Source organism: Streptococcus sp. HN38 (assembly GCF_028335765.1).
In the GTDB taxonomy this organism is placed as follows: Bacteria; Bacillota; Bacilli; order Lactobacillales; family Streptococcaceae; genus Streptococcus; species Streptococcus suis_P.
The window spans coordinates 748,029-1,209,401 of sequence record NZ_CP116604.1 but is presented as its reverse complement, the minus strand read 5'-3'; the positions used below and the strand labels follow the sequence as shown (position 1 = coordinate 1,209,401).

Sequence of the window (461,373 nt, the reverse complement as noted above, 5' to 3'; positions counted from 1 at the left end):
TTGACGAAGACGGTAACCCAATTGCACCGCAAGAAGAGGGTACAACACCTAACAAGTCAATCCCAGGATACGAGTTCACAGGTAAGACTGTAACAGATCCAGACGGTAACACAACACACATCTACCGTAAGGTAACTAAAGTTGTAACAAACCACGTTGACGAAGACGGTAACCCAATTGCACCGCAAGAAGAGGGTACAACACCGAACAAGTCAATCCCAGGATACGAGTTTACAGGTAAGACTGTAACAGATCCAGACGGTAACACAACACACATCTACCGTAAGGTAAGCAAACCTGTTGCACCAAAACCACAGGCTCCTGTAGCTCCAACAACTGCTAAAGCTGGTGCGGCTCAATTGCCAAACACTGGTGAAGCTTCATCATCAGCAACAGTACTTGGTGCAGGTATGCTTATTGCAGCTCTTGCTCTTGCAGGTAAACGTCGTCGCAACGAAGACTAATTAAATTATTTTTCCTAATTCCTATTCAGGTAAAATAAAAAAAGGAAAGGTTCGCCTTTCCTTTTTTTGTATACGCATTTTTGATATACTAGACATAGTAAGTTCAATGAAAGTATGAGAATTTGATATGAAATTAGTCTACACAGATATACGAAATCCTCTGACGCAGTATTTAACGGATATTGCTGCAGAATTTGCTAAGGAAGGTAAGCGAGTTTTTTATATTGCTCCTAATTCTTTGTCCTTTGAGATGGAACGCAAGGTCTTGGAATATCTACCTGAACAGGCAACTTTTGATATTATCGTGACCCGTTTTGGGCAATTGGCCCGCTATTTGATGATTGATAGGAAAGAAGCAGGTCAACCGCTGGATGATGTTGGTCTGGCCATGATTTTCTTTCGTGTTCTATCGCAATTTGAAGATGGCGACTTGAAAGTCTATGGTCGTTTGCAGACAGATTTTGGTTTCATTAACCAGCTAGTTGCTTTATACAAAGAATTGCAACGGGCAAATATGTCTATTTTGGACTTGGAAGCTATGGAGTCACCAGATAAGCAAGCTGATTTGGTAAAGATTTTTCTGGCTGTCACAGACATTTTGTCCAAAGAAGGTTTTGAGCATCAGTCTAAGTTGGCACAGCTGACTGGCCTGGTAGAAACTGGTCAGTTGGATGAGCAGTTGAAGAACATTGTGCTGGTGGTAGACGGATTTTCACGTTTTTCGGCAGAAGAAGAAGCTTTAGTAAGTGCTTTAAATGAACGAGTGTCGGAAATCCTGATTGGTGTATATGCCAGCAAGAAAGCTGTGCAAGCGACCTATGCGGAAGGCAACGTCTATCAAGCCAACGTTGACTTTTTACGTCAGTTATCAGCGCAGTTCCAGACTAAGGCTACTTATATTGGTCAAGAGCCAGTCTTGGACAGTATTGGTAAATTTTCAAAGAATATGGAAGCCTATTATGACTACAGTGGGACCATGCTTGACTTGACTCCAGAAGACCAAGAAAAAATCCAACTCTGGGAAGTTGTTAACCAAAAAGAAGAAGTGGAGCAAGTTGCGACTGCAATTCGTCAGCATGTGCATCAAGGGGCTCGCTATAAAGACATCTTGTTGCTCTTGGGTGATGTGGATAGCTACAAGTTGCAGATTGGCAAGATTTTTGACAAGTATGATATTCCTTACTATTTCGGCAAGGCAGAGGAGATGAGTCATCATCCTCTGGTCCATTTTGTGGAGTCCTTGGAACGTTTGCGCCGCTATCGTTTCCGAGCGGAAGACCTGTTCAATCTCCTCAAATCTGGTTTGTACGCCAGCATTTCCCAAAAGGAGCTGGACCTATTTGAGTCTTACATCCTCTTTGCGGATATGAAGGGGCAGGCTGCTTTTTCGAGGGCTTTTTCGGTCAATGGCAGAGCAGACTATGATGCTGAAGTCATCAAGGAGAAAAGGCTTGTCTATGATTTGGCTGTCTTGGAACCTCTACGTGCTAAGATTATGGAACCTTTGAATCAGCTGTTTAAGACTGGACCACAATCTGGAACTGCCTTGCTTGAGAAATTTATGGCATTTTTGGAGGCAATTGATCTTCCTAAAAATATGGAAAAAATGTCTCGAAATTTGAGTGAAGTAGAGCAAGAAAAAGAAGAGCAGGTCTGGAAAAGTTTTACCCATCTTCTTGAGAATTTTCATCAGATTTTCGGAAAAGAAAAATTGAAAATGGATGATTTTCTGGCTATTTTACAGGCTGGTATGCAAGCCAGCCACTATCGTACCGTTCCTGCAACGGTTGATGTGGTCAATGTCAAATCCTATGATTTGATCGAGCCGCACACTGCAAAGTATGTTTATGCTATCGGAATGGGCCAGTCCAATTTTCCAAAAGTTGCTAAGAATATCAGTCTATTGACGGAAGAAGAGATGGAAAAAGTCAATCTTGTTTCGGCTAGTTCCTCACGTTTTGATTTGGTCAGCCGAGAGAATATCAAGAAGAACCATGCTGCTATGATGTCTCTGCTTAATGCTGCGACGGAACAGTTAGTTATTTCCACGCCTCAGATTTATAACGAAGGTGAAGATAGTCTCTCACCTTATATCAAGATTCTCCAAAAAATGGGGCTGAAATCCGAAGAACGTGGACGGATTAAAACACTTAGTCCGCAAGACATCGGTCACTACAAGAGTCTCTTATCCCGTTTGATTGAGTCAGAAAGACCATCAATTGATCATGAAGAATGGGAAGGTCAGACGGCCTTCTGGACAGTCTTGGTTCGCCATTTGAAGAAGAAATTGGAGTCGCAAGGCATTGAAATTCCGACCATTACTGGCGAAATTACTTCTAAACAGCTTTCAGATGAAACCTTGGCTGCTTTATATCCAGAGGATAAGCCGCTCAATCTTTCTGCATCCAGCTTGACCAATTTCTACAACAACCAATATCTTTACTTCGTCCGTAATGTTCTTCGCTTGCGGGAACAGGAATCCATCCATCCGACTGCCTTTCAGCATGGTTTGTTCTTGCATCGGATTTTTGAACGAGTGGTCATGGACCAATCTGAGCTAGATTTTGATCAAAAAGTGGACAAGGCCATCCTGCGTACACGTGACGAGGCAGAATTTGCTATGTTTTATAACCAGGATGCGGATGCTCGTTATACGGAGGAGGTGCTGGATAAGATTGCTCGCTCCAGTGCAACCATTTTGCGGGATAATGATTTGGTGGAAATTGATGGTCAGGAAAAGAGTTTCCGTCAGGATAAGGCGCTGGTTTTTGACCTTCAAAATGGTAAGAGTGTGCATGTAAATGGTACCATTGACCGCTTGGATACCTTACAAATCAATCAGGCTGTCGGTGTTGTGGATTACAAGTCCAGTGACCAATCTTTTTCAGTTGGGGATTTTTACAATGGTCTAAAACCTCAGTTGGTGACCTACTTGGCAGCCTTACAAGAGCTGGATGAAACCAAGGATAAACCTGTTTTTGGAGCTATGTATTTGCATTTGCAGGATCCGATTATCAAATTAAAAGACACGAAGAATTTAGAACAGCTAGAAGGAGCTGCCAATACTAGCTTGGTTTACAAGGGGCTTTTCTTGAAGGAGGAAAGTCTGGGGCTCAATCATTTTTATCAGACTCGTAACCAACTCTATACGGAAGATGAGTTTGCGGTGTTATTGAACCACAACCAAGAACTCTACAAACAAGCTGCCATGGACATTCTGGCTGGTCGCTTTGCTATTAACCCTTATACAAAAGATGGGCGTTCGGTGGCAGGTGAGCAGCTGAAGGCAATCACTGGTTTTGAGGCGGATCGGCACATGGGCATGGCGCGGCGGTTGGTAAAAGCGGCCAAGCGTCAAGATTGGATGGAACGAATGAAAGGAGGTCAGGACTAATGGCTTTTGAACAATTTTTAAGCGCGGAAGAAATCAAGGCTGTGCAGCTGGCGGAAGCCAATTCTGATAAGCAACAAAAACGCACACCTGAGCAGATTGAAGCTATCTACACGCACGGTCAGAATGTTCTGATCTCTGCATCGGCTGGGTCAGGCAAGACCTTTGTTATGGTTCAACGGATTTTGGATAAGTTGAAGCGTGGTGTGGGAATCGACCAGCTCTTTATCTCGACCTTTACAGTCAAGGCGGCTGGTGAGTTGAAGGAGCGGATTGAGAAAAATCTCAATGAAACCATTGCGGAGACGACGGATATGGAATTGCGCCGGCATTTGTCGGCCCAGTTGGCGGATTTGACTAAGGCAGATATTGGGACCATGGACTCCTTTACGCAGAAATTGGTAACGACTTACGGTTATAGCCTTGGTATTTCTCCGCAGTTTCGGATTTTACAGGATGAGACTGAAAAAGCGAGTCTGAAAAAAGAGGTTTTTGACCAGCTCTTTGCAGATTATCTTGAAGAGGATGAAAATGGTGCATTCCGCAAACTGGTTCGCAATTTTTCGGGCAACCGCAAGGATAATAGTGGTTTCCGTCAGGTTGTTTATCAGGTGCATGATTTTAGTCAATCGACGAGCAGTCCAACTAAATGGCTGAAAGAGCAGGCTGTTCAAGCTGATTTGTACAGTCAGGAGCATATAGAGCAGATCTTAGAGCAAGGCTTTAAGGAAAAAGTGTTAGACAAGCTCTATCAAGCTGCAGATTTCTTCCGCTACCATGTGGAATGGGGCAGAAATGACTTTGGATCTGCCAAGTATTTTGCAAATGTGGAAGAAGTCTTGGATTTGCTGACAGGTTTAGATAGTCTGGACCAGAAGGACTTGATGGAGCGGGTTGAAAGAATCCTTCTCATCAATGATCAGTCCAGAGGCAAGGGTCTGACCAATGCCAATCGACCAAAAGATGAGCATTTGATAGCCTTTAAAGAAGAATACAATGCTGGCAAGAGCCAGATCATCTCAGGACTACGAGATTTGGGTCAGGAAGTTTATGAATTGACCCTGCTGAAAGACTATCAGATTCAAGCTTTGCCACTGCTTGTATTATTACGTGCTTTTGTCCTAGACTTTTCACAGGCTTATCTGGATGTCAAAATCAAAGAAGCAGCCTTTGAATTTGGCGATATTGGGCATTTCGCTATTCGTATTTTAGAAGAAAATGTGGACATTCGCCAGCTTTTCCAAGAAAAATACCACGAAGTCATGGTGGACGAGTACCAGGATAACAACCATAGCCAAGAGCGAATGCTAGACCTGCTGTCTAACGGTCACAACCGCTTTATGGTGGGCGACATTAAGCAGTCCATCTATCGATTCCGTCAGGCGGATCCGATGATTTTCCAAGAGAAATTTGAACTGTATCAGGCAAATCCTCAGGCTGGGAAATTGATTTTGCTTAAGGAAAATTTCCGTAGTCAGATTGAGGTCTTGGAGGCAACAAATGCTATTTTCACACGCCTGATGGACCGTCAAGTAGGGGAAATCAAGTATGACGAAACCCACAGTCTAGTAGCTGGTAGTCCTGGTCAAAAAATTGCCCAGCCCAAGCATGAGATGGAATACTTCATTTACGATCAGCAGGATAGCGCAAACTCTTCAATGGATGCTGAGGAGGAAACACCTCTGACTGCTGGTGAAATTGAGGTCGTTGCAAAAGAGATTATTCGTCTTCACAATGAAGAAGGAGCAGACTTCAAAGACATCACTCTCTTAGTGCAAAAACGGACGCACAATGACCTCATTATGTCCATTTTTGAAAAACATGGGATTCCAATTGTGGCAGATGGCGGAGCAGCCTCCTATCTGCAATCTTTAGAAGTCATGATTATGCTGGATACCTTGCGGGTTATCAATAATCCACTCAATGACTATGCCTTGGTTGCCCTGCTTAAATCACCTATGTTCCGATTCGATGAAGATGAACTGACACGGATTTCCTTGCAGGCTGGGACAGGTTTCTTTTACCAGAAAATGGAAATAGCCCAGCAAACAAATGGGCAACATCCTGAACTCATGTCAGGAGAGTTGAAGAAGAAAATCAAGGATTTCTTGTCTATTTTGGAAAACTGGCGTGCTTTTGCCAAACTGCATTCTATTTATGACCTGATTTGGAAGATTTTCAATGAAAAATTCTACTATGACTATGTCGGTGCTCTTCCAAATGGCAGCAAGCGTCAGGCCAATCTATATGCACTAGGTCTGCGTGCCAACCAGTTTGAAAAAACAGGCTACAAGGGCTTGTCTCGCTTCATCGCCATGATTGACCGTGCCTTAGCAAATGACAAGGACTTGGCAGATGTACAAGAGTTTCTACCGCAAAATGCTGTACAGCTGATGACCATTCATAAGTCAAAAGGTTTGGAGTTTAAATATGTCTTCCTCATGAACATCGATAAGCGATTCAACTTGGAAGACCATTACCAGTCAGTCATTATCAGCCGAAAAAATGGTCTAGGTATCCAATATTTAGCGGATATGAAAGATAAGGTAAATAGCCCATTGCCTCAGGTGCGAGTCTTAATGAACACCCTTCCTTATCAAAATAATCTCCAAGAGCTAAAAATTGCTAATCTCTCAGAACAAATGCGGTTGCTTTATGTTGCACTAACGCGTGCCGAGAAGAAGCTGTATCTGGTTGGAAAGGGCAATGCTGACAAGTTAGCTGAAAAATACGATGGCAAAAAGGAAAATGGCGTACTTGCCCAATCAACTCGTGAAAGTATGGCAACCTTCCAAGACTGGATTCTAGCCATTGATGAGGCTTTTTCAGGAGAAGACTTGCGCTTCAAGAAAGTCTTTGTAACGGACGAGGATTTGACAGAGGAGAAGATCGGTAAACTGAAATTGAAGAGTAAGCTAGAAGATACCAGCCTTAAAGATATTCGTCAATCAGAAGACATCGCCCAGGCCTTGGACCAGCTGTCTTCTGTTCAAGAGTTGAACGAACGCTATAAGGCTGCCATTGAATTGCCAAGTTTACGGACTCCAAGTCAAATCAAGAAACTCTATGAGCCTATTTTGGAACAAGAAGGCATGGAAGTTATGGAAAAATACCAGCCCAAACGGACCTTCAACTTGCCAGATTTCTCCAAGAAACCAAAATTCACTGGAGCCCAAGTTGGTTCAGCAGTCCATGAACTCATGCAACGCTTGGATCTGTCTTGGTTGGTGACAGAAGATACGGTAAGTGAAGCCCTAGAAGCTGTTCATGCTGAGCAAGCGGTTAAAGACAAAATCAATGTTCAAATGATTTTGGATTTCTTTGATACAGACTTAGGAAGAGAAATTCTAGCCAATACGGACAAACTCCACCGAGAAGCTCCATTTGCAAGTTTGCAGACAGATTCTTTGTCACAGGAACAATTTGTCCTTCGTGGGATTATTGATGGCTACTTACTATATGATGATCATATTGTCCTCTTTGATTACAAGACAGACAAATATGACCAACCAAGCCAACTCAGCCAACGTTACCAAGCTCAAATGCAACTCTACGCAGAGGCATTGAAAAAAGCCTACAAGATAAATCGTGTAGACTGCCATTTGATTTTGCTTGGTGGGGAAAGAATTGAAGTGGTTGAAGTCAAAATATAGTCATTTAGTTTTTCTTTTATTACTTCGACGCAAGAGGAAACTCCATTTCCTTATTTCCAACTTCAAACATTCCGCTGGATTGTTTGAACTCGCTTTGCCGTACTTTGCAGGGGTGGCTTGCTCCGCAAGTGCTATCTCCAACCTTGCATAGTCATTCGACTGTACAAGCTGTCTGCAGCTATTGAGGCGAACTTTGTTCGCTATATCTCCAACCTCCAAAGGTTCCCCGAACCTTTGGAGCGAGTACTAAAGGTAATCTAAAAGACTATAAATTAAAAGCGAGTGATTTAAACTCGCTTTTTCTGTTTGGTTAGGTTGAGTCCAAATGGGACAAGGTTTTCTTCCTTTTTCAAAATTCGCTGGATATTTTCCTTGTGGCGGATAATGACAAATAGGCCCAAAAAGACGATGATGATGGTAAAGAGCCAGTCGTAGCTTGGCAGGATGATTCCTATTGCTGGAAATAGCAGAGCTCCTAAGATGGCTAAGGCTGCTGCTAAGACGCTAGAGAAGGAAACCATGGACGTCAAGTAGAGTGAACTGGCAAAGATTAGAACGAGATAGAGGCAGAAAGCAGGTGCGACACCCAACAACATACCAGCAGATGTTGCAACAGCCTTACCGCCTTTGAATTGGGCAAAGATAGGGAAAGTGTGCCCCAGTACAGCCATTAACCCAAATACAATCGGAGAAATTCCTTGGGCATGAAAGATCAGCGGAAGCAAGGCTGCCAACGTTCCTTTGAGAAAATCAATTACAAATACAATCGTACCAGCCTTTGGCCCCAGTATGCGAAAGGTATTAGTTGTTCCAGTATTTCCTGAACCATGCTCACGAATGTTGATATTGAAAAAAGTTTGACCTATCCAAAGTCCTGACGGGATAGATCCCAATAAATATGCAATAAATAGTAAAATAAGATTGACTAACATGTTTTCATTATAGCATATTTTCATCTAATTTAGTCCAAAATCATATTTTGTAAGCTGTCTCAGCCGATAGGTAACAGAAATATTTTGCAAAAATGCTAAAAAACTTGTAATATAGAAAGGATGATAAGTATGGAGGTCAATTTTGGCTAAGAAAGAGATTGATATAAATAATTACAATGATGATGCCATTCAGGTATTGGAAGGCCTAGATGCTGTTCGTAAACGCCCTGGTATGTACATCGGCTCTACAGACGGAAATGGCTTGCACCATATGGTCTGGGAGATTGTCGATAATGCTGTTGATGAAGCCTTGTCTGGTTTCGGTGACCGAATTGATGTGACCATTAACAAGGACGGTAGTCTGTCTGTTTCCGACCGTGGACGCGGGATGCCTGTCGGCATGCACGCAACAGGCAAGCCAACCGTTGAAGTTATCTTCACCGTTCTCCACGCAGGTGGTAAGTTCGGTCAAGGTGGCTACAAGACTTCAGGTGGTCTCCACGGGGTTGGTTCTTCGGTGGTCAATGCCCTGTCCAGCTGGTTGGAAGTTGAGATTACCCGTGACGGAGCTGTTTATAAGCAACGATTTGAGCAGGGCGGAAAGCCAGTCACGACCCTAGAAAAGATTGGTACCGCACCAAAATCAAAAACAGGTACAAAAGTCACCTTTATGCCTGATGATACCATCTTCTCAACGACTGATTTCAAGTTCAATACCATTGCCGAACGCCTGAAAGAATCAGCCTTCTTGCTCAAACAAGTCACCATGACCTTGACAGATGAGCGGACTAGTGAGCAGGAGGAGTATCACTATGAAAATGGCGTTCAGGACTTTGTATCCTACCTCAACGAAGACAAGGAAACTCTGACACCAGTCCTCTATTTTGAAGGAGAAGATGCAGGATTCCAAGTACAAGTTGCTATGCAGTACAACGACGGCTATTCAGACAACATCCTATCCTTTGTCAACAACGTTCGGACCAAGGACGGCGGTACCCACGAAACAGGTCTCAAACTAGCCATTACCAAGGCCATGAACGACTATGCCCGCAAGACCAACTTGCTCAAGGAAAAGGACAAGAACTTAGAAGGTTCTGACTACCGTGAAGGTTTGTCTGCGGTTCTCTCAATCCTTGTCCCAGAAGAGCATTTGCAGTTTGAAGGACAGACCAAGGACAAGCTGGGCAGCCCGCTTGCTCGTCCTGTGGTGGACGGCATTGTATCGGACAAATTAACCTTCTTCCTGTTGGAAAATGGGGAATTAGCTTCAAATCTAGTCCGCAAGGCCATTAAGGCCCGTGACGCCCGCGAGGCCGCCCGTAAGGCCCGTGACGAATCCCGAAATGGTAAGAAAAACAAGAAGGACAAGGGCCTTTTATCAGGAAAATTAACCCCAGCCCAGTCCAAAAATCCAGCCAAAAACGAACTCTATCTGGTCGAGGGAGATTCGGCCGGAGGCTCTGCCAAACAAGGCCGTGACCGCAAGTTCCAAGCCATTCTACCTTTGCGTGGTAAGGTTATCAATACCGCCAAGGCAAAAATGGCAGACATCCTCAAAAATGAAGAAATCAACACTATGATTTACACCATCGGTGCAGGTGTGGGGTCGGATTTCACTATCGAAGATGTCAACTATGACAAGATTATTATCATGACCGATGCGGATACGGACGGTGCCCACATTCAGACTCTCTTGCTGACCTTCTTTTATCGCTATATGCGACCGTTAGTAGAAGCAGGTCGGGTTTACATCGCCCTTCCGCCCCTCTACAAGATGTCAAAAGGTAAGGGCAAGACAGAAAAGATTGCTTATGCTTGGTCTGATGGGGAATTAGAAGATCTCCGCAAGGATTTTGGCAAGGGATTTATCCTCCAACGCTACAAGGGTCTTGGTGAGATGAATGCCGATCAGCTCTGGGAAACAACCATGAACCCTGAAACCCGTACTCTTATCCGTGTTACCATTGAAGACCTGGCGCGTGCTGAACGCCGTGTATCTGTCCTTATGGGCGACAAGGTCGAGCCACGCCGTAAGTGGATTGAAGACAATGTTAAGTTTACATTGGAGGAAGCGACAGCTTTTACCAAATAATCTCAGGGAAGTTGAGGTGCCATATGGTTTTAGAAAATAAATTGAGGATTGAAAATTCGGCTGAATTAGCCCGTCTTGAGGAACAAATCAGCAAGAAAAAAGCAGCTCAACTGTTCGAAACTGGTCAGTTATTCCAGATAGAAGTTGGGACTTTTGCAGGTTTGACACACATTCATCAGGCTTTATTTGAGGATATTTACGACTTTGCAGGGAAAATTCGTGATGTCAACATTGCCAAGGATAATTTTCAATTCGCTCCTCGTATTTTTTTGGAGCAGTCATTGGCCTATATTGACAAGCTACCTCATACAACCTTCGACGAGATTGTTGACAAGTATGCAGATATGAACATTGCACATCCATTCCGAGAAGGAAATGGACGCAGTATGCGTATCTGGTTGGATTGTATGCTCCGAGTTAGTCTAGGTAAGGTAGTTGATTGGAATAGCATTGATAAAGATGAGTATTTTAATGCCATGGTTAGAAGTCATGTATCAACAGGAGAGCTTAAATATCTGTTATTGCAAGCCTTAACGGAAGATCTTGGTCAGGCTACTTATTTCAAGGGTATTGACCATTCTTATTACTATGAAGGATACAATCTTTATCGCACTGCGGATTTGTAACTCTAGTACAGACAAACTATGTGAGGTGTTTTATGCCACTAAGAGTAAAATTAACTGACCGTTTTCAAAAACAGCTGACTGAATGGGCTCGAAAGCGCAAGCAATTTAAAAACAAACAAGAATTAGAAGAAAAGTTTGACCAGGCGCTTGAAACTTGGAAATCGTCCAAGACTAGAGAACGGGCAGAAGCCTTGTTGTCTGATCAAGGGAAATTGGAACATTTTCTACAAGATATCGAGAAGAAATTGGCGCGACTTCCATTTGGCGGGGACAAGTTTTCAGCCATTCCGGGGATGATTTCCATGGTTAGAAGCTATGTCAAGCGAGAATATACGACCTTACCAAAAGGAGCTATTTTAGCTACAATTGGTGCCTTAATCTACTTTTTCAGCCCACTAGATGCTCTGCCTGATTTCCTATTCGGACCAGGTTTGCTGGATGATGCCTTTGTCCTTAATGCCTGCCTCAAATTGGTTAAGTCTGATGTAGATGAGTATAGGATCTGGCAGGCAAGTCAGAGGAAGATGGAAGAGTAGCTCTGCTATTTTACATAAAAGAAAATAAAAGAAGAAAACTATGAGCAACATTCAAAATATGTCCCTTGAGGACATCATGGGAGAGCGTTTTGGTCGCTACTCCAAATACATTATTCAGGAGCGGGCCCTGCCGGACATTCGTGACGGTCTCAAGCCCGTGCAACGTCGGATTCTTTATTCTATGAATAAGGACGGAAACACCTTTGACAAGGGCTACCGTAAGTCCGCCAAGTCAGTCGGGAATATCATGGGGAATTTCCATCCGCACGGTGATTTCTCTATTTATGATGCCATGGTCCGCATGAGTCAGGACTGGAAGAACCGTGAGATTTTGGTGGAGATGCACGGAAACAACGGTTCCATGGACGGCGATCCGCCTGCGGCTATGCGTTACACCGAGGCTCGCCTATCGGAAATGGCTGGTTATCTGCTGGCCGACATCGAGAAAAAGACCGTGCCGTTCGCATGGAACTTTGACGATACGGAAAAAGAACCCACGGTGTTACCAGCTGCCTTCCCTAATCTCTTGGTCAATGGAGCGACAGGAATTTCAGCTGGGTACGCGACTGACATTCCGCCGCATAATCTGGCGGAGGTCATCGATGCCGTTGTTTACATGATTGATCATCCGACAGCTAAGTTAGAAAAGCTGATGGAGTTCTTGCCTGGACCAGACTTCCCAACAGGAGCCATTATCCAAGGGGCTGACGAAATCAAGAAAGCCTATGAAACTGGTAAAGGTCGTGTAGTAGTACGTAGCCGTTGTGAAATCGAGCAACTCAAGGCTGGCAAGAAACAGATTGTCATTACCGAGATTCCTTACGAGGTCAACAAGGCTGTTTTGGTCAAGAAGATTGATGATGTCCGTGTCAACAACAAGGTGCCTGGTATTGCTGAGGTGCGTGATGAGTCAGACCGTACAGGTCTGCGGATTGCCATTGAGCTGAAAAAAGACAGCGATGAGCAAACCATTCTCAACTACCTTTACAAATACACCGACCTGCAAATCAATTACAACTTCAACATGGTGGCCATTGACAATTTCACACCGCGTCAGGTTGGCTTGCAGAAGATTCTGTCCAGCTACATTGCCCACCGCCGTGAGATTATCATTGCCCGGTCAAAGTTTGACAAGGAAAAAGCAGAAAAACGCCTCCATATCGTAGAAGGTTTAATCCGTGTTATTTCTATTTTGGATGAAGTTATTGCCCTTATCCGTGCTTCTGAGAACAAGGCTGATGCCAAGGAAAACTTGAAAATCAGCTATGATTTCAGTGAGGAACAGGCTGAGGCTATCGTAACCTTGCAACTTTACCGCTTGACCAATACCGACATTGTGACCTTGGAGAATGAAGAAGCAGCCCTACGCGAGCAGATTCAGACCTTGGCAGCCATTATTGGCGATGAACGGACCATGTTCAATCTCATGAAGAAAGAACTGCGTGAGGTCAAGAAACAGTTTGGCAATCCTCGTTTGAGTGAATTGCAAGATCAGGCAGAAGCGATTGAGATTGACACCGCTAGCTTGATTGTCGAGGAAGAAACTTTTGTCAGCGTGACCAAGGCAGGTTACATCAAACGGACAAGTCCGCGTTCTTTCAATGCCTCAACGCTTGAAGAAATGGGCAAACGGGATGACGACCAGTTGATTTTCTTACAGAATGCCAAGACAACCCAGCACCTTTTGCTCTTTACCAATCTTGGAAATGTCATCTACCGACCTGTCCATGAGTTGACAGATATTCGTTGGAAGGATATTGGTGAACACCTGAGCCAGACCCTGATGAACTTTGATACCAATGAAGAGATTATCTTCGCTGAACTGGTTGAGAATTTTGATGAGGGAACTTATTTCGCGGTGACCAAATACGGTCAAATCAAGCGTGTGGAGCGGAAGGAGTTTACTCCTTGGCGGACTTACAAGTCCAAGTCAACCAAGTATGCCAAACTAAAAGATGCAGAGGATGTGGTCATTACCGTATCGCCTGTGGTATTGGATGACATCATGCTCATAACAGAAAAGGGCTACGCTCTGCGATTTAACATCGAAGAAGTGCCGATCATCGGTGCCAAGGCGGCCGGTGTCAAGGCGGTCAACCTCAAGGATGGGGATGTGGTGGCTGCGGCCTTTATCAGCAACACCAGCTCCGTCTATCTCCTAACCCAGCGTGGTAGCCTCAAGCGGATGGCGACGGAGGAAATCCCTGTGACCAGCCGTGCCAAGCGTGGTCTGCAGGTCCTTCGCGAACTCAAGGCTAAGCCTCACCGTGTCTTTGCGGCAGGTCCAGTCTTGACGGATCAGGGTGATTTTGACCTCTTTAGCACAGCAAATGAAGATGAAACGACTAGTCAAGTGCTGTATGTGCAGTCCAAAACAGGCAAACTCTATGAGGTTGATGTGACCCAGCTTAGCCTGTCTGAACGCACTAGCAACGGCAGCTTCATTTCGGATACCATTTCTGATGAGGAAGTGTTTAGGGCTTGGATTGATTAGGTGTTTAGTATGAAAAAGAAATTCCTTATTTTGTTCACTTTCTTTGTACTGCTAGTCCTTGCCATGAAGATTTTTCCTACCTTTGAGGACTGGCTTCACCAGCTGACTGGTTGGTACTAACGGATATAGAACGAACCCGCTCAGGCGGGTTTTTCTATTACATAAAACATTTGAGTATTTTCTGCAAAATGATATAATTTGAATATATCGTTGAATTATCATCGTTTGATTTATATAATTTTTAAAATTTTATAGAGGTGAGAATATGAAAAGATTTGTTCCGTTATTGATTTTGCTACTAGTCTGTCTTACAGCTTGTCAAACCAAAAAGGCAGATAATATAGATGATACAGCTGTTACTACTTCATATATTGATAACTCGGACGAACTATATGAAAAATGGCAGAAGAATTTCAGATATGCATTTGTGGCATCGGATACCTCCACTTTGATGACGGCGGGTTTTTCCTTAAGGGTTAATCAAGAGGTTGAACTATATCGTTCAGGCAGTGAATTGTTGGCTTGGAATCAAGGAAGAGCTGTGCGCGGAACCTTTAGGTTGAAATACTATGATAAAAAAGAAAGTGTTGAAACGTATTTGATTTTGGATGCGAAAACGGTTACAGATACGGAACCGGAGAGGATAAAAGTTTTACCAGACTTAATTGTGCAAATTGATGTTTCTGAAGCAGAATTGCAAAAAGCAGAGCCTAAGCGTGAAGGAGATGAGAAAGTTACTTTTTATGCCTATCAGACAAGCGACGGAATTTTTGTACTGACAAATGGTAAGACAGGTGAGGATTTGCAAGTTTTCATAGCCTCCAATGAGGTTGCACAAACATCAACTTCAGTTTTTCCAGAGACTGTGCTTGGGACGTGGTATGGATATGACTTATATAATAATATTGCAGTTTATAGTCGTACCTTTCATTCTTCAGGCTTAGTTGAGGAACAGTTGCCAAGCGGAAAACTTGAAGCTTCAACAGTAAGTGATTTGATAGAAGTGGGTGAAAACTTATATAGATATGAATTAAAATCACAAGATAGTAGCGGTGTTTTTCAGGGCAATATTGGCGGAGTCGGTATCAAGTATGAATACGGTGTCTATATAAATTCAGATGGAAGCTATATAGAGCCAGTATTATTTTCAACTGAAGAAGGAAAAGAATTTGACTACCCAAATGATATTGTTCCTTCAGAACAATCAATGCGTATGTACAGAGATTTGGAGACATTGCGACTCAAGGAGGGAGAACATCTTAAAACTGATGGTGATTTTCTGAATACCGATACTAAAAATTTAACGAGTGAAGAGGTAGAAGATTGGGTTTGGCGTAATTTTAGTATTGGCATGGGAACTCCTGATTATCACTTCTATACCGAACAAGGTTGGAATGTAAAGAGTTACAAAAATCAAGATGATGGTTTAGTTTATGCTGATATTATAGATGAAAAGGGGCAGATTGTATGGTCGTTTCGAGTTGATGAGGAAGGATATCTTCAGACAAATAAAGGATTCGGATCCGGAATGGATATAGATTGGACTACTGTTGCTAGAAGATTTACTGATAGTGGTAGATGAGGAGAATGAAAGGGTGGATTGGATTACTTGTTATATTCACAAAATTTTCTGAATTTTTAATTGAAAATCACTTTCAAAAGTAGTAAAATAGTAAAAAATACGTTTGGAGAAAACTTATGACAGTAAACATCGACTGGGAAAACCTTGGTTTTGCCTATATGAAACTACCTTACCGCTTCATCGCTCATTTCAAGAACGGCCAGTGGTCTGAGGGCCAGCTGACAGAAGATGCAGAACTTCACATTTCAGAAAGCTCACCAGCTCTCCACTACGGCCAGCAAGCCTTTGAAGGACTAAAAGCCTATCGTACTAAGAAGGGAAAGCTCCAACTCTTCCGTCCAGACCAGAACGCTGAGCGTCTGCAGCGAACAGCTGACCGCTTGCTCATGGAGCCTGTTCCGACGGAGCTATTCATCAAGGCCTGCAAAGAAGTGGTCAAAGCCAATGCAGACTACGTTCCTCCCTATGGAACTGGTGGTACCCTCTATCTTCGCCCACTCCTCATCGGTGTCGGCGACATCATCGGCGTCAAACCTGCGGAAGAGTACATTTTCACCGTTTTTGCCATGCCGGTTGGCAACTATTTCAAAGGCGGCCTGGCTCCGACCAACTTTCTCATCCAAGACAAGTACGACCGTGCAGCACCAAACGGTACAGGTGCAGCTAAGGTCGGCGGTAACTACGCGGCGTCGCTCTTACCGGGCCAATATGCCAAAAAGCAGGGCTTCTCAGATGTCATCTACCTGGACCCAGCTACCCACACCAAGATTGAAGAAGTAGGGTCTGCTAATTTCTTTGGTATCACAGCTGATAACGAGTTTGTCACACCGATTTCACCATCAATCTTGCCGTCTATTACCAAGTATTCTCTTTTGTACTTGGCAGAGCATCGTCTGGGTATGAAGGCTGTGGAGCGTGAAGTCCTTGTCGAAGAATTAGACCAGTTTGTCGAAGCTGGCGCCTGCGGAACCGCAGCAGTGATTTCGCCAATTGGTGGTGTCCAAATCGCAGACAAGCTCCATGTTTTCCATAGCGAAACAGAAGTAGGACCTGTCACTCGTAAATTGTATGAAGAATTAACAGGCATCCAGTTTGGTGACATTGAATCACCAGAAGGATGGATTGTTGAAGTGGAATAAAATAGAAGGCTTGCACTTGCAAGCTCTTCTATTTTTTTGTAGAATAGTAAGAGTGAGGTTTGAAAATGAGTAAAAAAGATAAAAAAATTGAAATTCAAATTGAAGATAGCAAAGTCTTGGTTAATAAGGAAGAGTTTGCTGGTTACCGCTTAGTAATTGGTAAAAAAGTTATCGGTGAAATTGCAGAATTGGCAGAAAATAATTTTGCTGTTGTAAAAAATGGCAATACAGAAAGCTTTTATAAAAAACTAGAAAAAGCAGTTGGAAATATCATAGAAAATTATAATTTAAGTCACTAAAAGGCTTGTAATAGTCACTATTTTATGTTAGAATAGTGACTGTTAGTGTATGGAAAGATAGCGAAGAGGCTAAACGCGGCGGACTGTAAATCCGCTCCTTCGGGTTCGGGGGTTCGAATCCCTCTCTTTCCATGTCTAAGATACTACGGCATCAAACGCACAGTAAAAATAGGAAGTTGACAGCAAATCCTGATTTGCTAGGCGACTTATCTTTTTTATACAGCGTTTAGCTCGAGCTCATTTCAGAATACTATCTTAGAAAATTTTTTTGGGGTATCGCCAAGCGGTAAGGCAAGGGACTTTGACTCCCTCATGCGTTGGTTCGAATCCAGCTACCCCAGTCAAGGTACTAGATAAATTCTAGTTCGTCAAAGATGTCTAATTGTTGTTGTCCTTGCGTGTGCCTTAAATAAAATATATTTTATGTTGGGTCGAAAGACCTGATTGTCGGAGGTTTTTTTATAATGAACGAATTTGAAGATTTGTTGAACAGTGTAAGCGAAGTTACACCTGGTGATGTGGTAACTGCAGAAGTTTTGACAGTTGATGCTGGTCAAGCAAACGTAGCTATCTCAGGTACTGGTGTTGAAGGCGTATTGACTCTTCGTGAGTTGACTAACGACCGTGATGCTGATATCAACGACCTTGTTAAAGTTGGTGAGACACTTGAATTGTTAGTACTTCGCCAAGTTGTTGGTAAAGATACAGACACTGTTACATATCTTGTATCTAAAAAACGTTTGGAAGCACGTAAAGCATGGGACAAACTTGTTGGTCGTGAAGAAGAAGTTGTTACTGTTAAAGTAACTCGTGCCGTTAAAGGTGGTCTTGCAGTTGAATTTGAAGGTCTTCGTGGATTTATCCCAGCTTCAATGATCGACAGCCGTTTCACTCGTAATACTGAGCGTTTCGTTGGTCAAGAATTTGATGCTAAAATCAAAGAAGTTGATCCTGCTGAGAACCGTTTCATCTTGTCACGTCGTGACGTTGTTGAAGCAGAATCTGCAGCTGCACGTGCTGAAGTATTTGGTAAATTGGCAGTTGGTGAAGTTGTAACTGGTAAAGTTGCACGTATCACAAGCTTCGGTGCTTTCATCGACCTTGGTGGTGTAGATGGTTTGGTACACTTGACTGAATTGTCACACGAGCGTAACGTATCTCCTAAATCAGCTGTAACAGTTGGTGAAGAAGTTGAAGTTAAAGTTCTTGCAATTGACGAAGTTGAAGGTCGCGTATCATTGTCATTGAAAGCTACACAGCCTGGTCCATGGGATGGCGTTGAGCAAAAATTGGCAGCTGGTGATGTAATCGAAGGTAAAGTAAAACGTTTGACTGACTTCGGTGCATTCGTTGAAGTATTGCCAGGTATCGATGGTTTGGTACACATTTCACAAATTTCACACAAACGTGTTGAGAATCCAAAAGATGCTTTGTCAGTAGGTCAAGAAGTTACTGTTAAAGTTCTTGAAGTGAACGCTGCTGATGAGCGTGTATCACTTTCTATTAAAGCTTTGGAAGAGCGTCCAGCAGCAGCTGAAGGCGAAGAAAAAGCTGAAAAACGTGCTCCACGTCCACGTCGTCAAAAACGTGAAGAAAAACGTGATTACGAATTGCCAGAAACACAATCTGGTTTCTCAATGGCTGACCTTTTCGGTGACATTGAATTGTAATTCATATAAAAACTTGCCTAGTGCAAGTTTTTACTTTCCACCCTTAGTGTAATGGATATCACGTAAGATTCCGGTTCTTGAGATGGGGGTTCGATTCCCTCAGGGTGGATTAGTTTTAAGCCTGAATCATCAGGCTTTTTATTTTACTTATTTCGGAGGTTGTGAGATGTTACATTTTGAAAATGACTATAACAAAGGTGCCCATCCAGTTCTGATCGAAGCCCTGGTTACTAGCAACCAAGAAGGTTTATCTGGCTATGGAACAGATCTCTATTCTCAGTCAGCTATTGAGAAAATTCGTCAGGCGATTGCTTGTCCTCAAGCTCAAATCACTTTTCTGGCTGGCGGTACTCAGACCAATCAGATTGCCATCAATTCCATGCTGGCTTCTTATGAGGGTGTGATTGCCGCAGATACAGGTCATATTTCTACACATGAGGCTGGTGCCATTGAATTTTCTGGTCACAAGGTTTTGACACTGCCGCATCATGAAGGGAAAATAACGGCAAGTGAGGTTGATAACTTCATCAAAGATTTCTATGCTGATGCTAACCATGCTCATATGGTTCATCCAGGAATGGTTTATATTTCCCACCCGACTGAATATGGTACGCTTTATAGCAAAACTGAGTTAGAAGACTTGTCCAAAGTTTGCCAGCAGCACAATATTCCGCTCTTTTTAGATGGTGCTCGCTTGGGCTATGGGCTTGCTGCACGCGATACTGATCTTGATTTGCAGACTATAGCAGAGCTGACAGATGTTTTCTACATTGGCGGGACAAAACTTGGTGCCTTGTTGGGAGAAGCCCTTGTATTTACAAAGAATAATCAGCCAAAGAATTTTGTATCTATTGTCAAACATCACGGTGCTCTGTTGGCTAAGGGGCGTTTGATTGGGGTCCAGTTTGATCGATTGTTCACTGGTGACTTATATATTGAATTAGGTCGTCATGCTATTGCAATGGCAGAGCAGCTTATAGAGATTTTGGAAGAAAAAGGATTTCAATTCTATCTCAAATCACCGACCAATCAGCAGTTTGTCATCGTCAAAAATGAAGAGTTGCCGAAATTGTCTGAATCAGGTATTGCTTACAGTTTCTGGGAAAAATATGACGATAGTCACAGTATCATCCGCTTTGCGACTAGCTGGTCAACTAGCCAAGAAGATATTGATGATTTAAGAAAAATACTTTAGAAAACTAAAATGAGGCAGGAACAAAAGTTGTATCTTGTCCAAAATTTGTCCAAAAAATTTTAGAATCCTTGTCTGTTTTCTCAAAGTCATTTTTTTCTGTTCTTGGAAAAGGTGAGTACAAGTCTTATCTTTATGTCCAATCAGTTTAGAGATGGTCATGATGTCAATTGCTTTTTGTTTTGGATAGCTGATATAGGTATGTCTGAGGCTATTTGGAGTTGCTAGTTGATTGTGGCTATCTTCCTAATACCCTTCTTACTTGTTATATCTGAGGCTCTGATGAACAGTCTTTTCCTTAGATTGCCCCCGTAGCCTGTATTGAGATATCTTGGGTATGCTTTCCAGACATTACAATCATTTGGAAGGAAATTTGATTTATCTTAAAACAATAGCACGAATTTGAAATTATTATAAACATAGTGAAGAAGGAAATGTCTATTCAGAGTTTTTGCGATACTTGGATAAGTGTGAAAGATTAAGGGGCGTGTGATGATTCTCATGATTTGTTAACGTGGAGCGATAAAAAAAGAGCCGTTTGGCTCTAGTCGAAAATGTAGTTGTAAAGTTGGACGACTTTTTGAAAAGTCCAAGTGTCTAGCTGGGTGATTTTACTGGCATTTCGTGCCCTGAAATCGAAGGTATAGAGCTGCATTGGATTGACAGCCCCATCTACCTTGTCAGAATGGATAGGGACAGATAAGCCACGGCTTTCCAAAGCTTTTGCACCGTGAGTGATGGGGCAGACAGCAACAAATCCTGTCATTTGGCTGTACTTTTGACTGGAAACGACAAGGGCTGGTCTGCGTTTCTGGATTTCTTTTCCTACTGATGGGTCAAAGTCAATCCAGATGATGTCTTGTTTTTGAGGTATATAATTATCCTTCATTGTCAAGTAATACCACGCCTTCAAAGTCGTTGTCCATGACGAACGGTTCCATGTCATCAAATGGATTTGGGATTTTAGGTGCAAGCACGATGACATCATCAATGCCCTTATAGACGATAAATTCTTTGCCTTCATCTACATTTAATTCTTTTGGGATGGTGATTGCAAGCGAGTTACCAACTTTACGCGTTTTAACAGTATTCATAATATATCCTCCTATTCGTATACACTGAGTATATACAAAATAAAGAGGGAAGTCAAATAGAAAGAGGTATAAAATGACTGAAAAACTAGGTAGCTACTAGTCGACGTTCCAGGGATGAGATATTTGGATGTCACAGATGATGACTGCCAGTTTTATGAGAGAATAAGACCGAACACAAGAAAGGCTTTAGCTTTGGTTAAGTAGAGTTGATTGGGGCACCCAAAGGGGGCTTTTTTTGAGAAAAATAGGAGGGAGTATGTATCAACTAAGAAAATTAAAGAAATGGTTTGTCAAGACTTTTATATGTGTTCGTGATTGATGGTTTAAAGATTTAGGACATTATAAAATTGATTTTTATTAGTAAAAAGTGTGATATGGTCACTAAGAGATTATAAATTTTAGAAAGGAGGGGCTATGAATAGGCGTATCAAGAAAGAATTACAAGAAAAACATATTAGAAAACTAAAATGAGGCTGGGACAAAAGTCCTGACCTCACTAGTTTCTTCTCAATAGTTAAACTTGACGCATTGGTTGAGTGGGACTAAAACGGTCTGGGAATAGCCCGTTTTAGACCTACTCTTTTTTCGTCTGTAAATAGTGATAGCGATAGACGGTATAGCGTTCAATAAGGCGGTAGCCTATTCCTCCTAAAATTGCTTTGATGATAAAGATAAGGTGTTTTGATAGGGGGGCCTGGACAGTCAATCCGAAAAGGATACCCAAGATAATCCAAGCAAGTACCGCCCACCATAACTCTTTGAATGGAGTGTATTGTCCATGTCTTTCTTTGACTTCATTCGATACTCTAACTGCACAGCTAGATAAGATAACTATGGGAAGAAGAGAATAGGTGTTAAACGGTTCTGGTAAAAATGATGCTAGCAGGAAGATTTCAATGAATGAAAATAACAATAACCAAACTAAAATAGGTATCCTGATAATAAAGTATTTCATACAGCACCTCCTAGATTTAGTATATCAAACCAAGAGCAGTTGTGCAATACTTATCTGGTTATTCTTGGGAGGAACTTGTGGATGCTTCAGTAGAGTTTTCAGTACTACTCGTCGTTTCTGTTGTACTCGTTTGGATTTCTTGACTAGATGAAGTTTCTGTGACGTCTGAAGAACCCTTGTTCTCTGTGGTAGAGCTACTGTATTTTCATTCGGAGATGTTATTTCAGTGATTGGGATTATCACACTTTTGTTTTCTCCTATTTGATTGATTGAAGATACTGTGGTCACTGAGCTGCTGGGATTAGTAGTGGTTGCATTAGATGTTATTGAAAAAGTATAGATTGTGATACAGGCAGTAACAATCCCTAAAATTGAGCCAATGAAGGTTAAAAATTTTTGTAGTTTTGTTAAGGCAGAACCATGTTCTTTTCTATTTGTTGATTTCATATGCTATCCTCCAAGTTCATCATAAAAAACCAATTTTAAAACTATCTTAAAGATTGGCGAAAGGCATGAAAACGTGATAAAATAGGACTATTGCAAACAAAGGAATGAAGAAATGATTTATTTTGACAACGCAGCGACCACCCAGGTCTATCCAGAAGTGTTGAAGACCTATACGGAAGTGGCGACAAAAATTTGGGGCAACCCTTCTAGTCTGCATAATCTTGGTAGCCAGGCGACACGGATTTTAGAGGCATCTCGCAAGCAAATAGGAGAGCTTCTCGGCAAGGACAGCAAGGAAATCTTTTTCACCTCAGGTGGTACAGAAGGTGATAACTGGGTCATCAAGGGCGTGGCTTTTGAAAAGGCACATCTTGGTAAGCATATTATCGTATCAGCTATTGAACACCCGGCTGTAAAAGAGTCTGCACTTTGGCTCAAAACGCAAGGTTTTGAGGTGGATTTGGCTCCGGTCAATGCCCAAGGTTTTGTGGATGTTTCAGCCTTAGAAAGCTTGATTCGTCCAGATACCACACTGGTTTCTATCATGGCTGTTAATAATGAAATTGGTGCTATTCAGCCCATTCAGGAAATCTCCCAGCTCTTAGCTGATAAACCGACCATCTCCTTCCATGTGGATGCGGTACAGGCAATCGGCAAGGTGCCAACGGAACGGTATCTAACAGACCGAGTTGATTTTGCTAGTTTTTCAGGTCACAAATTCCACTCTGTCAGAGGAGTAGGTTTCGTCTATGTCAAAGCTGGCAAGAAAATCGCTCCGCTATTGACAGGAGGAGGACAGGAAAGCGACAAACGCTCAACAACTGAAAATGTGGCTGGTATTGCAGCAACGGCTAAGGCGCTCCGCTTGACCTTGGACAAGGCGACAGACAGCCAGAAGCGACTTGTAGCCATGAAGCAGATTTTGGTGGATGAATTGGGCAAATACGACGATGTGACAGTTTTTTCTGGACTAGAGGACTTTGTGCCAAGCATTGTGACTTTTGGGATTAAAAATATCCGTGGTGAAGTCATCGTCCATGCCTTTGAAGACCACCAGATTTACATTTCGACAACCTCAGCCTGCTCGTCCAAGGCTGGAAAACCGGCTGGAACACTGATTGCTATGGGTGTTCCGCAGAAGTTGGCTCAAACTGCCGTCCGTATCAGCTTGGACGATGACAACGATATGGGGCAAATCGAACAATTCCTCACGATTTTCAAACAAATTTATCAAAACACACAGAAAGTAAGGTAGTATGAACTATTCAGAAATTATGATTCGCTATGGCGAATTGTCAACTAAAGGGAAAAACAAGATGCGGTTTGTCAACAAACTCCGCAATAATATCAAGCATGTCCTTTCTGTTTACCCAGAAGTGACCGTTTATTTTGACCGTGACCGTGGTCATGTCTATTTGAATGGGGCGGATTATCAGGAAGTTTCAGCTTCTTTGAAGAAGATTTTTGGGATCCAAAATTTTGCACCGTCTTATAAGATTGAAAAGTCAGTTCCAGCCTTGAAAGAAGCGGTTGCGGAGATTATGCAGTCCATTTACAAGGAAGGGATGACCTTCAAGATTGCAGCACGTCGTAGTGACCACAATTTTGAATTGGATAGTCGTGACCTTAACCAAGTCCTTGGAGATGCGGTTTTTACAGCTATTCCAAATGTACAGGTACAGATGAAGTCACCAGATATTACCTTGCGAGTGGAAATCCGTCCTGATGCTGCTTATATTTCTCATGAAGAAATCAAGGGGGCAGGCGGTCTGCCAGTTGGAACATCTGGAAAAGGAACGCTTATGTTATCAGGTGGTATTGATTCGCCTGTTGCGGGCTATTTAGCACTGAAACGTGGGGTTGAAATCGAAGCTCTGCATTTTGCAAGTCCTCCTTATACTAGCCCAGGTGCTCTAAAAAAAGCCCATGATTTGACCCGTAAATTGACAGCCTTTGGTGGTAATATCACCTTTATCGAAGTGCCGTTTACAGAAATTCAGGAAGAAATCAAGGAAAAAGCACCTGAAGCTTATTTGATGACCTTGACACGTCGCTTCATGATGCGAATTACAGACCGAGTACGGGAAGAGCGTGGTGCCATGGTTATTATCAATGGTGAAAGTCTAGGACAAGTGGCAAGTCAGACCTTGGAATCCATGCAGGCTATCAATGCGGTGACAAATACACCTGTTATCCGTCCAGTCGTTACCATGGACAAGTTGGAAATCATTGATATTGCTCAAGAAATTGATACCTTTGATATTTCCATTCAGCCATTTGAGGATTGCTGTACCATCTTTGCCCCTGACCGTCCAAAGACTAATCCTAAGATTAAAAATGTGGAGCAGTACGAAGCCCGCATGGATGTGGAAGGCTTGGTGGACCGAGCGGTGGCTGGGATTATCGTAACTGAAATCACACCGAAAGAAGAAGTGAAAGACGAAGTGGATAGTTTGATTGAAGACTTACTGTAGAATTCAATTGTTTTGACATACATTTAAATCCAGTTATTGCTGGATTTTTTAATTCGAATCGTTCGGAAAAATTGAATTTGTATGATATAATAAGACTTCAGAAAAAAACAAAGGAGTTTTTATGAAAAAAGGAGCCCTAACAGGATTACTTCTGTTCGGTATGTTTTTTGGTGCAGGAAACTTGATTTTCCCACCTGCACTTGGTGTGCTATCAGGTGAGAATTTCTGGCCTGCTATTTTAGGATTTGTCGTATCGGGTGTCGGTATTGCTGTCGTTGCTTTGATTGTCGGTGCCTTAAACCCAAAAGGTTATGTACATGAGATTTCTCGCAAGATTTCACCGACTTTTGCAACGATTTATCTTGTTGCCTTGTATTTGGCTATCGGTCCTTTCTTTGCTATTCCGCGTACAGCTACAACGTCCTTTGAAATTGGTATTGCGCCATTGTTGAGCGATGCGAATCTGGGTCTCTGGTTGTTTGGCTTTACAGCTCTTTACTTTGTGGCAGCTTATCTGATTGCCCTCAATCCATCTCAAATCTTAAACAGTATTGGTCGTATTTTGACACCAGTATTTGCCGTTCTGATTGTGATTCTGGTGGTGCTGGGTATCTTTAAGTATGGTTCGACTAGTCCACTACCAGCAGCAGAAGCCTATTCAGCTGGACAGGCATTTGGTACAGGATTTATTGAAGGATACAACACCCTTGATGCCCTTGCCTCAATCGCCTTTAGTGTTGTAGCGGTCAATACCTTAAAACAACTTGGTTTCTCCAGCAAGAAAGAATATGTATCTACCATTTGGTCAGTTGGTCTTGTTGTGGCCCTAGCTTTCTCAGCTCTATATGTCGGTTTGGCTTTCTTAGGAAATCATTTTCCTGTGCCTGCTGATGTTTTGGCTTCTGATACCAATAAGGGTGTTTATATTCTTTCGCAAGCAACACAGGCTATTTTTGGACCAGGTGCACAAATTTTCTTAGCTGCCATGGTTATCGTTACTTGCTTTACGACAACGGCTGGCTTGATTGTTTCTTCAGGTGAATTTTTTGCTGAGCGTTTTCCACGTTTTAGCTACAAAGTATATGCGACCGTCTTTACCTTGATTGGTTTTGGGATTGCCAATCTTGGTTTGAACAATATCATCACCTTCTCAGTTCCAGTTCTTTTGGTTCTCTATCCAATTACCATCTGTATTGTCTTGATTACCATTGTTAACAAATTTGTACCGCTTTCTACTTACGGTATGCAATTAACTGTGGGACTAGTGACAGCTTTGTCATTGGTAGAAGTGTTAGCAGGACAATTCAACTGGACTGCTGTTTCAAAAATCATCTCAGCTCTGCCATTGGCCGGACAATCATTAGCATGGTTATTACCAGCTCTTGTCGGAATCGTCCTCTCTCTGTTCTTACCAAACAAGCAGGAGAGCGAAGTTTTCGAAATGTAAGAAAAATGATACAAAACACTTGCATTTGCAGGTGTTTTTGTTATAATAGGAGTGTTGACTATGCACACATCCTGTGCAACCGCACGAATGCCGTTCTTTCGTTGAGAGTAGAGTAAGTGGTTCGTCCCACGGTACTAGGCGAGTCTTCACATCAAATTCGGGCAAGGCCCAAAAATCATAGGAGGTGCATAATGAGCACATACGCAATCATTAAAACTGGCGGCAAACAAGTTAAAGTTGAAGTCGGTCAAGCTATCTACGTTGAAAAATTGAACGTTGAAGCAGGTCAAGAAGTTACTTTCGAAGAAGTAGTTCTTGTTGGTGGTGAGAAAACTGTTGTGGGTACTCCACTCGTAGCAGGCGCTACTGTTGTTGGTACTGTTGAAAAACAAGGTAAACAGAAAAAAGTTGTTACCTTCAAGTACAAACCTAAAAAAGGTAGCCACCGCAAACAAGGTCACCGTCAACCTTACACAAAAGTTGTTATCAACGCTATCAACGCTTAATCGCGTAGCTTGAAGCAATCATTACAGAAATTCGGAGGAATAACATATGTTAAACTTGAATCTTGCTAACTTGCAATTTATGGCCCACAAAAAAGGTGGAGGTTCAACGTCAAACGGTCGTGACTCACAAGCGAAACGCCTTGGTGCGAAAGCTGCTGACGGCCAAACTGTATCAGGTGGTTCAATCCTTTACCGCCAACGTGGTACAAAAATCTACCCAGGAGCTAACGTAGGTCGTGGTGGAGATGACACTCTTTACGCTAAAGTAGAAGGCGTTGTACGCTTCGAACGTAAAGGTCGCGATAAGAAACAAGTATCTGTTTACCCAATCGCAAAATAAGTCTGAAAATGGCTTTACAATAGGCTTTCCGAGTTGTTTTCGGAGAGTCTTTTTTGTAATTTGATTTTGCTATTTTTAAAAGTGTACGATAGAAGTGATTCAAGACGGCAATATCTCCTCTATAGGATAAAAATATTTTGCTTTCTGCACTGTTGCACTGCCTATAAGTTCTACATTCAGTAGTAGATGAAATATTCAGAGGAAGTGGTACGGGTTCCAACTTAGTAAAATTAGTCATCGATGATTTGGCGAACAGAAATTCCAAAGCCTTTCAAATTGCAGTTGAAGAAGAGAAATTGGGAACCTGGAAGTTATATAAGAGAAGAATAGTCTATTTATGAAAACGCAAGAGTTCAGCAAATTCTTGCTTTTTTTGATATAATGGTAGAAGCAGTTTTAAGAGGTATCAGCTATGAATATTCAACAATTACGCTACGTTGTAGCCATTGCCAACAGTGGTACTTTTCGGGAAGCAGCAGAGAAAATGTACGTTTCCCAGCCTAGTTTGTCCATTTCCATTCGTGATTTGGAAAAAGAGTTAGGTTTTCAAATTTTTAGCCGAACTAGTTCAGGAACTTTTTTGACACAAAAAGGGATGGAATTCTATGAGAAAGCTCAGGCTTTAGTTAAGGGATTTGATCAGTTTGAGCATCTCTATTTGCAACCTGAGGAAGGTGAGAAGACTTTCTCAATTTCAAGTCAGCATTATGATTTTCTTCCCCCACTGATTACGGAGTTCTCGCGTAGCCACCCGCAGTACCCTCATTTTCGCATTTTTGAATCGACTACAGTACAGATTTTAGATGAGGTTGCTCAAGGTTATAGCGAGCTTGGTATTATTTATTTGAACGAGAGAAATACAAAAGGAATCATGCAGAAATTGGATAAACTTCACTTGCAAGCTGTAGATTTGTCTGCATTTCAGACTCATATCTACCTTCGTGAAGATCATCCTTTGACAAAGAAAGCTGAGATTGATCCGGCAGATTTGGTAGGTCTACCTACCGTACGGTTCACTCAAGAAAAAGAGGCTTATCTTTATTATTCCGAGAACTTGATTGATACGTCGGATTCCTCGGTTGTGTTTGATGTGACAGACCGTGCGACTTTGAATGGAATTTTGGAGCGTACGGATGCCTATGCAACTGGTTCGGGCTATCTTGATGACGAGAGTGTCAATGGCATTACCGTAATTCCTCTCAAAGGAAAGGTAGACAATCGCATGGTCTATGTCAAACGAGCTGATTCAGAATTAAGCCAATGTGCTTTAGATTTTATTGAAATGATGCATCAATATTTTGATGCGAAGAAAGGTTAGTATGAGAAAGTTTGGATTTCCAATTCTGGCAGTTGTTTTGATAGGTTTGGACCAGTTTGTAAAAGCTTGGACAGTTGCCAATATTGAATTAGATACGGTTGAGCCATTTCTTCCAGGATTTATGAGTTTGGCCTATTTGAGAAATTATGGAGCGGCTTGGTCTATCTTACAAAATCAGCAGTGGTTTTTCACGATTGTGACAATTGTAGCTGTGACTGGTTTGATTTGGTATTATGTGAAGCAAATCAAGGGCAACCTGTGGACCTTATTTAGTCTGGCTTTGATGATTGCTGGAGCCCTGGGGAATTTTATTGATCGTCTTAGATTGGGATATGTGGTGGACATGTTTCACTTGGATTTTATCAGTTTCCCAGTTTTTAATGTGGCGGATATGTGTCTGAATGTCGGTGTTGGAATTTTGTTTATTTGTATTATGAAAGAAGAGAGTAATGGAAGTAAGAGTTGAGATTGGTGGCATTCGTTTGGACAAGGCATTGTCGGATTTGACGGATTTGTCTCGTTCGGTTGCAAATGAGCAGATTAAGGCTGGTCAGGTTTTGGTTAATGGACAACCCAAAAAAGCCAAATACAGTGTGCAGGTTGGGGATGTTCTAACCTATCAAATTCCAGAAGTAGAAGAAATCGACTATGTTGCTGAGGATATTCCTTTAGAGATTGTCTTTCAGGACGAGGATGTTGCTGTTGTAAATAAACCTCAAGGGATGGTCGTTCATCCGTCGGCTGGTCACACGTCTGGAACGCTAGTCAATGCTCTCCTTTATCACGTAAAAGATTTGTCAGGCATCAATGGTGTCTTGCGACCAGGTATTGTCCATCGGATTGACAAGGATACATCTGGCTTGCTCATGATTGCTAAAAACGATGATGCCCATACAAAGCTTGCTGCTGAATTGAAAGATAAGAAATCCCTTCGTAAGTATTGGGCCATTGTACACGGCAATCTACCAAACGATCGCGGAGTAATCGAGGCGCCGATTGGTCGTTCTGAAAAAGACCGCAAGAAACAAGCGGTGACTGCCAAAGGGAAAGAAGCGGTGACACGTTTTCAGGTTTTGGAGCGTTTTGGTGACTACACTTTGGTGGAATTGACCTTGGAAACAGGACGAACTCACCAAATTCGTGTCCACATGGCTTATATTGGTCATCCGGTTGCGGGTGATGAAGCTTACGGCCCAAGGAAAACACTAAAAGGGCATGGGCAATTTCTTCATGCCAGAACGCTTGGATTTACCCATCCGAGAACTGGTGAGGTTGTTGAATTTACGGCAGAAGCGCCAGCTATTTTTCAGGAGGCACTTGAAAAACTGCGCAAGGCTGAATAATAGTATGAAAACCTTATCATCTTGCCCATTTTTTCAACAAATGCTATACTAGAACATGAAAAATGTTAAGGAGAGTAAGAATGGAAACTTTACCAAATTGTCCAAAATGTAATTCTGAATATGTCTATGAAGACGGTGCCCTCTTGGTTTGCCCTGAGTGTGCATACGAATGGAACCCAGCAGATGTAGCTGAGGAAGAAAGTGGACCTGTTGCAATTGATGCTAACGGTAATCGTTTGGCGGACGGCGATACTGTGACGCTTATCAAAGATTTGAAAGTGAAGGGTGCGCCTAAGGACCTTAAACAAGGTACACGTGTTAAAGGCATCCGTATCGTTGAAGGCGATCACAATATTGATTGTAAAATCGATGGTTTTGGTGCCATGAAGTTAAAATCTGAATTTGTTAAGAAAATCTAAGAGAGAGGACTGGTTAACCAGTCTTTTCCTGTTTTTGAAAGGATAGTATGAAGAATCAAAGTTTTTTTATTTTATAGCAGATGTTTACTGGCTGCTTTAGCGATTACGGGAACTGCTCTAGAAATCATTAAATACGGTATCGGCATGCTCATGTATTATACGGTACAATCTAATTTATTGGTATCTCTGTTTGCTGTCTATATGGTCTATGCCATGAGTAAAAGTGTGGATTTACAGACGTCACGTTTTCTTCGGATAAAGGCAGCGGTAACCATGTCTATCATGATTACTTGTGTAGTCTATCACTTTATGTTGGCGCCTTTGGCAGACGATTTCTGGCGACTTGAAAATCTACTCTGCCATTATATTGTTCCCTTATATTTTTTGTTAGATACCCTAATAGTAGATCGTCAGCAACAGTACAAGTGGTTTGACCCGATTTGGTGGACGCTTTTGCCTGTTCTTTACATGATTTTTGGTCTAGTGAATGGTCTTTTCATAAAAATTCCAATCCCAGATGCTAAGGACAGTCCTTTTGCTTATTTCTTTCTCAATGTCCCTAAGTATGGTTGGACCTATGTTTTGACTTATGCTGGAGTCATCTTTGTCGCCTATCTAGTCTGCGGTTTTCTATTGGCGGGACTAAAATCCATAAACCTTAAGACTTCATTGTCTTTTGGAAAAAATTCTCAGTAAAATCCGATAATTTCTATATTTTTTTAGAAAAAAATTGTCAAGGCTGAGATTTTATGCTATACTCTGCTTAATAAATCCTTTAAATCCTGTCCAGAGAGGCAGACAAGGAGTAGTGTGTTAAGCAGGTTAGTCGAATTACTAGCCTATATTTTCATAGTCTCCTTGTGTAAAGGGGACTTTTTTCTATATTTTTTGGAGGTCTTTATGAAGACAAAAGAAATCGTTGATGATATGACCATGAAACGGGCTATTACCCGTATCACTTATGAAATTATCGAGCGGAACAAAAATTTGGAAAATATTGTTCTTGCAGGTATTAAAACACGTGGTGTGTTCATTGCCAAGCGTATCCAAGAAAGACTCAAACAGCTGGAGGGTATTGATGTTCCACTGGGTGAATTGGATACCAAACCTTTCCGTGATGATGTAAAAGTCGAAGAAGATACGACAAGCATGACTGCTGATGTGAATGACCGTGATGTTATTTTGGTAGATGATGTGCTCTATACAGGACGAACTATTCGTGCTGCTATTGACAACATAGTGTCCTTGGGGCGACCTGCTCGCGTTAGTCTAGCTGTTTTAGTTGACCGTGGTCACAGAGAACTACCTATTCGAGCGGACTATGTTGGGAAGAACATTCCGACTAGTCGTTCGGAAGAAATCATCGTTCACATGGCTGAAATCGATGGTCAGGATTCTGTCCTTCTGGTTGAAGGTGCATAGTCGCTTCGTTTACAAATTCTCATTCTACATCTAGATCATAAAGGTAGGTATCATCATGACAATTACAAATGGTAAAGTTTCACTCAAACACTTGGTTACAATGGAGACCCTCTCAAATGAAGAAGTATTGGGACTCATTCAACGTGGTATTGCTTTTAAACGCGGTGAAAAGGTAGAGTTGGATCGGAAGTACTATGCTTCTAACCTTTTCTTTGAGGATTCAACTCGGACGCATAAGTCTTTTGAAATGGCAGAGCTTCGTTTGGATATGGGAATGATTGACTTTGATGCTCGTACCAGCTCAGTCAATAAGGGTGAAACCTTGTATGATACCATTTTGACCATGTCAGCACTTGGGGTAGACATCTGCGTGATTCGTCACTCGGAAGTGGATTATTACAAGCAATTGATTGATAGTCCTACCATTCAGACTTCAATTGTCAATGGTGGTGATGGTTCAGGTCAACACCCAAGCCAATCCCTACTTGATTTGATGACTATTTATGAAGAATTTGGAACTTTTGAAGGCTTGAAGATTGCCATTGCAGGTGATATTACACACTCACGGGTTGCTAAGTCCAATATGCAAATTTTGAAACGGCTGGGAGCTGAGATTTTCTTTGCTGGACCGGAGGAATGGTACGCAGAGGAATTTGATGTCTATGGTCAGCATGTGAATATTGATGATATTGTGGAAACGGTAGATGTACTGATGTTGCTCCGTGTGCAACACGAGCGTCATGATGGTGATGGTGGTTTTTCTAAAGAAACTTATAACAGTTTGCATGGTTTAACAGAGGAGCGCTACAAACGCTTGAAAGATAGTGCTATTGTCATGCATCCGGCTCCTGTTAACCGAGATGTTGAGATTGATGATCAATTGGTAGAGGCGCCAAAATCACGTATTGTCCGTCAAATGCAAAATGGTGTATTTGTCCGAATGGCGATTTTGGAAGCAATTGTCAATGGCAAGGCTTAAAAGTAAGCTGTTCAGGTACCTTAGAACTGAGCAGTTAGAAATTTGTTAGACTTATCTTATTTAATATCGCTCAGAGAGGCGACGAATAGAAAGGCAAGGAACAGGTCAATGGTTGCGAGCAACTCATTTCCCTACGCCTGCCTCTATGGAGGTCAGGCTATTCCTTGCACTAGCTCGAAAATGGATTATTATCGAATCCATTTTCTCACGTCGGTCAGAGTAAGTCGGACTACATGGAAGGCATGTGTCCTTCTACGCAAAGTCCTATTGGACCTTTGCTACCTCTGACACTAGCCGTAAGGTTTAACTAATATCGAGCTAAACCTTACGGCGTCGGACTTATCTTATTTAATGTCGCCCAGAGAGGCGACGAATAGAAAGGAGAAGGTACAGGTTCGAGTAAGATTTGATTTTTATATTCGAACACGCCCTAAGGACTGTGTGAAAAAGATAAATATCGACTTGACGCCGATAGCGTCGGCGCCGAATTTCCTATTTTCACTTTGTCCTTTTAACGGGCTTTGTATCATAGATTATGTCAAAAAGACGTTTAATTTTGGAAGATGGCACTATTTTTGAAGGTGAGGCCTTTGGTGCTGATATGGATGTGACTGGTGAGTTGGTTTTCTCGACTGGTATGACTGGTTATCAGGAATCAATCACAGACCAGTCCTATAATGGTCAGATTTTAACCTTTACCTATCCTTTGGTGGGGAATTATGGCATCAACCGTGATGATTATGAATCTATCAATCCGACCTGTAAGGGGGTTGTGGTTAGTGAATGGGCTCGTAGGGCAAGTAACTGGCGTAACCAGATGACCTTGGATGAATTTTTAAAGGCTAAGAAAATTCCAGCAATTTCAGGAATTGATACACGCGCCTTGACTAAAATTATTCGTCAGCACGGGACCATGAAGGCGACATTGGCAAATGTTGGTGATTCCGTTGAGCATTTGACGGATCAATTGAGAGCGACTGTTTTGCCTACCAACAACATCCAGCAAGTATCTACCAAAACCGCCTATCCTGCGCCTGGAATTGGACGTAGTGTTGTGCTGGTTGATTTTGGCTTGAAGCATTCTATTCTTCGTGAATTAGCCAAACGCGACTGCAATGTGACGGTTGTTCCTTATGATACGACAGCAGAAGAAATATTGGCTCTTAATCCAGACGGCGTCATGCTGTCAAACGGTCCTGGTAACCCAGATGATGTTCCTGAAGCCTTGGATATGATTCGTGGTATTCTTGGCAAGATTCCAATTTTTGGTATCTGTATGGGCCACCAACTCTTCGCCAAGGCTAATGGGGCTACAACTTACAAGATGAAATTTGGTCATCGTGGTTTCAATCATGCTGTTCGTGAAATTGCGACTGGTCGAGTGGATTTTACCAGTCAGAACCACGGTTATGCAGTGGCTCGTGAAGATTTACCTGAATGTTTAATGATAACTCATGAAGAAATCAATGACAAATCAGTAGAAGGGGTACGCCACAAGTACTATCCAGGTTTCTCTGTTCAATTCCACCCAGATGCTGCACCTGGTCCACATGATGCCAGCTATTTGTTTGACGAATTTATGGAATTGATGGATGGCTTCCAGGCAAGATAATAAATCTATTGTTTACAATTTAGAAAACACTTTATTGCCGAATGTCAGTTATTTAGTGTCGCTTAGAGAGGCGATAAATAGAAAAGCAAGGGACGGGTCAAAGGGTGCAAGCAACTCATTTCCCTACGCCTGGGAGTGGGAAAGAACTCGAAAAGTAAAAAAGAGTTCATCAACAAGTCTTTATTTTTAGTTGTTGAGCTGAAACAGTCTATTCCCAGACTGTTTCACTCCCACCCCCGCATAGTTCCAACTGTCTGGGAGACAGTTGGAAGTTGGGAATAGAGCGAACAAAGTTCGCATCAGTGAAGTTAAATTTGGAGTATAGAATACGAACTGCTGAGATTTGCTTTGCAAATCCTATCTCCAACCTTAAACAGTCCCCCGGACTATTTAAGCCAATCAACCACTGCGCTGAGATGTTGACACCTGCTCTTAGAAATGGTGATATACTTTAAGGCTATTCCTTGCACTAGCTCGAAAATGGATTAATGTCGAATCCATTTTCTCACGTCGGTCAGAGCAAGTCGGACTTCATGCTAAGGCATGTGTCCTTCTACGCAAAGTCCTATGGGGCCTTTGCTAACGCTGACACTAGCCGTAAGGTTTACCTAATATCGAGCTAAACCTTACTGCGTCGGACTATTATTTAATTCTATCCGGAGAGATAGAAAATAGAAAGGAGAAGATACAGGTTCGAGTTTCTTATTCGAACACGCCCTAAGGACTGTGCGAAAAAGATAAACGTCGTCTTGATGCTTGAAGCATCAGCGTCGCGTTTCCTATTTTCGCTTTGTCCTCTTAACGGGCTTTGTATCATACATTATGCCAAAACGTACGGATATTAAGAAAATTATGGTGATTGGTTCTGGTCCGATTATTATCGGTCAGGCTGCGGAGTTTGATTATGCTGGGACTCAGGCTTGTTTGGCTTTGAAGGAAGAAGGCTACAGTGTCGTCTTGGTCAATTCAAACCCTGCGACCATTATGACAGACAAGGAAATAGCAGATAAGGTTTATATTGAGCCAATCACGCTTGAATTTGTCACACGGATTTTACGGAAGGAGCGTCCAGATGCTCTCTTGCCAACCCTGGGTGGTCAGACTGGTCTCAACATGGCCATGGAATTGTCTAAGGCTGGTATTTTAGATGAACTTGGGGTTGAACTCTTAGGCACAAAACTATCTGCAATTGATCAAGCAGAAGACCGTGACCTCTTCAAACAACTCATGGAAGACCTTAATCAGCCTATTCCTGAGTCAACCATTGTGACGACAGTTGAAGAAGCCTTGGAATTTGCTGCTGAAATTGGCTATCCTGTCATTGTTCGCCCAGCCTTCACGTTGGGTGGTACTGGCGGTGGTATGTGTGCCAATGAAGAAGAACTGCGTGAAATTGCAGAAAATGGTCTGAAATTATCACCAGTGACCCAGTGTTTGATTGAGCGTTCAATTGCTGGATTCAAGGAAATTGAATACGAAGTGATGCGCGATGCGGCCGACAATGCCTTGGTCGTATGTAACATGGAAAACTTTGACCCTGTGGGAATTCATACAGGAGATTCTATCGTATTTGCCCCAACACAGACGCTTTCGGATATTGAAAACCAGATGCTACGCGATGCCAGTCTAAGTATTATCCGAGCCCTCAAAATTGAAGGTGGTTGTAATGTGCAGTTGGCGCTGGATCCACATAGTTTCAAATACTATGTCATTGAAGTAAACCCACGGGTTTCTCGTTCATCTGCCTTGGCATCAAAAGCAACGGGCTACCCTATCGCCAAATTAGCTGCGAAAATCGCAGTTGGCTTGACCTTGGATGAAATGGTGAACCCTGTTACTGGAACGACCTATGCCATGTTTGAGCCTGCACTTGACTACGTTGTGGCAAAAATTCCACGTTTCCCATTTGATAAGTTTGAAAAAGGGGAGCGCCGCCTTGGAACGCAAATGAAGGCAACTGGTGAGGTCATGGCTATTGGTCGCAATATCGAAGAAAGTTTGCTCAAGGCCTGTCGTTCTTTGGAAATCGGTGTCTACCACAATGAAATGCCTGAACTCAGCCAAGTAACAGATGACCAACTGGTTGAAAAGATTGTCAAGGCTCAAGATGACCGGCTCTTCTATCTTTCAGAAGCCCTTCGTCGTGGCTATACCATTGAAGAATTGGCTCAATTGACGAAAATTGATGTCTTCTTCCTTGACAAGCTGCTTCATATCTTAGAAATCGAGCAGGAATTGGCAACGAATTTTGATAATATTGATTTATTGAAAAAAGCCAAGAAATACGGTTTTGCAGACCGCAAGATTGCGGAACTCTGGGGACGGACAGAATCCTACATTCGTCAACTGCGGACAGAGTACAAAATTGTCCCTGTTTACAAGATGGTAGACACCTGTGCGGCTGAGTTCGAAAGTTCAACACCTTATTTCTATTCAACTTATGAGTGGGAAAATGAGTCAATTCGTTCAGAAAAAGAATCTGTTTTGGTGCTGGGTTCTGGTCCAATCCGTATCGGTCAGGGTGTGGAGTTTGACTATGCGACGGTGCATTCTGTTAAAGCAATTCAAGCGGCTGGCTACGAAGCCATCATTATGAACTCAAACCCTGAAACGGTCTCAACTGACTTTTCGGTTTCGGACAAGCTTTATTTTGAGCCGTTGACCTTGGAAGAGGTCTTGAATGTGATTGACCTTGAGAAACCAAAAGGGGTTATCGTTCAGTTCGGTGGCCAGACGGCTATCAATTTGGCAGAGCCATTGGCCAAAGCAGGTATTCCAATCTTGGGGACACAGGTGGCGGATTTGGATAGAGCTGAAGACAGGGATTTATTTGAAAAAGCCCTGAAAGACCTAGGGATTCCACAGCCACCAGGCCAAACCGCAACCAATGAAGAGGAAGCTCTTGAAGCGGCCCGCAAAATTGGTTTCCCGGTACTTGTTCGTCCCTCTTATGTCTTGGGCGGTCGTGCTATGGAGATTGTCGAAAATGAAGAGGACTTACGTTCTTATATGAGAACTGCGGTCAAGGCTTCGCCAGAGCACCCAGTTTTGGTGGATTCTTACATCGTCGGTCGTGAGTGTGAAGTGGATGCTATTTCAGATGGTAAGGATGTCTTGATTCCGGGTATTATGGAGCATATCGAGCGCGCTGGGGTTCACTCAGGGGACTCTATGGCCGTTTATCCGCCACAAACCTTGTCCAAAGAAGTGCAGGCGACCATTGCAGACTACACCAAACGCTTGGCAATTGGTCTCAACTGTATCGGTATGATGAATATCCAGTTTGTCATCAAGGATGAAACGGTCTATGTCATTGAGGTCAATCCTCGTGCTAGTCGTACGGTGCCATTCTTGTCCAAAGTCACAGACATTCCAATGGCTCAGGTTGCAACCAAATTGATTTTGGGACAAAGCCTTGCGGAACTTGGCTACCAAGACGGTCTTTATCCTGAGAGCAAGCAAGTTCACGTCAAGGCACCAGTCTTCTCGTTCACGAAACTAGCAAAAGTAGATAGTTTGCTGGGACCTGAAATGAAGTCAACTGGTGAAATCATGGGGTCGGACTTGACATTGGAGAAAGCACTTTATAAAGCTTTTGAGGCCAGCTACCAACACCTGTCTGAATTTGGTTATGTAGTCTTTACCATTGCGGATGAAGACAAGGAAGAAGCTCTTGGACTTGCCCAACGCTTCCATGAACTTGGTTATGGTCTGCTGGCTACGGCTGGCACAGCTGCCTATCTGGCTGATAAGGGACTATCCGTAACAACTGTTGGCAAATTGGGCGATGTAGCTTGTCAAGATATTCCAAGCCTTGTTCGAGCAGGTAAGGTCCAGGCTATTATCAATACGGTTGGTAAAAAACGGGTGGCCGATGGCGACGGTCAAGTCATTCGAAGCTCTGCTATTGAAGGAGGTATCCCACTCTTTACAGCTCTTGATACAGCAGAAGCCATGATTAAGGTGTTGGAAAGCCGTAGCTTTATGACACAGGCAATTTAATAGTATAAGCAAATTAGCAATATTGACGACTTCGCAAGAGGTCGTCTTTTTTGCTTCAAGTGAACTGTATCTCTATATTTTAAGTCGTTTGCTTATTAATATTAATTGATTTTATAGGAAATTGGAGTATAATGAAGGCAGAGAGGTGCAAGGATATGATTGATGAAGTTTCTAAAAAGAAATTAGCAAAGACATATAGAATATTCTGTCTATTATGTCTGATGTGGATTCCCTACTTTTGGTTCTTACATTATTGGATAACTCATGATTGGACGATCCCTCTCCAAGTATTTGCGATGTGTTTTATTGTAACAGCAGTTTTTCAACCTTTGTTCTGGTATATTATGCTAGGGATTTTTCTTTGGGTTTTTACTAATGTATTTTTTGATGAAATTAATGTTTTGAAAGGGAAAAAATCGCGGATAATCAAACGTTCCAAAGAAGTTCTTGTTCAGCAAGAGCCTCAGTCTCCAAAAAAATCAGAGAGTTCAATTCCTTTATTGTTATTTTACTGGACACTTTTTAAATAAAAGAGAGTGGTTAATGATTTCATTCTGAAATGCAGTATAATGAGAGTTGAGAGGTGAGAGACTATGAACCTAGAAAAGGAAAAAGCATATGAACGTAATGTTAAAATTTTCTTTGTTTTGTGCTTTCTTTGGATTCCATACATTGGTTTCTTTATTTATTGGATAATTGTAGATGTAGATTACAGCTTGCTTACTCAAATGATTTTAACAGCTCTTGTTCTTCCTGCGTTTTTTCAACCTTTTTTCTGGTATATGATGTTAGGGTGCATTCTTGCAAGTCTTACTTGGATGTACGCGGATAAGTTGAATGCAGCGGATGAGTGGGATGCATAGGTTAATCCAAGCCTTAGAAATGGTTCGATTTTGTCTCAGAGTTTTAGTTTATTCCGACACCTATTTCAGGTGTTTTTTTGCTCAAAACTTTGAAAGGAGAAGCTATGGCTACACCTTTAGTTACGGAGAAGTGTCTTTGTAATGTTTATCATTTCTTTCAGAACGGTATATTTTGCTATAATAGTTACTATGAAAGTAATCGTTACAACAAGTTTGGGTATGGATGAGCACTTGGTCCAAAAGGCAAAAAATCTGGCTGAAGAGTTGGGGATTGCCTACTGTGACCGACGGAAGCAAGCTGTGAAGGTCTTTCTAAAGCAAGCGGATGCAGTCTTGGTAGTCTACAAGAATCAATTGGTCATTGAACAAAAAGAAGGGCAAAAACTCTTTTTCCACCCCGATACCGCTATGTTACGGATCAAGTCTGGTCGGGATCCACTTTTGGAGTTAGTGGGGGAGGGCAGGAAAACAATTCTAGACTGCTCTATGGGCCTAGCTTCGGATAGTATTGTGCTGGCTAGTGCAGGTCATCAGGTGACAGCCTTGGAGAGTTCTCAGCTCATTCATTTTATCGTCAGTAAGGGCTTAAAAGAGTTTGATAGTGGGAAATCAGAGGTCAATCAAGCTATGCGATCTATCCAGACTATTTGGACAGATAGTTTGACATATTTGAAAGAACAGGCGGATCAATCTGTTGATGTTATTTACCTTGACCCCATGTTTTCGCAAGAGATTACGGAGTCTGACAATCTTGATGGGCTAAAACCCTTTGCTAATTTCACAGCCCTATCTGAAGAATTTTTGAGCGAATGCAAGCGCGTGGCCAGAAAGAAAATCATTATTAAGGCTCATTTTAGAGATAAAGTATTTGAAGAATTTGGCTTTATTCGCCATATCCGTCCCAATCAAAAATTTCACTATGGAGAAATCATTTTGGAGGAGTTAATATGAAAATCATAGTAACAGGTTTTGATCCATTTGGTGGCGAGGCTATCAATCCAGCCTTGGAAACCATTAAATCTCTGCCCAAGACCATTGCAGGTGCGGAGATGATTATTGTCGAAGTTCCGACGGTTTTTGACAAGGCAGCTCGTGTTTTGGAAGAAAAAATGGCAGAACATGAACCTGATGCAGTGCTCTGCATTGGTCAAGCAGGGGGACGGGCAGATCTGACACCTGAGCGAGTGGCCATTAACCAAGATGACGCTCGCATTCCAGACAATGAGGGCCAGCAACCCATTGACAGAACCATCCGTCCAGATGGGCCAGCAGCATATTTTTCAACCCTGCCTATAAAGGCCATGGTAGAAGCCATTCGTTCTGCGGGCATTCCAGCCTCTGTTTCCAATACTGCTGGCACCTTTGTCTGCAACCATCTCATGTATCAGGCGCTTTATCTGGCGGAGAAACAATTTCCAAAAACCAAGGCAGGTTTTCTCCACATACCTTATCTTCCAGAGCAGGTCGTGGACAAGCCTGGCCTGCCGTCCATGTCCCTCGAGACCATTGTCAAAGGGATTGAAGCCGCTATCTCAGCCCTTGTAGCCTATGCGGACAAGGAGGACATCAAGACTGTAGGAGGGGCGACGCATTGATGGATGGAAAATGGCAGAGCAGACAACGTGTTGAGCAGATGGAAAGCATATTTAATCGTCAACTCCAGCTCGCTTCAGAAATACGGGCTCTCCTTGAACAAGTTGAAACCAGCCAATCGGCTTATCTGGACTTGTTAGAGTATTATCAAAGCCCAACCTTCATAGAAGATATGGATTTTGCTGATAGAGGGAAATTTAAAAATCTTCCCTGCGGTGTCTTGAGTGAGGATGGCGTCTATAATCTGCTTGTAGATAGAAAAGAATTGGCGACTAAGCTAAGAGAATGTGCAGACCTACTGGATGTGTAAGAGTGGAGAAGAAATGACAAAGAGGATTGAAGAAGTCTTAGAATTATATCAGCAAGCTGTCTTGGATAAGGATGTGGACCTGATGTTGTCCCTGTATTGTGACGATGTCTTGATGTATGATGTTGCTGGGCAGTGGTCTTTGTCTGGTAAGAAGGACTTGACGGATATGGTGACGGCCTGGTTTCAAGAAATTGGACCAGATAGGGTAGAAGTGAGCTATTCAAACCTAGAAATTCAGTCTTCTAAGACCTGTGCTTTTGCATATTTTGATACGACTTTCTCATACGAGTTTTGAAGTTTCTAAAGCAGCACATTCTAGTCTTTCGGAGAATTATCATGCTATTCGAATTCCAGAAACTTATCCTTACAAATTATTTGTCAATGGACAGCCAAAAACATTATCTGATTTAAAGCGTGATAAAATAGGTCATCTAACTGCTGTTATAGATGGCAGAGAAGTACCTTTGCTTGACTATGGTATGGTAGAGTATCAGATGAATCGCTACCTAGGTAAGGATATTTATAATATTTACGGTAATCTATCATATACTGCATACGCATTTCTTACAACTCGTACTTCCCACCATGGATACTTTGAATTAACTGAAGCAGATAACGTAAGGGATGTTAGTGGTCAGTTAGTAACTGGATTCTTTCAAACACCTGAGTACCGTGATATGGCATCTGCCTATCATAAATCAAATTCAGGATACTTAAAAGTACAAGTGGGTGATCAAGAACTTTCTACGAATATTATTAACGGTCGATTGAATGGACTGAAAACTGCTAAACAACATTTTTATCTAGTATCAAATAGTGAATTTTCAATGGATCCACAAACTGGAAAACCAATGAAACAATTAAGGGAACTAACTGAAGATGAAGTTCATCAGTTGAAAGTAACTGAAACAAAAGTAAACTCAGAAATCGAATTTGACGTAAATGGTAAAACATATCAGACAACTGGACGATTAAATTTTTGGAAAAACTCGACTATTAATCCATTAAAAACACGACTTGCAGTTATGTCAATTGGTGATGGAAATAATATACATGGTTTTGATTTGTATGCCTCAAACAACAATTACATCGAAGTTGTAGAAAAGATAGCGGAAGAACCCTCAATTCCTGAGTCTATTTCTAAAATGATTGAATTTGTTACTGAGGACGGTGTAAAGGTAAGTGATGGGCCATCAATTACTGGTAACAAAGGAGAAGAGGTCACATTAGAGATTACCCCACCTGATGGATATACATTTGTTTCAATACCCCCTGAAAGGATTGTATTAGAGGACAGCAATCCAATTCAAATCATTATTAAAGAGAATTCAGGTCAGGAAACATTAGAAAGAGTAGAAGAGATAGATTACCGTGTTATTCGACAAGAAAATCCTGATATGTATATATTTTGACCAAAAGAGCAAAGATACATTTCAAGATAAATTGTTTAAGGTAGTGAAAGCGGAACGGAAATAGTGAAAACAGAAATTTTGTATATATCATTTAGGTTCCTTTTTATCCGTGCTGCATGTGGGAGAAAATAGGAAATTTGACAATAGAAAAAATGGCTTAAAAATGGTATAATGTTGTTGATTATTCAGAGATAAAAATTTGAATTAAGACGAAAGCAATGTAAAATTTAAGGAGGGCAATCATTTGAGATATATACTTTTATTGCGTGGGATAATTGTGGGTGGAAAGATTAAAATGAATATAAGCGAAAGGAGAAATTATGAATAAAATAATCCATTGCAAGGCACTCTTAAACTGTTCATCAGAAAGAGCATTTTGTTTATTCACTAAGAATGAAGAGATTATAACTTGGCTAACAGAAAAATCAGAAATAGAACCTTGGGTTGGTGGGAAATATGAACTTTTTTGGGATAAAAATGATAATGAAAATAATAGTACTTTAGGGTGCAAAGTAACAGCATTTGAATTGAATAAACTATTATGCTTCAATTGGAAAGGTCCGGTACAATATGCGGATGTAATGAATGTTGCAAAACCACTGACTCATGTATGTATTACATTCTTTGCAGAAAAAGAAAATAAGACGGAAATTCATTTGATTCATAGTGGTTGGGGAGAGGGAGAAAAATGGGAACAGGCACGTTTATGGTTTGAAAAGGTTTGGAAACAGTCATTTTTAAGACTGGAAAATTTGTTTTAATATAAGCGTATAAGCGCTTAGTCTAGGAAAGCGTCATACTAGTAAAGAGTGATACCATGTTCTCATCAATTTTTAGTTGAATTGAATTTTTTTAAATCCTGTCAAGTTTTTTTCTTGACACCCTGTCAAAGTGTGGTATAATAGAACATGTGCTAAATAGCTCTGCTATTTCACCGAATAAAAATACAAAGAAAAGAGAACATTTAAAAATGGCAGTAAAAATCCGTTTGACTCGTATGGGTTCTAAAAAGAAACCTTTCTACCGTATCAACGTTGCAGATTCACGTGCACCACGTGATGGTCGTTTCATCGAAACTGTTGGTACTTACAACCCACTTTTGGCTGAAAACTCAGTAACTCTTAAAGAAGAGCGTGTACTTGAGTGGTTGGCAAAAGGTGCACAACCATCTGATACAGTTCGTAGCCTTCTTTCAAATGCTGGCGTATTGAAGAAATTCCACGAGCAAAAATTCTCTAAATAAGAACAGTAAGCGAGAACACTTATGGACATGATTGAAAATCTCATTATTGCGATTGTGAAACCTTTGATTTCACAGCCTGATAGCTTGACAATTAAAATTGTTGATACACCTGAATTTTTAGAATATCATTTGGATTTGGATAAATCTGATATTGGACGTATCATTGGGAAAAAAGGACGCACAATTTCTGCAATCAGAACGATTGTCTACTCTGTTCCAACAAGTGATAAAAAAGTTCGTTTAGTGATCGACGAGAAAGAATAGAAAGTCACCATTTGGTGGCTTTTAACGTTGACAAAGGGGCCTAGCCCCTTTTTAACATATAGAAAGGAAGAAATGATGAATCTGATTTGGACCTATTTGAAAAAATACCCCAAGTGGATTGCTTTGGACTTGTTGGGGGCCTTCTTGTTTGTAGTGGTAAACTTGGGCTTGCCAACTTTTTTGGCTAGGATGATTGACCAAGGAATTACAAAGAACGACGTTAGTCAGCTCTATTTCTGGGCGGGGATGATGGGATTAATTGTCCTGCTCGGTATTGTTGGCCGAGTGACACTTGCCTATGCAGCTGGAAAGTTGACTACCAACATCGTCAAAGATATTCGAAATGATCTGTATGAGAAACTTCAGGACTATTCTCATCATGAATATGAGCAGATTGGTGTTTCTTCTCTAGTTGCTCGTATGACAAATGATGCTTTTGTTCTCATGCAATTCTCTGAAATGGTGTTGAAACTAGGTATTATTACACCCTTGATGATGATTGCTTCTGTCATCATGACCTTGGTAACCAGTCCGAGTCTGGCTTGGACAGTAGCAGTAGCCATGCCATTTTTGGTTTTCGTCATTTTTTATGTAGCTACTAAAACCCGTCCACTTTCTGAAAAGCAACAAAAACGTTTGGACACGATCAACCAATATGTTCGTGAAAATCTCATGGGCTTGCGAGTTATTCGTGCCTTTACGCGAGAAGATTTTCAAGAAGAGCGATTTGCAGAGGTCAATGAAGAATATACTGAAACATCCAAAAAACTCTTTAACCTGACTGCGTTGACAGAGCCACTATTTGTGCAGATTATTATTGCCATGATTGTGGCTATTGTCTGGTTTGCCCTGCCTCCTTTGAAAGATGGCAGTCTGCAGATTGGGGATTTGGTAGCCTTTATCGAATATAGTTTCCACGCACTTTTCTCATTCTTGCTCTTTGCTAACTTGTTTAACATGTATCCACGTATGTCGGTATCGAGCCAACGGATTCAGGAAGTCTTGGACATGCCTATCTCTATTTCTAAGAATGAAGACGGCATAACTGAAACAGATACTCGTGGTTATTTGGAATTTGAAAATGTAACTTTTGCCTATCCTGGTGAAACGGAATCGCCTGTTCTGCACAATATTTCCTTCAAAGCTAAGCCTGGTGAAACGATTGCCTTTATTGGTTCAACAGGTTCTGGTAAGTCTTCCTTGGTCAACTTGATTCCACGTTTCTATGATGTGACACTTGGTCGTATCTTGGTGGACGGTGTGGATGTCAGACGCTACAATCTAAAGGCACTCCGCAGCAAGATTGGCTTTATTCCGCAGAAAGCTCTGCTATTTACCGGAACTATCGCGGAAAACTTAAAGTACGGTAAGATGGATGCTAGTCTTGTAGAACTTCATGATGCGACGGATGTGGCTCAGGCTAAGGAGTTTATCGAGAGTAAGGAAGAAAAATTCGACACCCATCTAGCTGAGGGCGGAAGCAACCTATCAGGCGGGCAAAAGCAACGTTTGTCCATTGCACGTGCTATTGTCAAACAGCCGGATATTTATATTTTTGATGATTCTTTCTCAGCCTTGGATTATAAGACGGATGCAATTTTGCGGAGTCGTTTGAAGGAAGTGACGGAAAATGCGACGGTGCTGATTGTTGCCCAACGCGTCGGAACCATTATGGATGCTGACCAGATTATCGTGCTGAATGAAGGTGAAATCGTTGGCCGCGGCACTCATAATGAATTGATGGAAAGCAATGAGATTTATCGAGAAATCGCCAATTCTCAGCTTAATCGTCAATCGTTAACAGAAGAATAGGAGGAATTATGAAGAATAGATCAGTATTTACCCGTGTTTGGGACTATTTGCGTCGTTACAAATCTTCTGTATTTTTAGCCGTTTTTCTAAAGACCATTAGCGCAGTTATGAATGCCTTAGAACCCTTTGTACTGGGGCTTATCATTACAGAATTGACCAAGAATCTGTTGGATATTGCTAATGGAGTAGAAGGAGCGCAGATTAACTATTCCTACATTGCCATCATGCTTGCCGTCTATGCCCTTCGCGCCCTTCTATATGAAATCGGTGCCTACGGTTCTAACTATTTTATGACCAAGGCAGTGCAGGGAGCAACTAAGGAACTACGTCAGGACTTGAGCCACAAAATTAACAAGATTCCAGTATCTTATTTTGACAAGCACCAGTATGGTGATTTACTCGGACGTTTTACAAGCGATGTGGAGACTGTTTCAAACGCCCTGCAACAAAGTTTTCTCCAGCTAGTCAATGCCGTTCTGACCCTCTCTCTAGCCATTTTCATGTGTTTCTGGTTGGATGTATCCCTAGCACTTGTAGTCGTAACCTTGGTTCCAGTGACCTATTTTGGTTCCAAGTTTGTCATGGGCAAATCCCAGCCATATTTCAAGCAGCAGGCTGATGCCCTCGGTCGATTGAACGGCTTTGTCCAAGAAAATCTGACTGGTTTTAACGTTCTCAAACTCTACGGCCGTGAAGAAATTTCTACAGAAGAGTTTCGCCAGATAACTGCTGACTTGCAGGAAGTTGGTTTCAAGGCTAGTTTCATGTCTGGTTTGCTCATGCCTCTAGTTCACGGCTTCTCAAACATCGCCTACGTTGTCGTCGCCCTGCTATCTGGATTGAAAGTTCTTGCAGGTACATTGACGGTGGGTAATATGCAGGCCTTCGTCCAATACGTCTGGCAGATTTCTCAGCCAGTCCAAACCTTGACCCAATTGGCACCACAGTTGCAGTCTGCAAAATCCTCCCTTGAACGCATCTTTTCAGTCTTAGATGAACTTGACGAAGAAGACGCCAATGCGCTGGAGTTGACAGCTAGTTTGACCGGACAAGTCAGTTTTGAACAGGTCGAATTTGGCTATTCAGAAGACAAGCCGCTTATCCGAAACTTTACTCTTGATGTGAAGCCAGGTGAAATGGTGGCTATCGTTGGACCAACAGGGGCTGGTAAGACAACCCTCATCAACCTGCTCATGCGTTTCTATGATGTGACATCAGGTGCTATCAAGGTAGATGGTCAGGATATACGGAATATTTCTCGTCAATCCTACCGTAGTCAATTTGGTATGGTCTTGCAGGATGCTTGGCTCTACGAAGGGACCATCAAGGAAAACTTACGTTTTGGTCGTCTGGATGCGACAGATGAGGAAATTGTGGAAGCTGCCAAAGCAGCAAACGTCGATCATTTTATCCGTACTCTGCCTGGTGGCTACAATATGGAAATGAACCAGGAATCCAGTAATATTTCCCAAGGTCAGAAACAGCTTTTGACCATTGCGCGTGCCTTGTTGGCGGATCCTGCTATTCTGATTCTTGACGAAGCGACTTCTTCAGTTGATACCCGTTTGGAACTCTTGATTCAAAAGGCCATGAAACGGTTGATGAAAGGGCGGACAAGTTTCGTCATCGCTCACCGTCTATCAACTATTCAAGAAGCTGATAAGATTTTGGTCTTGAAAGATGGGCAGATTATCGAACAAGGTAACCATGAAAGTCTTTTGGCAGACAAAGGTTTCTATTATAATCTTTATCAAAGTCAGTTTAGTCAATCCAAATAAAACGAACTCCCTTGTCAGTGACAGGGAGTTTTCTCATATACATGTTTGTGAAAATTAATAGGAAATTTCGGATAATAGTCCCTCAGCGGTAGTGGTTGGGAGGATGCGGACACGATTGAGAGTTAGTAATCCGTCACTAGCAGAAGCCAAGCCGTTGTTAGTAGTCACACCAAGTTTGTAGCCAGCTTGTTCAGTTAAGGCTACTGTATCTGCTGAGTATCGTCCGCCAGGGTAGGCGATAGCGATGGTTTCCTGATTTAATTGGCTGTCAAGATAGGCTTTAGAGGAAGTAAGTTCATTTGTTTGATCCTCGATAGAACTATACTCTAAATCAGGGTGGTTGACGGTATGCCCTTGGAAGGAGAGCCCTGCGGTCTGCATTTCCTTGATTTGTTCAAGAGTAAGGTGCCCTGCTTGTCCATATTCAGTAAACCCTGTAATGACATTGTTGGTTGCCTTCATTTGATATTGCTTAAGCAATGGGTAGGCATAACTATAAAAATCCCAGAGGCTATCGTCAAAGGTTAGCCAGACAACCTTTTTGCCAGCAGGAAGGACATTTTCTGTCAATACCTTATAAGCCTCTTCAGGTGATAAAGTATAGTAACCTGCATCTTGCAATGCTTTTAGATGACTTTCGAAAGTCGTTGGATCTACGATAAGATTCGCATTAGCTTCTTCCTCAGGAGCCATTACGTGAATGGCATGATACATGAGGATTGGAAGTTTGATAGGTTCAGTTTGCTGTTCCCAAATGATTTCTGTTTGTACTTCACTACTTTCTGAAGTCATAACACTCGAACTGGTTGTTGTCTCTACCGTTGAAGCTTTGGAATCATTTTGCTGCTTAGATGGCTGTTTTAGAAAGATTAGAAAAATAGATAGTAGAGTCACTACTAATAATGCGATACCAAGTAGCAGTGGTACAAGTTGTTTCTTTTGTGTGCGGCTTCGACGAGCTCTTCTTGAATGTTTCATTATCTTATCTCCATAATCATATATTAAAACAATTATATCAAATTTTTTGCCAAATAGTCAGAATATTTGTTATAATGAGAGAAATACATTTTAAAGGAGAGCACATGGTAGTTAAGATAGGATTATTAGGATTTGGAACCGTTGCGAGTGGTGTGCCATTTTTATTAGAAGAAAACCAGGAAAAAATAGAGAAAGCCGCGCATGATAGTATTGAAGTTGCTAAGGTTTTGGTCAAGGATGAAGCAGAAAAAGACCGTCTCTTGGCTGCAGGCCACAATTACAATTTTGTGACAAATATTGATGAAATTTTGGCTGACGAAGATATCGCTATTGTAGTTGAGCTGATGGGACGTATTGAGCCAGCAAAAACATTTATCACTCGCGCCTTGGAAGCAGGTAAGCATATTGTAACAGCCAATAAGGATTTACTTGCTGTTCATGGTAGCGAATTGCGTGCCTTGGCTGAAGAGAAAGGTCTTGCGCTTTATTATGAAGCTGCAGTTGCAGGTGGTATTCCAATCTTGCGTACCTTGGTTAACTCATTGGCTGCTGACAAGGTGACTCGTATCCTCGGTGTATTGAATGGTACTTCAAACTTCATGTTGACTAAGATGGTTGATGAAGGCTGGACTTACGAAAAAGCTCTTCAAACAGCACAGGAACTTGGCTATGCAGAATCTGACCCAACAAATGACGTTGAGGGGATTGATGCGGCTTACAAGGCTGTCATCCTCAGTCAATTTGCTTTCGGGATGACAGTTGATTTTGAACACGTAGCACACAAGGGTATTTCAAATATCACGCCAGAAGATGTAGCAGTGGCACAAGAATTGGGCTATGTCATCAAACTTGTGGGTGATATTCAAGAAACTACCTCTGGTATTGCTGCCGAAGTATCTCCAACCTTCCTACCGAAAAATCATCCACTTGCGAGCGTGAATGGTGTGATGAATGCTGTATTTGTCGAATCTATCGGCATCGGCCAGTCTATGTACTATGGACCGGGTGCTGGGCAAAAACCGACTGCAACAAGTGTTATGGCTGACATTATTCGTATCGTTCGTCGCTTGAAAGACAATACTATCGGCAAAGCTTTTAACGAATATAGCCGCTCACTTCAATTGGCAGCCCCAAGCGATGTGAAGAGCGAATACTACTTCTCAATTGATGCGCCTGATAAGAATGGCAAAATGCTTCGTCTAGCAGAGATTTTTAATTCAGAAGAAATTTCCTTCAAACAAATTCTGCAACAAGCTGCGGATGGGGAAACAGCCCGCCTAGTGATTGTGACCCACGAAATGAGTAAGACTCAGTTGGAAAATGTAACAGCTAAATTGGCTCAAGAAACAGACTTTACAGTCTTGAATACCTTCAAGGTGTTGGGAGAATAAGACATGAAAATTATTATTCCAGCAACATCAGCCAATATTGGTCCTGGTTTTGACTCTGTTGGTGTTGCCCTTTCAAAATACTTGACCATTGAAGTTTTCGAACAAACAGAGGATTGGGTAATTGAACACAATCTTGAACATGTTCCTTCGGACAAAAACAATCTTTTGATTAAGACTGCACTAAAAGTGGCTAAAAACTTGCAACCGCATCGGATCAAGATGACCAGCGACATTCCATTGGCGCGTGGTTTGGGCTCATCTAGCTCTGTCATTGTAGCTGGTATTGAGTTGGCCAATCAGCTGGCAGGACTGAATATGACGGCAGAGGAAAAATTGCTCAAAGCAACTGAAATTGAAGGCCATCCTGACAATGTGGCGCCTGCGATTTATGGTAATCTAGTTATTGCCAGCTATGTCAATAAAAAGGTTCAGGCAGTGGTAACAGAGTTTCCTGAGGCAAGCTTTGTTGCCTTTATTCCGAACTACCCATTGCGTACCGTTGAAAGCCGAGGTGTGCTGCCTTCTCAAATGGGGTACAAGAAAGCAGTGGCTGCTAGCGCCATTTCCAATGTAGCTGTTGCCAGCTTGATGGCAGGTGATTTAGAAAAGGCTGGAAAAGCTATTCAGTCAGATATGTTCCATGAACCCTTCCGTCAACTATTGGTCAAAGAATTTTGTCCAATCAAGCAAACAGCACAAGAATTGGGAGCCTATGCAACCTATCTTTCAGGTGCTGGACCAACTGTTATGGTATTGGCTCCCAAAGATAGGGAGGACGCTATTGTTCTAGCATTAGAGGAACTAAATCTAGACGGAACTGTCCACCGCCTTCAAGTAGATACCAAAGGGATTGCTATTGCATAGATAGTGAGAATCTATCATTTGCAAAACTAAAAATGTTTATTTTATTGGAGTTCGCCGTCGCTACTATATGCGGTAGGAAGGGAACTCCTTTCTTTGTGCATTCCATTCTCCATTTCAAAATATTGGGGCAAATTAATTTGGCTTGTGAAAGTATTTTTGTTGAATTTTATTCGTTTTCTCCTGTAATTTTTGGTATAATAAATCCTGTATATCTTAAATTGAAATGAGAAGGTTATGAAAGATAAAATTAGGCTTGAATTAGAAGGCATCGATATTCGATTCGATGAGCCTTTAAAAGAATATACCTATACAAAAGTTGGAGGTGCTGTTGATTATCTAGCATTTCCACGTAATCGCTATGAAATTGTCCGTATTGTTGAATTTGCTAAACGTGAAAACATTCCTTGGCAGGTGCTTGGGAATTCTAGCAATATCATTGTACGTGACGGTGGCATTCGTGGTTTTGTGATTCGTATGGATAAGCTCAATTCTGTGACAGTTTCAGGTTATACTATTGAAGCAGAAGCAGGGGCTAACTTGATTGAAACGACAAAAGTTGCCCTCTTCCATTCCTTATCAGGTTTTGAATTTGCTTGCGGTATTCCTGGAAGTATTGGAGGTGCAGTTTATATGAACGCTGGTGCCTATGGTGGAGAGATAGCACATATTCTTGTTTCTGCTCAGATTTTGACTCCTGCAGGTTATGTAGAAACCCTTGATAATCGTGAGTTACGCTTCGGTTACCGCTCGTCAATTTTACAAGAAAATGGAGCAATTGTTCTCTCTGCTAAATTTGCCCTAAAACCTGGTAATCACCCAGTTATCCAAAATGAAATGGCTCGTTTAACCCATTTGCGTGAGTTGAAACAGCCTTTGGAATATCCATCATGTGGCTCAGTCTTTAAGCGTCCTCCTGGTCATTTTGCAGGTCAGTTGATCATGGAAGCTGGTTTGAAAGGCTACCGTATTGGTGGTGTTGAAGTATCTGAAAAACACGCAGGTTTTATGGTCAATGTTGAGAATGGTACAGCAAAAGATTATGAAAATCTGATTGCCCACGTTATCGAAGTTGTTGAAAAATCTTCAGGCATTACGCTGGAGAGAGAAGTGCGTATTATCGGCGACTCTGCTGATAAACTCTAGCCATTTGGCTCTGTTAAAAAGAAGGAATTTATGAGAATTGAAAAAGCCAATTATTGAATTTAAACACGTTTCAAAAGTTTTTGAAGACAGTGGAACAACTGTATTAAAGGATATTAGTTTTGAATTGGAAGAGGGTAAGTTTTATACTCTTCTAGGAGCTTCTGGTTCAGGTAAATCAACGATTTTGAATATTATTGCTGGTTTGTTGAATGCAAGTTCAGGTGATATTTATCTGGATGGTCAACGGATTAACGACGTTCCAACCAACAAGCGGGATGTCCATACAGTTTTCCAATCCTACGCCCTTTTCCCACATATGACTGTCTTTGAAAATGTGGCTTTTCCTCTTAAATTAAGAAAGGTTGATAAGGCTGAAATTGAACGCCGTGTGACAGAAGCCTTACAAATGGTCCGGCTCTCTGGTTATGAAAATCGTTCCATTCAGAAATTGTCTGGTGGTCAACGCCAGCGGGTTGCTATTGCACGTGCGATTATCAACCAGCCTCGCGTCGTCTTGCTAGATGAACCACTTTCTGCCCTGGACTTGAAACTAAGAACAGAAATGCAGTACGAACTGCGTGAATTGCAACAACGTCTAGGAATTACCTTCGTCTTCGTTACCCATGACCAAGAAGAAGCTCTGGCCATGAGTGACTGGATTTTTGTCATGAATGAAGGTGAAATTGTTCAGTCAGGAACGCCTGTAGATATTTATGATGAGCCAATCAACCATTTTGTTGCTACCTTTATTGGCGAGTCCAATATCCTGTCTGGTCGCATGATTAGAGACTATTTAGTTGAATTTAACGGCAAACGCTTCGAAGCTGTGGATGGTGGTATGCGTCCAAATGAAGACGTTCAAATCGTTATCCGTCCAGAAGACTTGCAGATTACACTTCCAGAAGAAGGTAAATTGCAGGTAAAAGTAGATACCCAGCTCTTCCGTGGGGTTCACTATGAAATCATTGCCTACGATGATTTGGGCAATGAATGGATGATTCACTCAACTCGTAAAGCTATTGTGGGAGAGGTCATCGGTCTAGACTTTGAGCCAGAAGATATTCATATCATGCGTCTTAATGAAACAGAGGAAGAATTCGATGCCCGTATCGAAGAATATGTGGAAGTGGAAGAAGTAGAAGATGGCTTGATTAACGCCATTGAGGAGGAACGCAATGAAGAAAACCTCTAGGCTTTTTGCAATTCCCTACGCCCTATGGGTCTTTCTCTTTGTACTAGCTCCAGTTGCCTTGATTATCTTCAAATCTTTCTTTGATATTCATGGCAATTTCACTTTGGCCAATTATCAGACCTATTTTAACTCGCCCAATATGACCTATCTGCGAATGAGTTTTAACTCCATTTTTTACGCAGGTATTATCACTCTGGTCACGCTTTTGGTTTCCTACCCAACAGCCTATTTCTTGACCAAACTCAAGCATAGACAGCTCTGGTTGATGCTTATTATCTTGCCAACCTGGGTCAATCTTTTGCTAAAAGCCTATGCCTTTATCGGTATTTTTGGGCAACACGGCTCTATCAACCAGTTCCTAGAATTTATTGGTCTAGGAGCTCAGCAAATTCTTTTCACAGATTTCTCCTTTATTGCTGTTGCAGCCTATATCGAGATTCCGTTTATGATCTTGCCGATCTTTAACGCCTTGGATGATTTGGATAAGAACCTAATCAATGCCAGTCGTGATTTGGGGGCAACTCCTTGGCAGACCTTCACAAAAGTTATTTTTCCTCTTTCTATGAATGGTGTCCGTTCTGGTGTACAGGCGGTTTTCATTCCAAGTCTGAGCCTCTTCATGTTGACCCGTTTGATTGGCGGTAACCGAGTGATCACGCTTGGTACAGCTATCGAACAACACTTTCTCACAACACAAAACTGGGGAATGGGCTCAACCATTGGTGTGGTCTTGATTTTGGCCATGCTCTTGATTATGTGGATGACGAAAGAGAGGAAGAAATAATGAAAAAATTTGCAAACATTTACTTAGCGGTTGCCTTCCTCCTTCTTTATTTGCCGATTTTCTATCTGATTTTCTACGCCTTTAATGAAGGTGGGGATATGAATGGATTTACAGGTTTTACCTTGGAGCATTTTTCATCTATGCTTGGCGATAGCCGACTCATGCTGATTCTGGCTCAAACCTTCTTGTTGGCCTTCTTGAGTTCTTTGATGGCGACCCTTATCGGAACTTTCGGTGCCATCTATATCTATCAGGCAAAACCTCGTTTTCAAAATGCGCTCTTGTCTGTCAATAATATCTTGATGGTCGCTCCAGACGTCATGATTGGGGCAAGTTTCCTAATTCTCTTTACCATGATTGGTTTCCAGCTAGGCTTTGTCTCAGTATTGCTCAGTCATATTGCCTTTTCTATTCCAATCGTAGTATTGATGGTTTTGCCACGCTTGAAAGAAATGAATGCCGATATGATTTCAGCAGCTTATGACTTGGGTGCAACTCAGCCACAAATGCTAAAAGAGATCATGTTGCCATACCTAACACCAGCCATCATTGCAGGCTACTTTATGGCCTTTACCTATTCCTTGGATGACTTTGCCGTGACATTCTTTGTTACGGGAAATGGTTACTCAAACCTATCTGTTGAGATTTATTCTCGGGCACGTCAAGGGATTTCTTTGGAAATCAATGCCTTGTCAACCCTTGTCTTCCTTTTCTCAATCTTATTGGTAGTGGGTTATTATTTCATCTCGCGTGAAAAGGAGGCCAACTAATGAAACGATTGTATTCATTTTTTGTAGGTATTGTAGCTATTATTCTTGTTTTATGGGGAATTAGTTATAAGTTAGAAGCTGATTCAACCCAAGGGACAACTGATAAACTTGTCATCTACAACTGGGGAGATTATATTGACCCAGAGTTATTGGAAGAATTTACTGCTGAAACAGGCATTCAGGTGGATTACCAGACCTTTGATTCCAACGAATCCATGTACACTAAAATCAAGCAGGGAGGAACTACCTATGACCTGGCCGTTCCTTCTGAGTATATGATTTCCAAAATGACGGAAGAAGATATGCTCGTGAAACTAGATAAATCAAAAATTGAAGGTTTAGAGAATATCGATCCACGATTTATGCGCTTGAGTTTTGATAAGAACAATGACTATTCTATTCCATATTTCTGGGGAACCTTGGGGATTGTTTACAATGAAACCATGGTAGAAAATCCTCCTCAAGAATGGGAAGATTTGTGGTCAGAAGAATACCGTGACAATATCATGTTAATCGACGGTGTTCGTGAGGTCATGGGCTTCGGTCTGCAATCTTTGGGTTACAGCTTAAACTCTAAAAATCCTGCAGAGATTGAAAAAGCAGCTGAACATCTTTATAATTTAACTCCAAATGTCAAAGCAATTGTTGCTGATGAGATAAAAGGTTATATGATACAAGATGCGGCAGCAATTGCTGTTTCGTTCTCAGGTGAGGCGAGTGAAATGTTAGATGGAAATGAAAATCTGCGCTATGTTGTACCATCAAAAGGTTCTAACCTTTGGTTCGATAACATGGTCATTCCAAAAACAGCAAAAAATATTGATGGAGCTTACGCCTTTATGAGTTTTATGCTTCGTCCTGAAAATGCGCTTCGCAATGCAGAATATGTTGGTTATTCAACACCAATTCCTGCAGCCAAGGCTATGCTGGATGAGGAGACTCAGAGCGATGAATCTTTCTATCCATCTGAAGAAACGATGAAGAAGATGGAAGTTTATGATAATCTTGGACCAGAGATACTTGGAATGTATAATGACCTCTATCTCCAATTCAAGATGTATCGGAAATAGTCTGATTGGACAGGTAGCAATATAAATAAAAGAATGGGAGTGAGGTTCTTTACTAAGTACTTATTGCTCCTATTTTTTGGTCATACATACTATAGAAAGGAAGGGAAATCCCAATGGAAAATCACCGGAAAGAAGTTAGTTTTATTTCTCAATCAATCCTCTACTCGGTTCTGCGTGGTAGTTTAGTTGGCATTGTCGCTGGTTTAGTGGTCGTTGCATTTCGCTTAGCCATTGAAAAAATATTTTCTGCCTTTACGCACCTCTATTCTCTGGCAACAGACAATGCAATCTATTTACTTCTTATTGGAGGGCTTTATCTGGTCATAGCTTTACTTGTTGGCAAGTTGATCAAAGACGAGCCAAATACAAAAGGTTCTGGTATACCACAGGTGGAGGCAGAACTAAAAGGAATTATGGATTTAAACTGGTGGTCAGTCCTTTGGAGAAAATTTATCGGCGGTGTTTTATCCATTGCATCTGGTCTAATGCTGGGGCGCGAAGGTCCCAGTATTCAATTAGGAGCTGTAACGGCTAAAGGTATATCAGTTCTTCTTAAATCCAGTGAAATGGAAAGAAGGAGTTTGATTGCTAGTGGCGCTGCGGCAGGTTTGGCAGCAGCTTTCAATGCACCAATAGCAGGACTTTTATTTGTTGTGGAGGAAGTCTATCATCAATTTTCACGTCTGGTATGGGTCTCAGCCCTGGCAGCCAGTATCACTGCGAACTTTATTTCCTTACATTTTTTTGGATTAATGCCTGTTTTGCATATGCCGAAGGACTTACAGTTACTATCTCTTGACCAATATTGGATCTATATCTTACTTGGAGTTTTCCTTGGACTTGCTGGATATGTGTATGAAGTTGTTATCCTCAATATACAAGGTTTCTATAACCTCCTCTCAAAAATCATTCCTCTCCCAGTTCCATACTACAGTGTATTTGCCTTTTTGTTTATTATACCGATTGGTTATTTTTTCCCTAATCTGTTGGGTGGCGGGCATCATTTGATTTTAGAGCTTCCATATTTGGAACAAGGACTACTGACATTGGCAATCTTGATTTTAATACGATTTGTATGGAGCATGATTTCCTATGGTTCTGGTCTACCAGGGGGCATCTTTTTGCCCATATTAACCTTAGGAAGTCTCCTTGGGCTTTTTGTCGCACGGTTCTTCCTTGATATTGGTTTCATCAGTCAGGAGCAGATGCTATTGTTTATTGTATTGGGAATGGCAGGCTTTTTCGCAGCGATTTCCAAAGCACCTCTAACTGCTATTATTTTAGTAACTGAAATGGTTGGAAGTTTGAACCAATTGATGGTCATCGGGTTGGTAGCTTTGAGTTCCTATGTGATGATGGATCTCTTAGGTGGCGCGCCAGTCTATGAAGCAATGCTGGAAAAAATTCTGCCAGAAGAAGTAGAACAGCAAGAACACATGACCTTAATAGAGGTTGTTGTCAACGAAACATTGGACAGAAGATTTGTTAGCGAGTTACGTTTGCCGGATTCATGCTTGATCACCAGTCAAATTCATCATGGTAAGTCAAGGATTGTGAAAGGAAATAGCCAACTTTCTATGGGTGATTCCTTGCTCGTTGCAGTTCCAATCTCTCAAATTCATACCGTTCGTAGGATATTTGAGGAAGATTAGCATTTTTTTAGATTGTCTTAACAAAGAGATGAGAAAAGTCCCAATATTATAATGTTTCTGTTGTCTGGTCAACTCTCTCAATTCAGGAATGATTTCATCGGGAACGAAACTCCGAGGAAGCAGACCAATCCGCATTCATTTTGGCAATCCAGTAAGCGTCTTTCTTGTCTGTAATGGCCTTCATGTGGGCTGGTTGAGCAAGTATTAGCTCGAAGTCATCACATAGAACATGCCAGACTGGTCGCCAATAGACACCTGTGCTTTCCATACCAACAGCTTCCACATGAAATTGACTGAGAAAATCGTGGTAAGTACGTAGACCTTTAGTCGTTGTATCAAATGTAGCTAAGTAACGCTTTGGACAAGTTGAGGGGAATACAAACGACAATATCGACTTGATCTACACATGATTACTATGACAATTCTTTCCTTCTTGTAAGTTAGAGAGCCTATCTACTGAATTTTATACTCTTTGAAAATCAAAATCAGACGTTGTTGACTTGATTTGATGAACTTCAGTTCTATCTGCATCTGCGTCGCCTAGTCTGTTTTTGATTTTCATTGAGTATTAGTCATATTCTTGAGTGTATATTGTGGTTCTTATCAGTAGGCTGGAGCAGTTTTGTCATCATAATTAACATCAATAATGCACCAACCGCAAGGCCCTCACTAGGTATATAATCTTAGTGAGGGCTTTATGCTCATTCTCATTATTCTGTGGGTAAGGATGGAGCTACCATGAATGTCTTGTTCACTCCCTTTTTATAATCATTTGAATTAACTTTGATACATCGTCACTTTCGGATTGCAGTACTCTAGTACTGCCTGCCCTCAGTTCCTTGTCTGAAAGCTAATTCATTTGACTATAGTGTGCATTATCTGTATCTATGGTTATAGATATTATTGACACCTAGTTATAGTTTGAATAAATAACTGAATTTTCAGAATATACTTGCAATGCTGATGGTTTTGTGTTTTAATTTATTTATTGGTTCTGCCAATAATGAAGGAGAAAAACTAGGAGGAAAAGTTATGAAAAAGAAAGAAACTTTCTCACTTCGGAAGTATAAAATTGGAACGGTGTCTGTTCTTTTGGGTGCAGTTTTTTTGTTTGCAGGTGCACCATCGGTAGCTGCAGAAGAATTGACAAGCCTAGTAGAGACTAAGGTGGAAACAACTGTTCCTGACGCAATCGTCAGCGAATCAACCTCAGAAAGTCCCGTTGTCGAGGAGTTAGTTGACAATTCTGTGGAGGCTACCCCAACTGATGTAACCACTACAGATACTGTAGAGGAAACACTTGGCTCAGAAGCTCTTGAAAACATCACAAATACGGAAGTAGAAGCGACTCAACCAGCTGTAGAAACTCCAGCTATTTCAGAGAAAAAAGTAGAAGAAGAGGAGAAGCTTTCCGTAGCAGATGAGACTACTGCTATTACTAATCAGGAAGAAGCGAAACCACAAAACATTGATAGTAATACAATCATTACAGTACCTAAAGTTTGGGATAGTGGTTACAAGGGCGAAGGAACAGTAGTTGCAATCATTGATTCCGGTCTTGACGTTGATCACGATGTATTGCATATTTCAGATCTCTCAACCGCAAAATATAAATCAGAAAAAGAGATAGAAGCAGCTAAAGAAGCAGCAGGAATTACCTACGGTGAATGGTTTAACGATAAGGTTGTATTTGGTTATAACTATGTTGATGTGAATACTGTCTTGAAAGAAGAAGACAAACGCTCGCACGGTATGCACGTAACGAGTATTGCCACAGGAAATCCGACACAACCAGTCGCTGGACAATTAATGTATGGTGTAGCTCCTGAAGCGCAAGTCATGTTTATGCGTGTATTCTCAGACCTCAAAGCTACAACAGGCGCAGCATTGTACGTAAAAGCGATTGAAGATGCTGTAAAATTAGGTGCAGATAGCATTAACCTCAGCCTGGGAGGAGCTAACGGCTCTGTTGTTAACATGAATGAAAATGTGACTGCAGCAATCGAGGCTGCTCGTCGTGCAGGGGTTTCTGTTGTTATTGCTGCTGGTAATGATGGAACATTTGGTTCAGGTCATTCTAATCCGTCAGCCGATTATCCAGATTATGGCTTGGTCGGTGCACCTTCAACAGCTCGCGATGCAATTTCTGTCGCTTCTTACAATAACACAACGGTTGGTAGTAAAGTAATCAATATCATTGGCTTAGAAAACAATGCTGACTTGAATTACGGTAAGAGTTCGTTTGATAATCCAGAGAAAAGTCCCGTACCATTTGAAATCGGGAAAGAATATGAATATGTCTATGCGGGAATCGGTCAAGCTTCGGATTTTGATGGTCTAGATTTGACTGGAAAACTTGCACTCATCAAACGTGGAACGATTACTTTCTCAGAAAAAATAGCCAATGCAACAGCTGCAGGTGCAGTAGGGGTTGTCATTTTCAATAGTCGTCCAGGTGAAGCTAATGTAAGCATGCAACTTGATGATACAGCTATTGCAATTCCATCTGTCTTCATTCCATTGGAATTTGGTGAAGCTTTGGTAGCTAACTCATATAAGATTGCGTTCAATAACGAAACAGATATTCGCCCTAACCCAGAAGCAGGTCTTCTTTCAGATTTTTCAAGTTGGGGTCTGTCGGCGGATGGCGAGCTAAAACCAGACTTAGCTGCTCCAGGTGGTGCTATTTATGCAGCCATCAATGATAATGACTATGCCAACATGCAGGGAACAAGTATGGCTTCACCACACGTGGCAGGAGCAGCCGTACTAGTAAAACAGTATTTACAGGCAACTTACCCTACTAAGTCCCCTCAAGAAATCGAAGCCTTAGTAAAACACTTGCTTATGTCTACTGCTAAAGCACATGTGAACAAAGAAACAACAGCCTACACTTCCCCTCGCCAACAAGGTGCAGGTATCATCGATACTGCGGCAGCTATTTCTACAGGTTTATATTTGACTGGCGAAGACGGTTATGGCAGCATTACCTTGGGAAATGTTGAGGATACATTCAGCTTTACGGTCACACTTCATAACATTACAAACGAAGATAAGACTTTAAACTACTCAACGCAATTAACAACGGATACTGTCCAAAATGGATTAATCACCTTGGCTCCGCGTCTATTAGCAGAGATTTCTGGCGGTAAGGTGACTGTGAAAGCCAATTCAAGTACAACTGTTACAATTAATGTCGATGCAGCAAGCTTTGCAGAAGAATTGACAGGTTTAATGAAAAATGGTTACTATCTTGAAGGTTTTGTTCGATTTACAGATGTAGTCGATGGCGGTGATATTGTCAGCATTCCATACGTTGGTTTCCGTGGGGAATTCCAAAATCTAGCCGTTCTAGAAGAGCCGATTTACAATCTTATTGCCGATGGTAAGGGGGGCTTCTACTTTGAACCTGTTACAGCACAACCAGATACTGTTGACATCAGCCATCACTACACAGGTCTTGTTACAGGAAGTACGGAGTTAATCTATTCTACAGACAAACGATCTGACTTTGCGATCAAGACACTTGGTACATTTAAAAATGAAGCAGGATACTTTGTTTTAGAGCTTGATGAGTCTGGTAAGCCTCATTTAGCTATCTCACCAAATGGAGATGACAACCAAGACTCGCTCGCTTTCAAAGGTGTCTTCTTGAGAAATTATACGGATTTAGTCGCAAGCGTCTATGCTGCAGATGATACTGAGCGAACAAATCCACTTTGGGAAAGTCAACCACAGTCAGGCAATAAGAACTTCTATAGTGGTGATCCTAAAAATCCAAAATCAAGCATTATTTACCCTACTGAATGGAATGGGACAGACAGCGAGGGAAATGCTTTAGCAGATGGTAAGTATCAATACGTTTTGACCTACTCATCTGAAGTTCCAGGTGCAGCAGTACAAACTATGATTTTCGATGTTATCATCGATAGAGAATCACCAGTTATCACCACAGCTACCTATGATGAAACAAACTTTACATTTAACCCTCGTCCAGCCATTGAAAAAGGAGAATCCGGTCTATATCGCGAGCAAGTATTCTACCTTGTAGCAGATGCAAGCGGTGTGACAACTATTCCTTCCTTATTAGAAAATGGTGATGTAACCGTTTCTGATAACAAGGTATTTGTGGCACAAAACGACGATGGCTCCTTTACATTGCCTCTTGACCTTGCAGATATTTCAAAATTCTACTACACAGTAGAGGATTATGCTGGTAACATCAGCTATGAAAAAGTAGAGAATCTGATCAGTATTGGCAATGAAAAAGGGTTGGTAACTGTCAATATTCTTGATAAAGATACAAATAGTCCTGCACCAATACTTTTCTCTTACTCAGTCACCGATGAAACAGGCAAGATTGTTGCAGAATTACCACGATATGCCGGCGATACTAGCGTTCTTAAGCTACCATTTGGTACTTACACCTTTGATTTATTCTTATATGATACAGAATGGTCAAGCCTAGCAGGTGAAACAAAAGCAGTCGTGACGATTTCGGAAGAAAATAGCACTGCCGAGGTGAATTTCTATGTGACTTTGAAAGATAAGGCCAACTTGCTGGTAGATATTGATGCATTACTACCTTCTGGTTCAACCATCCAACTGGTAACTACTGATGGCCAGACTATTCAGCTACCAAATGCTAAATATTCTAAGACCGATTATGGTAAATTTGTACCAGTTGGTACCTACACTATCCTTCCAACCCTCCCAGAAGGCTATGAATTTTTGGAAGAATTAGACGTAGCAGTACTTGCAAAACAGTCAAATGTTAAGAAATTAACCTTGATTAATAAAGTTGCTTTGAAAGAACTGATTGCTGAACTTGCGAGACTTGAAGAAACAGCGCGTTATTACAATGCTAGTCCAGAACTTCAAACTGCCTATGCTAAAGCATTAGAAGATGCCAATGCAGTATATGCCAACAAACACAATCAGGCACAAGTAGATTCAGCAGTTGCCAGTCTTGTGGCAGCGAGAGAGCAGCTAAACGGTCAGGCTACCGATACGGAAAAACTAATTGCTGAAGTATCAAACTACACACCGACTCAGGCAAACTTTATTTATTATAATGCTGAAAATACCAAACAAATTGCCTATGATACAGCTGTTCGTTCAGCACAACTTGTATTGAACCAAGAGAATGTAACACAGGCAGTTGTCAACCAAGCGTTGGCGGACTTGTTAGCAGCGAAAGCCGGCTTAGATGGTCAAAAGACTGATATTTCAGCCCTTCGTAGCGCAGTATCCGTTTCTTCCGTATTAAAAGCGACAGATGCTAAGTATCTCAATGCATCTGAAAACGTGAAACAAGCTTATGACCAGGCAGTTGAAGCAGCGAAAGCGATTCTAGCTGACGAATCTGCAAGCCAAGCAAGTGTCGATCAAGCTCTAGCCGTTCTGACAAGCGCTCAGGCAGAACTGGATGGTGTTGCTACTTCAACAAATGATGCCAAAGAGCCAGTAAATACTGCCACTGACAAAAAAGATGAAGGCACTGTAACGGCTCCACCTATAGACTCAGAAAAAGTTGATGTACAGGCACCTCCTGTAAAAGATACTGGGAATTCAGGATATGTACCGATAGGGCAGAAGCCAAACCCTCAACCAACTTTACCTCGTCCAGTCACTTTGCAAGCTAGTCTATCTAGCCCTAATCAAGAAAAACAGGTGACTCAACTACCAAATACTGGAGACAATGATACGAGATACTATCTTGTTCTTGGTGTCATTATTGGGCTAGGGACTCTGTTGGTAAGCAAACGACGTCATAAAGAAGAAGTCTAAGAAAATATAGTCATACTCTTCGAAAATCAAAATTATCCGTTGTCAACTTGCCTTGATGAGTGAAAAGCTCCAGTGGAGGTTTTCAGCCTGTTACCTTGAAATAAGATAGTAACAGAGTTCTATCTTCGGCTTCGTTTTCTAGGTAACTTTTGATTTGCATTGAGTAGCATTTTCTACCATTTGTCAGGCTTTAATCACGAGTTTGTTATATAAAAGACCGCTTAATCATTGATTAGGCGGTTGTTTGTGTTTGAAATTGAAGCATTGTCTTTTGGATGTTTCTTGAGACATCAGTTGGCTTTACAAGATAATAATCTTGAGCCAGTTGGTCAGCAATATAGGAGTGGAGGTAGGTTGCTACAAGGATTCTTTCATATAGTTGAACATGGGGAAATTGTACAGCGAATCCTGCAATCATACCTGCAAGAGTATCTCCCATACCTCCTGTTGCTTGGTAGGGACCACCAGCTCCTATTGGGGTGACTTGGTTTGGCTGGGTTTTTAGGATTTGAGTAGCGGAACTTTTAGCTACAAGGATTGTATTTTCTTGAAAAGATTGCAAGGCTTCAAGATTTCTTTGGTTTGTTTGGTCAGCAATTGGAATGGCTGATAACCGTTCCCATTCTTTCTGGTGGGGTGTCAGGATGACTTGTTTACACGGGAAGTTCTTTCTGTTTTGCTTTGCGACTAAGGTAAGGGCTGAGCCGTCAAGAACTAAAATCTGCTGGTCAGATAAATGTTCAAAAACAAAGTCCAATAACTGTTCAGCTCTGCTATTTTCCCCCAAACCTGGACCAATCAATACCAAGTCAGCATTTTCTAAGCTACTTATCAGCAAGGCTTGATCGTCAAATGAAAATGCCATGGCTTCAGGCAGATGACTATGTAAGGCTGGTATGTTATCTTTTTCAGTAGCAACAGTTACCAAGCCTGCTCCACTGTTGACGCTTGCTAGTGCGGCCATGATAATCGCTCCACCATAGGGATACAGTCCACCAATCAGCAAGACTCGACCATAGCTTCCCTTATGGCTGTTGCGTGGCCTTGCTTGAATGACCTTTCTACAGAGTTCTTGTAAGTCCATACATATTCCCCCTTTTCTTTTTATTATACCATGAGGAATGAGGTTTATGACAATCCAGATTTTAGATAAATCCAAGTTTTCATGCTATAATGAATTCATGGTATTATCAAAAAAACGTGCAAGAAAAGTTATTGAAGAAATCATCGCTCTATATCCTGATGCTAAGCCTAGCTTGGACTTTCGAAATCACTTTGAGTTGGTATGTGCAGTGCTCTTATCTGCTCAAACTACAGATGCTGCGGTGAATAAGGCAACACCTGGTTTGTTCGCAGCTTTCCCTACGCCCCAAGCCATGGCGGCAGCAGAAGTGAAGGATATTGAGCCTTATATTTCTCGTTTGGGTTTGTACCGAAACAAGGCAAAGTTTTTAAAAGACTGTGCCCAGCAGTTGATGGAACGGCATAATGGCATTGTTCCTCAAACTCGTGAGGAATTAGAAGCCTTGGCAGGAGTGGGAAGAAAAACGGCCAATGTTGTTTTAAGTGTCGGTTTCGGAATTCCCGCCTTCGCAGTTGATACCCACGTGGGACGGATTTGTAAACACCACGATATTGTCAAAAAATCGGCTACACCCCTGGAAACAGAAAAACGAGTCATGGAAGTCTTACCTCCTGAACTCTGGCTCCCTGCTCATCAAGCTATGATTTATTTTGGTCGTGAGGTTTGCCATCCTAAGAACCCTGAATGCGAAAAATTCCCACAATTATATGAATTTGATTAAAAAAGCGTTGGCTACAGTATGAACTGTAAGCAACGCTTTTTTTCTATCATCTAAATTGTTCAATTTCTTTTTTTGCAATCGAAAGATAGCCTGTTTCTTCCATCAATTCAAGCAGTTGGAGTCCTTTTTCGATTAGTTCGTCATTATCTGTGCAGATACCGTAGCGGACTTGGGCAAAAGCCAGTATATCATACCGTCTTTCTTCTTTTGATAAGCATAGAATTCTATCTAAGATAAGACGACAATCTTTCTTACGATTGTGATAAAGATAGAGGGTACTTAGATTTTCTAATATTGTCAGTTGTCTGGTTTTGGTGTTTACAAAATCCTTGTATTTATCAAGTGTTTTTAAGATACCTTCTGTGACTAGGTTTACCGAATCAATGGGGAAGAAGTAGAGAATGGTATTGAGCATGCGAATGTCGCTCCAGTACCAGTTGTCTCGCTTTTCCAGTTCCTTCCAGATTTTTTCAGTTAGTTTTTTGGTGCTTTCCTCAATATCCTCTATACCAGACTTTCTGACCTTGTACATGATTTCTGACAGTTCAGATAGATGTTGGATGGGTAAATCTTGGTGGGTCTTTAAGTAGTCTTGGCACTTTTTGAGTAATACCTTAAATCCCTCTGGATTGGTAGAATGGACTTGCCCAGCGAAGTCTGTAAAGATTTCCTGCCGTTTGCTGGGCTGGTGGTAGTTACAGATATAGTCAAATTCTGCAAAGTCCATGTCCAGCTGCTGGAGGAGAAAGTGCATGGTTTCGTAGCGAGGGGTAGATTGCCCTTTTTCAAAGCTGATTAGGGCTTGGCGACTGATGCCTTTGCCGACAACTTCTGTCTGTTTTATGCCCTTACTCTCACGAATCTGCTTATATACTTTGCCAATATCCCATCTCATGCGAGTTCCTCCCGAATAAGTGTAAAAAAACTTGACAGTTTTTCCAATTTTATAAATAGTAGTATATCATTGTTTTAAGAAAAAGGAAAGGAGAAAAGATATGGTTGATTTGGCTCAATTGATAGGTCTTTTTGATTATTTTCTGTGGAAAGTATTGCTTTAAGTGCAGGAAATGTTGACATTGTGATTAATGTGAATTGTTGAATGATAGTATATGCGTGCAAGTCAACTATACTATTTGCTTTTTGTGAAAGATAAATGCTGGAGGTATAAGTATGAAAAGATTATTAACATGTTTAGTAGCAACAAGTGTTGTAGCAACTGGTCTTTTAGTAGGTTCTAATTCAGTTGAAGCTGAAACTCGTCATCCCCACCCAACTTATACAGATACTTGGAATTTTGGGGTTACCAATGATGGTTGGGCTTACTCACATTATTATTTGGAAGCACCAGTTCGTTTGGGGAGCAGTGCGACAGTTACCGATTTCTGGGGTAATGTGAAATCATATAAGGCAGCCAATTATGGTTGGGCTATAGCAGGAGCCAAAAAGAATTGGGATTGGATTCAAGCAAAAGCTTACTATGGTTGGTATTGGTTCTAGAAATATGACTGAAGGGTGAGGAAGACATCTTTGCCCTTCCTTAGTATTGGAGGAATATATGAAGTGGAGAGCATCCCTTATAAGTGTGTTTATGGTGCTATTATCCGTTTTATCATTTGGAGCTGTGAAGGAATTTGGGAATGACATAAAGTATCCAGCACAGGCTGCATTTTCACTTATCAATAGTGGTGGGGCAGTGGATAAGACAGCAGTATTCTCAAGTATAGAATCTCTGGCTCAAGAATATGATATACAAGTTTATCGCCCATTTATTGATAAAAATGGTGAACAGGCTACTTTTGTCTTTCATCCAACCAAAAATGATGAGTCCTATGTCACCAATATAGATAGCTTGTTGAATAGCGATGTGAGTGGAATGTATTATACCAGCAAGTCTGTACCTGCTGCTTTTCGAGAACAACTTGAATCCTATGGGTTAATTGTTCAAGCTGCGGATATTAGTTGGTATATGATACCTGTCTATTTTTTATTTACTAATTTGCGTTCTTTGGCAGTATGGACCTTATTTTTTGTTTTTGCCTTGGGATTATTAGCAGTAAAATTAATGTACGCCAAGCAGGCTATGATTTACAGAAGTTTGGGGCAGTTCGGTGCTATTCAACAAAAACATATTTTACAAGATATTGGTAGTCTGCTGTTCAATTATATGATATTATTGCTCGGCTTTATCCTTTACCAAGGTACTTTTTCTAATGTATTCGTCAAAACCTACTTACTTTTAATGGGGGTTAATAGTCTTATTCTTTTGGGGATTACCTGTTTTGTAAATGGAATTTATGGCTTGAATATCCGATGGATTAAACCGATTTCAATCTTAAAAAATAAGCCAGCCACCCGATTTGTTCTTTGGGTATGGTTAGTAGGTATTTGCCTTTCGACAAGTATTTTTGGACTGACACTACATAAAAGTTTAGATATGATTGCTCGTTCCCACAGCCAGATAGAAGTATTGGATAAGTGGGAAGTTGCTAAAGGTTTCGCCACTATTACTTGGTTTAATAGTATGAGCGAAAACATGGATGCCAATCATCAGATTGATGGTCAGTTTATGAAAGAACAAACTGAAAAATACCGAATGTTTATACAATCCTTTGAGCAAGAGGATATGCTCTATTCAGCACCCTCTGCTTTTGGTGAGGCAACAAGTAGTCATCTTCCAGTGCCCCTACAAGAAGAATTAAATGCCAATGGTATCAAACCTCAACTTGCTAGTGCTATCCGATATGTTAATACTATTCAAAAAACAAAAACTAACCTATAATAGATTTATGAAACTTACTATCGAACAAACGAAAGAATTAAAAACTTATTTGAAAGATAAAACCTATTCTCCATTTCATAGACGACTTCAAGTTATCTTGTTCAGAGCAGAAGGTCTTAGCTATAAGGAAATCACTAACCTCATCGGCTATTCAAAGTATACAATCTGGTCCTTACAGCGCAAGTACGAACTTGAGGGGATTTCAGCTCTAGTAAGAGAAACGCGAGGTGGACGGAACCGTCAATATTTAACCCTTCAAGAAGAGGAAGCGTTTCTAAAAGAACAGTTAACAGCCTCACTAAATGGCGAATTTGTGACGATAAACTCTCTCTATGAAGCTTATCAGAAACGGGTTGGACACCCTACGACCAAGGAAGGATTCTATGCCATTCTTAAACGCCATGGTTGGCGCAAAGTGACGCCAAGACCAGAACACCCTAAAAAAGCAGACGCCGAAACGATTCTAGCGTCTAAAAATAAAATCTTCATTCACGAAAACAGGAAAGCGCTTCAAGAATAGTCGTCGCTATCATAAAGTCAGGCTAATGTATCAAGATGAGGCGGGTTTCGGTCGGATCAGTAAAATTGGGAAGGCCTGGGCACCAAAAGGGGTGAGACCGCATGTACATAGTCACTATATTCGTGAGTATCGCTATTGCTATGGTGCTGTTGATGCCCATACAGGAGAGTCCTTCTTCATTATCGCTGGGGGCTGTAATACAGATTGGATGAATGTTTTTCTCAAACAACTATCTGAAGCTTATCCTGACGATTATATTTTATTAGTGATGGACAATGCCGTTTGGCATAAATCAAGTACCTTAGAGAAACCACATAATATTGGTTTTGAGTTTATTCCTCCCTATACTCCTGAAATGAATCCAATTGAACAAGTTTGGGCTGAGATTCGAAAGAGAGGGTTTAAGAATAAAGCTTTTAAAACACTAGACGATGTGATAAACAAGCTTCAAGAAGTAATACGAGAGTTAGATTGGTCTATTTTAAAACCAATTGTTAGTAGACAATGGTTTAAAAACACTTGACTGGTTTGCTTTTGATTTTTGTTGAGTATAACAAAGGTTTTATCGAAAAGAATAAACAGCTGTACCCAACTAATCAGTATGGCAATCCGTCAACTGAAAGCGTAGGCATCATTTATATCCCAGAGAATCAATTAGAAAATACCGAGAATGTTCGTGCCATTGTTGCACATGAATGGTTTCAATACAGTAGTCTAAGTGCGTCGGATTTAACGGTACAACCAGTTCCTAGTCAACAAAAGACATTTTTATTTAACCACACGGGCGATGAACATGAGCTATTTACGACACAAGAAAAGACAGACGCTATTTTAGTAGCGTTAAATGTTGACTATTTTACCGAGGATGCTTTGGAAACAGCTTTTTTAAATATTGCGCATGTAGGAATCTTTAAACAATCCATTATTCAAGAAAAGATTACTAGCGCAGGGCTCACAAATTTTTCTAGTTTGACAAATGTTGCTGAGAAACTCCTTCTTGAACGCAATCGTCTGAATAGCCAACTAACAGGAAGTGTGATTGCCCTAACTATTCTATTTATCTGCCAACTGTTTATCATGTATGAATATGTAACTACTATTATGAAAAAATGTGCAAAAAAACTAGCTATCTACAGTTTATTGGGAAGTCAGAACTACCAAGTGATTTTGCGGAACTTACTCCCTATATTGGTAATAAATGGAATTTCTGCAGTAGTAGTTTGGCTTTTGACACTCCACCCATCTGTTGTTTTTTTAGTTTGGGGAATGTTTATGCTGGAGTTGCTAATTATGTCACTCCTATCTTATCATTTGGTGATGAAAAAACGAGTTCAGATAATAAAAGGAGATTTTGAAGCAGTATGATTGAAGTTAGAAATATTGAAAAAAGTTACGGTAAAAAGAAAATTTTTAGGGATGTGAACATTGATTTTCATACAAATACCTCATATGCAATTATTGGTCCGTCTGGGTCAGGGAAAAGTACCTTCTTAAATGCAGTAGCTCGATTGGAGAAACCAGATAAGGGAACCATCCGAATTGATGGGAAAGATATTTGGAAGATGAAAGAGCAGGACTATTTTAAAAACCATCTTGGCTATGTCTTTCAAAACTATGCCTTGATTGAGGAAGAAACGGTGTGGGACAACCTGAAAATGTTAGCCAAGAAAGAAGAGGTTGTTACAGCCTTACGACAGGTTGGTTTAGATGAATCCTATCTAAAGCATAAAATCTACGAACTTTCTGGAGGACAGGCCCAACGCGTATCCATCGCTAGACTACTGCTGAAAAAAGCGAGAGTAATATTAGCAGATGAACCAACAGGTGCTTTGGATAAGAAGACAGGAAACGAGATTATTCTGCTACTTTTAGGGTTGGTATCTCCTGAAACAGTCCTTATTGTTGCGACGCATGATGAAGAAGTTTGCAAACAAGTTGATACCGTCATTGACTTGTCAAATTTACTATAATGAAATAAAAGATCAAAGAAAATCTTCAGTTTTTGGAGATTTTTTTCGTTTTCTTGTCAGAAATGCCTAGCTAAATCAGAACGTTTTTTAAATTTTTCTAGAAAAATACTATCAAAACGAAACTATACGAATGTTCAGATAGATTCTATTTAAATATTTTCTATAAAAACGAATATTACATTGCAAATACTCTTTGATATTGACAAAACACAAACAATAAGATATAATCTTAGATGTCGGTTAAGGAAAAGCGAACAAAATATCGTTTCCTAATACAAAAATCATTAAAAAACGAACTGAGGAGAAAGCCATGTTTAATGAAACGCCTGTTTTTGACTACGAAGATATCCAGTTGATTCCTAATAAATGCATCATCAATAGCCGTTCGGAGGCAGATACATCTGTCACTCTTGGAAAATATAGCTTTAAATTACCAGTTGTTCCAGCTAATATGCAGACTATTATTGATGAAGATGTGGCAGAAATGCTTGCCAAAGAAGGGTATTTCTATATCATGCATCGTTTCGATGAAGCTGGTCGTATTCCATTTATCAAACGCATGCACGAGCAAGGTTTGATTGCCTCCATTTCGGTTGGTGTAAAAGACTATGAGTACGACTTTGTTTCTAGTTTAAAAGCTGACGCACCTGAGTTTATTACCATTGACATCGCACATGGGCATGCTGACAGTGTCATTAAGATGATCAAGCATATCAAGAAAGAATTGCCTGAGACTTTTGTTATTGCTGGAAATGTCGGCACGCCTGAAGCTGTTCGTGAATTGGAAAATGCTGGTGCAGATGCGACAAAAGTTGGTATTGGTCCTGGTAAGGTCTGCATCACCAAGGTCAAGACTGGTTTTGGTACTGGCGGTTGGCAGCTGGCTGCCCTTCGTTGGTGTGCAAAGGCTGCTCGTAAGCCAATTATTGCGGATGGCGGTATTCGCACCCACGGAGATATTGCCAAATCCATCCGCTTTGGTGCAAGTATGGTCATGATTGGCTCGCTCTTTGCCGGTCACATTGAAAGCCCAGGAAAGACCGTAGAAGTGGACGGCAAACAGTTTAAAGAATACTACGGTTCAGCATCTGAATACCAAAAAGGTGCCTATAAAAACGTAGAAGGTAAAAAAATTCTCCTGCCAGCCAAAGGCCACTTGAAAGATACGCTGGTTGAAATGGAGCAAGATTTGCAGTCATCTATTTCTTATGCAGGAGGACGTGACATTACCAGCTTGAAGCATGTGGACTATGTTATCGTGAAAAACTCTATCTGGAATGGTGACTCTATCTAGTCAAAGAGGACTTGCAATGCAGGTCCTTTTCTTGTTACAATATTTATATAAAATTGAAAGAGAATCAGTATGTACCAAACAAGAAATAACAAAGAGAAGCTCTGGCTCTTTATCAAAATATTTTTGCCCATTTTAATTTACCAATTTGCTAATTACTCGGCATCTTTTATCGATACCATGATGACTGGTCAGTATAGTACTATGGATTTGGCAGGTGTTTCCATGGCAACAAGTCTTTGGAATCCGCTTTTTTCATTTCTAACAGGGATTGTATCTGCATTGGTCCCAATCATCGCTCAATATTTAGGAAAAGGTGAAAGAGATAAGATTCGCCAGGAGTTTCATCAGTTTGTCTATCTAGCCATCGGATTAACCATTTTACTCTTATGTTCGGTCCTTTTTATTGCTATTCCAGCCCTTGAACGTTTTGAACTTGATGAATCTGTTTTTCAAGTTGGTCGGCAGTACCTCTATTTTATTTCCATTGGTATCCTGCCTCTCTTGCTCTTTAGTGTCTGTCGCTCTTTTTTCGACGCCCTCGGTTTGACTCAGCTATCCATGTACCTCATGTTGCTCCTTGTCCCATTTAACAGTCTATTTAACTATCTCTTGATTTATGGGAAAATGGGCCTCCCGGCCCTAGGCGGAGCTGGAGCTGGATTGGGTACTGCTTTAGCTTACTGGGCCGTGTTACTCGTAATTGTCCTTGTCATGTGCAAAAATAAGACTATTGCATCTTATCAGATTTGGCGGTGGAGTCCGATTGACCTTTCTTTATTGAAGGAAGGCTTGAAAATTGGTTTGCCGATTGGTTTGCAAGTCTTTGCAGAAGTAGCAATTTTTGCAGTAGTAGGGCTCTACATGGCAAAATTTTCAGCACAGATTATAGCAGCCCACCAGTCAGCTATGAACTTTGCGACATTATTATATGCCTTTCCTGCCTCAGTTTCTTCAGCCCTAGCTATTGTCATTGCTTATGAAGTAGGGGCTAAACGACCACAGGATGTGAAAGCCTACAGCCGTCTGGGACGCTTGGTTGCACTTGGTTTTGCAGGCCTAACACTCACTTTCCTTTATTTTTTCCGCTCCAAAGTTGCCTACCTTTATGGTAATGACGCAGAATTTATCCGTCTGACCTCGCATTTTCTAAGCTTTGCCCTCATGTTCCAATTGGCAGATGCCTTTACAGCACCTATTCAGGGGATTTTACGTGGTTACAAGGATACGACTGTTCCATTTATACTTGGTTTGGTTGCCTATTGGTCCATGACCTTCCCAGTCGCATTCTTGCTTGAAAGATTTTTCCAAATGGGTCCAGAAGCCTATTGGATCGGTCTTATTTCAGGGATTTTTGTCTGCGGGATTGCCCTAAGATTACGGTTGCAGAAAATTGCTAGCAGTCAATAGATTTCGATGTTTTTGCTTGACAGATTTTCTGAGCTTGATATAATTTACTAAAAAAGGGTGGGTTTTATTATGAAAAAGAAATGGTTGATTTTTGTTGTTTTATCTTGTATTTCCTTGTTGCTTGGGTATCAATTTTTGAAGAAAACTGAAATTCGTTTACCTCAAGCCGACCAGATTGTAATTAGTAATCAGGATGGTGGAGAGCTAAGAACTCTAAAAGGTAGTGAAATGAGCGATTTTTTGTCGGAGCTTTCCCAAATTCATCCCTATCTTTTCAAAGATGCTAGCACCAATGATCAGCCAGTCGGGGTAGAGGAATATTATCGACTAACCTTTCAACCCAATAACAAAATAGCCTATCTATATGAAAAGAATGGTAAGACCTATTTGGAATTTCCTTATGAGTTGACAGTTAGGACCAAAAAGTCCTTGTCTGAGTTAATAGATTAGAAGAAGTCGGAGGCATCCGGCTTTTTCTCTCTTGTGAAAATATCTTGCTCATGTTAAAATAAAAGGATAGAAAATCAAATGGAGAAATCATGAATTATTTTAACGTAGGAAAGATTGTTAACACGCAAGGCCTACAAGGGGAAATGCGTGTTTTGTCTGTGACCGATTTTGCAGAAGAACGTTTTAAAAAAGGGGCAAAGCTTGCACTTTTTGATGACAAGGATCAGTTTGTCATGGAAGTGGAAATTGCTAGTCACCGTAAGGCTAAGAACTTTGATATTATCAAGTTTAAGGGCATGTACCATATCAACGATATTGAAAAGTACAAGGGCTTTAGTTTGAAAATTGCCGAGGAAAACTTGACCGACCTTGAAGATGGTGAGTTTTATTACCATGAAATTATCGGCTTGGATGTCTATGAGAATGATATTCTGATCGGACAAATCAAGGAAATCTTACAGCCAGGTGCCAATGATGTCTGGGTGGTGAAACGAAAAGGTAAGAAAGACCTGCTCTTGCCATATATTCCACCTGTTGTCTTGAACATTGATATTCCAAATAACCGTGTCGATGTGGAATTGCTCGAGGGCCTAGACGATGAGAATTGATATTTTGACCCTCTTCCCTGAGATGTTTGCACCTCTAGAACACTCTATTGTGGGTAAGGCGCGTGACAAGGGTTTGCTAGAAATCAACTACCACAATTTCCGAGAGAATGCTGAAAAGGCTCGCCATGTGGACGATGAACCCTATGGTGGAGGACAAGGCATGTTGCTCCGTGCCCAGCCAATTTTTGATACCATGGATAGCATTGAACAAACCAAGCCACGTGTTATCCTATTGGATCCCGCTGGGCGTACTTTCAATCAGGCCTATGCCGAAGAATTGGCACAGGAAGAGCAGCTGATTTTCATCTGCGGTCACTATGAAGGATATGATGAGCGGATTAAGACCTTAGTAACAGATGAAATTTCTCTCGGAGATTATGTCCTGACAGGTGGAGAGTTGGCAGCTATGACCATGATTGATGCTACCGTTCGCCTGATTCCAGAGGTTATTGGCAAGGAAGTCAGTCATACGGATGATAGTTTTTCATCAGGGCTATTGGAATATCCTCAATACACCCGACCATACGAGTATCGTGGAATGGTAGTTCCAGATGTATTAATGAGCGGTCACCATGAAAATATTCGTAAATGGCGCTTGGAAGAGAGTCTACGCAAAACCTATCAACGTCGTCCAGACTTGTTGGAAAATTACAACTTTACAGCTGAAGAGTTAACTATTTTTGAAAAAATCAAAGCAGAAGACACAGTTGATTAGACTGTGTTTTTCTTGCTAGAAGGAGAAATGATGAAACGCAAGGTATTTGAACATTACCAACCTTATAAGTTAGGAAAAATTGCTAAATACGACTTGGGCAATAATGAAAATCGTATTATCGACTGGTCCTTTTTACCGCAAAAGACCTTAGAGAGCTTAGAAGTTGGTCAATTGAGCTTTTACGGTGACAATACTTACTCAGAGTTGATTGAGAAATATGCGGCCTATCTTGGAGTGAATCCCAAACAAGTAACAGTAGGTGTGGGCTCTGATCACCTTATTCACATGATTGTTTCCACCTTTATGGAAAAGGATGATACTTTTTTGACTGTCAATCCAGACTTCTTCATGTATGAAACCTATAATCACATGCATGGTAGCCGTTTTGAAGCCATTGACTTGGAAGCAAAAAACGATACACTCGTCCTGCCAGTAGAGAAATTGTTGGCGCGTGCGGAGGAGGTGAAGGCAAAGATAATCATGCTTTCCAATCCTAACAATCCTTCCTCAGTAGCTTATTCACTAGAAGATTTGGAGAAATTGGCTATTTCTTTTAAAGGGCTACTCGTTGTAGATGAGGCTTACATTGAATTTGCAAATGTCGAAAGCTTCATCAGTCGTCTGCCACAATTTGACAATGTTTTAGTTTTACGGACCTTATCAAAGGCTTTTGGACTTGCAGGTTTACGAGTTGGCTTTGCGGTAGGAAGCGAAGAGTTAATTTATGAATTGGACAAGGTCATTCCCCCGTTCAGCTTGTCAAACTTGACTGCAAAAATGGCAGCCGTTGCATTGAATTATACAGACAAAGTTTTAGAAACAGTGGGAGTAATTCAGAATTTGCGAGAAGAAATGATTTTATTCTTGCAAGGGTTAGATAACTGTCAAGTTCTTCCTAGTCAGGCTAGTTTTGTAACGTTTAAAGCACCGTGGGCAGAAGAATTTTATCAGCAAGCCTTGGTACAGGATTGGAATTTCAAATATTATCCAACAGGTAAATTAGAGGGGCGTATTCGCCTATCTATTGGTCGTCCAGAAGAAATGGATATGATGAAAAAAATGATTGAGAAACTAGTGGAAGCGTAGATTCTGCTAGTTTTTTTGTTTTTTTGAAAGAAAATGATAGAAAATGATTGACAATGACAGAAAATCGTGTATAATGATTTTTGTAAACGATTGCAGGAGGTGTTGGACATTCTCAAATCAGAACGCAAGCAAGTCATACTAGAACTCATTCAAGCACAACAATTTATCCGATTGGAAGAATTGGTTGACATTCTAGCAACATCTGAATCCACTGTTCGTAGGGATTTGGACGAGTTAGAAAATGAAGGGAAACTTCGAAGAGTGCACGGCGGTGCGGAAGCACCTGCTAATTTGCAACTGGAAGAATCCATTCTTGAAAAATCTGTCAAAAACGTTCAAGAAAAACGGATGATTGCTGAAAGAGCAGCACAGTTAATCATGGACGGCGATGTGATTTTTGTAGACGCAGGGACGACAACCGGTGTCTTGATTGACTATCTCCAACAGGATAATCTAACAGTCGTGACCAATTCCATTCACCATGCTGTCAAGTTGGTTGAACGCAAGATAAAGACCATTATTATAGGTGGTTATGTCAAGCAATCAACCGATGCTTCAGTAGGTGCTATGGCTTTGGAACAAATTCGACAGCTCAATTTTGATAAGGCATTTCTGGGGATGAATGGTATTGATAAAAACTATTTTACAACGCCAGATATTGAGGAAGCGACCTTGAAGCGAACGGTTTTGGAAAATGCCAAGAAGCCATTTGTTCTCGTAGATGCTTCAAAATTCGGTCAATTTTCATTTGTCAAGGTGGCAAATATTGAGCAAGCAACGTTGATTACTACCGCAAAGGATAGTAGTTTACTAAAAATACTAAAAGGAAAAACGAGGGTAATCGAAGTATGATTTATACAGTGACACTCAATCCTGCTATTGACTATATCATTCGACTGGACCATGTTGAAACAGGTAGCGTCAATCGGATGGAGAGTGATGATAAATATGCTGGTGGTAAAGGAATCAACGTGAGTCGTATTCTCAAACGTTTGGGCTATCAGAATACAGCGACCGGATTTCTTGGAGGATTTACAGGTCAGTTCATCAAGGATGGACTTGTAGCAGAAGAAATCGCTACAGATTTCGTTGCTGTTGACCAAGATACGCGTATCAACGTAAAAATTAAAGCAGACCAAGAAACTGAAATCAACGGACTTGGACCTGTAGTAACAGCCAGCCAGTTGGCAGAGCTGGAAATGATTTTAGCGGGGCTGACGCCACAAGATACGGTTGTCTTTGCTGGGTCTGCACCAGCCAGCCTTGGAAATGAAGTCTATAACAGATTGATCCCAGTGGCTAAAAAAGCAGGAGCCCAAGTGATCTGTGACTTTGAAGGTCAGACGCTTCTGGATTCACTTGCTCACCAACCACTTTTGGTCAAGCCGAACAATCATGAATTGGAAGCTATTTTCAATGTTGAATTGAAGGGAATAGCAGACATTGAAACCCACGCTAAGAAAATCTTAGACATGGGTGCTCAGAATGTGATCATTTCTATGGCAGGGGATGGAGCCTTGTTGGTCACTCCAACAGCCACCTACTTTGCCAAACCAATCAAGGGAACGGTGAAAAATTCTGTCGGTGCTGGAGATTCCATGGTAGCAGGTTTTACAGGCGAATACGTTCGCTCACAAGACCCAATCGAAGCTCTCAAGTGGGGAGTTGCTTGCGGTACGGCAACAGCCTTTTCAGATGATTTGGCAAGTATCGAATTTATTAAGGAAACTTATGAAAAAGTTGAGGTAGAAACACTATGAAAATTCAAGACGTTTTGAGAAAAGATGTCATGTTGCTTGATTTGCAAGCGACAAGCAAGGAAGCAGTTATCGATGAAATGATTGCTAGCTTGGTAGAAAAAGGATACGTAACAGATTTTGAAGTATTCAAAACAGGTATCATGAACCGTGAAGCACAAACGACTACAGGTCTTGGCGACGGAATTGCAATGCCACACGCTAAGAATGCAGCTGTCAAAGAAGCGACTGTTCTCTTTGCAAAATCAAACAAGGGTGTTGATTACGCAAGTCTTGACGGTCAACCAACTGACTTGTTCTTTATGATTGCCGCTCCAGAAGGTGCTAACGACACGCACTTGGCAGCCCTTGCTGAATTGTCTAAATACTTGATGAAGCCAGGTTTTGCAGATAGACTTCGTGCCGTAACGAACCCAGAAGAAGTCATTGCGGTCTTTGACACAGCTGAAGAAGCTGATAAGGCGGCTGAAGAAGTGGTTACAACTCCAAGCGGTGACCGTCCATTTATCGTTGCTGTTACAGCATGTACAACAGGTATTGCCCACACTTACATGGCGGAAGAAGCACTTAAGAAGCAGGCGGCTGAAATGGGTGTTGACATCAAGGTTGAAACAAACGGTGCTTCAGGTGTTGGAAATAAACTAACCGCTGAAGATATCGAGAATGCAGTAGGTGTTATCATCGCAGCAGATAAGGCTGTTGAAATGCCACGTTTCAATGGTAAACCATTGGTATCTCGTCCAGTTGCTGCTGGTATCAAACAGGCAGAAGAATTGATTAACATCATCTTGGACGGTAAAGCGTCAACTTATACAGCGACAGAAGGAACAGCTACTGTGGAATCTTCAGAAAAACTTAGCCTTGGTAAAGCATTCTATAAACACTTGATGAGTGGTGTTTCTCAAATGTTGCCATTCGTTATCGGTGGCGGTATCTTGATTGCCCTTGCCTTCTTAGTGGATAACTTTATTGGTGTGCCGAATGACAGCCTTAGTAACTTAGGATCTTATAATGAAATAGCTTCTATGTTCATGAAGGTTGGTCAGGCAGCCTTTGGCTTCATGCTGCCACTTCTTGCAGGGTATATTGCTTACTCTATCGCTGAAAAACCAGGTTTGGTTGCAGGTTTCGTAGCTGGTGCCATCGCCAACAGCGGTCTTGCATTTGGCAAAATCCCTTACGCAGCTGGTGGTGAAGAAACCCTTGCCCTTGCTGGTGTATCATCTGGTTTCTTGGGTGCCCTTGTTGGTGGTTTCCTTGCTGGTGGTGTAGTTCTTGTTCTTCGCAACGCTTTGCGCAACCTTCCAAAATCACTTCAAGGTTTGAACGCTATCTTGCTCTTGCCACTTTTAGGAACAGCAATCACTGGTTTCTTGATGTTCTTCGTTAACATCCCAATGGCAGCTATCAACACAGGTATGAACAACTTCCTTGCAGGTCTTGAGGGTAGCTCTGCTATTCTCCTCGGCCTTGTCCTCGGTGGTATGATGGCAGTTGATATGGGTGGCCCAGTCAACAAGGCAGCCTATGTCTTCGGTACAGGTACGCTTGCGGCGACTGTTGCAGATGGCGGTTCAGTTGCTATGGCAGCAGTTATGGCCGGTGGTATGGTTCCTCCGTTGGCAATCTTTGTAGCGACACTTTTGTTCAAAAACAAGTTCACGCAAGAAGAGCGTAACTCAGGTTTGACAAACATCGTTATGGGACTTTCATTCATTACTGAAGGTGCAATTCCATTCGGTGCTGCTGACCCAGCTCGTGCTATCCCAAGCTTTATCGCTGGTTCTGCTCTTGCAGGTGCTTTGGTAGGTTTGTCAGGTATTCAATTGATGGCTCCACACGGAGGTATCTTCGTTATTGCTTTGACTTCTAACCCACTTCTTTACCTTGCTTATGTAGCAATTGGTGCAGTAGTATCAGGTGTTCTTTACGGCGTACTTCGTAAAGCTAAATAAGATTGTAAACCTTGTCATTTGACGAGGTTTTTTCATCTGGAAAATGCTATAATTAGATCAAGATATAAATAATTATGTAAACAATACCAAATATAGTATATTGAGCCATATTTTGTTTGCTTTAAAACAGTATATTATTAGAAAAATATGCTATACTTTTAAGTAAGAAGAAACAAACGAAGGAGCTTCATATGTTTTGGAAGGAAAAGCAAAATAAGTTTTCTATTCGCAAATTTAATAGAGGCGTTGCATCAGTTATTATTGGTATGACTGCCGCCTTATTTTTTGTACCAAATTTGGCTATTAAAGCAGAATTGACAGCTCTTGCCCATACAAATGTAGCAAGAGAACAGATTTCCTATAAATATGTCCTTTATTCGGAACTGACATCAGATGAGAAGGCACGAATTCAAGCGACCATTCCAGCAAGGCAGGTTGGGGATACCCATACTTACTATATGGTCTATCGGCCAAAGACAAATTTGCCTCAAACAGGAGATATACCGACTTTTACAAGTAGTCTGGTTGGTTTAGGGCTATTGATTATCGGTCTATCTCTTACAAAAGATAGGAAAAAACGAATTGTTAGAAGTCTGATTATTTTAACTGCTACAGGTAGTCTTTCAGTGGCTGCAATTTCTACAGGTAGCCTCTCAGGTTTTGATAAACAATTTAGCCTTGCCATAGGTGAAGCTTTGCCACAAGCAGTGATTTCTATAGATCAACATGAATTTGTAGGTTATATTTTAGAAGGGCATGTTAATTCTGAAGCAATCACAGTTAGCGAAGCAATTATTGATGAGCAAGGGTCATCGAGCGAATTGATATTGCCAAATATATTGGTTGAGGGAATATCTAAGCATTCAGAAGCTCCCATTGTTGATGATATTATTCCTGAGGAACCAACAGCGCCTGTTGTCCCAAGTGAACCAATAACTGAACAACCAGAAGCCCCCGTTCCACCAGCTACAGAAGATGAAGTTCTACCTGAGGAACCAACAGCGCCTGTAGTCCCAAGTGCCCCAGTTACGGAAGAGCCAGAGGTTCCAGTCACTCCCGTTCCACCATCAACAGAAGATGAAGTTCAACCCGAGGAACCAACAGCGCCTGTAGTCCCAAGTGAACCAATAACTGAACAACCAGAAGCCCCCGTTCCACCAGCTACAGAAGATGAAGTTCTACCTGAGGAACCAACAGCGCCTGTAGTCCCAAGTGCCCCAGTAACGGAAGAGCCAGAGGTTCCAGTCACTCCCGTTCCGCCATCAACAGAGGGCGAAGTTCTACCTGAGGAACCAACAGTGCCTGTTGCCCCAAGTGAACCGGTTACTGAACAGCCAGAAGCCCCCGTTCCACCAGCTACAGAAGCCGAAGTTCTACCTGAGGAACCAACAGATCCTGTTGTTCCAAGTGCCCCAGTTACGGAAGAACCAGAAACTCCTGTCACTCCGGCACCACCATCAACAGAGGGCGAAGTTCTCCCCGAGGAACCAACAGATTCTGTTGTCCCAAGTGCCCCAGTTACAGAAGAGCCAGAAACTCCTGTCACTCCGGCGCCACCATCAACAGAGGGCGAAGTTCTCCCCGAGGAACCAACAGATCCTGTTGTCCCAAGTTCTCCAGCTACGGAAGAGCCAGAAACTCCCGTTCCACCATCAACAGAGGGCGAAGTTCTCCCCGAGGAACCAACAGCGCCAGTTGTCCCAATTTCTCCAGCTACGGAAGAGCCAGAAACTCCCGTTCCACCATCAACAGAAGATGAAGTTCTCCCCGAGGAACCAACAGCGCCAGTTGTCCCAAGTTCTCCAAGTGAACCAATAACGGAACAACCAGAAGAACCTATTAAAACCAAACCGGAGTTAGATTTATCAATTCTTAAAGAAAATGTAGATGATAAGAGTGTAGAACTAAGCTATACACTGACAGATAGTGATTCCACATTTGTCAAGGTTTTGGTATCTCTATACAAAGGGGATGAATTAGTCACAGAAAAAGAAATTCTAACAAAAGAAGAGCTATACAAGGTTCAATTTGCTAACCTACTACTGAACACTGAATATAAAGTTAAAACACGATTTGCCTATAATTTAGGTAGTGATGATGTGGAAGAAGAGCTCGGAACAGAAAAATTTGAACTAGAAAATAAATTACTGGAATTACGAGAATACAAGAGTATTGAGCTGTATCAAGTTGATGAATTTGGCGAGAAAACAAGGGTCACAGCCTTGACTAGCACTCCAATTTCTTCAGAAAACTACCTTGTTAAGATTTCTACTGTAAACAATAAAGAAATCTACCTCCCCGTCGATAACTTCGAGAATGATGTCAATGGCATTAAGGTGAGCATTATTCATCCAAAATTAGTAAAATTTAAAATGCAAGGGTAGAAAATATCTCCTTAAAAGACGTGGCTATTTCAAACGACCAAACGGAAGTAGCAGCTCTAGCTAAGAAATCAGACAAGTCTATCATCGATAAAGTTTCTGTTTCAGGGAATATTACTGCCAAACAAAATATTGCTGGTATTGTCTATAACGCCACAAATGGTACGACCATTAGTAATTCCATTGTTAATGTGAACCTAAGCAACACAGCAAGCCATGAAACCTACTATATGGGTGGTGTTACAGGAATACTAAATAGTTCAATCATTGACAAGGTAAGAGTTAATGTGGCAATCGATGCTAAGACAGCAAGTGGTCGCGGACAAAAAATTGGTGGTGTCACTGCGGAGATGGCTTTGTTCAGTCAGCAACCTATGATTACCAATGCCTATGTTACAGGAAATATCCAGGCTACAGCACCTGCTGATACTGGAGGTGTTATAGGTACAGCTAGGATGTCTGTCTTGAATAACATTGCAACAGGTGTATCTGTTACCAATGGGGGTATCATCGCTTCGGCACAAAATCTATATACTACATACGGGTCAATGCCAACTAATATTTATAGTGTTGAAGATCATGCAGCAGGGCAACCAAATCCAACAATTCAGCCTACAAGCCTTTCTCAAGAAACCGTGCTAGAGAAAATCAAGGCATGGGGAATTCCAACAACACCAACCACAACAGGACAGGAAAATAGCGACAGTCAGTCGAATTCAGTGCAGACCATTGATTATAACCAGGTTCAAAATGCTCGGGCTAAACGAAGAACTGCCTATGAAAACACGTCTAAGTTGTTGCCATTCTATGACCGGAATACTATTGTTAAATATGGTAACTTGATTGATGAAGCAAGTAATCTCTATAGCAAGCCTATCCAGTCAGTTCTGACCTTGAATGAGGATGGAGTAGCAACAAATATCTATGACCAACACGCTTCCTTGACCAAATTACTGATCCATTATGAAGATGGAACTTCAGAAGTTCTACCTTTGGTATTTAAGGGAGAGTACGGTAACACCAAGGTTGTTGAATACCGCTTAGGTGAACAACTCCTCTATACACCAGAACAATTACTATCTCTGGAAACCAGTCTCATCGATGAACTAGTGACAGCATTTTCTCAGGTTGATCTTTACAGCCAAGAGATGGCTGACATCTTACATATCCAAACTACAGACAAGAACGCCAAACTAAAAGACTTGTACTTAGATGAATCCTTTGCAGAAGTCAAAGACAAACTCGAATTCCATATCAAAGGTTTGCTGGCTAATAGACAGGTAGTTGATACCACAAGCAAGGCTGTCAGGGATGTCATTAAAAAAGAATTCTTGGCAGATAAAGAAAAAATTATGTTCGCCCTTGCCTACCTCAATAGGCTATATGGCATTAAATATGGAGATACCAATATCAAGAATATTGTGCTCCATCATGCGGATTTCTATAAGCGTCAATTAGATACTCTAGGCTGGTTGAAGTCATTTACAGATAAAATCACCAAGGATACAGATCAGTATTATGTTTCACAACAAGGCTACGAAGATATGTATTTTGACAGATTAACACTTGCCAATAATGCAGAAATTCATAAAGAACGTTTTGGGGCACTCTCTAGTCAACTTGGAACAGTTCGTGATTTCTTGGAATACAATATGAAATTGTTCTTGGGGGAAACCGATTCAAGGAAGTGGTTTAAAGAAGCGACCAATGCCTTTGTTTATGAAATTCCATCCAATGCAAACTCTAGCATTGACACCAGTCTATATAGTCATCTGGGACGTATTCCACGCTATGAAAAATACTACTTGCCATTGCTGAATATCAAGGAGAAGGATGATATTTTCGTAATGAGCTCAATGGCAACAGTAGCCTTTGGTGGTTATGGAAGATATGTGGATACGGCTTTGAAAAAGACCAATCCGGAACAATACTACCAAGAAGTTAAGACAGTACAGACAAGTCTGATACCGAAACACGGAAAACGATTAGGTGACTTTTTGGATATGTGGTATCAGATGGCAGATTCTAATCTGAGAGACAAGTTTATCCAACGCTCAACTGAAATTTGGGATGGTTACTGGATTAAGGATTCAAATGCATTTGAAGACCAAACTGATAAACGTCGTTGGGCAGATAAGTATGACCAGGAATACCGCTATGTTCAGGAGTTGGCAGGTGCCTTGAATGAATGGAATAGAAAATCGAATGATAGTGCCTTTTCAGACACAGTAACCTTTGTAAAATTCTCAAATCGGGACATGCTATCGGATTTAGGTGATTCGACCTTGAGCCATGAATTGGTCCATAACTATGATGAAACTATCATGTTGGATGGTTATAAGCGTCGTCCTGGTCAAGATGCAGAATCCTATGCTATGGGCTTGTTGCAGTCATCAGCTGGTGGAGGTATTTATTACTATGGATTTAATTTCATGAATGAACATAGTCCAAATACCCCACACAATGTTTCAAGTAGTCGCTTCAAAACAAAAGAGGATTTGCAAACCTATCTAAAAGGAATCTTTGATGTTACCTACCTCTTGGATGCGGTTGAAATCGAAGCGATTGCTGCTAAGGGGAAAGAGGCTTATCCTTACTTCTTTAACAAAATAGAGTTGGTCCCAGCCACTGAAGCACCTACCAATCAGTCCCTTATCTATCAGAACGCTCATGACCGTATTAGAAAATTAAGTGACGAGGAACTGGCTAACCTGAATATTGCGACTATCAATGATGCGATTGATCATGCCCTAGTTGCCAAAACATCACTGTTACCAGAGCAAGACTATCTACGTGAAAATTTGAAGAACTATTATTTCGTACCGCTTTATTATCCGATTTATGCAGGCTTGCAAAATAATAGTGGTACTGTCGGTGGTTTACAATTCCGTAAGACAGCCTTGGAACTTCTTGCTGCAAAAGGGTGGGAAGAAGGCTTTATTCCTTATGCAACAGACAAGCTAAAAGCGGAAGCAGAGGCGGCAGGTCGTCCATTATCCGATCAGTTTATTTTTGAAAAAATATTTGCTGATCAATATGCGGATTATACAAGCTTCAAAAAAGCTATGTACAAAGAGCGCCTAGATAAGAAAAATAGTATGAAGGCTATCAGTTTTATCTACAATGGTCAGACTGAAACAATAGATAATATTGAAACGCTGAGTAGGCTGATGGCGGAGGCAGTTGATAAAGATTATCAGGCCGCTAAGAATAAGCAAGCAGGATTTAATCGCCAAGGTTTGAAAGATGCTATTTTGAAAGCCTATGTCAAGCTAACAGATAGTTTCAGTTCCTCTATATTTGGAGAATGATGGAAGTCTGCTCTATATACAAAATGGGAAGAAATTGAAAGATAATATTTTCGGTTTCTTCCTTTTATTTTTTAAATCTTCAATACATTATGGTATAATATGCATAATATTGTTTATAGGAGAAGTTAGAAATGGAAATCATTCGCGATAAAGAATTTGTCAATCAGTATCATTTTGATGCCCGCAATCACGCGTGGGAAAAAGAGAACGGAATTCCGGAAACAAAATTGAAAGTTGACTTTCAATTGATTGAGCAAAATCGTGCGGAAAATCGGACATCCATGATTACCATTTTGCGCTTTATGATTGTACTAGAACATTTTGTGATTTCAGGTGCCATGAGTCAGGCCGTTCACTTACCAAATCGATTGGTAGAAGAGCCAACTGAATTTACTGATGAGGAAAAACGTGTTTTGGTAGAGCCTCTTTTGGACATTTTAAAACGAATGACATATGAGGTTACTGAAATTGCCTTTGATGCACCAGGAGTGAATTTGGAGTTTTAATATGAAATTAGCAGTTATAACTGACTCATCGGCTGTTTTGAACGTTCAAAGTATTGAGCGGGATGACCTGTTTGTCCTAAGCATTCCAGTCAGCATCGATGGGGAAAATTATATCGAAGGGCAAAATTTGACGGTTGAAGAGTTTTATCAAAAAATGGCTTCATCGAAAGAATTACCTAAAACAAGTCAACCGAGTTTGATGGAATTGGAAGAAATTCTTAGAGGCTTGAAAGATAAAGGCTATACACACGCACTTGGCTTATTCTTGTCATCAGGTATTTCAGGTTTTTATCAAAACATTCAATATTTGGCTGATGAATTTGAAGGATTAACCGTTGCCTTTACAGATACCAAAATCACATCGGCTCCTTTAGGCATGATGGTAGAAAATGTTCTCAAATGGGCTGACTCTGGACTTAGTTTTGAAGAAATTTTAGGTAAGCTGGACCAAGAAATTGGGAAGACAACAGCCTTCATCATGGTTGATGACCTCAATCATTTGGTAAAAGGTGGTCGCTTGTCCAATGGTGCAGCCTTGTTAGGCAATCTCTTGAGTATCAAGCCGATTCTATACTTTACAGATGAAGGTAAGATTGAAGTCTATGAAAAAGTTCGGACGGAGAAGAAAGCCATTAAGCGTTTAATCGAAATTCTCCAAGAACAAACAAAAGACGGCAACTACCAGATTGCTATCATCCATGCCAACGCGCCTGAAAAGGCTGAAAACTTTAAATTGCAGCTAGAAGAAGCAGGGGTAGGTAGCGATTTGCCAATCGTATCATTTGGCTCGGTCATTGGTACGCACTTGGGAGAAGGGGCAGTGGCCTTTGGTATTTCTCCCATTATTGAATAGGAGTTTGCATGACAATTAAGGTAATTATCGCAGGATTTAAAGGGAAAATGGGCTCAACAGCAGTTGAGATGGTCAAAGGCGACGCAGAACTTAGTCTGGCTGCCTTGGTGGACCCATTTGCGACAGAAACAGAAGTGGACGGTGTTCCTGTTTTCAAGACCAAAGAAGAAGTTGCCAGCCTAGAAGCTGATGTCTGGGTGGATTTTACAACGCCAAAATTTGCCTATGAAAATACCCGTTTTGCCTTGGAAAATGGTTTCGCACCTGTGGTTGGAACAACAGGCTTTACCCCTGAAGAAATCGAGGAATTGACAGCCTTGTCTGCTGAGAAAGGCTTGGGCGGCTTGATTGCTCCTAACTTTGCTATTGGCGCTATCTTGCTCATGCAATTTGCAGCACAGGCAGCCAAGTATTTCCCAAATCTTGAAATCATTGAATTACACCACGATAAGAAGAAGGATGCACCGAGCGGAACGGCTGTTAAGACAGCTGAACTCATTTCACAAGTCCGTCAGTCACAGACTCAAGGAGCAGCAGATGAAGAAGAACTGATTGCTGGCGCTCGCGGTGCAGAATTTGACGGCTTCCGTATCCACTCAGTACGCTTGCCAGGCCTTGTTGCCCATCAGGAAGTGATTTTTGGGGCACAAGGTGAAGGTTTGACTATCCGTCATGACTCTTACGATCGCATTTCCTTTATGGGCGGTGTCAATCTCGGCATTAAAGAGGTAGTCAAACGCTCACAACTCGTTTATGGTTTGGAACACTTATTATGAAATTAAACAATCTGCCTTCTGAGTTTCAGGAGGCTTTGCCGATTTTAGAGAAAATTAAAGCAGCTGGTTTCGAGGCTTATTTCGTTGGCGGTTCCGTTCGTGATGCCATTCTCGGTAGGCCTATTCATGATGTCGATATTGCGACATCTAGCTACCCTCAGGAAACGAAACAAATCTTTTCACGGACTATTGATGTCGGAATTGAACACGGTACGGTGCTAGTATTAGAGGGGAAAAAGGAGTATGAAATTACCACCTTTCGAACAGAGGAGGAGTATGTCGACTTCCGCAGACCGAGTCAGGTTTCTTTTGTGCGTTCCTTAGAAGAGGATCTCAAACGCCGCGACTTCACGGTCAATGCCTTTGCCCTTGATGAGGAGGCACAGATTGTCGACCTCTTTGATGGGATGACTGACTTAGAAAACCGCACCCTACGGGCTGTAGGCATCCCGACTGAGCGTTTCAACGAAGATGCCCTTCGTATCATGCGTGGATTTCGCTTTGCAGCAACCTTGGACTTTGAGATTGAGCCAACGACATTTACAGCTATGGTTGAAACCGCACCGCTCTTGGAAAAAATATCTGTAGAACGCAGTTTCATCGAGTTTGATAAACTCTTGATGGCGGATTTTTGGCGAAAAGGCTTGCGTGCTATGATTGATTCCAAGGCTTATGATTTCTTGCCTGATTTAGCTGGAAAAAGTGATGAATTAGAGACCATGCTAACAAGTCTGACAGAGGAATTTCGCTTTTCGACTTCTGAACAAGCTTGGGCCATGCTCTTTGTCTGCCTAGGTATTGATAACATCAAGTCCTTCCTGAAAAAATGGAAAACCAGCAATGATTTCCAACGCAGCGTGGTCAAGTTGGTAGAGATTTATCAGCTTCGCCAAGCAGGACCTGTTACCAAGCAAATCTGTTTCAAGTATGGCAAAGAATTCTTGTACTTGGTAGAGGAGCTCCGTCAGGCACAAGGTCTTGTTACAGATTTTGCAGCAATTGACAAGATTGACCAAGCCTTGACTATCCATGACAAGCATGAAATTGTTGTCAATGGAGGACATCTGATGAAGGCATTTGATCTCAAACCAGGTCCAGTATTAGGAGAACTACTCAAAGAGGTGGAATTCCAGATTGTGGAAGGACAGCTGGAAAACGAAGAGCAAGCGATTATGACATTTGTGAAAGGAATCTTAGAGAATGAGTGATTTTATCGTTGAACACCTGACTAAATCTGTCGGAGATAAAACGGTCTTTGCTGATCTGTCTTTCATCATCCATCAAGGCGACCGTATCGGGATTATTGGGGTCAATGGTACGGGCAAAACGACCTTGCTGGATGTCCTGTCAGGCCGTATCGGCTTCGACGGCGACGTATCTCCCTTCCATAGTAAGAATGCTTACAAGATTGCTTACTTGACCCAGGAGCCTGATTTTGATGAAAGTAAGACAGTTTTAGACACCGTTCTTTCATCTGACCTCCGTGAAACCCAGCTGATTCGTGAATACGAGCTGCTCTTATCTCATTACGATGAAGCCAGTCAAGCAAGACTGGAAAAGGTGATGGCTGAGATGGATTCTCTCAATGCTTGGGAGATTGAAAGTCAGGTCAAGACTGTCTTGTCGAAACTCGGTCTAACAGACCTCAACAAAACCGTTGCTGAGTTATCAGGTGGTCTACGTAGACGAGTGCAATTGGCCCAAGTCCTCCTTGGCAATGCTGACTTGCTTTTGCTGGATGAACCGACTAACCACCTGGACATTGATACCATTGAGTGGTTGACGACTTTCTTGAAAAATACCAAGAAATCCGTTCTCTTTATTACCCACGATCGCTATTTCTTGGACAATGTGGCGACACGGATCTTTGAATTGGACCGCGCTAGCTTGACAGAGTATCAGGGCAATTACCAGGATTATGTTCGCTTAAAGGCAGAGCAGGACGAGCGAGATGCCGCTCTTCGCCATAAGAAGGAACAACTCTACAAGCAGGAGTTGGCTTGGATGCGCAGACAACCTCAAGCTCGTGCAACCAAGCAACAGGCCCGTATCAATCGTTTCCATGACCTCAAAGGCGATTTAGCCAACAAGATAGACGATAGCGAGCTGGAAATCAATTTTGAAACCTCTCGTATCGGTAAAAAGGTCATTAATTTTGAAAATGTCAGCTTTTCCTATCCTGACAAGCCCATTTTAAAAGACTTTAACCTGCTCATTCAAAACAAGGACCGCATCGGTATTGTTGGTGATAATGGTAAAGGAAAATCTACCTTACTCAATCTAATCGCAGGTGTTTTGCAGGCAGACAGCGGTAAGGTAGATATTGGGGAAACCATCCGCATTGGTTATTTTTCTCAGACCATCAAGGGCTTGGACGAAAGCAAGCGGGTCATCAATTTCTTGCAGGAAGTGGCAGAAGAAGCTAAGACGACATCTGGTATGGTTTCTATCGCAGAACTCTTGGAGCAATTCCTCTTCCCACGTAATACCCATGGTACCCTAATTGAGAAATTGTCAGGTGGTGAGAAGAAGCGACTTTACTTGCTAAAGATCCTCTTGCAACGGCCTAATGTCCTCTTACTCGACGAACCGACCAACGACTTGGACATAGCGACTCTGACAGTCTTGGAACATTTCTTGCAGGGCTTTGCTGGTCCGGTCATTACTGTCAGTCACGACCGTTATTTCTTGGACAAGGTTGCGACCAAAATCCTCGCTTTCGAAGATAGCGGCATTCAGACCTTCTTTGGCAACTACACAGACTATCTGGATGAGAAGGCCTTTCTGGCTTCCAGCTCTGCCATTTCCTTGGAAAAACCAAAGGAGAAAACCGAGAAAATCAAAGAGAACAAGAAGCGGATGTCCTACTTTGAGAAGCAGGAATGGGCAACCATCGAAGAGGATATTGCTGGCTTGGAGGAGCGGATTGCGGCAATCGAGGCGGAAATGCTGACCTGTGGTAGTGATTTTACAAAATTGTCCGATTTGCAGAAGGAATTGGATGAGAAAAACGACCTGCTCTTGGAAAAATATGAGCGGTATGAGTATCTGAGCGAGTTGGAGGGCTAGATGAAAGTTCTTGTCATGTCTTATATGGTCATCTATCTTTTGGTGACCTTGGGAGCGGCTTTGTTTAGCTATCTAAAGACCAAAAAAATGAATACATTGCGCTTGATTTTAACTATCCTATCCATGATATTGCTGACAAGCACCTTGTATTTTTATAGTCAGTCTTATCACGACTTGCAGATGTTGGGCTTTGCTATGGGCTTTACCTTCATCTCCACTCTTTTTCTCTATAATGGAACAAAAGAAGGTAGTAATTTTACGACAGTTATGCTCTTTTCCATTGGAAGGTTTATCTTACATATTCAATTTTTAATTTTGCTCTATCTATTTCGTTAGGGCAAATTTTTTATCCGTTCAATTTTTTGAAAAGGCTTTACGCAAACCTTTGCATTATGTTATAATAAAGAAAATACATTTGAGGTGATGATTATGTCTAAAAAAATTATTGGTATTGACCTTGGGGGAACTTCTGTTAAATTGGCCATCTTGACTACTGAGGGAGAAATTCAAGAAAAATGGTCTATCAAGACAAATATATTAGACGATGGAAGTCATATTGTTCCTGATATTATTGACAGTATCAAGCAGCGATTTGAAACCCATGGTTTGACAAAAGATGACTTTTTGGGTGTTGGTATGGGGTCTCCTGGTGTCGTTGATAGCGAAGCTGGTACGGTTATCGGTGCCTATAACCTCAACTGGAAGACCTTGCAATTGGTTAAAGATCAGTTTGAATCTGCGCTTGGTTTACCATTCTTTATCGACAATGATGCAAACGTAGCGGCTCTCGGTGAGCAGTGGGTTGGTGCCGGAAACAACAATCCAAACGTTGTCTTTATGACGCTTGGTACAGGTGTCGGTGGCGGTGTCATCGCTGCTGGAAACTTGATTCGTGGGGTCAAAGGTGCTGGCGGCGAATTGGGCCATATCACAGTTGACTTTGATGAGCCATTTGCATGTACTTGTGGTAAGAAAGGTTGTCTAGAAACCGTTGCTTCAGCAACAGGTATTGTCAACCTCAGCCGTCGTTATGCGGACCAATACGCTGGCGATGCAAAACTGAAACAGATGATTGATGATGGGCAAGATGTAACGGCTAAAGATGTCTTTGATTTGGCAAAAGAAGGCGATGATTTAGCTTTGATTGTCTACCGTCATTTCTCAGAATACCTAGGTGTTGCTTGTGCAAACATTGCTGCAGTCCTCAATCCTGCCTACATCGTTCTTGGTGGCGGTGTATCAGCTGCAGGAGAGTTCTTATTGGATGGCGTTCGCAAGGTCTTTGCTGAAAATAGCTTCCCACAAATCAAGGAAAGTACACAAATTGTCTTGGCAACACGTGGTAATGATGCAGGTGTATTAGGTGCAGCATCACTTGTCTTGAAATAATAACTGAAGCAGGGGAAACTCTGCTTTTTTTCTAATCCGCCGTCACACTTTCTTTATATACATATATTGAAAGTTGGTTGATAAAAAGGTACAATAATAGTGAAAAGAGAAAGGAGTGTTGGTGTATGAAACAAGTAAGTATGCCTAAACTAATTGACTATCTAACTATAGTCGGGCTTTTGATTTTACTGTCTGCCTTTTTCCTTGATTACTGGATTCGTGACTGGTTTTTCCCGTCTAGCTGGGGAAACGTAGCAACCATGTTGATTCTCCCTCTACTGGGGGCTCTAATTCTTATACTGTCTATCTATTATAAAAAATTGTGGACTGGTTTGATTAGTATCTTCTTAATGATTTCATTTCCTCTGATATTCGGTATTGGCTACTTTATATTTGGCCCCTAGAAGGAGTGGTTATGAACCTGACTTTACTAAAAAGATTAAATCTAGTTTTGTATGGTATCGCATTTTTTCTCTTCGTCATGCTATTTTTGCCAATAGGGCAATGGTTTGATATTGTAAATGTGAATTTTAAACTAACATTTTTCATCATTCCCTTTTTCGGTCTAGCTAGCTTACCAACGGCTATTTACACTAAAAATGTTCGTCAGATATTGTTGAGTGTTCTCTTGGTTGCTTTGTATTTTATATTGTTCAGCCTAGTAACTGCCCTCGCTGGTTTGTTCCAGCTCAACCTCTACCCCTTGCTCTATAAATGACAACTCCAGTTCAAAACTGGAGTTTTTACGTAGAATTTGCTATACTAAAACCATGACAAAAGCAGATAGTATTTTTAAAGAAAACATTTGTAAGATTATGGAAGAGGGCGTTTTTTCAGAAAATGCTCGCCCACGGTACAAGGATGGAAATGTAGCTAATTCCAAGTACATTACAGGTGCCTTTGCGGAGTATGACTTGTCCAAGGGCCAGTTCCCTATTACTACATTAAGACCTATCCCAATCAAGTCAGCCATTAAAGAAATTCTCTGGATTTACCAAGATCAGACCAATGATTTGTCGGTTTTACAGGAAAAATACGGTGTCCAGTATTGGAATGATTGGGAAGTAGATGGAACTGGAACCATTGGCGAACGCTATGGGGCTATCGTGAAAAAACATGACATCATTTCCAAAATCCTCAAGCAATTGGAGGAAAATCCATGGAATCGCCGCAATGTGATTTCTTTGTGGGATTATGAAGCCTTTGACCAATCTGCAGGTCTCTTGCCATGTGCCTTTCAGACCATGTTTGACGTCCGCCGAGTGGATGGGGAGATGTATCTGGATGCAACCTTGACCCAGCGGTCAAATGATATGTTGGTAGCCCACCATATCAATGCTATGCAGTATGTAGCCCTTCAGATGATGATTGCTAAACATTTTGGCTGGAAGGTTGGGAAGTTTTTCTATTTCATCAACAATCTTCACATCTATGACAATCAGTTTGAACAAGCTGAAGAATTGCTTCGTCGTACACCATCTGAAGTCGAGCCTCGTTTGGTCTTGAACGTTCCAGACGGAACAAATTTTTTTGATATTAAAGCAGAAGATTTTGAGTTGGTGGATTACAATCCAGTTAAACCGCAACTTAAATTTGACTTGGCGATTTAACTGGATTAGCAGTGAAGAACTTCGTTCTTTTGCCTCGCTTCTTTATTTTTTATGCTTGGGCTGAAACAGTTCCTTGAACTAGCCACTCTTCTTTATCCATGATTAGAGCTAGTTAATAACAGTGAACTTCAAGTCAGTGTCACTAAAATTTTAGATCCAGTTTCAATATTATAAAAATTTGCACTAGACCTACTTGGTAAGTGCATTTTTCATGTTTTTTTGATAGAATGATAGGACGGAAAGTGAGAGAAAATGACAAAGAAAATTGTTGCAATTTGGGCTCAGGATGAAAATGGTTTGATTGGAAAGGGAGATAAACTACCTTGGTTTTTACCAGCTGATCTGGCTCATTTTAAGGAAACGACAAGTGGTCATGCCATGGTGATGGGACGTATAACCTTTGATGGCATTGGAAAACGTGCACTTCCAAATCGACATACCTTAGTATTGACCACCGATAAAAGCTATCAAGCGGAGAGTGACCGGGTCACAGTCCTACATGGTGTTGAAGAAGTTCTGGACTGGCACCACCAACAAGGAGGAACCTTGTTTGTCCTTGGTGGTGGACAAATTTTTACTGCCTTTGCACACTACATTGAAGAATTGATTGTAACAGATATTCAGGGGCAATTTGAAGGTGATAGTTTCTTCCCAGAAACTTTTCCAATGGAAAAATTCCAGCTACAAAGTGAACAGTTTCGTCCAAAAGATGAAGCCAACCCCGTTGATTTCATCATAAAAAACTATAAAAGAAGAGAGAAATAGGCATGGAGAGAGGTTTATTTGGTTTATTTACAGCACTTCTCTGTGGAATATGCGTTCTTTGTGCAATTCAAGCCTTTAAAAAGAAACGATTTGGTTTAGCGATATTATTTTTATTGAATGCTTTTACCAATTTAGTCAATAGTATCCATGCAGTTTATGGATTTTTGTTTAGATAAGTGATATGAAAGAGGAGATAGATGGCTGTTAAGCATAATCATGAATTGATTTATTGCTCATTTTGCGGAAAAAATCAAGAAGAAGTTAAAAAAATTATTGCAGGAAACAATGTCTTCATTTGTAATGAGTGTGTGGAGTTAGCTCAAGAAATTATTCGTGAAGAACTAGCAGAAGAAGTGTTGACAGAATTGGCTGACACACCTAAGCCACAGGAATTGCTCGATATTTTAAACAATTATGTTATTGGACAAGATCGTGCTAAACGTGCATTGGCTGTCGCTGTCTACAACCATTACAAACGTATTAATTTCCAAGATAGTCGCGATGAAAATGATGTTGATTTACAGAAATCAAACATTCTCATGATTGGTCCAACAGGTTCTGGTAAGACATTCTTGGCTCAAACCTTGGCTAAAAGTCTAAATGTTCCATTTGCTATTGCGGATGCGACCGCTCTTACTGAAGCTGGTTATGTTGGTGAAGATGTCGAAAACATCCTTCTCAAACTCTTGCAGGCGGCGGATTTTAACATCGATCGTGCTGAAAGAGGGATTATCTATGTGGATGAAATTGATAAGATTGCCAAAAAAGGTGAAAACGTGTCCATTACCCGAGATGTGTCGGGTGAAGGTGTCCAACAGGCTCTCTTGAAAATTATCGAGGGAACGGTTGCAAGTGTCCCTCCACAAGGCGGACGCAAACATCCAAACCAAGAGATGATTCATGTTGATACCAAAAATATCTTGTTCATTGTAGGTGGTGCCTTTGATGGTATTGAAGAAATCGTTAAACAACGTCTTGGTGAAAAAATCATCGGTTTCGGTCAAAACAATCGTGCCATTGATGAAAAAGAATCATACATGCAACATATCATTGCAGACGACATTCAAAAATTTGGTATTATTCCTGAGTTGATTGGTCGCTTGCCGGTATTTGCAGCCTTGGATCAATTAACAACCGAAGACTTGGTCCGTATTTTAACAGAGCCTAAGAATGCGTTGGTTAAACAATACCAGACCCTCTTGTCTTATGATGATGTAGAATTGGATTTTGACGAGGATGCCTTACTTGCCATTGCTGAAAAAGCAATCGAGCGAAAAACAGGTGCACGTGGTCTTCGTTCCATTATCGAAGAAACGATGTTGGATGTTATGTTTGAAGTTCCAAGTCAAGATGATGTCAAACGTGTTCGAGTGACAAAAGATGCAGTTGATGGTAAGGAAAAGCCTTTGCTTGAAACAGCTTAAAGAAGTACAAGGAGGGGTGTGAGCTATTAGCTTTCTCCCCTTATTTATGAAAGGTAAACAATGGAAATTAATACACATAATGCTGAAATTCTGCTAAGTGCAGTTTCAAAGGCCCAATATCCAGAAGATGATATTCCTGAGATCGCCTTGGCTGGTCGGTCAAACGTTGGAAAATCTTCCTTTATCAATACCCTTTTGGGTAGAAAAAATTTAGCTCGTACTTCAGGTAAACCTGGTAAGACCCAGCAGTTAAACTTTTACAATATTGATGACAAGATCCGTTTTGTCGATGTGCCCGGTTATGGCTATGCCAAGGTTTCCAAGGCTGAACGAGCAAAATGGGGCAAGATGATTGAGGAATATTTGACAAGTCGTGAAAATCTGCGCGTGGTTGTCAGTCTGGTGGATATGCGTCATGAACCATCAGCAGACGATGTTCAGATGTATGAGTTTTTAAAGTACTATGAAATCCCAGTCATCATCGTTGCTACCAAAGCTGATAAAATTCCTCGTGGCAAATGGAACAAGCATGAGTCCATTATCAAAAAGAAATTGGATTTTGATAAAAATGATCAATTCGTTATCTTTTCTTCTGAGACTCGTCACGGATACGATCAGGCATGGGATGCTATCTTAAGTAACATCTAATAAACAGTTCAGGAGAAAAATCATGGAACGTACTTTCTTCATCATCAAACCAGATGCTCTTAAGCGTGGACTTGCAGGACAAATTCTTTCACGTATCGAACGCAGGGGATTTCAAATCCAAGATTTAAAAATGGTTACAGCGACAGAAGAGCTAATCAGTCAACATTATGAACATTTGACAGATAAACCTTTCTTCCCGCAATTAGTACAATATATGACGAGCGGGCCGATGATAGCTGGCATTATAGAAGGGCCAGAAGTTATCAAATCTTGGCGAGATATGATGGGAGCTACCAATCCAGTAAATGCCCTACCTGGGACTATTCGTGGAGATTTTGCGACAGCGCCCGTTGAGGGAATTGTGGCAAATGTCGTTCATGGCTCAGATAGTGCAGAAGCAGCCGAACGAGAGATCGGTCTTTGGCTGGGAAAATAGCAGAGCAGACACCTAGTTTTCTAGGTGTTTTTCTTATGGAAAATTATCACTAAATCTGATATAATGAAGAGTAATACCCTTGTAGAGGAAGAAACATGAATTTAGAAGATTTGAAAAAACGACAGGAGAAAATTCGTAATTTCTCCATTATTGCCCACATCGACCATGGTAAATCAACCTTGGCTGACCGTATTCTTGAGAAGACAGAAACAGTTTCCAGCCGTGAAATGCAAGCCCAGTTGCTGGATAGTATGGACTTGGAACGCGAGCGTGGTATCACAATTAAACTCAACGCAATCGAACTCAACTATACAGCTAAAGATGGAGAGACATACATTTTCCACTTGATTGACACGCCTGGACACGTGGACTTTACCTATGAAGTATCGCGTTCCCTAGCTGCCTGTGAGGGCGCAATCTTAGTGGTGGATGCAGCCCAAGGGATTGAAGCTCAAACCTTGGCCAATGTTTATCTAGCCTTGGACAATGATTTGGAAATCTTGCCAATCATTAACAAGATTGACCTACCAGCAGCAGACCCTGAGCGTGTTCGTCAGGAAATCGAAGATGTGATTGGTTTGGATGCCTCAGAAGCAGTGCCAACATCAGCCAAGGCAGGTATTGGTATCGAGGAAATCTTGGAGCAGATTGTCGAGAAGGTTCCAGCACCGACTGGTGATGTCGAAGCTCCATTGCAAGCCTTGATTTTTGACTCGGTTTACGATCCGTATCGAGGCGTTATCCTGCAAGTTCGTATTGTCAACGGTGTGGTAAAACCTGGCGATACTATTCAGATGATGAGCAATGGCAAGACCTTTGATGTGACGGAAGTGGGTATCTTCACACCAAAAGCAATCGGTCGTGATTACTTGGCGACTGGTGATGTTGGTTACATTGCAGCCTCCATCAAGACAGTTGCCGACACCCGTGTCGGTGATACGGTGACCTTAGCTGAAAATCCTGCTAGTGAGCCACTAGCGGGCTACAAGCAGATGAACCCAATGGTCTTTGCGGGTATCTATCCAATCGATTCCAACAAGTACAATGACCTTCGGGAAGCCTTGGAAAAACTACAGCTAAACGATGCCAGCTTGCAGTTCGAACCTGAAACATCGCAGGCCCTCGGCTTTGGTTTCCGATGTGGATTCTTGGGGCTCTTGCACATGGATGTTATCCAAGAACGAATTGAGCGCGAGTTTAACATTGACCTGATCATGACAGCTCCGTCGGTGGTTTACCATGTCAATATGACGGACGGTGAAATGATTGATGTAGCCAACCCATCCGAATTCCCAGACCCAACCAAGATCGCCACTATCGAAGAGCCTTACGTTAAGGCACAAATCATGGTACCACAGGAATACGTCGGTGCGGTGATGGAGTTGGCTCAACGCAAACGTGGTGACTTTGTGACCATGGATTATATCGATGATAACCGTGTCAATGTTATCTACCAAATTCCACTTGCGGAGATTGTCTTTGATTTCTTTGATAAACTCAAGTCATCTACTCGTGGATATGCTAGCTTTGACTATGAAATTTCTGAGTACCGTTCATCCAAGTTGGTGAAAATGGACATTCTCCTCAATGGCGACAAGGTAGATGCTCTCAGCTTTATCGTCCACAAGGAATTTGCCTATGAACGTGGGAAAATTATCGTGGACAAACTCAAGAAAATCATTCCGCGTCAACAGTTTGAAGTACCAATCCAAGCAGCAATCGGTCAAAAAATCGTTGCCCGTAGTGACATCAAGGCTCTTCGGAAGAACGTTTTGGCCAAGTGTTATGGTGGTGATGTTTCTCGTAAACGCAAACTCTTGGAAAAACAAAAAGCTGGTAAGAAACGTATGAAAGCTATTGGATCTGTCGAAGTCCCTCAGGAAGCCTTCCTCAGCGTACTCAGCATGGATGAAGATGACAAGAAATAATCTTGATACAAAGAAACACTCCTGCACATTGGCGCAAGAGTGTTTTCTCTTATTTGCGTTTCATTTCGCCTTGTGGGTAGTAGGTCCCTTCAGGCATATCATTGATGAAGACATGAATGGCTTCTTTGGGCGCATTAGTATTACGAGATACAACTTCGGTAACTTCACGCGCAAGGGCAATTTTTTGTTCTTCTGTGCGTCCTTCAAACAAATCAATACGTACAAATGGCATACCTAACCTCCGAATAATTTTTGTATATTTTACCATAGTTTTTTACAATATCCAAGAACTTTTTCTAGAAATTATTGTAAGACTATTTTCTACATGTTATAATAATCACATAAAAATAGTTGAGGTCAGTGAATATGTTTAATAGATGGTCAACTCACTCAAATCATTTGGAATCTATTCCGAGAATTAAAAAAATTTTGAATCGCAAGACTGCAATTGCCATTGGAGGTTTAGGAATTACAACAGTTGTTGGCGGTCAGTTAATGACAGCTGAGTTACCTATGAAAAATCAGATTTATGATAAATCTATTGAGGTAGTCCTTAAACAGTTTGAGGAAGCTGGGTTTGAAAAAGTTAAAACCATTAAAATAAGCAATATTGAATATGGCGATAATATTGATGATACTTTTGTGAAGGTTGTATCTGTTGATGGGGAGGATTGGAAAGAAGGAAGAGTTTTAAAATCGACTCCCGTTACGATTACCTATCATGCTGCTACTGATGATGCAGTAGAATTAGCATTTTCTTCGAAGAAAATTTCGGAAATTGAGGCGAAATTGGATGATGCAGGATTTGAGAATGTGAGTAAGAGTCCAATACTTTTAGTAGAGAAAGGCAATATTGATAAAAAAGACACAGTAGATAAGATTGAGATCGGTTCTTCGACCTACACAAGTGGATACTTTTACTCTAAAAAACTTCCAATTACAATTACTTATTTTGATGTCAGTCCAGATAATATTGAATTTCCAACAACTCTTGATATAACTGGAAATAGGAAGGATTTGGAAAAACAACTAACCACTGCAGGTTTTTCAAATGTAAAATGGACTGCAGTAGCTGATAAGGAAAAAACTAAGCATGAGAAAATAAGAAAAATTACAATAAATGGTGAGAATATAGAAAATCTTTCAAATATCGAAACTGTCGTTAAAAAACAAATCCCTATTGAAGTTACTTACTCAGATTTTTCTAGCTTTGCTGAATTACCGGTCTCTCTAAATACAACCACTGTAGCAGATACCAAGCAACTATTTACAAACAATGGCTTTAATCAGGTATCTGAGACCTCAATTGAAACCAATGAAATAGGTAAGAATGGCCAAATTCAGAGTGTGGAAATTAATGGAAAGAACTTTAACGAAATAAATGATAAAGTTATCAGAAAAGATAGTAAAATTGTCATTAAGTATTGGAATGCCGAAAAAGCAATCGTTGAGAAAGCACGTAAAGAAGAAGAGGCTAGACTTGCTGCTGAAGCACAAAAAGCAGCTCAGGCTCAGTCCCAAGCACAAAATCAAGCTCAAATTCAACAATTCGCAGGAACATCGGCTGGAACTGTGTATTATAAAAATTGTACAGCCGCTCGAAATGCTGGAGTAGCTCCTGTACGTATTGGAGATCCAGGATATGCACCACACTTAGATCGTGATGGTGATGGGATTGGTTGTGAATAGGGAAGTGTTGACAACGCTTACAATTTGTGCTATTCTATACGTACATTGGAGGTGTTGGCTTATGAACTATGTTTATCGTATGGTGTTTTCATTCCTGCTTGCCGGTCTGTTTTTATATCTAGTGGCAACTGTTTTTGCCAAAAGTATATGGGAAGGCCCCTTTTTTCTTGCGTTTTCCTTCTTCAGCTTAATCTATGGATGCGTCATGCTATACAAGTGGAAACCAAAAGCTGCTAAAATTATTTTTGAGTGTGTCGGAAACTTCTTATCATTACCTTGGTCCTAATAACAAACAAGCTCAAATCGGGCTTGTTTTTCTGTTTCCTAAATGGTCAAATTATGATAGAATGGAAGGAGTGAAATTTTAAGATTGGAAAGTGAAAAGTGGCTCAATTATACTATAAATATGGGACGATGAATTCTGGCAAAACCATTGAAATTCTTAAAGTAGCCCATAACTATGAAGAGCAAGGCAAGCCCGTTGTCATCATGACCTCTGCCTTGGACACTCGTGATGCCTTTGGCGTTGTTTCTAGCCGTATCGGTATGAGAAGAGAGGCTGTGGCCATTGACGATGAGATGGATATTTTTGGCTATATCGAAAAGATGGAGCTACGTCCCTATTGTGTCTTGATTGATGAAGCTCAATTCCTTCGTCGCCATCACGTTTATGACTTGGCACGAGTGGTAGATGAATTGGATGTTCCAGTTATGGCTTTCGGTCTTAAAAATGATTTCCGAAATGAACTGTTTGAAGGTTCCCAACATTTGCTCTTATTGGCTGATAAATTAGATGAAATCAAAACAATCTGCCAATATTGTTCCAAAAAAGCCACTATGGTTTTGCGAACTCAAGACGGTAAACCGACTTATGAAGGCGCTCAAATTCAAATTGGTGGAAATGAAACCTACATCCCAGTTTGTCGCAAACATTACTTTTCACCAGAAATTAATGATTTACCCTAATTTTTGAAAATGAACTGAATTTGCCCATGACTCTGTGCCAATTTTCATGACCTACATATTACAGAAAGGAATTGAACACGCCCTACAAGCTGTGTCAAAAAGATAATCTCTCCAAGTGTTTGTAACACTCGGTCAAAATTCTTATTTTGACTGTGCTTGCTTAACGGGCTTTGTATCTTAATGGAATTGAACACGCCCTACAAGCTAACTGGAAGTGTGTTCGGTCAAATATTTAGAAAGGAACTGAATACGGGCTACGAACTGTGCAAAAAAGATAGTTTTTCTTAGGACGCTTTCGTCCTTCGTCAAAACTCCTATTTTTGCTTTGTTCGTTTAACGCCCTTAATATCTTAATTTTATGAACATCTATGATCAATTACAGGCGGTGGAAGACCGCTACGAGGAACTTGGTGAACTGTTGTCTGACCCAGATGTAGTCAGCGATACCAAGCGTTTTATGGAGTTGTCTAAGGAAGAAGCGGCAACTCGTGACACAGTAACAGCCTACCGCGAATATAAGACTGTACTTCAAAACATTATCGATGCAGAAGAGATGATTAAAGAATCTTCTGGTGATGCTGACTTGGAGGAAATGGCTAAGGAAGAACTTAAACAAGCTAAGGCTGATAAAGAGGCTTACGAAGAAAAGTTGAAAATCCTTCTCTTGCCAAAAGACCCTAACGATGACAAAAACATCATCTTGGAAATCCGTGGTGCTGCAGGTGGTGACGAGGCAGCCCTCTTTGCTGGTGACCTTTTGACCATGTACCAAAAGTATGCAGAAGGTCAAGGCTGGCGTTTTGAAGTCATGGAGGCTTCTTACAATGGTGTCGGTGGTATCAAGGAAGTGGTTGCCATGGTATCTGGTCAATCCGTTTATTCAAAACTCAAGTATGAGTCAGGAGCTCACCGTGTCCAACGTGTCCCTGTGACAGAAAGCCAAGGTCGTGTCCACACCTCAACAGCAACCGTTCTTATCATGCCAGAAGTTGAAGAAGTGGAATATGACATCGATCCAAAAGATCTTCGTGTCGATATTTACCACGCATCTGGTGCCGGTGGTCAGAACGTCAACAAGGTTGCGACTGCCGTGCGTATCGTTCACTTACCAACCAATATCAAGGTAGAAATGCAGGAAGAACGGACCCAGCAGAAAAACCGTGAAAAGGCCATGAAGATTATCCGTGCCCGTGTAGCTGACCACTTTGCCCAGATTGCCCAAGATGAGCAGGATGCTGAGCGTAAATCAACTATAGGTACAGGTGACCGTTCAGAGCGTATCCGTACCTACAACTTCCCACAAAACCGTGTGACAGACCACCGTATCGGCTTAACCTTGCAAAAGCTGGATACTATCTTGTCAGGTAAGATGGACGAAGTCGTAGATGCCCTTGTTCTCTACGATCAAACGCAAAAACTAGAAGAGCTTAACAAATAATGAATTACGCTCAATTATTTGCAGCATACGAAGAACAATTAGTAGCAATAGGTGAAGAGGCAGAGTCCCTGTCCTTCACCTTTCGAGGCTTAAAAGGACTGAATTTTACGGAATTTCTCCTCTTGCTCCGCCAGGACGTTAGTCCAGATGACCAAGAGCTACTAAACCATATTTTTCAGCAACTTTCCCAACACCGACCTGCCCAGTACATTATCGGCAAGGCTGATTTTCACGGCTTAGAGTTTGCGGTGGACGAGCGGGTTTTAATTCCAAGACCAGAAACGGAAGAATTGGTCGATTTGATTTTGCAGGAAAATAGCAGAGCAGGTTTGCGAATCTTAGATATCGGTACAGGAAGCGGTGCTATTGCTATTTCCCTTGCAAAAGCTAGACCTGATTGGGAAGTGGTAGCGGTTGACATTTCAAAGGATGCCTTAGAAGTGGCTCAGGAAAATGCAAGAAGCAATCAGGTTTCTGTTCAATTCATACAGTCGGATGTCTTGCAAGCTGTGACAGGGCAATTTGATATCATTGTTTCCAATCCACCTTATATCTCACCAGACGACAAGGACGAAGTTGGAGCCAATGTTTTAGCATCGGAACCACATTTAGCCCTGTTCGCAGAAGAAGATGGGCTGGCCATCTATCGACAAAGTGCGGAACAGGCAGGGGCATTTTTGAAGGAAAATGGAAAACTCTACTTTGAAATTGGCTACAAGCAAGGGCAAGACCTAACCGACTTACTCACTCTGCATTTCCCCAAAAAGCGAATTCGAGTTCTCAAAGACCAATTTGGTCAGGATAGAAAGGTTGTGGCAGATGACATTGGATAAACTCCGAATAATTCTTGAAAATGGTGGTGCTGTTATCCTACCAACTGAAACAGTCTATGGACTCTTTGCCCAAGCCTTAAATGAAGAGGCGGTCAATCGTGTCTATCAGTTGAAACAACGTCCGAGGGACAAGGCCATGAACTTAAATGTCTCAAATCTGAACGATATCTATTTTTTTAGTCAAAATCCACCTCATTATCTAGAAAAACTGTATAATAGGTTTATGCCAGGCCCCCTAACAATTATCCTAAAAGCGAACGACAATGTTCCTTTTTGGGTTAATTCTGGACTGGATACTGTTGGATTTCGTCTTCCAAATCACGAACAAACCTTACGTTTGATTTCAGAGGCTGGCCCACTTATTGGACCGTCCGCCAATATCTCAGGAAACGAAAGCGGCAAGAAGTTTTCGGACATCCAGGCACAATTTCCAGTTGATTTGCCTGGCATTGAGGATGACCAAGCTCTGACAGGCATTGATTCAACGATTTTGGACCTTTCTGGACAGAAAGCGCGGATTTTGCGCCAAGGTGCTATCAGCCGTGAAGAGATTCAGAAAGCCATTCCCGAAATAGAATTTGAGGATTAAGACATGATTCGAAGTATTGAGTATGCAGATTTGTCTGCGATTAGAGAAATAAATGCACAAGCCTTGGGCTACGATGTTCCTCTTGAGCAAACAGAAATACAATTTGAACGTTGTTCAGAGACTAATGGACACACTATCTTGGTTTTTGAGGACGATGAAACTGGTCAAGTATCAGGTTACATTCACGCACAAGTCTATGAAAGTCTCTATTCAGATACAGGCCTCAATATTCTCGGACTAGCTGTTTTGCCTGGTCATCAAGGACAAGGGATTGGAGCAAGCCTGCTGAAAGCCGTTGAGCAAATTGCACAGAAAGAGGGCTACCTTTTTATTCGCCTCAATTCTGCTGAAAGTCGTCTCCAAGCCCATCTTTTCTACGAAAAGAATGGCTATCACTCCGATAAAATGCAGAAGCGTTTTATCAAGCACATTTAGCCCAATACAAAGGAGTACCGTATATGATTTTTGACAAAGTTAACTACAAAGAATTTGATAAAGAAGTTTGGGAAGCTATTCAAGCTGAAGAAAAACGCCAGCAAAACAATATTGAATTGATTGCGTCTGAAAACGTTGTTTCTAAAGCTGTTATGGCAGCTCAAGGTTCTATTTTGACCAATAAATACGCAGAAGGTTACCCAGGTCGTCGTTACTATGGCGGTACGGAATGCGTTGACGTAGTTGAAAGTTTAGCTATTGAACGTGCTAAAGAAATATTCGGTGCAAAATTTGCTAACGTTCAGCCACACTCAGGAAGCCAGGCCAATTGTGCTGCCTACATGGCCTTGATTGAGCCAGGAGACACTGTTATGGGGATGGACTTAGCTGCAGGTGGTCACTTGACTCACGGTGCATCAGTTAGCTTCTCAGGACAAACTTACAACTTTGTAGCTTACAATGTTGACGAAGAAACTGGCTTGCTTGATTACGATGCAATTTTAAAACAAGCAAAAGAAGTACAGCCCAAATTGATTGTAGCAGGTGCTTCAGCCTATGCACGTACAATTGACTTTGCTAAATTCCGCGAAATTGCAGATGCAGTGGGTGCCAAACTGATGGTGGATATGGCTCATATTGCTGGTCTTGTAGCAGCAGGTCTTCATCCGAACCCAGTGCCACATGCCCATATTACAACAACTACGACTCATAAAACTCTTCGTGGGCCACGTGGTGGTTTAATTTTGACCAATGATGAAGAGCTCATCAAGAAAATCAACTCAGCCATCTTCCCAGGCATCCAAGGTGGTCCATTAGAGCATGTCATTGCTGCAAAAGCCGTATCTTTCAAAGAAGTTTTGGACCCAGCTTTCAAAGACTATGCTCAGAAAGTGATTGAGAACAGCAAGGCCATGGCCGAAGTCTTCCTTGCAAACCCTAACTTTAAAGTCATCACAGGAGGAACAGACAACCATCTCTTCCTCGTTGACGTGACCAAAGTTGTTGAAAATGGTAAAGTTGCTCAGCATCTCTTAGATGAAGTAAATATTACTCTCAATAAAAACTCAATTCCTTACGAAAAACTCTCGCCATTCAAAACAAGCGGTATCCGTATTGGCTCTGCGGCCATTACTGCTCGCGGTTTTGGAGTAGAGGAAGCTCGCAAGGTCGCACAACTAACTATCAAAGCACTTGAAAATGCAGAAAATGAAACTGCTCTTGAGGAAGTCCGTCAAGAAGTGCGTGCTTTGACAGATCAATTCCCACTTTACGAAGGTTTATAATGGATATATTTGTAAAAAAAGCCATCATACATCAATTTAGTCCTGATGATACAGAGCTGGTCCTTTCCGACCAGCTTTTGACTGTTAGCCCAAAAATAGAAGAATATTTGCGTAAAAAGATTGAACGTGTCTTTTCTGATGAAGCAAAAACAGGACAATTTAACCCCGACAATCCTTTTCTTGACTATTTAGATGGTGACCTACTGACCAACTCTGTCAAGATTGCTAATCTCTGGAAAGAGGAATTCTCCATTTCTGAAAATCTCAAGACCAACGATTTGATATTTATTGAGTTTGAGAGAAATGGTGTAGAGCATTTTGCCTTTCTAAGAATTTCCTTACGTGAAAATCTCGCTCACGTTGGTCTGGAAAGCGGAAGTCCTCTTAAAATTACTCAAAACAATTTGCCAGGGGCAGGCTCTGCACCTGATGAAGCCTTGATTGTCAATCTTCAAACGCGGAAGTATCATTTGATTGAGAAAAGAATCAAACATAATGGAGCCTTCCTCAATTATTTCTCAGATAATCTTCTGCAGGTTACACCAGCTATTTCTGCAAAAAAATCAATCAAAGCAGTAGAGCAAACTGCACAGAAGATTGCTGACAATTTCCATCAAGGCGATTTTCAATTTCAATCGAAAGTCAAATCAGCTATTTTTAACAATTTGGAAGAAGATAATGAGCTTTCACCCGAAAAATTGGCTGATCAGTTATTCGATAACAACCTGACCGCTCGTTTAAATTTCGTCGATCAACTGAAAGAGGTCATACCTGATAAGATTTCCTTCGATGAAATTGATAGTAGCCGTCAACTTAAGAAATTTGAAAATCAGAAGCTATCTTTATCAAACGGAATTGAGTTGATTGTGCCAAATGCAATCTATGAGGATGCAGAATCGGTTGAGTTTATTCAAAATGACAACGGGACCTATTCTATTCTTATCAAAAATATTGAAGACATAAAGAGCAAGTAAATGAAAAAACTGATACGTACGCTGATACTTCTTTTGCTGATTTTTCTCGGTTACAAATTCTATCAAACCTACAGTGCAGTCAAGCAAGTGATGACCTATCAAACTATGGTACAAGAAGTATTGGCTGAAAACGACACACCAGCTAATGAAGAACTAGTCCTAGCAATGATTTACACAGAAACCAAGGGACAAGAAGCAGATGTCATGCAATCAAGTGAGTCCGCTACTGGCTATGCTAACACTATCACGGATAGTAGAGAGAGTATCAGGCAAGGAATTATCTACCTAACAGAAAACCTACGGTTGGCTGAGGAAAAAGGAGTAGAGGTTTGGACAGCAGTTCAGGCATATAATTTCGGTCCAGCCTACATCGACTATATTGCTGAGCATGGTGGAGAACATACACTCTCTTTAGCTAAAGAATACTCCAGAACAGTAGTAGCACCAAGCTTAGGGAATACTACAGAAGAAACATATACCTATTTTCATCCCTTGGCTTTGCTAAATGGTGGGAAGTTATATGTAAATGGTGGAAATATCTACTATGCTAGACAGGTTCGTTTTAATATGCACCTGATGCGCCTCATTAATTTATTTTAATACCTATCAAACTCATCGGAAATCTGATGAGTTTTTAACTATAGCATTTTTACAAACTAGGTAAAATTGTAGTATAATAAAGAGAATAGGAGACAGAGTGATGAAACGAAATGTATTGATTACAGGTGCAAGTAGTGGTATTGGCAAAGCAATCGCTTATGTGTTTGCTGCTAATGGTGATAATATCATCATTACAGGACGAAGATTGGACAAACTAGAAGAAATTAAGCAAGATATTGAAAGGCAATACCATGTTCAGGTATCCGTTCATTCATTTGATATTACGAATATGGAACAAACAATTGTAAATTGTCAAAAAATCTTAGAAGAAGTCGGACAAATTCATATTTTGGTAAACAATGCTGGTCTGGCATTGGGATTGGACAAATTCCAAGACTATGATTTGACTGACATGATGACAATGATTGATACCAATATTAAAGGATTACTAACTGTGACACGTCAGTTATTGCCACAAATGGTTGAAAATAATGAGGGTCATATCATCAATATTGGATCAACGGCTGGTATTTACGCCTATGCAGGAGCTGCTGTCTATGCTGCAACCAAATCAGCTGTCAAGGTGCTTTCAGACGGGATCCGTATTGACACGATTGATAAAAATATCAAGGTAACTACGTTACAACCTGGTATCGTTGAGACTGATTTTAGCCAAGTCCGTTTTCATGGAGATAAAGAGAGAGCAGCGACAGTCTATCAAGGAATTGATGCTCTTCAAGCAAATGATATTGCCAGCTGTACTCTATTTGTTGCAAATCAACCTGCACACGTGCAGATTTCTGATATGACCATTATGGCAACCAAGCAGGCAACTGGCTTTACTATTCATAGAGATTAGAGGGGAGATAGCTAGAATGAACAGAAAATATTTAGCACTCGCTCTTGGCTTGCTCACTATCATGTCGCTTTCTGCCTGTCAAACTGAAAAGAAGGGCAGTTCCGCAAGTACCTCAACTGCTGATACCCAGGTTTCTAATGCCAATACAAGCACGTCATCAACAATCCAACGTGAGATTTCTCTTAGTTCTATGGATATAGATGCTCTAATGCAAGGCAATTACGATAGTATACTAGGCACCTGGCAAAATAGCCAAGGAAATTCACTAGTCTTCAATAGCAAAGGATTAGTAGCAGATAGCCAATCCTTACTTGGCCGCGGAAAAATAACTGACGGAATTTTTGAAACAGGCTATGTAGACGCAATGATTGGCGATGTAACACTATTAATGATTCCCAAAGGAACACAAGCAAATACAACTGAGACAGACACTACTGACTCTACGCGCGATAGAATGATTGTAATAAGCCAAGAAACAGCAGCAGACGTGATAGATGTCTATTATCGCTTGACCAATTCAGCCACTAGCGGTATAGACCCATTAAAAAATACTGAAACAGGCGTACAGTTGGATAGTGGACCAAAAACGATTGATTATGCCAACTCAATTTTAGGCGAAAACAATTGGCGCGTCATTGAAGGTAACTACACGCGCACCGAATCTATTCCTTATAATGTTTTGGAAGGCGATGATAATGCCCGTTACACTATTTACCAAAACGGTGTCATTATCAATGCAGATTATCAAATTGTTTATCAACCATAATGATTCTCTAGGAGGTTAGACATGACATTCACATCATTTGAACCAACACGCAATGTGCAAGATTTTCATTTGGCAGCCTTTGCCTACTATGATGGACTAGATGTAATCGACCAACTCAAGCCAGGAACACCTGTTCAGCTAGTCGGAGAGCCTTCAAACCCACATGATTCAGAAGCTGTAGCAATCTTTTATCAGGGCACAAAGTTAGGATATATCCCATCGGATAAAAACTCACTAATCAGTCGGTTAATCTATTTTGGACACAGCGATATTCTAGAGGCATGTATTCAGATGTCCAATACAGAAAATCATCCTGATCGCCAGTTTCGAGTCGTTGTAAAACTAAAAGATACTCGTAAGAATGGTTAGGTCGGTAATTTACCAACCTAACCATTTTCTACTTAACACGGAGCTGTGCTCTCCGTTTTTGTTCTTCAATAATACTTAAAAAGGCTGCAAACTCCCTATCCAGGCGATGTTGGTAGGCCTTATTTTTTATTGTGAGATCTTCCAGGAACACTGGATAGGTTCCTTTTTTATACAATTCTCCCTGAAAGAAGAAGCGGTCCGATAATTTATCAACTGAAACAAGAGAAGAACGCCAGCGGCTTTTACGAGAGTGAGAAGGTTTCCAAGATATTTTTAATTGCTTCTCATAAAAGTACCAGCCCATAATATAAATTTTAGTAATCTGATTTCGTTTCCTGTCTTGATAGAAACAAGGAACTGCATAAACATTTCCATGCTTTGTTTGCAAAAAAGGATGGAAATCTTTTATCTTTTCGTATTCTTTCTTTGGAATAAGGGTTAATTGATTATCCTTAATAACCTTCTTTTCATCAATAGTATATGAATAACGGTAGGGGTCATAAATGGTTGATTGTCCACGCGCTCTATAACGCTCTGCCATTTCCTTAAAAATAGGTAGACGTCCATAACCATCCATCAGACTAGATAGACTAAGTCCTCGTCGATTATTATTTTTCTTCACACCAAGAATCTGGCAGGTAGGCCAATAATTGATAGGAATGGCTCCTAATCCGACCAGAAGACCAGCGCTGTCAAAATGACTAGCAAAGCGTACCTCACGAGTGTGACCAGTCTCATTTTTCAAATCAACAAATACAGGTTGCTTGTCCTGTTCAAAAACAATTATATAATTTCCAAAAGACTCCGTATTTTCTCTAATTGGAACGGTGTAGAAGTGGTGAAAATTTGGTAATTCTAGTAACTTTCCAAGTGTTGATGTTTTCATAACACAAGTATAACAAAAAATATTTTTCAAATCCACAAAAATGTTTAATTTGTTAAACAAAAATATAAAGAAGCTGGGAAAGACATCCATGACGACTTTCCCACTCCCACCGTTTATTCAAGGATAGGTGATAATTGTCTTATCTACCGAATCTTCTAAAGCCTGGCGCGATTCTTCTGATAAACGCAAATCTGCAAGGGTTTGTTCTGAAAAATAGTAGGGATTTAGACTATCTACAAATGCAGAAATTGAAATGACAGCTTTCTCCAATATCAGAGATTTTTCAGTGTAAGCAAAGGGAATAGCAGACCAATCATCACTCTCGAACATTTCTAAAATATCTTTTTGAACTTGAATTTCAGCCTCATTTTTAGCTGAAACTAGGATTGTTTTTAGTGTAGTACGAAAACTCTCCTTGTCTTGCACCAAGTCTTCCAAGGTCAACAAGCTTTCATCTGCCTTCTCATAAAAAATATCTAATTCCGTCTCTGACGAAGTAGTCACATGGAGCCAGTCAGCCTTGATGCTGGTTTTCATTACTGCATAGGCAGAAGTATTTTCAAAGGGACTGCTGCGCGTTTGAGGATAGAGAACAATCCACTCTTTCTGGAATAGATTGTCAGGTTTAGCTATTTTCAGTTCCTCCTCAGAAGCTGTACCAATCCGCTGGCTGATAGCAGTAGTGTCATCTTGCTGAAAGAATCCAATGATGCGCGGATTTTGCGGACCACCAATGGCATCAATTTTTGTTCCTAGATCATTAATAATGCGTATGTTCAAGGCATGCCACTGCTCATTTAATAGTCTATTTTGCTCTTTTCCGAGCCAGTAGATTCCGATACAAGATAGACCAGTGGCAATAAGCAAGACAAGTAACAGCACTTTCGAGTATTTCAACACAGCCATCACACCTTTCTAAAACGTTTTCATCCATATATTATCATATAAAAATATAAAAAGCAACTATTTTATGGTACCACATTAAACGGTTACACAAGTATATAAATTCTAAGTTTACGACAGGAATGTTTAATGATAAAATATAGGTAATTCGAACTCATAATTTAATAGGTGTAGATACAACACCGTTGGAGGATACTATGGATGAACAATATCAATTCAATTGGGTAAACTTTTATAAGGAATTTGCTTGGAAATTAGTAGACTATAAAGATAATAGAGCAGAGCTGGTTGAGAAAGTAAAAGCTATCTATACCAAAACAAAGATACATATGCCCACGTTAGAAAAGGACAATCAACTGATGGATATTGATCCTTTTACGATATTTGGACTCTTCAATAAGCAAATAAAAGAGGAGAATCGTATTAAAATTCTGACAGCTATAGCAGAATTATTCCACCTCCAAGCGGAAATCCCATCCTCTTTTGAAAGCATACCAGTACTGAATAATCAGAATGCGACTTTCTATTACTTCATCGGAGATCGTGATGAGAATGATATTGATGACTTATGGGAACTTTTCATTGCTGCTTTGACCTATAGCAAGGAGCCTACGGCTGAGAAGAAAGAAAAATTTTCACACTATTTTGATTTGGCTATAAACAAGAAAGGAAATGGCAACAGCAAGATTACGATGGCCTTGTATTGGATTGCTCCTGACTTTTTCTTGAACCTAGATGGTCAAAATGAAAAGTATGTGTATGAGTCTGGGGAGATTCCTGCTGACATTGTCCAAAAATTGCCAAAGATGAAGTCAAAAATTTCTGCTGATGAGTATTTTGATATTTCAGATTCTATACTTCAATATTTAAAGAGTGCAGAGAGCAAACTGAAAAATTTTAAAGAATTATCATCCATGGCTTGGAAATACAATCAAGAAGAGAAAGAAAGAAGTGCTGAAACAATTTCTCCACTGGCTGATGAAGCTGATACTGGAAACGAGATAGGTAGAGAAGAGGTAGTAGAAGATAGCTATACTAAAAATCACTTCCTATCAGAAGTCTATATGACAGAAGAAGAGTATGATCAATTAACCTCCATACTCCAAATGAAAAAGAATATCATCTTACAAGGAGCGCCAGGAGTTGGAAAGACGTTTGTTGCAGAGCGCCTAGCATTTTCATTAATGGGTAAACCAGATTTAGAAAGGGTCATGACAATTCAGTTTCACCAAAGCTATTCCTACGAGGACTTCATCATGGGCTTTAGACCTTCGACAAGTGGCTTTGAGCTGAGAAGAGGGGCATTCTATACTTTCTGCAAAAAAGCAGAGTCTGACAAGAATCATGATTATTTCTTTATTATTGATGAAATAAACAGGGGAAATTTGAGCAAAATTTTTGGTGAATTGTTTATGCTGATAGAAAATGACAAACGAGGCAAGTCTTTACAACTCCTCTACTCGGATGAGCAATTCTCAATTCCAGAAAATCTATATATCATCGGCATGATGAATACCGCAGATAGGAGTTTAGCCCTACTTGATTATGCACTGAGACGACGCTTTGCCTTCTTTGACATCAAGCCAGGTTTTTCAACTGCGGGATTCAAAGATTATCAAACAAATCTGAAAAACGAAAAATTCGATAGACTCATTTCCTGTGTAGAAAAGCTAAATCAGGCCATTTCAACAGAGGAAGTACTGGGAGATAGCTTCTGTATTGGGCATAGTTACTTCTGCGGTTTATCGGCAGAAGTACTGGACCAAGGTTTGCTAGAAGCCATTGTTGAATATGAACTGATTCCTCTCTTGAAAGAATATTGGTTTGATGAACCGACAAAAATTCATGATTGGAGTAGTAAGTTAAGGAGTGCCATCCAGTGATACCTGTCCAAAATATCTACTATATGCTATCCTACGCATTCAAAATCCTTCATAAGCAGGAATATAAACGGATCGCTACTGAAGAATTTAAAAATGCTGCAGATCTACTGGCGGAAATAATGATAATCAGCCTCTCGATACAGGTGAAAAGAGGACTTGGTCGAGAGTATCGTTCTCAAACCGAGTCACTCTCGGCACTTAAAGGTAAAATAAATATCTCTGAATCTTTAACACCTCCGAATTGGCGTAGAAAGCAACTTGTTTGCCAATACGATGATTTTTCTCTTGACAGTAGAATGAATCGCATTATCAAAGCAAGCATTGAGATACTGCTAAAAGCTGATATAAGCAGGGACAGGAAAAAGAAATTGAGAAAACTCTTAGTTTTCTTTGGAGAAGTCTCAAAAATTAATCTACACTCAATCAATTGGAATTTACAATATAATCGAAACAATCAGTCGTATCAATTACTAATGTCAATCTGCTATTTGGTGGTGAATGGATTAATTCATACAGAGAGGGAGGGGAATAAGAAATTGATGAATTTTCTTGATGAGCGAAGGGAATCCTTGCTATATGAGAAGTTCATTCTTGGATATTATAAAAAGCATTATCCCCAAATACAGGTTACCGCCTCTCAGATACCTTGGGCACTAGATGATGGTTTTGGAGAAATGCTCCCCATCATGCAAAGTGATATTTACCTCAAATATAAAGATACTATATTGATTATTGATGCTAAATATTATTCTAGTAACACACAGATTCGCTTTGATAAGCGCACACTCCATTCAAATAATCTATACCAAATTTTTACCTATGTGAAAAACCAGGCTTATCGCCTGTCAGATTCAAACGATATAGTAGCAGGAATGCTTCTATACGCTAAAACCGATATAGATATTCAACCTAATCAGGTCTACCAAATGCATGGAAACCGGATTAGTGTCAAAAATTTGGACTTAAACCTGCAGTTTGCAAGTATTGCTGAACAACTGGATGACATCATTACATCGCATTTTGCATCCCCTCCAAAACGGTACTAGTTAGAGCTTTAAGCTAGAAAACAAAAAAACAATCAAAGTAGTAGCACTAAACTACTCTTTGATTGTTTTTTTATAAGACTCTTTCCTATTTTGGAGCGTCTGGTTAATTGATTTCCCAGATCAGCGACGCTTTTTTGTTTTTAGGCATCGGGTAAATTAGTCTGATTGAATTGCTGATAGAGCCTATCCCCAGGCTCTATCACTCCCACTCAACGACTAAATAGGTGTTTAGAAACGTTGAAATAGCAGTGTTTTTAGCTTTATTTGATTATTTTGGAGACAATTTTGGCGACTTTTTCAATAATGATTGATTGCCATTAAATTGTACCATTGTTTTGTCTGCATGTTTGATTGAAATTAAACCAACCATTTCATCAGCAAGTTCTTTATCTACCCCAGACCATAAGTGAGCGTAGTGTTTCAATGTAATTTCAGGAGAAGAGTGTCCTAATCGCTTAGAAACAATCAGAACAGAAGCGTTCAATTCGTTGATAAGGTAGGAAGCGTGAGAATGCCTAAGTTCTTTGGCTTGTATTTCTGGAACTTTTGCTAATCTTGCATATCTCTTTATAATCCTTGATATGGTTGATTTAAGCATAGGGTTTCCATCATAACTAAGTACAAAATTTACCTTTCCTAAACCTGCTTGACGTTCTCTCCAATGTTTAAGAACAGCAATTGTATCATCATCTAATGAGATAGTTCGCAAGCCAGAATCAGTCTTAGTATGATTTTGTCGAATCCAGTTTGATTTACTCTTCATTATCAACATATGATTGACGGTGAGCTGTTTTTTTTCAAAGTCAATGTTATTCCACCATAAAGCTGTACCTTCGTTTACACGCAATCCTGTACAGAAATAGAGCCATAATAAAACGAAGCATAGATGCTCATAGAAATCATCAATATAGATATGACTGATAACTTCTTCAAAATCTCGTTTTGTCCAATATTGTGAATGAGTCCGACCTTTTGGAATTGCTTTGACTTTCATTGAAACATTAGTATCAAGAAACTGCATACTTACAGCAAATTCTAGAGTTTTACGAAACATGCCAAATGTTAAACTAGCGTATGCTTGTGAGTAGTTTCCGCCATTTTTTGAGAGAAGCCAGGTTCTGAAACTCTGTACATCTCGAATAGAAATGTCCTTGAGTTTCTTTTTGCCAAATCTCTTTATGATTAGATTTATTGCAGGTTGTCGTGTTGAATATGTATGTTCACTAACCTCTGATTGATAGTATGGTAAATAGGTCGTGTTCATAAATTGCTCATAAGTCATATCATAATTTGAGTAGCCATGTGACTGTAAGTACTCATTTTTAACTTTAATAGCTTCTCTATATGCTTCCTTAGCAGATGAAAATTTCTTTCCGTTAGCATTTTTTCGTGCTTTTTTCTTAATACGCTTACCTGTAATATTATCAGTTCCTAGACTAACCTCATAGTAGTATTGTCCTTTCTCATCAATATAAACATCTTGAAAATTTGTTTTTGCCATAAGTTACCTCTTTCATTCGTGTAACTTAAAGCCAAGAATTTCTTCAACAGCAGTTTTCGGAACGGCTCCGAGCCGTCTATTTCCATACAAAGCATACCCTTGTTTTACCATATTCATCTTTGTTTGTCTAATGATTTGTTGGGCAGTCGATTTTGGATAACCTATGGCAACTAGGTCAATGTAAGTGATTGTATATTCGTTCATGGTGTTTTTTCCTCTTGTAAATTTTGTATTTTTTTGAGAAAATAACTACAACAGAAGTAGTTGTGGCTATTTTTGTTAAAGGAGTGGGTTATCATTGTTAGTTTGGACGCTGGCATTGATAGCCTCTTTTGTTTTATTCCATTGCATATTTCTTATAACTTGTTTCACAAGTTTGTCTGTGGCTTCATTCTTGTCATATACTCCAATTTCTGAGAATTTGAAAGAATAGTGTCGATTTTCATAGCACGGGATTTCATCAGTTTGAACTAATGGTGTGTTTTTTATAGGGGCTGAAATGTGGAACATATCTGTAATCTGTGTCAGGCAATCAATGCGTCTCACAAATTGCCCAAGGTCTTCTCCAAAACTTCCTTTTGCTTTTCTGAAAAAGGAGAGTGGGTCGTTAGTAGTTGTTATAATAATAACTTTTGCCGCACCCATTTTGTTATGATATCTGGCGGAGATTGGACTCACCATGTAAGGGTCGAGGAGTTTCAGCCAATCAGATACTGTTAAACTGTCTCCCCTAATGTCATCCAAAAATAAGATTTCCTGACCATTGTATTCATCAAATGCGTTGGTAGATGCAGTTACACAGCATTCCCATGTTTGACCATGTTTAAGTGCAATGTTCCTTAATAAAGTTATCAACTTTTTGCTGTATTGAGTCTTTCCCATTCCACTATCTGCTGTAATAAAGATGATAGTTTTCTTGAATTTCCCTGCTTCTAATTCTGCTATAGTCTGAATACTCTTGCGTTCTCCAATAGTCTCTAATGCTTCATTGATTCTACGTTTATGTTGTCCGTAAATAGAAAATAGCTCGTCTGTAAGAAGAATGTTGTTCTTTGTCAGTTTACCAGATAATATTTTTTCAACTAACCAATCAACACTAAAGGATGTTTCTTTTGCTTTTTTAGTTGCACTACCTCTTACCCATATCTCCATTCTACGATGGTAAATACTTGTATAATCTTCTCCTCTTGCGGTAACAACCTCCTCTGGTTTATATGGAAATTTGTGCTCGCTCTCTTTTGCGTGTACGAGGTAAGCTAAACAGTTATCATAGCCATAGCGTCCTGATTTGAGTTTTTCCAAATATTGTGGCTCGACTTGTATTGCTAAAGCAAGTTTATTAAGAGAAGCCCCTTTTTCAAATTTCAATAAAGCATGTACGTGCTCTGCTTTATTCGTGGAAACATTTTCTAGTTTGTCAGAATCCCAAGTCAGAATTTTGTCTTTATCATGCTTGATGATGTATGCTTCTTTAACAAGAATGCCCTGTTTTTCTAGCTTTTCAATAATCAAGTCAAGTAGTGGGCGGCAATTCCCGCTTTTTGCTTGTTCGAGAGAATGTTCGTAATCTTCTGATTTCCAGTATTCTTTTTCTAGTTGTTGTACCAGCATAATTGCGGTTAAGTTTGCATGTTGTACCATAAAATAGTTAACTCCTTAAATTTTTTATTATTTCTCTATCTATACATAGATTTTTCAAGGCTTTTGCTCTGGGTGGGAAACACCCAAACCCTTGCTGTGTCTAGTTTTTTTGATATGCACGGCACTTGACAAGCCCAGTGCCGTGCAGGCGTAGGAATGGTTAGAATTAGTTTTGAATCATCTTTTCAAGATGACCGACCTTGTGACTCGTCGGCTTCGTCAGGAATCCATTTGTTGCTCCAACAGATTTCACTAGTTGGAACACGAATGGATTTTCAATATCTATTCCTCAAACCAAGGTGTTTCGTAAAAGTGAGGGCTATTTTCCCATTTTCTACCTGAGCCAATTATTCGAGCGACACCTTGTCCTTTACTGTAATTACGTTTGGGCATATCTGCAAAACCTGACATGAGGTATTTACGTTCATCAGCAGAATCAGCAGCTCCGCCTAACATAATAACAGCATCTGAACAGTTTACACGGGCAAGTGAGGGAAGGAAGCCCTCTTTTGTAGCAAACTGTGAGATAGCGATAATATGAATGCCAGCAGAAGCACCAGTAGCTGATAGACGGTTAATAGCAGTAGTCCACCGAGAAGTTATTTTGAGAGTTTTATCTGCTTTATCAAGAGATTCAAGAGAAGCGTTAAGATTACCCAGTTCATCAAAGAATAAACCAATATCAGGCATATTTTCCATCTCAAGATATTTCTCTTTTCCAGCATCATTGATTTCTGCTAGACGCTTATCCATAAAAGAGCACCAATATTCAGCCCGTTCTACTATCATTATAGGGTCGGATTGACCATTAAATTCTTTTACATATCTGTCATATTTGGCTGAATGATACTCCACAATCCAACCCTGTAGCAACATTAGACGAGCCATATAGCGACCTGCTAAAACAGACTTACCTGCACGAGTACGTGCAATTATGGAAAGATGAGCGGTTATATCTGAATGCCAAATAAGGTCTTTTGAAAGGCGAAGAGCATGATTATTGTCATTGATAAACTCTTTCAATGAATCAGATTCATCTTTGACATGCAACCTTTGAGAAGTTAATGTATCTTCAAAATAGAAGATGATGAAACTATCACCTGCTGTTAGCTCAGAACTGACAACTGCAAACCGTTGAAATTTACCTGCTAATATTCCTGAAACTCGTTGCTCAAATTTTTCACGGTCGGCACGTTCCCAGTTGGCAATGTTTTCAATAGCAATATAACCCTCATTCAAATCATCGTTAATCCAAACATATAGTTCTGGCATTTCATGACCAAATCTAGTTGTGTTTGATAACCGAAGTACATCAGTTATCTGTTTGTCATTGAAAAGCTGCTTCAACATTTTTGCAGATTTACTTGCTTTTATTGACATAGCAGAAACAGCCATCGTGGAAACTTCTTCACGTTTTGAACTCAAAAATACTAAAATTCCAAGGATAAAAATATTTAATATATGAAAGAATAGTAGTAGTCTTTTAAAAAATGGTATCAATGAACTTATATATAGTAACAAACCAGTAACACCAATAGTAAACACCAAGGCTATCAGAGTGAGTTGATAGCCTTGAAGTCGACAGTTAGGGGTAGGTTTGATTCTTCGATATTTACGCTTAAGCATTACGTTGAACCACAGCCACCGAGTCAGCAGCATACCATCCAATACCGTTTTGAGTTGCACCGCCACGAACGTTCTTGAATTGAAGTATTGTACCGAACTTCACTTCAACCTTATTTGAAGTTTTGATTGCATATTCAAGGTCATTACTCGTATCCACGATAGAATACTTGAATTTGCCATCCATCTCCTCAATTGAGCCAATTGATACAACTGTTAGAATAGGAATAACATCAGTTATATATTTATTTCCAGTTTTTTCACTAACCATTTCTTTAGGTTGTGATTTATGTTTGAGAACTTCTTCAAGAGTTCTGTTCCAGTTTGTTTTAGCCATTAGCAATCCTCTTTTCTATTTGTATTTAATAGTGAACTAAAGATTATCTCTAGTCGTGTCAACAAGTATACTTCGTCTAGTATCAAGCGAGATAATTCATAAATATCAATTTCTGATATTGATACCTTTGAATTTTTTGATAAATTTCTAAACGATACGATATTTGGATTATACCAAAGTTCAAATAATTCAATTGGTATATCTTGTAACATAATATCCTGACTACGTTTTTGATATCCAACGACACCGTAATTCTGTAATCTTATAGAACGTAGTTGTTCTAATATTGAATTTAGATGTTTTTTCATTAATGTATTCCTTTCTTTCTTTTTACACCCATATTAGTTACAAAATCACAAAAATATGTTATAATGTAACTACATAAGATGTTTGTAAAAGGTAGAGCTCTTATATATATTTCCTTTTACACCCTTATTCTACAACCTATCAACCTAGATTGCAAGTGTTTCTTCGTTTCTTACAAAAACAGACGTGTTACATTTTGTTTATTTCTCGGTTACATATTGTTAAAAAATAAATATAGAAAGAGGTCAATATATGACTATTAGAGAGTATATAGAATTACATATAGCATTATTTGGTTTACAGAATGATACAAAAACATTTAATAAAATAAAAACAAAAGTGTCTCGTACGCTTGATGAAATAGATGAGTGGTACGAATTAGATTCAAAAGTTCAAGTCGGTAAAACGACTGCGTTTGTTCTTGATGATAATATATATGAAAAGCTAGATAGAGAAATGCGACCGTATTTTTTAAAACTTGCTAAGATACGTGCTCAGGAATTTGAACAAACTCAGAAAAGACTACAGTTACAATATCAAAATTTACAGACTGAGTATGAATTGAGTACAGAACCTGACAAAGACCCATATATGTCAGAAATCCCAAGAGAAGAGAAGCTATACTTGATGATTGAAGCACTGTTTGAAGACAAATTTGAGCTTGATGAAGAGGCTTGGAAAAATGATTTAACAACCCAACAGTTATTATTTGATGACCCGGACTTTCATGTAAATACTAGCTTAGTTATGTCAGGTGTCAGACTGAGAAACCCTAAGAAATATTATGTTAAAAAAAGGGAATCTGAATAAGCCAAAAGGCCTTAGTTAGCATATAAACACTAGCTAAAGCCTTTTTGTACTTTTCTATCCTTATTGGAGAGATTTTATCATCAGTAGAATGATTTCTTCCAGTTCTTCACGTTTCTTGATTGGAAGCTTGTTCAACTCGTTCAACACGTTGTAATTTGTGGTTGAATCTACTACTTGGAAGAAGTCAGATACTTCAATTTCAAGAGCAGAAATGATTTTTTCAAGTGTATCAACTTTTATATTTGAACCTTTTGTTTCGAGGTTGGAAATATAGTCTATTCCGACCTCCGCCTTTTCACTTAACTGTTGTTGGCTCAAATTTTTTTCTTTTCGTATTTGTCGAACACGAGTACCGATATATTGTTTTAATGTCATTTGATTTCACTCCCTCACTACTATATAAATGATACGAGGAAATGAGAGCGAACATAACCAGTCTTTAGACTAAATATTGATTATTATTTTGTGTACAGGATAACTTTTATGCTATAATAGTTTTGAACAAAAATTTTTGTTCATAAAAAATAATTAAGAGGGGAATCATATGAGAAGACCAAAAAAAGTTGTCGGATCTCTTGCTGTAACTGTCGCCATCGGTGCATCAGCTACTCATCTTCAGGTAAATGCTGAAGAAATCGTAACACCTGTTGCTGAATCAGCTGAAACTGTCGTTACCGCAACACCTACCACTATTTCTGCTGAACAAGTAGAGCAAGCTAAAGAAGTGGCATCTGCAGACGCAGAAGCTGTTAAGGCACAAGAAGCCGTTGATAAGGCTACGGGTGAAGCCGTTGCTACTGAAACAAAAGCTGTTGAAGATTTAACTGAAGCTGTTGCTAAAGCATCAACTGCTCAAGAAGCACTCCCAGTAGCTGAAGCTGACGTTGCTACTCAAACTAAAGCCGTAACAGACGCACAAACAGCTGTAGCAAAAGCAGAAGAAGTTGTTGCATCACAAGAAGGTGACATTGCAAAAGCACAAGCATCGGCAGATGCGGCTAAGACTGCAGAAGCACAAGCATCAGCAAAATTGGAAGAAGCAAAAGCTCAACCAGTTGTAACTGCTGAAAATGTGGAAGCACAAATCGCAGCGACTAAGAGCACAATTGCAACAAAAGAAACTGAAGTAGCACAAACTACAGCAGCCATCACAGCTACAGATGCTAAACTTGCAAGTGCAAAAGAAGCTGTAGCCAATAACAAACCAACAACGGTAACAGAAACAGTTGCAACAAGCAACTATGTAGATGTTACAGGTGCTGACCGTGATATGGAAGACATTGTCCGTGAACAGTTCCCAGATTTGAATCCTGCAGATTATGCTCGTCAATTGGAAACCGTTATCTTCGATGGTGAAGACACTCAGACAATCGTTTTGACACCAGAACAAGCTGCTGAATACAAGGCAACTGGTTCATTCACTTATGTGTTTGACGCTAAGGCCGTAGCAGAAGAAGCTGCGAAAGTTATTGCTGAATTGCGTCGTATCAATGGTATTACCTTAAAACCATGGTCAGGTACTCAAGAAGATTTGGAATTGAAAGTGACAGATAGTTTCGTAGCTTTCACCCAAAAACGTGCCCAAGAGTTGTTGACAGACTTCTCACATGGTAGTTCGTTAACAGACCCTGTGAATGGTTACGAAATGTCACGATTAGGCGAGTCATTAGGCAAAGACTTTTTTGATATGACTAGTGCTGAGTCAAATAAAGCGAAAGTTTTGTCACACGCTGAACTAGCCTATAATGTAATACTTGATTGGTTCAGTGATTACCACAATAAAAATGGCGCTCAATTCGGACACCGTTTGCACATGTTGCAAGCCGCTGGTAATATCGCTATTGGTATGGCAACCGATGGTGATACTCAATACTTTGTATTGCTATCTGATGGAGCACCAAGAGCAGTTAATTTCGAGCAATCAGTTATTAATGGTAAATTGACACAGACCTTCAACGGTAATCGTGTGAAATACTTACCAAAACGTACGTTTAACTACGTAGTAAGTACTGTTGTTGATGACAGTCAAGCCTTGAAAGATGCTGTAGCTAAACTTGAAGGTGAAAAATCCGCACTCTTGGCACAACAAGCACAAGCAACTGAAGCCTTGAATCAAGCTGTTATCTCACTTGCTAGCTTGGAACAAGCTAAGACAGATGTCACACTTGCAAATACGAAACGCACAGTAGCCATTGCAGAAGCACAAGACGCTTTTGATAAGGCAAATGCAGATGCTAAAACAGCAACAGCAAACTTGCAACAAGTTCTTGCATCATATGAAGCATCCCTTTCAAGCTTGTCAACTGCTAAGGGTGATTTGAAAGTTGCTCAAGATAAATTGGCAACTGCTCAAGCTAAGGTAACAGAATTGAAAGCCTTGCTCGCTACTCAAGACCAATTGCTTGCAGACTTGGACGCAGCCAAAGCACGCTTGAATGATGCGACTCTTGCTAAGAGCGAATCAAGTGCATTGTTGGTAGAATTGACAGCTAAAGCTAAAGCATCACAAGCTGAAGCAGACCGCCTAGCAACCTTGTTTGCTTTGCAAGAGCAATTCAACACCGTTATTATTGGTAGTGATGTAACAGCAACACCAAAAGACGCACCAACAATTAATGAAAAACCAGCTCTGAATATCGATGATGTTATCAAAGCAACGCCAAAAGATGAACAGACAGTATCAGACTTGCCAGTTGTTAAAACCGATACTGATAAAGAGCGAGATTTAACCGTTATTGGCGAAGAGGGCAATGCCGATAAGGAAACAACGGTTGTTGCTCCGACAGTTTATAAACCACAGGCAGGAGTAACTGTTCAACAAACGACTAGTGGGGAAAAAATATCCTATTCACGTGTTGAACGGGCTAAGACATTACCAAATACAGGCTCAGAAAACAATGTCGTTATGATGAGTGTTGGACTTATTTTAGCAGGTCTAGGTCTTGCAGGAGCAAGAAGACGCAGACATGGGTAATCCATAATATAATAGAAATCTTCTTACTATTTGTAGGAAGATTTTTTATTGAGTGCAGTTTATCAAAAAAGAAGCCCAACCTTGAGCTTCTTTTGGAGACAATTTGGAGACAGTTCAAACCATTTTATCTCATTTAAATGCTTTGTATAGGAGTTAGAATGCTGTTAAATCAAGGATTCTTAGCCAAAGTTACTCTTATATATTATTCCCACTCAACTGTTGCTGGTGGTTTACTTGTTATATCATAGACGATGCGGTTGACGTGGTCGACTTCGTTTACGATACGGACAGAGATTTTTTGAAGAACATCCCATGGTAGTTTGGCAAAGTCAGCTGTCATTCCATCGACAGAAGTGATAGCACGGATGGCGATGGTGTAGTCGTAGGTACGACCATCTCCCATGACACCTACGGAGCGAACGCCAGTGTTAACCGTGAAATATTGCCACACATCGCGGTCAAGACCTGCTTTTGCAATTTCCTCACGCAAGATAGCGTCAGATTCGCGAACAGTTTGAAGTTTTTCCTCAGTGATTTCACCCATGACACGAATGGCAAGGCCTGGTCCTGGGAATGGTTGGCGCCATACAACTTCATCCGGCATACCAAGAGCAGTACCAAGGGCACGAACTTCATCCTTAAAGAGAGTATTGAGCGGTTCAATCAACTTGAACTGCATATCTTCTGGCAGACCACCAACGTTGTGGTGAGATTTGATTGTCTCAGCAGTATCCGTTCCTGACTCGATTATATCGGTATAAAGCGTTCCTTGCGCTAGGAATTCAACATCAGTCAACTTGCTCGCTTCATCGTCAAATACGTAAACAAATTCATTACCGATGATTTTACGTTTCTTCTCAGGGTCAGATACGCCAGCAAGTAGGTCTAAGAAACGCTTAGCAGCATCGACGCGAATAATATTGAGGCCAAATTTACCGCCCAACATTTCCATAACCTGATCGCCTTCATTCTTACGTAGAAGACCATGGTCAACGAAGATACAGGTCAATTGGTCACCGATAGCGCGTTGGAGAAGGACGCCAACAACAGATGAATCCACACCGCCTGATAAACCGAGCAAGACTTTCTTGTCCCCAACAGTCTGGCGGATTTTTTCAATTTCTGTTTCGATGAAGTTTTCCATTGTCCAGTCGCCTTTGGCTCCACAGATACCAAACGCAAAGTTTTTCAAAATATCGTTTCCATATACGGAATGACGAACTTCTGGGTGGAACTGGATACCGTAGATACGGCGTTCCGTATTTTCAATGGCCGCGTAAGGGCAGTCAGCAGACAGACCAACCAGGTGGAAATCAGCAGGAATTTCAGTTACTGCATCACCGTGGCTCATGAGTACAAGCTGTTCTTCTGGTGTTCCAGCAAAAAGCGCTGATTCAGTCTTCAGTTGAAGATTTGATTGACCATATTCACGATTTCCAGCCTCACCAGCAGGAACAACCTTACCACCCAATTTATGGGTAATTAACTGCATACCATAGCAAATTCCCAAGATTGGAATACCTAATTCAAAGATTTCTGGGTCAATATCAAAGGCATTTTCAGCGTAGACAGAGTTTGGACCACCAGAGAGAACGATACCAATTGGATTGATAGTACGGACTTCCTCAGCTGTAATTTTATGGTTTTTCAATTCTGAAAAGACACCAAATTCACGAATTCGACGTGAAATAAGTTGGTTGTACTGGCTACCATAATCCAATACAATAATTTTTTGGACATCTTGTTTTGTCATGTTTTTCCCTTTCGTTTTGAAAAAAATTCAAATACTAGTAGTTAGTTTAACATAAAAGCGAACATTTTCCAAATTTTATTTGTTAAATATCTGTTTTGCAAACTATGAGTGATAATAAAAATGTTAGTGTTCGTATTTTTATTGTTTTTACTCACTTTATTTTAGGTAATCTGACTTCATTGTTTGCCTAGGAGAATTTTACCAATAGAGTGTGGCCTGAATTAGCCAAACGCCTTTATTTTTGGTAAACTAGAAAGAAGAGAAAGGCTAGATAAATGAAAGCAGCATATATCACAATTCACGATAAAATTAAGGAACAAATCGATAACGGAATCTGGAAAATTGGTCAACGTTTACCAAGTGAACGCGATTTAGCAGATGAATTTGGTGTTTCTCGTATGACGCTCCGTCAAGGAATCACACTTTTAGTGGAAGAAGGTATTCTACAACGCAAGATTGGTTCCGGTACTTATGTCGCCAGTACACGGGTTCAAGAAAAGATGCGAGGCACGACTTCCTTTACTGAATTAGTACAACTCCAAGGAAAGACGCCAAGCAGCAAATTATTGTCCTATACACGAACCAAACCTAATGAAAAAGAAGTTGAACAGTTAGGTTTATCCCGTGGCGAGTATGTTATTCGAATGGAGCGGGTCCGCTATGCAGATAATGTTCCCGTCGTGTATGAGGTTGCCAGCATTCCTGAACGCTTGATAAAAAATGTCCCTAAAGAAGATGTTACCAACCATTTCTTTAAAACACTTATGGACAATGGTTATCGAATTGGAACGAGCAAACAAACCATTTTTGCGCGTTTAGCCAATGAAAAAGTGGCTCAATATTTACAAATTTCTAAAAACCAGGCTATTCTCGCACTAAAACAAGTATCTTATCTCGAGGATGGTCAAGCATTTGAATTTGTAAATAGTCAGTATGTTGGGGAACGTTTCGAATTCTATTTAGAAAACAATTAACATAAAAATAATTATGTAAAACATTTTTAAAATCCGTAATCTTTCTAGTGATGACGGATTTTCTTATTTATAAAATATGGAATTTTTGATATAATAAAGTTTATGGAAATTGAAAAAACCAACCGAATGAATGCCTTATTTGAATTCTATGCAGCCTTGCTGACAGACAAGCAAATGAACTACATCGAGCTCTATTATGCCGATGATTATAGTTTGGCTGAGATTGCTGAAGAATTTCAAGTCAGCCGTCAGGCGGTCTATGATAACATTAAACGAACAGAAAAATTACTGGAAGACTACGAGATGAAACTACATATGTATTCTGACTATGTAGTGCGTAGCCAGATTTTCGACGAAATACTGAACAAGTATCCAGAAGATGCTTATTTGAAGGAGAAAATCGCCATTCTAACCAGTATTGATAATAGAGAGTAAGAGGAGAAGTATATGGCTTTTGAAAGCTTAACAGAACGTTTACAGAATGTTTTTAAAAATCTGCGTCGTAAGGGAAAAATTTCTGAGAGTGATATTCAGGAAGCAACCAAGGAAATTCGTCTGGCCTTACTAGAAGCCGACGTTGCTCTTCCAGTTGTAAAAGATTTCATCAAAAAAGTACGTGAACGTGCTATCGGTCATGAAGTCATTGACACTCTGAACCCTGCTCAACAAATCATCAAAATCGTTGATGAGGAATTGACGGCTGTATTAGGTTCTGAAACTTCAGAAATTATCAAATCACCAAAAATTCCAACTATCATTATGATGGCTGGATTGCAGGGGGCTGGTAAAACGACCTTCACAGGTAAGTTGGCTAATAAACTCAAGCAGGAAGAAAATGCCCGTCCACTCTTGATTGCTGCCGATATTTATCGTCCAGCTGCCATTGACCAGTTGAAAACCCTTGGTCAGCAAATTGATGTACCTGTATTCGAGTTGGGCAATCAAGTCCCTGCACTGGAGATTGTACGCCAAGGTTTAGAACAAGCCAAAGCTAATCATAATGACTACGTTCTGATTGATACGGCCGGTCGTTTGCAGATTGACCAAGCCCTTATGGCCGAATTGAGAGAAATCAAAGAGTTTGCTCAGCCAAACGAAATCCTCTTGGTCGTCGATGCTATGATTGGTCAGGAAGCTGCCAACGTTGCGCGTGAGTTCAATGATCAACTGGCTATTACTGGTGTGATTTTGACCAAGATTGACGGCGATACACGTGGTGGTGCAGCCTTGTCTGTCCGTCACATTACTGGTCAGCCAATCAAATTTACCGGTACTGGTGAAAAAATCACCGACATCGAAACCTTCCACCCAGACCGTATGTCCTCGCGTATTCTGGGCATGGGTGACATGCTGACCTTGATTGAGAAGGCAAGCAAAGAGTACGACGAGAAGAAATCATTAGAACTCGCTGAAAAAATGCGTGAGAATACCTTTGATTTCAACGATTTCATTGATCAGCTGGACCAAGTTCAGAATATGGGACCAATGGAAGACCTGCTGAAGATGATTCCAGGTATGGCTGGTAATCCGGCCCTTGCCAACTTGAAAGTTGACGAGCGTGAAATTGCACGAAAACGAGCTATCGTATCTTCTATGACACCAGCCGAACGAGAAAATCCTGATTTGTTGACACCGAGCCGTCGTCGTCGTATTGCTAACGGTTCTGGAAATAGCTTTGTCGAAGTCAATAAATTTATTAAGGATTTCAACCAAGCGAAAACCATGATGCAGGGTGTCATGTCAGGCGACATGAATAAAATGATGAAACAAATGGGAATCAACCCAAATAATCTCCCTAAAAACATACCAAACATGAACGGTATGGATATGTCTGCTCTGGAAGATATGATGGGCGGTGCAGGCATGCCTGATATGAGCCAACTGATGGGCGGGGCTGGTATGCCAGACATGTCCCAAATGTTTGGAGGCGGTTTGAAAGGTAAAATTGGTGAGTTTGCTATGAAACAAGCCATGAAGCGCCAAGCCAATAAAATCAAGAAAGCCAAAAAGAAGAGAAAATAATCTCTTCTTTTTTACTTTTTATTCGAAGAAGTAAGATACAGCGCTATAAAATAGAAGTAGCAAAGCAGGAAAAATGATTTTTGAACCCCAATACTTTCCATTATAATGGAAATATTCTAAAATGTCCTTTCTAGTGGACAATCTTTATATTGTCCGTTATAATGGAAATATAATAGAAATCAGAGGACAAGTTATGAATTATATCGCATTAATAGGAGATATTGTCAATTCAAAACAGACTTCAAACCGCTCTAGTATTCAAGAAAGGCTAAAACAGCAGCTGAATAGAATCAATCATTCCTTCACTCAGGACTTCGCATCGCCATTTACCATTACAAAGGGAGATGAATTTCAAGCCTTATGCAAGCCTAACCCTTATATTTTTTTAATAATTGACCAAATCCAACTAGCCTTTCGTGATGAGGTGGAGATTAGATTTGGAATTGGTTTGGGTGAGATTCTAACAGCTATCGATCCCAAGCTAAGTATTGGAGCAGATGGTCCAGCTTATTGGGAAGCACGCAAAGCTATCGACTTCATCCACGACAACCATGACTATGGCACCAGCAAAATTGCCTTTTCATCCGAATACAAGCAAATCGATCGTGTGATTAACCCCTTGCTAACTTCTAGCGATTTCATCAAAGCTGCCTGGAATCGTTCGCAAACGGATCTGTTTGAGACCTTAATCTCCAAAAAAATCTATCAAGAAGATTTCACACAAAAGCCAATTGCTGAGAAAATGAAACTCAGTCAAAGCGCCTTTACCAAACGTTTGAAATCCAGCGGAATCAAACTCTACCTGCGTAATCGTCAAACTGCCATGAATTTGATTCTCCAGCTCAGTCAAAGAAGCTAATTTTGTTTACATAATTTATTTTGTGTAAACTTTTTTTAGAATTCTAATCGCAATATAATTTCATCTTCATCGTATTCGCCAGTTTCAACAAAGCCAAGCGATTGATACAAGGCTTTGGCTGGGGTGTTTTGGGATAAAATGCAGAGCTGAACAGCTGAAAATTTTCTTTCTGAGCAGAATTTTTCCAGTAACTGTGTCATAGCCTGACGCCCCAAACCTTGTCGCTGGAAGTTGGCATCAATGAAGAATTCAGAGATGAGATAGGCTTGCCGTTCAGGAAAATCATGGTATAAAATCAGGCCAACTGGGCAATCTTGCTGGTAAATCAAATAAGCCTGGCTATCAAACATCCGATAAGCAAATGCACGTGCCAAAGTTGTCACCTTATCCGCAACAAATTCGGCTTGGTCAGGAGAAACAGCTAAAGGAACTCGCCAATTCTCTGGACTAACAGGAACAAAATCTAGCATAAAACATCCTTTCGTATTTGTTTGTATTATATAAAACTAAAAATTTATGAACAATTGACCTTACATGGTCTAAACCCTTGATAATACTGGGATAGAAGCATAAAGTACATTGATTAAAAAATGTACATTATTTTTATTTTGTACTTTTGAATAGAGTTGTTTATTGTTCATAATGATTAGTTTATTTTATTATTTGTATCACTTTTGAAAAGTACATTTATCATCCATAATTTGATGAAGTTCAGCACTTTCAAAAGTACATTTTTTCAGTCACATTATATTATAAAGGATTTTGGGGGATATTTCTATTTTTCTCGATTAGTTACGATTCATCAGATATGAAGGTCAAAGTTGATTAGTTAAGTATTATAACTATCTGTAGTGTTCTAAATCATAAATACCACGTGGACTAACCAATCACGATATATTAACAATCGCAATGAAATATAAGTTATCTAACATAAATTTGTTGTCAATTCAATCATGTACCATCTACACTCCTTCAAATATTAGCATAACGTTGTTTTACTCAAATTTTTTGCTTGAAGAAACCTTTGTAGAAAACTCTATTAATGCTTAGGAGAGAGAATTTACTATCTATGGATACCATTTTTTTGATAAAGAACATATTAATTGGAAGTCAGAGACGGCATGACGCACTATAATAAAAAGTCTTATTAAATACAATAGTATTTTGTAATCGCACATAAATTAACTTGAAAGCTAGACTGCCTAAAGTTTCAATTTTTACAAATTATACTGATCATTGTTCTTGCTATTTTGATTTTATCCAGTACTAGGGGGAATATCTAATAATTGCAAATATTATAACCAAAATTGTGCTTGGAAAAGTAGCATGTTAACATGAATTTATAGCTCTTTGATAATGTGGAAGAATCGCTCTTCAATCAAATTTCAACAAGGATATTTTAATAGAAGGGGGATGAAGGATGTTTAGCACTTTGATTTAGTTTGAACAAAAATGATTGCTTGTTTGATACTAATACACTATGTTTTATGATATAATCGTTGTAAGTAAAGAAATTGGAGTTAATAATGAAATTAAAAATAGAAAATATTGGAAAAATCAGACAAGCTGAGATAAAAATTGATGGTTTGACTTTAATCGCCGGAACAAATGCGACTGGTAAAAGCACAATTGGAAAATCTTTGTTTTCAATTTTTAATTCTTTTTATAAAGTAAACCAGACTTATAGAAAATATAAAGAGGAAGCCATTGATAAAAGAATCAGAGACCTAGATGATTACTTAGATTTATTTATTTTTTCCGAGGATTCGATTGACGCAACCGCTCTTCTTAACAGTCTACTTTCGGCATCTAATTCAAATGACATTCAGAAAGTGTTCGATCGTTTTAATTTAGATGGTAGACTTGGTCGAGAGGAATACAACAAATTATTTTCAGAAATCGAAAAAATTAACAATACAACAATCGAACAAGTATTATATGATACCGTCGATAAGAATTTTTTTGCAGAATTTTCTGGTAACATTAATAATGTTACTTTATCTGATAAAGTTGGCTCATTAAATCTCATTATCAAAGAAAACTCAATTAATCTTCGTTTTTTAAAAAATAATTTAATTCAGATTCTTAATTACTTTAGTTTAAATTATATCCCGATTTATATTGATGACGCTTTTATTGTCGATTCATATAATTTTGACAATAATTATCCAAATGAAATTTTCTTCCCTCGATACGAATTTAAAAATGAAAGAACACATAGGCAAGTATTATTAAGTCAATACTCCAAAAGTACACCAGAAAATCCCATCGATAACATAATAATAAAAAGCAATCTCCAAATTGTTTATGATAAATTATCAAAAGTACTTGATGATTTATCTGGGATTTCGTACTCATATTACAATAAAAATGATGGGAAGCCAACATTAAGTATCAACAACCTTTCTTCTGGTATGAAATCTTTTTATCTCCTAAAAAAACTACTTGACAACGGTTCTATCGTAGAAAATTCACCTGTAATACTTGATGAACCAGAAAATCACTTACACCCCGAATGGCAACTAATCTTAGCTGAAATAATAATATTACTACAGAAGGAACTTTCTTTACATTTTTTAATTAATACTCATAGTCCATATTTCTTAAGAGCTATTGAAGTTTATGCTGATAAATATCAAATTAATCACAAAATTAACTATTATGAAGCTCGTCAATCAGATGAATTTTATTCAGTTATTGAACAAGTAGATGAAACTAGAAAAATTTATAAATCTCTTGCAGCACCTTTGAAAACAATCGAGCTTGAGAGAGGATTGTAAATATGATTAGTCACAAACTATTATCCTGCGTGATTTTCCAAAATAATTTGGATAAACTATTTGTAACAACATTTAGCACCACGGATTCTAAGTATTTGTTTGAACCTTGTAACTTTATTTATTCCAACGATTTAGTTGTTAATTTTGATAATGTAAAATCTGAGTTTTGCAAATCTCTTGATAAAGATAACACTTTACTCTGTTCAGTTGATACAATACTTTATAATAAACAAAACGGTAGACTGATTCTAGTTGAATTTAAGAATGGTATTATCGATAAAAATCAAAGACGTAAGTTAAAAAACAAGATTAAGGATTCAATTTTAATGCTTAATTATTTTTTATCAACTAATTTGGGTGATTCACAAAATAATTTTGAGTTTATATTAGTGTATAACTCATTAAATAATCCACCGTTGCCGGATGAGGATATCGATATTGACTACCTTGACAATCCGGAATATTACGATTTTGCGGAAACTGTTTCTGAATTTGCTGGAGAGGAGCACATACGTTTCAATTTAGGAATTTATGAAGATATTTTTGTAAAAAATGTCCATACGTATAATATTGATCAATTTAAAAAATATTATATAAATTTTATTTCAAATGAGAATTAACTATTGACAATAATATTCATCTAGTGATAGAATATTATTGATAGTAGACGTACTATTTTCTTTAAGTGTTGAATTTAAGAAGCTGCCAGCGGTTTCTTGGAGGAGCTTCATTTTGGTTTAAAGTTTTGTGTACCGTATTGCTGGATAAAAAACTCAGAAAGGTATCTCTGAAAAGAGATGCCTTTGCTGTATAAAAAAGGATTATTCTATGCTAAAAAAAGCAATTTTACATTACAAAAGAGAACTAAATGAAAAACGAGAAATTACTGTATCATTGATTCATGGAGTACCTGAGACTAACATTGAACATATTGATTTAATTTTTAGAAAAACTGAGTTTAAACATTTTCTTGGTTTTCATAAACTTGAAGAGCAAAGACGAGATTCTAAATATTATTTTGAATTTCGTGTAGTAGAAAATATTCCACTAGACCCTATTTTATCTGCGTTGACTAAATCACCAAGATATACTTCACCTGATATACAGAATAGACTTTCTGTAATATCTAATCTAAATCAAATTTTAATGAATAAAAATAAGGGGATAAAAATTTATAAAGTTCGTAAAATGCCCACATGGTCTGAAATAAAGGATGCTGATTACATCTTTGATTTAACAAGTGAGAAGACGAAAGATATTATTCTAAATAACAATGAAAAAATACTCTTATTTTTGAAAAAAGATACCACAAACTTAAATCCATGTGCATATATTCCGTTAACAATAATAGTAACTACTAGTGACTACATTTCTATGCAGCATAAAAAAATAATTGTATCCTATGAATCTAAATTGTTAGAAAGGAGTTCATTTGTTGTGAATGGGACTATAAATTCTATTAGACCAAAAGTGAATTATTAAATTTTTCAACAATTAAGTTATAATAATTTCGATACCTATTTGATTAATTTAGGGCTAGATATAAAGTTATCGCTTAGATTGCTCCAAGTTAAACTTCTCTTTCATAAAATTATCCTAATTATTTTGCAGAAGCTAGAGATTTTTCTCTCAGTTTCTTTTTTTTTCAAATTCACAAAGTATACCGACTAAACAGGCTTTTCATGTTATAATTAACTTAGATTTTGAGGAGGAGGAATCTATGACAAATATTGAACCTGAAAAGCTCAAAGATGAAAAAAGTCTTCCAACAATTAACCCAAAAGCAATTTCTAACCTTGTAAATAATACTGCATTGGTATCAGCAGTGAGCTCCCTTCAAGAATCTATAGAACGAATAAACGCGTCTTCTTTAGCTTCATCAGCTCTCGCTGCAAATCTTGTAGCAAAGACTTATCTTCCTTCAAATTTTAATTCGATTATTGATACTAAGCTTATAAATGCTATCTCTTCCTCAATACCTAAAATCAACCCAATCGTAAACGAAGAATATCTATCAGCCATGAATGCGATAACTGAATCTGTTAAAGGACTGCTGGCAAATGTAGATTTAAGTTATTCAAAAGTATTTTCTGATGTAGCAAAAATACTCAAGAAGTTTAATACTGAGTATAGTCAGGAAGAGATTGACGAGATTGTTATAAATGTTCGTCAACTTGCAAAAAATGGATGGGTAATTTTTTTTAATGAGATTGGAATTTATGACAGGCTAAGGAACAGAGAATTTGCTGAACTGGAAAAAGATTGGATTTATGCTCTAGATGAATTTCTTTCTGAAGAAAGCGAAATTCAAGGAATTTACGAAGTTGGATGTTACCCAGCTACTTTACTAGATTCAATGCTAGATTGTTATGAATCAAATAATTATTACGCTGCATATTCTCTTGCCACACTAGCAATTGATGGGGCACTAACAAGATTCTCTGAAATATTAAGTGATGCACCTAAAATGCCTGTTGGAACGGGTGCAGTATCTAAATTAGACAAATCACTACTAAGTAAGTCATTTGCAGATTTAGGTTTCTTTGAGTGGTTGTATCAATTTTTCAAAGATACAAAGCGTTTTACGTTAGACAAACCTAACCGACATATGATTGGCCACGGGAGATGGGCAGGTGAAATTTCAAAAACAGAATTCTTGAAGTTGTTCAATGTAATGCTATATATTAGCTTGAAATTTAAAACTTGGACATCAGAAATCAATCCAACATAATCATAAAGCAAGGAATTAAGGAATGAATTCAACTATAAATAGCAACACTCACTCAGACCTTCCTAAATCGTTTTCTAACGACGTTTTGGAGATTCTGCACCAACATGCCACATTCAATAATGTTGAGGCTTGTAAAGACGCTCTGAGGGGTCATATTCGCCCATAGTTATTCGATTACTCAGTTAATCAACTTGATATAGCGTTAAAAGAAATTAGACAACAGTTAATCGAACAGCAAGCTAATCAATCTGATATGTCAAATGCTTATTGGAATGAAATGATTGAAAGCATGAACAATGCTTTTAGTGTGCCTGAAGGCAAAGTATCAAATTATATTGATAAAGCTATATTTGATCAAGTATTTAAGGAAGTTCAAAAGACATACGACGGACTTTTGAACAAAAATAACGAGAAACTAAATTAACTCCTTCTGTCATTCCTCACCTAATTTTTTATGATATAATAAAAAAACAAGTAGGATTAAAATTGAATTATGACTAGAGAAAAAGAATTTAAAAAAGTAGCAGAGCAAATAATAATACAAAAAGATAGAAAACTAAAAATCCATAACGAGAAATTAATGAGTGAATTTATCTTAAGAAAGAATTACTTTAATTCAATAAATGGCTTTGAGTCTCTATTTCTTTATGCTTCTAACCCTAAAGTGTATTCAAGTAGAGTTTCTTTTAAAGACATTGAAAGAATGTATAATTTAGATAGGGAAATTGCAAAATTTCTTTTCCATGAAATAGAGAAGGTTGAAATCGAGTTAAAGACTAGGATTGCTTATGAATTTGCAAAAGTATACTGTAGTAGCGGAATAACTTCTAATTTAAATTATTTAGATATAAACAATTATACTCTTCCATCAACACATAGCAGTAATTCTTTTACGGAATATTTCTATGATGTAAATAACCATAAAAAAACACATCCATTTTTTAAGAAACACTTTATCAAGGCTAAGTTGAGTAACATTAATTTTAATGGTACCATTGATACCCAAACTTCACGTGGGGTAACATATTATAGGTTATCTGGAACATTTAATGGAACAATTGATGATTTAAAGAATAATATTTATTCGGGAGTATTTTCAATTAAAGATGCAAACACACCTAGCTATATTACTAGCCAAGTAAATGCAGGTACAGTTTCTATAACACTATCTGGTTTAAGGGGGAATTTTTCTGATTTATCTTACTCTGATTACTGCAAAATAAAATTCCCACATATATCCAGTTATCGCTACCCTCCTCTATGGGTTATTATTGACACTTTAATGTTGAAGCAATTACTAGTTCTATTTCAAGGGTTAGGGACTTCGATTCAGAATCAAATTATTAGTGATATGGGTTTTGATAGTTCACTAAGTGGTAGTAGGGAAAAATTTATTAATGCATGTGAAATATTACATGAACTTAGAAATCAAATGGCGCATTTCGGGTTAATTACTCGATATAGAACTAGTAATAAGATAACTATAAACAGTCTTTTTATTACAGAACTTTCTCTCACACCTAAAACTAGTAATAAAATTTTGAAATTTTATCAAAGTTTAAAAATTTTAAATTGTTTTCAAAATTTTTCTATAAAAGAAATTGATAGGCTAATTTCTATCTATAGTTTAAAAAATATCTTTTTGTTTAAAGCAAAAATAAATAAAAAATTTTTTAATAGAATTGGTAAATAAATCCTTGCCTATAGAAGATAATTGTGGTAAAATAACTTAAGTTAGATTTTTAAGTGCCACGACGGCGTGAATTCCTTGAGAGAGGTTTTCAGAAGTCATTAAAAGGAGGACTTGTATAGTCCTTCTTTTAATATTTGTTAGATGCTTCTCTATCACAGATCGTTCACATCACCAACTTACCTATCCTCCACATTTACAATAGCCTCAAATAATTTTAAATATTCTTTACGCTTCTCTGGTGAAAGTCGGAGGAGCGTTTTTTGAAATTTCTCAAATGATGGATCGTTTGAGGTATTATCGTCTTTATCTTGAACATGTTGTTGGAAGAATGTACTCATTGATATTCCAAAAGCATCAACAATTTTTTCTAATGTATTTACCTTAACATTGGAGCGTTCGCCTCGCTCTATTTTTGCTATTGAAGAAACATCTAAGCCTGCAGCCTCAGCCATTTGTTCCTGTGTTAAACGAAAGTCTTTCCGTAAAGTTTGAATTCTTTTTGCGACAAATTGATCTAAAGCCATAATCTGTCCTCCTTTTATTTAAGGATATAGGTTTTAAAGGACAGTTAAAAGGTTAGAAAAGGATAGTTTTTCTATCCTTTTAAGGACTTGTTGTGATATAATATATCTATAATTTTTATAATAGGAAGATGCTATTATGAAATTAGACATTTAACGAGGTAAAATAATATGTCAAACACGCAGAAAATTCAATCACACGGTTCAATTCGCAAACTTAAAGCATACGGTGCAGTCGGGGTTTTGTCTATCGGAATGATGACTACCGTAGGGACAGTGAGTGCGAAAGCAGAAGAGGTTGCAGGAACAGCTATCATCGCAACTGCTACAACTTCGACTGAAGTAACTCAAGGGCAGGTTGATCAAGCACAAGCTCAAGTGGACACAAGTAAAGCAGCCCTTGACCAAGCAACGGCAAATGTTGCAACTGCAGAACAGTCCGTTTCAGCAGCTGAAGCAACTTATGCCACTGCAACAGACGCAGTGAACGATAAGCAAGAAGAAATCGCTACTGCCCAAGAGCAAGTGGACAACAATCCAACGGTTGCACAAGCACAGGAACAAGTGGATGCTGCAACTCAAACTGCTACCAACACACAAAATGAGATTAAAGAGGCACAAGCAGATGTGTCAAACCTTGAAAATCAAGTTTCCGCAAATGAAACAACTGTAGCTAACGCTGAAACTCAGGTAGCCAATGCTGAGACTGCGAAAGCACAAGCAGACAAGCAATTGGCACAGGATGTAGCAGATGAAAAAACTGCGCAAGATGCAGTAGCAAGTGCGCAGGCGGATGTCAACACTGCAAAAGCAGTTGTAGCAGAGAAAGAAACAGCTGTAACGACAGCCACTCAAGAAGTGACTGCAAAAGAAAATGAAGTAGCAACTGCCGAAACCAAACTAGCAGAAGCACAAGCTGCAGATGCTAAACGCCAAGCAGATATCAACACTGCTCAATCAGAAGTAAACACTGCACAAACAGGTGTGAACAATGCTCAAACTCAATTAGACAGTGCTAACACAAACTTGACAACTGTTCAGAACAGCATCTCAACAGCTCAAACCGAGTTGGATAAAGCAAACTTGGCGCTGGGTTCTATCTTCACGGTGCAATTGTCAGACACTTACAAAGAAAACTTAGTTAAGTTCTACGAAGCCCGTTACATCACCAAAGACACAACTGAGATGAATCGTGTATGGGCTATTCTTGAAACTGAGTCAAGAAAATTGTTGACAGAAATGTCTTCAGCAAAAACCCTGCGCAACCTGTTGAATTCATTGAATGCCATCGAGTCTAACACTCGCGTCATCACTTCAACAGATGGAAGTGGCTTGAATGTTTTGACAGACGCGGATCGTCTGGAGTTGGCTCAGTTTGCTCAAACCACTATCAATGATTTGCGTTCTCAAATGGGCATCACCTCTCAAGCGCTTATCTCAACTGGCTCAATGGATATTGCAGACATGATTGCTAAAGCGTATTTGGCAGATGACTGGGATTCTTCCAAAGGGCACGATATCCCTGCTATTACTCGTGTGAAAGATCAAACGGGGCAAGCTTTGGATGAGGATTTTTCTCCAATTGCTCACACCTACGATTCATCAACTTACACAATGGCAGATTTGAAGATTGAGATTGCTGCATCTATCCGAGATATGATGTTATATGATTACACATCTTCACAACATTTTGGGCATGCTATTTCTCTATTGAACTTGGATTCTAAATACTACGATGCAGACAAGGCTGATCAGTATTTTGGCTTGTCAGGTTACACAGGAACTAAAAACTCAGGTTATTTGCTTGAATTCACAGACCGTGGAACAAAGGCAGAGTATGGTGGAACGCCAATCGCTAACCCGATTTCTAAAGAAGCTCTCCAAGCGGCAGTAACAAGCGCAGAAAACAAACTAGCAACTGCTCAAGCGAAGCTGGCTCCTGCACAACAAGCCGTGACAAGCGCTACAAACAAATTGCAAGCAGCTCAAGGCACATTGAAATTAGCACAGGACAAACTGGCTAAAGCAAAAGCAGTGCCTGTTAAAACACCAGCCGCGCAAAAAGCACTGGATGCTGCTAAAGCTAACTTGGCAACTGCCCAAGCGAAACTTGCCACTGCAAAAACTGAATTTGCGAACGCCAAATCAGACCTTGCTGAAAAAGAAGAAATTTTAACATCAGCTCAAAACACCCTTCGATTAGCACAAGCTGATGTGGCAACAAGCCGTGCGAACGTGGAGGCAAAGGCACAAGCTCTTGCGACTGCTAAATCTAGTCTTACTAATGCACAAAACACGTTGTCAGCTTCACAACAAGCTTTGGCTGATGAGAAAGCGACGTTGGCAAACTTGCAGACTGCATTGACTACTGCTCAAAACCAGTTGAAAGCAGCCAAGGCTACTTTGACAACAGTACAAGGTTATGAGAACAAGCTCAATCAATTGCAAGCTGAGTTGGAGCCATTGCTCGCAGAACAAGCAACTGCCAAGTCTGTCTTGGACAACGCTAAAAACAAACTAGCAACTGTCACTCTCGAAAAATCCGTTGCACAAGCTAACTACGAAAAAGCCCTTGCCGAGTTGAAAACGGTTCAAGCTCAATACGATGCTTACCAGGCTTATCTAACGGCAAAAGCTGAAGCTGATCGCTTAGAAGCAGAACGTATTGAAGCAGAACGCAAAGCAGAAGAAGCTCGTATCAAAGCTGAACAGGATGCTAAAGCCAAAGCTGAAGCGGAAAAATTAGCGAATGAAGCCAAGGCTAAAGCAGAGGCAGAGCGTCTTGCGAAGGAAGCCGCTGAAAAAGCTCGTTTAGAAGCTGAGAAACAAGCTCAAGAGGAAGCTGAGGCAAAAGCAAAAGCGGAAGCAGAACGTCTGGCAAAGGAACAAGCAGAAGCAGAACGTTTGGCTCAGGAGGCAAAAGACCAAACTGAGAAAACTCGCTTGGAAGAAGAAGCTCGCATTAAAGCAGAAGAATTGCGTAAGGCTCAAGAAGATGCTGCGCGTCTAGAGGCAGAGCGAATTGCCCGCGAAAAAGCAGAGCAAGAGGCTAAAAACAACCAAAATGGAGAATCGCCTGAGCAACCAGTAACCCCAGCTCAGCCTGAACAACCTTCTAAACCGAATACGGAGCCAACACAACCAGAAATTCCATCTGAAAAACCATTGATTGCAGAAAAGGGAGATCCTGTATATCACGAAGTTCCTGCGATTGCAATTCCAAAAGAGTTGCTTGAGACTAGGATTGAAACGCAAGTTGATGTAAAACAAGCAACAAGTTTGGAATCGCCAGCTACTAAGCCTTCTCAGGCAACATCAAGGTTACCAGAGACAGGGGACAATATTAATCTTGCTACCACAGTAACAGGATTAGCCTTGCTTGGACTTGCGATTTCAAAAAGAAAACAAGAATCAGAATAATTTTAAAGTTTGAAAGGAGAAAGAAATGTTTTGTTCAAAATGCGGAGCACAAAATAAGGCGGATAGCAAGTTTTGCATGTCTTGTGGGAATGCACTGTCGGTCGGAGATGCTAGCAATTCAGGTCAATCTAATGTTAACAGTAATCTAGGTCAGCAACACAAACTAGGAGAATCCCCAGACTTCTATACTTACCTAGCTGCAATACTGGTCGTAATCATGCTGTTTTTGCAATTTCTTAGTCCAGGTTTAAGTGTGTTAATTGGATTTCTAGCATTGTACTCAGCTTTTAAGGGTAGGAACGTTGCAACAAACCGTTCGCTTCATAATATCATTCTTGTATCTACGATTATCGTTTTCCTAATTGTATTTAGTAGAATGCTTGTACCATAAATTGATAGAGGTGTCTTATGTCATTCATTAATGAAATTACATCAAAATTAGCAGATGCTAGTGCATTAGCAACTCAAAAAACACAGGAATTAACTCAAAATGTCAAAGTTCAAAATTTAGTGTTCAAAGAAAAAATGAAGCGAGATGAACTACTAAAAACATTGGGGAAATCATACTATGATAAATATAAAGATGTTGATGGTGTGGAATTTCAAGATATGCTTAACCAAATTACACAATCTGAGGAAACAATCAAATACTACTCGGCTGATAAGACTTTGAAAACACTACAGTGTCATTCATGTGACAATTTCATTGAAAAGGATAGCACGTTCTGTCAACACTGCGGAGCAAATCTGAGTACTCCTGTAGCTGATACTAGCATGGAAACTGTACCTGAAGAGGTGCCAACGGTATCTAGTACAGAAACTATTCAGTCACATAATTCTAAATTTTGTACAAATTGTGGTGCAACACAATCTGAGGGAGCATCGTTCTGCGTAGAATGTGGAACTAGTTTATAGATAAAAAACACAGCTACTGTATTCCATTTAACTGGACTATAGTAACTGTGTTTTTATTAATTCTCAATCGGTTTAAAATGTCCAACAATCTCACCAATTATTTCAGGATTTTCTTCAAATGGAGCGAATACAATGTCATATTTATTATTGATAGGTACGAACTTGTAGTATGTACTATGTTTATATACTCTCCTAAACATAGGTTGTCCGTTAAACACAACTAAATAAAGTTTACCGTCTTCAACTTCATTTGCAAATTTAAGTAGAATAACCTCACCAATAGGTATCTCAGGTTCAAGGGAATCATCTTGCATCCAAAGGGCAAACTGATACAGAGTCTTTGTGTAATCATAGTTCAAAGTGAAGCTAGGAATTTTACTGGAATCATTCAAGGTCTCTAAGAATGAATCCATGTTGTATGTCTTATATGGATATTTGGTTGCCGAAGATGGATTATTTAACTCCTGTTGTTTTAGCATTGTTGCAGCATATTCAATCAACCTTCCTTGAAGGGCAGGGTTTAACTTATTGAAAATAGTAAGCAACTCCCCATAGGAGTAGAAATAGTGAACATCTACATCGAAAACTTTAGCAATCCTTTCAAGGTTTGCCTCACTTGGAACAGATTTCCCAGTCTCCCAATTGGAGATTGCTACTTTAGAAACTTCTAGTAATGAGCCGAGTTTATCTTGGCTCAATTTTTTATTTATTCGTAAATCTTTAAGACGTTCTCCTAAAAACATTTCAGCCTCCTGTTTACACAAAATTATACAAAATGTAACTTTTGTTAACTTTTTACTTTACAAAAAGTATATCAAAAAGATATAATATACGCAAGAAGTTAAGTTCATAATTAACAAAAAGGAGATTTGATGAAGTTTTCTCTTTACAAACATTCATTGATTCTAGGTGATAATCGCATAGTTACCAAACAGTTTATTGTTCTGAAGCATACTGATGGCAGTTTGCAATTCACAAATTTCCATCGGTATGTTAAGACCTCATCTAAGATAAAATCTATCTCGGATGATGGTAATAAACGTTTTTCTTATGTGACGAAATTTTTAAACTATGTCTTTGGAGAGATAAAAATAACAAGCCTAGATTACTTAACACTTGATATGGTGAGAGAGTTTCTGATGCATTATGGCTTAGGAACCTTGCCTGGCGATACCAAGCACAGAAAGAAAAGTACAGTGGAGATTTGTGTAAACACCATACTTGATTTTTTAACACTCTATCTTGATGAACGAAAAGGGAAGGCTATGCTGACATCCAAGGAGCTCTATACGACTACCTCCTTTACAAATAAGCGAGGAAGGTTAATCAAGCGTAAGGAGCCGAGTTTTGAGGTGTTTTATGACGACAGCAACACTGAACAAGTAATCTTTCGTGACATGCCAAATGCTGCCTTTGAAATGCTCTTTGCTCATATCGCCAAAAATCACAAAGACATACTCATGGTAGTTGCACTAGGGGCATTTGTTGGTTTACGACCATCTGAGGCTTGTAATGTGAGAAGAGAGGATAGTCCGTTAGGACCAGGTATTCTTTTCCACCAAAGCTACGGTGAAACTTTCAAAGTTGAAATAGACTTAAGAAAAGAAATCCCCCTCAGAAGCGATTTAAAACCCACAGGACGCATCAAGAAGGAGCGGATGCAAGCAGTCCCATATATATTTCTAGAAGTATTTGTGGACACCTACAATGATTATATGGCGTATCTAGAAGGTCAGAAGTATGAGAAGGACTACGGACCACTGAATTTGAACAAGCAAGGGAAGGCTCTGACTTATGATGTCTATTATCAGCGTTTCCGAAAGATTATCCGAGAAGAGATGATCCCAACTTTTCTCAACTCTGATGATGAAGAAGTCGTGTTTTTCGGCCATTTATTACAAGAGCATAATATCTCACCTCATATCTTCAGACACTGGTACACAACACAGTTAGTTCTTTCTGGTGTAAATGAGATCAGTGAGTTAATGTCGGCAAGGGGTGACAAATCCCCAGACAGTGCTTGGGTGTATCTACAAAATAAAGGTGAAATAGCTAAACAGTACAGACAAGTTAATGACGGTGTGTTTGATTATCTTAGTTGGAGAGCAAATGATTTATTTGGAGGAGGAAAGTAGTGGCAGTTTATTTAAAAGAATATTTGGAAAAAATTCTCAATGAACTGGAGCAGAACAATCAAAAAACAAAGGAAAAAGTGAGTCAATTCATATTAGATAACAATTGGTTTAGCATTAAGGTGGATTCTTCTAATTGGAGTATTGATGAAGCAGATGCTGATAAATTAGGGCAAGAAATAAAAAACTATTTGTTAAATGACGGAGGCGTGGAGGGGATAAAATCTATATTTTCAAGTAAATTTCCTGAGACATTTAATGAATTTCAAAAATACATAAAATCAGCAAAGATAGACGAAGAATCTCAATTCTACATCCAAGATTTTTTTGCATATTATCTTGAAAAAGACCTATTTCTTTACAGTGATTATGAAATTGAGGAACTAATAGAGTGTGCAACAAATAGTTTGAATAAAAATTATGGAATGGATCTGACTCGCTTTATCAATTGGTTGTTAGAAAAAAGTAAGACGAGATATCGTAGAAGTTATAAGATGACTCAACGATATACTTTTAAAGATGAAAATGGGGCATACGACCTAGATGATTATTTGGAGTTAATGTATCGCTTATTCAATGATAGCTACATCGAGAAAAACAATATGCTGTATAAGGCTGCCTCATCTAAAAATTATGCTGATACTTGGCTATTCCTATCCATACATTTTATATGCGCTCTCAGAACTACGGATTTAGTAAGACTTGGACATCCCCGACTACCTGATAAGCCAGAAAAAATATTAGAATCCATAAAGAAAGGGAAATGGAAGTCAGTTGATGCTAGAAAGACATTATTAAGTATCACGACTAGACTGACATATCTAAATATTACACCCAATAAGACACGAAGTGCAGGCAATGTTAGTCAAATAAAGTTCCATGTTCCTGAAAGTTGTCAAGTCTTAATAGGTACGCTTTTAGCAATTGCCGAGGCGCATTATCAACTGGAAAATAACAATCAGGAAAACCCTTTAATCCGCAAAATATACGAATATGAGCGTATCACAAAATACATGGGAGAAGAGTTTGGAGAATTTTTCTTGGGGCGAAACTTCAGTAGCAGATCGGCAAATAAATCTTATCTCCAGGCGATAGCTATGCTTGCTGACGATGTTTTAGAAGAAAAATCAAAGTTAAATATCAAAGGATATTTCTTAGCAGCCCTTGCAAGAAGTCATAAGGGATCTTTCGATGCATTCGCTCAAACAACTACACTATATCTTAAAGATGCTCAATTGGGACAGTTAAAACCTGAAATGGTAGCAAAAGAACTATTCGAAAGAGGAGTATTGTCAATGGTACCTTCCATGCTTCTAACAATAGTAACTAGAGGAAAGTACAAAGAGCTTAGCCCAAGTCAGCAAACTCAAATGATTAAAGAGCTGAATTTAACACCCTCAGAAATAGAAAAAACGCTTGAGTTAAGCGTGAGAGCTAATACTAGAGCGACAAATGCACTAAAAATAGTCGTCAATCAAGGACTTGGTACGGATCAATTACTAACTATTTGTCATAGAATCGGGAACGGAGAAGCGTTCTCTAAACAGGCAGAGAGTATGTGTTTATTATCTGCGCTTGGCCAATTGTGCCCCTTTGACGATAGGCACCACTGTATAGGCTGCCAATATGAATTGCAAACAAAGTCAACTCTTTTGTTACTCATTGGCGAGTTTAACCGTCTTAATCGGAGATACACAGAAGTAACTAGTGATCTTGAAAAAGGGAAAATAAGGTCGATTCTAGAAATGCAAATCAAACCATGCCTTGAAGACATGCTACAGGCACTCTCAGAACAATATGGTGAAGATGTTTTAAATGACTATGAAGAAATAATAAAGGAGCTAGTGAGTTGATGGGACAAGCAAAACTATTTAAAGCCGTTGAAACAATTGTTGAAGAATTCGATCGAGAGTTTATAGATAAGGCTGTCGAGTATTTCGTAGATTATGTTGCTAAAGGAATTATTTTAACTGACGATTTTGATTGTGATGTATGGAAAACTACTGATGAATACTCAAATGTTAATTTAAATTTTAAAATAAATCACTTTCAATATAACAGGTATTTCGAATCACTATTTGGCATCAGCTACCTTGATTTTATTAACTACTTAAAGAGCTACGTTATCTTAAAGATGGATGCAAACGTCTTAATATCTTTGCAAACCTTTTTGAGAGATATTAAACGTATCATCAATAAGACAAAACAAAATCTTATTGATGACATGACAGAATATAAAATATCAAATATTGTCCTTTGTATTGATTTCTTATCCAGTTTGCCTAGTGCGGATGAACAAACCGTGAACCAATTTATTGAACAGCTAGACAACCAAATTTTTTCACAATACAGAACCCATTCAAAACAACAACGAAAACTAGCTCAGTTTCAATCTTATTTTCTCTTTAATGATATCTTGACAGAGTATTGGACAGATCAGCAAGAAAATAATGAGAGAATGTTTTACTATCCTATCTATCTATGGTGGCAAATTACAGCAGTAGTTCCATTACGTCCAAGAGAGTTCCTACTTACTCAGAGAAATTGTCTTACAATGAAAGATGGTAAATATTACTTAACATTAAGAAGAAATAATCTAAAAGGTAACGATAAAGGTGTTTCCCATAAAATATCAGAAGACTACTATTTGACTACGTATGAAATCCCTCAGAGGTTGGCTGAGTCAATTAAAGAATATTTAAATCTTACGAAGGATTTAAATGTTACTCAATTAGACACACTATTTTTGACAGATGCTCATTATCAAAAGTTTAATAGAACTACAGGAAAAAGAAATCGTTTTTTCACCTATTCCAACTTGAATACTGTTTTAAAAAAATTCTACAAAGAGGTCATAGGAGAGCGCTACAATTATCATATCTATCAGACCAACCCACGTGAAAAACTGGAAGAGAGTGAAATAAATTTTATTCACCTTGGAGATACCAGGCATATCGCGATGATTAACCTGATTGCCGAAAATGCAAGCCCAGTAACAGCAATGCTACTTGCAGGTCATGACAGCGTGTCAACTTCAGCACATTACTTTGCAAATCTTAGTCAATTTATCGAATGCCGTAGTTATCAAGTATATCGCAAGCTTACTAACTCACAAACAACCTATGAGATTAGTAAAGCTCAACCTAGATATACAGTAGGAAAAGCATTTGTTCAACTAGATAACAAAGGACGCTGCTACTCATCAAAGTATGCTTCAGGAGATTATTCAGATTGCTTAAAGGTAATCAGTAAGAATGCAGAACTCGGTGCCTGCACAAGTTGTCCATTCTATCGAAAAGCAGGGAAAGATTTCTTTAGTATGGACAAGACTTATAAAAAAAGTATTGATGAAGAAGCCATGATTGTAAAACAAGCCATTAACCTTGTTAGAAAAGGGAAGGGGAATTATGAGGATATAGGGGAGGCCTTATTAAAACTTAAAACGGTAAGTTACTCTTATCAGGAATACCTAACCTCTAAGCATATTACGGAAGGAAAGTAAGGAGGATCTGTGTAAAATGGCTAGAAAGAAACAAATTGAGGACGAAAAGCTCATACGAACTTTTGAAGAATATCTTATAGATGAGTGCCATGCAGACATACAACTTTTTAAACTACCCAAGTTTGGTCAGTATTTAAGAAATAATGGCTATCCAAACCTAGCAGATGCGTCTTTACGTAGAAATACAGTTTTTAGGGGACACCTCGAAAAAGTAAAAGAAAAATATGAAGATGAAGGCATGTTAGCTGTTTTAACCTATAAAACTTTAGATGTCGTTAGTTTTCTTAGGATGCATCCATCACCTGAATCGTTAAAAAAGGGGTTGGTAAAGTTAAATGATCATCACAAACGTATTGCAGAAGCAGCTATTCTGTTTAAAAAAGAAGTGGATTTACTTCAGATGGAAAACAAAAAACTCTTGGAACAGATTAATTTGTTAGAAAGTGAAATTTCTTCACATATTGAATGGATTTCAAATAATAATATGCTCCAGGAAGAAAATATAAGTCTAAGAAATCTGATTAAAACTAGTGTCTATCCTGAGATAGCAAATGAACTTTTAAATGCAGATGGGTTGCTTAAAACAGACTCATCAATCATCCACCCTGACTATGTTGCAAATCATGTATTAACCCCTGATTCAGAAATCAACTTTAATAAAAATGTTGATGACAGGGCTAAGAATAAATCACAAAAAGTTGTGAAAATCAAGAGTCTGCTTGACAGCAAAACAAATTATAAGGATGTATAATAAATGGAAGTGGTAAAAGATATACCTGAATTATTAAAATATTGGAACTTTGAAAAAAATTTGCAGCATGATATTAATCCCAAAAACCTCCTAACAAGCAACAAAAGAAAGTATTATTGGGCATGCCCTACCTGTAAATTTGAATGGCATGGCACCGTGAAAATTGCTACTGAACGATTCAAGGAATATGATACGGCTTGTAAAAATTGCATTAGAGATAATAATAGTGTACTTTCAATACGATCTGAAATACTAAATTACATTGATTTCAATGTGGAAGATATAAACACAATCGAGACCCTCTTACGAGAAACTCTAATGACTGCTAAGCGAGTGTTCCAATATAAGTGTCCTACATGTCGTTTATGCTGGAGAGACTATGCGGATAGTCTAAAATTTGAATCCAAAGAGGATGGAACATTATTCCATAAAGGCTGTAATGAAAGTCTTCAAAAACTTCGTTATAGAGATGTATATCCTTCCCTAGAATCAATCTATCATGTAAAAAATAATATTAACTTTGACGACTTAACCCTTTCAGAAAATATAACCATTCATCGTAGGTGGAAATGTAACAAATGTGAAGATGAATTTAGCCTATCTATTGATAAATTATTAAACAGAATTTCAAGAACAGGGAGCTATTGTATTCAGTGTAATGCGACATTTGATTCAGTGTTGCCCAAAACTAAAGATACTCCTCCATTAACATTTTTACAAAAAGAACACCTGGATGAATGGTCTATATCAAATATCATACAGAGTAATCAAGTCGATGCCTTAACTAATATTGAAGTGATTTGGAATTGTAATAATTGTAAGGGTGAGTACAAATGCTCCCCGATTGACAAATTAACAATTCGATGTCCCTATTGTGATAATAAACAAATGCTAAAAGGTTTTAATACTTTGCAAGAAAAATTTCCCCAATTTGAAGTATTTTGGGATGATAAAAATCCAAACACATTTGGAGATTATTGGCAACATTCGAAAGAAACACTTTCTTGGATTTGCCCTTGCTGTAATATTTCATTTTTATCTAGTCCTGCTACATTAGTTGCTAGAATAAATCCAAATGGTTTTAACAACTTAACATGCCCAAATTTTTGTGATTGGAGCTCATTTATTTTCAAAAGTACGGTTTTTTCCGAAAAGCCAATCATGTTACAAGAGTGGAGTTCTAAAAATGAAATTGCTCCTGAAAAAGCACTCCATTACACAGCAACAAAAAGGTATATTTGGGATTGTTCAAAATGTCATGGAGAATATCAGTGTTCTATTCCAATCCGAAAAGAAGTTGAAGTTGCATGTCCGTATTGTCGTATGGAGACACTAAAACCAGATTTCAATAGTATCGGAAAAATGTATCCCGAAATAACAAATCTCTGGGGCTCAACAAATGAAAAGTCACCATATGACTATTTACCTAATAAATCAAATCGAGTTCACTGTTATCTCTATTGTCCTGAATGTAACCTAGAGTATCAATTATCTTTGAGAGAATTACTTGATGCATATGATTATTACGGCTTAAAAGGATTAAGTAAAATATGCCTATTTTGTACACAAAAACTCCCAATTCCAGGTGTAAACTCACTTGACCTTCTAAAACCATATTTAATTGAAGAATGGAGTTCAAACAATAAATTAGAGATGGACAAATACTTTGCTACAAGTAGTCAGATAGTAGAATGGAGCTGCCGAAACTGCAAAAATTTATACAAAGCGTGTATCAATGAACGATATGAAAATGATAATGCGTGTCCATATTGCAACTGGATAGAAATTCTACAAGGTTTCAATGACCTTCAAACATTGTATCCGCAACTCGAAAAAGAATGGTCAACAAAAAATAGCTCACAATACAATGATTACATGCCAACAAGCAAATATAAAGCGGTTTGGAATTGTAGTGTATGCCAAAATGAATATGAAGCAAATATTTGTAACAGAATTAAACCTAACTTTGAGTGTCCATTTTGTTCAGGAAAAATTATTCTTCCATTAGTAGATACGGAACATAATCTTTTAAAAGAATGGGATTATTTGAATAACATCTTACTTGCAGATCCAAAAACATTGACTAAACGATCGAAGATAAAAGTGTGGTGGATATGTAAAAATAATGAGGAACATAGATATATGTTTCCAATCAATAAAAGAATATTGTATGAACAAAGAAATAGAGAAACATGCTCAATTTGTAGAGGATTAAGAAGAAAAAGAGAGCATTTTATTCAATATAAAAAATAAAGCAGGTCAAATTTGACTTGCTTTTTAGATAGAAAAAATAGTTTAAAAAGTCCCAAAAAAGTTGATTTTAAAAATTTTCAAATGTAGATTTTTCAAAAAAATCTGGAATTCAAAATTTTTATACTCAACAAAAATCAAAAGCAAACCAGTCAAGTGTTTTTAAACCATTGTCTACTAACAATTGGTTTTAAAATAGACCAATCTAACTCTCGTATTACTTCTTGAAGCTTGTTTATCACATCGTCTAGTGTTTTAAAAGCTTTATTCTTAAACCCTCTCTTTCGAATCTCAGCCCAAACTTGTTCAATTGGATTCATTTCAGGAGTATAGGGAGGAATAAACTCAAAACCAATATTATGTGGTTTCTCTAAGGTACTTGATTTATGCCAAACGGCATTGTCCATCACTAATAAAATATAATCGTCAGGATAAGCTTCAGATAGTTGTTTGAGAAAAACATTCATCCAATCTGTATTACAGCCCCCAGCGATAATGAAGAAGGACTCTCCTGTATGGGCATCAACAGCACCATAGCAATAGCGATACTCACGAATATAGTGACTATGTACATGCGGTCTCACCCCTTTTGGTGCCCAGGCCTTCCCAATTTTACTGATCCGACCGAAACCCGCCTCATCTTGATACATTAGCCTGACTTTATGATAGCGACGACTATTCTTGAAGCGCTTTCCTGTTTTCGTGAATGAAGATTTTATTTTTAGACGCTAGAATCGTTTCGGCGTCTGCTTTTTTAGGGTGTTCTGGTCTTGGCGTCACTTTGCGCCAACCATGGCGTTTAAGAATGGCATAGAATCCTTCCTTGGTCGTAGGGTGTCCAACCCGTTTCTGATAAGCTTCATAGAGAGAGTTTATCGTCACAAATTCGCCATTTAGTGAGGCTGTTAACTGTTCTTTTAGAAACGCTTCCTCTTCTTGAAGGGTTAAATATTGACGGTTCCGTCCACCTCGCGTTTCTCTTACTAGAGCTGAAATCCCCTCAAGTTCGTACTTGCGCTGTAAGGACCAGATTGTATACTTTGAATAGCCGATGAGGTTAGTGATTTCCTTATAGCTAAGACCTTCTGCTCTGAACAAGATAACTTGAAGTCGTCTATGAAATGGAGAATAGGTTTTATCTTTCAAATAAGTTTTTAATTCTTTCGTTTGTTCGATAGTAAGTTTCATAAATCTATTATAGGTTAGTTTTTGTTTTTTGAATAGTATTAGTTTTCCGTAAAATTATGTAGATTTATAAAGAAATACTGGAATTTGAAATTTTTAGTTTACCGTGAAATAATGTAGATTTTTGGGATTTTGAGTGTGAAAAAAATTTCCAGTTATATATCATATATTTGATTTTATTTGAAATACCCACCTACATCTTTCCGAAAAACTATAATTTTCTTGAAACTTGCATAAGGTTATGCTATACTACTCATATAACTAAAAATCAGGAGAAAATGATGCGACGTGAGTTATTATTGGAAAAAATTGATCAACTAAAAGAAATTATGCCTTGGTTTGTTCTGGAATATTATCAATCAAAGTTAGCTGTGCCTTACAGTTTTACAACCTTGTATGAATACTTGAAAGAATACCGTCGTTTTTTTGAATGGTTACAGGATTCGGATTTGGTATCTGTGGAACGGATTGCTGACATTCCGTTGGATATTCTGGAACATCTGACCAAGAAAGATATGGAGGCCTTTATTCTTTATCTGCGGGAGCGTCCCCTGCTGAACGCCAATACCACGCAGAATAGTGTGTCGCAGACCACCATTAACCGTACCCTGTCGGCACTTTCTAGTCTCTTCAAGTATTTAACCGAAGAAGTGGAAAATGATCAGGGCGAGCCCTACTTCTACCGCAATGTCATGAAAAAGGTATCTACCAAGAAGAAGAAGGAAACCTTGGCGGCTCGGGCGGAGAATATCAAGCAGAAGCTCTTTTTGGGCGATGAAACTATGGAGTTTTTGGACTATGTCGATAAAGAATACCAGGTTAATCTCTCCAAACGTGCCCTCTCCTCCTTCCAAAAAAACAAGGAACGGGACTTGGCGATTTTGGCACTTCTCTTGGCATCTGGTGTTCGTCTGTCTGAGGCGGTCAATCTGGACCTCCGTGATGTCAACCTCAAGATGATGATCATCGAGGTGACGCGTAAAGGGGGCAAGCGGGACTCGGTCAATGTGGCAGGATTTGCTAAGCCTTACTTAGAAGCCTACATGGGCATTCGCCAGCAACGCTACAAGGCTGAAAAAACGGACACGGCCTTTTTCCTGTCTGAGTACCGTGGTCTGCCTAACCGCATCGACGCTTCTTCCATTGAGAAAATGGTGGCTAAGTATTCTGCGGACTTCAAGATACGCGTAACCCCCCACAAACTCCGTCATACCTTGGCAACACGGCTCTACGACGCCACCAAGTCGCAAGTTCTAGTCAGTCATCAGCTGGGGCATGCCAATACCCAGGTCACTGACCTCTACACCCATATCGTCAACGATGAGCAGAAAAATGCTCTGGATAAATTATGATTTTACGTAATATAAATTATGCAAAACAACACGAGTAAGTTCAAACTTACTCGTGTTTTCAATTATAGCAATGCTTTCAATTTTTCCTGATTGACAGCTGGGTACTGGTCCAAAAAGGCTGACAAGGTTTTCAAAACGGCAGGAATATAGCCAGTTTGGTCGTTTTCCACCTGCAAGACCAAGAGTGGCTCGTGGAGGCTCATGCGGAGCAAGAGCCAGCCGTCCCCATAAGGCTGAGTCAGGTCAAACCGCACTCCTTCTTCATTTTCTGGGTTAAAAGCAAAGCCTTCGATGCTGGTTTGGCGGAGGTCAGCAATCACCTGTTCACCAAGTGCTCGATAATCTGCTGCTTCTAGTTTGAACCGTACTTCTTGGGTTTCAAGAGGTTGCTTAAGCTGGGCAATCAAGTCGTCCAAGGACTTGCCTTCCGCATGCAATTTTGGTAAGAGCATGAGAATCTTAGCCGCCACATATGTTCCGTCATCAAGGAAGTAATTTTCCTTAAAGGCAGCATGTCCAGAGGTTTCGATAGCCAACTGGCAATCAACTCCTTCTTGATTGGCTAAAATAGCACGGTTAATCACGTTGCGATAGCCTGAAATATAGCGAATTTGTTTGCCACCCAGACTTTCAATAAAGACTTTCAGGTGTTCAGTCGTTGGGGAATTGGTCACAATGCTGGTACCTGGATGTTCCGTCAAGGTAATCTGGCTGAGAACGGCAATCAGGTTGTTACGATTGAGAATTTGACCGGACTTGGTGACCAGGGCGGCACGGTCAACGTCGGTATCAAAGATAATGCCTAGGTCTGCACCTTGCTTCAAGACAGCCTGACGAATGCTCTCCATAGCTTCCTTGTTATCTGGGTTTGGAACATGGTTTGGGAAGGTGCCATCTGGGTCTAGGAATTGTGAACCAGTGGTATCTGCACCTAATTCTGCCAAAACTTTCTCAGCAAAGAATCCTCCCGCACCATTTCCAGCATCGACGATGATATTAAGACCTGTCAGTGGTTTTTCTTGTCCACCACAGGCGGTGCGAATTTTACCAACCAAGTCTTGGGCATAAGGCGTTATCAGATCTGCAGTGGTGATACTTCCAAGGGAAGACGCTGGCAAGTCTTCACTATGCGAGAGGATGAAGTCGATATCTTCGTGCTCTGCTCCGCCATTTTCCGAAAAAATCTTCAAGCCATTAAAGTAGTAAGGCAGGTGGCTGGCAGTGATCATGACACCAGCGTGGCACTTGAACTGCGGATACTGGGTGCTCATGAAGAGAGCTGGCGTGGTGGCCATGCCAAAGTCAATCAGCTGAACGCCCAGACGAACGGCTTCTTCTGTAAAGGCTGCGACCAAGTCTGGACCACTGAGACGGCTATCCCGACCGATACCAATCTTGAGCTGTCCTTCTTGATAGGCTTGAGCCAGTTCTGGCTTCTGAGTTAGCCAATGAATCAGTCCGCGAACTACTTCCTGGGTGGCTTGTGGTGTGAGATTGACGGCGTATTCGTCCGTTGCAATGGCAATCCCGCGAATATCCGATCCGTTTTGTAGTACGTGATGATGGGTCATAGCTTCCTCCTTGAGTTAGATAGTCTTAGTATAGCATAATTTCAAAACGCTTTCAAAAGGAAAAAGCACAGTTTTCACTGCACTTTTGTGATGCTTACAGTTGTCCCAACTTCCAGTTGACTTTCCACGGAAATAGCTAGTTCCAACTGATTCAAGACCCGCTTGGTCAGATACAATCCAAATCCTGTCGCTTTTTGGTGTTCACGGCCATTAAAACCTGTAAAACCTTCGTCAAATAGACGAGGAAGGTCTTCTGCCAGAATGCCAATTCCCGTATCGGAAATGGAAATTCCACCATTCAATTCAATGACCACCTTTCCACCAGTCTTATTGTACTTGAGGGCGTTGTCGATAATCTGTGACAAGGCAAAGCTGAGCCATTTTCTGTCGGTCTTCAGTAGCCAATTTCCATCGATGGTCACTGAAATGTCCTTTTGTAAGAACTGATTGCGGTATTTTTTGACCAAGTCCACAACTACTTCTCTCACCTCTACCTGCTCAAAGCGAAAATCACTGGCATGGTTGGTCAGCTTGAGGTAGTTGAGAAGATTGGCCATATAATTGTCCAATCGTAAGAGCTGATGATCGACATCCTGCTGGTTGAGATTGTCTGTCTGGCTCATCAAAGACAGGGCAGCCAGAGGCACTTTCATCTGGTGGGACCACATTTTGACCATGGCTTGCAGGTCCTCTTCCCGCGACTTATAATCCAAGAGCTGCTCCCGCGTCACCTCTTTCTCAGCTTCAATCAAGTTGAGATAGGCAAGGTCCATAGGCTTATTCAGCAGGGGCAGAGCTTCTTCATGGACGTAGTCTTCCAAGGCTCTCATGCGGTTGCGAAACTTCCAGAAAAGCCCTGCAGTCAGAAGGATTAAGAGGGTTAGGGACAATATCAGAGCGTTTTGCAGGAATTCGGTGGGGAGTTTGTAAAGTAAAAAGAGCAAGAGAAAACTAGCAGCCAAGACCAGATAGGCGAAGTAAAAACTACGGTATTCTCGGATAAATTTTGCCATCATTTGACCAGGTACCCCACGCCACGAACAGTATGAATACGGTCAAATCCCACTTCACTCACCTTCTTTCGCAGACGAGTCATGTTGACATTGAGGGTATTCTGGTCGATAAATTCTTCATTTTCCCAGAGTTTTTCCAAGAGTTCATCCTTGCTGACAATCTGCCCTTGTCGTTCTAGTAAAGCTGATAAAATCTTGGTTTCCGTAGGAGACAATTGAACCTGTTCCGATTCGTTTGAAAATCGCCCGTCCAAACTAAGCTGGAATTGGTCGATAGACAAGTCCGTTGTTTTGCTGAATTGATTAACCCGACGCAGAAAGGCACCGATTTTGGCATCCAAAATTCCTAGTGAAAATGGCTTGGATACAAAATCATCGCCACCCATGTTCATAGCCATGACCGCATTCATCTCATCATCGCTAGAGGAGATAAAGATAATGGGCATGGTCATGGTTTTACGGATTTCTGTCGTCCAGTAAAAACCGTTATAATAGGGGAGGCTAATGTCCATCAGCACCAAGTCTGGTTTGATTTCTGCCACTTCCTGACTGACAGCCCGGAAATTCTGCACACTTTCTACCTGATAAGATTTTCCCAAATGCTGCTTCAAGAGTTGGACGATCATCTCATCATCTTCAACAATATAAATCTTCTCTTTTTTCATCATTTTCATTCTGCAAAAGCCAGGACACAGGTTTTGGCTTTCTTATATACTTCCATTTCTCATTTTTAGACTTGTAGCTGTCACTTTGTCATCTTCGATGCTGACGATAACCCTGTAATTGCCGATACGGTAGCGCCATTGGCCAGAACGATTGGCAGTTAAGGCTTTTCCGTATTGTCTAGGGTTGTCAGTCACATGACTGGACAGGTAGTTGGTAATCTGCTTTTGAGTAAATTTATCCAGCTTTTTCAACTGTTTAATAAAACGACTGGTTGGTACGAGTTTATAACAAGTCTTCATTCGTCAATCCCAACTCTTCCAACATTTCCTCCCAGCTAATCGGCTCAATGCCATTCGCCAAGTCTTCTTGGTATTCTGCCCAAGCAATGTCTGCCACACGGGCATCGTACTCATCTTCAAGTGCTTCAAGGGTTTTAGTCCGAATGAGTTCTGACAAACTCACACCTTCAAACTTTGCCATAGCCTGCATAAAGAGTTTGTCCTGCTCAGAAACTTTCAATGTAATAGCTGCCATTTTCTCACCTCTTCGAGTATTCCTTTGGTATTACCATTGTAACACCATTCCCCTGAAAAAGCAAGAAATCTCGCACAAGGCGAGACTTCTTCTAGCGTTCAATAATGCGGTAATAGGTGCGACTAGTCCACTTGTAAATGACAAAGTAAATCAGAGCGACTGCCAGTAGGGTGATGCCGCTGACTGTGTAAATCATTAGTGATGAGGTAACACCAAAACTCAGTAGCATTTGCTTGAGCATGACAAGGGCGATGACAAAGTGTAGGGTCGCCATGACCAAAGGCATAAAGAAGACCGTAAGTGTTTGGGAGTTAATGGTCTTTTTGACCGCTGTTGCACTCATCCCCACTTCTTGAAGAATCTTGTAGGATTTCTTGTCCTCATACCCTTCCGAATACTGCTTGTAGTAGATAATCAAGGCTGCACCCAGTAGGAAACTAATTCCCAGCAAGAAACCTGTAAAGAGGAAACCGCCTGTAAAGCCCATCAGTAAATTGTTGAAATCCGTACGTTGCATGACATTTCCAAGATATTCCCCATTTTCATCGAGAATTTCATATATTTCACCAGATTGTTCACCGACTTTCGCTACTTCTTCTGTGGTCAAATCAGTAAAGACACGGTAGTCAAGGCTAACAAGATAGCCTTGCGGATTATTGGACTCATAATACTTACGAACAGCATCCAATACTGTGTCATCACTGACTACCATAACGGCGGCATTTAGCGTATTGATGATGTCTGGGAAAATAGCCTGGTCAAGATTGGCTACATTCTCAAAGGTTTGCTCGCCCAAAACGAGCTTCTTCAGCGATGGTTTTTCGCCCAGACGCATAAAGGTAACTTGATTGGCAGCCAGCTCTGGCAGGTCATTGCCCAACTTCCTGAAATCATCTTGGGTGATGAAGTAGGTAAAGGCCATTTTGCTAAAGTCTGGATTGGCAATGGTTTCTGGATTGATGACAATATCACTCCCACCATCATAGACCAAACCTGCTTGGTAGGTCAGATAGGATAGATTGTCATTGGCTTTTTCTGGAAAATGGCTGAGCACCGATTGCTGATAGGCAGCTACACCTTGACTTCTATCCGAAACTTTATAGGTAATAGATGTTTCCTTGGGATAGAGTCCACTTGTCATATTTGCCATACCTGTATAAAGGGAGGTTGTGGTCGCAATGGTCACAAAGGCCATGACTGCAAGTAGCGTAATATTGGCCAAACCCGTTGCATGCTGTTTCATCCGGAAAATCATCTGCGAAGTCGTAATGAAATGCTCTGGCGTATAGAAATACCGCTTGTTTTTCCGACGAGCCTTCAAATACCAAGTCATAAAACTGATGTAGAACAGATAGGTCCCCGCAATGACAAAGAGCACAGCAATAAAGAACCGATAGATAACATCTAGACCTACTGCTTTAGATGAAAGCGATAGGTAGTATCCAACACTCAGTCCAACTACACCAAGGGCAGCCAGAAGGACATTGCCTTTCGGTTCCTTCTCTCCTTTTTCACTAGCTCGGAACAAAATCAGCGGACTGGTCTTGCCAATGGTTCGAATGGCCAGCAATTCCAAGAGGAAAAAGAAACCAGCAAAGAGAAAGGCGGTCATGACAAAGGCCAGAGGGGCAATTCCAAAATGCAAATCACTATAATGTGTTAGATTGACAAAAATCAAGTAGAGAACATTTGCAAACACACCAGCTAAGACAGAACCAAGAACCACAACTAGCAAGAAAATCATCATCAATTCTAAGCTGGCTATCAAGGCTACCTTTTTCTTGTTCATCCCCAGCATGTTATAGAGACCAAATTCTCTCGCCCGTTGTTTCATCAAGAAATTAAAACTATAAATCTCCATAATGACCGAGAAAATGGTCAGAACAACAACACCAAGACCGATAGAAATGGCACCAGAGCCCATGGTCTTCATAACTGGACTCAGCATGATCAAGAACATGGAACAAATCAGGGTAAAGAGGACCAGACTGGCTAAAACGAAGGGAGCAAAAACACCCATGGATTTTCGGATATTTTGCCCAGCAAGTTTGAGGTAAAACATCTACTCACCCCCTAAAAGTGCAGACATATTGAGCGAAATTTCCTTGGCAAAGTCTTGATTGCTCTTATCTGCCTTGTACAGTTGATGGAAAATCCGACCATCCTTGATGAATAGGACGCGTTTGGCATGGCTGGCTGCATTGGCTGAGTGGGTCACCATGAGAATGGTCTGACCGTCACGGTTGATCTCTTCAAACAAATTCAGCAAATCTTCCGAATTGCGATAGTCAAGGGCAGCCGTCGGTTCATCCGCTAGGACAATCTGTGGCTGGGTAATCAAACTACGAGCAATGGCCACGCGCTGCTTTTGCCCACCAGATAGTTCAAAGGGACGTTTTTTCAGCAAATCTTGAATGCGTAATTTTGGAGCTAAAACTTTCAACCGTTTTTCCATTTCTTGGTGACTAGTGCGTGCCAAAACCAGAGGTAAAAAGATATTGTCTTGGATGGACAGGGTGTCCAAGAGATTAAAATCTTGGAAGACAAAGCCTAGGTTACGCAAACGGAAATCCGCCAGCTTGCTTTCCTTGATTTTGGTGATGTCTTGATTGTTTAAGATAACAGAGCCTCTCGTCGGCTTGTCCAGGGTTGCTAGAATGTTAAGCAAAGTCGTCTTACCTGAACCACTTTCACCCATGATGGCGATAAACTCACCCTCTTCTACCTTAAAATCCACATCTTGCAAAGCACGAGTTTCCTCTTTTGAAAAGCGCGTGCGGTAAACTTTTTCTAAATGATTGATTTCTAATAACATAGTTACTCCTAATTCCTTATTCACTGTCTAAATCAACTTGGTCAAGAACTGCTTGATAGTCGATTCGGTCTGATTCAGCAATATTATCTTCTAAATCCACCTTATAATAACCATCCTGGACACCGATGGCCCATTCCTTGCTAGTGGTTATATAGAGATTATTCAAGGATACTGTTTTTTTCACTGCATCTTCTTCTTTGACAACGGGCCATTCCATAAACTTGGCTTCTGTTCCTCGAATGCTATCTTCGGCAACTTCCTGTTTGCTAACGGCATAGTCTTTTCCCTTGTAATGGAAAGTTTGATAGCCCTCATCAAAGCTAAGACCTGCTGAAGAGGAAGAGCAAGCGGTTAGCATTATACTACCCAAAGCCAGCAAGCCAAATACTTTCTTTTTCATAGTTTCCTCCCTCTAGTATGCCATAAATCGCATACTTTGCAAATCATGGGCGAGCTCTTCTAAGAATGAGGCTTGTTCCATGAGTTCAGCCTTTTCTTTTTCTGAGAATACTTTTTCTTCTATTCTCTTCGCTTGTAAAAATTTGAATGACATATAATTTCCTTCTTTCGTTTTCTTATGAGTCTATTATAGAAAATATTCCTCCTGTGCTCTCTTACAGTTCTGATTAAAAAACTTACAGCTTTGTAAGGAAAGAAAAAGGGAGTGGGAAAGAACTCGACTGGTCAAAAAAAAGAGTTCGTCAACAAGTCCTTATTTCCAGTTGTTGAGCTGAAACAGTCTATCCTCAGACTGTTTCAGTCCCACCCCCGCACAGCTCAAAAGGTTCACTGAACCTTTTGAGGTTGGAAATAGAGCGAACTTTGTTCGCAACAGTCGTAATGGTCAGATTTGGAGTGTAAAAAACGAACAAATCTGCCAATCAACCACTGCGCTGAGATGTTGATGCGAACTCTGAAAAGAGAGGCTGGACTTTTTGCCCAACCTCTTAATCTAGTCTATTTTGTCTTCCCAATAAAGGCAATCATATCGTCTAACTCTTTCTTGCTTTCAGTCACAAGAAGGTAGGCATCATTTCCTTGCAATTCCGCAAAGGCGTCTGGCATACGTTTAACGGTCTTAATCTTATCAGCAAATTTCTGATAAATATCATCTGCTGAGTAAACATAGTCTGTTGTATCACGACGAGTTGCCACCAGACAATATTGAGGCTCAAATCGACGTTCCTCAACTGTAGCACCAGTCACCACATTGGCATAGTCACGGAAAAGGTCAATCGAATGAGCATAGTTGTAAGCTTCTACAGTGAAGCCCCCTGCCATACGGTTGTTGTATTCAATGGCGATATAGTCTTTACCATCTTTGAAAAATTCAATATGGAAGAAACGTTCTTTCATACCGAAGGCTTTGATAATGGCACGACCATATTTTACTAATTTCGGATCTAATTCTTTTTCAATATAGTAGGCATTATCTTTTTTGCTTTGCATCAATTCAAATGGTGTATGAACATAGGTCAAACCTGTTTCAAAAACAACATTTCCTTCATGATCGACCAATCCATCATATGTTGTGATGATGCTTGAATTAACAAATTTTTCAAAGAAGTAAACCGTTTGACCGTCCCAAGCATTTTTAAATGTTTCGATATCAGCTTTTTTTGTCAATTTAAAGGTTCCGGAAGCGCCGACTCCATTATCTGGCTTGGCAATCATTGGGAAGCCAATTGATTTTACAGCTTTTTCAATATCTTTTTCAGTCTTGACAACCATTCCAGGAACGACTGGAACCCCTGCTTTTGAGAAGAATTTTTTCATCTCTGACTTAAATTTAGTCTTTTTCAGGTGTTTTGGTTTGGCACCAAAGATATTAAATTGCTCACGGAGGGCTGCATCGTTTTCAAGCCAATGTTCATTGTGGGATTCTACACGGTCAATAGGACCATGCTTGTAAATTAGGAAGGCTGCCGCACGCTTGACTTCGTCAATATTTTCCAAATCATTGACACGGAAGTATTCTGTTAAGGCATTACGAAGTTCTTCAGGCAATTGATCGTAAGGTTCTTGCCCGATACCTAGAACCGTAACGCCTTCTTTTTTAGCCAATTCAATGGTGAATGGTTGAAAATTTTCTGGATAAAAAGGTGAAATAACGAGATAATTCATAGGTAGTCCTTTCTAGCTTATAGTCCGATAGAATGAAGGAAGAATGGCATTTGCTTTCTCCACCACACCCAGTCGTGGGCCACATCTGTTCCCCAAGTGTCAAACCAAGCTGGGATATTCTTTTCTTCAAAGGCACGTTTTAGGTTGTAGAATGAGTCCAGACCGTCTTGTTCCCAATCGCCCAAACCGGTACAAACGATAATATCAGCTTGACGGTATTTGTCAATAAACCAACCATCATTCTGGTTCCAGATGTAGTCAGACGGTGAGTTCTGATAAACAGCATCGTCATTGCCATAGTCTTGATTGTTGTTGAAGAAACGAGCATCATAGACACCTGAAAGGGCGATGACTTTTGTGAAAACATCCGGATGCTGGAGGAAGAAATTCAGCGCGTGGTAGGCTCCCATAGAGCAACCGGTCGTCATCATCCCATCGAACCAGCCAGTTTTATGTTTGATAAAGGGAATTGCTTCTTCAATCACATAGCGTTCGTAGGCGCGGTGAGCTTCTGCTTTGTCATGAATAGATTTCCAGTCTGCCAACCAGCTTTCACTATCGTAACTCGTTAAGGTGAAAAATTGAACATGACCTGCCTCGATAGATCCACGGCAAGCTTCAATCATCCCAAAATCCGCATACTCATTGTAAGAACCGCCTGATGAGGCAAAAACTACCACAGGAATCCCTGCGTGACCATAACGATTTAGATTCATTTCTCGACCAAGATTTCCAGACCAGTGACTTAAAAATTCTACATGCATATTCATACTCCTAACAATTTCTAATCTATTACCATTTTTCACTTAAAAAGCGCAAGCAATCTGGCAAATAAGTTGCCCAAGCTTCTTCACTATGGACCGCACCTGAAACGACTTCCAAGGCGATATTGTCTAAATCCACTCCGCCAGCGATCAATTGACGATAGTAAGTCAGAGAGGAATTGATATAGGATTGCTTGATATTACCTGCCATCAAGGTTTTATCTGTATCATCGGCTTCTTCTGTTCCAACGTAGATATAAACTCGTTGGTCCTTGTCTAAGTTTTGGCGTTCAATATAGCGGTCAAATGCTTCTTGATGAAGCCAGTTGGCAGATGAAAAGACACCCAGACAGCCAATCTGGTCTTGATAAGCCAATCCCATAAATTGTGTGATATTACCACCTAAAGATGAACCAATCATAGCTGTGTGGGCCTTATCAGACTTAGTACGGTATTCTTGATCGATAAAGGGCTTCACCACATCCATGACAAATTCGGCATATAAGGTTCCCTTGCCACCAAACTGAATGCCTGGAATCCCCATTTCGCTAAACTTCCATGCGGCATATTCATGCATCCGTTCAGCACCATCGTTGTCAATCGCTACGATAATCATCTTGGCAATATCGGGATTTCGCTTAATAGTTGGGATGACTTTCCATGAATGACCTGAAAAAGCTTCCTTACTGTAGAGTACATTTTGCCCATCGTGGAAATAAACAACGGGATAGGTCGTTTCCGTATTTTCTTCGTAACCTTTTGGTAATAAGACACGGACACGACGCTTTCGACCAGTGAATGGAACGTCTAATTCATGGGTTTTCATATCCAAATAAAAATAGGACTTGTTCATATACATCTCTTTCTAACAGTATTTTTAGTATTATACCATAGTTTTTCTGGAATATTCAGAAAATTTAGTTATTTGTTTGCAATTTTCGGATTTTCCGAACATAGTTAGTTAATGTCACAGAATTTTCTCATACATTTGGCGGTAATGATTCAATTCTTTTTCTTCTTGTTGTGTGATGTCTTCAAAAATATCTAGCAAAATGGTACCTTTATCTCGTTTCCAGGTTGCCACCAATCGTCCTTTATAAAAGACAACAGGTTTGACAATACCCGTCAAAGTATAGATATTACGGATGTACTTAGGATTAAAAAAGGGATTAGCTTTCTTTTCATAACCTAGCAAAAGTTGGTCAAAGCCTGCAATGAAGAGGCAGTCAGGTAGGGCGGCTTCTTCTAATTCTCCCAGATAAAAGCGTTCTTCCCCTGCTACCTCAACGGTTTTTAAATCTAATTGCTCCATCCAATTTAGGACCGTAGATTTATTTTCCTTGAAATAGTAACGGGCATCGGCTAGGCTGACTGGCCCAAAACCTGCAAAATACCGTCGAGCAATTTCCAGCTCTGCTTTTTCCCGAGAAAGTGGCTGAAAGTCTTTCAGACGATGAAAACGCTTGGCACCATATTCTTGATAGACTTCCCCACGCTCGACCATGTAGCGAAAGAGACCGCCCCAGGCATTAAAGACCTGCTTCTCTTCTTCCAGTGTCATTTTCTCGGATCGGCAAAGGGACTTGAGTTCCTCGCGGGTCATGGGACCTTGTTCAAGGGCTTCTAAAATCAGCTGGTGATATTTCTGCCTGGTCTGAGGACTAAAAACGTCCCGTCCTTCTATCTTGAAATAGTCGGTGCTGGCCAGCCGCCCCTCGTGGATATAGAGAGAAATTTCCGACTTGAGATAGGCATGAACCGTTCGCCGAATGGACCACTGACGAGTCAGCTCCTCCTGCCAGCTCCCCTCATGAAAATCCTCCGCTGTCATACGGTTACGAAATCCGACATGAACATAGGGCTGAAACTGAGCCTGCAAACCGTTGAGGTTTTGGCAGATTTGCTGAACAGACTGTCCCTCCAGCAAGCCCTGCTTCTTGAGAACAATCCCCTTCCAAGTCTCCTGATTCATAACTTCCCTCTTTCAACTTTACTAAGTCCAGTATATCATAAAAGACACCCGAAGGTGTCTAAAATAGCTAATCATCTTAGTAAGCCAAAAACTCTTCCAAGTCCTTGAGGGAACGTTCTGCTATTGCCTCATAACGCTCCTTCTTATCACGGATACGCGGACCGTCCAGCTCCTTGATGATACCAAAGTTGACATTCATAGGCTGGAAGTGCTTGCTTTCGGTGTGGGTGATGTAGAATGGCAGAGCTCCGATGGCTGTGGTCTGTGGGAAGATGACCGGCTCCTCGCCTCGGAAACGGCGAACAGCGTTGATACCGGCCACTAAGCCAGAGGCGGCAGACTCAACATAGCCTTCTACTCCTGTCATTTGACCTGCAAAGAACAGATTTGGATTTTTCTTGGTCGCAAAGGTCTGTTCCAATAAGTTTGGCGAATCCATATAGGAATTGCGGTGCATAACGCCGTAGCGGACAAATTCAGCATTTTCGAGTCCTGGAATCATTTGGAAGACCCGCTTCTGCTCGCCCCACTTGAGATGAGTCTGGAAGCCAACAATATTGTAAAGGCTACCTGCTGCGTTGTCCTGACGGAGTTGGACAACAGCATAGGGGGTCTTGTATTCACCGTCACGAGGTCCCTTGTAATCTTCTGGATACTCTAAACCAACTGGCTTCATTGGGCCATAGAGCATGGTTTTGATACCACGTTTGGCCATGACCTCAATGGGCATACAGCCTTCAAAGTATTTTTCTTTTTCAAAGGAATTGAGCGGTGCTTCCTCGGCTGAAATCAAGGCCTCATAGAAAGCGGTGAACTGCTCCTTGTTCATCGGAGCATTGAGATAGGCAGCCTCTCCCTTATCATAACGGGACTTGAGATAGACCAAATCCATGTTAATGGTCGAGCTATCCACAATCGGTGCTGCCGCATCGTAGAAGTAAAAACCATCACCACCATTAAGCGCGTGAATCTTCTCCGCCAAGGCGTCAGATGTCAAAGGCCCCGTCGCGATAACTGTGATAGCATCGTCAGGAATCTCTGTAATCTCGCCACGAATGACCTCAATCAGTGGGTGGCTGTGAATCTCATCAGTAACTGCTTGAGAGAAATTCTCACGGTCCATGGCCATGGCACCCCCAGCAGGCACACGGTGAGCCTCTCCGGCACGCATGATGATGGAATCCAAGCGACGCATTTCTTCCTTGAGAAGACCGACAGCGTTGGTCAAACTATCGCCACGGAAAGAGTTGGAACAGACAAGCTCCGCAAACTTGTCGGTCTTGTGCTGGGGCGTTGGTTTGACACCACGCATCTCGTAGAGTTTGACAGGAATGCCACGCTTGGCAATCTGATAAGCAGCTTCTGAGCCAGCCAAGCCAGCTCCAATAACGTTAATGTGGGTTTGAGACATGAAACTAATACCTCTAGCCAGAATATCTGACTACTGTTTGGGAATAACCCAAAACAGAACCTTTCTAAATTTTATACCTATCTAGTATACCAGAAAATGGCTAGAAAAGACAAAACTACCTTCATTGAAATGAAAGTAATTTCACCTTTTTACATAATATATTTTATGTATATTCTTTACGGGAGTTTGACAGTTTGAAACCACCAAAAGTGTCACAAACGTTGATGTGACGCTATTTTTTTGTCAAATTCTCGCACATTTTTATTGCGTACTTTCTCGTACTGTGGTATAATAGAGTGAGGTGCGAATCCATGAGAGTTAAAAAATCAGTATCTAAAAATACTATCAACTATGCCATTATCAAAGATATCAAGGTCGGAAACAAACGGACATCAACCATTGTCGAAAATCTCGGCAATCATGAAACTCTTCAACAGCTACATCCCGAAATGGAACCAATGGAATGGGCAAAATTGCGGGCTAAAGAGTTAACCGAACTTGATAAAGAAGATAAACAAGAAATATTAGTCAAACTTCATGAGAATAAACAGTTGAAACAAAATCAACGAAATGAATATCATGGGGGATATTTATTTCTACAGAATATCTATTATCAGTTGGGATTGGATAAAATCTGTCAAGATATTCAGAAGAGGTATCACTTTAGTTTTCACTTAGATACCATTCTTTCTCGTCTCCTCTACGGCAGAATCCTATTCCCATCCTCTAAACGGTCTACTGCTCATTTTTCACAAACTCTCCTAGAACCTAAAACTCTGGAACTCCAGCACCTCTACCGAGGATTAGAAATTATTGCCAAAGAAACTGACTTTATTCAAGAACAACTCTATAAAAACTCAACTGCACTTTCCTCTCGTAAAACTGATGTCCTCTATTACGACTGTACAAATTTCTATTTCGAAATTGAGGAAGAAGATGAGGAGGGGCAACTGAGACAATATGGCTATTCTAAGGAACATCGACCGAATCCAATCGTTCAAATGGGGCTGTTTATGGATTCTCAAGGAATTCCATTAGCTTTCTCCGTCACACCTGGTAATACGAATGAACAAACGACTATGAAACCTTTGGAGAAGAAGATTATCAAGGATTTTGAAAAAGCTCAATTTGTGGTCTGTACAGATGCTGGACTATCTTCTATTGGAAACAAACGCTACAATAATATCAGCGGGAGAGCCTTTGTCACAACTCAATCTATCAAAAAGTTAAAGAAAGAAGACAAAGACTGGGCTACAGCTTCTACAGGTTGGCGGTTGATGGGAGATAAGTCCGAGACATTCTATGATATTTCTGCACTAGATGAAAGTAATCAAGACTTTCTCTATAGACAAGTCTTTTACAAAGAATGCCCCTTACCACAAGATGGGCTAGAAGACCAACGATTGATTGTAACCTTCTCAGCTAAATACAGAGATTACCAAAGAAAGATACGCGAACGCCAGATTCAACGTGCCTCAAAATGGATTGGAAAACCAGCTGACTACAAGAAGAAACAATCTACAGATCCTAAGCGTTTCCTAAAAGTAACAGAGACAACAAGGGATGGAGAAATAGCTGAGAAAACGTTTATTGAGTTGGATGAAGAACGAATTGTTTCTGAAGCTAGATTTGATGGAATTTATGCGGTAACAACAAACTTAGACGATACGATTGAGACCATTGTTTCCATTAATCAGAGAAGATGGGAAATTGAAGAATGTTTCCGTATTATGAAGCATGAATTGAAAGCTAGACCAGTTTATTTAAGTCGAGAAGATCGCATTTCTGCTCACTTTACAACTTGCTTTCTTGCTCTTATACTCTATCGTTACTTAGAGCTGGCGGTTCAGAAGCAATTCACATGTACTGAACTCATTGAAACCTTACGTTCATACACCTTTAAGTATCTGCCTGGTTTTGGTTATCTACCTAACTACACTCGGACGGCTATTACTGACCAGCTGCATCAGACATTTGGATTCAGAAGTGATTATCAAATTCTAAGCGAAAAAAAGATGAAAAAAATTTTACAATCGTCAAAATCGAGAAAAAGTACGCATTTTTGATATAAAAAGAAAACCTCGCTAAACCCTTGATATGCATAGGGTTAGGGAGGTTTTTGTCTTGTAAAACTGTCAAAGACGGGAGTATACCAGAAAATGGCTAGAAAAGACAAAACTACCTTCATTGAAATGAAAGTAATTTCACCTTTTTACATAATATATTTTATGTATATTCTTTACTATTCTATCGCTTATTTACAATAGCTCCGCTATATCTCCAACAACCTCAAAATTCCAACCAAGTCTCCTATAAGAGTCGATTTCTTCCTGACTATACGGGAAAGTATTCAGCAAAATGGAATCCATTCCCAATTCATGAGCAATAGCTATATCGGATGTCAAATCATTACCAACCATAACCGTTTCTTCAACATCAAGATTATTTTCCTCTAAAACCAGTTGAAGAAATGCTGGTTCAGGCTTCTTCATCTTAAAGTCAGAAGAGATATAAATTTTTTCCATCAAATCCGCACAACCTGTCTGTTCAATTTCTGCCTGAGTAAAAATTCGTTGAGCATTGGAGAGAATAAATAATCGCACTTCTCTGTCCTTTAATATCTGTAGACTAGTTAGGGTATTTTCATAAGCTTCTAACTTTTCACGTGAAAGCACGCGGAAAATCGTGGCTACTACTTGCCCAAAAGTCTCTAAATCAGTCGGCTTATTGGTACTTTGGTTTTCATTTGGTGAATCCGTTAATAGGCGAATGAAGATTGTTTCTAAATCAATTTCGACATACTGATAACTCACTGTTTCCGCGAGAGATCTCTCTGCCTCTTCTACAAAACGATGATAGGCATTTTTCAACTGGCGCGGTCGATAGGAACAACCAAAAGCATTGTAAATCTGTGTTAGCTGATTCCAGACCTCTAGTTTATTCTCATCTGTACGAATGTCAACCAATGTACCATAAAAATCGAAGATATAGTTTTTGTAACTTTTCATGTCTTTCTCCTAATCTTTAGACAACATGTTTTATATTATACCTCACAACGAAAACGTTTGCAACAATAGAACGAAAAAACCTACCACATTAAGTGATAGGTTTTTATTTTGATTGGAAACTCTATTATTTAAGAGTAACTGAAGCGCCTGCTTCTTCCAATTTAGCTTTGATTTCTTCAGCTTCTGCAGTTGCAACGCCTTCTTTAACCATAGCTGGTGCACCGTCAACAAGCTCTTTAGCTTCTTTAAGACCAAGACCAGTGATTTCACGTACAACTTTGATAACGCCAACTTTTTTGTCGCCAGCAGATGTCAATTCAACGTCGAATGAGTCTTTAGCTTCTTCAGCAGCACCACCAGCTGCAGCAACAGCTACAGGAGCAGCCGCAGTTACACCAAATTCTTCTTCGATAGCTTTAACAAGGTCGTTAAGCTCAAGGATAGTAGCTTCTTTAATTTCAGCAATAATGTTTTCAATGTTCAATGCCATTGTGATTTTCCTCCAATTTAGGTTTTTAAATAGTTTGTAGCACTAAGCAGCTACGCTCTGACGCATTAAGCTGCGTCTTCTTTTTCTGCAACAGCTTTGACAGCGTATGCAACATTGCGAACTGGCGCTTGAAGTACAGAAAGCAACATAGAAAGCATGCCTTCGCGGTTTGGCAATGTAGCAAGTGCTTCGATTTCTTCTTTAGAAGAAACTTTACCTTCTACAGCACCACCTTTGATTTCAAGAGCATCAGCAGTTTTCGCGAAATCGTAAATTGTTTTAGCTGGAGCAACTGCATCGTTTGAGAATGCAACTGCAGATGGACCTACAAACAATTCTGCAAGACCTTCAAGACCAGCTTGCTCAGCAGCACGACGCAAGATTGAGTTTTTGATAACTTTGTACTCAACTTCTGCACCACGCAAGTTACGACGAAGAACTGTATCTTGTTCTACTGTCAAACCACGAGCGTCTACAACAACGATAGATGTTGCAGCTTTCATTTGCTCAGCAACAGCATTTACTAATTCCGCTTTTTTAGCGATAATAGCTTCACTCATTTTTTTACCTCCGTTTTTATTTTGGGCTAGGCACAAAAAAATCGCACCTAAACCTAGACACGAAAGTACAAATACGTTTATTTCAATAATCGTTTTGTGCCTCGGTAGGATGTTTACGAGTCTAGCTCCCCTACTGTCTTAGGTCAGTTTTTTCAAACCTCAATTATCATAACACAGTATTTTCAATAATGCAAGACTTTTCTCCTATTTTTTTAATATTTTTTTCAATTTTTTTCAAGCAGCAGTGCCGTTTAGTTAGTTTTAGTTGTAGAGGTCAGACTTGGAATGTGAAACACGAATTGCTGTGATTTGCTTCGCAAATCTTATCTCCAACCTTTTTACCTCGATTTTTTCATTTCTAAGCTCAGGCTGAAACAGTTCACTGAACAGTTTCACTCCACTGGCCTGTTAAACCCAATCAACCACTGCACTGAGAAGTGACTTTGGACTTTTTGACCAGCCTCGTTTAAAGTTGAAAATAAGGAAACGAAGTTTCCTCGCTTGTCGAAGTAAGCTAAGATAAACTAACATGACTATAAAAAAACAACTGCCATTCCCTTGAGAATAGCAGTTTAATCTTATTTAATCTTGTCTTCTTCGTAGTCACCATTTGGGCAGACAACTTGTTTACCACCACCACGAACTTTTTTCTCAACGAGATAGTGGTCGCATTTCGGACAAGAACGCCCGACTGGCTTGTCCCAAGAAGTAAATTCACACTCTGGGTAGCGATCGCAACCATAGAAAAGACGATTACGTTTACTCTTGCGTTCAATCACTTGCCCTTTTTGACAAACCGGACAAGTCACACCGATTTCTTTAGTGATTTGCTTGGTATTGCGACAGTCTGGGAAATTGCTACATGCATAGAATTTCCCAAAACGTCCTAATTTAATAACCATTTCATGTCCACAAACATCACAGTCAAAGCCAGCTGGTTCATCCTTAATTTGGATTTTTTCCATCTGTTCTTCTGCCTTAGATAATTCTACCTTGAATGGCTGATAGAAACCGTCAATGACCTTCTGCCACTGCTCTTTCCCGATTTCTACATCATCCAATTTTTGTTCCATATCGGCTGTAAATTTGACATTGACAATATCTGGGAAGAATTCAACAATCAGCTTATTAACGATTTCTCCGAGTTCAGTTGGTTCAAATCGCTTAGCTGCAAGCTTAACATAGTAACGTTTTTGAATGGTTTCAATCGTTGGTGCATACGTAGATGGGCGACCTACACCATTCTCTTCTAATGTTTTAATTAAGGTTGCTTCAGAGTAGCGAGCTGGTGGCTGAGTAAAGTGTTGTTCTGGATTTGTTGACGCGCGCACCACCGTGTCACCTTGTTCCATATCTGGCAACATTTTATTTTTATCAGCGTCGTTATAGACAGCCATATAACCATCGAATTTTACTTGGCTACCATTAGCAGCAAAAATCACTCCATTTTGACCCAAACGAACACTCATGGTATCAAAAACTGCTGCAGCCATCTGACTTGCGACAAAACGATTCCAAATCAGTGTATATAGTCGCAACTGGTCCTTGTCCAGATATTTTGCAATTGATTCAGGTGTTAAGTTAACATTTGATGGACGAATGGCTTCGTGGGCATCTTGTGCACCACTGGCATTTTTTACTTTATTACCATGCTTTGAATAGGTAGCACCAAAACGCTCCGTGATAAAGTCAGCAGCTTGTGCTTGTGCAACAGGGCTAATACGTGTTGAATCCGTACGCATATAGGTAATCAAACCTTGGGTACCACCTGTGCCAAGACTGACACCCTCATAAAGTTGTTGAGCAACCATCATGGTTTTACGAGTACGGAAATTGATTTTATTAGCTGCATCCATCTGCATAGTAGAAGTTGTGTAAGGCAGAGGTGCATTTCGTTTGCGTTCCTTACGCTCAACCTGTTCTACTAAGAAATCATCCCCATCAAGTCGGGCGAGAATTTCTTTAACCTGCTCATTGTTTTCAACCTTGACTTTTTTTCCATCTAAGCCATAAAAGCTGGCTTGGAATTTCTTGCTCCCCTTTTTAAAGGTTGCATCAATTGTCCAATATTCTTCTGGTTTGAAATTGCTGATTTCATTTTCACGGTCGATTATTAATTTGAGCGCAACCGATTGAACACGTCCTGCTGACAGACCTTTTTTGACTTTCTTCCATAAAATAGGTGATATGGAGTACCCTACAATACGGTCTAGAACACGGCGAGCCTGTTGGGCATCAACCAAATCATGATTGATGGCACGTGGCTCCTTAAAGGCATTTTTGACAGCATCTTTTGTAATTTCATTAAAGACAACACGGTTTTTGTCATTTTCATCAAGGCCCAAAATATGAGCCAAATGCCATGAAATAGCTTCTCCTTCACGGTCCGGGTCACTTGCCAGAAAGACTTGTTTGGCATTTTTTGCCTCTTTCTTCAAGGAATTGATAAGCGGACCTTTTCCGCGGATATTGATATATTCAGGTGCGTAGTTGTTATCGAAGTCAATAGACATACTGGATTTTTTCAAATCACGGATATGACCTACTGAAGCAACGACCTTATAATTTTTACCAAGATATTTTTCGATTGTTTTTGCCTTAGCAGGCGACTCTACAATAACGAGATTTTTCTTGGTTGTCGTTTTTTTCTTACTAACTGTTTTTGTAGCCATTCTTATACCTTACAAATATTTTTAACCTCACAAAGAATATACTATTTTTCAGTCAGTGTCAAGCTATTTATTTTCCTATAGGAAGACTTGTTTTAAAATTGATACTCAGAAATGATGTCCAATCCTGATGTAACGCACTTTGCTCCCTCTTGAATCAAATGATGACATCCATCTGATTTCCCATCCATAATGGAACCTGGAATAGCATAGACTTCTCTGCCTTCTTCCAAGGCACGTTCACAAGTAATCAAGCTGCCAGACCGCATTTTTGCCTCGCAGACTACCAATCCTTCCACCAAACCAGCTATAATGCGATTGCGTTCTGGAAAATGGTATTTGAGAGGCTGAGCACCAGCTTCATACTCTGTCAGCACCAAATGGTGTTTTCCAATATAGGTCTGCAAATCCTTATTTTCTTTTGGATAAATCTTATCCAAACCTGTTCCAATAACGGCAATGGTTTGCCCACCATTTTTCAGGCTAGCAATATGAGCAGCTGTATCAATTCCCCTTGCCAAACCACTGACAATAACAAAGCGATTATTTAGTTCCTTGATAATTTTCTGAACAGATTGGATACCATTTTTACTGGCATTTCGTGTACCAACAACTGCCAGCTTTGATTTTTCCAGCAATTCTAAATCCCCTTGATAAAACAAAAGTACAGGTGGATTGTAAATCTGTTTGAGCGCCAAAGGATAGATGTCATCCAAAATCGAAAAAGAAGGAAACTTGTTAAATTCTTCCCGACAAGATTTGATATCCAAATTTTTATAGTTTTCCATAAATAACACTGGATTTTTACATTCGGATACGACAGCGATATTGCGCAAGGTCAATTTTTTACCATGTAAATCTTGATAGGCCAAAACTTTATTAATATTAAGATTGGTCAAACCTGCTTTTTTCCATTTAAACAATTCAAAATTATTCATTTTCTTCACCTCATCTAGTCTATTCGCAAGGCAAAGAAAAAATTCTCCCGAAGAAATTATTTTTTAGGTATTTCTTTGATAACACGCGCAGGATTGCCAGCCAAAACGACATTATCACCGAATGATTTGGTAATACTATTCAAAAAACAAAAACTAACCTATAATAGATTTATGAAACTTACTATCGAACAAACGAAAGAATTAAAAACTTATTTGAAAGATAAAACCTATTCTCCATTTCATAGACGACTTCAAGTTATCTTGTTCAGAGCAGAAGGTCTTAGCTATAAGGAAATCACTAACCTCATCGGCTATTCAAAGTATACAATCTGGTCCTTACAGCGCAAGTACGAACTTGAGGGGATTTCAGCTCTAGTAAGAGAAACGCGAGGTGGACGGAACCGTCAATATTTAACCCTTCAAGAAGAGGAAGCGTTTCTAAAAGAACAGTTAACAGCCTCACTAAATGGCGAATTTGTGACGATAAACTCTCTCTATGAAGCTTATCAGAAACGGGTTGGACACCCTACGACCAAGGAAGGATTCTATGCCATTCTTAAACGCCATGGTTGGCGCAAAGTGACGCCAAGACCAGAACACCCTAAAAAAGCAGACGCCGAAACGATTCTAGCGTCTAAAAATAAAATCTTCATTCACGAAAACAGGAAAGCGCTTCAAGAATAGTCGTCGCTATCATAAAGTCAGGCTAATGTATCAAGATGAGGCGGGTTTCGGTCGGATCAGTAAAATTGGGAAGGCCTGGGCACCAAAAGGGGTGAGACCGCATGTACATAGTCACTATATTCGTGAGTATCGCTATTGCTATGGTGCTGTTGATGCCCATACAGGAGAGTCCTTCTTCATTATCGCTGGGGGCTGTAATACAGATTGGATGAATGTTTTTCTCAAACAACTATCTGAAGCTTATCCTGACGATTATATTTTATTAGTGATGGACAATGCCGTTTGGCATAAATCAAGTACCTTAGAGAAACCACATAATATTGGTTTTGAGTTTATTCCTCCCTATACTCCTGAAATGAATCCAATTGAACAAGTTTGGGCTGAGATTCGAAAGAGAGGGTTTAAGAATAAAGCTTTTAAAACACTAGACGATGTGATAAACAAGCTTCAAGAAGTAATACGAGAGTTAGATTGGTCTATTTTAAAACCAATTGTTAGTAGACAATGGTTTAAAAACACTTGACTGGTTTGCTTTTGATTTTTGTTGAGTATAACAACTGCTCCAGCTCCAACAACGACATTATCGCCCAAGGTCACGCCAGGTAAGATTGTCACCCCACCGCCAGCCCAGAAATTATCACCAATGGTAATTGGAGCTCCATATTCCAAACCAGAATTTCGTTCATCAGGATCCAGTGGATGAATAGGAGTTAACAACTGTACATTTGGACCAAGCATGGCATTTTTCCCAATGGTAATGGGACAAACATCCAACATGGTACAGTTGAAATTAGCGTAAAAATCCTCACCAACATGAATATTGCTACCGTAGTCACAATAGAAATTTGGCTCCATATAGATGCGTTGGCCTGTAGTTCCAAACCAGTTCTTCAATCGCACAGAGCGGACTTGTCCATCTAGTTCTTCGTTAAATTTTTTCATCTGTTGGCGGGCAAAGATTCGCATCTCTCTCAATTCAGCATCTGCTGCCATATAAAATTGCCCAGCTATCATCTTTTCTTTTTCTGTTGGCATACTTCTGCTCCTATTTTCTTCTTAATACATATCATAGGATTTCTTATTCTAAAAGTCAATCTTTCTTGACAAGTCCAGCTAAGATTTGGTATTGTTCTTATTAATTTAAACCAACGAAAGAGGGAAGCATGCAAGAAAAACATGAACAAACTATAACTTTGACTGCTACAGAATTGCTTGGGTTGATACAAACTGAATCGGTGCAATTGCTAGATGTTCGTGACCCAGAAGAATATTCAGCTGGTCATATTGGTGGTGCTATTAATTGTCCCATGGATCGGATTGCCGCATTTGATGGACCAGTCGACCAACACTATCTCCTCATCTGTAAGAGCGGAAAACGTAGCAAGCTGGCCAGAGAAATCATGTCATCTAAGGGATTTAAGGCAAATGATATTGCAGGTGGCATGGAGGCTTGGGACGGATTGATTGTGAAATAAGGGTATTTCGGAAAGGAAGCATCCTTTTTCTTTACTTTATTTTTTAAAAATTATATAATCTAGTTATCATTACTAGATAAAAGAGAGTAGATAATCATGAAACAAACTATCCCCTACTGGCATGAACTACCAGACTTAGACCTCTATTTGGACCAAGTTCTGCTGTATGTTAATCAAGTAGTCAATTCTCAGGAAAGCCTTGAACAGAAGAGTTTATACTCAATGAAAATCAACAGTAGCCTAGGAAACGAAGCCAATGATAGAACTGGGGTTCATCAAGGCAAGTTGACAACGGATAATGTTGATTTTCGAAGAGTATTGACGGCTGCCATGATAAACAACTATGTCAAGCACAAGCAGCTCGAAAAACCTGTTAAGAAAAAATACCAAAAACAACAAGTAGCCCGCTTGATTGCCTTGACTATCTTAAAAAATGTCTTTTCCATTCAAGAAATCAGTCAGACCTTACATCTTCTTCTCCAGACAAACAGTTCTGAAACACTCTACAATCATTTTGTTGACTGCATGCGAAACGAGGAAAACGAAAAAACACCTGACATCATTCGCTACGCTTGTCAATCCATCAAACTCTACTACAAAACCCGTCAACTCACTGTTGAGTTAGAAAGGAAATATCATGAATCCTAGTTTGAAATTAAGTTTAAAGCTTTCATTTGGTGAAGAAGTCGCAAATAGTGTGACACATGCAGTTGGGGCCTTGTTTATGCTGATTTTACTCCCTATTACTGCTATCCATTCTTTTCAAGATTATAACGTGACAGCAGTAGTCGGCATGTCCATTTTTGTCATCAGCCTATTTCTCATGTTCCTATCCTCTTCCATCTACCACTCCATGCCCTATGCTTCTACTCACAAATACATCCTGAGGATTATTGACCATAGTATGATTTACATCGCTATCGCTGGGAGCTACACACCTGTTGCCCTTTCCTTGGTCGGTGGTTGGCTGGGCTATCTGATTGTTGGTTTGCAATGGGGATTGACTATTTTCGGTATACTCTATAAAATTTTTGCTAAAAAAATAAACGAAAAATTCAGCCTATTTCTCTATCTCTTTATGGGCTGGTTGGTGGTCTTTATCTTGCCAGCCATTCTTCAAAAAACTGGACTTATTTTCGGAATTTTGATGCTGGCTGGTGGCTTATCCTACACCGTAGGTGCTATCTTTTATTCTAAGAAAAAGCCTTATTTCCACATGATTTGGCATCTCTTTATCCTATTGGCTTCAGCACTGCAATACATGGCCATTGTCTATTTTATGCTATAAGAAAACAGCTTCTAGAAAACTAGAGGCTGTTTTTACTACATTAAACTGATGATCATACCAAGCAGATAAAGAACTGACATGATACCTAAAAACACCAAATGCACCTTTCGGCTCATGACTACATAGCCAACAAATTCCCGAATAAAGGCATTAAGGCTAAAGTAAAATTTGGTTTTTGCTCCATAGCCGATACATTTGATTTTCAGTTTTCGGGCCAATAGCAGAGCTCTGAAAACATGATAGTAATTGGTTACAAGGGCAAATCGACTACCAGGTTTCATTAGGGCATAGGAAAATTTCAAATTTTCTTCTGTGTTGGTTGATTGGTTTTCGATGAGAATGTCTTCAGCAGGCACTCCTTTCTCCAAGGCATAATTTGCCATAGCTTGACCTTCAGCTATGAGTTCATCAGGTCCTTGTCCGCCTGACATGATGAGCTTACTGCCAGGATGTTTCTGGTAGATCGCTATGCCTTTTTCAATCCGCGAAGCCAAAAGTGGCGTCACCTTATCACCAATCAATCCAGCTCCAAGCACCACCACATAATCAAGCTTCCCAGGGAAAAGATTGACCAAATTGACAAAGCTAGATGTCGTATAAAGCATACTGATGATAATGGCATAGGACACTAAGAATCCAACATAGACAAACACCATATTGAAAAAACTGATACCAGAAAGGGAGCTTGCCACAGATGGCGCGATAAAGAGATAGAAAGTTAAGCCGATAGCTAATCCTAAAGACAAAAAGTTATGAAAACGGACACCTTCTCGCTTCAAAATCCGAAAACCGTTCAGATAGAGGGTAATCAGCAAGACAAATGGACCACTTAAGAAGGCTAGAGCCAATACCATTGCCAGAGCGATTGCCAATAAACGCAAGATTTCATTGTTTTCGAGAATGCCTGTTGAGATAATCCATGCCAAGGCCCAGACGAGGATGTTCAAAGCAAACAGGGAGATAAAAATCGACCGTCGCTCCCAGAAATAAAGAAGGGCAAATAATCCGCTGGAAGCTAGTAAAAGCCAGAAAAAGACCGTCACGACGATTTCCCTCCTGCTAGCATTGTCTTAATGGGCTCAAAGGTCTTACGGTGAATGGGCGTGATGCCTAGCTTGTTCAAGCCTTCTAAATGCTCTGCCGTTCCATAGCCAGCATTCTTGGCGAAACCGTAGCCTGAGAACCCCTTGTCATAGTCCGCCATCATCTTATCCCGCGTCACCTTGGCAACGATAGAGGAAGCTGCGATAGATAGGCTATTGGCATCTCCCTTGATGATAGAAGTTTGCGGTAGGGGTGTATCCAACTTCATAGCGTCTATCAAAAGGTGTTCAGGCTCTTGGCTCAACTGCCCCAAAGCTTCCAACATGGCTAATTTGGTCGCCTCATAGATGTTGACCTGGTCGATGACAGCCGCATCTTTGACGCCTACACCGACTGCCACCGCTCGCTCCATCACTTCTTCGTAGATAGCCTCGTGCTTGGACTTGGGGATTTTCTTGGAGTCGTTGAGGTAGCGGATTTTACAGCCCTTGGGCAAGATGACCGCCGCTGCCACCACAGGACCTGCTAGAGGCCCTCGGCCGACTTCGTCGATACCAGCGATGAACTCTACCCCATTTTCATAAAGGGCTCTTTCGTAACATAGCATAGCTTCTAAGCGAGCATCTTCTGCTGCTTCTTTTTCCAGCTCTTTACGGCGTTTCTTGATAGCAGTCTGGACCCCTGCTCGCTCATCCTGAGCTAATTCCGCCCAGACAGGGCTGTCTAGACTGTCCACCTGAGCCAGCAGAGCAGTCACTTCCTTAATCGTTGCCATCTAAGTCACTCACCCTGTCTAATGTATAAGTACCCAAGCGACCATCCCGAACGTCCTTGACAAAGAGGTTATAAAAACGGTCATAATCATCACGGAAGCCTAGTTTTTTTGTCCAGTCCATGATGAGTTCAGGTGTTTCCTGCTCCAAATCCATGCCCTTGAACCGCTCTTGTAGACGTTCTGGGTAGTTGGCTTTGAAGTAGTCCAAACCAAAAATGGTGACTTCGTCCATAGGCAAAAGTTGGTCCTTGATAGCCCCAGTCAGAGCCAACTTGAGACCAACTTCCTGGTCCTCAAATTTAGGCCAGAGAATACCTGGTGTATCAAGGATTTCAAGATTCTTGTTAGACTTGAGCCACTGTTGACCCTTGGTCACACCTGGTTTGTTGCCGACAACAGCGATTTTTTTACCAGCCAGACGGTTCATGAGAGTGGATTTTCCAGCGTTTGGAATACCGATAATCATGGTCCGCAAGGTTTCTTTTTGAATACCTCTTTGGCGTAGGCGTTCAATCTTCTCTTTCATAAGGCTCTTGGCTGCGTCGGTCACCTTTTTCACCGTCGCTTGCTCTTTTGAGTTAATAGCAAGGGTACGGATGCCTTGACCTTCAAAGTAGCTCTGCCATTCTTTGGTACAAACAGGGTCTGCCAAATCGACCTTGTTGAGAATCATGAGCTTGGGCTTATCACCAACAATTTTGGTCAACATGGGGTTTTGGCTGGATAAGGGCAGGCGGGCATCGACCAAAATGGTCACGAAATCAACGTGCTTGATGTTCTCCTGCACCTGCCTGCGAGCTTTTGACATGTGGCCCGGAAACCATTGAATAATTGCCATGGGGTCCTCCAAATATGATTCATTGAAAAAAGCCGTAAAAACGGCTTGTTTTTTTATTATTATAGCAGAAAATCAATATTTTGTCTTACTTGTTCCTCTTAAATTCTCTCCCGTAACTTTTCGACAAAGAGATAGGCTGCGGGACAAATCAGAGTATTTTTTATTGTTAAATTGTTGATTTGATAAATCTTCTTGCGGTCAGTATGCGGAAATTCTCGACAGGCTTTAGGACGAGCGTCATAGATACTACATAGATTATCGCCTCCAAGGAAGGGACAGGGCATGGATTGAAATGCCTTATCTCCGTCCTCATCCACACGCAAATACATATCCTCAAAAACTGGAAGTTTCATGCGTAAATGCTTGGCAATTCGGGTAATATCTGCTTCTGTAAAGAGCGGTCCCAACGTTTTGCAACAGTTGGCACACTCTGTACAGTCGATTTCAGAAAATACTTCGGCATGAATATCTTGAACAATTCTATCCAAATTTTTAGGTGCTTTTTTCTTCAAATTTGCTAGAAATTTTCGATGTTCTCCTTGCTTCTGCTGGGCCAATTGCTTGTATCTTTCAATGTCGACGGTCATAAACTCTCCTTTTCGACCATTATTATACCACAAACTAGCTATTGAGCTCTGCTATTTTTCAAAACCTTCTTCAGAAAAAATCCTGCGGGAAACTTCGGCTACGGGCAGACCAATAATGGTGTGAATATCCCCTGAAATGCCCGCCACAAAGCGTGGGTCAAGCTCCTGAATACCGTATGCACCGGCCTTATCCAGTGGCTGTTTTTCACGGATATATGATTGAATAACCTCTTCAAGGGCTGGATAATAGTCAACAAAATCAATCTGGGCAACCGTATAAAAAACATCCAGTGAGTGACTTGTCCGTAGGCAGACAGATGTTACAACGTGATGGCTCTTTCCAAAATAGGAACGTAACATGGTTTCAGCTTCTGTCAAATCTTGAGGCTTGTTAAAAATTTGCCCATCTGATACGACGATTGTATCCGCAGAAATGTAGAGATGACCAGTTACCAAATCCATGTCCGATTTTGCTTTGGAAATTTCACAACAAGTTTTTGCAGCTCGAGTGAGAAAATCATCTGTAGCGAATTGTTTCATAAAATGTTCTTCGATACCACGCTCATCCACTTCAACTGATGCGATTTGTGGTTGTAAAAATCCCAATAATTGTTTACGACGTGGGGAGTTGCTAAGCAGAACGTAAGAACTAATCTGCTCACGATCCCCCTCTTTTTGATATTGAAATACAGTTTGCATGTTTCCTCCAGTCAAAAACAGAGTCCGAAGACCCTGTTTTCAGATGATTGATTAATTTTCTTTTCTACGACCTACTGCCATGGCCAGTCCTGCAAGACCTAAACCAAACAGGCTGAGCGTCAGATTCATCTGATCACCAGTATTTGGCAAGACTCCTGCTTTTGTAGTTTTTACTGGACTTGCTACTTCTGGTTTTTTATCTCCTACTTTCGGAGAATCAACTGGGGCCTTCTTGTCCGTTGCTGAAGTATTTTGTACTTGATTAGATGGTGAATCCGTATTTTCGGCTGGAACAGTTTCTGGATTTGAGGCTGGATTTTCTGGATCAGTATCCAATAAAATTTCGATAAAGTCTGGGTAGCCATCTTCATCCGTATCAATGCTTGAATTTACAGGAATGATACGTGAATATGGGTTGACAACCTCATAAGCTGATAAGTCAGCTGTCTTTAGATATTCAGCAAAGACGCTGTCCATTGAAGGACCTTCTTCACGTGCTCCACCAAGCATTGTGTAGCCATCACCACCAGCAGCAAGGAAGTCATTTGTTGCTAAATAGTAGTTTTTTTCAAGATCCAAGGCGTCATATTCGCCAGTCTCTGGATTAAGAATACCGATACGAAGAACACGTTCTTCTACAGGAAGAGTTGGATCGTAGAATACGTTTGCTCCTGAAATGTGTAGGAATCCGCCACTAGCTTCAAAGAGTGGCATACCATTTTCATCTAAAAGCATCTCGCCAGTTTCTGGATTCACTTGCAATGTAGATGATAAAGACTTGGTAAACATATCATAAATTTGCTGACCAGTCACAGTGATTTGAGAAACAATGTTACCAAATGGCAAAACTGCAATAATATCACCTTTTGTAACAGGCTGATCTTTAGCAATTGTTGCACGTAGACCACCACCGTTAGTCACAGCAAGGCTAGTTTTGTTTGAAAATCCTGTTTGACCATAGGCATAGATCGCATCCGTCACTGCATTCCCCAAGTTGGTTTCACGAACACGCACGTTTGAGCGGTCTCCGTTTAATTCCACTGGGTTATTTTCGATAACTACTTGAGCATTTTCAGCTTCATATTTTGCTTTAATTTCATCAACCAAGGCTGCGATTTTAGCATTTGGCGTCACGTTTTTAGTATCCGCGGCAGAAATCAAACCAGCTTCACCCAATAATTTATCGGATTTCAAGGTTACTTTACCGATATTGTTCAAGTAAGAGCCTGTTTGATTATAAGTAACGTTATCTCCATAGGTAGTCGCTTCTACCGTGTGGGAATGACCGTCGATAACAATAACACGTTTACCAGCTAATTTGCTATTTTTAGAAAGTGCTTCAGCAAGAGTTGAACCTCTCCATTCAACAGGTGTTGTAGAATCGACACCTAGGTGAGCTAGAATGATATAGTTCTTGTAAACACGATTATCTGCTAGAGCACGTGCTTCCACTTCGTCAATCACTTTATTGACTTCTGTGACTGGGTCGGTAAATATTACTCCCTCAACATTTTTAGGATGGGTTTTTGTAGCAGTCTCAGGTGTTGTTACACCGATAACTACAAATTCATCGCCTACAACAGTTGGAGTTTTATCGACGATAGTTGAAGCTTCAAAAACACGAGTGCCATTAACGTAAGTATTAGCACTCAATAGCGGGAAGTTCAAGGTTTCCTTGTACTTGATTGCTTGATCCATCCCAAAGTCAAATTCATGGTTACCAACAGCCATTGCATCATAGCCGACTTGGTTCATGATATTGGCGCGGTCTTCACCTTTTGTAGAGTTGGAAATCGGAAGCCCTTGGAAGGCATCACCAGCATCTACTACAATTGTATTTTCTACTTTGGCACGTTCTTCTTCAATGACTGCCGCAGCCTTAGCGTCACCGATGACATTCTTTTCTTCAAGAATGCGACCGTGAACGTCGTTTGTGTGGATAATGACTGCCTCTACTGTTTCTTCCGCAGCAGGAACAACAGTTTCCTCCGTTGCTACATTTTCAACTGACGTTGCTGGCTGATTGGTTGTGGTAGCTGCAGTCGTTGTCTCAGCAGCTTGTACTTGTTGAGCTAAAATAAATGGAGCCAACAAGAGTGTGGACATTACAGGCAACAAGATTTTTTTCTTTTTCATAAATAGACCTTTCTTCGACATTTTTTATATCTCTATTATACACTTTTTATCAAAAAACAAAAACATTAAAATCGCTTACATGTCAAAAAGGTTCGAAATAAGGGAGCGGGAAAGAACTCGACTGGTCAAAAACATACTAAGATTAGTAGTGAGGAAATCTCCGACGGGAGAGAGTAGTCACTACTTTTTCTTTATGTTAAAGTAGAGGTGTCTTGTTAAGTCGAGAACTCTTTTGACGCTAGACGTCGCATCAAAAACTGGCAAGACACCTGTTTTAGAAAGAATGTTATCAAAGTATGTGGGACGCCAGACGTCGAGTATTGAAAATGACATCACTAAAACAAGGAATCATTCAAGACAAAGAGGTAATATCATGCGTGCAGTTTTTGGGATTGATGTGAGTAAGGCAAGTTCAGAAGTGGCCATTCTAGTCAATGGTGAGAAAGTTCATGGCTATACCATGTCCAATGACGCCCTCGGCTTTGCTCGGCTACTTGGCGATTTGAGAACCGTCCATAAACCAGAAATCATCTTTGAAGCAACAGGTGTCTATTCTCGCCGTCTCCAAACGTTTCTAGAAGATAATGGCTATGCTTATACAAGGCTTAATCCCTTAGAAGCTAAGAAGCAACTGGATAGCTTGCGTGTGAGGAAAACAGATCAAATTGACGCCGAAAAACTGGCTCAATCTCAATTTGTGCTGAATCGTAAACCCACTTATGTCCAAGAAGAAGTCTATCAAGAACTGCGAGATTTAAGTCGCTTCTATCAGAACTTAACTGAGGACATCGTTCGAGCTAAAAACCGTCTGCACAAGGTCTTACAAGTCACTTTTCCTGAATTGGAGACTATCTTATCAACGCCAACTGGCCAACAATACTGGAACCTGGTCATAGATTTTCCTTGCAAGGACTTCGTGCTTGAGTTAAGCAAGGATAAACTCTCAGAAAGCATTCGTCAGTCCACCTCAAAACGGATTTCTGACAAGCGTGTGGCGTACTTAGCCGAAAAGCTTACAGCACTAGCTAATCAATCTTATTGTGCCGTCAAGAAAACCTCTCCAATACTAGAAGAGGTGCGTTACTATGCAAAAGAATTGCTTAGACTTTCTGAACGTAGACAAACTGTCCTAGACCAAATGGTGGAACTAGCTCAGCCATTACCTGAATATGACATTCTGCTCTCTATTCCTGGAATAGCTGAGACTACTGCAACAAGTATTATTGGTGAACTGGGAGATATTCGCCGTTTTCAGTCTGCCAATCAAATCAATGCCTTTATCGGTATTGATCTGAGACACTATGAATCTGGCAACTTCCTCGCTAAGGAACACATTACCAAGCGTGGCAATCCCTACGCTAGAAAGATTCTGTTCAAATGTATTCACAATATCGCTTCAGCCAGTCACACCAAGCCTTGCCATATCGCCGACTTTTATGAGAAACGAAAAAGACAATCGCAAACGACTTCTACGAAGCCACACACGATTGCCTCCATACATCGTCTCATTCGGACAATGTATTACCTCATAACGCATAACAAACTTTACGATTACACTTTAACCCAAAATCAGTAAAATTGTTTATGCTATATTATTGTAACACCTTATCAAAAATTTTCAACATAAGGTGTTAATTTCGTGTACCCTTTTTTACACGTAACTTTAGTCCAAAAGAAAACAATTTCTTTATTTTGACTATTGAACTCGATATATTTTTCATCAAATACCTTGATAGGCTTGACAAATGGTAGAAAAAGAGTTCGTCAACAATTTTTCGTTTTAAGTTGTTGAGCTGAAACAGTCTATCCCCAGACATCAATTTATGTGAGCTGACTGCCGTCAGCTTATATCTCCCACTTTAAAAGGTCTCCCAGACCTTTTAAACTCCCACCCCCGCATAGCTCCAAAGGTTTGGGGAACCTTTGGAGGTCGGAGATAGAGCGAACAGAGTTCGCTACAAAACTGTCTGGGAGACAGTTTGAGGTTGGAGATAAGGCGAACTCTGTTCGCATCAGTCGTAGAGGTCAGATTTGGAGTGTAAAACACGAATTGCTGAGATTTGCTTCGCAAATCCTATCTCCAACCTTTAACAGTCCACTGGACTGTTAAACCCAATCAACCACTGCGCTGAGATGTTGACACGAACCCTGAGAAGCGAGGTTAAGCTTTTTGCCCAGCCTCCATTTCCTATTTACCAAATACTATTTGTCCATTTGCAATGGTGTAAAGGACCTGTCCTTTCAGACTATCACCAACAAACGGAGAATTAGCAGACTTCGAGGCAAAATCCGCTGTGACCAACCGATTTGCATTTGGGTCAAAAATAACAAGATCAGCTGGGCCATTTTCAGCAAGATAGCCAGCATCAAGACCATAGAGCTTGGCTGGATTAATAGTCATTTTCTCCAACAATTGCACGAGGGTCAGATGCCCTTCTTCCACCAGATGCGTCAAACCAAGTGAAAGCGAGGTTTCCAAGCCTGTCATTCCTGAAGGAGCTTGCGTAAGATCCTCTACATTTTTCTCATCTGCATGATGAGGTGCATGGTCCGTCGCAATGACAGAGATAACACCAGATTTCAATCCCTCAATAACCGCTAATCTGTCACTTTCCAAGCGTAATGGCGGATTCATTTTAGCATTGGCACATTTTGTTAGAAGTAAGTCCTCAGTTCGTGAAAAATGTTGGGGTGCTACTTCTGCCGTGACGTTTGCTCCGAGACCTTGAACAAATTCAACCACCTTGACCGACTCGGCTTTGGATAGATGCTGGATATGAACACGCGCACCCGTTTCATAGGCAATCATGACATCGCGAGCGACCATACTGTATTCTGCTACGCCAGTTGCTCCACAAACATGAAAATGTTTTTCAGCTACTTGTTCGTTGAGTCCCAAGACACCATTCAGGTCAGGGTCTTCTTCATGCAGACTGATGAGACAGCCCTGCTCTTTGGCTAATTTCATAGCTTTTCTAACCACGCCAGCATTTGTCAAAGGAATACCGTCGTCCGAAAAAGCCACCGCTCCAGCTTCTAGCAAAGCAGGAAAATCGGTCAGATTTTGCCCATCGAAATGATCTGTAATGGTTGCCACACTATAAATGTGAATAGCTTCTTTTTTAGCGGAATCCAATACTTCTTTTAAGGTTTCAACGTTTGAAATCGTCGGATTAGTGTTAGCCATCATGACAACAGAAGTAAAACCACCCGCTGCTGCAGAAAGAGCTCCAGTATGAATATCTTCTTTATGGGTCTGACCTGGCTCCCGAAAATGCACATGAACATCGACCAAACCAGGAGCAACGACTAATCCTGTCGCATCAATCACTTCTTGCTCAACATCTTCTGAAATAGACTCCGCAATCTTAACAATCTTACTTCCGTCCATCAAGATGTCGCAAACCTTGTCTAAACCAGATTGCGAATCCAATACACGACCATTTTTCACTAATAACATTCATATTCTCCTTTGTAGTACCAAAGCCATTACCATCTATTATCGCAGCCAATCAATTCCTGTTCTGCCTTGTGAAGTCAAGTAGGCATTTGCTTGTGAGAAGGGCTTGCTTCCAAAGAAACCTCGATAGGCTGAAAGAGGACTTGGATGAGCAGATTCGATAACCAGATGTTTTGGATTGGTTATCAACGCTTTTTTCTTGCGAGCATAAGCACCCCAAAGAATATAGACAACAGGCTGGTCTAAGCTATTGACCACCTTAATAACAGCGTCCGTAAAAGGCTCCCAGATTTGCCCCGCATGTCCATTTGCCTGACCTGCTGGAACAGTTAAACAAGCATTGAGCAAAAGCACACCTTGTTCCGCCCATGCTGTCAAATCATGATCTTGCTTGACGCCAATATCATCCGTCAATTCTTTTAAGATGTTTTGAAGAGATGGCGGAGCTGGTACCGAGTTCGGAACAGAAAATGACAAGCCCTGTGCCTGACCAGGTCCGTGATAGGGATCCTGTCCCAAAATAACTACTTTAACCTCTTCCAAATCCGTTGTTTGAATGGCAGCAAATACCTTCTCACGAGGCGGATAAATGGTTCCACCAGCATAAACATGATCTAAAAACTGATTGATTTTACCAAAATAATGTTCTGGCAACTGTGCCTTTATCAATTCGTGCCAAGCTGAATGTTCCATAAACTGCTCCTAGTTTGAACTTTTCTCTTTAACAATATAAATCGGACGTTTCTTCGTTTCCAAGAAAACTTTTGCCAAATATTTACCGAGAATACCAATGGTCATCAACTGCAGACCTCCCAAAAATAGGATGATACAAATAGTCGACGGCCAGCCAATTGTAGGATCTCCGAACACCAAGGTTTTGAAAACCACAAAAACCATTAGAACTAGCGACAATAGGAAGGTGAAGAAACCTGTATAGGAGGCAATATTCAAAGGTGTATCTGAAAAATTGATGATTCCTTCAATAGAATAAGAAAGCAATTTCCAGAAAGACCAACTAGTTTCGCCAGCGACCCTCTCAACATTTTCATATGGCAAGTATTCTGTTTCGAATCCTACCCAAGCAAAAATTCCTTTTGAAAAGCGATTGTATTCAGACACAGCTAGAATGGCATCTACCATGTGACGACGCATGAGACGGAAATCACGGGCACCGTCTACTACCTCGACCTGGCTGATTTTATTCATCAATTTGTAGAATAATTTTGCAAAAAAGCTACGAATCGGTGGCTCACCATCTCGACTGACACGACGGGTTCCAACGCAATCTAAATCTGGATTTCCATCCAACATATCCTTCATTTCCATCAACATTTCAGGTGGATCTTGCAAATCAACATCCATGACAGTCACTAGCTCACCTTGCGCAGCTTGTAGACCTGCATAGAGAGCAGCTTCTTTCCCGAAATTCCTTGAAAAGGAAAGATAGCGAACAGCTCGGTCTTGACCAGACAATTGGCGTAAAACCTTAAGTGTCCTATCCTTTGAACCATCATTGACAAAAATATACTCAAATTGTTCCCCCATCTCCTTACGAACTTTCTCCATAGCATCGTAAAAATAGGGAATTGCCTCTTCTTCATTAAAACAAGGCACGATAACTGAAATCATATTCTTCTCCTCATACGGTCAATTATTGTATTCTCAAAATACGTTAGAGACTATTATACCATTTTACAGGATAAGTTCCCAGAAATCGTGCGTGGGCTCGTTTTAAATCTAGTCTTCCTGCCAAGTTTCTTGATTTTGACGGAACTTTTTAAGCAGATTCAAACCATCTGCATTGATATATCCCTGTACTTTTGCGACCTTGATTAACTCTGAATAATTGCTAAGCGTCACCAATTTCACGCCAGCATTATCAAAATTACGATCTGCCTTTGGCAATTCATAGGTAAAGATTGCCACAACACCAATAACGTCAGCGCCTTCACGCTCAGCTGCTGCTACGGCATCTAGAACAGACCCTCCAGTAGAAATCAGGTCTTCAACGACAACCATTTTTTGTCCCTTGACGATGCGACCCTCTAATTGATTCCCTGCACCATGGTCTTTTGGTTTGCTACGAATATAGGCAAAGGGCAAATTCATACGGTCAGCGATGATGGCACCGTGTGGGATACCTGCTGTGGCAGTTCCGGCAATCACCTCAACCTCAGGAAATTCTTCTTCGATACGCTGAACAAAGCCATCTTCAATCAAATTTCGAGTTTCAGGATAAGATAGTGTAATACGATTATCTGTATAGATAGGGGATTTGATACCTGATGCCCATGTAAATGGCTTTTCTGGACGCAGATGAACTGCCTTAATATCCAATAAGTGTGATGCGATTTCTGTTGCTAGTGTCATAATAGACCTCCTTCTAAATGCGTACCATTCCAACATGACCATCCCGCCGAATAGCCTGTCACTCCTAAAGTATTGGTTCAATCTATGAACCCTACAAAAAACTATATTTATCCCTGTTGAATTCTTACAGACTTCTCCTAGTCCACCATTTCAATCCATGAATCAAAATACTGTTCAATGAAATTGGTTTTCTCTTTTATTTCTGTCACGGTAAGTTTTTCATCAAGGCCTGTCAGAACCCATTTATCCTCGACATCATCTCTGCGATGGATAATCGCGACTAATTTCCCCTCGAATGATGTCAAAGGCTGCCGAACAGCTTTGGAAATGATGTAAACATCTTGCTCTTCACCATCTCCAGCCAATAGATTTGGGATGTAGCCGTAATTGATGGGGTCTGGTTGCCAAATTTATCAATATACCCGATAGGTCTATCGATTATAATCTGATAAATCTTATCCACGATTCCACTCCTCTTTAATAGACAAATAGGTCTGGTAAGGATGTTCTGATTTTGTAATCGGGCGACCTACCACAATGTAATCACTACCGATTCGAGCAGCATCTGCTGGTGTCATAACTCGTTTCTGATCGCCTACTTCACCGCCAGTCGGACGAATCCCTGGCGTCAGGCACACAAAATCAGAACTCGTAGCATCTTTAATCAAAGCCACCTCATGCGCTGAACAAACCACCCCATCAAGACCAGCTTCTTGTGCTCTTTGAGCATAATGAACAACCGCTTCCTGCAAACTAGTCTGTATATTCTGGTCCGTTCTCATCTGCTCCTCTGAGGTAGAGGTCAACTGAGTGACCGCTATTAAAACAGCATCCTTACCCAATCCCCTTCGTGCTGCCCGCATCATCTCAACACCACCAGCAGCGTGAACGTTGGTCATATCCACACCGAGTTTTGCCAAGACTTTCATAGCAGACTCGACGGTATTAGGAATATCATGCAGTTTCAAATCTAGAAAAATACTATGACCGCAGCCTTTCAAATAATTGATGATACCTGGTCCCTCCGCATAATACAACTCCATTCCAACCTTTACATAGAGTTTCTCATCTGGTGGGAACTGTTCCAGAAAAGACTGAACTTCTTCTTTACCTGCAAAGTCAAGGGCAATAATTGGTCTTGTTTCTTTCATAAAATCCTTTCATGTACACAAAAATCCCTGCCAAATCGGTCAGGGATGTGCACGAATTCAGCTTGAAAATCACCTTTCAAGCATATTACATGACACCTTCCTAGCCTCTCTGGACTTAATTAAAGGAGATATTTTCTTTATATTACTCTTTTATTTTACTTTTATCAACGCTTACCCAAGCTATGTCTGATTTCTCGGCGTAAACCTTCCAAACTATCAATACCATAAACTTCCATGCGTTTTGGCAAGTCTTGAATAATCATTGGACAAGCAAATGGGTCTGTAAAGTTGGCTGTTCCTACCCCTACAGCTGAAGCTCCTGCAACCATCATCTCTATAGCCTTGTCCGCCGTATCCACACCACCCATACCAATAATTGGTAAATCAGTCATCTGAGCAACCTGACGAATGAGTTTGAGAGCAACCGGAAAAACTGCTGGGCCTGACATTCCTCCTGTACCATTTGCCAAGATTGGTTGTCGAGTTTTGAGATTGAATCGCATACCAACCAAGGTATTTATCATCGTCAAGCCAGTCGCTCCAGCATCCTCAGCAGCCTTGGCCAACAGGGTTATGTCTGCCACACTTGGTGTCAACTTAACGTAAACAGGTACAGATGAGGCTTCGACTGCTGCTTTTACTGCTTGATAGGCTAATTCTGGCACCTGTCCAATCAAAAGACCATTGTTTCCGTGATCCACATTGGGACAGGAAATGTTCAGCTCGATAGCTTTTACGTTTGGAGCCTTTGAAATTTTCCCTGACACATAGGCATATTCTTCATTGGAAAAACCAGCCACATTGGCAATGATAGGCAAGTCTGGAAAATGCTGTTCCAACCAGGGTAGTTTTTCGGATAAGACTACATCAACACCCGGATTTTGAAGTCCAATGGCATTGAGCATACCTGCTGGTGTCTCGGCTACACGGGGAGTCGCATTGCCATATCGAGGATGACGGGTAGTCGCCTTAATCATAATGGAGCCAAGCTGGTTGAGGTCATAATAGTCCGCATACTCCTGACCAAAACCAAAGCAACCTGAGGCTGGAATGATGGGATTTTTCAAGTCCAAGCCTGGTAAGGAAATCGCTAATCGTTTTGTCATTTCAACCTCCTACAAAATTAGACTACCAGTCGCAAAGACTGGACCTTCCTTGCAGACACGCTTGTTCTCGTGTTCTTGTCCCTCTTTGGGTTTGACAACACAGGCATAGCACGCCCCCATCCCGCAAGCCATCCTAGCCTCCAGTGAAATGTAGGCATGAGGATGTTCCTGAAAGCGTTGGTCAACATAGTTCATCATAGCTGGTGCCCCACATGAGTAAATGGCTGCAAACTCGTTTGTCAGCTCTTCAACGACCGTTGCGACATTCCCCTTACGCCCATAGGAACCATCATCCGTTGTGACATAAACTTGACCATACTTGGCTAGTTCCTCTTCCAAAATGACGGCCTCTTTGGTGGCAAAGCCAATGACTGACGTGACATTGACACCACGGTTCGCCGCCTGTTTCGCCACTTCCACCAAGGGAGGAACACCGATTCCTCCGCCAATGACGAGAATGCGGTCACCTTCTTTGAGAAAAGCCACTTCAAACCCTTTCCCAAGCGGTCCCATGACATCCAAATACTGCCCAACAGTCATTTTCGAAAAGACTTCCGTCCCTTGACCTTCCACTCGGTAAATAATCCGACATTGAGACTTATTCCGATCAATCTCGGAAATAGATATTGGTCTCCGCAAGAGCATGGAATCATCTGGAACACGAATATGGATAAATTGCCCCATTTTCATATCTTGGACCATATCACCCTGCAAGGTCATAGCAAAAATTCGTGGCGCTAGTTGGACTTGGTCCACCAGTAACATCTGTTCTTTTAAAATCATCTTTTCTCCTATTCTATATAACAATGACACAGAAAACAAGAAAGTCGATATAGAGAAAAAACCTTGCTGGCTAGCAAGGTTACACGAAAAGAAGGCAGTATTTGCCCTATTTATCACGTTCCCTTCTTCGCCTCTCTGGACTCAGTTAAAGGATATATTTTCAGCATTATACATTTTTTAGAATAATTTGTCAAATCATGTTACAATAGAGGTATGAGAATCCAACAATTATACTATATTATCAAAATTGCAGAAACAGGCAGTATGAATGAGGCTGCCAAACAACTCTTCATTACCCAACCCAGCCTTTCCAACGCTGTACGAGACCTGGAAAAAGAAATGAAAATTAAAATCTTTTTCCGTAATTCTAAGGGTATTACCCTGACAAAGGATGGCATGGAGTTTCTTTCCTACGCTCGTCAAATTGTTGAACAGACAGAGCTTTTAGAAGATCGCTATAAAAATCCGAATGCAAAACGCCAACTCTTCAGCGTATCTTCCCAACACTATGCCTTTGTGGTTAACGCCTTTGTCTCACTCTTGAAAGAAACTGAGATGGAAGACTATGAACTCTTCCTACGTGAAACACGGACCTGGGAAATCATTGATGATGTTAAGAATTTTCGATCAGAAATCGGAGTACTTTTCCTCAACCATTTCAACCGTGATGTTCTGCTGAAACTTTTGGATGACAATCGACTATCCTATACAACTCTCTTCACTGCCAAACCACATGTATTTGTCAGCAAAACCAATCCTTTGGCACAAAGAAAGTCAATCACTCTCGATGATTTGGTAGATTTCCCCTATCTCAGCTACGAGCAAGGTATTCACAACTCCTTCTACTTTGCAGAAGAAATTCTAGCCCAGGAACACCATAAAAAATCGATTGTCGTATCTGACCGTGCCACACTCTTCAATCTCTTAATCGGTCTGGATGGCTATACAATCGCAACAGGTATCCTCAATTCAAATCTTAATGGAGATAATATTGTATCAATTCCTCTGGAATTTGATGATGAAATCGAATTGGTCTATATCCAACACGAAAAGGCATTGCTGTCCGACATGGGAGAAAAATTCATCAATTACCTACTTGAAGAGGTAAAATTCGACCGAAAATAAATACAATATTATATAGACTAACACAAAATAATATGTTATAATATGTTTATGAAAGCCGTTGAAAAGAAATTTGAAATATTTCAATTTCTTTATAGGAAACGCTTTCATTTTTTTATAATTTATGCTATAATAGACATATCATATAATATATTAAGGAGTGGTTAGATGGCTCAAAATAAAATGTTAGCTATGATTCTTGCTGGTGGACGTGGAACACGTCTAGAAGGGTTGACAAAAAAAGTCGCCAAACCAGCGGTCGCATTTGGCGGAAAGTACCGCATTATTGACTTTCCTCTCAGTAACTGTGCCAACTCAGGTATTGATATTGTCGGAGTTTTGACTCAGTATGAGCCTGTTCTCTTGAACTCATACGTTGCACAGTCTCAACGTTGGGGGCTTGATGTACAAGGATCTGGCGTCTTTGTATTACCACCGAGTGAAAAAATCGAAGGTTTCGGACTTTACAAAGGTACAGCTGACGCTATTACACAGAACATTGATTTCATTGATCTTCACGATCCAGAATACGTATTGATTTTGTCTGGCGACCACATCTATAAGATGAACTACGACAAACTCCTTGATACACATATTCAGAAAAAAGCAGATGCTACGATTGCGGTTATCGAAGTTCCAATCAAAGAAGCTTCACGTTTTGGTATCATGAATACGGACGAAGATTACCGTATTGAAGAATTTGAAGAAAAACCAGAAAATCCTAAGAGCAATTTAGCATCAATGGGTATCTATATCTTCACTTGGAAGACCTTGAAAAAGTACCTTCAAGAAGATGACAAATTGGACACTTCATCTCACGATTTTGGGCACGACATCATTCCGAAATACTTAGAAGATGGCCGCACTCTCATTGCCCATCCATTCCGTGGTTATTGGAAAGACGTAGGTACCGTTAACAGCCTCTGGGAATCCAATATGGACTTGATTGATCACGCTGGAGATTTGGACCTTTCTGACCGCTCATGGAGAATCTACTCAGAAGACAAGGGCTCACCTGCTCAGGTGATTGGTGCGACTGCAACTGTTAAATCTGCCTATATTGATAAAGGGGCAGTTATTGATGGTACAGTAGAACATTCTGTTATTTCAACAGATGTACAGGTCAACCAAAATGCCGTAGTAAAAAATTCTGTCGTCCTGCCTGGTGCTATTATCGGCGAAGGTGTTGAACTTGACTACGTCATCGTCGCTGAAAATATTAAAATTGCCGACGGAGTTAAACTCACAGGAGACATCGACCATATCCTCTTGATTGACAAGAATGTGACCAAGTAAGAAAGGACTGCTATGCTAAGAAATACTCTCGGAATTGTAAATATTGAAGGAAACAACGTACATTTTGGTGACGTGATGAAGCACCGTGGCGTACAAGCTTTCGGTTTCTTAGGTCGTTATCGCCTAATTGACTTTGCTCTATCCAATATGTCAAACTCTGGAATTACAGAATTCCAAGTATACATGCCTGCCGAAATGCGTTCAACAATTCAGCACGTTGGTACAGGGAAACACTATAATATCAACAGCAAACGCGGTACCCTTCGCTTGCTCAATAGCGCAACAGACCCAAATAGTGTCTATCGTCACGATATTAATGCCTTCACAGAAAACATCCACTACATCGAAAAGTCTACAAAAGATTATGTGCTAGTTGCTCCATCTTACTTCATCTATAGCCAGGATTTTTCAAAAGTCATGGATGACCATATTGCAACGGATGCTGATATTACTGTTCTTTATAAAAACGTTTCAGATGCTAAAGAAAATTTCATCGGCTGCCAAACTCTCAAATTTGGTGAAGACCGTCGTGTCGTAGCTTTTGAAGAAAACCACGGTAAATATAAAAACCGTCCCGTTTCCCTTGAAGCCTACATTATGAAACGGACTACATTTATCGACTTGATTAAACGTGCTAACAAAGTGTCGTCTCTCTACTGGTTAAAAGATATTTTACGTGATACAGTTGACCAGTACAAGATTATGGGCTATGCACATCGTGATTATGTCGCATGTATCAATACGACAGCTTCCTACTTCAATACTCAAATTGAATTGATTGACCAAGATACCCGCAAACTCCTCTTCAAACATGATTGGCCAATCCATACCCAAACAAGTGATAGCTCACCATGTTTGTATGGTCCATTGGCAGAGGTCAAACGTAGCCTAATTTCAAATGGAGCGAATATCAATGGTCAAGTCGAAAATTCAGTCATTGACCGCGATGTTATCATTGAAGAAGGTGTTGTTATCAAAAACTCAATCATTCTCAATGGCGTGACAATCAAGAGTGGGGCGAATATTGAAAATGCAATTATCGATAAAGCAACTAAAATTATTCACCCAATTGACATCAAGGGAAGCGAAACTTCGCCTTCATACTTGAAACCACACCAAATCATTTAGGAGCTAACATGACAAAAAAATCTGTTCTCTTTGTAGCATCTGAAGGACTTCCATTCATCAAGACTGGTGGTTTGGCCGATGTAATCGGTTCCTTACCTAAAGAATTGGTAAAACAGGGGTTGGACGTCCGAGTGGTACTTCCTCTCTATAAGAAAATTGCTATCAATAACCATGCTGATTTCGATTACGTATCAAGTTTTGATGTGCGGGCTGGCGACATCCAATCTATGGCAAATGTTTACAGTCAGGTTGTTGATGGAGTGACATTCTATTTTATTGAGCACCGCGATTTCTTTGAACGCGATGAACTATATGGATATGACGATGATGCCATGCGTTTTGGCTATTTCCAACATGCTACATGTCGTCTGTTAGAAGCACTTCATTTCTTCCCGGATGTCATGCACACACATGACTGGCACACTGCTGCCCTTCCATTCCTTTGCCGTACTTTCTATAGCTACCGCGAAGAATTCCGCAATATCAAGCATGTATTCACTATTCATAACTTGGCTTTTCAAGGTATTTTCCACAAACAAGCACTTTGGTCAGCGCTTGGCATGGACTATAGCTACTATTTGGATGGCATTGCACGTTTTCATGATGAATGTATCAGCTTCATGAAGCTTGGTATCCTATACGCTGACAAGGTTACTACAGTTTCTGAAACTTATGCTCGCGAAATCCTAACGGAAGAATTCGGCGAAAACATGCAGCATGTACTAGAGTTGCGCAAATATGACTTGGTTGGTATTGTCAATGGTATCGACTATGACAGTTGGGATAGCCAAACAGACCAATACCTTGTGAGAAATTATAGTCTTGAAACGATTGGAAGTAAAAAGGCTAATAAACTGGCCCTGCAAGCACAATTTGCCCTTCCACAAGATGAGAATGTCCTATTGATAGGTATCGTCTCTCGTTTGACATGGCAAAAAGGGTTCTACCTCTTGACCGAGGTACTTGGCCATCTTCTTCAAGCCCATGTCCAATTTGTTATCTTAGGCAATGGTGAGGAAGACATTGAAAATGCCTTTAATCACTTTAAACATGCTTATCCTGATAAATTTGCATTCTACCGTGGTTACAATGAACCACTTGCCCATCAAATTTATGCAGCAAGTGATCTCTTCCTCATGCCTTCTATGTTTGAACCATGCGGCATTAGCCAGTTGATTTCAATGCACTACGGAACACTCCCTCTAGTGCGTGAAACAGGTGGCTTGGTTGATACTGTAGCACCATACAATATGTCTACCAAAGAAGGAACTGGTTTTAGCTTTGGAGGGCGTGACGCTTACAATATGCGACAAGTCTATGATTTAGCCCTTCAAACCTACTATGACCGTCCCGATGACTGGTATGCCATGGTTGAACAAGCTATGAAGCGTGATTTTAGTTGGACAGCTTCGGCAGAGAAATACATCTGGCTCTACCGTGAAATTAGTGGTTAGGAAATAAGATGAAAAAATAAACTGAATCGGAGTGCGACCAAGGTCCACTCCTTTTCAACAAGGAGATTGCTATGACAGAATTTACTGACCTAGATTTATATTATATGAATGCTGGTGAGCATACCACTCTTTACGAAAAAATGGGTGCTCACATTATAAAAGAACGAAACAAAATTATCGGAACCCAATTTCGTGTCTATGCCCCAAATGCCAGAGAAGTATTCTTAGTTGGCAACTTTAACGAGTGGCAACGCAGTCACTCTATGGAGCGTGAAATTGATGGAGTGTTTCAACTTTATGTAGACGGATTAAAATCCCTTGAAGATTATAAATACCTGATTATCACACACGATGGGCGTGAAATATATAAGGCTGACCCTTATGCATTTTTCAGCCAAGTTCGTCCAGACACTGCCTCTACAACCTACAATTCGCGTTATAAATTCAAAGATGACATCTGGATGTATAATCGTGTTAACTATGATTTTAAAGAACAGCCAGTATCCATCTACGAGGTTCACTTAGGTTCGTGGAAGCAAAAATTTGCTAATAAAAATGAAGGAGGAGCTCCTGTAGAAGCTTTCAATAGTTATAAGGAAATTACTCCACTTCTCATCGAACATATTAGGGAAAATAACTACACACATATTGAATTATTGCCAATTACCGAGCATCCTCTCGATGCGTCTTGGGGCTATCAGGTAACAGGCTACTACAGTCCAACCAGTCGCTATGGCAAGCCAGATGAACTTAAGTATTTAGTTGACCAATGTCACCAAGCAGGAATCGGAGTGATCCTTGACTGGGTACCACTTCATTTCTGTAAAGATGCTCATGGGCTCTACCAGTTTGATGGTAGTTGGCTATACGAATACTCCTACGAACAAGACCGTGAAAACCACCAGTGGGGGACTGCTAATTTTGACCTTGGAAAAGGACTGACTCGTTCTTTCCTTCTTTCTAATTTAAAATACTGGTTGGAATATTTCCATTTTGATGGCATCCGTGTTGATGCACTATCTTATCTCCTCTATTGGCGTGGTGAAACAGATGAGGATAAGATAAATCATGCCGCAATTGACTTTATCAAACGTGTCAATGCCATGGTCCATACCGACTATAAGGGAGTCTTGATGATTGCTGAAGACTCTTCAAGCTTCCCTAAAGTCACACATTCTCTAGAAGATGGCGGTATTGGATTTGATATGAAATGGGATCTGGGCTGGATGAATGATACACTAAAATTCGTGGAACGCCCTTCTATTTATCGAAAATATCACTCAAATGAAATCACTTTTGGTATGTACTATAACCAAAACGAGCAATTCTTACTACCACTTTCGCACGACGAAGTTGTTCATGGGAAGCACTCCATTATCGAGAAGATGAATGGCGACTACGAAGACAAGTTCCATCTAGCTCGAGTCTACTACAGCTTTTACTTCGCCCATCCTGGAAAGAAATTACTCTTCATGGGAAATGAATGGGGTCATATCCGTGAATGGCACGAATATACAGAAATGGACTGGGGACTGCTACAATTTCCAATCCACCATTCTTTCTATCAAATGATGAAAACACTATCTACTTTCTATAAAGAACATGATGCTTTCTGGAAATATGATTACCAAGCCTATGAAAAAGGATTTAATTGGGTAAAAATAGATGAAGAAGCAAGCCTGTATGCTTTTTCTCGCACTAGTGATGAGCAAGAAATCTTGACTATACATAACTTTAATGATCAAGAACTATTTGACGTACACTTGGATTTGCCAGCTGAGAGCGAATATAAACTTGTCTTCTCATCTAATGCTATTCCAATAGACACATTTAGCCTCTATCCCGATGAAAATGGAGCCAGAATTACTGTACCACGTTTGACCAGTTTTTATCTAGAGCGTGTGAAATAATTATCTATAAAAAATGGAGTATTGAACCGACCCCAATTTTCTGTCTAACTTTTGGGGTGTGACTCACTTACTCCATTCTTTTTTGCATGCAAAAGGGAGTGGGAAAGAACTCAACTAGTCAAAAAAGAGTTCGTCTTCCCACCCCCGCACAGTTGATTAGGTCAGATTTGGAGTGTGAAACACGAACAAATCTGCCAATCAACCACTGCGCTGAGATGTTGACACGAACTCTGAGAAGTGGCTTTGGACTTTTTGCCCAGCCTCTCGTTTCTCTTATTCAACACTTGTATATGTTGCAGCTTTCTCAAGGAAAGTATCAAACTCACCACTTGCTTTTACTTCTGCGATAACCTTGTCTATCGCAGTTTTTAGTTCTGTACTACCTTTTGGCAAAGCAATGACTTTCGAATTCTCATCAATCGTTGGAAATTCAACGGATGCAACGGCTAAATCTGAATTCTGTGAAACATAACCAGCAGCAACTGGAGAATCCATTAAAATAGCATCAACTTTTCCTGATTTGAGCTCATTTACAGCTTCACCCATCAAGGTTAAAGAAATTATGTTAGCTTGACTAATGTTTTCCTGTGCGTAGGATTCTTGTGTTGAACCCTTTTGTACCGCGAGAGTTTTCCCGCTCATAGCATCAATTGAAGTGAGTGAATTGGCGCTATCTTTTTTGATAAGTAATACATCAGAAATTTGATAGTAACTTTCAGAGAAATCAAAAACTTTTGCACGCTCTTCCGAATAAGATAGACCAGCAATTGCAATATCAGCTTTGCCATTTTGAACGCTAGACAATACATTGTCAAAACTCATTGCTGAAACTTCAAGCTTGACCCCAAGTTCGTCGGCTATTTTTTGAGCCAACATAATATCTGCACCAACAACTTCATTCTTTCCATCAACTAGTGCCTGAAACTCGAATGGAGCATAGTCTGGACTAGTTGCCACTACCAATGTTCCTTTTTCTTTAATTTTATCTAATGCAGATTGTGATGATGTCGAAGAACAAGCTGCCAATGTCAGTCCTGCTAAAACTGTTGCTGCTAATGCCAAGATTTTTTTCATATTTCCTAAATACCTTCTCTTTATTTTAATAAAATACTTATTCTAAAAAACACAAGCTTATTGATTTTCATTGTATTTTCTTGCAGTTTTTCAGAATGTATTCTCATTTTAATTTATTTTTATACATTTGTCAAGAAAATATTATTTTTATTCAATTTAATCGTATAAAATTTAATTGTTAGCAATGGATAATTCATAGGCTTCTTGAACAAATTGATCCATCTGTCCAGATTCCACTAGTTTTGTAATGACAGAGTCAACTTTTTCCTTTAAAGCTGTACTTCCTTTTGGCAAGGCAATAGCATAGGCATCTGAATAGCTACTTTTTATCTCAGTATCTAAAATAACCAAGTCATCATTTTTGGCAACATAGGCTTTCGCAATCGGCTCTTCAAAAATAACTGCTTCTAGCTTCTGTGATTTTAATTGATTAATCAGCTCGCCGTTCGAAGCTAGAGCAATAACCGTGGAAGACGGAAGCTGTTCTTTAACAATTTGTTCTTGAATAGAACCTTTTTGTGCTCCTATATTTGCCTCAGCTAGAGAATCAAGCGATGTATATTGTGCAAGATCCTCTTTATTTATAATAACTTTATTGGTTGAGGTGTAGTAAGGAATGGAAAAATCATACACTTTTGCACGCTCTTCAGTGGCTGAAATTCCTGAAATGGCAATATCCGATTGCCCTGACTGGACATTGTTCAAAACATTATCAAAACTCATCGCTGAAAATTCGACTTCTACACCCAATTCTTGACCAATGGATTTTGCAAGCTCAATGTCAGCTCCAACGATTGTATCTTTGCCATCAACCAGTGTTCTAAACTCAAATGGTGGAAATTCTGGATTCAATGCAACAATTAGTTTTCCCTTTTCCTGAACATCCTTCAAGGAAGTATCTTCTTGAGTAGCATTTCCACTACAAGCACTTAGGGTCATCGTTGCCAACAAAACCAATCCCGTCATAATATATTTTTTCATCATCATATTCTCCTTTAAAACAATCCTGTGCATACTTATACCGTTTTTTATATAAAACATCGGACTTTCATTATAGTAAAATGCATATTTTTTCTCCTTTTTTGAAAGATAAAAACATTTTACGTCATTTTTATACATTTGTCAACTAGTTTGTTGTATTTTTATTCAAACAGCATAAAAAAGAAGCTATTTCTAGCTTCTACCTAAAATTTATATCCCACTCTCCATCGTCATTTTTTCTAGTATAAAAGAACTCGGACAAATCTGGCTCATCCATGACTTTCAGTATTTCTAGCAAATCATAGGCCAAATCCATCTGAGGCAGGTCCGACTTCTCGACCCAACGCACCTCGCCTTCTTCAGTTGATCGGATAGTTCCTGTAAACTCTGTTGCCTTATAGAGAAATACAATGTAACGATGCCCTTCCTTATCCGGCCAATGTTTAAGACCAACCAAGCGAGCATCAGTGACTGTTAAACCCGTTTCTTCTTGCACTTCTCTAACAACCGAATCATGGAAATTCTCGCCTTCTTCAATATGTCCCTCTTGTGTCAAGCTACTGACACTATTTATTTACTAGATTTCACACTAATTATATCACAAAGCAACCTATCGAGAAAGAGACTTGATAGGATTCAAGTCTCTTCCTCAACTATTTATAGATAACTGTAAAAAAGCCAAGACAATCAACCACAACTTTGTCAACGTGTGCAACTACAATTTCTTTGCTTAACTTCTTGTCAGTTGGTAACTGAACACAGTTCGCTTCTTTCATCTGTTCTTCCAAAGCCTGAACAGATTTATCCACTTCCTTTTTCTTGGCAATATAATCTTCTCTGGTCAACAGGCTATCCTTGTAGTCCTGAAAGCAGGCAAGTTTTTCTGTCTTCAAACGTTCAATTTCACGAAGAACAAGGGTCTTAGATACCTTTTGATGAGGTTTTACTGCTTCATCTCCTAGTTTCCCTTTGATTGCTTGTTCAATCCTATCCACTCGACAAGACTTCATTTTTTCTCCCTGCCCCTTACAATAACGACAGGAAAAATATTGGTAACCTTGATGGTTGTAATGTCCAATCAAAGAATGATCACAATGCTCACAACGAATCAGACCTGTCAATACAGATGATGTTTTAGGTATCTGATGCTGTTTTCTTTTAGTGGCTTTTGATCCTTTTAATTGGACAACTTGTTCAAATAGTTCTGATGAAATAATCGCTTCGTGATTGTTCTCAATCCGCTCCCACTCTGATTTTGGTCTGAAAACATGCTTCCCCCTTACATACGTCCGAGTATTAAAAAGATAAGTTCCCTTATGGGCTTCATTCTTTAAAATTTGACCAACGGTAGTGCTACTCCAAACATTTCGTTTTTGCTCAGTTGTTAAACGGAGTGACTTTGCGTAACGTGCCTGACTGATTTGCATCTTTCGTTCTGCTGGAGTAATGACTTGTTCTTCATTCAGGAGTCGAGCAATTGTTTGGTAACTATTACCATCAAGGTACAAGGCGAAAATCCGTCGAACAATTGGTGCAACTGTCTCGTCAATAATAATCTTGAAACGGTCCTCTGGATCCTTGAGATAACCAAACGGCGGCAACCAGCTCATGTTTTTGCCCGAGCGTTTCATGCTGTTCATCGCACTCTTGATCTTTTCAGAAACATCCTTAGCATAAAATTCATTAAGCAAATTCTTAAAGGGAACGTCAATCTCAACACCATTATTCTCTGATGTCAGGCTATCATATTGGTCATTTAGAGCAATGAACCTCACTCCTAGAAAGGGGAATATATTTTCCAGGTAGTTTCCTAACTCCAGATAATCACGCATAAATCGTGAGAGGTCTTTAACAATAACATGACGAATCTCGCCAGATTTTACCTTTGTCATCAATCGTTGAAAAGCAGGACGATTGACGGTTGTCCCTGAGAAACCGTCATCCACAAATTCTTCTCGCTGAAAGTTTTGAAAGTCAGATGAATTATCTAGATAATGATGAAGCAAGTATCTTTGATTGACAATGGAAATACTCTCATCCGTTCCAGCCTCATCGACAGATAATCTAAGATATAAAGCTACTTTAGACATTGACTGCACCTCCCAGCTGACAGCGAAAAGTAATCGTTACTTGTTTATTTACGTCAACTTCGATGCGTTCGATAATTGCCTGTAATAGTTCCGAGGTTAGAGTCTCTGTTCCTTGGCATTGAGTTAGCGATTTTACCCAACTTATCTGCTTCTGATGTTCTTCTTCCAGTTGCCCAATAGCCACCTCACAATGTCTTATTTCCTGCGAAAGTGTCTCAATTTGAGCTTCCTTTTCAGATTTTTGAGTGAGATAGGTTGCTTTTTCAGTCCGTACCAAACTATATGAAGCATATAAGTCACTTATTTCTTCTAGTAATCGCAAGATAGCTTGTTGGTGTTGCCTTACTTGCCTATAATAAACCTTAATACAATCATCTTTTTTTGTTTTCAACTTAGACAGTAGCTGCTCAGCTATTCCTAAACGTTCGATTTCTGCTTGAAGCAACTCTGAGATTATTCTATCTAAAGCTATCTCACTAATATAAACTGTCTGTTTTTCAGATATTTGAGGGTCATAGACATGGTCCGTGAAGTAATAATAATCATAGTCAGATTTCTGATTTGAAAAGTGACGACAATAGCGATACATTTGCTTAGAATTTCCTTGAGCGTAAATCAATCCCTTGTATCGATTAGGCCTCTTCGGCTGTAGCCTTTTTTTAATACTCCGTCTGCTGTGAAGATAGGTAACGATTTTATCATATTCTTCTCGAGTGATATAAGCTTCATGAGCGTATTCAAATCGAATATAATCCGTCTCCGTAAGAGTTTTATTGGATTTACGCTGCACAAGATGTCCCTGATAAACAGGACTTTGGATTAAACGAAGGATAGTCGAATTTCTCCACTCTGTTCGATCATCTTCACTACGATATAGTTGTCCAGTTCGCCTATATACGGTTGGAACTGCAACTCTAGCTTTATTGAGATATGCCGTTACTTTACTAATGGATTTTCCCTGAACTAAAATGTCGAAAGCTATTCTTAAAATCGGCTTTACAAGAGGGTCTATCATCAGTTTGACACCATGCTCTTGTTTGTCCAACTGATACCCATACGGAGCAAAACTTCCAATATAGTAGCCACGGCTAGCATGATAAATATGACTCGCAGTCACTTTCTTTGAAATATCTTTAGAATAAAGGTCGTTAACCAAATTCTTAATTTCTACCTCAAACGACTTCTTTTCTTCAAGTCCGTTAAGGGTATCAAGGTTATCATTGATAGAGATGAAACGAACACCCAAGAAGGGGAAAACTTTATCAATAAGACGACCCATTTCGATATAATCTCTACCCAGGCGTGATAAGTCACGAATCAGAATACAATTGATATGACCTTTTTTAATGTCCTCCATCATTTCTTGAAAGGCAGGGCGGTTAAACTTCGTGCCTGAATACTCATAATCAGTATATGCCTTGACAACCATTAAGCCCTTATCTTTGGCGAATGTTCTCGCTAAGCTTTCTTGTGTCTCTAATGACTGTGATTTATTTCTCCAAGTTTCTGTTCTTTCCTTAGATAATCTAATGTAAATACCAGTTCGATAGATTGTAACCTGAGTAGTCTTTGTTTCTTCTGTACGATAGCGATTCTTCGTGCGAGCCATCAAACCGCCTCCGTTTCCGATTGAGAAAACTGTTGGAGAATATCCATCTCTTTTATATCATGAAAGACCAGCGTAATCTCGTGGTCTTCTCCAATATTAATCCGATCTAAGAGGGAAACCAATGTCAAGCGGTTTAAGCAGTCTGTGTCTCTCAACTCACTTAATTGCTTCAACCAAGCTTCCCTATCTTGGAGTTTATGATAGAGTTCCTGAGCTAATTCTTTTTTAAGAGCAATGGTTTCTTCAACCTGCTTCAGCTTTTGGCGATAATGTCTCTGAAATTCCTGATACTCCAACTCATTGATAAGACCATCATCTAGGTCCATATACAGGGATTGGATTAATAGCTCATACTTCTTTCGTTCGGTCACAAGTCCTGTAAAGTCAATTTCAAGAAAAGGTTCTTGTGAAAGATAATGAGGGATACGTTCAATCAGATAGGACTTCCACTCCAGGTGTTGAGCTATCAAGGTTGAAATGACTTCCAGTAGGCTGTCGTCCTTAATAGAATGACGACTACAACCTTTTCCCTTGTTGTATGTACTACAGATGTACTGAATGGTCTCTATTTTCTTGTAACGGACTTTTCGCTGTATCATCTGAGATTGACAGTCTTTACAAAAGAGTAATCCTGTAAATAAAGAAGGCTGCCCTTTTCCATTTTTGACATCTCTAAGTAATAAGCTATTGGCAATCTCAAAGGTGCTTTCAGATACAATACCTTCGTGTGTGTTCTCTACCCGCACCCAGTCATCTGGACTAACCTTTAGAGACTGTTTCGATTTGTAATTCAGTTTCGTATGTTTTCCCTGTTCTAAAGTCCCTGTATAAACTCTATTGACCAGAATACGATTAACCATTTTGGCATTCCACTGATTAGAATTACCATAAAATCCCTTGAAATTTTCGTGACAAGATTTCTTATATTGGAGTGGGGTTGCAATGCCAGCTTTATTGAGATAAGTGGCAATCCTATTGGAAGAATATCCTTCTAACTTGAGTGTAAAGATTTTTTCAATGATTGAACGAGCACTCTCATCCACTACTAGGTGGTTCCTCACGTTATCGTCTTTACGATAACCGTAAGGGGCAAAAGCTCCTATAAATTCTCCGTTCTGACGCTTAGCCTTCTGTGTGCTACGGACTTTCATAGAAATATCCCGACAGTAGCTATCATTGATAAGGCTTTTAATCGGCAGGACAAGATGTGTTTCATTGGTATCAGCAGTCAAACTATCATAATGATCATTGACCGAGATAAACCTAACACCAATAGAAGGGAAAATCCTTTGAATATACTTCCCAGTCTCAATATAGTCTCGCCCAAACCGAGACAGGTCTTTGACGATAATAGTATCTATCCTTTTCTCATTAACCATCGTCATCATACGGTTGAAATCCGGACGATTAAAGGTTAGGCCACTAATACCATCATCTACAAATTCTTCTAAGATGATAAGGTCATGCTTTTGGGCATAGTCTCGTAAAAGTGAACGCTGATTGACAATGGAGTTACTTTCAATATTATCTCCATCGTCTCGTGATAGGCGTAAATAAATACAGGTTTGTGTCATTGTCTTCTCCTTAATCGAATATTAGGTGCGGATCAATCAAGGATTGAAGTTCTACTATTCTATTTTACATAATTTACTGTTACTTGTCCGCTAAAAGTTTATATTTTTTCTAACTTTCTACCAAGTAAATCATCTAAAATATCCGTTAGGCTCAATGGCTTATCGGTAACCTTTACCGTTACTTTGTAGCCTTCAATGACAACCTGCGATGTGTCCTCACCTATTATTATTTTTGTCATACTATATTATTCCTTAAAATTTAAAATAATGACCTCAGCGGGAATGACTGGTTAGGTCATTCATGGGAGTTACACCCGCTGGCCTTTATCGCTGGCAGCCCGAACGTGCAGAAGTATCATTATCCTTAATTTGTGTCTTGGCAGATAGAATACCATTCTATTTTATAGCTGATTTTGTTCGCTCATATCATGGCGAATCAAGCTAAACTGCTCGACAAATAAGAAAGTCCCACCTTGGTCTATTCAGTTGTCAATGAACAAACAAGGAGAGACTATTTTTTATGATGAAGGCGATAAGGATAATCTGTTAAACCAAGCAAATAATCGGTACTAACATGATATAAAGTTGATAGTTTAATTAAGTATTCGATTGATAATTGTCTTTTACCATTTTCAAGCCTTGAATAAGCTGATTGACTACAGGATAAATACTTTGCAAGATAGTCTTGAGAGTAATCTTTATCCTCTCTTAAATCCTTAACACGCCTATACATCCGTCCACTCCTAACACCATTATAGTCAAGCTTTGAACGAATCTTATAATTTATGCCAGATTGGCATAAATTATTGTAAAAAAGAGGGATAGCACTAAAATGAATTACTCACAAAGTGCTATTCCCTTCAATTCAGTTAACTAATCGCAATATATCTTCTATTACCACTATAAGCAATGTACGAAATCCATTGGCGTCCTGAAACGTTTGAAATTACAACATCAAAAGTACCTAACTGATCATTTTTGTTTTGAATGTTAGTTGTTCCTTTGACAACAGGCGAAACTGGTTTGGCTAACTGGTTAATAGCGATATATCTGCGTGCCCCAGAATATGAAACATATGATATCCACTCATGATTATCGGCTACTAATGTTTTATCATAATTGACTGTATCTCCACTGTCATAATAAGCTATGTCGGTACTATAGATTTTAGGTTCTGATTTAATGCCTTTACGGCTAGTAAATCTATATGTTCCAGGCTGAAGTAACATAGTTCCTAGATTAGTCTGTCCTCCTGAAGAATTACCGCCTGATGCATCAGAAGAATTACTGCTAGTTAAATCTTTAAAATGAACAAAGCCAGTATATGCTGAAATCGGTTGTATTCGCGTGTGATAAGCATAATCCCAGTTCCAGTTATATTCTTCTACTGTTACTGTATTTCCTGATACTGAGGCAACCCAAGAAACATGCCCAAATGTTCCATTTGTTGTCCAAGCTACTGAGCCAACAGCTGGAGTATTATCTACTCAATAGCCTAATCGACGGGCTATATTCCCCTACTGTCCAGCATCTCCCATTGCTCTTGGAACTTCAAATTTGTTTACGCTATGTAACCTATGCGCTACAAATGAAGTACATGTTGATTTATTGTATCCCCAAGTATCAAACTCATCTGGTCTCTTTTTCCAACTAGCTGGATAATCATCACCTATTACTTTCCCTGCTCTAGAAGTAGCTCCTTTAGATAATTTCAAATCATTATTTTGCTCAAGGAAGTCTTCAATTGCAACCAAATCGTCATCAAAAATCCACCATCTTTGCTAGATTTAACTTCATTAGTAGCTTGTTTTACAACCTCTACCGGGATTGTATCATTCAAGTCCTCTGTAATTGCTGACTGTTTAGATAATTCTTCATCTGCAGGCTCTGCTTTGCTTGATTCTGGCGAAGTAGCCGTTACACTTTCTGTATGCACCGCTAACTCGTCTAGTATATTTGATTCAGCTTGTTTTTTACATCAATATTTTAGGAATAAGCTATTTTCCCATTAGAAACATCTATATTAGTTTTGACGTCTTCAAGACTATCATTAATTTTTTCGTTTTCTAATGGTACATCATCCATTTGAGAGAATTCCTCAGCTATTTCATTCCCAGAAGCAGTATTTTGATTGACTATAACTTCTTGAAAAGCGATTGCAGCTGCTATTTCATCTGCAGATACACTCTTCTGAGTTGCCCCAAATAAACATACCACAAGCAACACTGAAGTAACACCAATTGAATACTTGCGTACAGAAAAACGTTGACGCTCAGTTGATCAAAATTCTTTTTTCATGAATTTGTACTCCTTTACACTTGATATTGTAAAGTTAAAAGTTCAGGGTTTGTTCAGAATATCGAACCGTTTATTCAAAAATTATATCCTTAAATAAAAGTAGTCCTGCCTGCCAATAGGTGTTCACATTCTTTGAATATATGTGCAACATAGATAATAAAACACCCACATCGCCATTTAAATAGCCAAACTGTGAAATTATTTGTAATTCGTTATTCCTTTTGGACTGCAGGTATTGGGTAATTTTTTTATCAAAATCATAAATATATTTATCAAATTCATCTGTTTGATATACATACTTGAAAAATTGACATATTTCTAGTAATCCAGCATAACCATGACATAAAATAGGAGAATCTATTCCAGCTTGTCTTTCCATTGAAGTTTTTAAAATTTCGACTGCTTTATTCTTGAGATACTCATCATTTAATGCAACTCCGCAATACATATATAATAGAGATATGCCTGGACTACCATAGCACCATGCATCAATATTTGGTAAGAATTTAGAATTAGAATATCCTTGTTTTAATTCATCAATATCTAATCCATCCTTCCATGTATACAAACTAGGTGTTTCAAATTGTTCATATACATCAATGATATGTCGCAAGGTTTCTTCAATTTGACAACTAAAGTTTCCTTTTATCATTGTGTAAGCTAAAGCAATTCCAACTCCCGCTAAGCCATGTGCTACCCCTAAATTTAAGCAACCTTTGGGAAATAGTACGCTCTCCGATTCAGACATTTGATTTTGAGAAGTGACATAAAAAATATCGTTCCATATATCCTCTTTGAATGAACTAGTCAAAAAATTTACAATTTTTCTTTGAACATCTTTTAACCTTTCTCTATCATGAAGCGAGATATAAACTAAGATACCAGATACTCCCTCTATAATATCATAGTCTGTTGGGGACATATTTCCCGTATCTATCGAAGGTAAAAATTCACTAACGAAATATTCGATATATTCATCTAAACTTTCCACTAATCTTTTATACTTATTTTCATTTAAATGTAATAAGCTAATCCCAATTCCAGCAGCACCCGAATACAGAGAGCCTGTCATAACACCTCTTTCTGATAATATTGAAACTAGAATTTCAATATAAGAAGTCAGTTTTTCTTCATATGAACTCACGTGATTACTGTTCAGTTCCGATACTAGTAATATATAACCTGGAAGTCCACGTGATAAAGTCACAACATCATAGTTATTATTACTATTTATAATGTTATCAAGTTCAAAATCATATTCAGCTATTGTTATTTTTGAGACATCTTCAAGTAATTCATCCATTTTCATCATAATTCCTCATATTGTTCTGAATAGTACATTTTTTTATAGTGCTCATTTGTCCTTAATAAAGTTTCATGATTACCCACTCCATCAACTTTTCCATCTTTCATTACAATAATCTTATCTGCTTTTTTAGCTGACTTTAAATTGTGTGAAATAAAAATAGATACATGGTCACGAGAAAGCTCTATGAATTTATCGAATATTTCTTTTTCAGATACTGGGTCTAGTGCTGAACTTGGTTCATCTAAAATATAAACAGAAGCATTTTTTAAGAAAGTCCTTACTAAGGCTAATTTTTGCCATTGACCACCAGACAATTGGCGCCCATCTTGAAACCAAGTCCCCAATTGCATATCAATATCCCGATCCACTTCAAAAGAAAATTTCTTTAAAGCTAACTTAATAGCTTGTGTATCGTTTAAAATTTCTAAATTACTTAATGCTATATTTTCTCTCAAAGTTAATTCATATTTAACAAAGTCTTGAAAAAGAACTGATACATGCTTTTGATAAAAGGCTAAATCTAAATTTTTATTCGAGATACCATTAAATACTATCTCACCTTGACTTGGCTTATAAAGCCCACATAATAATTTTACTAATGTACTTTTACCCGAACCATTTTTCCCCACAATAGCGACAAGTTCACCACATTTAAAACTTAGGCTGATTTCTGATAATGCATTAATAGAACTATTGGGATAACAATAACTAACATCCACTAAATTGATTTCTGATACTTCCTTTAGTGAAATATCTGTGTTATTTATATATATATTTGATTGATCATATTGCTCTGACTCAAAAAAGTTAAATAATTGCTCCATGAATAAGCTAGTATTATATATTATATATACGCTCTGTATCATAGATTGAGAGTACGTATTGATTCTTGTAAGAGCCTGAATAAGACTTATTAGATTTCCTAATAAAATCTCCCCTGCTCTAACAGCAGAAATTAACATTATGATAACTAAACAATTTATAAAATTCAGCAAAATGTCTAAAATAGCATTAAAAATATTCTTTTTCTTTGAAATTTCCGAATCTTGAGAAATAAATTCTTCTTTTATTAAACTAAACTTATTAATTAAATAGTCACTGATGTTATTTAATTTAATTTCCTTAAATGAAAAGTCATGTGTTAATAAGTAGATATAATACCAGACTTTTCTCTCAGCACCAACACGATTCCATTGGATTAAAAATTCTAGTTGTCCAATTTTTAAAAAAGTGACTAAAGAAATAAGAGGTATGCACAACAAAAAAAGTGCAATACTAGTTTTCCATGTACTTATATAAAATAAACAAACTAGTAAAGAAATAATAGAGGAAAAGAAACTTATGATAGCATTGAATAATTGATATGGTTTATATGTACTATCCTGTGTTAGATTCTCAACTAGGTTATATGTGTCAGCATTTTCAAAATCAGCCAATTCTAGTGAAGATGTTTTTGTAATCAATTTTTTACTTAAGCTATAAGATAAATTTAAATTGAACTTCTCTAGGAAAAATGCATTAATTTGTACAAAAATAGAACTAACACTTTGCACTATAAAATATATGACTAATGTTTGTAAAACTTTATTAGACTGCAACAAAATTGCATTTATTAACTCTTGATAAACGTAAAATATGCCTAATGGAAATAGAGCTATTAATACATTGATAACAATTAAATATGTGGCATATTTCTTTTCTAGTCGAAAAATTAACTTTAATGTATTTGGAATCGTGAATACTGTAGACAATAATTGTTTGGAGGTAATTTTATCCATATTACTTATCCTTTGTAAATTTTTCATTTTGAAAGACCAATCTTAAAATATTATATATCTCTTTTTCTTGTTCTCGATCAATACCTATTAATCTATTATTATGAACATGGATTATACTATCCACAATAGATGTTTTTCGGAATTTTTCGAACTTATTTATTTTGAACTGGATAGAGTGAAGCAATATACTTAGTTCAGTTATTATAGGAAAATTTGATTGGAGATTATTCTTCAAAATATAATTTTTTATCATATTTATATAGTGATGCTTTGTTTTATTCAAATTCTTTGATCTATTTGATGGGGAAACATCCTCTAGGAATTCAATAATTGAGTCATCTCTTATAAAGAGAGTTTTTAAATATATGTAATTAACCAAAACCGCATAATCTAAAATAGATAGCTCGGAGTCAAGTTTAGAGGAATTAATCATTTCAATACAAATTTGAGAATCTACACAGAAGATATCTTCAATTTCTCTCATAAGTAAACTACCACCATATCTTTCAAGCTCTCTCTCATAGATATCAATTGAAAATGTAGAAACAATACAGTTTTTTATTGCTTCATTTATAATTGATAGTACACTATAATACAATTCTATATTCTCTGATAATCCTGATATTCTAAGCCTGATATGAGGTTTGGGATCCCTATACCTTAAGTAAAAGACCTTACCTTCATTTTCTAAAATATGATTCTTAAGTCTCGTTAAATAACCTATTAGAAACTCATCCTGCCTATCTTCTGATATATAAATTTTAAAGTACGTCCACTCTTGAAATGGTAATTGCCTACGTTCTCGATCCATCAATTCAAAATCCTGAGTTTCCACAATTTTTTTATAACCGTGCGAACAATTACTCAAATAATTTGTATTTCTAAAAGGAATCACTAAATCAGACGATGTTGATTTCCCGTTTCTCACTACCGGACTATCATCTCCTATGACCTCAGTTAAAATTAACTGAGTTTTATTTTGGAAGCTGCTAGATAACAGATTTTCAAAACTATTGTAATCCAATTGTTTAGTTAAGTTGATAAGGATTCTACTATCTCCTTCTTCGATATAGAAAGTTTGAGGTAGACCATATTTTTTTACAATTTGATTAACTGAGTTCATAGTATCATTAACACGAACACGCCACTTTGCAGGAGCTATGATAATATCTTCAAAAGTCAATCTAGGTACATAACTAAAATTTTTATAAATTATTTCCCAAGGTATTTTTCCAATATTATTTTTTATTGAAATTTCAACTAAAAATCTTAGCTCATTACAAAATAACGTCAAATTGTACATATTGGTAGAATAAAATCTGATAAACTCTCCACTTCTTATATCCCTAGCGTAAAATTTCAAATCTGAGCTAAGTCCTATATAAATATCTTCTAATAAAATTTTCTTACCAGAAACATCTGTAGATATAGGAAGGCAGAAATTTCTATTTGAAACAGTATTCATAATATTTCTATGCCTCAAGTTCTCTGGTAAAAATAAAATTTCGCAAGTACTAATATTATCTAAGTCCCCAATTCTATCTTCATGTTGTAATAGTTTCTCATGAAAATTCTGTAGAGTGCCACTCAAGCCAGCAAAACGACCGGAACCGCCACCTAATGTATTTGAACCAATAATATTACTAAGACTAAAGATTGTTTTACCATCCTTTTTTACCATATTAAAAAAAAGATCAAAACCGTCTATATTAGATAACTTTTCTGAATTAATTTTTTCATAATGATTTACTATTGATGAAAGTTCAATAGGTCTTCGCTCACTAACTGCTTTAGTATATAGATCCAGATACATTTGTTCTTCCGCTTCGGAGTAAAATTCAAAAGGTGGTTCCTCCATTATGAAATCATTACTAGGATGATTATAACCAAATGGAGCTCCTAAACCAATACAGGGATCCAATAGTTCAACTAATTTGACTTCTCTTTCAAGTCCATATTTTTCTAAAAAAGCTTCTGAATAGTAATCAAGATGTGTTTTATTAGTAGATTCTGTTGAAAGAGCTATGAAGTTTGCAAATCTTTCGAACTTCTCTTGTATTTGAGTTGAGAATGAAAACTCAGAATAGTTAGATATCAGATCAATTTTAAGGTACGATTTACTTCTTACGATTGATGACATTGTTTCATAAATTTTTTCTAAGAGTGCAACCCCTTCTCCAATTGGAAGTTTCGAGTATAAATCAATCATTTCAAAAATATTACGCAATGAAGTTTTTATATGAATGTCTATATAATTACGTGAAATAAAATCTAACAATTTTTCTCTTGGTGAACCGCATAGTATATCTTTTTGAATATCCGATAAAAGGTAATGATTTTTTATTAAAGTTAAAATATAGTCCTCGGCAAGATTAGAACTTTCTATTCCATATACACTAACTAACTCTTCAATAAGTTTTCGATAATTACAGTAACCCCGACTACAATTTTTTGAAATTATTTTATATACTGAAGTTTCCCTAATACTAATTTTTTCTTGATCTTCAATGAGTGAGTAAAGTTGATAAATCCTATCACCTTTTTTATAACAAGCATTATTAATAGTAAAACTTAGTGAGTTGTAGTACTCAGATTCAAATTTATAGACTAATAACATTAACCATTCAGCATCCAATGTAATAATTTTATTTACATTTTCATTAAGTTTCATATGATTATTCTCTTGAAATGTCCCTATAGAGGTTTCGCTGAATAATCCCAATGGAGTTGGCCTTCCATGAGAACGTTTATAATATCGATATACTGAAATTGCAATTTTATCTACTTTTTTAGTATTAGAAATGTTACCTTGATAGTATTTTAGTAGTTGATAGTAGAGAGACGAATTGGCAAAAAATAATTGCTCTAAAAACATTTGATCATTCTTCAAATGTTCTAAAAAGTCAATATTATTCACAAAATTTTTAGTCTGAGTTTCTAAAATTGAACTTCGAATTAAATAAGAATCTGTCTTAAAATATTTGTCATTCACCATTTTTCCTATCTCCTTTGGTATTTCATAACTTCATTTAGTGATTATAGATTAGTGATTATAGATTTTAAATAAATTACATTCTACAGCATTTATTTTACTTTTATCAGCTTTATTCAATATCGAACAAAACTGATAAAAATAAAGGTAGCATGACTAAATAGCTGCTACCCAAATAAAAAGTTAATTAGTGACAGTTACATGAAACTGTTGGTGTCTTATGACATCCCATAATTCTACCTGTAATACAACCAGCTGTACATAATGAGATACTAGTAATACGTGGTGAAGCACCCTGTTTTTTTTCTTTTGAAGTTGACACTAGGTCAAGATTAAAATCATTATTTTGCATTATAATTTCCTCCAATTTTTGAAATTTATTTTATTTGTTCGAACACCTGTATTATAATACTCGTATTTCAGAATTTGTTCAGAAAAAATTTTTCTATATATATTTTTTTGAATAAAATGATTAATTACTTCAATATTTTAATTTTTGAGTATTTTAGTAAATATATTTGAGCTAAAAATAGCAAAACTATCCAACTGATAAAGATAGATAGGTTTACTAAATACCCATCTACAGGTTCTAAAATCATATTAATTGGTAGTGCTATTGGTAACCAGTGCATCTCTAAAAATACCTTATTTGTTGCAAAGATAATAAGTAAACACTCAATAAACGCTACAATCAAATTCCCACTATTTCCTAAAAGAAAGGCTAACAATAAGTGAAAATGATTTAGGAAAGCACTTAATAACCAATAGATTAATCCAACTGTTAAATATGAATCTTGCTTGAAAACTAAGTATAATAAGCTCCATACCCCAATTGTTGGTAGTAAAAGCATTAAATCTAAAATTATGATCTTAGCCGCCCATAACTTAGCTCCTTCCCGTTCACTAATCAATATTTGAAAGTGATTAGCCTGCTCTTCTTGTTCACAAATCAAAATAGCTACTAAGCTAATGATTACTGCAATAACTAGCATTGGAAAGAAGATAGCAGCTTCTAAAGCTTTACTACTTTTCACAAATATTAAATATGGCAAAATCGTGATTATTTCAATTAGCGAAAAACCTAATATAAGATAGCTTGGATATGACATTTTAATTTTCAGCCACTCACTTTGAATTATTTTCATATTCATTCCTTCTTTCGATACATTAACATACAAATAATAAGCGTTAACATTGCTGACAAGAGTACACACAATAAAACTATGGAATGATTTAGATTTCCAAAACTTTGTTCTAAGTCACCAGACGGTCGTAAATGTAGTATAGTCTGTGCCACCTTGTAATGATAGGTATAAGGAAAAATAAACCAGAACTTTGTCTGTGCAATCAATGGTGCAATCAAAAGGCAAATAAAAGTGTTCCCAACTACAAGCAGGTAAGGGTTTAACTTATCTGATAAATAATACAGAAAAGCTATATTCCAAACCACACTTAATAGCATAAACAATAATGTTATTGAATCATGTAAAGTATTAACCTCCATATAATTCGGATATAAATAGCTTTCCATTACTTTTATGATAAGCATCAAGAATGCACTTGAAAAAAAGACTTGAACTGCTACTAAAATCATTTTAGATACCCGAATTTTATATCCTAATTTTCCTAAAGTAACATTTTGAAATTGACCTGCCTTCTCTTCGCTTTTAAAATCCTTAAGAAAAAGTAACCCCACTAAAGCAAAGAGAAATAGTGCCTCCCACCAATAAATTGTAAAACTTTCTAAAATCTGTGGTCCAACTAATAAGAAAGCAATCAATGCTGCTAACAAGGGGAGGGCTACCAATAGTTTCCTATAACTATTATTATTTATTTTCAAAAACTCTGATCGGATAATATTTTTCATTTCAAACCTCCATGAACAATGTTAAAGAAAATCTTTTCTAAGTTATCATCGTGATTATTTAATTCGTTATAGCAAATATAGCCCTCATTTAAGATTACAATATTATCAGCCACCTTACTGATTTCATGCAATTGATGACTTGAGATAAGAATTGTCATCCCATTCCTCTGCAAATCCTTCAATAAATCTAATAGTTCCTTAATTCCATCTGGATCTAACCCATTTGTTGGTTCATCAAGAATAAGTAAACTCGGGTTCGTCAAAATAGCCATTCCTAAGCCCAAGCGTTGCTTCATTCCTAAAGAAAACTTACCTGCTTTCTTTCTTCCAGTATTTTCTAGCCCAATCTTTTTTAAAACTTCTTTAATTCGATCATCTGTAATATCATACAGCAATGCTTTGGTTTTTAAATTATCAAATGCTGAAAGATTCATATAGATAGCAGGTGTTTCTATTAAAGCTCCTATTCTATCATTATATTCATTTACTTGACGTTTACGATTATCAAAAAAGATCTCTCCACTTGTTTCCTTCTCTAAACCAAACATAATTTTCATTAGTGTTGATTTTCCTGCTCCATTCACACCTAATAAGCCACAGATACTGCCAGCTTTAATTGTGAAATTAACACCCTTTAGTACATGTCTATCTCCATAATTTTTGGATAGATTATTGATTTTTACTTGCATAAATAGTTTCCTCCTTACTTTATACAAACATCATATTACTTCTTGTTCAGATTTTGTTCAGAGTCAAAACTTTTATGAAAACGAGTCATTTTTCTTATAGGAAGAAATCTCCTAAGGCGTTTTCAGTTAGAGCAACTATCTCAAAATCATATAAAAAAAGATAGTCACTCCTTGAACAATGTCATTAAGTTAAATCCCCTACTACTCCAAATTTTGAGTGGCAGGGGATTTTTTTCTATGTTAGACTAAAAATAAAAGGAGAAAATCATGTTTGACCAAATTAAAAGTCATTTGCTTAATAGTATTGATGACATCGTTTCAGATGCCAACCAGTTTGTCCGTCAACCAGCAAAAGATTTCAGTCGAAACAGCCCATTGACCATGAAAACGATGTTGAAATCTCTCCTTGCCTTGGGTGGCAAGAGTTTAGCTAAAGAACTGCTGGATCTGGACTTGCCGTCTCTCAGTCTGCTTTCGTTCAACGACGTTATCAGATTAAATTCCAAGCATTTGAAAGGCATTTTAGAGATTTTACTGCTAAAATCCCCACTGTTAACCCTATGCCAATCTTAGCTGTGGATGGCAGTGATGTCATTTTGCCTAGAAATCGCTTTGATAAGACGACCTGTATCCAAACGGGGGCAAATCGTACGCCTTACAATTTGACTCATATCAATGCACTTTACGATTTAGAAAACGCTGTTTATCGTGACCTGCGGATTCAAGACAAGGTCGATAATGATGAATCATTGACATGATGGAGAATTCTCCCTTTCGCACGAGCACTTGTCATCGTGGATAGAGGCTATGAATCTTACAATGTCATGGTCCATTGCCAAGAGAAAAATTGGTTGTATGTCATCCGAATTCGGGATGGAAATGCCTCCATCAAATCAGGTTTGAACCTGCCTGACACGCCTTGTTTTGATGAACATTTCAACCTCAAACTCTGTCGGAAACAAACCCAGGAGATGAAGCAAAACTATCGAGACTTTCCCAACCAATATCACTATTTAACGCATCACTACCCTTTTGATTTCTTACCGAGCTCTAGTCGAAAAGCGGAACCCATCAGCTTTTATGAGCTAACATTTCGTATGGTACGACTGGAAATCCAACCTGGTTGCTATGAAACCTTAGTTACAAATACAGATAATCCCGTGGAAAAATTAAAAGACCTCTATGCCAGCAGCTGGAGCATAGAGACCAGTTTTCGTGACCTTAAATACAGTGTGGGGTTGACTCATTTTCATGCCAAAAAGAAGGAAGGGATTCTCCAAGAAATCTATGCACGTTTTATCAATGTTAACTTTTGTAAATGGCTCATCTCACATGTTACCATTAAACAATCAAAGGCGAAAAAAGCTTATAAAATCAACTTTTCAGACGCTGTTTATGCCTGTCAAAAATTTCTCAGAGGTATACTTGCTTCCTCCAAATTGAACACCTACATAGCCAAGCATTTATCCATTGTTCGACCCAATCGAACATTTCCAAGAATGATAAAAAGCCAAAGTCCAGTAAGTTTCACTTATAGAGTTCCATAATTAATGAAAAATGGGGGAAAAAACTTTCCTTTTGTGCGGCCAAAATGCGATAAAAAGCACAACCTATCCCAGAATATGCACTAATATACGAGTGTAGGAATAGGTTGTTTGATGAAGGATGAGGTTAACTTAATGACATTGACTCCTTGAATGCTATCCTTTATTCCTATGATATAATAAAATTCAATTTTTACTTCATAAGAGTTTGTTCTTAATATACAATTCCACTTTTGCTCCTCCAGTTTCAGGATTTGTCAAAACTAATCTTCCTTCATGTTTTTGGGCAACTTTCTGGGCAAATGATAATCCAATTCCATAATGACTACTACTTCGACCAAAATTTTCAGTGTAAAATAATTTATTAGCGTTACTAAGAGCCTCTGGTGTGAATGCTGAACCGCTATTCCAAACTTCAAAAATAAGAAAATCTGCTGTATCTTTTACTGATAATATAACCTTTTTTTCAGCGTTAGCGTAACGTGCTGCATTTGCCAAAATATTAATTAATGCTCTATTCAAATTAAGTTGATTCCCATAAAAATTCTTAGCTGATGTCGAATTAGTAAGTTCGAACGTCACCTTTTTGGTAACCATAATATCCTCAGCTTCGGCCAATAAATCATCTAAAAATTCTGATAAAAAAATATTTTTATGAGATTCTCCATCTTCAATTAAAAGTCTCGAATAGCTTAACATCTCATTAAAATACTTTTCAAAAGTATTAATGCTATGGTTCATCGAAGAGATAAAATCTTCTTGTTGCTCTGTCAAATTAGTCATTTCAAGTAACTCGAGATTTCCCTTTAATACAGTTAGTGGCGTTTTGATATCATGAGCTAGAGCACCAACTTGGAAAGAAAAATCTTTCTTCTCCGATTTTTCTTTTTCAATAAGTGTCGCTAAATCATTGCCCTTTCTATGAAGAGTCTTTAAAACAGCATCAAACTCATCAATTTGAGAATATCTATCATTGAGCGGGAAAGCTCTACTTCCCATCTGGACAGACGTATTCTGAATAGATCTAAAATTTGCAGAAATCTCTTTTATGTATCTCGTTAAACAAATAATAATTGACAGAGCAAAAAGTAAGAGAAATAAAGTTATAGTCAGGTAATTATAGGGAATTTTTCTAAAATATTGATTTGAAAATTCTGGGACTTCACTATATCTGACAACTAAAAAATAATCGTCAGTTTGAAACTGTTCATAATGTATCAAATCTACTTTGAGATTTTTCTGCTTTTCTATCACTGATTTATAGTAATGCAATTCATTATTGACGAAATGACCTTGACTGACCTCTTCTGACATTCTACTAAAAATAGCAAAGTCATATCTATAAGGCTTCATAACCTCACTAAGTTCCTCAGCCGTCATCTCTTTCTGTATAGGGAAGTCCATTCCTGTCGTTCCATATGTCACAAGACCTAACTCGGAAAGCACAGCTGATAAAAATAAAATCACTACTACATTACAAATTGTCAAAATAATAACTTCAAAAACAACTTTCCAACTTCTCTGCTTTATCGAATAGTTCTTTTTAGTCATACCACTTGTATCCCATGCCTCTTATTGTACGAATCGGATTAATTCCATATGGCGAAAATTTCCCTCTTATTTGATATATATATTCAGAAATAGACCTAAACAATGCATCAGCCTCGTCATCATATACTTGCTCATAAATATCTTCCCTTGTGTAAACTTTATTGGTTTTACGTGATAACAATTCTAAAATATCATACTCTCTTCGAGTAAGAGGTATAATGTCTCCATTAATACAAACTTGTTTTTCCTGAAGATAGAAAGTGATGGGGAGCAATTCTCTAACAACGCTTTCTTTCTCTTTAGAAGTCTTGTGCCTCTCCTCTCTCTTTAGATGAGCAGCGACCTTTGCTACTAATTGATGGACACTAAACGGTTTAGTAATATAATCATCTCCGCCTAAATTTAAACCTGATACAATATCATTTTCACTATCTCTAGCGCTTACGAAGACAATTGGTGTATCTACTTCATCACGAATTTTTTTACAAATCTGTAGTCCGTCAATATTAGGCATCATGACATCAAGAAGTATTAAATCAAAACCTTTAAAATCATTAATAGAAAGAGGAACTTTAACCTCTTGGTAGGTTGTTACCTCATAATTTCTCATCTCTAAAATAGTTCTCATCAGTTTCAAAATTTCAAAATCATCATCTACAGCTAATATCTTATACATCCTGATACCTCAAAATATTATATTTCTATTTTACACTATTATTGCACAAAATTCGTAATATTCAGCGATCTAATTTCTTGATTATTGTCATCTTTACTTAACCAGCTATTATCATATAGAATTTTAATTGCTTCATCTGGTTGATCTTTTAAGTTATACTTTTCAATAATCAGTCCTAATGCCGCAGATACTTTAGGAGTAGCAATAGAGGTCCCATAAGCATAAGTGAATTTCCCTTCTAATGTAGGAACAATTACCCAATCTTTCTCATATAACTTTTTACTAACCCAGTTTTCATAACCAACTTCTGCTAATGCCTTAGTTCCACCTCCAGTAGCATAAATATCTACACTGCTACCCCTATTTGAAAAACTGGAAATATAATCATCATCATCTACGGAACCAACTGTAACAATGTTATCTAATTCCGCTGGGATATCTCTCACAAAACCGTCTACCTGATTATAGTCTTTGCCATTTAGACTTCCTAGATAATCTTTCAATTCAGCTTGATTATCTAAATCAATCCCCTCATCTCCAACAGAGGCAACAACAACCGAACCTTGATTATAAGCATAATTGATTGCTCTTTGATAAATGTTAACTAAGGCAGTATTGTCATCTTCATCAGTTGAGTTTTCTAACAGATACTCTCCTAAACTTAAATTAATGACATCAACATCATCTTTTGCTGCTTGAATAATTGCTTTTAATATCCATTGATCTTGAGCGTTTCCCTCATCAAATACACGATACATCCTTATTTTCATTCCTGGAGCAATGCCTTTATATTCACCATTTGATGAAATTTGTCCAACAACTGACGTTGCATGTCCTGTTTTATCGATGATATTTTGCTCATCAACTACACCCGTATCTAAATCTGCTGTAAAGTTTTTTACTGAAATAATATTTGAATAAATTTGTGGATTATCATATGTAATACCTGAGTCTATGACTCCAATTGTTGCCTTGCCAGTTGATTTATGTCTAAATTTGGTCCCCGTACTGATACTTTTTTGCATATCCCACTGATTTGACCAGAAATCAAAGCTATTATTTGTATAAACATTTTCACCATATAAATAGGTTATATTAGGTTTTACAGTTAACGTATTATTAGCCACAATTTCTTCAATATACGAATCGTTTAGTTCTCTAATTTCATCAATACTTTTATTAGTAGATACAGTTAAAAAGTTTATTTCAGGAATTTTATCTGTAACCTTGATTCCTTGTTTTTCAAAATTCATTTCAATATCATCAACCGACTCAGGATTTTTTAGTAGAATATTATACCTAACGTCTGCATTTTCATTAGCTTTCACTTGCATTGGTAAATTATTAAATGAAAGAATAATTGACGACAAAAAAATGTTTAATACTAAATTTCTTTTTTTCATGATTATAACCTCTATATTTTTCGACTATATTATACCAACTGTATTTCAGAATTTCTTCAGAATAATTATTACACATTTTATTTGAATTTTTCTATGTTTTCATAATTTTTCTAGAGTAATACTCTATATTAGCATCGATTGACTTTACACAATTTAAGATTTTAACAAACTTTTCCAACCTTCTCACTAGATATTCATACTCATCTATGGATTTACTGAGTTCATTTTGAGAAGTTTCAATTTCTTTCTCAACCCCTTCTATTTTTACAGCCGCAGTCAGATTCATCTTGGCATAATCATACCTGGCTAGCCGTCTGTTTTCTGGGTCAGAGTTATTAAGATTGAGCAGGACTTCTGCTACTTTGTTGAGATGAGCGACCTTATCCTGCAACTCCGTAATGGTCAAATCCAGCTGGGCGATGTCCTTGATTAACTCATCTTTGACTTCCTGGTAAGATTTGTTGTTGATGTCTAATTCAATAAGAAGATTAAGCTCTGCTATTTTCTCTTTGAGACTGGCCATAGTCGGGCGTCTGCGTTTAGGGATATGCTTGCTGTCGTGAGTGAGTTGGCGGATTAACTCCCGTCCTCGCATGTAGCGGTTGAGGTCAGAGTTCTCTTTATTGTAAATGAAAAACTGGGCGGTCTCTCGGATAAAGACATGGTAGGTCTTGTCCTGATCACTCTCATGAATATCCAATTTGCGGTTTGGTATAAAGACCAAGCCGTCTTTTTTGATACCATAATTGATTCTGACAAAGAGACCGTCTTTAACTAACTTGTCAATCTGGTGCTCCGCTAATGCAACTTCAAACTCCTGGACCTGGTCTCGTTTTTCTTTGAAATCCTTATAGGCCGCCAAGAGTTCCTCAATTGGGAGCTTGTCCTTGTCCCGCTCTTCTTGGTAGGCTTCAAAGTCTGAGACCAGGTTAGCCAAGTCATGTTCTGGTGTGATGTCTCTTTTATCAAAATAGTCCTCAAAAAACTGGACATCGTAGAGGTGTTTTGTGCTGACCTTTTTGTTCTCAATGGAAATTGTTCGGTCGTCCTCTTTCAAGGTAAAGGTAACATGCTTTTTCTTCGGGGAGATTTTCAGGTTTAACTGCTCTGCTATTTCCAAAAGATGAGAGAGGTTTCGTACTCTGGGCAAGAGAAAATCCAGTCGCTGCTCAATAGCTCGTGTCGCAAAATGCTCTCTGAAATAATCCTCGGTGTAGGGCTGGCGCTTATACAGCTGATGGCCGCGAATGACCTGCTTCATGTCTCGGTCGGTCATGAAAAATCTGGCGTACTTGCGAGAGAAATCCATCTCCACGTTGAGAGCGGAAGCCTTGACCACAAAGTCCTCAAAGTTCTTGCTGTTCTCCATGAGAAAATAGAGACGCTGCTTGAGTTCAAACTTGTGATTGGTCTTGCGGTAGGTTTCAAACTTCTCATGCGAATAGCGATTGGGCGGAATAATCTTTGCCCCTGACTCCTTCGCCAAGCGGTCAGAAATCATGCGAAGATTTCTCTCCTGGGCATAGTCCCATCTGAGCTTCTTGTCAGAGTTTAGGTCAACAGAGTTTATCAGGATATGATTATGGATATGATTCTTGTCTGTGTGAGTCGTGACGATGAAACGAAAGTTGCCCCCTGTCAACTCCTTGATAGTCTCGTAACCAATGCGATTGATTTCCTCTGGTGTCAGCTTGTCTTCAGGAGAAAATGATTGAATCAAGTGGTGTGCATGGATTTTGGTCTGCTTGAGTTGCTGGCGGTCGTTTCTGGAATCATAGAGCCGATCATTGTTGGTCAAGTTTGCCTGATACATCTCCACCAATTCCTCATAGCTGGGAAAGTCCAAGTAATTGCTCATGCCAAAATCAGAGACCAGTTTCAGCTTCTTCGTCTTTTCTGGATTGAGAATATACTTGATGAGGCTCTTACGATACTTGGTGCTATACACCGCAAAGTGTTTAGTGACGACCATAAAACTCCTTCAGCTGCTGACACTTTATGTTAAAGTCCTTCTCCACTTCCTTTATGAGTTGGCCAATGCCTTGCACCAAAAATCCACGGTCGCTTGGTGTTAAGATGTGAGTCTGGTTGACGGTCCGTGCGATTTGATTGAGGTTGTTTCCGATTCGTCTCAACTCAAATACCAAGTCGTCATAGTTACTGGTGTCAATGGTCAGAAAGGTCATGTTGGGATTGAGCAGAACTTTTCTAGCATAAGCAGAGAAATTTTTACAGCCACTCTGACCGATACGGTTGTTCAGGGTTTCCAACTCCTGGTCTGTCAGAAAGACTTTTTTGAGGTTGGTACGGTAACGATTTTCCATATCTAACCTCCCATGTACTTGTCACGAAAATCTGGGCTAAGTGGGATAGCCTTCTCCACTTCTGCCATCAGCTCCTGCACACAGGTTAGGATAATTCGCAAGTGCTCTGCTGTAACCTGATGGGTCTGTTCAGCCATGATAGTCACTTGTAAAATGTCTCGACTGATTTGTTCAATCTTCTGGGACTGCCAGAGGGCAAACCAATCCGTTACTGCCTGCTTCCTCTCAACCAAGTCCATCAGCTTTTGACGGACAAAGGGAGAGAATTGCTCTGCGTGTTCCTGCTTCATCAGCTCCTGAATCTGCTCAAGTTCTCCTGGTGTCAGATTGATTTCCTTACGGATAATACGATAGTGGTCTGTCATCTCGTTATACTCCTTCTCTACTTGCCTCTATCGGGTCAGCCCCGATACCGTATGGGATACGGGTGCTTCCTAAAAGCCTCAACGCTTCGCTTTTCGGCTTTTGCGAGCTCAGTTATTGTGTCCACAATAACCTAAAATCTAATCGCCAGCTGAACCCAAACCTTACAGGTTGGTCAGCCGACGATAAGAAAACATGGTGGCTTCGCCCCCAAACCCCCAAGAAAAAGTCAAGGGTTGATTTTCTAAAACTAGATAGAGTGTAACAAGAGAGAGCTGAAAAAATTATCACAGGAAAAGAAAAAGAGCCATTTGGCTCTCGAAAAATTTCTGAAATGAAATAGCTTAACCTAAAACTTCAAAATCATCACTACCATCGGCTTCACCTGTTAGACACGTGAAGCACATGTAGCTCCCTACCAGTGCACTCCCTGCTACCCAAATAGGAGATCCACAATTCATACACCTTGCCCCTCCTTCTTTTTCTTCAAGTACTGCACGCAAGGTTTCTTCAAGCTCTTTGGGATTGATGTCTGGATTATTATTGATAGTCAATTCGACAAATTCTTTGATTGAAATAAGATTCAATACTTTACCTCCGTTCTAATCTATTTTTTAGTCCGTGTCCATCTAAGCACTTATCATATCTTTATTGCCAATAAATCCATCCAATTTTTTGGAAAACCATAGTGTCTCAAATCCACTTGTTCTTGATTACTTTCTTCCAGAAGCTTTTGTAATTTTTTATTCCAAAAATTCTTAGTTTCTATGGACATTGACAAGATGAGATGTCTCATTGCTATAAAATAGATAAATAGTGTCTTGCTATCATTCTCTGAGTCTGTCACTAGCAACTCTCTGTCAGAATGATGAAAAGCTGGCAGTGTATGGTGTAAGCGACCATATAATCTGCCATTGTGTGAGCAAATATTCCTAAGATAACGAAGAGCGTTACACCAAGACAATAAGATTTTAGCTGGAATGTTATCATCCTTGTCCAAGGGAAGACTAATATAGGCAGCAACCTTATTTCGATATTCTGGTTGTAGGGCAACGAGGAAGGACGCTATATTTCCAAATGTCATTAAACGAAAAACGGTCCAAGGTAACACGACCCCATATTGGTTAATCTGATTCTTGATTGTGGCATCATCTTGTTTTTCCAAAATCAATCGTGACAAATGATATTTTGTTTTCAAAACAATATCCAGCCTCTTAGGATTTTCTTTTCGGTATTTAGATTGTTCTGAATAATAGAGAGTATCATCTTCAAAAATATAAGAAGTTTTATTGTATCCAATCGTCAGAGCATCAGCTGTACTCTTCTTCAAAAAAACTTCGATACGCTCCAATATCTCTTGAAGAAAATTTCTAAAGTAGCTATCAAATAAGTAAACTCTTTTTGCTTCTATGTATTTTCTGTCCACCAACTTCCCATATTGAGAGAATGATTGGAAGTCTATATCTCTTAAAAAGTCAATACAATCCTGTTTATAAAAATCATCATTCCCATTGTATTTGAAAGACCAGTTAGAGTTTTCTTTCATATGGACATATAACTGTTCTTCAGTTAAAGCCGGCTCAAGAGAACATTTTAATTGAGTTGGTGCTAATACTGGTCTATAAACCAACCTAGTTTTATCAGTAATATCTAAATCTAACGGAAAATAGTCCTTAAAATTTATTAATTCAAATACATTATTAGGCATAAAATATCTCTCCGCAATATGAAAAAAGGCCACCTAGTTATACATTGCTGTACCTTCGATGACTTCTAATCTAACTAAATTATACCACAACACCTCCTACTAAGCAAGAAATATTTTTACTTCGTTTGATTCAACGATGGCACATATTTCAAAAAACAGGCCAAAATAATTGGTCTGTTATTTGTTATTATTGCTCTCTCGCCTACCTTGTCTAAATCTCTCAATGTTTTTTTCCAACTGCTCAGTATTCAGTTTATTTTTCGCTTCTTGAATTGACTTATCAAGACTTTCTTCCTCATCGGTTATAATGTCCCTAGATATTTCCACTCTCTCACTAGACTTGAAACTAGAATCAAAGACCACATCTAGGAGTTGTTCTACTTTGGTTAGTTCACTATCTGACATCTCTGATAGTCGATGAATCAGTCGTTTAAATTGATCCTGGTTCTGTTTTTTCTTTTGAAAAAATTTCATTATCTTCTCCTTCAATTATAAGTCAGGTAGCCCGCATAGGACTACCTGACTTATAAATCATCAATGGCTACTGAAATAGCCTGCAACTTTTTATTTTGGATTTTCTTTTCATCAATCAATTGATGAAGTTCTTCAATTTGCTTTTGACAGGCTGAAATATCCTTGTTGTTTTGTGCAATAGTGTCTGCCAAGTGTTGTTTATAGTCGCTTGTGATATTTACTTTCTTCGGCTGGCTTTGTTTAACTTTTGATTCGGGCGTCTGTACATCTTTAGATTCTGACTCCTTTTGTTGCTGTTCAAAAGCAGCCACATAGTCTACTTCTTCAATTGGTTTTTCATCCTGTTTATGGAAGAGTGCTGCGATTTTAGCTCGTTCTTCATGGGATGATGTTGGTTTCACATCATCTAGTGGCTGATCAAAATTCCATGTTTTACTCATTCTGTATCCTCATTTCTGTAATTTGGGTGTAGTGTGGTTTCTTTACCAAAGGCTTGCTCTAGTGCTTCATGAAATGACAACTGACTAGATTGTTGCCGTTTGATAAAGGTACTGTACATAGCTGTTTGTAGTTGGTCACGATAGTGTTCCAATTTCTCCGTCTCACGTGAGACCTTTTCTTCTTGTCTAGCTACTTTTTCAGCCAGACGTTCAATCACACTCATAGGGTGTCCTCCTTGTCACATTCTAGATTATGATAGCGGACTTGATTTTGTTATCACATCAAAAGTGTGCTCTCGTTTAGGTGGAGGATGATCTCTAATGACTTTTGTGTGGGCAGACTGGATAAGATCTCTTAAAGATAATTCCTTTTGTCGTTTCACAATATCATTCCAATCTAACTTTGTTTCAAGTCCTTGCAATGGTGGTAAATCTTGAGAAAGCGGAAGTCCTTTATCTGACAGTTTCTGACAAAATTCTCTTCCTGCCTCATCGTTATCAACAGCCAATGTTAATGCATTTGAATGAGTTTGGAAGAAGGTTGTCGTCTCTTGTATTGCCTGAAGATAATGACTAAGTCTGCTTGGATTTACTGTATCTAGAAATGCCAATTTCCCCTGTTCCTCTGCTGCTAGACGCAAGGTCTGATAAGCAATCACAGAAAGTTTTAAACCTTCCATTGAAATCAGGCGAACATCGGATAATTGCTTTTGGTAAAGCTGATAATAACTCATCATATCGATAACTGATTCACAAAAAATGAGTCGCTTAGGATTCCCAATATCGAAACTAATACCGACATAGCCATGAGATCCTTTCATGATTTTTTTGAGATAACCTCGATCGTGTTTTTCTTCATTTTTGACGAGACCTTGAAGGCTTGCGGCCTGTAAGGTCCCGTTGTGGTCATAGCTTTTTAACACTAATACGGGCTCCGATTGATAAGTAGCGTGAGCAAGCAATCCTTGTCTGCCAAAGGTATTAATAGTCTGATCACTTAGGCCACGGACGACTTGCAAGTAAGTACGTGCTTGCTGAAAGGGTTCTTCATGCAAATAGTATTGAAATGGTTGATAAGTTTCTTCTATCAACTTAACTTGTTCAAAATCCCCAGTTTCAAGATAGGATACAGCCTCTTTGAAAGAAACACCTGTCACTAATTGAACAAAGTCAATTACATCTCCTTGTATATCTCTTGAAAACCATTTGAAAGTATTGGTATCGGCAAAAATCCGAAAGGAATCATGGTCTGGGTGTTCATAAATGTGTCCTGATAAACGTCTGAAGGAACAGCCCAGACTCTCAGCAACATCTAAAATGGCCTTTTGTTTTACTGCTTTAATTCGTGTCATCTTTCCTCCCTATCAAAAAAAGCAGAAGACTGTCTCCTGCTAGTTGTTCTCGCTTGTCGTAGTTCCTTGGATCGTTGGTATGCTGGAATTTGCACCATCTGTGGCTTCTTTCATGTCCTCTAGTTTTCCATTCCAAATGGTCAACTGATTAACCAGGAGCTTGTCGGAAACTTTGGAGTAGGATAACATAACCGTCTTGGTTTCTGTTTGAGAGGTTCGCTGTTGTTGCTCACTCAAATCAGATACATAGGTCACTTGATAGGTAACTTCCGCAAGTGCAACATTACTTTCTGTATTGACATAGATACTGGCTGATTCAAATCGGTAGTCAAGCATATAGTCTTTATAAACTTGATTGATCGCTTTATTCTGATTTGCTTCCTCTTCTGAAAATGCCGAGTCCGTCATGTAGGGTTTGATACGAGCGTTATTTTCACCCAGCTGGACCTTGGTGAAATATTGAGTGAGAAATTCATTGACAAGCTCATCTGATAGGACTGTCGCTCTTTCCTCCTGCTTTTTCTTTGACACAAGTTTATTGGCTTCTGCTCGTATTTGGTTCTCTGTTTGCTTTGAAATGGTTTGTGAGCCAATCGTGTAGCCAATCATGACCATAAAACTGACTGCGATTAAACCTCCTAATCCAATCAGAAATCGAGCTTTCACTTTATTTAACATGGCTTACTCCTCTATTAGTGATAGCTTCATCATATCAAGATTAGCTTGGAGATTTTATCACAAGAAAAAGGACTACCTGATGGTAATCCTCCGTGTTAAACTATTCTATTTCTCCACCACTTCATAATAATACTAAAAACTAAAAATAGATTCAAAGCAATAAAAAATCCTGTAAAACTCCAAATACCATTGGTGGCTAAATCTTCTGTATAAAGGTATCTTTCTGTAAAAAAGAGGTAAATTCCATATATTTCAATAAAGACTAATCCACTGATGAGTCCGATAAGAAATAAAGCACCTGAAACTTTCACAATCTGATAAAGGACAAGCAACATCAGTCCTATTGCTGCGATAATCAAAAGACTTTGTAGAATTTGCTCCAACATCTTGCACCTCTTTCTAGGCTAATTGCTTGCGATAGTAGTCAGCCTGTCTCTTGTCTAAATCATCAAGTTGGGCAACCAAATCAAGGTATTCCGCCTTCGTCACCTCATCTAAGTTTGGAAAATCATTCTCACGACTTGTGATGATGAGTTCCAGCTGTCCAGTAATTTCACGCTTTGAAAAGCTATAATCAAGAGTTTCATCTTCATACTGTTCCTTTAAAGTTTGGTAGTTTGCCCTATCTTCTGAACTAGTAAAGCCTTGTGACAACCATTCTTCTAGTTGATAACGCATTTCTTCTAGTGTTTGGGTCATGATCTATTCTCCTTTTGTGATTTCTTGACTTCATTTTACCGCGTTCAAAATTATTTGTCAGCCTTTTTTCTTATATCTCGAGTGCTATTTGTTGCTTCTTTTGGGGTGTTGTATCTTCACTAAACTTGGCCAAAGCTGCATCTATCTCCTCAATCTCTGCTTCTTTTTCTACCAAGGGAGCCAAAACATCATACTTAGACTTTACAAGCTGATAATCTTCTTCCTTGGGAAAGACTTTCTCAACTTCTATTTTGGCTACTCGTAGTTTATCTTTTAAATCTTTTACCAGCTCTTGCGTCTTTTCTTGGTCATCTATAATATGGTCAATGGCATTACTAATCCGTTGAATGGTTCCCACGTCTGATTTCAAATCAAGGGCGACAGTATACTGATTATCTCCTACAATCATTAAAGAGACAGTCTCTGGCATGGGCTCACTAGGAGCTCGTGTTGTCATTTTCAAATCAAATCCTCTAAAGTTGGCCAGAGTCCGAACTTCCTTAGTTTCTGAGCGGTTATAGGAGATGAGTTTTCGCAGATAATCCCCAGCTTCAGCACGATTATCCATTGCTTGATTGTCAAATCGCATGACAAAATCTTGCGACTTTGTTGTCAAAGATTGGGCAATATCCTTATCATATTGACTCAACCGTTTTTCCATGATAGGGAGGTGCTTCTCGCTATAGGAAATGGTATGGCGATACTCGTCTTTGGAGCGATTAAAGGCTCGTTTTTGATTCTCTAAAACTGTCAGTTCATTTTCCAACTCCATTTTGAGTTTGAGATAAGGGTTCCCAGTTGCCAAGGCCTTAAAGTCTGAGGCAGTCATTGTCTGCATTTTGGACAATAAAGGGGATAATTCTCCAAAACAGTGTCCTTCCTAATTTTATTACGGGTTTTGCTCCCACAAACAGGACACAATATCCATTCGCATTTCATCATAATTAGTCTCTAATCCTTTCAAATCTCATTTTATATGACTTTTGCAAGCTGTTAAGCTAACTTGTGGAACATATGCCGAACCTTATCTATACGGCTATTCGGGCGGCGGGGTTGGCAAATAAATTTACCAATAGCTGGCTGGTATCCTTTTAACTCTGTCAAGCAGACTCCCTGCCCATTTGTGAAATAAGTTAAATCGTTCCTGTATTCTTGAATACATCTAGCAGGGATTTCTCCTTTCAGAATGACCTCGTCATTCTTTATCTGAGTACTTACAATATCTGCACAATACCTTGGAGCATCATGATACGCCCGTGAGAGATATTCCTGCGGTGCATAAATTTCAAAATAGAGATATGGTTCTAATAATTCTGTCCCCGCTCTTCTTAAAGCCTGCTCCAATACAATAGGAGAAAGCAGCCGAAAATCTGCCGGGGTGCTTACGGGACTATAATACTCACCATATTCAAAACAGATTTTACAGTCTGTCACTTCCCATCCATACATCCCTTGCTCACAACCATAACGAACTCCTTCCATAACTGCATTTTGGAATGATTGGTTTAAATACCCAAGTGAAACCCGGCTTTCATACTGCACCCCGCTCCCAAGAGGGAGCGGTTCTACTGATAATCCAATAGTAGCCCAGAAAGGATTCGGCGGCACTTCAATATGGATGGTATATTCTGCTTTTCCTAACGGTCTTTCCATGTATATAACAGTAGGTTCTTTTATTTCTGCCTCTACATGATACTTTTCCTCAAGAATGGCACAAATAACTTCCATCTGTACCTTCCCCAAAAAGGAAAGTATAATTTCATGCGTTGTAGTATCCACGTAATACTTTAAAAGAGGGTCGCCATCTGAGATTTCTGTAAGCGCCTCAAGTAACACTTCCCGCTGTTCGGATTTCTTTACTTCAATTGTTGTTTGGAGTATAGGGAGCGGATTTTCAATAGATTCCCGCTGCGGCAACAGTATTTCGTTCCCCAAAATACTGTTTAGCTGCAAAACATCATTTGGTAAAATTACAATTTCACCAGAGTAAGCCGTATCTGCTAAACACAATTCACCGTTTGTAGGAATACTCATCTCTGTAATTTTTATTTTCTCTTTTTCTGATATTCTGACAACGTCCCTCGAATGCAATGCGCCGCTGTACAGACGCACATAAGCCAAACGCCTCCTTTTTTCTGAATATTCAATCTTAAAAACCTGCCCGCATAGTTCAGATTGACCTTCAGGCGTTGATGAATAAAATTTACTGGCAATCACTTCTATAAGCTGCCGAATCCCCAGATTGTTTTTAGCGCTTCCGTGATAAACGGGAAATAACGTTCCGTTTTGGAATCTCCTGTTTTCTTCCTGTTCCAGTTCTGACATTTTAAACGGTTTCCCTGACATATATTTCTCTAATAGTTCATCGTTTCCCATAATTACCGTATCCCACTGTTCCATATCGTCATTGTCTGTTACATTTATATGGGGATGCTGCCCAACCTTTTGCTTCACTATAATTTCCGAAGAAAGCTTTGCTTTCATTTCTCGATATACCATTGGCAAATCAATCCCCTCTTGGTCAATTTTATTGATGAAAAAAATTGTCGGAATCTTCATTGTCTGTAGTGCATGAAACAGTATACGGGTCTGTGCCTGTATGCCATCCTTTGCAGAAACTAATAATACTGCTCCGTCTAATACGGATAAAGAACGGTATACTTCCGCCAAAAAATCCATATGGCCTGGCGTATCTATAATGTTGACTTTTACATCCTCCCACTGAAAAGATGTCACTGCTGTCTGGATAGTGATTCCCCTTTGACGCTCCAAATTCATTGTATCTGTCCTTGTTGTGCCTTCATCTACGCTCCCTGGTTCTGCAATTGCACCACTGGTATACAATAAACTCTCCGTTAATGTTGTCTTTCCTGCGTCAACGTGAGCCAGAATGCCTAAGTTAATTATTTTCATGTGATTTTCCTCCTATCAACACCCAAAAAAGGGCATAAAAATACCCAGTGATAAATACTCCTATCACTGGGTAAATAACTCCAATAGCCCCAAAACACTTATATGTTTTCGGGCATATAAAATTACATGATAAAAGTATTTTTAAACTGGGTACAAAAAACTAAGCCCCATATTAAAAGTGAAACGGGACTGCTACTTTTTGTTCCCACTATCAAATTGACAGTTTATTTAAGAATACCTTGCCGCATATTTATTAACTCCTTGTATAATACTGAATCTAATTATATTCCTTAACCCTTTATTTGTCAAGCTGACAAACTAAAGCAGAAAAAGCGGCAGGATTTCCCCCTGCCACTAATCATCTGTTTATGCAAAAATAATTTCCTTTTCCACAATCTCCCTCGCACAAGCCCTTATGTTATTGAGGCATCCTGTCCATTCTAAGGCGTTTTCTGCCTTTAGCTGTTCCGTTATGCCCTGTGCCTGTTTCATACCCTCTATGAGCCTTTCAAAGCGTTCCTGTGCCTGTCTGTCAATGTCGGCAAGGTAAGCGTTAAGTCTGCCGCTTGTAAGAAGATTGGTGTATGTAACTTTGCAGTGATGCTTCAGATAATCCAAATGCCGCTGTCCCCAGATGCCTATCGGCTGTTCTTCTTCGGCGGGTACAGTTAAGCACGGTATTAAATAATCGCCTTGCCTTTCGTATTTGCCGCCCATTTCCTCAAAAATTGTCTTTGCCATTGTCTGTTACCTCAAAAGCCCTCTTTAAAGGGCTTTTATGTTTATTTTGAGAAAGATATAAAATCAATATATCCCTTTTCTCCGATTTTTACAACGGCATTGTAGGACTTTCTATCTTTCGTTTTGATTCCTTTTACCAGGGTTTCTTTTCCCTCTAGTAATTCTTTTACATTTGTTTTGGTGAGTTTTTTCTTTCTAAAATGTTCAGCTAAAGTGAAGGTACATTCAGGATAATTTGAACAACCATAAAACGATTTTTTTAATACAATATTGTTGCCACACTTAGGACATTTTCCTACAAGGGGTCCCGAGCGCTTAGTGGGAATTTGTACCCCTTATCGATACAAATTCCCCGTAGGCGCTAGGGACCTCTTTAGCTCCTTGGAAGCTGTCAGTAGTATACCTAATAATTTATCTACATTCCCTTTAGTAACGTGTAACTTTCCAAATTTACAAAAGCGACTCATAGAATTATTTCCTCCCGTTAAATAATAGATAACTATTAAAAATAGACAATACTTGCTCATAAGTAACGGTACTTAAATTGTTTACTTTGGCGTGTTTCATTGCTTGATGAAACTGATTTTTAGTAAACAGTTGACGATATTCTCGATTGACCCATTTTGAAACAAAGTACGTATATAGCTTCCAATATTTATCTGGAACATCTGTGGTATGGCGGGTAAGTTTTATTAAGACACTGTTTACTTTTGGTTTAGGATGAAAGCATTCCGCTGGCAGCTTAAGCAATTGCTGAATCGAGACTTGAGTGTGCAAGAGCAACCCTAGTGTTCGGTGAATATCCAAGGTACGCTTGTAGAATCCTTCTTCAACAATCAGATAGATGTCAGACGCATGGCTTTCAAAAACCACTTTTTTAATAATTTGTGTGCTTAAATGGTAAGGAATATTCCCAACAATTTTATACCTCTGTTTGTTAGGGAATTGAAACTGTAGAATATCTTGGTGAATTAAAGTGACACGAGTGTTCAGTTTTAATTTTTCTGACGATAAGTTGAATAGATGACTGTCTAATTCAATAGACGTTACCTGTTTACTTATTTTAGCCAGTTTCGTCGTTAAATGCCCTTTACCTGTTCCAATTTCGTAAACGGTATCGGTTTCTTTTAAATTCAATTGTTTTATTATTTGGTTGAGTACTTTTTCACTCGTTAAAAAGTTTTGAGAATATTTTATATTTTTGTTCATGTAATCACTCCTGAAGTGATTACATCTATAAATAAATACAGAAGTTAAACGATTTGTTTGTAATTTTAGTTATCTGTTTAAAAAGTCATAAGATTAGTCACTGGTAGGAATTAATCTAACGTATTTATTTATCTACGTAATCACTGTTTTTAGTCTGTTTCAAAACAGTAGATGTTTTATCTACATTACGCATTTTGAATACCAACATGACGAATCCCTCCTTCTTAATTACAAATTTTTAGCATCTAATTTAACTTCAATTCCTATTATACAAAATTTTAAGATAATGCACTATCAACACACTCTTAAGTTTGCTTCTAAGTCTTATTTCCATAACTTTAGGGTTAACCATACGCAAGACCAATCACTCTCGGACAATACTCATGATTTTAATGATAAAATCCATGTTAAACCCATAGATAAGAAATACACCTGCAATAACCGTTACCTGTTTGTGCCAATTTAAAAATGCACCACTTTTTTATAATTAAAACGGTTGAAAACTGTACCACTAATAACTCACAATAGAGAGATGTCACCGTCAAGTTAAATGTACAAAATAACAGCGAAATTTTTAAATCTATTTCTTATCGATACAAATTCCTCGTAGGCGCTCGGGACCCCTAATAGTATCAAGATAAGAAGAAAAGGGTATTTTGCTCCGCAAAAACCCTTTTAAAAACCGTGGGCTTCCGCCCACCCCTGACAAACGCAATGCGTTTGATCATGCCTCTGAAAAGTAGCTTTATCACGTAATTACTTTTCGTCGCTCAGCAAAAGCTAAATGCCTAAAATAAAAAGACAAGGGTAAACGTTGCTCACGTTGTTCGCCCTTGTCTTTATTATTTATAGCCATTTTAAACGCTTATGCCGACGAAAAGTAATAATCACGTGTAAATACTCGAATTGATTTAAAACGTCTTAGAACGCAAATATGAGCTTCTAACGACTTAATTCATCTCTATCTCGTGTTTGAGTTTCATTTCTATGAATTTTTTCAAATTCTCCACCTTTTACAAATTCTTTTACTTTGTCTAAAACGCCACTAACAAGCGTTTTAACCTGTTCAGTTGTAACTTGCTTAGAATCTTTAAAGTACTCTTTTTTTTGCTTCTTCTATTAGCGTTCAAAGTCATTAAACACACGTTTGGGTAGCTTACTCTTTTCATCTTCGTGTCTAATCTCTTGAAACTCATCATATCTCTCTTTACCGAGGAATTGAAATAGGTTCTTCTTAGCTTGTTCCCACATACCACCCTCTTTTAATTTGTAAGACTTAACAAAAGACTTCAACTGATTAAAAGCACGCTTCATCAATGATAGTTTACGTTTCAGCTCTTTATTCTCAAGATCTAGCATAAGATTATCATGCTCAAGCTGATTGAAATAAGCCTCATTATCTTCAAATTGAATCATCTTCTCTTTAGCTTCAGCGACTCTCTTTTCATTACGCTGAGCTTTTTGTCTAGTAGTAGATTCCTCTTTCTTGATACGCTCTAAATCTTGTTTAGCCTTAGTAATTTCAGATTTAACTTTATCAAGCTCAGACTTCTTCTTAAACAAGTCTGTATCTAAGTGCTTAGGATCTTATCAAGAGTAAATTACAAAAGAATCATTTAAATCAATACTTTCACTTTGAATACATGTATTTGAAGTGGAAGGTACTTATTTCAAAAATAGTAAAACCTGTATCTTAAATTACTTAATAGTAACATAAGATACAGGCTGATTTTTTATTCATTGTTATTTATACTAAAGCACCCGATAGCTCTGAAAACAATCACAAATTCAACTTTTCAAAGCCACAGCTTTAAGTTATTTTGTCCAGACAACCCCCATTGCCCAACCCATTTTATGGAATTGGCATCCAGGCAACAACTTTTCATATAAATCGTAATAATTTTGTTCAGCTGGAAGAACAACTTCTGGCAGCATAACAATCAAAGGAAATTTAGTGAGTTTATACGACTACACTTTTCTTGACAATTCCAAAGTATAGATAATAAAAACCGCTATGCGGCAAACTCAAAAGGTCTTCACATAGCGATTATATCTAATAAAAATTCATTAATTTTTTTACATTTTCAACAACCAGAATGTATCATTAACACTTTTACATCCTTATTGCATAACTCAAAAATTACATAACTTCCAATTCTCTCATCAACTGTTCCCATTCATTAAAATAATTACCCTGACACCTTTTAACATCATCAATTGATTTTTGTATTTCCGTCAGTACTATATAATCAGAAGAATTGTTTGGTTCAGAAATGATTTTATTCAATCTTTCTAATTCTTCATCATATTGATTTATTAACACTTCAAGCTTTTCAATTCGTTTCTCCTTCTTAACCTTCTCCTTCTCAATGGAGTTACGATCGCCTTTTACTGTGTTATTTTTCTCTACTTTCTGCTCAACTTTAATGTTATTAAATGGCTTTTCAGAATTCATCCTTTTTTTCTCGTACTCACCATAAGTAGATTGTACAAACTCTACACCATCCTTATCAAAAACAAGTAATCTGTCAGCAATCTTATTAGTAAAATATCTATCATGTGACACAAAAATAATTGTACCTTGATAACTGCATAAGATATTCTCTAAATTCTCTTTTCCAATAATATCCATGTGGTTTGTCGGTTCATCTAAGATTAAAACATTAGGACGTTTATATAATAATTTACATAATGTCAATCTAACCTTTTCTCCACCTGACAAAGAGGACACCGGTCTAAAAACATCATCTCCACTAAACTGAAATGAGCCAAGAGCAGTTCTGACCTCTGTGTCATTTAGCTCAGGGTATTCGCTTTGAAAAATTTCGAATAGTGTATCATCTCCACTGATTTGAGCAAGCTGTTGGTCAAAATAGCTAATTTCAACATTGTATCCGAATTTAAAATCTCCAGACAATGCTGCCACACCACCCATAAGTGTTTTAAGCAACGTGGATTTACCAATACCATTACTCCCAACAATTCCAAGCTTCTGTCCCCTTTCAAGGTTGAAATTAACCTTTGCAAGAGGAGTATCATAGCCTATCACAAGTTCTGAAGCACTTAATACTTGCCTTGAACTACTGATTCTCGGTTGAAATTTAGACATATAAGTTTTTGTATCGTATTGGTCTGGTGCATTTAATATTTGCATACGCTGTAATAATTTAATTTTAGATTGCACCATTTTAGCTTTCGTAGGTTTATAACGAAAACGTTCAATCAAGCGTGTAATCCTTTCAATTTCTATCTGTTGCAAGTCGTAATCTTTTTGCTGTTTGATATGATTTTCTCGTTTTTGCTCCTCAAAGGCTGAATAATTACCTTTATAACATTTGGTCTCTCCCCATTCGATTTCATAAACCTTATCCACAATTCGATTAAGAAACATTCTATCATGGGAAATAATAACCAATGTAGATTTATAACTTCTCAAATAACTCTCCAACCATTGTATTGTTTCTATATCAAGGTGGTTAGTAGGTTCATCAAGTAATAGAATGTCTGGCTTTGTTAAAAGTATTTTTATAAAAGCTATCTTAGTTCGCTGACCACCTGAAAATTCAGAAATGGGTTTTTTATCATCTGCTTCAGTAAAACCCATACTACGAATCATCGTTTCATATTCTTTTTGGTAGGTTAGACCTCCAAGAGCCATATACCTTTCACTGATATCAGAGTATTCATTGATGATTTTATCATCATATTGATTCTCCATTTTATCTATCAGCTGTTTCATCTTGTTTTCCATATCAATAAGCGTCTTAAATACCGTACGGACTTCATCCACCATTGATATACTTTCATCTTCAAAAGGCATCTGTCTTAAATAGCTAATATAAGGGTTACCGGTCTTTATTACTTGAAACTCACTTTCACCAGTTCCTTCTTCTAATTCAATTTCGCCTATAATAGCTTTTAGCAAGGTTGTTTTTCCACATCCATTTCTACCAACAATAGCAATCTTTTCATTATCATTGATTTCAATATCGATGTTTTCCAACACCATATTACCATCATAGTAAACGGCACCATTAATTATTTTGTATTGCATTTTCATATCCTCCTTTGCGTTAGTACTAGCAATTGCAAAGGTGGCTTCGGACAATAATTATTCCACTCCATGTAAAGCTTGTCACAGCCACCTATACATGGAGTTCTTTAAATGTTACTTTAGTTGTAGATTTCATTTGCTTCTCCCTCCTATCGTTTCAAATATAATTCAACTTCCCCCTTATTGTACCAAATCGCTAGCGCAATGGCTAGCCTAAGTTTTAGCTTACACCCTTTCTGGTAAAAGTAAAGTAACTGATCTGTTATCTCATCTGCCTTCCTTTCCTTTCTATTATTTTTTTTATAACAACGCCATTATATCATAAAGTGCGGTTCTGTTGCAAAGTTTTAAATCTACTATCAAATAAGGTAGAATAATAGAAAAAGATAGCAGGAGGAATGACGATGAATCATTTTAAAGGAAAGCAATTTCAGCAGGATGTGATTATTGTAGCCGTGGGCTACTATCTTCGTTATAACCTTAGCTATCGTGAAGTTCAAGAAATCTTATATGATCGTGGCATTAACGTTTCTCATACGACGATTTATTCTCTTTCTCCAACGAATCAATTTTCTCTAAATTATTATTAAATCTATCTGCCAAATCATTGTAATCACGCACTACCTCTTTGTATTTGCCTTTTACGTAATCAATTCTTTTTGGTAAATCTGTTTCTGCATATTTTTTTAGTTGCTCATTCGATTTATATAAATCTTCATAATAATTTATCTACATTCCCTTTAGTAACGTGTAACTTTCCAAATTTACAAAAGCGACTCATAGAATTATTTCCTCCCGTTAAATAATAGATAACTATTAAAAATAGACAATACTTGCTCATAAGTAACGGTACTTAAATTGTTTACTTTGGCGTGTTTCATTGCTTGATGAAACTGATTTTTAGTAAACAGTTGACGATATTCTCGATTGACCCATTTTGAAACAAAGTACGTATATAGCTTCCAATATTTATCTGGAACATCTGTGGTATGGCGGGTAAGTTTTATTAAGACACTGTTTACTTTTGGTTTAGGATGAAAGCATTCCGCTGGCAGCTTAAGCAATTGCTGAATCGAGACTTGAGTGTGCAAGAGCAACCCTAGTGTTCGGTGAATATCCAAGGTACGCTTGTAGAATCCTTCTTCAACAATCAGATAGATGTCAGACGCATGGCTTTCAAAAACCACTTTTTTAATAATTTGTGTGCTTAAATGGTAAGGAATATTCCCAACAATTTTATACCTCTGTTTGTTAGGGAATTGAAACTGTAGAATATCTTGGTGAATTAAAGTGACACGAGTGTTCAGTTTTAATTTTTCTGACGATAAGTTGAATAGATGACTGTCTAATTCAATAGACGTTACCTGTTTACTTATTTTAGCCAGTTTCGTCGTTAAATGCCCTTTACCTGTTCCAATTTCGTAAACGGTATCGGTTTCTTTTAAATTCAATTGTTTTATTATTTGGTTGAGTACTTTTTCACTCGTTAAAAAGTTTTGAGAATATTTTATATTTTTGTTCATGTAATCACTCCTGAAGTGATTACATCTGTAAATAAATACAGAAGTTAAATGATTTGTTTGTAATTTTAGTTATCTGTTTAAAAAGTCATAAGATTAGTCACTGGTAGGAATTAATCTAACGTATTTATTTATCTACGTAATCACTGTTTTTAGTCTGTTTCAAAACAGTAGATGTTTTATCTACATTACGCATTTTGAATACCAACATGACGAATCCCTCCTTCTTAATTACAAATTTTTAGCATCTAATTTAACTTCAATTCCTATTATACAAAATTTTAAGATATGGTGCAAGTCAGCACGAACACGAACCGTCTTATCTCCCATTATATCTTTTTTTGCACTGATTGGTGTATCATTTCGTTTTTCTTTTTGTGCGCCTAAATTTCCCACAATCACTCACTTCTTTCTATTTCTTCTTATTCTTATTTTATCATCAACAATCACAAATCACTTGTGATTTGTGATAAGTGATTTGTGATTAATATATCACATTCTTTTTTATTTTGAATGTCCGCAAAATCCGTCCTACATCTGAGGGGCGCCAAGGAACATCTAAGTGGTGAACAGCTTTCATTCGTGATTGCACGTTTAGACCCGTTCCACCTTTTTCCGTCGAAGCCATGAGAATCCGCACTTCTCCGCTATTGACCTTTCTAGACAGTGAGTTTTTCTTTTCATCAGTATTGGCGTCATGGACAAAGGCAATTTCTTCTTTTGGAATCCCTCGATCAACCAGCAAAGCTTTCAGTGCATTATAAACATCAAAACCTTCTTCCTTACTTTTAGGGGTTCCAATATCAGAGAAAATCATCTGAGTGGCTTTGTTTTCAGCTCCTTCACGGTAAATCCGCTCGACATTATCAACTACTTGAAGGATTTTCTGATTGTCCGCTAAGGTATAAGCAGGGTCAATCAACCGCATATCAATAGCTAGTTTTCTAGCTTCCCCGGTTATCTTTAACATATTATCTCTACTTGGGTCAACACTACCTGACTTGATAGCGTCTGAACGCTCTACCAGCTCTTCTAAATAGTATTTCTGAGCTTGCGTTAGCTCGCTTTCCACCGCAATAATCTTAGCTTCAGGAACAGGTAAATCAAGCATGTCTGATGTCTGAATATCGGCAGTTTCCTTGTAGATTCGCATGAGTTCAGGCAAATTGACAAATTTCTTGAACCGTTTCTTAGGTTGGTATTTATCACCTGTCGGGGCTAGTTCCATAGAGTTTTCGATATTCCCAAAAGCCCCAACCCATGAGTCAAAATTGGATACCTGGTATCGTTCCAAGACATCGGGCTGAATATAATTCATCATAGTGAAAAGTTCACTAATGGAGTTCGAGACTGGTGTTCCCGTCGCGAAAACAACATTTCTATCTCCATGCTCTGCCTGAACTTGTCTCACCTTCATCTCCATATCCACATTCTTTTTAGAAGTGGTGTTGGTGATTCCCGCGACATTTCCAAGTCCAGTGATTGGACGGATATTCTTGAAGTGATGAGCCTCATCCACAAAGAGAAAATCAATGCCAAGGTTTTCAAATTCGATAAAGGTATCTCGTTCCAGTTTTTGGAGTTCTTCCAACTGGTGTTCTAGCCCCTTAATCGAACGCTCCGCTTCTTTCACCGTATAATCACTGTCACTTCCTAGCTTGATTTCTCTGAGTTGCTCGAGTTTGTCATTGATATAGGCGACCTGTTTTTCACGACTCATCGGTATCTTCTCAAATTGTGAATCCCCAATGACAATGGCATCATAATCTCCTGTGATAATACGTGATACAAACTGTTTGCGTTTGGCCTTGGCAAAATCTTTCTTGGTGGTCACATAGACTTTTTTGGTTGGGAAAAATTTCATGATTTCTTGACCAAACTGAGCAGTCAAACTAGAAGGAACCACATAGAGAGGCTTATGCACCATCCCTAATTCTTTCAACTTGAAACCAGCTCCAAGCATGGTAAGTGTTTTACCTGAACCGACTTCATGAGCTAGGAGTGCTCGTTTTTCTTCCACAATCCGTTGAATGGCATTCTTTTGGTGAGGACGTAAGGAAATATTCTGGGCAAGTCCATCAATTGTTAAATGGCTACCGTCATAGGTCTTTGATACTGTACGATTATAGAGACTGTTATAGGTGTCTTCAATCATCTGTTGGACTTCTGGATATTTTGCTACAAAATCTTGAAAGAGTTCCTGTAGGTGTGTTTCCTTGGCACGCAGGACTGTTGTTTTCTCTACATCCGTCACATTCTTTTTCTTATCCCCTTCGACAACTTGTTTTGTGATGGTTGGTTGATTGGAATTCAGGAGGTTTTCAAAGATTTTTCGACCACTATCATAGCGTGAAGCAGGGACACCTAAACTCCTATCCGTTGCGTTGGAATAGGTGTAGGCAAACTTCGATTGGTAAGTGATAACCCCGTCAATGGGACTGACTTCAAGGACTGTTGCTACTTCTTGGTCTGACAGTTCATAGGCTTTCCCCATAAAGGTTTCTTGGGCAAATTTTCCGTAAATAGACAAAGGAATCCAGCGTGAACCGATTCGATAATCAATGTCTGCCAAAGTAATGCGGGCTGGTTTGACCGTTTCTAGTAGCCCTGCATAATGTGACCAATTAAAGTCCTGATTGTCTTGTTTGACAAATAGGTCCACCACTTCTGACTTGCTAACGACATCACCTGACAGAAAGTCTTGGCGAGAAACATAGGACAGCTCCCCATTCAAATACTTCTCAGGATCAGGCATAATGAGGTCACCTAACTCCTCAATCAAGGTCATCTGCGATTCAACCTGATAGATAGACATCATATAAGCAAAATCAACACCTCGTCCGTCAGCCAAGCTGGAATTTAAGGCATCAAGGGCTGTATGTACCTTTTTAACCTCTTTTTCAGGACGCACTAGAGCCTTCTCAAAGGCAAGAGATTTAGTATAGATAACAGACTTTCCACTTGGATCCAGACGTTCATCTTCCAAACTAGCCAGAAGCGAATACTTATCATCACTATCAAAAAGATTGCGGTTCACAGCACTATTCAAATACCCATAACGTTTGACAAAGCTATCATAGGTACGATTGAGTTTGCCTAACAAGTGGCTAAAGGTCTTCTTATCATAGTCATAATGGCGTTGAATGGCAATGACCTCTTGGTAAGCATTTCGAATGTCCACCATTCCTTTGATTCGTGCCACTTCTTTATCAGACAAAGGAGCTTCATAGAAAACTGTCTTTTTATAATAACCCTTAAACTGACCACGTTTGGCTGCATCATCGGTCACATAGACATCCAGAGCAGTGTTATCAGTCACTTCTAAGGCATTAAAGCGATCAATCTGCTTTTGAGAATGTTTGGTGTCCCATGCTTTGAAGTTGCCCTCTTCATCGACATAGTAACTGATTTCTTCCGTCTTGGTTCCGACTCGAATACCTTTGTTATCTCGATAGTAAACTGTAGAACCCTGATAACCAAAACTGTACTGACCTAGATTCTCCCTCATTTCAGCTGGAATGGAGGTATCAATGACTTGTTTGGTCAACACAATTGGATTAACGATGACCTCATTTCTATCAATCTCTCTTGGGGCCTTAACGTGATTTAGAGCAGTTTGGACACTTGCAATCAAGTCATCACTAGCCCCCTTAACAGAAAGTGTTCCGCCGTTAAAATTTCTAACCTCGTAGGTTCCTAGCACTTGGCTATTGTATTCCCCATCAAAATAAGGATTGAGCCAAATACGACTATCCTTATCATAACGAATAGAACCTGAAAAGGTTAAGTCGTCTGCCACATATCCCTTGTCTAAGTGTTTCTGGAAGAATAACATATCCGTTGTGACACTCGTTCCTGCAATGGCCTTAAAGGCAGAATCAGGCAGTCGAACCCCACCAAGAAATTCAGTTGTCTCACGAATATCTTGTAAAATATTTTCTGTTCGCTTATCCATAGTTCCTGTGGAAGAGATAATCGCTACTTGTCCACCATCATGGACCAAATCAAGTGACTTTTTGACAAAGTAATCATGAATCATGTAAGGCCTATCGTACCTGTTATCCGCAATTCGTATATTGGCAAAGGGCACATTTGAAATCACCAAATCAAAACTATTGTCGTTAAAAGCCACCGTCTCAAAGCCCTTAATTTCAATGTGACTATTGGGATGAAGGTGTTTGGCAATAGCTCCTGTAATAGTATCTAATTCCACACCATATAACTCACTCTTTTCTCTTAAGTGTTTGGGCATTGCTGCAAAAAAATTCCCTGTTCCCATGGAAGGATCTAGGATTTTGCCACCTGTAAAGCCATCACTTTCCAACTTATCCCACATCTGACGGATAAGGGCAGGGTCTGTATAATAGGCTGTCAGAGAGGACTGTTTCATATCCGAATACTCTTTATCTGTGACTAGGCTTTTCAGTTCTTCTCGTTCCTTAGAAAATTTTGGATTATAGTCATCAAAAAATTCATTGGCTAGTCCACCCCAGCCTACATACTTGGCAAGGAGTTCTTGTTCACTTGGTAAAGCATTGCGGTGCTCTACTTCTAGTTTTTTTACCAAACGAATAGCCGCAATGTTTGTCTCAACCTTATCTCTAGCAGTCTTTGGATAAAAGTCCGTCATATCTTCTGGAAAATAAAAGTCCGTTACTGGAATCTCTGGAATTGTTTCGACGACTTCCTCTTCAGGAATTTGACTATCTGATTCTTCAAGATCAGTATCGTTATGACCATTTTCTGAATCATCTGGTTCCAATAGTCCAATACTCTGAACTGGCTCCTCTTCCAGAAATGAAAAAAGATTTAGTTCTTGGTCCGCTTCTTCTAACTCTGTTTGTGGTTCTGCCTTTGGCTGATGAAGTGCCTGACTGACTTCTTCCCAGGTCCTCACATAAAGAACTGGATTTTGTTCAATGATATCCGAAAAGTCATTGACTAACTCAATCCGAATCAAACCATTCAATCGAGCATCGCTGACCGACACGACCTCAAAGTCCTGTCCCTTATAGGAAACCAATGACCCCAGAGGATAAGTGTCCAATACTCTCTGAACCAGTGGATTTTCCGCAAATTCTTCATCAACCACTACTTTCGTCTCAGCTTTCTCTAGCTTGCTCTTCCAATCTCTGAGGGTTAAATCTGGCTGATTGCCCTTATCCTTTTCAAATCGTTCCGCATCTTCTCTGCTTAATTCTTCATGTAAAAAGGCGTAAGCAACCTGTCGCAACTCTTCAAGGGAAAGCTGGCTACCAAAGAAAAATTCAACCTTTTCATGACTTAGTCCCATTTGGAGTAGTTCTGTCGCAAGGGCTAGTTGAGTTACCGAGGCTTTGGGATAGCCACCTAGTAAAGCAAGGTCCGCATTTTTCAAACGAAAACGACCTGCTGCATCCAATAAAATACCGACTTGGTCTGATTCAAACTGAGATAGCTCAATCCCTAGCTGAGTCAATTTTTCTTGATTTTCTATCCTAATGGCTTGTCCAATTTTTTCTAATTCCTTTTCTTCGACTGTGGTCAGCGTTCGTTTCAGCTCATAGGGAGTGCCATCAGCTTCTAGATAGGTAAGTAACTCCTCGCCCTCAAAGACTGGTGTCATTTCCGTCTCAGTATCAAAATCACCTCGTCTAAAACTTGGGACTTTGGAACGTTCATTTCGAATTTGGTCAAAATATGTTAGAATCTCAAATTTACGTCGTAAAGACAACTCTTCATAAGCTGGCAGATGACTGGTTTTTCCTATTTGAACATCTAGTTGAGACAAATCTACATCCAAACTAGCAATAACCAGAGAGCCCTCTTCTCGAAAAGATATTGCTTGATGAACACTTGTTTTGTGCTCATCAACAGTTTCTTCATTTTCTAGAACAGTTTCATCAGCTCTAGTTTCAAGCTCAGGCTCGTAAGTTAAGAGAAACTGTTCAATATCTCGACTAATACGATCCGCTAAATTATTAGCCACACGATACACATTGACCAAATTAGCTCCCCTACTCTTTTGTAAGAGTGAATCCGGCGATATGGTTTGGTAGTGTCCATTGGAATCCAATAATTGAAAACGAGTGGCCAGATTGAACAAGGCCACTTCTATCACCAAGTTTTTTTCAGACGGCGATAGTTTATCTAGTTTTTGAAGACCACTTTGGCCGAAAACTTGTGTATAGGTCAATAGATCATGAGCAGTATCATAAGGACTAGCCTGGACAAAAGCTGAAACATCTGTCTCAAAGTGAAGTACTTGAACAGACTTATTTATTTCTTGCCTATTGGTCATAAACTGATGAATAAGACTATCCCACTCCTCATCAAAATGCTCTGCTTGGTAATATAAAAATGCCTCAAGCAAGGCTCTATCACGAGGAATAGTGGCTCTCATCATTTGTAGTAAGACTTCTTGATTCATATTCCCTCCCATTTTAAAAGGGCCGAGAGTTTTTCTCAGCCCTTTGCGTTAATCCAGGACCAAGGCTCGTTGGTCTCTTTCTTGTGGAATACCTTCCATTACAGTTGCCACATAGTGTTGTAAGAAACGACTTTTCTGGTCTAGTAAATCTTTTTGCAAGGCAAGGTGAACCAAGTCTCCAAAATAATCCTGACTGGAAATAGCCAATTCCTGTTGAATTATGGCCTGTAAGATTTCAAGGCTAAGTGGTGAATAATCGTCACTATCCAAAACCTCATACTGTTCCAAGGTGTCTGAGAGACTATTTGAGGACATTAAATCCATAATAAAACTAGAGCCTTCCCCTGTTCGGTACAACTTTTCCAGAATGTCAGTCATATCTGCCTGTACTTCATCCTGATAACTATCCACTTTAACTCGTAGCTCATCACTAATCAAGGACAGGTCATCTTCGTCCATATAATCTTGATAAACCTGATTGAGGATTGTTCTATCAGAAATACTTAATTCCAAAGAGAGAAAGGCTTTGATAAACTCTTGGTAATCGGACTTCTCCATTTCAGATAAAGCCTCTTTCATGGTGTCAAAGTTCCAAGTCATCACACAACTCCTTTTGTGGGACTAGTGGTGAATGTCCAGATTGTAGCTCTTCTAAATCAGCTTGACCATCACCATCTGTATCAACAGACTGCGGATTGGTTCCCAAAGCCAGTTCCTGAGCATCTGTCAAACCATCTTGGTCTGAATCCTTTTCATAAATAGTTTTTGGATTCATCTACTTCTCCTCCTTTTTCTTTAGTCCATAAGCTGTACCAAGCAGAATACCGGCTCCAATCAAGCCCAAAAGGGATTCCTGTTCCCCTGTATTTGGCAAAACGCTAGCTGGAACAGGTGGTTCTATAGTCTCAATTGGTGGTTGAGGTGGTGTGGGTTGATTTGGACTTGGTTCTTCAGGTTGAGGTGTATGTGTTACAACTGTATTTGAGCTAATGACATAGCCATTCACTGTATGGAGATAGGTATTTTCTACCTGACCAGTCGCAATCCGTTTCATTTGAAGGTAAACATCTGCCTGAAAGGCTGAATCATCAGAGATAGTCTCTAAGAAGGATTTATCAAATGAAATTGACACTAGGCCATTTTCTGTATCCACCTGTTGCAAGGTATATTTCGTGACTTCTGTCCCCTCTTTTAAGACAGAACCGTCTTTGAGGATGACATCCGTCATCAGATAGCTGCGATAAACACCATTATACTCATCATGCTTTTCATCATAGTTATCTTCAAAGCCATATTCAAATAAATCAGTCGCACGATTGCTTGGAATCAATGCTCCAACCAAGCGATAGTTAAAGGTTTGATGCAAGGCCACTTCTTTCCCGTCAAGGCTCTCATCTTTATGAGACAAGTCAATCACCACATCTTTTTGTGGGTCTAGTTTGGGAACATTATTGACCACTGTTTCCGTGACATAGGCCAAGCCAAAATCAATCTGATAGGCTGTATTTTCATACTGACCACCTGTTTTGGTCAACTCATTTTTAACAGTCATCGGAAGCGTGACAACTAAGGTTTGACCAGTCTTCACATAGGTCTCATAAAAGGTTTTGGGATCATCGCTACTAAGGACCTGAATGGCTCCTTTAGGTGTAAACTGACGTTTAGCCATGGCATCTTGGACGACTTTCGGAGCTTCTGACAAACTAGCGTAGGTGCTGACAGAGATACCAGATACACGATTGCCATCCTTATCCAAAACTTGAATGCCATCAGGATTTAGGGTAAGGGCTTCTTCTGGGTAATCGTCTACCATGTAAAATCCCTTGGCAAGAACATCATCCGTCACGACCATGTCCTTGTATTGATTGTAATCCAAGACAATTTTGTAATAATTGACCGTATTCGGAAGAACAGTCTTTCCATCAATTGAAATACCTTCTTGATTGGTATTAGACTTATGTGGAGTTACTTTAGGGACAAAATTGGTCACCGTGTTGGTTTCATAGGCTTGCCCAAAGTCCACCTGATAAGCCACGTTTTCATAAGACTTCCCTGAATTAAGCATGGTTTCCAAAACCATCATCGGAGTGACAATGGTAATATTCTCCCCCTTGGTCACATAAGATTCAAAAAAGACTTGTGGGTCCTCAGGCATGAAAACTTGAAAAGCTCCTTTAGGCTGAATTTTTTGTTTCGAAAGGGCTGCTTGTAGCGTTTTAGGAGCTTCAGTTAATTGAGAATAAGACTTCACCGTGATTCCTGAAACTGTTTTGCCATCAGATGTGACAAACTGAATAGCTGCTTCATCCGGCAATAAAGCTTCTTCTGGATAATCATCCACAAAGTAAAAACCTTGTGCAATCTGAGAGTTGTCTGCTTTAATCCCTCGGTATTGGTCCAAGTCCCATGAGAGAGTATAGTGATTTTGACTTCCCACTAACATGGGCTTCCCATTGATGTCCACTTTGTCTTTATTGAGGTTCTGTTTCTTGGGTTCTGGAGAAACAAGGGTGTTGGTCACTTCCTTGGTTTCATAGCCATTTCCAAAATCAACTTGATAAGCCTTGTTTGTATAGATCTTAGTTTGACCATAGAGACTATCTTTCACCGTCATTTTGGTCAAAAGAGCTAAAGAAGTTCCTGTTTGAACATACTGGTCATAAAAGGCTTGGTTGTCATCCGGCAAAAAGACTTGAAAGGCACCTGTCGGTGTAATCTTAGCACGAGCTAATTTATCTTGAAGGTCTTTAGGGGCTTCATTTAGTGAAGCATAGTTTTTAACCGTTATTCCTGATACCTTCTGACCATCAAGGGTTGTTATAGCCGTGCCATTTTCCACCACATCAAGCACTTCCTCTGGGTAATCGTCCACAAAGAAGAAGCCTCGTGCAATTGTCTCTTTAGCAGAACGATCTCCCTTATACTGGTCCAAATCCCAAGTCAAACGATAGTGGTTGGTTGTGCCAAGGGCTACGACCGTATCATTTATGAGGACACCATCCGCATTTTCATTGTTTTTATCTGGTGTAATGAGTGTGGTTGTCTCCCCATCACCTGGTGTACGAACCGTTACAACATTTGAAGTGACTGTGTAAGCATTGGTTGTACCCTTGTTCAAAAGGAGTTTGTAACTATTGGAATAGGTTGCCCCATCATTTTGAACAGAACCATAGAGTTTTGGAGCAGTCAGTTGATAAACCTTGGTTAAATCTTTATTTACCTCCTGCAACAAGTTTTCCTTTGCGGTCAAAGTCACAAAATTCTTAGTCTCATCAAAGCTAAGGACATAGTTTCCATTCTCTTTTTGAGTTGTTTCCTTATCAAATAGGTAACCAGCAGGCAAGTAGTCCTCAAAAATGAGACTAGTCGTTTGAGCACGATTGGGCGATAAGGCATCAACTGTTAAGGGATAAATCACCGTTGAATCTTTTGCGACAGTTTTCTCATGAAGATTAGCTTGGTCACTATTGACCACTTCTTTCATAATCTCTGGAGTTGTCGTCAAACGGTACGCATGATAATGGACAGTTGGTACTTGTGGTGGCGTTGGAAGTTCTTTTGGAATAGGTTTGACAGGTAAGGTTACTTTCGTCAAGGTCAGACTAGGCTGCACTACTTCATCCAAAGGCTTTGGCGTGAAGGTTACAGGCTTTTCTGGTGTAAATGTTTTAGGAGTAAAGACATCTGGTGTTACCGTAATAGGTTCTGGAACGGGGTCAAGATCCACCGTTACATGAGGTTTGGGACTATACGGTGTTACTGTACGTGCAACTGGTAGGGTATTTAAGGCGAACCAGTATGACAAGCCAACATTCTGTGGCATATCGCCTTGCCCAAAGGTGACTGTATAGGTATTGCCTGATGTGACCGTTGAGACAATAGCTCCTTTATAAGCATAACGACTTGATGTGGTATCCCATTCCTCAGGCAAATTCAAATCACTTGCACGGTTGGAACCCAACGAACGGGCCAGACCTTCATTAGTCACTTGAACGGTTGAACCATTAATCGGCACAAATTTCCCAGAAGTATCTTTGACATATTCTAGACCAATGTCATTATGATTGAGGGAAGAATGCGTGAAGACTCCTGGCTTTTCTTTGGAGAAGGTAACTTGTGAACCATCTTCCAAGAAATACTTTGCAACTACACGAAACTCCATCTTGTCTGTTCGCCAGTCACCATTTCCGTCATTTCGATAGGCAATAAAGCCCTCGGTAGGATCATTTGGTACAACCAATTTCACGGCATCGGTTCCAGCAGGTGATACAAGGTTGGTAATATCGTAAGTCACACGACTAATCTTTTTCCCATCAAATCGTGCATGTTGAAGATTTTGATAGTTAAAACTAAGGGTCTCACCTGTTTTGAAGCTATCATAGACAAAGAATCCTGTTGAATCCAATATTCTTGAGTAGCCACCCAGCATGGCATCGCCAGTTGAAATGATTTGAGTAGGATTTCGGGTAATGGCTCCATGTTGTGCTTGTGGCTCACCGTTATTGAGATTGAGGGCTTGAGCAAGGGCTTCAGAAATATAACCTTCTTCACCTTTTGAAATCTCGGCTAAGTCACGTTGATAGCGTTCCAATTCTTTGGTATTATAGGCATCAATCGCTTCATTCTCTTTTCTGGCTGCGGCTTCTTTTTCTTTATTACGTTTTGTAATAGCTTCAATCTCGGCTGCACGATCTGAAACTAATTGTTGTTTCTCCTGATTCGCTTGATCTACTGCGGCTTGACCTGTACGGTTTTCAGCATCAACAGCTGCTTGACCAGCCTGATTACGCCTTTCAATGGCTTCATTATCTGCCTTTGCCTTAGCAAGTCCAGCTTCATTTTCTTTTTGAATGGCCTGATTTTTCGCAACAATATCATCTGCCTTAGTTTTCTTTGTTAGATAATCCGCTACAGCTTGTTCGTTAGTAGATTGAATGGTTTCAACAGCCTTGCCATAGTTTGTATAGTCTAATACAGATGTCCCATTTCCTGATGAAACTACTTGTTCTTTTACTGTCACATCAGCATCTACATACCGAGTTTTTAGGTCATTGACTTTGGTATCAACCCAAGCATTTGTCTCTTTACCAGTTTGGTTGGCCTCTTCGTAGGCCTGTGACAGCACCTTATTTTCCTGTTCAATGCGTGCTTTATTCGATTCGTATGTCGCTTTGTCAGCTTTGTAGGTTTCAGTAACTTCATTGATAGCCTCAACTTGGTTTTGGGCATCTGCTTCAGCTTTTGAAATTTGTTGGTTGGTTTCTGCCGCAGAAGTTGTATTTCCCAAGTCCATTGGACTATCTTCAACCGTAGAAACACCTTCAACCTTTGCCTCTTCAACTGCTTGTTTTACCGTATCATGTGGTACGGTGACTGCAATTGCACCGTTAGATTGTCCAGTTGACCCTAAACTTTCAGTTTGTTCAGAAACAGGGGTTGGCTGTGCTTCTGGTAAATTCGTGGCTGGATTCTCCGTTCTTTGAATGGTGGTGTCAACTGAAGTTGTAACTTCATCAGCAGATGCAACCGTTCCTCCCCAAGCAACAACAGCCGTCACCATAGTTCCAAGGGCAACGGAACATAAAGTACGATATTTTTTACTCTTGCGAAAGACGTGTTTCTCGCCTTTTTCCTGATTGACAAGAAAGTGATGATTACATGTTTTGGTCATAAATAGTCCTTCTTTTCTTTTTTATGTAGCAACAAACTGTCACTCTTTATTAGATACGAGGGCGTTAAACGAGCACGACAAAAATAGGAGTTTTGACGAAGAACTTTCCGTTCTAGGAGAAACTCTCTTTTTTGTACAGCTCGTAGCCCAAGTTCAATACCATCATAAAAAAGAAGGCTTGATTTTGTTATCACAATAAATTGAGGGAAAAGAAAAAAGCCACCCATAAAAGTGGGTGACTAAAATAATTGATGTCTAAAGTTTATGGATTTCTTTTTCTAAATTAGCGATAGTTGTTAACAACTCTTCAAATGATGGCACAGACCCATAAAACATTTCTTTCATCTGGTTGTAATCTGATTCAATTTCATTCAATCTGTAATCATCTGGAAGTAATCTGATTCTTTCAATAGTTGCGTCTTCATATTTTGCCCATTTTCGAGGATAAAATTTTTCCTTAAATGAAACAACTTTCTCCAATAACTCTTGATTCATAAAGGCTCTATTCTTATAAATCGAATGGGCAAGACAGTAAATATCATAATAATGCCGTGCATAGCGTATAGGGATTTTACTATCTGCTGGTCTATTTGCCTCATGATGTAAAATTGTAGCTTTTTCCCAAAAGGTTCTCTCAGGTAAAACAGTCCTAACTGAAATACTATCTCCCACAAATAGCATAGGGTAAACCTTGTATAAATCAGGAGTAATCTCTACCATTTCAGAGGGTGTCCAGGCAGCTAAAGCACCAATTTCTAAGCGAATGACTTGCTTCACATACTCTGATTGGAAACTTGTCGGATATTCAAAAAGTACTGTTTGTGGGTCATTTACATCTATACTAATTTGAAAATCATCTTCAATCAGTTTCGCAAAATCTAACCTCATCTGTGGAATTAACGTATTCACAAGAAAGTCTTCTGCTTTTAAATTTGATTCCTTATTGAACTTGTCCTGTTGCGTATTTGAACGGGATTGCCACGGTTCGTCTTTACCATATCCAATAACCTGCCAATCCAAGATTAAATCAATATCTTCTGAGAATCGCTTAATTAAATCATAGCACTTAGAAAGACTTGTACCCCCTTTAAATGTAAAAGCATCCTTCCATTCACTCTTTGTAAAGAGATAGTTGAGTACGAAACAAACCCAATAATCTTTTTCAACGATCACTTCATTGATACCAAGTCTCTCCGCAGCATTTCTAATAATGGCTTGAAGGTCGTCTTTGGAAATTTTTTTAAATTCTAGCATCTTTAGGATTCTCCTATTTTTTTCAAGATTTTATAAATCCATGCACTGGTAGTCTTGCCTTCCTCAAGAAGTTTCTCTTTATCACTTTTAGTTAACCTTTTCTTAAGATAAAGAATCTGTTCTTCTGAAATATTATCTTTTCCAATAGCTTTGATGGCTTGAATAACTAGTGCAGTTAATTGTGACATATTTGAAATGGTACTGTTTGTTGTTCGCTTGAATACTAGCTTCGTATTTCCAATTAAAAAATTTACATACCGTCCATCAGAAATATATGTCCATTGAGCTGGAACTTGTGTTGACAACCCTAATAAATTTAGAGCTGTGTTCCCTGAAGGTGCAATTGTCCAATTATATTTTCTAGCAATGGCAATAGCCACTTCATTTATTGAAGGAGACTCAAATTCCCCAATCAACTCAATAAACCTTGGTTTGTAATACACACCGTTTACAATACGTTGAATCGTTCCATCGTTAACAAATCGATTCAAATTTTTTCTAATTGTCTCATAATCAGCGAGCTCTAAAAAATCATTTGAAATAAAGACTGCGCCGTCTGGCAGATTATCAATCTTACTATTTATTTTAGACTTTATGTTAATCAATTCCTCACCACCTTGTCCCAAATATTATACAATATTTGGGACAAAACGACAACTATCTTTCTGGAGATTATTTCGTCGTATAAGCAAAACTCAAGCTACTATCCACTCCAGATAATTTACGGAAGGTGTAGTTGGGATTGCCATTGTAATTGGTTTCGGAGATAAGGAATGAGCCATCTGGGTAAACTTTTTCGACGAAAGCCACATGTCCGTATTCTGCTGGTGTGCCATGTCCTCCTCCCGCAAAGGAAAGAATAGCTCCTGCTTGTGGACTTGTCCCTGTCTCCCCACCGAGACTTGCGGCTGTTCGTACCCAATCTTGGCCATTGCCCATGGTACTGATAATTGGAATCTTCCCACCGTTTTTACCTTTGAGTTTTAGACCCAGTTGGTTGATACGGGCTGCAACTCCCCAAGTACATTGGCCATAAGCATATCCCATACCGTCACCACCTCCTGGAACAGAGTTTTCAAAAAGGTCTCCTCGTACAGCTTCAAGTGCTTTAGGATCACTTTGTGCTGTCCCACCGTTGGGTTGACTAAAGCCTTTTTCAATTTGGTAATACCACTCACTTGCTCTTGTCTGACGTTCAAGTAGCTTATCACCACTATTTCCTTCCCAGTAAATGAGAAAGAGTTGGGCAAGACTAGCTGGACTACCTGTATTTTTGAAGAAGTCCTTTAACCAGTTGGTGTAATAAGGACTATCCCCATACAACATGAAATCCAGTTGTAAGCCTAAGTCATACCATTTTTGATGTTTTCCTTTGGCATATTCCAACAATAAAGTATGCCTGCGTGACCCATCCGCGGTATCTGTCCATTGGCCTAAGCCTAAACCACGTTTGAGAATATTTGGGTAACGTCCATTGTATATAGTTGGACCATTAAGTGAGAGCCAGCCCTCATCATCCCACGAACCGTCTGTCGCACCAATAGGGGGAGATAGATAGTCGCCCTCCGCACGCTTGGGATTAATAGAGGATTCTACCGACCAATTTCCTAGAATGGCTGCGATAGCTTGATTGGTCGCACCTTTGCTTTTAAGATAGTCATAAATTGCCTTGGCTCTCTCAAACTCATCGCCGCCAAACTGACCGATAGTTGGAAGAATGGTGGTCTGAACCTGGATTACTTTTGGAAAGTAGAAAGCTGGATTGACATAGACCAACTTATCCGTATCATCATCAACCTTTTGATAGGTGACTTTTAGACCCGTTCCGTCTTTGGTCTGACCAATAATATCTCCTGCCAAGACATGTTGATGTTCGCTCACTCGGCCTGAATGAATGCCAAACAAGGTTAGTTTAGTCTTATTCACTCCCTTACCAGATGTCAAAATAACATTCTCTCCATCAAGAGATACCTTGCCATCCATCGGAGCCACAATGACTTGACCTTCTTTTGCTTCTAAGATGATATGATGATGAAGCGTTGGTTTCTCATCAATGACCTCATAACCATATCGGTAGGTCATGCTTAAGCTATCCTCGTCAGTCTGTCCCTGAAAGGGATTGTCCAATTCTTGAAGGGCTAGATAGTTGCCTCCTTCTGTCAACTCCTTTAACTCTTCCTGGTCCTCATCAGACAGCTTGTAAGCAGGTTCTTTATATAAGTCAGACATGGATTTAATAGAATCTCCACCATTTAAGTCTGTCCATACTTGACTGAGAAACGCTTTGTAGGTCACACCACCTGCTTCCATGAAATCGTCAAGCTTGTAGTCTTGGTATTGATGATTCATGTAAACCATGACCTCATCAATCTTAGTGTAAAAGGTAATTCCCTTTTCGTTGGTTCTTGTATGTTCCGCATCTTCCAACGTCATGTGGGTATAACTCTTACTCAATTCTATTTCATCTTGTTGAATGACACTGCTACCTGAAACACTCATGAAAAAGCTCATCATCAAAAGGAGTATCAAGAGAATGCCTGAGACAATCCAAGTCAAAGGATTTCCCGCAAGGACAGAAAAGAAAGTCATACTTCCCTTAATGGCTTGGACGATTCCTTTGAAACCTGCGACACTTTGTTTTCTGGCATGCTTTAAAAAGGTTTGGTAGCGTCTTCTTGGTTTAAGAGGTTTCTGGCGTGTGAATCCTTTTCCCTTTTTGAAGTTCTGGAATCGTTCCTTTCCATGAGAAAATTTTGTTTTGGTAAACCGCACACCAGTCTGTCCACTTTTTACTACCACCTTACCTGCTTGAAAGGTAAACCTTCCATAGCGTCTGGCTTTCAAACTAGTATCCTTCATGGTTCTAAGTCCATCTAAATCATCCTCCTGCGCTATCAGGTCAAGGGATTCCGATGCAGCTAAGCCTAATCCAGCTTTGAATTTGGTAGAGTTTTTCTTAGTCTTTTGGACTTTCTTGAGTTGTTTAACCTCACGCTTGGCAGAACTTACGTCTTTTTCTGCACTTAGCCGATCAAATGATTTTTCTTGGTGAAACCGAAAGCGAGACTTCAGGGAAGGATTTTCTTTTTGGAAAGTAAACTTGGGATTAACTGCCTGTTGTTTTTCATTCAGTTTCACTTCTGACAAATGTTTTCTTGCCGTCCGCAAACGTTCTTGAGCTTGAGGAAGTCGATAGTTCTTAATTTCCTTTACCCTCAACAGTCTAGGAGAAACATAGGTAATTTCCTTTAGAAACTTCTCTTCTGCTTCCTTTTGGCTACTGAGTAGATTTTCTTTTAACTCTGTTTTCTTTTCCTGAAACAGAGAATTTTGGGCTGGTTTTCGAAATAGGCCATTTTTAAGAACAGTCTGTTTTAAGTCTCTAACTTCTTTCCGATAATGCATGCGGGCTGATTTTAAGTTGCTTCGAAAGTTTTTCCTAGCCTGTTTGACTAGCTTTTTATCCTCTTTCATCTCATGTCCTCATTTTTTCAGGGTCCGTACTCATGATGTCAAAGAGCTTGGTGTGTTGTGGAATCTTATTCTTGAATGGGACAACGGTGGAACCAGCCTTAATTAAGCCTGCCCCTTTTTCAGGATTGACCAAGTATTTCTCCAGTTCCTTGGAAAGTCCAAGCATATGCACCAACTCTTCACGATCACTCTTAGCCTGTTTTAAAAGTATCATGAACTCGCTATTGGCAATAATGCGTCTACCATTGGCATCCAAAAGAAGAGTTTCTACATTCTGAGTAATGCCTGTCGGTATCGCCCCATACTTACGGACACGACTCCAAAGTTTAAAGAAGAAATCAGAGGCATACTTGTCCAATAAGAGTAGCTGCATTTCATCAAAGTAAATCCAGGTCTTCTTCCCTAGTTTTTGATTTTTCACCACACGATTCCAAATCTGGTCAAAGATAACCATGAGGGCAATCTGTTTTAATTCATCGCCTAACTTTTTGACATTGTAAATCAGGAAATGACTGTCTGTTTTAATATTGGTCCGATGTGAAAATATGTCCAGCGACCCTTCCACATAGAGTTCCATATCCAGTGCCAAGTCCTTAGCTTCCTGTTCAGGTTGTTGAGCTAAGACAAAGACCCATTCGACCAAGGACGGTGTGTCAAAATGCTTATAGGTGAGTCGTGTCACACGGTCAATCAAGGACTTCTCACGACCATCCATTTTGCGATCCAAGAGCTTCCCAATCCAAGACAAGAGAAATTCGGACTTAACCTTAACCGGATCCTCATCCATATTCTCATCAGATAGATCTAAGACATTTAAGAAGGTAGTGGAATCTGGAGCAATATCAATACTCTCCCCACCAAAGGCTTGACCGATAATACTGTAGTCGAGTAGGTTAGTGGTATTACTACCACCTTCCTCTCTAAGAACCGTACGTGAGAGTTTCCCCTCATACGGCTCAAGCATTTCATCACTCTTTCGAGCGGCTCTCAATAAATAATCGCTGACAGTAGCTATGCACATAAGCCATATTATCAACTTCTTCCACACCTCCCTTTGATTTTGGAACTTTAAAGAAAATTTCTCTATCTTCTCCAAGTTCCATTGGGAGACCACAATGATGACAGCGTCCGTTTTGTTTCTTCCAAACAAGTTTAAAACGACCTGTCAAACGCTTCATACCATGATTAAAGGTTCGTTGAGCAAAATATTCTGTATCCAAGTAAGGATTAGCGTTTTCTCTGACCTTTGTGTGTCTGACGATAGCAGTATGGTCAACTCGAATGAGTTCTTTATCGCCTGAAGCGAATACCCAACTTCGATTGCCTCTTCTATGCCAATACTTGGTCGAAACCCACCACTGGCCTTTCTTTGGATGACGACGTTTTGCCCATCGCCACAATAATTCGTATAAATGATAGTCCAGATAGGAGAAGGCTTCACTAGCACACACGGATTGGTGGTAGTTTGTCCATCCTCTTATCTGTTGATTTAGTTTCATGATTAAGACTTCTTGCTCCCATGCTTTTCCTCGCTTGAGGATGGTTTCTGAGAATTTACCAATAACAGTTTGAATAGAATTCTTAGATGGTTTTACAATCAATTTCCCCTTGTACTTCCGAAAATTCCAACCAAGTAGGTCGAAACCATCGTTGATATGAGTTACCAATGTCTTTTCCTCTGACAGCTCTAAACCTCGTCCAAGCAGAAACTCTCTAATCAATTCTTTAGCCTCTAATGCAATTTCTTGTGTCGCAGCTGTGACGATAAAATCATCCGCATAACGGACAAGATTGACCTTATGGCTATTTTTGAATCGAAGGTCGATTTTTCCTAAACGATTGGTATGAAATCTATCTGATAAGACTTGTTGTAATCCATCGAGTGCCATATTGGCAAGGATAGGCGAAATGATACCGCCTTGTGGCGTGCCTTCTTCCGTTGGGAATAACTCACCCTTGAACACAAAACCTGCTTTAAGGAATTGTTTTAAGATAGATTTATCCATCGGAATGTTCTCTAAGAGCCAGTCATGACTGATGTTGTCAAAACAGCCTTTGATGTCGCCTTCTAAAATCCACTGAGGAGAAGCTTTTCGTGATAGTGCTGTGAAGATATATTCACAAGCATCTTGACAGCTTCTTCCTTTTCGGAAGCCGAATGATTTAGTATCCGCGGTTGTCTCTGCGACAGGCTCTAGTGCTAAAGCATAGAGTGCCTGCATAGCTCTGTCGTACATAGTCGGAATCCCTAATGGACGTTTCTTCTTTTTCCCCTTTTTGTCGATGTAAACCCGTCTTAACGGACTGGCTTTATAGCCTTTGTCAGTTAGAGATAGGAGAGCCTCCATCTTTTGAGTAGGGGTCGTCCATAGTTCACCGTCTATACCAGCTGTTTTCTTGCCTTTGTTAGTCGTTACTCGACGAACGGCAAGTGCCTTGGCATAGAACGAATGGGTTAGTAAATATTGAAGTCTTTTCACTGTGTTTGTGTGTTTGGCTTGAGTAGCCTTGACAATCCTGATTTGTAGCCTATTCACTTCTTGTTCTGCTCTCTTCCAATCAATGCTTTTCCATTGTTTCGCAAGCAGTTGCTTGTGTGATAACTTCTCAGCTGGTGCTGTCGTTGAATGTTTATCATTCATAGGTTTACCTCCATTTTTGTCATGAAATACCATAGGATAAGTTTGCACCCTTTCAGGTCAGGGCAAAGTTTGAACCCCTATCTCCTACCATTACAGTTGGAGCATTCGCTTTTTATCCTTTCCTCTACCCTCTGTATCGTCTATCCCTCTTACGAGTTCAATACCTTCTATCGATTAAAAGGAATACATAGGGCTTACCAAGTTCCGTGTTATAAATAATTGTGAATACCTTAGGTGCCATCTTTGAGCCGGGAAGAATGTGTCCATTTGTCATCAGGTTATGAAAGCCCCAATGACCTCCTCCGTACCTTTTGGTGTAAGTGTATCAGCCTTATTTCACTTAGTCCCTGTAACGACTCTTGCGATGGTTCACGTCTGTTCACCATAGTATTCTTATCCTAACAGTCCATCCGATTTTAGGCTATCAGACTTTCCATATTGTCCCACAGGCTTCCCAACATAACCGTTACCAGTCAAGCAGGCTGTGGTAGGATTACCCCAAATGGATAGAGTAGCTAAACTAGCAATTTACAACACGACTTCTTGTCGCACCTCATTTTCAGGGTCTACAATGATGATTTCGGTATCACTCTCTTCTTCTTTTAACTTGGTTGAGATGATTTCATGCTTGGTCGCCATCCCCTTACCAGCACCTGATGTTCCTAGAATCAAGCCTGATGGGGTATTGAGTTTCCCACGGTCAATGGTGATGATATTACTTGAAATCTGGTTTATCCCATAAAATTTCCCTCCCTTATCTTGTAGGTCTACAGATGTCCATGGGGAGTTCACGGCAATGTTTGAGGTCAAAAGAGACCGTGACACACCCTCAAGGTAGTTCTTGCCAAATGGCAATAAGCTATTAAAGGCAGCTTCCTGCATATAGGTCAGATTATCAATCACAAGGTCATTAGAACCTGCCACTTGTTTGATAATGTTAAGCGAGTGCTTCAACTGGTCTTCGTTATCCGCAAAGACCCCAATCAAAAAGAGGGTATCAAAGAGCTTATCGCCTGTTTGGGTCATGGTTTTAATCAACTCATCGGCTTCATCAATATTACTTTCTAAGACTTGACTAACCTTTTCAAGATACACCCCAGAACGTGCCATCTTTTGTTGTTCCCCAATTTTTTGCGATTCCATCAAAGTCTTCTTGGTGCGGAGCTTGGTCACGGCTTCTGACTTGGCTGATCCTTTAGCATGAAGACTAATCATCACTTCTAAATCCGACTGCATGAGTTCTCGTAAGAACTTATCCCCCAACTCCATCCCATAGTCACGAACATAGACAATCTGAAGCAGTTTATCATCCATTTCAATATGATTTTTGTGCTTAAAGGACAGACTGGTTGGGGCAATGAAGTGCTTGGTCGTTTGTCCTGAACGCACCAGGTCTTGATAAGTAAAGGACAAATGATTTTCCCCTCGCAACATATCAGCCAAGTGGTTCACACGGCTTTCTCCACTGAGGAGAGTAAAGTTCGCATCTATTTCAGAAAAACCACTCTTGAAGTATTCCCCAATTTGAGAAAGGGAACGATAAGCCAATTTCGAATTCTGCTCAGTTTTCCCAAAAGAAATGAGCTTAATAGAAGAAAAGTTATTTTCACCGGCTTCAAGGTTATTTTCCATGATACGATTGAGTTCTTCACGATAGGTATCATACCCATCCTCATGTAAGGGATATAAGACACTTTTTCTAAACTTATCCAAATTGACCCTTTGGTTAAAAATGGTGAGTTGAAAGTTGGTTTTGTCATCCAAACTGTTAATCAAGTCTGAATAGGTTTCCATAATCGCTCCCTTATCTTCAAGTCCCACCGTTTGGTAATTGACATCCCCTAAAAGATAGGACTGGGAAAAATAATCTGGGGTGACTTGCATGAGACCATTAGGAAAAAGGCCTTGGTAAAGAAGCGTATTAACAGTTGTTGGCAGCACTTCTTCTTTTGGTTTACGTGTCTTCTTGTGTTTAGAAGAGGTCTTTGGTTTCAATGAGTGGTTTGTTTTTTTCATTGCGTATTCCTTTCTGTCCAGTTAGTGTACGGTCTGGTATGGTCATTTCATAATGCCATCTATAATTAAGATATGTTTCAAAAGGTAAGTCATTAGGTCGATAGACCCCAAATAACATGAGGGGAATGGTAAAGGTAAAGATAAGACCATAGACAAACCAATCCCCAAATTGCCAATAAAATAGGTTCAAGCCCAATACCAAAATGGTTAGGGCGACAGCTGGAAATACAAAAATAACCTGTCTAGTTGTAAATCCTAGCCATGCCCTGTGTTGAACCTTTGAGATATCCTTAAAGACACGAGTGTTCATAAATGTTCTCCAATCTAAGTAAGCTATAAAAAGAGGAAGCGAGATAGTGACTCCCTTCCTCCTACATCCCCAAAATACTTCGGGCGGTTCGTTGACTGCCAACTAAGGCAATGATTAACAATATGGCCTGTACCAAGCCACCAAACATAATGGCGAGTGATTCCATCACTCCAGCTCCATTTGATACGGCAATCTTTCCAGCCGATTCAAACAAGGGAACAAGAGATACAATTAGAAAAATCAAAATACCTTGAATGGCATAGACCATGATGTTTTTAAGGTAACCAATCCCAACACTTCTCCAGTCATCACTAAGAAAGGTTGGAATGGTAACAGGAGCAAAAGGAATCATCAGATAGAGTTGGATAAAGCGAATGGTAATCAAGATATTGACAACCATGATGCTGGCCATTCGTACCAACCAAATGAGAATCGCAAAAAAGCCAATAATCATTTTTCCTACAATCCCAGATCCCTTAATGCCTGAGATGGTATCATAATTAGCACCACCATTCGTGACAAGCCCTGCCACTTGTTCAATAACATAAGAGGCAATGGCAATAATGGCTTCCACAATAACCGTCGTATTGGTAATCACGACCGCGACCATGATGTAGCTGACAATCATAGGTGCCATGGCTTCAAAGGTCATTGCACCACCTGAGTTTGCAATTTTCTTGGCCATTTTTGAAAATTCGAGTACGAGAACAACCGCAAGAATAGCTACTCCCAAGGGCTGCATAATCCCCTTGGTAATGGCTGTCATGTAAGACCACACCGTCGGATTAAAGTCCGCTAGTGACTTAACCAAGTTGGCGGTTGATTCTAAATCCACTTGAAACCCTTCAAAAAGGCTATCACTAGATACTTTTTCAGAGGCTAGAAATACAAAAGGTGACGTAAAATTCATTATCATGTCATGTGCTGTCCTCCCCTAAATGGTAATCTGAGTCACAAAAGCACCAGCGGCTCCCACCATGACCCCACCAACAATTTCTAGAATAGCATTTCGGACACCTGGCCCACCATCTTTAATGTTGGTTGAAAGGTTGATAATGCCCATGACAACAAGAAAGGCTCCTACTGCAATCAAACCTTTTTGTAATAGAGACATGGCTTGAGAGAACATGGAGCTGGCGTCCACTCCGTAAACAAAGCCTGATAGTTTTTGATTCATATAATTCCTCATTTCTATTAATGTAGTGTCGTTTCTGTGCTTAAATCCCTTATTTTATGGCCTGATAAATCTACTTCTTCCTCAGCGGTTAGGGGACTGATATAATAGTGCCACCAGCGTTCATCGGTTTCCTTATCCGCAAGCCATTTCCAATTCTTATGTTTGAGCGGAAAATATTTCTTGGTTCGAAAAACAGGAACCCCTGCAATGCGTACTAGGCACTCATCTCGTTTCATATTCCCTACTTCATCAGCCGTCATCAAGTCACGGGCAATTTTCTGGTGAGAGGTAGAACTTGAGCCAGTCTGCCCAAAAGAACGACTGGTACTTCTGACATCAATGGTTTGTTTACCTAGAAGACCACTCATAAATTTGAAAGTTTCTTCGTCATTTCCACCCAAATAGAGGAGGCTGTCACAGTTCCCCAGTATAGTTTTCCAAGCCTCTTTTTCCTTATAAAGTCCTTGGAGTTGAGCAATATTTTGCAAGATTGGAACTAGACTCATGTTCCTAGAGCGAACTGTTGAGGTTTGTTCAGCGAAGTCTGGGATTTCTCCGACATTCGCAAACTCATCCAGATAGCTTCTAACATGAATAGGCAGTTGCCCTTTAAAGTCAACATCAGCCTGTCTGGTCAAGGTGGAGAAAACCGTAGAGAAAAATAAAGCAGATAGGAAACGAAAGGTCGTATCATTGTCTGGAATAACAAGATAGACCATGGTCTTTTGAGTGCCCCACGTTTTCAAATCCATAGTGTCTCTTTGCGTCAAATCAATCACCGATTGGATATTAAAGAAGGCAAATTTAGCTGTTGTGACCGCAATCACCGAATCCAAGGTCTTATCCTTATAGTTTTGGAAATCCGCCCAGTTTCGCATGGTAAAGTTTTCGTGACCGTATTTTTTAGCGTAATCTTCAAACAGGACTTCAAGAACACTTTTGTCCTGATTATCTCCCTTTGATAAGAGTTTGATGAGTTTCCCAATCTCAGAAAAGGCTGGATAACGGCCACGCTTACGTCTTGCTTCCTGCTCTTGCTTGGAACTTCCTGGAGGATTGTAAAAATCTACCAAATAAGAGGCAATAGCTCTCACCAATGTCATGGAAGCCTCGTCCCAAAATGGATCACTGCGAGAACCATTTCCTTTGGTATTATTAAAATAGACCGTTAACATGCGGTTCAAATCATTCTCTGTTTCTACATAACGAAAGGGATTAAAACCGTCCGAATTGGTCATATTAACCAAGTCTAAAACCTTGACCTGATAACCGTTCTCTAAAAAGAGTTTACCTGTCTTCTCAGCCAAATGGTCTTTCGGATCTACGACAATATTGGAACAATTAAGTTGGATAAGGTTGGGTTTCACAAAGCGAAAGGTCTTACCTGCCCCAGAACCCCCAATGACAATCAAATTTTTATTTCGGTCAAACTGGGGTTTCTTCTTTTCCAACAAGGTTAGACGAACATCACGAGCCAAAATCGTGTCATTTAAAGGATTCTTACTGTAAAAGTTCCACTTTTCCTTACTGGTTCCAAATCGTGCAGAACCGTATTCTTCCCCTTCTCGATACACCTTTTGTCCTGTCGATACATAAAGATAGACTAATGTCATCGTTAGAACCCCAAGGATAAAGGCAAGAAGAGATTTTTGAGTAAAGGAAAATAGCCATAAAGGATTGAAGACTTGATTTAGCCCCTCTCCTAAGAGGTAGGCAAAACGTTCCATAGGTGGGGCATTGGTTAAACTATCATAGAGCAGGGTTAGACGATGGCAGAAATAACCAAAGGCGAGACCCAAGAGTCCAAAGACTAAAGCTTTTCGTCTTGAATACATTACAAGGTCACCTCCTTGGTTTTGACTGCCGAAGGTTCTGTCACTCTAATTTTCTCTTTGGCCAGTTCTATCTCTTGGTCCAAGGTTTTATCAAAGGTTAAACCTTCTAGCTTCTCTGGATTAGACATCAGTTTCTTCAACAATTCATCCAAGTGATGATCGAGCAAGGTCTTATCCTTGGCATAAAAGTAGAGATAGTCTTTTTGCCAACTAATTGCGATTGGCAGTTTTTCTGACTCCATCAACTCCTTAAATTTCTCCACATCGATTGGCTTATCTAGAATGTCTTTACTAACATCAATCGCTTCAATGACGTAAGGGCTTTGAAGGAGTTCTTCCAGTTTTTGAACCCCAATCTTATAAGCTGAATCTTGAGCCAAGGCTTGCCTAGCCGACCACTCTAAGAGCTTTAAGAGGGTTCTAACTGTCAATAAACTACTTCTTTCCACGTATTGCATCGCTTGACGTTCTTGTTGTTCAGATGACATGGTGACCTCCTCTTTTTTTCGATTCCCTATCAAACATAAGGTGCTTCCATAATACGGAAGCACTCTTGATTTTGGTATCACAAGAAAGTTACGACATAAGCCAAACTATTCCAAAGTAAATGTAAGGCGATTGCCGTCATACAATCAGCTTTCAATCGAACAGCAGCCAAGGTCAAGCCAAGACAGCTATACATGAGCCAACTCCCTAACTGATTGGGGCCATGGGATAGAACAAAGAGAAAACTGGTCACGCCTATTTGTACAAAAGGGAATGTCAATTTTTCCCACAGCAATTGCCTATAAACAATCTCTTCAAGGATACTTGCATTGACCAGAAACAATAAAAAGATAATAGGGGGAACCTGTTTTCCTACTTGTACCAATACCGCTTGATTCCTAGTCTGACCTGGAAATAGGAAGCTGATGAAGACTGCAAAAGCAACCATAGCCACAAAGCCAAGAAGCAACCATCTTAGGCGATTTCTCAAGGTTATATTTTTTGCTTGAACAGTTTTATGACGGGCAATCTCTAAGCAAGTCACACTTAATAGGACCAATTGTAGCAAGACTATACCCTCTATTGTCAGATACTCTTTCAGGTATAAACTCACCAGAAGACCGTTAAGCTGTATAGCTAGATAAAACACCACTATCCTTATCATTGTCACCTCTTAAATAAATCTTCATAATCAATTTCTAAGACTAAAACAATACGCTCAACCCATCTTGTTTGTGGCATCAGACGATTGGATTTGTAATGTCGCAGTTTTTGATAAAGGCGATTAAACTCACTGGGATAGACATATTGACCTTTGAATACCTTTCGAGCTAGTTCTGCCCAAGTGAGTTCTTTTTCCGCCAGAATGATCTCTAAATTGTCCCAAAATCGCTCATTCATCTTCACACCTATCCTGTCACTTGTTTCATCAGACTGGCCTGAAACAGCTCTTCTTTTACCTGTCTGGGAAGAAAGGTTCGCACTTCGTCTAGCCCAATAGCTGGATAGACATGATTCTGACAAACAATGAGAGGCAGACGAAGGTTTTGGTCTGGCTTTTGGAGAATGAGCTGAATCATCTCATTCAAACTTATCGAATATTGACGCTTAAAGCGTAGAAATCGTGGCGACAGCAACTCAAAACAATCCGTGGTTTTGGCAAAGAGTGACAGTAAGATTTCACGGTTTACATCACACGCATTTATACAACGATAAGTCACACCATAGGTCGTCAAAATAGTTAGTAAATCTTGATTTGTATTGGCGTTATTTCCTAGATATACCTCAAGCATAGGCTCCTCCTTATAAGGTTAGGCTATTTTCAACTGTTGGTTCAGGAGTTGAGAAATAGTGACTCATATCAATGGGCATCCGTCCTTCACCAAAGCACTTGACCGTCACTAGAGTCGTTAAAATGCCTTCCTTTCCCCTAGCAGAATAATTTTCACCAAAGGCACGAAAGGCCAGGTGATTGTCTTTCGTCAATAGTGTATCTACACCATTTTTAATATCCCTAGTTTCCATAAAATCCGAAATCCGATGAAGATTGGATTCGTAGAATAGGGGATCATTCATCTCTTTGTGGTAATCATCTTCAAAAGTCACCTCAAAGTCACAATCAAAATTGGGGAGAGACAGTATCTTTTGTAATAACTGATTGGTTTCAACTTGGTGAATATGTTCTTCTAATTCAGTACAATCTAGGATACTTTTCTTATGTAGTAGGTTCATGTTTTTCATCCTCTTCCGTTCTTCTAAATTCTCTGGCAATGGCTTCAATAACTGTGACAGTCACGCTATTGCCGGCCTGTTTGTATAGTTGGCTCTTACTAGAAACACTCTCTGCTCTTTCATAAGCCCAGTCAGGAAAGCCTTGAAGTCTGAAACACTCTCTTGGTGTCAGTCGTCTTATTCTCAGGCGATAAAGTTTCCCCTCTAAGACAATGCCTGTGACTTCATACCACTTATCCTGTCGATATTCCAGAGCAGCAACCACTACTCCCATATTGTCTGAAGTCGTCAGAGTATTGGATATTCCCTTTCCCACACGTCCCCTACGTTTGGTTGAGTCTGGATAAGCCAGATTGACAGAGTCTCCAAGAGTTGCCTTTGCGTAGCCTGTTTTTGTGGCTTCCTTGATTTTCAGAAATGGCAACTCCTCCCTCAGCAAAATTTTTGGCACCTTATCTCCACCTTGCATGGTGGTCAAAGTCGGTGACAAGCCAGAAATGTCATATACTCTTCCAGTTTGGTCAAAGCTAGTCGGCAGATTTCCTGCGACAACAACTCCGTGTCTGTCTTGACTGGTCAAAGTAAACATAGGGTCTTGATTGTCCTTAAATCGACGACCATGTTGGCGTTTTTCTAGTCTATCTGGTGTTAAAACTGGAATGGCGATTTTTGCCCCCTCTCCTTTACCTCTTGTTAGTGTAGGAGCAAGTCCATTCGTCAGATAGACTTCACCATTCAAACCACGTTTAGAGGGATTGATATTTCCTAGCCTTTCAAGATGAGCTGGGCTGTTTTCTCTTCTGAGAGGAAATATGAATCTGGAACGGTATCTTCTAGAATGTCCGATAATAAAGACCCGCTCTCTGTTTTGCGGGACTTGGAAGTCCTTACTGTTAAGCACCTGCCATTCGACATCATACCCCAATTCATCCAACGTGGAGAGGATTGTGGCGAACGTCCGTCCCTCGTCGTGATTGAGTAGGCCTTTGACGTTTTCCAAAAATAGAAAACGTGGTTGGATTTGTTTGGCCGCTCGAGCAATCTCAAAAAAGAGAGTCCCTCGAGTATCTTCAAATCCCAATCGTCTGCCTGCGAGTGAAAATGCTTGGCAAGGAAATCCCCCGCAGATGATGTCCACTTGCCCTCTAAATTGTCTAAAGTCATGGTCTGTGACCTCTTTAATGTCATGGTATTCTATTTCCCCTTCTGTGTTAAACATGGCTTTATAAGATGTTCTGGCGAATTTATCAATTTCACAAAAGCCCAGGCATTTATGCCCCTGTGATTCCATCCCTAGCCTAAAACCACCTATCCCAGCAAATAAATCTAAAAATTTCATTTTTCCTCTCTTTCCAACTAAAAAAGAGCCTTACACTTGTAAAACTCTTGCTTATATATGATCATCCATTTCTGGTGCACGGATGATTTCAACAATCAAAATGATGATAGAAATCAGATAGATTCCGCCTAGTATCCACCAAATCAACTTAATCACCTCCCTTTACTTCTTGTCGTCTCAGTTGCTTGGTCCACTCTGACAGCACACCATTAAATACATATTCAGCTATTACTTCCGCTGACCGAGCAAATCGCATATGTTCCAGAGCATACTGATAACGGTCACTAAAATAAATCATGGCATAGTCACTAGCCGACTGAGATAGACCTGTCTGTCTTAACTGGTCATGAACCAAACCCCAAATATAGTCTCGATCGTACTTGGTCACGCCATCGACTTTTGAAGTAAAGTTCTCTTCTTGTTTCTCATCTACTAGCTGCCTCTCCTCCTCGTCCTCAATAAGGAAATCACTCCCTTTAGTTTCACTATATTTAGTCTCACTTCCTTCAGTCTCACTAGGGGCTGAATTTAAGACCGGCCCCGTCTTTCTTTGAGACCCCCCTAGTGTTTTTTTAACACCACCCCCGTCTGAATTTGAGACAGGGGTAGGTTCATGTTCTAATTCCCCCAAGTAAATTTTATTTGCCATTCGACCTTTTTCACTAGAGGACTGTTGGACTTCATCAATTAAGCCATATTCGCGTAAGGTTTTCTTGATAGAGAGTAGTTTTGACTTTGAACAGCCTAATAGTGCCATCAGATTTGAATTGGAATAAATCAAATAAATAGCCCCATCCTCATCAATCCAGCCCTTACTCAAAGACAACTCCAACCTATCTTTTAAAACCGCGTAGGCTACCTTAACTTCCAGCTTCATATCCTTATAACGTTCACTCTCAAACAAGACTTTTGGGAGTTTATAATAACGCTCTGATGTCTGATATTGATTAGCGGTAATACGTTTCATGATTATCCCTCCAAGACTAAAAGTCCAACATTTCCGAATTCATCAAATCGGATTAAACCTACTTGTTCCAATTCATCAACCAGATGAGTTGCTTTCTCAATATCAACTCCTAAAATAGCCACGAGATGACACATCACGATTTGGCGTGATGATTGTTCCTTCTTTTGCATGAATTCCTCCTGAAAATAAAAAAGCGGGAACACTTATTAAAATGTCCTCGCTTGTGCGATATGATATTATAAATAAAAAATAAATTTTTCCTCCTTAATGACAGATTGTAGAACACTCAAATCCTTGATTTGACAGCGTTTTAAGCACCTGTCATTATTATGACACAATCCCCACCTGGAAAAGCAACACCAGACCAACGATAACGCTTGGGATCTCGAATCTGTACAACGACCTTCCCTTCCTTATCTTCGATTAGACACATGTTGGTCAAAGTGACCATTTCTTTTCTAGCCATTTTTTCTCTCTTTCTGTTTAAAAATCATTCTATATTCTGTACGTTCTGCACCTAAATTAACCGTTTTTTTGACACCATCAAATCGGAAGCCCACTTTTTCATAGAAAGCAACGGCACGCGCATTCCCCTCCAATACCCAGAGAGTAACGGTTTCGTAGCTCTGCAATTTTTCCAAAGCTGCTTGCATGAGCTGGTAGCCTATCTTCTGATTATAATAGTCCGCCAAGACATAGAGGGCGTAGAGCTCCCCTGCCTCTTGCAAATCCTCCTGACTAGACGAGCCGTAACAGGCAAAGCCAACCACCTTATCATCCATCACAGCTATCAAGATATTCTGAGGATACCGAACCGCCCAGTCTTGACAGCGTTCTAAGGTGTAAGTATTCTTTAAAAATTCCTGAGGTAACAAGTCAGCATAGGCCTCCTGCCATGATTTCCAATGAACATAGGCCTTACCTAGCATTTCACTTTTCGTTTCCAGTGGTTTAATCATCATCTAATGTACCTCCGAATTTTTCCTCTAGTATACATTAAAAAACAAGTTGGCACAAGACCAACTTGTTTATGATTATGGGTTAAAAATTTGGCATTCTAACGACTTATTTAATTATGTTCTTAACATAAACGTCTATGGATAAAATATTGAATTTCTGAATTCATCAGTTGAACGCAAGAGTTCACTATAGACCTTTCTCTTCAAGCTATGAACCCAACTTGTATTCACATTTGAAGTCGCTCGATCCAAGCGTTTCATATCCTCTTCTACTGCTGCTTTCATCAGATTTTCTAAATCTTGATAAGAATTGATGGTCACTGTATTCGTTGAATTTGGCTTATCAAGTTCATACACAATCGTAATTGGCTTCAATTTTGTCAATTGATCTATCCGCTCTTTGTACATATCCTTCTTGAATTCAGACCAAGTTGCATATTTGTTTTCAAAGACATGTTGTAGAACAACTGTATCAGTAACAATTCCATTTGGTGATTCAGACTTCAGTTGATTGCTTACGTATGGAACAAATCCTTCATCGTAGCCTTTAGCGGCTAAGAGTTCATAAGCCATGCGTCTAAACATCAAATCTCCAGGTGCTCCAGTCGGATTATCCAAAGCGGAATAGATTGGTGACAATAAGAATGTATTATAGTAGCCATTTCTAGCCAATTTCTCATTGTCAGAATACTGTCTGCGGTTCATGATGCTTTGATCAATCAAGTCATCAAATGTTACCAGTTTAGCCACTTCCTCATCAGTCAATGGACGAATTTGGTTACCAGCATGAACACCATCGTAATAGTTTTCAATCTTTCTGAACCAAGCTTTCTTGACAGCAGCATCTTGTTGTAAAACAACACTACCTTCTAAGTAATCAAGCATATAGATGGCATCAAACATATGATGTGCATAGGTATTCAAATCCTCTTGGTTGTTAAAGCGCTCGACTGGATTGTACGGCTGAACACGAATCAAAGAATCTTTCTTATCCAATTCAGTATACATGGTATTAAGTGCAATGATATTATCTTCAGTATTACTTACATTTTGCAATAAACCACGCGCATAGAGCTCTGGGCCTTGTCCAGTTCTCCTACCAAATCCATAGAAGAATGTATTGGAATCCAGGTTATGAACCATTTCATGCGTATAGGTAGAACTTCCGACCTTATCCAACATCGAGTAAGCTACAAAGTGGGTTTCTGACCCATTTGCATAGGCAGCTGTACCATTACTTCCATACCATTTTGCAATCGGACCAAAGAAGTCTTGAATAGCTGCATTACTGCTTGACAAATTATGCCATACTCTTGTTCCATTCTCATCAAACAAGCCAAAACCATCTGTGTTCATGTAGGCACCAAACATCTTGTCTTTATTTTCATCATTTAATGTTTTGTACCAGAAGTCAGTATGGTCACGTTGCCAAATGGCTGCTTGATTAATGATTGCATAGACTTCTTCCCGTTTTTCTGGATGATTTACCAGATCTCTGTATCGACTAAAAGCACCAAAGGCTACCGTATTCATATTGGAAATAATATAAATATCTTCGTTTTCCATGGTTAACAGAGGCAAGAGCATCTGACGGTATCTCCAAGATGGATTTGTAATCTTGTCATATACCTCAACTGCATACTTACTATGTTTAGTAGCTGTATTTTGTTTTTCCAATGCTTCTGGAACTTGAGATTTCATCTCGACAATGTATGCTTTTGTGTTGTCCTTGAACCATTGATTATCCGTTTTATTTGGCGAAAACACCTTACGATAAGATTCAACTAAGTCAAATACAGTTGATTTTCCAGTCATTCCAGCTAAATAGGAAGAATAAAGTTCCACATTATTTTTGGGTCTTAAAGCTTCATAACCAGCTTGACCAATTGAAATAATGGCATCCAATGTTGAAGCGGAATGATTACCAAAGAAATCCATATTGAACAAGGTTAAATCTTTTGTATTCAAAGTATCGTAATTGATATCGTACCATCTGTCAAGGTAAGACAAACCTAGCAAGAATGCTTCTTTGTTGTTTGTAATCTTATTCTCAAAGTAGGTTTCAACACTCTGGCCTTGACCGTTCATTGTAGCCGTTAACACCTTACGGAGATAACTTTCAAGATTCTCTTTAATTCTTGTGAAACTTGACTTGAAGTACATATCCTTGATGTCATTTGTCGTTTGATTCGCTGCCTGAGCAGGTGGATTTAGTTGTTTCAACAGCGCTTCTGATTCGTATGCAATCGGAGACAATAGTGTAACAAGCCGGTTTACCATAGCTTCATTTTGATTGACAAAACTTTCAGGAGTATACGGAATGTGCATACCTGCAATATCATATTCGATGATATGATTATTCTTGAAATCTTCAGCATAAGCAACTGATTTGTAGTCAACCGTTCCATCTTCAAAATACAACATGATTTTGTTGATACTTGCCTTGTCTGCAATCAAATCAGCAACAACGACATTATCCTTCATTGGAACGACATCAACTAGTTTAACTTGATTTAACTTATCAGTAGTGGCAATCTTATTTCCATAATAAACAAGTAATTCCTTGTTGTAGAATGGCAAGATTTTCTCCATGTTTAAGTATGCCACTGTATGATCCGCTTTTGCATCAGTCACATTGTTGTAATCAACTGAGTATGCATTCAAGTCTTTGTAATCAGAGTCAGTCAGTTTAGCAGTGATTGCCATATTTGACAATTTACTTTCTGCTTGTTGAGCAGTTATCTGAGAATTATTTTCACCAGCGATAGTTGAAAAAGCATTGCTCAACTTGGTCGCAGCGTCAAAGACTTGACCAATAACTGGTTGACCGCCTGTCACCTGAACTTGACTAACCAGATTGTCAAAGCTACCATAATTCCAACCCCTATCATTGGTTCCAACCATACCACCAACTTTTTGGCTTGTACCAAGGTTGGTAACACTACCAGTTGCATAGGCATTTTTAATGTTGATTTCATTTCCACTATGCCAACCTGTCACACGACCTGCAATAGCACCTGCTGCCTGATTGTTTTCACCGAGAATAGAGATGTTCACATCTGCTTTCACATCTCTGATATATGAACCAGGGTTCATACCGACAATACCGCCTACGTATGACTCACCTCTTCCATAAGAATCTAACTTACCTTGGAAACTTGCATTTGACAAACGTGATTGGTAATCCAGTTTGTAGACAATCCCCCCGAGATTCCGTTGGGCTCTTAGATTTCCTTGAACAGCTATGTCAGAAATAGTTGAATAGGCTGTTTCATTTGCCAAACTTCCTAAATCGCGATGCAAAGCAGAACTTATTTGAACATTTTTAAGATCAATTCCAGAAATTGTTGCACGTTCTATCTTTGCGAAGAGTGGCGCTTTCAGATTATGAATAGCATATTTATTTCCATTTGACTCACCAAGTAAGGTCCCTTGGAAGGTATCGGTCATATAAGCTTTCACATCTCCAACCTGAACTTCATCAGCATAGAGATTAGCACCAAGTTTAAAGGTTCCAGTCGGGTTAGCCTTCATAGCATCCAATAGAGAAGTAAAATCAGTATAGACTCCATTTTCCTTAGTCACTTTAGGTATATAAAAGACTTTCTGTTGATTGAATCCTGTTCCATTATCTTCTACTAATTGATCAAAAGTGCTAGTTAATTCATAAACCGGCTGTCCATTCTTAGTCGTTTCCCTAACTGATGAAATCGGAAGATAGATATCCTTAAATCGATCAGAAGTAACTTTTACAAATAAATCATCAGGGTTGGTTGGCTCTTCATCAAGTATATAGGCAGAAGTATATTTCCCATCTTTACGACGGTAGACCGTCACGGCGTCAATATCCTTCACTTCAATTTTCTTATAAAACAGATTAAATTCACGCAAGCTTTCTTGGATGGCATTATGCTCAACGCTATCCAAAGTGTAGAAGACTTTTGTTTTCAAGGTGTAATCTGTATAGAAATCAAGATTTGTAAATTCCATATTACCGTTTGCATCTGCGATTTCTTTTTCTTCTACCAGTTGATCTCCCTTGTACAACAGAGCAATTGTACGTAGGTAATTATCCGTTGGATTGTCTAATTTATAACTCGCTGTCGCTGACCTATTATCTTCATTTTTATCTAGGCCTATGATTGCTACCGTTGGAATTTTCTCAACTTTTGTACCTCGGCGAACAATCTTGTCTTCTGGATGATCTACTAATTCTTCAATAGAAAGTGGTGGATTTTGACGAACACCTCTAATAGTTTGATAGATGGTGGTGATGGTTTTTAATCCGTCTTTCCCCTCTTTTTCTACAACAGTTTTACCTTTTAATATCGTTGGATCATCGATATACTTTGTTTCAAAAGGTAATACTTCCGTTTTAATATCCTTTTCAATCGCTGTAACAGGCTTTGTACCACGAAGAATTTCTCTAGCGATTGGCTCAACCAAGATTTTTTCTGTGACTGTTGGATTGAGTTGGCGGACGCCCTTGATAGTCTGGTAAGTTGTTGTAATTTCCTTGGTGCCTACTTTGCCCTCTACTTGAACACGTTCTTCGCCAACATAAAGATTAGCACTTGGGATTTCCTTGGTTTCATAGGCAATTTCTTCCGTACGCTTGTCAACTTCGGTACCCTCAACTGGTTTGGTGCCCTTGAGAACTTGTTTGGCTACTGGTTCTGTCAAAACTTTCTCTATGACTGTTGGATTGGGTTGGCGGACGCCCTTGATGGTTTGATAGGTTGTTGTAATTTCCTTGGAACCTACTTTACCTTCTACTTGAACTCGTTCTTCGCCAACATAAAGATCAGCGCTTGGAATTTCCTTTGTTTCAAAGGCAATTTTTTCCGTACGTTTGTCAACTTCGGTACCCTCAACTGGTTTTGTACCCTTGAGAACTTGCTTGGATACTGGTTCTGTTAGAACTTTTTCAGTAACAGTTGGGTTCGATTGGCGAACACCCTTGATAGTTTGATAGGTCGTTGTAATTTCCTTGGTGCCTACTTTGCCCTCTACTTGAACACGTTCTTCGCCAACATAAAGATTAGCACTTGGGATTTCCTTGGTTTCATAGGCAATTTCTTCCGTACGCTTGTCAACTTCGGTACCCTCAACTGGTTTTGTACCCTTGAGAACTTGTTTGGCAACTGGTTCTGTCAGAACCTTTTCTGTGACAGTTGGATTAGGTTGGCGGACGCCCTTGATAGTCTGGTAAGTTGTTGTAATTTCCTTGGAGCCTAATTTGCCCTCTACTTGAACTCGTTCTTCGCCAACATAAAGATCAGAACTTGGGATCTCCTTTGTTTCAAAGGCAATTTCTTCCGTACGTTTGTCAACTTCGGTACCCTCAACTGGTTTTGTACCCTTGAGAACTTGCTTGGATACTGGTTCTGTTAGAACTTTTTCAGTAACAGTTGGATTGGGTTGGCGGACGCCCTTGATAGTCTGATAGGTTGTTGTAATTTCCTTGGAGCCAACTTCGCCCTCTACTTGAACTCGTTCTTCACCAACATAAAGATCAGCACTTGGAATTTCCTTTGTTTCAAAGGCAATTTCTTCCCTACGTTTGTCAACTTCAGTACCTTCAACTGGTTTGGTGCCCTTGAGAACTTGTTTGGCAACCGGTTCAGTCAAAACATTCTCTGTGACAGTTGGATTATGTTGGCGGACACCCTTGATAGTTTGATAGGTCGTGATGATTTCCTTGGAGCCTACTTTGCCTTCTACTTGAACACGTTCTTCGCCGACGTAAAGGTCAGCACTTGAAATTTCCTTGGTTTCAAAGGCAATTTCTTCCCTTCGTTTGTCAACTTCGGTACCCTCAACTGGCTTAGTCCCCTTGAGAACTTGTTTGGCAACTGGCTCTGTCAAAACTCTCTCTGTGACAGTTGGATTAGGTTGGCGGACGCCGTCTATTGTTTTATATGTAGTGGTAATTTCCTTGGAACCTACTTTGCCTTCTACTTGAACTCGTTCTTCGCCAAGATACAAACTATCCGTTTCTCTCACTACAATATCATAAGGAATCTCTTCAGTTCTCGTCTCAGTATCTGTTTTTTCATCAATAACTTTAGTACCACGAGCAACAATTTGTGAAATCGGCTGCTTGGTAATGTCTTCTGATACCGCTGGATTGGCCTGACGGACACCGTTTATGAGTGTATAGGTAGTAGTGACCGTTTTTTGACCCTCGACCCCTTGAGATTGAACTTGTTCTTGTCCAAGTGGTAAACTTGGGTCATTAACATACTCCGTATCAAACTGAATATCTATTACAGTGTGTTCGACTTCTGTTGTAATCTTATCTTGTTCTTGAATTTTTGTTCCAATTGCAATAATTTCGGCGATTGGTTGACTTGTCACATCAGAAAGTATTTCTGATTTTATCAATATTCCATCAGCGTAGGTTAATTTTGTGTCAGTCGTACGTGTTCCATATTGCCCCACTTGAACGACCTGTCTAGTACCTTCAGGTAAATTGGGATCCATGATTTCTTGTGTCGCAAATGGAATCGCTTCAGAGTTCGTCACAACTTCTTCTGTTAATTGTACGGTTGGTAATTCAACAGTTGGAGCCGTGTTTGGTACTTCCGTAACAATTTCAGTCGAAGACTCACTTTCATCGGTATTTTCTGGTTGAGGAACTGGTTCTGGAATAGGTTCTGGTGCTGGCATTGGACTAACTGGTTTTGTACCAATATGTACAATTTGGGGGATTGCAGCTTGTACAGACTCAGAAACAATTTCTGATTTTAGTAGAATGCCACCTGCATAAGTAAGCTTGCTTTCTATCACTCTTTGACCAACCTGTCCAATTTGTACAGTCTGTCTAACCCCTTCAGCTAAGTTTGCATCATAAACTTCCTGGGTTTCAAATGGAATACTTTCCACATGGCTGGTGATTTCCTCTGAAATCTCGATAGAAGGCACTTGATGTGTCGGAGCCGAATCAGGTACTTCTGTAATAACCTTTTCGCCAGATTTTTTTGTTCCAATCTCAATAACTCTTGGAATTGCAGCTTTTGTTATCTCAGAAGAAACTTCTTCTTCCTTCAAGACTTGCCCATCCACAATCGTTTGCTGGATAGTAATGGTTTGAATGCCATTTGCGCCTTCTTGGGCGACACGAGTTTCTCCCTCAACCAGTGCCGCATTCTCGATTTCATGGGTTTCGAATGGAATATCTTTTGTTTTAGTAATATTTTTGGTTTCAATTGGTAGAGTTGGTAAGTCGATTGAATTGGACAAATTCATGTCCGAATCTTTTGTACCAATCATTGTGATTTCTTCAACAGGCTCACTAATAACTTTCGTTGACAGTTTCTCCGTCTTAACTAACTGACCATTAACGTAAGTTTGCTTTGATTCAATTGCTTGCTTTCCTACCTGACCAACTTGTGTAACTTTTTGCTCACCAGCCATTAAGGCACTGGAATAAATTGTGACTTTTTCAAATGGAATATCTTCATCTTCCGTTACAATTTTCTCACTAATCTTTGCTTCAGACAATGAATGGGTAGGAGCAGTGTCAGGATTCTCTGTGATTACAGGCACCTCAGCCGTTTGGTCGACCTCTTCCTTACTTTCCTTTAGGTAGCCTACATAAACATATCCTTCAATGGTATTTGGTACAGGCAAGGATTGACCTTCAGAGATTTCAATGGCATGGTTAAATTTCGCTAAGATTTGACTAGAAATAGCATGACTGGTTGGAGCTAGAAAGCTTGCACCAGTCGCTGTTAGCAAAATAACACTTGCCAATTCCTTCTTACCTTTTTTACTAACTTTAATTGCAAGGACAAGAGTAAAAATACCGGCCATTCCTAACAGTAGGTTATCGAATACACCTGTTTTTGGTAAGCCATGCGGACTAGCTTGTGCCTTCTCGACACTTTTTTGAACTAATGGAGTAATAATAGACTGGTTAGTTTCAAAAAAGACCGATGAAGCTGTCGAATCATCCTCGGTTTGCCAAATTGATGATGACAAAGCAGGTCTATATACCAAATAATAGGTAGCATCCGTTTTTTCTACTTTTCCCGGAACATCGTAAACAATTGCGTTTTTTTCTTGATCCGTTAATTCTTGTTCTGTGACATAGGTCAACTGAATAGACTGAGCCCCAACTCCTTGAGCTGTTGCAATTGATGTCATGAAAAATAGACTTGCAACAGTAGCAGAGACAAGTCCTACAGACAATTTACGAAAGGAAAAACGTTGTTGCTTTTCATTAAAATTCTTTTTCATTTTCGCTCCCCCCCTAGTTAGTAATTTCATTATACTATAAAATTGAAATGCTTTCAAAATTTCTAAGCTTTAATTCAAGTAATCTTTCGTTTTTTCTAGAGATAAATTACATATTTTCAATATTACATAAACTATTGAATATAATATTTAACATTGAGACTGTTTTCATAAAGTTTAGTTCGCTTTTATCACTATTTTAATGTTAAGGTTTACTTATATATTTTGATGTATTTTGATTGCTACAATTTTAAAAAATACAACAATTTTACCATTACCAATATTCAATTATCAGATTTAAGTGATGAAATGAAGAACAAAACTGAATCTGGTAATCTATGGTGAATGCCCTATTCTGAGTAATAGATAAAAGAGTTTGGACAAATCTAATTCCAAACTCTTTTTATATCCCATAATTCAAGTGTAGTCGGTTGAGTAATTCGACAAAAAATTCATTTCTCTATTATGACTAAATGTTGTTTATTATATAAAGTATACAATTTAACATAAATTTACTGTAGATTCTGGATTAGTATTTTACCTGACAAGAAAATATGAAATTTTGCAATACAAAATTCTATCAAATCACAAATTTAACAGCAATATCAATAAAATTGTTACATACTCTTCAACTCAATAACCATATCACGAATCTGGGCTGCCAGTTCAAAGTCAAGCACTTCTGCTGCTTCCTGCATTTGACCTTCCAGTTTCTTGATCATGGCCTTGCGTTCATCTTTATTAAGAGCATTGAAGTCCACCACTTCTTCCTTGTCCTGAGTGACAGCCTTGGTCACGCTAATCAGGTCACGGATTTCTTTCTTGATAGTTTGTGGAATGATGCCATGTTCTTCATTATAAGCCATTTGGAGTTGACGGCGGCGGGCTGTTTCGTCCATAGCCTTGCGCATGGACTCGGTGACCTTGTCCGCATACATAATCACATGACCCTCAGAGTTACGAGCTGCCCGACCGATTGTCTGTATAAGTCCACGCTCATTACGGAGGAAGCCTTCCTTGTCTGCGTCTAAGATAGCGACCAGACTAACTTCTGGCACGTCAATCCCTTCACGCAAGAGGTTAATCCCTATCAAGACATCAAAGACACCTAAGCGAAGATCACGGATAATCTCCGTACGCTCCAAGGTCTTGATGTCCGAGTGCATATACTTGACCTTGACGCCCATTTCTTTCAAGTAGTCGGTCAAGTCCTCTGCCATTTTCTTGGTCAGGGTAGTGATAAAGGTTCGCTCACCTTTATCAACACGTGCATTGATTTCACCCAGGAGGTCGTCCATTTGCCCCATGGTTGGACGGACTTCTACTTCTGGATCCAAAAGCCCTGTTGGTCGGATAATCTGCTCGACAACGGTCTCTGTCTGCTCCAATTCATAGTCACCCGGCGTCGCAGATACATAGACAATCTGATGGACATGGCTCTCAAATTCTTCCCTGCGCAGCGGTCGATTATCCAATGCACTCGGAAGGCGGAAACCATAATTGACCAACATCTCCTTGCGTGAGCGGTCACCATTGTACATCCCTTTTATCTGCCCCATGGTCATGTGGCTCTCGTCAATCATAATCAGGTAGTCTTCAGGGAAAAAGTCCAGCAGAGTATAAGGAGGCTCGCCCTCGCTTCGCCCGTCCATGTGTCGTGAATAGTTCTCAACTCCGTTGGTGTAGCCCATTTCCCGAAGCATCTCGATGTCGTAGTCGGTTCGTTGTTTCAATCGCTGAGCTTCTAAGAGTTTTCCTTCTGCCTCAAAGACCTTGAGCTGCTCTTCCAGTTCCGCCTGAATCTTGGCAATAGCCGTTTCCATATGGTCATCGTTGGTCACGAAGTGGGTGGCAGGGAAAATGGCCAAGTGATCCACATCGCCCAAAACCTTCCCAGTCAGGCTTTCAATCTCACGAATGCGGTCGATTTCATCCCCGAAAAACTCCACACGGAAGGCGTGTTCATCTCGAGAAGCCGGGAAAATCTCCACCACATCGCCACGCACACGGAACCGGCCCCGTTGGAAGTCGATGTCGTTGCGCTCAAACTGAATATCGACCAGAGAATTGAGCAACTGATCACGGGAAATCTCCTGACCTGGTCGCAGACTGACCACGCTGTCAGAATATTCCTTGGGCGAACCCAAACCATAGATACAAGAAACCGAAGCTACAACAATAACATCGTTTCGCTCCAGCAGGGCTGAGGTTGCTGAGTGACGGAGTTTGTCAATCTCATCATTGACCGAGCTATCCTTCTCAATATAGGTATCGCTGGACGGGACATAGGCTTCGGGCTGGTAGTAATCGTAGTAGGACACGAAGTATTCTACCGCATTTTCTGGGAAGAACTCTTTGAACTCACTATAAAGCTGACCAGCCAAGGTCTTGTTGTGGGCGATAACCAGAGTGGGCTTATTGACACGGGCAATGACCTGACTCATGGTGTAGGTCTTACCAGTTCCTGTTGCCCCCATGAGAATCTGGGCTTTTTCGCCCCCCTCGATGTTATCAACCAAGGTTTCAATGGCTTGGGGCTGGTCGCCAGATGGGGAATATTTCGATACAAGTTTAAATTGGTTTTCAGTATTTCGATTAATCATACTTCTATTTTATCATAAGTTCGACTAATGGAGAAACATTCTAAACCATTCACAACCATGTCCAAAATATTAAATTTTCTCACATTTTAATGACTTTGTATGTCAGAAATTCTAACATTATAAAAACCTCGATTTTGCATTAATTTTCAGAATATGATATACTAGGACAGTTATCTTATAATAGAAGGAGTATGGAAATGAAGAAAAAATTACTCATATTATTGGCAAGCATTCTGCCAGTATTCTTTATTTTTACTGGCATTAAAGCTGACGATACTATTGATATCGTATTTGACAATGCTTACGCCCCATTCGAGTTTAAAGACTCAGATCAAATTTATAAAGGATTAGATGTTGACATCATCAACGAAGTAGCCAAGCGCTCAGGTTGGACCATGAATCAAAGCTTCCCAGGATTTGATGCAGCTGTCAACGCTGTACAGGCTGGATCTGCGGACGCCCTAATGGCAGGTACAACTATCACCGAAGCGCGTAAGAAAGTATTTACTTTCTCAGACCCTTACTTCGACACCAAAATCGTTATCGCTACCACAAAGGCAAATACCATCTCTTCATATAAGGACCTTAAAGGTAAGACTGTCGGTGTCAAAAATGGTACCGCAGCCCAAAACTTCCTAGAAGAAAACAAAGACAAGTACGGATACAACGTAAAAACTTTTGATACTGGCGATTTGATGTATAATAGCCTTTCTGCTGGTGCTGTTGATGCTGTAATGGACGACGAAGCGGTTATTCAATACGCTATCCAACAAGGTCAAGACCTAAGCATTGACATCGAAGGCGAAGCTATCGGTTCATTCGGATTCTCTGTAAAAAAAGGTAGCCAATATGAGTACCTTGTAGAAGATTTTAACAAGGCTCTTGCTGCCATGAAGGAAGATGGAACTTATGAAAAGATACTGAATAAATGGCTAGGCTCTTCCAATAGTACTGAGAACACTGATTATTCTTCTCGCTTAAGCTTAACAGGAAACGCTTCAGCTAAAGCAACACCTGTCAAATCAAGCTACACCATTGTAGCTGATTCATCATTTGCTCCATTTGAATACCAAGATGAATCAGGTAACTACGTCGGAATCGACATGGAATTAATCAAGGCAATCGCTGAACAACAAGGATTTACTATTACCATTCAAAACCCTGGTTTCGACGCTGCACTAAATGCTGTTCAAGCTGGACAAGCTGATGCAGTTATTGCCGGTATGTCTATCACAGATGCTCGTAAGGAAATCTTTGACTTCTCAAACGCCTACTATACTTCAAACATCCTATTAGCTGTTAAAAATGGTAGTGACATCGCTTCTTACGAAGACTTAAAAGGGAAAACTGTTGGAGCTAAAAATGGTACTGCTTCATATAGTTTTTTAGAAGAAAACAAGTCAAAATATGGTTACACCCTAAAAGCCTTCGACGAAGCTTCCAGTATGTATGACAGTTTAAACTCTGGTTCTATTGATGCTCTTATGGATGACGAAGCGGTTCTTCTATATGCCATCCAACAAGGTCGCAACTTTGCAACACCAATTCCTGGCGAAAAATCAGGTGAGTACGGATTTGCCGTTAAAAAAGGTGCCAACCCAGAATTGATTGAAATGTTTAACAACGGTTTAGCTGCCCTAGTTGAATCAGGCAAATATGATGAAATCCTTAATAAGTATTTCAACTCAACTGAAGAAGCAAGCACAACAACTTCAACTGTTGATGAGACAACGATTGTTGGTCTTTTAAAAAACAACTACGGTCAATTGCTCTCAGGTCTTGGTATCACAATCGGACTTGCCCTTCTATCATTTGCTATTGCAATTGTCATCGGTATTATCTTCGGTATGTTTGCTGTCAGCCCAGTTAAAGCACTTCGTGTGACAGCATCAGTGTTCGTTGATGTGGTCCGCGGTATTCCTTTGATGATTGTTGCCGCATTCATCTTCTGGGGCATACCAAACCTGCTTGAGTCAATTACAGGTCAGCAATCACCTATCAACGATTTTGTCGCAGGTACAATTGCTCTATCCCTCAACTCTGGTGCCTATATTGCTGAGATTGTTCGTGGTGGTATTCAAGCCGTTCCAGCTGGTCAGATGGAGGCGTCTCGCAGTTTGGGTATTTCCTACGGAACAACCATGCGTAAGATTATCCTACCTCAAGCTGGTAAAATTATGTTGCCTAACTTCATCAACCAGTTTGTTATTACTCTGAAAGATACTACTATCATTTCTGCGATTGGTTTGGTCGAACTCTTCCAAGCAGGTAAAATCATTATTGCACGTAACTACCAATCCTTCCGTATGTATGCAATTCTTGCCATCATTTACTTGGTAGTTATCACACTCTTGACTCGCTTAGCACGCAAACTCGAAAAAGGAGGCAAATAATGGCTCAATTAAAAATCAACGTCCATGACTTACACAAGTCTTATGGTAAAAACGAGGTCCTCAAAGGTATTACTGCTAAGTTCTATGAAGGCGATGTTGTTTGTATCATCGGTCCTTCTGGTTCAGGTAAATCGACCTTCCTTCGTACAATGAACTTACTTGAAACCATTACAAGTGGTCAAGTAACAGTCGATGGATATGACTTAACCGATCCTAAGACAGATGTTGACGCCTTCCGTTCAAATGTCGGAATGGTATTCCAACACTTCAACCTCTTCCCTCATATGTCTGTACTTGACAATATCACATTTGCGCCAATCGAACACAAATTGATGGACAAGTCTGAAGCTGAAAAAGTTGGTATGGAATTGTTGGAAAAAGTTGGTTTGGCAGACAAGCGTGATGCCATGCCTGATAGCCTATCTGGTGGTCAAAAGCAACGTGTTGCTATCGCTCGTGCGCTCGCTATGAACCCAGACATCATGCTCTTTGACGAACCAACTTCTGCCCTTGACCCTGAAATGGTTGGCGATGTACTCAACGTTATGAAAGACTTGGCTGAGCAAGGTATGACCATGTTAATCGTCACACACGAGATGGGCTTCGCCCGCAAGGTTGCTAACCGTGTTATCTTCACTGATGGCGGTGAGTTCCTTGAAGATGGTACACCAGAGCAAATCTTTGATAACCCACAACATCCACGTCTCAAAGACTTCCTTGATAAGGTCTTGAACGTCTAAGCTAAACGAAAAGCCTTTGACTAGCAGTCAAGGCTTTTTTAGTATTTCATAATACAATTACAATATCATCTTGTAAGACCAACCTTTCTTTGTCTTTTCAACAGCTTCAAAGCCACATTTCTCAAATAGTTTACGGGAGCCCGTATTCCAGTCATAAATTTCTTCGACAAGTATTTCCTCAAGACCCACTTCCCTTGCACGCTCTACCATTCGCTGTAATACCTTTGTTCCAATTCCTTTGTTCCAATACCGCTTATCTCCAATGGCAATGGCAAAATCATCTGCAAACAGCGTCACATCACCAATTGGGATAAACTGATTGTCTTCAAAAATTTCAATAAAGTAACATTCGCCATTTTTAGACAAATAATCATACATACGATTGAGCAAGTCATGACTATAGCGTTCTTGATCACCATCAATCAGCCATACCAATTCTAGATCTTGGTGCCATTCAAAAGCAAAATCATGCTGACCATCATACCGACGTAAACGGACTTGTTTGTCTATTTCTAAAATATCTGCTTGCTTAATTCCAGTGATTGCCATTTCGGATCCTCTCTCATTTACAATACGTTCATTTTAACATACATCTCTATCAATATCAATAAATGTTATAGCACGCTGATTGACAAGATTTTATCGATATGCTATACTAAAGCAAATAAAGCATTGCGAGGTAAGGAGAAATGGACAATAACAAGTAAACTCAATTTAAGTTCTATACTTATTTAGTAGTTTTCTTGCGTCCATTTTTCTGTTTCCTCTATTCCTTGAATAGGGTCTTTTTGAGCAGATTTCGACACACTACTAAATAGGTAGTGTGTTTTTTCTTGTAAAGGAGGCCTTATGCTACTAAGCACTCAACATTTATCTCTCGACCATCAAAAAGACCTGAGAAATCTGGTTCAGGACCTAAACCTCATTGTCAACCCTAGCGATAAAATAGCTATCATCGGCGAAGAAGGAAATGGCAAATCCAGTCTATTACTCACCTTGATGGACTCAACTCTTGTTGCTGACTACCTGCTTCAATCAGGCAATATTCAACGAAATTTTTGCTCACCAGTCTACATTCCCCAAATTCTTCCACTGGAAATAGCAGAGCTAACCTTGAACGACTACTTCTTCGGAGATCTGGACAGTGACATTGATTACAGCCTACTCTACCTCTATGCTGACCAGCTCCAGTTTAACAGCGAGCGATTTGCCAGTCAACAATTGATTGAAAGCCTGTCAGGTGGTGAAAAACTAAAAATTCAGTTAGTCAAATCTCTAGCAACTCCATCTGATATTATTTTTCTGGATGAGCCGTCCAATGACTTGGATTTAGATACCTTACTTTGGCTTGAAAACTATATCATCACGAGCCCAAAGACCATCCTATTTGTTTCTCACGATGAAGACTTTCTTAGCAGAACAGCTACAAAAATCATTCATCTAGAATCGGTTAAAAAGAAAACACTTGCACAGACCAAGGTTGAAGAACTAGATTACCAGGATTACACATTGAGACGCCAACAAGCCTATCAGAAGCAGGTCCAGCAAGCTCGGAATGACCAAAAAGAATTTGACAAAGCCATGAATAAGCACCTACGTCAAAAATCACAGGTGCGCAATACCTTGCTCAATACACACGATGCTACTATGGGACGCCTCATTGCCAAGAAAATGAAAAATGTCTTATCACGTGAAAAACGCTATGAAAGAATGAAGGAAAATCTCACACAAGTGCCTTTTCATGAAGATGCTATTTCCCTCTTCTTCTCAGACATTTCACCACTACCAGCTAGAAAACAAGTACTTCACTTAGAAAACTTCCAATTAAAGGTTGACGAACGACTACTCGTTCAAAACATCCATTTCAACTTAAATGGACAAGAGAAAATTGGCATCATTGGACAAAATGGAATAGGTAAATCCAGCTTTCTAAAGATCATCTATCAGAAACTCAGGCAACGAGCAGATATAAACTTGGGCTACATGCCCCAGTACTATACAGAAGTCCTTGATGAGTCTAACACTCCACTTGATTTTTTATTAGAAAATGGCAATCGTGAACAGGAACAACTTATCTTGACCCATCTAGCTAGCCTGCAGTTTACACGACAAGAAGTCCATCACAAGATTAGCCAACTTTCAGGTGGACAAAAGGCCAAGTTACTCTTATTAAAAATGGTACTAGAACAAGCCAATTTTCTCTTATTAGATGAACCCAGTCGAAACTTCTCTCCTACTTCTCAGCCATATATTCGTCAACTATTTGCCGATTATCCAGGTGGTTTGGTATGCGTATCACACGACAGACGCTTTTTGAAAGAAGTTTGTCAAAGAATCTATCGACTAACTGAGAATGGACTGGAAGAACTAGGACAGATATAAAAAAGGAAAATGGCACACACGCCAAATTTCCTTTTATTTATTCATAAAGAATAAAGCCATGCTATTCGATTCACAACCTATAATTTATCAAGAGCAAGTTGCAAATCTTCAATCAAATCATTGATATTTTCAAGACCAACAGATAGGCGGATTTGATTTGGTGTGACCCCAGCAGCAAGTAAATCTTCCGGAGCTAACTGAGCATGCGTGGTTGTAGCTGGATGAACTACTAGTGATTTGGCATCGGCAACGTTTGCTAAATTGGAAAAGATTTCCAAACTATCAATAACCTTACGGGCTTCTTCTGCTCCGCCTTTTACTTGGAAAGAGAAAATAGAGCCAACTCCCTTAGGCAGGTACTTATCCGCCAAAGCCTTATAAGGACTATCTGGAAGTGATGGATAATTGACCGACTCTACCTGAGGATGACTAAGTAAAAAGTCAACAATTTTTTCAGCATTAGATACATGACGCTCTACACGGAGAGACAAGGTTTCTAACCCTTGCAAAAGCAAGAAGGCGTTGAATGGAGAAAGGGCAGCACCTGTATCACGAAGTAATTGTACACGAACTGCTACAATAAATGCAGCCGCACCAATATCACGAGTATAACTAATGTTATGATAGCTTGGATCTTCTTCAACAAATTGCGGAAACTTACCAGATGCCGCCCAATCAAACTTGCCGCTATCGACAATCACACCGCCAATGGTCGTACCATGCCCACCGATAAACTTTGTTGCAGAATGGACTACAATATCAACACCATGAGAAAATACATTAATCAAATATGGGGTTGCGAAGGTATTATCTGAAACAAGCGGGATATGGTGGTTGTGTGCAATTTCTGCTAATTTTTCAAGATCAGGAATATTGATAACAGGATTTCCCAAGGTTTCAATAAATACCAGTTTTGTATTATCTTTAATCGCAGCTTCTACCGCTTCAAAATCATCAATATCTACAAAGCTTGTTGTAATACCATAGCGAGGAAGGGTTTCTTTGAATAGGTTAAAAGTCCCACCATAGAGTGTCGTTGCTGCCACAATGTGATCGCCAGCATGTGCCAACGCTAGAATAGTGTATGTGATGGCTGCCATTCCTGAAGAAGTGGCCAAGGCACCAATACCACCTTCTAAGGCTGCTACACGATTTTCAAAAGTAGAGACCGTCGGATTCGTAATTCGAGTATAGATATTCCCCGGTTTACGTAAAGCGAATAAATCTTCTGCTTCTTGAGCATCTTCAAAAACATAGGAAGTGGTTTGATAGATGGGTACAGCACGTGATTTTGAAGCAGAATCAACTTCTTGTCCAGCATGGAGTTGAAGGGTTTCAAATGAAAATTCTCTAGTCATAAAGGTACTCCTTTGGTCTTTTTCTGTATTCTACCTCATTTTTACCATCTTGACTAATACTTAAACATTAGAGATATGTATAGTTAACAACTATAGCCACTAATCAGTTATCCTATAAGAAAAATTTTTCCATATTACATGGATACTAAACAAGCACTTAAATGACTAAAATGTAAGTCAGTAAAAGCGGAGAAATACACTTCAAAAATCGTGACTTTTCTTCTCGACATGCAATTAATGGACAAGCTACTGGAGGAAAAGCTTTTCCCTTCTTTACGAAGCTGACAAATCCCATTTCTTTGTCGTTTTACGGTCATCTTTCGTAGTCAACGAAATCGATTCATCAAAGTAGGCCAATAGTTAAAGATTTTACAAAATTAATGCATTTAGGTCTAAAAAGACTTAATGACTAAATTTTAGAACAAGTTTTATTCAATTTTATCTGATGTTCGTTAGACATACTTCCACGAAAAAGAGGAAGCCGAGCAAACCATAATGGATCACTTGCCCAACTTCCTTAACAGAAAACAGATATTATCCTAGAACAATTCTTTGTAATATGAGATTGTCTCATCTAATGTTGGCATGAATGGATTTCCTGGTGCACAAGCATCAATCAAGGCATTCTTAGAAAGGTATTCAAAGTCAAAGTCTTCTTCTTTGATGTCCAACTCTGTTAATTTCTTCGGAATACCGACTTTAGCTGACAATTCTTCGATTTGTGCAATGGCATAGTCAGCACATTCTTCGTCTGACTTGCCTGCGATATCAAGACCTAAAGCTTTTGCAACATCGCGGAAAGCAGCTGGTACACGTTTGGCATTTTCACGTTCTATGATTGGCAAAATCATTGCACAGCAGACGCCGTGTGGTAGATCGTAAACAGCTCCCAACTGGTGAGCCATCGAGTGCACATAACCTAAACCAGCATTGTTAAAACTCATACCGCCAAGGAAAATAGCATGGACCATAGCCTCACGGGCTTCGATATCTTGTCCGTTTTCAACTGCTCGTGGTAGGTATTCTTTAATTAACTCAATGGCACCCATAGATAATTTTTTGGTTACACCGTATGCTCCAGGAGTTACCAAGGCTTCGATGGCATGAGTCAAGGCATCCATACCTGTTGCTGCAGTCAAAGTTGCAGGCTTGGACAACATAAGCTCAGGATCGTTGACTGACATAACAGCTAGACTGTTTTTATCCACCATAACCATTTTAACCTTGCGTTCTTCATCGGTGATAACGTAGTTAATGGTGATTTCGGCTGAAGTACCTGCAGTTGTATTGATTGCTACAACTGGCAGACCAAGTTTTTCTGACTTATGCAATCCTTCATAGTCTTGTGGTTTACCACCGTTTGTCGCCATGATAGAAATACAGCTTGCCGCATCCTGAGGAGAACCACCACCAACTGAGATGATGAAATCACAGTCATTTTCCTGCAAAACTGCTAGACCATCAAATACATTTTTACAAGTCGGATTAGGATCAACCTTACTAAAGACTACGTAGTCAATACCTACTTCATCAAGTGGCTTGGTAACTTTAGGTAAAATATTACTTGTTCGGATAAAATCATCTGTTACAAGCAGAGCCTTTTTGTAGCCCAAATTCTTGACATAACTACCAATTTCGTTGACACAACCGCGACCAATCAAATTGACTGCTGGGACGTAAAATGTTGCCATAGACAAGCTCCTTTATTTATTTTATTTTTATATTATTATACTATAAATAGCAAGTTGTGTAAAGGTTTTGTGAAATTTTTAACGTAAAAAATTTCATCCTGCCCAAGACAATGATTCACCATCTACCTTACTGCTACTCCGCAACAATTCGTTTACTTGATGAATGGTTTAAAATTCAGTAAAATAATGTCTACGAGGAGGGAAAATGATGAATTTACTCGAGTATATCGGTCCGATTCTCTTCATTACTGCAATCATTAGCTACAGTCTCTACCGGAGGTTTAAAGATAGCAAGGCCACTATTAACGTACCAAAATGTCCAAAATGTAAGTCAGAAAAACTTCAAAAATACCCTCCCAAAAAACGCGAATATTCTCCTCGAGATGCAATTATTGGTCAAGCAATTGGTGGAAGAAACGGCGCAATGTTTGCCCTTCTTTATGAAGCTGATAAAACTCATTACCATTGTCGATTTTGTGGACATAATTTTGCAATAAAAGAAAATCGTTTAATTAGAGAATCCTAAAATTATCAATTTAAACCTTGAACATCATTTTACCTTCAAAAAGCAAAAACAACTGATAAAATATTCTAGCAGATTTCAATTTGGAATTGTCTATAGGTCTGACAAACTCCCCCCATCCAACTGCTACGAATCAATGTCTAGAAAACACATTACCAAAGTTATTGTTATTCAGACCCTGGTCAAAAATCATAAAATAGAAAACAGCTTAGAATCAACGTTTCTGGAAATGTAATTCTAAGCTGTTTTTGAACAAATTTGTATTTGGAGAGAATATTTGCACATCCACAGTATGATAATATCGTCTCAATCTTTAAAAGATATGAATACCAATCTCAGTAAAATGAAATAAAAGGTTAACGAAGTATTCTAATAAAATAGTCCTTTATCAATTTAATGCAGTGGCACATAAAATAAAGATTAGTGATATCCTAGACTTATTGAATAAAAAGATATCGAAAATCAAACTTAACTAGCATACCCATTATTTTCTTCAAAGTTCTCCATCATTTCCTTCTGCATAAGTATAATTTCGGAACGAAACACATTAGCCAAAGTGGATTGATTGATGATTTGACAATTGATTCGCACAGATTTCAAGACTCTCTCAACTAGACTTTCGACTTCTGAACTGTTACGAATCCCCATATCCCATAGTTCTTGCAAGACTGATTTTTCATATCTTCTTTCATACTCAGACATCCCCTGCTTCGCCCAAAACAGTTGACCACTCTCATTCTCAAGCCAATTCCAAACCAGATCAGGATTTTTTACTAAAGGTTTCTCAATTTGACAAGATTGACAAAGAACCATTTTATTAGACAAAGAATAGGACAAAGGCCAGATTTTATTGACAATTTGACAAGCAGATACAGCAAAAGAAGATTTACATCTCCAGCAACAACCACTCAAATTATCTTCGACGTCACAAATTCCCATGTCAACTAAAGTACTTGCCCAATATTCTTCAACCTCTTTGACTCCTGTTTTTTTAGCTACTAATCCAAACATTTTTATAATCTCCTTTAATAATCAATCAAATTTGAAAAGTCGATAGAATGCCAAATTTAAAATAAGCTCTAGAAAATAGTCCAAATAAATTTATTTTTTTCATTCGACTTGATCTTTATGATTATATATTACCACCAATTTTTTATTTTGTCAAACATGTTAAACAAAATTTGCGAAAAATATTTTTTAATGGTATAATTAGTTAAACAGATAAGGAGACAACCATGATTTTAGGTGATATTTTAAAAGAATACCGAAGCAAGAATAAATTATCAATGGATAAATTCGCTGAATTATCTGGTTTAACAAAAGGTTATATTTCTATGTTGGAAAAGAACCAGCATCCCAAAACCAAAAAAGCTCTCCTGCCAACGATGGATACGCTAGAAAAAGTCGCTAAGGGCATGGCTATATCGGTTGGTGAGCTAATCGAGCAACTAGATTCCAATCAAGATATTGCTTTAACGATTACTCCTTCCCAGTTTAAACTATTTCAACAGCCTATTCATCCAGAGGTTCAAACCTTGGACAATGAATTAAGAGGTGATTTCCATGCACAATGGTTAGCTTTTGGTCAAGAACAGTTAGCAGCTATGCAAACTACCTCAGTTACTCCTTCTGCTTCTATTCTTCACTTGGATGACTATCGGGAGCGAATCGATTTACCTGTTCCTGGTAAGGTTTCTGCCGGTACAGGTTACTGGCAGGATACAGATATGAACAATCTTGTATCATTCTATAACGATGAGATTCCAGATAACCAATCTTATGATACAATCGCTCAGGTTGTGGGAGATTCTATGGCTCCGCATATCGAGGATGGAGACTATCTCTTCATTCGCCTAGCTCCTCATATTCCTCTAAATACAATTGGAATTTTTTCAGTCAATGGGGAAAATTTTGTTAAAAAGTTCAAAGGTGACTATTTGCAATCACTCAATTCTGACTATGATGATATCTATTTTAGCCCAGAAGACGATATTCGACCTATTGGTCAAGTTGTAGATATTTATAGTCCAGATTGATTTCTAAGCCTAGTTAATCACTAGTTATATTGGCTACATTCATCCATCTAGTTTTGGAAAGTCTGTTCGTATAGCTGGCGTTTTTTCCTACTGAAAACAAACTGAAAAGCACAGTAAAAGGAGGCTATGACAGCCTCCCTTTTATATGTCAAATTGGAAAAGTCCATTACCAGATAGTTATTTGACAACAAGTTAATGATTAAATAATTATTCTGCTACCCTTATGTCTTTGATTGTCCTCTTACTATTTGTCTAAAGTGTGGAGATTGCTTATTATGATGAAAATCGCTAGAGGTTTTTGTGATTTTCTCTATAGGTTTTTGTGATTTTCTAAGGTTATGTTCAAAAGTTACAACATCTTGAACACATAGTAGTTACGACACGAATATTCTTAGCCTACTTTTGAGTGAACTGGGTAGCTAGGCTAAATAATGAGTTAATGCTATGCATTTGACAATGGATATCACAAATAGATATAAAACAGGGATAACGGACTTTTCCCCTACTAGCATCCCTCTCTTTTTATTAGAGAAAGATGGCTAATAGTATATACACTTCTACGAACGCTAAAGAACTCCTTTCAACAATTCAGATGGCGTTCAACATCTTAACTAACTATTTCCTTTTTTCAATTAGATTATACCACTATTATAAAACGCTTTCAAATAATTATGTGCTCCAAAGTCAACTTTTTTGCTTTTCTTTTTCCTTGATAAAGTTTTCCCACATTTTTTGTTGCGGCTTAGCAAATGGGTAGGTAGGAAAATCTTCTACAGAAACCCATTTCAATTCTTTTGATTCTGGAAGGTTAAGTGTTTCTGCCACACCTTCTACCATTTCTATCTGCCATTTGCGGTGACTAAAAATGTGCTGGACGATGCCAAATTCTTGCTCTTGCCAATCAACAGTCAGACCATAAAGTTCCGTAAAGCTCTGCCGAATATCTGGCTGAACAACTTCTTCTGCAACTTCAAAGAGAGAGACTTGTTTTTCAACGATTGCTCCTTTTTCCAAAAGCGGAAAAGACCAAAAACCCGATAGAAGACCTGCTTCATTATTTTTTTCCAATAAAAATTGATTGTCTTTATTTCTGATGAGAAATCCCTGGTAGGCCACGGGAATCGGCTTTTTCTTTGGTGCTTTGATTGGATACTTATCCATTGTACCGTTTAAGTAGGCTGCGCTAAAGGCTTTAACTGGGCTGTCCTGGGGACGTGGATTAACTGGCGCTTCAATATCCGATCCCAGATCCATCAGGGCTTGGTTGAAATCACCCGGTCGCTCTGGATCAATCAATAGCTCCATCATCGCTTGGAAAATCTTACGATTGGCAGGAAGACCAATATCATAATCAACCTCAAACAAGCGGCTGAGAACCCGCATCACATTGCCATCTACCGCTGGTTCTGGCAAATTAAAAGCAATACTGGAAATTGCTCCAGCAGTATAGGGTCCAATGCCCTTTAGGCTTGAAATGGCTGCATGCGTGGTCGGAAATTGCCCATCAAAATCTTCTACCATTTGCTGAGCCGCCTTTTGCATATTCCGCACGCGCGAATAATAGCCCAATCCTTCCCAGAGTTTGAGAATGACCTCCTCTGGTGCTTGTGCTAAATCACTAATCGTAGGCAAGTGATGGAGAAAACGTTCATAATAAGGAATGACCGTGTCTACTCTTGTTTGTTGAAGCATGATTTCAGAAACCCATATAGCATACGGATCCTTGGTCCGTCTCCAAGGCAAGTCACGTTTATTAGCATCATACCAATCTAAGAGTGCCTTGCGAAAAGCTTGAATCTTTTCCTCCGGCCACATTTCAATTCCATATTCTTTCAAATCTAACATACATCTAGTATAACACAAAGTACGGGAGCCAGCTTTTGCCAACTCCCTTATATCGTTTATAATCAAAATCAAACTAGCTCCAAAGGTTTGGGGAACCTTTGGAGGTTGGAGATTGAGCGAATGAAGTTCGTTTCTACAAAGGTTTGGGGAACCTTTGGAGGTTGGAAATAGAGCGAACGAATTTGTTTCTCTAAATCTAGCCAAGACTGTCTGCTTTTGATGTTCGAAGAGTTTTATTCTACTTTTCCTGTTACAAACATGGTAAAACTTGCTGAAGCAAGTAGCTGTTTATCTTGGTTTTCTATCTTAACTTCGACGACCTTTGTTCTACTTCCATCATGGGTGCAAGAGCCTATTACTGATAAGGTATCACCAAGTTTAGCTGCCTTCATATAATGGATATTGGACTGTAGGGTGACAGAATAAGAACCACTTGCTACCGTTGTCAGACCTGCAACTGAATCTGCCAATGTGAAAAGAAAGCCTCCATGTGCCATACCGTATGGATTGAGAGACTTTTCAGTCACCTTTGTAGTCAGTAGCACCTCTTTCTCATTGAGCATTGTAGCTTGATAGTCATCTAAAACCGTAATCGGTTGTAAGTTTAATTTATCTAACACTTTCATCCTCCTCTGTCTGCTGACTTGTTTGCATTTGATAATAAACACCTTGTTCAGCCATCAACGCTTCATGATTCCCTTGTTCAACAATTTTTCCATCCACCATGACCAAAATCAAGTCAGCTGATTGAATGGTTGATAGGCGATGAGCAATAATAAAACTGGTCCGTCCTTCCATCAATTTGGCAAATGCTTCCTGTACTAAAATTTCTGTCCGTGTATCAATAGAGGAAGTCGCCTCATCTAAAATCAGGATTTTAGGTATCTTGACAAAGACACGCGCAATAGACAAAAGCTGACGTTGTCCCTGAGATAAGCCTTCTCCTCCATCTACCAAAACTGTATCGTAGCCCTGCGGAAGCTGACGAATAAAGAAGTCTGCATTAGCTGCCTTAGCCGCCTCAATGACCAATTCCCGCGTGGCATTTGGATAGCCATAGGCAATATTATCATGAATGGTACCAGATTTGATCCATGTCTCCTGTAAAACCATCCCAATCTGTCTGCGAAGATCCTCACGACTGTATTGGCTAATCGGAACCCCATCTAAGACAATCTGACCAGCCGTCACATCGTAGAAACGCATAAGAAGGTTAATCATGGTTGATTTACCAGCACCAGTAGGTCCAACAATGGCTACTTTTTGTCCAGCTTTGACATCAATGTCCAGATGTTCTATCAAAGAACGGTCAGATCTATAGGAGAAAGACACATTATCAAAGGAAATAGCTCCCTTCAACTCCTCAGAGTCAATTTTCCGCTCAGCCTGATCGTCAATGCTATCTAGAGCCAAGATAGCAAACAGCCTGTCTGCACAAGCTAAGGCGCTCTGCAATTCCGATAGGACCGAGGAAATATCATTAAAAGGCTTGCTGTACTGACTAGCATAATTGAGAAAAGTTGTCAGAGAGCCCACTGTAAAATTTCCTGCCATAATTCTCAGCGCTCCAAGTCCTGCAAGTAAGGCATAAATAATAGCATTGATAAACCGCGTACTTGGATTGACCGTTGAAGAGGCAAAGATAGCCTGTTGAGAATAGGTCGCATACTGATCATTCACAACTTGAAAACCTTGCGTAAATTGCTCTTGAGCATTGAAAGATTGAACCAGTGTCAATTGACTGATGGACTCTTCCAAAAGCTGAGATTGCCTCCCACGTGCCTGAGTTTGCTTTCGATAATAACCATAGGATTTCTTAGCGATATAGCGTGCCACAAGTAGAGAAACCGGAGTCAGGGCAACAACAACCAACATCATGGTCAAGTCAAGCCTAGCCATAGTGAAAATGGTTAAGAAAATGGTCAAGATACCAATGAAAAATTGATTAAAAATCATCAAGAGACCATTTGTTAATTGCTCACTATCACTTGAAAAACGAGCCACCAAATCACCGACTGATTGACGATCCAGATAAGATAGGGGCATCTGGTGCAGCTTAACATAGACCTGTTCACGCAAGTCGGCCACCATTCCATAAACCAAGTGATTGGTTACCAAAGGTAAGTACCATTGCACCAGCGTATTAAGCAAGATAACCATCGCCATTTTGCCTAAGATACCGAGCAAGACCTGACCATTTGCTATCAATACTGCATCAACTGCCTGACCAATCAAGATAGGCAGATAAACTGTCAGAAGGACTTGCACCAAAGTTCCCACCAACATCAAGGACAGTCGAAGGGGCTGGTGTAAAACCAATCTGACCAGTTCCTTAAAACTAGATTGTCTCATAGCTATCCTCCTCTCCTTGTTGTTGCGATTGGTGAATTTCTTGATAAATAGCAGAGCTTCTCAGCAAGTCCTCATGGCGACCAAGTCCAACTTGACGCCCTTGTTCCAAGACTAAAATCTGATCAGCTGTCCGTAAACTATTGGTTCTTTGTGACACCATGATTAAGTTCTGACCTGGTAATTCCTGGCGAATAGCCACTAATAACCGACTCTCCGTCAAATAATCCAGAGCAGAGGTCGCATCATCCAAGATTAAAATCGGTGCTTTCTGTAAAATAGCGCGTGCAATGGTCAAACGTTGACGCTGTCCACCAGAAAAATTCTTCCCAAAGGCTTCGACAGGGCTATCCAAACCACCTTTATCCTCTATGAAAGATTTAGCCTGTGCAATTTCTAATGCAGACCATAGGTCACTATCAGATATTTCTTCCAATCCTAAAGATAGATTAGAACGTATAGTTCCAGCAAAAAGCTGAGCCTGTTGCGGAACGATGGCAATTCGCTGCCGCCACTCTTTTAAATTCTTAGGACTTTTTCCATCAATGAAGAGAGAGAGCTGATTTGTTGACACTGAATAGAGTGCCTGCAATAAATCTACTAGGGTGGACTTACCTGACCCAGTTCCCCCGATAATTCCCATAAACTGTCCCTTACGCAAGTCAAAAGCAATGTCAGACAGGGACTCCTCAGCAGATTTTGGATAAGAAAAGGAAAGATGACGCACAGAAAAGATGATTTCCTTATCCTCACTAACCACTTTTGGCAAACTAGACTCTACATCCTCAGATGTTTGGTCAAAAACCTCTTGAATACGTTGCGCTGAAATATAGGTCTGGTTGAGAGTAGACACGACCATAATCATCTTGACCAATTCGACTAAAATTTGAAGAAGGTAGTTGATAAGAGCGACCAACATCCCCTGTTCTAACAAATTGTGTGAAATGGCTATATTTCCCTGCCAGATGAGAATGAGCAAGGTGCCGTTGACCACTAAAAATGTCAATGGCGATAAAAGACTAGACCAAAAACCAGCTTGCAACTGTTGCTTCTTATAAATCTGATTTATGCCTTGAAAAGCCTTAATTTCCCGCTCTCTTTGTCCAAATGCACGAATCACTCGCCAACCAGTCACTGTCTCACGTACCTGCCCCACCAAACCATCTAATTCTTTTCGCATCGATTGATAAATACGGCTGGTCATAACAGAAATGACTGTCACTATAAAAATCAATAAGATAATCATTCCTAGAAAATAGGCAGATAGACTTGGGCTAATATAGAATGCCATGATGAGCGAACCAAATACGACAATTGGAGCACGTAAAAACAAACGAAGAAAAGTATTAATACCCGTTTGAATTTGTAAAGTGTCGCTAGTCAATCGTGTCAGCAAACTGGATGAGGAAAGAATATCTCGGCTAGACTTGGGAAGGGAAAGAACCTTCTGATACAAGTCATTCGTCAGCTCCTTAGTCACTCCAACCGCTGCTTTAGCTGAATAATATTGCGCTATCAGTGAAACAATAATTCCAATACATGCTAGACCAACCAGTAAAAAAAGCATAGCAACCAGGTTTCCCTGGCTGCCATTTGGAATAATTGTATCAACGATATAGGCGATAATTAATGGTACCAAAAGCTCAAAACAAGCTTCCAATAGTTTAAAAACTGGACCTAATATGGATTCCTTAATATAGTCCTTAAAATATCGTGATAAAAATTTCATATTAACGGTGCTCCAAAGCCTGAACCGCAGTAATCAAGGTCAAGTTGTAAACATCATCAGGGTTACAACCACGAGACAAGTCGTTTACAGGCTGATTCAAACCTTGTAAAACAGGACCTACCGCTGCAAATCCACCCATACGTTCGGCAATTTTATAACCAATATTACCAGCTGAGATACCTGGGAAGATAAATACAGTCGCTTGACCAGCAACACTCGAACCTGGGGCTTTTAATTTACCTGTGGTAGGAACAAAGGCAGCATCAAATTGCAATTCACCGTCCAAATCCAACTCAGGACGCAATTTTTGAGCAATTTTAGTTGCTTCAACCACCTTATCAACTTTAGGACCAGCACCAGAGCCTTTTGTAGAATAGCTAAGCATTGCAACTTTTGGATCGATACCAAACATTTTAGCAGTACGTGCTGAGTTGATAGCGATTTCTGCCAAGGTTTGAGCATCTGGATCAATGTTGATAGCACAGTCACCAAAAATATAACGCTCTTCACCTTTTACCATCAAGAAGGCACCTGATGTTTTCGATACACCTGGCTCTGTTTTAATGATTTGAAGAGCTGGACGAACTGTTGAAGCGGTTGAATGAATCGCACCAGATACCATACCTTCTACTACGCCCATATATACCAACATAACACCAAAGTAGTTAACATCTTTCAACAACTCATGTGCCTGCTCTTCTGATACCTTACCTTTACGGCGCTCTACCAAAGCAGCTACCATCTCATCATATCTATCATAATGAGCTGGGTCAATAATTTCAAAACCTTCTGTAATCCCTTCGATATCAAGGTAAATCTTAATACGATCTGGGTTTCCAAGCAAGACGGGTACTACATCCGACTCATTTACCAAACGTTTTGTCGCTTGCAAGATACGTGGTTCTTCACCTTCTGGCAATACGATACGTACTTTTTTACCATCTAGCTTTGTAGCTAATTGCTCAAAAATTTTCATGAACAAACTCCTTAAATTTATTTACTTATTAACTGATTGATGACAGCCTGAAAATCCTCAGGAAGCGGTGCTTCCAAATCAATCCTTTCGGCTGTAAAAGGATTGTCGAAAGCCAAATTATGACAATGCAAGGCTTGACGTTCTATCCCACATTCTAAACTTCCACCATACATATCATCTCCTAACAATGGAAATCCAATGTGAGAAAAATGAACACGAATCTGATGAGTCCGTCCAGTATGTAGTTGAATATCTACTAAATGAATATCTCCCCACGATTGCACAACACGATAGGAAGTATGAGCATATTTTCCATTCTTTGTCACACAACGGGTAATGATGCTGTCTTCTGGACGACCGATAGGGGCAATAATATCCCCTGTCTCTTCTAGCTGCCCATTCCCCTTCACCAAAGCATAATAACGTTTATGAATAAGCTTGGCCTGTAACTGCTTATCGAGTCGTGCATGAGCGTAGCCGTGCTTGGCAAACAGCATGACGCCTGATGTATCCCTATCCAGACGAGTCACAATATGAACCTGCTTATTTTCGTAATCTTGCTCCACAAGGTAGCCTTTCACAAAATTAGCAATAGTAGAGGAATGCAGGGCTGACGGAATAGAAGCATAACCAACAGGCTTGTTAATAGCAAGAAAATGATCATCTTCATAGACAATATCCAGCGGAAAGGAAATCGGTTTCAAACTTCCCGTTAAATCCTCCTCAGCTGGTATGTCAATTGTAACCCTATCTCCAATATCTAGCAAGTAAGTTGCATTGCGCTCGATGTCATTAACCCAAATATTGCCACCAGTGTACTTAATCTTCGCTAATAGGCCTTTAGAGACACCATGTTTTTTCAAAAACGTTTTAATTTTCGTATGCTGGTCAGCTATGAATTCAAACCGCATTACTCCACCTCTCCAATAAAGGCGTCCTTAACCCGATTCCAAAAACTAGTATGACTCGGTGTTGCAACAAAATGAATCTTACTATTGTCTATCTGATACTCTATACTTTCAATACTATCATAGACAAAAGTCTTATTGTCTACCGCAATCGAGTAACGGTCACTATGCTTTGGTTCAATCACAATCTTGTCTTTTTTAGGGACAACAACGGATGAACCCAAGGTGCGGTAAACACGATTGTTCAAACTTGCCACTTCTGCAATCTGCAATGCCTCGATTGTTGGATGTAAAACAGCACCACCTAATGACTTGTTATAGGCTGTTGAGCCTGTCGGCGTTGAAACCGAAATTCCATCCCCTCTGAAGCGTTCGAAGGGCACATTGTTAATAATAATATCTGCGACCATGGTCTTAGAAAGACGTTTTACTGTCGCCTCATTTAAGGCACGCGCCTCGACAATGCGACCATCTGTCATCTTGACCTTAACATTTAAAATCGGATACGATACTCTAGCACCTGTATCAAGCTTAAGATTTTCAATCAGCTTGTCCACTTCAAAATCGCGATAATCTGTATAAAACCCCAAATGACCCGTGTGAATTCCTACAAAACGTACACGATCAATCAACTTTTCATATTTGTGAAAAGCAGATAAAAGCATCCCATCTCCACCGATAGAAATGACAATATCTGGATTTTTAGGAGTCAAAATAAAATTTGCTTCTTTTAACTTTGTCCATAATTCTTTGGACACCGCTTCACTCTTAGGATTTCGACTAGCGAGCAGAGCGATTTTTTTTCTACCTATATTCTTCATCTGTATCATCACTGTTGCCCACACCGTCATTCAGTTTGCGATAGGCAGGATCAAATAAGGCCTGCGCTTCTTGAATGTCGTTGCGGATTTTTCGCATCTCCTCATCTAATTCATAGGCAATTTTTGCTGTAACTTCCAAGCGTTTCTTGATTTCTTCTGGAAAATTCCCCTTATATTTATAATTCAGAGAATGTTCAATTGTAGCCCAGAAATTCATGGAAAGGGTTCGAATCTGGATTTCTGCCAGAACCGTCTCGTTGCCATTTATAGTATCCACAGGATACTCAATCACCACATGATATGAACGGTAGCCAGAGGCTTTCATATTATTGATATAATCCCGTTCATGCACAATTTGCATATCCTTGCGTTTCCGCAAAATAGCTAATACTTCTTCAATGTCGTCCACAAATTGAACCATAATCCGAAGACCGGCAATATCTTGCATATCTTGAGCAAGATTTTCCAATTTGATATGTCGCAGGGCCATTTTTTCTTTAATGGATTCAATCGGTTTTACCCGTCCTGTGACAAACTCAATTGGAGAATGCCGATTAGCCTTGCGATACTGCTTGCGAATCCCCCGCAGTTTGATTTTCAATTCACCAACTGTCTGAATATAGGGGTCTAAAAATTCTTCCCAGTTAAAGTCCATACGGCCCCTTTCTTGTCAAAACTTTTAAATTGTATTAGAATAACACAAAGACTATTCTATTATAACACATTGAAAGGGTTTACTGCATGAAAAACCACCTTGAAATTGAGTATAAAACCTTACTGACCAAATCCGAATACAAACGCCTGCTTACTGACTTTTCAGATGTGAGCCCAATTCTTCAAACAAACCACTACATTGATACCCCAGACCTAGATATGAAGAATCACCGCTTTTCACTCCGTATTCGTACATTTGAGGACTCAGCAGAACTAACCTTAAAAATTCCACAAGAAGTCGGAAATCAAGAATATAACCAAGTTCTAGACATCCAAACTGCTCATCATTTACTGGAAAATTTTCAACTACCCGCAGGACAAATTTCTGACATTATTTCTGCAACCGAAATTCCACTTGATAAACTTGCTGTCTGGGGAAGCCTTACGACAAAACGCTATGAGAAACAGACATCTATAGGTCTTATGGCCCTCGATGAAAATGATTATGTGGGACAAAAAGATTACGAATTAGAAGTTGAAGTGACCGATGCAGATGCAGGGAAAATTCTTTTTGATGAATTCCTTAAGAAGAAATCAATTCAATTCAAATATGCTAGTAGTAAGGTCGCACGAACAGCTGCCTACATGAAATAACTATAAAAAATCAGCCAAATAAGGTTGATTTTTTAGTTTCACTACTGAAAATTTTTCATTTTTTTGATAGAATAGAACTATCTATTGTAAAAATACTTTTATGTCATCATAAAAGCTCAGTGTGTAAAAGGAGTTACTTTAAAATGGTACAACCACTCGGTGAACATAACATTAAATTATTCTCACTCAATAGCAACCGTGATATTGCTGAAAAAATTGCTGATTCTGCTGGAATTCCTCTTGGAAAGCTGTCTTCTCGCCAGTTTTCTGATGGTGAGATTCAAATTAACATTGAAGAATCTGTACGTGGCGTAGACGTCTACATTATCCAATCAACAAGCTATCCGGTTAATAATCACTTGTGGGAATTATTGATTATGATCGATGCTTGTAAACGTGCTAGTGCCAACACCATTACAGCGGTTATCCCTTATTTCGGCTATGCTCGTCAGGACCGTACCGCTTCTCCACGCGAACCAATTACAGCTAAATTAGTTGCAAATATGCTGGTTAAAGCTGGTGTCGACCGTGTATTGACTCTTGATTTGCACGCTTCACAAATTCAAGGTTTCTTTGATATTCCAGTAGACAATCTCCTTACAGAACCACTTTTTGCGGCCTACTACATGGAAAAAGGACTCTGCGGAGAAGATGTCGTCATTGTGAGTCCTAAAAATTCTGGTATCAAACGCGCGCGTAATATCGCTGAATTTCTAAATGCACCGATTGCGATTATCGACTACGCTCAAGATGATTCTGAGCGTTCTGAAGGCTATATTATCGGTGATGTTGCTGGTAAAAAAGCTATTTTGGTGGACGATATTCTCAATACTGGTCGCACTTTCTCGCAAGCTTCAAAAATTGTCCAAGAAGGTGGTGCTACTGAAATTTATGCAGTTGCCAGCCACGGTCTCTTTGCAGGAACTGCAGCCCAACTCTTAGATGAAGCACCAATCAAAGAAATATTAGTTACCGATTCTGTTGCAAGCAAAGAACAGCATCCTAAAAATATCGCCTTCCTAACAGCTAGTGACTTGATTGCAGATGCCATCCACCGCATCCAAGAACATCAGCCACTCAGCCCACTTTTCAAATTTACTAGTCCCGAAAAAGAAAACTAGGAGTAACTCTTTGATTTATTTAGATAATGCAGCAACCACTGCTCTATCTCCTACTGCACTCCAACGGATGATGGAAGTGGCTCAAGAAAATTATGGAAATCCCTCCAGTATTCATCAAAGCGGTCGGAAAGCCAATCAACGTCTTAGACAAAGTCGTCAAGAGATTGCTCAGATTCTCTCCGCCTCTCCCGAACAAATTATTTTCACATCTGGAGGCTCCGAAGCTGATACTTTAGCTATTCAAGGCTATGCACTTGCACATCAATCCAAAGGAAAACACCTGATTACTACGGCTATCGAACACCATGCTGTCCTCCATACCATGCAGTATCTAGAGGATCGGTTTGGGTTCGAGGTAACCTATATCCAACCAGTCAACCAAGTAATCACCGCTCAACAAATTCAGGATGCCCTTCGGCCAGATACTATTTTAGTCAGCGTCATGTTTGCTAACAATGAGACCGGTCAGCTATTTCCCATCAAGGAAATTGGAGAGCTCCTAGCCGATCATCAGGCCGTCTTTCATGTAGATGCTGTCCAAGCAATTGGAAAAATTGCAATTTCTCCCTCTGACTACGGAATTGACTTGCTCGCGGCCTCTGCCCATAAATTCCATGGTCCAAAGGGGATGGGATTCCTGTATAGTAAAGTTCATAAATTTGATTCCTTGATCCACGGCGGAAAGCAGGAACAGCAACATCGAGCAGGTACTGAGAATCTCCCTGCTATTGCTGCTATGGCGACTGCCCTAACAGAACAATATGAGTCCTTAGATACGCATCATAAGCATGTCAGTGAACTGCGACAACATATTATCGAGGGATTGTCTGGCTTAGACTATTATCTCAATCAGGCTGGACCTCATCTCCCTCATGTCCTTAATATCGGTTTTCCTGGTAAACTTAATGAACAACTACTCATGCAACTAGATTTAGCAGGTATTGCTGTTTCTAGCGGTTCCGCATGTACGGCAGGTGTTGTCCAAAATAGCCATGTTTTAGAAGCTATGTATGGAAAAGACTCCCTTCGTCTGAAAGAATCCATTCGTATCAGCCTATCTGAAATCAATACAAAAGAAGAGATAGATACTCTTATCATCGAACTAAAGAAAATACTTGGAGGTTAAAATGGCATTCCAACAATCAGTTACCTTAAAAGATTGTAATTTTACTTATCACATTAGCCCTGCTATCAAAAAATATACACTCCGTGATAACACCTTTGAACAAACCAAAGCAGGTCACTATCAGCTTACACGTCTTCTGGAAGAAATTCCAAATTCAAACCAAGGATTCCTCTTGAAAATTATTATCAACCAAGACCTAACTGGTTTTAAAATTAATATTACCGACAAGTCTGGTCTTCATCTGGTAAACATTTTTAAGCCAGAAAGTAACAAGGTTATCCAAGAAAAATTCTATTTCCTCATGGATAGCTTGATTGACCGTGACATCTTTACAAAAGAGGCTTAGTATGATTGAAATTCACTATCTTGACGCTTACAAGCAAGAACGTATCCAAACATTTGAGAATAAGGATGCAGCCATTCTGGCTTTTGCCGGTTGCTTAACCCTCCCAGACTATTATCCAGTTACCAGCATTACACAAGACGGACAAGCTCTGGATTACAAAGGGACAATCGGAGATCTCTATCGCTATTTACAAACACTAGATTAGACAGTTTCCTGTTTAATCTTTTTTTAAAATCAATCTGTTGATTTTTTCACAAACTTGGACTAGAATAGAATAAAGAACTGTTTAATATATAAATAATCGATAAAGCGTATTCTATCGAAATAAAGGAGTCTAAAGTGAAAAACGATAAAAAATCTGATATTCCACGCGCTACTGCCAAACGTCTATCCCTCTATTATCGCATTTTTAAACGTTTCTATGCAGGAAATATTGAAAAAGCTAGTTCAAAAGAAATTGCCGAAGCTATCGGAATCGATTCAGCTACCGTCCGCCGAGATTTTTCCTATTTTGGAGAGCTTGGTCGTCGTGGCTTTGGCTACAATGTCAAAGAGTTGATGGATTTCTTTGCGGATATTCTAAATGATACCTCCATCACCAATGTTATGCTTGTTGGAGTCGGGAATATGGGGCGGGCCTTGCTACACTATCGCTTCCACGAACGAAATAAAATGAAAATAGTCATGGCTTTTGAAGCAGATGATAATCCAGCTGTTGGAACGACAGATGAAAATATCCCAATCCATTCAATCTCAGAAATCAAGGAACGTATCAGCGAAGCAAACTCTCAGACAGCCATTCTAACGGTACCCAGCGTCAAGGCACAAGAAGTGACCGATATTCTTGTTGAAGCTGGTGTCAAGGGAATTCTGAGCTTTTCACCAGTTAACTTGTCTGTCCCAAAAGATGTCGTTGTCCAGTATGTTGATTTGACTAGTGAATTACAGACACTACTCTACTTTATGCGAAAAGGATAAGCAATGAAAAAACCAGTTATTGGTATTTCTGGAAATGAATATAAAACAGGGGATCATACAGAACCCCTGCTTTCTTATACCCAGACTTGCCTCGTACAAGCTATTGAAGATGCTGGTGGGCTCCCACTCATCCTTCCAGCTACAGAGCCAGATTTGGCAAAATATTATATCCATCTTATTGACAAACTCATCCTAACAGGAGGACAAAATGTCCAGCCAAGTTACTATCACGAAGAAAGAACTATTGACAGCGATAATTATCTACCAAAGCGTGACGAGTTTGAATTGGCCCTCATAAGGGCTGCCCAGGAAGATCAGAAACCTATCTTCGGTATCTGCCGAGGTCTACAGCTCTACAATGTAGCTCAAGGTGGTAGCCTTCATCAATCAATTTCTGACCATTGGCAAGACATAGACGGACAAGAAGTCAGTCAAACGATTCAACTGACTCAAAATAGTCCACTTTACGACATATATGAGTCCGATCCGAGTGTGAACTCATTTCACCGTCAGGCTATCAAAGACTTAGCGCCTGACTTAGAAATCATTGCACTATCAGATAATCAACAGATTATTGAAGCAGTTCATTCAGCCTACCCAACTAAATTTTTAGGGGTTCAATGGCATCCTGAACTACTCTACGGTAAACGTGAGATTGAAAAAGACCTCTTCCACTATATTGTCAATAAACTTTAAAATAACTCACTTTCTTCTCTAAAAGAATAGTAATCCTTGTTTCCAACAATTAAATGATCTAATAATACCAGTCCTAGCTTTTCGCAGGACTCTTTTAAATTCTCCGTAAATAGCAAATCATTCCTACTAGGTTGTACTGAACCCGACGGGTGGTTGTGAACGATGATAATCGATGTTGCCATACATTTTACTGCGTAATGCAAAATTTCACGTGGTTCTGCAATACTACGATTAACACTCCCAATAAAAATCGTTTTTTGACTGATAATCTGGTTCTGGGTATTGAGATAAAGTGCAACTAGATGCTCCTGCTTCTTATGCCCGATTTCATGAATCATCTTACGTCCCAACTTCTCACTTCCCAAAATTCTCTCATTTAAGAGTAGCTCTGATTGATTGATACGTTTTCCAAGTTCAATCATAGCCTTAATTTCAATCGCCTTGACGCGCCCAATGCCAGTCAAACTTTGCAATTCTTCAATTGATAGTTCTCTTAGAGCCGCTAAACTCTCCAAACGATTCAATAATTTATTGGAGAGAATAGAAACAGGTTCTTTTTTTGTCCCAGTTCTAATAAAAATTGCTAGTAGTTCCTGATTACTGAGACGCTCAGCTCCAACTTCTACTAAACGTTCTCTAGGTAGAATGGCCTCTTCTTTAAATTCAATTTGATACATAATTTCCTCCTCACCTATCTATTCGTAAAATCTTGCAAAAAAAGAAGCCATATAAAACCAAAGATTATCTCCTCAGTCTTATACCACTTCTTTATTCGATTTTGATTGCCTTGAATAGTGAAAAGGGCTGGGGATAGCCCTTTTCAGCTTATCTCCTGAAAATAGGAAAGAGATAAAGAAAGGGAGTGGGAAAGAACTCAGCCATTCATAGAAGAGCTCCCCTCACTTCCAAACATTTAGGTTTGGGCTAAAATAGTCCACTGGACTATTTTGACACAAACTTCGTTTGTTTTATTTCCGCGCTCCAACAGTCACTACTCTGACTGTTGGAGGTTGGAAATGAAGCGAACTCTGTTCGTATCAGTCGTAGAGGTCAGATTTGGAGTGTGAAACACGAAGTGCTGAGATTTGCAAAGCAAATCCTATCTCCCACCTTTAACAGTCTCCCAGACTGTTAAAGCCAATCAACCACTGCGCTGAGATGTTGACACGAACTCTGACTAGTGGAGCTGGGCTTTTTGCCCAGCCTCTAGGTGTTAACTTTTCATCTACCCACTACAGTTTTATTTACGTTAAAATAAGTTTCAAGACTATTGATAAACCAAGACTTCGTCATCATCTTGGATATATAAAAATCTCAAAGGTAGACCAATTGTTGACCCAAAAATACTCTACATATGCAGAGAAGCACCTCGTAGGAAGTATTCTCAAATCAAAGACAAAGTCGCTAGAATGACATTACTAACAACTTTCAGAATGAAGACAAACATCAATCGAGATATTTGTCTTTTTTCCATCTTCTAGCCTAAATTTTTTCTTTTTTCTAAAATAGAGGACCTTTTCAATACACCGCCATATGAATGGTATCACCTTTGATGATGATTTGGTCTGGTGAGAAGGTTGACCAGTCCTTGCTTTTAAAATAGGCTTTTATAGCGGAATCTCTTTCTACTCGTTCAAGATTTTCCCCTGTCATATACGTATAGATTGAAAACGGTAAGAGATTTGTAACAGGGCTTTTCACTAAATTCCCCGTGTTAAGTATTCCCGAATGACTATCTATAAAGTCTGTATATTGATTGTCCAGCTGAGGATGTGCATCTGTATAAGTTGCCCTCTTGGTAACTTTTACCTGTGTCTTCTCCTCATAGTCACGAACCATTTGCTGTACCACCTGCATACGGTTTTGGTCCAACTGGGTGACGACTATCTGTTGTAAAAATATTTTGTTAAATGTCAGCGAAAGGACTGCTAGATAGAGGGTGACTAGTGTACCTTTGACTAGCTTAGCCTTTTTGAAGTCTAGTCTAGCCAATAATAAGAATAGACCAACCGAACAAGCAGCCGAATACGTAGACCGAGCACCTGAACCAGTTTTTGCAACCAAACTTAGGGCACATGGCAAAAGAAACAATAAAGGAAGAGCCAGCAAGATAAGCTTCGCTCTCGTCTTCTCAGCTGTCGTTCCTTTTTGTTGTCGTTTCACTCTCCAAAGGAGATAGCCAATGGCAAGCAAAAGGGAAATAAGGATAAAACCATCGGGACCAATGTTGAAACCTAAAATATATGATTTGATTAAAGTTTTTAAAAATCGTAGCATTCGAGCAAGTAGTCCGAGATTTTCAAGATCAAAACGCCCAATACCGAAAAACTTTAGATAAAGAAGTGAAATAAGACCACTCACGACAAAAGGGATAGAGGAGATGAGAAAGCTACGAATGGCAGCCTTAACATCTCGCTTTTCCACCGCAAAACACAGGCAAAGCATCAAGTACAAGGAAGTAAAGGACTGGTAGGTGAGCATGGATACTGTCGCTAAAACGATAGAAACCAGGAGCCAGTGCGTGACTGGCTTGCAAATCCGTATATAAGTGGCAAGAATAGCCATCAATACAGCAAACATCATAATACCACGTTCGACATATAAAAAATAGCTGATGATAAAGGGATTGACCAAGATGATCAATGATAAAAAAGGAGCCATCAAAGAGGAAGCTACCTCAGTCTTTTCAAACAATCTCGCTAAACACCACACAGACAAGCCCAGAAAACAAAGCGCTAAACAACTTGAGATAAGCAAATAGAGTTCTGGTGCTTGATGCAGACTCCCCATCAGGATAAAGAATAAAGAAGTAAAGGGACGACCATTTCTACGAGACATGTTGATGGCACTTTCCATCCATGTGCGATTAAAATGAATATACGTATCAGCTGTAAAACTCGGATAGAAACTCAATCCAAGGACGATTAGCAGGAACAGGATTACCCCCCCCCTGCTACTATTTTTTTATTGTTTTCTTTTGCGGACATGCAATCTCCTTCTCATTTATCATTCAATCAGCTTTCCATCTTCCTTCAAGCGAATGTAAATCATCTTATCATCCCCATAGATAGTGTGGTAGTATGTGTCTACTAGCATAGGAAGATGGGTTAATGTAGGAAGTAGCTTGTCGGGTATCTCATAAATTGTTTGCACAGTAGGCAAGTGACTCAGCTTTCTACGATCCCAATACTCATTATGACTGATTGCTAACATTGGGTAGGCAAGAAACTGCTTTTTTAAGGACGGTGGCGCAGGAATCTTTCCAGGAAAATATACATCTACTGTCTCTTTATTCTTAACCTGTGGTAAGTGACTCAAATCCTCATAGACCAACTGAAGACGGAATTTTCTATAGTCATCAATAGTCGCTAGAGCATTTCCATAGACCAGAGCATAGACAAAAAAGCTATAGGAAAGAACAAGAATCGGTAGACGAAGAATGGATCGCTGCCCCTGCTCTACTAAAACCAAGCCACAGAGGACAATAACAACTACTAGACCATACATGGCACGATACTCTGTCAGAGGTTTTACTAGTATGGGATAAAAGCTAAAGGAGAGGAGCAACATCAGGACAAGTGAGACAAGAGAAAGCCCAAATCCAAGAAGATTTCGCATTTTACTAATAAAGTACACTAGGAAACTTCCTAAAATAACCAAAGTGGACATAAGCCATAAAGGAGTAAAGCCATTCCATACCTTGGTAAAATAAGCTGTATAGTTTTTTAGGAGAAACTCAGGAATCTCCGATAGAGCAGGAATACTTACATCAGGATAATCTCTACGAGGAGCAATCATGACAACTAGATAGAAGTACAGGGCACCAGCTCCATAACCTAGCAAAGACTGCCATAAGAAACCACCTAACTCCTTATGCCAGCCCTTCTCCTGCCACATTCTCAGGAGCAATAGGATGACTAGCATGGGAAAAATCCCAAAAGAAGCCTGGTAGGATGTCAGGACGAGCAAACTCCCCAAAAAACAAGCCAGAACATACCATCTAGCACTCGCAAAACGAAAGACAAGCGGAAAAACCGCAGCCAGAAGAGAGAAAGCCATAAAAGGAGCATCAAATTTATAGCTAAGATTGACGATGAAAAAAGGATTTAATCCCAAAGGTACAAGTGCTACTACTTCCCAAATCGTAAATGCCTTACGCTTATAAAGCAGGCCTAATAGGAGGATACCAACAAGAGCTAGGATAGCGACTGCCAGTATCTGACTATAGGGAGAGACATCAACCACAAACTTACCCCCAAAAAAGTAAATGGAGCTTCTCTCCGTAAAAAAGCGACTCCAATCATCCCAACCTCGATTACCTCTAAAAAATCGCCTTTGATCATCATTATAGTAGACATTTGCTCTCAAAAGAGCACTAATCCCAAGGAGATAAATGCCAAACAGGATGGCAAAGCTTGTTTTCGCCGAAAAGACCCACTTCTTCTTGGTCACTTCTTCACATGATAGACCCTGCCACCAATTGACAAGCAGTCTATGAAAATGTGACAAAACCTGAGCAATAATCGGAATAGCAAGAATCCGAAGAATGTTAGTGGTGATAAAGCTAATCCCCATCCCACCAAAAAGTTTTGTCTCCATACCTCCTGCAATCAAGACTGCTAGAGGGAGATAAGTCGCATAGCGAGACCAATCATAGATTGACCCAAGCCCATTCTCTTCTGTTATATATATATATATATATGTGTGTATGCAGTCGCTATCGCTCCCAACATCACCAATAGAGCTAAGGGGGTACGATGAGTGACTGTCAGCATGAAAAAGGCTGACAGCGATAGCAAACTCGCCCATCTAGGCGGAATGATTTTCTGAATCTTATCTAACATCATAGACTTCCTTTCTGAATAGTGAGATGTTTTCTTTTTATATCCATCAACCTAGAGACAAGCAAACACGACAGGTAGATGAGGTAGAGTGCCAAGATAAAGGAGATACGATCCCCTGATGTAAAAATAGTTCCAGAAAAACCAACCATAGCTAGACTTGCCACAGCTACAAACCAAAAATAAACCAAGTCCAACCGTCTAAAGACCAGATAAAGGGCGTAGGCAATCAAGCAGAGCAGACAAATGATAGCTACTACAAACAAAGCAGATACTTCCTGTGTCAGCCAACCAGGAAGCGTTTTAACCTTTCCGGCATAAAATTTAGGATAAGCAAATAAATCTTGTAAGATTCCCAAAGAATTACCGACCTTCATAAAGAGCTGACCAAGGGACAACAGAGCCATAAAAGGTATAAAAATCAAGAAAGGGAACAACTGCTTTTTAGCCAGAGGTGTCAGGAAAAGATTTAAGACCAAGAGCAACAAAAAGACAACAAAGAGATGATTGATATTATACAAAAGCGTCTTTCCAACATGAGACAAGCCTAATAATGTCTTATCCCACAAGGTTAAATGAAAAAACTCAGGAAAGTATTTATTTGCTTGCTCAATAGCTCGAACGGATATCCCCGGTGACAAAAGGGCAAAGATAAGATTGCACCCTGTGAGGATGAACAAAACCCAACCAAATGGCGGTAGACCTTTTTGCCTCCACCATTCATAGCCCCAAATGGCTAGAAAAACTACTGCTACTTGCTCGTGATTCGTAGCAAAGAGTAGTAAGATACTCATAACCATATATATATATATGGTTTGTTATCTTTTCTTTCTTGGTAGCTACGATAGAGAAGAAAACTTGCTAGGCCTGCTGTTACCGGCCATAGGTAGTTTAGATTGGTCATCATCAAGCCAGGGATTAAAAACATCGATATCGGAAGTAGAGCAAAGAACCCCAAGAGAAGAAAAAGGTACTTGACTTTCCTTCCCAAGCTATTGGCAAGTATGATATCCAGTAAGCCAACAAAGACGAGACTATTGAACAAACGGAAGAGTTTAGGGAGGTGACTAAACACCAAGGCAAAACCTTCAATCACCAAACGATTTGACCATATCTGGTAGCGCTCGACCATAAAGTCCAGACTGAATGGCTTATCTAGCCACCACTTATCGTCCATAATGACTGGATAGGACCATTGTAAGACAAATAATACAAGGGCAAGTAAGAACAGCGTAATAGGGTAAGGATTGGCGCAGAAGCTACCTCCCCATTCTTTTATCTTTTTCATCTAATCTCTCCTAAAAATATCTCTAGTGTACACCTTATCTGCTACATCATCTAAAACAGCATCGTAGCGGTTAGCGATGATGGCATGGCTTTTCTTTTTAAAGCTGGCTAGATGATTGACCACCTTAGAGCCAAAAAAGCGGCTACCATTTTCCAAGGTCGGCTCATAGACAATGACCTGTGCCCCCTTGGCTTTTATCCGCTTCATCACGCCTTGAATGGCACTCTGTCTGAAATTATCCGACTGACTCTTCATGGTCAGGCGGTAAATCCCAATCACCAAGTCCTTCTCATTCTCCTGATTATAGCTTCCATGGTCAGTGTAATCATAGTAACCAGCCATCTTCAACACCTGATCAGCGATAAAATCCTTTCTTGTCCGATTGGCTTCGACAATGGCAGACATCATGTTTTGTGGGACGTCATCGTAATTGGCAAGTAACTGCTTGGTATCTTTGGGCAAGCAGTACCCACCATAGCCAAATGACGGATTGTTATAGTGCTGACCAATCCGTGGATCCAAACCGATACCAGTAATAATATCCTGAGTATCCAACCCCTTCAACTCTGCGTAGGTATCCAGTTCATTAAAATACGACACACGAAGCGCTAGATAGGTATTGGCAAAAAGCTTCACCGCTTCAGCTTCTGTCGCACCCATCTGTAGCAGTGGCGCATCATTCAAGGCTGCATGAGCAAGTAAATCAGCAAACTGGCTAGAAAGCTCCTGAACCTCTTCACTGTCTGTAGCTTCGCAAGATACGATAATGCGTGATGGATAGAGATTATCGTATAGTGCTTTTGATTCTCTCAAAAACTCTGGACTAAAGAGGATACGATCCGTTTGGAACTGTTCGCGCATCCGCTGGGTAAAACCAACTGGCACTGTTGACTTGATGACCATAACCGCCTGTGGGTTGACAGCCCTAACAAGGGAAATCACCGCCTCGACATGACTCGTATCAAAATAATTTTTCGCACTATCGTAGTTTGTCGGAGCAGCAATCACGACAAATTCTGCTTCAGCATAGGCCGTCTCAGCATCCAAGGTCGCTGTCAAGCCCAAGTCCTTTTCAGCCAGATAGGCTTTAATATAGTCATCCTGGATGGGAGAACGACCAGCCTGTAGAAGGGCCACCTTTTCCTCCACGACATCTACTGCGGTGACATCATGGTATTGTGCCAGCAGGACAGCCAAGGAGAGGCCGACATAACCAGTCCCAGCCACTGCAATCTTCGCCCGAGAAGGGAGGTCTCGCTCCTTCTTTTTCTCCACATAAAAATCCGTCACATCACATGCCAATGCCTGAGCCAGCAACTCCAACTGAGCTAGACTGGGAGTATGTTCTCCCTGCTCAATACGACTGATGACAGAGCGATTGATGCCTGTCCTATCAGCTATATCTTGCTGTGATAGGCTGTCTTGACGACGTTTGTTTAGTAATGTACTAGCTAAAACTGCTAATGAAAATTGTTTCATCACATCTATCTCCTAACATGATTGATAAAATCTATTATACTATTTGTGACGAAAACAATCAAATCGTGAATTTGTTGCGATATTTATTTAAAAAATGTTTCATTTAAGAACACTGTTACCCGAATACTCTTGCTACAAGTTTTTTCGTCAGTTGTCGAAATTCCTGACTCAAGACCCAGTTACAGACAAATAAGAGTACGGATACATAGACAAGTGCCGCAAGCCCTGGAAGGATAAAATCGAGATAGCTCGTGACCTGAAATGGATATAGAAATTGAAAAGACAAGCCTACCACCACGATAAACAAAGCACCGCCAACACTCATCAGAGAAGATTTTTTTCCATCTATATAGAGTATCTCTCGGCTCAGATAGTGATTATTGTAAAACAGGCGGTATAAATTGGCAACGACTGCTGCTACCGCCAAGCCCACCAGACCAACGGATAAAAACAAAACAAGAGACAAGACGATGAGCACTATAGACTCAAAAATAAAACTCTTTCGATTCCTTTCCCAATGCCCTGCCGCCTTAAAAGCGTAGGAAGACATCGTCCGTGCATTTTGTAAAAAGTCAGCCACAAGGTAAACATAGGCAAAGAGAGGTTGTACATAGTCTGCTCCTGAAAATTTTCTCGCATAGTGAGATAAAAATGCCATGAAGAGACAGGCCGCCACTGTATAGATATAGACAAACCAATTATGCCAGAGATAGACCTGATGCTGGTAACTCTTCCGAGTTTCCTCGATTGACTTCGTGGCTAACTGATGCCCCAAAACAAAGTCCAGATTATTAAAAGCCGTGATTGCTAGACTGCTAAACATGGAGACAAATCTCGTATAGAGCGTAAAAACGGACACCAGTGCTAGCCCATTGAAATACGAAATAATAAAAATAGCACTGGAGTTTCGAGTGGTATAAAGGATATGGTCAATGACCGCCAGAGGGTTATTTTTCAAAGGGATAACTTCTGTCGATTCATTCTTGAGAAAAGGATAGTGTCGCTTCACATACAGCCAAATTAGGATAGGAGTTAACAAGCCAAGTCCAGCCATCAAGCTCTTATAGCCAAGATAGGAAATTCCTGCTGTTACAGCCACAATCACAGAAAGCTGCGTCACGACCCGTATCCCAATACCTATGCTCATCGAGACATAAGACTTCCCATCTGCCCGAAGCAACATCCGATGCTTGCGGCGAAACATATACTCTACAAACGTACCGAATGCTGAAATAAGGGTCAATACAAGTATGGTCCAGCGGTCAAACGGCATCTGGATAATAAAGGGCAAACCAATCCCAACCAAAAGAGCATACAGTACAAACATCAACCCCTGCCGCCTGAAAAACTGCTCCGCAGAACTCAAAATCGTATTGACTTTCTTATAGTCCTTATCCGCCAAAGGTTTGTAAAGCTGAGCCTGAACAATGGTCGGAACGCTAGAGTCAAAGGCAGCAAAATAACCCAGATAGGCAGACAAGGTAACCCCCAAGCCTCTCAAATCTGATCCAAAATGACTGATAATCAACCCCGGAGCAATTAAGCCAAATACAATCCCAACCAGTTGAGAAAGATAGGAGGTTAAAACCGTTCTAAAAATCTTTTTTTTCATCTTTGTTTTCTCAACTTCCATATCTTTCTAGCATACCAATGATACCCTATCGCAAGATGATAGTGGTGTTTGGCAACGAGCTTCACCAGCTTTTTATAGCGGTGAAAAATAGGCATCGTATCAAGATAGTCAACACTCTCTTGAAAGTAAGGAGATTGACCTAATTGTTTTAAAAATAGATATTTTTCAGTGTAACTTCCACTGCTTCGTAAGCCTTTTTTCAGCAACTTCACCTGATTGCGAAGGGCGACTTCTCGCAGAGATTGTTGATAAATATTTCTCTCTTCCAAAGGATAAGCCTGTAACCGCTCAAAAAGAAGAGCATTGAGATAGCTCCTAATCTGGTAACGCTTGGCTAGCGTAAGTGACATAAACTTGCTCTCCTCGTATATCCGATGAAAATAAAGATTTTCCCCAAGATAATAGGGCGACTGACATTTTTCAAAGAGGACAATCGTAGGCAAGACATCTCCAAATATAGTTGGATTATGCTCGCCACATTCCTCTACTGTAGGAGCTAACTCACGTTTAAAAGCCTTGTACCACATGGCAGACCCATACTGACTGTAATACCATGAGAGCAAGTCTTTTTTAGCAATCCTCTCAGACGACGTAAAAGGAAAGTCCTTACAGGCCAGCTCAAAATCTGCCTGCTCTGAAAAATTATATAACACCATATCGGCATGGGTCTCTACTACTAAGTTATGAATCTGCTCCAGACAGTCCTTGCGAAGGAGGTCATCATGGTCAAGACTGACGATATAGCGACCTCTTGAAGCTTGATAACCTGTCAAACGAGATGCCAGCTCCCCTTTATTGAACGCATGAGAAAGGATACGCAAGGGCTGATCCAACTTATCCTGATACTCTTGACTGATAGCAACCGTCCTATCTGTCGAACAATCATCCACCAAAACAATCTCAAAATCTTGAAAAGTCTGATAACGACAGGATTCTAGAGCCTGTTCCAGATAATCTTCGCCATTGTAAACAGGAATATTGATCGAAAAAAAAGGTCTGTGACTCATTTTCAAAATAACCTTCTCCACATTCTTGATAGGTAGGTAGTGAGATACGCTACTGACGCTAAAATAGGGTAACAATGAACCGTAAACCAGCGACGTTGCTGAGGAGTGACTGCATCAAACTCCAGATAAGCCAAGCTCTGCTGAAAGACAGCAGAGGAACGCACATGCCTTAATCGTTTCAAAAAATCAAGATAATTCTTCGCCGCTGAAAGATAGAGAGCGGAAAACCAGCTCACTCGACGAACCATGCTGGACTTTACAACATCACCAAGTTTTTTATACTTTTCTTGAAAATAAAGCTCTAGTTCCACTTTTGAGTCAAAAAAATATGTGTCCAGTGTATTACTCAAACTATTTGGAACCTGTCGATAAAAATAATAGGCTTCGTCAATAGAAAGTGGTTTCTGAGCATGCTCCATCACATAAGCAGAAACAACGGCATCCGTACCTGTTCGAAAGTCAGGCAAGTCCTTGTAAAAATCAGTAGGTGGGCAAAGCGAACGGTGAAAGACTTTAGTCCACAGTGTCATCAGATTCCCTTTACTAAAAAAAGCTTCTAACACTTGCTTAGGGTCTAAAATCTCATCTGTTGGAAAGAGACAAGGTCTTTTTTTCCTTGAAAAATCAGCTTTGATTGAATAATTTGTCAACACTAGATCCGTACCCGTCTTCTGTATCCGCTGAAAGACCCCCTCAAGATAGTCACTTCTCATCTTATCGTCAGCGTCAATACAGAGGATGTAGTTTCCTCTAGCTCTTTCCATTCCTATGGCACGTGCAACTAACGACCCCTGATGAGGACTTTGAATCAAGATTATCTGCTTCTCATACCGCTTCTGAAAATCCGTGACAATCGCCATACTACCATCATCTGACCCATCATCGACCGCTATCAATTCAAAGTCTTGGTTGGTCTGCCCAAATACAGCCTCCAAAGCCTCTACCAGATAGGGCTCGGCATTGTAAATCGGCATGACAATCGAAAAAAAAGGTCTGTGACTCATTTTCAAAATAACCTTCTCCAAATTTTTAATAGATAGGGAACAACATATGCTAACGGGTCTAGGATGGGATAGCGATGAACGGTAAACCAGCGGCGTTGGTAGCGAGTGACTTCGTCAAAATTCAGATAGACCAAGCTTTGCTGAAAGACAGCAGAGGAGCGCACATGCCTTAATCGTTTCAAAAAATCAAGATAATTCTTCGCCGCTCGAAGGTAGAGAGTGGAAAACCAACTCACACGACGAACCATACTGACTTTTACAACATCGCCAAGTTCCTTGTACTTTTCTTGAAAATAAAGCTCTAGTACCACTTTTGAATCAAAAAAAATTGCGTCCAGAGTGTTACTCAAACTATTTGGAACCTTACGATAAAAATAATAGGCTTCATCAATAGAAAGTGGTCTCTGAGCATGCTCAATCACATAAGCAGAAACAACGGCATCCGTACCCGTTCGAAAGTCAGGCAAGTCCTTGTAAAAACCAGCAGGTGGACAAAGGGAACGGTGAAAGACTTTGCTCCACAATGTCCTCAGATGCCCTCTTCTAAAAAAAGTATCCAACACTTCTTGCGAATCTAGTAGCTCATCCGTTGGAAAGAGGCAGGGACGTTCTTTGTTGGAAAAATCAGCATAGATAGAATAATTAGTCAATACCAAATCAGCACCAGTCTTTTGTATCCGATGGAAGACCCCCTCAAGATAGTCACGTCTCATCTTATCATCTGCATCAATGCAGAGAATATAGTCACCTTTAGCCTTTTCCATTCCTATGGCACGTGCAACTAACGACCCCTGATGAGGACTTTGAATCAAGGTCAGTTGCTTCTCATATCGCTTCTGAAACGCTTTGATAATCGCCACACTGCTATCATGTGAGCCATCATCAACCGCTATCAATTCAAAGTCTTGGAGGGTCTGTCCAAAAACAGCATCCAAAGCCTCTACCAGATAGGATTCAGCATTGTAGATTGGCATGATAATCGAAAAAAACGGTTTATTCATCTAGCCTCCCTTTGCAGATACCATTTTCTGATGCGTCCCAATGGAAAATACAACAATAACATTGGGTGTGTAAAACGGTGCTCAACAAGATACAAGAATACCTTATCACTAAAACGCAATTTTGCGGAACTCCCAACTGCTATCGCTCTCTTGAAAAACAAAGATTCCTTGATATGCTGAGCATTTTTTAATATATCACTTAAAGGGCTTGAAAGCAGTAATCGTTTTCCTGACCAAGAAACACGTCTCATCAAACGTTCCGCCATCTCCACTGGCAAATCGGTCGCGTATTTTTCATAAAAATGCCAATCTGAAAAGGCCACTGAGTCAAAATGTTTTACCGTGTAAGAGTTGCTGAGGCTACTTGGCACAAATCGATAATAATAGAGTGCCTCATCAAGAACAACAACATGATGGATGTTTGAAAAAATGGCTTCAATGGTCACTAAGTCAGAACCACATACTAATCGCTGAAAAGACTCAAAAAAGTGGTCATCTGGTAAAAAACGTGACTGAAAGACCGTACACCACAAGGTCATCAGCACACGATTTGCCAGTATCATCTCTTTCACAACCTCTGGCCCAGTCATCTGACGATGAACATAAGGAGTGTAATCAACATGCTTCTGTGAAAAATCTATCCGACGAGAAGAGTTAATCACCACAGCCTCTGCCTGCGTCTCATCAATCGTTTGCCTAACCATTTCTAAATAATCCGCTCTCAAGACATCATCCGCATCCATGCACAGGCAATATTGACCTCGCACCTCTGCCATACCTGTCGCACGGGTCAGAAGTAAGCCCTTATTTTCAGGATGAGAGTAGAGACGGACTTTGTCCTGATGTAAAGCTACAAACTCCTGACAAATCATCTCGGACTGGTCAGTCGAGGCATCATTGACCAAGATCAGCTCAAAATCCTGATAGGTCTGATGTAATACAGACTCAATCGCTTCTGTTACATAAACCTCGGCATTATAAACTGGCATGACAATCGAGAAAAAGGGATTGGTCTTCATAATAGCCTCCTTAAACGCTTACTATACCAATTGATAGCCAGAAGAATATGTAGGATCCGGTATTTCAAGAGTAATAGAAATAAGCGGTCATACTGTGACAACATGTCTTTCTTCATTTCTATTACCTTCCTAAAAACGAGAGACTGACGAATCACCCTTGCTCTATCACACACTTCCTTTACCGAATGGCTTTTGAATAACACTTTTTTGCTATACCAGATAAATCGCCTTAGCAAATAAGCATCCATTTTTTCTGGAAATTTCTTGTAATAGATATGATACAAATACAAATCTGTCTGGGCATACACTTCAAAATCAGTTAAATTGAAGCTATGGCTCAAACTTGTTTCTACCTGACGGTAATAATAGAGAGCTTCATCTAAAACAATCGCTCTTTCTACCCTTGCCAAAATATGATGCAAGGTTATCCGATCCACACTCCGAACAAAGTACCCAAATTGTTGGTTAAAAGCTTCATCGGGTATAAAAGAAGCCTTAAACACCAGTTGCCATACAGTTGTCAGCTGAGTCTTCGCCAGAAGTAGTTCTTCAATGACTTCCAAGCCCGTCATTTGACGATTCAGAAAACGACTAAAATCTCTTCGCTTGATAGAAAAATCTGCCTCCATCGAAAAATTGATCACCACAGCTTCTGCCTGCGTCTCATCAATTGTTTGCTTGACAAGCTCTAGATAGTCCACACGCAAGACATCATCCGCATCCAGACACAGGCAATACTGACCTCGCACTTCTGCCATGCCTGTCGCACGTGTCAAAAGCAAGCCCTTGTTTTCTTTGTGAGAGTAGAGGCGGACTTTTCTTTGATGTAAAGCTACAAACCCCTGACAAATCGTCTCGGACTGGTCAGTTGATGCATCATTGACCAAAATCAACTCAAAATCCTGATATGTCTGACTTAATACAGACTCAATCGCTTCCGTTAGATAGACCTCGGCATTATAGACTGGCATGACAATTGAGAAAAAAGGGTTAATCTTCATTGTTCTCCTTAGAATTTGGAAAAAATGGACGGTAAATCACATCCGCATAACTTCCATCGAGAATGGATTTACGATAAAATTTCCAAGAAAATTTCACTATTGGACTTGTCTCTAGCACTTCTTGCCATCGCTTCTCATCAAATGGTTCATTAAAATGAACAGACACGAAATCTCTATATTCTATCCCAGAAACAATAGGCAGGGAATCAATCACCTCTCGAAACTCAGGATGAAGCCGGTAATGAATATCTTGGAATAAATCAATCGTGTAGTTGATGGGATTATCTACCCGACTAAAATAATAAAGCAAACAATCACGAATATAGCGTACATGAGGATTTCCCTTCTTTGCAGAAAAACAAAACGAAGTCCACCGCCCTTGCTCTATCCAATATAGATAATAGTTTCTGACACTTTCAATCTGATGTCGAAAGGTAAAAAAATCATTTGCAAACAAATGACTGTCTAATTGGTCAGTGACATAAAGGGTCGCATCCATCCAAACACCTCCATGCTGGGCAAGCAGAGCATAGCGAACATAGTTTGAAAAAGGGGTAAACGCCATCTTTTTTCGTGCCAGCTTATCCAACAAAACCTCTGGAATCGCTATATAATCAGCCAGATTATCCTTTGTCAAGAAGATGTGCTGGTAACCATTTTTCTGTGCAAAGCGTTTTTGACTCTCAATCGCATGGCGACAGACTGCGGGAAGCTCCGACTCACCCTGCCACCACAAGGTCCAGATGATTGGTGTTAGGGAGTCAGCTGTATTGTCATTCTCTAAATAAGCAGAAAACGGAGACAAGTGACGAGTAACTGTCTTTTCATAAAAACGTGAATGAACTCGCCACTTTAGACGCGAAAGCTGCATTCCCAAAAAGGAAGATGGCTTTATGGTCTCTTCAGCCCCAAACTTTGTCAGAACTTTAAACAAAGCCATACTCGGCGACTGTCTGAATACAGTCATAAATTTACCGACATTCCTTATCATCTAGCGACAAACTCCTTTTCTATCTTCGTAGCATATACTTATAAAACGCCCTTTGTGCACGTAAAGGAAGAATCCCCATCATCAAGTGAAGAAGATTTACCGATAGGAAATCCCAAGCTGTCATCTCCTGCCGTCGATAGGAAGCATACCGCAACCGTATCAGTTGCAAGAGACTCGTCCAAGATTTCCGCCTTTTCAAGGTATCGCGGTTAAAGCGGAAGTCAAGCAAAATCTCAGGGATATTGGCCGCACGATAGCCATGATGAAGCATCCGCAACCACAAATCCCAATCTTGATTGTAGCGAATGGTAGGATTATATCCACCAACTGCATCAACCGCCGATTTGCGAAACATGACACTTGAGTGATTAAATGGATTTCTTCGTTTCGAAAAATTCACAATCGCCTCGTGATTCAAGGGAACTTTTCGGATACTCAGTGATTCGCTAGTCGTTTCTTCAAATTCTGATACATAACTTCCTACAAGCGAAAGCGTCGGGTCACTCTCAAAACAGCTCACTTGCTTTTCGCACCGCTCCTGCCGTGAGACGTCATCCGCATCCATACGAGCAATCAAGTCTGTCTTAGCAACTGATAAACCAGCCATCAGAGCCGTAGCCAGTCCCGAATGTTTCTCTAAAGCCACTTCAACAATAGGAATTATTGCATTTTTTTTGTAATCATCGATAACATCTTGTAAACTAGCTGGAACAGGTCCATCTTTTACAATGATACATTCCTCTGCTGGGTAGGATTGTGAAAGCATACTTTCTATTGCCTCACGAAAATGGTCAGGATTGTCTTCCCGCCAAACCGCTAATAAAATCGAATACGGCTCCATGTTCCTCCTTAAACTATTTTTAGAACCTGCATTTACAGTTCAGCACTTCTATCTAAAACTCCTTTTTCAGCTACTCATTGTTCGTTTTTTTTTTAAATACAGCCAGTATTTCCTCAAAAAACTGCTTTGATTAGCAAAAAATTTTCTTACATAAAAGCACGACACTTGTGAATACAGGTTCTTCTTTTTATAGATTATATTGTATCTTCAAATCATCATCAGTATAATAATTTCCTGATTGAACATCTGAAACTCTTTGGCGAATTTCTTCTTTTAATTGCATAAACAAGCGTTCTTTTTCATCAGAAGGTAAATCACTAGTTTTTGTCACAGTCATTTGTTTTATATCCCTTTCACAAAAGTATAGCTATTTGGAAAGATACGTTTTTTCAATGTTGTACTAACTTATTTATTTTACATTAAAACAAGATGAATAGCAAATTTCCTTCATTCGCTATCTTTTACGTTTATTTCGTCCTCTAAAAGGAAGCAGACTTGATATCAATACAAACGGTGTTATCAGCAAGCAGTACAGGTCAAGGGAGAGACTTGCTTCAGATAGGTATTGTCTGTCCCACTCAACCTTACTTTTCACCTTGTGGACTTGTAAACCTTTCACTTGGGCTAGTCCTGTTAAACCAGGTTTTAAACGATTGACACCATATCTATCTCGAGCATCAATCAAAGCCGTTTCACTCCACAAGGCTGGTCTCGGTCCAACCAGAGACATATCACCTTTTAAGATATTCCACAGCTGAGGAAGTTCGTCTAACTTTGACTTTCTCAGCCATTTTCCCACAGGAGTTACCAGACCTTTCCTAGGTTTTACCTGATAGGTCGGAACATCGCTAGGTACTGTAGCATACATGGTACGGAATTTATAAATGGTAAATGGCATCTTATCTTTTCCAATACGCGTTTGAGTAAACACTACAGGGAATCCTGTATCACAAGCGATAAGCACCGCTACCAAAAGAAAAATAGGAGAAAAGAGTAAGAGCATGAACACAGCTCCAACAATGTCTATCAATCGTTTGAATACTTTATAAAACAGATGCTTTCTCCTTTCTCACATTCATCTAATTACAGATAATATTCCTTATACCACTGGGCAAATCGCCGCAAGCCATCACGCAAGGACGTTGTTGGCTTGAATCCAAAGTCTTTTTCTAATGCACTCGTATCGGCATAGGTCACTGGAACATCGCCAGGCTGCATGGGAACAAGTTTCTTATGCACTTCAAAATCATAGTCACCAGATAAAACACCAGCTGCTACTAGCTCTTCCTGTAAAATTGTCACAAAATCTAAAAGGTTCTCGGGGTGACTATTTCCAATATTGTATAGGACATATGGTGGAATCGGCAAACCATCTTCACCGATTTCTAACTTTGGAGCCTTCTCCATGACCAGACAAATCCCTTGTACAATATCATCAATATAAGTAAAATCACGCTTGCAGTGACCATAGTTAAAAATTTCTATCGTCTCTCCCTTTAGCAATTTATTGGTAAATCCAAAGTAAGCCATATCTGGACGACCAGCAGGACCGTAAACTGTAAAGAAACGCAAACCAGTCGTTGGGATTTGATAGAGTTTACTGTAGGCATGAGCAAATAATTCATTGGACTTTTTAGTCGCAGCATAGAGCGAGACTGGATGATCTACCTGATCATCTACCGAAAATGGCACTTTCTCATTTCCACCATAGACAGACGATGACGAGGCATACACCAAATGCTCAACGGGATACTGGCGACAAGCCTCTAAGATGTTTTGAAAACCAATCACATTACTCTCAATATAGACATCTGGGTTCGTAATCGAATAGCGAACACCTGCTTGTGCTGCAAGGTTCACCACAATATCAGGTCTAAAGTCAGCAAAGACTTGAGTAACCAAGTCTTTATCAGCAATATTTCCTTTGATAAAGCGATAACTGGCTTTAGAGTTTGCAGCCTCTTTTTCCAATTCAGCCAATCGCCATTCTTTCAAAGACACATCATAATAATCATTTAAAGAATCCAGACCAATAATCTGCATCGCTTGATTGACTTTCAATAACTTCTGAACAAGATGGCTACCGATAAACCCAGCAGAACCAGTGATTAGGATGGTTTTGTTTGTAAAATAATTCATTTCTTCTCCTATTCAAGTCACTAACGACTAATCAAACTTAAACATCGTTTAAAAAATGAACGATCAAGTAAGGCAATCACCATAATTATCAACATTAAAGAAATTACCCCTGTTACAGCACATAACAAGAATAACTGCCCCCAGCCATTTATTACAAATTTTGTCATCAATGCATTTCCAATAATAACAGGAATAAAAAATTCTAGAACAGCAATTATACCAGTTTTTAAAGAGTGGACAGGTGAACGATGCAGTACATGACGATTAACATATTTAATAAAGGTGCTGTAACGATATAAACTTGAACAAAGCGTTGCAAATAATACACCATAAATTCCATAATCTTTTACTAAAAGTAATGACAAAGAAAGATTCAAAAGGGATTCAATAATAGCAAAATTTTGTGTTTCCTTAAAAGCACCAACAGCCATCACCACTGTCAAAAGCGGTGTTCGAAGATTAGTCACAAGTGCATTGGCTAAGAATAGAACCATTATCCAGAAATTTACATAATTAATTCCATCAACCTCCCCTATATAGTGCCTAACAAAAGGAAGCAGAGCGAACCCACAAATTCCAAGAACAAGAGCAATAAGCATATAGTAAATTTTCTCAAAAAAGCGATACTCCTCAGCAAATACTTCTCTACCACTTGATACATAAAGATGACCTAGATTAGCTGTAATGGAATTGGTAAAACTTTGAGTGAAAAATCCATTGATATTTGAAATAACCAAATTATAGATAGAGTAAACACTGACGATACTGTATCCTTTTGCAATGGATAAAACAATTCCATCTGTATTATTCACTACCAAATTTGTAATTTGGTGAATAAAAACATTCCATCTATTAGCAGTCACTTGAAAATCAGGTTTAGTAGTTTTATTCAGAAAACGATAGTGTCTTCTAACATAAATAACAATCAATAATAGCTTCAATAAATAGACAACTGCTGGGACCAACTGCACCCATAAAATATCAACTTTTTGAAGCATTAATACAATACGAAGACCACCTTGACTAAGTACAGCAATAATATTGATGAGATTTAAAATGTACAACCTTTTATCTGCCTGAAGCAATATACGATACTTACTACCTAAAAAATATTCTAAGAGTTGTGCTATACCTGAAGCAATAATTATTGCAAAAACAAATTGATAGTTCCAACTACTTTTTACAATTAATGGATAAATCAAAGCAAGAGCAATAAGCAAGGCTGAAAAAGTTACACCAATTCGAACATAAAAATGACCAATTGCATTTAAGCCTGCATTTATTGCTCTTTCATCTTTTGACACGAGTGGCTTATACAAACCTTGAATAGATGAGGAAGCTATGCCTGCTTCTACTAACATCAAATAGGTTATTAGATTGGTAATCGTTGTAATAAAACCATGCATCTGTGGACCGTAAGTAGAGATCAATAGTTTAGGTACAATAAATGCTATGAGAATTGTTACAATCTGCAAAACAATAGCTGCTAATAAGTTTAAAACGATATTTCTTTTTTCACGCATTATTTTCGATAGTTGTCCTCTCCATTTAGAAACGCAACGTAATCAATGTATTTCTGATAAAAACGTTCTCCCGATGGAGAAGAGAAATTCAATAATCTAGCATCTGTTTTCTCTTCATATTCGTTGCAAATTACAGCGGATGCTCCTGAGAAGCTAGCGTTTTTTTGACTCACGAACAATATTTTATTTTGAAAAGGCAATTCTTCAAAATCTACAATGTCTTGCTCATCCAATCCCTCATCGCAACAAATCACAAAAATATTTTTCCAATTAATCCTTTCTTTTCGCCGCTTCCAAGCTTCCTCTGCCTCATGGTTGCTTTTATAATGAACAAAAGAAATTAGAATGTCATTCCCAAGCAAAGCCTCTGGATAAGTCTTTTGGGAGTCAACAAATGTTAAAGGCTGCTCCAAATAATGCTGAATATTTTTAAGAAATGTTATAAAATCCTTTGGACGCATCATTAAATTCACAGTAGGAGAAAGAAATTGTTCCCCTAAATCATGATACATGACGCTACCGATACAGTTCTGTGAAAAGATGGTAAACTGCTTATTTTTTAATAAAGAACGTTCATGACGATTCCTCCAGTATCGCCTTGCAACTCTGCCTAATTTATCACTTAACACTGCGTAACTTTTACTTATTATCTCATTCATAGATTTCCTCAAATAATGTTAACCATTGCTTAACTACTGTATCATCTGAAAATAATGGTAAATCTAGTTCTGATTTATCAGAAAAAGATTGACGCACATCTGGATTTTCAATTAAAAAGCGAATTTTTTCAGCCATTTTTTTCTTTTGATAGGGCTCCACCAGATAGCCATTAATGCCATCTCTAAGAATCTCATCTGGTCCCGTCTCAATATCGAAACTCACTATTGGTAACCTCTGTGATTTTGCTTCTAACAGAACCATCGGCAAACCTTCATATAGAGATGGTAAAACATATAAGGCTGATTCTCTCATTATCTCTATCAAATGATTTGTACGCCCACAAAATTCCACTTGATTTTCAACACCGTATTCACGGACCTTTTCCATTAAGTATTCTAAATATTCATCTGTTCCCGAACCATATATTTTCCAAGTCCAATCAGGGTGATTTTTTAGAGCTATAGAGGCAACTTCAGGAATACTATCAAAATTCTTTATAGGTCGAAGATGACCAGCACTGACAATCGTTTTAGAGGCGATATTGTAGTTTCCTTCACTCTGTTTACTAAACATATTATAAATCTGTTTCAATCGCCTTTTAAAGAAAAACTTCCGCTGAAAAGTTTGAAAGTCTCTTTTAGTCAATACGACATAGGCATCTGATAACAATAGTTCTATCGCTCTAACGATTTGAATGTAGGATACTCCTTGATTTTGATAATAATTGGCATGTTCCCACACAATATATTTTTTCCTACACAAAAGTGTTGGTAGAAAGGATACCATGCCTGACAAAGCCTCCATTGTCACCACAATATCTGGAGAGAGTTTTTTTAATAGTTTGAAATATTCAAGATTCATTCGTAGAATATTATCACTCTTAAGATGATAATAAGCAACGTCCTCCCTTAAAAGTGCTGGTGGCTCTGAAAATCCTGTGCTGATAATCGTAATCTTGTGACTATCTGCGAGCTTATTAACAAGATTGAAGCACGCACTATCAACTCCACCACCTGATATTTGTCCATAAAAAACTATATTCATCTAATCACACCATCTTTAAAAATATTTGTTTAACTAGTGATAGGAGATATAGAATATCAAGAATTAGAAAATCCTAATATTTGCAAACCACCTATTTAGAAAAAAGCTTGATGAATAGAGTTGGAAAATGATTATATAAGAAACTCAAAAGTCGTTGTTTAAATCCTCTAGTATCCTTATCCAAATTACGTAATGGATAATTAGTCAGATTTCTATATTCAAGATACCTAGTTGCAAGGGGGTGACCACAATGCTCTACCCAAGGCCTCGTCATCATATTTGGAGTATAGTGAATAAATGTTGGATTATTTCGTGCCTCAGCCAAAGTAGAATCATCATAGTAAGGCATCACGTGATATAGTTTTTCTATTTGCTCGCGTGTCAATTGAAATATACTTGAAAAAGCATTGTACTTTGGAGAAATAGCTTTTATCAAATTTTGTTTTCCCAATACACCATTTATGGTTCCCTGATCCATGGCATCCACTTCCCCATTATGTTGGTGGATAAACTCTCGGCATTGCTCCACAAAGTGAATTTTTCGACAATAATCTAAGTTCCAAAGAATCATACCCGCATTGATATAAATATCATCTGGTTTTAAACCTACATTTTTTCGCCTTTCGACTGGATTCGTATCTCTAACCCCAGCTATTGCATAACCTGTTAAATCAATTTCATACAACTCTGCTAAATCTGAATTTACAACCGCATCAACATCAAGATAAAGAGCTCTATCACTCTCTAATAAATCAGGAATAAAAATTCTTGCATAAGTTGAGAGACTCCTGTCTCCAACTAGCCTCCCCCCCCCGATTAATTTCTGAATTTTCTCATTATTTATGGAGAAGTAATTAATCTGGAAGGCAGAATATGGAAGCAATAATTGTTTCAAGGACTGGAGCTCCGCCTGAGTCAGATTATTTCCAAATAAATGAACATTGATTACCTGATAACTTGTATTTGCTTTTCCGATAGAGATTAGCAGCGTCTCTGCGTGTGGTAAGTAATTTTTATCACTAGCAATGACAATATCAATCGTTTTTTTTGAAATCATAGTTCCTGTAACATCCTTTCAATCGCTAATACTTGATTCGCTTGATTAAAATTTTGTCCTCGTATTTCTGCCATCTTTCTGTAGTTTGCTAACTTATGAGGATTTTCCAGTAACTCTTTTAATCCTTTGTATAATGCTGTTTCTGAGTTTTCAACAATCATTCCATATTCATTCTGTTCACCCAATAATTCAGCCATTCCTGAGCAATCTGTTGTCAGAACTGGTGTTCCCACAATTAACGACTCTGTTACTGCGGTGCTATATCCTTCATGAAGCGAGGAGCAGACAAATAGGTTTGCATTTTTGACATAAGCATAGGGATTTTCTTTATATCCAAGTAAATGAACAATTGAATCAACTTCTTCTGCTTCTATCAACCGTTGCAACTCAGAATGTAGTTCACCAGTCCCTAACAGAGACAATTCTATAGAATAGCCTTCTTTTGCCAATCGTGAGACAATACGAATTAATCGTTCAAACCCCTTTTGTGGCACCAAACGTCCAACAGAAATAAGCTGTAAGTTCTGAGGATTGGATGACTTATCCGCGTCTACTTGCTCCAAAGATAGCCTTCTAATTTTATCCGTCTCAATCACATTGTATAGAACTTGAGGATGACGAACAAGCCTAGGGAAAAGTGACTCGTATGATGTCTTTACCGTCTCTGCAACAAAAATAGTTGCATCATACTTTTGTTGAAGTCTTCTGAACTCTCTTTCCGAACGGTAACATGATAATAGTTCTTGCTTATCATGGAATTCATTATGAATCCACTGAACAAACTTGGTGGATTGCTTATTTCCACCTGCGATAATGCGAGTTGTTGGACTTTGAAAGAAGGAAACAACAATATCATAATCACCTTTCACCATTTTTTTATAAAGATATTCTGGTGAAGCCAATTGCAATAACAACCTATTTCCTCTAAATACTCTCGGAAACACAAACTTATAGTTGACTCTCTCATTCAGAAACTGTTTGTTGACTCCAACATCAAACAACGTTAGCACTGTAATATCATATTTCTTGTTTAAATTATTGACCAGGTTAACCAAGACCTTTTCAGCTCCCCCACCGCTTAACGAAGGAACCATAAATAATATTTTCTTCATTTTCCCCCTCATTCCCATACAAATTTAAACTGATATGGAAGTAAATTACCTTGTTTTAAAATATATACTGTCACAATAAAAATAAGAATGAACCAAGCATATCCTAAAAAATGAACAACTTTTTTACTAGTCGGTACAAAGTATTGCTCTATTTCTGGAAACAGCAATACCCTGCCAGGAAGTGAAAAGTAAAAAGCCAAACGTTTAATATAGGGGCTGAAGAAACCAGTCAAACCAATTAGTACAACCATCAGCATCGTTTGATAGAGTAAAAGAACATGCTCACTTTTACGACGTTTATACAAGACAGCAGATACATAAGCTAATTCAATAACGTATAAAATAAAGTCTCTATTCCCCCCACTCGTTTCTGGAGAAGCGTAACTTCCATAATCATCTGACGCTTCAATGAATGATATGACCTGTCCTCTAAAAAATACCATAACAGAGAAAGCTGTCGCCCAAAAGATGACAAGTGGAATATTAGACAAAACTTTTCTTTCTCGAAAATTCCACAAGGGGAGGATAGCTAGGGCAATGAGTGCTGTACTATGAAAGCCCATTGCAATTAATACCGTCAAAATATAACGTAGCAAGTGTCCTCTCTCGATAAACTTGAATCCCCAAAAGACAATGGACACTGCTAGCATTTGTCTTAAAATATTAAATGATGTCGTAAAAAAGAGTAGCAAAAAGATTGTCATTGCATAGTGCATTGGAATCTGTTTATAATCTTTTTTCAGCGTAGCATATACAGGAAGAAGAGTTAGCACACCAAAAATTCCTTGGGTTAAGAACATACCACCATAGCTATATGTTACTTTAGATAATATAGCAAACAGTATTTCCTTACGCCCAGGTGAAAAAATTTCTGACCATGGCATTTCAGCATTGCGCTCAAAGATTTGTTGATAGGTAACAGAGTCAGTTCCCACCATGTAGCGTCCACCTGAAAAAATAAAAATAATGACAAAGGCAAAAACAGTACAAATGACTCTAAGTAGTTTGTCTCTAGTAGGTACAGCTAATAAAATTGTAACAATACCATACGTGATAAAGTAGGGAAGTAACTCTAGCATCTTATTTCCTATCTCTTCGTGTTTGATGGTAGAACATTCTGATACGGTTTGGTATAGCTGCGCTCAATAGAGGTTTGAAAGCTATAGGATACTTATAAAATGGAATAGCAATCATGCGGTAACCATTGAGTGTGGTTAAAAAATACATCCATGCATTTCTCCATGAAATCTTTTTAAAATCATCTAAACTTTGATGATACACCAACAAAGGAAGCTGTAAGTTATAACCTTTATACCCTTTCGCATAAAAACGAAACCATAAATCCAAGTCTTGTCCTCTTTGAGTTCGCCAAGAAACTGTATAACCTTTCAAGGCATCATAGGCACTTTTTCGCATCATTATTGTAGGGTGCATAAATGGCGCACCATATAAAAGATCTGTAGACTCTGGGATTTCCTTGACTGTTTTGATAGACTGCTCGCCAGATCCATCATCAACATATGAACAACTGCCAACTAGCTGGTACTCCGGATGGTGCTTCAAAAACTCTACCTGAGTACGCAAGCGGTGAGGTAAAGCAATATCATCACCATCCATCCGAGCTATGTATTCTCCACTACTATACTTTAAACAGTGATTTAAAGAATAAGCCAGCTTCTCGTTTTTGGTGTTTTGAATAACTTTAATACGTGAATCTTTCTGAGCATATTTTTTAACAATAGAAAGTGTTTTATCCGTAGAACAGTCATCACAAATGATAAATTCCCAGTTGTGATAATCTTGATTTATGATAGAATCAATGCACGTCGAAATCGTCTCCTGAGCATTATAAACACCCATGATAATACTGACTAAACTATCTTCCACACTCTTCCTCCCAGTAACATTAATTGTATGTAGCTGCTATGTCTTTCTTTATGTTAGCTACAGCATGGTTCTGACTTTTCCGATAAGAATCAGCAGAATAGGACTGATACAATTCCTCATCATCTATCAATTGTTCTACCGCATCAGCAAATGCTTCTGCTGTTGCTTCTTTCAAAACAATGCCATTTTGCCCGGTTTCAACCAAATCACGATTGCCCCGACAATTTGAAACAACCAAGGGGAGACCCGTCGCCATTGCTTCGATTAAATTGACAGGTAGCCCCTCTCGCTTGGAACTAGATAAAGCAAGCTCTGAAATTTTCATTAAATCAGGAACATCGCTTCTGTAACCTAATAAGTGAACAAAGTCCCCCAACTGTTTTTCATCAACTTGCTGTTGGTAAGTATCTGCAAGGACACCATGACCAACCAACAAGAGTACTAGGTCTTGTCGCTTTTTAGAGAGTTGCTCCATCATCTCTATCAAGACGGTTTGATTCTTATTGGCATTGAGTTCTCCAACAAAAATCAAGTATTTTTTATTGGCATCAAATCCTAGTCTTCTTTTGAGTTCCCTCTTTTCTTCCTCGTTCACAGGTTGGAACTTTTCTGTATCAATCCCTACCCCATTGACCAAGTAAAGGTGCTTCATCTGAAAATTCTTTTTTGCAATCGCATAATCTTCGTGATTAATCGTTATCAAGGTATCCGTGTAGCGAGAAAGGATTTTTTCAATAGGATAATAGGTTAACCAATTAAATAATGGACCACCTTTTAAAAAGTGAAAACCATGAGCAGTGTAAAATACTCTAACGTTTGGAAGATTACGACAAGCCAAACGTACAATAGCAGATGCAATCGGGGTATGGGTATGAACAATATCATATCCCCCATTTTTAACGATATCTCTTAACTGACCAATAAGCTCTATATATGGATTTCGTAGGGGGCTACGGCTAAATGGTAACTCATAGGTTGCCCCTACCAAGCTCAATAAGTTATCCTCAAAAGGTCTTTCTAGTTTACAAGCCACATCAACCGTGTGCCCATCTTCAACCAATTGTTCAATATGGGGTATAAAAAAAGCATTCAGTGTATTTGAAATGGTTGTTACGTATAAAATTTTCATCTTTAAACTTCTAGGCATTCTTCTCTCCTAAATTTTCACTCTTTTTTGTAATAATAGTATTTATCGTCCTGGTCCATTGGCACATCGTTTAACACACAACCTAAAATACGCGCCTCGACATTTTCCAAAGCTGTCTTACTCCTTCTCACCTCATCTTTTTTCACATAGCCAGAGCGTACGACAAGGATAACTCCATCAACACGGCTCGCTATAATTTGAGGGTCTGTAACGCTATTAATCGGCGGAACATCATAAATGATATAATCAAAATGCTTTTCCAGTTCCCCCATAATTTTCTTCATATTCTGAGAGGCGAGCAACTCTGATGGATTTGGTGGCAACTCGCCCGCTGGCATAATAAAGAGCGAGATATCTTCCTTGAAATAAATAATATCTTTGGCTGGAAGTTTGGGGTTTAAGATTAAATCTGATATCCCAGGAAATCTTGACACCCTAAGTGTCTTATGAACAGTTGGTCTTCTTAAATCAGTGTCAACAAGCAAAACATTCTTTCCTGTTGCCGTTAAACTTACCGCCAAATTTGCCGCTACTGTTGACTTTCCCTCTCCAGGAATAGACGATGTCACCGCAATCGACTTCAATGAATCATTAACTTGTATGAACTCTAAATTAGTGCGCAACATTCGAATTCGTTCAGAATTTTGTGATTCTGGTTCTACATATGTATAAAGTGGTGCTCCTTTTTTTTGTTCAACAGCCAAACTCTGTCTATTTCTACGTTTCTTTTTAAACAACATTAGATTGCCTCCTTTCCAACTTATCTATCTACGTCTTGAACTCTGTTCTTGTAAGCGACTATTTTGCTGTTCTTTTGGGGACATTGTATATAGTTCCCCCAAAACAACTAGGTTCATACTTTCTAAAAATTCTGCATTAGTTACTGTATTATCTGCCAACATCATATAAAGTGCTTGTACAATGGCTGAAACTCCGCCAATCACGGCACCAATTAAGGCATATTTTTTTAAATTTGGTTCCGTTTTCCCCGCACTATAAGACGCTTTTGATAGAACAACCACCTTAGATACATTGTCCCCATAAATTGTCTGTAAGACCTGTGTAAACTTCTCTGTTATAATCGTTAGTATTCGTTGTGCCTCATCAGGGCTATTCCATTTTAATGATAGCGTGAAGGTTTGAGATTTCTCATCAGAATGGTTGAATGTTAAATTGCTTTTCAAACGACCTACTGTAACCTGGCCTCCAACTTCTTTGACCACTTCATCTAACACCGGTTCGCTCACTAAAATTTCTTTGTAAGTCGGTATCATCTCTAGGTTGGTTCTTGTTTCATTTTGGTAACTTTGTTGCTCAATGGTCTCATTACGCGTGACCAATAACTGAGTTGTAGAACTATATTTTGGAGCAACCATAAACATAGCATATCCAAACATGATAATAGCACCAATTAGTCCTAGAATAATTATTTTAAAAAGATTTGTCCGCAAAAATCGAACAACATTCATCAAATCTATTTGCTCATTTTTAATTTCTTCCATAACGAGAATACCAGTCCTTGTTCTATTTAATCTTTAAATCCTTGAGTATAATTTTGCTGCCATCTCCAAGAATCTCGACACATATCTTTAATATCAAACTGAGCTTTCCACCCCAATTCTTGTTCAGCTTTACTTGCATCCGCAAAACATGTTGCAATATCACCAGGACGCCTGTCCATGATTTTATAAGGGAGCGACTGACCAACAACTTCAGACATCATCTGGATTAGCTCTAATACAGAATAACCCTGACCTGTTCCCAAATTATAAACTTCTAAACTTTGTTGATTTTCTAAATGTTCTAAAGCCGCTAAATGCCCTGTAGCCAAGTCCATCACATGAATATAGTCCCTAACTCCCGTACCATCCTTGGTCGGATAGTCTTGACCAAAAACTCGAATATAGGGAAGCTGACCAATAGCGACCTGTGTGATATAGGGAAGCAAATTATTAGGGATGTCTTGTGGACTTTCTCCCAGTAATCCCGACTGATGAGCACCTATAGGATTAAAATACCTTAACAGGGTTATCTTCCAAGTCTGATCTGAGTGGTACAAATCACGCAAAATATTCTCAAGCATCAATTTTGTTCTACCGTATGGATTGGTTACAGAAAGTTTTGCATCTTCTGGAATTGGATTTATCTCGGGAGCTCCATACACTGTGGCTGAAGAACTAAATATTATCTTTTTACAATTGTACTGTCGCATCACCTCGAGTAATGTCAATGTTCCTGCCACATTATTGTGATAATATTCCAAAGGTATTTCAACTGATTCCCCAACAGCTTTTAGCCCTGCAAAATGTATAACAGCTTCTATCTGTTCCTGTTTGAAAATATTCTCCAACAAATCCTTATCACGAATATCACCTTGGTAAAATGTTAAAGATTTTCCTGTAACTGTTTCGATAGCCTCTAAACTTTTCTTGCTAGAGTTAATCAAGTTATCAATCACAACAACATCATAGCTTGCTTCAAGTAACGCTATGCAAGTATGAGAACCAATATAACCACAACCACCTGTAATTAATATTCTCTTCATTTTTTCCTTCTATTTTCAGACACTAATATTTCTATTGTACCCCCCCCCCGTCATTTTGTCAAATTTTCAACCCACGCCGTCGCAGGACAAACGCATGAAGAAAATGCATGTAACCATACTGTTAAAAGACTAAATTCAGAAATACGAAAAATATTAAAATTCGCTAAACGAGACAAACTTTCTATTACTGATTTTACTGACGGAGTTATCATCGCAGGACAAGCTAGTCGGAAAATCAAAACTGAAAAAGCTATCACAAGTACTGTTGATTACTATAAACTTCTATCAACTTGAAAATATAACATAAACAAGGAATACAATATTCTTGACTACTTGCTCTATCTTCAATTAAAAACAGGTCTACGCTTTGGTGAAGTCTTAGGTTTATACTCATTTGATTTCAAAATCTGGACAAACCCATTTTCTATGGACAATACTTTTTAGAGTCTCATTATTTAACCCTCGAATGATTTCTTGGAGCTTATCAATGACTGATTCCAATGTTTGAAAGGCTCTGTTCTTAAAGCCGCGTTTTCGGATTTCTGCCCAAACTTGTTCAATGGGATTCATCTCTGGGGTATATGGTGGTATGAATGTAAATTCAATATTATCAGGTATTTCAAGTGCCTGAGATTTATGCCAATTTGCATTGTTCATGACTAAAATGATGTAGTCATTGGGATAAGCTTCTGATAATTGTCGTAAAAATTCATTCACCCAAGCGGTATTACAACCATCAGCTATCACCAGCTATTATGAAGAAAGATTCACCTGTATGGGCATCTACCGCACCATAGCAGTAACGAAATTCGCGGATGTGATGACTTGAGATATTCGGACGGTGCTTTTTAGGGCTCCAACATGCCCCTAGTTTACTAATCCAACCAACCCCTGCCTCATCTTGATACAAAAAGTCTGCTGGGAGCAGACTTTTTCCTGAGCTCGGAAATTGGAAAGCGAAGACGGGTTTGCTTATAGGAATTTTGTCCAAGAAACCGCTTACCTGACTTTTCCTTGTACAAAGATTTTATTTTTAGACGCTAAAATGGTTTCGGCGTCTGCTTTTTTCGGATGTTGAGGACGTGGGCTAACTTTTGTTGCTTACTGCGTAAGCTTTATTTCCCGTCTCAAAGAATCTTTTGATTCTTTGACCCATCCATGACGTTTCAATAGTTGGTAGAAGCCATCTTTAGTTGTCGTGCGACCAATTTTATCTTGATAAGCTCTATAGAGGGATTCAACAGTTACAAATTCTCCATTTACAGCAGAAGTTAACTGCTCACTCAAGAAGGCTTGTTCTTCTTCAACTGTCATATAAGAGTGGCGACGACCTCCTCTAGCCTCTGAAGTAAGACTTGTTAGACCATGTTCTTGATATTTCTTAGTCAATCTCCAAATTGTATCATGTGAGATATCGAGCCTATCCATAATCGTTTTGTAGGGAGTATGGATAGACCTGAGATATACTGCTTGAATACGTTTGTGATAAGGTGCTAAGTTTTTATCTTTTAGAGCTGCTTTGAGCTCTGTAATCATTTCGTTAGTAAATTCCATGTTTCTATTATACATCAGATTTTGAAATTAGTTGAGTATAAGAAATTAGTCCAAGATAATAGAGATAAAAATAAAAACACAAATAGTTCAGCTGGATTTCATTAAAATCAGCTTGAATCTATCTGTGTTTTAAACATAAGGAAAGAGAGAACGCATTTCGTCCTCTCTAGGTGTTAGCTTTTCGTCTACCCACTACAGTTGACAAAGAGCCAATATATAGATGTTTTATTGTCCATAATCATACTGATTATAACTCTTATTGAAGGAATCTAAGATGTCTTTTGCAGTTTCATTATATGGAGTTGTTGATTCAAGAACTCCTTTTACAATGATACGTTGTGTTGCATTATAGTCCGTACATGTTACCAAGGTAACTTCTGTACGTCCTTCTACATCATCAATGACATAGACACTTTCAGGTGAAACAATCTGTACACTATCAATCACATAGGTATAGACATTACTTTTATCAGTAATATAAATTTTCATTCCATTTTTAGCACGGTCCAGTGGAGAAAAAAGAACATCCGCAGCGCCAGCTACACCAAAAATATGATGACTAGCCAAAGCGTAATTTCCTTTCCCCATTTCCTGAGTTTCCTTCATAGTACCGGCACCATACATGAGCGAAGTATTGAAAACCCCCTTGAATATTGGAAGATTGATTCCTAACTCTGGTATGGCAATGCCACCAATTACTGGCAAACGTTGGGCTTCCCATTGAGCAGCCAATATAGCTTCTGTCGAAATCGCCTGAACCTGGTCAAAATCAAAAGTCGTTTCTGCTTCTTTATTTTTTTCGATATCTTCAGCAGTCACTTTTGAAATCTGATATTTATTGGTATTCCATCCAATAATGAAATTACGGATTGAAGTGTTGAAGATGAGGGCTAGAGAAATCAAGACTAGCAACAAAGCTAGAAGGTTGCGCCAAACCCCACTCTTTCCTTTTTTATTTTTTGTACGTTTTGACATACAACTACTCCTCTTCTTCATTCTTATCTGCAGCATCAACAAGAGCAAATGTCATAATTTTTGCCTCATCATTTAGACGCATTACTTTTACACCCATGGTTGCACGACCTGTTTGGGAAATATTGGCAACACTTGTACGAATAATCACACCAGTATCAGTAATCACCATAATGTCTTCATCACCAGAAACAGTTGTCAAGCCTGCCAGAGAACCGTTTTTCTCAGCAACTTTAAGGGTCTTAATCCCCTTACCGCCACGACCTTTTGTTGGGTACTCGCTGGCTGGGGTACGCTTACCAAAACCTTTTTCTGTCAAGACGAGAACTTCTTGGTCATCTGCAATCATTGTCGCACCAACTAGCTGGTCTCCCTCACGTAAATTGATACCACGAACACCTGTTGCAGTACGACCCATATTCCGAACATCTGTTTCTGTAAAACGCACAGAGTAGCCAAATTTGGTTCCCATGATAACATCTGCCTGACCATTTGTCAAGAAAACGTTAATCAGCTCGTCATCTTCTTTCAGGTTCAGTGCCTTAAGACCGCTTTGACGGATATTGGCAAATTCTGAAACGCTGGTCCGTTTGACCACACCTTGACGGGTTGCGAAGAAGAGATAGCTATCTGCTTCTTGGTCCTTGGTCACGTTGATAATGGTTTGAATAGACTCATTTTCTTCCAACTTGAGGAGGTTAACCACTGGAAGTCCCTTGGCAGTTCTGCCATATTCTGGGATTTCATACCCTTTCAAGCGATAAACTCGTCCTTTGTTGGTAAAGAACAAGAGGCGGTCGTGCGTGCTGGTTGACACCAACTCACGGACAAAGTCATCATCCTTGACACCAGTTCCTTGAACGCCTCGACCTCCACGCTTCTGAGCCTGGAATTCATCCTGAGCCAAGCGTTTGATGTAACCTTGATTTGACAAGGTAATCAAAACATCTGTTTCCTCAATCAAGTCCTCATCTTCAAGGGAAAGAACCTCACCGACCATCAATTCTGTGCGGCGTGGGTCTGCATACTTGCGTTTCACCTCGTCCAATTCTTCCTTGATAATGGTTACAACTCGCTCTGGTTTAGCTAAAATATCAGCCAAATCTGCAATCAAAGCAATCAGTTCATCATATTCTGACTGAATCTTATCACGTTCCAAGCCTGTCAAACGACGCAGACGCATATCAAGAATAGCCTGACTCTGACGTTCAGAAAGCTCAAATTTCTCCATCAACTCAGCCTGGGCAATAGCGTCGGTTTCTGAGTTTCGGATAATGCGAATGACCTCATCAATGTGATCAAGTGCAATCAGCAAACCTTCCAAGATATGGGCACGTGCTTCTGCTTTTTCCTTATCGAATTGCGTACGACGAGTGACTACTTCCTTCTGGTGTTCAATATAAGATTCTAAAATCTGACGGACAGAAAGAATTTTCGGCACCCCGTTTTGGATAGCCAACATATTGAAACTAAAGTTGGTCTGCAACTGGGTTTGCTTGAAAAGGTTATTCAAAATAACATTGGCAGAAGCATCGCGGCGAACCTCGATGACAAAACGTACACCCTCGCGGTTGGATTCGTCTCGAACAGCCGTAATTCCATCGATGCGCTTTTCTTGAACTAATTTGACAATATGTTCTTGAACCTTGGATTTATTGACCATATATGGAAACTCGGTTACTACAATCCGCTCACGGCCGTTTCCATACTCTTCAATCTCCGTACGAGAACGAAGGGTAATAGAGCCATTACCTGTCTCATAGGCACGGTGGATACCTGATTTCCCCATGACCAAGGCACCAGTTGGAAAGTCTGGCCCAGGAAGGACTTCCATGATTTCCCGAGTTGTTACCTCTGGATTGTCCATGACCAGCTTCACAGCTTCGATGGTTTCGCCCAAGTTATGTGGCGGAATGTTGGTCGCCATACCAACGGCAATACCAGTCGTACCATTAACCAAAAGATTAGGGAAGCGAGCCGGTAGAACTTCTGGCTCACGCTCACTAGCATCATAGTTGTCCGCATAGTTTACCGTGTTCTTGTTAATATCACGGAGCATTTCCAGAGCAATCTTGCTCATACGGGCCTCTGTATAACGCTGGGCAGCAGCTCCATCACCATCCATAGAACCGAAGTTTCCGTGGCCATCAACTAGCATATGGCGATAGCTCCACCACTGCGCCATACGAACCATGGCGTCATAAATGGCCTTATCCCCGTGCGGATGGTATTTACCCATAACATCCCCTGTGATACGGGCAGATTTCTTATGGGGTTTATCTGGTGTAATCCCTAACTCATTCATTCCGTACAAAATACGGCGATGAACAGGCTTGAGACCATCACGCACATCTGGCAAAGCACGTGAAACGATAACACTCATAGCATAGTCGATGAAGGATGATTTCATCTCATTGGTCAGGTTTACCGTTACTAAGTTTTTATCTTGCATCTTATGCCTCTTTCAACAGTCATTGTGCCTCTATTATACCATATTTTACGACAAAACTCTTTATTGAAAACTATCATGTAAACATTTTCAAAGTCCCTTTCACAAGTGACAAAATGTATAAAAAGTGCTAGAATGGTAGATGGTTGGGATGATATCATCCCCAAATAAAACTAAGGAGATGTTTAGAATGACTGCAACTAAACAACACAAAAAAGTTATCCTTGTCGGTGATGGTGCCGTAGGTTCAGCTTATGCTTATGCCCTTGTTAACCAAGGTATCGGTCAAGAATTGGGTATCATCGATATCAACAAAGACCGTACACAAGGTGACGCAGAAGATTTGAGCCACGCATTGGCCTTCACTTCACCTAAAAAAATCTACTCTGCTGAGTATTCAGATGCTCACGATGCAGACTTGGTTGTTTTGACAGCTGGTTTGCCACAAAAACCAGGTGAAACACGCCTTGAATTGGTTGAGAAAAACCTTCGTATTAACCAACAAATCGTTACTGAAATCGTTAAATCTGGTTTCAACGGTATCTTCCTTGTTGCCGCAAACCCTGTTGACGTATTGACTTACTCAACTTGGAAATTCTCTGGTTTCCCTAAAGAACGTGTTATCGGTTCAGGTACTTCACTTGACTCAGCTCGTTTCCGTCAAGCCTTGGCTGAGAAAATTGGTATTGACGCACGTTCTGTACACGCCTACATCATGGGTGAGCACGGTGATTCAGAATTCGCAGTATGGTCACACGCAAACGTTGCTGGTGTGAAATTGTACGACTGGTTGCAAGATAACCGCGATATCGATGAGCAAGGTCTTGTTGACTTGTTCGTATCTGTTCGTGATGCAGCTTACTCTATCATCAACAAAAAAGGTGCTACATACTACGGTATCGGTGTTGCTCTTGCTCGTATTACTAAAGCAATCTTTGATGATGAAAATGCTGTTCTTCCATTGTCTGTATATCAAGCAGGTCAATACGAAGGTGTTGAAGATGTCTTCATCGGTCAACCAGCTATCATCGGTGCACACGGTATCGTTCGTCCAGTAAACATCCCATTGAATGATGCTGAATTGCAAAAAATGCAAGCTTCTGCTAAACAATTGAAAGACATCATCGATGATGCTTTCGCAAACCCGGAAATTGCAGCTGGTGTAAAAAACTAAAAAATAGTAAAAAAGGTGAGCAATAGCTCGCCTTTTTTACTTTCTAATATCATAACGTAACATAGCAATTCCATCTGTGACAGTGGACTCTACCAAGAGCAATTTCTTTTCTTTCAAAAGTGAGGCGAAAAGTAGAATACCGTCACCCAAAATAGTAGGAATAATCCCAATAATAAGGTGATCAATCACTCCCGCCTCTAAACAGTCCTGAGCCAGACTTGCTCCACCAAACAACCAAATATCTCCACCTTCTCTAGAACGAAGTTCCATAATCTCCCTGATGATGTCCCTTACGAAACGCACATTACCATAGTCCGTCTGCTCGGTATGACTCGCAACGATAAATTGCTTTTCCTGATATCCTTCAATCATTTCCAACGGACAATCTTCTAATGATTTTCTCCCCATCACAACTGTATCACAGTTGTTAAAGAATTTTTGATTATCAAACTGTAAGACTGTATCGTATTTATCGGTACCATGTCCTTCAATCCAATCGTAGCTTCCATCCTTACGTGCAATAAATCCATCTAAACTCATTGCAATATTTAACACCAATCGTCTCACAATTAACCTCATTTCATACCTTAGTGACAAACTATTATACCAGTCATTCTTCCTATTCTCAACCAAAAGTCCCTCTAACTCCTCTTCCTTTGAATAGGACAATTATTCATTTCCTGTACAGCAAAGAACATGATAAAAAGGTCCACTGGACCTTATTCGCTTTCGTATTTTCAAGCTCATGATAAAAAGGTCCTCTGGACCTTTTTATTTAGATTTGATATAGTTGATACCGTCTGCTTTAGGAGCGACTGCTTTACCAAAGAAAGCAGACAGAGCAATAACAGTAATCAAATATGGTGCAATTTGAAGATAAACCGTTGGAATATCTTTCAATCCTGGTAATTGTCCACCCACTACTGCCAAACTTTGCGAAAGACCGAAGAATAGACTGGCAAGCATAGCGCCAATTGGATTCCACTTACCGAAAATTACAGCTGCTAGAGCGATGAAACCTGAACCTACGATTGTTGTTGCAGAGAAGTTGATATTCACTGATTGAGCACTTACAGCTCCACCAACACCACCAAGGAAACCAGCAATCAACACACCTGCATAACGCATAGCGTAGACATTGATTCCCAAAGTATCCGCTGCCTGCGGATGTTCACCTACTGAGCGAAGGCGCAAACCAAACTTGGTTTTATAAAGGATGAACCAAGCAAGAAATGCTGTTGCAATAGCTACATAACCCATCAAGCTTGTATTTTTGAAGAAAATTTCACCAATGATTGGAATATCTGCCAAGATAGGGAATGAAAATTTACCAAATGATTCAGTAATACTATCAGTTTGCCCCTTATTATAGATAACCTTGACTAGGAAAACTCCCAATGCTGGAGCCAAAAGGTTCAACACCGTACCTGATACAACGTGGTCTGCACGGAAATTAATCGTCGCCATCGCATGAATAGCGGCAAAGACAACACCAGCAAGACCTCCTACAATAACAGCTAATAATGGAGTAGCATTACCAAATGTCCCTGCAAATTCGATATTGAAAACAACACCAGCAAAGGCACCGATAACCATGATTCCTTCTAGACCAACGTTTACAATACCACCGCGTTCAGAGAAAACTCCTCCAAGACTGGTAAAGATTAAGGGTGCTGAATAAATCAACATTTGCGAAATGAGTAAGGCAAGAATTGAAACATTCATCTTATTTCGCTCCTTTCGCTTTATTTCTAGATTTTAATAATTGTTCAAAAATAAATTTCACACCGATAAAGAAAATGATTGATGCAGTAACAACGTTGATCAATTCAGGTGGAATCTGTGCACGTACCATACCTGGGGCACCGACAGAAAGAACACCGAATAGAAAGGCAGCCAATGGAATACCTAACGGTGAATTAGAAGCTAAAAGCGCTACTGACATACCATTAAAACCAATATCCAAGTTACCGCTTTGGATGTAAACGTTTTGGAAAGTACCCAAACCTTGGATAGCTCCCCCAAGACCCGCAAGAGCACCTGAAATAATCATAGATAGAATAATTGTACGTTTCGCAGACATACCCGCATAATCCGATGCTGTTGGGTTAAGCCCCACTGAGCGAATCTCAAAACCAAGAGTCGTTTTGGTCAATAGGAACCAAATCACAAAAACTGCAATAATGGCAAAGAAAATACCAATATTCATACGTGAGTTATCTGTCAATGCACGGAGCCACTCTGTTTGGTAAGAAGCATTTGCTGACACGTTAACTGTCGAGTCTGTATTCTTCATCAAACTATCTGCAAATACATCACGAATGATATAGTTACATGAATAGAGTAAGATGTAGTTCATCATAATCGTAACGATAACTTCACTTGTTCCCAAATAGGCACGTAGAATACCTGGAATAGCTCCAGCAATACCGCCTGCCAACATAGCAATCAAGACTGTTCCCAAAATCAAAACTGGACGTGGTAAGTCAGGATTCGCCAAGGCAAACCATCCAGCAAAAACCCAACCAACATAGGCCTGACCAGACAAACCAACGTTGAAGAAACCTGCACGACTAGCTACTGCGAAACCGAGAGCAGTGAAAACAAGTGGTGCCATTGCACGGAAAATTTCACCAATTGATTTGATATTACCAAAAGCTGAATAGAATAACTCTTCATAGCCCCAAATTGGATCGTAGCCAAAAACAAGCATGACAATCGCTCCAAGTAGGATACCACTGACCACAGCCATTAATGGAAGGGCCAAATTCTTATATTTATTAAGCATGTTCTTCTCCCTTCTCAATATGTCCACCTGCCATCAAGACACCTAACTCTTGTTTATTGGTCTTAGCAGGTTCAACAATACCATGGATGACACCATCATGGATAACAGCAATTCTATCTGATACATCCAAAATTTCATCCAATTCGAAGCTGACAACAAGAACAGCCTTACCCTTATCACGTTCTGCAATGAGACGCTTACGAATATACTCAATAGCACCAACGTCCAAACCGCGTGTTGGTTGGCTAACAATGAAAAGGTCTGGGTTGCGATCGATTTCACGCGCGATGATAGCTTTTTGCTGGTTACCGCCTGAAAGAGCCTTGATTGGAACGAGTTCACTCGCCCCACGAACGTCAAATTCTTCCATTAACGCGCGTGCTTTTTCATTAATGATATTATAGTTCAAGATACCATTTTTTGAAATCGGTTCTTTATAGTAAGTTTGAAGCGCAAAATTCTCAGCAACAGTCATCGGAAGAACGAGTCCATCGCGATGACGATCTTCGGGAACGTGGCTCACTTGCATTTCTGTAATTTTACGTGGAGTTTTACCAACTACCTCCTCACCTTTGATAGTGATTGAGCCAGATTTTACCTTACGTAAACCAGTGATTGCCTGAATCAACTCACTTTGACCGTTTCCGTCGATACCGGCAATACCAACAACCTCACCTGCTCGAACATCAAGCGATAAGCCCTTAACTGCTGGAATACCACGGTTTTCATTGACAACCAAATCCTTAATTGACAAAATGACTTCTTTAGGACTCGCTTCAACTTTCTCTGTTTTAAAGGAAACGGAACGTCCAACCATCCACTCAGCCAAATCTTGGTTTGTTGCTCCTTCAACGGCAACTGTTTCGATTGATTTACCTCGACGAATAACTGTTACACTATCGGCAACTGCACGAATTTCATCCAATTTGTGCGTAATCAAAATAATAGATTTACCTTCTTCAACCAAGGCCTTCATAATTTTCAAGAGCTCTGCAATTTCCGCAGGGGTCAATACAGCTGTCGGCTCATCAAAAATTAAAAGGTCTGCTCCACGGTAAAGTGTTTTAAGGATTTCTACACGTTGCTGTGCACCCACAGAAATATCTGCAACCTTTGCAGTTGGATCAACTTCAAGACCATACTTAGCAGAAAGTTCTTTAATTTCTGCGATAGCTTTTTTAAGGTCAATCACGCCACCTTTGGTGGTTTCAGAACCCAGAATGATGTTCTCAGCAACTGTGAAAGCATCAACCAACATAAAGTGTTGGTGCACCATACCAATCCCCAATTGGGCTGCTTTGGATGGAGAGTCAATCTTTACGGATTGACCGTTGATAACAATTTCACCGCTTGTAGGTTCCAACAAGCCAGCAAGCATGTTCATCAGAGTAGATTTCCCCGCACCATTCTCACCAAGAAGGGCATGAATTTCACCACGTCTGACATTCAAATTGATGTGGTCATTTGCTACAAATTCACCAAATATCTTAGTGATATTGCGCATTTCAATGACATAATCCTTAGTCATAATCTATTATCCTTTCTGACTATAGCCTTCTGAAAATTCTTCAGTACTACTTTAGTACCTTAAAATTCTTCATCAACTATACCATTTTTGTCAGTAAAACCTACCATAGCTGATAGGCTTTACTGAGAAAAACCTCAGCCCGAAAACGGCGACCCCGTCGGGTCGCCGAATCGGAATTGTCGAAAAGAAATTCATTAAGGTTTTTCAGGAACTTCTACTTTGCCATCCAAGATAGCTTGCTTAGCATCTGCAACTGCTTTAGAAGCATCTTCTGAAAGGTTAGTTTCTGCCAATTCAACACCTTTATCTTTCAATGAGAATCGAAGTACTTGACCACCAGGGAATTCACCTGCAACAGCTTTAGTTGCAATATCTTTAACTGAAGTACCAACTTGTTTCAATGTTGAAGCCAATACAAAGTTAGAAGACTTACCATCTTTAGAAGTGTATTCACCTTCTGCTGATTGGTCACGGTCAACACCGATTACCCAAACTTTATCTGCTTCATTACGAGTTTCATTTTCTGCTTTAGCAGCAGCAAATACACCGTTACCAGTACCACCAGAAGCGTGGAAGATCACGTCTGCACCTGCAGCATATTGAGCAGCTGCAAGAGTTTGACCTTTAGCAGCATCACCAAATGAACCTGCATAGTCAACTGTAATCTTGATGTCTTTGTTTACAGACTTAGCACCCGCAACGAAACCAGCTTCAAAGCGATCGATGATAACACCTTCCATACCACCGATGAAACCTACGTGGTTTGTTTTAGTTGACTTAGCTGCAGCAACACCAGCAAGATATGATGCTTCATGGTCTGCGAAACCTACGCTAACTACGTTGTCTTGATCTGGAACAACACTATCCACGATTACATAGTGTGTGTCAGGATTATTTGGCGCAACCTCAGCAATCGCACTCTCCAAGGCAAAACCAATACCGAACACAAGGTTGTAACCACCAGCAACAGCTGAATCAAGGTTTGTAATGTATTCTGATTCATTAGCTGATTGGAAGTAATCGTAGCCATTACCTTTAGAAAGACCAGCTGCATTACCCCATTCTTGAAGACCTTCCCATGCAGATTGGTTGAATGAACGGTCATCAACACCACCAATGTCAGTAACGATAGCAGCTTTTACAGATGTGTCCGCTGATGAAGATGCTTCTGAGCTACTGCTTTTTGAAGCACGGTTACCACATGCAGCCAAAGATACAGCCGCAACAGCTGCCAGACCAAGTCCTACAAGTTTCTTGTTCATTTCTGAACCCTCCTAAAAATCTTTTTGCAACTACATTGTTGCAGAGTAATATTGCTACAGTCAAATGACTGTCATACAGACTAGGTTAAGTCTGTAAAGGAATATGGAAGTAATTCCCCGACTGTCATCTCGACTGTCGATTGATCTTTAGCGACCAAGGTCACTTTTAAATCCTTATCAAAAAATTCTGCCATAACTTGGCGACAAGCTCCACAAGGAGATATTGGCTTTTCTGTTTCGCCATAAATAATGATTTCAGAAAAATCTTTCACACCTTCAGAAATGGCCTTGAAAATAGCTGTCCTTTCAGCGCAATTGGTCAAACCAAAGCTTGCATTTTCAATGTTTACACCCGTAAATATTTCCCCTGTCTTAGCTACAAGAACTGCACTAACTGGAAACTTTGAGTACGGTACGTATGCTTTTTGACTGTTTTTTACAGCTAATTCAATTAAATCAATAGTCTCCATCTGCCTGTGCTCCATTCATGATTGCCACGCCTGATGACGCACCAATACGAGACGCTCCTGCTTCGATAAAGGCAATGGCATCTTCATACGAACGTGCACCACCTGAAGCCTTCACTCCCATGTCAGGACCTACTGTTTTTCTCATTAAGGCAACATCCGCTACTGTGGCACCGCCTGTAGAAAATCCTGTAGATGTTTTAACATAGTCCGCACCAGCTTCTTGAGATAATTGACAAGCTTTCACTTTCTCATCATCAGTCAAGAGGCATGCTTCGATGATAACTTTGACTAGTTTATCACCACTTGCTGCTACAACAGCTTTAATATCCTCCAAAACCAAATCGTAATTTCCAGTTTTCAGAGCACCGATATTGATAACCATGTCAATCTCATCTGCTCCATTTGAAATTGCATCTTTTGTTTCGAATGCTTTTACAGCAGGTGTGTTTGCTCCGAGAGGAAAACCAATAACCGTACAAACTTTTACATTACTATCTTTCAAGCTTTCAGCTGCTAAAGCAACCCAAGTTGGGTTAACACAGACACTTGCAAAATCATATTCTTTTGCTTCTGCCAAAATCTTTTCAACCTGCTCTTGTGTTGTCTCAGGTTTCAAGATTGTATGGTCAATATATTTATTCAATTTCATAGTTTTCTCCGTATATTAAGAAATAATCTCTATGATTTCTTTCGTTTTTACACTTTCTTTATCTATTTTAACATTTTTTTGGAAATTTGTAAGCATGTTTTCCGAAATATTTTCATTGGCATAAATCGTTGCGATTTGTTCACCCTTAGAAACAGCTTCCCCTACTTTCTTATGGAAGACAATACCTGTTTCATAATCTAAATCGTCTGTCTTGACTGCGCGACCTGCACCAAGTTTCATTGCAAAGAGACCGAATTCCAACGCAGGAAGCCCTACAAGGTATCCATCCTCCTCCGCAAGAACTGGAACTTGCTGTGTAACCTGAACTGGACGATATAAATCTTCTAAGTCACCACCTTGAGCAAGGACCATCTCTTCAAATTTCTTCAAAGCTGCACCATTGTCAATATGTTGGCGTACTTCTTCAATGCTTTTCTCAACATTTGCAAGCCCCAACATAATTTGGGCTAGTTCACAGATAAATTCGGTAACATCTTCTCGACCTTTACCCTGTAAAATTTCAATAGCCTCTAAAATTTCCAAACGATTTCCAATCGAAGTTCCAACTGGTTGAGACATGTCAGTCAAAACTGCAACTGTCTTGCGCCCAACCGCCTTGCCAAGGTCCACCATGGTTTGAGCTAGAACCCGTGCTTCTTCAACGGTCTTCATGAAGGCACCTTCTCCCACTGTTACATCTAGAAGAATCGCATCCGCACCTGCGGCAATTTTCTTAGACATTACCGAGCTGGCAATCAGTGGAATAATGTCAACGGTTGCTGTCACATCTCGAAGGGCATAGAGCAATTTATCAGCTTTAACAAGATTGTCTGACTGTCCGATAACTGCAACACCAGTATCTTGAACTTGCTTGATGAAATCTTCTTGACTAACTTCAATCTGGTATCCTTTGATTGACTCTAACTTATCCAAGGTTCCGCCAGTATGACCAAGTCCACGACCGCTCATCTTTGCAACTGGAATATCAAAACTTGCTACCAATGGTGCTAAGATGAGTGTGACCTTATCTCCGACACCACCTGTAGAATGCTTATCTACCTTGATGCCTGGAATTGCAGACAAATCAATCTGTTCACCCGTTGCAACCATAGACATTGTCAAATCAGAAATCTCACGTGTTGACATCCCTTTGAAATAAATCGCCATCGCCAAGGCTGACATTTGATAATCCGGTACTGTCCCAGCTACATATCCATCAATCAACCATTTGATTTCTTCAGACGATAGTTCTAAGCCATCACGCTTTTTTTGAATTAAATCAACTGCTCTCATTCTCTCACACTTTCAAGGATGTAGTAACCCTTGTCTTTCTTTATAATTTGGCAGTTGCCGAACACCTCTTCCATCTTAGCCTTGGCACTCGGTGCACCTTGTTTCTTTTGAATGACAATGGTCAAGGTTCCGTTTGCCTCTAAGCGTTGAAAGGCTCCAGCAATTACTTCATGTACAACCGATTTTCCGGCCCGAATAGGTGGATTTGAAACAATATGATTGAATGTTTCGTCCACGTTTTCGTAGATATTGGATTGATAAATTTTAGCGGTAACACCATTCCTCTCAGCATTTTTTGTAGCTAAATCCAAAGCTCTGCTATTAATATCAATCAGTGTTGTCTTGGTGCTGAACACCTTAGTAAGTGTCAAACCAATTGGTCCATAACCACAACCAACATCCAACACCGATGCCCCTTTTTCAAAATGAAGGGTTTTTAAAAGCACTTGACTACCATAATCAACCATCTTCTTGCTAAAAACACCTGCATCTGTCATGAAAGACATTGGGGTGTCTAGTAAGTTTACGTGGATTTCATGAATATCATGTGCTACTGTAGGATTTTTTTCGTAATACATATTGGACATGTACTTATTATAACATTTCCTAAAAACGTTTTCAAGAGTTTTTCTTACATAAAAAATATGATAAAATGAAATCGATATTGAAACGCTTACCTATAGGAAGAATTATGTATGAAAAACGAATTTTTAAATTTTGAACAAATTGACCGAGCCACTTGGCAACAACTACATCGTAAGACTACCATTCCACTTAGTCAAAGTGAACTAAATTCTATTAAAAGTTTTAACGACCGCATTCAATTACATGAGGTTTCTGACATCTATCTTCCTTTGGTTAATCTTATCCATATCTATCGGAAAGCACGCAAAGACCTAAATTTTACGAAGAGTTTATTTCTACAGAAGACTATCAAGCCACAACCATTTATCATTGGCGTTTCTGGAAGTGTTGCTGTCGGCAAATCAACAACTAGTAGATTGCTGCAAATTCTTATCGCTCGGACATTTAAACACGCCAAGGTTGAATTAGTGACAACAGATGGTTTTCTCCAGCCAAATGCGGTTTTAGAAGAACGGCAACTGTTAAATAAAAAGGGATTTCCTGAGTCCTATGACATGGAGAAATTGATTGATTTCCTTGATAAGATAAAAAACGGCTACGACTGCCAAATTCCTGTCTATTCACATGAAATCTATGATATTGTCCCCAACAAAACTCAGGATATTAAGTCTCCAGATTTCTTGATTGTTGAAGGAATCAATGTATTTCAAAATCCACAAAACCAGCGCCTCTATGTCAGTGACTATTTTGACCTATCTATATACGTTGACGCTGATGTGGAGCATATTGAAACCTGGTACTTGGAGCGATTCCAAAAATTATTGACATTGGCAAAAAACGACCCTAACAACTATTACCATCGTTTTACCCAGATGACGTACCCTGAGATTCTATCTATTGCCCAGAATACTTGGAAAAATATTAATCTAGCTAACTTAGAAAAATTCATTGAACCAACCAGAAACCGTGCTGATATTATTCTTCATAAGGCCGAAAACCATGAGATTGATAAAATTTATCTAAAAAAATAAATTTCACTTGTCAAAAATACTCTTTTCAGATATAATGGTATAGTTAGTACAAGAAAGGGTGGAGGTGAAACCATTGGCAAACATTAAGTCAGCTATCAAACGCGCTGAATTGAACGTTAAACAAAACGAGAAAAACTCAGCACAAAAATCAGCTATGCGTACTGCAATCAAAGCATTTGAAGCTAACCCATCTGAAGAGCTTTTCCGTGCTGCTAGTTCAGCAATCGATAAAGCAGAAACTAAAGGTTTGATTCACAAAAACAAAGCAAGCCGCGACAAAGCACGTCTTGCATCAAAACTTGCTTAATTAAAAGAGAAACCTTTGGGTTTCCTTTTTTTATTTTTTCCATCGGACAAAGTGGAACAGTTTTCCCTCGATGAATAATACTCAACAAAAATCAAAAACAAACCAGTCAAGTGTTTTTAAACCATTGTCTACTAACAATTGGTTTTAAAATAGACCAATCTAACTCTCGTATTACTTCTTGAAGCTTGTTTATCACATCGTCTAGTGTTTTAAAAGCTTTATTCTTAAACCCTCTCTTTCGAATCTCAGCCCAAACTTGTTCAATTGGATTCATTTCAGGAGTATAGGGAGGAATAAACTCAAAACCAATATTATGTGGTTTCTCTAAGGTACTTGATTTATGCCAAACGGCATTGTCCATCACTAATAAAATATAATCGTCAGGATAAGCTTCAGATAGTTGTTTGAGAAAAACATTCATCCAATCTGTATTACAGCCCCCAGCGATAATGAAGAAGGACTCTCCTGTATGGGCATCAACAGCACCATAGCAATAGCGATACTCACGAATATAGTGACTATGTACATGCGGTCTCACCCCTTTTGGTGCCCAGGCCTTCCCAATTTTACTGATCCGACCGAAACCCGCCTCATCTTGATACATTAGCCTGACTTTATGATAGCGACGACTATTCTTGAAGCGCTTTCCTGTTTTCGTGAATGAAGATTTTATTTTTAGACGCTAGAATCGTTTCGGCGTCTGCTTTTTTAGGGTGTTCTGGTCTTGGCGTCACTTTGCGCCAACCATGGCGTTTAAGAATGGCATAGAATCCTTCCTTGGTCGTAGGGTGTCCAACCCGTTTCTGATAAGCTTCATAGAGAGAGTTTATCGTCACAAATTCGCCATTTAGTGAGGCTGTTAACTGTTCTTTTAGAAACGCTTCCTCTTCTTGAAGGGTTAAATATTGACGGTTCCGTCCACCTCGCGTTTCTCTTACTAGAGCTGAAATCCCCTCAAGTTCGTACTTGCGCTGTAAGGACCAGATTGTATACTTTGAATAGCCGATGAGGTTAGTGATTTCCTTATAGCTAAGACCTTCTGCTCTGAACAAGATAACTTGAAGTCGTCTATGAAATGGAGAATAGGTTTTATCTTTCAAATAAGTTTTTAATTCTTTCGTTTGTTCGATAGTAAGTTTCATAAATCTATTATAGGTTAGTTTTTGTTTTTTGAATAGTATAACATCATAAACTCGTCAACCACAAAGCCCTCACTAAGATTATACACCTAGTGAGGACTTTATGTTTGTTTTCATTATTCTGTAGGTAAGGACGGAGCCACCATGATGTCTTTCCCACTCCCTATTTTTTTATTATTAGGGAAGAGCACGCTCCTTGAGATTCAAACTAATTCGTTAGAACCAATCTGCCAGTTCAAATGTATAGGTTTGGTCATTATAATAGTACTGATACTCTCCTACATCTCCCAAAGCCTGAAAAATAGCATTATTTTCAGTAGAGGCCAATGTAATCATTTGTTGCATTGCTTCTGCTGTTCCGAATTGCAAGACTACTTTATCCGTACCTTGTAGTCGCTGGTCAGTGAGGGACTGTAAAACTGCAGCTTCATCAAAACTTGTGAAATAAACTCCCTTTTGAACATAGTAATTCAATGAATTATCTGTACACTTTGGATAGGTCAATGCTCTAGGTTCGTAATATTGTTCTTCTCCCCAGTAGTCGAGTAGGTCGGTATCAGCAATTCTACTTCTCTCTAATATTTCATCAGGGACACATAGATAATCGTATGAAATATCTGTATGCGCTTCTCCACTTATAGCTTGATCAAAAACTGGATCTCCCCAAGTCGTATCGACACCATAGTATTGTCCATTTATCTTGACTAGATTCCAAGCATGCCCAAACTCACCGTTTTGCCCATTTTTTGCAATACCTGTGACATAGATACAATCAATGCCTGCTTTTTTACATAGATATTGGAAGGTGCGACTATAGCCCGCACAAACGGATTTCTTATCTAATAGCACACTGGTAATTCCTTGGCTTCTCCACGTGACAGAGTTGGTTTGTAGGGCTTCAAGGTCGTAATCCGTTTGCTTTATAATCACCTCGTAAAAATATTTAACTTTCTCATAGTCCGACCCTGTTGGTGCCTGAGCAAGTATCTTATTCACTTCCTCTTCTATTTTATTTCGTGTAGGAGATAAATCAGTCGGATACGCTGGCTCTTCTAAATCCAATATATCAACTCCGCCACTCATTGCCGCTTCATCTGTTAGCCAGTAAAATTCTGGATAATCATGAGCGACAGAAAAATAGACGCGCGAATATATTTCATCATTAACAGAATCAATATCGATCACTTGCATCCGCTTGCTGAGCCCATTAACAAATTGGAGATAGACACGACGTTCCTTATCAGTATCCAATTGTTGGTAGTAGAAATTTCCTTGAACCTCTTCTTTTAATGCTGTTAATTCTGCTTCTAGTTGCTTTTTTTTTTTTAGAAAATTCAATTTTAACTGCTTCCAAACGTTCACTCAGCTCTTGTCCTCCTCCTGAACAAGCAGAAAGGACTGTCGCCGATATTAATACGGTTAAAACGCCACGAGAAACTTTCCTCATATTTACCTCCATTCTTGTTTAAGTATAACATAATCAGGAGGCTTCTGACGAACTACACAAAAAAATTAGACTAGAATTTTCCTAGCCTAATAATATTGTTTTATTTAGGTAATCCTACCTCAAAAATAGTTCCTTTCGGTTGGTTATCTCTAACAGAGATTTTCCCACCTAATGTCTTGATAATTTGTTGAGCCAGCGATAATCCTAGACCGAAACCACCTTTTTGACGCGTTCTGGCCTTATCAACTCGATAAAAGCGATCAAAGATTTTCTTCTTATCGGCATCGCTGATTCCCAAACCATTGTCGGCAACTGTGAAGTAGACAGATTTATCCTTGATATTAGCTGTAATTTGAATTCTGCCGTCATCGTCGGTATACTTCATGGCATTGTCAAATAAAATGGTAAGCAACTGTTTAATCAGGACCTTGTCTGTTCGAATCGGCTGATGAATCAAATTATTAACTGTTAGTGTTTTTCCATTTTCTTCAGCAATCATAAGGTAATTAGCAAAGATTTCATCAAAATAGTTGGGTTGGACATCGATCATATCGACTTTTAAGCCATCATCACGACGAGCCAAATTGAGCAGGTTCGTTGTCAATAATCGCATATTTCGAACTTCTTCCAAACTAGATCCGATGCTTTCACTACTCTCTAAAATCGTCGCTTCGGGATGGCGAAACAGGCTCTCCAAGCGATTTTGGAGAACAGCCAACGGCGTACGTAACTCATGACTAGCATTTTCAACAAAGTCTTTTTGCTTTTGATAACTGATTAGAATTGGACGCATGCTAAGATTCGATAGGTAAATACTGGCTAAGATAGAAATGAGCCAAGCTGATACCATAACAATAGCAACTGTCGATTCATAGGTCTCAATGGAGGATTTTATTTGGCTGACATTCACTAAAATTGTCGCATATTTTATATCATAGGACGAATAATAACCTAGTTCATCTGTAGCCAGCTCAATCGTCACATAGCGATAATCTTCAGACATACCGAAACTTGATTCAACCGTTGCTTCCTTAATTTCGCCCAATTTTTCCTTATCTAACGGTAGGTCGGCCAAACCAGTAAAAGTATCTGGATTGACCATTTCTCCACTTTTACTATAGAGTAAGACATGAGTATTGATACCTAATTTCAGCTGATCTACATCTCTAGTATTTTTTTGATCTTTAGGAACAGGCATGCTATCTGAGCTAGAGCTCGTCGTTTCTTCACTAGTTGGGCTATCTTGAAGTATAAAGACAGAGTTAGGCTCATACGTTCTTGCGATTGCAAAACCAACAGCCATCGCTGGCTCTTCCTTAATCCGTTTCAAGGTATTATCTGAATTTTGATACATAGTTGAACGCATTAATTGAAAAATGATAGCTGTCATCAAGCCAAAAATCAGGGTAAATACTGCAAAATAACGGATAAAGAAGGAAAATTTATCCGTGTACATTAATTTTTTTAATCGCTTAGGCATTTTTTAGAATGTATCCGACACTACGTAGGGTTTGAAGATTTTCCCCGAAGGTCGTTCCTTTCAACTTTTTCCTAATTTTAGAAACATATACTTCTACTACTGAAATAGTAGTGTCACTGTCAAATCCCCAAATACGGTCAAAAATTTGAGTTTTGGGTAAGATAACATTTTGATTTTGCAAAAAGTAGACTAGTAGATCGAATTCTTTTCCTAGCAATTCAACTTCTTCGCCATTTACAGTTGTAGAGTTTGTCGATAAGTCAACGGTCACGTCCCCATAAGTTAGTGTGTTTTCATTAAACTTACCCGCTCGTTTTAATAGAGCTTGAATTCGCATCTTCAATTCTTCTAAATAAAACGGTTTTGTCAAGTAGTCATCAGCGCCCAATTCAAAACCATGGCCTTTATCCTCTAGACTTTCCTTGGCTGTTGTAATCAGAACAGGAGTTGTAACACCTTTTTCACGTAACTCTTTCAAGACTTGAAAGCCGTCTTTTTCAGGTAACATTAAATCTAATAAAATTAAGTCGTACACACCAGTTTCCGCTTCATAGATTCCTTCTTCACCATCAAAAACCTGCATAACATCCGCAAAATCATCTAGGAAGTCAAAAACTGAATTGGATAGGCTTAAATCGTCTTCTACTAACAAAATCTTAATCATGTCTATCTCCTTAACCTAATATCCAAAAGACAATTCAAAGACACAAGTAAAAACTTGGTCTTTGAACATATTTTTTCACTTTAATAAGTTGCCTCTGCATTTCTGTCAGAGTTTAATTTATTATACCACTTATCTCAAATTTTTCCTATTGGTTTGAAGTGCTAGAACTACCTGAAATTTGGGATTTTATTTCTTGATTCTTCTTTTTTAAAGCATTTACCTCATCTGAGGAAGTATTTGATTGTGTTGCATCACTTGTAGCATCTGGAGGGGTTGTCCCTTGACCAGGGGGCATGCCTTGGGTATTGCCATTTTGACCAGGTGGCATACCACGCATCTCACCGTTTCGACCCGATGGCATTCCTTGGGTTGTTTCGCCTGTTGCATCTGGTGGAGTCATACCTTGACTATTCCCATTCTGTCCTGGAGGCAGGCCTTGAGTGTTTCCATTTTGACCAGGGGGCATGCCTTGCATACCACCATTAGAGGCGGGCGGCATTTGATTACCTGCGATTGAATTAGCTTGTCCGTTCATTGCTCCATTCTGAGCTAATGCAGCTTGGCTTTGTGTCGATACAGCTGTTGAAGATTTTGAAATGCTCATACCTCCAGCAAAACCTACAGTTGCTGCCGTAATAGCAACCGCTGCCAAAACTGTTTTCGACTGTGACTTTAATTGATTGATTATTGACATAAAATTCCTCTTTTCAATAAAATTTTATCATAGCGAGTCTTTACTCACCTGATGACACGAACAGTATAGAATGAGAAACTTAAACCAAGCTAAAGATTCATTGCATTTTCCTTAAAGCAAACTAAAAGAAGTCCTTTCGGACTTCCATCTTACAATTCAGTGATGTCGCCTGTTCGTAAGTAAACAACCCACTCACAGATATTTTTAGCATAGTCACCAACACGTTCCAAGTAAGTCAACACTTGGAAATAGTCACGACCAGCAACCAAGGATTCTGGATTCTTCTTGATTTCTTCTGTTGTTAATTCTTGGATGGCTGAATAAAAGTCATTGACGATTTCGTCACGAGCTGCCACTTCATAAGCGACCTCAACATCAGAGTTTGCTAGATATAGTTCGAGCGTTTCCTCAACAAGTTTGCGAACTTCTTTCCCCATTTTCTTGACTTCTTCCTCGACTACAGGAATGCGAACTTCGCCTTTCATCCGAATAGCAGCTTTTGCAATAGACACAGCATGATCCCCCATACGCTCCAAGTCGCTGGTTGCTTTTAAAACAGTGATAACACTCCGTAAATCTGTAGAAACTGGTTGTTGAAGGGCGATGATTTCAAGTGATTTTTTCTCCAATTTTACTTCGAAAGCATTAATTTTCTTATCTGCTTCAATGACTTCTTTTGCTAATTCACGATCATGAGTTGTAAAAGCACGAACGGCATTGTTGATTTGTGCCAACACTTCGTTCCCCATGGCGTAAAATTGGTTATGAAGTTTTCCTAATTCCTCTTCAAATTGAGCTCTTAACATGTGAACCTCTTTCTTTTTCTTATAGGCCTTAGCCGAACTTACCTGTAATGTAGTCTTCTGTTTCTTTATTGGCAGGATTCAAGAACATTTCTTTTGTCAGATTGTATTCTATCAAATCGCCATCAAGGAAGAAACCTGTTCGATCTGAAATACGTGATGCCTGTTGCATAGAACGTGTTACTAGCACCATTGTATACTTATCTTTCAGACCATAAAGTGTGTCCTCAATTTTACCAGCTGAGATTGGGTCAAGGGCTGAAGTTGGCTCATCCAACAAAATAATTTTTGGGCTTGTTGCCAATACGCGGGCCACACATACACGTTGCTGCTGACCACCTGAAAGTCCAACTGCTGAGTCATGCAAGCGATCTTTCACTTCATTCCAAATAGAAGCACCAATCAAAGAACGCTCAACTGCTTCGTCCAAGACCTGCTTGTCCTTGATACCGTTAATACGTAAACCATAAACGACATTCTCGTAGATAGACATCGGGAATGGGTTTGGTTGTTGGAATACCATACCGATTTCCTTACGAAGATCAACAGTATCCGTACGAGGACTGTATATGTTCTTTCCGTTGTAATCAATCGCACCTGTCAATGTTACCTCTGGGTTTAAATCTCCCATACGGTTAATAGAACGCAAGAGGGTTGACTTACCAGAACCAGATGGTCCAATCAAAGCAGTAATTTCATTTGGATAGAAATCGATTGACACATTATTCAAGGCTTTTTTCTTGTTATAGTAAACAGACAAATCTTTTACTTGTAAAATAGGTGATGTCATTTGTTCCCTTTCTATCCAAAATGTCCTGAAACGTAGTCACTAGTTGACTTGAGTTTTGCATTCTGGAAGACGTTTGCTGTCTTATCATATTCAATCAAGTTACCCAGATAGAAGAAAGCTGTGTAATCACTTGCACGAGCTGCTTGTTGCATATTGTGCGTAACAATGATAATGGTGTAGTCCTTCTTCAATTCAAACATAGTTTCTTCTAACTGCATAGTCGCAATTGGATCCAAGGCTGATGCAGGCTCATCCATAAGCAAGATTTGTGGTTTTACAGAGATAGCTCGTGCAATACACAAACGCTGTTGCTGTCCACCTGATAAGGTAAAGGCTGACTTGTGCAAGTCATCTTTTACCTGATCCCAAAGGGCTGCTTGTTTCAGAGAAGTTTCAACAATCTCATCCAAAACCTGCTTATCTTTCACACCTGCACGTTCATGTGCGAATGTAATGTTACGATAAATCGATTTTGCAAATGGGTTGGGACGTTGGAATACCATTCCGATATGCTTACGAATTTCGTAAACGTTCATATCTGGTCTATTGATGTCGATTCCTTCATAAAGAATTTGACCGGTTACCTTAGCAATATCAATAGTATCATTCATACGATTAAGACTGCGAAGATAGGTTGATTTCCCACACCCTGATGGTCCAATCAAGGCTGTAATTTTATTTTTTTCGAACTGCATATCAATGCCCTTGATTGCTTCATTTTTACCATAGTAAACATGAACATCTTTTGTCGAAAGGGCGATATTCTCCTCTGGAAAAGTAATGATATGGCGTTCATTCCAGTTGTAATCTGCCATTTTTTCTCCTTATAAGTCAGACTTCTAGGCTGCTGAAGTCATTTTCGCATGAAGTTTCTTACCGATATATCGTGCAGAAAAGTTGAAAATCAAGATGAATACCAAGAGGATGGCTGCTGAACCAGCTGACACTTGAGTTGCATCTGGGATTGTCCCTTCGCTGTTGACCTTCCAAATATGAACCGCAAGGGTTTCTGATTGACGGAAGATAGAAATCGGACTCGTAACACTCAATGGATTCCAGTTTGACCAGTCAAGAGCTGGTGCTGACTGACCAGCCGTGTAGATAAGAGCTGCTGCCTCACCGAAGATACGACCAGATGCCAAGACGATGCCTGTTACAATCCCTGGAAGTGCTTCTGGAATAACAACATGGAGAACAGTTTCCCAACGTGATAGACCAAGAGACAATCCTGCTTCACGTTGTGTATGGTGAACGTGACGAAGGCTGTCCTCTACGTTACGCGTCATCTGTGGTAAATTAAAGACTGTAAGAGCCAAGGCACCTGATAAGATAGAAAAACCGTACTCAAACTGTACTACGAAAATCAAGTAACCAAACAAACCAACGACAACGGACGGTAGGGATGACAAAATCTCAATACAGGTACGGATAAAGTTAGTCAATGGACCTTTTTTAGCATATTCAGCCAAATAAATACCTGCACCGGTTGACAAGGGAACAGAAATTAAGAGCGTTACAACCAATAGGAAGAATGAGTTGTAGAGCTGAATTCCAATACCACCACCAGCTTTGTAAGATGAAGATTTACTTGTCAAAAAATCCCAGCTTACATGTGGCAGACCACGTAGTAAGATGTAAAGAATCAGTGACGTCAAGATAACGACAATCACACCAGCGATTGAGTAAAGAATACCAGTCGCCAATTTATCAAATTTTTTAGCGTGCATAGTTTTTCTTACCCTCTCTTGTAATAAATTTCATAATCATGTTAAAGATAAGGCTCATCAAGAGCAAGACTAGGGCCAAGGACCATAGGACGTTGTTCTGAACAGTTCCCATAACCGTATTACCGATACCCATTGTCAAAACAGAAGTCAAAGTCGCTGCTGGCGTTGTCAAGGAAGTCGGGATAACCGCAGAGTTCCCCACTACCATCTGAATAGCCAAGGCTTCACCAAAGGCACGCGCCATACCAAAGATAACGGCAGTAAAAATACCTGGCTTAGCAGCATTCAAGATAACACGCCAAATCGTCTGCCAACGAGTGGCTCCCATTGCCAAACTTGCTTCGCGGTAGTGACGAGGTACTGCACGCAAACTGTCAACCGTCATAAAGGTTACTGTTGGCAAAATCATAACGAAAAGTACAAATACACCCGATAAGATACCGAAACCTGTTCCACCGAAGATTGAACGTACAAATGGCACAACTACTTGCAAACCAATGAAACCATATACAACCGATGGAATACCAACCAAAAGTTCGATAACAGGTTGTAAGATTTTTGCACCACGTTTTGGTGATATTTCTGTCATGAAGACTGCTGCACCGATTGCGATAGGGGTCGCAACAACAGCTGACAGAATCGTAACAATGAAAGAACCTGAAATCATTGGCAGGGCGCCAAATATTTTCGAGCTTGGTTCCCACTTGCTTCCAAATAAGAAATCAGTGATGCTCACACCGTCAACAAAGAAAGTCGATAATCCACGCTGCGCAACGAAAATCAAAATCATTGCAACAATAAAGACAATCAATGATAGACAAAGGAATGTAATTACCTTACCAAACTTCTCTAATCGAGAGTTTTTAGATGGAGACGATAACTCTTTTGCTAGTTGTTCGTTTTTCATGCTTACTCCTTCTCAGTCACCGTGCCATCAGCACTTTTCACAACTTTCATATCGTTGATAGAAATGTATCCCATACTTTCAACGATACCATCTTGAACCTCATCTGACATCATGTAATCTAAAAATTCTTCTGTCAAATCAGTCGCATTTCCCATCGTATACATATGCTCATAGGACCAAATTGGCCAATCATTTGTTGCTACATTTTCAGCAGTTGGTTCAAAACCGTTTAGCTTAATTGTTTTAACGGAATCATCTAGATAAGCAAATGATAGGTAGGAAATTGCACCTGGTGTCTGAGCAACAATAGATTTTACCATACCGTTAGAATCTTGTTCTTGACTCTGAGTTGCGGTTTGTCCATCCATGATAACACTATCAAAGGTCGCACGTGAACCTGAACTAGCTGCACGGTTGATGATTGAAATCTCCAAATCCTTGCCACCAAGCTCCTTCCAGTTGGTAATCTCACCAGTGAAAATCTTACGAAGATCTTCTGTGGTAATATTATCAACTGCGACTTTTTCATTGACAATCACAGCAAGACCTGCAACGGCAACTTGATGGTCTACCAATTTGCTGGCATCAATCCCTTCTTTTTCCTCAGCAAATACGTCAGAGTTACCAATCTGAACTGCTCCAGACTGAACCTGTGACAAGCCAGTACCTGACCCTCCACCCTGAACGTTGACGGATTTACCGATATTGACACTACCAAATTCATCTGCTGCTGCCTCAACAAGTGGTTGAAGCGCTGTCGAACCTACGGCTGTAATAGACTCTCCTCGATCGATCCAAGAAGAACAACCCGAAAGAGCCATACTACTCAAAAGAAACAAAGCTACAATTCCAAGCTTCTGCTTTTTTTTCATTTCGTTTTTTCCTTTACATTTTTCAGTGGAATCTCCTAAAATTAACTCTGTATTTTACATAGAATTTACAAGATATTTCCACTCATCCACTATATCATATAAAAAGACAAGTTGCAAAAAAAATTTGCTGATTTATTTTAAAATCTCAACCCTTTTGGAAAGCCGTTTTTAAGCGTTCCAGATACAATTTTTGCGAAACCAAGACCGTTCCCCTGAACTGCTACCTGATACCAGCCATTAGCTAAATCCTTGGACACAGCTATTGTATGTCCAGCAGTATAGGACGAGAATTCTTCTGAGCTGATTTCCACTCGATTTTTAACCTCCGAACTATGGAGTGCTAGACCTAAAGCAAAACTTGGTTCAAATCTTTTTTTCTTAAACGTCCCCAAGTGAAGACCATTTCGAGCAATCTTTACTTTTGACAAATCAGGAAGGCCGTGTGGCAGTAGATAGAGATTGTCGCCAAAAACCTGCAGTAAACCATCCAATTGAACCCTTAAATGCTTCTGTTCAAATTCTTTCCAGAGAGCTTGTTGTTCTCTATTCAAATTGGATTTTCCTGGTTTTAATTTTTTCTGACTGGCTTCCCCTAGAAATCTAAATTTGGCAACGAACTGACCTTCTCCTGCAAAATGGTGGGGATACATACGAGCAACTTCTGGATAACCGACTCCTTCTGCCATGCCATTGATTTTGGGAATGTCTATTAGTTCCAAATCATACTGTTCTAAGAGCCACGTCACTACTTCTTCATTTTCCTCTGGTGACCAAGTGCAAGTAGAATAAATCAATTGACCATCTGGAGCCAACATATTCAAGGCCGATTCTAAAATTTCACGCTGTAAGCTTGCACATTGTGCTGGATAATGTTTGGACCAATATTGAATCGCATCGGGGTCTTTTCGAAACATCCCTTCACCAGAACAGGGAGCGTCTAGGACAATCATATCGAAATATCCTGGAAAGACCTTTTCCAAGCGGTCTGCTGATTCATTTGTTACAACAACATTCCTCGCTCCGAAACGCTCAATATTTTCAGCCAATATCCTTGCTCGTTTGTTAGAAATTTCATTACTAACCAAGAGCCCCGTATTTTCTAAGTATGAAAGCAAGTGGGTAGACTTTCCTCCTGGCGCTGCTGCCAAGTCCAATACTTTCATCCCTTTTTCCGGGGCTGCAATCTGACCGACAACCTGTGCAGCTGGCTCTTGTGAGTAGACTAAGCCAGTTACATGTTCTGGAGACTTCCCTGAAATCTTACCATAGTATGACCAAGTCATATTAGGGATTGGTTGCTCAAAGTCCAATTGGCTTTCTTTAAGAGGATTTGTGCGAAATCCTGAGATTGCGTCTTGTTCAAAACTCTCAAAAAATGCTTGGGCTTCACTACCAAGCAAATGATTATATTTATCTATAAAATCCTGTGGTAATTGCATTAGAATATATACCCCTTCACTTCCTCAAGATGGGATTCTGATACTAGCATAACAAACTCTCGCTTATCATAGGCCAGACTCGGACCCTCAAAACTTAACATGACTAAGCCTAAAGAGGAACCAATAATACTGGCTGCTGCGTAGTCCCATGGATACAGATAAGAAGCATAGGCAAATAATCTTCCTTCCAGAACTTGGGTGAAACCAATCCCAGCGCTTCCTACAGATCTTGTACCTAAACTTTGATTTGCTAATTCTGCCACTCCATGTGCATTGCCTGCGTACAACTTTGCATTGATTCCTATCAAACTCTGGCGAAGAGGGCGCAGCTCTGGTTTTTTTAAGCGTTCTTGATTGCAATAAACAGGGAATGAATCTCCCCCATGGAAAAGTTTGTCTCGCATGACATCATAAATGATACCGAACTTTCCTACTCCATTTTCAAAATAGGCAATCATAATGGCAAAATCAGTTTTCTGAGCAATAAAATTTGTGGTGCCATCAATTGGATCAATAACCCAAACATTTCCCTCATGAATAGAAGAAACGTCCCCACCTTCCTCGCCTAAAATCCCATCACCTTGATAGCGAGATTGAATCTGTTGAGTCAACATTTCTTGCACTTGTTTATCAAGGTGTGTTACCAAGTCTGTAAAGTCACCTTTTTCTTCAATCTGAAGATCATCATGTAAATGCTGTCGGAGAAAATTTCCAGCCTCCAGGACAATCGTTTGGGCAAAGTGATACTTAGTTTCCAAAACGAATAACTCCTTTCCCTTTATCTCGAGCAGCCTTAACAACTCGATAGGTTGAATAACCAGAAACTGCTTCAAAGTCACGATCAATTTGACGTTCCTGTCCCTTACTTTTAACAACATTTTTGAAGCTTTTATAACTAGCTAATATAGCTACCGCATCTGCTCCTTTTTCATAAGCTGCCTCCACCTGATTCAAAAAAGAAAGCACGGAGGAAATCTCCTCTGTGCTCCACGAAAAATCAAGTGGATATGAATAATTTTTGTTCATATCAGTTATCTTTCTTATCCTATTTCTGCTCTCAATGTAGCATTTTTTAGTTCTTGTTTGCGATACTTCCGCGGAAGAAATGCACGAATTTCATCTTCGTTAAAACCAATCTGCATCCGTTTTTCGTCCAAAATAATCGGACGTCGTAAGAGACTCGGATAGGTTTCGATTAACCCAATAAGCTGCTTCACAGAAAGCTCATCAACATCAATATCTAGTTTCTGAAAAACTTTTGAACGGGTAGAAATCAAGTCATCTGTCCCATTTTCTGTCAATGCTAAAATGTTCTTCAATTCCTCAGCAGTTAGAGGGCTAGTCATAATATTGTGCTCAATAAAAGGGACTTCGTGACTTGTCAGCCAAGCACGAGCTTTACGACAACTGGTACAACTCGGTGACAAAAATAAAGTAATCATGTCTTCCATCCCCTCTAAAAACATTTTTCTTCTTATAGTATACTCTAACTTAAAAGAGTTTTCAATAGTAAATCTAATCTCTTCCCTGTAATTTTTCCAAAGATTCTATTTTTTTCTCTAAGCGTAGCAATATTTCGTTTTGTTCATCTATTTTTGCCATCAAGGTATCCAACTTCGTTTCACGTTCTGTTTCAGAGAAAAAACGAGTTATTGTAGAGGTAACCATACCAAAAGTACAAATACCAACCAACATCAAGAGGATGGCTATAATTTTAGAAATCGTATCTTGGGGGACAATATCTCCGTACCCTACAGTTGTCATCGTTACAATGGACCACCAAAGTGCATCAAAGAATGATTTCTCTTCAATCACTGATAGTAAGACACTTGCAACTAGAACCGCTGAGATATTTAACATCAACACTTTGGATAAACTGTTGGTATGCAATAGCTTGTTGATTGTATCCCAGAATCGATTAGACAGGGCAAATATTCTCGTTACTTTGACTAATCTTAAGAGTCGTGCAAGTCTTCCCAAGCGCAGAAAACTGAAGAATAAATCGAATGGAATAATAGCAATTAATTCTAAGATATGGCCCTGTACATATTCAAGTATGTCATCCGCATAATAAAGCTGAGCAAAATAATCGCAGACAAAAACAAACCATAAGAGCAAGTCTAGTACCCGATACCCACTAGAATTGGCAATATTAGCATCCATCAACTCAAGTACGATAAGAAATACATAGACTACAGCTATGTAGGTCATAGCCTTCTCATAAAAAGGATGACGAATCAATCGTTTAAGCATATTTCTCCCATTGCAAGGCAAATTCCTCATCAGATTTCATCTGCTCCATCAAACCTTCAATCCCGTCAAATTTAACCATATCTCGAATTTTTTCAAGCCAAAAAATAGTTATTTTTTCTCCGTAGATAAAGCGGTCAAACCCAAAAATATGGGCTTCTATCCGCATCTCCGTTCCATCAAAGGTCACATTTTTCCCAACGCTTGTCATAGCTCGATAGCGTTTTCCATCTACTTCAACATCAGCGACATAGACTCCCTCAGATGGTAAATGGACACGGTCAAAAGGAGCCAGATTTGCAGTCGGATAACCAATAGTGCGCCCTCTGGCATCTCCATGAACAACAATACCTTCTGTCATAAATGGATAACCTAAAAGTTGATTAGCTAGAGAGACATCCCCTGACTGGATAGCTTGGCGAATACGAGTTGAAGAAACTTTCTCTCCGCCCAGGCTCACTTCACTTACAATTTCTACCTGACCATCAAATAACTCTGTCAAGTCTGTCACATCTGCTCTGCAATTTCCAAAATGATAATCGAAACCTGCCACTAAGACTTGTGCGTTCAACCCCTTGATGTAGCGTTCTAAAAACTGCTGAGGAGTATTACTTGCAAACTCACTGGTAAAATCTGTCAAAACCAGCTGGTCTACACCGTATTGCTCCAACAAGTGGTAACGCTGATCTTGACTGGTCAAATGCAGTAAAAGTTCTGGTGAAAAACGCGCAAAAGCCAGACGAGGTGTTTCTGGAAAAGTAAGTACAGTTACTGACAATCCTTTTTCATCTGCAACTTGTCTAGCACGGTCTAAGAGGGCCTTATGCCCCAAATGAATCCCATCAAAATAGCCTAATACCAAAACAGTTGGTTTTTCCTGATGGAGTTCTTGATAATTTTTTATCGTTCTAATCTTCATATTGTTTATTTTATCACAACTAGGCTAAAACTTCTTCTAGAAAAACCTTACGAGGCTTGTAAACTTGGTCACGTTTTTCCATGATTGCCACCAGTTTCTCCTTATGAAAACCTGCCAACAATTCCGCCTGACTATCTAAGGTAATAAAACGACCATATCTAGTCTCAATCACTTGCTCAATCGTCAAATCAACAATGGGCAAGTCACCAATTCCCTGCTCAATAGGGCGGAGGAAAGAATAATCATTTTGAGCAACCTTTTCAGCAATCTCTTCGATTGTCAGGGCATCAGCCAGGCTCATACCAGCTGAACCTGTACGCTCCAGCTTAGACATGTGACTGGCATAGCCTAACTTAGCCCCTAAGTCAACAGAAAGAGTACGGACATAGGTGCCCTTGCCACAGCGAACTCGGAAGGTGAACCGTGCACAGTCATCTGCTAGTTCAATCGGACTAGTCCGTTCAAAACTATAAATCTCAATTTGGCGTTGAGGACGCTCAACTTCTTCACCCGCCCGTGCGTATTCGTAGAGTTTTCGGCCGTTTACTTTGACGGCGGAATACATAGGTGGAATCTGGGTAATGGTCCCGACAAAACTAGCCATAGCCTCATCAACTGCCTGCTCTGCTATGTCCAAAACCGGTGTCTGCTCAACAATCTCACCAGAAGCATCCTCTGTCGTGGTCGAATAGCCAATGGTAATCTCCCCCTCGTAGATTTTCCCCTCATCCTGCATGTACTCAATCATGCGCGTGGCCTTGCCGACTGCAATGGGCAGAACACCTGTCACATCTGGATCCAAGGTCCCACCGTGACCAATCTTCTTCTCTTGCAAAATCTTGCGGAGCTTAAAAACAACATCATGCGAGGTCATACCTGCCTCTTTTTTTACGTTAATAATTCCTGAAATCATTCTTCCATTATAACACAAAGGACCGCTCTTGTGAGCGGTCCGGTATAATCAGTCATCGTAGAAACGATAACTACCAAAGGTTGTACCTATCAAATTCTCAAGTTCCTTGTGAATACGTCGCATGGCTCCAAAAGGTGCCACTTCATATGTAACAGCCTCTTCAATCCCGACCTCTTCCTCCTCATCATAGCCATAGGAGAATGTCAAGGGGGCATCATAATAATCTTTATCCTCTAATTTTAGGGTAGACCATTCCAACAACTTGATTTCTTTCAAAAATTCTCTAAATTTTTTCACCTTGCTTTTACGAATGGGAGTGTAATCAACTGAATCTTCAACTAGCCCATCTTTACCTATTTTTCTCCTCAATGATGATAAAAACTAGATATACTAAATATCCCGATGAAAATCGCTATCAATCTCAAAAAATGGTTGAATATCCTGAACATACTCCAAAACGCCTTGAAACTCTCCCTGGTCATCGCGGACAGCCTTATAGACCACATAGACAAACTTGCCCATGCTCTCGGACTTGAACCACATGGTAACCTGGTCTTTTTGCCCTGTGCGGAGCAGTTCAAAAATCTTCTTGACCTTGTCCACTATTTTGGGAGGATGGCAGAGCTCCACATGGCGTCCAATCTGGCTTGGCGTTCGTTTGAAAATCATGTCTTCGACAGGGTGGCTGTCATTATAATATTGGAAAATGTCATCATGTTCATTGCTATCTTCCTAGTAATCCATCCAATATTTCGATCAATTTTTCTTTTTCCTGACTCTCATTTGTTTTAAACCTGATTAGAGGGAGGTCGCATTTTTTCAAAATGTTATCCTTCATAATATCACGTTCAAACTGCTTAGAATTACCTTTGTGGAATGCATATCCATCTACTTCTACAGCAAGTACAGGGGCTTTGGTAAGTCTATTAATTATCAAAAAATCAAGGTGCGTATTTCCATGCCTTGCATACTTGGCTTCCACTTCTGTTAGTCGAGTAAAATCCTTCACAAGATTATGCAGTTTATAGTCATGTATAACATCTAAACTATTATATTTTTCATCGCTCACAAACACTTCCCTAATCCGATGATACATTAAATTCTCAGAATCATATCGCGATATCCGTTTTCGTTTTCTAAAATATTCCTCCTTTTCTTGCTCATACTGTTTGTATAAGTAATCGAAGATGGAATATATAGGGCTCTCTCTTACTTCAAAATTATTATATTGTATATATCCCAATAAATCACTAATATTTTTATCTAACGATTGCTCATTCCCAGTCATGACAAGAAATAATTTATTTTTAGCTCTTGATATCGCCACATTTAGTAAGTACGGATCATCCGTAAAACGTGTTATGCTGTTATCAACCGTGGAGATGATTATCGTATCTTTTTCTTTTCCCTGAAACTTATGAACTGTATCACTTTCCAAATCATCAATTTGCTCTTGCAACTTCTCTTTCTGCTTTCGATAAGGCGTGACAACTCCTGTCCGATCCCGATAGATTTCATAATTTGGAATAACATCTTTCAGAATTATATCAATCTCTCTCTGACTATAGTGATCTCGAGCGTGATTTCCCCTAGGTGTTCTAATAGCCTGAAGAACATCTTTTTCCCCATTATCACCTGTCATAATCACTAAGTCACCATTATAAAACTTTTGATTGCAGAAATTGATAATTTTGGGATGACATCTATAATGCTCTCGTAATAGCGTTTCTGGAATATTCGGAATCACTTTTAGTACCGATTGAAGAAAACTGTTTGTGTATTCATAACCACTATGAACACCGTATTTATGGAAAAGCTGAGCACTACTTTCTTTAACATCTTTTGTGACAATATGCGGTAGCTGTTTACTATCTCCAACAACTACAACATTTTTAGCACAGGATAATGCTAGTGCCCCAGTTGTAATATCCACTTGTGAGGCTTCATCTATGATTAAATAATCATAGGTAATATCCTTTCCTAAACTTGTTGTTGATGAAAATGTTGTACTAAGAACAATAGGATATTCTAGAAGAACTCGTTTCGATTGTTCCCTTAAATCTTCCTTTGTAAACTGTACTCTATTTCTTTCATTCCCATACTTACTAACTAGAAAATCTTTGAAAATCTTTAATGAATCACTGGTCAAATTGTTTAAAACTTCCGTACCATTTAAGTGAACCAATTCTTCTTGAAGAGTTTCTAATTTAGTCCTTATTTCTGTTTGTTTATGCTGGTAAAATAGGTTCTGAAATTGTATTGTCAAATCAGACAATTCTTGTTTATAAAGTTCCCAGTTTTTAACACCATATAATAAAAAGTTTTTTATCTTAAAAATTAAACCAAACCTTTTATTCTTTTTATAGAATTCCTCAAATTCATTCCAAAGCTTAAATAACTTCTTAGAAGAATAAAGGTTTAATTCTATAGGCGATATATCTATGTGCTCAAAAAAATCTTTGAAATGGCGAAATTCCGTTTCTAATTCTGAAAGTTCTTGTCTCAGATTGGCCAGTTCTTCCTGAATTTCAAAAATACGAGGAAGCCTACGAATCTTTTCATTTAATTCCTTATCAAGGCTTTCCATTCCATTATCTTTTAATCTCCAAGAAGAAAAATCAGGGTACATACTATGCTGATTGAGAATAAAATTATTTTTATTTTTTTCACTTCCAAGGTAAGCCACGGGAAAGTCAAGACCATAGTTCTTTAGTTTTTCGTAAATATTATCAATGGCTGCATTATTATTAGAAACAATTAGAACCGTCTTATTCCGTATCACTATATTAGCTATAATATTCAGAATCGTTTGTGTCTTACCAGTTCCAGGAGGTCCTTGAATGACACTAAATTGATTTATTAAGGCATTTTTTGTTGCTTTATATTGACTATTATTACAACCAAAAGGGAAAATCAGTTCCCCATGAAACGGCAAGTTATTCTTCTTACTGGGACTTAGATAGCTCGCTAAAGCAACTGTTTTGTCTACGTAATCCAATTCCTCATACCTTTTTAACAAGAGCAATTGATCAGTCCCAGAGTTTCTCAGAGGATTCAGCTTAGATAGTTCCGTCAAATAACTAAAAACATGACGACTATTCGAATGTGTCAACTCATTTTGCCGTATTTCTAGGTCTCTACCCATATATAATTTTCCAGTGCCATTTTTGTAGCGGATGATATAAGCCCGTGAGTGCGTTCCATTGAATTCAAACATTGACTCAATATTATTTAATAAAACCCCATCTTGCCTTCTATAAACTCCTATCTCTGAAGGATTCAACTGTTTGGAAAACTTCAGCACCTCAACTCTCTGCACATTGTAGCGATAAGGTTGGACATTATTTTTAAAATAAATTTCAAAGTAGAGCTTCCCTTTGTAACGAATCGATTGAAGCGACTCGATATTTTCTGACTTGTCCTCTCCATCAATCAAAATTATTTTTCTATCTTTCACTATATCTCCACTCTCACTTTCAATCTTAATCTTCCTCCTCCCTCAACGCCTCAAACTTGGCTTTCATGGTTGGGTTATTGCGAGTGAGTTTTTTGACAGAAACATCTTCCAGCTTGTTATTCGCCAGTCGTAGCTGGTTTTCGCTGGTGGTCAGAGCTGCCTTGACAGCTTCCATTCGCTTGATGGACTTGTCGATTTCATCAATAGCCTTTTGGAAATTGTTGCTAGCTGACTGGTAGTTCTTGGCAAAGGCTGTTTTGAAGGTCGCCAAATCTTCTTCAAAATGAGTAATATCGATATTCTGCTCCTTAACCAAGGCTAACTCCTGCTGATATTGCAGACTATTGAGCGCAGCATTTCGTAAAATTCCGATTAATTGGATAAAGAACTGTGGTCGAATAACATACATCTTCTCATATTCATGACTAACATCCACAATACCTGTATTGTAATAGTCATTGTCCGCCTCTAGCATGCTGACTAATACAGCATATTCACACTTTTTCTCCCGACGGTCCTTATCCAACTCCTTAAAGAAATCAGCGTTTTTATGCTTGGTCTTGGTCGTATCTGCCTCGTTTTTCATTTCGAACATGATGGAAATAAATTCCAAGCCCGACTCGTCAAAATCACGGAAGATGAAATCTCCTTTTGAACCGGACGCTGATACTTCGTTGTCCTTCGCAAATTTGGCACGTGGAAAAGCATAGGAACGAACCTTGTTAAACTCTGCCTCAGCAAATTGCTCCAAGCTCTCTCCAATTGCTTTAGTAGACTGCTGGGCCTTGAAATTTTTGTAAAATTCCACCTGCTCATCCGCCGCCTTGAGCCGTACCTCGTACTCCTGACGAGTGGTCGCCAGGGCTAACTCTTGCTTTTGTTCCTGCAAAACCAAAGCATTTTGTGCCGCATCCCGCTCTTTTTCCACCTGAGCTACCGCCTGCTGCAACTCCAAGTCCTTGGCGAGACCGATTTGCCCCAACTGAGCCTTAAGCTCTTGGATTTCTTGGTCTTTTTGGGAAATAGCAGAGCTGATTTCCAGTTCCGTCTGACTAGCAAATTTATCAAGTTTTGCGGTCAGTTCCAGAATCTCCTTATCCTTATCACTCAATCTAGCCTGCAAATCATTTTCAGCCTTCTGGCTTAATAATTCCCGTTCCCGCTCCAAACGGTCGTGGATTTCCTTGTCAAACTCCGCACCACGCACCTGGGCTAAAAGCTGACTATATTCTGTTTCATTGACCTGAAAGGCCGTCCCACAATGGGGGCAAGTAATTTGATGCATATACTCTCACTTTCTTCTTTTCAAATAAGATATTAATTTATGTAAAACCGTAGCTACTCCCAGCGCCAATAAAAAATAAAAGAAACGAACCGCATTTCTAGCATCTGGAAGTGATAGAGCCCAAAGGACAAAAATCGTTATGGCAGTCGGCCATCTCCAGCCCCAGGTCATCTTCCGTTTGATAAACCATTCCATCCAATCTTCATTAGAATCAAATCGTGTTTCGTAATATTCTTCTTTCAGTTGTTCCCACCACTTTTTCATAACAGCCTCCTTTCAGATCACAGACCTTCTAATTCAAGATCCAGAAAAGTCTTCCACTTTTCCTGCAAGGGTTGACGCACAGGTGGCTCCTGACCTCCTAAGAATTTTTTGATACATTCATTTTGCACCAACCATCCTGTCATGTCTTTTTGAGCATTCGCAAATTCATTACCAAAATCTTCTGGAATTCGTTCTTCAAAACTAATCAAGGTCTGATTTTCTAGCTGAGACAGTGCAAAAGAAACTGTTGCTGAATCCCACCTGTAGGCAATTTTCTCATTTTTTCGGTATTCCAGTAAATCCATGGTTTCACGGAAGTCTTCCATTTCAAATATCAACTTGTCACCCTCAACCCTCAACTGTGGAAACCAGCGAGCAAAACCACTATCTGTCGCCAACAAGTCCCAAGCTTCTGTCAAACTAGCCGACACAGAATAGCAAATGCTGAGCAGGTAGTGCCCCGCCTCTTTCTTCACACTAATCTTCATATCATATTCCTATTCTATACTTCTATTATACCAAAAAACACCAGTCTATAACCAATGTTCCATATATATTTATAATTTTTGACCATCAGTAAGCAGCCCATTCTCAATTTTTATACCGTATTTCTTCTAGCATTTCAATCATTCCTTTCTCATTTTATGCTATACTAGATGTATTGAAAACAAGGAGGTTTATATGATTAAACTAATCGCTCTTGATATGGACGGAACCCTTTTAAACGAGAAAAAAGAGCTGATGCAGCCACAGATTGATGCCATTCATCAGGCTGTTGAAGCGGGCGTCAAGATTGTTCTTTGTACTGGTCGGCCCTTGGCTGGTGTTAAACCTTTCGTAGAGCAGCTCGGCTTTGACACCGAGGAAGAATTTATCATTGTCAATAACGGCTGTTCAACGCATTCGACAAAGGATTGGAGCCTGATTGACTGGGAAGAACTATCTATCTCTGATATTGATTATCTTTCCACTTTTATTGAAAATGATGATGTGCAAATCTCTCTTTTTGATGAGGAAGACTATTTCGTTCTTGCGGAAAAAGCCAATGACCGAGTGAACTTGGATGCTAGTTTAGTCGGCATGACTCCTCAACCAATTGATTTGAAGGAAGCCCAATCAGGTCAGCATCGCTTCTTTGAAGCCATGTTTGTCGGTGAAAAAGAGCATATTGATGCCTTTGAAAATCAACACAATCCTGTACTCAGCAAACGCTATTCCACCGTTCGTTCACAGGACTATCTCTTGGAAATTCTGCCAAACGGAGCTAGCAAGGCTTCTGGCCTTAAAAAATTGGCAGACCGCCTCGGTATCCTTCCTGAAGAAATCATGGCTATGGGAGATGCCAACAACGACCTGGAAATGATTGAATTTGCTGGACTTGGTATTGCCATGGGCAACGCCAATGAGCAGGTCAAGGCTATCGCCCAGGACATCACAGACACCAATGAAAACAATGGCGTTGCCAAAGCCATTGAAAAACATATTTTGAACAAATAAGGAGATACTATGAAATACCCAACACTCTTAGACCGCTTTTTAGTCTATGTCAAAGAAAACACTCGCTCAGATGAAAACTCGACCACTACACCTTCTACCCAAAACCAAGTCGAGTTTGCACAGAATATCCTTCTGCCTGAAATGAAACGCATCGGCTTACAGAATGTCCACTACCTACCGAACGGCTTTGCTGTGGGAACACTGCCTGCCAACGACCCAAGTTTGACACGTAAGATTGGCTTCATCGCCCACATGGATACGGCTGATTTCAACGCTGAAGGTGTCAATCCGCAAATCATCGAAAACTACGACGGCAACCCAATCGCTTTGGGAACTTCTGGCTACGAATTGCATCCAAAAGACTTCCCACAACTTGCCAACTACCACGGTCAAACCTTGATTACCACTGACGGTACTACCTTGCTAGGCTCTGATGACAAGTCAGGAATTGCAGAAATCATGACAGCGATTGAATTCCTAGTCCAAAATCCTGACATCAAGCACTGCGAAATCCGTGTCGGCTTTGGTCCTGACGAGGAAATCGGTGTCGGAGCAGACAAGTTTGATGTGGAAGACTTCGATGTGGACTTTGCCTACACCATGGACGGCGGACCGCTGGGGGAACTCCAGTACGAAACCTTCTCAGCAGCAGGTGCCAAGATTGATTTCCTAGGACGTAATGTCCACCCAGGATCTGCTAAGGACCAGATGATCAATGCCTTCCAAATGGCTATTGATTTCCACAATGCCCTTCCAGAAGCAGACCGCCCTGAGAAAACAGAAGGCTATGAGGGTTTCTTCCATTTGATGAATATGGAAGGCAGCGTTGATACTGCTTCTACCTCCTACATCATCCGCGACTTTGAGGAAGAGGATTTCCTTGCCCGCAAACAGCTCATGCTGGACATCGCTGAAAAGATGAATGCCAATTTTGACACTCCACGTGTCATTGTCAACCTACATGACCAGTACTACAACATGAAGAAAATCATCGAAAAAGATATGACTCCAATTAACATTGCTAAGGACGTCATGGAAAATCTAGGTATCAAGCCACTGATTGAGCCTGTTCGCGGAGGAACAGACGGCTCCAAGATTTCCTTCATGGGCATTCCAACGCCAAATATCTTCGCAGGTGGCGAAAACATGCACGGTCGCTTCGAGTTCGTCAGCTTGGAAACCATGGAAAAAGCTGTTGATGTGATTTTAGGTATTGTAGCATATAAATAAACAATTTGTTCAGACTTTCAATTGAAGGTCTGATTTTTTCTGAAAATCTTTCAAAATTTTTGAAAAACTACTTGTATTATTGAACTAATACTGTTATAATAGAACCATCAAAAAGAAATGGAGTTTTAATATGACAGAAGAAACATTAGCACAGGGAATTCTCATTGGCATTTGGGGTACAACACTACTATTTTCATTTATTTGGTATATTCTTGTTGCTATTTCCAACTACATCCTCTTCAAAAAAGCAGGCTATGCTGGTTGGAAATCATTGATTCCAATCTACAATCTCTATATCCAACAATGCATCGCCTTTGGCTATGAAAAAAGATGGTTCATTCTATTCTTACTGATTCCACTAGCAGGACCATTATATGGCATCTATCTCGTTTACAATTTTGGTCGTAGCTTCGGTTTATCAGTTGTACAAGCTATCTTCTATGTTCTTCTTACACCTATCTTTAACCTCTACATCGCCTTTAATGATGGAAGTCGTTACCAAGGTCCACAAGAATTCTTTATTGATTAATATACAATCAAGCCCCCGCACACGCGGAGGCTTTTTTAAACGAATAGAAAAATAAGAAGAACCATCATGACTAGGCTGACCAAAATAGATAAGGAGTTAACATTGGCAGGTTCAGCTGATCGACTCCCTAACTTTAATGCATAAATTGGGGACATGACTGAAATCGGAGAGACTAGACAAACCAGCAACATGATTTTCATCGTTTTATCAATAGGTAGAAGAAAATAAATGACTCCTGCTATTAGAATATTCGCACCCAGCCTCAAAGAGAGAAGATAGGCCAATCGACTAATTTCTTTCCAATTCAATTTTAAATCAAGCAAGATTCCCAACATGAGCATGGCTAAAAAAGGATTGGCGTTACTGGCTATCGTCAGCGCAGAGATAAGTTCGCGTGGAAGTTTGATAGAGCAGACTGCTAACGATAGGCTAACTAGATAGACTACTAGTGGAACTGAGCGTGAAAGATTCTTTATAAAAGTTGCAACGGTCATTCTTTCCTGCTCTTCATCCACACCAGCTGCGATACTGTAATTCCCACCTAGAACCATGATTGCATTCCCCGCATCAAATACGATGACGCTTAGTAGACTAGATAGCGGAAAAAAAGCTTGCACAAATGGGAGTGTAAAGGTTCCGATATTATAGCCTGATAACTGCATAAGACCGACGGAAGTCTGTTGACCAGACTTCTTTGCTTCCCAGTATCCCACCATATCCAAAAAAAGATTACAAAGAATTCCTAATATGAAGGGAACGTATAAATTTATAGATACTTGGGCTGTCGCTGAAGCTACAAGGAGAGAAGCTGGTAGCGTAATATTCATCACTAAGCTAGAAAAGATTCTTGCATCTTCCCTTCGAACAATCCCTTTGACTTTTAATGTATAACCTAAACCGATAACAAAGATAAAACCGAGAGCACGGGCTAATAATTCAAGTTCATTCATGAAACTAGTATAGCATATAGAAAAGAATTTTGATGATATATAAAAATTTTATATAATCGCTTGATTTTGCTAAACAATAGGTATATAATTTATATATAAAATAATTACATAAAGATAAAGAGGTGAGTTTATGTACTACCCCGTATCCTCTATCTTGATAGAATTTCTGGTATTAGCCATCGTGGAAAAGCAGGATTCCTACGGCTATGAAATCAGCCAAACTATCAAGATAGTTGCTGATATAAAGGAATCCACACTCTACCCTATTTTGAAAAAATTGGAAAAGGCTGGCTATGTCACCACCTATACCCAAGAATTTCAAGGGAGAAAGAGAAAATACTACACCATCACACCTGCTGGACGTGAGCACATCCCCTTCCTGCAAGGTGAATGGAATAGCTATAAAGACCATATTGACGGAATTATAGAAGGGAGCTTACGAAAATGACACGCGCAGATTATTTGAACCAACTGGAACAAGCATTATTTCAACTTCATCCAAGTGCCAGACAGGAGGCTTTAGACTACTTTAATGAGTATTTTGACGAAAAGGATAACGACGAGGAAGCTATTATAGAGCTAGGAACACCTGATGAAGCAGCAAAAGAAATCATTGCCAATCTACCTGAAGATGCCCTAATCACCGAGAAAGACCAAGCAAGTCCACATTCATCTAAACCATTTGATTTCAACTTTGATTTTGATTTTCAATTTGACTGGGAGAATTTTTTCAACAATTTCAAACATTCAGCCTATCAAGCTAGGGAAAGAATTAAATTGACGGCGAAGATTGTAGAATTACCTGAGTTTTCAAATCTACAGATTTCGCTCGAAGATCAGGCTCTTAGCGTTCAAAGTTACGACGGAGAAGCTGTCTTATTGCACAATCCTGTTTCAGAAGATGGTAGCTACCAGGCTTTTGACTATCAACTAGTCCAAGATAGTTTGTACATATCTAGCAAGCCACTCCCTGACCAGCTCTACTTCTCAAACAATCAAACCAGCTCTGCTATTCTCAAAATCCCTAAAAAACTACTGCCCCTTACTAGTCTCAATCTGAAAACGACAGATAGTAGTCTGACGACGGCGGCTGTGCAGGCGAGCGAACAGCTAGTCATCAATGCAAAAGATAGCAGCATCAGCATGACGAAAGTGAGCTGCCCAAGCTCTGCTCTACGGTTAGAAGACTCTACACTAACTATCTCAGATGGACAGCTGAGCGAGTTAAAATTGGAAGCCAGCGATGCTGTTATCACTCTGACAAGCCTTAACCTAGCAAATGCAAACATACGCTTAGAAGACTGCATCTGGAATCTCAAAGAATGTGACTTGAACGGCAAGCTCAGTTGTCAGGCTGAAGATTCTGTCTTAACCTATAAACCAAGTACGGACATCAGTTTGGACATATGGGAGGAAGATTCTAGCCTTAAACTTCCAAAGGATAAGGCGTTTACAATGATGAAAGAGGGTGACATCACTCATCTCAGCTACAAGCAAGAAAATAGCCCTGCACAGCTTGTTATTCATTGTCAAGACTGCCAGCTTAGCATAGGATAAAGGAGGTTCCCATGAATCGCAAGGAATATTTACAGAAACTCGAAAAATATCTCAAAAACCTACCAAAAGAAGATTTTCAGGATACCATAGACTATTTCAATGAATATTTTGACGAAAAGGAAAACGACGAGCAAGCTATTCAAGAGCTAGGCAGTCCAAAAGATGCAGCCCGTGAAATTCTGGCCAATCTATATGATAAAGAGAAGATTGAGGATAAGCCAAATACCCGCAATATGGTCTGGCTGACCATCCTCTCTATCCTTGCCGCACCAATCGGCATCCCCCTAGCAATCAGCTTGATTGCCCTCTTCATCACCCTTCTCCTAATCATCTTTAGCCTCTTTCTGCTCCTTATCTCACTCTGGATTGTCCTCCTCAGCCTGGCGATAGCCCAGCTACTCCTCGCCTTTGACCTCTTCACACTATCATGGTCTACCTCCCTGCTCTTCACAGGCTTGGCCCTCATCTGCTTGGCCCTCACTCTATTGGGTAGTAAATTCACTCTAGACCTTGGAAGCAAAACCTTCTTGCTTGTTTTACATTGGATACAAAGAAAAATCCGCAAAGGAGGCTACTATGAAACAGCTTAAACCATTTACGAAAATCAGTCTGAGCCTGTTAACCATGGGGACCATTCTCAGCCTCATCGGCTACCTTGCTGGTGGTTGGACAAATATGAAAACTGTTGCAGAAAACTATTTTCAGCCCCAAACGGCAAGCTTTACGGATATTCGTTCTATAGAGGTCAATGAAAGACTGTCCATTATGCCCTCGCCTGACAACCAATTTCACCTCCACTACTATCGAAATCAGCATAAAGACATCGACCTCCTCAGTCACCAAGTCCAAGATGGAAAATTAACCATTTCCAGTGCCTATCAAGGCATCGTTACTTATGATGGTTTACTTGAACCTATCTTACATCTTGTCAATGACCAGAATGTTGCCTACTACCAACCTGTCTTACAGGTCCCTAAAAATAGCACAATCGAAACACTTTCAGGCAACCTTCAAGGAGACCTTTATTTGGATAAAGTAACTATTCAAAATCTTGAACTCACTGCAGAAGATGGGGACATCTTGATTGAAAACAGTCAACTCAGCTTTGCTCATTTGTCACACCTCAATGGAGAAGTAGCAATCAATCATTCCACATTAATAAGTCCGAAAGACATTTCCGATACTGTTGGCAGTAGCTTAACGATTGAGGATGGGGATTTTAAAGCTGAAAACTTAAAACTAGAAGGAAGACATAACATCAGTAATTACAATGGTTCGATTGACATTTCACTTCATCCCAAAACAAAAACTGACATCCATATAGATGCCAGTCAAAATAATCTGGGAATTGACCTTCCAACCTATTCCAATCCCCAAGCCACTAATTACCTCCACATCTCTGCACTAGATGGAGAATTGAGCATCCGGTAATTACTAAAAGCCCTCCTGACGGAAGGCTTTTCTGTTTATTTAAACAACAAAATAGAAATCAAGGCCAAGATTGCTGGTCCACCTTGGGTTAAGATAATTTTTGGACTTGCTGTAATAGCGCCATAAGCTGCTGCAGCAATAACATATAGAACAAAAATGCTTATAATTTCTAAATTACCAGTAAAAATACCGTAGAACAAGAAAACCGCCAACAAGCCATTATAAATTCCTTGATTCTTGAACAATGCAGTCACAGACTTACGTTGTAATTCTTCCTTCTCCATATTGAATACGCGACTAGTAGAGTCTGAATGGGTCGCAAAGGTTTCCAAATACATGATATATAGGTGCTCAATAGCTACGATACTAGCTAGAATAGTGGTAAAAATAGACATAATGTCTCCTCTCAAAAAATTATATAGGTAGATTTTGCAAGCCAATCAACAGTTTATCAAGAGTGGCTAGGAATTGCTCACTCTCCTCAACAGTTAGAATCTGATTCATCGAAGTTTTGATAGCTTGGTGGTGGGCAGAAGGATTCGTGATTAGCGCTTCTCTAGCCTGCTCAGTTGGCCAGACAAGTACTTCTCTCTGATTGTCAGGATTTCGCTTGCGAATAATATAGCCGCTCTCTTCCAACAATTTGAGATGACGCGTAACCGCTGCGCGGTCTATCTGAAGCCGCTCCTGCAAAGCCAACTGATGCAGGGGTGCATCTTTTAATAATGTTTGCAATATTGAATAGCGTGTCAAACTGATTCCCAACTGCTGTTCAAAAAGATTGGAAATCGTCTCATCTGCCACTTTCAATCTGTATAACAAATCTTCCATTTCTTGCATTATCTACCTCTTTTGATTGATTAATCAATCGTTGATAAGTCAATTATACTACAATCCGAACAATTTTCAACTATTTTGCCTATCTATTAAAAAAATATGTTGCCTACACCTATATTTTGTTATAATTAAGAAAATAACTAGCAGAGGGATGGGACTTACTTATGGAAAACACTCCTAGACTAAACTTGGTCATAGACGTGCTCATGCTCGCTGGTGCGATTTTGGCACAAAGCGGTGCAGAAATTCACCGAGTTGAAGATACCATGATTCGGATTGCACATTCACAAGGAATTGAACAGGCCAATGTCCTTGCCATCCCTGCTGCTATCTTTTTCTCCATCGACCATACGAATATTTCGCGTATGAAACGCATTGTCAATTCAAATTACGACATGCAGAAAGTTTGTGACGTCAACCAAATCTCCCGTTCCCTAGCCAATGAAGAAATCAGCCTAGAAGAAGCTTGGAGCCAATTAAATGCAATCAAACAACAAAAGCCACCTTATAACAATATCCAAATAACCTTAGCTGCCGTAGTAGCCGCACCATTTTTTACCATCATGTTCGGAGGTTCTCTTTTAGATGCAGCAGGTGCTGTCCTCGCAACAGCTTTAGCTTTCCCTATCTCACTAATTGTCGAGCGCTATATTGGCATTGATTTTGTCACCACCTTCGTTGGCGCCTTTGTCTTCTCACTCACCTCTTATTTATTAAGCGCAACCACTACTCTCCCCATTAATCCTAACCTGATTAATGCAGGGGCAGTCATGCCTTTTGTACCAGGGATTGCTTTTACAAATGCCGTAAGAGACCTCATGACCAATCATATCAATACAGGGATGACCAAATTTTTCCAAACAGCGCTTATTATCTTATCGCTCGGTGCAGGTACAACTGTGGCCTTTATGCTTGTGAGGTAATCTATGACACCAGTTCACTTCTTATTACAGGCACTTGCCTCTTATATCGCTATCGCAGCCTTCTTAATTGTTCTCAATGTTCAAAGAAAAATGCTGGTCCCTGGTGGACTCCTAGGCATGCTTGTTTGGCTTATTTATCTTTTACTATTGGAACCAACAAATGTCTTGATTGCTACCTTTTTCGCGGCAATTATCGGATCCTGTGTCAGTCAAATCATGAGTATTTGGTTAAAAACACCCTCCGTCATCTTTTCATTGGCTATACTTGCACCACTTGTTCCAGGCTATCGAGCCTACATGACCACGACTTATTTCGTTTCTGGGGACCACGCTCAAGCCCTAACCAATATCACTACCGTCTTAACTTTAGCCTTAGTCATTCCCATCGGTATGGCCAGCGGAACAATATTATTACGCCTTTATAAGGTTCTTCGAACCGGCAAAAAAGCAGCCTAACCCCTTGAAAATAAGGGGCCTTTTTGTTAAAATGAAAACTTATCAAAGGAGATGCTATGAACCAAAACGTAACCAATTTAAAACTTGCTGAACGTGGTGCCTTGCTATCTATCGGTGCCTATATCGTCTTATCAGGTATCAAACTCGTTGCAGGACAGCTCTTTCATTCGGATGCCTTACGAGCAGATGCCTTCAATAATATTTCTGATATTATCGGTAATATCGCTGTACTTGTTGGACTAAAAATGGCACAGAAACCAGCTGATACCGATCATAAATTTGGACACTGGAAAATGGAAGACTTGGCAAGCTTGATTACATCCTTCATTATGTTTGTCGTTGGTTTTCAAGTACTCTATGATACCCTCCAAAAACTAATCAGCAATTCTTCTATCGAAGTAGACATTATGGGGGCCATTGTCGGAATTTTTTCTGCACTAGTTATGTTAGCTGTTTATTTATATAATAACCGCTTGGCAAAAAAAGTACGTTCCAAGGCCTTAGAAGCAACTGCCAAGGATAATCTATCCGATGCAGTCACTTCCATAGGAACTTCTATCGCAATCTTTGCTGCAGCTTTCAACTTCCCTATTGTCGATAAAATTGCAGCCATCATCATTACCTTCTTTATCCTAAAAACAGCCTACGATATTTTTATGGAAAGCTTCTTTACCCTATCTGATGGATTTGATGAAAACTTATTGAAAAAGTACGAGGAAGATATTCTCAAACTCCCAAAAATCGTTTCTGTCAAATCACAACGTGGTCGGACTTATGGAGCCAATATCTACCTTGATGTTGTTTTAGAAATGAATCCAGACTTATCCGTTTATGAAAGTCATGAAGTGACTGAGCAGGTTGAGCAACTCCTAACACTCAAACATGGAGTTTTTGATGTGGATATTCACGTAGAACCATCTGAAATTCCACACGATGAGATGTATGAGCATGTGTACGACAAACTCTTCCGTTTTGAAACAGAGATACAAGCACATGCTAATGGGTATGAAGAATTGATTGACGATCAGTATCTCTTAATTGATGCCAAAGGCCGCTATCGAAATAAAACTCAGATGCTTGCCGACCACCCCATCCAAACCACGTATTTATCCAATTACCAAATGACCTCCATTAGCCAAAAATCAAAATTAGTTACGTTTGAAATTGGTGATTATGTTCATACGTCACTTTGGCGCCGTCATGAAAATTGGACTGTTATTTTCCACCAGATTTCAAAGAAACAAGCCTAGTCGAATGACTGGCTTTTCCTTTATAGTCGAATGAATTAGCTTTCAGACAAGGAACTGAGGTGCAGGTTGCTAGCACAGCCTAGTGGCTGTGCTAGGTTGGAGATATAACTTGCAAAGCAAGTCACTTCTGCAGAGTACGGCAAGCCGAAAGTGACGATGTATCAAAGTTAATTCAAATGACTGATATGTAAAGCCCTTTGTCAAGTAAAAACAATCGAACTGATTAAAAAATGAAAAGTATCTAGAAAGAGCCTAGTTCTTAGCTTCGGGCATTGGCCACTCTGATATTCGTGGATTGGTTACCTACAGGTCAATGGTTCTGCCGCGAGTCCTACTCTCTATAAGCGTGGATCACAATTGTGCCACTTAGTCGTTTCGTAGATGACTCAAACCTTGAAGTCCTAAACTCCTTCAAGATACTTTCCATTCAAACATGATTTCAATCCTTATTTCTGTCCAAATTCACCCAGTGATTTTGGATAGAAATAGGGATTCCTCATCGCTCTGCGATGATAAAACTTAATGGTCAAAAGTGTACATGAAAACAAGCGCTAACTTCAAGCTATTCTTCCTGTCATCATCCCCCAAATAAAACCAGACAATTCTCGTGCAATAGCTGTTTTAGCAACATTTTGTTTCTTATTTTTTCCTAGAACAAGTGTGCGATAACGTCTTCTTAAGCGTTCATTAGCCTTATCCGCATAAGCAATCACCTCCACTCGGTTTCCACTTTGTCTCCTTTTCAATTCTTTGGATTTATACCCAATCGTCCCCTTAGCCAATGATTGTGCAGCTTCTATCAGAAGTCGTCTCACATGGCTATTCCCAGCTTTGGTGATAGCACCTCTTCTCTCCTTGTCGCCGCTAGAATTTTCGCTAGGAGTTAGCCCAAGATAAGAAGCAAAATGTTGAGCTGTCGCAAAGCGATTAAAATCACCGATTTCTGTCACAATGGAAAGAGCAGTTAGTGTTTTAATGCCAATAAAGCAAGAAAGCCGTGAGACCTTCTCTTGATAACTGTCGCTTTGACCCAGTTGCTCAATTCGTGCATCATACCGTTCTATTTGATCTACTAATTTCTCATAGGTCAATAGATATTCTGTCAAAATCTCTGCGTAAAGTCCATCAGGATTTAGGGAACGGAGCCAGCGAACATGTTTCTGTGTCCAATTACTGCTTCCCTCGGTATAGCGAAAATCATGTCGGAGACAGAAGGCAAGAATTTGTTGTTTGATTTTCTTCAGAGCCACTTTGTGGTCTGTTCTCATGCGGATATATTCTTTGACTTGTTCATCCTCAACAGTAGGAATATGAACAGGCCGATAGCTACGAAAGGCCAGAGCTTTTGCGAGCTGAGCTGCATCTTTTTTATCAGTCTTAACACGCTTAGATCCTTCCTTCATCACCGTTGTAGGCGCCATCACGATACAGGGAATCCCGTGAGCTTGTAGCTGGTGATATAGGGTAAATCCAAGACATCCGGCTTCGTAGCCACATAACACTTCTGCATCTTGACCATATAAACGACGAAGCTCATTCACATAGTTCACAATATAGCTAACATTTGGACCAACTTTAGTGCTATGTTTGAATTGATTCGCCATCATATCATAATAGCAGAGTGAAAAACTTTCTTTGTGAACATCCATTCCGATGAAAAGTGTGGTAAAATGAAACATATAAGACCTCCAATTGAGTGTGGTAATTCCTGTTAGAAGTTGATTGTTTTTTTTATTCTAGTGTACAGGTAAATCCACGAATTCTCAACTGGGGGTCTTTACATATTGTCTATACCTTAAATTTGGGTTTTAAAAAAGAGCACTAGGCTCTTTTTCTTATATTATTATTTTTTTACTGCATCGGTTGCAACATCCTCACCAAACCATTTTTGGGAGATTTCTTGGAATTTACCTTCTTTATATAATTCAGCAAACGCCTTATTAATGTTTTCTACGAGTGTCGTATCTGATTTACGAGCACCGACTGCAAAGGCTTCATTTTCAAAACCTGCATCAATGATGTTGTAATCTGCGATAATTCCCTCTTGTTGCAAGTAATAATTTGCATACACACGGTCAATCAAAAGGCCATCAATACGATCGTTTTTCAAGTCAATCAAGGCTTCATTGAAGGTCGCATACTGACTTGCATCGTTATTTTGAACAATATCTTTCAAAATAGCTGGTTGTGATTCAAATACTGAATAACCAGATGAACCTGCTTGTGCACCTAAAATCTTATCCTTCATATCAGATACTTGGCTAATATTGGAAGATTTTTTGGTTACAAGAACTTGTTGGTTATCCATGTAGGGATTTGTGAAAAGAACTTTTTCCTTACGCTCATCTGTAATAGAATAACCATTCCAAATTAAATCAATATTCCCGTTATTCAATTCAGTTTCTTTCAAATCCCAGTCAATTGGTTGCCATTTTACAGTAATTCCATATTTTTCAAAGACTGCATTAGCCAAGTCAATATCAAAACCTGTGTAAGAACCATCTGTCTGTTCAAATCCCATTGGAACAAAGGTCTTATCAAAGCCAATCGTAACGGATTTTTCAGACTCGTAGGCTGTCCAATTATCAGACTTAGTAGCCGAATCATTGGAGCCACAAGCAGCAAGAGTTAAAGAAGTTACAAGAGCAAGAGCTCCAAGCATCATTTTTTTAATATTCATCATCATATTTGTTCCTTTTCTTAGTGTTTCGGTTCAATTTTGATGATTTCATCTGCGATATTCTCAGCAAACTGCATATCATGGGTGACCACAATTTGCGTGATTCCAGTAGCCCTATTTTCAAGAATCAGTTTCTCTACTTCTTTTCTTAATTCAGGGTCTAGGGCCGAAGTTGGTTCATCATAGCCGATAATCTCAGGATCAATCATCATCGCACGCGCCAAGGCCACACGTTGTTTCTGTCCGCCCGATAAAGAAAATGGGTAGGCAGTTGCATGGTTAGCAAGTCCAAGAGTATCCAAGAGTTTAAGGGCCTTGTCTTCCGCCTCTGAACGCGACATATTTTGCGTTTTCATAGGAGAGAGAACCAAGTTTTCCAATACGGATAGGTGCGGGAAAAGCTGGAAGTCCTGGAAGACAAAGCCCAGCAAATGTCGTTTTCCCAACTCCTCTAATGGCAGTTCTTGACCATTATACATCAAAGTTCCTGAATCAATAGTCTCTAAACCAGCCAACATCCGTAAAAGAGTTGTCTTACCACCGCCAGATTGACCAACAATGGCAACAATTTTCCCTTCTGGAATGACCAAATCATAGTTGGAGAAAATCTGTTTATCTTCAAAGCGTTTTGACAACTTGCGTAACTCTAACATGACTTCCTCCTATCTATAATAATCAAATTTCTTTTCTACTTGTTTAGAAATCAGTGTTACCGCACCGATCATCAATAGGTAGATTACACCTGCGATAAACATAGGTGCCAAGCTGGCATCACGATTGGCCGCAGTACGACTAGCCAACAACAAATCGCTAACCCCAAGTGCATAGACCAAAGAAGTATCCTTTACCAAAGTCATGACTTCATTGAAAACACTTGGCAGAACAATTTTCACAACCTGTGGTAAGACAATGTAGCGAATGGTCTGAACAGGGTTAAATTTCAATACCTTAGCAGCTTCATACTGACCTTTTGGAATAGCTTCAATACCACCACGGAAAATTTCAGAGAAATAGGCCGCATAGTTGAGCGTAAAGGCCAGAATCACAGCAGGCATTCGGTCAAATGTAATACCCACACTTGGTAAGACGTAATAAACAAAAATTAATTGTAAAAGCAAGGGGGTTCCTCGCATAATTAATACATAGAAATGCAATAACCATTGTAAGGGTTTAAATTTAATCTGCATTAAAAAAGCGAAAACAGCTCCTAATGGCAAGGATAATATCAATACTAGAAAAAATACTTGCAAGGAGACTGCAGCACCATTTAGTAGACTGGGCAGAACTTCCAAAACATAATCCATAGAATTCTCCTAAAAGAATGATTAGGTTCTAGTATAGCAGAAAATATCTTGTATTTCAAAGGATTTTTCAGAATTTTTATAAAATTTAATGCAATTTCCGTATATTTTTCTGAAAAAACGGATTTGGCTACCCAAATCCGTTCATATTTATTCAACTGTTACAGATTTCGCCAAGTTACGAGGCTTATCAACATCCAAACCACGTTGCAAGGTTGCATAGTAAGCGATCAACTGTGTCGGAACCACCATAGCAATCGCTGACAAGAATGGATGAACAGTTGTAACAGTGATGTCATCTTCTTCCTTAGCTACTGCTTCATCTACAATTGTCAAGACATTGGCACCACGCGCCACTACTTCCTGAATATTGCCTCGAGTATGGCTTGCAAGGTGTGGATGATTTGAAATCAAGGCCAAAACAGGAACACCGTCTTCGATCAATGAAATGGTACCGTGTTTCAATTCACCTGCCGCAAAGCCTTCACATTGGATGTATGAAATTTCTTTCAATTTCAAGCTGGCTTCCATAGAAACGTAGTAGTCACTACCACGACCGATATAGAATGCGTTGCGAGTGGTTGATAAGAGTTTTTCAACTTTTTCAGCAATCACATCTTTTTCTGACAAGCTGGCCTCGATAGATTGAGCTACGATGGACAATTCATGTACCAAGTCAAATTCTCTCGCGTAGGCATTGCCATTGGCATCACCGACAGCCTTAGCCAAGATTGCCAAAGTCGCAATCTGTGCAGTGTAGGCTTTTGTAGAAGCTACCGCAATTTCTGGTCCTGCATGGAGCAACATGGTGTAAGTTGCTTCACGTGATAGGGTAGAACCAGGAACGTTGGTTACAGTCAAACTTGGAATGCCCATTTCATTAGCTTTAACCAATACCTGACGGCTATCAGCAGTTTCACCTGACTGGCTAATCATGACAAAGAGTGGCTTTTTGCTCAAAAGTGGCATATTGTAGCCCCACTCAGATGAAATTCCCAACTCTACTGGTGTATCTGTCAATTTTTCCAAGAAGTCTTTTGCGGCAAATCCTGCGTGATAGGAAGTTCCAGCAGCCAGGATATAGATACGGTCAGCTTCTTGTACCGCCTTAATAATATCCGCGTCAACTGTTACCTGACCAGCTTCATTTGTATAGGCGCTAATCAATTTACGCATAACAGTTGGCTGCTCATCAATTTCCTTGAGCATGTAGTATGGATAAGTTCCCTTACCAATATCTGACAAATCAAGCTCAGCTGTATAGCTACCACGTTCAATCTCATTTCCATCATAGTCCATGACTTCAACACTATCTTTTTTCACGATAACCAATTCCTTATCGTGAATTTCCATGTATTCACTTGTCTCACGAATCATAGCCATGGCATCTGAGCAGACCATGTTATAGCCATCACCAAGACCAATCAAAAGTGGAGATTTATTTTTGGCAACATAGATTGTATCTGCATCCGTAGCATCAATCAAGGCAAAGGCGTATGAACCTTGAATAATCTTCAATGCTTTTTTGAAGGCTTCTAGAGTTGACAAACCTTCTTCTGCAAATTGACCAATCAAGTGTACAGCAATTTCTGTATCTGTCTGCCCTTTCAAGTCATGACCTGCAAGATACTCTTCATTGATTTCTGCGTAGTTTTCAATCACACCGTTGTGAACTAGGATATGTCCAGCAGTTTGAGAAGTGTGAGGGTGAGCGTTGTTCTCAGTTGGCTTACCATGAGTCGCCCAACGAGTATGACCGATCCCTGTTGTCCCTTCAGTCTTATCGCCAACTTTTGCAGACAATTCTGCAATGCGACCAACAGCTTTCACAAGATGAGCTTGCTCACCACCCGTCACAAAAATACCTGCTGAATCATAACCACGGTATTCTAATTTTTCAAGTCCTTGAATCAAAATATCAGTTGCGTTTGTATTTCCTACAACACCAACGATTCCACACATACATATCACCTACGATGTTTGTTAACATCGGCTTTCATTTCTTCAAAAATTGGTCTAGTCTAATTCATATCTAAAAAGACCAGTGAAACCAGTATATAACAAGATTTCATCCTTGTCAACATTTTAATTGGTCTAGTCTAATTTCAAAATACAGTTCCAGTCATCTCAACACAATAAAAAAAGCTGATTCTACTGAACCAGCCCTGTCTTAATAAAACCAAATTCTGAAAGTGGACTAATCCGAAAAGTCAGTCTACCAACAATAGCCTCACTAGAAATCAAACCAAAACTACGACTATCCTGTTGATTCGTTCGTACATCATTCAACACCAAATAGTGCCCCTCTGGAATGACGTTGTACTTTCCATTTGTCAAGGTTTCCAATGTAAAGTCATCTGTATAACTTTCTTGTGAATGAGGCGTTTTTAAATAGTTCTCTGTAACAATAATATCATTACGATAGAGAACATCATCCATATAGGTAACCGTCTCGTTTTCCAAGGCAATCACACGACTCACATACTCTTTTCCCTCATGGTTATACAAAATAAAATCTCCATGAATCGGGCGGACATTTCGCACCGTCATGATAAAGTCGTTTTCCTTCAAATAACTATTTGCCATCTCAGGGGTAATCGTGACTGGCTCAAGTAACCAAAATCGTAGGCCAATAATTCCCAAAATCAATAAGACCAATAAACTGATTTGTTTTATTAAATCTCTTTTTACCATAATCTCTCCATTTCACTAGTATTATACCACAATTTAGAGCCATTAGGGTCTGAGATACTGGTAAATCTCTTCAGCAATAACTTGATTTCCTAACGGTGTCAAATGAAGACCATCGCTATAGTATTCAAGATGTCCCTCCGTCACAGTGTAAAGGTTAATAACTGGTAAACCAAGTTCGTTTCCGATAGCTGGGATAATTTTTTGTAATTCATCTTCAATAATTTGATTATTCAATCCAAAACGACTGGTTGGCACGTAAGGCGGGATGACTAAATAAACATCCGGCTGGCTTGGTAAATCCATATACTGCTCTGCCATTTCCCTATACTCTCGAATAAACCTCTCTCTATTCCAATATGGTCCTCGGCTATCGTTACTACCAATCATGATGATGACAATATCTGCTTCACTCTCAAGTGAAAGTTGGGCATTCTTCTCTTTAAAGTAAGGAAAATCTGCAGTTGACTGAAGTGAACGCCCACTCAATCCGTAATTTGAAACTTGATAGTGATGCCCAAGTTTCTCAGCTAGAATACAAGGATAGGCATCTTTTTCCCGATTCTCCAAGCCATATCCATAAGTCAAACTATCTCCGACTGTTGCAACTTTTACGGCCCCACTTCCAACGGTTAGGACCTCAGGATACATTATATCTGACACACGAACTCCTCAATTTTTCTTATTTTCTATTGTATCATGTTGAAAAAAATAAATAAACTTCTAAATTTGTGATATAATTAACTTATGAAAAAACAAGTTATTATTATAGGCGGAGGAATTGTTGGCTCTACTGCAGCCTTTTATCTCTCCCAAGAAGAACAAGTCCATCTTACTCTCATTGATTCAGGTATTGGAACAGCCACACGAGCTGCCGCAGGTATCATCTGCCCATGGATGGCTCAGAAAAAAAATAAAGACTGGTATAAGCTGACTTCCGATGGTGCTGTTTTCTACCGTCGATTGGTAGCCGATTTGGAAAAATTGGGTGCTACTGAAATTCCATTCAAACAGACTGGAACCATCGGCCTAAAAAGTAAGCCTGAACTACTTGATAAAATCCAAAAAATTGCCGAGGAACGTCGCGTAGATACTCCGACTATTGGCGAAATTACTCCGCTTATAGGCTCGGAAATTAACCAGTACCTGCCACTACTTAAGCCAGACTACTTTGGTATCCATTTAGAAGGTGGCGGTCGTATTGATGGTGGGCGTTTGATTGATATTCTTCAGGAACAATTTTTGAAAAATGGTGGTACACGTATCTACGGACAAGCAAAACTGCTCGACAACCATACTGTCGAAGTAGATAATCAAGTGCTTACTGCTGACCATATTATCTTAGCCACAGGGGCCTGGTTGCCACATATTCTTGAACCTCTTGGTTATCAAGTGGATGTTCGACCACAAAAAGGACAATTGTTCGAATTAGATACAGAATTCGATACCGACAATTGGCCAGTTTGTATGCCTTACGGAGAGATTGACATCCTACCATTTGAAAATGGAAAAATCATTATTGGTGCAACTCATGAAGATGATATGGGCTACGATTTAGAACTAGACCCTGAAAAAATCCAAGCCATGCATGATAAAATAGCTGAATTCATGCCTGATTTGGCAAACTATCCTGTAGCCAGAACTCGCATTGGAACGCGCGCCTATACTTCAACTTATTCACCATTCTACGGAAATATTGAGGATATGCCTAATGTCTGGGTAGCTAGTGGTCTAGGCTCCACCGGTCTGACAAATGGTCCAATTATCGGTTGGCAAATTGCTAAAGAAATTCTCAACCAAGAAACAAACTTTGACCGTACACCATATTCTCCAAATAGATATATTCTCAAAAAATAAGATACGATACGTTTAGATTCTACTAACCCTTTAAATGTAGATACTAAGACTAGTTTGTTATCTAAGCAGTCAAAGAGGCTGGGCAAAAACTAGTTTCTCACAATAAAAAAACGAGCAATTCCAATTAGGAGTTGCTCGTTTTCCATTTCATGCTTTATAATTATAATAACGACAAAACAACTAGAAAGGCATGAAAATGTATAAACAGTATAACACAAATCAGCTTAGTTTGGAATTAAATATTGCTTGGGACTTACCTGCTACACATGAGGCACGTCTGATTAGTCAGTTTGTGGATACCATTCCTCAATCCGTTCTATTGGAAGAAACTTCCCACACAGGTCGTCCAGCCTTTCATCCAGCTATGTTACTTAAAATGACCCTGTTCGCCTATGCTCGTCAAGTATTCTCTGGTCGGAAAATCGTTCAAATGAATGAAGAAGTTATCCCTATGAAATGGTTGAGTCAGGATACCTACATCTGTTATCGAACTATAAATAGTTTTCGGGCTAGCACACATGCCAATCAGCTCATCAAAACTGCCTTCATCTACTTCACTCTCCTCCTCAGAGAGAATGGATTGATTGAAGATGAGGCTCTCTTCATTGACGGAACTAAGGTAGAAGCTGATGCCAACAAGTATTCTTTCACGTGGAAAAAGGCCGTTGAACGCTATGAAGATGCCTTGAAAGGAAACATTTCTGCCCTTTATGACAAGCTAGTTCAAGAAGGGGTGAATACTGCCTTGTCCAAGGAAGAATGCCTCACTAGCGAGGGGCTGACCCAACTCCTACAAGAAACCGAACAAGTATTGGACGAGGTGGAAGAAGCTATCTCACAAGAGCCTAAAGTCATCAAAGGTGGCTCAGCCAACAGACAGAAACGAAGAAGAATTAAGAAACTCAAGAGAAAGTTGAAAGAGGATTTTCTTGTTCGGAAACAGAAGTACGAACGGGATAAACAGATTCTACAAGAGCGAAACTCCTACTCTAAAACGGATCACGATGCAACATTCCTGCAGATGAAAGAGGAAAGAAACAGTCTGGGAATAGACTGTTTCTTCACGAGCCTTGAAATAAAAGAGCGAGTATGAAGAATGGCCAGCTCAAGCCTGGTTACAACCTCCAACTTGGCACAAACAGCCAGTTTGCCTTAGCTTACGGACTGTTTCCGAATCCAACTGACACTCGTACACTCAAGCCTTTTCTTCAATCCATCCAAACCCTAGAACTCTTTCAACACATTGTCGCAGATGCAGGTTATGGTAGTGAAGAAAATTATAGCTTTATCGTTGATGACCTGGAGAAAACACCTCTGATTCCCTACGGAACATATCAGAAAGAGCAGAAGAAAAGCTACAAGAAGAGTGAGGCCAATCCTGAAAACTGGACCTACTTAGAAGATTCTGACCAGTGGATAAAACCAGATGGGGTTGTCTACTCGTTTAAGAATTATTCACGAAGAACGGAGCAGAATGGATTTGAGAAAGATATTAAGATTTACGAAGCTGATCCAGTACAAGCTAGCGAGGAATTGGACCAGTTAGCACGGACAGAAAAAGGTAACCTCAAACAAATTCAGTATAATCCTACGTAGAACTATTTCAAGAACTTAGTCAAAGATAAATTGACAAGTAAAGAGGGGGCCCGCATTTATGCCAAACGTAAGGTGGATGTCGAACCTGTATTTGGTAGGATGAAGGGTGTTTTTGGCGTGCGCAGAGTGCATGTCAGAGGACAAAAAGTGGTTGAAACTGAGATAGGATTCCTCCTAATGAGCATGAATCTCACGAAATTGGCTAAGAAAATAGTCCAAGATAAGAGAAATAAAAAGAAAAACACAGACGGTTCAGCTGGATTTCATCTGAAGCAGCTCAATCTATCTGTGTTTTTTTATTTACTGGCTAGTTTTTGCCCAGCCTCGTTTCCATTAACAATCATATTAAAATGAGCTAATTTTTAACAAATTTTAAACCTTATCCTAGCGACGGAAACTTGGGTCTAATTTGAATGATTTATTCTCTACAATGTTCTTCGCTGAACCGTAAGGAATTTTACTAATTATCTCAATGCGGAATTTCTTTGCACCTTTTAAATCTGCATCCGTCAAATTAGCTGCATAGTCTCCAGATGGTGTTTGATCGAGCGGATAACATAGTTTTCACCCAAAATAAAGTAAACATCTGGTGCTTCTGCATATTTTTGTTTTAGTTTTACAACTACTCGTTCACCTGGAATACCTGTTTTTTGTGACAATGTCACATCCACAGCTGAGCTGCGGCAGTAAGTAACTGTTTCTTTTGTATTATATTTTACGTAAGTATTTGATTCAGATGTATTGGCGCTAACAACAGGAGCAAGCGCTGTAAGTCCTGTACTCATGCAGGCTACTGAAAGCATGGCAAAATTTTTCATTTTCTTTGAAAAGTTCATAACAGTTTCTCCAATTTCTATTATCTTGTATTTATATCATTTAAACTCAAACTATAAAATAGCAATATGATGAACTAATCCTACTGGAATAGTTTCCTTAGTCCGTAACAATTTTTTCGAATGCACTCTATTGATTGTTACAAGATAATTTTAATTGAATTCTCCGCAGATGGTCGCTAATTATTCACTCTCTAACCCTTGATTATTGCTTTTTACTTGCTTTTTTTTAATAGTGCCCAAACACTACCAAGTACAAGAGTTAATAGGCTAATTCCAACAATCTTCCCAGAAGCATTTGCCATTGTTGTTGAAGATTGTTCCACACTTAAAACTTGCTTTGTATCTATTTTGGAGTGAGCAGCCGAATTCTGACCATATTTTCTCGTATTATTAATTACCTTAGGTTCAGCTGACTCGTCTAGATCAGTCTCTTTGTAGCCCTTGTCCATTTCTATACTGGACATCTGAGGCTCTCTCTCTGGAACTTCTGGCAATACAATCTCCTGAGAACTTATACCTATTTTAACATTAGCCAATAATCTGGATTCAGGAACCAAGATTCTTTCTGTACTCTCCAAATCACTCATCAATTTATTCGGCTGAGTCACCTTTGTTCCTGTTAGAATTGAAGAACTATCTGCTTCAGCCAGTATGCTTTCTGTCGTTGCTTCTGTCAAAAATTCAATTTGAGGAGCATTCGACTCATTGGCAACCTCCTCAGAACCCACTTTCAATGTGGAAGAAACTTCGGCATCTACAAACTTGTTTTTTTCAGAAATAGTAGATAATTTAGCTACTGATTCGGCCACACGAATTGCTGAATGCCCAGGTAAAACTGGAATATCCTCAGCAACAGGAACTAAAGTGGCTTCATTTTTGGCGACACTCTCACTTTCTACACCCACTGGTTCATCTGAGGATTCGACAGTTAGAGTTTTGGCGGTGGCTGGTTGTTCAGTAACGGTCGTCGCAACTTGAGTTTCTTCCTGAGAAGCGACTTCTGGTTGAACAGGAATAGCTGACCTGCCTGGAGACGAAGTGGGGGCTGGTTTAGCTACAGTCTCACTTTCTACACCCACTGGTTCATCTGAGGTTTCGACAGTCAGAGTTTTGGCGGTGGCTGGTTGTTCAGTAACGGTCGTCGCAACTTGAGTTTCTTCCTGAGAAGCGACTTCTGTGACTTCTGGTTGAACGGGAAGAGCTGACCTGCCTGGAGACGAAGTTAGTTCAGTTTTAGCGACACTCTCACTTTCTACACCCACTGGTTCATCTGAGGATTCGACAGTCAGAGTTTTGGCGGTGGCTGATTGTTCAGTAACGGTCGTCGCAACTTGAGTTTCTTCCTGAGAAGCGACTTCTGGTTGAACAGGAATAGCTGACCTACCTGGAGACGAAGTGGGGGCTGGTTGGGCGACTGTTTCGCTTTCTGCACTAGCTGGTTCGTCGAGAGATGCTTCGACTGTTGTGGTTTTGGAGGTGGCTGGTTGTTCAGTAGCGGTCGTCGCAACTTGATCTTCTTCCTGAGAAGCGACTTCTGTGACTTCTGGTTGAACGGGAAGAGCTGACCTGCCTGGAGACGAAGTTGGGGCTGGTTGGGCGACTGTTTCGCTTTCTGCACTAGCTGGTTCGTCGAGAGATGCTTCGACTGTTGTGGTTTTGGAGGTGGCTGGTTGTTCAGTAACAGTCGTCGCAACTTGATCTTCTTCCTGGGAAGCGACTTCTGTGACTTCTGGTTGAACAGGAATAGCTGACCTACCTGGAGACGAAGTTGGGGCTGGTTGGGCGACTGTTTCGCTTTCTGCACTAGCTGGTTCGTCGAGAGATGCTTCGACTGTTGTGGTTTTGGAGGTGGCTGGTTGTTCAGTAGCGGTCGTCGCAACTTGATCTTCTTCCTGAGAAGCGACTTCTGTGACTTCTGGTTGAACAGGAAGAGCTGACCTACCTGGAGACGAAGTTGGGGCTGGTTGGGCGACTGTTTCGCTTTCTGCACTAGCTGGTTCGTCGAGAGATGCTTCGACTGTTGTGGTTTTGGAGGTGGCTGGTTGTTCAGTAGCGGTCGTCGCAACTTGATCTTCTTCCTGAGAAGCGACTTCTGTGACTTCTGGTTGAACGGGAAGAGCTGACCTGCCTGGAGACGAAGTTAGTTCAGTTTTAGCGACACTCTCACTTTCTACACCCACTGGTTCATCTGAGGATTCGACAGTCAGAGTTTTGGCGGTGGCTGATTGTTCAGTAACAATCGTCGCAACTTGATCTTCTTCCTGGGAAGCGACTTCTGTGACTTCTGGTTGAACAGGAAGAGCTGACCTACCTGGAGACGAAGTTGGGGCTGGTTGGGCGACTGTTTCGCTTTCTGCACTAGCTGGTTCGTCGAGAGATGCTTCGACTGTTGTGGTTTTGGAGGTGGCTGGTTGTTCAGTAGCGGTCGTCGCAACTTGAGTTTCTTCCTGAGAAGCGACTTCTGTGACTTCTGGTTGAACAGGAAGAGCTGACCTGCCTGGAGACGAAGTTAGTTCAGTTTTAACTACAGTCTCACTTTCTACACCAACTGGTTCATCTGAGGATTCGACAGTCAGAGTTTTGGCGGTGGCTGATTGTTCAGTAACAGTCGTCGCAACTTGATCTTCTTCCTGGGAAGCGACTTCTGTGACTTCTGGTTGAACAGGAATAGCTGACCTACCTGGAGACGAAGTTGGGGCTGGTTGGGCGACTGTTTCGCTTTCTACACTAGCTGATTCGTCGAAAGATGCTTCGACTGTTGTGGTTTTGGAGGTGGCTGGTTGTTCAGTAACGACGGGCGCAACTTGAGTTTCTTCTTTTACATTTACCTCCTCCATGCCTATGGGACCTGATAGAAGTTCTGACCTCTGATTCTCAACTGTTTCTGATTCAAGAAGTTCTTCCACAGGGACTACCTCATCATTTTTCACATCTTCTTCAACAACTACTACTAGCGAATCCGTTTCTGACGTTTGCATGTTTCTTGATAGTTCTGAACCAAATTCATCCTTGTTTTCAATAATTATTGGTAATGTATCTGCCTCTTGTTCAAAAACATAATCTCCCTCAGCCTCTACAGAAGATGTCGTTTGGACCTCCACTGGAAAATGCAATTGATTGGTACCATCTGCAATAAGACTTGCATTCTCTGTGTCTACTTCCAAATTTGTGGAACTTGTTTCTTGAGATGATAGAGAATCAACATCTGAAACCGTTGAACGATTACCTACTGGTAAATCTGGTGCCAAAGCATTTCCAACTTTTGAAATAGGAAAATCTAAACTCTTTAAACTATTTAAACCATTTTCCAATGCACCACTTAGCATCTCAGAACTTTCTGCCTTTTGAATAGATAGAATTCCTTGATTATAGAGATTATTTAGTTTTTCAAGATAAATCAGTCGCATTGATTCTGGCAATTCAGATTGTCCTTGAATAGACAAATCCAACGCCTTCTTTGTATCGGCTAATGTCTGACTAGCTGTTTCTTTGGCTTTTGCAAGCGGATTGAAATATTCTTCCCATAAGTCTTGACCAAGACGAATCGTATGAACATAATCCAAAAGCGCCCCAGCTGAATTATTTTTCACATGATTATTTAAACGTGGATTTCCAGAAGCATCACGAGTGATGCCCATACGCTTCAAACCAATTTGTTCTTGTTGATCATCAGAATCAGTGATATAGACAGCCCTAATCTTACCTTGATTATCGTACTCAGCACCCCATACCGTCACAATATGCGTTGCATAGCCTAATGTTCTATAAGTTAGACCGAGTAATCCTTTGCTCTCCAAAACAGTTCGAACATCCTCACCAAAACGCTCATAGCTACCACTGAAAAGACGATTTGTCAGTTTTTTCTCTTTGAAAACGTCGTAGAAAAAGCCACCCCTACTATCTGGTACTAACTGGCTATCTTCCAGATTGACACCACCCTGTACCTTAGGTTTATAGCCATTAATAAACAAGTCAACTAAGGCATCTGACACAAAGCCATTTGTACGATAACCGTAGTAAGTTTTGAACATGTCAAAGACTCGACTATTTTGCTGATCCTGGAACGAATCAATATAACGACGCAGGTCCGTTATTGCATAGTTTTCCCCAACATTTACTGTACTATTTTTTTCTTTAAGATATCGCTCAACATAGGAACTATTCTGTTCCAACCACCAATGTACCATGTTGGAAGACACGGCTGCAAAACATAGGTTAAGGTCAATAAATGAAGCATTGAGACTTTTATTGGTATCATAATAGCCTTTTCCTGCCTCAAATGGCGCTGTATAGTTTAAATAGTCTCCATACTTTTCCTTTACAAAACCACCGCTTTGTTCCATTACAGGAGGAGTAATTCCATGGGCCCATACAATTTGTCGTTGCTCGCTACTCTCCGTTTGATAACTAGTCTGATTCAAAATTTCTTTTGTCTCAGTAACCTCTATCTGATTTTGCTCACTCGTCGTAACTTCTTTATCATTTCTAGAAACTACATTCTCGGTCCCTCCATCAACTTTCATCTCTACCGCTACTTCCCCTTCAGCGATAACAGGTGATGGGATGTTGTCTGCTATTTCCTCTACAATTTCAAGATTAGAACCCTCTAGGGATTTATTTTTTTCTGATTCAATAGATGCCTCATCCTTGACTTGTGATTCTTCAATTATTTCATTCATTCCTGTAACAACTGTATCTGCAGCAACAGTGGATGTATAAATAGCACATAGCAAAGAGACTGAGACCAAACCAACCGCTGATTTTCTCAAAGAAAATCGTTCTTGAATATTCATCTTTCCTCCGTTTATCATCAAAAATTTGAATAAACTATTCTATTTACGACTTATTTTTATTTCCACATCCCCCAAGAAAATATTTCTAAACAAGCGTTTGAAAGAAATTCAGATATAGTCTATTTCCATAATCACGCCAAAAAGGTCCAAAAGGACCTTTTTGATTATTTTACTGTACGAACACGCATAGTGTTTGTTGAACCTGCAACACCTACAGGCACACCAGCAACGATAACAATATCATCTCCTGCTTCAACAAGACCTTGTTCTTTGGCAATGCGTTCAGCCAAATCAAACATATCGTCAGTTGAATCTGGACGGTTTGTTACAACTGGGATAACACCCCAGTTAAGCATCAATGATTTTTGTACTTTCTCAGTAAATGTTACTGCCAAGATGTCAGCATCTGGACGGTATTTAGAGATTGAACGAGCTGAGTAACCAGTTTCAGTAACTGTTACAACCAACTTGATGTTCATTGAGTGACAAGCATCTTTTACTGCTGATGCAATAACTTCTGTTTTAGATGCACGGTTAAAGTGATCAGAGTTCAAACGACCGTATTCGTTAAGAAGAGTTTGTGCGTTTTTAGCAATAGTTGCCATTGTACGAACTGATTCAACTGGATATTTACCGTTTGCAGACTCACCTGAAAGCATTGTTGCGTCAGTACCGTCGATAACTGCGTTGAATACGTCAGATACTTCAGAACGAGTTGCACGTGGTTTTTCAGTCATTGTTTCCAACATGTTTGTTGCTGTGATAACTGCTTTACCAGCTGCATTCACTTTAGTGATAATCATTTTTTGGTAAACTGGAACCATTTCAAATGGTACTTCGATACCCATGTCACCACGAGCAATCATGATACCATCTGAAGCTTCAATGATTTCATCAATATTGTCGATACCTTGTTGGTTTTCGATTTTTGAGAACAATTGAACGTGCTCATTACCAGTTTCTTTAAGAATGTTACGAACTTCTTCAACATCTTTTGCTGAACGAACGAATGAAATTGCGATGAAGTTCAAACCTTGTTCCAAACCGAAACGGATATCAGCGTTGTCGCGGTCAGCAAGAGCTGGGAAAGGAATTTTAGTATAAGGAATGTTTACACCTTTTTGTTTAGCGATAACACCGTCGTTTTCAACTTCAACAATAAATTCACGTTTTTCAGCATCTTTTTCGATGACTTTAAGACCTAGTTTACCATCGTCAACAAGAACTTGTTTACCAACTTCAACATCATCAAATACATCCAAACCACCAGCAACGTTCAATGCAATCACTTCGCGAGTTGACTTAATGCCTTGTTTAGTTGCTACGCGGATTTTTTCACCAGTTGTGTATGAAAATTCTTTTGCATCGCCTTCAAACAATTCTGTACGGATTTCTGGACCTTTTGTATCCAACAAGAAACCAACTTTTTTACCAGCGATTTCTTCTGCACGGCGTACAGTTGCCATACGCTCACCTTGTTCTTGGTGGTCACCGTGTGAGAAGTTGAAACGGAATACGTTTGCACCTTCGGTAATCAATTGAGCAATTTTCTGTGCTGACGCTTCTACATCAAGGCTTTCACCCCAGTAACCATCATCACCGAATTTTTTTCCACCACGGATTTCTACCGCAGGACCAAGGGTTGCAACGATTTTTACACGTTTATTCATCTTAACAAAACTCCTTTTTATTTAATGGTCTTATGACCCTTAATAACACTTTAATGAAATGTCAAATTAGATTGACAAGTTACGGTTCAATTCAGCCAGATCCAAATCTGCTTTATGTGGATTGTTCACGACAATCTTACCTTCTGCAGTCAAGCTGAACAATGCTCCTTCTTCCGCAGTACCAAGAATTGGATTTTCAACCATTTGCTCGTTACGGATACCTACTGCAAGACCTCCACGTCCTTCTTTAAGCAATTTAACGGCATGAGCACCCATACGAGAAGCGAGTACGCGATCACGCGCTGTTGGAGAACCACCACGTTGGATATGACCAAGTTCTGTCACACGAAGATCACTTGTATCGCCTGCTGCTTTCAATTCTTCAGCAAACTGTGCAGCTGGCATAACACCTTCAGCCAAAACAATGATGCTATGTTTCTTACCATTGTCGTAGCCCGCTTTAATACGGTCAACAATATCGTTGATATTGAAGTCTTCTTCTGGAACAACGATAACATCTGCTCCAGAAGCAATACCAGCCCAAAGAGCGATGTCTCCCGCATGACGTCCCATTACTTCAACAACGAAAGTACGACGGTGACTTGATGAAGTATCGCGGATTTTATCAATCGCATCCATAGCAGTTGTTACAGCTGTATCAAAACCGATTGTAAAATCTGTACCTACGATGTCATTATCAATTGTACCAGGTACACCAATAGCTGGGAAACCATGCTCCGTCAAGCGCATTGCTCCGTGGTAAGAACCATCACCACCGATAACAACTACACCTTCGATACCATGTTTTTTCAATTGCTCAATCCCTTTAAGTTGCCCTTCTAATTTGGCAAATTCTGGATAACGAGCTGAACCAAGGAATGTTCCTCCGCGTGAAATAATATCACCTACAGAACGTGCAGACAATTCATGGATATCACCCGCAACCATACCTGCGTAACCTTCGTTGATTCCATAAACTTCCATTCCTTCTGAAATTGCTTGGCGAACAACTGCACGAATAGCAGCGTTCATACCAGGGGCATCACCACCACTGGTCAAAACAGCAATACGTTTCATTCGTTAATGCTCCTTTAACTTTTCATTTTAACTGCCCTATTATAACATACTTAACCTAAACTTGCTTGACTTTTTGCTATTTTTTTATCGAAAAATCGTTTTCATAACAAATTCACTTAACTCTTCTTCTAATTGAGGCGTTTTCATAACCATGTGGTGCTCAGCCTGAATTGTCTGATTACTATCTTGATAATGAAGTACTACTGGAATGCTTCCTCTATATTTATCCAAAATACGAGCAACGGCATAATCGTGTTCTCGATTTTCCAAAAGAATCCAAAATTTCTCCAAACTGACAGGCTCTAATTTTTCTAGAACTAATTGCAACTGTCCATCGCGTTCTTGCACTCTACCTGTGATGTATCCCATTCCCCCTTCTTCCAAAATAGAAGCGTATTGGCGATAAGATTCTGGAAAAAGAGTTACGTCAAGCGTCCTCCTGGTATCTGTCACTCGAAGAAATGCCATCTGCTCCCCAGTCTTTTTGGTACGAATCAGTCGAATAGCTTGAATCTGCACAAGAACGGTCGCCCGATTGCCAACCGCTAAATCAGCCAAATCTGTAAAACTACGCTTAGACTCCCGACAAATATTGACTAACGGATGCGGACTAATACCAACACCTAGCAATTCTTGCTCTAGCATAAATTTTTCGCTGTCGCTGTAATCTTCCACATCTGTCCAACTATAACTCTCCTCTGCAAAAAATGTACCAATTGCCTCTGCAAAGACAAAGAGATTGTCTAGATTTTCAATAATCTTTTTACGATTGGCGTCAAAATCATCAAATAAACCAATCTGAATAAGAGGGATTAGTAAATCTTTTTTCTTGAAATTATCTGGCAAGCGCAAAATAAAATCTTCTACAGACTTATAGGGACGATGATCCAATATCCATAATGCTAAATCTTTAGGCAAACCTTTTAGTGTTTTTAATCCTAGGTAGACCTTACTTTTATCAAACTTATCGTGATAAGGAATATTGTTAATCGTGAGTCGAGCTACCTCAAAGTCAAACTGCATCGCATCTTCAATATAAGCACTGCTAGAATGATTGAGCATGACATCAAAAAAGACATCTGTATAGTGACTCTTGAAATAGGCCATTTGAAAGGCTAAGGCTGAATAAGCATAGGCGTGGCTACGGTTAAAACCATAACCAGCGAACTTGGCCATCATGCCAAATATTTCCCTTGCATTCTCTTCAGCATGTCCGTTTTTCAGTGCTCCCTGTAAAAATTCCGCTTCCATTGCCTGCATTTCCTGGGCATTCTTTTTAGACATCGCCCTGCGGAGTAAATCCGCCTTACCAAGCGTAAATCCTGCATAGACCTGTGCAATCTGCATGACCTGTTCCTGATAAAGCATGATACCATAAGTCGGTTGTAAAATAGGAGCAATGGTTGGGTCCAACAAATCAACTGTCTCTTGTCCATGTTTGCGTTTTACAAAGTTATCCGAATAATCACTAGCCCCCGGTCTATTCAAACTCGTTGTTGCAACTATATCTTCAAATCGACCAGGTTTGACCCTTCGAAGCAGGCTAATCGCACCAGGCTGTTCAAATTGAAAAATTCCCTTAGTCCGACCAGCAGCAAAAAGTTCCAAGGTTTTCTTGTCTTCTAAATCTATCTTGGCAATATCAATTTCCTGCTGATAACGTTCACGTACTCCTTCTGCCATTTTTTGCACAAAGGTCAGATTTCGTAAGCCAAGGAAATCCATTTTCAACAGACCATTCGCCTCAACAGCATGTGCATCATATTGGGTTACCAGCATGTCATCCCCTATTTTAAGAGGGATGGTATCTGTCAAGTCCTCATCACTCATCACTATCCCTGCTGCATGGATAGAAGTCTGTCGGGGTTGCCCTTCAATTTGTTGAGCAATCGCAAAAGCTTTTTGGTACTCTATCTTACTATTGATAATCTGACGAAAAGCGGCATTTCGCTGATAGGCAGAAGTAAGACTATCCCTAAATGAAATTTTCTTGGTAATATTACTTAACTCATATTCAGGTGTTCCGAAACGCTTAAATACATCACGAATGGCCTGCTTAGCTCCAAAAGTCGAGTAGGTTACAATTTGCGCAGCATGGGTTGAACCATAACGATCTCGTACATAACGAATAAAATCTGCTCGATGAATATCTGGAATATCAATATCAATATCGGGCATTGAATAACGTTCAGCATTGAGAAAGCGTTCAAAGAGAAGATTATGCTTAACAGGATCAATACCTGTGATATTTAAGGCATAGGCAACTAGGCTTCCAACAGCTGAACCGCGCCCCATTCCCATGTAGTACCCTTGGCTACGTCCAAAACGAAGTAGGTCCCATACAATCAAGAAATAATCATCAAATCCCATTTGATGAATAATGGATAATTCCTTTTCCAAACGTTCTTTATATAGTGAATTAGCCAAGCCCTTCTCTTCTAATCCTTGATAGGAGCGCTCGTATAATTCTTCCACTGCAGGTCTGTCACGATTAAAACGCGGCAATTTTAAATCTGTATTTAATTGATAAGAAATCCCTGCAACCAAGTCACGTAAATTATCAACTGCTTGCGGAAACCGATTAGAAAATAGATTGGTTAAGCTATCAGCCGATAAAAGCTTTTGTCGACTATCTATATCTGCAACTTGATTAAGTGGAATATTATCTCGAATAGCATGGAGAACCTGTAGACTTTCCAATTGTTCCTCTTCAAAAAAACGAACCGTATGAATTGGGAGTATTGCTTGCTTAAAGTCTTGAACTGGTGTATCAACCGTCACTCCGATATAATAGTTAGCACCTAACTCAAGGTGCTCAATGCCAGAAAAATAAGGAACAATCACTGCTATGTCGACTAAATATTGACGAATGGTTTCAAAATCATCTTGCCCTGTCATCTTAGCAGTCGAAATTTTCAAGAGATTTCTATAGCCCTTGGTGGTCAAGGCAATCAACTGAGTTGTCAATTCTCGCTCTTGCCCCTCCAACTGCCAGTCCAATTCACAGCCGATGATTGGCTGTATTCCTGTCTTCTGACAAGTTTCCATAAAACTGTAAGCCGCATATAGACTATTCTTATCCATCATCCCCAAGGCTTGGTAGCCCAGCGACTTGGCTCTCTTTACATATTCTTCAATGGTCACCATGCTATCCATAAAGGTATAGACGGTTTTTGTATCTAGTTGTGCCAGCATGGTCTTCTCCTTTTTATTTCTTCTATTATACCAAATATTCTAGGAAAATTTTTTCAAGAAATGCAATCAAAAGACTTGCAATTTATCATGTTTTATTGTATTATTTTGTTAGAACATAGGTATTGGCAAAAATGCCTAGAAAGGAAAGAATAATGGCTTGGAAATTTGACAACAATATGCCCATATATATTCAAATCAGTAATACTATAAAATTACAGATTGTGACCAATCAATTGAAATCGGGAGATAAATTGCCAACCGTGCGTGACTTGGCTGAAATAGCTGGCGTCAATCCAAACACGGTGCAACGGGCCCTGTCTGATTTGGAAACGGAAGGATTTGTTTACTCAGTCCGCACAACAGGACGTTTCGTCACAGACAATCAGGAATTGATTTCACAGACCAGACTTCACTTGGCACAGAAAGAACTTGAAAACTTTGTGACCAATATGCTGGACTTGGGCTTCAATCAAGATGAATTAACCCACCAGTTAGATGATTATTTGAAAGGAGTCACTTATGAATAACGCATATACTTTGGTTGAGCTACAACAAGTTTCAAAATCTTATGGTGGAGCTGTCGCCCTAAATAATGTCAATTTGAAGTTGACTGCTGGAAAAATCATAGGACTTTTGGGACCAAATGGTTCGGGTAAAACAACCATGATTAAATTGATCAACGGTCTGTTGCAACCAGAATACGGTCAAGTATTGATCAATGGCCGCACCCCATCGCCAGAAACCAAGGCTATTGTATCTTATTTGCCAGATACGACCTATCTTGATGAAAGCATGAAGGTTTCTGATGCTATCACCTTCTTTACAGATTTCTATGCGGACTTTGACAAGGAACGCGCCCTTCACCTCTTGCAAGATCTGGGGATTGACTTGAACAGCCGCATGAAACACCTGTCAAAAGGGAACAAGGAAAAGGTTCAGCTGATCTTGGTAATGAGCCGTCAGGCACAACTCTATGTCTTGGATGAGCCAATTGGTGGTGTTGACCCTGCTGCTCGTGATTATATTTTAAAAACCATCGTCAACAACTATTCGCCTACTGCCTCTGTAATCATTTCCACGCATTTGATTTCAGATGTTGAACAGATTTTGGACGAAGTCATTTTCCTACAATATGGTAGCGTTATTCGCCATGAAAACGTGGATGACCTTCGCATTGAAAGTGGCGAGTCTATTGACGAACTCTTCCGCCAAGACTTTAAGGCTTAGTTAGAAGGAGATTGCTATGTTTAAAAAATTATTGAAATACGAATTTCAATCCGTAGGTAAATGGTATTTGGGAATTTATGCAGGTGCATTGGTCCTATCTGCAATACTTGGATTCTGGTTACAAGCTTTGACCTTACGGGCACAAGCTGGAAGCACTGAACCTGGCGGTGCTGAAATGGTTCTTTTCGGTACATCCTTCATGACCTTCGGTATCTTAATTGCAGCACTCGGTTTATCAACTTTTTTCATGGTCATCAATCGTTTTAGAAAAAATGTCTATGGACGTCAGGGTTATTTAACTATGACCTTACCTGTCTCCAGCCACCAAATTATCCTCAGCAAACTTGTAGCTTCATTGGTTTGGTACTTTTTAGCAGGAGTTACCATTATTCTTTCAATCGGAATCATTTTAGCTGTTCTCATGCTCGGAACCGAGGAAATCATGATTCCTGAATTGCATACTGTTGTACAAGCATTAGACTGGCCTGTCATATTTGCACATCTATTCTATATGCTGATTGAGTCAACAATGGGAATCTTGCTGATCTACTTCTCCATCTCTGTTGGTCAACTGTTTAAAGATCACCGTCTACTGTTTGCCATTTTAACCTATATCGGAATTTCAATTGTTCTCGGTGTGTTTGGAGCTCTCATTTTTACCAATTATCTAGAGAACCTTTATAATTCAGCACTACCATTATACCCAAGTCCTATCTTGGCCTTGGTCAATATCATTCTGGCCTTTGCCTACTATTTTGGTACACACTTTATCATGACCAAGAAATTGAATTTGCAATAAGAAAAAGCTCTTTGCCGGTCGTTTTGACATGGCCTAGAGCTTTCTTTTTACAAATTATACTTTTGAGCTAGGACATCAAGTAAGTTTGCCTTTTCTTCCTCACTGGCAAAGCTTGCTTGAATAGCATTTCTATTGAATTGATGAAATTCTTCCTTGGTAGTTCCAAAATACTCTATAAATAGCTGATATTCTTTATTTAGGTTTGTATTGGAAACCGTTCGATTATCAGTATTGATGGTAATCTTTGCTCCTGCTTGAACCAGCTGTTCATAGGGGAAGTCTGTTAAAGTTTGAGCTGCTCCGGTCTGGAGATTAGAAGTCAGGCACATCTCAAGCGTTGCTCCGCTATTGACAAAAGCCTGAATAGTCTCAGCTTGACCACTAAGAGCCGTTCCGTGTCCAATCCGCTTGATACCCAAGGCCAGAGCTTGGGCTACATTGGTCACGCAACCACACTCACCAGCATGGAAGGTCATGGGGTAACCTAGAGATTGTGTGTAGTCAATCAACTCAGCCAGCTCATGAGTTGGGTAGTCTGCCTCGTTTCCAGCAAAATCAAAGCCAACCAATCCTTTCGGTGCCAAATCAGCAATAGCCGAAAAGAGTTCCTTCGTTTGATTCGTATTCGTTTGCTTTAAACCACAAACCAGAAGTTTAGCAACCACTCCAAAATCTTCCTGCCCCCTGTTTAGTCCAACTAAAACTGCTGAGACCGCTTCTAAAATAGTCAAGTCTTGATCCGTCGACAGTTCTGGTGCAAAGCGAAGTTCAATATAGAGGACTCCATCCTCTGATGCTTGACCTAGAACATCGTAGGCAGCTAATTCCAATGCTTCTGGGGTTTGTAAGAGTGGACGGATAAAGTCAAAAGTTTTCAAATAGGTCATCAGGCTATCCACCTTGCCTTCGATACTGACCAATTTTCTGAGTTCCTCATCCTTGTCTGGAATGGAAATTTCTGCCAGTTGGGCAAGTTGTCGGATTGCCGATAAAGATAGGGAACCATCCAAATGGCAATGCAATTCTGTCTTGGCTAATTCTTGTACATTCAACATCAACACTTCCTCTTTCGTAAGTAGATTGTTAACTATCATATCATATTTTTGACAAAATACAAGACAATCTCCACAAAAAATGAACATTATTCTTATTAGATAATTTCAAGTGCAAGAAAAAAGAACGATTTTCATCGTTCTTGCCATACGGAAGACATGGGATTCGAACCCACGCACGCTGTTACACGCCTACCGCGTTTCCAACACGGCCTCTTGAGCCTCTTGAGTAATCTTCCATATATGGAGCTGGTGGGAGTTTTCAAAGTGTTTTCAAAACAGTTGTTTCAAGAATTGTTTCCACACTTTGGTTATCACTCTATAATTATTGTAACATAAAGCTCCTGATTTAGTCAATACATTTTTGAGAATACCTACTGGATTAGGTGTTCTTTTTATTCGCTTTTTGTGTATTTTTACACCATATTGACACCTTCAAAAATTTCAAAAAGGGAAAATTGTGCACGGAAGAGGCCGGCGTCGTTGAATCCCGAACAAACCCACCCCCGTTCAAAAAAGTTGGGGGTATTTCCGAATTTTATCGCCATCCCGCTCCCTTTATCGTCTGCTAGCGTTGTTTTAGGTTTACGTTATAATTGACAGAACAACATAAAAAACAGCTCAAACGCTTGATATTATGCGTTTTATTGCGTCAACCTGACAAACTTTCTACCATTTAAAGCCAAAAAAATAAACTTATCCAAAAATCAGATAAGTTTGACGCTTGTTTTTAATACTGTTCTGAGTGTTTAAAAAATATTTCAAATTTTTTTATAAAAATGCTTGACATACTTCGCAAGGTATGATACTATATAACCATCAAAGGCAGAAACGTCTTTGAAATCCACTTGCTCCCTCGCTTTTCAGGGACGAAGGGAGGTGGAAGAAATGAAAAGTAGGAAAGCCGCAAGGCGAAAGGAAAAAGAGCTGAAACGCTCTGAACGGATAAGTCTAGCGATTGCCGTCGCTCCACTTGTCTGCATCGTCCTAGAGTTTGTTATCAAGCTCTTCCTCTAATTCTTCCATGGGCTAGGTTACTAGCCTAGCCCTTTCTCTGATATTAGTATACCAAAGGAGGTACCAAAATGCAAGAAAAAAAGCGTAAGGGCTATGCAACGCAAGAGCAACAGAATGCGGCGAATCGGCGCTATTATCGTTCTAGTGAAGAAGCTAGACAAAAAACGTTATATGCTTCGTCAAAAAGTCACGCTAAGAATTTTATTTTAAAGCGTGCTACTTCTGATGATTTGAATTGGCTCAAAGGTTTAATTTTAGAGCGTGAAAAAAATATTTAAAATTTTTTCGCTTTTCTCTTGACATACGTTTGAGCGTATGATAAACTTATATCATCGAAAGGGTGACAGACTTTCGAAATCCCCCGAGATTCTTATATCAAGGGTAGAAAGGGGGATGAACTTATGGCTAAACATTTGTCTAGACGGAAACGTTTAGAAAAAGAAAAAGAGCTGAAACGCTCTGAACGGATAAGCTTAGCGATTGCAGTCGCTCCGATTATCTGTATCGTCCTTGAGTTTGTTTTCAAGCTCTTCGCCTAAGTTTTTTTCAGGGCAAGCCGTGAGGCTTTCCCTACCCTTGATAATAGTATAACAAAGGAGGTACCAAAATGCAAGAAAAAAAGCGTAAGGGATACGCAACGCAAGCCCAACAGAATGAAGCGAATAAACGCTACTATCACGCAAGCGAGGAAAATAGACAGAAACGTCTATACACTAGCGCAAAGAGTACAGCAAAAAACTTCGTAAGAACCAAGGCTACAAAAGAAGACCTTGAAGAGTTAGAAGATTTAATTTTAGAAGAAAAGAAAAAATTTTAAAAAAAATTATCTTTTCTCTTGACATACGTTTGAGCGTATGATAAACTTAAACCATAAAGAAATAAAAAAGCCCCTAACGTGACTAAGATTGGCGTCTGACACGTTAAGAGCTGAACCACCCTACTACCAAGTAGCAAGATACTAATATTGTATCATGCGTGCTTGGTCTAGTCAAGTACGCTTTTTGCGTACCTGATAAAGCCCTTTGACAACTAAACAGGTACACATGATATACAACAAAATCCCTGACCTTATGCGGTTTCTGAGTGTTTTAAAAATTTTTTTTTAAAAATTGCACAAAAATGCTTGACAATTAAACGGCTATGCCGTATAATAATCTCGTAAGCTAGTTCAGGAGCTTGCAAAACAAATCCCCCTGAACGATGCCATGGGTAGAAAGGGGGTGAGGAAACTTATGCATAGGCGTAAGAAAAAAGAAAAAGAGTTCAACAGCTTAGAACTGATTCAGCTAATAACGGGAATTATTAACTTAATCATTATTGTTCTAGAACTAATTAAACTCTTCTTCTAATTCCTCAGAGGTTGAGAAAACTCTCAGCCTCTACCCTTGGCATAAGTATAACATAAGGAGCAGAAAAATGCAAGAACCGAAACGCCCAAGAGGACGACCGCCAACAGGCAGAGAAAGAAACAAGTTGCTAAATATACGAGTAACAGAGGAAGAAAGAAACCAAATAAAACAATCGGCACATAATAACGGTATGACCGTAGCGGATTGGATAGTTTCGAAAATAGAAAAATAAAAATAGCCTAAAACCTCCCCGACCAAAGTTTGGTTTTAGACTATCGCAAGCCCCATACTAATACCAAGGTACTAGCAAGGTATACATAGTATATCATGAAGTACCTGATTAGTAAACCCCATCAGGTACTTTTTTAGTACCTCAAAAAAAGAAAGAAGGTACAACATGACAAACTTAACACCAGAACTACAAGCAATGAACGAACGTATTAAAGCATTTAACGCTAAGCGCCAAGCGAGCTTGAAACCAGCAAAAACAAAAATCAAAGTTGAAACAAGTATCAATCAACACGGCGCGCTAGTTGGTGATGTGCTTTGCTCAACATGGGGATATGACCAAACCAACTACGATTTTTATAAAGTCATCAAAGTAACAGCCAAAACTATAACAATCGAAAAGTTAAACGGATACGACAAAGGAACTATTTTAAAAAATAAAAAAACTCAATGCTACATGAAAGACGGTTCAGAATACTGCATCACTTTAAACAGCTATTCCAGCGCATCATGCCGAATTGCAGACCGATTCGCGGAAGGAATGTACAAACAAGCAGAAGACGAAATGAACAACCCTTACAGAAGCCAACACTAACATAGAAAGAAGATACAACATGACAAATCTAGAAAACATTAAAGCAAACAATAAATTAATCAAAGAATTAATCTCGCAAGGCTATCGCGTTGCGTGGAATCAAGAAACAAATGAGACTGAAATATTTGCCAAGGTATCTTACAGCGATATCAAACGAGACTGTTATGGCTTTGTTGTTGGCGACATTTGGCAAAAAGTCGGACATATAAACCGCAAGTTTGCACAAGCGACTATCTTGTAGTTTGAAACGGTGACAGAATAGACAAATACAGAGCCGTCTATACGGCGGCTTAATTTATCAAAAAAAGGAGTTAGTAACATGAGACAATTATCAGGATTGTATATCAACCATAAACAAGAAAACTACTGCATCCTATCTGATGCAGATACAGCCAGAGCCATCAAAAAACGTTGCAAAGAAAGTGAAGAAATCCCGAAAATTCTTCACTTCGGCAACTGCGATGTTGAACTATTTGAGGTTGACTCCGCTGAGTTATCTCAAAGAATCATGACCCTTGAGAATCAATTTTACGAAGATATAACAAAATACAACTAAACAGAAAACAGACAAAATCATCTACAATACCGCTTGGGAGTTGGCAGATTATTCTAACTTCGACAGTGTACACCACCTTCTTGAAATTAAACAAGGAACTGGAAACGAACAACTAACCAAGCAATTTGAAGCAATCGTATCACGTTATTATGAAAGTGATGGCGACCGCAACAACCTCGAAACGCTCAAGACTGACATTCAGGACTTACTTGGAAATATCACGCTATACCACCCGATGAACTTACCGTTTTAACCCTAGCAAACCGCTAGGGTTTTTACTTTAATACATAACCATTCTGAAAACGTCCTTATTTTGCGTTTTTAAGCACTTTATAGCGTTCTGGTATATTTACCCTATCAGGCAATTAAAACGCTATACAGGGCAATTCTGAGCCACTAGGCAATATAAAACAAAAACAAGCCCCCAGCAAACGCTGAGGGCTTTTGCTATTTTGTCATTTTGCCTATTTTGAGCAAATAGAAATCAATTCTAGCAAACTAATTTGTCAAAATGGCAATTTTGCAAAATGTCCAGCAAGATGGCAACTATTTAGGCTGTCGAAAATCAAAAAAACGCTATTTTTTTGAAATTCGGGCAAACAAAAAAGCCCAGCAAACGCTGGGTTGAAAATGCTATTTTACATTGCCCCACACTTCTGTGGTCTGGCCATTTTTACGAACCTTAATCGGCATCCAACGACGAATACCTGTGCTTGCAGAAATCCAACTAATCCATACGAATCCGTTATAATCAACACGGACACGGTCATAAGTCACTGACTCGCCCTTGTAGTACATGCCTTGTGTACGACCGTTTAGGTTCGGCTCATTGCGGAAATAGATGTCTTCTGTGGCGGTAAACACACCCGTTTCCGCATATTCACGAGCACCAGTGTTAACACTAGCCGTTCTAGGTTGGGCAGTCACTACTTTAGGGGCTGGCTGTGGTGCTACTACTGCTTTGCCTTGCAATTGCAATAGATAAGCCTGTACTTTACCTTTAAAACCTTCCCAGTTGCCATTATCCAAGATGCGGTGCGGGCAATATTTGCCAGACCAATCTTGATGCTTGCGGATGCGGTCAACGCCCCAACCCAACCGATGCAAGATAATCGCTGCTAATTTAGCTCCGTTATCCTCAGCTTTTGCATATTTTGGATTGCCAGGGGTCAAGCTGTGGCAAATTTCAATACCGATAGAGGTCAAATTACCTGGGCCAAGACCATCACCGCAATGCCAGGCATTACGATTGTGGGCAATCGCCTGAATAGCCTGCACATCATCCACCGCCCAATGATAAGATACTTCGTTCCAGTTGCCGTTCATATAACTAATTTCCGCTAAAGCAGACGCATTGTTTGCGGTATTGTGGATGGTCAACCATTGAGGGACCATAGCGTTTGGACACTTAATACCATACTTAGCAGCAGGTACAGGCATTTGAATCATTTTAAGACCTAGATTACTCATATCCTCCTCCTTTACCATCTAAATCATCCGTTTTCGGAAATTCGTGGTCAGCGATATTTTTTTGATAGAGTTCGTCGTTGAACTCGATTACTTCGTCAAATTGCATGATTAGTCCTCCTTTTCAAAATTAAATGCAATATTCCCCTCACCCAAATCTGCTTTCATTTTTTCAGGCTGGATAGTCCCAGTAGAAATTTTGTTGGCATCAAGGGTTTTAGGTTCGCTTCTAACTAATTTTTCAAGCGCTAAAATCACATTAGCAAATATACTTGTATCCCCTTTTGCTTTACCGTAGTTTTCTACCAAGCTCTTAAATGTCAAAATAAGATACCCAACGTAAATTGTGTAAAGAAACGCCACGCCCGTCTGCTCAGGCAAAAGCACCGACATTGGAATTAAGACTGTCAGCAAGATAATGCCCATCATTTTACGGATAAGACCATTGATGCCAATTTTTGACTTGTACTCAATGCCAGGATTAATCATAGCAGCAAAGGTACCTGACAGAAAATCAACGATTTCCATGACCACAATTAAGCTAAGCAAAAAGAGGACAAGACCGTCCTCTGTTGCAATAAGCTCGCGTAGAAAATCAAACATCCCTGAAGGATGCGGTGGCATTTTAGATAACATTATAACCATGCTTTACGCCTCCGCTCCTGCTGTCGGGTCTGTCCAGTCTGGATTTCCGTTTTCATCAAACTGCATGATGTAGAACTCCTCATTGAAGAGATCAGCAACGTTGATTGTCGTTGTAGTTCCGCCCCACTGATTAAAGGCCCACACAGTTTCAACTTCTACGAATTGACGACGGCCGTTGACAATACCTGGTCGACGTTGGACATCACGGTACATATAAAAATCATTTGTCGCATTTTTACAGCGAATAAATTCCCCGTTTTCCTTCATGTACTGCAATGCAGTCGCAAGGTCAAATGGTTCTGTAATAGTTGATAAGTCGAGTAAAGTATTGTTAGTAGTTTCAGTCATGATTATTCTCCTTCGATGATTTCTTCCGCTGGTTTAGTAGCTTCGTCCAGTTGCTTTGTTAACTCAGTAATTTCTGTCTGCAGACCTACGATGGTCTGTTGTGCTTCGGTTAATTGCACAGCGAGCAAGTTCTTCGTTGTCATTTCCTCGGACAATTTTGCCACAAGGTCGTTATTAGTCAAGCGTAGCGCTTGGTTAATTTGTTCTTGGTTCATTTAAATGTTTCCTCCTAAACTTTTGCTGGTAGAGTATAGCTATAACCCCTCTCTGTCGATTTATTGTTGTGTAATAGCTGTAAGTTGTCGATGATCAAATTTATGGTATCTCTCATGCTCGAGTATGTCGTAGCGTTTTTCCACAACCACAAATCCCCAACTTTTATCTTGGACGAAGCGCGGTGATCAGCATTAAATGCATCGATGTCTAATTTCCCAGGCAAGGTATTGATATTCCATCCATCCGCTGCTTCAAACGCTGAGCTTGCCAATCTGACCGTATCTCCAACCACGTCGATTTGGTCAATATTTGGACCGTTCCAAGCCCTAATTCCGACAAATCCGCCATCATTTGACGATTCAGAGTTCCAACGGTTGGAGCCAATCACGGTCACACCTGCGTTGCCCTTGCCGGTAACCGTGCCTGTTGCGAATTTGACAAACTGGGTGGGATAGCCGTTTAAAACACGCTTGAGAGCTGCTTGGTCCGTATAGTACAAGATTTGACCAGCGTTTAGATTGACTTCCATAGCTTTGTTGGTCGCGGTCAAAATTCCACCTGAAATCTTACTTGCCGACAATGTGACAGCTTGAACCTGAGTGGTAAAAACTGACTTGGCAAAAAGTTGTTTCAAGTAGGCATCATTGGCTATCAACTTGTCAAAAAATGCCTGGTCTACCTTCAGCTTGTCAGCCGTGATTGCTTGAGAGCCGATGACAGTTGCATTTAATTTGGCAAAAGTACCATCTGCGACAAAAAGTGTTTCAAACTTACCGTCGATCGCTTGAATCTCATCAGCCAAGGTCTTCCCCTTCAAACGTATTTTAGCCGCTTCAAGCAAGAATAAATCAGATGATAGGTTGGCTTGTGACAAGATATCACCAGAACTATTCAGATTCTTAACAGCATAAGACCCTGCTAACGTGCTGACCTGCGTCTTAAGCCCATTAGTGCCAGACACCTCTGTGACTAGTCCTTTAGCCGTCTCAATCGCTTGATAAATGTCACCACCGCTTGAAATAGACAGCTCAAATTTGTTTGCAGATTGGATTGCTTGCGATATGCTATCGCCATTGCCAATAAGCCGCTTATGAGCGTCTACGGTGTCTTTAACAGCATTAAACAATACTGTTGTTGGGAATGGCGCAATGTAAGGAGTCGCAACAATCCCTTCCTCAAGCTTAATATTTCGAATTCTAAATTTTTTACCAGTTTCTGAGGAATTACACACAAAATTGATGTAATTATGGATATTAGCAGGTCTATTTAATACAACTGTATAACGCTTCGGTGTTTTGTTGATAGGTAAAGACTGGTCTGGACTGCCAAAGTCCGTCTCAAGATAGGCAGTATTTGCGACTGTATCCACTAGGTAAGCCTCATAGCTCAACACATATTGTTTTTCTGACGGTTTTATATTATCCGAATAAAGCCAATGGAAGCCAGACCACCTATTTTTAATCGTAACCTCAATCCAACCATCATCAGATTGTACAAAGCTAGCACCTCCAGTTGCTCTTAAATCACTAAAAACAACATCAAAAAGATTTTGATTGACTTCCGTCGGTATCAGACCTCTTGTTTCTGTAATCTGACGCTCAAAGCTACCAGCTGTCTCTTGCACAAGATTCTGTACGGTCGTGGATAGCGCATAAGGTTGCAGTGCACTACTAGTGATATACCCACGACCTGTGATGTTATTATCAACATCACTCTTAGTCTGATACCCTTTATCTGTGATTGCTTTATCGACTTGTGTACTTGTCAGACGTTTGCTAATCTCTTGTGCATTTTGAGTGATTTTGGCACTTGCAGTGTTGATTTCCCCATCAAGCGTCTGTGTACTTGAGGTCAATTCTTCCAACTTCCCATCAACTGTATTTTGATAAGTCGCTAGATTTTGCTTGGTATTATCTGCGGTAGACTTAATCTCATTGAGTTTTAACGTTGTTCCGCGGACATTTTCGTCATAGGTAGACTTAGCAACGTAGTTAGTAGCAATCGCGGTACGCTCGGCAGTTAACTGTCTCGCTGTCTCCTCCCGACTAGCAGTTAAATACTGCTCAACTCTAGCCCCTTCCGCGTTCTTGTAGGTTTCTAGGCTCTCTAATCGAGTATTGATTGCAGTCGCTGTCTGCTGAGCGTAGGTCTTAGCATCAACTGCCTTACCATCTGCAGTTTCAATCCGTCTAGATAGCTCTGTACTATCCTCTTCCGCATTTCGGACATAAGTAGCAAGCTCATGTCTAAAATCCTCCTCAGCAGGCACCCAATCGGTCGCGATATTCCCAATCTCGACCATGACCTTGTAACGGCTGAAAATCTTATCAAGCGTAGCTTGGTTTTTGGGATAAACAACCAGTATCGGCCAGCCTGATATTGTTTTTTTAGCATTGTACAAAGTGCCATTTGATAAAAACCATTGTGCACCTTGTTTGGCAGCCTTATCTTTAAACAACCCAAAGTAGCAACCAGATACATTGACAGACGTGTCCTTGTCAGTTACTGTAACCGTGATAGGCTGTGTTTCGCTAACAAGACGAATAGCATAAATACCAGACGTGTCATAGTTTGCCAAGTACTGACTAAAGTAGTTCCTTGAGCCGATTTTTATGTTTTCGAACTTCTCTTTAACGCCATTAAGACCAGACTCGAGTTGAGCCGTTCTTTGATTAATGCTAGTAATTTGACCAGTCTGAGTGTTTACTTTTTGACTAATAGTTCCATAGCTATTTTTAACACCAACCAGACCATCTTCAACAACCTTTGTCCGACTGGTAACACTAGCGATGTCTCCAGTCGCCTTAGAAACGGTTTTAGAGAGTTCTGCGACTGTTGACCTCGTACCATCAGCCAGAGTTTCAACTGTCGTCACTCGATTGGTCAAATCCGTCTGTGCTCGTGCTTGCTCCAAAATCTTGCCAGCTTGCAAGTTAAGGTCATTGCGCAAGACTGTAGCACTCGCTTGACTATCTCTAGCCTTTTGGTCGGCACTAGCGATTGCCGTCTGTAGCTCAGACTTAGCAGTATTTAAGGCTTGACTGACCGTCGCAACCTGCGCTCTTGCATCTGCGATTGCCTCCGTCTTGACCTGGTTAGCCCTAGCCAATGCACTAGCAGCATCCGCCTTGGCTTGGTTGGCAAGTGATTCGACAGATTGAGCCTTGGATAAGATGTCCGCGACCTGTCTGTCGTGTTCTTCAGATTGAGCTTGCATGGATTGGTTGACTTGGGCGATTTCAGTATCAATACTTCTCTTGATATTGTCTGCATGTCGCTCAGCCTCAGCTTGGGCTTGCTCGATGCCGTCGTTGATTTCGGATTTGACTTTATTAATTTTTTCATCAAATTCCTTATCCTTATATTCCAGTTGCTGTTGGACCTCTGCTTCGATCTCAGTAGACATTTGCTCGATGCGCTTGCCTAAAAATCCCTTATAAGCATACTGAGTATCATTCCCAGCCTTACTGTCTGCGCTAATCTTAGACTTAAGACCGCCCTTGAAACTGAAAGATTGACTCAGGACAGGGACTTTGTAGGTCTCGTTTTTGTTTGTCTTGAGCGTTACCCATTGACCGACATCTAGCTTCAAATGCCCTTGCCAATCAAGCGAAAACGGGTAATACTTGATGTCTTTTAGCTCATAATACAATTCATCCAATAGATTCTGGTTCATGAAGCTATTTTCAAGCTCCAATGAACGTCCAGTTCGTAAGCCTACTGTCAGCGTTTCCTTGTCTTTCTTACAAGTAATACCAGCAATCTGATATTGGATTTCACTCTTGGTCAAACCATGCAAAAAATAATTATCAGCAGTGACAGTGATTCTTGATTCTGTCAGACCACGGACTTCAAGCTTCCCTTGTCGATTAAAAAAAGCAGAAAAGCCAAGTAACTGAATCGCTTGGCTTAACACTTCTCGGAAAGTAATGTCATTTTTATCTGCTTTCGCTTCGATATGTCTCTGGATAGCTTTAAGACCTAGATTGTCCGTCTCTAGCTCTATTCCTGTCTTTACACAAATCTCACGAATAACATCCCGAATCTGCGCAGGATAAGTCAAATCAGAAACATAGGGCTGGTTTAGCTTGAACATGCCGTCCATCAAGTCCAATTCGGTAGTATTCCTGTTGCGGTCAATACTGATGTCATTGACAAAATACTCACCCATGGCGACCCATTCATAGCTATCGCCTACCAAGAGCCCAATTTCTGGATAAATCTTATCCAACTTGTTAAAAGTAGTAATGATAGATGTAAAGGTCAATTTAGCCGAACCAGCAACTGTTCCGCCAGGTTTGAAAGTATCACCGCTGATATATCCATAATTAAAACTGGCTTCTTTGATGTCGCTAGAAGTATAGGCGCCTGCACGAATGGCAAACACCCTATCTTTAGCTAACATAGCTTGGTTAAATGTTACCGTGTGAACCACCTTACCTCTCTATTAAACTAAATTTTAAACCGCTCCAGGGTTTAAATTTTTCAGTAAAGGAATATGCAGGCGCTGTCCTATCGCCAACATAAAACGTTTTGGACGTCTGCCCAAGTATAGGGTCTGGGTAAGACACTTCAAAAAATACAGGCTGAACAGCGTTTTGAATCTGCGCCATCTCAGCCTGGGTCAACATCCCCCAATCACATTCCAATTTGCGCTTGGTTGTAATTCTGTCCCTGACCATGTCGCCGTTAGCGTTTCGCCCGGTTTCTCCATCCACATCATTGACTGAAACTTGAAAAGATTTAGGAGGTACAACTGTAACTCCATTGATAATCAATTGACTCATGTTTACCTCCTAAATGTTAAGCAAGAGCTGTCCCGCTTCTGCTTGAGCTTTGTTAATCTCGTCAATAGTAAAGCGTCCAAACTCTCTACTTCCAATCACAATAACGATGTCGCCATTTGGCAAACCAGATGATTGCGGTAGACCTCCGCCCAAAGCATTAACAACTGCACCGCCGACAACACGGCCCATGGTTTGTAAGAAGCCTGTATTTTCCAATGGCATAACCACCTCTTTACCTGCTTCACCAATCATGGCGACAGTTGGGCTATCCACGATACCACCACGGGCAAGGCGTGGAAGATTGACATAACCGATGCGCCCAATATTGACACCAGGGATTTTGTTGATTAAGCCGATTGCACCGTTTATCAATCCGATAAATCCGTTGACGACATTTTCAACTGTTGCGATTGCACCGTTCATGCCGGACTTAAACGCACCCGAAACTGCATCTCCGACTGCTCTACCGATATCCGTGAACCAACCCACAATGCTATCGAATATTCCTTTAAAGAAACCAGCTACATTGCTAAATGCATTTGTAATACCGTTCCAAGCGTCAGAAAACTTTTGACCAAACCACGGGCCTATACCTTGGAAGATTCGCACAATCGCATCCCAACCAGCCTGCAGTATAGCAACGATGGTATCCCAAACACCTTTTAAGAAAGAAACAATGGCATCCCAAACGAACTTGAAGATAGAAGACAGCATTTCCCAGATTCCTTTAGCAATCTGAACAATCCCATTCCAAGCCTTTTCCCAATCGCCAGTAAATACACCAACCAGGAACTCGATAATACCGCCTAGGATTTTCGAAACAGCTCCCAAAACATCGAAAACCACAGTCCAGGCTTGGACAAACCAGTCAGCTAATGTCTGGAATGTCGGGACAAGGACAGGCAAAATGTTCGCAGCTATCCAATCAAATAGCGGTACCAGAATGGTATCCCAAAGTAACTTTAAGGCGTCCGTAATTTGTCCGTATGCGGATAGAAAACTATCGATAAACGGTTGAATATGATTGTCGAATAAATCAGCAAACTTTTCGCCGATGCTATCCAACACTGGTTGAACATCATTATTCCAGCTATCTAGCAAAGTTCCAAATATAGAACTTAAACCTTCATTGAACGAATCGTAGAATGGTTTTACATGCTCATCGTAAGTTGTGCTCAACCCCTCAAACGCATTCTTGAATAGGTTTTTGATAGATTCGAAAGTAGGCTCAAGGGCAGAGAGCAAGCCGTTTAAAGCGGTAGTTATTTTATCTTGGTTATCAACTAGCGATTGTTCTATACCGCTTAGTATATCGCGACCTAATTTTGAACCAACTTCAACAATCCCCATTGTCCCATAGGTTATCGCTGAAAGAATATCTGCACCGATATTTGTCGCAGCTGCACTTGTAAAAACGTCATAAAACGTTTGACCGAGCATTTGAGCGATATTTCCAATGCTTGCGACTGCATCGCCTGCTATATCGAACTGACGTATCAGCCAACCTTTTATATCCAATTTGGTGTCGTTTAGTGATTTATTTAAGCTTTCGGCGATAAATACCGCAATTCCCATGATGATGTTGGCTAGAGCACCAGTGATTTGACCTAAAGCAAAAGCTAGCTTCTCTCCAAACCTTGCGGCTGCTTGTAAAACAGTTCCGTCTGCAAAAATATCTTTCAGCGATTGCCAGATACCTGCTAGAGCAGTTTTAAAGCGGTCAAGACTATCAGCTCTGAACGACATGTTAAAGCCATCTTTAAACAGGTCTTTTAATTTTGAGAGGTAATCAAAAAGAGGTTGTAGAGTCTTATCCCATCCGTCAAATATGGACTTAAACTGGTTGTCCATATCAGTCAATTCTATTTCTGGCAAGATGTCAGCTCCGCTTCCTGAGCCTCCACCTTTACTACCCTTGCCTCCGCCTCCAGAACCACCGCCTGAACCCGCTCCATCTGAACCATCGTCTTTGTTTAGATTCAGAGTGGTAATCTCATCAAAACCAGCTAATCCCATCAGCTCTTTTGCTGCCTTCTTAGCTGATTTAGCAGTATCATCTAGATTACCTGCGGTACCCCCAGATGCGTCATCTACACCGTCCATGGCGTCGCCTAGACCACCTACTGCATCGTTTGCGTTTTGTGCACCCTGAGCAAGGTTTCCAACTGCGCTATTCTTCACATTGGCTTTTTTGTTAAACATCAAACCAATAAACTCAGCGAGCTTGGCAGTGATATTTTTCAAGACCATAGCAAACGAATTAAGTACAGGCATCATAGCGTTGATAATCGGCAACATTGCATTACCGATATTTAGTGCTGCATCGCTTAACAGCGACTTGAACATGCTAATACGACCGTTTACAGACTGCTGTAAGGTATTTCCGTACTTAGCTGTTGCTTGCTCCAAAATCGCCATCAAGCGGATTTGTTGCTGGGTGTTGTAGTCTAATTGTTGCCAAGATTGCCCATTCGCAAAACGTTTGAATGCGTTGGTTGATTCAATCATAGCAACATTGACATTTATTCCGAGGTCTTCGATAGCTTCGGTATTACCCAACAAGCCCGAACGAATACGCTCCATAACATCGGTCATGGTCCGTCCGCTACCTTGCGCAATCACAGCGGATGTCTGTAACATCTTACCTGTATAAGCGCTCAGCTTGTTAGAATCCTTGATAAAGTTGGAAAACAGGTTGGAATAGACCGCTCCATACTTAGTAGCTTCACCTACGCTCATGTTCATAGCGTTGGCATTGTTATCAATCCATTTTAAAAATGCTTGGGAACTTTCGCCCATCTGTCGTTTGATTTGATTGACCGAAGCACTGACTTCAAGAGCCATCTGGGTAGAATACATACCAAGGTCTAACATTTTCTTGCCTAGATAAGCTAACGCGGTAATCTTAGCAAGTTTGCCCAAAGCAGTCGCCATGCCACCAGCTTGTTGACATACACGCTCTCTAAGGCCTTTTGTCTTGTTTTCAATTTTGTTTTGAGTCTGCTTCATCTGAGATTCTAACTGCTTCATCTTCTTCTGAAACGGTGCTATCTCACCTTCAACAATAACTCTCAACTCTTCTAACGTAACAGCCATCGTTCCCTCCTTTCCTTCTTATTCGGAAGTTGTGAACCTTCCTCTCATTCTTTCTGCGTAAGCCCTCATCTGCTCCTGATGGATTTTCAAATCACGCTCAATACGAGCTTGTTCAATCTGCGCCCTATCCTCTTCGAACAAAGTAGGATAGAACTCCCAAATGTCTGGCGCTTCACCTTTTTCCTGAAACATCAGAGAAACAAAGCGAGCTATCATCTGTGATTGAATAAAGTGATGAGAAGCTATTTCCTTCTGCTTTTGGAATTGTTGCCTGTTGTAACTTTCAACTAGCTCTTTTAATTCCAAAAGAGTGTATTCCCAAAAAGAAAACGGGTCTATCCCTGCATCTAATGCTGTTGGATAAAACCCGCTAATCAATTCTGCGACCGAACAAGGACCAGAACCTACTCGACTGCTGTCAACGTCGGTTCTTCCTTCTCCTTGTTCCGAGGAATAAAACCCGATACTTCGAACAATGGTACGATGATATCAGTCATCAATTCAGTTTGTCCATAACCTTCATCGATGTAAGCATCGAACAAGTCATAGACATCATCCAATTTAATACCATGATGGAACTTCTGCAAAGCGCCTTGAACAACCAACAACATGACCTTCAAAGGTGGTAGATTGAACTGTTCGCCTGGTTTGGGCATAAAGATTTTGAGCAAATTAACACCCAATTTTTCTTCAACTTCACAGGCTTGGCGAGTGCTAAGACGCAATTTATAGTCTGTTCCCTTGACGGTCCAAACGATATATGGTTTACGTGTTGACATTTATACCTCCTTAAAGTACTACTGGATCAGTGAATTCTAAATCTGACTGCAGAGCCAATTTCAATGTAAACTCGATAGCAGAGTTGACACCGCCACCGCCCAGCTTGACAGCAATCTGAGCTGAGAAGCGGACAGTTGTACCATCTGGATACTCTTGCTCAAAGTGACGGATAGCTTTTGAATCAGACAACTTACGCAAAGTACGATAACTAGAAGTCGTTTTGGAATTCTCGTACTTGAATTTATATTCCAATTCGCCAGCGTCACCAATACCAAATTCATACTGCTTAATGGTATCCGCAAGGGTCGTATTCTCAACTTTCTCAGGGTCAATACCAAGTTCTGGAACTTCTTTCAAGCCCTCGATAACTGCATAGCCAGACCCCTTGGTCTCACTCATTTTCAATTTAATTCCGTTTGCTAACATGTTTTATCCTTCCATTCTGTATTGGTAAACGATTCGGGAGTTTAAGTCTAAAATCCCTTCAAATCGCATGACTTTGTGCCGTAAGTGCGTTGGGTCGGGTGTATCCACGCTGGATGTACGTTTTAGCCCGAGAGATGCAAAAATCGCATCAATCGCTACGGCTAATTCCGAGGTACTATCATTGTGGAAAATATCGACCTTATACCGCAAATAGGACATCTGTTCTGTATCATCTGTAATCTCGTAAGGCTTGTTTTCCTCTTCTAAGTAGATGATAACCGGGAAATTCTCCCAATCTTGCGGATATGTATCTGTCACATTGTCCGCAACCTCTTTCAATTTCTTGTAAATAATAGGCTTAATATTTATCATTTGCTGACCTCTTCAACTAGTTTCCGTTTGACATATCTGTTAATGTTCTTCGTGACTCGCTCTTCATTATCCTTGAGGGCTGGATAAAGATACGGCTGAGCAACCTGCCCAAACATCTTGTAAAACTCGCCAATCTTTTGAAAACGATAAGGGCCCACATCAATCTGGGACTCATGGACATACCAAGGTGTACTGCTATAAGATACGCTAACATTTGGCGAAATCCCTGCGTGGTTTGCAGCACCTTTTGGACCAGTACCAAATTCAACAAATCCGCCATGGTCTGATGTGCTAACCACTTCAGCTCTCGGATTCCCAGACTTAGACATCCGTACCTTTATGCCTATTCGCAAATCATCTTTGTTTGCAGGGGCCCGCAAAATTGCATCTGCCTGGACAACATTCTTGGCAGCGTTGTGTACAGCTTTTGCCATGATTTCGGTTTGCTGCTGTCCTGATAATCGTCTAAATTTTGCAATTAGCTTGTCAGCACCTATCAATCGCGACATTGTTCCAACTCCAAGACTTGATGGTTTGTATATCGTTTTATAGATATGACTTTATGGGTTACTTTATCGCTATTGATACAAAAGCCATCGTCTTCATCTATAAGAGTCTCACGATCTACCAAGCAATTCAAAATATATGCCAACCTCTGACCGTATATCTCAGCTTGTAAGCGACCACTAGCAGGCCATATCTCAGCCTGTATCTCAGTAGCAACATCGCTATAAGTAGCTTTCTTGATACCCTCATCACTCGTCACTATGACAGCTTTACGGATCAGATACGGCTTCAGTCGGTTTCGCTTCAAACGCACGACCTGCCACCCTTGCGAGTCTATGACTGCGGATACCATTTAAAATAGTATCAGACAGCCCGTCTTTATATGACACAGACACGCCCCCTTCACTTCGCGATGTTTCGCCCTCGCTTCCTTGGCGGTTGTACAACTCGAGTGCTACTTCCAGTTGCATTCCTTCCAGCGCTGGCGTAAGCTGACTTCGATTCGTCTCAGTCAAAATGATATTTTTAGCCCTCAAAAGCAAAGACGAGAGGATTTTATCATCACTCTCGCCTGTCAAAGTTTTTAATTCTTCTAGCATATCCGCCCCCTATTTTGCAGGAGCTTCTGCTCCTTTGGTCTTGATTTCTTCAATGTAATCAGCCAAATTCACATCTTGCAATTTAGCGTTTTTCTTCATCTGTTCATGACGTTCCTTGGTTAGTTCGATGACATCGTTAACACGATGAACAAAACCAAACTCATCATCTGTAAACTCTTTTAAAACTTTAAAGCGCATTTAGAGCCTCCTAGACAATCTCTTTCCAGTTGGCTGAATCGCTGCCAGGAGCTGTTGAGGATGAATCTACTTTCTTAGTGGCTTCAAACAATTTACCTTCGTTCTGTACACAAGCACCAGCTTCATAAGTTGCACCAGATACCCACTGCTCTGCACGGATGTTTAATTTGCCTTGTGCGCTTGGCTTCGCTTCTGGTTTAGAGGTCGCAATAGAAATGATGTACTTCTGGTCAAAATCAAAGACAAATGCTCCAGTATACAGCAATTGTTCCACCAATTCACCAAAACGACCTGGGATGTTGTTGTTATACTTCGTTTCATCTACTTGGATAGGCGAAACGACTACCCCGCCGATTGTCGCAACAGCTTGTACGCCTTTAAGGTACTTAGATGGTACTTTGTAAACCGTGAATGTATCCAACTGACCGACATAACCTTTGTAAAGCACAGTTTGATTGGTGTCTCCTTGTGGAAGGTTGACAATTTCTGACTTAATCGCTTTATAAAATGCTGGCGTCACAAACAACAAGCGGTTTTCCACTACGTCCAATTCATCCAATTTCTCAGAAACATCCAAGACAGCTTGGTAAGAATTATTAGCACCTTTAGTATTAGCTGGTACGACATTATCGCTGACATTACCAAGAAGAGCGTCAAAACGAAGATGGTCTAAGTACGGCGCCACAACTTCGGCAGCTTGACGAGCGACAACATAATTGACATTGACTTCACCGTTTGAATCACGCTCATCTAGACGATCCACAAAACGCCCCCAGTATTTTTCTTGGTCCAGAGTGTATGTGCGTTCTTCTGTTTGTGCATGGTCGAACTCATTGTCAGCATTACGCTTGTAGTCTTTGAGTTCTGTTGTGTCAGATTTTGTAACAGTAAATGAACGCCCGTTCATTTCCACTGCATCATTCGATAGCAAAAGCGGAGCTGAGTAAGATTTTTTAGCAACAACTTTCTCGATAATTCCTAAGAATTTTTCACGGGATGTTGCGGTGTTAATATTTTCAAATGGCATATTTTATTTTTCCTTTCTTATTTCAAAAAATCACGTTCCCACTTTTCAACGGTTGGTTGCTCTTGTGGTGCTTTCTTCATCGGTGCACTTCCTTTGGTCTTGTCAGCAACGCCTTTCAAGACTGCTGCTTCCCAAGTCTTTTGGATGGCATCGATGGAATCACGTACACTATCAGCGTCAGCAAGATTAACCACGTCTACTAGCTCAATTGGTAAGCCACGTTCGCTTAAAATCGTCTTAGCTTCAGCGGTTAGCTCTCTGCGTGTGATTTCCGCTTCACGGTCAGCAAGGTCTTGTTCACGCTTGTCAAGCTGGTACTTCTGCTTGTCTTCGGCGTTCATCTTGGCTAATTTCTTAGCTTCTGATTCAGCTTTTTCCTGCTCTGCCTTCCATTTAGCGAATTTCTTGTCAATGATGGCATCGACATCGGCATCGGTGTACTTCTTTTCGTCTTTCGGGTCTGTTGTGACTTGTTCAGGTTCAGCTGCTACCTGTTTGTCATCTTCGACCACTTCGACTGTTTGTGTTTCTTCGTTCATTGCGAACCTCCTATTTTTAAAGTCGTCCCCGACTGTATTTTCCATAGCTTTTACCGTCTTCAATGCTTGGACCAAAAAGAAAACTGGTCAATTTCGACCAGTTTTAAGTAATTTAGAGTAGTTTCAAGCAGTCTTTCCTGCTGTCAAGATGAGTGACCACCTCCTTGTTAACGACTAAACCAAGATTTCTTGGACAGCTTGTCAGCTACTTTCTTTTCAAGATAATCAAATCTCGAATTAGTAGCCTGTGCATTGCGTTCGACGATTGAACGTAGCTCAGAAATTTCATTTGCCTGTTTGGCGTTTTCATCAAGTAGACTTTTAATGATGTTCAATGCAATATCAACAGCTTCTTTAGTTCCCTGAACTTGTTCAATCAGTTCACGTTTTTTCTTAATACGCTTGTTCATAGCGATCTCCTTTCTATTTTTTTGTATCTTTATATAATTTATAGAGTTTGTATAACACAAACGGAAATCCAATGATAAACACAACACTCTCTATAATCAACCTAAAACGAAAATACAAGTCCATAACATTCTCCTGTTTTTGAACACGAAAAAAGCACTCGATTACTTGGGTGCTTATTTAAATAATTGGTCTGCCTTCTGCAAATGCTATTTTTGCTTCAGCTAACGTCATCTTATTTGGACCGCCGTCAATGTTAACAGGTCCAGTATTTTGCCATTTACAGGTGTCACAAATATCATAGTCCATAACATCATGACCGCAAACAGGGCAATGTAGCCATACATAACCATCAACTACCCAAGTCTTTTGCAACTTCTCTGTCATAGTAAGCTCTCCCTTCATCTGGTTTCATCATTGTCGTGATTGTTGCTTTTCCATTATTTCCTAGAACGTAGATATTATTTTTTACATCATACCTAACACGACGAGAATCTGTGTCATACCCAAGAATATTATCTTGTATAGGATTTGATAAAAGCTCTTGTCCTAATTTCAGATAATCTGATTTGGAAATGTTCCCAAATTCATGACTGTGTTTCTCAAAATGACCATTAAAAGACTTCTCAGACGGGAATTTTGCTTTTATCCATCTAGCTCGGTCCTTCAACTGCTCTAATCCTTCTCTGTCATTATACTTCAAATCAATATAGTCTTCAAGCGATTTAGGCGCCTTATCTCCAAGAATTGACTTGTACTTTTCATACTGGTTATTGGCACGTTCAATCTTCCAAATGTCCAAGTTATCCGCCTTGTATTTTGGTTTAACATACTTCTCATACCAGTCTTTATACGTCATATTGGCAGGCACCTGGATGGTCTTGCCTGTCACTGGGTCTCTGGCGCTTCTGGTCGCTTTAACCAACCATTCTTCATCATCTAGCGCTATAGTGACCGTCCTACACCACGGGTGTAATGGCGGGTAGTTCTTCCCTTTCACTCTTTCGCTGACCAAGTAGACTTCTCCATCATGCTCTCGGCAAATACTTGATGTTCGCAGGTCCAATACAGCCACAAGTCTGTAACGCTCAACTTCTGCTTCTTCATACGCCAGAGCTTCCATTTCAGCGTGGAAATGACTGGCCTCTGTCCGCACCAGCCTGCGTGAGTTGTAACTACCTTTTCCGAATTGGGCATTTATGACTTCTGCAGTCTCGTGCGCTGACCGACCTGTTAACAGACTGACTGCTAATTGCTTTTGTAATTCATTTGCTAAAGCTTGAGTATTCCCCCAAATCCTTTCAGAGTAATTCGCCCCAAGCCATGGCGTTTGCTGGATAGCTCTGATTTCCTCTGGGTCAATCCTGTTAAAAGCAAATGCCACACCAGACTGCTGTTGCAAATCAAAAATCGAATGGTAGTAAGCATCTGGAATGAATTCATCATAGAAGGTCCTAGATGCCTCATTTTCGGCTTTATACAGTCGGGTGGGTAAATTATCCATCTCCCTCTGTAAAGCCTCGTATCGCTCAATTCTGGAAGCGTAGGGAGCCGAATCGAGTAAGATAAGCAATTGCCGTATCTCTTCACTGTCCGTTGTATTCTGTAAAGCTAATTTTAACTCCCGAATATCGGATAAATCCTTGACACTAGCCAGTACCCTCTTAGCTTCATCATCCGTCAGTCCGTGGTCTCTGCGATAACTCTCAAAAATCTGGTCAATCTTTGAAGTGATATGCCTACTTGCCAGCTTGTGTATTTCGTCGAGTTGCTTTGCGGTTTGCTCTGCCTGGTCCATCGCCTGAACCATCCTCTGGGCTTTCCGCTTCTCCCAATACTTCTGATTGTCCATCTGTCACACCCTCTTCATAAGGCAAATTCTGGCTAAATGTGGGCTCTTCCTGCGCAGTCTCTTTTTCTTTCTCGAGTGCTTTAATTTCTGCATCTGGGTCTTCCACAAACGGCAAGAGCGAAATAAGCTGGCGCAGACTAACCTTGTCTTTGAGATTGCTGATGATTTGAGACAATTCCAACAAATTCTTCGGCAAACCACGGCTAAACTGCGGAATGATTGCCTTTGCGTTTTCGTAAATCTGTGACCAGTTGTAGTAATTCGCAAAAATCTGTATGCGTTTGTGTAAAGATTTGATATAGTATCGCTCTTTGGTCTTGGTAATCATTTCAAGCCCCAAAAGCTTAAATTCCATAGCTACCCCTGATGTATTCCCGGCGAAATTCTCATCTGACAGATTAGGGACGTGACTAAAAGTGTAAATATCCTCTTTCAGCGCCTTACGAAGTACTTCGACCGTAGCCTCATCCAAGACATTCTTCAAGAACTCAGCACTTGCGTCCTTCGGCAATTCCAGCAAACCTTCTTCTCGCAGTATCTCCATTGCTTCCCTTGCTTCTTCTGGCGTGTCTGCAAGTGCTGCACCATACAAGACCAAGATGGACTCGATAGCTTGTTCCTTGTCATTCACACGGTTACCCATCAGAGAATTATACGCATCTATCAAGCTAATCTGTTGCTCATAATCTCCAACCATATAGCGATTGTTTCGATACTCAATAATTGGCAGCCCCTCAAGATTATGTGGGACACCTTCTTCCGACTCCTTCTTCTGCTCTCGCAAAGACATGCTGTATTGCAGAGTCTCAGTCACTACTTGGGCCTGATAATAACTTTCTTCCGTCACATCGTCCTTTGTTTGATAGTAATAGACCGCAAACAAGGGTTTCTGCTCAATCGAATCATCGTAAACAATAAAAGTGTTCTCTGGTTCTAAACTACGTGTTACCAGCTCATTTTCACCTTCTTTGACATAGATGTACTCATAAGCCCTGCCATAGATTGCCATGTTCAAAGCATTGTCTGAGTCTGTCGAATCAACATCTGCACTATCAAATGCTTCTAACAGGTCTTCAATGTCCATATCGTCGGTCTTAGGATAACGGATAGCATTGCCCATAAAGTAACCTGTGGCGGTATCCGCAATGTCCTTGGCGTGATTGGCGACTGTCTTAAAGTTTGGCAGGTTGCTTCTGCGTGTGTGATTTTCGATTGCGTGCTTACCCAAGTAGTAATCTTTTAGCTTCTTGAGTTTACTACTTGTCTGGTCATGCTTTAATATCAATTTGTAAATGATATCTTTATCCAAATTCTGCTCATCGTACAATGAGCGACTATAGACTAATGTTTCTTCCATTTTGATCCTTTCTACAAGCCAAATAGCGATTTACGTTTGACTTTGGCTTTTGGTTTAGCCATGTGCGAATAAATAGCATAACGAAGTGCATCCAGTACATCATCATTCTTCTTTTCTGGCTCGCCCGTTTTCTCATTCCAGACATACTGATAGACTTCATCTTTGAATTTTTCAACCTTTTCCGAACAAACAAAAAAGCGACCTTGCTTCATCAGCTTAGCCACTTGTTCAATTCCACTCAGAACAGATTTATCTGCATTCACACATTTTAGATGTTCCCGTTCAAATCGGGCGACATGTTCAGGACGGGCGGAGTCGGCGTAGAAATAGATATTCCCGTACCGTAATTTGATGTCTTTGGCAATCTCCACCCAGTAATCAATTTCTTGATACTGCGCCGAGTATTCTTCTAAGAGATAGACTCTACCATCTGCCGTCTGTCCACAAACAACGATAGACCCATGGTGTTCATATCCCCAGTCAACACCAGCATAATAGATGGTGATGTCGTCTGTTGGAATATCCTTGCTTGGTATGAGCATGTCTTCCTTGAAATCACGATAGACAGCTCCTTCCCCGCTGACCCAACGACCGTAGATACCACGTTCTGTAAACATACCACTCGGCGTTGTTGCGATAAGGTTCTCGATATACCGCTGGTTTAAGAAGGTGTTATCAAATATCGTAAAATGGTTGGCGATAATGCTCTTGTCATCTGCTTTATCGATATAATCTTTTTTTAGCCAGTGGTTGGGGTGGTCTGGGTTAGTGTCGCAAATAATACGAGCGCCAAAACCTGAACAACGCTTGCGGATTTCATCAAAGACTTCCTTGTTGGCAAGCGTCGCTTCGTTGATATAGGCTCCGTACGCCGTCATACCGCGAATCGCTCTCAAACCAGCTACAGAACCTGTAAATGTCGTAACCACATAGACACCGAAGAGCGTGAAGTTTCCATGCTTATCAAACTTGAAATCTATCCCATACTTTTCTGATAGTTCTTGCAAGATGTTAGTCCGCAATGTACCTGCACTGGTAGCACCGAGGATATACATCGGATTGTCAACACCGCAAGCCTTAGCATTTCTTTTCGCTCTACGCAACTCCATGAGGAACAGGTCGTTATCAAGTTGAGTTTTACCTGCACGGACAGCCCCATGGTTTATCATCATGTACCAATCTTCACGCAAGGCCCGTTTTAAGATGCTGAGTTGCTTATCGTGGTATAGTCTATCAATTCCCATTTATTTCCTCTTCTAGTTTATCGAACAGTCTATCAAGTGCAGTTTCATGCGTTTCGTTAGTTTCCAACGATAATTCGCGCTTTTTGTTTTCTAGTTGCAAAGCTTTTATACGCTCTCGTTGTTCTTGTTTATCCAATCGGTCTTTTGTATCTATAGTAACCAGTTTGCTAATCTGTTCAAAAGCTCTAACATCGCCTTTCATAGCCTTCTGCATCATAACCATTGCAACAGCCATTTCATTTGTTGCTTCAAAACCTAAATCTTCTAGTTGTTTTTTGGCAACTGAACTTGTTACATCTGCCTGTAAAATAGTCTCAAAAGCTTTTTTTAGATTTGATTTTTTTCTTCTAGCTTTTCCGGAAGCAATGCCTCCTTTTTTTCCATTTTTTCGAGCTTCGTCCGAGCTTGGGACTATCAAGTTTTGTTCATTTGCCATCGCCTCGCTTCTCTCATTCTAAAAATTATCTATATCATTGTTAGCGTCCGAGAACTATCTACCTTGAAAATACCAGTCATTGAATTTGCTTGTCTGTCTTTTTTTGAATTTTTCGTATGTTGTGGTGGTAGTTTGGGCCCACGCTTCTCTAGCCGCCTCTCTCTGTTTATCAAGTCTAGCCCTTCTTTTCTCATTACTTCTCTTTACAGCTTCGTCGTGTATTTTTTTCCTTTGTTAAAGTTATCGAAATTTTTTTGAGCTCTTTTTTTGGCTGCTCCCGTTGCGTTATCACGTTCTGCCTTTAATTTTTTGTACATCTTTAGGCGATAAGAACTTGGTCCGTTTTTCTTGGATTCTTCTATAGCCTTCGCCCACTGACTTGCACTTTTTACTCCTCCACCGATACTAGCGCCTCTGCCTCCCATAACTACGTTCCTTTCTCTTTCATTCTTTTTGTTGTTTCGTTATCGAAATAAAAAACTTCTATGTCTTTATAATCGTACTCAACTTCGCCGCCATAAACAATCAACTGTTTTGGCGATAACTCGTCGATCATCTTATCCATACCAGAGCGCCATGCAGCCATCTGTTCAGAAGATTTTTTAACCCCGATTGTTGATACTGCGAGAGTTGCATTTCGTGGCAAACCATCAAAGCAAAATACAAAACTCTCATGACGTGACCAAGATACAGTCGGAATAACTGTACAACCATAGTTTTGCATCATCTGTCCAATTAATCGAGACCTGTACACATTCCAAATCTGCATAGCTATCGGCATGTCTTGGTAAAGACTAAAATCTGGCGTTAAGACACAATCGAATTCAGTAAGTTTTTCGATATAAAATTCTGGCCTCTGCCAAATCCTTTCGAATTGATAGTCATCTAGAAAAAAGTGTATCCCAGCAGAATAATCGGGCTTGTTAAGGATATAGTTAAAACCTTGTAATTTACTCGGCACATAGGTAACCGGCTCAAGTGATGGAATGTTATATTTACCGTCGACACGAGTTGCGTCATAATCACGCAAATTATATTGGTTGACAGTGGTTTCTCTATGTGATTCACTGTAATGTTCTTTGTCAATTATCCCATCCTTACGTAACTCATTTATTGGGAGTTCGTCTTCTGAAGCTAACTCAAAACCCGATAAATCAAAACCAAAATCTGACATGTCAATTGTTTCAAAGGCCTCAAGTTCTAAGGCAAGCGCGGCTTTGTCCCAACTTGAATACTCGGCTACACGATTATCAGCCAGTCTATACGCTCGAACCTGTTCATCCGTCAGGTTGTCAGCATAAGCAATAGGTATTGTGCTTAATCCAATTGAAAGCGCGGCTTTGAGCCTTGTATGTCCTGTTATTATCACATTGTTTTCATCGACTAAGATAGGTTGTTGAAAACCAAACTCTTTTATTGAAGTTGCTACTTTTTTAACAGCTTCCCCATCGTTATTTCTGGCATTATTATAATAAGGGAAGATGTTGTTGATTGGCACATACTCAATTTTTAGCAATCTTATCACCTCCGTTCCTCAATAAAATAAAAACCCACACTTCGTTGTGTGGGAAAAATATAGGAGAAAGACCCCTAGCGGAATCAAACCGCCCAACTTATAACTTACCTAGGATATAAGTAGCTGTGCAATCATACAGGGCCTAGTCGCATCCGCAACCATTTCAAAGTTAATGAGTGATATATGAATTCTCGTCCAACGACTTACCCCGTTCTGGGACACAAACACTCAAAGGAGAGTGTGGGATTCGAACCCACGGACCGCACGTAGGCGGCCACCCGTCTAGCAAACGGGCGCATTCGACCAACTCTGCCAACTCTCCATGTCAGGGAAGGCTTACTGCCTTACCCTTATTTCTTGATACTACCATTCTAGCAGAATATAAAAACTGTGCTAACAAGTATTGATTTGTTCAGTACGGTTTTGTAAAGTTCAATTTAGTTCCATTTGTTCCAAAACATCATTCAACTCACAGATAGCCGTATTCCTCCAAGTATAGAAAGTGGTTCTACTGATACCCATTTTGTCACAAACATCATCAACATACATCTTAGTAATGTAAGTCATTCTGAGGACTGACCTGCTCTTTGGATTTTTCAGCTTGTTAATCAATCTACCTAACTCAAGTTTCCTGTTAATAACTTCATTGGTATCTTGTTCAATCGCCTCTTTCATCACGATCAGCTGGGTATAGACATCATCAACCTTTTTAGCCTGACCACCCTTGACCTTGTCTGCCGTCCACTTGGGGCTTGAGAGCAAACCTGCCTCAAGCTCATTGATTTCATCTATACGGCTTTGAATATCCATATCAAGATTTTGTAGCTCATTCAAGAGCTCTTTAGCCTTGTTCACTCTCTGTCTCCTTTTTGTGGTATAATGTATGTGAGTTATTTACCACAGCCAGGGCAGAGAGTGCCTTGGCTTTTTTTGTTACTCTTGATTCGTAATCACATCCCCTTGTGTGATAACTTCAACCCAGCCATGCTCCAAACGAGCCTCAGCTTCTTTCATTCGAATCAAATTATCCGAAATAGAGTTATTCAATTCAGCATTGGCTTTTGCTTGACCTTGAGCCTTGATAACCTCTGCATCGGCATCGGCTTGAGCTTGGATTTTTTTAGTTTCAGCTTCTATTTTAACTTTCTCTTGATCCTGCTTAGCTGAATCTACTTGTTTCTGCTTAACAGATTCATCTTTGATGGCTTTTTCGATTTCATCGCCTGCATCTTGGTCAGTGATAGTAAATGATACAAATTCCAAGTTGTCAGCTGCGAACCGCTCTTTTAGTTTCTGGTCAATCTTGCCATAAACTTCTGTACGCTTAGAGCCTAGTACTTCGTAAATATCATACTCACCTGTCACTGATTCAATGGCCCGTTGCACAGCTGGAGCGACAACGCTATTACTCACATTTTCCAGGTCTGTGTAGTTAGTAAATACAGTCATAGCTTCTGCCTTGTTGACCTTGTACTTGACGTCAATATTGGTATTCAACCACTGACCATCCTTCGTCTGTGTCGTGATAGCTTCCATGGTCTTGGTCTGAACTGATGTCGGTAACTTATACACCTTATCAGCAAATGGAACTTTCAGATGGTAGCCCGTCTGTAAAGTCTTTTCTTGTACTCCGTTGAATGCCGACACCTTCACACCTACGGTATTTGCTGGAATTTTGACAACTGCGGTCAATCTAAAAAATACTGCAAAAATAATAAGTCCAATAATTGTAGCGCCTGCTGCTACCTGACGTTTTGTTACTTGAAATTCATTTCCGTACATTGATTTATTCCTCCAATTTTGTAATATTCGTCCCCCACCCGTACCACAATAGGGAGTTGGACTATGATACCATTTGCAATTACTTTCTATTTATTTTATTTGTGGCTGACCTTACTGCCATTGGTCCAATAATGTGACTTTAATCTACAAAGGAGTCCTCCTTTTTAATTTATTTTCGGCAGAATGACCAACCGACCTGTGACAGTCGGATAGCCTTAGATTAGGTTAATTCCTCCAACTCAAAATAGTCAACCAACCCCTCTTTCAAATCTTCAAGTGTTTCACATTGTTCTAGCAAAGAGGCAACATCTTCCTTTGTCGTTTCTTTATCAAGGGTACTTTCTTCCACCGCATCAGCTACCCACTTTGGATGGGCTCCAGCATATGAAAATTCCTCCTGTGGCAGTAAGTCCAGCAAGGCTTCATAGCGTTCTTCAAGTGAAATCAGCGCTCCGAATGCATTGATGTAATCAGTATCATCTTTTTTCTGCTCATAAACTACTGGTTGATTTTGCTTTACAACCTCTGTATAGATTGCTGACCACTCTTTCTCTGTAAAGCTTGATTTTTCAACCAACGCTCCGTATTCAATTTCATTTCCATCAACATTAATTTTGTAAATCATATTCTACTCCTTTTGTATTTTTAATTTTTAAGATAAATCATCCAACGCTACCCATCGAAATTGTGGGTATTTTTTAGCTTCTTCTTGGGTGCAAAGCATCGCCTCTGCCCTAACCGTTTCTTTTGCATCTGCCATGAAAATACTGTGAGTTCCATCGCTATATTCTAAGTAGTTATACTTTGCATGTCTCGGCTCTGGCACATCGACCAGTAGCACACCTAGTTTATTGGTCATTGTTTACCTCCACCAACTCAAGATTCTCATAGATGTTGCCGATGATTTCGAGCTCAAGTTTGTCTCCATCAAGTAAATCGTCCATTGATACTGTCGCCCGATTTGTTACGGTAAAACCTCCTTGACACCACTCAACCACGCCTCGATTGGTGTACACGTTCTCAATGTCATCGGCATCCTCAAACTCGACAACATCCCCCTCGAAAATCTCCTTACCGTTTTTATCGACCAGCCCTGTGGATTGCATGAGGATAACATCATCAAATCTACGCCAATATTCGCCATTTTCATCTCGTAAGCAGACTCCTTTCGTATCGATATAAATTCTTTCGACTTCGGATATTCGGTTTCTTATTTTATCCCACGCCCTAAACTTCGGTATCATTTTCTGCCTCCTATATTTTTGAAAAATAAACCTACCATACTGATGATAAGCACCCAAATAAGCAGCAACATTCCTATCAGTCCAGATAGAACGATTAGATTAAGTAAAATATCTAAGATAGGTCCATTCATCCATTTACCTCCTTTTTAGGAAGATACTCATACATACTATACCTCGACCAAGGTATAAGTCTATGCTCTCCATCCAAAGGATAGAACATAGCCTCATGCCCATGTCTTACTTCTTCAAATTCTTCATACTGCTCATCACTAACCCAATAACGTGTGTAAACATCAGAGTATTCTGGATACCAACGCTCACCACAACAAGAACAGTATTCCATATATTCAGGTTTTTGGCTTAGAATTTCTTCTAATCGCTCTAAAGCCTTTGCCTCTTCTGTAGCTTCAATAATGATTTCAGACGTTACATTTTCATCAATTACAAAGTAACCTCCAGAATTATTTTGGTCAAAAACATAAAAATAAGTTTGTGCTGTTGTCATTTGTTCGCCTCCTTAATCTACTTCTTCTCTAAACTGCCAAGCCCACTCAAAATCCTTTTTGATTTCTTCTTCAGTTAGTTGAAAACCTTTTTTCTTTTTCCAGTCATTACCTAGCTCTTTTTTGATAACTACCTGCTTAAAACCATTCATCATAAGTATGTGAACTTCAGTTCCGATGTTGTTAGGGTTGGGAAGTTCAACTGTGTACAGTTTCTCCTGCTCAATCTCGTAGCCGAAGAGCCAAGCGCAGGCGAATGTTTCTTGGTTTTCTGGGCGCTCTAACCATTCGCCAGTATCATTGTATTCATCGCAGTAATCCATTGCACGGAGCAATCCATACCCTTCTTCATTTTTGCAATATTCGATACTATCAGCGATAAACTTCGGCACCACAACCTTCTGTGGTTCATGGATTTGGTCAATCGTGTTCACAACAACTTCAAGTGGTACATAATCGACCTGTACATTTTCTACTATAATTTCGCCTGCTTTAAATATTACCCTCTCTCTGTTAGCTATTTTTATTTTTGATTGCTCAATAATCTCTATCGCTTCCTGTTTATTCATCTGTTTACTCCTTGAAAAAGGTATCAAAGTCCAACCAATCATCTTTAATAAGATTTCCAATCTTCGTTACTCTACCTCCAAAACCGTTACTCTTAACACGTATATACTTCCCTTGCAGTTCTTCCCAGCTATTTGCACCGGCAACCTCCAAGATACGGTCTATCAGCTCAAAGCTCTTGTGAAAAGCTACTCGTTTTTTCTTGTGTTCGTCGTATTTATCTAGGCAGTATCCTCCAATAGATACTCCAAATCCATATCCCTCAACAGTCAGATAACAAGTTAAAATTCCATGGTCTTCTCTGCCCAAGAAAGTTTTGGTTATCTTTACGTTTTCAATTGTGTTATTCATCTGTTTCCTCCAATTTTCTCGCTATCGCCTCAATCACATTAACCGTGACTGAGTTACCAGCTTGCTTGTATAGTTGACTATTACTGTTTACTGCCTGGGCTCTATCAAACGCCCAATCTGGAAAACCTTGCAACCTCCAACACTCGCGAGGTGTCAGTTTGCGGATGCGGATACCATCTAATATGCCGAATGTCCCTGCTTTGGTATTCCCCTGATGGCCACTGGCAGTGAGTGTGCCAACCTCGTCTTTGGTTTTTCGGTTGTAAAAATCATAAACCTTAACATGATTATTCTCCTGCCAGCTGTTGCTGGTCAATGTCGGGGTGATATCATGCTCGCCACCCTGATTGTATCCGTGGCCTCGTTGGATGATTTTAGGCTCTCTATTGCCACCTTGCATCGTATTGAGACAAGGAGAGATGCCGTTTGGATCATAGATACGACCTACTTGCGGATTGCCTCCAAAACTATCTGTATCAAGCAAATTTCCGACTTGAACGACTACGCCTTGCTTGTCTTGTTCAATCGCTGTGTCATCTCCTCCGAAAGGAAATATCGCTCGTCCACCTGCTCCTCTAAGATGTCCGATAATAAACACCCGCTCTCTGTTTTGGGGGACTCCAAAATTCTTGCTGTTGAACACTTGCCATTCCGCATCATACCCCAATTCATCCAACGCTCCGAGGATGGTCTCAAATGTATTTCCGTTGTCGTGGTTAAGGAGTCCAGTGACGTTCTCAAGGAATAGATATTTAGGTCTGAGAATAGATGCGAACCTAGCAATCTCAAAGAACAAAGTCCCTCTAGTATCTTCAAATCCTGCTCGCTTTCCAGCAATGCTGAAAGCCTGGCACGGAAATCCTCCACAGATAACGTCCACACGTCCGATTCCTCTAACAGACTCATCTGTGACTCTTGTAATGTCATGAAAATCAAATTCTCCTTCCGTATCATGTATCGCCTTATAGCTCTTTCTGGCAAATTGGTCTATTTCGCAAAAACCGATACATTCGTGACCGGCACGTTCCATACCAAGACGAAAACCGCCAATGCCAGCAAATAGGTCAAGAAATTTCAAGATACATCCTCCATCTCCTCAATCAACCAATCCAAATGTTGTCTAGCCTTCTTCAAGTCCTCGACACCGTTCTTCTGCTGAAATCGCAACAGATACTTGATGACATTGCCCCAGTAATAAGCACATTCGCCGGCTAGATTGCCGATAAAATTCTTGACCACATCCAAGGCTTCCATACCATACTTACCTTGGTAATGTTTTGGTTTGGTTACGTTGTTAAATTGTTCCATTTGCTTTTCCTCCTACGATATCCATCGCATCCTCAACGCTCCTAGCCACACCGGCTAAGGCGCCGAACTTTTGCATTCGATCGATAAATTTCTCTTGCTCTGGTCGTACACGACCCTTTTCGTTTTTTACTTCGATGAAAAATATTTGTCCGTCTTGTCTAAATCCAAATAAGTCACTAAAACCTTTTGGCAGACCTGTGTCAAAGTATCGTCCATCAGACGTACGGACTTTGCCAACGTTGGCACGGAAGACCAGACAACCAGCCTCCGTCAAACCAACTCGAATATCATTTTGTATTTTATGTTCTTTTTCCATATATTTCCTACTAAAGGTTACACATCTCGAAAAAAGATAGATAACCTCCAAAAAACCAGTCATATCAAGGGTTTAGCCCTTGTTCCACCCCTAAAAGTTACCCGTTACCCCCTATTTTCTATTTATATATATTTTATATATTTATAATTTAATAAATAATAAGAGAAGATAGGTAACCAGTAACTTTTTTATCAAAAACTCAGTAATATCAAGGGTTTGACTAGGTTACCTATCTATAAAAGTTCGGTAACCTAATCAGTAACCAGTAACTTTTTATCAAGACAAACTGCAGTCGTGTTAGGGTCGTTATCGTTATCCCAATAAAAACCTGTATATCTGCGAGGAACATCCAGCGATGGTTTGAATCTCCTTGTCGGTTTTGCTCTTTTCTTCTCCCATTCTGCAGGGAGTAATTTTATGAGCTGACGTTCAAACTTTCCTTTAGCCACTTTTGTAATCCCTTCTTCTTTGCACCACTCCTGATACAACCACCACAAGAAACGGACCGGCAGGCGTTCGGATTGAAATGTTCCGAACCATTCGTCAATAAACGCTTTAACTGTATCGTTGCTAGATTTAAATTCTTCCAAGACATCCAGCGTTGCCTGTGGCTCGCTGAATCGTGTGAAGTTTAACTCAAGGGCTTTTTTCAACACATACTGTTTCACATCATCCCTATTGATGTACTCATCCTTAATCTGCCAATTATCTTCCTTGGCTGAAAATGTCTTCCGAAAGGGGATGATAAGAAAACGCCGATAGGTTCCGTTGGTTTTATTCTTAAACCTCGGCAATTCGTTGGTTGATTGAATGACGGTTTTTTTGAACACGGTCGAGTAAGGTTGCTTATTCTTCTCCTCGACTAATACTGGCTCACCAGTCACGACGCTGTTAAAATTCGACGATTCATCAATGTAAACACCAGCCTGCACATCGTCCCCGATGATAACAGTTTTACCTTCAATCATTGACAAGGCGAAACGTTCCGAAAACTGATTCAGTTTCAAGGTTGCTACATTACGGATACCGACAATATTTGTAATCAATTGTTGGACCGTACCCTTACCGTCATTTCCTTCACCGACAAACCAGATAGACTTCCTGTACGAGTAGTTCCCATTTAGGCTGGCTGAAATAACCTGCCATAAGAGATGAACCAAGTCTTCGTCACCGCTCATCAAATCCAGTAACCAACTATCTACATCCCAACCGTCAATGTTTGGTGATGCCGCAAACGGATCATACTCTGTCTCAATGGTTGAAAATGCCACGAACCGATGGGTAAAACCCGACATCTTCTTCAACTGTTTGTCAAAAATACCGTTTTTCACCAGAATGAAACGTTTCGGATCCTGGTAATCCCCGATAGAAAAATCGCATGAGAATCCATCATATAGATATTTCCGTTTGGTTGCTGCTAACATGAATAGTACGTTCTTGGACCGTGTCTCGGTAAAAGTAGGTTCTAACAATCTGATAACCTTGTAAGCAAAAGATGGGTCTTTATGATAATAACCAGCGTCAGGATCATAAACCGCCACCCTGTCGTTCGGTAGGTTGATGACATATAGGATTTGTTCCAAACCTTCCGCAACAGCTAACTCTGTCAAGCGTTTCGGTGGCTCTTTTATTTCTTCCATGGTTCCATACTGCGTTTCTTTCCACTTAGCCTTTTCCAGCCAGTCGTTTCTGTAATCACGACAGGCCAGACGAATCTCACGCCAGTCGGTCGGTTTTTCGTAGACAGCTGGATGTGGAACGACGTTTTCGTACTCTGCTTTAATCTTCGCTATATCCAATACCACTTCGCCTATCAAGCTCCTTTCTTAACATACTTTCAAATGTCCTATCTACCTCCTGCTGAGATAGAGGACTTGGCGTGTAATGATTAGCTATTTTTGCTAACATATAAGCTGCCTCCTCATCAACACCACGGATCAATAACCCGCCAATCAAACTAGCTAGATTATTGTTTCTTCCACCTTCATCACCCAAACCGAAAACAATTTGTTCAAATAGCTTAGCTGTTTTACTGCTGTATTCTGGGTTGTATTTAGTTATAAAATTGATTTTGCTTGGTTTCTTCTCTGCTTGTAAGATGTCCAACAGCTCCATCGGAGCCTCTGCCATCTCTTCGACAGACTGATCCCAGACATATTTTCCCTTGGGATTGTTGCTAGGTGCTACCAAGACATAATTGTTCGGGTGGGCTTTGATATCAATTCCTGGACGAACCTTAATATCTTGACTAATTTGAACACCTTTAGGTTTCTTGAGAAATATATGCCTGCCACCACTCGGCGTTGTCGCCTGTAGAGTGGCAGGGATATATTGTTTCAATTCCCATTCTTCAAAACTGGAATAGCCATCCACATCATCTCGAACATCAATATCAATAACAAAGAAATCCGTTGTTTTTACAGCTATGTTGGCATCTGGGTTATCACGCCACAGACGCTTGATTTCTAATTCTGAAAAAGTCTTATCCTTGTACGCTGTTATGGCCCGTTTGCTCTTCTTATCAATCGGAATGACAGAAAAACCAAGGCGAGCATAGTGCAAGGCGTATTCTACCATTCCTGCCATAGTCTTAGAATGGCAAATCTAAGTCATCCACAACAGGCTGACTAGCTTGGACAGCAACTGGTGGCAATTCTGATTGCTCGTATTTCTTGATATTCAGGTTGTCATAGGTCTTACCGTTGTATTCAGACTGCTCATTCTTAACCGTGACTTTCAAGTTCTTACCCTTGATAAGGTTCAAAAACTGCTCCACGGTCTGAATTTCAATGTTTTCAGGCAATTTTACCGCCTTAGCATAACGCTGAAGAGCAAATTCAGGGTATTGCAAGGTTTCTTTGTTGATCCAAATCTTGTCAAAGATAAGATTGTTGCGGAACTTCTGCTGGAAGTCCTCACGGATTTTCAAGCGAATATCCAAGAAGTCGGTGCCACCTTTACTTGCAGATTGCTCCACATGTGAAATAAATACTTCGTAAGTTCCGTCTTCGATAGATGAAAATTGTTCTGCTGCTTCATAATTTACTGTAAAAAGTCCCATTCTTAATTCCTCCAAAGGTTTAATTCTTTTTGTTTGTGCCACAGCCAGCCTGGGGCGTAACCGTGGATAATTCTAAATGCTTTTAATTCTGCGAGAGACTCACATCTCTCGTATTTCTTACCATATCGTTTGACACGCTTGTAGACCAAAGCCTCTTCCCGTGTCACTTCTATCATCTCACCGCGGATAGAGACAAACTCCATCCCCTGGTTGATTAAAGTTAACGTTTCATTTGTTGCCTCCTGTTCAATATCCTTGATAATTTTCAATGGTTCATCACAGTAAGGACATTTTCCATCGACAATCTTATCCCTATAAAATGTCGCAAAGCAATTCTCGCAAGTCTTAGGCGCCTCTTCCTTCTCTTTACTGGATGATTTTGTTTTATCAACGCCTTCCAAGGTCCAGTAGCGGTCATCGTTTGGCAGACCGTGCCGAATGTGATTTCCGACATGATCTATCAGTATGGCACGTTTGCCATCTCTGGGATTCAAGGCGCGCATTGCAAACTGCAAATACAAACTTAACGATGCCGTCGGTCGTAGCATGATGCAGACGTCAACACCTGGCAAGTCAATCCCTTCAGTAAATAAATTGACGTTCACCATGATAGTCACTTCTCCGTCACGAAAGGCACGCATTGCCCGCTCTCGTTCGACTTTCGGAGTTTTTCCAGACACTACGGCTGATTGGTACCCTGCTTCAAAAAATCGCTTAGAAACCCTATCAGCGTATTCTACGCTATGGCAATATACGATAGCTTGTTTTCCCTTTGCCAAACGTTCGTAATGGCTCAAGTAATCGCCGTGCTGTTGCTTGAAATCAAAACTATCATCAATCGACTGGTTCGTGTACTCGCCCTGCCGTTTCCTTAGCTTTGCCTGATCAAGCAGATTGATAGAATAATAGTCAAACTCTGAAATATTGCCATGTTCCTGCAACCACAGGATAGATTTACCGACAACCAAATCATCCGCCATATCGTCAAAACCAGAACCATCCAAGCGTATCGGAGTTCCTGTAAAAAACAACTGTACCGCCTGGTGATAATATTTTAAAATCTGTTGGTATTGACTAGCCTTGATATGATGCGCTTCATCCACCAAGATGAGTGTCGGCAAAGGTAATTTTCCTAACTTCCTGACAATACTACCAACTGTACCGATATAGACCAATCCCATGTCGACACCAGCGCGGCTGAATGTCTCAAAAACTTGTTCGTTGATTTCCTTGCGATGACTGAAAAACAGTACCGTCTTTTGCTTATCTGTCGCATTCTTGGCGATGTGAGCCATACAAACTGTTTTTCCGGACCGTGGGGGTGACTGCACCATGATTTTACGGTGGCCTGCAAGCATGGATTTCTTGATATCCAAAATCAGTTCAACTTGGTAGTTCCGTAGTGAAAAGCTCATCTACTTTGCACCCCTTACGGTCATCCAGACGATTTTTTGCGTAGACACTTGCCGACGGTTGTAAAATAAAACCTCTCACTTCCTCGCCGTCTTCAGTGGTCTTTTTGACCAATCTAGCCACCACATCGGTCAAGCCTAAGAAGTTATTCAAAATCTTAGAACGAATATCAGGCATGGCCCTGTTGTAAATCATGCCATTTTCATCCGTCCACTGATCCGAAGTCTCCCAAGCTGTGAACACAATACGTTTTTTCAGCTGCAATAAGGCCCGCAAACTATCCAAAATAGTGAAATCTACCCGTTGGTAGTCCGCTTGAGAAGGCACCCTGTGGTTCTTGCCCTCGCGACCTAAATTCGCCAAGCAAGCCCGAAAGAGTTCTGATACATTGTCGACGACGATGGTGTCGAATGGTTCAGCCGCTCCTTTTAGTAATTCTTTGACAACATTCAACCATTCGTCCCAGATTTTATGCGAGTCTACTTCCGCAATAGAAATATTCTCGCACCCGTTTAGAACCTTGGATGACTTGTCAATATCAATCACCAAGGTCTTACCTGGGATGTATTTCAATGCCGAAGTCTTCCCAAACCCTGGGTTCCCATAGATGAGATAACAGGAATCATTTAACGTTATATCTGTCGCTTTTGTAATTTTCATTTCACTACCACACTGCGCCCTTCTGTCAGTTCAGCTCCGAAAACAACTTGACCATTCTTGATGGCTTTCTTGATTTCCGTTTTATTCGGTTCAACTTTCACTTTCAAAAATTCATCTGCTAATTTCGATGGGTCAAAAATAGTGACACTTTCCGTTTTTCGGAGTGATAATTTAAATAATCCAGTATCAACCTTCTGTTGATTAGTTAACATCATCGCTTCTTTTACACGTTCCTTAAAACGTTCCGCCCTTGCTTCAGCTTCTTTTTGTTTTTTGGCGAACGCGTCTTTTTCAGCCTTAAACCGTTCTGCATCGGCTTCGGCATTACGTTGCATCTTGATAAACCATTCGCAAGATTGCGCAAAATTTTCTTCAAAGTCAATACTTTCAAGCGTGTCATTAAACGTTTCATCGTCCAATTCCATAGCTTGAAGCTGGGCATAAATCCCTTCTAATTCGTACAAAAACGCCATATTACAAGTCCTCCATAAAATGATTTTCCAAAAATTTAACGTATGCAGCGATATACTCCAACTGGTCATGGTCGTAACCTTGCTTGTGGGTAATCAAGCAGGCAACATAGTGATCATGCATAGCCATAAAATCCTTGATGCCGATTGCTGCATCACTTTCCATTAGTTCAATTAAATCTTGTCTTGTCATAATCTAGCCAAATCATTCAGCAACATCCGTATCTCACGAGCGTTCAAGCGGATCTGGTTGCTATCAATCTCTCTACGATTTGCTTCTCGCAGGACTTCAATCTGCTCTTCCAGAATCTCTTTCTGATACTCACGGAATGCTTTTAACCATTCATCTTTCTCAAAAAAATCTGTATAGTCAATACCACCATTATCTAAACGAACTGCCCGACGATTTTTCACATCTTTAGAAATCGAAGCCTTGACAGTATTCTCTTTAATCTTCAATACCTCTGACACTTCCTTAGAAGATGCGTTCGGATGTTCGCGATAGTATTCCCTAATCCTTTCAATACTAGTCATAAGCCCTCCACTTTCCGATAACTCTCGGCTCTTCATCTGATATACAGAATGGACAAAATATCATTGGTTCTTCTGAGCGCGATTCCCATTGTTCAAGACAATCGTCACACACGTATTCTCTGTCGTAAATTGTCATACTAGCCCTGCCTGGATCTTCACGATTTTCAATTCCACAGCAAGTTCGTACGGTGACATAGCTTGATAAAACTGTCGTGTTTTACCTGTGAAATAGACAATCTGATCAATTTGATTTTCCCGTCCAATCCCATTACTAATGTGCATGTCTGCCCCACTTTCTAGCCGTTCGAGCTGGCGCATCATCTGCAAACTTGATTGGTTTCCAGTTTGCAAGAGACTGTTTAACACAGTTCTTCCAGGCTAAGCGATCAGCTTCAACTGCACGTTCACAAGCCAGGGCTGTCAGTTGTTCCCTAAGCAATTTAGCTTCACGTTTCTTGCGTTGCTTTTCCGCCTTCCGCTGTTCTACTACTGCTGCCGTCAAAATCGGCAGAGCGAAAATTCCTAATGTAAATATCGCTTCTGTCATAATAACCTCCAATTTTCTTTCATCCACTCAACCACGGCATCCCGTGGAAATCGTGGGTGTGATCCCTTCTTTTCAATCCTTGGAAAATCCTTCAAGTGTGACACCCTCTGGAATTCCGTTTCATTTGCAATACCTAGCAACTTCTTGCATTGCTTGCTATTGAGTAACAAAGGCATTGCAAGCTCTAGGTTAAATACCTCGAAAACCTCTACCAGTCTGACTTTTAGCTGACTGATAAATCGTGATATGAGGCTTTCAGCAATGTCATCCATCTTGTCAAACCTCGCTTTCGTGTGTTATAATTTAAGTGTAAATTTTAGTAAGCTCCTGACTTCGTCATGGGGCTATTTTTATTAGCTTTTTGCTAATTCATCCAGACTCACATCAAGAGCCTTGGCAATTTTAACAACATTACTAAACATCATATCCTTCTTCTTCCCAGATTTTAGTTCTGCCAACATCGTATAATTGATACCTGCTTTCTTTGCTAAAGCGTAGATAGTCATTCCTCGGATATTAGCAAGTTCTTCGATTTTCTCCCACATCTTCAAAACCACTATATATAGAGCTAAATCCGTCTTTAGACTGATATTTTTCCTATATATAGACCTTTCTATATATTTGTGTTATTATCAACTCATGACAATCAGGGAAATAAATCCAACTTTAACTACCAAATCTAGTGATTTTCTCCTGTACGTCAAATATTAAGGAAAGGAGAAGAAGTATGAGCAAGTTAAGCCCAAAACCAAATAATCAAAAAAAGCTTAAGACTTGGGCAGATTTGGATAATCAATTAAAATTTGCTTTTGACGAACGATTATCAAGTCCGATAACATCTATAAATCCAAAACTCTATGCGATGCCTGTTGAAGAAATAATTCAAGAATTAGAGAAGAGTGGATATACTGTCATTGAGCATAGCGGTTCACTCGTTATAAAGTAGCGCTAACTTCTCTTCAATAGAAGTTATCTGCTTTTGTAAAATTTCTAAACAATCTTTTTTCCAAGCTTTGACTATTTCTGTGGTCGAAGCTTTTTTTCCTTGATACGGATAACGTTTTGGTCTCATCCCCTTCTCCTTTCTAGTTTGTTAGTTGGGTAGTTTTATGAACCTACCGAATCTTAAAATCTTCAATCACACGAGCAATAAAACGATTTGCTTGTGGATTTTTTAGTTTACCATTCAAGATATTAGTGACATCCTGACGAGCCATGCTGTATTGCACCGCTAACGTTGTAATTGTGAGATTGTTGTCTTTTAAGTATTCCAATACTTTTTGACGACCGCCGTCCACATTTGGCATATAATTTCTCCTTTCTTGTAAGTTATAATGAATAATAAAAATCAAAGGAAATCGTGTCCGCTCAAGTATTTTCACAGTGAAACCCTTTACAAATTTTCTTACATTTTATATAATGTAATTAATCATAAACTCGAAAGGAGTGATATTCTTTGTCAGAGTTTTTGAGGTATACTGTGTCTCAGTAGGAATATGTTTTCATTTGTAGAAGCCAGTCACCTTCTACCGGTATAGTCGACGATATCAGACTCAAACAGAAATGACTTAAAAGAAAAAATATTTCTAACCGATAGCAGTGCGAGGTGCGGATACTCGTCAAGTATCGTGTGCCACTGCTTCTGGCCTGAGCAGATCAATTTCCGTAGCGTACTCTATGAAGCAGATAGAGTACGTTTTTTATTTTTCCTATAAGACAAAAAAACGCCCCTATCGAACTGATAGAAACGTGATATAATATAAATTGGCACTGACGATACCGCCTCGAAGGGAGGTGAGAAGTCCAATGGTAGAAACACTTATTTCATCTATCATCGGCCCGTTAGTGGTCGGTATCCTTCTACTTGTCATTGAAAAATGGCTAGACGAAGATTGATAGTGTCAAAAAGCCCCCTGCTTATGTGGAAGTTAGCAGGGGGCTTTCTTTGTCCGATGGTTTATCGAAACACTTATTTTCCCCTATATCTTACCACGTTTCTATTCAGTTGTCAAAGGGCTTGTAAGCGAAAGAGTTAGAAAATTTTATATAATTTCTTGACAAACTCTAGAATAAAGTCTATAATCAAGGCATAATAAAAACAACGTTTAGAACATTTCTAATCATTTATAAATACAGTTTAGCGACCGTGTTATTTAATTTTTTAGAATGTTTTTGACTTCGTTTTTTTCTAACTCAATCATCTTACAAAAACTATTCTATACTTTTTTCTAGAATAAGTCAATACTTTTTTCTAGATTTTTGGAATATTTTTTGTCAATCTCTTAGAAAGGTTGATTTAACAATGTTTTCAACACTAGAAAAAATAAAAGAACTTGCTAAAAAGAGGGGGATTTCATTAGCGAAGTTAGAAGAAAATCTAGGATATAGTACAAATTATTTCTATACTTTAAAAACAAAAGCTCCCAACGCCGAACGATTGGCTGAAATAGCTAATTACTTCAACGTATCCACTGATTACCTATTAGGTAGGACAGATAATCCTCGGATTGCATCCGATGAAAGTCTGTCAGAAATAGATCTAAAAAAAGATGCAGCAGAAAGTTTCTTTTATGATGGACACGAACTCAATGAAGAAGATTTGGATTTAATTGCATCTATCCTAGAAACTCGCATTAAAAATAGAAAATAAGGAGTTTTGCCTATGATGACACCAGAATCAGTATGCGCTGAACGTGGTATTGATTTGGTCTATTTTGACGGTAGGGATACAGATAATAAGGGTATCTATAACAAAAAGCACAACTTGATTGCAGTCGATACATATCTTGATGAAATCGAAAAAAAGAAAACCATCTACCATGAAATTGGACATCAAAGTCATGATCCGTCACAATATGACCGTAGACGTGAACAGTATGAATTACAAGCAGATAGGAATATGATCCATTACCTGGTCAAAGAAGAATTGGCCTTGATGGACGATGTCAAAGAATTTAATTACGTTCGCTTTATGGAAAAATACGACTTAAAAACCACAGTCAACGAGACCATGGTGATTGAGGAATATAATAATTTGATTTGACAATAACGCAAGGAATAAAAATGTCATGAAGAAAGAATTTTATTGAAAAAATTCAAGATGTGAAACTGTATCATAGCGATGATGCTAATACACCGCTTGGTGTCGCTTACGATATATCAAAATTTCCAGTAGATTTTGGGGTAACTTTTAAAGTATTCTTTTTTAACCTCGTACCCAATAAAGACTACGTGATTGTACTATATTACATTGCTGGCAACAAACCTGAAGAATTGCACCTGCTGAACAATGTCACTCTCAACGTCCAGTCCGGCGACATGATAAAATACCAAGACGGCTATGGGCTTGCATTCGGAACCTTCTCAACAATCTTTCCAATCGATCAGGAAGGAGAGTTAATGATAGTTCTTGAATTACGAGCTTTAGACAATATGGAAAGAATCTTGGATACCTATAGTACATACATCACGTTCGAGGAGAAAGCGAAATAATGACACTCGAAAAAGTAATCCCAATGAAAATAACCAATCCGAACAACTTATCTGTACCAGTACAGACTACACATGATATAATAGAATCAAGAAAACAACAGGAGGATTCTATTATGCCGCAAGAAACATACACAAAATCTGAAATTGATTTGAAGTTCGATAAAATCAGCACTGATATTCAGCATAGCTCGGAAAAATCGGATTTAAAATTTGATGCATTGACCAAACAAGTAGATTTAAAATTTGATAATTTTGAAAATAAGTTAGAGAATTTATTTGCTAATCTTAAAGTTGAGTTAGCCAATGAAAAAATAGAATCTCTAGAACAAGCTCGTAAAGATAAGCGAGAGCTTATTTTATGGTCTATAGGAACAGCAGTTGCTATTTTAGGAATACTCATTCCTTTAATTTTGAACAAATAAAAAATCCCCACACTCTCCTTACCATCGGCGAGGTTGTGGAGGTGTATAGGGAGAGGTAAATTCAACACCAGAAATAAATATCCTTGACTATTTCACTCATTTTGGTATAATGAGGTTAGTCAAAAGCCTTGTTCGTCAAGGATACGATATTTATTTATAAAGCCTTGTTCGTCAAGGACAAACAGTCTGGTGTACTTTTCTAAGTGCACCTTATTTTTTTATCAAGGAGTTACCATGGCATTCCAACAAGGAGAAGTCTACCTTGTCAATTTCACACAAAAAGGCGGAAATGAATTTTACGGCAAGCACTACGCTATCATTCTGACATCGCCAGATAAAACAGACGGCACACTCTTGGTTGTACCATTAACAGGCAAAAAAGCAGGTAAAAAATACCGTGGTGGTATCACGCTGGATAATACTAAGTACCAAGACACACCATCAAAACCCAAAGCCTACGCCTATGTCCGAAAAATACAAGAAATTGACAAACGCAAAATCATCTACAAGACCAAAAAGCAAGTAGACTCCTCTGGAGTTCCCCTCACTGACAAATCAGGAAAGGCACTATTCCAGAAAATCTACAAACCAGCCTACCAACTCGACCAGACAGATTTGGACAAGTTAAAAGCAAAAATCAAAGAAGTCTTGCAATTAGATATCGAATAACAAAAAAATCCCCACACTCTCCGCCGACCAAAGCTTGAGTGTAGGGTAATTCCGTATAGTAAAAACCTGCTTTGCAGTAGGTCTCTTTACTATACCCATTTTATCAGATTTGAAAGGGGAAATCAATGGCATACTTTAGAAAAAGAGATAACGGTTGGGAATACCGTATCTCTTATAAAGCCCCTGATGGCTCATACAAGCAAAAATCAAAGTCAGGGTACAGAACCAAGACAGAGGCTGTTCAAGCCGCCTCACAGGCAGAAATCGAGCTGTCCAATGGCGTTGCGGAAGATAAGAACATTACCCTTGCGGAATACTTTGAAAAGTGGATGCTTATCCACAAGAAGCCTCATGTCGGACCAGAAACGTTTGGCAAGTATGAATACACCCTTAAGCTAATTACTAGATACTTCCATGAAACGAAACTCTCGAGAATAAACGCTACTTCCTATCAAAATATTATAAACGAATTAGCGAAACGTTATGTGAAAGATAGTGTCAAAAGGTTCAACTCGCATATAAGGGCAGCGATTAAAGTCGCTCTCCACCAAGGAATTTTAAAAAAAGATTTTACCGAAATTGTCAAGATTTTCTCCGATGTCGAATCCAAGAAAGAGGAGGATAAGTACCTGGAACTTGATGAATACGAACAATTAATCACAGATTATCGAAAGACAATCAAGTACCAGTCCCACTTCTTCCTGTACACTATCGGAAAAACTGGACTTCGTTTCTCGGAAGCAGCGGGCATTACAGAGCCTATCGTTGACCGCGAAAATATGTGTTTACGAATCCGCAGGACTTACAAGGTTTACGGAAAGAAGAAAGGTTGGGGACCTACTAAGAATCCGCAATCAGAACGAGATGTGCCATTTGACAGTGAGTGGCTGAAAGCATACGACGAGTACATGAAAGTTGGATATATAGACAATCCAGATAAAAGATTGTTTACCAAATTGACGGGGACTGGCGAAAATAAAATTTTAAAGAAAAAGACACGTCAAACATTTAATGTACACGGCTTACGTCATACCTACGTTAGCTGGCTAATCTATCATGACGTGGACGTTGTGACCATTGCTAAGTTAGTAGGACACAAGGATGCGACCGAAACATTGAAAACATATTCGCACTTATTCAAGGCAAAACAAGAAGAATCATTCGCCAAAGTCAGAAATTTAATGGAAAAATTTGGGGCGGATTTGGGGCGAGAAAGTTAAAAACCCTTGTGTATCAAGGGTTTTTACTGTATTTTCATCTCCCCTGCAGGAATCGAACCTGCAACTAATTCTTAGGAGGAATTTGTTATATCCATTTAACTAAGGGAAGTCTGCTTCTCTATTGTACACTAGAAGAGAGCAGATTGCAAGAGCAAGGTTATATAAGTTTTTTTCAAATTTTTACAAAAAGCAGAACCTACTCTAAGATGAAACACAATTGTTTTTATGTATTTCTCTCATGATAATCTCCAAAAGAAGTAATTCTAGAATGTACTTCGAAAGTTTGTCGTTTTTATGCTTGTTTCCTATTCCCCTTCCTTACGTCTCATTGAGACAGCCATTCCGAGTGAAACTAAGCCACCCAAGCTAATAAGAAGGGAGCCTAGGGCTTCTTGACCGGTATTTGGAAGTGTTTGATTTCCTGATGCTTTTTCAGTTTTCTTATTTGAAATAGGGGCCATACTTCCAGATGGTGCCGGTTGCTCGTTTGCTTTCTGATTTGCTACACTATCGCCACCGTCGTTTGCTTTTTCAGGTGTTTTCGTATCGGTAGTTGTCCCAGCAGCATCTCCTTTTTCTTCTGCTTTTGGTTCTTCTACGTACTCCTCTACAAATGCTTTTCTGCCTGTAATAGTTGCACTAATGGTTTGACCTGCTTTTTCTAGATCAGTCAAATACTCAACAAATACTTCTGTATCTGGATTGATAGCGCCAATCAGTTTAGCTTCTTTGAAAATCGAGAAGCCATCCCCACCGCCAAATAGGAAGTCATTGATGACAAGTGTATAGGTTTCTGTCGGAACAATCTCTGTTCCATCTTCTTTGAAGGCTTTAACAACCTTGTATGGATTTTCTTCCGTTGGATTATCTGCTTTCGTGTAGATATATTTAATTCCAGACATTTGAAGGAAATATTTTTCGCCTTCATCGTATTGTTGATTTAAGGCTGTATAAATCTGCTCACCTGTCATTTGAACGACTTGTAGGATATTCCCAAATGGTTGAACAGCTTGTGCTGCTCCCCAAGTAACTGTTCCATCCTCTTGGACCTTCAAATCTGCCCGAATCCCGCCATTGTTGGTCATTGCAAAGTCAACATCATAACCTGATTTCTTAGCAATAGCTAATTGAGCCGATGTTACTAAATTGCCCACAGCACTTTCTTTAAATTCATTTACCTCGCGAGAAATATCTGTCGCTTGACTAGCCGTACCAATTTTTTGCTCTGTTACTTTTTTAACAATGGTATTTGCTTCGTCTACAATCGCCTGAATTTCTGGACTTGGTGTTTTCTGCCCTGGTGCCACTGCAATAATTTTCGCAGTCGGAACTTCTTTAAAGTCGGCAATATCTGTATCATAAACAGCTCTAACATCTGCATAAGCCTTACCTTGTGAGGTAGCTTGTACAATCAAGGTTTTGCCTGTTGTACCGTTTGTATAGACATGGTTGTGACCGGCAAATACAAGGTCAACTGAGTGTTCAGGATAGATTTCATTCAGCTTAGCAATCATATCTGCAGCTTCACCAGCAGCCACACCATCCTTGCTTGTAGCTGGAACGTGAGCCAGTACAACTATCGCATTTACACCCTTTTCAGCTAACTCACGCGCATATTTTGCAATCGTCTCTGCCTCATTCAAAAAAGTGTACTGCTCATAGTTTTTCTTCAAAACAAGATTAGGAATTTCTGTCGTAACTACACCAATAAAGCCAATATTTGCTTCTTTATCATTTACAGGAATAGTCTTAATAGCATACGGTTTCCAGCCATACGGAATTTCACCCGTCTCTTTGTCAATAACGTTAGCAATAACAATCTCCTGTTTGGCTGCTTCATGAGTATAATTATCTACAATCTCATTAAACTGGCCTTCTTTTGGAGCCTCACCAGTCATGATACGGTTATACTCATCAAGTCCCTCATCAAATTCATGGTTCCCCAAAGTACCGTATTCAACATCCATTTTATTAAAGACTTTTACAGTTGGTTCATCTTGTAAAAGTCCAGAATTCGATGGACTTGCACCAACCATATCTCCGGCTTGAACACGGATAGACTCTGCAGGTGTTTCTGTTTCTGCTGCTGTTTCTTCAAATTCTGCTTGCGAATCATCCATGTAAGCATCAAGCAAGGCTGCAGTTCCTGCATTCCGAACTGTTTCCCCCTCCAATCGCGCTGTCCCTGTCGTATCAAGCGCACCATGGAAATCATTAACTCCCATAATTTGGACAGCTAATTCATCTGCTAAAACAGCCTGTGTTGTAATGACACTAAAACCAGCTACAAGAGCTAGTACACTGCTTTTCAACCGAATATTCTTTTTCATAAGCAAAACAATGCTCCTTCTATTTTTTTCGTATTGACATATCTATAATAATCCTTTTTTTACAGCTTTTCAATATTAATTCAGTCATTTATAACAAAAAATTATAAAAATATTCGTTTATTCTTACTTTTACATCATTTTTCTGAAAAATATCTTGTTATTTTTATACATAATACGAAAAATCATCCCTCTTCCCTTACACAATTCTCTCCAAAATACTCCTCACAACTAAAAAAGGGAGTGGGAAAGAACTCGACCATTCATAGAAGAGTTCGTCTTCCCACCCCCGCACAGTTGATTAGGTCAGATTTGGAGTGTAAAACACGAATAAATCTGCCAATCAACCACTGCGCTGAGATGTTGACACTAACGTTGAGAAGCGGTGCTGGGCTTTTTACCCAGCCTCACTGTTCTTATTTAGCTGCTTTATAAAGTTCGTTAACCTTGTCCCAGTTAATCACTTCAAAGAAGGCTTTGATGTAGTTTGGACGGACGTTACGGTAGTTGAGGTAATAAGCATGTTCCCAAACATCCAATGCCAAGATTGGTTTCAACCCTTGCATAATAGGTGTGTCTTGATTAGCTGTTGAGATAACTTCCAACTTGCCTTCTTTGTTGACAACCAAGAAAGCCCAGCCTGAACCGAAACGAGTTGTTGCTGCAGTTGTAAAGGCTTCTTTGAAGGCATCAAATGAACCGAAGGTCGCATCAATATCTGCCGCCAATTCTGCTGAAATGTCTGTTTTTTCAGGTGAAAGTAATTCCCAGAAAAGTGCATGGTTAAGGTGACCGCCACCGTTGTTGATAAGGGCTTGACGGATATCAGCTGGAATTTGCTCCACATCTGACAATAGTGCTACCAAGTCTTCACCGATTTCTGGGTGTTTTTCAAGGGCTGCATTAGCATTTGCAACATAAGTTGCATGGTGCTTGTCATGGTGCAGGGTCATTGTTTCTGCATCAATATGTGGTTCCAAGGCATCGTATGCGTATGGAAGGTCTGGTAAAATAATTGCCATTTTCGTTTTCTCCTATACTAAGTGATAGTTCTATTCTACTCCAATGTGAGAGCCTTTTCAATTTTTTTGTCTGAAAATACTAATCAGACACTTAACTCGTTGCAATTTTTAACAATGTAAGATCAAACAAGTAATCCTTATCAAACCGTCCTGTCTTGATTTGATAATCTGTTTCTATCAATAATCGAACAACTTTTTTCAAAAATCCAATGGACAGATGGCGTGAATCACGCAAAGCATACTTTACTTGGTATGGATTCACCTTACGCCCCATAATAGTTGATAACTCAGCTACTATCTGCTGTTCCCCTCGGCCTTGCTCTAGTAGTATTTGCACTTGTAGATAGGTTCGAAATTGGGTTAACATGATGGCAATCAACTTAACCTCTTCCTCCCCTTGCAACCGCAAGTCACGAACTAAGTTGCGAGCCTCGTCTACCTTGGATTGTAGAATTAACTGTGTTAAATCAAAGATATTATCCTGTAGTGTCTTGGGGATAGCCGCATCAATATCTGAAATTTCAATCGTCTCTTTTCCCTTATAAGATTGAAGAAAGACTAGGTTCTTACTGATTTCTGCAAAATCAAAATTGGACTTTTCTAAAAGATATTGAAAAACCTCTCCTCCCATCTGCAATCCAAGACGCATTATCTCCTTTTGGAAATGATTTTTCAAATCCATCTCCTTCAGAGGATTGGCTTCTAATACTAGTCCATCTCGTTTGAGGAGTTTAACCAGGCGTCGCTTGCTATCCAACTTTCCTGGGGCTAGGATAATCAAACGTGTTGTTTCGACAGGATTTTCCAAATAAACCTCAAACTGTTTAAGCTCATCGTCCGTCAAATGCCGCTTCTTGTCTGTGGTCAAATCAGAAAAATAATCCAGTATGACAACTTTTTCGTCTGAAAAAAATGGGAGAGAGACCAAATCCAAATCCACCTGACTATAATCAGCTTCTGACATGTCAAAATAGGCAAAACTAAGGTCTGCAGGATCGAAATCAATCTGTCGCAACAATAGATCCTTTGCAATCTGATATTGTCCAACATCCTCACCGCATAGAACGGTCAAGGAACCTAACTTCTCTTTTTTTAATTTTTCAATCTGTTCAATAACTAACATGTATACCTCTAATTCTTAATAAATTATACCATTTGAATTAGAATTAGAAAACAAACTCATTGATAATACTCAATAAAAATCTATCATTCAACTCTCTTGTTAAGCCTAAAAAAGCAGAAACTAATAAATTTAGCTTCTGCCTTTAAAATTAAGATAACATCCGATTGGTAGCATTTAAGGAAAAACAAATCTTTCTTCCTATGCTGATAGAACAAAAGAATGATTGATTACTACTTCTCTTCTACTTGGTGAGGTTTCTTACCCGACATCCAGAAGATTAAATTAAAGATTGCAAGCATTACGCCAACCAGTAAAAGATTATTCCTATCCCCTGTTTTAGGTAACTGTCCTTTAGCGAATTTTTGCTGTCCCACGACACTCACAGAGACTGCCATTTCTTTTGCGACTGGCTTCGGACTATTTTCTCCTACCCCCTTCTCTAAAGCTACTTCTAATGACGGAAGAACGCCGACTGGCAATTCATGTGTGACGCCCTTACCGTTTTCCATTTTGAAAATATGAAGTGGTACTACTATCTCGTCTTGGCTGCGATCATCATAAATGACACGAACCGTGATTGGATAGTCACCATTTGTCTGTGGAAGGTTACTTACAAGTTCATAAACAACTTGACCTGCTTCAGTTGGAAGACTGATCTGCTTAACAATTTCAGCCTTTATTTCCTCAGTACTGCTGGTTGGAAGGACACGAGCTTCGCTAGTTACTTGTGGCTGGTAGCGATCCGATTTAGGAAGAACACCGATTGGCAATTCATGTGTGACACCTTTACCGTTTTCCATTTTGAAAATATGAAGTGGTACTACTATTTCGTCTTGGCTGCGATCATCATAGACCACCCGAACAATCATGGAGTAGTCACCACTAGACTGTGGAATAGAAGTGACTACTACAACATCAAATTGACCTGCTTCAGCTGGTAGACTGATCTGCTTAACAATTTCAGCCGTTGCGTCATCACTACTGCTTGCTGGAAGGACACGGGCTTCTCCAGTTACTTGTGGCTGGTAGCGATCCGATTTAGGAAGAACGCCGACTGGTAATTCATGTGTAACGCCCTTGCCTGTTTCTACAAAGAGAATATGCAGAGGAACGGCGACTTCTTCTTGACTACGATCATCATAAACCACTCGAACGGTAATAGAATAATCACCGCTGGACTGTGGTAGTGAGCCTACAACTTCAAAATCAACTTGACCTACTTCGGTCGGAAGACTGATTTGCTTCAAGATTTCAGCCGTAGTTGATTCACTAGTGCTAGTTGGGAGGACTTGGGCTGAGCCTGTAACCTGAGCTTGATAGAGATCGGATTTTGGAAGAAGGCCAACTGGCAATTCATGTTGGACGCCCTTGCCTGTTTCTACAAAGAGAATATGAAGAGGAACAGCGACTTCTTCTTGACTACGATCATCATAAACCACTCGAACGGTAATAGAATAATCACCGCTGGACTGTGGTAGTGAGCCTACAACTTCAAAATCAACTTGACCGACTTCGGTCGGAAGACTGATTTGCTTCAAGATTTCAGCCGTAGTTGATTCACTAGTGCTAGTTGGGAGGACTTGGGCTGAGCCTGTAACCTGAGCTTGATAGAGATCGGATTTTGGAAGAACGCCGACTGGCAATTCATGTGTAACGCCCTTGCCTGTTTCTACAAAGAGAATATGCAGAGGAACGGCGACTTCTTCTTGACTACGATCATCATAAACCACTCGGACGGTAATAGAATAATCACCGCTGGACTGTGGTAGTGAGCCTACAACTTCAAAATCAACTTGACCTACTTCGGTTGGAAGACTGATTTGCTTCAAGATTTCAGCCGTAGTTGCTTCACTAGTGCTAGTTGGGAGGACTTGGGCTGAGCCTGTAACCTGAGCTTGATAGAGATCGGATTTTGGAAGAACGCCGACTGGCAATTCATGTTGGACGCCTTCGCCATTAGTTGTGTGTTGAACAACTACCTGAACAAATACCCGCTTCTGACTGCCGTCATCGAATCGAACAAGGACTGGTACGCTGTGTTCGCCAAGAGTAGTTGGAAGAGGGTTTACAAAGCTCTTTTCAACAGAACCTGCTTGGGCATCAACCTGAACCTTGGCCAAAATAGCAGTTTCTACCGCAGTCAGATTATCATCCGTCTCATAAACATGCTTCTCCTCAACAGTAACTGCATAGACATCTGCTTTCCATGGGATAACCCGAACTGGGATAGTCAACTCACGATTGTCCTTACGAACTTGAAGACCGGTCACTTGTGGGGTCAGGGTGACAGGCACCACTTCCACACCGTACTCACCAAATTGGTCTGGAGTGATGGTTTTGGATAGACCTTGATTGTCCACCAGCTTCACTTGAAGACCTGCCAAGTCCACTGTTTCAGCTGGTCGATAGTCTGTCTTAGTCGGTGGGGTTACCAATTCAAAGGCTGTAATAGAGTTTTTATCGAATACTGTAACTGGTAGGGCAGGTGTGACTAACTCCAAGGGAATATCGATTGTCTGAGATGTTTGCAGGTTGCTTAATTGAGTCTGGTCAAAACCGGAGGCAATCTCATAGTGACCGCGAGCTGGTTGAGGCAAACGAGCTGCCAAATCTGTCACAGAGGACCCGACTGGCAAGGTCAGGCTTTCCTCTTTGACAAGTCTTCCACCTTCTTTGAAACGAAGGTTGATTTGGAGATTAGCAGGGACAACCTCCACCGCAACCGCAACACGCTTCTGACTACCATCATCAAATCTGACAAGGACTGGTACGCTGTGTTCGCCAAGAGTAGTTGGAAGAGGGTTTACAAAACTCTTTTCAACAGAACCTGCTTGGGCATCAACCTGAACCTTGGCCAAAACAGCAGTTTCTACCGCAGTCAGATTATCATCCGTCTCATAAACATGCTTCTCCCCAACAGTAACTGCATAGACATCTGCTTTCCATGGGCTAACCTGAATTGGGATAATTAACTCACGATTGTCCTTACGAACTTGAAGACCGATCACTTGTGGAGTCAGGGTAACAGGCACCACTTCCACACCGTACTCATTGAATTCGTCTGGAGTAATGGTTTTGGATAGACCCTGATTGTCCACCAGCTTCACTTGAAGACCTGCCAAGTCCACTGTTTCAGCTGGGAGATAGACAATCTTAGTCGGTGGGGTTACCAATTCAAGACCTGTAACTGCAGTTTTATCGAAGGTCGGTGTCACCAATTTCAATGGAATCTCAATTGTCTTAGAAATTTGGATATTGTTTAATTGAGTCTGGTCGAAACTTGAGGAAATCTCATAATGACCTAGAGCTGGTCTAGGCAAACGAGCCGCCAAATCTGTCACAGAAGAACCAGCTGGCAAGGTCAGGCTTTCCTCTTTGACAACCCTTTCGCCTTCTTTAAAACGAAGTTGGACTTGGAGACTAGCTGGTACAACAAGCACTGTAACCTCTACTCGCTTCTGACTACCATCATCAAATCGGACAAGGACTGGAAGGGTATGTTCGCCGTGGGTTGTTGGAAGAGTGCCTTCTAACCTTTTGTCAATAGGACCTGCCTGGGCATCAACCTGAACCTTAGCTAAAAGAGCATTTCCAACCACAGACAAGTCGTCATCAGTTTCATAAACATGCTTCTCCCCAACAGTAACTGCATAGACATCTGCTTTCCATGGGATAACCTGAATTGGAATAGCCACCTCATAAGTGTCCTTACGGACTTGAAGACGAGTAACTTGTGGGGTCAGAGTGACAGACACCACTTCCACACCGTACTCATTGAATTGGTCTGGAGTGATGGTTTTGGATAGACCTTGATTGTCCACCAGCTTCACTTGAAGACCTGCCAAGTCCACTGTTTCAGCCGGACGATAGTCTGTCTTAGTCGGCAGAATTACCAATTCAAGACCTGTAACTGCAGTTTTATCGAATACTTTAACTGGTAAGGCAGGCGTAATCAATTCCAATGGAATATCAATTATCTGAGAAGTTTGCAGGTTGTTCAATTGAGTCTGGTCGAAACTTGAAGAAATCTCATAGTGACCTAAATCTAGTTGAGGCAAACGATCTCCCAAATCTGTCACAGAAGAACCGGCTGGCAAAGTCAGACTTTCCTCTTTAACAACCCTTTCACCGTCTTTAAAGCGAAGTTGGACTTGGATATCTTTCGGTGTCTGAGTCGGCTCTGTTAAACGATAGGAGATTCCCTCATTGCTCAAGCTAAAACGATCCGATTGGTTTTCCAAGGCAATTCGAACAGTATCTGCAAAGCCACCTTCAGCAGTCACAAATACCTTATCAACATGAGGACTTAGATTATACTCGAATCCTCTAACAAGTACTTCAACAGTACCTTCAATGCTACCTGTTACTGCTAGGCTAGCTGTAGCTGGGACAATGACTTTTCCTTGACCAGATAGATTTCCCAGAGTTACTGGAGCATTGGCAATAATCAACTGCGTGCCAGATGCAAGTTCTACACCAGTTGAAATCTCA

The 461,373-nt window shown here is 39.8% G+C and carries 433 protein-coding genes, 6 tRNA genes, 26 pseudogenes and 2 other annotated features (2 of these 467 running past the window's edge); of the genes and pseudogenes, 181 read left to right on the top strand and 284 right to left on the bottom strand.

Translation table 11 applies throughout. From position 1 onward, the window contains the following. The 3 genes from PHA78_RS05920 to addA all read left to right on the top strand — a co-directional run. Positions 1-464 carry the 3' end of a MucBP domain-containing protein gene (locus tag PHA78_RS05920; protein ID WP_272158552.1) on the top strand. Its footprint begins 8,203 nt before the window's first position, so the window shows 464 of its 8,667 coding nt (coding positions 8,204-8,667); the start codon falls outside the window, past its left edge; the stop codon is at positions 462-464. A 127-nt stretch (positions 465-591) separates the two neighbouring features. After that, positions 592-3,858: an ATP-dependent nuclease subunit B gene (rexB, locus tag PHA78_RS05915; protein WP_272158551.1), complete on the top strand. Its 3,267-nt coding sequence runs from the start codon at positions 592-594 to the stop codon at positions 3,856-3,858. Beyond that, positions 3,858-7,508: a helicase-exonuclease AddAB subunit AddA gene (addA, locus tag PHA78_RS05910; RefSeq protein WP_272158550.1), complete on the top strand. Its 3,651-nt coding sequence runs from the start codon at positions 3,858-3,860 to the stop codon at positions 7,506-7,508. Before rexB ends, addA begins: the two co-directional genes overlap by 1 nt. A 287-nt stretch (positions 7,509-7,795) precedes the next feature. Here addA and plsY read toward each other — a convergent pair whose 3' ends face one another. Beyond that, positions 7,796-8,440, bottom strand: a complete 645-nt coding sequence (plsY, locus tag PHA78_RS05905) for a glycerol-3-phosphate 1-O-acyltransferase PlsY (RefSeq protein WP_099806651.1) — start codon at positions 8,438-8,440, stop codon at positions 7,796-7,798. Positions 8,441-8,582: 142 nt separating this feature from the next. On the opposite strand from plsY, the gene parE reads away from it, so the two are divergent. From parE to PHA78_RS05845, 12 genes are all read left to right on the top strand, one after another. Then, positions 8,583-10,532, top strand: a complete 1,950-nt coding sequence (gene parE, locus PHA78_RS05900) for a DNA topoisomerase IV subunit B (protein WP_024387629.1) — start codon at positions 8,583-8,585, stop codon at positions 10,530-10,532. A 23-nt stretch (positions 10,533-10,555) separates the two neighbouring features. Further along, positions 10,556-11,158: a protein adenylyltransferase Fic gene (gene fic, locus PHA78_RS05895; RefSeq protein WP_099806652.1), complete on the top strand. Its 603-nt coding sequence runs from the start codon at positions 10,556-10,558 to the stop codon at positions 11,156-11,158. A 32-nt stretch (positions 11,159-11,190) separates the two neighbouring features. Continuing rightward, positions 11,191-11,694 carry a YkvA family protein gene (locus PHA78_RS05890; protein ID WP_099806653.1) on the top strand — a complete coding sequence of 168 codons (504 nt, stop codon included), beginning with the start codon at positions 11,191-11,193 and terminating at the stop codon, positions 11,692-11,694. Positions 11,695-11,734: 40 nt separating this feature from the next. Continuing rightward, on the top strand, positions 11,735-14,188 hold the full coding sequence (gene parC, locus PHA78_RS05885) for a DNA topoisomerase IV subunit A (RefSeq protein WP_099806654.1): 2,454 nt from the start codon (positions 11,735-11,737) through the stop codon (positions 14,186-14,188). Between the two features lie 265 nt (positions 14,189-14,453). Then, the gene (locus PHA78_RS05880) at positions 14,454-15,770 is read left to right on the top strand and encodes a hypothetical protein (RefSeq protein WP_099806655.1); all 1,317 of its coding nucleotides are present in this window, start codon (positions 14,454-14,456) and stop codon (positions 15,768-15,770) included. A 116-nt stretch (positions 15,771-15,886) separates the two neighbouring features. After that, complete coding sequence (locus PHA78_RS05875) at positions 15,887-16,909, top strand: branched-chain amino acid aminotransferase (protein ID WP_099806656.1); 1,023 nt, start codon at positions 15,887-15,889, stop codon at positions 16,907-16,909. A gap of 65 nt (positions 16,910-16,974) precedes the next feature. Next, positions 16,975-17,208, top strand: a complete 234-nt coding sequence (locus PHA78_RS05870) for a DUF2969 domain-containing protein (RefSeq protein ID WP_099806657.1) — start codon at positions 16,975-16,977, stop codon at positions 17,206-17,208. A gap of 51 nt (positions 17,209-17,259) precedes the next feature. After that, positions 17,260-17,340 (top strand) — tRNA-Tyr (locus PHA78_RS05865). 137 nt (positions 17,341-17,477) lie between these two features. After that, a tRNA-Gln gene (locus tag PHA78_RS05860) sits at positions 17,478-17,549 on the top strand. 123 nt (positions 17,550-17,672) lie between these two features. Then, the gene (gene rpsA, locus PHA78_RS05855; protein WP_099778373.1) at positions 17,673-18,878 is read left to right on the top strand and encodes a 30S ribosomal protein S1; all 1,206 of its coding nucleotides are present in this window, start codon (positions 17,673-17,675) and stop codon (positions 18,876-18,878) included. Positions 18,879-18,915: 37 nt separating this feature from the next. Beyond that, a tRNA-Arg gene (locus tag PHA78_RS05850) sits at positions 18,916-18,987 on the top strand. 57 nt (positions 18,988-19,044) lie between these two features. Continuing rightward, on the top strand, positions 19,045-20,073 hold the full coding sequence (locus tag PHA78_RS05845) for a threonine aldolase family protein (RefSeq protein ID WP_272158549.1): 1,029 nt from the start codon (positions 19,045-19,047) through the stop codon (positions 20,071-20,073). A 541-nt stretch (positions 20,074-20,614) separates the two neighbouring features. Here the strand turns inward: PHA78_RS05845 and PHA78_RS05840 are convergent. From PHA78_RS05840 to PHA78_RS05825, 4 genes are all read right to left on the bottom strand, one after another. Further along, entirely contained in the window at positions 20,615-20,959 is a 345-nt protein-coding gene (locus PHA78_RS05840; protein ID WP_099806659.1) for a type II toxin-antitoxin system PemK/MazF family toxin, read from the bottom strand. Further along, positions 20,949-21,164, bottom strand: coding sequence for a type II toxin-antitoxin system PemI/MazE family antitoxin (gene mazE, locus PHA78_RS05835; protein ID WP_099806660.1), 216 nt, complete (start codon positions 21,162-21,164; stop codon positions 20,949-20,951). The genes PHA78_RS05840 and mazE overlap by 11 nt, the downstream gene beginning before the upstream one ends. Positions 21,165-21,738: 574 nt before the next feature. Beyond that, on the bottom strand, positions 21,739-22,119 hold the full coding sequence (locus tag PHA78_RS05830) for a hypothetical protein (protein WP_099806661.1): 381 nt from the start codon (positions 22,117-22,119) through the stop codon (positions 21,739-21,741). Positions 22,120-22,143: 24 nt separating this feature from the next. Continuing rightward, the gene (locus PHA78_RS05825; RefSeq protein ID WP_099806662.1) at positions 22,144-22,566 is read right to left on the bottom strand and encodes a DUF6556 family protein; all 423 of its coding nucleotides are present in this window, start codon (positions 22,564-22,566) and stop codon (positions 22,144-22,146) included. A 112-nt stretch (positions 22,567-22,678) separates the two neighbouring features. Here PHA78_RS05825 and PHA78_RS05820 point away from each other — a divergent pair, with 112 nt between their 5' ends. The 28 genes from PHA78_RS05820 (at position 22,679) to PHA78_RS05690 (ending at position 47,703) form a co-directional block, all read left to right on the top strand. Further along, positions 22,679-23,821: a cysteine desulfurase family protein gene (locus PHA78_RS05820; protein ID WP_099806663.1), complete on the top strand. Its 1,143-nt coding sequence runs from the start codon at positions 22,679-22,681 to the stop codon at positions 23,819-23,821. A gap of 1 nt (position 23,822) precedes the next feature. Further along, entirely contained in the window at positions 23,823-25,040 is a 1,218-nt protein-coding gene (gene thiI / locus PHA78_RS05815; protein ID WP_099778368.1) for a tRNA uracil 4-sulfurtransferase ThiI, read from the top strand. A gap of 121 nt (positions 25,041-25,161) precedes the next feature. Next, positions 25,162-26,487 carry a branched-chain amino acid transport system II carrier protein gene (brnQ, locus tag PHA78_RS05810; RefSeq protein ID WP_029185310.1) on the top strand — a complete coding sequence of 442 codons (1,326 nt, stop codon included), beginning with the start codon at positions 25,162-25,164 and terminating at the stop codon, positions 26,485-26,487. Between the two features lie 67 nt (positions 26,488-26,554). Beyond that, positions 26,555-26,643 (top strand) — a sequence feature (ribosomal protein L21 leader region). Positions 26,644-26,678: 35 nt separating this feature from the next. Continuing rightward, positions 26,679-26,993, top strand: coding sequence for a 50S ribosomal protein L21 (gene rplU, locus PHA78_RS05805; RefSeq protein WP_002941330.1), 315 nt, complete (start codon positions 26,679-26,681; stop codon positions 26,991-26,993). Positions 26,994-27,039: 46 nt separating this feature from the next. Then, positions 27,040-27,333 (top strand): 50S ribosomal protein L27, encoded by a 294-nt coding sequence (gene rpmA / locus PHA78_RS05800; protein WP_009909754.1) that lies wholly within the window; start codon positions 27,040-27,042, stop codon positions 27,331-27,333. A gap of 191 nt (positions 27,334-27,524) precedes the next feature. Continuing rightward, on the top strand, positions 27,525-27,674 hold the full coding sequence (locus tag PHA78_RS05795) for a transcriptional regulator (protein ID WP_079267758.1): 150 nt from the start codon (positions 27,525-27,527) through the stop codon (positions 27,672-27,674). A 71-nt stretch (positions 27,675-27,745) separates the two neighbouring features. Beyond that, positions 27,746-28,651, top strand: coding sequence for a LysR family transcriptional regulator (locus PHA78_RS05790; RefSeq protein WP_105096364.1), 906 nt, complete (start codon positions 27,746-27,748; stop codon positions 28,649-28,651). 1 nt (position 28,652) lies between these two features. Then, positions 28,653-29,117 carry a signal peptidase II gene (gene lspA / locus PHA78_RS05785; protein WP_105096365.1) on the top strand — a complete coding sequence of 155 codons (465 nt, stop codon included), beginning with the start codon at positions 28,653-28,655 and terminating at the stop codon, positions 29,115-29,117. Further along, on the top strand, positions 29,101-29,994 hold the full coding sequence (locus PHA78_RS05780; RefSeq protein WP_024377833.1) for an RluA family pseudouridine synthase: 894 nt from the start codon (positions 29,101-29,103) through the stop codon (positions 29,992-29,994). The genes lspA and PHA78_RS05780 overlap by 17 nt, the downstream gene beginning before the upstream one ends. 80 nt (positions 29,995-30,074) lie before the next feature. After that, a complete protein-coding gene (locus PHA78_RS05775; RefSeq protein WP_012775074.1) occupies positions 30,075-30,413 on the top strand; it encodes a zinc ribbon domain-containing protein YjdM in 339 nt (112 codons plus the stop codon). 144 nt (positions 30,414-30,557) lie between these two features. After that, positions 30,558-31,109: a Pr6Pr family membrane protein gene (locus tag PHA78_RS05770; RefSeq protein WP_272158548.1), complete on the top strand. Its 552-nt coding sequence runs from the start codon at positions 30,558-30,560 to the stop codon at positions 31,107-31,109. A gap of 204 nt (positions 31,110-31,313) precedes the next feature. Next, the gene (gene pyrR, locus PHA78_RS05765; RefSeq protein ID WP_024376075.1) at positions 31,314-31,835 is read left to right on the top strand and encodes a bifunctional pyr operon transcriptional regulator/uracil phosphoribosyltransferase PyrR; all 522 of its coding nucleotides are present in this window, start codon (positions 31,314-31,316) and stop codon (positions 31,833-31,835) included. Positions 31,836-31,890: 55 nt separating this feature from the next. After that, a complete protein-coding gene (locus PHA78_RS05760; RefSeq protein WP_024377831.1) occupies positions 31,891-32,814 on the top strand; it encodes an aspartate carbamoyltransferase catalytic subunit in 924 nt (307 codons plus the stop codon). Positions 32,815-33,349: 535 nt separating this feature from the next. Then, positions 33,350-34,426 carry a carbamoyl phosphate synthase small subunit gene (locus tag PHA78_RS05755; RefSeq protein WP_024377830.1) on the top strand — a complete coding sequence of 359 codons (1,077 nt, stop codon included), beginning with the start codon at positions 33,350-33,352 and terminating at the stop codon, positions 34,424-34,426. Between the two features lie 822 nt (positions 34,427-35,248). Further along, positions 35,249-38,428 (top strand): carbamoyl-phosphate synthase large subunit, encoded by a 3,180-nt coding sequence (gene carB / locus PHA78_RS05750; protein WP_272158547.1) that lies wholly within the window; start codon positions 35,249-35,251, stop codon positions 38,426-38,428. 155 nt (positions 38,429-38,583) lie between these two features. Continuing rightward, the gene (locus PHA78_RS05745) at positions 38,584-38,958 is read left to right on the top strand and encodes a hypothetical protein (RefSeq protein ID WP_153051782.1); all 375 of its coding nucleotides are present in this window, start codon (positions 38,584-38,586) and stop codon (positions 38,956-38,958) included. A 63-nt stretch (positions 38,959-39,021) separates the two neighbouring features. Then, entirely contained in the window at positions 39,022-39,291 is a 270-nt protein-coding gene (locus tag PHA78_RS05740) for a hypothetical protein (RefSeq protein ID WP_105107114.1), read from the top strand. A gap of 189 nt (positions 39,292-39,480) precedes the next feature. Beyond that, positions 39,481-40,242, top strand: coding sequence for a class I SAM-dependent methyltransferase (locus PHA78_RS05735; protein WP_272158546.1), 762 nt, complete (start codon positions 39,481-39,483; stop codon positions 40,240-40,242). After that, positions 40,239-40,886 carry a pyroglutamyl-peptidase I gene (pcp, locus tag PHA78_RS05730; protein ID WP_272158545.1) on the top strand — a complete coding sequence of 216 codons (648 nt, stop codon included), beginning with the start codon at positions 40,239-40,241 and terminating at the stop codon, positions 40,884-40,886. Before PHA78_RS05735 ends, pcp begins: the two co-directional genes overlap by 4 nt. Continuing rightward, complete coding sequence (locus PHA78_RS05725) at positions 40,886-41,194, top strand: DUF4298 domain-containing protein (RefSeq protein ID WP_105151656.1); 309 nt, start codon at positions 40,886-40,888, stop codon at positions 41,192-41,194. Before pcp ends, PHA78_RS05725 begins: the two co-directional genes overlap by 1 nt. 13 nt (positions 41,195-41,207) lie before the next feature. After that, on the top strand, positions 41,208-41,489 hold the full coding sequence (locus tag PHA78_RS05720; protein WP_161498216.1) for a YybH family protein: 282 nt from the start codon (positions 41,208-41,210) through the stop codon (positions 41,487-41,489). Further along, the gene (locus PHA78_RS05715; RefSeq protein ID WP_105157122.1) at positions 41,452-42,606 is read left to right on the top strand and encodes a MucBP domain-containing protein; all 1,155 of its coding nucleotides are present in this window, start codon (positions 41,452-41,454) and stop codon (positions 42,604-42,606) included. Before PHA78_RS05720 ends, PHA78_RS05715 begins: the two co-directional genes overlap by 38 nt. Continuing rightward, a complete protein-coding gene (locus tag PHA78_RS12575) occupies positions 42,566-42,670 on the top strand; it encodes a hypothetical protein (RefSeq protein ID WP_202850666.1) in 105 nt (34 codons plus the stop codon). Before PHA78_RS05715 ends, PHA78_RS12575 begins: the two co-directional genes overlap by 41 nt. 256 nt (positions 42,671-42,926) lie before the next feature. Next, the gene (locus PHA78_RS05710) at positions 42,927-43,367 is read left to right on the top strand and encodes an SRPBCC family protein (RefSeq protein ID WP_044678192.1); all 441 of its coding nucleotides are present in this window, start codon (positions 42,927-42,929) and stop codon (positions 43,365-43,367) included. 209 nt (positions 43,368-43,576) lie between these two features. Then, a complete protein-coding gene (gene rpsP / locus PHA78_RS05705) occupies positions 43,577-43,849 on the top strand; it encodes a 30S ribosomal protein S16 (RefSeq protein ID WP_002940682.1) in 273 nt (90 codons plus the stop codon). Positions 43,850-43,870: 21 nt separating this feature from the next. Next, positions 43,871-44,113 carry a KH domain-containing protein gene (locus tag PHA78_RS05700; RefSeq protein ID WP_002940680.1) on the top strand — a complete coding sequence of 81 codons (243 nt, stop codon included), beginning with the start codon at positions 43,871-43,873 and terminating at the stop codon, positions 44,111-44,113. Positions 44,114-44,188: 75 nt separating this feature from the next. Next, positions 44,189-45,925, top strand: a complete 1,737-nt coding sequence (locus tag PHA78_RS05695) for an ABC transporter ATP-binding protein (protein WP_272158544.1) — start codon at positions 44,189-44,191, stop codon at positions 45,923-45,925. Positions 45,926-45,933: 8 nt separating this feature from the next. Beyond that, complete coding sequence (locus PHA78_RS05690) at positions 45,934-47,703, top strand: ABC transporter ATP-binding protein (protein ID WP_272158543.1); 1,770 nt, start codon at positions 45,934-45,936, stop codon at positions 47,701-47,703. 54 nt (positions 47,704-47,757) lie between these two features. Here the strand turns inward: PHA78_RS05690 and PHA78_RS05685 are convergent, their stop codons facing one another. Then, the gene (locus PHA78_RS05685; RefSeq protein WP_105151662.1) at positions 47,758-48,681 is read right to left on the bottom strand and encodes a polysaccharide deacetylase family protein; all 924 of its coding nucleotides are present in this window, start codon (positions 48,679-48,681) and stop codon (positions 47,758-47,760) included. Between the two features lie 104 nt (positions 48,682-48,785). Between PHA78_RS05685 and PHA78_RS05680 the strand changes: the two genes are divergently transcribed. The 8 genes from PHA78_RS05680 to PHA78_RS05645 all read left to right on the top strand — a co-directional run bounded on the left by PHA78_RS05680 (position 48,786) and on the right by PHA78_RS05645 (position 57,547). Beyond that, on the top strand, positions 48,786-50,072 hold the full coding sequence (locus tag PHA78_RS05680) for a homoserine dehydrogenase (protein ID WP_272158542.1): 1,287 nt from the start codon (positions 48,786-48,788) through the stop codon (positions 50,070-50,072). 3 nt (positions 50,073-50,075) lie between these two features. Continuing rightward, positions 50,076-50,936 (top strand): homoserine kinase, encoded by an 861-nt coding sequence (gene thrB, locus PHA78_RS05675; RefSeq protein WP_272158541.1) that lies wholly within the window; start codon positions 50,076-50,078, stop codon positions 50,934-50,936. A 234-nt stretch (positions 50,937-51,170) separates the two neighbouring features. Next, the gene (murB, locus tag PHA78_RS05670) at positions 51,171-52,079 is read left to right on the top strand and encodes a UDP-N-acetylmuramate dehydrogenase (protein ID WP_024377822.1); all 909 of its coding nucleotides are present in this window, start codon (positions 51,171-51,173) and stop codon (positions 52,077-52,079) included. Between the two features lie 37 nt (positions 52,080-52,116). Then, complete coding sequence (locus PHA78_RS05665; protein ID WP_024377821.1) at positions 52,117-53,271, top strand: ABC transporter ATP-binding protein; 1,155 nt, start codon at positions 52,117-52,119, stop codon at positions 53,269-53,271. Further along, positions 53,255-54,055 carry an ABC transporter permease gene (locus tag PHA78_RS05660; protein WP_002938659.1) on the top strand — a complete coding sequence of 267 codons (801 nt, stop codon included), beginning with the start codon at positions 53,255-53,257 and terminating at the stop codon, positions 54,053-54,055. The genes PHA78_RS05665 and PHA78_RS05660 overlap by 17 nt, the downstream gene beginning before the upstream one ends. Then, positions 54,055-54,825 carry an ABC transporter permease gene (locus PHA78_RS05655; RefSeq protein WP_002940672.1) on the top strand — a complete coding sequence of 257 codons (771 nt, stop codon included), beginning with the start codon at positions 54,055-54,057 and terminating at the stop codon, positions 54,823-54,825. The genes PHA78_RS05660 and PHA78_RS05655 overlap by 1 nt, the downstream gene beginning before the upstream one ends. Further along, a complete protein-coding gene (locus tag PHA78_RS05650; protein ID WP_024377820.1) occupies positions 54,825-55,895 on the top strand; it encodes an ABC transporter substrate-binding protein in 1,071 nt (356 codons plus the stop codon). The genes PHA78_RS05655 and PHA78_RS05650 overlap by 1 nt, the downstream gene beginning before the upstream one ends. 113 nt (positions 55,896-56,008) lie before the next feature. Continuing rightward, a complete protein-coding gene (locus PHA78_RS05645; protein WP_099806669.1) occupies positions 56,009-57,547 on the top strand; it encodes a ClC family H(+)/Cl(-) exchange transporter in 1,539 nt (512 codons plus the stop codon). Positions 57,548-57,595: 48 nt separating this feature from the next. Here PHA78_RS05645 and PHA78_RS05640 read toward each other — a convergent pair. Then, positions 57,596-57,917: pseudogene (locus tag PHA78_RS05640) on the bottom strand (IS110 family transposase); the annotation flags it as partial. Positions 57,918-58,579: 662 nt separating this feature from the next. Between PHA78_RS05640 and PHA78_RS05635 the strand changes: the two are divergent. Then, on the top strand, positions 58,580-63,337 hold the full coding sequence (locus PHA78_RS05635; protein ID WP_272158540.1) for a S8 family serine peptidase: 4,758 nt from the start codon (positions 58,580-58,582) through the stop codon (positions 63,335-63,337). Between the two features lie 232 nt (positions 63,338-63,569). Here the strand turns inward: PHA78_RS05635 and PHA78_RS05630 are convergent, their stop codons facing one another. Next, positions 63,570-64,421, bottom strand: a complete 852-nt coding sequence (locus tag PHA78_RS05630) for an NAD(P)H-hydrate dehydratase (protein ID WP_024378306.1) — start codon at positions 64,419-64,421, stop codon at positions 63,570-63,572. 97 nt (positions 64,422-64,518) lie between these two features. Between PHA78_RS05630 and nth the strand changes: the two genes are divergently transcribed. Continuing rightward, positions 64,519-65,142 carry an endonuclease III gene (gene nth, locus PHA78_RS05625; protein ID WP_012775083.1) on the top strand — a complete coding sequence of 208 codons (624 nt, stop codon included), beginning with the start codon at positions 64,519-64,521 and terminating at the stop codon, positions 65,140-65,142. Positions 65,143-65,188: 46 nt separating this feature from the next. Here nth and PHA78_RS05620 read toward each other — a convergent pair whose 3' ends face one another. Then, positions 65,189-66,037: a helix-turn-helix domain-containing protein gene (locus PHA78_RS05620; protein WP_024378307.1), complete on the bottom strand. Its 849-nt coding sequence runs from the start codon at positions 66,035-66,037 to the stop codon at positions 65,189-65,191. A gap of 275 nt (positions 66,038-66,312) precedes the next feature. On the opposite strand from PHA78_RS05620, the gene PHA78_RS05615 reads away from it, so the two are divergent. The 32 genes and pseudogenes from PHA78_RS05615 to lepA all read left to right on the top strand — a co-directional run bounded on the left by PHA78_RS05615 (position 66,313) and on the right by lepA (position 98,779). After that, positions 66,313-66,639, top strand: coding sequence for a hypothetical protein (locus PHA78_RS05615; protein WP_024378308.1), 327 nt, complete (start codon positions 66,313-66,315; stop codon positions 66,637-66,639). Positions 66,640-66,697: 58 nt separating this feature from the next. Further along, positions 66,698-67,921: a hypothetical protein gene (locus PHA78_RS05610; RefSeq protein WP_272158539.1), complete on the top strand. Its 1,224-nt coding sequence runs from the start codon at positions 66,698-66,700 to the stop codon at positions 67,919-67,921. After that, positions 67,842-68,117, top strand: a pseudogene (locus PHA78_RS12570) (helix-turn-helix domain-containing protein); the annotation flags it as partial. The gene PHA78_RS05610 and the pseudogene PHA78_RS12570, both read left to right, overlap by 80 nt. Continuing rightward, positions 68,118-68,964: pseudogene (locus PHA78_RS05605) on the top strand (IS630 family transposase); the annotation flags it as partial. It lies immediately after the preceding pseudogene. After that, positions 68,961-69,806 carry a hypothetical protein gene (locus PHA78_RS05600; protein WP_272158538.1) on the top strand — a complete coding sequence of 282 codons (846 nt, stop codon included), beginning with the start codon at positions 68,961-68,963 and terminating at the stop codon, positions 69,804-69,806. The pseudogene PHA78_RS05605 and the gene PHA78_RS05600, both read left to right, overlap by 4 nt. After that, the gene (locus PHA78_RS05595) at positions 69,803-70,411 is read left to right on the top strand and encodes an ABC transporter ATP-binding protein (protein ID WP_024378310.1); all 609 of its coding nucleotides are present in this window, start codon (positions 69,803-69,805) and stop codon (positions 70,409-70,411) included. Before PHA78_RS05600 ends, PHA78_RS05595 begins: the two co-directional genes overlap by 4 nt. Before the next feature lie 310 nt (positions 70,412-70,721). Further along, positions 70,722-71,705, top strand: coding sequence for a GMP reductase (gene guaC / locus PHA78_RS05590; RefSeq protein WP_029175535.1), 984 nt, complete (start codon positions 70,722-70,724; stop codon positions 71,703-71,705). A 69-nt stretch (positions 71,706-71,774) separates the two neighbouring features. After that, positions 71,775-73,112: an MATE family efflux transporter gene (locus tag PHA78_RS05585; protein WP_105097314.1), complete on the top strand. Its 1,338-nt coding sequence runs from the start codon at positions 71,775-71,777 to the stop codon at positions 73,110-73,112. Between the two features lie 69 nt (positions 73,113-73,181). Beyond that, the gene (locus tag PHA78_RS05580; RefSeq protein WP_024376963.1) at positions 73,182-73,562 is read left to right on the top strand and encodes a DUF5301 domain-containing protein; all 381 of its coding nucleotides are present in this window, start codon (positions 73,182-73,184) and stop codon (positions 73,560-73,562) included. A gap of 89 nt (positions 73,563-73,651) precedes the next feature. Continuing rightward, on the top strand, positions 73,652-74,170 hold the full coding sequence (gene rimM, locus PHA78_RS05575; RefSeq protein ID WP_015646874.1) for a ribosome maturation factor RimM: 519 nt from the start codon (positions 73,652-73,654) through the stop codon (positions 74,168-74,170). Further along, a complete protein-coding gene (gene trmD / locus PHA78_RS05570) occupies positions 74,160-74,885 on the top strand; it encodes a tRNA (guanosine(37)-N1)-methyltransferase TrmD (RefSeq protein WP_002941457.1) in 726 nt (241 codons plus the stop codon). The genes rimM and trmD overlap by 11 nt, the downstream gene beginning before the upstream one ends. Positions 74,886-74,915: 30 nt before the next feature. Beyond that, a complete protein-coding gene (locus PHA78_RS05565) occupies positions 74,916-75,971 on the top strand; it encodes a pyridoxal phosphate-dependent aminotransferase (RefSeq protein WP_272158537.1) in 1,056 nt (351 codons plus the stop codon). Positions 75,972-76,073: 102 nt separating this feature from the next. Beyond that, positions 76,074-76,823 (top strand): DeoR/GlpR family DNA-binding transcription regulator, encoded by a 750-nt coding sequence (locus PHA78_RS05560; protein ID WP_029175531.1) that lies wholly within the window; start codon positions 76,074-76,076, stop codon positions 76,821-76,823. Then, positions 76,820-77,731 carry a 1-phosphofructokinase gene (pfkB, locus tag PHA78_RS05555; protein WP_099807212.1) on the top strand — a complete coding sequence of 304 codons (912 nt, stop codon included), beginning with the start codon at positions 76,820-76,822 and terminating at the stop codon, positions 77,729-77,731. Before PHA78_RS05560 ends, pfkB begins: the two co-directional genes overlap by 4 nt. Beyond that, the gene (locus tag PHA78_RS05550) at positions 77,728-79,683 is read left to right on the top strand and encodes a PTS fructose transporter subunit IIABC (RefSeq protein ID WP_029185018.1); all 1,956 of its coding nucleotides are present in this window, start codon (positions 77,728-77,730) and stop codon (positions 79,681-79,683) included. The genes pfkB and PHA78_RS05550 overlap by 4 nt, the downstream gene beginning before the upstream one ends. A gap of 191 nt (positions 79,684-79,874) precedes the next feature. After that, the gene (locus PHA78_RS05545; protein WP_272158536.1) at positions 79,875-82,067 is read left to right on the top strand and encodes a ZmpA/ZmpB/ZmpC family metallo-endopeptidase-related protein; all 2,193 of its coding nucleotides are present in this window, start codon (positions 79,875-79,877) and stop codon (positions 82,065-82,067) included. Between the two features lie 20 nt (positions 82,068-82,087). Beyond that, entirely contained in the window at positions 82,088-85,375 is a 3,288-nt protein-coding gene (locus tag PHA78_RS05540) for a ZmpA/ZmpB/ZmpC family metallo-endopeptidase (RefSeq protein WP_272158535.1), read from the top strand. A gap of 131 nt (positions 85,376-85,506) precedes the next feature. Then, complete coding sequence (locus PHA78_RS05535; RefSeq protein ID WP_024378668.1) at positions 85,507-85,881, top strand: DUF1149 family protein; 375 nt, start codon at positions 85,507-85,509, stop codon at positions 85,879-85,881. A gap of 1 nt (position 85,882) precedes the next feature. Continuing rightward, positions 85,883-86,734, top strand: a complete 852-nt coding sequence (locus tag PHA78_RS05530; RefSeq protein WP_024378667.1) for a DegV family protein — start codon at positions 85,883-85,885, stop codon at positions 86,732-86,734. A gap of 8 nt (positions 86,735-86,742) precedes the next feature. Then, positions 86,743-87,510, top strand: coding sequence for a 4-hydroxy-tetrahydrodipicolinate reductase (gene dapB / locus PHA78_RS05525; RefSeq protein WP_015646867.1), 768 nt, complete (start codon positions 86,743-86,745; stop codon positions 87,508-87,510). Then, positions 87,507-88,718, top strand: a complete 1,212-nt coding sequence (locus PHA78_RS05520) for a CCA tRNA nucleotidyltransferase (RefSeq protein WP_099871370.1) — start codon at positions 87,507-87,509, stop codon at positions 88,716-88,718. Before dapB ends, PHA78_RS05520 begins: the two co-directional genes overlap by 4 nt. Continuing rightward, on the top strand, positions 88,711-90,579 hold the full coding sequence (locus PHA78_RS05515; RefSeq protein ID WP_024376974.1) for an ABC-F family ATP-binding cassette domain-containing protein: 1,869 nt from the start codon (positions 88,711-88,713) through the stop codon (positions 90,577-90,579). Before PHA78_RS05520 ends, PHA78_RS05515 begins: the two co-directional genes overlap by 8 nt. Next, positions 90,580-90,915 carry a hypothetical protein gene (locus PHA78_RS05510; protein WP_024376975.1) on the top strand — a complete coding sequence of 112 codons (336 nt, stop codon included), beginning with the start codon at positions 90,580-90,582 and terminating at the stop codon, positions 90,913-90,915. A gap of 93 nt (positions 90,916-91,008) precedes the next feature. Next, positions 91,009-91,968, top strand: coding sequence for an ROK family glucokinase (locus PHA78_RS05505; protein ID WP_024380702.1), 960 nt, complete (start codon positions 91,009-91,011; stop codon positions 91,966-91,968). Between the two features lie 125 nt (positions 91,969-92,093). Beyond that, positions 92,094-92,372, top strand: a complete 279-nt coding sequence (locus PHA78_RS05500; protein WP_024397846.1) for a hypothetical protein — start codon at positions 92,094-92,096, stop codon at positions 92,370-92,372. Positions 92,373-92,383: 11 nt separating this feature from the next. Then, complete coding sequence (locus PHA78_RS05495; RefSeq protein WP_099807032.1) at positions 92,384-92,686, top strand: hypothetical protein; 303 nt, start codon at positions 92,384-92,386, stop codon at positions 92,684-92,686. Between the two features lie 52 nt (positions 92,687-92,738). Further along, entirely contained in the window at positions 92,739-93,578 is an 840-nt protein-coding gene (locus PHA78_RS05490) for a thymidylate synthase (RefSeq protein ID WP_099807031.1), read from the top strand. Between the two features lie 252 nt (positions 93,579-93,830). Continuing rightward, the gene (locus PHA78_RS05485) at positions 93,831-94,343 is read left to right on the top strand and encodes a dihydrofolate reductase (protein ID WP_099807030.1); all 513 of its coding nucleotides are present in this window, start codon (positions 93,831-93,833) and stop codon (positions 94,341-94,343) included. Between the two features lie 197 nt (positions 94,344-94,540). Then, positions 94,541-95,767: an ATP-dependent Clp protease ATP-binding subunit ClpX gene (gene clpX, locus PHA78_RS05480; RefSeq protein WP_099807028.1), complete on the top strand. Its 1,227-nt coding sequence runs from the start codon at positions 94,541-94,543 to the stop codon at positions 95,765-95,767. Positions 95,768-95,827: 60 nt separating this feature from the next. Beyond that, positions 95,828-96,415: a ribosome biogenesis GTP-binding protein YihA/YsxC gene (yihA, locus tag PHA78_RS05475; protein ID WP_099871356.1), complete on the top strand. Its 588-nt coding sequence runs from the start codon at positions 95,828-95,830 to the stop codon at positions 96,413-96,415. 22 nt (positions 96,416-96,437) lie between these two features. Further along, entirely contained in the window at positions 96,438-96,851 is a 414-nt protein-coding gene (ndk, locus tag PHA78_RS05470) for a nucleoside-diphosphate kinase (RefSeq protein ID WP_024413632.1), read from the top strand. Positions 96,852-96,946: 95 nt separating this feature from the next. Continuing rightward, positions 96,947-98,779, top strand: a complete 1,833-nt coding sequence (lepA, locus tag PHA78_RS05465; RefSeq protein WP_002943192.1) for a translation elongation factor 4 — start codon at positions 96,947-96,949, stop codon at positions 98,777-98,779. Positions 98,780-98,828: 49 nt separating this feature from the next. On the opposite strand, the gene PHA78_RS05460 is transcribed toward lepA, so the two are convergent. Continuing rightward, a complete protein-coding gene (locus PHA78_RS05460; RefSeq protein ID WP_002934978.1) occupies positions 98,829-99,011 on the bottom strand; it encodes a 4-oxalocrotonate tautomerase in 183 nt (60 codons plus the stop codon). Between the two features lie 134 nt (positions 99,012-99,145). Here PHA78_RS05460 and PHA78_RS05455 point away from each other — a divergent pair, with 134 nt between their 5' ends. From PHA78_RS05455 to PHA78_RS05395, 13 genes are all read left to right on the top strand, one after another. Beyond that, entirely contained in the window at positions 99,146-100,468 is a 1,323-nt protein-coding gene (locus PHA78_RS05455) for an excalibur calcium-binding domain-containing protein (protein ID WP_161944095.1), read from the top strand. Positions 100,469-100,529: 61 nt separating this feature from the next. Further along, the gene (locus PHA78_RS05450; protein WP_099807026.1) at positions 100,530-100,754 is read left to right on the top strand and encodes a hypothetical protein; all 225 of its coding nucleotides are present in this window, start codon (positions 100,530-100,532) and stop codon (positions 100,752-100,754) included. A 98-nt stretch (positions 100,755-100,852) separates the two neighbouring features. Continuing rightward, positions 100,853-101,434 carry a thymidine kinase gene (locus PHA78_RS05445; RefSeq protein WP_024418279.1) on the top strand — a complete coding sequence of 194 codons (582 nt, stop codon included), beginning with the start codon at positions 100,853-100,855 and terminating at the stop codon, positions 101,432-101,434. 358 nt (positions 101,435-101,792) lie between these two features. Next, positions 101,793-102,872 carry a peptide chain release factor 1 gene (gene prfA, locus PHA78_RS05440; RefSeq protein WP_002943195.1) on the top strand — a complete coding sequence of 360 codons (1,080 nt, stop codon included), beginning with the start codon at positions 101,793-101,795 and terminating at the stop codon, positions 102,870-102,872. Beyond that, positions 102,872-103,705 carry a peptide chain release factor N(5)-glutamine methyltransferase gene (prmC, locus tag PHA78_RS05435; RefSeq protein ID WP_024378652.1) on the top strand — a complete coding sequence of 278 codons (834 nt, stop codon included), beginning with the start codon at positions 102,872-102,874 and terminating at the stop codon, positions 103,703-103,705. The genes prfA and prmC overlap by 1 nt, the downstream gene beginning before the upstream one ends. Next, positions 103,692-104,294: an L-threonylcarbamoyladenylate synthase gene (locus tag PHA78_RS05430; protein ID WP_180273810.1), complete on the top strand. Its 603-nt coding sequence runs from the start codon at positions 103,692-103,694 to the stop codon at positions 104,292-104,294. Before prmC ends, PHA78_RS05430 begins: the two co-directional genes overlap by 14 nt. Before the next feature lie 3 nt (positions 104,295-104,297). Further along, complete coding sequence (locus PHA78_RS05425) at positions 104,298-104,729, top strand: GNAT family N-acetyltransferase (RefSeq protein ID WP_024376988.1); 432 nt, start codon at positions 104,298-104,300, stop codon at positions 104,727-104,729. Positions 104,730-104,752: 23 nt separating this feature from the next. Beyond that, positions 104,753-106,012: a serine hydroxymethyltransferase gene (gene glyA / locus PHA78_RS05420; RefSeq protein ID WP_014637944.1), complete on the top strand. Its 1,260-nt coding sequence runs from the start codon at positions 104,753-104,755 to the stop codon at positions 106,010-106,012. Continuing rightward, positions 106,012-106,986 carry a nucleoid-associated protein gene (locus tag PHA78_RS05415; protein ID WP_002943200.1) on the top strand — a complete coding sequence of 325 codons (975 nt, stop codon included), beginning with the start codon at positions 106,012-106,014 and terminating at the stop codon, positions 106,984-106,986. The genes glyA and PHA78_RS05415 overlap by 1 nt, the downstream gene beginning before the upstream one ends. Further along, entirely contained in the window at positions 106,987-107,586 is a 600-nt protein-coding gene (locus PHA78_RS05410) for a lysozyme family protein (RefSeq protein ID WP_002934990.1), read from the top strand. Between the two features lie 100 nt (positions 107,587-107,686). Continuing rightward, positions 107,687-108,445 (top strand): SDR family NAD(P)-dependent oxidoreductase, encoded by a 759-nt coding sequence (locus PHA78_RS05405; RefSeq protein WP_024376990.1) that lies wholly within the window; start codon positions 107,687-107,689, stop codon positions 108,443-108,445. 16 nt (positions 108,446-108,461) lie between these two features. Beyond that, on the top strand, positions 108,462-109,211 hold the full coding sequence (locus PHA78_RS05400; protein ID WP_024376991.1) for a DUF6287 domain-containing protein: 750 nt from the start codon (positions 108,462-108,464) through the stop codon (positions 109,209-109,211). A 21-nt stretch (positions 109,212-109,232) separates the two neighbouring features. Continuing rightward, entirely contained in the window at positions 109,233-109,580 is a 348-nt protein-coding gene (locus PHA78_RS05395; protein ID WP_105145891.1) for an HIRAN domain-containing protein, read from the top strand. Positions 109,581-109,608: 28 nt separating this feature from the next. On the opposite strand, the gene PHA78_RS05390 is transcribed toward PHA78_RS05395, so the two are convergent. After that, entirely contained in the window at positions 109,609-110,556 is a 948-nt protein-coding gene (locus PHA78_RS05390) for a hypothetical protein (RefSeq protein WP_029998603.1), read from the bottom strand. 27 nt (positions 110,557-110,583) lie between these two features. Beyond that, positions 110,584-111,372, bottom strand: a complete 789-nt coding sequence (locus PHA78_RS05385; RefSeq protein WP_002943206.1) for a hypothetical protein — start codon at positions 111,370-111,372, stop codon at positions 110,584-110,586. A gap of 194 nt (positions 111,373-111,566) precedes the next feature. Here PHA78_RS05385 and PHA78_RS05380 point away from each other — a divergent pair, with 194 nt between their 5' ends. Both PHA78_RS05380 and mcrC read left to right on the top strand, forming a co-directional pair. Then, positions 111,567-113,252, top strand: coding sequence for an AAA family ATPase (locus tag PHA78_RS05380; RefSeq protein ID WP_024415772.1), 1,686 nt, complete (start codon positions 111,567-111,569; stop codon positions 113,250-113,252). After that, positions 113,249-114,298 (top strand): 5-methylcytosine-specific restriction endonuclease system specificity protein McrC, encoded by a 1,050-nt coding sequence (mcrC, locus tag PHA78_RS05375; RefSeq protein WP_024415773.1) that lies wholly within the window; start codon positions 113,249-113,251, stop codon positions 114,296-114,298. The genes PHA78_RS05380 and mcrC overlap by 4 nt, the downstream gene beginning before the upstream one ends. A gap of 268 nt (positions 114,299-114,566) precedes the next feature. Here the strand turns inward: mcrC and PHA78_RS05370 are convergent, their stop codons facing one another. From PHA78_RS05370 to PHA78_RS05345, 6 genes are all read right to left on the bottom strand, one after another. Beyond that, positions 114,567-115,799 carry a tyrosine-type recombinase/integrase gene (locus PHA78_RS05370; RefSeq protein WP_099807021.1) on the bottom strand — a complete coding sequence of 411 codons (1,233 nt, stop codon included), beginning with the start codon at positions 115,797-115,799 and terminating at the stop codon, positions 114,567-114,569. A gap of 12 nt (positions 115,800-115,811) precedes the next feature. Beyond that, on the bottom strand, positions 115,812-116,003 hold the full coding sequence (locus tag PHA78_RS05365; RefSeq protein ID WP_099807020.1) for a DUF3173 domain-containing protein: 192 nt from the start codon (positions 116,001-116,003) through the stop codon (positions 115,812-115,814). Between the two features lie 75 nt (positions 116,004-116,078). Continuing rightward, on the bottom strand, positions 116,079-117,440 hold the full coding sequence (locus PHA78_RS05360; protein ID WP_238142152.1) for an RNA helicase domain-containing protein: 1,362 nt from the start codon (positions 117,438-117,440) through the stop codon (positions 116,079-116,081). Positions 117,441-117,722: 282 nt separating this feature from the next. Next, positions 117,723-119,066 (bottom strand): cell division protein FtsK, encoded by a 1,344-nt coding sequence (locus PHA78_RS05355; RefSeq protein WP_099807019.1) that lies wholly within the window; start codon positions 119,064-119,066, stop codon positions 117,723-117,725. Next, positions 119,059-119,400, bottom strand: a complete 342-nt coding sequence (locus tag PHA78_RS05350) for a hypothetical protein (protein WP_162840666.1) — start codon at positions 119,398-119,400, stop codon at positions 119,059-119,061. Before PHA78_RS05350 ends, PHA78_RS05355 begins: the two co-directional genes overlap by 8 nt. Next, positions 119,400-119,708, bottom strand: a complete 309-nt coding sequence (locus tag PHA78_RS05345) for a hypothetical protein (RefSeq protein ID WP_099807017.1) — start codon at positions 119,706-119,708, stop codon at positions 119,400-119,402. Before PHA78_RS05345 ends, PHA78_RS05350 begins: the two co-directional genes overlap by 1 nt. Before the next feature lie 250 nt (positions 119,709-119,958). Here PHA78_RS05345 and PHA78_RS05340 point away from each other — a divergent pair, with 250 nt between their 5' ends. Continuing rightward, positions 119,959-120,516 carry a hypothetical protein gene (locus PHA78_RS05340; RefSeq protein WP_099807016.1) on the top strand — a complete coding sequence of 186 codons (558 nt, stop codon included), beginning with the start codon at positions 119,959-119,961 and terminating at the stop codon, positions 120,514-120,516. A 60-nt stretch (positions 120,517-120,576) separates the two neighbouring features. Here PHA78_RS05340 and PHA78_RS05335 read toward each other — a convergent pair whose 3' ends face one another. After that, complete coding sequence (locus PHA78_RS05335) at positions 120,577-120,891, bottom strand: helix-turn-helix domain-containing protein (RefSeq protein ID WP_029876293.1); 315 nt, start codon at positions 120,889-120,891, stop codon at positions 120,577-120,579. A gap of 169 nt (positions 120,892-121,060) precedes the next feature. Here PHA78_RS05335 and PHA78_RS05330 point away from each other — a divergent pair, with 169 nt between their 5' ends. Continuing rightward, a complete protein-coding gene (locus PHA78_RS05330; protein WP_272158533.1) occupies positions 121,061-123,490 on the top strand; it encodes an LPXTG cell wall anchor domain-containing protein in 2,430 nt (809 codons plus the stop codon). A 202-nt stretch (positions 123,491-123,692) separates the two neighbouring features. On the opposite strand, the gene guaA is transcribed toward PHA78_RS05330, so the two are convergent. Further along, positions 123,693-125,243, bottom strand: a complete 1,551-nt coding sequence (guaA, locus tag PHA78_RS05325) for a glutamine-hydrolyzing GMP synthase (RefSeq protein WP_029176720.1) — start codon at positions 125,241-125,243, stop codon at positions 123,693-123,695. 275 nt (positions 125,244-125,518) lie between these two features. Here guaA and PHA78_RS05320 point away from each other — a divergent pair, with 275 nt between their 5' ends. The 4 genes from PHA78_RS05320 (at position 125,519) to PHA78_RS05305 (ending at position 129,098) form a co-directional block, all read left to right on the top strand. Next, positions 125,519-126,217, top strand: a complete 699-nt coding sequence (locus PHA78_RS05320) for a GntR family transcriptional regulator (protein ID WP_002943214.1) — start codon at positions 125,519-125,521, stop codon at positions 126,215-126,217. A 102-nt stretch (positions 126,218-126,319) separates the two neighbouring features. Beyond that, positions 126,320-126,652 carry a putative DNA-binding protein gene (locus PHA78_RS05315; protein WP_002935001.1) on the top strand — a complete coding sequence of 111 codons (333 nt, stop codon included), beginning with the start codon at positions 126,320-126,322 and terminating at the stop codon, positions 126,650-126,652. Positions 126,653-126,664: 12 nt separating this feature from the next. Next, positions 126,665-128,239 carry a signal recognition particle protein gene (gene ffh, locus PHA78_RS05310; RefSeq protein ID WP_029176721.1) on the top strand — a complete coding sequence of 525 codons (1,575 nt, stop codon included), beginning with the start codon at positions 126,665-126,667 and terminating at the stop codon, positions 128,237-128,239. 193 nt (positions 128,240-128,432) lie between these two features. Then, positions 128,433-129,098, top strand: coding sequence for a SatD family protein (locus PHA78_RS05305; RefSeq protein ID WP_099807035.1), 666 nt, complete (start codon positions 128,433-128,435; stop codon positions 129,096-129,098). Positions 129,099-129,133: 35 nt separating this feature from the next. Here the strand turns inward: PHA78_RS05305 and PHA78_RS05300 are convergent, their stop codons facing one another. Further along, on the bottom strand, positions 129,134-129,568 hold the full coding sequence (locus PHA78_RS05300; protein WP_024415803.1) for a GNAT family N-acetyltransferase: 435 nt from the start codon (positions 129,566-129,568) through the stop codon (positions 129,134-129,136). A gap of 1,056 nt (positions 129,569-130,624) precedes the next feature. Here PHA78_RS05300 and PHA78_RS05295 point away from each other — a divergent pair. The 6 genes from PHA78_RS05295 (at position 130,625) to PHA78_RS05270 (ending at position 136,302) form a co-directional block, all read left to right on the top strand. After that, positions 130,625-131,878, top strand: coding sequence for an AAA family ATPase (locus tag PHA78_RS05295; protein ID WP_172023326.1), 1,254 nt, complete (start codon positions 130,625-130,627; stop codon positions 131,876-131,878). Positions 131,879-131,880: 2 nt separating this feature from the next. Further along, entirely contained in the window at positions 131,881-132,498 is a 618-nt protein-coding gene (locus PHA78_RS05290) for a hypothetical protein (RefSeq protein ID WP_272158532.1), read from the top strand. Between the two features lie 208 nt (positions 132,499-132,706). After that, positions 132,707-133,360 carry a hypothetical protein gene (locus PHA78_RS05285; protein ID WP_172023323.1) on the top strand — a complete coding sequence of 218 codons (654 nt, stop codon included), beginning with the start codon at positions 132,707-132,709 and terminating at the stop codon, positions 133,358-133,360. Between the two features lie 238 nt (positions 133,361-133,598). After that, entirely contained in the window at positions 133,599-134,609 is a 1,011-nt protein-coding gene (locus tag PHA78_RS05280) for a hypothetical protein (protein ID WP_272158531.1), read from the top strand. Positions 134,610-134,862: 253 nt separating this feature from the next. Beyond that, positions 134,863-135,033, top strand: a complete 171-nt coding sequence (locus PHA78_RS05275) for a hypothetical protein (protein ID WP_272158530.1) — start codon at positions 134,863-134,865, stop codon at positions 135,031-135,033. Between the two features lie 69 nt (positions 135,034-135,102). Further along, positions 135,103-136,302, top strand: a complete 1,200-nt coding sequence (locus tag PHA78_RS05270; protein ID WP_272158529.1) for an Abi family protein — start codon at positions 135,103-135,105, stop codon at positions 136,300-136,302. A gap of 176 nt (positions 136,303-136,478) precedes the next feature. Here PHA78_RS05270 and PHA78_RS05265 read toward each other — a convergent pair whose 3' ends face one another. Then, on the bottom strand, positions 136,479-136,826 hold the full coding sequence (locus PHA78_RS05265) for a helix-turn-helix domain-containing protein (RefSeq protein WP_172023315.1): 348 nt from the start codon (positions 136,824-136,826) through the stop codon (positions 136,479-136,481). Between the two features lie 168 nt (positions 136,827-136,994). Between PHA78_RS05265 and PHA78_RS05260 the strand changes: the two genes are divergently transcribed. From PHA78_RS05260 to PHA78_RS05255, 3 genes are read left to right on the top strand one after another with little or no spacing between them, the layout of a single operon-like run. Continuing rightward, positions 136,995-140,243, top strand: coding sequence for an SEC10/PgrA surface exclusion domain-containing protein (locus PHA78_RS05260; protein WP_272158528.1), 3,249 nt, complete (start codon positions 136,995-136,997; stop codon positions 140,241-140,243). Positions 140,244-140,268: 25 nt separating this feature from the next. After that, positions 140,269-140,634: a zinc-ribbon domain-containing protein gene (locus PHA78_RS12565; RefSeq protein WP_443033307.1), complete on the top strand. Its 366-nt coding sequence runs from the start codon at positions 140,269-140,271 to the stop codon at positions 140,632-140,634. 17 nt (positions 140,635-140,651) lie between these two features. Then, positions 140,652-141,158 (top strand): zinc ribbon domain-containing protein, encoded by a 507-nt coding sequence (locus PHA78_RS05255; protein WP_024397877.1) that lies wholly within the window; start codon positions 140,652-140,654, stop codon positions 141,156-141,158. A gap of 56 nt (positions 141,159-141,214) precedes the next feature. On the opposite strand, the gene PHA78_RS05250 is transcribed toward PHA78_RS05255, so the two are convergent. Then, on the bottom strand, positions 141,215-141,901 hold the full coding sequence (locus PHA78_RS05250; RefSeq protein ID WP_272158527.1) for a helix-turn-helix domain-containing protein: 687 nt from the start codon (positions 141,899-141,901) through the stop codon (positions 141,215-141,217). A gap of 129 nt (positions 141,902-142,030) precedes the next feature. Here PHA78_RS05250 and PHA78_RS05245 point away from each other — a divergent pair, with 129 nt between their 5' ends. Genes PHA78_RS05245 through PHA78_RS05225 form a run of 5 tightly spaced genes read left to right on the top strand, consistent with a single transcriptional unit; the run spans position 142,031 to position 149,796 of the window. Next, complete coding sequence (locus PHA78_RS05245; protein WP_272158526.1) at positions 142,031-143,293, top strand: site-specific integrase; 1,263 nt, start codon at positions 142,031-142,033, stop codon at positions 143,291-143,293. Then, positions 143,293-145,143: a hypothetical protein gene (locus tag PHA78_RS05240; RefSeq protein WP_272158525.1), complete on the top strand. Its 1,851-nt coding sequence runs from the start codon at positions 143,293-143,295 to the stop codon at positions 145,141-145,143. The genes PHA78_RS05245 and PHA78_RS05240 overlap by 1 nt, the downstream gene beginning before the upstream one ends. Continuing rightward, on the top strand, positions 145,143-146,792 hold the full coding sequence (locus tag PHA78_RS05235; protein ID WP_272158524.1) for a hypothetical protein: 1,650 nt from the start codon (positions 145,143-145,145) through the stop codon (positions 146,790-146,792). The genes PHA78_RS05240 and PHA78_RS05235 overlap by 1 nt, the downstream gene beginning before the upstream one ends. Before the next feature lie 16 nt (positions 146,793-146,808). Beyond that, entirely contained in the window at positions 146,809-147,543 is a 735-nt protein-coding gene (locus PHA78_RS05230) for a hypothetical protein (RefSeq protein WP_272158523.1), read from the top strand. A 3-nt stretch (positions 147,544-147,546) separates the two neighbouring features. Beyond that, complete coding sequence (locus PHA78_RS05225; RefSeq protein WP_272158522.1) at positions 147,547-149,796, top strand: zinc-ribbon domain-containing protein; 2,250 nt, start codon at positions 147,547-147,549, stop codon at positions 149,794-149,796. A gap of 149 nt (positions 149,797-149,945) precedes the next feature. Here the strand turns inward: PHA78_RS05225 and PHA78_RS05220 are convergent. Together PHA78_RS05220 and PHA78_RS12560 are read right to left on the bottom strand one after the other, a co-directional pair. Beyond that, a pseudogene (locus tag PHA78_RS05220) lies at positions 149,946-150,792 on the bottom strand (IS630 family transposase); the annotation flags it as partial. Beyond that, positions 150,793-150,981, bottom strand: a pseudogene (locus tag PHA78_RS12560) (helix-turn-helix domain-containing protein); the annotation flags it as partial. It lies immediately after the preceding pseudogene. Between the two features lie 278 nt (positions 150,982-151,259). On the opposite strand from PHA78_RS12560, the gene xerS reads away from it, so the two are divergent. Next, a complete protein-coding gene (gene xerS / locus PHA78_RS05215) occupies positions 151,260-152,330 on the top strand; it encodes a tyrosine recombinase XerS (RefSeq protein ID WP_272158521.1) in 1,071 nt (356 codons plus the stop codon). Between the two features lie 62 nt (positions 152,331-152,392). Here the strand turns inward: xerS and PHA78_RS05210 are convergent, their stop codons facing one another. The 14 genes from PHA78_RS05210 to trmFO form a co-directional block, all read right to left on the bottom strand. Next, positions 152,393-153,901 (bottom strand): phosphomannomutase/phosphoglucomutase, encoded by a 1,509-nt coding sequence (locus PHA78_RS05210; RefSeq protein WP_272158520.1) that lies wholly within the window; start codon positions 153,899-153,901, stop codon positions 152,393-152,395. A gap of 74 nt (positions 153,902-153,975) precedes the next feature. After that, a complete protein-coding gene (locus tag PHA78_RS05205; RefSeq protein WP_272158519.1) occupies positions 153,976-154,917 on the bottom strand; it encodes a sensor histidine kinase in 942 nt (313 codons plus the stop codon). Continuing rightward, the gene (locus PHA78_RS05200; protein WP_024415807.1) at positions 154,914-155,582 is read right to left on the bottom strand and encodes a DNA-binding response regulator; all 669 of its coding nucleotides are present in this window, start codon (positions 155,580-155,582) and stop codon (positions 154,914-154,916) included. Before PHA78_RS05200 ends, PHA78_RS05205 begins: the two co-directional genes overlap by 4 nt. Before the next feature lie 39 nt (positions 155,583-155,621). After that, the gene (locus tag PHA78_RS05195; protein WP_024415808.1) at positions 155,622-155,879 is read right to left on the bottom strand and encodes a type II toxin-antitoxin system RelE family toxin; all 258 of its coding nucleotides are present in this window, start codon (positions 155,877-155,879) and stop codon (positions 155,622-155,624) included. Further along, complete coding sequence (gene relB, locus PHA78_RS05190) at positions 155,863-156,114, bottom strand: type II toxin-antitoxin system RelB family antitoxin (protein ID WP_024385224.1); 252 nt, start codon at positions 156,112-156,114, stop codon at positions 155,863-155,865. The genes PHA78_RS05195 and relB overlap by 17 nt, the downstream gene beginning before the upstream one ends. 91 nt (positions 156,115-156,205) lie before the next feature. After that, complete coding sequence (locus PHA78_RS05185; RefSeq protein WP_272158518.1) at positions 156,206-158,176, bottom strand: ABC transporter permease; 1,971 nt, start codon at positions 158,174-158,176, stop codon at positions 156,206-156,208. After that, positions 158,177-158,929, bottom strand: a complete 753-nt coding sequence (locus PHA78_RS05180; protein ID WP_104929962.1) for an ABC transporter ATP-binding protein — start codon at positions 158,927-158,929, stop codon at positions 158,177-158,179. Positions 158,930-158,945: 16 nt separating this feature from the next. Next, positions 158,946-159,329, bottom strand: coding sequence for a NisI/SpaI family lantibiotic immunity lipoprotein (locus PHA78_RS05175; RefSeq protein WP_024418298.1), 384 nt, complete (start codon positions 159,327-159,329; stop codon positions 158,946-158,948). Between the two features lie 12 nt (positions 159,330-159,341). Beyond that, positions 159,342-159,482, bottom strand: coding sequence for a hypothetical protein (locus PHA78_RS05170; RefSeq protein WP_032499492.1), 141 nt, complete (start codon positions 159,480-159,482; stop codon positions 159,342-159,344). Positions 159,483-159,886: 404 nt separating this feature from the next. Then, on the bottom strand, positions 159,887-161,053 hold the full coding sequence (locus PHA78_RS05165; protein ID WP_272158517.1) for an ATP-grasp domain-containing protein: 1,167 nt from the start codon (positions 161,051-161,053) through the stop codon (positions 159,887-159,889). A 17-nt stretch (positions 161,054-161,070) separates the two neighbouring features. Further along, positions 161,071-161,817 (bottom strand): esterase family protein, encoded by a 747-nt coding sequence (locus tag PHA78_RS05160; RefSeq protein ID WP_024376612.1) that lies wholly within the window; start codon positions 161,815-161,817, stop codon positions 161,071-161,073. 28 nt (positions 161,818-161,845) lie between these two features. Then, on the bottom strand, positions 161,846-162,670 hold the full coding sequence (locus PHA78_RS05155; protein ID WP_024376613.1) for an alpha/beta hydrolase: 825 nt from the start codon (positions 162,668-162,670) through the stop codon (positions 161,846-161,848). Between the two features lie 114 nt (positions 162,671-162,784). After that, entirely contained in the window at positions 162,785-163,789 is a 1,005-nt protein-coding gene (locus PHA78_RS05150; RefSeq protein ID WP_024378626.1) for a DNA glycosylase AlkZ-like family protein, read from the bottom strand. A 76-nt stretch (positions 163,790-163,865) separates the two neighbouring features. Beyond that, positions 163,866-165,200 carry a methylenetetrahydrofolate--tRNA-(uracil(54)-C(5))-methyltransferase (FADH(2)-oxidizing) TrmFO gene (trmFO, locus tag PHA78_RS05145; protein ID WP_015646824.1) on the bottom strand — a complete coding sequence of 445 codons (1,335 nt, stop codon included), beginning with the start codon at positions 165,198-165,200 and terminating at the stop codon, positions 163,866-163,868. A gap of 311 nt (positions 165,201-165,511) precedes the next feature. Between trmFO and PHA78_RS05140 the strand changes: the two genes are divergently transcribed. Further along, a complete protein-coding gene (locus PHA78_RS05140; RefSeq protein ID WP_029175660.1) occupies positions 165,512-167,266 on the top strand; it encodes an IS1634 family transposase in 1,755 nt (584 codons plus the stop codon). A 192-nt stretch (positions 167,267-167,458) separates the two neighbouring features. Here PHA78_RS05140 and PHA78_RS05135 read toward each other — a convergent pair whose 3' ends face one another. The 6 genes and pseudogenes from PHA78_RS05135 to PHA78_RS05110 all read right to left on the bottom strand — a co-directional run. Next, positions 167,459-168,208 carry an HAD family hydrolase gene (locus tag PHA78_RS05135; RefSeq protein WP_024376242.1) on the bottom strand — a complete coding sequence of 250 codons (750 nt, stop codon included), beginning with the start codon at positions 168,206-168,208 and terminating at the stop codon, positions 167,459-167,461. A gap of 124 nt (positions 168,209-168,332) precedes the next feature. Continuing rightward, positions 168,333-168,698, bottom strand: a complete 366-nt coding sequence (rplL, locus tag PHA78_RS05130; RefSeq protein WP_002936483.1) for a 50S ribosomal protein L7/L12 — start codon at positions 168,696-168,698, stop codon at positions 168,333-168,335. A 65-nt stretch (positions 168,699-168,763) separates the two neighbouring features. Then, positions 168,764-169,258, bottom strand: a complete 495-nt coding sequence (rplJ, locus tag PHA78_RS05125) for a 50S ribosomal protein L10 (RefSeq protein ID WP_002936486.1) — start codon at positions 169,256-169,258, stop codon at positions 168,764-168,766. A gap of 26 nt (positions 169,259-169,284) precedes the next feature. Continuing rightward, positions 169,285-169,419 (bottom strand) — a sequence feature (ribosomal protein L10 leader region). Between the two features lie 417 nt (positions 169,420-169,836). Then, positions 169,837-171,930: a type I DNA topoisomerase gene (topA, locus tag PHA78_RS05120; RefSeq protein ID WP_024376241.1), complete on the bottom strand. Its 2,094-nt coding sequence runs from the start codon at positions 171,928-171,930 to the stop codon at positions 169,837-169,839. 92 nt (positions 171,931-172,022) lie between these two features. Further along, complete coding sequence (gene dprA / locus PHA78_RS05115) at positions 172,023-172,865, bottom strand: DNA-processing protein DprA (RefSeq protein ID WP_024376240.1); 843 nt, start codon at positions 172,863-172,865, stop codon at positions 172,023-172,025. Positions 172,866-172,921: 56 nt separating this feature from the next. Continuing rightward, a pseudogene (locus PHA78_RS05110) lies at positions 172,922-172,999 on the bottom strand (sugar O-acetyltransferase); the annotation flags it as partial. A gap of 37 nt (positions 173,000-173,036) precedes the next feature. Here PHA78_RS05110 and PHA78_RS12555 point away from each other — a divergent pair. Then, a pseudogene (locus tag PHA78_RS12555) lies at positions 173,037-173,222 on the top strand (helix-turn-helix domain-containing protein); the annotation flags it as partial. Positions 173,223-173,225: 3 nt separating this feature from the next. Further along, a pseudogene (locus tag PHA78_RS05105) lies at positions 173,226-174,072 on the top strand (IS630 family transposase); the annotation flags it as partial. On the opposite strand, the gene PHA78_RS05100 reads toward PHA78_RS05105, so the two are convergent. Further along, positions 173,997-174,584, bottom strand: coding sequence for a sugar O-acetyltransferase (locus PHA78_RS05100; protein ID WP_272158516.1), 588 nt, complete (start codon positions 174,582-174,584; stop codon positions 173,997-173,999). The pseudogene PHA78_RS05105 and the gene PHA78_RS05100 sit on opposite strands and share 76 nt — an antisense overlap. Positions 174,585-174,712: 128 nt before the next feature. Here PHA78_RS05100 and PHA78_RS05095 point away from each other — a divergent pair, with 128 nt between their 5' ends. From PHA78_RS05095 to trhA, 3 genes are all read left to right on the top strand, one after another. Next, entirely contained in the window at positions 174,713-175,024 is a 312-nt protein-coding gene (locus tag PHA78_RS05095) for a rhodanese-like domain-containing protein (RefSeq protein ID WP_024376238.1), read from the top strand. A 96-nt stretch (positions 175,025-175,120) separates the two neighbouring features. Continuing rightward, positions 175,121-175,672, top strand: a complete 552-nt coding sequence (locus PHA78_RS05090; protein ID WP_024377723.1) for a DUF1836 domain-containing protein — start codon at positions 175,121-175,123, stop codon at positions 175,670-175,672. Then, positions 175,662-176,312, top strand: coding sequence for a PAQR family membrane homeostasis protein TrhA (gene trhA, locus PHA78_RS05085; RefSeq protein ID WP_024376236.1), 651 nt, complete (start codon positions 175,662-175,664; stop codon positions 176,310-176,312). Before PHA78_RS05090 ends, trhA begins: the two co-directional genes overlap by 11 nt. Positions 176,313-176,347: 35 nt before the next feature. Here trhA and PHA78_RS05080 read toward each other — a convergent pair whose 3' ends face one another. The 6 genes from PHA78_RS05080 to nt5e form a co-directional block, all read right to left on the bottom strand. Further along, positions 176,348-177,355: a YdcF family protein gene (locus PHA78_RS05080; protein WP_024376235.1), complete on the bottom strand. Its 1,008-nt coding sequence runs from the start codon at positions 177,353-177,355 to the stop codon at positions 176,348-176,350. Continuing rightward, a complete protein-coding gene (locus tag PHA78_RS05075; RefSeq protein WP_272158515.1) occupies positions 177,352-178,131 on the bottom strand; it encodes a ribonuclease HII in 780 nt (259 codons plus the stop codon). Before PHA78_RS05075 ends, PHA78_RS05080 begins: the two co-directional genes overlap by 4 nt. After that, positions 178,118-178,969 (bottom strand): ribosome biogenesis GTPase YlqF, encoded by an 852-nt coding sequence (ylqF, locus tag PHA78_RS05070; protein ID WP_100881409.1) that lies wholly within the window; start codon positions 178,967-178,969, stop codon positions 178,118-178,120. The genes PHA78_RS05075 and ylqF overlap by 14 nt, the downstream gene beginning before the upstream one ends. Before the next feature lie 98 nt (positions 178,970-179,067). Then, complete coding sequence (locus PHA78_RS05065) at positions 179,068-179,556, bottom strand: YkgJ family cysteine cluster protein (protein WP_272158514.1); 489 nt, start codon at positions 179,554-179,556, stop codon at positions 179,068-179,070. Positions 179,557-179,607: 51 nt separating this feature from the next. Continuing rightward, positions 179,608-180,255 carry a Maf family protein gene (locus PHA78_RS05060; RefSeq protein WP_044770853.1) on the bottom strand — a complete coding sequence of 216 codons (648 nt, stop codon included), beginning with the start codon at positions 180,253-180,255 and terminating at the stop codon, positions 179,608-179,610. A 51-nt stretch (positions 180,256-180,306) separates the two neighbouring features. Further along, positions 180,307-182,391, bottom strand: a complete 2,085-nt coding sequence (gene nt5e, locus PHA78_RS05055) for a cell surface ecto-5'-nucleotidase Nt5e (RefSeq protein WP_272158513.1) — start codon at positions 182,389-182,391, stop codon at positions 180,307-180,309. 373 nt (positions 182,392-182,764) lie between these two features. Here nt5e and PHA78_RS05050 point away from each other — a divergent pair, with 373 nt between their 5' ends. After that, positions 182,765-183,967 carry an IS110 family transposase gene (locus PHA78_RS05050; RefSeq protein WP_334311302.1) on the top strand — a complete coding sequence of 401 codons (1,203 nt, stop codon included), beginning with the start codon at positions 182,765-182,767 and terminating at the stop codon, positions 183,965-183,967. 612 nt (positions 183,968-184,579) lie between these two features. On the opposite strand, the gene PHA78_RS05045 is transcribed toward PHA78_RS05050, so the two are convergent. From PHA78_RS05045 to PHA78_RS05010, 8 genes and pseudogenes are all read right to left on the bottom strand, one after another. Next, positions 184,580-185,851: a dihydroorotase gene (locus PHA78_RS05045; RefSeq protein WP_272158511.1), complete on the bottom strand. Its 1,272-nt coding sequence runs from the start codon at positions 185,849-185,851 to the stop codon at positions 184,580-184,582. Positions 185,852-185,890: 39 nt separating this feature from the next. After that, positions 185,891-186,544 carry a uracil-DNA glycosylase gene (locus PHA78_RS05040; protein ID WP_002939547.1) on the bottom strand — a complete coding sequence of 218 codons (654 nt, stop codon included), beginning with the start codon at positions 186,542-186,544 and terminating at the stop codon, positions 185,891-185,893. Between the two features lie 9 nt (positions 186,545-186,553). Beyond that, positions 186,554-187,480 (bottom strand): glycosyltransferase family 2 protein, encoded by a 927-nt coding sequence (locus PHA78_RS05035; RefSeq protein WP_105128107.1) that lies wholly within the window; start codon positions 187,478-187,480, stop codon positions 186,554-186,556. Between the two features lie 108 nt (positions 187,481-187,588). Next, positions 187,589-188,221, bottom strand: a complete 633-nt coding sequence (pyrE, locus tag PHA78_RS05030) for an orotate phosphoribosyltransferase (RefSeq protein ID WP_014637891.1) — start codon at positions 188,219-188,221, stop codon at positions 187,589-187,591. Between the two features lie 137 nt (positions 188,222-188,358). Then, positions 188,359-188,684 (bottom strand): annotated as a pseudogene (locus PHA78_RS05025) (inorganic diphosphatase). Beyond that, positions 188,677-189,372, bottom strand: a complete 696-nt coding sequence (gene pyrF / locus PHA78_RS05020; RefSeq protein WP_013730369.1) for an orotidine-5'-phosphate decarboxylase — start codon at positions 189,370-189,372, stop codon at positions 188,677-188,679. Before pyrF ends, PHA78_RS05025 begins: the two are co-directional and overlap by 8 nt. A gap of 164 nt (positions 189,373-189,536) precedes the next feature. Continuing rightward, complete coding sequence (locus PHA78_RS05015) at positions 189,537-190,478, bottom strand: dihydroorotate dehydrogenase (protein WP_029177856.1); 942 nt, start codon at positions 190,476-190,478, stop codon at positions 189,537-189,539. A gap of 9 nt (positions 190,479-190,487) precedes the next feature. Beyond that, positions 190,488-191,261, bottom strand: a complete 774-nt coding sequence (locus tag PHA78_RS05010) for a dihydroorotate dehydrogenase electron transfer subunit (protein WP_029177857.1) — start codon at positions 191,259-191,261, stop codon at positions 190,488-190,490. Positions 191,262-191,474: 213 nt separating this feature from the next. On the opposite strand from PHA78_RS05010, the gene PHA78_RS05005 reads away from it, so the two are divergent. The 5 genes from PHA78_RS05005 (at position 191,475) to glgB (ending at position 198,171) form a co-directional block, all read left to right on the top strand. After that, positions 191,475-192,386, top strand: a complete 912-nt coding sequence (locus PHA78_RS05005) for a LysR family transcriptional regulator (RefSeq protein ID WP_029184778.1) — start codon at positions 191,475-191,477, stop codon at positions 192,384-192,386. A gap of 165 nt (positions 192,387-192,551) precedes the next feature. Then, a complete protein-coding gene (locus PHA78_RS05000; RefSeq protein WP_002935156.1) occupies positions 192,552-193,679 on the top strand; it encodes a glucose-1-phosphate adenylyltransferase in 1,128 nt (375 codons plus the stop codon). 12 nt (positions 193,680-193,691) lie between these two features. After that, positions 193,692-194,807 (top strand): glucose-1-phosphate adenylyltransferase subunit GlgD, encoded by a 1,116-nt coding sequence (gene glgD, locus PHA78_RS04995; RefSeq protein ID WP_002935157.1) that lies wholly within the window; start codon positions 193,692-193,694, stop codon positions 194,805-194,807. A gap of 8 nt (positions 194,808-194,815) precedes the next feature. Further along, a complete protein-coding gene (gene glgA, locus PHA78_RS04990) occupies positions 194,816-196,261 on the top strand; it encodes a glycogen synthase GlgA (RefSeq protein WP_029184779.1) in 1,446 nt (481 codons plus the stop codon). 71 nt (positions 196,262-196,332) lie between these two features. Further along, the gene (glgB, locus tag PHA78_RS04985) at positions 196,333-198,171 is read left to right on the top strand and encodes a 1,4-alpha-glucan branching protein GlgB (protein ID WP_029184780.1); all 1,839 of its coding nucleotides are present in this window, start codon (positions 196,333-196,335) and stop codon (positions 198,169-198,171) included. A gap of 273 nt (positions 198,172-198,444) precedes the next feature. Here the strand turns inward: glgB and PHA78_RS04980 are convergent, their stop codons facing one another. The 19 genes and pseudogenes from PHA78_RS04980 to PHA78_RS04890 form a co-directional block, all read right to left on the bottom strand. Continuing rightward, entirely contained in the window at positions 198,445-199,245 is an 801-nt protein-coding gene (locus tag PHA78_RS04980; RefSeq protein WP_024394614.1) for a transporter substrate-binding domain-containing protein, read from the bottom strand. Between the two features lie 171 nt (positions 199,246-199,416). Next, entirely contained in the window at positions 199,417-200,226 is an 810-nt protein-coding gene (locus PHA78_RS04975; protein ID WP_073259569.1) for a transporter substrate-binding domain-containing protein, read from the bottom strand. A 199-nt stretch (positions 200,227-200,425) separates the two neighbouring features. Next, positions 200,426-200,770: pseudogene (locus PHA78_RS04970) on the bottom strand (8-oxo-dGTP diphosphatase); the annotation flags it as partial. Between the two features lie 109 nt (positions 200,771-200,879). Continuing rightward, the gene (locus PHA78_RS04965; protein WP_099806522.1) at positions 200,880-202,316 is read right to left on the bottom strand and encodes a recombinase family protein; all 1,437 of its coding nucleotides are present in this window, start codon (positions 202,314-202,316) and stop codon (positions 200,880-200,882) included. Beyond that, positions 202,309-203,925, bottom strand: coding sequence for a recombinase family protein (locus PHA78_RS04960; RefSeq protein ID WP_024375787.1), 1,617 nt, complete (start codon positions 203,923-203,925; stop codon positions 202,309-202,311). The genes PHA78_RS04965 and PHA78_RS04960 overlap by 8 nt, the downstream gene beginning before the upstream one ends. Then, the gene (locus PHA78_RS04955; RefSeq protein ID WP_024375788.1) at positions 203,925-205,499 is read right to left on the bottom strand and encodes a recombinase family protein; all 1,575 of its coding nucleotides are present in this window, start codon (positions 205,497-205,499) and stop codon (positions 203,925-203,927) included. The genes PHA78_RS04960 and PHA78_RS04955 overlap by 1 nt, the downstream gene beginning before the upstream one ends. Before the next feature lie 98 nt (positions 205,500-205,597). Beyond that, positions 205,598-205,738 carry a hypothetical protein gene (locus PHA78_RS04950; RefSeq protein ID WP_017768968.1) on the bottom strand — a complete coding sequence of 47 codons (141 nt, stop codon included), beginning with the start codon at positions 205,736-205,738 and terminating at the stop codon, positions 205,598-205,600. A gap of 272 nt (positions 205,739-206,010) precedes the next feature. Beyond that, on the bottom strand, positions 206,011-206,232 hold the full coding sequence (locus tag PHA78_RS04945) for a helix-turn-helix domain-containing protein (protein ID WP_017768969.1): 222 nt from the start codon (positions 206,230-206,232) through the stop codon (positions 206,011-206,013). Positions 206,233-206,368: 136 nt separating this feature from the next. Further along, complete coding sequence (locus PHA78_RS04940; protein ID WP_017768970.1) at positions 206,369-206,728, bottom strand: SH3 domain-containing protein; 360 nt, start codon at positions 206,726-206,728, stop codon at positions 206,369-206,371. Positions 206,729-207,016: 288 nt separating this feature from the next. Continuing rightward, positions 207,017-207,253 (bottom strand): hypothetical protein, encoded by a 237-nt coding sequence (locus PHA78_RS04935; RefSeq protein WP_142350595.1) that lies wholly within the window; start codon positions 207,251-207,253, stop codon positions 207,017-207,019. Further along, entirely contained in the window at positions 207,211-207,435 is a 225-nt protein-coding gene (locus PHA78_RS04930) for a hypothetical protein (RefSeq protein WP_024375789.1), read from the bottom strand. The genes PHA78_RS04935 and PHA78_RS04930 overlap by 43 nt, the downstream gene beginning before the upstream one ends. A 50-nt stretch (positions 207,436-207,485) precedes the next feature. Beyond that, complete coding sequence (locus tag PHA78_RS04925) at positions 207,486-207,740, bottom strand: hypothetical protein (protein WP_079267770.1); 255 nt, start codon at positions 207,738-207,740, stop codon at positions 207,486-207,488. 127 nt (positions 207,741-207,867) lie between these two features. Further along, positions 207,868-209,109, bottom strand: a complete 1,242-nt coding sequence (locus PHA78_RS04920; protein WP_050572115.1) for a lanthionine synthetase C family protein — start codon at positions 209,107-209,109, stop codon at positions 207,868-207,870. Beyond that, the gene (locus PHA78_RS04915; RefSeq protein ID WP_225585635.1) at positions 209,106-210,884 is read right to left on the bottom strand and encodes an ABC transporter ATP-binding protein; all 1,779 of its coding nucleotides are present in this window, start codon (positions 210,882-210,884) and stop codon (positions 209,106-209,108) included. The genes PHA78_RS04920 and PHA78_RS04915 overlap by 4 nt, the downstream gene beginning before the upstream one ends. 1 nt (position 210,885) lies before the next feature. After that, positions 210,886-213,879: a lantibiotic dehydratase gene (locus PHA78_RS04910; protein WP_099779888.1), complete on the bottom strand. Its 2,994-nt coding sequence runs from the start codon at positions 213,877-213,879 to the stop codon at positions 210,886-210,888. Between the two features lie 184 nt (positions 213,880-214,063). Then, complete coding sequence (locus PHA78_RS04905) at positions 214,064-214,228, bottom strand: gallidermin/nisin family lantibiotic (RefSeq protein WP_079267797.1); 165 nt, start codon at positions 214,226-214,228, stop codon at positions 214,064-214,066. 124 nt (positions 214,229-214,352) lie between these two features. Then, positions 214,353-215,021 carry a hypothetical protein gene (locus PHA78_RS04900; protein WP_050571415.1) on the bottom strand — a complete coding sequence of 223 codons (669 nt, stop codon included), beginning with the start codon at positions 215,019-215,021 and terminating at the stop codon, positions 214,353-214,355. A gap of 2 nt (positions 215,022-215,023) precedes the next feature. Next, positions 215,024-215,743: a lantibiotic ABC transporter permease gene (locus PHA78_RS04895; RefSeq protein WP_024376473.1), complete on the bottom strand. Its 720-nt coding sequence runs from the start codon at positions 215,741-215,743 to the stop codon at positions 215,024-215,026. Further along, positions 215,740-216,432 carry an ATP-binding cassette domain-containing protein gene (locus PHA78_RS04890; protein ID WP_017768979.1) on the bottom strand — a complete coding sequence of 231 codons (693 nt, stop codon included), beginning with the start codon at positions 216,430-216,432 and terminating at the stop codon, positions 215,740-215,742. Before PHA78_RS04890 ends, PHA78_RS04895 begins: the two co-directional genes overlap by 4 nt. 267 nt (positions 216,433-216,699) lie before the next feature. Between PHA78_RS04890 and PHA78_RS04885 the strand changes: the two are divergent. Beyond that, positions 216,700-217,979, top strand: a pseudogene (locus PHA78_RS04885) (IS4 family transposase). 195 nt (positions 217,980-218,174) lie between these two features. Here the strand turns inward: PHA78_RS04885 and PHA78_RS04880 are convergent. The 26 genes and pseudogenes from PHA78_RS04880 to optrA all read right to left on the bottom strand — a co-directional run bounded on the left by PHA78_RS04880 (position 218,175) and on the right by optrA (position 238,561). Next, complete coding sequence (locus tag PHA78_RS04880; protein WP_024376476.1) at positions 218,175-219,527, bottom strand: sensor histidine kinase; 1,353 nt, start codon at positions 219,525-219,527, stop codon at positions 218,175-218,177. Next, positions 219,520-220,203 carry a response regulator transcription factor gene (locus PHA78_RS04875; protein WP_017768982.1) on the bottom strand — a complete coding sequence of 228 codons (684 nt, stop codon included), beginning with the start codon at positions 220,201-220,203 and terminating at the stop codon, positions 219,520-219,522. Before PHA78_RS04875 ends, PHA78_RS04880 begins: the two co-directional genes overlap by 8 nt. A gap of 38 nt (positions 220,204-220,241) precedes the next feature. After that, the gene (locus PHA78_RS04870; RefSeq protein WP_024376477.1) at positions 220,242-221,606 is read right to left on the bottom strand and encodes a S8 family peptidase; all 1,365 of its coding nucleotides are present in this window, start codon (positions 221,604-221,606) and stop codon (positions 220,242-220,244) included. Between the two features lie 91 nt (positions 221,607-221,697). After that, positions 221,698-223,578: an SAG1250 family conjugative relaxase gene (locus tag PHA78_RS04865; protein ID WP_024378760.1), complete on the bottom strand. Its 1,881-nt coding sequence runs from the start codon at positions 223,576-223,578 to the stop codon at positions 221,698-221,700. Continuing rightward, positions 223,565-223,930 carry a plasmid mobilization protein gene (locus PHA78_RS04860; RefSeq protein WP_017768985.1) on the bottom strand — a complete coding sequence of 122 codons (366 nt, stop codon included), beginning with the start codon at positions 223,928-223,930 and terminating at the stop codon, positions 223,565-223,567. The genes PHA78_RS04865 and PHA78_RS04860 overlap by 14 nt, the downstream gene beginning before the upstream one ends. Positions 223,931-223,932: 2 nt before the next feature. Further along, positions 223,933-224,295 (bottom strand): SAG1252 family conjugative relaxosome accessory protein, encoded by a 363-nt coding sequence (locus tag PHA78_RS04855; protein WP_024376479.1) that lies wholly within the window; start codon positions 224,293-224,295, stop codon positions 223,933-223,935. Between the two features lie 342 nt (positions 224,296-224,637). Next, the gene (locus tag PHA78_RS04850) at positions 224,638-224,880 is read right to left on the bottom strand and encodes a hypothetical protein (RefSeq protein WP_002936408.1); all 243 of its coding nucleotides are present in this window, start codon (positions 224,878-224,880) and stop codon (positions 224,638-224,640) included. Positions 224,881-224,933: 53 nt separating this feature from the next. Beyond that, a complete protein-coding gene (locus PHA78_RS04845) occupies positions 224,934-226,001 on the bottom strand; it encodes an Abi family protein (protein WP_024376480.1) in 1,068 nt (355 codons plus the stop codon). A 177-nt stretch (positions 226,002-226,178) separates the two neighbouring features. After that, positions 226,179-226,475 carry a hypothetical protein gene (locus tag PHA78_RS04840; RefSeq protein ID WP_024376481.1) on the bottom strand — a complete coding sequence of 99 codons (297 nt, stop codon included), beginning with the start codon at positions 226,473-226,475 and terminating at the stop codon, positions 226,179-226,181. Positions 226,476-226,525: 50 nt separating this feature from the next. Beyond that, positions 226,526-226,915 (bottom strand): DUF5945 family protein, encoded by a 390-nt coding sequence (locus tag PHA78_RS04835; RefSeq protein ID WP_000048066.1) that lies wholly within the window; start codon positions 226,913-226,915, stop codon positions 226,526-226,528. After that, a complete protein-coding gene (locus tag PHA78_RS04830; RefSeq protein WP_000110922.1) occupies positions 226,912-227,139 on the bottom strand; it encodes a DUF5965 family protein in 228 nt (75 codons plus the stop codon). The genes PHA78_RS04835 and PHA78_RS04830 overlap by 4 nt, the downstream gene beginning before the upstream one ends. A 27-nt stretch (positions 227,140-227,166) precedes the next feature. Then, positions 227,167-228,267 carry a toprim domain-containing protein gene (locus PHA78_RS04825; protein WP_272158510.1) on the bottom strand — a complete coding sequence of 367 codons (1,101 nt, stop codon included), beginning with the start codon at positions 228,265-228,267 and terminating at the stop codon, positions 227,167-227,169. A gap of 39 nt (positions 228,268-228,306) precedes the next feature. Further along, a complete protein-coding gene (locus PHA78_RS04820) occupies positions 228,307-228,945 on the bottom strand; it encodes a hypothetical protein (protein WP_014636296.1) in 639 nt (212 codons plus the stop codon). 95 nt (positions 228,946-229,040) lie between these two features. Beyond that, positions 229,041-229,331: a DUF5966 family protein gene (locus tag PHA78_RS04815; protein WP_272158509.1), complete on the bottom strand. Its 291-nt coding sequence runs from the start codon at positions 229,329-229,331 to the stop codon at positions 229,041-229,043. A 13-nt stretch (positions 229,332-229,344) separates the two neighbouring features. Further along, positions 229,345-229,644, bottom strand: coding sequence for a DUF5962 family protein (locus tag PHA78_RS04810; RefSeq protein ID WP_272158508.1), 300 nt, complete (start codon positions 229,642-229,644; stop codon positions 229,345-229,347). Positions 229,645-229,714: 70 nt separating this feature from the next. Continuing rightward, positions 229,715-230,479, bottom strand: a pseudogene (locus PHA78_RS04805) (helicase SNF2); the annotation flags it as partial. Further along, a pseudogene (locus PHA78_RS04800) lies at positions 230,473-230,586 on the bottom strand (cysteine-rich KTR domain-containing protein); the annotation flags it as partial. The pseudogenes PHA78_RS04805 and PHA78_RS04800, both read right to left, overlap by 7 nt. Positions 230,587-230,637: 51 nt before the next feature. Beyond that, positions 230,638-232,557, bottom strand: coding sequence for a tetracycline resistance ribosomal protection protein Tet(O) (tet(O), locus tag PHA78_RS04795; protein WP_272158507.1), 1,920 nt, complete (start codon positions 232,555-232,557; stop codon positions 230,638-230,640). A gap of 366 nt (positions 232,558-232,923) precedes the next feature. Next, positions 232,924-233,298 (bottom strand): TnpV protein, encoded by a 375-nt coding sequence (locus PHA78_RS04790; RefSeq protein ID WP_001140406.1) that lies wholly within the window; start codon positions 233,296-233,298, stop codon positions 232,924-232,926. A gap of 41 nt (positions 233,299-233,339) precedes the next feature. Further along, positions 233,340-233,600, bottom strand: a pseudogene (locus PHA78_RS04785) (topoisomerase DNA-binding C4 zinc finger domain-containing protein); the annotation flags it as partial. A 169-nt stretch (positions 233,601-233,769) separates the two neighbouring features. Continuing rightward, positions 233,770-234,507, bottom strand: coding sequence for a 23S rRNA (adenine(2058)-N(6))-methyltransferase Erm(B) (gene erm(B) / locus PHA78_RS04780; RefSeq protein ID WP_002321849.1), 738 nt, complete (start codon positions 234,505-234,507; stop codon positions 233,770-233,772). Between the two features lie 124 nt (positions 234,508-234,631). Then, the gene (locus PHA78_RS04775) at positions 234,632-234,715 is read right to left on the bottom strand and encodes a 23S rRNA methyltransferase attenuator leader peptide ErmL (RefSeq protein WP_032498970.1); all 84 of its coding nucleotides are present in this window, start codon (positions 234,713-234,715) and stop codon (positions 234,632-234,634) included. 48 nt (positions 234,716-234,763) lie between these two features. Further along, positions 234,764-234,847, bottom strand: a pseudogene (locus PHA78_RS12470) (MLS leader peptide); the annotation flags it as partial. 779 nt (positions 234,848-235,626) lie between these two features. Continuing rightward, positions 235,627-236,070, bottom strand: a complete 444-nt coding sequence (locus PHA78_RS04770; RefSeq protein WP_105139501.1) for a hypothetical protein — start codon at positions 236,068-236,070, stop codon at positions 235,627-235,629. Between the two features lie 252 nt (positions 236,071-236,322). After that, a pseudogene (locus PHA78_RS12550) lies at positions 236,323-236,418 on the bottom strand (class I SAM-dependent methyltransferase); the annotation flags it as partial. Between the two features lie 229 nt (positions 236,419-236,647). Next, positions 236,648-238,561 carry an ABC-F type ribosomal protection protein OptrA gene (gene optrA, locus PHA78_RS04765; RefSeq protein ID WP_443033305.1) on the bottom strand — a complete coding sequence of 638 codons (1,914 nt, stop codon included), beginning with the start codon at positions 238,559-238,561 and terminating at the stop codon, positions 236,648-236,650. Between the two features lie 404 nt (positions 238,562-238,965). Here optrA and PHA78_RS04760 point away from each other — a divergent pair. Further along, positions 238,966-239,109 (top strand): annotated as a pseudogene (locus tag PHA78_RS04760) (IS6 family transposase); the annotation flags it as partial. 237 nt (positions 239,110-239,346) lie between these two features. Here the strand turns inward: PHA78_RS04760 and erm(B) (PHA78_RS04755) are convergent. The 29 genes and pseudogenes from erm(B) (PHA78_RS04755) to uvrB form a co-directional block, all read right to left on the bottom strand. Then, on the bottom strand, positions 239,347-240,084 hold the full coding sequence (gene erm(B), locus PHA78_RS04755; protein ID WP_002321849.1) for a 23S rRNA (adenine(2058)-N(6))-methyltransferase Erm(B): 738 nt from the start codon (positions 240,082-240,084) through the stop codon (positions 239,347-239,349). 124 nt (positions 240,085-240,208) lie between these two features. After that, positions 240,209-240,292 (bottom strand): 23S rRNA methyltransferase attenuator leader peptide ErmL, encoded by an 84-nt coding sequence (locus PHA78_RS04750; protein ID WP_032498970.1) that lies wholly within the window; start codon positions 240,290-240,292, stop codon positions 240,209-240,211. A gap of 68 nt (positions 240,293-240,360) precedes the next feature. After that, positions 240,361-240,483 (bottom strand): annotated as a pseudogene (locus PHA78_RS04745) (peptide-binding protein); the annotation flags it as partial. A gap of 82 nt (positions 240,484-240,565) precedes the next feature. Further along, positions 240,566-246,490, bottom strand: a complete 5,925-nt coding sequence (locus PHA78_RS04740; RefSeq protein WP_272158505.1) for an SNF2-related protein — start codon at positions 246,488-246,490, stop codon at positions 240,566-240,568. Positions 246,491-246,538: 48 nt separating this feature from the next. Then, the gene (locus PHA78_RS04735) at positions 246,539-247,090 is read right to left on the bottom strand and encodes a hypothetical protein (RefSeq protein ID WP_272158504.1); all 552 of its coding nucleotides are present in this window, start codon (positions 247,088-247,090) and stop codon (positions 246,539-246,541) included. Next, positions 247,074-247,265: a hypothetical protein gene (locus tag PHA78_RS04730; RefSeq protein WP_001068447.1), complete on the bottom strand. Its 192-nt coding sequence runs from the start codon at positions 247,263-247,265 to the stop codon at positions 247,074-247,076. Before PHA78_RS04730 ends, PHA78_RS04735 begins: the two co-directional genes overlap by 17 nt. Then, on the bottom strand, positions 247,266-252,161 hold the full coding sequence (locus PHA78_RS04725; RefSeq protein ID WP_272158503.1) for an SspB-related isopeptide-forming adhesin: 4,896 nt from the start codon (positions 252,159-252,161) through the stop codon (positions 247,266-247,268). 255 nt (positions 252,162-252,416) lie between these two features. Further along, a complete protein-coding gene (locus PHA78_RS04720) occupies positions 252,417-253,415 on the bottom strand; it encodes a nucleotidyl transferase AbiEii/AbiGii toxin family protein (protein WP_024376812.1) in 999 nt (332 codons plus the stop codon). Positions 253,416-253,417: 2 nt separating this feature from the next. Then, a complete protein-coding gene (locus PHA78_RS04715; protein WP_024376813.1) occupies positions 253,418-254,020 on the bottom strand; it encodes a DUF6088 family protein in 603 nt (200 codons plus the stop codon). Between the two features lie 67 nt (positions 254,021-254,087). Then, positions 254,088-256,889, bottom strand: coding sequence for a phage tail tip lysozyme (locus PHA78_RS04710; RefSeq protein WP_272158502.1), 2,802 nt, complete (start codon positions 256,887-256,889; stop codon positions 254,088-254,090). A gap of 1 nt (position 256,890) precedes the next feature. After that, a pseudogene (locus PHA78_RS04705) lies at positions 256,891-257,772 on the bottom strand (VirB4-like conjugal transfer ATPase, CD1110 family); the annotation flags it as partial. A gap of 85 nt (positions 257,773-257,857) precedes the next feature. Then, a complete protein-coding gene (gene ltrA / locus PHA78_RS04700; protein ID WP_105150498.1) occupies positions 257,858-259,531 on the bottom strand; it encodes a group II intron reverse transcriptase/maturase in 1,674 nt (557 codons plus the stop codon). A gap of 552 nt (positions 259,532-260,083) precedes the next feature. Continuing rightward, positions 260,084-261,547, bottom strand: a pseudogene (locus tag PHA78_RS04695) (VirB4-like conjugal transfer ATPase, CD1110 family); the annotation flags it as partial. Continuing rightward, complete coding sequence (locus PHA78_RS04690; RefSeq protein ID WP_024377749.1) at positions 261,504-261,857, bottom strand: PrgI family protein; 354 nt, start codon at positions 261,855-261,857, stop codon at positions 261,504-261,506. The pseudogene PHA78_RS04695 and the gene PHA78_RS04690, both read right to left, overlap by 44 nt. Before the next feature lie 61 nt (positions 261,858-261,918). Further along, positions 261,919-262,773 (bottom strand): conjugal transfer protein TrbL, encoded by an 855-nt coding sequence (locus PHA78_RS04685; RefSeq protein WP_024376819.1) that lies wholly within the window; start codon positions 262,771-262,773, stop codon positions 261,919-261,921. 18 nt (positions 262,774-262,791) lie between these two features. Then, entirely contained in the window at positions 262,792-263,034 is a 243-nt protein-coding gene (locus PHA78_RS04680; RefSeq protein ID WP_001072171.1) for a hypothetical protein, read from the bottom strand. A gap of 17 nt (positions 263,035-263,051) precedes the next feature. Beyond that, positions 263,052-264,869: a VirD4-like conjugal transfer protein, CD1115 family gene (locus PHA78_RS04675; RefSeq protein WP_272158501.1), complete on the bottom strand. Its 1,818-nt coding sequence runs from the start codon at positions 264,867-264,869 to the stop codon at positions 263,052-263,054. Then, the gene (locus PHA78_RS04670; protein WP_000093698.1) at positions 264,869-265,357 is read right to left on the bottom strand and encodes a hypothetical protein; all 489 of its coding nucleotides are present in this window, start codon (positions 265,355-265,357) and stop codon (positions 264,869-264,871) included. The genes PHA78_RS04675 and PHA78_RS04670 overlap by 1 nt, the downstream gene beginning before the upstream one ends. A 77-nt stretch (positions 265,358-265,434) precedes the next feature. Continuing rightward, positions 265,435-266,019 carry a CPBP family intramembrane glutamic endopeptidase gene (locus PHA78_RS04665; protein ID WP_000619439.1) on the bottom strand — a complete coding sequence of 195 codons (585 nt, stop codon included), beginning with the start codon at positions 266,017-266,019 and terminating at the stop codon, positions 265,435-265,437. 2 nt (positions 266,020-266,021) lie between these two features. Further along, the gene (locus tag PHA78_RS04660; protein ID WP_002943384.1) at positions 266,022-266,255 is read right to left on the bottom strand and encodes a hypothetical protein; all 234 of its coding nucleotides are present in this window, start codon (positions 266,253-266,255) and stop codon (positions 266,022-266,024) included. 8 nt (positions 266,256-266,263) lie between these two features. Beyond that, complete coding sequence (locus PHA78_RS04655) at positions 266,264-266,647, bottom strand: arsenate reductase (protein ID WP_024377751.1); 384 nt, start codon at positions 266,645-266,647, stop codon at positions 266,264-266,266. 10 nt (positions 266,648-266,657) lie between these two features. Continuing rightward, positions 266,658-267,086, bottom strand: coding sequence for a hypothetical protein (locus tag PHA78_RS04650; protein ID WP_024377752.1), 429 nt, complete (start codon positions 267,084-267,086; stop codon positions 266,658-266,660). Continuing rightward, on the bottom strand, positions 267,070-268,425 hold the full coding sequence (dcm, locus tag PHA78_RS04645) for a DNA (cytosine-5-)-methyltransferase (protein WP_024377753.1): 1,356 nt from the start codon (positions 268,423-268,425) through the stop codon (positions 267,070-267,072). Before dcm ends, PHA78_RS04650 begins: the two co-directional genes overlap by 17 nt. A 148-nt stretch (positions 268,426-268,573) precedes the next feature. Further along, positions 268,574-269,392, bottom strand: coding sequence for a replication initiator protein A (locus PHA78_RS04640; protein ID WP_272158500.1), 819 nt, complete (start codon positions 269,390-269,392; stop codon positions 268,574-268,576). Positions 269,393-269,394: 2 nt separating this feature from the next. Further along, on the bottom strand, positions 269,395-269,562 hold the full coding sequence (locus PHA78_RS04635; protein ID WP_032497901.1) for a hypothetical protein: 168 nt from the start codon (positions 269,560-269,562) through the stop codon (positions 269,395-269,397). Between the two features lie 140 nt (positions 269,563-269,702). Then, entirely contained in the window at positions 269,703-269,858 is a 156-nt protein-coding gene (locus tag PHA78_RS04630; RefSeq protein ID WP_024381332.1) for a DNA mismatch repair protein MutT, read from the bottom strand. Next, positions 269,851-270,354, bottom strand: a complete 504-nt coding sequence (locus PHA78_RS04625) for a GNAT family N-acetyltransferase (RefSeq protein WP_024376217.1) — start codon at positions 270,352-270,354, stop codon at positions 269,851-269,853. Before PHA78_RS04625 ends, PHA78_RS04630 begins: the two co-directional genes overlap by 8 nt. A 132-nt stretch (positions 270,355-270,486) precedes the next feature. Continuing rightward, positions 270,487-278,595, bottom strand: a complete 8,109-nt coding sequence (locus tag PHA78_RS04620; RefSeq protein ID WP_272158499.1) for a G5 domain-containing protein — start codon at positions 278,593-278,595, stop codon at positions 270,487-270,489. Between the two features lie 614 nt (positions 278,596-279,209). Further along, positions 279,210-281,195, bottom strand: coding sequence for an excinuclease ABC subunit UvrB (gene uvrB, locus PHA78_RS04615; protein ID WP_272158498.1), 1,986 nt, complete (start codon positions 281,193-281,195; stop codon positions 279,210-279,212). A 197-nt stretch (positions 281,196-281,392) separates the two neighbouring features. Here uvrB and PHA78_RS04610 point away from each other — a divergent pair, with 197 nt between their 5' ends. Further along, on the top strand, positions 281,393-283,588 hold the full coding sequence (locus PHA78_RS04610) for an ABC transporter substrate-binding protein/permease (protein ID WP_272158497.1): 2,196 nt from the start codon (positions 281,393-281,395) through the stop codon (positions 283,586-283,588). Further along, complete coding sequence (locus PHA78_RS04605; RefSeq protein WP_024390062.1) at positions 283,588-284,328, top strand: amino acid ABC transporter ATP-binding protein; 741 nt, start codon at positions 283,588-283,590, stop codon at positions 284,326-284,328. The genes PHA78_RS04610 and PHA78_RS04605 overlap by 1 nt, the downstream gene beginning before the upstream one ends. Positions 284,329-284,385: 57 nt before the next feature. On the opposite strand, the gene PHA78_RS04600 is transcribed toward PHA78_RS04605, so the two are convergent. After that, positions 284,386-284,877, bottom strand: a complete 492-nt coding sequence (locus PHA78_RS04600) for a GNAT family N-acetyltransferase (protein ID WP_024378324.1) — start codon at positions 284,875-284,877, stop codon at positions 284,386-284,388. 300 nt (positions 284,878-285,177) lie between these two features. Here PHA78_RS04600 and PHA78_RS04595 point away from each other — a divergent pair, with 300 nt between their 5' ends. Next, positions 285,178-286,710, top strand: a complete 1,533-nt coding sequence (locus PHA78_RS04595) for an ATP-binding cassette domain-containing protein (protein WP_272158496.1) — start codon at positions 285,178-285,180, stop codon at positions 286,708-286,710. A gap of 77 nt (positions 286,711-286,787) precedes the next feature. Here PHA78_RS04595 and PHA78_RS04590 read toward each other — a convergent pair whose 3' ends face one another. After that, the gene (locus tag PHA78_RS04590; RefSeq protein ID WP_099807151.1) at positions 286,788-288,068 is read right to left on the bottom strand and encodes an O-acetylhomoserine aminocarboxypropyltransferase/cysteine synthase family protein; all 1,281 of its coding nucleotides are present in this window, start codon (positions 288,066-288,068) and stop codon (positions 286,788-286,790) included. Between the two features lie 539 nt (positions 288,069-288,607). Continuing rightward, positions 288,608-289,759, bottom strand: coding sequence for an iron-containing alcohol dehydrogenase (locus PHA78_RS04585; RefSeq protein ID WP_024378168.1), 1,152 nt, complete (start codon positions 289,757-289,759; stop codon positions 288,608-288,610). A gap of 205 nt (positions 289,760-289,964) precedes the next feature. Between PHA78_RS04585 and PHA78_RS04580 the strand changes: the two genes are divergently transcribed. Continuing rightward, on the top strand, positions 289,965-290,285 hold the full coding sequence (locus PHA78_RS04580) for a membrane protein (RefSeq protein ID WP_032497931.1): 321 nt from the start codon (positions 289,965-289,967) through the stop codon (positions 290,283-290,285). A gap of 465 nt (positions 290,286-290,750) precedes the next feature. Here the strand turns inward: PHA78_RS04580 and PHA78_RS04575 are convergent, their stop codons facing one another. Next, complete coding sequence (locus PHA78_RS04575; RefSeq protein ID WP_024376577.1) at positions 290,751-291,293, bottom strand: hypothetical protein; 543 nt, start codon at positions 291,291-291,293, stop codon at positions 290,751-290,753. Positions 291,294-291,517: 224 nt separating this feature from the next. Between PHA78_RS04575 and PHA78_RS04570 the strand changes: the two genes are divergently transcribed. Beyond that, positions 291,518-292,318 carry a helix-turn-helix domain-containing protein gene (locus tag PHA78_RS04570; protein ID WP_172073077.1) on the top strand — a complete coding sequence of 267 codons (801 nt, stop codon included), beginning with the start codon at positions 291,518-291,520 and terminating at the stop codon, positions 292,316-292,318. A 684-nt stretch (positions 292,319-293,002) separates the two neighbouring features. On the opposite strand, the gene mutY is transcribed toward PHA78_RS04570, so the two are convergent. From mutY to PHA78_RS04530, 8 genes are all read right to left on the bottom strand, one after another. Next, positions 293,003-294,163, bottom strand: coding sequence for an A/G-specific adenine glycosylase (gene mutY / locus PHA78_RS04565; protein WP_272158495.1), 1,161 nt, complete (start codon positions 294,161-294,163; stop codon positions 293,003-293,005). A 233-nt stretch (positions 294,164-294,396) separates the two neighbouring features. Beyond that, a complete protein-coding gene (locus PHA78_RS04560; protein ID WP_029694686.1) occupies positions 294,397-294,789 on the bottom strand; it encodes a PaaI family thioesterase in 393 nt (130 codons plus the stop codon). Beyond that, on the bottom strand, positions 294,773-296,515 hold the full coding sequence (locus tag PHA78_RS04555; protein ID WP_272158494.1) for an ABC transporter ATP-binding protein: 1,743 nt from the start codon (positions 296,513-296,515) through the stop codon (positions 294,773-294,775). Before PHA78_RS04555 ends, PHA78_RS04560 begins: the two co-directional genes overlap by 17 nt. Continuing rightward, complete coding sequence (locus PHA78_RS04550) at positions 296,502-298,241, bottom strand: ABC transporter ATP-binding protein (protein ID WP_024376573.1); 1,740 nt, start codon at positions 298,239-298,241, stop codon at positions 296,502-296,504. The genes PHA78_RS04555 and PHA78_RS04550 overlap by 14 nt, the downstream gene beginning before the upstream one ends. 1 nt (position 298,242) lies before the next feature. Next, a complete protein-coding gene (pta, locus tag PHA78_RS04545) occupies positions 298,243-299,217 on the bottom strand; it encodes a phosphate acetyltransferase (protein WP_105129499.1) in 975 nt (324 codons plus the stop codon). 17 nt (positions 299,218-299,234) lie between these two features. Then, positions 299,235-300,128: an RluA family pseudouridine synthase gene (locus PHA78_RS04540; protein ID WP_024378696.1), complete on the bottom strand. Its 894-nt coding sequence runs from the start codon at positions 300,126-300,128 to the stop codon at positions 299,235-299,237. Beyond that, positions 300,128-300,946, bottom strand: coding sequence for an NAD kinase (locus PHA78_RS04535; RefSeq protein ID WP_024378697.1), 819 nt, complete (start codon positions 300,944-300,946; stop codon positions 300,128-300,130). The genes PHA78_RS04540 and PHA78_RS04535 overlap by 1 nt, the downstream gene beginning before the upstream one ends. Further along, on the bottom strand, positions 300,930-301,601 hold the full coding sequence (locus tag PHA78_RS04530) for a GTP pyrophosphokinase (protein WP_002935242.1): 672 nt from the start codon (positions 301,599-301,601) through the stop codon (positions 300,930-300,932). The genes PHA78_RS04535 and PHA78_RS04530 overlap by 17 nt, the downstream gene beginning before the upstream one ends. A gap of 86 nt (positions 301,602-301,687) precedes the next feature. Between PHA78_RS04530 and PHA78_RS04525 the strand changes: the two genes are divergently transcribed. The 7 genes from PHA78_RS04525 to PHA78_RS04495 all read left to right on the top strand — a co-directional run bounded on the left by PHA78_RS04525 (position 301,688) and on the right by PHA78_RS04495 (position 306,521). Continuing rightward, complete coding sequence (locus PHA78_RS04525; protein WP_024378698.1) at positions 301,688-302,254, top strand: CYTH domain-containing protein; 567 nt, start codon at positions 301,688-301,690, stop codon at positions 302,252-302,254. 143 nt (positions 302,255-302,397) lie between these two features. Next, positions 302,398-303,375, top strand: coding sequence for a ribose-phosphate diphosphokinase (locus PHA78_RS04520; protein ID WP_012775438.1), 978 nt, complete (start codon positions 302,398-302,400; stop codon positions 303,373-303,375). Between the two features lie 10 nt (positions 303,376-303,385). Continuing rightward, positions 303,386-304,501, top strand: a complete 1,116-nt coding sequence (locus tag PHA78_RS04515) for a cysteine desulfurase family protein (RefSeq protein ID WP_272158493.1) — start codon at positions 303,386-303,388, stop codon at positions 304,499-304,501. A 1-nt stretch (position 304,502) separates the two neighbouring features. Beyond that, positions 304,503-304,847, top strand: a complete 345-nt coding sequence (locus PHA78_RS04510) for a DUF1831 domain-containing protein (protein WP_002940732.1) — start codon at positions 304,503-304,505, stop codon at positions 304,845-304,847. Position 304,848: 1 nt separating this feature from the next. Continuing rightward, positions 304,849-305,052: a DUF4649 family protein gene (locus PHA78_RS04505; protein ID WP_002940737.1), complete on the top strand. Its 204-nt coding sequence runs from the start codon at positions 304,849-304,851 to the stop codon at positions 305,050-305,052. 134 nt (positions 305,053-305,186) lie between these two features. Continuing rightward, positions 305,187-305,825: a redox-sensing transcriptional repressor Rex gene (locus tag PHA78_RS04500; RefSeq protein WP_172049024.1), complete on the top strand. Its 639-nt coding sequence runs from the start codon at positions 305,187-305,189 to the stop codon at positions 305,823-305,825. 3 nt (positions 305,826-305,828) lie between these two features. Further along, positions 305,829-306,521: a gamma-glutamyl-gamma-aminobutyrate hydrolase family protein gene (locus PHA78_RS04495; protein WP_002940744.1), complete on the top strand. Its 693-nt coding sequence runs from the start codon at positions 305,829-305,831 to the stop codon at positions 306,519-306,521. On the opposite strand, the gene radC is transcribed toward PHA78_RS04495, so the two are convergent. The 31 genes and pseudogenes from radC to gyrA form a co-directional block, all read right to left on the bottom strand. Beyond that, positions 306,518-307,198, bottom strand: coding sequence for a RadC family protein (gene radC, locus PHA78_RS04490; protein ID WP_002935253.1), 681 nt, complete (start codon positions 307,196-307,198; stop codon positions 306,518-306,520). The two genes, PHA78_RS04495 and radC, sit on opposite strands and share 4 nt — an antisense overlap. An 841-nt stretch (positions 307,199-308,039) precedes the next feature. Further along, the gene (locus PHA78_RS04485; RefSeq protein WP_099808974.1) at positions 308,040-309,434 is read right to left on the bottom strand and encodes a glucosyltransferase domain-containing protein; all 1,395 of its coding nucleotides are present in this window, start codon (positions 309,432-309,434) and stop codon (positions 308,040-308,042) included. Positions 309,435-309,527: 93 nt separating this feature from the next. After that, positions 309,528-311,120: a glucosyltransferase domain-containing protein gene (locus PHA78_RS04480; protein ID WP_272158492.1), complete on the bottom strand. Its 1,593-nt coding sequence runs from the start codon at positions 311,118-311,120 to the stop codon at positions 309,528-309,530. A 244-nt stretch (positions 311,121-311,364) separates the two neighbouring features. Then, positions 311,365-312,156 carry a hypothetical protein gene (locus PHA78_RS04475; protein ID WP_142350778.1) on the bottom strand — a complete coding sequence of 264 codons (792 nt, stop codon included), beginning with the start codon at positions 312,154-312,156 and terminating at the stop codon, positions 311,365-311,367. After that, positions 312,153-312,650 (bottom strand): DUF6056 family protein, encoded by a 498-nt coding sequence (locus tag PHA78_RS04470; protein WP_272158490.1) that lies wholly within the window; start codon positions 312,648-312,650, stop codon positions 312,153-312,155. Before PHA78_RS04470 ends, PHA78_RS04475 begins: the two co-directional genes overlap by 4 nt. Beyond that, positions 312,651-314,129 carry a nucleotide sugar dehydrogenase gene (locus PHA78_RS04465; RefSeq protein WP_272158489.1) on the bottom strand — a complete coding sequence of 493 codons (1,479 nt, stop codon included), beginning with the start codon at positions 314,127-314,129 and terminating at the stop codon, positions 312,651-312,653. Positions 314,130-314,244: 115 nt separating this feature from the next. Continuing rightward, positions 314,245-315,741: a hypothetical protein gene (locus PHA78_RS04460; protein ID WP_272158488.1), complete on the bottom strand. Its 1,497-nt coding sequence runs from the start codon at positions 315,739-315,741 to the stop codon at positions 314,245-314,247. Continuing rightward, positions 315,738-316,769, bottom strand: coding sequence for a glycosyltransferase family 2 protein (locus tag PHA78_RS04455; RefSeq protein WP_272158487.1), 1,032 nt, complete (start codon positions 316,767-316,769; stop codon positions 315,738-315,740). The genes PHA78_RS04460 and PHA78_RS04455 overlap by 4 nt, the downstream gene beginning before the upstream one ends. A 2-nt stretch (positions 316,770-316,771) precedes the next feature. Then, positions 316,772-317,773 (bottom strand): glycosyltransferase family 2 protein, encoded by a 1,002-nt coding sequence (locus PHA78_RS04450; RefSeq protein ID WP_272158486.1) that lies wholly within the window; start codon positions 317,771-317,773, stop codon positions 316,772-316,774. Positions 317,774-317,775: 2 nt separating this feature from the next. Beyond that, a complete protein-coding gene (locus PHA78_RS04445) occupies positions 317,776-318,774 on the bottom strand; it encodes a glycosyltransferase family 2 protein (RefSeq protein WP_105097178.1) in 999 nt (332 codons plus the stop codon). Further along, the gene (locus tag PHA78_RS04440) at positions 318,771-319,793 is read right to left on the bottom strand and encodes a glycosyltransferase family 2 protein (protein WP_105128045.1); all 1,023 of its coding nucleotides are present in this window, start codon (positions 319,791-319,793) and stop codon (positions 318,771-318,773) included. Before PHA78_RS04440 ends, PHA78_RS04445 begins: the two co-directional genes overlap by 4 nt. Further along, complete coding sequence (locus PHA78_RS04435; RefSeq protein WP_272158485.1) at positions 319,790-320,794, bottom strand: glycosyltransferase family 2 protein; 1,005 nt, start codon at positions 320,792-320,794, stop codon at positions 319,790-319,792. Before PHA78_RS04435 ends, PHA78_RS04440 begins: the two co-directional genes overlap by 4 nt. After that, positions 320,784-321,785, bottom strand: coding sequence for a capsular polysaccharide synthesis protein (locus tag PHA78_RS04430; RefSeq protein ID WP_099808967.1), 1,002 nt, complete (start codon positions 321,783-321,785; stop codon positions 320,784-320,786). Before PHA78_RS04430 ends, PHA78_RS04435 begins: the two co-directional genes overlap by 11 nt. Before the next feature lie 19 nt (positions 321,786-321,804). Then, on the bottom strand, positions 321,805-322,626 hold the full coding sequence (locus tag PHA78_RS04425) for a glycosyltransferase (RefSeq protein WP_099808966.1): 822 nt from the start codon (positions 322,624-322,626) through the stop codon (positions 321,805-321,807). A gap of 187 nt (positions 322,627-322,813) precedes the next feature. Next, the gene (locus PHA78_RS04420) at positions 322,814-322,963 is read right to left on the bottom strand and encodes a hypothetical protein (protein WP_222353241.1); all 150 of its coding nucleotides are present in this window, start codon (positions 322,961-322,963) and stop codon (positions 322,814-322,816) included. A gap of 117 nt (positions 322,964-323,080) precedes the next feature. Further along, positions 323,081-323,629, bottom strand: a complete 549-nt coding sequence (locus PHA78_RS04415) for a sugar transferase (RefSeq protein ID WP_202105780.1) — start codon at positions 323,627-323,629, stop codon at positions 323,081-323,083. Positions 323,630-323,709: 80 nt separating this feature from the next. After that, the gene (locus tag PHA78_RS04410; RefSeq protein WP_272158484.1) at positions 323,710-324,765 is read right to left on the bottom strand and encodes an NAD-dependent epimerase/dehydratase family protein; all 1,056 of its coding nucleotides are present in this window, start codon (positions 324,763-324,765) and stop codon (positions 323,710-323,712) included. A gap of 20 nt (positions 324,766-324,785) precedes the next feature. Beyond that, positions 324,786-326,288, bottom strand: a complete 1,503-nt coding sequence (locus PHA78_RS04405) for a lipopolysaccharide biosynthesis protein (protein WP_272158483.1) — start codon at positions 326,286-326,288, stop codon at positions 324,786-324,788. Beyond that, positions 326,288-326,947: a DUF1919 domain-containing protein gene (locus PHA78_RS04400; RefSeq protein ID WP_002940770.1), complete on the bottom strand. Its 660-nt coding sequence runs from the start codon at positions 326,945-326,947 to the stop codon at positions 326,288-326,290. The genes PHA78_RS04405 and PHA78_RS04400 overlap by 1 nt, the downstream gene beginning before the upstream one ends. Next, positions 326,940-327,992 (bottom strand): glycosyltransferase family 4 protein, encoded by a 1,053-nt coding sequence (locus PHA78_RS04395; protein ID WP_222336760.1) that lies wholly within the window; start codon positions 327,990-327,992, stop codon positions 326,940-326,942. The genes PHA78_RS04400 and PHA78_RS04395 overlap by 8 nt, the downstream gene beginning before the upstream one ends. 91 nt (positions 327,993-328,083) lie before the next feature. Then, positions 328,084-329,049, bottom strand: coding sequence for a glycosyltransferase family 8 protein (locus PHA78_RS04390; protein WP_222366038.1), 966 nt, complete (start codon positions 329,047-329,049; stop codon positions 328,084-328,086). Then, positions 329,046-330,161 (bottom strand): glycosyltransferase, encoded by a 1,116-nt coding sequence (locus PHA78_RS04385; protein ID WP_272158482.1) that lies wholly within the window; start codon positions 330,159-330,161, stop codon positions 329,046-329,048. The genes PHA78_RS04390 and PHA78_RS04385 overlap by 4 nt, the downstream gene beginning before the upstream one ends. An 8-nt stretch (positions 330,162-330,169) precedes the next feature. After that, positions 330,170-331,240, bottom strand: a complete 1,071-nt coding sequence (locus PHA78_RS04380) for an EpsG family protein (RefSeq protein WP_272158481.1) — start codon at positions 331,238-331,240, stop codon at positions 330,170-330,172. Between the two features lies 1 nt (position 331,241). Further along, a complete protein-coding gene (locus PHA78_RS04375; RefSeq protein ID WP_029176778.1) occupies positions 331,242-332,048 on the bottom strand; it encodes a glycosyltransferase family 2 protein in 807 nt (268 codons plus the stop codon). A gap of 19 nt (positions 332,049-332,067) precedes the next feature. After that, entirely contained in the window at positions 332,068-333,177 is a 1,110-nt protein-coding gene (locus PHA78_RS04370; RefSeq protein ID WP_272158480.1) for a glycosyltransferase family 4 protein, read from the bottom strand. A 35-nt stretch (positions 333,178-333,212) separates the two neighbouring features. Then, complete coding sequence (locus tag PHA78_RS04365) at positions 333,213-333,935, bottom strand: CpsD/CapB family tyrosine-protein kinase (RefSeq protein WP_002940792.1); 723 nt, start codon at positions 333,933-333,935, stop codon at positions 333,213-333,215. 24 nt (positions 333,936-333,959) lie between these two features. Continuing rightward, positions 333,960-334,697, bottom strand: coding sequence for a YveK family protein (locus PHA78_RS04360; protein ID WP_272158479.1), 738 nt, complete (start codon positions 334,695-334,697; stop codon positions 333,960-333,962). Between the two features lie 26 nt (positions 334,698-334,723). Continuing rightward, on the bottom strand, positions 334,724-335,740 hold the full coding sequence (gene galE / locus PHA78_RS04355; RefSeq protein ID WP_272158478.1) for a UDP-glucose 4-epimerase GalE: 1,017 nt from the start codon (positions 335,738-335,740) through the stop codon (positions 334,724-334,726). 390 nt (positions 335,741-336,130) lie between these two features. Beyond that, positions 336,131-337,294: pseudogene (locus PHA78_RS12545) on the bottom strand (IS630 family transposase). A 225-nt stretch (positions 337,295-337,519) separates the two neighbouring features. Further along, positions 337,520-338,269: a class A sortase gene (locus PHA78_RS04340; RefSeq protein ID WP_024378723.1), complete on the bottom strand. Its 750-nt coding sequence runs from the start codon at positions 338,267-338,269 to the stop codon at positions 337,520-337,522. 4 nt (positions 338,270-338,273) lie between these two features. Then, positions 338,274-340,718 carry a DNA gyrase subunit A gene (gyrA, locus tag PHA78_RS04335; RefSeq protein ID WP_272158477.1) on the bottom strand — a complete coding sequence of 815 codons (2,445 nt, stop codon included), beginning with the start codon at positions 340,716-340,718 and terminating at the stop codon, positions 338,274-338,276. A gap of 187 nt (positions 340,719-340,905) precedes the next feature. On the opposite strand from gyrA, the gene PHA78_RS04330 reads away from it, so the two are divergent. Further along, the gene (locus tag PHA78_RS04330) at positions 340,906-341,889 is read left to right on the top strand and encodes an L-lactate dehydrogenase (protein ID WP_105129502.1); all 984 of its coding nucleotides are present in this window, start codon (positions 340,906-340,908) and stop codon (positions 341,887-341,889) included. Between the two features lie 36 nt (positions 341,890-341,925). Here PHA78_RS04330 and PHA78_RS04325 read toward each other — a convergent pair whose 3' ends face one another. The 9 genes from PHA78_RS04325 to PHA78_RS04285 all read right to left on the bottom strand — a co-directional run bounded on the left by PHA78_RS04325 (position 341,926) and on the right by PHA78_RS04285 (position 350,466). Continuing rightward, positions 341,926-342,456 carry a dihydrofolate reductase family protein gene (locus PHA78_RS04325; RefSeq protein WP_272158476.1) on the bottom strand — a complete coding sequence of 177 codons (531 nt, stop codon included), beginning with the start codon at positions 342,454-342,456 and terminating at the stop codon, positions 341,926-341,928. A gap of 204 nt (positions 342,457-342,660) precedes the next feature. Further along, complete coding sequence (locus tag PHA78_RS04320; RefSeq protein ID WP_012775589.1) at positions 342,661-343,614, bottom strand: ABC transporter permease; 954 nt, start codon at positions 343,612-343,614, stop codon at positions 342,661-342,663. Position 343,615: 1 nt separating this feature from the next. Beyond that, positions 343,616-344,677 carry an ABC transporter permease gene (locus PHA78_RS04315; RefSeq protein WP_002935270.1) on the bottom strand — a complete coding sequence of 354 codons (1,062 nt, stop codon included), beginning with the start codon at positions 344,675-344,677 and terminating at the stop codon, positions 343,616-343,618. Next, positions 344,670-346,205 carry an ABC transporter ATP-binding protein gene (locus PHA78_RS04310; protein WP_002935272.1) on the bottom strand — a complete coding sequence of 512 codons (1,536 nt, stop codon included), beginning with the start codon at positions 346,203-346,205 and terminating at the stop codon, positions 344,670-344,672. The genes PHA78_RS04315 and PHA78_RS04310 overlap by 8 nt, the downstream gene beginning before the upstream one ends. A 194-nt stretch (positions 346,206-346,399) precedes the next feature. Continuing rightward, positions 346,400-347,467 carry a BMP family lipoprotein gene (locus PHA78_RS04305; protein ID WP_029176024.1) on the bottom strand — a complete coding sequence of 356 codons (1,068 nt, stop codon included), beginning with the start codon at positions 347,465-347,467 and terminating at the stop codon, positions 346,400-346,402. 80 nt (positions 347,468-347,547) lie between these two features. Beyond that, positions 347,548-347,937 (bottom strand): cytidine deaminase, encoded by a 390-nt coding sequence (locus tag PHA78_RS04300; RefSeq protein ID WP_024376490.1) that lies wholly within the window; start codon positions 347,935-347,937, stop codon positions 347,548-347,550. Continuing rightward, a complete protein-coding gene (gene deoC / locus PHA78_RS04295) occupies positions 347,924-348,586 on the bottom strand; it encodes a deoxyribose-phosphate aldolase (protein ID WP_099807286.1) in 663 nt (220 codons plus the stop codon). Before deoC ends, PHA78_RS04300 begins: the two co-directional genes overlap by 14 nt. Positions 348,587-348,601: 15 nt before the next feature. Next, on the bottom strand, positions 348,602-349,879 hold the full coding sequence (locus PHA78_RS04290; protein WP_002940851.1) for a pyrimidine-nucleoside phosphorylase: 1,278 nt from the start codon (positions 349,877-349,879) through the stop codon (positions 348,602-348,604). Continuing rightward, positions 349,876-350,466 carry a class I SAM-dependent methyltransferase gene (locus tag PHA78_RS04285; RefSeq protein WP_029179557.1) on the bottom strand — a complete coding sequence of 197 codons (591 nt, stop codon included), beginning with the start codon at positions 350,464-350,466 and terminating at the stop codon, positions 349,876-349,878. Before PHA78_RS04285 ends, PHA78_RS04290 begins: the two co-directional genes overlap by 4 nt. Before the next feature lie 108 nt (positions 350,467-350,574). Between PHA78_RS04285 and coaA the strand changes: the two genes are divergently transcribed. Together coaA and rpsT are read left to right on the top strand one after the other, a co-directional pair. Then, on the top strand, positions 350,575-351,495 hold the full coding sequence (coaA, locus tag PHA78_RS04280; protein WP_099807285.1) for a type I pantothenate kinase: 921 nt from the start codon (positions 350,575-350,577) through the stop codon (positions 351,493-351,495). A gap of 58 nt (positions 351,496-351,553) precedes the next feature. Continuing rightward, positions 351,554-351,802, top strand: coding sequence for a 30S ribosomal protein S20 (rpsT, locus tag PHA78_RS04275; protein WP_012027069.1), 249 nt, complete (start codon positions 351,554-351,556; stop codon positions 351,800-351,802). 106 nt (positions 351,803-351,908) lie between these two features. Here rpsT and PHA78_RS04270 read toward each other — a convergent pair. The 25 genes and pseudogenes from PHA78_RS04270 to PHA78_RS04155 all read right to left on the bottom strand — a co-directional run. Beyond that, positions 351,909-352,755, bottom strand: a pseudogene (locus tag PHA78_RS04270) (IS630 family transposase); the annotation flags it as partial. Then, positions 352,756-352,944, bottom strand: a pseudogene (locus tag PHA78_RS12540) (helix-turn-helix domain-containing protein); the annotation flags it as partial. A gap of 213 nt (positions 352,945-353,157) precedes the next feature. After that, a complete protein-coding gene (locus PHA78_RS04265; protein WP_272158475.1) occupies positions 353,158-354,303 on the bottom strand; it encodes a transglutaminase domain-containing protein in 1,146 nt (381 codons plus the stop codon). Positions 354,304-354,488: 185 nt separating this feature from the next. Then, positions 354,489-355,868, bottom strand: a complete 1,380-nt coding sequence (locus PHA78_RS04260; protein ID WP_099807063.1) for a sensor histidine kinase — start codon at positions 355,866-355,868, stop codon at positions 354,489-354,491. Further along, positions 355,861-356,532 (bottom strand): response regulator transcription factor, encoded by a 672-nt coding sequence (locus PHA78_RS04255; protein ID WP_014637852.1) that lies wholly within the window; start codon positions 356,530-356,532, stop codon positions 355,861-355,863. The genes PHA78_RS04260 and PHA78_RS04255 overlap by 8 nt, the downstream gene beginning before the upstream one ends. 145 nt (positions 356,533-356,677) lie before the next feature. Beyond that, positions 356,678-357,226: a hypothetical protein gene (locus tag PHA78_RS04250; RefSeq protein WP_257213254.1), complete on the bottom strand. Its 549-nt coding sequence runs from the start codon at positions 357,224-357,226 to the stop codon at positions 356,678-356,680. A 149-nt stretch (positions 357,227-357,375) separates the two neighbouring features. Then, the gene (gene phoU / locus PHA78_RS04245) at positions 357,376-358,032 is read right to left on the bottom strand and encodes a phosphate signaling complex protein PhoU (RefSeq protein WP_002940865.1); all 657 of its coding nucleotides are present in this window, start codon (positions 358,030-358,032) and stop codon (positions 357,376-357,378) included. A gap of 28 nt (positions 358,033-358,060) precedes the next feature. Beyond that, a complete protein-coding gene (gene pstB / locus PHA78_RS04240) occupies positions 358,061-358,819 on the bottom strand; it encodes a phosphate ABC transporter ATP-binding protein PstB (protein ID WP_002937614.1) in 759 nt (252 codons plus the stop codon). An 11-nt stretch (positions 358,820-358,830) separates the two neighbouring features. Next, positions 358,831-359,634 carry a phosphate ABC transporter ATP-binding protein PstB gene (gene pstB, locus PHA78_RS04235; protein WP_029187991.1) on the bottom strand — a complete coding sequence of 268 codons (804 nt, stop codon included), beginning with the start codon at positions 359,632-359,634 and terminating at the stop codon, positions 358,831-358,833. A 24-nt stretch (positions 359,635-359,658) separates the two neighbouring features. Beyond that, complete coding sequence (gene pstA, locus PHA78_RS04230; RefSeq protein WP_029178759.1) at positions 359,659-360,546, bottom strand: phosphate ABC transporter permease PstA; 888 nt, start codon at positions 360,544-360,546, stop codon at positions 359,659-359,661. Next, on the bottom strand, positions 360,536-361,453 hold the full coding sequence (pstC, locus tag PHA78_RS04225; RefSeq protein ID WP_002937619.1) for a phosphate ABC transporter permease subunit PstC: 918 nt from the start codon (positions 361,451-361,453) through the stop codon (positions 360,536-360,538). Before pstC ends, pstA begins: the two co-directional genes overlap by 11 nt. 2 nt (positions 361,454-361,455) lie before the next feature. After that, positions 361,456-362,325 carry a phosphate ABC transporter substrate-binding protein PstS family protein gene (locus PHA78_RS04220; RefSeq protein ID WP_029187990.1) on the bottom strand — a complete coding sequence of 290 codons (870 nt, stop codon included), beginning with the start codon at positions 362,323-362,325 and terminating at the stop codon, positions 361,456-361,458. Between the two features lie 137 nt (positions 362,326-362,462). Beyond that, on the bottom strand, positions 362,463-363,764 hold the full coding sequence (locus PHA78_RS04215; RefSeq protein ID WP_029187989.1) for an RsmF rRNA methyltransferase first C-terminal domain-containing protein: 1,302 nt from the start codon (positions 363,762-363,764) through the stop codon (positions 362,463-362,465). Next, positions 363,764-364,522 (bottom strand): inositol monophosphatase family protein, encoded by a 759-nt coding sequence (locus PHA78_RS04210; RefSeq protein ID WP_029187988.1) that lies wholly within the window; start codon positions 364,520-364,522, stop codon positions 363,764-363,766. Before PHA78_RS04210 ends, PHA78_RS04215 begins: the two co-directional genes overlap by 1 nt. Beyond that, on the bottom strand, positions 364,512-364,790 hold the full coding sequence (locus PHA78_RS04205; protein WP_024375672.1) for a UPF0223 family protein: 279 nt from the start codon (positions 364,788-364,790) through the stop codon (positions 364,512-364,514). The genes PHA78_RS04210 and PHA78_RS04205 overlap by 11 nt, the downstream gene beginning before the upstream one ends. Before the next feature lie 14 nt (positions 364,791-364,804). Then, positions 364,805-365,206 carry a Spx/MgsR family RNA polymerase-binding regulatory protein gene (locus tag PHA78_RS04200; protein WP_009909989.1) on the bottom strand — a complete coding sequence of 134 codons (402 nt, stop codon included), beginning with the start codon at positions 365,204-365,206 and terminating at the stop codon, positions 364,805-364,807. Between the two features lie 73 nt (positions 365,207-365,279). Then, complete coding sequence (locus PHA78_RS04195; protein ID WP_272158473.1) at positions 365,280-366,017, bottom strand: potassium channel family protein; 738 nt, start codon at positions 366,015-366,017, stop codon at positions 365,280-365,282. Beyond that, on the bottom strand, positions 366,010-366,933 hold the full coding sequence (locus tag PHA78_RS04190) for a bifunctional riboflavin kinase/FAD synthetase (protein WP_272158472.1): 924 nt from the start codon (positions 366,931-366,933) through the stop codon (positions 366,010-366,012). The genes PHA78_RS04195 and PHA78_RS04190 overlap by 8 nt, the downstream gene beginning before the upstream one ends. A 19-nt stretch (positions 366,934-366,952) precedes the next feature. Then, positions 366,953-367,843, bottom strand: a complete 891-nt coding sequence (truB, locus tag PHA78_RS04185; RefSeq protein WP_272158563.1) for a tRNA pseudouridine(55) synthase TruB — start codon at positions 367,841-367,843, stop codon at positions 366,953-366,955. A 51-nt stretch (positions 367,844-367,894) separates the two neighbouring features. Further along, positions 367,895-368,143, bottom strand: a complete 249-nt coding sequence (locus PHA78_RS04180; protein WP_228377811.1) for a hypothetical protein — start codon at positions 368,141-368,143, stop codon at positions 367,895-367,897. A 93-nt stretch (positions 368,144-368,236) separates the two neighbouring features. Next, positions 368,237-368,560, bottom strand: a pseudogene (locus tag PHA78_RS04175) (PAS domain-containing protein); the annotation flags it as partial. Between the two features lie 10 nt (positions 368,561-368,570). After that, complete coding sequence (locus PHA78_RS04170) at positions 368,571-371,303, bottom strand: AAA domain-containing protein (RefSeq protein ID WP_272158471.1); 2,733 nt, start codon at positions 371,301-371,303, stop codon at positions 368,571-368,573. Between the two features lie 25 nt (positions 371,304-371,328). Beyond that, positions 371,329-372,588, bottom strand: a complete 1,260-nt coding sequence (locus PHA78_RS04165; RefSeq protein ID WP_272158470.1) for a DUF2130 domain-containing protein — start codon at positions 372,586-372,588, stop codon at positions 371,329-371,331. 6 nt (positions 372,589-372,594) lie between these two features. After that, a complete protein-coding gene (locus PHA78_RS04160) occupies positions 372,595-372,852 on the bottom strand; it encodes a hypothetical protein (RefSeq protein ID WP_002940881.1) in 258 nt (85 codons plus the stop codon). 17 nt (positions 372,853-372,869) lie between these two features. Continuing rightward, positions 372,870-373,340, bottom strand: coding sequence for an ATPase (locus PHA78_RS04155; RefSeq protein WP_044767948.1), 471 nt, complete (start codon positions 373,338-373,340; stop codon positions 372,870-372,872). Between the two features lie 193 nt (positions 373,341-373,533). Here PHA78_RS04155 and PHA78_RS04150 point away from each other — a divergent pair, with 193 nt between their 5' ends. The 3 genes from PHA78_RS04150 (at position 373,534) to PHA78_RS04140 (ending at position 376,108) form a co-directional block, all read left to right on the top strand. Beyond that, on the top strand, positions 373,534-374,349 hold the full coding sequence (locus PHA78_RS04150) for a Cof-type HAD-IIB family hydrolase (protein WP_125070260.1): 816 nt from the start codon (positions 373,534-373,536) through the stop codon (positions 374,347-374,349). 9 nt (positions 374,350-374,358) lie between these two features. After that, positions 374,359-375,579, top strand: coding sequence for a peptidase T (gene pepT, locus PHA78_RS04145; RefSeq protein WP_024415822.1), 1,221 nt, complete (start codon positions 374,359-374,361; stop codon positions 375,577-375,579). A gap of 130 nt (positions 375,580-375,709) precedes the next feature. After that, positions 375,710-376,108 carry a DUF5684 domain-containing protein gene (locus PHA78_RS04140; protein WP_125070262.1) on the top strand — a complete coding sequence of 133 codons (399 nt, stop codon included), beginning with the start codon at positions 375,710-375,712 and terminating at the stop codon, positions 376,106-376,108. 35 nt (positions 376,109-376,143) lie between these two features. Here PHA78_RS04140 and PHA78_RS04135 read toward each other — a convergent pair whose 3' ends face one another. Then, complete coding sequence (locus PHA78_RS04135; RefSeq protein ID WP_125070263.1) at positions 376,144-377,058, bottom strand: AEC family transporter; 915 nt, start codon at positions 377,056-377,058, stop codon at positions 376,144-376,146. Positions 377,059-377,188: 130 nt separating this feature from the next. On the opposite strand from PHA78_RS04135, the gene PHA78_RS04130 reads away from it, so the two are divergent. From PHA78_RS04130 to PHA78_RS04115, 4 genes are read left to right on the top strand one after another with little or no spacing between them, the layout of a single operon-like run. After that, positions 377,189-377,506, top strand: coding sequence for a PadR family transcriptional regulator (locus tag PHA78_RS04130; protein ID WP_002940906.1), 318 nt, complete (start codon positions 377,189-377,191; stop codon positions 377,504-377,506). After that, on the top strand, positions 377,503-378,615 hold the full coding sequence (locus PHA78_RS04125) for a DUF4097 family beta strand repeat-containing protein (protein ID WP_272158469.1): 1,113 nt from the start codon (positions 377,503-377,505) through the stop codon (positions 378,613-378,615). The genes PHA78_RS04130 and PHA78_RS04125 overlap by 4 nt, the downstream gene beginning before the upstream one ends. 11 nt (positions 378,616-378,626) lie before the next feature. Further along, a complete protein-coding gene (locus tag PHA78_RS04120) occupies positions 378,627-379,205 on the top strand; it encodes a DUF1700 domain-containing protein (protein WP_105256544.1) in 579 nt (192 codons plus the stop codon). After that, the gene (locus tag PHA78_RS04115; RefSeq protein WP_105256543.1) at positions 379,192-380,046 is read left to right on the top strand and encodes a DUF4097 family beta strand repeat-containing protein; all 855 of its coding nucleotides are present in this window, start codon (positions 379,192-379,194) and stop codon (positions 380,044-380,046) included. The genes PHA78_RS04120 and PHA78_RS04115 overlap by 14 nt, the downstream gene beginning before the upstream one ends. A 35-nt stretch (positions 380,047-380,081) precedes the next feature. On the opposite strand, the gene PHA78_RS04110 is transcribed toward PHA78_RS04115, so the two are convergent. Both PHA78_RS04110 and PHA78_RS04105 read right to left on the bottom strand, forming a co-directional pair. Next, positions 380,082-380,441 carry a DUF1304 domain-containing protein gene (locus tag PHA78_RS04110; RefSeq protein WP_105129506.1) on the bottom strand — a complete coding sequence of 120 codons (360 nt, stop codon included), beginning with the start codon at positions 380,439-380,441 and terminating at the stop codon, positions 380,082-380,084. A gap of 19 nt (positions 380,442-380,460) precedes the next feature. Then, a complete protein-coding gene (locus PHA78_RS04105; RefSeq protein WP_099807052.1) occupies positions 380,461-380,886 on the bottom strand; it encodes a MarR family winged helix-turn-helix transcriptional regulator in 426 nt (141 codons plus the stop codon). Between the two features lie 161 nt (positions 380,887-381,047). Here PHA78_RS04105 and PHA78_RS04100 point away from each other — a divergent pair, with 161 nt between their 5' ends. From PHA78_RS04100 to PHA78_RS04090, 3 genes are read left to right on the top strand one after another with little or no spacing between them, the layout of a single operon-like run. Beyond that, positions 381,048-381,806, top strand: a complete 759-nt coding sequence (locus PHA78_RS04100; protein WP_012027108.1) for a threonine/serine exporter family protein — start codon at positions 381,048-381,050, stop codon at positions 381,804-381,806. Between the two features lie 3 nt (positions 381,807-381,809). After that, positions 381,810-382,262 carry a threonine/serine exporter family protein gene (locus PHA78_RS04095; protein ID WP_002937711.1) on the top strand — a complete coding sequence of 151 codons (453 nt, stop codon included), beginning with the start codon at positions 381,810-381,812 and terminating at the stop codon, positions 382,260-382,262. Between the two features lie 56 nt (positions 382,263-382,318). Continuing rightward, positions 382,319-383,512, top strand: a complete 1,194-nt coding sequence (locus PHA78_RS04090; protein WP_029185161.1) for a cation diffusion facilitator family transporter — start codon at positions 382,319-382,321, stop codon at positions 383,510-383,512. 557 nt (positions 383,513-384,069) lie between these two features. Here PHA78_RS04090 and PHA78_RS04085 read toward each other — a convergent pair. The 7 genes from PHA78_RS04085 to PHA78_RS04055 all read right to left on the bottom strand — a co-directional run bounded on the left by PHA78_RS04085 (position 384,070) and on the right by PHA78_RS04055 (position 390,847). Next, complete coding sequence (locus tag PHA78_RS04085) at positions 384,070-385,191, bottom strand: IS110 family transposase (protein WP_015445098.1); 1,122 nt, start codon at positions 385,189-385,191, stop codon at positions 384,070-384,072. A 164-nt stretch (positions 385,192-385,355) separates the two neighbouring features. Then, positions 385,356-386,186, bottom strand: a complete 831-nt coding sequence (locus tag PHA78_RS04080) for an amino acid ABC transporter substrate-binding protein (RefSeq protein ID WP_024390310.1) — start codon at positions 386,184-386,186, stop codon at positions 385,356-385,358. Between the two features lie 26 nt (positions 386,187-386,212). Next, positions 386,213-386,845: an amino acid ABC transporter ATP-binding protein gene (locus tag PHA78_RS04075; protein ID WP_099806859.1), complete on the bottom strand. Its 633-nt coding sequence runs from the start codon at positions 386,843-386,845 to the stop codon at positions 386,213-386,215. 9 nt (positions 386,846-386,854) lie between these two features. Then, positions 386,855-387,496, bottom strand: a complete 642-nt coding sequence (locus PHA78_RS04070) for an amino acid ABC transporter permease (RefSeq protein ID WP_099806858.1) — start codon at positions 387,494-387,496, stop codon at positions 386,855-386,857. Between the two features lie 147 nt (positions 387,497-387,643). Then, entirely contained in the window at positions 387,644-389,455 is a 1,812-nt protein-coding gene (gene glmS, locus PHA78_RS04065; RefSeq protein WP_105150152.1) for a glutamine--fructose-6-phosphate transaminase (isomerizing), read from the bottom strand. A 189-nt stretch (positions 389,456-389,644) separates the two neighbouring features. Next, a complete protein-coding gene (gene lepB, locus PHA78_RS04060; RefSeq protein ID WP_014736040.1) occupies positions 389,645-390,187 on the bottom strand; it encodes a signal peptidase I in 543 nt (180 codons plus the stop codon). 42 nt (positions 390,188-390,229) lie between these two features. Next, positions 390,230-390,847: a GDSL-type esterase/lipase family protein gene (locus tag PHA78_RS04055; RefSeq protein ID WP_105155034.1), complete on the bottom strand. Its 618-nt coding sequence runs from the start codon at positions 390,845-390,847 to the stop codon at positions 390,230-390,232. A gap of 84 nt (positions 390,848-390,931) precedes the next feature. Here PHA78_RS04055 and PHA78_RS04050 point away from each other — a divergent pair, with 84 nt between their 5' ends. After that, a complete protein-coding gene (locus PHA78_RS04050) occupies positions 390,932-392,041 on the top strand; it encodes an NAD(P)/FAD-dependent oxidoreductase (RefSeq protein WP_024376399.1) in 1,110 nt (369 codons plus the stop codon). 196 nt (positions 392,042-392,237) lie between these two features. Next, positions 392,238-393,848: pseudogene (locus PHA78_RS04045) on the top strand (IS1182 family transposase); the annotation flags it as partial. 298 nt (positions 393,849-394,146) lie between these two features. On the opposite strand, the gene PHA78_RS04040 reads toward PHA78_RS04045, so the two are convergent. The 5 genes and pseudogenes from PHA78_RS04040 to PHA78_RS04020 form a co-directional block, all read right to left on the bottom strand. Next, on the bottom strand, positions 394,147-394,473 hold the full coding sequence (locus PHA78_RS04040; RefSeq protein ID WP_024376870.1) for a hypothetical protein: 327 nt from the start codon (positions 394,471-394,473) through the stop codon (positions 394,147-394,149). A gap of 2,704 nt (positions 394,474-397,177) precedes the next feature. Continuing rightward, positions 397,178-399,266, bottom strand: a pseudogene (locus PHA78_RS12535) (IdeS/Mac family cysteine endopeptidase); the annotation flags it as partial. 164 nt (positions 399,267-399,430) lie between these two features. Then, positions 399,431-400,936 (bottom strand): pyruvate kinase, encoded by a 1,506-nt coding sequence (pyk, locus tag PHA78_RS04030; RefSeq protein ID WP_024377432.1) that lies wholly within the window; start codon positions 400,934-400,936, stop codon positions 399,431-399,433. Between the two features lie 66 nt (positions 400,937-401,002). After that, positions 401,003-402,013: a 6-phosphofructokinase gene (gene pfkA / locus PHA78_RS04025; RefSeq protein WP_002940961.1), complete on the bottom strand. Its 1,011-nt coding sequence runs from the start codon at positions 402,011-402,013 to the stop codon at positions 401,003-401,005. A gap of 84 nt (positions 402,014-402,097) precedes the next feature. Further along, positions 402,098-405,208: a DNA polymerase III subunit alpha gene (locus PHA78_RS04020; protein WP_024377434.1), complete on the bottom strand. Its 3,111-nt coding sequence runs from the start codon at positions 405,206-405,208 to the stop codon at positions 402,098-402,100. Positions 405,209-405,360: 152 nt separating this feature from the next. Here PHA78_RS04020 and PHA78_RS04015 point away from each other — a divergent pair, with 152 nt between their 5' ends. The 3 genes from PHA78_RS04015 to PHA78_RS04005 are packed head-to-tail and all read left to right on the top strand — an operon-like array spanning position 405,361 to position 407,234. Further along, the gene (locus PHA78_RS04015) at positions 405,361-405,735 is read left to right on the top strand and encodes a GntR family transcriptional regulator (RefSeq protein WP_024377435.1); all 375 of its coding nucleotides are present in this window, start codon (positions 405,361-405,363) and stop codon (positions 405,733-405,735) included. Next, positions 405,728-406,435: an ABC transporter ATP-binding protein gene (locus tag PHA78_RS04010; RefSeq protein WP_024377436.1), complete on the top strand. Its 708-nt coding sequence runs from the start codon at positions 405,728-405,730 to the stop codon at positions 406,433-406,435. The genes PHA78_RS04015 and PHA78_RS04010 overlap by 8 nt, the downstream gene beginning before the upstream one ends. 16 nt (positions 406,436-406,451) lie before the next feature. Beyond that, positions 406,452-407,234, top strand: coding sequence for a hypothetical protein (locus PHA78_RS04005; RefSeq protein ID WP_002940953.1), 783 nt, complete (start codon positions 406,452-406,454; stop codon positions 407,232-407,234). A 47-nt stretch (positions 407,235-407,281) separates the two neighbouring features. Here the strand turns inward: PHA78_RS04005 and add are convergent, their stop codons facing one another. Together add and PHA78_RS03995 are read right to left on the bottom strand one after the other, a co-directional pair. Then, on the bottom strand, positions 407,282-408,289 hold the full coding sequence (add, locus tag PHA78_RS04000) for an adenosine deaminase (protein ID WP_024377437.1): 1,008 nt from the start codon (positions 408,287-408,289) through the stop codon (positions 407,282-407,284). Between the two features lie 148 nt (positions 408,290-408,437). After that, a tRNA-Ser gene (locus PHA78_RS03995) sits at positions 408,438-408,525 on the bottom strand. Positions 408,526-409,174: 649 nt separating this feature from the next. Here PHA78_RS03995 and PHA78_RS03990 point away from each other — a divergent pair. The 8 genes from PHA78_RS03990 to PHA78_RS03955 all read left to right on the top strand — a co-directional run bounded on the left by PHA78_RS03990 (position 409,175) and on the right by PHA78_RS03955 (position 412,031). Beyond that, positions 409,175-409,303 (top strand): hypothetical protein, encoded by a 129-nt coding sequence (locus PHA78_RS03990; RefSeq protein WP_256787867.1) that lies wholly within the window; start codon positions 409,175-409,177, stop codon positions 409,301-409,303. A gap of 68 nt (positions 409,304-409,371) precedes the next feature. After that, complete coding sequence (locus PHA78_RS03985; RefSeq protein ID WP_024378876.1) at positions 409,372-409,581, top strand: hypothetical protein; 210 nt, start codon at positions 409,372-409,374, stop codon at positions 409,579-409,581. Positions 409,582-409,704: 123 nt separating this feature from the next. Continuing rightward, on the top strand, positions 409,705-409,842 hold the full coding sequence (locus PHA78_RS03980; protein WP_153308474.1) for a hypothetical protein: 138 nt from the start codon (positions 409,705-409,707) through the stop codon (positions 409,840-409,842). Between the two features lie 68 nt (positions 409,843-409,910). After that, positions 409,911-410,120: a hypothetical protein gene (locus PHA78_RS03975; RefSeq protein ID WP_024378877.1), complete on the top strand. Its 210-nt coding sequence runs from the start codon at positions 409,911-409,913 to the stop codon at positions 410,118-410,120. A 599-nt stretch (positions 410,121-410,719) separates the two neighbouring features. Then, complete coding sequence (locus PHA78_RS03970) at positions 410,720-410,884, top strand: plasmid mobilization protein (protein WP_153308778.1); 165 nt, start codon at positions 410,720-410,722, stop codon at positions 410,882-410,884. Between the two features lie 165 nt (positions 410,885-411,049). After that, complete coding sequence (locus PHA78_RS03965) at positions 411,050-411,475, top strand: hypothetical protein (RefSeq protein WP_044672441.1); 426 nt, start codon at positions 411,050-411,052, stop codon at positions 411,473-411,475. A 19-nt stretch (positions 411,476-411,494) separates the two neighbouring features. Next, positions 411,495-411,716, top strand: a complete 222-nt coding sequence (locus tag PHA78_RS03960; protein ID WP_044672442.1) for a hypothetical protein — start codon at positions 411,495-411,497, stop codon at positions 411,714-411,716. 78 nt (positions 411,717-411,794) lie between these two features. Next, positions 411,795-412,031: a hypothetical protein gene (locus PHA78_RS03955; RefSeq protein WP_105096967.1), complete on the top strand. Its 237-nt coding sequence runs from the start codon at positions 411,795-411,797 to the stop codon at positions 412,029-412,031. A gap of 633 nt (positions 412,032-412,664) precedes the next feature. Here the strand turns inward: PHA78_RS03955 and PHA78_RS03950 are convergent. From PHA78_RS03950 to PHA78_RS03710, 49 genes are all read right to left on the bottom strand, one after another. Next, positions 412,665-413,501 carry an N-acetylmuramoyl-L-alanine amidase gene (locus PHA78_RS03950; RefSeq protein ID WP_052805275.1) on the bottom strand — a complete coding sequence of 279 codons (837 nt, stop codon included), beginning with the start codon at positions 413,499-413,501 and terminating at the stop codon, positions 412,665-412,667. A 108-nt stretch (positions 413,502-413,609) separates the two neighbouring features. Then, complete coding sequence (locus PHA78_RS03945; protein ID WP_202822138.1) at positions 413,610-414,101, bottom strand: phage holin family protein; 492 nt, start codon at positions 414,099-414,101, stop codon at positions 413,610-413,612. 45 nt (positions 414,102-414,146) lie between these two features. Further along, positions 414,147-414,491: a hypothetical protein gene (locus tag PHA78_RS03940; protein WP_024419281.1), complete on the bottom strand. Its 345-nt coding sequence runs from the start codon at positions 414,489-414,491 to the stop codon at positions 414,147-414,149. Positions 414,492-414,493: 2 nt separating this feature from the next. Further along, positions 414,494-414,706: a hypothetical protein gene (locus PHA78_RS03935; RefSeq protein ID WP_044759846.1), complete on the bottom strand. Its 213-nt coding sequence runs from the start codon at positions 414,704-414,706 to the stop codon at positions 414,494-414,496. Positions 414,707-414,720: 14 nt separating this feature from the next. After that, positions 414,721-419,112 (bottom strand): hypothetical protein, encoded by a 4,392-nt coding sequence (locus PHA78_RS03930; RefSeq protein ID WP_272158562.1) that lies wholly within the window; start codon positions 419,110-419,112, stop codon positions 414,721-414,723. A gap of 31 nt (positions 419,113-419,143) precedes the next feature. Beyond that, positions 419,144-419,494, bottom strand: a complete 351-nt coding sequence (locus PHA78_RS03925) for a DUF6711 family protein (protein WP_024377641.1) — start codon at positions 419,492-419,494, stop codon at positions 419,144-419,146. A gap of 9 nt (positions 419,495-419,503) precedes the next feature. Then, positions 419,504-422,590: a hypothetical protein gene (locus PHA78_RS03920; RefSeq protein ID WP_272158467.1), complete on the bottom strand. Its 3,087-nt coding sequence runs from the start codon at positions 422,588-422,590 to the stop codon at positions 419,504-419,506. 18 nt (positions 422,591-422,608) lie between these two features. After that, the gene (locus PHA78_RS03915) at positions 422,609-422,896 is read right to left on the bottom strand and encodes a hypothetical protein (RefSeq protein ID WP_024406156.1); all 288 of its coding nucleotides are present in this window, start codon (positions 422,894-422,896) and stop codon (positions 422,609-422,611) included. Positions 422,897-422,994: 98 nt separating this feature from the next. After that, a complete protein-coding gene (locus PHA78_RS03910) occupies positions 422,995-423,369 on the bottom strand; it encodes a DUF6096 family protein (protein WP_024377644.1) in 375 nt (124 codons plus the stop codon). 10 nt (positions 423,370-423,379) lie between these two features. Next, positions 423,380-423,796 (bottom strand): phage tail tube protein, encoded by a 417-nt coding sequence (locus tag PHA78_RS03905; RefSeq protein ID WP_024377645.1) that lies wholly within the window; start codon positions 423,794-423,796, stop codon positions 423,380-423,382. Between the two features lie 3 nt (positions 423,797-423,799). Next, positions 423,800-424,168, bottom strand: a complete 369-nt coding sequence (locus PHA78_RS03900) for a hypothetical protein (protein WP_002936856.1) — start codon at positions 424,166-424,168, stop codon at positions 423,800-423,802. Then, entirely contained in the window at positions 424,165-424,677 is a 513-nt protein-coding gene (locus PHA78_RS03895; protein WP_024377646.1) for an HK97-gp10 family putative phage morphogenesis protein, read from the bottom strand. Before PHA78_RS03895 ends, PHA78_RS03900 begins: the two co-directional genes overlap by 4 nt. Next, the gene (locus PHA78_RS03890) at positions 424,665-424,934 is read right to left on the bottom strand and encodes a hypothetical protein (RefSeq protein ID WP_024377647.1); all 270 of its coding nucleotides are present in this window, start codon (positions 424,932-424,934) and stop codon (positions 424,665-424,667) included. The genes PHA78_RS03895 and PHA78_RS03890 overlap by 13 nt, the downstream gene beginning before the upstream one ends. Positions 424,935-424,944: 10 nt before the next feature. After that, positions 424,945-425,274, bottom strand: coding sequence for a phage head-tail connector protein (locus tag PHA78_RS03885; protein WP_024377648.1), 330 nt, complete (start codon positions 425,272-425,274; stop codon positions 424,945-424,947). A 9-nt stretch (positions 425,275-425,283) separates the two neighbouring features. Beyond that, positions 425,284-425,472 carry a hypothetical protein gene (locus PHA78_RS03880; RefSeq protein WP_024377649.1) on the bottom strand — a complete coding sequence of 63 codons (189 nt, stop codon included), beginning with the start codon at positions 425,470-425,472 and terminating at the stop codon, positions 425,284-425,286. 10 nt (positions 425,473-425,482) lie between these two features. Beyond that, entirely contained in the window at positions 425,483-426,499 is a 1,017-nt protein-coding gene (locus PHA78_RS03875) for a sugar-binding protein (protein WP_024377650.1), read from the bottom strand. 17 nt (positions 426,500-426,516) lie between these two features. Further along, positions 426,517-427,038 carry a DUF4355 domain-containing protein gene (locus PHA78_RS03870; protein WP_024377651.1) on the bottom strand — a complete coding sequence of 174 codons (522 nt, stop codon included), beginning with the start codon at positions 427,036-427,038 and terminating at the stop codon, positions 426,517-426,519. A 167-nt stretch (positions 427,039-427,205) separates the two neighbouring features. Beyond that, entirely contained in the window at positions 427,206-427,448 is a 243-nt protein-coding gene (locus PHA78_RS03865) for a hypothetical protein (protein ID WP_024377652.1), read from the bottom strand. Between the two features lie 178 nt (positions 427,449-427,626). Then, positions 427,627-427,833, bottom strand: coding sequence for a CPCC family cysteine-rich protein (locus tag PHA78_RS03860; RefSeq protein ID WP_024377653.1), 207 nt, complete (start codon positions 427,831-427,833; stop codon positions 427,627-427,629). Further along, on the bottom strand, positions 427,799-429,298 hold the full coding sequence (locus tag PHA78_RS03855) for a minor capsid protein (RefSeq protein ID WP_238138718.1): 1,500 nt from the start codon (positions 429,296-429,298) through the stop codon (positions 427,799-427,801). Before PHA78_RS03855 ends, PHA78_RS03860 begins: the two co-directional genes overlap by 35 nt. Next, positions 429,186-430,655: a phage portal protein gene (locus tag PHA78_RS03850; protein ID WP_024377654.1), complete on the bottom strand. Its 1,470-nt coding sequence runs from the start codon at positions 430,653-430,655 to the stop codon at positions 429,186-429,188. Before PHA78_RS03850 ends, PHA78_RS03855 begins: the two co-directional genes overlap by 113 nt. An 11-nt stretch (positions 430,656-430,666) precedes the next feature. After that, the gene (locus PHA78_RS03845) at positions 430,667-431,899 is read right to left on the bottom strand and encodes a PBSX family phage terminase large subunit (RefSeq protein WP_024377655.1); all 1,233 of its coding nucleotides are present in this window, start codon (positions 431,897-431,899) and stop codon (positions 430,667-430,669) included. Then, on the bottom strand, positions 431,889-432,335 hold the full coding sequence (locus PHA78_RS03840; RefSeq protein WP_024377656.1) for a hypothetical protein: 447 nt from the start codon (positions 432,333-432,335) through the stop codon (positions 431,889-431,891). Before PHA78_RS03840 ends, PHA78_RS03845 begins: the two co-directional genes overlap by 11 nt. A gap of 203 nt (positions 432,336-432,538) precedes the next feature. Next, positions 432,539-432,760: a hypothetical protein gene (locus PHA78_RS03835; RefSeq protein WP_024377657.1), complete on the bottom strand. Its 222-nt coding sequence runs from the start codon at positions 432,758-432,760 to the stop codon at positions 432,539-432,541. Positions 432,761-432,762: 2 nt separating this feature from the next. Beyond that, on the bottom strand, positions 432,763-433,857 hold the full coding sequence (locus tag PHA78_RS03830) for a DUF4417 domain-containing protein (protein ID WP_099807200.1): 1,095 nt from the start codon (positions 433,855-433,857) through the stop codon (positions 432,763-432,765). Positions 433,858-434,083: 226 nt separating this feature from the next. After that, a tRNA-Ser gene (locus tag PHA78_RS03825) sits at positions 434,084-434,173 on the bottom strand. A gap of 110 nt (positions 434,174-434,283) precedes the next feature. After that, positions 434,284-434,706 carry a DUF1492 domain-containing protein gene (locus tag PHA78_RS03820; protein WP_024377658.1) on the bottom strand — a complete coding sequence of 141 codons (423 nt, stop codon included), beginning with the start codon at positions 434,704-434,706 and terminating at the stop codon, positions 434,284-434,286. 78 nt (positions 434,707-434,784) lie between these two features. Then, entirely contained in the window at positions 434,785-435,633 is an 849-nt protein-coding gene (locus PHA78_RS03815; RefSeq protein WP_099807193.1) for a prohibitin family protein, read from the bottom strand. A 220-nt stretch (positions 435,634-435,853) separates the two neighbouring features. Continuing rightward, positions 435,854-436,258, bottom strand: a complete 405-nt coding sequence (locus PHA78_RS03810; RefSeq protein WP_105100597.1) for a hypothetical protein — start codon at positions 436,256-436,258, stop codon at positions 435,854-435,856. Between the two features lie 27 nt (positions 436,259-436,285). Further along, on the bottom strand, positions 436,286-436,492 hold the full coding sequence (locus tag PHA78_RS03805) for a hypothetical protein (protein WP_105100596.1): 207 nt from the start codon (positions 436,490-436,492) through the stop codon (positions 436,286-436,288). Next, a complete protein-coding gene (locus PHA78_RS03800; RefSeq protein WP_172011795.1) occupies positions 436,482-436,877 on the bottom strand; it encodes a YopX family protein in 396 nt (131 codons plus the stop codon). Before PHA78_RS03800 ends, PHA78_RS03805 begins: the two co-directional genes overlap by 11 nt. Then, the gene (locus tag PHA78_RS03795) at positions 436,874-437,008 is read right to left on the bottom strand and encodes a hypothetical protein (RefSeq protein ID WP_269088401.1); all 135 of its coding nucleotides are present in this window, start codon (positions 437,006-437,008) and stop codon (positions 436,874-436,876) included. Before PHA78_RS03795 ends, PHA78_RS03800 begins: the two co-directional genes overlap by 4 nt. Then, positions 437,005-437,382, bottom strand: coding sequence for a DUF7296 family protein (locus tag PHA78_RS03790; RefSeq protein ID WP_024377663.1), 378 nt, complete (start codon positions 437,380-437,382; stop codon positions 437,005-437,007). Before PHA78_RS03790 ends, PHA78_RS03795 begins: the two co-directional genes overlap by 4 nt. Positions 437,383-437,394: 12 nt before the next feature. Beyond that, positions 437,395-437,949 carry a DUF1642 domain-containing protein gene (locus PHA78_RS03785; RefSeq protein WP_272158466.1) on the bottom strand — a complete coding sequence of 185 codons (555 nt, stop codon included), beginning with the start codon at positions 437,947-437,949 and terminating at the stop codon, positions 437,395-437,397. Positions 437,950-437,953: 4 nt separating this feature from the next. Then, positions 437,954-438,298 carry a hypothetical protein gene (locus PHA78_RS03780; protein WP_024377122.1) on the bottom strand — a complete coding sequence of 115 codons (345 nt, stop codon included), beginning with the start codon at positions 438,296-438,298 and terminating at the stop codon, positions 437,954-437,956. Continuing rightward, positions 438,291-439,376, bottom strand: a complete 1,086-nt coding sequence (locus PHA78_RS03775; RefSeq protein WP_029876105.1) for a DNA cytosine methyltransferase — start codon at positions 439,374-439,376, stop codon at positions 438,291-438,293. Before PHA78_RS03775 ends, PHA78_RS03780 begins: the two co-directional genes overlap by 8 nt. Beyond that, positions 439,373-439,606 carry a DUF3310 domain-containing protein gene (locus PHA78_RS03770; RefSeq protein ID WP_024377125.1) on the bottom strand — a complete coding sequence of 78 codons (234 nt, stop codon included), beginning with the start codon at positions 439,604-439,606 and terminating at the stop codon, positions 439,373-439,375. The genes PHA78_RS03775 and PHA78_RS03770 overlap by 4 nt, the downstream gene beginning before the upstream one ends. Further along, the gene (locus PHA78_RS03765; protein WP_024377126.1) at positions 439,593-439,922 is read right to left on the bottom strand and encodes a VRR-NUC domain-containing protein; all 330 of its coding nucleotides are present in this window, start codon (positions 439,920-439,922) and stop codon (positions 439,593-439,595) included. The genes PHA78_RS03770 and PHA78_RS03765 overlap by 14 nt, the downstream gene beginning before the upstream one ends. A gap of 251 nt (positions 439,923-440,173) precedes the next feature. After that, the gene (locus PHA78_RS03760) at positions 440,174-441,727 is read right to left on the bottom strand and encodes a DNA primase family protein (protein ID WP_029876106.1); all 1,554 of its coding nucleotides are present in this window, start codon (positions 441,725-441,727) and stop codon (positions 440,174-440,176) included. Beyond that, positions 441,702-442,508: a bifunctional DNA primase/polymerase gene (locus PHA78_RS03755; protein ID WP_024377128.1), complete on the bottom strand. Its 807-nt coding sequence runs from the start codon at positions 442,506-442,508 to the stop codon at positions 441,702-441,704. The genes PHA78_RS03760 and PHA78_RS03755 overlap by 26 nt, the downstream gene beginning before the upstream one ends. 4 nt (positions 442,509-442,512) lie before the next feature. Next, positions 442,513-442,983: a DUF669 domain-containing protein gene (locus PHA78_RS03750; RefSeq protein WP_002936952.1), complete on the bottom strand. Its 471-nt coding sequence runs from the start codon at positions 442,981-442,983 to the stop codon at positions 442,513-442,515. 2 nt (positions 442,984-442,985) lie between these two features. Next, on the bottom strand, positions 442,986-444,398 hold the full coding sequence (locus PHA78_RS03745; protein WP_272158465.1) for a DEAD/DEAH box helicase: 1,413 nt from the start codon (positions 444,396-444,398) through the stop codon (positions 442,986-442,988). Next, entirely contained in the window at positions 444,367-445,056 is a 690-nt protein-coding gene (locus tag PHA78_RS03740; RefSeq protein ID WP_024377130.1) for an AAA family ATPase, read from the bottom strand. The genes PHA78_RS03745 and PHA78_RS03740 overlap by 32 nt, the downstream gene beginning before the upstream one ends. After that, positions 445,053-445,529: a siphovirus Gp157 family protein gene (locus tag PHA78_RS03735; protein ID WP_024377131.1), complete on the bottom strand. Its 477-nt coding sequence runs from the start codon at positions 445,527-445,529 to the stop codon at positions 445,053-445,055. The genes PHA78_RS03740 and PHA78_RS03735 overlap by 4 nt, the downstream gene beginning before the upstream one ends. A 1-nt stretch (position 445,530) precedes the next feature. Beyond that, on the bottom strand, positions 445,531-445,719 hold the full coding sequence (locus tag PHA78_RS03730) for a hypothetical protein (protein WP_024377132.1): 189 nt from the start codon (positions 445,717-445,719) through the stop codon (positions 445,531-445,533). Beyond that, entirely contained in the window at positions 445,716-446,060 is a 345-nt protein-coding gene (locus tag PHA78_RS03725) for a hypothetical protein (RefSeq protein WP_024377133.1), read from the bottom strand. The genes PHA78_RS03730 and PHA78_RS03725 overlap by 4 nt, the downstream gene beginning before the upstream one ends. A 132-nt stretch (positions 446,061-446,192) precedes the next feature. Then, on the bottom strand, positions 446,193-446,342 hold the full coding sequence (locus tag PHA78_RS03720; protein ID WP_153308688.1) for a hypothetical protein: 150 nt from the start codon (positions 446,340-446,342) through the stop codon (positions 446,193-446,195). Then, positions 446,332-446,607: a hypothetical protein gene (locus tag PHA78_RS03715; RefSeq protein ID WP_024377134.1), complete on the bottom strand. Its 276-nt coding sequence runs from the start codon at positions 446,605-446,607 to the stop codon at positions 446,332-446,334. Before PHA78_RS03715 ends, PHA78_RS03720 begins: the two co-directional genes overlap by 11 nt. 353 nt (positions 446,608-446,960) lie before the next feature. Next, the gene (locus tag PHA78_RS03710) at positions 446,961-447,152 is read right to left on the bottom strand and encodes a helix-turn-helix domain-containing protein (protein WP_024377489.1); all 192 of its coding nucleotides are present in this window, start codon (positions 447,150-447,152) and stop codon (positions 446,961-446,963) included. A 182-nt stretch (positions 447,153-447,334) separates the two neighbouring features. On the opposite strand from PHA78_RS03710, the gene PHA78_RS03705 reads away from it, so the two are divergent. Further along, positions 447,335-447,553 carry a hypothetical protein gene (locus PHA78_RS03705; RefSeq protein ID WP_024377490.1) on the top strand — a complete coding sequence of 73 codons (219 nt, stop codon included), beginning with the start codon at positions 447,335-447,337 and terminating at the stop codon, positions 447,551-447,553. Here the strand turns inward: PHA78_RS03705 and PHA78_RS03700 are convergent. Then, the gene (locus PHA78_RS03700) at positions 447,536-447,679 is read right to left on the bottom strand and encodes a hypothetical protein (RefSeq protein ID WP_099780081.1); all 144 of its coding nucleotides are present in this window, start codon (positions 447,677-447,679) and stop codon (positions 447,536-447,538) included. The genes PHA78_RS03705 and PHA78_RS03700 overlap by 18 nt on opposite strands. A gap of 43 nt (positions 447,680-447,722) precedes the next feature. Beyond that, positions 447,723-447,914 carry a hypothetical protein gene (locus PHA78_RS03695; RefSeq protein WP_024377491.1) on the bottom strand — a complete coding sequence of 64 codons (192 nt, stop codon included), beginning with the start codon at positions 447,912-447,914 and terminating at the stop codon, positions 447,723-447,725. Between the two features lie 499 nt (positions 447,915-448,413). Here PHA78_RS03695 and PHA78_RS03690 point away from each other — a divergent pair, with 499 nt between their 5' ends. The 7 genes from PHA78_RS03690 (at position 448,414) to PHA78_RS03660 (ending at position 452,410) form a co-directional block, all read left to right on the top strand. Next, on the top strand, positions 448,414-448,503 hold the full coding sequence (locus PHA78_RS03690) for a type I addiction module toxin, Fst family (RefSeq protein ID WP_099780080.1): 90 nt from the start codon (positions 448,414-448,416) through the stop codon (positions 448,501-448,503). Between the two features lie 406 nt (positions 448,504-448,909). Beyond that, a complete protein-coding gene (locus PHA78_RS03685; RefSeq protein WP_024377492.1) occupies positions 448,910-449,257 on the top strand; it encodes a helix-turn-helix domain-containing protein in 348 nt (115 codons plus the stop codon). A gap of 12 nt (positions 449,258-449,269) precedes the next feature. Further along, entirely contained in the window at positions 449,270-449,650 is a 381-nt protein-coding gene (locus PHA78_RS03680) for an ImmA/IrrE family metallo-endopeptidase (RefSeq protein ID WP_024377493.1), read from the top strand. 188 nt (positions 449,651-449,838) lie between these two features. Beyond that, entirely contained in the window at positions 449,839-450,099 is a 261-nt protein-coding gene (locus PHA78_RS03675) for a hypothetical protein (protein WP_142350663.1), read from the top strand. After that, a complete protein-coding gene (locus PHA78_RS03670; protein ID WP_024377495.1) occupies positions 450,099-450,521 on the top strand; it encodes a hypothetical protein in 423 nt (140 codons plus the stop codon). The genes PHA78_RS03675 and PHA78_RS03670 overlap by 1 nt, the downstream gene beginning before the upstream one ends. Before the next feature lie 234 nt (positions 450,522-450,755). Beyond that, positions 450,756-451,190 (top strand): type II toxin-antitoxin system PemK/MazF family toxin, encoded by a 435-nt coding sequence (locus tag PHA78_RS03665; RefSeq protein WP_024377143.1) that lies wholly within the window; start codon positions 450,756-450,758, stop codon positions 451,188-451,190. A 125-nt stretch (positions 451,191-451,315) separates the two neighbouring features. Beyond that, the gene (locus tag PHA78_RS03660; RefSeq protein WP_029187674.1) at positions 451,316-452,410 is read left to right on the top strand and encodes a tyrosine-type recombinase/integrase; all 1,095 of its coding nucleotides are present in this window, start codon (positions 451,316-451,318) and stop codon (positions 452,408-452,410) included. Between the two features lie 37 nt (positions 452,411-452,447). On the opposite strand, the gene PHA78_RS03655 is transcribed toward PHA78_RS03660, so the two are convergent. From PHA78_RS03655 to PHA78_RS03635, 5 genes are all read right to left on the bottom strand, one after another. Further along, a tRNA-Arg gene (locus tag PHA78_RS03655) sits at positions 452,448-452,519 on the bottom strand. Between the two features lie 196 nt (positions 452,520-452,715). Beyond that, positions 452,716-454,740, bottom strand: a complete 2,025-nt coding sequence (locus PHA78_RS03650; protein ID WP_029876202.1) for a surface-anchored 5'-nucleotidase — start codon at positions 454,738-454,740, stop codon at positions 452,716-452,718. A gap of 413 nt (positions 454,741-455,153) precedes the next feature. Then, entirely contained in the window at positions 455,154-455,759 is a 606-nt protein-coding gene (sodA, locus tag PHA78_RS03645) for a superoxide dismutase SodA (RefSeq protein ID WP_002941614.1), read from the bottom strand. Between the two features lie 91 nt (positions 455,760-455,850). Beyond that, entirely contained in the window at positions 455,851-456,882 is a 1,032-nt protein-coding gene (gene holA, locus PHA78_RS03640) for a DNA polymerase III subunit delta (RefSeq protein WP_099806971.1), read from the bottom strand. Positions 456,883-457,112: 230 nt separating this feature from the next. Further along, a protein-coding gene (locus tag PHA78_RS03635) for a ZmpA/ZmpB/ZmpC family metallo-endopeptidase (RefSeq protein WP_272158464.1) crosses the window boundary here: on the bottom strand, positions 457,113-461,373 show its 3' portion. Its footprint extends 3,668 nt past the window's final position; the window shows 4,261 of its 7,929 coding nt (coding positions 3,669-7,929); its start codon lies beyond the right edge, outside the window; the stop codon is at positions 457,113-457,115.

What these genes read in the sequence shown, in the direction of transcription:
- rexB (WP_272158551.1), top strand. Translation starts at nt 592, where the DNA reads ATGAAATTAGTCTACACAGATATACGAAATCCTCTGACGCAGTATTTA.
- addA (WP_272158550.1), top strand. Translation starts at nt 3,858, where the DNA reads ATGGCTTTTGAACAATTTTTAAGCGCGGAAGAAATCAAGGCTGTGCAG.
- plsY (WP_099806651.1), bottom strand. Translation starts at nt 8,440, where the DNA reads ATGTTAGTCAATCTTATTTTACTATTTATTGCATATTTATTGGGATCT.
- fic (WP_099806652.1), top strand. Translation starts at nt 10,556, where the DNA reads ATGGTTTTAGAAAATAAATTGAGGATTGAAAATTCGGCTGAATTAGCC.
- PHA78_RS05890 (WP_099806653.1), top strand. Translation starts at nt 11,191, where the DNA reads ATGCCACTAAGAGTAAAATTAACTGACCGTTTTCAAAAACAGCTGACT.
- parC (WP_099806654.1), top strand. Translation starts at nt 11,735, where the DNA reads ATGAGCAACATTCAAAATATGTCCCTTGAGGACATCATGGGAGAGCGT.
- PHA78_RS05880 (WP_099806655.1), top strand. Translation starts at nt 14,454, where the DNA reads ATGAAAAGATTTGTTCCGTTATTGATTTTGCTACTAGTCTGTCTTACA.
- PHA78_RS05875 (WP_099806656.1), top strand. Translation starts at nt 15,887, where the DNA reads ATGACAGTAAACATCGACTGGGAAAACCTTGGTTTTGCCTATATGAAA.
- PHA78_RS05870 (WP_099806657.1), top strand. Translation starts at nt 16,975, where the DNA reads ATGAGTAAAAAAGATAAAAAAATTGAAATTCAAATTGAAGATAGCAAA.
- rpsA (WP_099778373.1), top strand. Translation starts at nt 17,673, where the DNA reads ATGAACGAATTTGAAGATTTGTTGAACAGTGTAAGCGAAGTTACACCT.
- PHA78_RS05845 (WP_272158549.1), top strand. Translation starts at nt 19,045, where the DNA reads ATGTTACATTTTGAAAATGACTATAACAAAGGTGCCCATCCAGTTCTG.
- PHA78_RS05840 (WP_099806659.1), bottom strand. Translation starts at nt 20,959, where the DNA reads ATGAAGGATAATTATATACCTCAAAAACAAGACATCATCTGGATTGAC.
- mazE (WP_099806660.1), bottom strand. Translation starts at nt 21,164, where the DNA reads ATGAATACTGTTAAAACGCGTAAAGTTGGTAACTCGCTTGCAATCACC.
- PHA78_RS05830 (WP_099806661.1), bottom strand. Translation starts at nt 22,119, where the DNA reads ATGAAATACTTTATTATCAGGATACCTATTTTAGTTTGGTTATTGTTA.
- PHA78_RS05825 (WP_099806662.1), bottom strand. Translation starts at nt 22,566, where the DNA reads ATGAAATCAACAAATAGAAAAGAACATGGTTCTGCCTTAACAAAACTA.
- PHA78_RS05820 (WP_099806663.1), top strand. Translation starts at nt 22,679, where the DNA reads ATGATTTATTTTGACAACGCAGCGACCACCCAGGTCTATCCAGAAGTG.
- thiI (WP_099778368.1), top strand. Translation starts at nt 23,823, where the DNA reads ATGAACTATTCAGAAATTATGATTCGCTATGGCGAATTGTCAACTAAA.
- brnQ (WP_029185310.1), top strand. Translation starts at nt 25,162, where the DNA reads ATGAAAAAAGGAGCCCTAACAGGATTACTTCTGTTCGGTATGTTTTTT.
- rplU (WP_002941330.1), top strand. Translation starts at nt 26,679, where the DNA reads ATGAGCACATACGCAATCATTAAAACTGGCGGCAAACAAGTTAAAGTT.
- rpmA (WP_009909754.1), top strand. Translation starts at nt 27,040, where the DNA reads ATGTTAAACTTGAATCTTGCTAACTTGCAATTTATGGCCCACAAAAAA.
- PHA78_RS05790 (WP_105096364.1), top strand. Translation starts at nt 27,746, where the DNA reads ATGAATATTCAACAATTACGCTACGTTGTAGCCATTGCCAACAGTGGT.
- lspA (WP_105096365.1), top strand. Translation starts at nt 28,653, where the DNA reads ATGAGAAAGTTTGGATTTCCAATTCTGGCAGTTGTTTTGATAGGTTTG.
- PHA78_RS05780 (WP_024377833.1), top strand. Translation starts at nt 29,101, where the DNA reads ATGGAAGTAAGAGTTGAGATTGGTGGCATTCGTTTGGACAAGGCATTG.
- PHA78_RS05775 (WP_012775074.1), top strand. Translation starts at nt 30,075, where the DNA reads ATGGAAACTTTACCAAATTGTCCAAAATGTAATTCTGAATATGTCTAT.
- PHA78_RS05770 (WP_272158548.1), top strand. Translation starts at nt 30,558, where the DNA reads ATGCTCATGTATTATACGGTACAATCTAATTTATTGGTATCTCTGTTT.
- pyrR (WP_024376075.1), top strand. Translation starts at nt 31,314, where the DNA reads ATGAAGACAAAAGAAATCGTTGATGATATGACCATGAAACGGGCTATT.
- PHA78_RS05760 (WP_024377831.1), top strand. Translation starts at nt 31,891, where the DNA reads ATGACAATTACAAATGGTAAAGTTTCACTCAAACACTTGGTTACAATG.
- PHA78_RS05755 (WP_024377830.1), top strand. Translation starts at nt 33,350, where the DNA reads ATGTCAAAAAGACGTTTAATTTTGGAAGATGGCACTATTTTTGAAGGT.
- carB (WP_272158547.1), top strand. Translation starts at nt 35,249, where the DNA reads ATGCCAAAACGTACGGATATTAAGAAAATTATGGTGATTGGTTCTGGT.
- PHA78_RS05745 (WP_153051782.1), top strand. Translation starts at nt 38,584, where the DNA reads ATGATTGATGAAGTTTCTAAAAAGAAATTAGCAAAGACATATAGAATA.
- PHA78_RS05740 (WP_105107114.1), top strand. Translation starts at nt 39,022, where the DNA reads ATGAACCTAGAAAAGGAAAAAGCATATGAACGTAATGTTAAAATTTTC.
- PHA78_RS05735 (WP_272158546.1), top strand. Translation starts at nt 39,481, where the DNA reads ATGAAAGTAATCGTTACAACAAGTTTGGGTATGGATGAGCACTTGGTC.
- pcp (WP_272158545.1), top strand. Translation starts at nt 40,239, where the DNA reads ATGAAAATCATAGTAACAGGTTTTGATCCATTTGGTGGCGAGGCTATC.
- PHA78_RS05725 (WP_105151656.1), top strand. Translation starts at nt 40,886, where the DNA reads ATGGATGGAAAATGGCAGAGCAGACAACGTGTTGAGCAGATGGAAAGC.
- PHA78_RS05720 (WP_161498216.1), top strand. Translation starts at nt 41,208, where the DNA reads ATGACAAAGAGGATTGAAGAAGTCTTAGAATTATATCAGCAAGCTGTC.
- PHA78_RS05710 (WP_044678192.1), top strand. Translation starts at nt 42,927, where the DNA reads ATGAATAAAATAATCCATTGCAAGGCACTCTTAAACTGTTCATCAGAA.
- rpsP (WP_002940682.1), top strand. Translation starts at nt 43,577, where the DNA reads ATGGCAGTAAAAATCCGTTTGACTCGTATGGGTTCTAAAAAGAAACCT.
- PHA78_RS05700 (WP_002940680.1), top strand. Translation starts at nt 43,871, where the DNA reads ATGGACATGATTGAAAATCTCATTATTGCGATTGTGAAACCTTTGATT.
- PHA78_RS05695 (WP_272158544.1), top strand. Translation starts at nt 44,189, where the DNA reads ATGAATCTGATTTGGACCTATTTGAAAAAATACCCCAAGTGGATTGCT.
- PHA78_RS05690 (WP_272158543.1), top strand. Translation starts at nt 45,934, where the DNA reads ATGAAGAATAGATCAGTATTTACCCGTGTTTGGGACTATTTGCGTCGT.
- PHA78_RS05685 (WP_105151662.1), bottom strand. Translation starts at nt 48,681, where the DNA reads ATGAAACATTCAAGAAGAGCTCGTCGAAGCCGCACACAAAAGAAACAA.
- PHA78_RS05680 (WP_272158542.1), top strand. Translation starts at nt 48,786, where the DNA reads ATGGTAGTTAAGATAGGATTATTAGGATTTGGAACCGTTGCGAGTGGT.
- thrB (WP_272158541.1), top strand. Translation starts at nt 50,076, where the DNA reads ATGAAAATTATTATTCCAGCAACATCAGCCAATATTGGTCCTGGTTTT.
- murB (WP_024377822.1), top strand. Translation starts at nt 51,171, where the DNA reads ATGAAAGATAAAATTAGGCTTGAATTAGAAGGCATCGATATTCGATTC.
- PHA78_RS05660 (WP_002938659.1), top strand. Translation starts at nt 53,255, where the DNA reads ATGAAGAAAACCTCTAGGCTTTTTGCAATTCCCTACGCCCTATGGGTC.
- PHA78_RS05655 (WP_002940672.1), top strand. Translation starts at nt 54,055, where the DNA reads ATGAAAAAATTTGCAAACATTTACTTAGCGGTTGCCTTCCTCCTTCTT.
- PHA78_RS05650 (WP_024377820.1), top strand. Translation starts at nt 54,825, where the DNA reads ATGAAACGATTGTATTCATTTTTTGTAGGTATTGTAGCTATTATTCTT.
- PHA78_RS05645 (WP_099806669.1), top strand. Translation starts at nt 56,009, where the DNA reads ATGGAAAATCACCGGAAAGAAGTTAGTTTTATTTCTCAATCAATCCTC.
- PHA78_RS05635 (WP_272158540.1), top strand. Translation starts at nt 58,580, where the DNA reads ATGAAAAAGAAAGAAACTTTCTCACTTCGGAAGTATAAAATTGGAACG.
- PHA78_RS05630 (WP_024378306.1), bottom strand. Translation starts at nt 64,421, where the DNA reads ATGGACTTACAAGAACTCTGTAGAAAGGTCATTCAAGCAAGGCCACGC.
- nth (WP_012775083.1), top strand. Translation starts at nt 64,519, where the DNA reads ATGGTATTATCAAAAAAACGTGCAAGAAAAGTTATTGAAGAAATCATC.
- PHA78_RS05620 (WP_024378307.1), bottom strand. Translation starts at nt 66,037, where the DNA reads ATGAGATGGGATATTGGCAAAGTATATAAGCAGATTCGTGAGAGTAAG.
- PHA78_RS05615 (WP_024378308.1), top strand. Translation starts at nt 66,313, where the DNA reads ATGAAAAGATTATTAACATGTTTAGTAGCAACAAGTGTTGTAGCAACT.
- PHA78_RS05610 (WP_272158539.1), top strand. Translation starts at nt 66,698, where the DNA reads ATGAAGTGGAGAGCATCCCTTATAAGTGTGTTTATGGTGCTATTATCC.
- PHA78_RS05595 (WP_024378310.1), top strand. Translation starts at nt 69,803, where the DNA reads ATGATTGAAGTTAGAAATATTGAAAAAAGTTACGGTAAAAAGAAAATT.
- guaC (WP_029175535.1), top strand. Translation starts at nt 70,722, where the DNA reads ATGTTTAATGAAACGCCTGTTTTTGACTACGAAGATATCCAGTTGATT.
- PHA78_RS05585 (WP_105097314.1), top strand. Translation starts at nt 71,775, where the DNA reads ATGTACCAAACAAGAAATAACAAAGAGAAGCTCTGGCTCTTTATCAAA.
- PHA78_RS05580 (WP_024376963.1), top strand. Translation starts at nt 73,182, where the DNA reads ATGAAAAAGAAATGGTTGATTTTTGTTGTTTTATCTTGTATTTCCTTG.
- rimM (WP_015646874.1), top strand. Translation starts at nt 73,652, where the DNA reads ATGAATTATTTTAACGTAGGAAAGATTGTTAACACGCAAGGCCTACAA.
- trmD (WP_002941457.1), top strand. Translation starts at nt 74,160, where the DNA reads ATGAGAATTGATATTTTGACCCTCTTCCCTGAGATGTTTGCACCTCTA.
- PHA78_RS05565 (WP_272158537.1), top strand. Translation starts at nt 74,916, where the DNA reads ATGAAACGCAAGGTATTTGAACATTACCAACCTTATAAGTTAGGAAAA.
- pfkB (WP_099807212.1), top strand. Translation starts at nt 76,820, where the DNA reads ATGATTTATACAGTGACACTCAATCCTGCTATTGACTATATCATTCGA.
- PHA78_RS05550 (WP_029185018.1), top strand. Translation starts at nt 77,728, where the DNA reads ATGAAAATTCAAGACGTTTTGAGAAAAGATGTCATGTTGCTTGATTTG.
- PHA78_RS05545 (WP_272158536.1), top strand. Translation starts at nt 79,875, where the DNA reads ATGTTTTGGAAGGAAAAGCAAAATAAGTTTTCTATTCGCAAATTTAAT.
- PHA78_RS05535 (WP_024378668.1), top strand. Translation starts at nt 85,507, where the DNA reads ATGGAAATCATTCGCGATAAAGAATTTGTCAATCAGTATCATTTTGAT.
- PHA78_RS05530 (WP_024378667.1), top strand. Translation starts at nt 85,883, where the DNA reads ATGAAATTAGCAGTTATAACTGACTCATCGGCTGTTTTGAACGTTCAA.
- dapB (WP_015646867.1), top strand. Translation starts at nt 86,743, where the DNA reads ATGACAATTAAGGTAATTATCGCAGGATTTAAAGGGAAAATGGGCTCA.
- PHA78_RS05520 (WP_099871370.1), top strand. Translation starts at nt 87,507, where the DNA reads ATGAAATTAAACAATCTGCCTTCTGAGTTTCAGGAGGCTTTGCCGATT.
- PHA78_RS05515 (WP_024376974.1), top strand. Translation starts at nt 88,711, where the DNA reads ATGAGTGATTTTATCGTTGAACACCTGACTAAATCTGTCGGAGATAAA.
- PHA78_RS05510 (WP_024376975.1), top strand. Translation starts at nt 90,580, where the DNA reads ATGAAAGTTCTTGTCATGTCTTATATGGTCATCTATCTTTTGGTGACC.
- PHA78_RS05505 (WP_024380702.1), top strand. Translation starts at nt 91,009, where the DNA reads ATGTCTAAAAAAATTATTGGTATTGACCTTGGGGGAACTTCTGTTAAA.
- PHA78_RS05500 (WP_024397846.1), top strand. Translation starts at nt 92,094, where the DNA reads ATGAAACAAGTAAGTATGCCTAAACTAATTGACTATCTAACTATAGTC.
- PHA78_RS05495 (WP_099807032.1), top strand. Translation starts at nt 92,384, where the DNA reads ATGAACCTGACTTTACTAAAAAGATTAAATCTAGTTTTGTATGGTATC.
- PHA78_RS05490 (WP_099807031.1), top strand. Translation starts at nt 92,739, where the DNA reads ATGACAAAAGCAGATAGTATTTTTAAAGAAAACATTTGTAAGATTATG.
- PHA78_RS05485 (WP_099807030.1), top strand. Translation starts at nt 93,831, where the DNA reads ATGACAAAGAAAATTGTTGCAATTTGGGCTCAGGATGAAAATGGTTTG.
- clpX (WP_099807028.1), top strand. Translation starts at nt 94,541, where the DNA reads ATGGCTGTTAAGCATAATCATGAATTGATTTATTGCTCATTTTGCGGA.
- yihA (WP_099871356.1), top strand. Translation starts at nt 95,828, where the DNA reads ATGGAAATTAATACACATAATGCTGAAATTCTGCTAAGTGCAGTTTCA.
- ndk (WP_024413632.1), top strand. Translation starts at nt 96,438, where the DNA reads ATGGAACGTACTTTCTTCATCATCAAACCAGATGCTCTTAAGCGTGGA.
- lepA (WP_002943192.1), top strand. Translation starts at nt 96,947, where the DNA reads ATGAATTTAGAAGATTTGAAAAAACGACAGGAGAAAATTCGTAATTTC.
- PHA78_RS05460 (WP_002934978.1), bottom strand. Translation starts at nt 99,011, where the DNA reads ATGCCATTTGTACGTATTGATTTGTTTGAAGGACGCACAGAAGAACAA.
- PHA78_RS05455 (WP_161944095.1), top strand. Translation starts at nt 99,146, where the DNA reads ATGTTTAATAGATGGTCAACTCACTCAAATCATTTGGAATCTATTCCG.
- PHA78_RS05450 (WP_099807026.1), top strand. Translation starts at nt 100,530, where the DNA reads ATGAACTATGTTTATCGTATGGTGTTTTCATTCCTGCTTGCCGGTCTG.
- prfA (WP_002943195.1), top strand. Translation starts at nt 101,793, where the DNA reads ATGAACATCTATGATCAATTACAGGCGGTGGAAGACCGCTACGAGGAA.
- prmC (WP_024378652.1), top strand. Translation starts at nt 102,872, where the DNA reads ATGAATTACGCTCAATTATTTGCAGCATACGAAGAACAATTAGTAGCA.
- PHA78_RS05430 (WP_180273810.1), top strand. Translation starts at nt 103,692, where the DNA reads ATGACATTGGATAAACTCCGAATAATTCTTGAAAATGGTGGTGCTGTT.
- PHA78_RS05425 (WP_024376988.1), top strand. Translation starts at nt 104,298, where the DNA reads ATGATTCGAAGTATTGAGTATGCAGATTTGTCTGCGATTAGAGAAATA.
- glyA (WP_014637944.1), top strand. Translation starts at nt 104,753, where the DNA reads ATGATTTTTGACAAAGTTAACTACAAAGAATTTGATAAAGAAGTTTGG.
- PHA78_RS05415 (WP_002943200.1), top strand. Translation starts at nt 106,012, where the DNA reads ATGGATATATTTGTAAAAAAAGCCATCATACATCAATTTAGTCCTGAT.
- PHA78_RS05410 (WP_002934990.1), top strand. Translation starts at nt 106,987, where the DNA reads ATGAAAAAACTGATACGTACGCTGATACTTCTTTTGCTGATTTTTCTC.
- PHA78_RS05405 (WP_024376990.1), top strand. Translation starts at nt 107,687, where the DNA reads ATGAAACGAAATGTATTGATTACAGGTGCAAGTAGTGGTATTGGCAAA.
- PHA78_RS05400 (WP_024376991.1), top strand. Translation starts at nt 108,462, where the DNA reads ATGAACAGAAAATATTTAGCACTCGCTCTTGGCTTGCTCACTATCATG.
- PHA78_RS05395 (WP_105145891.1), top strand. Translation starts at nt 109,233, where the DNA reads ATGACATTCACATCATTTGAACCAACACGCAATGTGCAAGATTTTCAT.
- PHA78_RS05390 (WP_029998603.1), bottom strand. Translation starts at nt 110,556, where the DNA reads ATGGATGTCTTTCCCAGCTTCTTTATATTTTTGTTTAACAAATTAAAC.
- PHA78_RS05385 (WP_002943206.1), bottom strand. Translation starts at nt 111,372, where the DNA reads ATGGCTGTGTTGAAATACTCGAAAGTGCTGTTACTTGTCTTGCTTATT.
- PHA78_RS05380 (WP_024415772.1), top strand. Translation starts at nt 111,567, where the DNA reads ATGGATGAACAATATCAATTCAATTGGGTAAACTTTTATAAGGAATTT.
- PHA78_RS05370 (WP_099807021.1), bottom strand. Translation starts at nt 115,799, where the DNA reads ATGGCAAAAACAAATTTTCAAGATGTTTATATTGATGAGAAAGGACAA.
- PHA78_RS05365 (WP_099807020.1), bottom strand. Translation starts at nt 116,003, where the DNA reads ATGAACGAATATACAATCACTTACATTGACCTAGTTGCCATAGGTTAT.
- PHA78_RS05360 (WP_238142152.1), bottom strand. Translation starts at nt 117,440, where the DNA reads ATGGTACAACATGCAAACTTAACCGCAATTATGCTGGTACAACAACTA.
- PHA78_RS05355 (WP_099807019.1), bottom strand. Translation starts at nt 119,066, where the DNA reads ATGCTTAAGCGTAAATATCGAAGAATCAAACCTACCCCTAACTGTCGA.
- PHA78_RS05350 (WP_162840666.1), bottom strand. Translation starts at nt 119,400, where the DNA reads ATGGCTAAAACAAACTGGAACAGAACTCTTGAAGAAGTTCTCAAACAT.
- PHA78_RS05345 (WP_099807017.1), bottom strand. Translation starts at nt 119,708, where the DNA reads ATGAAAAAACATCTAAATTCAATATTAGAACAACTACGTTCTATAAGA.
- PHA78_RS05340 (WP_099807016.1), top strand. Translation starts at nt 119,959, where the DNA reads ATGACTATTAGAGAGTATATAGAATTACATATAGCATTATTTGGTTTA.
- PHA78_RS05335 (WP_029876293.1), bottom strand. Translation starts at nt 120,891, where the DNA reads ATGACATTAAAACAATATATCGGTACTCGTGTTCGACAAATACGAAAA.
- PHA78_RS05330 (WP_272158533.1), top strand. Translation starts at nt 121,061, where the DNA reads ATGAGAAGACCAAAAAAAGTTGTCGGATCTCTTGCTGTAACTGTCGCC.
- guaA (WP_029176720.1), bottom strand. Translation starts at nt 125,243, where the DNA reads ATGACAAAACAAGATGTCCAAAAAATTATTGTATTGGATTATGGTAGC.
- PHA78_RS05320 (WP_002943214.1), top strand. Translation starts at nt 125,519, where the DNA reads ATGAAAGCAGCATATATCACAATTCACGATAAAATTAAGGAACAAATC.
- PHA78_RS05315 (WP_002935001.1), top strand. Translation starts at nt 126,320, where the DNA reads ATGGAAATTGAAAAAACCAACCGAATGAATGCCTTATTTGAATTCTAT.
- ffh (WP_029176721.1), top strand. Translation starts at nt 126,665, where the DNA reads ATGGCTTTTGAAAGCTTAACAGAACGTTTACAGAATGTTTTTAAAAAT.
- PHA78_RS05305 (WP_099807035.1), top strand. Translation starts at nt 128,433, where the DNA reads ATGAATTATATCGCATTAATAGGAGATATTGTCAATTCAAAACAGACT.
- PHA78_RS05300 (WP_024415803.1), bottom strand. Translation starts at nt 129,568, where the DNA reads ATGCTAGATTTTGTTCCTGTTAGTCCAGAGAATTGGCGAGTTCCTTTA.
- PHA78_RS05295 (WP_172023326.1), top strand. Translation starts at nt 130,625, where the DNA reads ATGAAATTAAAAATAGAAAATATTGGAAAAATCAGACAAGCTGAGATA.
- PHA78_RS05290 (WP_272158532.1), top strand. Translation starts at nt 131,881, where the DNA reads ATGATTAGTCACAAACTATTATCCTGCGTGATTTTCCAAAATAATTTG.
- PHA78_RS05285 (WP_172023323.1), top strand. Translation starts at nt 132,707, where the DNA reads ATGCTAAAAAAAGCAATTTTACATTACAAAAGAGAACTAAATGAAAAA.
- PHA78_RS05280 (WP_272158531.1), top strand. Translation starts at nt 133,599, where the DNA reads ATGACAAATATTGAACCTGAAAAGCTCAAAGATGAAAAAAGTCTTCCA.
- PHA78_RS05275 (WP_272158530.1), top strand. Translation starts at nt 134,863, where the DNA reads ATGTCAAATGCTTATTGGAATGAAATGATTGAAAGCATGAACAATGCT.
- PHA78_RS05270 (WP_272158529.1), top strand. Translation starts at nt 135,103, where the DNA reads ATGACTAGAGAAAAAGAATTTAAAAAAGTAGCAGAGCAAATAATAATA.
- PHA78_RS05265 (WP_172023315.1), bottom strand. Translation starts at nt 136,826, where the DNA reads ATGGCTTTAGATCAATTTGTCGCAAAAAGAATTCAAACTTTACGGAAA.
- PHA78_RS05260 (WP_272158528.1), top strand. Translation starts at nt 136,995, where the DNA reads ATGTCAAACACGCAGAAAATTCAATCACACGGTTCAATTCGCAAACTT.
- PHA78_RS12565 (WP_443033307.1), top strand. Translation starts at nt 140,269, where the DNA reads ATGTTTTGTTCAAAATGCGGAGCACAAAATAAGGCGGATAGCAAGTTT.
- PHA78_RS05255 (WP_024397877.1), top strand. Translation starts at nt 140,652, where the DNA reads ATGTCATTCATTAATGAAATTACATCAAAATTAGCAGATGCTAGTGCA.
- PHA78_RS05250 (WP_272158527.1), bottom strand. Translation starts at nt 141,901, where the DNA reads ATGTTTTTAGGAGAACGTCTTAAAGATTTACGAATAAATAAAAAATTG.
- PHA78_RS05245 (WP_272158526.1), top strand. Translation starts at nt 142,031, where the DNA reads ATGAAGTTTTCTCTTTACAAACATTCATTGATTCTAGGTGATAATCGC.
- PHA78_RS05235 (WP_272158524.1), top strand. Translation starts at nt 145,143, where the DNA reads ATGGGACAAGCAAAACTATTTAAAGCCGTTGAAACAATTGTTGAAGAA.
- PHA78_RS05230 (WP_272158523.1), top strand. Translation starts at nt 146,809, where the DNA reads ATGGCTAGAAAGAAACAAATTGAGGACGAAAAGCTCATACGAACTTTT.
- PHA78_RS05225 (WP_272158522.1), top strand. Translation starts at nt 147,547, where the DNA reads ATGGAAGTGGTAAAAGATATACCTGAATTATTAAAATATTGGAACTTT.
- xerS (WP_272158521.1), top strand. Translation starts at nt 151,260, where the DNA reads ATGCGACGTGAGTTATTATTGGAAAAAATTGATCAACTAAAAGAAATT.
- PHA78_RS05210 (WP_272158520.1), bottom strand. Translation starts at nt 153,901, where the DNA reads ATGACCCATCATCACGTACTACAAAACGGATCGGATATTCGCGGGATT.
- PHA78_RS05205 (WP_272158519.1), bottom strand. Translation starts at nt 154,917, where the DNA reads ATGATGGCAAAATTTATCCGAGAATACCGTAGTTTTTACTTCGCCTAT.
- PHA78_RS05200 (WP_024415807.1), bottom strand. Translation starts at nt 155,582, where the DNA reads ATGATGAAAAAAGAGAAGATTTATATTGTTGAAGATGATGAGATGATC.
- PHA78_RS05195 (WP_024415808.1), bottom strand. Translation starts at nt 155,879, where the DNA reads ATGAAGACTTGTTATAAACTCGTACCAACCAGTCGTTTTATTAAACAG.
- relB (WP_024385224.1), bottom strand. Translation starts at nt 156,114, where the DNA reads ATGGCAGCTATTACATTGAAAGTTTCTGAGCAGGACAAACTCTTTATG.
- PHA78_RS05185 (WP_272158518.1), bottom strand. Translation starts at nt 158,176, where the DNA reads ATGTTTTACCTCAAACTTGCTGGGCAAAATATCCGAAAATCCATGGGT.
- PHA78_RS05180 (WP_104929962.1), bottom strand. Translation starts at nt 158,929, where the DNA reads ATGTTATTAGAAATCAATCATTTAGAAAAAGTTTACCGCACGCGCTTT.
- PHA78_RS05175 (WP_024418298.1), bottom strand. Translation starts at nt 159,329, where the DNA reads ATGAAAAAGAAAGTATTTGGCTTGCTGGCTTTGGGTAGTATAATGCTA.
- PHA78_RS05170 (WP_032499492.1), bottom strand. Translation starts at nt 159,482, where the DNA reads ATGTCATTCAAATTTTTACAAGCGAAGAGAATAGAAGAAAAAGTATTC.
- PHA78_RS05165 (WP_272158517.1), bottom strand. Translation starts at nt 161,053, where the DNA reads ATGAATTATCTCGTTATTTCACCTTTTTATCCAGAAAATTTTCAACCA.
- PHA78_RS05160 (WP_024376612.1), bottom strand. Translation starts at nt 161,817, where the DNA reads ATGCATGTAGAATTTTTAAGTCACTGGTCTGGAAATCTTGGTCGAGAA.
- PHA78_RS05155 (WP_024376613.1), bottom strand. Translation starts at nt 162,670, where the DNA reads ATGAACAAGTCCTATTTTTATTTGGATATGAAAACCCATGAATTAGAC.
- PHA78_RS05150 (WP_024378626.1), bottom strand. Translation starts at nt 163,789, where the DNA reads ATGAATCAGGAGACTTGGAAGGGGATTGTTCTCAAGAAGCAGGGCTTG.
- trmFO (WP_015646824.1), bottom strand. Translation starts at nt 165,200, where the DNA reads ATGTCTCAAACCCACATTAACGTTATTGGAGCTGGCTTGGCTGGCTCA.
- PHA78_RS05140 (WP_029175660.1), top strand. Translation starts at nt 165,512, where the DNA reads ATGAGAGTTAAAAAATCAGTATCTAAAAATACTATCAACTATGCCATT.
- PHA78_RS05135 (WP_024376242.1), bottom strand. Translation starts at nt 168,208, where the DNA reads ATGAAAAGTTACAAAAACTATATCTTCGATTTTTATGGTACATTGGTT.
- rplL (WP_002936483.1), bottom strand. Translation starts at nt 168,698, where the DNA reads ATGGCATTGAACATTGAAAACATTATTGCTGAAATTAAAGAAGCTACT.
- rplJ (WP_002936486.1), bottom strand. Translation starts at nt 169,258, where the DNA reads ATGAGTGAAGCTATTATCGCTAAAAAAGCGGAATTAGTAAATGCTGTT.
- topA (WP_024376241.1), bottom strand. Translation starts at nt 171,930, where the DNA reads ATGGCTACAAAAACAGTTAGTAAGAAAAAAACGACAACCAAGAAAAAT.
- dprA (WP_024376240.1), bottom strand. Translation starts at nt 172,865, where the DNA reads ATGAATAATTTTGAATTGTTTAAATGGAAAAAAGCAGGTTTGACCAAT.
- PHA78_RS05100 (WP_272158516.1), bottom strand. Translation starts at nt 174,584, where the DNA reads ATGCCAACAGAAAAAGAAAAGATGATAGCTGGGCAATTTTATATGGCA.
- PHA78_RS05095 (WP_024376238.1), top strand. Translation starts at nt 174,713, where the DNA reads ATGCAAGAAAAACATGAACAAACTATAACTTTGACTGCTACAGAATTG.
- PHA78_RS05090 (WP_024377723.1), top strand. Translation starts at nt 175,121, where the DNA reads ATGAAACAAACTATCCCCTACTGGCATGAACTACCAGACTTAGACCTC.
- trhA (WP_024376236.1), top strand. Translation starts at nt 175,662, where the DNA reads ATGAATCCTAGTTTGAAATTAAGTTTAAAGCTTTCATTTGGTGAAGAA.
- PHA78_RS05075 (WP_272158515.1), bottom strand. Translation starts at nt 178,131, where the DNA reads ATGGCAACGATTAAGGAAGTGACTGCTCTGCTGGCTCAGGTGGACAGT.
- ylqF (WP_100881409.1), bottom strand. Translation starts at nt 178,969, where the DNA reads ATGGCAATTATTCAATGGTTTCCGGGCCACATGTCAAAAGCTCGCAGG.
- PHA78_RS05065 (WP_272158514.1), bottom strand. Translation starts at nt 179,556, where the DNA reads ATGACCGTCGACATTGAAAGATACAAGCAATTGGCCCAGCAGAAGCAA.
- PHA78_RS05060 (WP_044770853.1), bottom strand. Translation starts at nt 180,255, where the DNA reads ATGCAAACTGTATTTCAATATCAAAAAGAGGGGGATCGTGAGCAGATT.
- nt5e (WP_272158513.1), bottom strand. Translation starts at nt 182,391, where the DNA reads ATGAAAAAGAAAAAAATCTTGTTGCCTGTAATGTCCACACTCTTGTTG.
- PHA78_RS05050 (WP_334311302.1), top strand. Translation starts at nt 182,765, where the DNA reads ATGCGTGCAGTTTTTGGGATTGATGTGAGTAAGGCAAGTTCAGAAGTG.
- PHA78_RS05045 (WP_272158511.1), bottom strand. Translation starts at nt 185,851, where the DNA reads ATGTTATTAGTGAAAAATGGTCGTGTATTGGATTCGCAATCTGGTTTA.
- PHA78_RS05040 (WP_002939547.1), bottom strand. Translation starts at nt 186,544, where the DNA reads ATGGAACATTCAGCTTGGCACGAATTGATAAAGGCACAGTTGCCAGAA.
- PHA78_RS05035 (WP_105128107.1), bottom strand. Translation starts at nt 187,480, where the DNA reads ATGATTTCAGTTATCGTGCCTTGTTTTAATGAAGAAGAGGCAATTCCC.
- pyrE (WP_014637891.1), bottom strand. Translation starts at nt 188,221, where the DNA reads ATGACACTAGCAACAGAAATCGCATCACACTTATTGGATATTAAGGCA.
- pyrF (WP_013730369.1), bottom strand. Translation starts at nt 189,372, where the DNA reads ATGAAAGAAACAAGACCAATTATTGCCCTTGACTTTGCAGGTAAAGAA.
- PHA78_RS05015 (WP_029177856.1), bottom strand. Translation starts at nt 190,478, where the DNA reads ATGACAAAACGATTAGCGATTTCCTTACCAGGCTTGGACTTGAAAAAT.
- PHA78_RS05010 (WP_029177857.1), bottom strand. Translation starts at nt 191,261, where the DNA reads ATGATTTTAAAAGAACAGATGTTACTGGTGGACCAAGTCCAACTAGCG.
- PHA78_RS05005 (WP_029184778.1), top strand. Translation starts at nt 191,475, where the DNA reads ATGAGAATCCAACAATTATACTATATTATCAAAATTGCAGAAACAGGC.
- PHA78_RS05000 (WP_002935156.1), top strand. Translation starts at nt 192,552, where the DNA reads ATGGCTCAAAATAAAATGTTAGCTATGATTCTTGCTGGTGGACGTGGA.
- glgD (WP_002935157.1), top strand. Translation starts at nt 193,692, where the DNA reads ATGCTAAGAAATACTCTCGGAATTGTAAATATTGAAGGAAACAACGTA.
- glgA (WP_029184779.1), top strand. Translation starts at nt 194,816, where the DNA reads ATGACAAAAAAATCTGTTCTCTTTGTAGCATCTGAAGGACTTCCATTC.
- glgB (WP_029184780.1), top strand. Translation starts at nt 196,333, where the DNA reads ATGACAGAATTTACTGACCTAGATTTATATTATATGAATGCTGGTGAG.
- PHA78_RS04980 (WP_024394614.1), bottom strand. Translation starts at nt 199,245, where the DNA reads ATGAAAAAAATCTTGGCATTAGCAGCAACAGTTTTAGCAGGACTGACA.
- PHA78_RS04975 (WP_073259569.1), bottom strand. Translation starts at nt 200,226, where the DNA reads ATGAAAAAATATATTATGACGGGATTGGTTTTGTTGGCAACGATGACC.
- PHA78_RS04965 (WP_099806522.1), bottom strand. Translation starts at nt 202,316, where the DNA reads ATGTCTAAAGTAGCTTTATATCTTAGATTATCTGTCGATGAGGCTGGA.
- PHA78_RS04960 (WP_024375787.1), bottom strand. Translation starts at nt 203,925, where the DNA reads ATGGCTCGCACGAAGAATCGCTATCGTACAGAAGAAACAAAGACTACT.
- PHA78_RS04955 (WP_024375788.1), bottom strand. Translation starts at nt 205,499, where the DNA reads ATGACACAAACCTGTATTTATTTACGCCTATCACGAGACGATGGAGAT.
- PHA78_RS04950 (WP_017768968.1), bottom strand. Translation starts at nt 205,738, where the DNA reads ATGACAAAAATAATAATAGGTGAGGACACATCGCAGGTTGTCATTGAA.
- PHA78_RS04945 (WP_017768969.1), bottom strand. Translation starts at nt 206,232, where the DNA reads ATGTATAGGCGTGTTAAGGATTTAAGAGAGGATAAAGATTACTCTCAA.
- PHA78_RS04940 (WP_017768970.1), bottom strand. Translation starts at nt 206,728, where the DNA reads ATGTTACTTCAGCCTGGAACATATAGATTTACTAGCCGTAAAGGCATT.
- PHA78_RS04920 (WP_050572115.1), bottom strand. Translation starts at nt 209,109, where the DNA reads ATGATGAAAATGGATGAATTACTTGAAGATGTCTCAAAAATAACAATA.
- PHA78_RS04915 (WP_225585635.1), bottom strand. Translation starts at nt 210,884, where the DNA reads ATGGATAAAATTACCTCCAAACAATTATTGTCTACAGTATTCACGATT.
- PHA78_RS04910 (WP_099779888.1), bottom strand. Translation starts at nt 213,879, where the DNA reads ATGGTGAATGACAAATATTTTAAGACAGATTCTTATTTAATTCGAAGT.
- PHA78_RS04905 (WP_079267797.1), bottom strand. Translation starts at nt 214,228, where the DNA reads ATGCAAAATAATGATTTTAATCTTGACCTAGTGTCAACTTCAAAAGAA.
- PHA78_RS04900 (WP_050571415.1), bottom strand. Translation starts at nt 215,021, where the DNA reads ATGAAAATAATTCAAAGTGAGTGGCTGAAAATTAAAATGTCATATCCA.
- PHA78_RS04895 (WP_024376473.1), bottom strand. Translation starts at nt 215,743, where the DNA reads ATGAAAAATATTATCCGATCAGAGTTTTTGAAAATAAATAATAATAGT.
- PHA78_RS04890 (WP_017768979.1), bottom strand. Translation starts at nt 216,432, where the DNA reads ATGCAAGTAAAAATCAATAATCTATCCAAAAATTATGGAGATAGACAT.
- PHA78_RS04880 (WP_024376476.1), bottom strand. Translation starts at nt 219,527, where the DNA reads ATGACTAAAAAGAACTATTCGATAAAGCAGAGAAGTTGGAAAGTTGTT.
- PHA78_RS04875 (WP_017768982.1), bottom strand. Translation starts at nt 220,203, where the DNA reads ATGTATAAGATATTAGCTGTAGATGATGATTTTGAAATTTTGAAACTG.
- PHA78_RS04870 (WP_024376477.1), bottom strand. Translation starts at nt 221,606, where the DNA reads ATGAAAAAAAGAAATTTAGTATTAAACATTTTTTTGTCGTCAATTATT.
- PHA78_RS04865 (WP_024378760.1), bottom strand. Translation starts at nt 223,578, where the DNA reads ATGGTCGTCACTAAACACTTTGCGGTGTATAGCACCAAGTATCGTAAG.
- PHA78_RS04860 (WP_017768985.1), bottom strand. Translation starts at nt 223,930, where the DNA reads ATGGAAAATCGTTACCGTACCAACCTCAAAAAAGTCTTTCTGACAGAC.
- PHA78_RS04855 (WP_024376479.1), bottom strand. Translation starts at nt 224,295, where the DNA reads ATGACAGACCACTATCGTATTATCCGTAAGGAAATCAATCTGACACCA.
- PHA78_RS04845 (WP_024376480.1), bottom strand. Translation starts at nt 226,001, where the DNA reads ATGCCTAATAATGTATTTGAATTAATAAATTTTAAGGACTATTTTCCG.
- PHA78_RS04840 (WP_024376481.1), bottom strand. Translation starts at nt 226,475, where the DNA reads ATGAAATTTTTTCAAAAGAAAAAACAGAACCAGGATCAATTTAAACGA.
- PHA78_RS04835 (WP_000048066.1), bottom strand. Translation starts at nt 226,915, where the DNA reads ATGAGTAAAACATGGAATTTTGATCAGCCACTAGATGATGTGAAACCA.
- PHA78_RS04830 (WP_000110922.1), bottom strand. Translation starts at nt 227,139, where the DNA reads ATGAGTGTGATTGAACGTCTGGCTGAAAAAGTAGCTAGACAAGAAGAA.
- PHA78_RS04825 (WP_272158510.1), bottom strand. Translation starts at nt 228,267, where the DNA reads ATGACACGAATTAAAGCAGTAAAACAAAAGGCCATTTTAGATGTTGCT.
- PHA78_RS04820 (WP_014636296.1), bottom strand. Translation starts at nt 228,945, where the DNA reads ATGTTAAATAAAGTGAAAGCTCGATTTCTGATTGGATTAGGAGGTTTA.
- PHA78_RS04815 (WP_272158509.1), bottom strand. Translation starts at nt 229,331, where the DNA reads ATGTTGGAGCAAATTCTACAAAGTCTTTTGATTATCGCAGCAATAGGA.
- PHA78_RS04810 (WP_272158508.1), bottom strand. Translation starts at nt 229,644, where the DNA reads ATGACCCAAACACTAGAAGAAATGCGTTATCAACTAGAAGAATGGTTG.
- PHA78_RS04790 (WP_001140406.1), bottom strand. Translation starts at nt 233,298, where the DNA reads ATGGCAAAGACAATTTTTGAGGAAATGGGCGGCAAATACGAAAGGCAA.
- PHA78_RS04775 (WP_032498970.1), bottom strand. Translation starts at nt 234,715, where the DNA reads ATGTTGGTATTCAAAATGCGTAATGTAGATAAAACATCTACTGTTTTG.
- optrA (WP_443033305.1), bottom strand. Translation starts at nt 238,561, where the DNA reads ATGCAATACAAAATAATTAATGGTGCCGTTTACTATGATGGTAATATG.
- PHA78_RS04750 (WP_032498970.1), bottom strand. Translation starts at nt 240,292, where the DNA reads ATGTTGGTATTCAAAATGCGTAATGTAGATAAAACATCTACTGTTTTG.
- PHA78_RS04740 (WP_272158505.1), bottom strand. Translation starts at nt 246,490, where the DNA reads ATGAATCAAGAAGTCTTACTACAAATGATGAGAGCCACTATTCCTCGT.
- PHA78_RS04735 (WP_272158504.1), bottom strand. Translation starts at nt 247,090, where the DNA reads ATGACTTGGAACTTTGACACCATGAAAGAGGCTTTATCTGAAATGGAG.
- PHA78_RS04730 (WP_001068447.1), bottom strand. Translation starts at nt 247,265, where the DNA reads ATGAATCCAAAAACTATTTATGAAAAGGATTCAGACCAAGATGGTTTG.
- PHA78_RS04725 (WP_272158503.1), bottom strand. Translation starts at nt 252,161, where the DNA reads ATGACCAAAACATGTAATCATCACTTTCTTGTCAATCAGGAAAAAGGC.
- PHA78_RS04720 (WP_024376812.1), bottom strand. Translation starts at nt 253,415, where the DNA reads ATGCTAGAATTTAAAAAAATTTCCAAAGACGACCTTCAAGCCATTATT.
- PHA78_RS04710 (WP_272158502.1), bottom strand. Translation starts at nt 256,889, where the DNA reads ATGAAAGAGGATAAAAAGCTAGTCAAACAGGCTAGGAAAAACTTTCGA.
- ltrA (WP_105150498.1), bottom strand. Translation starts at nt 259,531, where the DNA reads ATGAATGATAAACATTCAACGACAGCACCAGCTGAGAAGTTATCACAC.
- PHA78_RS04690 (WP_024377749.1), bottom strand. Translation starts at nt 261,857, where the DNA reads ATGAACACTCGTGTCTTTAAGGATATCTCAAAGGTTCAACACAGGGCA.
- PHA78_RS04685 (WP_024376819.1), bottom strand. Translation starts at nt 262,773, where the DNA reads ATGATAATGAATTTTACGTCACCTTTTGTATTTCTAGCCTCTGAAAAA.
- PHA78_RS04680 (WP_001072171.1), bottom strand. Translation starts at nt 263,034, where the DNA reads ATGAATCAAAAACTATCAGGCTTTGTTTACGGAGTGGACGCCAGCTCC.
- PHA78_RS04675 (WP_272158501.1), bottom strand. Translation starts at nt 264,869, where the DNA reads ATGTATTCAAGACGAAAAGCTTTAGTCTTTGGACTCTTGGGTCTCGCC.
- PHA78_RS04670 (WP_000093698.1), bottom strand. Translation starts at nt 265,357, where the DNA reads ATGTCATCTGAACAACAAGAACGTCAAGCGATGCAATACGTGGAAAGA.
- PHA78_RS04665 (WP_000619439.1), bottom strand. Translation starts at nt 266,019, where the DNA reads ATGATAAGGATAGTGGTGTTTTATCTAGCTATACAGCTTAACGGTCTT.
- PHA78_RS04660 (WP_002943384.1), bottom strand. Translation starts at nt 266,255, where the DNA reads ATGAATGAGCGATTTTGGGACAATTTAGAGATCATTCTGGCGGAAAAA.
- PHA78_RS04655 (WP_024377751.1), bottom strand. Translation starts at nt 266,647, where the DNA reads ATGCTTGAGGTATATCTAGGAAATAACGCCAATACAAATCAAGATTTA.
- PHA78_RS04650 (WP_024377752.1), bottom strand. Translation starts at nt 267,086, where the DNA reads ATGAACCTACTACATAAGAAAAGTATCCTAGATTGTACTGAATTAGAA.
- dcm (WP_024377753.1), bottom strand. Translation starts at nt 268,425, where the DNA reads ATGAAATTTTTAGATTTATTTGCTGGGATAGGTGGTTTTAGGCTAGGG.
- PHA78_RS04640 (WP_272158500.1), bottom strand. Translation starts at nt 269,392, where the DNA reads ATGAAACGTATTACCGCTAATCAATATCAGACATCAGAGCGTTATTAT.
- PHA78_RS04635 (WP_032497901.1), bottom strand. Translation starts at nt 269,562, where the DNA reads ATGCAAAAGAAGGAACAATCATCACGCCAAATCGTGATGTGTCATCTC.
- PHA78_RS04630 (WP_024381332.1), bottom strand. Translation starts at nt 269,858, where the DNA reads ATGGCTAGAAAAGAAATGGTCACTTTGACCAACATGTGTCTAATCGAA.
- PHA78_RS04625 (WP_024376217.1), bottom strand. Translation starts at nt 270,354, where the DNA reads ATGATGATTAAACCACTGGAAACGAAAAGTGAAATGCTAGGTAAGGCC.
- PHA78_RS04620 (WP_272158499.1), bottom strand. Translation starts at nt 278,595, where the DNA reads ATGAAAAAGAATTTTAATGAAAAGCAACAACGTTTTTCCTTTCGTAAA.
- uvrB (WP_272158498.1), bottom strand. Translation starts at nt 281,195, where the DNA reads ATGATTAATCGAAATACTGAAAACCAATTTAAACTTGTATCGAAATAT.
- PHA78_RS04610 (WP_272158497.1), top strand. Translation starts at nt 281,393, where the DNA reads ATGAAGAAAAAATTACTCATATTATTGGCAAGCATTCTGCCAGTATTC.
- PHA78_RS04605 (WP_024390062.1), top strand. Translation starts at nt 283,588, where the DNA reads ATGGCTCAATTAAAAATCAACGTCCATGACTTACACAAGTCTTATGGT.
- PHA78_RS04600 (WP_024378324.1), bottom strand. Translation starts at nt 284,877, where the DNA reads ATGGCAATCACTGGAATTAAGCAAGCAGATATTTTAGAAATAGACAAA.
- PHA78_RS04595 (WP_272158496.1), top strand. Translation starts at nt 285,178, where the DNA reads ATGCTACTAAGCACTCAACATTTATCTCTCGACCATCAAAAAGACCTG.
- PHA78_RS04590 (WP_099807151.1), bottom strand. Translation starts at nt 288,068, where the DNA reads ATGACTAGAGAATTTTCATTTGAAACCCTTCAACTCCATGCTGGACAA.
- PHA78_RS04585 (WP_024378168.1), bottom strand. Translation starts at nt 289,759, where the DNA reads ATGGCAACATTTTACGTCCCAGCAGTCAATTTGATTGGTCGCGGTTGT.
- PHA78_RS04580 (WP_032497931.1), top strand. Translation starts at nt 289,965, where the DNA reads ATGATGAATTTACTCGAGTATATCGGTCCGATTCTCTTCATTACTGCA.
- PHA78_RS04575 (WP_024376577.1), bottom strand. Translation starts at nt 291,293, where the DNA reads ATGTTTGGATTAGTAGCTAAAAAAACAGGAGTCAAAGAGGTTGAAGAA.
- PHA78_RS04570 (WP_172073077.1), top strand. Translation starts at nt 291,518, where the DNA reads ATGATTTTAGGTGATATTTTAAAAGAATACCGAAGCAAGAATAAATTA.
- mutY (WP_272158495.1), bottom strand. Translation starts at nt 294,163, where the DNA reads ATGTTAGATTTGAAAGAATATGGAATTGAAATGTGGCCGGAGGAAAAG.
- PHA78_RS04560 (WP_029694686.1), bottom strand. Translation starts at nt 294,789, where the DNA reads ATGAAAGTGTTAGATAAATTAAACTTACAACCGATTACGGTTTTAGAT.
- PHA78_RS04555 (WP_272158494.1), bottom strand. Translation starts at nt 296,515, where the DNA reads ATGAGACAATCTAGTTTTAAGGAACTGGTCAGATTGGTTTTACACCAG.
- PHA78_RS04550 (WP_024376573.1), bottom strand. Translation starts at nt 298,241, where the DNA reads ATGAAATTTTTATCACGATATTTTAAGGACTATATTAAGGAATCCATA.
- pta (WP_105129499.1), bottom strand. Translation starts at nt 299,217, where the DNA reads ATGAAAATTTTTGAGCAATTAGCTACAAAGCTAGATGGTAAAAAAGTA.
- PHA78_RS04540 (WP_024378696.1), bottom strand. Translation starts at nt 300,128, where the DNA reads ATGCGGTTTGAATTCATAGCTGACCAGCATACGAAAATTAAAACGTTT.
- PHA78_RS04535 (WP_024378697.1), bottom strand. Translation starts at nt 300,946, where the DNA reads ATGAAGAATATAGGTAGAAAAAAAATCGCTCTGCTCGCTAGTCGAAAT.
- PHA78_RS04530 (WP_002935242.1), bottom strand. Translation starts at nt 301,601, where the DNA reads ATGGACTTTAACTGGGAAGAATTTTTAGACCCCTATATTCAGACAGTT.
- PHA78_RS04525 (WP_024378698.1), top strand. Translation starts at nt 301,688, where the DNA reads ATGAAAAACCACCTTGAAATTGAGTATAAAACCTTACTGACCAAATCC.
- PHA78_RS04520 (WP_012775438.1), top strand. Translation starts at nt 302,398, where the DNA reads ATGGTACAACCACTCGGTGAACATAACATTAAATTATTCTCACTCAAT.
- PHA78_RS04510 (WP_002940732.1), top strand. Translation starts at nt 304,503, where the DNA reads ATGGCATTCCAACAATCAGTTACCTTAAAAGATTGTAATTTTACTTAT.
- PHA78_RS04505 (WP_002940737.1), top strand. Translation starts at nt 304,849, where the DNA reads ATGATTGAAATTCACTATCTTGACGCTTACAAGCAAGAACGTATCCAA.
- PHA78_RS04495 (WP_002940744.1), top strand. Translation starts at nt 305,829, where the DNA reads ATGAAAAAACCAGTTATTGGTATTTCTGGAAATGAATATAAAACAGGG.
- radC (WP_002935253.1), bottom strand. Translation starts at nt 307,198, where the DNA reads ATGTATCAAATTGAATTTAAAGAAGAGGCCATTCTACCTAGAGAACGT.
- PHA78_RS04480 (WP_272158492.1), bottom strand. Translation starts at nt 311,120, where the DNA reads ATGGAGACAAAACTTTTTGGTGGGATGGGGATTAGCTTTATCACCACT.
- PHA78_RS04475 (WP_142350778.1), bottom strand. Translation starts at nt 312,156, where the DNA reads ATGAGTATCTTACTACTCTTTGCTACGAATCACGAGCAAGTAGCAGTA.
- PHA78_RS04470 (WP_272158490.1), bottom strand. Translation starts at nt 312,650, where the DNA reads ATGAAAAAGATAAAAGAATGGGGAGGTAGCTTCTGCGCCAATCCTTAC.
- PHA78_RS04465 (WP_272158489.1), bottom strand. Translation starts at nt 314,129, where the DNA reads ATGAAACAATTTTCATTAGCAGTTTTAGCTAGTACATTACTAAACAAA.
- PHA78_RS04460 (WP_272158488.1), bottom strand. Translation starts at nt 315,741, where the DNA reads ATGAAAAAAAAGATTTTTAGAACGGTTTTAACCTCCTATCTTTCTCAA.
- PHA78_RS04455 (WP_272158487.1), bottom strand. Translation starts at nt 316,769, where the DNA reads ATGAGTCACAGACCTTTTTTTTCGATCAATATTCCTGTTTACAATGGC.
- PHA78_RS04450 (WP_272158486.1), bottom strand. Translation starts at nt 317,773, where the DNA reads ATGAGTCACAGACCTTTTTTTTCGATTGTCATGCCGATTTACAATGCC.
- PHA78_RS04445 (WP_105097178.1), bottom strand. Translation starts at nt 318,774, where the DNA reads ATGAATAAACCGTTTTTTTCGATTATCATGCCAATCTACAATGCTGAA.
- PHA78_RS04440 (WP_105128045.1), bottom strand. Translation starts at nt 319,793, where the DNA reads ATGAAGACCAATCCCTTTTTCTCGATTGTCATGCCAGTTTATAATGCC.
- PHA78_RS04435 (WP_272158485.1), bottom strand. Translation starts at nt 320,794, where the DNA reads ATGAAGATTAACCCTTTTTTCTCAATTGTCATGCCAGTCTATAATGCC.
- PHA78_RS04430 (WP_099808967.1), bottom strand. Translation starts at nt 321,785, where the DNA reads ATGATAAGGAATGTCGGTAAATTTATGACTGTATTCAGACAGTCGCCG.
- PHA78_RS04425 (WP_099808966.1), bottom strand. Translation starts at nt 322,626, where the DNA reads ATGGAGCCGTATTCGATTTTATTAGCGGTTTGGCGGGAAGACAATCCT.
- PHA78_RS04420 (WP_222353241.1), bottom strand. Translation starts at nt 322,963, where the DNA reads ATGACTGTGACAAAAACTAGTGATTTACCTTCTGATGAAAAAGAACGC.
- PHA78_RS04415 (WP_202105780.1), bottom strand. Translation starts at nt 323,629, where the DNA reads ATGCTCTTACTCTTTTCTCCTATTTTTCTTTTGGTAGCGGTGCTTATC.
- PHA78_RS04410 (WP_272158484.1), bottom strand. Translation starts at nt 324,765, where the DNA reads ATGAATTATTTTACAAACAAAACCATCCTAATCACTGGTTCTGCTGGG.
- PHA78_RS04405 (WP_272158483.1), bottom strand. Translation starts at nt 326,288, where the DNA reads ATGCGTGAAAAAAGAAATATCGTTTTAAACTTATTAGCAGCTATTGTT.
- PHA78_RS04400 (WP_002940770.1), bottom strand. Translation starts at nt 326,947, where the DNA reads ATGAATGAGATAATAAGTAAAAGTTACGCAGTGTTAAGTGATAAATTA.
- PHA78_RS04395 (WP_222336760.1), bottom strand. Translation starts at nt 327,992, where the DNA reads ATGAATATAGTTTTTTATGGACAAATATCAGGTGGTGGAGTTGATAGT.
- PHA78_RS04390 (WP_222366038.1), bottom strand. Translation starts at nt 329,049, where the DNA reads ATGATTTCAAAAAAAACGATTGATATTGTCATTGCTAGTGATAAAAAT.
- PHA78_RS04385 (WP_272158482.1), bottom strand. Translation starts at nt 330,161, where the DNA reads ATGAAGAAAATATTATTTATGGTTCCTTCGTTAAGCGGTGGGGGAGCT.
- PHA78_RS04380 (WP_272158481.1), bottom strand. Translation starts at nt 331,240, where the DNA reads ATGCTAGAGTTACTTCCCTACTTTATCACGTATGGTATTGTTACAATT.
- PHA78_RS04370 (WP_272158480.1), bottom strand. Translation starts at nt 333,177, where the DNA reads ATGAAAATTTTATACGTAACAACCATTTCAAATACACTGAATGCTTTT.
- PHA78_RS04365 (WP_002940792.1), bottom strand. Translation starts at nt 333,935, where the DNA reads ATGTTGTTTAAAAAGAAACGTAGAAATAGACAGAGTTTGGCTGTTGAA.
- PHA78_RS04360 (WP_272158479.1), bottom strand. Translation starts at nt 334,697, where the DNA reads ATGGAAGAAATTAAAAATGAGCAAATAGATTTGATGAATGTTGTTCGA.
- galE (WP_272158478.1), bottom strand. Translation starts at nt 335,740, where the DNA reads ATGAAGAGAATATTAATTACAGGTGGTTGTGGTTATATTGGTTCTCAT.
- PHA78_RS04340 (WP_024378723.1), bottom strand. Translation starts at nt 338,269, where the DNA reads ATGTCAAAACGTACAAAAAATAAAAAAGGAAAGAGTGGGGTTTGGCGC.
- gyrA (WP_272158477.1), bottom strand. Translation starts at nt 340,718, where the DNA reads ATGCAAGATAAAAACTTAGTAACGGTAAACCTGACCAATGAGATGAAA.
- PHA78_RS04330 (WP_105129502.1), top strand. Translation starts at nt 340,906, where the DNA reads ATGACTGCAACTAAACAACACAAAAAAGTTATCCTTGTCGGTGATGGT.
- PHA78_RS04320 (WP_012775589.1), bottom strand. Translation starts at nt 343,614, where the DNA reads ATGAATGTTTCAATTCTTGCCTTACTCATTTCGCAAATGTTGATTTAT.
- PHA78_RS04315 (WP_002935270.1), bottom strand. Translation starts at nt 344,677, where the DNA reads ATGCTTAATAAATATAAGAATTTGGCCCTTCCATTAATGGCTGTGGTC.
- PHA78_RS04310 (WP_002935272.1), bottom strand. Translation starts at nt 346,205, where the DNA reads ATGACTAAGGATTATGTCATTGAAATGCGCAATATCACTAAGATATTT.
- PHA78_RS04305 (WP_029176024.1), bottom strand. Translation starts at nt 347,467, where the DNA reads ATGAACAAGAAACTTGTAGGACTTGGTCTGGCAGCTGTTGCGGCTGTA.
- PHA78_RS04300 (WP_024376490.1), bottom strand. Translation starts at nt 347,937, where the DNA reads ATGGAGACTATTGATTTAATTGAATTAGCTGTAAAAAACAGTCAAAAA.
- deoC (WP_099807286.1), bottom strand. Translation starts at nt 348,586, where the DNA reads ATGAAATTGAATAAATATATTGACCATACAATCTTGAAACCTGAGACA.
- PHA78_RS04290 (WP_002940851.1), bottom strand. Translation starts at nt 349,879, where the DNA reads ATGAGAGCAGTTGATTTAATTCAAAAAAAGCGTGATGGCTTAGAACTA.
- PHA78_RS04285 (WP_029179557.1), bottom strand. Translation starts at nt 350,466, where the DNA reads ATGTCCAATATGTATTACGAAAAAAATCCTACAGTAGCACATGATATT.
- coaA (WP_099807285.1), top strand. Translation starts at nt 350,575, where the DNA reads ATGAAAAACGAATTTTTAAATTTTGAACAAATTGACCGAGCCACTTGG.
- PHA78_RS04260 (WP_099807063.1), bottom strand. Translation starts at nt 355,868, where the DNA reads ATGCCTAAGCGATTAAAAAAATTAATGTACACGGATAAATTTTCCTTC.
- PHA78_RS04255 (WP_014637852.1), bottom strand. Translation starts at nt 356,532, where the DNA reads ATGATTAAGATTTTGTTAGTAGAAGACGATTTAAGCCTATCCAATTCA.
- PHA78_RS04250 (WP_257213254.1), bottom strand. Translation starts at nt 357,226, where the DNA reads ATGTCAATAATCAATCAATTAAAGTCACAGTCGAAAACAGTTTTGGCA.
- phoU (WP_002940865.1), bottom strand. Translation starts at nt 358,032, where the DNA reads ATGTTAAGAGCTCAATTTGAAGAGGAATTAGGAAAACTTCATAACCAA.
- pstB (WP_002937614.1), bottom strand. Translation starts at nt 358,819, where the DNA reads ATGACATCACCTATTTTACAAGTAAAAGATTTGTCTGTTTACTATAAC.
- pstB (WP_029187991.1), bottom strand. Translation starts at nt 359,634, where the DNA reads ATGGCAGATTACAACTGGAATGAACGCCATATCATTACTTTTCCAGAG.
- pstA (WP_029178759.1), bottom strand. Translation starts at nt 360,546, where the DNA reads ATGCACGCTAAAAAATTTGATAAATTGGCGACTGGTATTCTTTACTCA.
- pstC (WP_002937619.1), bottom strand. Translation starts at nt 361,453, where the DNA reads ATGAAAAACGAACAACTAGCAAAAGAGTTATCGTCTCCATCTAAAAAC.
- PHA78_RS04220 (WP_029187990.1), bottom strand. Translation starts at nt 362,325, where the DNA reads ATGAAAAAAAAGCAGAAGCTTGGAATTGTAGCTTTGTTTCTTTTGAGT.
- PHA78_RS04215 (WP_029187989.1), bottom strand. Translation starts at nt 363,764, where the DNA reads ATGCAATTACCACAGGATTTTATAGATAAATATAATCATTTGCTTGGT.
- PHA78_RS04205 (WP_024375672.1), bottom strand. Translation starts at nt 364,790, where the DNA reads ATGAACAAAAATTATTCATATCCACTTGATTTTTCGTGGAGCACAGAG.
- PHA78_RS04200 (WP_009909989.1), bottom strand. Translation starts at nt 365,206, where the DNA reads ATGATTACTTTATTTTTGTCACCGAGTTGTACCAGTTGTCGTAAAGCT.
- PHA78_RS04195 (WP_272158473.1), bottom strand. Translation starts at nt 366,017, where the DNA reads ATGCTTAAACGATTGATTCGTCATCCTTTTTATGAGAAGGCTATGACC.
- PHA78_RS04190 (WP_272158472.1), bottom strand. Translation starts at nt 366,933, where the DNA reads ATGAAGATTAGAACGATAAAAAATTATCAAGAACTCCATCAGGAAAAA.
- PHA78_RS04165 (WP_272158470.1), bottom strand. Translation starts at nt 372,588, where the DNA reads ATGCATCAAATTACTTGCCCCCATTGTGGGACGGCCTTTCAGGTCAAT.
- PHA78_RS04160 (WP_002940881.1), bottom strand. Translation starts at nt 372,852, where the DNA reads ATGAAAAAGTGGTGGGAACAACTGAAAGAAGAATATTACGAAACACGA.
- PHA78_RS04155 (WP_044767948.1), bottom strand. Translation starts at nt 373,340, where the DNA reads ATGAAGATTAGTGTGAAGAAAGAGGCGGGGCACTACCTGCTCAGCATT.
- PHA78_RS04150 (WP_125070260.1), top strand. Translation starts at nt 373,534, where the DNA reads ATGATTAAACTAATCGCTCTTGATATGGACGGAACCCTTTTAAACGAG.
- pepT (WP_024415822.1), top strand. Translation starts at nt 374,359, where the DNA reads ATGAAATACCCAACACTCTTAGACCGCTTTTTAGTCTATGTCAAAGAA.
- PHA78_RS04140 (WP_125070262.1), top strand. Translation starts at nt 375,710, where the DNA reads ATGACAGAAGAAACATTAGCACAGGGAATTCTCATTGGCATTTGGGGT.
- PHA78_RS04135 (WP_125070263.1), bottom strand. Translation starts at nt 377,058, where the DNA reads ATGAATGAACTTGAATTATTAGCCCGTGCTCTCGGTTTTATCTTTGTT.
- PHA78_RS04130 (WP_002940906.1), top strand. Translation starts at nt 377,189, where the DNA reads ATGTACTACCCCGTATCCTCTATCTTGATAGAATTTCTGGTATTAGCC.
- PHA78_RS04125 (WP_272158469.1), top strand. Translation starts at nt 377,503, where the DNA reads ATGACACGCGCAGATTATTTGAACCAACTGGAACAAGCATTATTTCAA.
- PHA78_RS04120 (WP_105256544.1), top strand. Translation starts at nt 378,627, where the DNA reads ATGAATCGCAAGGAATATTTACAGAAACTCGAAAAATATCTCAAAAAC.
- PHA78_RS04115 (WP_105256543.1), top strand. Translation starts at nt 379,192, where the DNA reads ATGAAACAGCTTAAACCATTTACGAAAATCAGTCTGAGCCTGTTAACC.
- PHA78_RS04110 (WP_105129506.1), bottom strand. Translation starts at nt 380,441, where the DNA reads ATGTCTATTTTTACCACTATTCTAGCTAGTATCGTAGCTATTGAGCAC.
- PHA78_RS04105 (WP_099807052.1), bottom strand. Translation starts at nt 380,886, where the DNA reads ATGCAAGAAATGGAAGATTTGTTATACAGATTGAAAGTGGCAGATGAG.
- PHA78_RS04100 (WP_012027108.1), top strand. Translation starts at nt 381,048, where the DNA reads ATGGAAAACACTCCTAGACTAAACTTGGTCATAGACGTGCTCATGCTC.
- PHA78_RS04095 (WP_002937711.1), top strand. Translation starts at nt 381,810, where the DNA reads ATGACACCAGTTCACTTCTTATTACAGGCACTTGCCTCTTATATCGCT.
- PHA78_RS04090 (WP_029185161.1), top strand. Translation starts at nt 382,319, where the DNA reads ATGAACCAAAACGTAACCAATTTAAAACTTGCTGAACGTGGTGCCTTG.
- PHA78_RS04085 (WP_015445098.1), bottom strand. Translation starts at nt 385,191, where the DNA reads ATGTTTCATTTTACCACACTTTTCATCGGAATGGATGTTCACAAAGAA.
- PHA78_RS04075 (WP_099806859.1), bottom strand. Translation starts at nt 386,845, where the DNA reads ATGTTAGAGTTACGCAAGTTGTCAAAACGCTTTGAAGATAAACAGATT.
- PHA78_RS04070 (WP_099806858.1), bottom strand. Translation starts at nt 387,496, where the DNA reads ATGGATTATGTTTTGGAAGTTCTGCCCAGTCTACTAAATGGTGCTGCA.
- glmS (WP_105150152.1), bottom strand. Translation starts at nt 389,455, where the DNA reads ATGTGTGGAATCGTTGGTGTTGTAGGAAATACAAACGCAACTGATATT.
- lepB (WP_014736040.1), bottom strand. Translation starts at nt 390,187, where the DNA reads ATGGTAAAAAGAGATTTAATAAAACAAATCAGTTTATTGGTCTTATTG.
- PHA78_RS04050 (WP_024376399.1), top strand. Translation starts at nt 390,932, where the DNA reads ATGAAAAAACAAGTTATTATTATAGGCGGAGGAATTGTTGGCTCTACT.
- PHA78_RS04040 (WP_024376870.1), bottom strand. Translation starts at nt 394,473, where the DNA reads ATGAACTTTTCAAAGAAAATGAAAAATTTTGCCATGCTTTCAGTAGCC.
- pyk (WP_024377432.1), bottom strand. Translation starts at nt 400,936, where the DNA reads ATGAATAAACGTGTAAAAATCGTTGCAACCCTTGGTCCTGCGGTAGAA.
- pfkA (WP_002940961.1), bottom strand. Translation starts at nt 402,013, where the DNA reads ATGAAACGTATTGCTGTTTTGACCAGTGGTGGTGATGCCCCTGGTATG.
- PHA78_RS04020 (WP_024377434.1), bottom strand. Translation starts at nt 405,208, where the DNA reads ATGCTGGCACAACTAGATACAAAAACCGTCTATACCTTTATGGATAGC.
- PHA78_RS04015 (WP_024377435.1), top strand. Translation starts at nt 405,361, where the DNA reads ATGGCTTGGAAATTTGACAACAATATGCCCATATATATTCAAATCAGT.
- PHA78_RS04010 (WP_024377436.1), top strand. Translation starts at nt 405,728, where the DNA reads ATGAATAACGCATATACTTTGGTTGAGCTACAACAAGTTTCAAAATCT.
- PHA78_RS04005 (WP_002940953.1), top strand. Translation starts at nt 406,452, where the DNA reads ATGTTTAAAAAATTATTGAAATACGAATTTCAATCCGTAGGTAAATGG.
- add (WP_024377437.1), bottom strand. Translation starts at nt 408,289, where the DNA reads ATGTTGAATGTACAAGAATTAGCCAAGACAGAATTGCATTGCCATTTG.
- PHA78_RS03990 (WP_256787867.1), top strand. Translation starts at nt 409,175, where the DNA reads ATGAAAAGTAGGAAAGCCGCAAGGCGAAAGGAAAAAGAGCTGAAACGC.
- PHA78_RS03985 (WP_024378876.1), top strand. Translation starts at nt 409,372, where the DNA reads ATGCAAGAAAAAAAGCGTAAGGGCTATGCAACGCAAGAGCAACAGAAT.
- PHA78_RS03980 (WP_153308474.1), top strand. Translation starts at nt 409,705, where the DNA reads ATGGCTAAACATTTGTCTAGACGGAAACGTTTAGAAAAAGAAAAAGAG.
- PHA78_RS03975 (WP_024378877.1), top strand. Translation starts at nt 409,911, where the DNA reads ATGCAAGAAAAAAAGCGTAAGGGATACGCAACGCAAGCCCAACAGAAT.
- PHA78_RS03970 (WP_153308778.1), top strand. Translation starts at nt 410,720, where the DNA reads ATGCAAGAACCGAAACGCCCAAGAGGACGACCGCCAACAGGCAGAGAA.
- PHA78_RS03965 (WP_044672441.1), top strand. Translation starts at nt 411,050, where the DNA reads ATGACAAACTTAACACCAGAACTACAAGCAATGAACGAACGTATTAAA.
- PHA78_RS03960 (WP_044672442.1), top strand. Translation starts at nt 411,495, where the DNA reads ATGACAAATCTAGAAAACATTAAAGCAAACAATAAATTAATCAAAGAA.
- PHA78_RS03955 (WP_105096967.1), top strand. Translation starts at nt 411,795, where the DNA reads ATGAGACAATTATCAGGATTGTATATCAACCATAAACAAGAAAACTAC.
- PHA78_RS03950 (WP_052805275.1), bottom strand. Translation starts at nt 413,501, where the DNA reads ATGAGTAATCTAGGTCTTAAAATGATTCAAATGCCTGTACCTGCTGCT.
- PHA78_RS03945 (WP_202822138.1), bottom strand. Translation starts at nt 414,101, where the DNA reads ATGTTTGATTTTCTACGCGAGCTTATTGCAACAGAGGACGGTCTTGTC.
- PHA78_RS03940 (WP_024419281.1), bottom strand. Translation starts at nt 414,491, where the DNA reads ATGACTGAAACTACTAACAATACTTTACTCGACTTATCAACTATTACA.
- PHA78_RS03935 (WP_044759846.1), bottom strand. Translation starts at nt 414,706, where the DNA reads ATGAACCAAGAACAAATTAACCAAGCGCTACGCTTGACTAATAACGAC.
- PHA78_RS03930 (WP_272158562.1), bottom strand. Translation starts at nt 419,112, where the DNA reads ATGTTAGCTAAAGATAGGGTGTTTGCCATTCGTGCAGGCGCCTATACT.
- PHA78_RS03925 (WP_024377641.1), bottom strand. Translation starts at nt 419,494, where the DNA reads ATGAGTCAATTGATTATCAATGGAGTTACAGTTGTACCTCCTAAATCT.
- PHA78_RS03920 (WP_272158467.1), bottom strand. Translation starts at nt 422,590, where the DNA reads ATGGCTGTTACGTTAGAAGAGTTGAGAGTTATTGTTGAAGGTGAGATA.
- PHA78_RS03910 (WP_024377644.1), bottom strand. Translation starts at nt 423,369, where the DNA reads ATGTCAACACGTAAACCATATATCGTTTGGACCGTCAAGGGAACAGAC.
- PHA78_RS03905 (WP_024377645.1), bottom strand. Translation starts at nt 423,796, where the DNA reads ATGTTAGCAAACGGAATTAAATTGAAAATGAGTGAGACCAAGGGGTCT.
- PHA78_RS03900 (WP_002936856.1), bottom strand. Translation starts at nt 424,168, where the DNA reads ATGATAAATATTAAGCCTATTATTTACAAGAAATTGAAAGAGGTTGCG.
- PHA78_RS03895 (WP_024377646.1), bottom strand. Translation starts at nt 424,677, where the DNA reads ATGTCGCGATTGATAGGTGCTGACAAGCTAATTGCAAAATTTAGACGA.
- PHA78_RS03885 (WP_024377648.1), bottom strand. Translation starts at nt 425,274, where the DNA reads ATGCTAGAAGAATTAAAAACTTTGACAGGCGAGAGTGATGATAAAATC.
- PHA78_RS03880 (WP_024377649.1), bottom strand. Translation starts at nt 425,472, where the DNA reads ATGCGCTTTAAAGTTTTAAAAGAGTTTACAGATGATGAGTTTGGTTTT.
- PHA78_RS03875 (WP_024377650.1), bottom strand. Translation starts at nt 426,499, where the DNA reads ATGCCATTTGAAAATATTAACACCGCAACATCCCGTGAAAAATTCTTA.
- PHA78_RS03870 (WP_024377651.1), bottom strand. Translation starts at nt 427,038, where the DNA reads ATGAACGAAGAAACACAAACAGTCGAAGTGGTCGAAGATGACAAACAG.
- PHA78_RS03865 (WP_024377652.1), bottom strand. Translation starts at nt 427,448, where the DNA reads ATGAACAAGCGTATTAAGAAAAAACGTGAACTGATTGAACAAGTTCAG.
- PHA78_RS03860 (WP_024377653.1), bottom strand. Translation starts at nt 427,833, where the DNA reads ATGACAGAGAAGTTGCAAAAGACTTGGGTAGTTGATGGTTATGTATGG.
- PHA78_RS03855 (WP_238138718.1), bottom strand. Translation starts at nt 429,298, where the DNA reads ATGGACAATCAGAAGTATTGGGAGAAGCGGAAAGCCCAGAGGATGGTT.
- PHA78_RS03850 (WP_024377654.1), bottom strand. Translation starts at nt 430,655, where the DNA reads ATGGAAGAAACATTAGTCTATAGTCGCTCATTGTACGATGAGCAGAAT.
- PHA78_RS03845 (WP_024377655.1), bottom strand. Translation starts at nt 431,899, where the DNA reads ATGGGAATTGATAGACTATACCACGATAAGCAACTCAGCATCTTAAAA.
- PHA78_RS03840 (WP_024377656.1), bottom strand. Translation starts at nt 432,335, where the DNA reads ATGGCAAATGAACAAAACTTGATAGTCCCAAGCTCGGACGAAGCTCGA.
- PHA78_RS03835 (WP_024377657.1), bottom strand. Translation starts at nt 432,760, where the DNA reads ATGGGAGGCAGAGGCGCTAGTATCGGTGGAGGAGTAAAAAGTGCAAGT.
- PHA78_RS03815 (WP_099807193.1), bottom strand. Translation starts at nt 435,633, where the DNA reads ATGTACGGAAATGAATTTCAAGTAACAAAACGTCAGGTAGCAGCAGGC.
- PHA78_RS03810 (WP_105100597.1), bottom strand. Translation starts at nt 436,258, where the DNA reads ATGATTTACAAAATTAATGTTGATGGAAATGAAATTGAATACGGAGCG.
- PHA78_RS03805 (WP_105100596.1), bottom strand. Translation starts at nt 436,492, where the DNA reads ATGACCAATAAACTAGGTGTGCTACTGGTCGATGTGCCAGAGCCGAGA.
- PHA78_RS03800 (WP_172011795.1), bottom strand. Translation starts at nt 436,877, where the DNA reads ATGATACCGAAGTTTAGGGCGTGGGATAAAATAAGAAACCGAATATCC.
- PHA78_RS03795 (WP_269088401.1), bottom strand. Translation starts at nt 437,008, where the DNA reads ATGAATGGACCTATCTTAGATATTTTACTTAATCTAATCGTTCTATCT.
- PHA78_RS03790 (WP_024377663.1), bottom strand. Translation starts at nt 437,382, where the DNA reads ATGACAACAGCACAAACTTATTTTTATGTTTTTGACCAAAATAATTCT.
- PHA78_RS03785 (WP_272158466.1), bottom strand. Translation starts at nt 437,949, where the DNA reads ATGAATAAACAGGAAGCGATAGAGATTATTGAGCAATCAAAAATAAAA.
- PHA78_RS03780 (WP_024377122.1), bottom strand. Translation starts at nt 438,298, where the DNA reads ATGAATAACACAATTGAAAACGTAAAGATAACCAAAACTTTCTTGGGC.
- PHA78_RS03770 (WP_024377125.1), bottom strand. Translation starts at nt 439,606, where the DNA reads ATGGAACAATTTAACAACGTAACCAAACCAAAACATTACCAAGGTAAG.
- PHA78_RS03765 (WP_024377126.1), bottom strand. Translation starts at nt 439,922, where the DNA reads ATGGAAAAAGAACATAAAATACAAAATGATATTCGAGTTGGTTTGACG.
- PHA78_RS03755 (WP_024377128.1), bottom strand. Translation starts at nt 442,508, where the DNA reads ATGGCAGGAATGGTAGAATACGCCTTGCACTATGCTCGCCTTGGTTTT.
- PHA78_RS03750 (WP_002936952.1), bottom strand. Translation starts at nt 442,983, where the DNA reads ATGGGACTTTTTACAGTAAATTATGAAGCAGCAGAACAATTTTCATCT.
- PHA78_RS03745 (WP_272158465.1), bottom strand. Translation starts at nt 444,398, where the DNA reads ATGAGCTTTTCACTACGGAACTACCAAGTTGAACTGATTTTGGATATC.
- PHA78_RS03740 (WP_024377130.1), bottom strand. Translation starts at nt 445,056, where the DNA reads ATGAAAATTACAAAAGCGACAGATATAACGTTAAATGATTCCTGTTAT.
- PHA78_RS03735 (WP_024377131.1), bottom strand. Translation starts at nt 445,529, where the DNA reads ATGGCGTTTTTGTACGAATTAGAAGGGATTTATGCCCAGCTTCAAGCT.
- PHA78_RS03730 (WP_024377132.1), bottom strand. Translation starts at nt 445,719, where the DNA reads ATGACAAGACAAGATTTAATTGAACTAATGGAAAGTGATGCAGCAATC.
- PHA78_RS03725 (WP_024377133.1), bottom strand. Translation starts at nt 446,060, where the DNA reads ATGACTAGTATTGAAAGGATTAGGGAATACTATCGCGAACATCCGAAC.
- PHA78_RS03720 (WP_153308688.1), bottom strand. Translation starts at nt 446,342, where the DNA reads ATGCACATTAGTAATGGGATTGGACGGGAAAATCAAATTGATCAGATT.
- PHA78_RS03715 (WP_024377134.1), bottom strand. Translation starts at nt 446,607, where the DNA reads ATGACAGAAGCGATATTTACATTAGGAATTTTCGCTCTGCCGATTTTG.
- PHA78_RS03710 (WP_024377489.1), bottom strand. Translation starts at nt 447,152, where the DNA reads ATGTGGGAGAAAATCGAAGAACTTGCTAATATCCGAGGAATGACTATC.
- PHA78_RS03705 (WP_024377490.1), top strand. Translation starts at nt 447,335, where the DNA reads ATGAGCAAGTTAAGCCCAAAACCAAATAATCAAAAAAAGCTTAAGACT.
- PHA78_RS03700 (WP_099780081.1), bottom strand. Translation starts at nt 447,679, where the DNA reads ATGAGACCAAAACGTTATCCGTATCAAGGAAAAAAAGCTTCGACCACA.
- PHA78_RS03695 (WP_024377491.1), bottom strand. Translation starts at nt 447,914, where the DNA reads ATGCCAAATGTGGACGGCGGTCGTCAAAAAGTATTGGAATACTTAAAA.
- PHA78_RS03690 (WP_099780080.1), top strand. Translation starts at nt 448,414, where the DNA reads ATGGTAGAAACACTTATTTCATCTATCATCGGCCCGTTAGTGGTCGGT.
- PHA78_RS03685 (WP_024377492.1), top strand. Translation starts at nt 448,910, where the DNA reads ATGTTTTCAACACTAGAAAAAATAAAAGAACTTGCTAAAAAGAGGGGG.
- PHA78_RS03680 (WP_024377493.1), top strand. Translation starts at nt 449,270, where the DNA reads ATGATGACACCAGAATCAGTATGCGCTGAACGTGGTATTGATTTGGTC.
- PHA78_RS03670 (WP_024377495.1), top strand. Translation starts at nt 450,099, where the DNA reads ATGACACTCGAAAAAGTAATCCCAATGAAAATAACCAATCCGAACAAC.
- PHA78_RS03665 (WP_024377143.1), top strand. Translation starts at nt 450,756, where the DNA reads ATGGCATTCCAACAAGGAGAAGTCTACCTTGTCAATTTCACACAAAAA.
- PHA78_RS03660 (WP_029187674.1), top strand. Translation starts at nt 451,316, where the DNA reads ATGGCATACTTTAGAAAAAGAGATAACGGTTGGGAATACCGTATCTCT.
- PHA78_RS03650 (WP_029876202.1), bottom strand. Translation starts at nt 454,740, where the DNA reads ATGAAAAAGAATATTCGGTTGAAAAGCAGTGTACTAGCTCTTGTAGCT.
- sodA (WP_002941614.1), bottom strand. Translation starts at nt 455,759, where the DNA reads ATGGCAATTATTTTACCAGACCTTCCATACGCATACGATGCCTTGGAA.
- holA (WP_099806971.1), bottom strand. Translation starts at nt 456,882, where the DNA reads ATGTTAGTTATTGAACAGATTGAAAAATTAAAAAAAGAGAAGTTAGGT.